406 protein-coding genes, 9 tRNA genes and 1 riboswitch (1 of these 416 only partly in view) are annotated in these 461,373 nt (G+C 36.5%); of the genes, 192 read left to right on the top strand and 223 right to left on the bottom strand.

The window, feature by feature from the left end; all coding sequences use genetic code 11:
• The 11 genes from trpD to G9C87_RS02010 all read left to right on the top strand — a co-directional run.
• Window positions 1–23 carry the end of an anthranilate phosphoribosyltransferase gene (gene trpD, locus G9C87_RS02060; RefSeq protein WP_172277622.1) on the top strand. It extends 964 nt beyond the left edge of the window, so the window shows 23 of its 987 coding nt (coding positions 965–987); the start codon falls outside the window, past its left edge; it ends in the stop codon at window positions 21–23.
• Window positions 24–83: 60 nt separating this feature from the next.
• Complete coding sequence (gene trpC, locus G9C87_RS02055; protein ID WP_172277620.1) at window positions 84–866, top strand: indole-3-glycerol phosphate synthase TrpC; 783 nt, start codon at window positions 84–86, stop codon at window positions 864–866.
• Window positions 866–1,519, top strand: a complete 654-nt coding sequence (locus tag G9C87_RS02050; RefSeq protein WP_172277618.1) for a phosphoribosylanthranilate isomerase — start codon at window positions 866–868, stop codon at window positions 1,517–1,519. The genes trpC and G9C87_RS02050 overlap by 1 nt, the downstream gene beginning before the upstream one ends.
• Window positions 1,516–2,037 (top strand): hypothetical protein, encoded by a 522-nt coding sequence (locus G9C87_RS02045; RefSeq protein ID WP_172277616.1) that lies wholly within the window; start codon window positions 1,516–1,518, stop codon window positions 2,035–2,037. Before G9C87_RS02050 ends, G9C87_RS02045 begins: the two co-directional genes overlap by 4 nt.
• Window positions 2,021–2,560 carry a hypothetical protein gene (locus tag G9C87_RS02040; protein ID WP_172277614.1) on the top strand — a complete coding sequence of 180 codons (540 nt, stop codon included), beginning with the start codon at window positions 2,021–2,023 and terminating at the stop codon, window positions 2,558–2,560. The genes G9C87_RS02045 and G9C87_RS02040 overlap by 17 nt, the downstream gene beginning before the upstream one ends.
• A gap of 11 nt (window positions 2,561–2,571) precedes the next feature.
• Window positions 2,572–3,756, top strand: coding sequence for a tryptophan synthase subunit beta (gene trpB / locus G9C87_RS02035; RefSeq protein ID WP_172277612.1), 1,185 nt, complete (start codon window positions 2,572–2,574; stop codon window positions 3,754–3,756).
• An 87-nt stretch (window positions 3,757–3,843) separates the two neighbouring features.
• Entirely contained in the window at window positions 3,844–4,578 is a 735-nt protein-coding gene (gene trpA / locus G9C87_RS02030) for a tryptophan synthase subunit alpha (protein WP_172277610.1), read from the top strand.
• A gap of 75 nt (window positions 4,579–4,653) precedes the next feature.
• A complete protein-coding gene (gene lipB, locus G9C87_RS02025; protein ID WP_172278320.1) occupies window positions 4,654–5,406 on the top strand; it encodes a lipoyl(octanoyl) transferase LipB in 753 nt (250 codons plus the stop codon).
• 247 nt (window positions 5,407–5,653) lie between these two features.
• Window positions 5,654–6,688 carry a serine hydrolase domain-containing protein gene (locus tag G9C87_RS02020; protein WP_172277608.1) on the top strand — a complete coding sequence of 345 codons (1,035 nt, stop codon included), beginning with the start codon at window positions 5,654–5,656 and terminating at the stop codon, window positions 6,686–6,688.
• Window positions 6,689–6,962: 274 nt separating this feature from the next.
• The gene (locus tag G9C87_RS02015; protein ID WP_172277607.1) at window positions 6,963–7,925 is read left to right on the top strand and encodes a protein-glutamine glutaminase; all 963 of its coding nucleotides are present in this window, start codon (window positions 6,963–6,965) and stop codon (window positions 7,923–7,925) included.
• 105 nt (window positions 7,926–8,030) lie between these two features.
• Entirely contained in the window at window positions 8,031–8,306 is a 276-nt protein-coding gene (locus G9C87_RS02010) for a hypothetical protein (protein ID WP_172277604.1), read from the top strand.
• Window positions 8,307–8,313: 7 nt separating this feature from the next.
• Here G9C87_RS02010 and G9C87_RS02005 read toward each other — a convergent pair whose 3' ends face one another.
• Window positions 8,314–9,069 carry an SDR family oxidoreductase gene (locus tag G9C87_RS02005; RefSeq protein WP_172277601.1) on the bottom strand — a complete coding sequence of 252 codons (756 nt, stop codon included), beginning with the start codon at window positions 9,067–9,069 and terminating at the stop codon, window positions 8,314–8,316.
• Window positions 9,070–9,248: 179 nt separating this feature from the next.
• Here G9C87_RS02005 and G9C87_RS02000 point away from each other — a divergent pair, with 179 nt between their 5' ends.
• Window positions 9,249–9,881, top strand: coding sequence for an NAD(P)H-dependent oxidoreductase (locus G9C87_RS02000; RefSeq protein WP_172277599.1), 633 nt, complete (start codon window positions 9,249–9,251; stop codon window positions 9,879–9,881).
• Between the two features lie 29 nt (window positions 9,882–9,910).
• Window positions 9,911–10,345, top strand: a complete 435-nt coding sequence (locus G9C87_RS01995; protein WP_172277597.1) for a MarR family winged helix-turn-helix transcriptional regulator — start codon at window positions 9,911–9,913, stop codon at window positions 10,343–10,345.
• 35 nt (window positions 10,346–10,380) lie between these two features.
• On the opposite strand, the gene G9C87_RS01990 is transcribed toward G9C87_RS01995, so the two are convergent.
• The 9 genes from G9C87_RS01990 to G9C87_RS01950 form a co-directional block, all read right to left on the bottom strand.
• Complete coding sequence (locus tag G9C87_RS01990) at window positions 10,381–10,998, bottom strand: peptide deformylase (protein WP_172277594.1); 618 nt, start codon at window positions 10,996–10,998, stop codon at window positions 10,381–10,383.
• 249 nt (window positions 10,999–11,247) lie between these two features.
• A complete protein-coding gene (locus tag G9C87_RS01985) occupies window positions 11,248–12,120 on the bottom strand; it encodes a ChaN family lipoprotein (protein WP_172277591.1) in 873 nt (290 codons plus the stop codon).
• 194 nt (window positions 12,121–12,314) lie between these two features.
• Entirely contained in the window at window positions 12,315–13,343 is a 1,029-nt protein-coding gene (locus G9C87_RS01980) for a hemin-degrading factor (protein ID WP_172277588.1), read from the bottom strand.
• Between the two features lie 5 nt (window positions 13,344–13,348).
• Window positions 13,349–13,999, bottom strand: a complete 651-nt coding sequence (locus G9C87_RS01975; protein ID WP_172277585.1) for a class I SAM-dependent methyltransferase — start codon at window positions 13,997–13,999, stop codon at window positions 13,349–13,351.
• 2 nt (window positions 14,000–14,001) lie between these two features.
• On the bottom strand, window positions 14,002–14,775 hold the full coding sequence (locus G9C87_RS01970; protein ID WP_172277582.1) for a heme ABC transporter ATP-binding protein: 774 nt from the start codon (window positions 14,773–14,775) through the stop codon (window positions 14,002–14,004).
• On the bottom strand, window positions 14,775–15,815 hold the full coding sequence (locus G9C87_RS01965) for a FecCD family ABC transporter permease (RefSeq protein ID WP_172277579.1): 1,041 nt from the start codon (window positions 15,813–15,815) through the stop codon (window positions 14,775–14,777). The genes G9C87_RS01970 and G9C87_RS01965 overlap by 1 nt, the downstream gene beginning before the upstream one ends.
• Window positions 15,799–16,680 carry a hemin ABC transporter substrate-binding protein gene (locus G9C87_RS01960; protein ID WP_172277577.1) on the bottom strand — a complete coding sequence of 294 codons (882 nt, stop codon included), beginning with the start codon at window positions 16,678–16,680 and terminating at the stop codon, window positions 15,799–15,801. The genes G9C87_RS01965 and G9C87_RS01960 overlap by 17 nt, the downstream gene beginning before the upstream one ends.
• A 21-nt stretch (window positions 16,681–16,701) precedes the next feature.
• Window positions 16,702–17,814, bottom strand: coding sequence for an HmuY family protein (locus tag G9C87_RS01955; protein WP_172277574.1), 1,113 nt, complete (start codon window positions 17,812–17,814; stop codon window positions 16,702–16,704).
• A gap of 12 nt (window positions 17,815–17,826) precedes the next feature.
• Entirely contained in the window at window positions 17,827–19,929 is a 2,103-nt protein-coding gene (locus G9C87_RS01950) for a TonB-dependent receptor plug domain-containing protein (RefSeq protein WP_172277571.1), read from the bottom strand.
• Window positions 19,930–20,022: 93 nt separating this feature from the next.
• Here G9C87_RS01950 and G9C87_RS01945 point away from each other — a divergent pair, with 93 nt between their 5' ends.
• Both G9C87_RS01945 and G9C87_RS01940 read left to right on the top strand, forming a co-directional pair.
• Complete coding sequence (locus G9C87_RS01945) at window positions 20,023–20,826, top strand: T9SS-dependent choice-of-anchor J family protein (RefSeq protein ID WP_172277569.1); 804 nt, start codon at window positions 20,023–20,025, stop codon at window positions 20,824–20,826.
• A 208-nt stretch (window positions 20,827–21,034) separates the two neighbouring features.
• Window positions 21,035–22,306, top strand: coding sequence for a T9SS type A sorting domain-containing protein (locus G9C87_RS01940; RefSeq protein WP_172277566.1), 1,272 nt, complete (start codon window positions 21,035–21,037; stop codon window positions 22,304–22,306).
• A gap of 81 nt (window positions 22,307–22,387) precedes the next feature.
• On the opposite strand, the gene G9C87_RS01935 is transcribed toward G9C87_RS01940, so the two are convergent.
• The 3 genes from G9C87_RS01935 to G9C87_RS01925 form a co-directional block, all read right to left on the bottom strand.
• Entirely contained in the window at window positions 22,388–22,678 is a 291-nt protein-coding gene (locus tag G9C87_RS01935; protein WP_172277563.1) for a putative quinol monooxygenase, read from the bottom strand.
• Window positions 22,679–22,761: 83 nt separating this feature from the next.
• Window positions 22,762–23,649, bottom strand: a complete 888-nt coding sequence (locus G9C87_RS01930; RefSeq protein WP_172277560.1) for a sulfite exporter TauE/SafE family protein — start codon at window positions 23,647–23,649, stop codon at window positions 22,762–22,764.
• A gap of 206 nt (window positions 23,650–23,855) precedes the next feature.
• Complete coding sequence (locus G9C87_RS01925; RefSeq protein WP_172277557.1) at window positions 23,856–24,263, bottom strand: RrF2 family transcriptional regulator; 408 nt, start codon at window positions 24,261–24,263, stop codon at window positions 23,856–23,858.
• Between the two features lie 310 nt (window positions 24,264–24,573).
• Between G9C87_RS01925 and G9C87_RS01920 the strand changes: the two genes are divergently transcribed.
• Entirely contained in the window at window positions 24,574–25,002 is a 429-nt protein-coding gene (locus G9C87_RS01920) for a DUF4268 domain-containing protein (protein ID WP_172277554.1), read from the top strand.
• Between the two features lie 171 nt (window positions 25,003–25,173).
• Here G9C87_RS01920 and G9C87_RS01915 read toward each other — a convergent pair whose 3' ends face one another.
• Window positions 25,174–25,710, bottom strand: a complete 537-nt coding sequence (locus G9C87_RS01915; protein WP_172277551.1) for a thermonuclease family protein — start codon at window positions 25,708–25,710, stop codon at window positions 25,174–25,176.
• Window positions 25,711–25,922: 212 nt separating this feature from the next.
• Here G9C87_RS01915 and G9C87_RS01910 point away from each other — a divergent pair, with 212 nt between their 5' ends.
• From G9C87_RS01910 to G9C87_RS01890, 5 genes are all read left to right on the top strand, one after another.
• A complete protein-coding gene (locus tag G9C87_RS01910) occupies window positions 25,923–26,492 on the top strand; it encodes a Crp/Fnr family transcriptional regulator (protein ID WP_172277549.1) in 570 nt (189 codons plus the stop codon).
• 75 nt (window positions 26,493–26,567) lie between these two features.
• Entirely contained in the window at window positions 26,568–27,305 is a 738-nt protein-coding gene (locus G9C87_RS01905) for an SDR family oxidoreductase (protein ID WP_172277546.1), read from the top strand.
• Window positions 27,306–27,421: 116 nt separating this feature from the next.
• The gene (locus tag G9C87_RS01900) at window positions 27,422–27,913 is read left to right on the top strand and encodes a hypothetical protein (RefSeq protein ID WP_172277543.1); all 492 of its coding nucleotides are present in this window, start codon (window positions 27,422–27,424) and stop codon (window positions 27,911–27,913) included.
• A 163-nt stretch (window positions 27,914–28,076) separates the two neighbouring features.
• On the top strand, window positions 28,077–28,445 hold the full coding sequence (locus G9C87_RS01895; protein ID WP_172277540.1) for a helix-turn-helix domain-containing protein: 369 nt from the start codon (window positions 28,077–28,079) through the stop codon (window positions 28,443–28,445).
• A 41-nt stretch (window positions 28,446–28,486) separates the two neighbouring features.
• On the top strand, window positions 28,487–28,918 hold the full coding sequence (locus G9C87_RS01890) for a DUF1801 domain-containing protein (protein WP_172277537.1): 432 nt from the start codon (window positions 28,487–28,489) through the stop codon (window positions 28,916–28,918).
• Between the two features lie 62 nt (window positions 28,919–28,980).
• Here G9C87_RS01890 and gldG read toward each other — a convergent pair whose 3' ends face one another.
• The 4 genes from gldG to kbl form a co-directional block, all read right to left on the bottom strand.
• Window positions 28,981–30,648, bottom strand: a complete 1,668-nt coding sequence (gene gldG, locus G9C87_RS01885) for a gliding motility-associated ABC transporter substrate-binding protein GldG (protein WP_172277534.1) — start codon at window positions 30,646–30,648, stop codon at window positions 28,981–28,983.
• 4 nt (window positions 30,649–30,652) lie between these two features.
• Window positions 30,653–31,381 carry an ABC transporter permease gene (locus G9C87_RS01880; protein ID WP_172277531.1) on the bottom strand — a complete coding sequence of 243 codons (729 nt, stop codon included), beginning with the start codon at window positions 31,379–31,381 and terminating at the stop codon, window positions 30,653–30,655.
• Between the two features lie 56 nt (window positions 31,382–31,437).
• The gene (locus G9C87_RS01875; RefSeq protein ID WP_172277528.1) at window positions 31,438–31,992 is read right to left on the bottom strand and encodes a CopD family protein; all 555 of its coding nucleotides are present in this window, start codon (window positions 31,990–31,992) and stop codon (window positions 31,438–31,440) included.
• Between the two features lie 141 nt (window positions 31,993–32,133).
• Window positions 32,134–33,330: a glycine C-acetyltransferase gene (gene kbl / locus G9C87_RS01870; RefSeq protein WP_172277525.1), complete on the bottom strand. Its 1,197-nt coding sequence runs from the start codon at window positions 33,328–33,330 to the stop codon at window positions 32,134–32,136.
• A gap of 160 nt (window positions 33,331–33,490) precedes the next feature.
• On the opposite strand from kbl, the gene G9C87_RS01865 reads away from it, so the two are divergent.
• Window positions 33,491–34,360: a cupin-like domain-containing protein gene (locus G9C87_RS01865; RefSeq protein ID WP_172277522.1), complete on the top strand. Its 870-nt coding sequence runs from the start codon at window positions 33,491–33,493 to the stop codon at window positions 34,358–34,360.
• A gap of 168 nt (window positions 34,361–34,528) precedes the next feature.
• On the opposite strand, the gene G9C87_RS01860 is transcribed toward G9C87_RS01865, so the two are convergent.
• The 4 genes from G9C87_RS01860 to priA all read right to left on the bottom strand — a co-directional run bounded on the left by G9C87_RS01860 (window position 34,529) and on the right by priA (window position 41,420).
• A complete protein-coding gene (locus G9C87_RS01860; protein ID WP_172277519.1) occupies window positions 34,529–35,104 on the bottom strand; it encodes a dihydrofolate reductase family protein in 576 nt (191 codons plus the stop codon).
• Between the two features lie 220 nt (window positions 35,105–35,324).
• Window positions 35,325–37,253: a M1 family metallopeptidase gene (locus G9C87_RS01855; RefSeq protein ID WP_172277515.1), complete on the bottom strand. Its 1,929-nt coding sequence runs from the start codon at window positions 37,251–37,253 to the stop codon at window positions 35,325–35,327.
• Between the two features lie 84 nt (window positions 37,254–37,337).
• Window positions 37,338–38,810 (bottom strand): D-alanyl-D-alanine carboxypeptidase/D-alanyl-D-alanine-endopeptidase, encoded by a 1,473-nt coding sequence (gene dacB / locus G9C87_RS01850; RefSeq protein ID WP_172277513.1) that lies wholly within the window; start codon window positions 38,808–38,810, stop codon window positions 37,338–37,340.
• Window positions 38,811–38,972: 162 nt separating this feature from the next.
• On the bottom strand, window positions 38,973–41,420 hold the full coding sequence (priA, locus tag G9C87_RS01845; RefSeq protein ID WP_172277510.1) for a primosomal protein N': 2,448 nt from the start codon (window positions 41,418–41,420) through the stop codon (window positions 38,973–38,975).
• Between the two features lie 103 nt (window positions 41,421–41,523).
• On the opposite strand from priA, the gene G9C87_RS01840 reads away from it, so the two are divergent.
• On the top strand, window positions 41,524–42,273 hold the full coding sequence (locus tag G9C87_RS01840; RefSeq protein WP_172277507.1) for a sulfite exporter TauE/SafE family protein: 750 nt from the start codon (window positions 41,524–41,526) through the stop codon (window positions 42,271–42,273).
• Here the strand turns inward: G9C87_RS01840 and G9C87_RS01835 are convergent.
• From G9C87_RS01835 to G9C87_RS01820, 4 genes are all read right to left on the bottom strand, one after another.
• Window positions 42,270–43,181: an AEC family transporter gene (locus G9C87_RS01835; RefSeq protein WP_172277504.1), complete on the bottom strand. Its 912-nt coding sequence runs from the start codon at window positions 43,179–43,181 to the stop codon at window positions 42,270–42,272. The two genes, G9C87_RS01840 and G9C87_RS01835, sit on opposite strands and share 4 nt — an antisense overlap.
• 118 nt (window positions 43,182–43,299) lie before the next feature.
• Window positions 43,300–45,780, bottom strand: coding sequence for a beta-mannosidase (locus tag G9C87_RS01830; protein ID WP_172277501.1), 2,481 nt, complete (start codon window positions 45,778–45,780; stop codon window positions 43,300–43,302).
• Window positions 45,781–45,944: 164 nt separating this feature from the next.
• Complete coding sequence (locus G9C87_RS01825; RefSeq protein WP_172277498.1) at window positions 45,945–46,607, bottom strand: copper homeostasis protein CutC; 663 nt, start codon at window positions 46,605–46,607, stop codon at window positions 45,945–45,947.
• A 47-nt stretch (window positions 46,608–46,654) separates the two neighbouring features.
• Complete coding sequence (locus G9C87_RS01820) at window positions 46,655–47,647, bottom strand: isoaspartyl peptidase/L-asparaginase family protein (protein WP_172277495.1); 993 nt, start codon at window positions 47,645–47,647, stop codon at window positions 46,655–46,657.
• Window positions 47,648–47,875: 228 nt separating this feature from the next.
• On the opposite strand from G9C87_RS01820, the gene G9C87_RS01815 reads away from it, so the two are divergent.
• Window positions 47,876–48,898, top strand: coding sequence for a serine hydrolase domain-containing protein (locus tag G9C87_RS01815; RefSeq protein WP_172277492.1), 1,023 nt, complete (start codon window positions 47,876–47,878; stop codon window positions 48,896–48,898).
• A gap of 83 nt (window positions 48,899–48,981) precedes the next feature.
• On the opposite strand, the gene G9C87_RS01810 is transcribed toward G9C87_RS01815, so the two are convergent.
• Window positions 48,982–51,246, bottom strand: coding sequence for a family 20 glycosylhydrolase (locus G9C87_RS01810; protein ID WP_194304219.1), 2,265 nt, complete (start codon window positions 51,244–51,246; stop codon window positions 48,982–48,984).
• 107 nt (window positions 51,247–51,353) lie between these two features.
• Between G9C87_RS01810 and G9C87_RS01805 the strand changes: the two genes are divergently transcribed.
• From G9C87_RS01805 to G9C87_RS01795, 3 genes are all read left to right on the top strand, one after another.
• A complete protein-coding gene (locus G9C87_RS01805) occupies window positions 51,354–52,169 on the top strand; it encodes a DUF4197 domain-containing protein (protein ID WP_172277489.1) in 816 nt (271 codons plus the stop codon).
• Between the two features lie 234 nt (window positions 52,170–52,403).
• Window positions 52,404–52,781, top strand: coding sequence for a hypothetical protein (locus G9C87_RS01800; protein WP_172277486.1), 378 nt, complete (start codon window positions 52,404–52,406; stop codon window positions 52,779–52,781).
• 4 nt (window positions 52,782–52,785) lie between these two features.
• Window positions 52,786–53,673 carry a hypothetical protein gene (locus G9C87_RS01795; RefSeq protein ID WP_172277483.1) on the top strand — a complete coding sequence of 296 codons (888 nt, stop codon included), beginning with the start codon at window positions 52,786–52,788 and terminating at the stop codon, window positions 53,671–53,673.
• 49 nt (window positions 53,674–53,722) lie between these two features.
• On the opposite strand, the gene G9C87_RS01790 is transcribed toward G9C87_RS01795, so the two are convergent.
• Window positions 53,723–54,376, bottom strand: coding sequence for a CoA transferase subunit B (locus tag G9C87_RS01790; RefSeq protein ID WP_099766518.1), 654 nt, complete (start codon window positions 54,374–54,376; stop codon window positions 53,723–53,725).
• A gap of 121 nt (window positions 54,377–54,497) precedes the next feature.
• On the opposite strand from G9C87_RS01790, the gene G9C87_RS01785 reads away from it, so the two are divergent.
• Entirely contained in the window at window positions 54,498–56,303 is a 1,806-nt protein-coding gene (locus G9C87_RS01785) for an ABC transporter ATP-binding protein (RefSeq protein ID WP_172277480.1), read from the top strand.
• Between the two features lie 76 nt (window positions 56,304–56,379).
• Here the strand turns inward: G9C87_RS01785 and G9C87_RS01780 are convergent, their stop codons facing one another.
• Window positions 56,380–57,081: a CoA transferase subunit A gene (locus tag G9C87_RS01780; protein WP_172277477.1), complete on the bottom strand. Its 702-nt coding sequence runs from the start codon at window positions 57,079–57,081 to the stop codon at window positions 56,380–56,382.
• A 108-nt stretch (window positions 57,082–57,189) separates the two neighbouring features.
• On the bottom strand, window positions 57,190–57,798 hold the full coding sequence (locus tag G9C87_RS01775) for a hypothetical protein (protein WP_172277474.1): 609 nt from the start codon (window positions 57,796–57,798) through the stop codon (window positions 57,190–57,192).
• A 236-nt stretch (window positions 57,799–58,034) separates the two neighbouring features.
• Here G9C87_RS01775 and G9C87_RS01770 point away from each other — a divergent pair, with 236 nt between their 5' ends.
• The gene (locus G9C87_RS01770; RefSeq protein ID WP_172277471.1) at window positions 58,035–58,409 is read left to right on the top strand and encodes a hypothetical protein; all 375 of its coding nucleotides are present in this window, start codon (window positions 58,035–58,037) and stop codon (window positions 58,407–58,409) included.
• An 83-nt stretch (window positions 58,410–58,492) separates the two neighbouring features.
• Here the strand turns inward: G9C87_RS01770 and G9C87_RS01765 are convergent, their stop codons facing one another.
• Window positions 58,493–61,231, bottom strand: a complete 2,739-nt coding sequence (locus tag G9C87_RS01765) for a fibronectin type III domain-containing protein (protein WP_172277468.1) — start codon at window positions 61,229–61,231, stop codon at window positions 58,493–58,495.
• 297 nt (window positions 61,232–61,528) lie between these two features.
• Here G9C87_RS01765 and rplS point away from each other — a divergent pair, with 297 nt between their 5' ends.
• Window positions 61,529–61,885, top strand: a complete 357-nt coding sequence (gene rplS / locus G9C87_RS01760; RefSeq protein ID WP_172277465.1) for a 50S ribosomal protein L19 — start codon at window positions 61,529–61,531, stop codon at window positions 61,883–61,885.
• Window positions 61,886–61,975: 90 nt separating this feature from the next.
• On the opposite strand, the gene G9C87_RS01755 is transcribed toward rplS, so the two are convergent.
• From G9C87_RS01755 to rpsA, 5 genes are all read right to left on the bottom strand, one after another.
• Window positions 61,976–62,419 carry an SRPBCC family protein gene (locus tag G9C87_RS01755; protein WP_172277462.1) on the bottom strand — a complete coding sequence of 148 codons (444 nt, stop codon included), beginning with the start codon at window positions 62,417–62,419 and terminating at the stop codon, window positions 61,976–61,978.
• Between the two features lie 146 nt (window positions 62,420–62,565).
• The gene (locus G9C87_RS01750; RefSeq protein ID WP_228456930.1) at window positions 62,566–63,519 is read right to left on the bottom strand and encodes an alpha/beta fold hydrolase; all 954 of its coding nucleotides are present in this window, start codon (window positions 63,517–63,519) and stop codon (window positions 62,566–62,568) included.
• A gap of 124 nt (window positions 63,520–63,643) precedes the next feature.
• Window positions 63,644–64,627: an EamA family transporter gene (locus G9C87_RS01745; protein WP_172277456.1), complete on the bottom strand. Its 984-nt coding sequence runs from the start codon at window positions 64,625–64,627 to the stop codon at window positions 63,644–63,646.
• A 126-nt stretch (window positions 64,628–64,753) separates the two neighbouring features.
• Complete coding sequence (locus G9C87_RS01740) at window positions 64,754–67,363, bottom strand: T9SS-dependent M36 family metallopeptidase (protein ID WP_172277453.1); 2,610 nt, start codon at window positions 67,361–67,363, stop codon at window positions 64,754–64,756.
• 417 nt (window positions 67,364–67,780) lie between these two features.
• Window positions 67,781–69,577 (bottom strand): 30S ribosomal protein S1, encoded by a 1,797-nt coding sequence (gene rpsA / locus G9C87_RS01735; protein WP_172277450.1) that lies wholly within the window; start codon window positions 69,575–69,577, stop codon window positions 67,781–67,783.
• A gap of 306 nt (window positions 69,578–69,883) precedes the next feature.
• Here rpsA and G9C87_RS01730 point away from each other — a divergent pair, with 306 nt between their 5' ends.
• Window positions 69,884–71,191, top strand: coding sequence for a DEAD/DEAH box helicase (locus G9C87_RS01730; protein ID WP_172277447.1), 1,308 nt, complete (start codon window positions 69,884–69,886; stop codon window positions 71,189–71,191).
• A gap of 78 nt (window positions 71,192–71,269) precedes the next feature.
• Here G9C87_RS01730 and G9C87_RS01725 read toward each other — a convergent pair whose 3' ends face one another.
• Complete coding sequence (locus G9C87_RS01725; protein WP_172277444.1) at window positions 71,270–73,954, bottom strand: reprolysin-like metallopeptidase; 2,685 nt, start codon at window positions 73,952–73,954, stop codon at window positions 71,270–71,272.
• 381 nt (window positions 73,955–74,335) lie between these two features.
• A complete protein-coding gene (locus tag G9C87_RS01720; protein ID WP_172277441.1) occupies window positions 74,336–75,229 on the bottom strand; it encodes an SMP-30/gluconolactonase/LRE family protein in 894 nt (297 codons plus the stop codon).
• 243 nt (window positions 75,230–75,472) lie between these two features.
• Here G9C87_RS01720 and ccoG point away from each other — a divergent pair, with 243 nt between their 5' ends.
• On the top strand, window positions 75,473–76,915 hold the full coding sequence (gene ccoG / locus G9C87_RS01715; protein ID WP_172277438.1) for a cytochrome c oxidase accessory protein CcoG: 1,443 nt from the start codon (window positions 75,473–75,475) through the stop codon (window positions 76,913–76,915).
• Window positions 76,916–76,924: 9 nt separating this feature from the next.
• Here ccoG and G9C87_RS01710 read toward each other — a convergent pair whose 3' ends face one another.
• Window positions 76,925–77,806, bottom strand: coding sequence for an AraC family transcriptional regulator (locus tag G9C87_RS01710; protein WP_172277435.1), 882 nt, complete (start codon window positions 77,804–77,806; stop codon window positions 76,925–76,927).
• Between the two features lie 167 nt (window positions 77,807–77,973).
• On the opposite strand from G9C87_RS01710, the gene G9C87_RS01705 reads away from it, so the two are divergent.
• The 3 genes from G9C87_RS01705 (at window position 77,974) to G9C87_RS01695 (ending at window position 80,468) form a co-directional block, all read left to right on the top strand.
• Window positions 77,974–78,318 (top strand): MerR family transcriptional regulator, encoded by a 345-nt coding sequence (locus G9C87_RS01705; protein WP_172277432.1) that lies wholly within the window; start codon window positions 77,974–77,976, stop codon window positions 78,316–78,318.
• A gap of 209 nt (window positions 78,319–78,527) precedes the next feature.
• Window positions 78,528–78,941, top strand: coding sequence for a copper resistance protein NlpE N-terminal domain-containing protein (locus G9C87_RS01700; protein WP_172277429.1), 414 nt, complete (start codon window positions 78,528–78,530; stop codon window positions 78,939–78,941).
• 240 nt (window positions 78,942–79,181) lie between these two features.
• On the top strand, window positions 79,182–80,468 hold the full coding sequence (locus G9C87_RS01695; RefSeq protein ID WP_172277426.1) for a helix-hairpin-helix domain-containing protein: 1,287 nt from the start codon (window positions 79,182–79,184) through the stop codon (window positions 80,466–80,468).
• A 23-nt stretch (window positions 80,469–80,491) separates the two neighbouring features.
• Here the strand turns inward: G9C87_RS01695 and rluF are convergent, their stop codons facing one another.
• The 6 genes from rluF to G9C87_RS01665 all read right to left on the bottom strand — a co-directional run bounded on the left by rluF (window position 80,492) and on the right by G9C87_RS01665 (window position 84,632).
• The gene (gene rluF, locus G9C87_RS01690; RefSeq protein WP_172277423.1) at window positions 80,492–81,214 is read right to left on the bottom strand and encodes a 23S rRNA pseudouridine(2604) synthase RluF; all 723 of its coding nucleotides are present in this window, start codon (window positions 81,212–81,214) and stop codon (window positions 80,492–80,494) included.
• The gene (locus G9C87_RS01685; RefSeq protein WP_172277420.1) at window positions 81,214–81,723 is read right to left on the bottom strand and encodes a hypothetical protein; all 510 of its coding nucleotides are present in this window, start codon (window positions 81,721–81,723) and stop codon (window positions 81,214–81,216) included. Before G9C87_RS01685 ends, rluF begins: the two co-directional genes overlap by 1 nt.
• An 80-nt stretch (window positions 81,724–81,803) precedes the next feature.
• On the bottom strand, window positions 81,804–82,502 hold the full coding sequence (gene truB, locus G9C87_RS01680; RefSeq protein ID WP_172277417.1) for a tRNA pseudouridine(55) synthase TruB: 699 nt from the start codon (window positions 82,500–82,502) through the stop codon (window positions 81,804–81,806).
• A 30-nt stretch (window positions 82,503–82,532) separates the two neighbouring features.
• A complete protein-coding gene (locus G9C87_RS01675; RefSeq protein ID WP_172277414.1) occupies window positions 82,533–83,351 on the bottom strand; it encodes an undecaprenyl-diphosphate phosphatase in 819 nt (272 codons plus the stop codon).
• An 80-nt stretch (window positions 83,352–83,431) separates the two neighbouring features.
• Entirely contained in the window at window positions 83,432–83,728 is a 297-nt protein-coding gene (locus G9C87_RS01670) for a DUF3098 domain-containing protein (RefSeq protein ID WP_034686639.1), read from the bottom strand.
• A 4-nt stretch (window positions 83,729–83,732) separates the two neighbouring features.
• The gene (locus G9C87_RS01665; RefSeq protein WP_172277411.1) at window positions 83,733–84,632 is read right to left on the bottom strand and encodes a cell division protein FtsX; all 900 of its coding nucleotides are present in this window, start codon (window positions 84,630–84,632) and stop codon (window positions 83,733–83,735) included.
• A gap of 91 nt (window positions 84,633–84,723) precedes the next feature.
• Between G9C87_RS01665 and rsmA the strand changes: the two genes are divergently transcribed.
• On the top strand, window positions 84,724–85,494 hold the full coding sequence (gene rsmA / locus G9C87_RS01660) for a 16S rRNA (adenine(1518)-N(6)/adenine(1519)-N(6))-dimethyltransferase RsmA (protein ID WP_172277408.1): 771 nt from the start codon (window positions 84,724–84,726) through the stop codon (window positions 85,492–85,494).
• Window positions 85,495–85,577: 83 nt separating this feature from the next.
• On the opposite strand, the gene G9C87_RS01655 is transcribed toward rsmA, so the two are convergent.
• The 8 genes from G9C87_RS01655 to G9C87_RS01620 all read right to left on the bottom strand — a co-directional run bounded on the left by G9C87_RS01655 (window position 85,578) and on the right by G9C87_RS01620 (window position 98,214).
• Window positions 85,578–87,950, bottom strand: a complete 2,373-nt coding sequence (locus tag G9C87_RS01655; protein ID WP_172277405.1) for a choice-of-anchor L domain-containing protein — start codon at window positions 87,948–87,950, stop codon at window positions 85,578–85,580.
• A 127-nt stretch (window positions 87,951–88,077) separates the two neighbouring features.
• A complete protein-coding gene (locus G9C87_RS01650) occupies window positions 88,078–91,650 on the bottom strand; it encodes a choice-of-anchor L domain-containing protein (RefSeq protein WP_228456929.1) in 3,573 nt (1,190 codons plus the stop codon).
• Between the two features lie 183 nt (window positions 91,651–91,833).
• Window positions 91,834–94,215: a choice-of-anchor L domain-containing protein gene (locus G9C87_RS01645; RefSeq protein WP_172277399.1), complete on the bottom strand. Its 2,382-nt coding sequence runs from the start codon at window positions 94,213–94,215 to the stop codon at window positions 91,834–91,836.
• Between the two features lie 240 nt (window positions 94,216–94,455).
• On the bottom strand, window positions 94,456–95,016 hold the full coding sequence (locus G9C87_RS01640; RefSeq protein WP_172277396.1) for a DUF1003 domain-containing protein: 561 nt from the start codon (window positions 95,014–95,016) through the stop codon (window positions 94,456–94,458).
• A gap of 10 nt (window positions 95,017–95,026) precedes the next feature.
• Window positions 95,027–95,794, bottom strand: coding sequence for a TIGR02757 family protein (locus G9C87_RS01635; protein WP_172277393.1), 768 nt, complete (start codon window positions 95,792–95,794; stop codon window positions 95,027–95,029).
• Window positions 95,795–95,802: 8 nt separating this feature from the next.
• Window positions 95,803–96,717, bottom strand: coding sequence for a ribonuclease Z (locus G9C87_RS01630; RefSeq protein ID WP_172277390.1), 915 nt, complete (start codon window positions 96,715–96,717; stop codon window positions 95,803–95,805).
• 62 nt (window positions 96,718–96,779) lie between these two features.
• Window positions 96,780–97,364, bottom strand: coding sequence for an RdgB/HAM1 family non-canonical purine NTP pyrophosphatase (gene rdgB, locus G9C87_RS01625; RefSeq protein ID WP_172277387.1), 585 nt, complete (start codon window positions 97,362–97,364; stop codon window positions 96,780–96,782).
• A 19-nt stretch (window positions 97,365–97,383) separates the two neighbouring features.
• Entirely contained in the window at window positions 97,384–98,214 is an 831-nt protein-coding gene (locus G9C87_RS01620) for a CPBP family intramembrane glutamic endopeptidase (RefSeq protein WP_172277384.1), read from the bottom strand.
• Between the two features lie 222 nt (window positions 98,215–98,436).
• Between G9C87_RS01620 and G9C87_RS01615 the strand changes: the two genes are divergently transcribed.
• Both G9C87_RS01615 and G9C87_RS01610 read left to right on the top strand, forming a co-directional pair.
• Window positions 98,437–100,032, top strand: a complete 1,596-nt coding sequence (locus G9C87_RS01615) for a peptide chain release factor 3 (RefSeq protein ID WP_172277381.1) — start codon at window positions 98,437–98,439, stop codon at window positions 100,030–100,032.
• A 222-nt stretch (window positions 100,033–100,254) separates the two neighbouring features.
• Window positions 100,255–101,187, top strand: a complete 933-nt coding sequence (locus G9C87_RS01610) for a DUF4349 domain-containing protein (protein WP_172277378.1) — start codon at window positions 100,255–100,257, stop codon at window positions 101,185–101,187.
• A gap of 280 nt (window positions 101,188–101,467) precedes the next feature.
• Here the strand turns inward: G9C87_RS01610 and G9C87_RS01605 are convergent, their stop codons facing one another.
• Both G9C87_RS01605 and G9C87_RS01600 read right to left on the bottom strand, forming a co-directional pair.
• Window positions 101,468–101,833: a hypothetical protein gene (locus tag G9C87_RS01605; RefSeq protein ID WP_172277375.1), complete on the bottom strand. Its 366-nt coding sequence runs from the start codon at window positions 101,831–101,833 to the stop codon at window positions 101,468–101,470.
• Between the two features lie 26 nt (window positions 101,834–101,859).
• The gene (locus G9C87_RS01600) at window positions 101,860–102,999 is read right to left on the bottom strand and encodes an acyl-CoA dehydrogenase (protein WP_172277372.1); all 1,140 of its coding nucleotides are present in this window, start codon (window positions 102,997–102,999) and stop codon (window positions 101,860–101,862) included.
• Window positions 103,000–103,144: 145 nt separating this feature from the next.
• On the opposite strand from G9C87_RS01600, the gene G9C87_RS01595 reads away from it, so the two are divergent.
• Both G9C87_RS01595 and G9C87_RS01590 read left to right on the top strand, forming a co-directional pair.
• Window positions 103,145–104,923 (top strand): AMP-dependent synthetase/ligase, encoded by a 1,779-nt coding sequence (locus G9C87_RS01595; RefSeq protein ID WP_172277369.1) that lies wholly within the window; start codon window positions 103,145–103,147, stop codon window positions 104,921–104,923.
• A gap of 186 nt (window positions 104,924–105,109) precedes the next feature.
• Window positions 105,110–105,328, top strand: a complete 219-nt coding sequence (locus tag G9C87_RS01590) for a cytochrome C551 (RefSeq protein WP_172277366.1) — start codon at window positions 105,110–105,112, stop codon at window positions 105,326–105,328.
• Between the two features lie 211 nt (window positions 105,329–105,539).
• Here G9C87_RS01590 and G9C87_RS01585 read toward each other — a convergent pair whose 3' ends face one another.
• Entirely contained in the window at window positions 105,540–106,352 is an 813-nt protein-coding gene (locus G9C87_RS01585) for a helix-turn-helix domain-containing protein (protein WP_172277363.1), read from the bottom strand.
• 152 nt (window positions 106,353–106,504) lie between these two features.
• Between G9C87_RS01585 and G9C87_RS01580 the strand changes: the two genes are divergently transcribed.
• Window positions 106,505–106,717, top strand: coding sequence for a hypothetical protein (locus tag G9C87_RS01580; RefSeq protein ID WP_172277359.1), 213 nt, complete (start codon window positions 106,505–106,507; stop codon window positions 106,715–106,717).
• A gap of 170 nt (window positions 106,718–106,887) precedes the next feature.
• Window positions 106,888–108,048 carry a thioredoxin family protein gene (locus tag G9C87_RS01575; protein WP_172277356.1) on the top strand — a complete coding sequence of 387 codons (1,161 nt, stop codon included), beginning with the start codon at window positions 106,888–106,890 and terminating at the stop codon, window positions 108,046–108,048.
• A gap of 70 nt (window positions 108,049–108,118) precedes the next feature.
• Here the strand turns inward: G9C87_RS01575 and G9C87_RS01570 are convergent, their stop codons facing one another.
• Window positions 108,119–109,141 carry a 3-oxoacyl-ACP synthase III family protein gene (locus G9C87_RS01570; RefSeq protein WP_172277353.1) on the bottom strand — a complete coding sequence of 341 codons (1,023 nt, stop codon included), beginning with the start codon at window positions 109,139–109,141 and terminating at the stop codon, window positions 108,119–108,121.
• A gap of 72 nt (window positions 109,142–109,213) precedes the next feature.
• Here G9C87_RS01570 and G9C87_RS01565 point away from each other — a divergent pair, with 72 nt between their 5' ends.
• The 3 genes from G9C87_RS01565 (at window position 109,214) to G9C87_RS01555 (ending at window position 112,518) form a co-directional block, all read left to right on the top strand.
• Entirely contained in the window at window positions 109,214–110,113 is a 900-nt protein-coding gene (locus G9C87_RS01565) for a CorA family divalent cation transporter (RefSeq protein ID WP_172277350.1), read from the top strand.
• A gap of 279 nt (window positions 110,114–110,392) precedes the next feature.
• The gene (locus tag G9C87_RS01560) at window positions 110,393–111,979 is read left to right on the top strand and encodes a patatin-like phospholipase family protein (RefSeq protein WP_172277347.1); all 1,587 of its coding nucleotides are present in this window, start codon (window positions 110,393–110,395) and stop codon (window positions 111,977–111,979) included.
• 32 nt (window positions 111,980–112,011) lie between these two features.
• Window positions 112,012–112,518, top strand: a complete 507-nt coding sequence (locus tag G9C87_RS01555) for a DUF2199 domain-containing protein (protein ID WP_172277344.1) — start codon at window positions 112,012–112,014, stop codon at window positions 112,516–112,518.
• A gap of 53 nt (window positions 112,519–112,571) precedes the next feature.
• On the opposite strand, the gene G9C87_RS01550 is transcribed toward G9C87_RS01555, so the two are convergent.
• Window positions 112,572–113,102: an NAD(P)H-dependent oxidoreductase gene (locus tag G9C87_RS01550; protein ID WP_172277341.1), complete on the bottom strand. Its 531-nt coding sequence runs from the start codon at window positions 113,100–113,102 to the stop codon at window positions 112,572–112,574.
• A 92-nt stretch (window positions 113,103–113,194) separates the two neighbouring features.
• Here G9C87_RS01550 and G9C87_RS01545 point away from each other — a divergent pair, with 92 nt between their 5' ends.
• The gene (locus G9C87_RS01545) at window positions 113,195–113,569 is read left to right on the top strand and encodes a winged helix-turn-helix transcriptional regulator (protein ID WP_172277338.1); all 375 of its coding nucleotides are present in this window, start codon (window positions 113,195–113,197) and stop codon (window positions 113,567–113,569) included.
• Between the two features lie 91 nt (window positions 113,570–113,660).
• Here G9C87_RS01545 and G9C87_RS01540 read toward each other — a convergent pair whose 3' ends face one another.
• From G9C87_RS01540 to G9C87_RS01525, 4 genes are all read right to left on the bottom strand, one after another.
• A complete protein-coding gene (locus tag G9C87_RS01540; protein WP_172277335.1) occupies window positions 113,661–114,212 on the bottom strand; it encodes a DNA-3-methyladenine glycosylase I in 552 nt (183 codons plus the stop codon).
• Entirely contained in the window at window positions 114,212–114,529 is a 318-nt protein-coding gene (locus tag G9C87_RS01535) for a MazG-like protein (RefSeq protein WP_172277332.1), read from the bottom strand. The genes G9C87_RS01540 and G9C87_RS01535 overlap by 1 nt, the downstream gene beginning before the upstream one ends.
• Window positions 114,529–115,449 carry a helix-turn-helix domain-containing protein gene (locus G9C87_RS01530; protein ID WP_172277329.1) on the bottom strand — a complete coding sequence of 307 codons (921 nt, stop codon included), beginning with the start codon at window positions 115,447–115,449 and terminating at the stop codon, window positions 114,529–114,531. Before G9C87_RS01530 ends, G9C87_RS01535 begins: the two co-directional genes overlap by 1 nt.
• A gap of 282 nt (window positions 115,450–115,731) precedes the next feature.
• Window positions 115,732–116,568, bottom strand: a complete 837-nt coding sequence (locus tag G9C87_RS01525; RefSeq protein ID WP_172277326.1) for an SDR family oxidoreductase — start codon at window positions 116,566–116,568, stop codon at window positions 115,732–115,734.
• Between the two features lie 188 nt (window positions 116,569–116,756).
• On the opposite strand from G9C87_RS01525, the gene G9C87_RS01520 reads away from it, so the two are divergent.
• The 3 genes from G9C87_RS01520 to G9C87_RS01510 are packed head-to-tail and all read left to right on the top strand — an operon-like array spanning window position 116,757 to window position 119,155.
• Entirely contained in the window at window positions 116,757–117,671 is a 915-nt protein-coding gene (locus G9C87_RS01520) for an alpha/beta hydrolase (protein ID WP_172277323.1), read from the top strand.
• A gap of 39 nt (window positions 117,672–117,710) precedes the next feature.
• The gene (locus G9C87_RS01515; protein WP_172277320.1) at window positions 117,711–118,115 is read left to right on the top strand and encodes a hypothetical protein; all 405 of its coding nucleotides are present in this window, start codon (window positions 117,711–117,713) and stop codon (window positions 118,113–118,115) included.
• A 29-nt stretch (window positions 118,116–118,144) separates the two neighbouring features.
• Window positions 118,145–119,155 carry a TQO small subunit DoxD gene (locus G9C87_RS01510; RefSeq protein ID WP_172277317.1) on the top strand — a complete coding sequence of 337 codons (1,011 nt, stop codon included), beginning with the start codon at window positions 118,145–118,147 and terminating at the stop codon, window positions 119,153–119,155.
• Between the two features lie 54 nt (window positions 119,156–119,209).
• Here G9C87_RS01510 and G9C87_RS01505 read toward each other — a convergent pair whose 3' ends face one another.
• The 5 genes from G9C87_RS01505 to G9C87_RS01485 form a co-directional block, all read right to left on the bottom strand.
• Window positions 119,210–120,787 carry a DHA2 family efflux MFS transporter permease subunit gene (locus G9C87_RS01505; RefSeq protein ID WP_172277314.1) on the bottom strand — a complete coding sequence of 526 codons (1,578 nt, stop codon included), beginning with the start codon at window positions 120,785–120,787 and terminating at the stop codon, window positions 119,210–119,212.
• A gap of 163 nt (window positions 120,788–120,950) precedes the next feature.
• Window positions 120,951–122,063 carry an HlyD family secretion protein gene (locus tag G9C87_RS01500; RefSeq protein WP_172277311.1) on the bottom strand — a complete coding sequence of 371 codons (1,113 nt, stop codon included), beginning with the start codon at window positions 122,061–122,063 and terminating at the stop codon, window positions 120,951–120,953.
• 15 nt (window positions 122,064–122,078) lie between these two features.
• Window positions 122,079–123,395 (bottom strand): TolC family protein, encoded by a 1,317-nt coding sequence (locus tag G9C87_RS01495; protein ID WP_172277308.1) that lies wholly within the window; start codon window positions 123,393–123,395, stop codon window positions 122,079–122,081.
• Window positions 123,379–124,005, bottom strand: a complete 627-nt coding sequence (locus G9C87_RS01490; RefSeq protein ID WP_172277305.1) for a TetR/AcrR family transcriptional regulator — start codon at window positions 124,003–124,005, stop codon at window positions 123,379–123,381. Before G9C87_RS01490 ends, G9C87_RS01495 begins: the two co-directional genes overlap by 17 nt.
• 422 nt (window positions 124,006–124,427) lie before the next feature.
• On the bottom strand, window positions 124,428–125,546 hold the full coding sequence (locus G9C87_RS01485) for an ATP-binding protein (protein ID WP_172277302.1): 1,119 nt from the start codon (window positions 125,544–125,546) through the stop codon (window positions 124,428–124,430).
• Between the two features lie 212 nt (window positions 125,547–125,758).
• Between G9C87_RS01485 and G9C87_RS01480 the strand changes: the two genes are divergently transcribed.
• The 5 genes from G9C87_RS01480 to G9C87_RS01460 all read left to right on the top strand — a co-directional run bounded on the left by G9C87_RS01480 (window position 125,759) and on the right by G9C87_RS01460 (window position 130,856).
• Window positions 125,759–126,187: an organic hydroperoxide resistance protein gene (locus G9C87_RS01480; protein ID WP_172277299.1), complete on the top strand. Its 429-nt coding sequence runs from the start codon at window positions 125,759–125,761 to the stop codon at window positions 126,185–126,187.
• 93 nt (window positions 126,188–126,280) lie between these two features.
• The gene (gene mdlD / locus G9C87_RS01475; RefSeq protein ID WP_172277296.1) at window positions 126,281–127,600 is read left to right on the top strand and encodes an NAD(P)-dependent benzaldehyde dehydrogenase MdlD; all 1,320 of its coding nucleotides are present in this window, start codon (window positions 126,281–126,283) and stop codon (window positions 127,598–127,600) included.
• Between the two features lie 340 nt (window positions 127,601–127,940).
• Window positions 127,941–129,215, top strand: coding sequence for a hypothetical protein (locus G9C87_RS01470; RefSeq protein WP_172277293.1), 1,275 nt, complete (start codon window positions 127,941–127,943; stop codon window positions 129,213–129,215).
• 1 nt (window position 129,216) lies between these two features.
• The gene (lptC, locus tag G9C87_RS01465) at window positions 129,217–129,807 is read left to right on the top strand and encodes an LPS export ABC transporter periplasmic protein LptC (protein ID WP_172277290.1); all 591 of its coding nucleotides are present in this window, start codon (window positions 129,217–129,219) and stop codon (window positions 129,805–129,807) included.
• 5 nt (window positions 129,808–129,812) lie between these two features.
• Window positions 129,813–130,856 (top strand): anhydro-N-acetylmuramic acid kinase, encoded by a 1,044-nt coding sequence (locus tag G9C87_RS01460; RefSeq protein ID WP_172277287.1) that lies wholly within the window; start codon window positions 129,813–129,815, stop codon window positions 130,854–130,856.
• A gap of 29 nt (window positions 130,857–130,885) precedes the next feature.
• Here the strand turns inward: G9C87_RS01460 and G9C87_RS01455 are convergent, their stop codons facing one another.
• Window positions 130,886–131,275 (bottom strand): SRPBCC family protein, encoded by a 390-nt coding sequence (locus G9C87_RS01455; RefSeq protein WP_172277284.1) that lies wholly within the window; start codon window positions 131,273–131,275, stop codon window positions 130,886–130,888.
• A gap of 570 nt (window positions 131,276–131,845) precedes the next feature.
• Here G9C87_RS01455 and G9C87_RS01450 point away from each other — a divergent pair.
• From G9C87_RS01450 to G9C87_RS01435, 4 genes are all read left to right on the top strand, one after another.
• A complete protein-coding gene (locus G9C87_RS01450; RefSeq protein WP_172276481.1) occupies window positions 131,846–133,207 on the top strand; it encodes a hypothetical protein in 1,362 nt (453 codons plus the stop codon).
• Between the two features lie 19 nt (window positions 133,208–133,226).
• Entirely contained in the window at window positions 133,227–133,808 is a 582-nt protein-coding gene (locus G9C87_RS01445) for a DUF6705 family protein (protein ID WP_172277281.1), read from the top strand.
• Window positions 133,809–133,959: 151 nt separating this feature from the next.
• Window positions 133,960–134,547, top strand: coding sequence for a DUF6705 family protein (locus tag G9C87_RS01440; protein WP_172277278.1), 588 nt, complete (start codon window positions 133,960–133,962; stop codon window positions 134,545–134,547).
• 303 nt (window positions 134,548–134,850) lie between these two features.
• Complete coding sequence (locus tag G9C87_RS01435) at window positions 134,851–135,462, top strand: NUDIX hydrolase (protein ID WP_172277275.1); 612 nt, start codon at window positions 134,851–134,853, stop codon at window positions 135,460–135,462.
• On the opposite strand, the gene G9C87_RS01430 is transcribed toward G9C87_RS01435, so the two are convergent.
• Both G9C87_RS01430 and gldJ read right to left on the bottom strand, forming a co-directional pair.
• Window positions 135,455–136,726, bottom strand: coding sequence for a UDP-N-acetylmuramoyl-tripeptide--D-alanyl-D-alanine ligase (locus G9C87_RS01430; protein ID WP_172277270.1), 1,272 nt, complete (start codon window positions 136,724–136,726; stop codon window positions 135,455–135,457). The genes G9C87_RS01435 and G9C87_RS01430 overlap by 8 nt on opposite strands.
• 65 nt (window positions 136,727–136,791) lie before the next feature.
• Entirely contained in the window at window positions 136,792–138,393 is a 1,602-nt protein-coding gene (gene gldJ / locus G9C87_RS01425; protein ID WP_172277267.1) for a gliding motility lipoprotein GldJ, read from the bottom strand.
• Between the two features lie 164 nt (window positions 138,394–138,557).
• On the opposite strand from gldJ, the gene porU reads away from it, so the two are divergent.
• The 3 genes from porU to G9C87_RS01410 all read left to right on the top strand — a co-directional run bounded on the left by porU (window position 138,558) and on the right by G9C87_RS01410 (window position 146,012).
• A complete protein-coding gene (gene porU / locus G9C87_RS01420; RefSeq protein ID WP_172277264.1) occupies window positions 138,558–142,445 on the top strand; it encodes a type IX secretion system sortase PorU in 3,888 nt (1,295 codons plus the stop codon).
• A 59-nt stretch (window positions 142,446–142,504) separates the two neighbouring features.
• Complete coding sequence (gene porV / locus G9C87_RS01415; RefSeq protein WP_172277261.1) at window positions 142,505–143,668, top strand: type IX secretion system outer membrane channel protein PorV; 1,164 nt, start codon at window positions 142,505–142,507, stop codon at window positions 143,666–143,668.
• 76 nt (window positions 143,669–143,744) lie between these two features.
• Entirely contained in the window at window positions 143,745–146,012 is a 2,268-nt protein-coding gene (locus G9C87_RS01410) for an FUSC family protein (RefSeq protein ID WP_172277258.1), read from the top strand.
• On the opposite strand, the gene G9C87_RS01405 is transcribed toward G9C87_RS01410, so the two are convergent.
• Entirely contained in the window at window positions 145,993–146,607 is a 615-nt protein-coding gene (locus G9C87_RS01405) for a 4'-phosphopantetheinyl transferase family protein (RefSeq protein ID WP_172277255.1), read from the bottom strand. The two genes, G9C87_RS01410 and G9C87_RS01405, sit on opposite strands and share 20 nt — an antisense overlap.
• A 140-nt stretch (window positions 146,608–146,747) precedes the next feature.
• A complete protein-coding gene (locus tag G9C87_RS01400; RefSeq protein ID WP_172277252.1) occupies window positions 146,748–147,278 on the bottom strand; it encodes a HugZ family protein in 531 nt (176 codons plus the stop codon).
• A gap of 169 nt (window positions 147,279–147,447) precedes the next feature.
• On the opposite strand from G9C87_RS01400, the gene ahcY reads away from it, so the two are divergent.
• From ahcY to G9C87_RS01370, 6 genes are all read left to right on the top strand, one after another.
• Complete coding sequence (ahcY, locus tag G9C87_RS01395) at window positions 147,448–148,764, top strand: adenosylhomocysteinase (RefSeq protein WP_172277249.1); 1,317 nt, start codon at window positions 147,448–147,450, stop codon at window positions 148,762–148,764.
• A gap of 189 nt (window positions 148,765–148,953) precedes the next feature.
• A complete protein-coding gene (sph, locus tag G9C87_RS01390) occupies window positions 148,954–150,540 on the top strand; it encodes a sphingomyelin phosphodiesterase (protein ID WP_172277246.1) in 1,587 nt (528 codons plus the stop codon).
• 329 nt (window positions 150,541–150,869) lie between these two features.
• Window positions 150,870–152,507: a BspA family leucine-rich repeat surface protein gene (locus tag G9C87_RS01385; RefSeq protein WP_172277243.1), complete on the top strand. Its 1,638-nt coding sequence runs from the start codon at window positions 150,870–150,872 to the stop codon at window positions 152,505–152,507.
• Window positions 152,508–152,515: 8 nt separating this feature from the next.
• Window positions 152,516–153,898, top strand: a complete 1,383-nt coding sequence (locus G9C87_RS01380) for a BspA family leucine-rich repeat surface protein (RefSeq protein WP_172277240.1) — start codon at window positions 152,516–152,518, stop codon at window positions 153,896–153,898.
• 5 nt (window positions 153,899–153,903) lie between these two features.
• Window positions 153,904–155,655 (top strand): BspA family leucine-rich repeat surface protein, encoded by a 1,752-nt coding sequence (locus G9C87_RS01375; protein WP_172277237.1) that lies wholly within the window; start codon window positions 153,904–153,906, stop codon window positions 155,653–155,655.
• A gap of 17 nt (window positions 155,656–155,672) precedes the next feature.
• Complete coding sequence (locus G9C87_RS01370) at window positions 155,673–157,232, top strand: BspA family leucine-rich repeat surface protein (RefSeq protein WP_172277234.1); 1,560 nt, start codon at window positions 155,673–155,675, stop codon at window positions 157,230–157,232.
• Between the two features lie 50 nt (window positions 157,233–157,282).
• On the opposite strand, the gene purE is transcribed toward G9C87_RS01370, so the two are convergent.
• Window positions 157,283–157,786 carry a 5-(carboxyamino)imidazole ribonucleotide mutase gene (gene purE / locus G9C87_RS01365; protein WP_172277231.1) on the bottom strand — a complete coding sequence of 168 codons (504 nt, stop codon included), beginning with the start codon at window positions 157,784–157,786 and terminating at the stop codon, window positions 157,283–157,285.
• 195 nt (window positions 157,787–157,981) lie between these two features.
• Between purE and G9C87_RS01360 the strand changes: the two genes are divergently transcribed.
• From G9C87_RS01360 to G9C87_RS01345, 4 genes are all read left to right on the top strand, one after another.
• The gene (locus tag G9C87_RS01360; protein ID WP_172277228.1) at window positions 157,982–158,887 is read left to right on the top strand and encodes a DMT family transporter; all 906 of its coding nucleotides are present in this window, start codon (window positions 157,982–157,984) and stop codon (window positions 158,885–158,887) included.
• A 170-nt stretch (window positions 158,888–159,057) separates the two neighbouring features.
• The gene (locus G9C87_RS01355) at window positions 159,058–159,624 is read left to right on the top strand and encodes a hypothetical protein (RefSeq protein ID WP_228456928.1); all 567 of its coding nucleotides are present in this window, start codon (window positions 159,058–159,060) and stop codon (window positions 159,622–159,624) included.
• 9 nt (window positions 159,625–159,633) lie between these two features.
• Complete coding sequence (locus tag G9C87_RS01350; protein WP_172277226.1) at window positions 159,634–161,757, top strand: cation:proton antiporter; 2,124 nt, start codon at window positions 159,634–159,636, stop codon at window positions 161,755–161,757.
• A 164-nt stretch (window positions 161,758–161,921) separates the two neighbouring features.
• A complete protein-coding gene (locus G9C87_RS01345; protein ID WP_172277223.1) occupies window positions 161,922–162,554 on the top strand; it encodes an HdeD family acid-resistance protein in 633 nt (210 codons plus the stop codon).
• A gap of 44 nt (window positions 162,555–162,598) precedes the next feature.
• Here G9C87_RS01345 and G9C87_RS01340 read toward each other — a convergent pair whose 3' ends face one another.
• Both G9C87_RS01340 and G9C87_RS01335 read right to left on the bottom strand, forming a co-directional pair.
• Entirely contained in the window at window positions 162,599–163,708 is a 1,110-nt protein-coding gene (locus G9C87_RS01340; protein ID WP_172277220.1) for a 5-(carboxyamino)imidazole ribonucleotide synthase, read from the bottom strand.
• 220 nt (window positions 163,709–163,928) lie between these two features.
• Window positions 163,929–164,477 carry a DUF1543 domain-containing protein gene (locus G9C87_RS01335; protein ID WP_172277217.1) on the bottom strand — a complete coding sequence of 183 codons (549 nt, stop codon included), beginning with the start codon at window positions 164,475–164,477 and terminating at the stop codon, window positions 163,929–163,931.
• Between the two features lie 87 nt (window positions 164,478–164,564).
• Here G9C87_RS01335 and G9C87_RS01330 point away from each other — a divergent pair, with 87 nt between their 5' ends.
• Both G9C87_RS01330 and G9C87_RS01325 read left to right on the top strand, forming a co-directional pair.
• The gene (locus G9C87_RS01330; protein WP_172277214.1) at window positions 164,565–165,395 is read left to right on the top strand and encodes a sulfite exporter TauE/SafE family protein; all 831 of its coding nucleotides are present in this window, start codon (window positions 164,565–164,567) and stop codon (window positions 165,393–165,395) included.
• On the top strand, window positions 165,392–165,775 hold the full coding sequence (locus tag G9C87_RS01325) for a DUF1634 domain-containing protein (protein WP_172277211.1): 384 nt from the start codon (window positions 165,392–165,394) through the stop codon (window positions 165,773–165,775). The genes G9C87_RS01330 and G9C87_RS01325 overlap by 4 nt, the downstream gene beginning before the upstream one ends.
• Before the next feature lie 6 nt (window positions 165,776–165,781).
• On the opposite strand, the gene G9C87_RS01320 is transcribed toward G9C87_RS01325, so the two are convergent.
• Both G9C87_RS01320 and G9C87_RS01315 read right to left on the bottom strand, forming a co-directional pair.
• Complete coding sequence (locus tag G9C87_RS01320; RefSeq protein WP_172277208.1) at window positions 165,782–166,159, bottom strand: VOC family protein; 378 nt, start codon at window positions 166,157–166,159, stop codon at window positions 165,782–165,784.
• 6 nt (window positions 166,160–166,165) lie between these two features.
• Entirely contained in the window at window positions 166,166–166,612 is a 447-nt protein-coding gene (locus G9C87_RS01315) for a nuclear transport factor 2 family protein (protein WP_172277205.1), read from the bottom strand.
• 135 nt (window positions 166,613–166,747) lie between these two features.
• On the opposite strand from G9C87_RS01315, the gene G9C87_RS01310 reads away from it, so the two are divergent.
• On the top strand, window positions 166,748–167,827 hold the full coding sequence (locus tag G9C87_RS01310) for an endonuclease/exonuclease/phosphatase family protein (RefSeq protein ID WP_172277202.1): 1,080 nt from the start codon (window positions 166,748–166,750) through the stop codon (window positions 167,825–167,827).
• A gap of 94 nt (window positions 167,828–167,921) precedes the next feature.
• Here the strand turns inward: G9C87_RS01310 and G9C87_RS01305 are convergent, their stop codons facing one another.
• On the bottom strand, window positions 167,922–168,698 hold the full coding sequence (locus G9C87_RS01305; protein WP_172277199.1) for a zinc ribbon domain-containing protein: 777 nt from the start codon (window positions 168,696–168,698) through the stop codon (window positions 167,922–167,924).
• Window positions 168,699–168,700: 2 nt separating this feature from the next.
• Window positions 168,701–169,798 (bottom strand): Nif3-like dinuclear metal center hexameric protein, encoded by a 1,098-nt coding sequence (locus G9C87_RS01300; RefSeq protein ID WP_172277196.1) that lies wholly within the window; start codon window positions 169,796–169,798, stop codon window positions 168,701–168,703.
• A gap of 61 nt (window positions 169,799–169,859) precedes the next feature.
• Between G9C87_RS01300 and G9C87_RS01295 the strand changes: the two genes are divergently transcribed.
• Together G9C87_RS01295 and G9C87_RS01290 are read left to right on the top strand one after the other, a co-directional pair.
• Window positions 169,860–170,687 (top strand): ion transporter, encoded by an 828-nt coding sequence (locus G9C87_RS01295; protein ID WP_172277193.1) that lies wholly within the window; start codon window positions 169,860–169,862, stop codon window positions 170,685–170,687.
• A 43-nt stretch (window positions 170,688–170,730) separates the two neighbouring features.
• Entirely contained in the window at window positions 170,731–170,889 is a 159-nt protein-coding gene (locus tag G9C87_RS01290; RefSeq protein WP_172277190.1) for a hypothetical protein, read from the top strand.
• Between the two features lie 42 nt (window positions 170,890–170,931).
• On the opposite strand, the gene G9C87_RS01285 is transcribed toward G9C87_RS01290, so the two are convergent.
• From G9C87_RS01285 to dnaE, 4 genes are all read right to left on the bottom strand, one after another.
• Window positions 170,932–172,908: a T9SS type A sorting domain-containing protein gene (locus G9C87_RS01285; protein WP_172277187.1), complete on the bottom strand. Its 1,977-nt coding sequence runs from the start codon at window positions 172,906–172,908 to the stop codon at window positions 170,932–170,934.
• A 111-nt stretch (window positions 172,909–173,019) separates the two neighbouring features.
• On the bottom strand, window positions 173,020–174,978 hold the full coding sequence (locus G9C87_RS01280) for a T9SS type A sorting domain-containing protein (protein ID WP_172277184.1): 1,959 nt from the start codon (window positions 174,976–174,978) through the stop codon (window positions 173,020–173,022).
• A 114-nt stretch (window positions 174,979–175,092) separates the two neighbouring features.
• Window positions 175,093–177,762 carry a T9SS type A sorting domain-containing protein gene (locus G9C87_RS01275; protein ID WP_172277181.1) on the bottom strand — a complete coding sequence of 890 codons (2,670 nt, stop codon included), beginning with the start codon at window positions 177,760–177,762 and terminating at the stop codon, window positions 175,093–175,095.
• A gap of 332 nt (window positions 177,763–178,094) precedes the next feature.
• The gene (dnaE, locus tag G9C87_RS01270; RefSeq protein ID WP_172277178.1) at window positions 178,095–182,759 is read right to left on the bottom strand and encodes a DNA polymerase III subunit alpha; all 4,665 of its coding nucleotides are present in this window, start codon (window positions 182,757–182,759) and stop codon (window positions 178,095–178,097) included.
• A gap of 236 nt (window positions 182,760–182,995) precedes the next feature.
• Between dnaE and G9C87_RS01265 the strand changes: the two genes are divergently transcribed.
• Both G9C87_RS01265 and G9C87_RS01260 read left to right on the top strand, forming a co-directional pair.
• Entirely contained in the window at window positions 182,996–185,068 is a 2,073-nt protein-coding gene (locus G9C87_RS01265; RefSeq protein ID WP_172277175.1) for a thiamine pyrophosphate-dependent enzyme, read from the top strand.
• A gap of 223 nt (window positions 185,069–185,291) precedes the next feature.
• Window positions 185,292–186,314, top strand: a complete 1,023-nt coding sequence (locus G9C87_RS01260; protein WP_172277172.1) for a bestrophin family protein — start codon at window positions 185,292–185,294, stop codon at window positions 186,312–186,314.
• Between the two features lie 9 nt (window positions 186,315–186,323).
• Here G9C87_RS01260 and G9C87_RS01255 read toward each other — a convergent pair whose 3' ends face one another.
• Window positions 186,324–186,782, bottom strand: coding sequence for an Lrp/AsnC family transcriptional regulator (locus G9C87_RS01255; RefSeq protein ID WP_172277169.1), 459 nt, complete (start codon window positions 186,780–186,782; stop codon window positions 186,324–186,326).
• Window positions 186,783–186,927: 145 nt separating this feature from the next.
• Between G9C87_RS01255 and G9C87_RS01250 the strand changes: the two genes are divergently transcribed.
• Window positions 186,928–188,154, top strand: coding sequence for an aminotransferase class I/II-fold pyridoxal phosphate-dependent enzyme (locus G9C87_RS01250; RefSeq protein WP_172277166.1), 1,227 nt, complete (start codon window positions 186,928–186,930; stop codon window positions 188,152–188,154).
• Window positions 188,155–188,193: 39 nt separating this feature from the next.
• Here the strand turns inward: G9C87_RS01250 and G9C87_RS01245 are convergent, their stop codons facing one another.
• Window positions 188,194–189,198, bottom strand: a complete 1,005-nt coding sequence (locus G9C87_RS01245) for a glycosyltransferase (protein WP_172277163.1) — start codon at window positions 189,196–189,198, stop codon at window positions 188,194–188,196.
• A 234-nt stretch (window positions 189,199–189,432) separates the two neighbouring features.
• Here G9C87_RS01245 and G9C87_RS01240 point away from each other — a divergent pair, with 234 nt between their 5' ends.
• A complete protein-coding gene (locus G9C87_RS01240; protein ID WP_172277160.1) occupies window positions 189,433–190,443 on the top strand; it encodes an SDR family NAD(P)-dependent oxidoreductase in 1,011 nt (336 codons plus the stop codon).
• A gap of 45 nt (window positions 190,444–190,488) precedes the next feature.
• Complete coding sequence (locus G9C87_RS01235; protein WP_172277157.1) at window positions 190,489–191,295, top strand: helix-turn-helix domain-containing protein; 807 nt, start codon at window positions 190,489–190,491, stop codon at window positions 191,293–191,295.
• Window positions 191,296–191,352: 57 nt separating this feature from the next.
• Here G9C87_RS01235 and G9C87_RS01230 read toward each other — a convergent pair whose 3' ends face one another.
• Window positions 191,353–192,783, bottom strand: a complete 1,431-nt coding sequence (locus G9C87_RS01230; RefSeq protein WP_172277154.1) for an endo-beta-N-acetylglucosaminidase H — start codon at window positions 192,781–192,783, stop codon at window positions 191,353–191,355.
• A gap of 752 nt (window positions 192,784–193,535) precedes the next feature.
• On the opposite strand from G9C87_RS01230, the gene G9C87_RS01225 reads away from it, so the two are divergent.
• Complete coding sequence (locus G9C87_RS01225) at window positions 193,536–194,267, top strand: nuclear transport factor 2 family protein (protein WP_228456927.1); 732 nt, start codon at window positions 193,536–193,538, stop codon at window positions 194,265–194,267.
• Window positions 194,268–194,304: 37 nt separating this feature from the next.
• Here G9C87_RS01225 and G9C87_RS01220 read toward each other — a convergent pair whose 3' ends face one another.
• A complete protein-coding gene (locus G9C87_RS01220; protein ID WP_172277148.1) occupies window positions 194,305–195,468 on the bottom strand; it encodes a class I SAM-dependent RNA methyltransferase in 1,164 nt (387 codons plus the stop codon).
• A 135-nt stretch (window positions 195,469–195,603) separates the two neighbouring features.
• Here G9C87_RS01220 and G9C87_RS01215 point away from each other — a divergent pair, with 135 nt between their 5' ends.
• From G9C87_RS01215 to G9C87_RS01200, 4 genes are all read left to right on the top strand, one after another.
• Window positions 195,604–196,332 carry a class I SAM-dependent methyltransferase gene (locus tag G9C87_RS01215; protein ID WP_172277145.1) on the top strand — a complete coding sequence of 243 codons (729 nt, stop codon included), beginning with the start codon at window positions 195,604–195,606 and terminating at the stop codon, window positions 196,330–196,332.
• Window positions 196,332–197,054 carry a ZIP family metal transporter gene (locus G9C87_RS01210; RefSeq protein ID WP_172278314.1) on the top strand — a complete coding sequence of 241 codons (723 nt, stop codon included), beginning with the start codon at window positions 196,332–196,334 and terminating at the stop codon, window positions 197,052–197,054. The genes G9C87_RS01215 and G9C87_RS01210 overlap by 1 nt, the downstream gene beginning before the upstream one ends.
• 262 nt (window positions 197,055–197,316) lie before the next feature.
• On the top strand, window positions 197,317–200,058 hold the full coding sequence (locus G9C87_RS01205; RefSeq protein ID WP_172277142.1) for a SusC/RagA family TonB-linked outer membrane protein: 2,742 nt from the start codon (window positions 197,317–197,319) through the stop codon (window positions 200,056–200,058).
• Between the two features lie 12 nt (window positions 200,059–200,070).
• Window positions 200,071–201,723 carry a RagB/SusD family nutrient uptake outer membrane protein gene (locus G9C87_RS01200; RefSeq protein WP_172277139.1) on the top strand — a complete coding sequence of 551 codons (1,653 nt, stop codon included), beginning with the start codon at window positions 200,071–200,073 and terminating at the stop codon, window positions 201,721–201,723.
• Window positions 201,724–201,811: 88 nt separating this feature from the next.
• Here G9C87_RS01200 and G9C87_RS01195 read toward each other — a convergent pair whose 3' ends face one another.
• Together G9C87_RS01195 and G9C87_RS20910 are read right to left on the bottom strand one after the other, a co-directional pair.
• Entirely contained in the window at window positions 201,812–203,236 is a 1,425-nt protein-coding gene (locus G9C87_RS01195; protein WP_172277136.1) for an OmpP1/FadL family transporter, read from the bottom strand.
• 34 nt (window positions 203,237–203,270) lie between these two features.
• Entirely contained in the window at window positions 203,271–204,344 is a 1,074-nt protein-coding gene (locus G9C87_RS20910) for a prolyl-tRNA synthetase (protein ID WP_273647336.1), read from the bottom strand.
• Between the two features lie 177 nt (window positions 204,345–204,521).
• Here G9C87_RS20910 and proS point away from each other — a divergent pair, with 177 nt between their 5' ends.
• The 5 genes from proS (at window position 204,522) to dnaJ (ending at window position 210,685) form a co-directional block, all read left to right on the top strand.
• Window positions 204,522–205,997: a proline--tRNA ligase gene (gene proS, locus G9C87_RS01185; RefSeq protein ID WP_172277130.1), complete on the top strand. Its 1,476-nt coding sequence runs from the start codon at window positions 204,522–204,524 to the stop codon at window positions 205,995–205,997.
• Between the two features lie 116 nt (window positions 205,998–206,113).
• Window positions 206,114–207,415 carry an OmpA family protein gene (locus G9C87_RS01180; RefSeq protein ID WP_172277127.1) on the top strand — a complete coding sequence of 434 codons (1,302 nt, stop codon included), beginning with the start codon at window positions 206,114–206,116 and terminating at the stop codon, window positions 207,413–207,415.
• 113 nt (window positions 207,416–207,528) lie between these two features.
• Window positions 207,529–208,860 (top strand): Nramp family divalent metal transporter, encoded by a 1,332-nt coding sequence (locus G9C87_RS01175; protein ID WP_172277124.1) that lies wholly within the window; start codon window positions 207,529–207,531, stop codon window positions 208,858–208,860.
• Between the two features lie 75 nt (window positions 208,861–208,935).
• The gene (locus G9C87_RS01170) at window positions 208,936–209,472 is read left to right on the top strand and encodes a nucleotide exchange factor GrpE (protein ID WP_172277121.1); all 537 of its coding nucleotides are present in this window, start codon (window positions 208,936–208,938) and stop codon (window positions 209,470–209,472) included.
• A 97-nt stretch (window positions 209,473–209,569) separates the two neighbouring features.
• Window positions 209,570–210,685, top strand: coding sequence for a molecular chaperone DnaJ (gene dnaJ / locus G9C87_RS01165; protein ID WP_172277118.1), 1,116 nt, complete (start codon window positions 209,570–209,572; stop codon window positions 210,683–210,685).
• 111 nt (window positions 210,686–210,796) lie between these two features.
• Here the strand turns inward: dnaJ and G9C87_RS01160 are convergent, their stop codons facing one another.
• Both G9C87_RS01160 and G9C87_RS01155 read right to left on the bottom strand, forming a co-directional pair.
• Window positions 210,797–211,705 carry an acyltransferase family protein gene (locus tag G9C87_RS01160; protein WP_172277115.1) on the bottom strand — a complete coding sequence of 303 codons (909 nt, stop codon included), beginning with the start codon at window positions 211,703–211,705 and terminating at the stop codon, window positions 210,797–210,799.
• 83 nt (window positions 211,706–211,788) lie between these two features.
• Window positions 211,789–212,670, bottom strand: coding sequence for a DUF808 domain-containing protein (locus G9C87_RS01155; RefSeq protein ID WP_172277112.1), 882 nt, complete (start codon window positions 212,668–212,670; stop codon window positions 211,789–211,791).
• Between the two features lie 194 nt (window positions 212,671–212,864).
• On the opposite strand from G9C87_RS01155, the gene G9C87_RS01150 reads away from it, so the two are divergent.
• Complete coding sequence (locus G9C87_RS01150; RefSeq protein WP_172277109.1) at window positions 212,865–213,380, top strand: tetratricopeptide repeat protein; 516 nt, start codon at window positions 212,865–212,867, stop codon at window positions 213,378–213,380.
• Window positions 213,381–213,431: 51 nt separating this feature from the next.
• Window positions 213,432–214,301, top strand: a complete 870-nt coding sequence (locus tag G9C87_RS01145) for an alpha/beta hydrolase (RefSeq protein WP_172277106.1) — start codon at window positions 213,432–213,434, stop codon at window positions 214,299–214,301.
• A gap of 42 nt (window positions 214,302–214,343) precedes the next feature.
• Here the strand turns inward: G9C87_RS01145 and G9C87_RS01140 are convergent, their stop codons facing one another.
• From G9C87_RS01140 to G9C87_RS01120, 5 genes are all read right to left on the bottom strand, one after another.
• The gene (locus G9C87_RS01140) at window positions 214,344–215,039 is read right to left on the bottom strand and encodes a DedA family protein (RefSeq protein WP_172277103.1); all 696 of its coding nucleotides are present in this window, start codon (window positions 215,037–215,039) and stop codon (window positions 214,344–214,346) included.
• Window positions 215,040–215,125: 86 nt separating this feature from the next.
• On the bottom strand, window positions 215,126–216,238 hold the full coding sequence (gene prfB / locus G9C87_RS01135) for a peptide chain release factor 2 (RefSeq protein WP_172277100.1): 1,113 nt from the start codon (window positions 216,236–216,238) through the stop codon (window positions 215,126–215,128).
• Between the two features lie 132 nt (window positions 216,239–216,370).
• A complete protein-coding gene (locus G9C87_RS01130) occupies window positions 216,371–216,679 on the bottom strand; it encodes a hypothetical protein (RefSeq protein ID WP_172277097.1) in 309 nt (102 codons plus the stop codon).
• 7 nt (window positions 216,680–216,686) lie between these two features.
• Complete coding sequence (locus G9C87_RS01125) at window positions 216,687–217,844, bottom strand: NAD(P)/FAD-dependent oxidoreductase (protein WP_228456926.1); 1,158 nt, start codon at window positions 217,842–217,844, stop codon at window positions 216,687–216,689.
• The gene (locus G9C87_RS01120; protein ID WP_172277094.1) at window positions 217,810–219,174 is read right to left on the bottom strand and encodes an AAA family ATPase; all 1,365 of its coding nucleotides are present in this window, start codon (window positions 219,172–219,174) and stop codon (window positions 217,810–217,812) included. Before G9C87_RS01120 ends, G9C87_RS01125 begins: the two co-directional genes overlap by 35 nt.
• Before the next feature lie 117 nt (window positions 219,175–219,291).
• On the opposite strand from G9C87_RS01120, the gene G9C87_RS01115 reads away from it, so the two are divergent.
• From G9C87_RS01115 to G9C87_RS01105, 3 genes are all read left to right on the top strand, one after another.
• Window positions 219,292–220,203, top strand: coding sequence for an ABC transporter ATP-binding protein (locus G9C87_RS01115; RefSeq protein WP_172277091.1), 912 nt, complete (start codon window positions 219,292–219,294; stop codon window positions 220,201–220,203).
• On the top strand, window positions 220,196–221,041 hold the full coding sequence (locus G9C87_RS01110; RefSeq protein ID WP_172277088.1) for an ABC transporter permease: 846 nt from the start codon (window positions 220,196–220,198) through the stop codon (window positions 221,039–221,041). Before G9C87_RS01115 ends, G9C87_RS01110 begins: the two co-directional genes overlap by 8 nt.
• A 117-nt stretch (window positions 221,042–221,158) precedes the next feature.
• On the top strand, window positions 221,159–221,815 hold the full coding sequence (locus tag G9C87_RS01105) for a hypothetical protein (protein ID WP_172277085.1): 657 nt from the start codon (window positions 221,159–221,161) through the stop codon (window positions 221,813–221,815).
• A gap of 191 nt (window positions 221,816–222,006) precedes the next feature.
• On the opposite strand, the gene msrB is transcribed toward G9C87_RS01105, so the two are convergent.
• The 4 genes from msrB to G9C87_RS01085 form a co-directional block, all read right to left on the bottom strand.
• Window positions 222,007–223,092, bottom strand: a complete 1,086-nt coding sequence (gene msrB, locus G9C87_RS01100; RefSeq protein WP_172277082.1) for a peptide-methionine (R)-S-oxide reductase MsrB — start codon at window positions 223,090–223,092, stop codon at window positions 222,007–222,009.
• Between the two features lie 20 nt (window positions 223,093–223,112).
• Complete coding sequence (locus G9C87_RS01095; RefSeq protein WP_172277079.1) at window positions 223,113–223,556, bottom strand: DUF417 family protein; 444 nt, start codon at window positions 223,554–223,556, stop codon at window positions 223,113–223,115.
• An 81-nt stretch (window positions 223,557–223,637) separates the two neighbouring features.
• Entirely contained in the window at window positions 223,638–223,910 is a 273-nt protein-coding gene (locus G9C87_RS01090; RefSeq protein WP_172277076.1) for a hypothetical protein, read from the bottom strand.
• 9 nt (window positions 223,911–223,919) lie between these two features.
• Entirely contained in the window at window positions 223,920–224,474 is a 555-nt protein-coding gene (locus G9C87_RS01085; RefSeq protein ID WP_172277073.1) for a sigma-70 family RNA polymerase sigma factor, read from the bottom strand.
• A gap of 344 nt (window positions 224,475–224,818) precedes the next feature.
• On the opposite strand from G9C87_RS01085, the gene alaS reads away from it, so the two are divergent.
• The 4 genes from alaS to G9C87_RS01065 all read left to right on the top strand — a co-directional run bounded on the left by alaS (window position 224,819) and on the right by G9C87_RS01065 (window position 231,763).
• The gene (gene alaS, locus G9C87_RS01080) at window positions 224,819–227,422 is read left to right on the top strand and encodes an alanine--tRNA ligase (protein ID WP_172277070.1); all 2,604 of its coding nucleotides are present in this window, start codon (window positions 224,819–224,821) and stop codon (window positions 227,420–227,422) included.
• A 197-nt stretch (window positions 227,423–227,619) separates the two neighbouring features.
• On the top strand, window positions 227,620–230,034 hold the full coding sequence (locus G9C87_RS01075; protein ID WP_172277067.1) for a hypothetical protein: 2,415 nt from the start codon (window positions 227,620–227,622) through the stop codon (window positions 230,032–230,034).
• 10 nt (window positions 230,035–230,044) lie between these two features.
• Entirely contained in the window at window positions 230,045–230,281 is a 237-nt protein-coding gene (locus G9C87_RS01070; RefSeq protein WP_172277064.1) for a hypothetical protein, read from the top strand.
• A gap of 12 nt (window positions 230,282–230,293) precedes the next feature.
• Window positions 230,294–231,763, top strand: a complete 1,470-nt coding sequence (locus tag G9C87_RS01065) for a M20/M25/M40 family metallo-hydrolase (RefSeq protein ID WP_172277061.1) — start codon at window positions 230,294–230,296, stop codon at window positions 231,761–231,763.
• A 70-nt stretch (window positions 231,764–231,833) separates the two neighbouring features.
• Here the strand turns inward: G9C87_RS01065 and folP are convergent, their stop codons facing one another.
• Window positions 231,834–232,604, bottom strand: a complete 771-nt coding sequence (gene folP / locus G9C87_RS01060) for a dihydropteroate synthase (protein WP_172278310.1) — start codon at window positions 232,602–232,604, stop codon at window positions 231,834–231,836.
• Between the two features lie 407 nt (window positions 232,605–233,011).
• On the opposite strand from folP, the gene G9C87_RS01055 reads away from it, so the two are divergent.
• From G9C87_RS01055 to tpiA, 6 genes are read left to right on the top strand one after another with little or no spacing between them, the layout of a single operon-like run.
• Window positions 233,012–233,578, top strand: coding sequence for a DUF1599 domain-containing protein (locus G9C87_RS01055; RefSeq protein ID WP_172277058.1), 567 nt, complete (start codon window positions 233,012–233,014; stop codon window positions 233,576–233,578).
• Between the two features lies 1 nt (window position 233,579).
• On the top strand, window positions 233,580–234,689 hold the full coding sequence (locus tag G9C87_RS01050) for a BT_3928 family protein (protein WP_172277055.1): 1,110 nt from the start codon (window positions 233,580–233,582) through the stop codon (window positions 234,687–234,689).
• Between the two features lie 60 nt (window positions 234,690–234,749).
• Window positions 234,750–235,100: a TerB family tellurite resistance protein gene (locus G9C87_RS01045; RefSeq protein ID WP_172277052.1), complete on the top strand. Its 351-nt coding sequence runs from the start codon at window positions 234,750–234,752 to the stop codon at window positions 235,098–235,100.
• Between the two features lie 27 nt (window positions 235,101–235,127).
• Window positions 235,128–237,254 carry a S9 family peptidase gene (locus G9C87_RS01040; RefSeq protein WP_172277049.1) on the top strand — a complete coding sequence of 709 codons (2,127 nt, stop codon included), beginning with the start codon at window positions 235,128–235,130 and terminating at the stop codon, window positions 237,252–237,254.
• A gap of 4 nt (window positions 237,255–237,258) precedes the next feature.
• Window positions 237,259–237,663, top strand: a complete 405-nt coding sequence (locus G9C87_RS01035; protein ID WP_172277046.1) for a hypothetical protein — start codon at window positions 237,259–237,261, stop codon at window positions 237,661–237,663.
• 14 nt (window positions 237,664–237,677) lie between these two features.
• On the top strand, window positions 237,678–238,436 hold the full coding sequence (tpiA, locus tag G9C87_RS01030; RefSeq protein WP_172277043.1) for a triose-phosphate isomerase: 759 nt from the start codon (window positions 237,678–237,680) through the stop codon (window positions 238,434–238,436).
• Window positions 238,437–238,545: 109 nt separating this feature from the next.
• Here tpiA and G9C87_RS01025 read toward each other — a convergent pair whose 3' ends face one another.
• The 3 genes from G9C87_RS01025 to dnaG all read right to left on the bottom strand — a co-directional run bounded on the left by G9C87_RS01025 (window position 238,546) and on the right by dnaG (window position 243,046).
• Window positions 238,546–239,808, bottom strand: a complete 1,263-nt coding sequence (locus tag G9C87_RS01025; RefSeq protein ID WP_172277040.1) for an esterase-like activity of phytase family protein — start codon at window positions 239,806–239,808, stop codon at window positions 238,546–238,548.
• A gap of 450 nt (window positions 239,809–240,258) precedes the next feature.
• Window positions 240,259–240,945, bottom strand: coding sequence for an ATP-dependent Clp endopeptidase proteolytic subunit ClpP (gene clpP / locus G9C87_RS01020; protein WP_007842699.1), 687 nt, complete (start codon window positions 240,943–240,945; stop codon window positions 240,259–240,261).
• Between the two features lie 118 nt (window positions 240,946–241,063).
• A complete protein-coding gene (dnaG, locus tag G9C87_RS01015; RefSeq protein ID WP_172277037.1) occupies window positions 241,064–243,046 on the bottom strand; it encodes a DNA primase in 1,983 nt (660 codons plus the stop codon).
• A 183-nt stretch (window positions 243,047–243,229) separates the two neighbouring features.
• On the opposite strand from dnaG, the gene G9C87_RS01010 reads away from it, so the two are divergent.
• The 8 genes from G9C87_RS01010 to G9C87_RS00975 all read left to right on the top strand — a co-directional run bounded on the left by G9C87_RS01010 (window position 243,230) and on the right by G9C87_RS00975 (window position 250,203).
• The gene (locus G9C87_RS01010; protein ID WP_172277034.1) at window positions 243,230–243,799 is read left to right on the top strand and encodes a hypothetical protein; all 570 of its coding nucleotides are present in this window, start codon (window positions 243,230–243,232) and stop codon (window positions 243,797–243,799) included.
• Window positions 243,800–244,207 carry a tRNA (adenosine(37)-N6)-threonylcarbamoyltransferase complex ATPase subunit type 1 TsaE gene (gene tsaE / locus G9C87_RS01005; RefSeq protein WP_172277031.1) on the top strand — a complete coding sequence of 136 codons (408 nt, stop codon included), beginning with the start codon at window positions 243,800–243,802 and terminating at the stop codon, window positions 244,205–244,207.
• 71 nt (window positions 244,208–244,278) lie between these two features.
• Window positions 244,279–245,472 (top strand): alanine dehydrogenase, encoded by a 1,194-nt coding sequence (locus G9C87_RS01000; RefSeq protein ID WP_172277028.1) that lies wholly within the window; start codon window positions 244,279–244,281, stop codon window positions 245,470–245,472.
• Window positions 245,472–245,843, top strand: a complete 372-nt coding sequence (locus G9C87_RS00995; RefSeq protein WP_172277025.1) for a hypothetical protein — start codon at window positions 245,472–245,474, stop codon at window positions 245,841–245,843. The genes G9C87_RS01000 and G9C87_RS00995 overlap by 1 nt, the downstream gene beginning before the upstream one ends.
• Window positions 245,844–245,869: 26 nt before the next feature.
• On the top strand, window positions 245,870–246,640 hold the full coding sequence (locus G9C87_RS00990; protein ID WP_172277022.1) for a histidine kinase: 771 nt from the start codon (window positions 245,870–245,872) through the stop codon (window positions 246,638–246,640).
• Window positions 246,618–247,328, top strand: a complete 711-nt coding sequence (locus tag G9C87_RS00985; protein WP_172277019.1) for a LytR/AlgR family response regulator transcription factor — start codon at window positions 246,618–246,620, stop codon at window positions 247,326–247,328. Before G9C87_RS00990 ends, G9C87_RS00985 begins: the two co-directional genes overlap by 23 nt.
• Window positions 247,329–247,435: 107 nt before the next feature.
• The gene (locus G9C87_RS00980) at window positions 247,436–247,825 is read left to right on the top strand and encodes a hypothetical protein (RefSeq protein WP_172277016.1); all 390 of its coding nucleotides are present in this window, start codon (window positions 247,436–247,438) and stop codon (window positions 247,823–247,825) included.
• A gap of 98 nt (window positions 247,826–247,923) precedes the next feature.
• Window positions 247,924–250,203 carry a cation:proton antiporter gene (locus G9C87_RS00975; RefSeq protein WP_228456925.1) on the top strand — a complete coding sequence of 760 codons (2,280 nt, stop codon included), beginning with the start codon at window positions 247,924–247,926 and terminating at the stop codon, window positions 250,201–250,203.
• A 162-nt stretch (window positions 250,204–250,365) separates the two neighbouring features.
• Here the strand turns inward: G9C87_RS00975 and G9C87_RS00970 are convergent, their stop codons facing one another.
• The 13 genes from G9C87_RS00970 to G9C87_RS00910 all read right to left on the bottom strand — a co-directional run bounded on the left by G9C87_RS00970 (window position 250,366) and on the right by G9C87_RS00910 (window position 266,783).
• Window positions 250,366–250,812: a hypothetical protein gene (locus G9C87_RS00970; protein WP_172277013.1), complete on the bottom strand. Its 447-nt coding sequence runs from the start codon at window positions 250,810–250,812 to the stop codon at window positions 250,366–250,368.
• A 127-nt stretch (window positions 250,813–250,939) separates the two neighbouring features.
• Window positions 250,940–251,272, bottom strand: coding sequence for a hypothetical protein (locus G9C87_RS00965; protein WP_172277010.1), 333 nt, complete (start codon window positions 251,270–251,272; stop codon window positions 250,940–250,942).
• Between the two features lie 405 nt (window positions 251,273–251,677).
• A complete protein-coding gene (locus G9C87_RS00960) occupies window positions 251,678–252,073 on the bottom strand; it encodes a hypothetical protein (protein WP_172277007.1) in 396 nt (131 codons plus the stop codon).
• Window positions 252,074–252,597: 524 nt separating this feature from the next.
• Complete coding sequence (locus tag G9C87_RS00955) at window positions 252,598–252,999, bottom strand: hypothetical protein (protein WP_172277004.1); 402 nt, start codon at window positions 252,997–252,999, stop codon at window positions 252,598–252,600.
• 662 nt (window positions 253,000–253,661) lie between these two features.
• Window positions 253,662–254,102 carry a hypothetical protein gene (locus tag G9C87_RS00950; protein WP_172277001.1) on the bottom strand — a complete coding sequence of 147 codons (441 nt, stop codon included), beginning with the start codon at window positions 254,100–254,102 and terminating at the stop codon, window positions 253,662–253,664.
• Window positions 254,103–254,559: 457 nt separating this feature from the next.
• Window positions 254,560–254,883 carry a hypothetical protein gene (locus G9C87_RS00945; protein WP_172276998.1) on the bottom strand — a complete coding sequence of 108 codons (324 nt, stop codon included), beginning with the start codon at window positions 254,881–254,883 and terminating at the stop codon, window positions 254,560–254,562.
• 424 nt (window positions 254,884–255,307) lie between these two features.
• Window positions 255,308–255,967 carry a hypothetical protein gene (locus G9C87_RS00940; RefSeq protein ID WP_172276996.1) on the bottom strand — a complete coding sequence of 220 codons (660 nt, stop codon included), beginning with the start codon at window positions 255,965–255,967 and terminating at the stop codon, window positions 255,308–255,310.
• Between the two features lie 308 nt (window positions 255,968–256,275).
• Complete coding sequence (locus tag G9C87_RS00935) at window positions 256,276–256,989, bottom strand: hypothetical protein (RefSeq protein ID WP_172276993.1); 714 nt, start codon at window positions 256,987–256,989, stop codon at window positions 256,276–256,278.
• Between the two features lie 100 nt (window positions 256,990–257,089).
• The gene (locus tag G9C87_RS00930; protein ID WP_172276990.1) at window positions 257,090–257,755 is read right to left on the bottom strand and encodes a hypothetical protein; all 666 of its coding nucleotides are present in this window, start codon (window positions 257,753–257,755) and stop codon (window positions 257,090–257,092) included.
• A 526-nt stretch (window positions 257,756–258,281) separates the two neighbouring features.
• Complete coding sequence (locus tag G9C87_RS00925) at window positions 258,282–258,599, bottom strand: enoyl-CoA hydratase (RefSeq protein ID WP_172276987.1); 318 nt, start codon at window positions 258,597–258,599, stop codon at window positions 258,282–258,284.
• Between the two features lie 3 nt (window positions 258,600–258,602).
• Window positions 258,603–262,262: a DUF6443 domain-containing protein gene (locus G9C87_RS00920; RefSeq protein ID WP_172276984.1), complete on the bottom strand. Its 3,660-nt coding sequence runs from the start codon at window positions 262,260–262,262 to the stop codon at window positions 258,603–258,605.
• Between the two features lie 75 nt (window positions 262,263–262,337).
• On the bottom strand, window positions 262,338–265,154 hold the full coding sequence (locus G9C87_RS00915; protein ID WP_172276981.1) for a hypothetical protein: 2,817 nt from the start codon (window positions 265,152–265,154) through the stop codon (window positions 262,338–262,340).
• 6 nt (window positions 265,155–265,160) lie between these two features.
• The gene (locus G9C87_RS00910) at window positions 265,161–266,783 is read right to left on the bottom strand and encodes a T9SS type A sorting domain-containing protein (RefSeq protein ID WP_172276979.1); all 1,623 of its coding nucleotides are present in this window, start codon (window positions 266,781–266,783) and stop codon (window positions 265,161–265,163) included.
• A gap of 359 nt (window positions 266,784–267,142) precedes the next feature.
• Here G9C87_RS00910 and G9C87_RS00905 point away from each other — a divergent pair, with 359 nt between their 5' ends.
• A complete protein-coding gene (locus G9C87_RS00905; RefSeq protein WP_172276976.1) occupies window positions 267,143–267,988 on the top strand; it encodes a prephenate dehydrogenase in 846 nt (281 codons plus the stop codon).
• A gap of 360 nt (window positions 267,989–268,348) precedes the next feature.
• Here G9C87_RS00905 and G9C87_RS00900 read toward each other — a convergent pair whose 3' ends face one another.
• The 10 genes from G9C87_RS00900 to G9C87_RS00860 form a co-directional block, all read right to left on the bottom strand.
• Window positions 268,349–269,767, bottom strand: coding sequence for an L-serine ammonia-lyase (locus G9C87_RS00900; protein ID WP_172276973.1), 1,419 nt, complete (start codon window positions 269,765–269,767; stop codon window positions 268,349–268,351).
• Window positions 269,768–269,862: 95 nt separating this feature from the next.
• The gene (locus tag G9C87_RS00895) at window positions 269,863–271,209 is read right to left on the bottom strand and encodes an ammonium transporter (RefSeq protein WP_172276970.1); all 1,347 of its coding nucleotides are present in this window, start codon (window positions 271,207–271,209) and stop codon (window positions 269,863–269,865) included.
• 100 nt (window positions 271,210–271,309) lie between these two features.
• Window positions 271,310–271,957, bottom strand: coding sequence for an alpha/beta hydrolase (locus G9C87_RS00890; RefSeq protein ID WP_172276967.1), 648 nt, complete (start codon window positions 271,955–271,957; stop codon window positions 271,310–271,312).
• A gap of 72 nt (window positions 271,958–272,029) precedes the next feature.
• A complete protein-coding gene (locus G9C87_RS00885; RefSeq protein ID WP_172276964.1) occupies window positions 272,030–272,656 on the bottom strand; it encodes a YceI family protein in 627 nt (208 codons plus the stop codon).
• 78 nt (window positions 272,657–272,734) lie between these two features.
• A complete protein-coding gene (locus G9C87_RS00880; protein ID WP_172276961.1) occupies window positions 272,735–273,301 on the bottom strand; it encodes a YceI family protein in 567 nt (188 codons plus the stop codon).
• Window positions 273,302–273,456: 155 nt separating this feature from the next.
• On the bottom strand, window positions 273,457–274,503 hold the full coding sequence (locus G9C87_RS00875) for a glucokinase (protein ID WP_172276958.1): 1,047 nt from the start codon (window positions 274,501–274,503) through the stop codon (window positions 273,457–273,459).
• A gap of 115 nt (window positions 274,504–274,618) precedes the next feature.
• Entirely contained in the window at window positions 274,619–275,182 is a 564-nt protein-coding gene (locus G9C87_RS00870; protein WP_172276955.1) for a hypothetical protein, read from the bottom strand.
• 309 nt (window positions 275,183–275,491) lie between these two features.
• Window positions 275,492–275,617, bottom strand: a complete 126-nt coding sequence (locus G9C87_RS20830) for a hypothetical protein (RefSeq protein ID WP_262888793.1) — start codon at window positions 275,615–275,617, stop codon at window positions 275,492–275,494.
• 53 nt (window positions 275,618–275,670) lie between these two features.
• On the bottom strand, window positions 275,671–276,684 hold the full coding sequence (locus tag G9C87_RS00865; RefSeq protein ID WP_172276952.1) for a helix-turn-helix transcriptional regulator: 1,014 nt from the start codon (window positions 276,682–276,684) through the stop codon (window positions 275,671–275,673).
• 189 nt (window positions 276,685–276,873) lie between these two features.
• The gene (locus tag G9C87_RS00860; RefSeq protein ID WP_172276949.1) at window positions 276,874–277,206 is read right to left on the bottom strand and encodes a HopJ type III effector protein; all 333 of its coding nucleotides are present in this window, start codon (window positions 277,204–277,206) and stop codon (window positions 276,874–276,876) included.
• A gap of 198 nt (window positions 277,207–277,404) precedes the next feature.
• Here G9C87_RS00860 and G9C87_RS00855 point away from each other — a divergent pair, with 198 nt between their 5' ends.
• Window positions 277,405–278,796, top strand: coding sequence for an RtcB family protein (locus G9C87_RS00855; protein WP_172276946.1), 1,392 nt, complete (start codon window positions 277,405–277,407; stop codon window positions 278,794–278,796).
• 111 nt (window positions 278,797–278,907) lie between these two features.
• On the opposite strand, the gene G9C87_RS00850 is transcribed toward G9C87_RS00855, so the two are convergent.
• From G9C87_RS00850 to G9C87_RS00840, 3 genes are all read right to left on the bottom strand, one after another.
• Window positions 278,908–281,322: a TonB-dependent receptor gene (locus G9C87_RS00850; protein ID WP_172276943.1), complete on the bottom strand. Its 2,415-nt coding sequence runs from the start codon at window positions 281,320–281,322 to the stop codon at window positions 278,908–278,910.
• A 51-nt stretch (window positions 281,323–281,373) separates the two neighbouring features.
• On the bottom strand, window positions 281,374–283,023 hold the full coding sequence (locus G9C87_RS00845) for a serine hydrolase domain-containing protein (RefSeq protein WP_172276940.1): 1,650 nt from the start codon (window positions 283,021–283,023) through the stop codon (window positions 281,374–281,376).
• Between the two features lie 119 nt (window positions 283,024–283,142).
• Entirely contained in the window at window positions 283,143–284,180 is a 1,038-nt protein-coding gene (locus G9C87_RS00840; protein WP_172276937.1) for a helix-turn-helix domain-containing protein, read from the bottom strand.
• Window positions 284,181–284,375: 195 nt separating this feature from the next.
• Here G9C87_RS00840 and G9C87_RS00835 point away from each other — a divergent pair, with 195 nt between their 5' ends.
• From G9C87_RS00835 to G9C87_RS00805, 7 genes are all read left to right on the top strand, one after another.
• On the top strand, window positions 284,376–285,122 hold the full coding sequence (locus G9C87_RS00835; protein ID WP_172276934.1) for a DNA polymerase beta superfamily protein: 747 nt from the start codon (window positions 284,376–284,378) through the stop codon (window positions 285,120–285,122).
• A gap of 71 nt (window positions 285,123–285,193) precedes the next feature.
• Window positions 285,194–286,279 (top strand): DNA polymerase beta superfamily protein, encoded by a 1,086-nt coding sequence (locus G9C87_RS00830; protein WP_172276931.1) that lies wholly within the window; start codon window positions 285,194–285,196, stop codon window positions 286,277–286,279.
• A gap of 158 nt (window positions 286,280–286,437) precedes the next feature.
• The gene (locus G9C87_RS00825) at window positions 286,438–287,637 is read left to right on the top strand and encodes a hypothetical protein (RefSeq protein ID WP_172276928.1); all 1,200 of its coding nucleotides are present in this window, start codon (window positions 286,438–286,440) and stop codon (window positions 287,635–287,637) included.
• A gap of 192 nt (window positions 287,638–287,829) precedes the next feature.
• Window positions 287,830–288,345, top strand: coding sequence for a DUF2975 domain-containing protein (locus tag G9C87_RS00820; protein ID WP_172276925.1), 516 nt, complete (start codon window positions 287,830–287,832; stop codon window positions 288,343–288,345).
• A gap of 1 nt (window position 288,346) precedes the next feature.
• Window positions 288,347–288,550 (top strand): helix-turn-helix domain-containing protein, encoded by a 204-nt coding sequence (locus G9C87_RS00815; protein ID WP_172276922.1) that lies wholly within the window; start codon window positions 288,347–288,349, stop codon window positions 288,548–288,550.
• Between the two features lie 203 nt (window positions 288,551–288,753).
• Window positions 288,754–289,626 (top strand): ABC transporter ATP-binding protein, encoded by an 873-nt coding sequence (locus G9C87_RS00810; protein WP_172276919.1) that lies wholly within the window; start codon window positions 288,754–288,756, stop codon window positions 289,624–289,626.
• Between the two features lie 2 nt (window positions 289,627–289,628).
• Window positions 289,629–292,796, top strand: coding sequence for an ABC transporter permease/M1 family aminopeptidase (locus G9C87_RS00805; protein ID WP_172276916.1), 3,168 nt, complete (start codon window positions 289,629–289,631; stop codon window positions 292,794–292,796).
• Between the two features lie 70 nt (window positions 292,797–292,866).
• Here G9C87_RS00805 and G9C87_RS00800 read toward each other — a convergent pair whose 3' ends face one another.
• A complete protein-coding gene (locus tag G9C87_RS00800; protein ID WP_172276913.1) occupies window positions 292,867–295,080 on the bottom strand; it encodes a polyribonucleotide nucleotidyltransferase in 2,214 nt (737 codons plus the stop codon).
• Between the two features lie 116 nt (window positions 295,081–295,196).
• On the opposite strand from G9C87_RS00800, the gene G9C87_RS00795 reads away from it, so the two are divergent.
• Window positions 295,197–295,559, top strand: a complete 363-nt coding sequence (locus G9C87_RS00795) for a hypothetical protein (RefSeq protein ID WP_172276910.1) — start codon at window positions 295,197–295,199, stop codon at window positions 295,557–295,559.
• 10 nt (window positions 295,560–295,569) lie between these two features.
• On the top strand, window positions 295,570–296,991 hold the full coding sequence (locus G9C87_RS00790; protein WP_172276907.1) for a sugar MFS transporter: 1,422 nt from the start codon (window positions 295,570–295,572) through the stop codon (window positions 296,989–296,991).
• Window positions 296,992–297,094: 103 nt separating this feature from the next.
• On the opposite strand, the gene G9C87_RS00785 is transcribed toward G9C87_RS00790, so the two are convergent.
• The gene (locus G9C87_RS00785; protein WP_172276904.1) at window positions 297,095–298,267 is read right to left on the bottom strand and encodes an acyloxyacyl hydrolase; all 1,173 of its coding nucleotides are present in this window, start codon (window positions 298,265–298,267) and stop codon (window positions 297,095–297,097) included.
• Window positions 298,268–298,406: 139 nt separating this feature from the next.
• On the bottom strand, window positions 298,407–298,676 hold the full coding sequence (gene rpsO / locus G9C87_RS00780; protein ID WP_172276901.1) for a 30S ribosomal protein S15: 270 nt from the start codon (window positions 298,674–298,676) through the stop codon (window positions 298,407–298,409).
• A gap of 173 nt (window positions 298,677–298,849) precedes the next feature.
• Between rpsO and G9C87_RS00775 the strand changes: the two genes are divergently transcribed.
• From G9C87_RS00775 to G9C87_RS00760, 6 genes are all read left to right on the top strand, one after another.
• The gene (locus G9C87_RS00775) at window positions 298,850–299,410 is read left to right on the top strand and encodes a pyruvate decarboxylase (protein ID WP_172276898.1); all 561 of its coding nucleotides are present in this window, start codon (window positions 298,850–298,852) and stop codon (window positions 299,408–299,410) included.
• Between the two features lie 424 nt (window positions 299,411–299,834).
• Window positions 299,835–299,978: a bacteriocin-like protein gene (locus G9C87_RS20980; RefSeq protein WP_407933710.1), complete on the top strand. Its 144-nt coding sequence runs from the start codon at window positions 299,835–299,837 to the stop codon at window positions 299,976–299,978.
• Window positions 299,979–300,019: 41 nt separating this feature from the next.
• Window positions 300,020–300,163, top strand: coding sequence for a bacteriocin-like protein (locus tag G9C87_RS00770; RefSeq protein WP_172276895.1), 144 nt, complete (start codon window positions 300,020–300,022; stop codon window positions 300,161–300,163).
• A gap of 28 nt (window positions 300,164–300,191) precedes the next feature.
• On the top strand, window positions 300,192–300,353 hold the full coding sequence (locus G9C87_RS20975) for a bacteriocin-like protein (protein WP_407933709.1): 162 nt from the start codon (window positions 300,192–300,194) through the stop codon (window positions 300,351–300,353).
• A 181-nt stretch (window positions 300,354–300,534) separates the two neighbouring features.
• Entirely contained in the window at window positions 300,535–301,857 is a 1,323-nt protein-coding gene (mgtE, locus tag G9C87_RS00765) for a magnesium transporter (protein ID WP_172276892.1), read from the top strand.
• 19 nt (window positions 301,858–301,876) lie between these two features.
• On the top strand, window positions 301,877–302,605 hold the full coding sequence (locus G9C87_RS00760) for an ABC transporter substrate-binding protein (RefSeq protein WP_172276889.1): 729 nt from the start codon (window positions 301,877–301,879) through the stop codon (window positions 302,603–302,605).
• A 98-nt stretch (window positions 302,606–302,703) separates the two neighbouring features.
• Here G9C87_RS00760 and G9C87_RS00755 read toward each other — a convergent pair whose 3' ends face one another.
• Together G9C87_RS00755 and G9C87_RS00750 are read right to left on the bottom strand one after the other, a co-directional pair.
• Window positions 302,704–303,153 carry a GAF domain-containing protein gene (locus G9C87_RS00755; RefSeq protein WP_172276886.1) on the bottom strand — a complete coding sequence of 150 codons (450 nt, stop codon included), beginning with the start codon at window positions 303,151–303,153 and terminating at the stop codon, window positions 302,704–302,706.
• Window positions 303,154–303,165: 12 nt separating this feature from the next.
• Window positions 303,166–304,593: a TonB-dependent receptor gene (locus G9C87_RS00750; RefSeq protein ID WP_172276883.1), complete on the bottom strand. Its 1,428-nt coding sequence runs from the start codon at window positions 304,591–304,593 to the stop codon at window positions 303,166–303,168.
• Between the two features lie 55 nt (window positions 304,594–304,648).
• Here G9C87_RS00750 and G9C87_RS00745 point away from each other — a divergent pair, with 55 nt between their 5' ends.
• The 3 genes from G9C87_RS00745 to G9C87_RS00735 all read left to right on the top strand — a co-directional run bounded on the left by G9C87_RS00745 (window position 304,649) and on the right by G9C87_RS00735 (window position 306,662).
• Complete coding sequence (locus tag G9C87_RS00745) at window positions 304,649–305,416, top strand: MBL fold metallo-hydrolase (RefSeq protein WP_172276880.1); 768 nt, start codon at window positions 304,649–304,651, stop codon at window positions 305,414–305,416.
• A gap of 68 nt (window positions 305,417–305,484) precedes the next feature.
• Window positions 305,485–305,564 (top strand) — tRNA-Leu (locus G9C87_RS00740).
• A gap of 318 nt (window positions 305,565–305,882) precedes the next feature.
• On the top strand, window positions 305,883–306,662 hold the full coding sequence (locus G9C87_RS00735) for a nucleotidyltransferase domain-containing protein (RefSeq protein ID WP_172276877.1): 780 nt from the start codon (window positions 305,883–305,885) through the stop codon (window positions 306,660–306,662).
• Window positions 306,663–306,707: 45 nt separating this feature from the next.
• Here G9C87_RS00735 and G9C87_RS00730 read toward each other — a convergent pair whose 3' ends face one another.
• From G9C87_RS00730 to G9C87_RS00715, 4 genes are all read right to left on the bottom strand, one after another.
• Entirely contained in the window at window positions 306,708–307,358 is a 651-nt protein-coding gene (locus tag G9C87_RS00730) for a DNA-3-methyladenine glycosylase family protein (RefSeq protein ID WP_172276874.1), read from the bottom strand.
• A gap of 25 nt (window positions 307,359–307,383) precedes the next feature.
• The gene (locus tag G9C87_RS20745; protein ID WP_410498865.1) at window positions 307,384–307,833 is read right to left on the bottom strand and encodes a methylated-DNA--[protein]-cysteine S-methyltransferase; all 450 of its coding nucleotides are present in this window, start codon (window positions 307,831–307,833) and stop codon (window positions 307,384–307,386) included.
• 63 nt (window positions 307,834–307,896) lie between these two features.
• The gene (locus G9C87_RS00720; protein WP_172276871.1) at window positions 307,897–309,309 is read right to left on the bottom strand and encodes an MFS transporter; all 1,413 of its coding nucleotides are present in this window, start codon (window positions 309,307–309,309) and stop codon (window positions 307,897–307,899) included.
• 1 nt (window position 309,310) lies between these two features.
• The gene (locus tag G9C87_RS00715) at window positions 309,311–309,874 is read right to left on the bottom strand and encodes a TetR/AcrR family transcriptional regulator (RefSeq protein ID WP_172276868.1); all 564 of its coding nucleotides are present in this window, start codon (window positions 309,872–309,874) and stop codon (window positions 309,311–309,313) included.
• Between the two features lie 153 nt (window positions 309,875–310,027).
• Between G9C87_RS00715 and G9C87_RS00710 the strand changes: the two genes are divergently transcribed.
• The 5 genes from G9C87_RS00710 (at window position 310,028) to G9C87_RS00690 (ending at window position 312,756) form a co-directional block, all read left to right on the top strand.
• Window positions 310,028–310,441 carry a hypothetical protein gene (locus tag G9C87_RS00710; protein WP_172276865.1) on the top strand — a complete coding sequence of 138 codons (414 nt, stop codon included), beginning with the start codon at window positions 310,028–310,030 and terminating at the stop codon, window positions 310,439–310,441.
• Between the two features lie 235 nt (window positions 310,442–310,676).
• The gene (locus G9C87_RS00705) at window positions 310,677–311,267 is read left to right on the top strand and encodes a hypothetical protein (protein ID WP_172276862.1); all 591 of its coding nucleotides are present in this window, start codon (window positions 310,677–310,679) and stop codon (window positions 311,265–311,267) included.
• Between the two features lie 119 nt (window positions 311,268–311,386).
• Window positions 311,387–311,962 carry a Crp/Fnr family transcriptional regulator gene (locus G9C87_RS00700; RefSeq protein WP_172276859.1) on the top strand — a complete coding sequence of 192 codons (576 nt, stop codon included), beginning with the start codon at window positions 311,387–311,389 and terminating at the stop codon, window positions 311,960–311,962.
• A 69-nt stretch (window positions 311,963–312,031) separates the two neighbouring features.
• Window positions 312,032–312,430 carry a DUF4267 domain-containing protein gene (locus G9C87_RS00695; RefSeq protein ID WP_172276856.1) on the top strand — a complete coding sequence of 133 codons (399 nt, stop codon included), beginning with the start codon at window positions 312,032–312,034 and terminating at the stop codon, window positions 312,428–312,430.
• Window positions 312,427–312,756, top strand: coding sequence for a hypothetical protein (locus G9C87_RS00690; protein ID WP_172276853.1), 330 nt, complete (start codon window positions 312,427–312,429; stop codon window positions 312,754–312,756). Before G9C87_RS00695 ends, G9C87_RS00690 begins: the two co-directional genes overlap by 4 nt.
• Before the next feature lie 171 nt (window positions 312,757–312,927).
• Here G9C87_RS00690 and G9C87_RS00685 read toward each other — a convergent pair whose 3' ends face one another.
• From G9C87_RS00685 to G9C87_RS00670, 4 genes are all read right to left on the bottom strand, one after another.
• A complete protein-coding gene (locus tag G9C87_RS00685) occupies window positions 312,928–314,379 on the bottom strand; it encodes a bifunctional 2-methylcitrate dehydratase/aconitate hydratase (protein WP_172276850.1) in 1,452 nt (483 codons plus the stop codon).
• A 45-nt stretch (window positions 314,380–314,424) separates the two neighbouring features.
• The gene (gene prpC, locus G9C87_RS00680) at window positions 314,425–315,576 is read right to left on the bottom strand and encodes a 2-methylcitrate synthase (RefSeq protein WP_172276847.1); all 1,152 of its coding nucleotides are present in this window, start codon (window positions 315,574–315,576) and stop codon (window positions 314,425–314,427) included.
• Window positions 315,563–316,471 (bottom strand): methylisocitrate lyase, encoded by a 909-nt coding sequence (gene prpB, locus G9C87_RS00675; protein WP_172276844.1) that lies wholly within the window; start codon window positions 316,469–316,471, stop codon window positions 315,563–315,565. Before prpB ends, prpC begins: the two co-directional genes overlap by 14 nt.
• Before the next feature lie 402 nt (window positions 316,472–316,873).
• A riboswitch (cobalamin riboswitch) is annotated at window positions 316,874–317,066 on the bottom strand.
• A 265-nt stretch (window positions 317,067–317,331) separates the two neighbouring features.
• On the bottom strand, window positions 317,332–318,744 hold the full coding sequence (locus tag G9C87_RS00670) for a PLP-dependent aminotransferase family protein (protein WP_172276841.1): 1,413 nt from the start codon (window positions 318,742–318,744) through the stop codon (window positions 317,332–317,334).
• A gap of 140 nt (window positions 318,745–318,884) precedes the next feature.
• Between G9C87_RS00670 and G9C87_RS00665 the strand changes: the two genes are divergently transcribed.
• The 6 genes from G9C87_RS00665 (at window position 318,885) to G9C87_RS00640 (ending at window position 322,921) form a co-directional block, all read left to right on the top strand.
• A complete protein-coding gene (locus tag G9C87_RS00665) occupies window positions 318,885–319,397 on the top strand; it encodes a hypothetical protein (RefSeq protein ID WP_172276838.1) in 513 nt (170 codons plus the stop codon).
• Between the two features lie 419 nt (window positions 319,398–319,816).
• The gene (locus G9C87_RS00660; protein WP_172276835.1) at window positions 319,817–319,972 is read left to right on the top strand and encodes a hypothetical protein; all 156 of its coding nucleotides are present in this window, start codon (window positions 319,817–319,819) and stop codon (window positions 319,970–319,972) included.
• Window positions 319,973–320,152: 180 nt separating this feature from the next.
• Complete coding sequence (locus tag G9C87_RS00655) at window positions 320,153–320,887, top strand: DEAD/DEAH box helicase (protein WP_172276832.1); 735 nt, start codon at window positions 320,153–320,155, stop codon at window positions 320,885–320,887.
• A 12-nt stretch (window positions 320,888–320,899) separates the two neighbouring features.
• Window positions 320,900–321,328, top strand: a complete 429-nt coding sequence (locus tag G9C87_RS00650) for a cold shock domain-containing protein (protein ID WP_172276829.1) — start codon at window positions 320,900–320,902, stop codon at window positions 321,326–321,328.
• 31 nt (window positions 321,329–321,359) lie between these two features.
• The gene (locus G9C87_RS00645) at window positions 321,360–321,554 is read left to right on the top strand and encodes a cold-shock protein (RefSeq protein WP_089029390.1); all 195 of its coding nucleotides are present in this window, start codon (window positions 321,360–321,362) and stop codon (window positions 321,552–321,554) included.
• A gap of 236 nt (window positions 321,555–321,790) precedes the next feature.
• Window positions 321,791–322,921 carry an MBL fold metallo-hydrolase gene (locus G9C87_RS00640; RefSeq protein ID WP_228456924.1) on the top strand — a complete coding sequence of 377 codons (1,131 nt, stop codon included), beginning with the start codon at window positions 321,791–321,793 and terminating at the stop codon, window positions 322,919–322,921.
• A 35-nt stretch (window positions 322,922–322,956) separates the two neighbouring features.
• Here the strand turns inward: G9C87_RS00640 and G9C87_RS00635 are convergent, their stop codons facing one another.
• Window positions 322,957–323,415, bottom strand: coding sequence for a hypothetical protein (locus G9C87_RS00635; protein ID WP_172276826.1), 459 nt, complete (start codon window positions 323,413–323,415; stop codon window positions 322,957–322,959).
• A gap of 33 nt (window positions 323,416–323,448) precedes the next feature.
• Entirely contained in the window at window positions 323,449–324,126 is a 678-nt protein-coding gene (locus G9C87_RS00630) for a TIGR02117 family protein (protein ID WP_172276823.1), read from the bottom strand.
• Between the two features lie 596 nt (window positions 324,127–324,722).
• Here G9C87_RS00630 and G9C87_RS00625 point away from each other — a divergent pair.
• The 4 genes from G9C87_RS00625 (at window position 324,723) to G9C87_RS00610 (ending at window position 330,972) form a co-directional block, all read left to right on the top strand.
• The gene (locus G9C87_RS00625) at window positions 324,723–325,151 is read left to right on the top strand and encodes a hypothetical protein (RefSeq protein WP_172276820.1); all 429 of its coding nucleotides are present in this window, start codon (window positions 324,723–324,725) and stop codon (window positions 325,149–325,151) included.
• Window positions 325,152–325,247: 96 nt separating this feature from the next.
• Complete coding sequence (locus tag G9C87_RS00620; RefSeq protein WP_172276817.1) at window positions 325,248–326,333, top strand: efflux RND transporter periplasmic adaptor subunit; 1,086 nt, start codon at window positions 325,248–325,250, stop codon at window positions 326,331–326,333.
• Between the two features lie 15 nt (window positions 326,334–326,348).
• Window positions 326,349–329,510, top strand: coding sequence for an efflux RND transporter permease subunit (locus tag G9C87_RS00615; RefSeq protein WP_172276814.1), 3,162 nt, complete (start codon window positions 326,349–326,351; stop codon window positions 329,508–329,510).
• The gene (locus G9C87_RS00610) at window positions 329,503–330,972 is read left to right on the top strand and encodes a TolC family protein (protein ID WP_172276811.1); all 1,470 of its coding nucleotides are present in this window, start codon (window positions 329,503–329,505) and stop codon (window positions 330,970–330,972) included. Before G9C87_RS00615 ends, G9C87_RS00610 begins: the two co-directional genes overlap by 8 nt.
• A gap of 55 nt (window positions 330,973–331,027) precedes the next feature.
• Here G9C87_RS00610 and queG read toward each other — a convergent pair whose 3' ends face one another.
• Entirely contained in the window at window positions 331,028–331,975 is a 948-nt protein-coding gene (gene queG, locus G9C87_RS00605; protein WP_172276808.1) for a tRNA epoxyqueuosine(34) reductase QueG, read from the bottom strand.
• Window positions 331,976–332,082: 107 nt separating this feature from the next.
• On the opposite strand from queG, the gene G9C87_RS00600 reads away from it, so the two are divergent.
• Window positions 332,083–332,382 (top strand): rhodanese-like domain-containing protein, encoded by a 300-nt coding sequence (locus G9C87_RS00600; RefSeq protein WP_172276805.1) that lies wholly within the window; start codon window positions 332,083–332,085, stop codon window positions 332,380–332,382.
• A 27-nt stretch (window positions 332,383–332,409) separates the two neighbouring features.
• Window positions 332,410–333,027, top strand: coding sequence for a hypothetical protein (locus G9C87_RS00595; RefSeq protein ID WP_172276802.1), 618 nt, complete (start codon window positions 332,410–332,412; stop codon window positions 333,025–333,027).
• Between the two features lie 10 nt (window positions 333,028–333,037).
• On the opposite strand, the gene G9C87_RS00590 is transcribed toward G9C87_RS00595, so the two are convergent.
• The 9 genes from G9C87_RS00590 to G9C87_RS00550 form a co-directional block, all read right to left on the bottom strand.
• Window positions 333,038–333,808 (bottom strand): alpha/beta fold hydrolase, encoded by a 771-nt coding sequence (locus G9C87_RS00590; protein ID WP_172276799.1) that lies wholly within the window; start codon window positions 333,806–333,808, stop codon window positions 333,038–333,040.
• Between the two features lie 16 nt (window positions 333,809–333,824).
• A complete protein-coding gene (locus tag G9C87_RS00585) occupies window positions 333,825–334,769 on the bottom strand; it encodes an NAD(P)H-dependent flavin oxidoreductase (protein WP_172276796.1) in 945 nt (314 codons plus the stop codon).
• Between the two features lie 180 nt (window positions 334,770–334,949).
• Window positions 334,950–336,317, bottom strand: coding sequence for a peptidylprolyl isomerase (locus G9C87_RS00580; RefSeq protein WP_172276793.1), 1,368 nt, complete (start codon window positions 336,315–336,317; stop codon window positions 334,950–334,952).
• 87 nt (window positions 336,318–336,404) lie between these two features.
• Window positions 336,405–337,328, bottom strand: coding sequence for a PfkB family carbohydrate kinase (locus G9C87_RS00575; RefSeq protein WP_172276790.1), 924 nt, complete (start codon window positions 337,326–337,328; stop codon window positions 336,405–336,407).
• Window positions 337,329–337,355: 27 nt separating this feature from the next.
• A complete protein-coding gene (gene gldD / locus G9C87_RS00570) occupies window positions 337,356–337,913 on the bottom strand; it encodes a gliding motility lipoprotein GldD (RefSeq protein WP_172276787.1) in 558 nt (185 codons plus the stop codon).
• Between the two features lie 44 nt (window positions 337,914–337,957).
• On the bottom strand, window positions 337,958–338,992 hold the full coding sequence (mutY, locus tag G9C87_RS00565) for an A/G-specific adenine glycosylase (protein WP_172276784.1): 1,035 nt from the start codon (window positions 338,990–338,992) through the stop codon (window positions 337,958–337,960).
• 90 nt (window positions 338,993–339,082) lie between these two features.
• Window positions 339,083–339,544: a hypothetical protein gene (locus G9C87_RS00560; protein ID WP_228456923.1), complete on the bottom strand. Its 462-nt coding sequence runs from the start codon at window positions 339,542–339,544 to the stop codon at window positions 339,083–339,085.
• Window positions 339,545–339,620: 76 nt separating this feature from the next.
• Entirely contained in the window at window positions 339,621–340,982 is a 1,362-nt protein-coding gene (locus G9C87_RS00555; protein ID WP_172276781.1) for a DUF5458 family protein, read from the bottom strand.
• A 22-nt stretch (window positions 340,983–341,004) separates the two neighbouring features.
• Complete coding sequence (locus G9C87_RS00550; protein WP_228456922.1) at window positions 341,005–341,451, bottom strand: type VI secretion system contractile sheath small subunit; 447 nt, start codon at window positions 341,449–341,451, stop codon at window positions 341,005–341,007.
• A gap of 354 nt (window positions 341,452–341,805) precedes the next feature.
• Between G9C87_RS00550 and G9C87_RS00545 the strand changes: the two genes are divergently transcribed.
• The gene (locus G9C87_RS00545; protein WP_172276775.1) at window positions 341,806–342,852 is read left to right on the top strand and encodes a hypothetical protein; all 1,047 of its coding nucleotides are present in this window, start codon (window positions 341,806–341,808) and stop codon (window positions 342,850–342,852) included.
• Between the two features lie 64 nt (window positions 342,853–342,916).
• On the opposite strand, the gene G9C87_RS00540 is transcribed toward G9C87_RS00545, so the two are convergent.
• From G9C87_RS00540 to G9C87_RS00510, 7 genes are all read right to left on the bottom strand, one after another.
• The gene (locus tag G9C87_RS00540) at window positions 342,917–345,013 is read right to left on the bottom strand and encodes a M13 family metallopeptidase (RefSeq protein ID WP_172276772.1); all 2,097 of its coding nucleotides are present in this window, start codon (window positions 345,011–345,013) and stop codon (window positions 342,917–342,919) included.
• A 271-nt stretch (window positions 345,014–345,284) separates the two neighbouring features.
• A complete protein-coding gene (locus G9C87_RS00535; RefSeq protein ID WP_172276769.1) occupies window positions 345,285–347,342 on the bottom strand; it encodes a M13 family metallopeptidase in 2,058 nt (685 codons plus the stop codon).
• Window positions 347,343–347,417: 75 nt separating this feature from the next.
• A complete protein-coding gene (locus G9C87_RS00530; protein ID WP_172276766.1) occupies window positions 347,418–350,816 on the bottom strand; it encodes a polysaccharide deacetylase family protein in 3,399 nt (1,132 codons plus the stop codon).
• Between the two features lie 88 nt (window positions 350,817–350,904).
• A complete protein-coding gene (locus G9C87_RS00525) occupies window positions 350,905–352,155 on the bottom strand; it encodes a CinA family nicotinamide mononucleotide deamidase-related protein (RefSeq protein ID WP_172276763.1) in 1,251 nt (416 codons plus the stop codon).
• 101 nt (window positions 352,156–352,256) lie between these two features.
• The gene (locus tag G9C87_RS00520) at window positions 352,257–352,796 is read right to left on the bottom strand and encodes a lipocalin family protein (protein ID WP_172276760.1); all 540 of its coding nucleotides are present in this window, start codon (window positions 352,794–352,796) and stop codon (window positions 352,257–352,259) included.
• Window positions 352,797–352,863: 67 nt separating this feature from the next.
• A complete protein-coding gene (locus tag G9C87_RS00515) occupies window positions 352,864–353,598 on the bottom strand; it encodes a LytR/AlgR family response regulator transcription factor (protein WP_172276757.1) in 735 nt (244 codons plus the stop codon).
• Between the two features lie 93 nt (window positions 353,599–353,691).
• The gene (locus G9C87_RS00510) at window positions 353,692–355,473 is read right to left on the bottom strand and encodes a histidine kinase (protein WP_317168517.1); all 1,782 of its coding nucleotides are present in this window, start codon (window positions 355,471–355,473) and stop codon (window positions 353,692–353,694) included.
• 157 nt (window positions 355,474–355,630) lie between these two features.
• Between G9C87_RS00510 and G9C87_RS00505 the strand changes: the two genes are divergently transcribed.
• The 3 genes from G9C87_RS00505 (at window position 355,631) to G9C87_RS00495 (ending at window position 359,541) form a co-directional block, all read left to right on the top strand.
• The gene (locus G9C87_RS00505; RefSeq protein ID WP_172276754.1) at window positions 355,631–357,385 is read left to right on the top strand and encodes an amidohydrolase family protein; all 1,755 of its coding nucleotides are present in this window, start codon (window positions 355,631–355,633) and stop codon (window positions 357,383–357,385) included.
• 151 nt (window positions 357,386–357,536) lie between these two features.
• Entirely contained in the window at window positions 357,537–358,211 is a 675-nt protein-coding gene (locus tag G9C87_RS00500; RefSeq protein ID WP_172276751.1) for an SIMPL domain-containing protein, read from the top strand.
• Window positions 358,212–358,341: 130 nt separating this feature from the next.
• The gene (locus G9C87_RS00495) at window positions 358,342–359,541 is read left to right on the top strand and encodes a vWA domain-containing protein (protein WP_172276748.1); all 1,200 of its coding nucleotides are present in this window, start codon (window positions 358,342–358,344) and stop codon (window positions 359,539–359,541) included.
• A 73-nt stretch (window positions 359,542–359,614) separates the two neighbouring features.
• Here G9C87_RS00495 and G9C87_RS00490 read toward each other — a convergent pair whose 3' ends face one another.
• Complete coding sequence (locus G9C87_RS00490; RefSeq protein ID WP_172276745.1) at window positions 359,615–360,820, bottom strand: NAD(P)/FAD-dependent oxidoreductase; 1,206 nt, start codon at window positions 360,818–360,820, stop codon at window positions 359,615–359,617.
• Window positions 360,821–360,931: 111 nt separating this feature from the next.
• Here G9C87_RS00490 and G9C87_RS00485 point away from each other — a divergent pair, with 111 nt between their 5' ends.
• Window positions 360,932–361,312: an STAS/SEC14 domain-containing protein gene (locus G9C87_RS00485; RefSeq protein ID WP_172276742.1), complete on the top strand. Its 381-nt coding sequence runs from the start codon at window positions 360,932–360,934 to the stop codon at window positions 361,310–361,312.
• Window positions 361,313–361,345: 33 nt separating this feature from the next.
• On the opposite strand, the gene G9C87_RS00480 is transcribed toward G9C87_RS00485, so the two are convergent.
• On the bottom strand, window positions 361,346–362,545 hold the full coding sequence (locus tag G9C87_RS00480; protein WP_410498713.1) for an MFS transporter: 1,200 nt from the start codon (window positions 362,543–362,545) through the stop codon (window positions 361,346–361,348).
• Between the two features lie 185 nt (window positions 362,546–362,730).
• On the opposite strand from G9C87_RS00480, the gene G9C87_RS00475 reads away from it, so the two are divergent.
• Window positions 362,731–363,585, top strand: a complete 855-nt coding sequence (locus G9C87_RS00475) for an AraC family transcriptional regulator (protein ID WP_172276736.1) — start codon at window positions 362,731–362,733, stop codon at window positions 363,583–363,585.
• Between the two features lie 96 nt (window positions 363,586–363,681).
• Here G9C87_RS00475 and lipA read toward each other — a convergent pair whose 3' ends face one another.
• Window positions 363,682–364,548 carry a lipoyl synthase gene (gene lipA / locus G9C87_RS00470; protein WP_172276733.1) on the bottom strand — a complete coding sequence of 289 codons (867 nt, stop codon included), beginning with the start codon at window positions 364,546–364,548 and terminating at the stop codon, window positions 363,682–363,684.
• Between the two features lie 114 nt (window positions 364,549–364,662).
• Here lipA and G9C87_RS00465 point away from each other — a divergent pair, with 114 nt between their 5' ends.
• The gene (locus tag G9C87_RS00465) at window positions 364,663–365,298 is read left to right on the top strand and encodes a hypothetical protein (protein WP_172276730.1); all 636 of its coding nucleotides are present in this window, start codon (window positions 364,663–364,665) and stop codon (window positions 365,296–365,298) included.
• Between the two features lie 38 nt (window positions 365,299–365,336).
• Here the strand turns inward: G9C87_RS00465 and G9C87_RS00460 are convergent, their stop codons facing one another.
• Window positions 365,337–365,897, bottom strand: coding sequence for an RNA polymerase sigma factor (locus tag G9C87_RS00460; RefSeq protein WP_172276728.1), 561 nt, complete (start codon window positions 365,895–365,897; stop codon window positions 365,337–365,339).
• A gap of 277 nt (window positions 365,898–366,174) precedes the next feature.
• Between G9C87_RS00460 and tyrS the strand changes: the two genes are divergently transcribed.
• The gene (tyrS, locus tag G9C87_RS00455; protein WP_172276725.1) at window positions 366,175–367,470 is read left to right on the top strand and encodes a tyrosine--tRNA ligase; all 1,296 of its coding nucleotides are present in this window, start codon (window positions 366,175–366,177) and stop codon (window positions 367,468–367,470) included.
• A gap of 154 nt (window positions 367,471–367,624) precedes the next feature.
• Here the strand turns inward: tyrS and G9C87_RS00450 are convergent, their stop codons facing one another.
• Window positions 367,625–368,059 carry a hypothetical protein gene (locus G9C87_RS00450; RefSeq protein WP_172276723.1) on the bottom strand — a complete coding sequence of 145 codons (435 nt, stop codon included), beginning with the start codon at window positions 368,057–368,059 and terminating at the stop codon, window positions 367,625–367,627.
• Window positions 368,060–368,283: 224 nt separating this feature from the next.
• Between G9C87_RS00450 and G9C87_RS00445 the strand changes: the two genes are divergently transcribed.
• The 3 genes from G9C87_RS00445 (at window position 368,284) to G9C87_RS00435 (ending at window position 370,880) form a co-directional block, all read left to right on the top strand.
• Window positions 368,284–368,922: an alpha/beta hydrolase gene (locus G9C87_RS00445; protein ID WP_172276721.1), complete on the top strand. Its 639-nt coding sequence runs from the start codon at window positions 368,284–368,286 to the stop codon at window positions 368,920–368,922.
• Window positions 368,923–369,031: 109 nt separating this feature from the next.
• Complete coding sequence (locus G9C87_RS00440) at window positions 369,032–370,354, top strand: PDZ domain-containing protein (RefSeq protein WP_172276718.1); 1,323 nt, start codon at window positions 369,032–369,034, stop codon at window positions 370,352–370,354.
• 1 nt (window position 370,355) lies between these two features.
• The gene (locus tag G9C87_RS00435; RefSeq protein ID WP_172276716.1) at window positions 370,356–370,880 is read left to right on the top strand and encodes a hypothetical protein; all 525 of its coding nucleotides are present in this window, start codon (window positions 370,356–370,358) and stop codon (window positions 370,878–370,880) included.
• On the opposite strand, the gene G9C87_RS00430 is transcribed toward G9C87_RS00435, so the two are convergent.
• Window positions 370,877–371,896, bottom strand: a complete 1,020-nt coding sequence (locus G9C87_RS00430; protein WP_317168516.1) for a L,D-transpeptidase — start codon at window positions 371,894–371,896, stop codon at window positions 370,877–370,879. The two genes, G9C87_RS00435 and G9C87_RS00430, sit on opposite strands and share 4 nt — an antisense overlap.
• Window positions 371,897–372,226: 330 nt before the next feature.
• Between G9C87_RS00430 and G9C87_RS00425 the strand changes: the two genes are divergently transcribed.
• Window positions 372,227–372,979 carry a M12 family metallo-peptidase gene (locus G9C87_RS00425; protein WP_172276711.1) on the top strand — a complete coding sequence of 251 codons (753 nt, stop codon included), beginning with the start codon at window positions 372,227–372,229 and terminating at the stop codon, window positions 372,977–372,979.
• A gap of 113 nt (window positions 372,980–373,092) precedes the next feature.
• Here the strand turns inward: G9C87_RS00425 and G9C87_RS00420 are convergent, their stop codons facing one another.
• From G9C87_RS00420 to G9C87_RS00320, 21 genes are all read right to left on the bottom strand, one after another.
• Complete coding sequence (locus tag G9C87_RS00420) at window positions 373,093–373,584, bottom strand: transcription termination/antitermination protein NusG (protein WP_172276709.1); 492 nt, start codon at window positions 373,582–373,584, stop codon at window positions 373,093–373,095.
• A gap of 852 nt (window positions 373,585–374,436) precedes the next feature.
• Window positions 374,437–374,510, bottom strand: a tRNA-Asp gene (locus tag G9C87_RS00415).
• Window positions 374,511–374,544: 34 nt separating this feature from the next.
• Window positions 374,545–374,618, bottom strand: a tRNA-Asp gene (locus G9C87_RS00410).
• Window positions 374,619–374,650: 32 nt separating this feature from the next.
• A tRNA-Asp gene (locus G9C87_RS00405) sits at window positions 374,651–374,724 on the bottom strand.
• A gap of 128 nt (window positions 374,725–374,852) precedes the next feature.
• Window positions 374,853–375,170 carry a thioredoxin gene (gene trxA / locus G9C87_RS00400; protein ID WP_034682284.1) on the bottom strand — a complete coding sequence of 106 codons (318 nt, stop codon included), beginning with the start codon at window positions 375,168–375,170 and terminating at the stop codon, window positions 374,853–374,855.
• 85 nt (window positions 375,171–375,255) lie between these two features.
• Entirely contained in the window at window positions 375,256–376,431 is a 1,176-nt protein-coding gene (locus tag G9C87_RS00395) for a cysteine desulfurase family protein (protein ID WP_172276707.1), read from the bottom strand.
• Window position 376,432: 1 nt separating this feature from the next.
• Complete coding sequence (locus G9C87_RS00390; protein ID WP_172276704.1) at window positions 376,433–376,897, bottom strand: hypothetical protein; 465 nt, start codon at window positions 376,895–376,897, stop codon at window positions 376,433–376,435.
• Between the two features lie 23 nt (window positions 376,898–376,920).
• Complete coding sequence (locus G9C87_RS00385) at window positions 376,921–377,508, bottom strand: HAD family hydrolase (protein WP_172276701.1); 588 nt, start codon at window positions 377,506–377,508, stop codon at window positions 376,921–376,923.
• Window positions 377,509–377,512: 4 nt separating this feature from the next.
• Window positions 377,513–378,238, bottom strand: coding sequence for an SDR family NAD(P)-dependent oxidoreductase (locus tag G9C87_RS00380; RefSeq protein ID WP_172276698.1), 726 nt, complete (start codon window positions 378,236–378,238; stop codon window positions 377,513–377,515).
• Window positions 378,239–379,558, bottom strand: coding sequence for an FAD-binding oxidoreductase (locus G9C87_RS00375; protein ID WP_172276695.1), 1,320 nt, complete (start codon window positions 379,556–379,558; stop codon window positions 378,239–378,241).
• Window positions 379,555–380,442 carry a decaprenyl-phosphate phosphoribosyltransferase gene (locus G9C87_RS00370; protein WP_172276692.1) on the bottom strand — a complete coding sequence of 296 codons (888 nt, stop codon included), beginning with the start codon at window positions 380,440–380,442 and terminating at the stop codon, window positions 379,555–379,557. Before G9C87_RS00370 ends, G9C87_RS00375 begins: the two co-directional genes overlap by 4 nt.
• 107 nt (window positions 380,443–380,549) lie before the next feature.
• Window positions 380,550–381,239, bottom strand: a complete 690-nt coding sequence (locus tag G9C87_RS00365; protein WP_172276689.1) for an OmpA family protein — start codon at window positions 381,237–381,239, stop codon at window positions 380,550–380,552.
• 25 nt (window positions 381,240–381,264) lie between these two features.
• On the bottom strand, window positions 381,265–381,756 hold the full coding sequence (locus G9C87_RS00360) for a lipocalin family protein (protein ID WP_172276686.1): 492 nt from the start codon (window positions 381,754–381,756) through the stop codon (window positions 381,265–381,267).
• A 123-nt stretch (window positions 381,757–381,879) separates the two neighbouring features.
• Window positions 381,880–383,562 (bottom strand): S8 family serine peptidase, encoded by a 1,683-nt coding sequence (locus G9C87_RS00355; protein WP_172276663.1) that lies wholly within the window; start codon window positions 383,560–383,562, stop codon window positions 381,880–381,882.
• 1 nt (window position 383,563) lies between these two features.
• Complete coding sequence (locus tag G9C87_RS00350) at window positions 383,564–384,187, bottom strand: WbqC family protein (RefSeq protein WP_410498706.1); 624 nt, start codon at window positions 384,185–384,187, stop codon at window positions 383,564–383,566.
• 58 nt (window positions 384,188–384,245) lie between these two features.
• Entirely contained in the window at window positions 384,246–385,901 is a 1,656-nt protein-coding gene (gene lepB / locus G9C87_RS00345) for a signal peptidase I (RefSeq protein WP_172276657.1), read from the bottom strand.
• Between the two features lie 78 nt (window positions 385,902–385,979).
• Window positions 385,980–386,681, bottom strand: coding sequence for a 4-hydroxy-tetrahydrodipicolinate reductase (gene dapB, locus G9C87_RS00340; RefSeq protein ID WP_172276654.1), 702 nt, complete (start codon window positions 386,679–386,681; stop codon window positions 385,980–385,982).
• Window positions 386,682–386,712: 31 nt separating this feature from the next.
• Entirely contained in the window at window positions 386,713–387,351 is a 639-nt protein-coding gene (locus G9C87_RS00335; RefSeq protein WP_172276651.1) for a DUF5683 domain-containing protein, read from the bottom strand.
• The gene (locus tag G9C87_RS00330) at window positions 387,352–388,242 is read right to left on the bottom strand and encodes a ParB/RepB/Spo0J family partition protein (protein WP_172276648.1); all 891 of its coding nucleotides are present in this window, start codon (window positions 388,240–388,242) and stop codon (window positions 387,352–387,354) included.
• Window positions 388,243–388,320: 78 nt separating this feature from the next.
• Entirely contained in the window at window positions 388,321–389,094 is a 774-nt protein-coding gene (locus G9C87_RS00325) for a ParA family protein (RefSeq protein ID WP_172276645.1), read from the bottom strand.
• Window positions 389,095–389,258: 164 nt separating this feature from the next.
• Window positions 389,259–390,098: an energy transducer TonB gene (locus G9C87_RS00320; protein WP_172276642.1), complete on the bottom strand. Its 840-nt coding sequence runs from the start codon at window positions 390,096–390,098 to the stop codon at window positions 389,259–389,261.
• Window positions 390,099–390,483: 385 nt separating this feature from the next.
• Here G9C87_RS00320 and G9C87_RS00315 point away from each other — a divergent pair, with 385 nt between their 5' ends.
• The 3 genes from G9C87_RS00315 (at window position 390,484) to G9C87_RS00305 (ending at window position 394,884) form a co-directional block, all read left to right on the top strand.
• Window positions 390,484–392,094, top strand: coding sequence for a hypothetical protein (locus G9C87_RS00315; protein WP_172276639.1), 1,611 nt, complete (start codon window positions 390,484–390,486; stop codon window positions 392,092–392,094).
• 68 nt (window positions 392,095–392,162) lie between these two features.
• Window positions 392,163–393,992: a hypothetical protein gene (locus G9C87_RS00310; protein ID WP_172276635.1), complete on the top strand. Its 1,830-nt coding sequence runs from the start codon at window positions 392,163–392,165 to the stop codon at window positions 393,990–393,992.
• A gap of 67 nt (window positions 393,993–394,059) precedes the next feature.
• Window positions 394,060–394,884, top strand: a complete 825-nt coding sequence (locus tag G9C87_RS00305; RefSeq protein WP_172276632.1) for an N-acetylmuramidase domain-containing protein — start codon at window positions 394,060–394,062, stop codon at window positions 394,882–394,884.
• A 273-nt stretch (window positions 394,885–395,157) separates the two neighbouring features.
• Here the strand turns inward: G9C87_RS00305 and G9C87_RS00300 are convergent, their stop codons facing one another.
• Window positions 395,158–396,444: an adenylosuccinate synthase gene (locus tag G9C87_RS00300; protein ID WP_172276629.1), complete on the bottom strand. Its 1,287-nt coding sequence runs from the start codon at window positions 396,442–396,444 to the stop codon at window positions 395,158–395,160.
• A gap of 206 nt (window positions 396,445–396,650) precedes the next feature.
• Between G9C87_RS00300 and G9C87_RS00295 the strand changes: the two genes are divergently transcribed.
• Together G9C87_RS00295 and G9C87_RS00290 are read left to right on the top strand one after the other, a co-directional pair.
• Window positions 396,651–397,586, top strand: coding sequence for an alpha/beta fold hydrolase (locus G9C87_RS00295; protein ID WP_172276626.1), 936 nt, complete (start codon window positions 396,651–396,653; stop codon window positions 397,584–397,586).
• A gap of 85 nt (window positions 397,587–397,671) precedes the next feature.
• The gene (locus tag G9C87_RS00290; RefSeq protein ID WP_172276623.1) at window positions 397,672–398,262 is read left to right on the top strand and encodes a hypothetical protein; all 591 of its coding nucleotides are present in this window, start codon (window positions 397,672–397,674) and stop codon (window positions 398,260–398,262) included.
• A gap of 145 nt (window positions 398,263–398,407) precedes the next feature.
• On the opposite strand, the gene G9C87_RS00285 is transcribed toward G9C87_RS00290, so the two are convergent.
• Window positions 398,408–399,997 (bottom strand): ABC-F family ATP-binding cassette domain-containing protein, encoded by a 1,590-nt coding sequence (locus G9C87_RS00285; protein ID WP_172276620.1) that lies wholly within the window; start codon window positions 399,995–399,997, stop codon window positions 398,408–398,410.
• Between the two features lie 198 nt (window positions 399,998–400,195).
• Here G9C87_RS00285 and G9C87_RS00280 point away from each other — a divergent pair, with 198 nt between their 5' ends.
• From G9C87_RS00280 to G9C87_RS00260, 5 genes are all read left to right on the top strand, one after another.
• Window positions 400,196–400,750 (top strand): phosphoribosyltransferase, encoded by a 555-nt coding sequence (locus G9C87_RS00280; RefSeq protein WP_172276617.1) that lies wholly within the window; start codon window positions 400,196–400,198, stop codon window positions 400,748–400,750.
• A gap of 45 nt (window positions 400,751–400,795) precedes the next feature.
• Window positions 400,796–401,377 (top strand): adenylate kinase, encoded by a 582-nt coding sequence (locus G9C87_RS00275; protein WP_172276614.1) that lies wholly within the window; start codon window positions 400,796–400,798, stop codon window positions 401,375–401,377.
• A gap of 78 nt (window positions 401,378–401,455) precedes the next feature.
• Window positions 401,456–402,439: a GTPase ObgE gene (gene obgE / locus G9C87_RS00270; protein WP_172276611.1), complete on the top strand. Its 984-nt coding sequence runs from the start codon at window positions 401,456–401,458 to the stop codon at window positions 402,437–402,439.
• Complete coding sequence (locus G9C87_RS00265) at window positions 402,432–403,466, top strand: DUF6438 domain-containing protein (RefSeq protein WP_172276608.1); 1,035 nt, start codon at window positions 402,432–402,434, stop codon at window positions 403,464–403,466. The genes obgE and G9C87_RS00265 overlap by 8 nt, the downstream gene beginning before the upstream one ends.
• Before the next feature lie 266 nt (window positions 403,467–403,732).
• Window positions 403,733–404,989: a DEAD/DEAH box helicase gene (locus tag G9C87_RS00260; RefSeq protein WP_172276605.1), complete on the top strand. Its 1,257-nt coding sequence runs from the start codon at window positions 403,733–403,735 to the stop codon at window positions 404,987–404,989.
• Window positions 404,990–405,032: 43 nt separating this feature from the next.
• Here the strand turns inward: G9C87_RS00260 and G9C87_RS00255 are convergent, their stop codons facing one another.
• The 8 genes from G9C87_RS00255 to G9C87_RS00220 form a co-directional block, all read right to left on the bottom strand.
• Entirely contained in the window at window positions 405,033–406,565 is a 1,533-nt protein-coding gene (locus G9C87_RS00255; RefSeq protein ID WP_172276603.1) for a hypothetical protein, read from the bottom strand.
• 6 nt (window positions 406,566–406,571) lie between these two features.
• Entirely contained in the window at window positions 406,572–407,336 is a 765-nt protein-coding gene (locus tag G9C87_RS00250; RefSeq protein WP_172276600.1) for a TatD family hydrolase, read from the bottom strand.
• A gap of 4 nt (window positions 407,337–407,340) precedes the next feature.
• Window positions 407,341–407,865 (bottom strand): DUF4269 domain-containing protein, encoded by a 525-nt coding sequence (locus G9C87_RS00245; RefSeq protein ID WP_194304217.1) that lies wholly within the window; start codon window positions 407,863–407,865, stop codon window positions 407,341–407,343.
• The gene (locus tag G9C87_RS00240) at window positions 407,865–408,818 is read right to left on the bottom strand and encodes a GSCFA domain-containing protein (protein ID WP_172276597.1); all 954 of its coding nucleotides are present in this window, start codon (window positions 408,816–408,818) and stop codon (window positions 407,865–407,867) included. Before G9C87_RS00240 ends, G9C87_RS00245 begins: the two co-directional genes overlap by 1 nt.
• A gap of 83 nt (window positions 408,819–408,901) precedes the next feature.
• Complete coding sequence (locus G9C87_RS00235) at window positions 408,902–409,873, bottom strand: polyprenyl synthetase family protein (RefSeq protein ID WP_172276595.1); 972 nt, start codon at window positions 409,871–409,873, stop codon at window positions 408,902–408,904.
• 104 nt (window positions 409,874–409,977) lie between these two features.
• On the bottom strand, window positions 409,978–411,120 hold the full coding sequence (locus G9C87_RS00230; protein WP_172276592.1) for an inorganic phosphate transporter: 1,143 nt from the start codon (window positions 411,118–411,120) through the stop codon (window positions 409,978–409,980).
• Window positions 411,121–411,135: 15 nt separating this feature from the next.
• Complete coding sequence (locus G9C87_RS00225; protein ID WP_172276589.1) at window positions 411,136–411,774, bottom strand: DUF47 domain-containing protein; 639 nt, start codon at window positions 411,772–411,774, stop codon at window positions 411,136–411,138.
• A gap of 151 nt (window positions 411,775–411,925) precedes the next feature.
• Complete coding sequence (locus G9C87_RS00220) at window positions 411,926–413,620, bottom strand: DEAD/DEAH box helicase (protein WP_172276587.1); 1,695 nt, start codon at window positions 413,618–413,620, stop codon at window positions 411,926–411,928.
• 487 nt (window positions 413,621–414,107) lie between these two features.
• Between G9C87_RS00220 and G9C87_RS00215 the strand changes: the two genes are divergently transcribed.
• From G9C87_RS00215 to G9C87_RS00205, 3 genes are all read left to right on the top strand, one after another.
• On the top strand, window positions 414,108–414,773 hold the full coding sequence (locus G9C87_RS00215; protein WP_172276584.1) for a DUF2461 domain-containing protein: 666 nt from the start codon (window positions 414,108–414,110) through the stop codon (window positions 414,771–414,773).
• Between the two features lie 175 nt (window positions 414,774–414,948).
• Complete coding sequence (locus tag G9C87_RS00210; protein ID WP_172276582.1) at window positions 414,949–415,743, top strand: FkbM family methyltransferase; 795 nt, start codon at window positions 414,949–414,951, stop codon at window positions 415,741–415,743.
• Window positions 415,744–415,752: 9 nt separating this feature from the next.
• The gene (locus tag G9C87_RS00205) at window positions 415,753–417,231 is read left to right on the top strand and encodes a lipopolysaccharide biosynthesis protein (RefSeq protein WP_172276579.1); all 1,479 of its coding nucleotides are present in this window, start codon (window positions 415,753–415,755) and stop codon (window positions 417,229–417,231) included.
• Here G9C87_RS00205 and G9C87_RS00200 read toward each other — a convergent pair.
• The 4 genes from G9C87_RS00200 to G9C87_RS00185 all read right to left on the bottom strand — a co-directional run bounded on the left by G9C87_RS00200 (window position 417,224) and on the right by G9C87_RS00185 (window position 421,718).
• Window positions 417,224–418,264, bottom strand: coding sequence for a hypothetical protein (locus tag G9C87_RS00200; protein WP_172276577.1), 1,041 nt, complete (start codon window positions 418,262–418,264; stop codon window positions 417,224–417,226). The two genes, G9C87_RS00205 and G9C87_RS00200, sit on opposite strands and share 8 nt — an antisense overlap.
• A 22-nt stretch (window positions 418,265–418,286) precedes the next feature.
• Window positions 418,287–419,135, bottom strand: a complete 849-nt coding sequence (locus G9C87_RS00195; RefSeq protein ID WP_172276574.1) for a glycosyltransferase — start codon at window positions 419,133–419,135, stop codon at window positions 418,287–418,289.
• Window positions 419,136–419,219: 84 nt separating this feature from the next.
• Complete coding sequence (gene aspA / locus G9C87_RS00190) at window positions 419,220–420,620, bottom strand: aspartate ammonia-lyase (RefSeq protein WP_172276572.1); 1,401 nt, start codon at window positions 420,618–420,620, stop codon at window positions 419,220–419,222.
• A 72-nt stretch (window positions 420,621–420,692) separates the two neighbouring features.
• Entirely contained in the window at window positions 420,693–421,718 is a 1,026-nt protein-coding gene (locus G9C87_RS00185) for an N-acetylmuramoyl-L-alanine amidase (RefSeq protein ID WP_172276569.1), read from the bottom strand.
• 136 nt (window positions 421,719–421,854) lie between these two features.
• Here G9C87_RS00185 and G9C87_RS00180 point away from each other — a divergent pair.
• The 3 genes from G9C87_RS00180 to G9C87_RS00170 all read left to right on the top strand — a co-directional run bounded on the left by G9C87_RS00180 (window position 421,855) and on the right by G9C87_RS00170 (window position 422,158).
• A tRNA-Ser gene (locus tag G9C87_RS00180) sits at window positions 421,855–421,939 on the top strand.
• A gap of 24 nt (window positions 421,940–421,963) precedes the next feature.
• Window positions 421,964–422,038: transfer RNA gene (locus tag G9C87_RS00175), tRNA-Pro, on the top strand.
• Between the two features lie 46 nt (window positions 422,039–422,084).
• Window positions 422,085–422,158 (top strand) — tRNA-Arg (locus tag G9C87_RS00170).
• 243 nt (window positions 422,159–422,401) lie between these two features.
• On the opposite strand, the gene G9C87_RS00165 is transcribed toward G9C87_RS00170, so the two are convergent.
• Entirely contained in the window at window positions 422,402–422,761 is a 360-nt protein-coding gene (locus G9C87_RS00165) for a winged helix-turn-helix transcriptional regulator (RefSeq protein WP_172276567.1), read from the bottom strand.
• A 157-nt stretch (window positions 422,762–422,918) separates the two neighbouring features.
• On the opposite strand from G9C87_RS00165, the gene G9C87_RS00160 reads away from it, so the two are divergent.
• Window positions 422,919–423,653: an SDR family NAD(P)-dependent oxidoreductase gene (locus G9C87_RS00160; RefSeq protein ID WP_172276565.1), complete on the top strand. Its 735-nt coding sequence runs from the start codon at window positions 422,919–422,921 to the stop codon at window positions 423,651–423,653.
• A gap of 61 nt (window positions 423,654–423,714) precedes the next feature.
• Here the strand turns inward: G9C87_RS00160 and G9C87_RS00155 are convergent, their stop codons facing one another.
• Window positions 423,715–424,551, bottom strand: a complete 837-nt coding sequence (locus G9C87_RS00155; protein ID WP_172276562.1) for a helix-turn-helix domain-containing protein — start codon at window positions 424,549–424,551, stop codon at window positions 423,715–423,717.
• A gap of 160 nt (window positions 424,552–424,711) precedes the next feature.
• On the opposite strand from G9C87_RS00155, the gene moaA reads away from it, so the two are divergent.
• The 5 genes from moaA to G9C87_RS00130 are packed head-to-tail and all read left to right on the top strand — an operon-like array spanning window position 424,712 to window position 429,027.
• A complete protein-coding gene (gene moaA / locus G9C87_RS00150) occupies window positions 424,712–425,698 on the top strand; it encodes a GTP 3',8-cyclase MoaA (RefSeq protein ID WP_172276560.1) in 987 nt (328 codons plus the stop codon).
• A 2-nt stretch (window positions 425,699–425,700) separates the two neighbouring features.
• Window positions 425,701–426,900 carry a molybdopterin molybdotransferase MoeA gene (locus G9C87_RS00145; protein ID WP_172276557.1) on the top strand — a complete coding sequence of 400 codons (1,200 nt, stop codon included), beginning with the start codon at window positions 425,701–425,703 and terminating at the stop codon, window positions 426,898–426,900.
• 8 nt (window positions 426,901–426,908) lie between these two features.
• Window positions 426,909–427,385, top strand: coding sequence for a cyclic pyranopterin monophosphate synthase MoaC (gene moaC, locus G9C87_RS00140; protein ID WP_172276555.1), 477 nt, complete (start codon window positions 426,909–426,911; stop codon window positions 427,383–427,385).
• Window positions 427,366–427,968, top strand: coding sequence for an NTP transferase domain-containing protein (locus G9C87_RS00135; RefSeq protein ID WP_172276553.1), 603 nt, complete (start codon window positions 427,366–427,368; stop codon window positions 427,966–427,968). The genes moaC and G9C87_RS00135 overlap by 20 nt, the downstream gene beginning before the upstream one ends.
• 18 nt (window positions 427,969–427,986) lie before the next feature.
• A complete protein-coding gene (locus G9C87_RS00130; RefSeq protein WP_172276550.1) occupies window positions 427,987–429,027 on the top strand; it encodes a HesA/MoeB/ThiF family protein in 1,041 nt (346 codons plus the stop codon).
• An 8-nt stretch (window positions 429,028–429,035) separates the two neighbouring features.
• Here G9C87_RS00130 and G9C87_RS00125 read toward each other — a convergent pair whose 3' ends face one another.
• Genes G9C87_RS00125 through G9C87_RS00080 form a run of 10 tightly spaced genes read right to left on the bottom strand, consistent with a single transcriptional unit; the run spans window position 429,036 to window position 437,451 of the window.
• Window positions 429,036–429,581 (bottom strand): DUF488 family protein, encoded by a 546-nt coding sequence (locus tag G9C87_RS00125; RefSeq protein ID WP_172276547.1) that lies wholly within the window; start codon window positions 429,579–429,581, stop codon window positions 429,036–429,038.
• Window positions 429,582–429,601: 20 nt separating this feature from the next.
• Window positions 429,602–430,519 (bottom strand): bestrophin family protein, encoded by a 918-nt coding sequence (locus G9C87_RS00120; RefSeq protein ID WP_172276544.1) that lies wholly within the window; start codon window positions 430,517–430,519, stop codon window positions 429,602–429,604.
• Window positions 430,519–431,760, bottom strand: a complete 1,242-nt coding sequence (locus tag G9C87_RS00115) for an OFA family MFS transporter (protein ID WP_172276541.1) — start codon at window positions 431,758–431,760, stop codon at window positions 430,519–430,521. The genes G9C87_RS00120 and G9C87_RS00115 overlap by 1 nt, the downstream gene beginning before the upstream one ends.
• A gap of 6 nt (window positions 431,761–431,766) precedes the next feature.
• Window positions 431,767–432,255: a molybdopterin-dependent oxidoreductase gene (locus tag G9C87_RS00110; protein ID WP_172276538.1), complete on the bottom strand. Its 489-nt coding sequence runs from the start codon at window positions 432,253–432,255 to the stop codon at window positions 431,767–431,769.
• Between the two features lie 37 nt (window positions 432,256–432,292).
• Complete coding sequence (locus G9C87_RS00105) at window positions 432,293–434,686, bottom strand: FdhF/YdeP family oxidoreductase (RefSeq protein WP_172276535.1); 2,394 nt, start codon at window positions 434,684–434,686, stop codon at window positions 432,293–432,295.
• A gap of 27 nt (window positions 434,687–434,713) precedes the next feature.
• Window positions 434,714–435,064: a DUF7009 family protein gene (locus G9C87_RS00100; protein WP_172276532.1), complete on the bottom strand. Its 351-nt coding sequence runs from the start codon at window positions 435,062–435,064 to the stop codon at window positions 434,714–434,716.
• The gene (fdhD, locus tag G9C87_RS00095) at window positions 435,061–435,936 is read right to left on the bottom strand and encodes a formate dehydrogenase accessory sulfurtransferase FdhD (RefSeq protein WP_172276529.1); all 876 of its coding nucleotides are present in this window, start codon (window positions 435,934–435,936) and stop codon (window positions 435,061–435,063) included. The genes G9C87_RS00100 and fdhD overlap by 4 nt, the downstream gene beginning before the upstream one ends.
• A gap of 45 nt (window positions 435,937–435,981) precedes the next feature.
• Window positions 435,982–436,398: a molybdenum cofactor biosynthesis protein MoaE gene (locus G9C87_RS00090; protein ID WP_172276526.1), complete on the bottom strand. Its 417-nt coding sequence runs from the start codon at window positions 436,396–436,398 to the stop codon at window positions 435,982–435,984.
• 5 nt (window positions 436,399–436,403) lie between these two features.
• Complete coding sequence (locus G9C87_RS00085) at window positions 436,404–436,646, bottom strand: MoaD/ThiS family protein (protein WP_172276523.1); 243 nt, start codon at window positions 436,644–436,646, stop codon at window positions 436,404–436,406.
• 16 nt (window positions 436,647–436,662) lie between these two features.
• Complete coding sequence (locus G9C87_RS00080; RefSeq protein WP_228456921.1) at window positions 436,663–437,451, bottom strand: sulfite exporter TauE/SafE family protein; 789 nt, start codon at window positions 437,449–437,451, stop codon at window positions 436,663–436,665.
• Window positions 437,452–437,795: 344 nt separating this feature from the next.
• Between G9C87_RS00080 and G9C87_RS00075 the strand changes: the two genes are divergently transcribed.
• The 3 genes from G9C87_RS00075 to G9C87_RS00065 all read left to right on the top strand — a co-directional run bounded on the left by G9C87_RS00075 (window position 437,796) and on the right by G9C87_RS00065 (window position 439,122).
• Window positions 437,796–437,870 (top strand) — tRNA-Pro (locus tag G9C87_RS00075).
• 31 nt (window positions 437,871–437,901) lie between these two features.
• Window positions 437,902–437,975: transfer RNA gene (locus G9C87_RS00070), tRNA-Arg, on the top strand.
• 322 nt (window positions 437,976–438,297) lie between these two features.
• Window positions 438,298–439,122 carry a 5'-nucleotidase, lipoprotein e(P4) family gene (locus tag G9C87_RS00065; RefSeq protein ID WP_172276520.1) on the top strand — a complete coding sequence of 275 codons (825 nt, stop codon included), beginning with the start codon at window positions 438,298–438,300 and terminating at the stop codon, window positions 439,120–439,122.
• Window positions 439,123–439,197: 75 nt separating this feature from the next.
• On the opposite strand, the gene G9C87_RS00060 is transcribed toward G9C87_RS00065, so the two are convergent.
• From G9C87_RS00060 to G9C87_RS00025, 8 genes are all read right to left on the bottom strand, one after another.
• Window positions 439,198–440,034, bottom strand: a complete 837-nt coding sequence (locus G9C87_RS00060; RefSeq protein WP_172276517.1) for an SH3 domain-containing protein — start codon at window positions 440,032–440,034, stop codon at window positions 439,198–439,200.
• Window positions 440,035–440,051: 17 nt separating this feature from the next.
• Window positions 440,052–440,879: a 50S ribosomal protein L11 methyltransferase gene (gene prmA / locus G9C87_RS00055; RefSeq protein WP_172276514.1), complete on the bottom strand. Its 828-nt coding sequence runs from the start codon at window positions 440,877–440,879 to the stop codon at window positions 440,052–440,054.
• A 112-nt stretch (window positions 440,880–440,991) separates the two neighbouring features.
• Window positions 440,992–441,705 (bottom strand): 3-ketoacyl-ACP reductase, encoded by a 714-nt coding sequence (locus tag G9C87_RS00050; RefSeq protein ID WP_172276511.1) that lies wholly within the window; start codon window positions 441,703–441,705, stop codon window positions 440,992–440,994.
• A 143-nt stretch (window positions 441,706–441,848) separates the two neighbouring features.
• Entirely contained in the window at window positions 441,849–443,432 is a 1,584-nt protein-coding gene (locus tag G9C87_RS00045) for a calcineurin-like phosphoesterase C-terminal domain-containing protein (RefSeq protein ID WP_228456920.1), read from the bottom strand.
• A 43-nt stretch (window positions 443,433–443,475) separates the two neighbouring features.
• On the bottom strand, window positions 443,476–444,927 hold the full coding sequence (locus G9C87_RS00040; RefSeq protein WP_172276508.1) for a SusD/RagB family nutrient-binding outer membrane lipoprotein: 1,452 nt from the start codon (window positions 444,925–444,927) through the stop codon (window positions 443,476–443,478).
• A gap of 11 nt (window positions 444,928–444,938) precedes the next feature.
• Window positions 444,939–447,911 (bottom strand): SusC/RagA family TonB-linked outer membrane protein, encoded by a 2,973-nt coding sequence (locus tag G9C87_RS00035; protein ID WP_172276505.1) that lies wholly within the window; start codon window positions 447,909–447,911, stop codon window positions 444,939–444,941.
• Between the two features lie 351 nt (window positions 447,912–448,262).
• Entirely contained in the window at window positions 448,263–449,009 is a 747-nt protein-coding gene (locus G9C87_RS00030; protein ID WP_172276502.1) for a glycerophosphodiester phosphodiesterase, read from the bottom strand.
• Window positions 449,010–449,073: 64 nt separating this feature from the next.
• Window positions 449,074–452,148: a TonB-dependent receptor gene (locus G9C87_RS00025; RefSeq protein ID WP_172276499.1), complete on the bottom strand. Its 3,075-nt coding sequence runs from the start codon at window positions 452,146–452,148 to the stop codon at window positions 449,074–449,076.
• 242 nt (window positions 452,149–452,390) lie between these two features.
• On the opposite strand from G9C87_RS00025, the gene ligA reads away from it, so the two are divergent.
• The 4 genes from ligA to G9C87_RS00005 all read left to right on the top strand — a co-directional run.
• Window positions 452,391–454,397 (top strand): NAD-dependent DNA ligase LigA, encoded by a 2,007-nt coding sequence (ligA, locus tag G9C87_RS00020; protein ID WP_172276496.1) that lies wholly within the window; start codon window positions 452,391–452,393, stop codon window positions 454,395–454,397.
• A gap of 107 nt (window positions 454,398–454,504) precedes the next feature.
• The gene (locus G9C87_RS00015) at window positions 454,505–456,787 is read left to right on the top strand and encodes a T9SS type A sorting domain-containing protein (protein ID WP_172276493.1); all 2,283 of its coding nucleotides are present in this window, start codon (window positions 454,505–454,507) and stop codon (window positions 456,785–456,787) included.
• Between the two features lie 91 nt (window positions 456,788–456,878).
• Window positions 456,879–459,431 (top strand): T9SS type A sorting domain-containing protein, encoded by a 2,553-nt coding sequence (locus G9C87_RS00010; RefSeq protein WP_172276490.1) that lies wholly within the window; start codon window positions 456,879–456,881, stop codon window positions 459,429–459,431.
• A gap of 205 nt (window positions 459,432–459,636) precedes the next feature.
• A partial coding sequence (locus G9C87_RS00005) for a leucine-rich repeat domain-containing protein (protein WP_172276487.1) occupies window positions 459,637–461,373 on the top strand: 1,737 nt, incomplete at its 3' end.

Genomic DNA, 461,373 nt, shown 5'->3' with positions numbered 1-461,373 from the left:
GCCTGGAACTGTTATTAGAATAATGCATTTTGAGGTTTTGAATAGAATTAATTAGTTTCAGGAAATATAAAAACACACAATAAATGACCATATTAGATAAAATTATATCGAGAAAAAAAGAAGAAGTTAATTTTTCAAAAGCAAATGTTTCTGTAGAAGAATTAAAGGATTCTGCTTTTTTTGAAAGAAAAACCGCTTCTTTAAAATCTTCTCTTAAAGAGAAAAGCGGAATAATCGCTGAATTTAAAAGACAATCTCCTTCAAAGGGAGTAATTAATGATAAGGTTTCTCCTTTTGAAGTAGTGTCTGCTTATGAGAATTTTGGAGCAAGCGGAATTTCAATACTTACCGACACCGATTTTTTTGGCGGTAGTTTTAAAGATATTATGGATCTCAGAATTCAGATTAAAACGCCCCTTCTCAGGAAAGATTTTATGATCGACGAATATCAGTTCTATGAGGCTAAAAATATGGGTGCGGATGTTATTTTACTGATTGCCGCCTGTCTTTCACCATCACAGGTTCTGGAGTTCACCCATTTATCACACGAACTGGGATTGGAAGTTTTACTGGAAATCCATACAGAAGAAGAATTGCAACACTTCCATCCAGATATTGATCTGGTAGGAATTAATAACAGAAACCTAAAAGATTTTAAAGTAGATCTTCAACATTCTGTCCGATTAAAAAATCAACTGCCTGAACAAACTTTATCTGTTGCTGAAAGTGGAATTTACAGTATTGAGGATTTCAGTTACCTGAAAGAAAAGGGTTTCGACGGATTCTTAATGGGTGAATATTTTATGAAGAATGAAGATCCTGCCAAAGCCTTTAAAGAATTCATCAACCATATAAACCTATCGTGATGAACCAGCAGCTACAAATAAAAGTATGTGGTCTTACACTGCCTGATCAAATTCTGGAATTAATTTCCATGAATATTGATTTTATAGGATTTATATTCTACAAAAAATCGCCGCGGTATGCACTTAATCGTTTAAGTTTAGATGATATTTCGAAAATCATTCACAAAGGAAAGGTAGGAGTTTTCGTGAACGAGGATATAGAAAATGTAGTGGATATTACTCAAAAAGCTGAGCTTAATTTTATTCAGCTGCACGGTGATGAAAGTGATGAATATATTAAGGTATTAAAGCAAAAAACAGATCCGGAAGTAAAAATAATCAAAGCCTTAAGGATTGGTGAAACAATGGGACATCTTTCTTCTGAAATTGACCGGATACAATCCGTTATTGATTATTTGTTATTTGATACGGATAGTCAATCATTTGGAGGAACTGGAAAACAGTTTGACTGGTCGCTGTTAAATGATATCAAAATAAATGTTCCCTACCTGCTGAGCGGAGGCATTTCAGAACAGAATATAAAAGGTATCAAAGTATTGGATCAGAAACCTTTTGCCTTGGATATCAATTCAAAATTTGAAACCGGACCAGGAATTAAAGATGTAGAGAAAATTAAAGTATTTAAGTCAAACCCATTAATCTCATCCTTATGAATATACAATCATTGAAAAAACAGTTCTATAAAACTTTATTCCCACCGAGGTTTGAGAATGAAAGGGTAAAAAAACTGCATGATTTCATATGTGAAAATGACAGCACCACAGACTTCTGGGAAATGGGTGGTTTATTATCCATATTTATAAATATCATTAAGGATTTTAATGAAGATGATATTGAGTATTTTTTTGAAACCATCCATTTGTGGGATGGATATCATTTGGTAATAATTGCGGATAAACTGATGGAAAATACGGTCAAAGCTAATGTTAATTATGACCTGGGAAAAATCTATTTTAAGATATTCTTATCTTATGAAAAACTGGATTCTTATTATCTGCTGGATAACCTGGAACTGATCTTTAAAATGTATCGTTCAAAGCTAGATATCGAAACCCTGATCAGCATTTCAAGTAAAATAAAATACCTGTACCAGAATAAACAAATAACAAGACAGCAATTCGATCATAATCTTTCCTATCTAAATACCCTGAACCATGACGTACCACATTAAAAATCCGGAACAACTTACCGTACAGGAAATAGGAGTAATAATAAAGCTTTGGGAAAACAAGGAATGGACAGGTATGAAAGCTGATGATTTCAGACAGCTATTTAAAAATTCTGAATTTCATTTATTACTGGACACTGATGGAAATATCAAATCTGTATTGCGTCTGAATTTCGGTTTTACATTAAAGATATCGGGAAATCTACACTCTTATACAGAAATGGTGGGCTTTGTTTCTGCACAAAAAGGACATGGCTATGGCAGCCAATTGCTGAAGCTTTCAGCAGAAAATGTTACTGAGCGGGACCTGCAGGTTATTGGATTCTGTATTTCCGATTTGCGCCCCTTTTATGAAAAGTGCAAAATTGATATATTATACGATAAAGCAAAAAAAATTCTGGAGCAGGAAGATGATCACTGGATCAGTTCTGAAGATGATGACATCCTGATCATCCATTTGTCTGAAGAAAATAGAAATCTTTTCAAGCAGCTTGATTCAGAAAAAACTGCTTATTTAATACAATAACAACAATGAAAATGAATTATAAAAACCCTGATCAAAATGGATATTATGGAGAATTCGGAGGAGCTTTTATCCCTGAAATGCTTTATCCAAATGTAGAAGAGCTTCAAAAAAACTATCTTGAAATTATAGAATCTGAGGAGTTTCAGGCAGAATATCAGGATTTACTGAAAAATTATGTGGGGCGTGCTACTCCTCTTTATTTTGCCAAAAATCTGAGCAACCAGTACAAAACGAACATTTATCTGAAAAGAGAAGATCTTAACCATACCGGTGCACACAAGATCAATAACGCACTAGGCCAGGTTTTACTGGCAAAACGATTGGGAAAAACCAGAATTATTGCAGAAACCGGAGCCGGACAACACGGCGTTGCTACTGCTACCGCCTGCGCATTGCTTGGTTTGAAATGTATCGTTTACATGGGTGAAGTTGACATTCAGAGGCAAGCTCCAAATGTAGCAAGAATGAAGATGCTGGGTGCAGAAGTAGTTCCGGCAACTTCGGGATCAAAAACATTAAAAGATGCTGTAAATGAAGCTTTAAGAGATTGGATCAATAATCCCGTGACAACTCATTATGTTATAGGCAGCGTTGTGGGACCTCATCCCTTTCCCGATTTGGTTGCAAGATTTCAAAGCGTCATATCAAAAGAGATCAGGGAACAGCTTCATGAACAAACAGGAAGAGAGAATCCTGACTATGTGATTGCCTGCGTAGGAGGTGGTAGTAACGCAGCTGGAACTTTTTACCATTTTGTGGAAGAAGAAAATGTAAAAATTATTGCGGCAGAAGCAGGAGGCTTCGGGGTGGAATCCGGAAAATCTGCGGCCACCACTTTTCTTGGAACTTTAGGCGTTTTACACGGAAGCAAAAGCCTTGTCATGCAGACCCGCGACGGTCAGGTAATCGAACCTCATTCAATTTCTGCCGGCTTGGATTATCCCGGGATCGGGCCTTTCCATGCTCATTTATTTAAGGAAAAGCGTGCGGAATTTTTCAGCATCAACGATGATGAAGCCCTGAAATCAGCTTTTGAGCTCACAAAACTGGAAGGAATTATTCCTGCCCTTGAAAGCTCACATGCTCTGGCCGTCCTGGATAAAAAGAAATTCGACGAAAATGACATCGTGGTGATCTGCCTGAGCGGGCGTGGTGATAAGGATATGGAAACTTATTTAAGAGAAATTAGAAGTTAGAGATTAGAAATTAGAATTTTTCTTAATTTCTAAATACAAAATTCAGCTTCTAAACTCTACTATCTAACATCTAACCTCTATACAAAAATGAAAAAACTCAATATATACTTCACAGCAGGGATTCCGCAATTGGAAGATACTGCAGATATTATAAAACTCATACAGGATGCCGGTGCGGACATGATGGAAATCGGAATGCCTTATTCGGATCCGGTTGCTGACGGTCCCGTTATACAGAAAGCACATGAACTTGCATTGGAAAATGGAATGACCATTGAGAAATTACTATCACAACTGAAATCCATTAAAACTGAAATTAAAATTCCTATTATTTTAATGGGATACATCAATCCGGTTTTAAGTTTTGGTTTTGAAAATTTCTGCAAAGAATGCTCGGAAAGTGGCGTTATCGGACTCATTATCCCTGATCTTCCTCCTATTGAATTTGAAAAGAATTATCAGCAAATCCTGAAGAAATATCATCTCAACTTTACATTTCTGATCACACCTGAAACCTCAGATGAAAGGATCTTATATCTTGATTCTTTAAGCTCAGGGTTCCTGTATGCGGTAAGTTCTTCATCCACAACAGGAAATGAAAATGCCGTATTAAAAAATGAAGATTATCTTTCCAGGATATCTCTTCTTCAGTTAAAAAATCCAGTAATGATCGGTTTTGGTATAAAATCGAAAAAAGATTTTGAAAGTGTAACGGAAAAGGCAGACGGCGGAATCATAGGAACAGCATTCGTCAATGTTCTATTACAGGATAAAGATTGGAAGAATAATGCCATAGATTTTATAAATTCAATAAAGAATTAAAAATCACTAAATTTGTATGTCTAAAAAATGGTACAAGTCTTTCCACAGGACCATAAAAAAAGACAGACGCTCATTATGAATACACATCAAAATAAAGTAGTAGAATTCGAAGATCTGGGTACAAGAGATTATCAGTCCTCATGGGACTATCAGGAAAAACTGATGAAAGATATCATTGATACCAAAATAAAAAACCGCGATTTACCGGCTGAAGAACATATTACCACACCTAATCATTTGCTTTTGGTGGAGCATCCCCATGTTTATACTTTAGGAAAAAGCGGACATGAAGAAAATATGCTGGCGGGAATTGATAAACTCAAAGAGATTGATGCTACTTTTGTAAAAGTAAACCGTGGCGGAGATATTACCTATCATGGATACGGGCAGATTGTAGGTTATCCGATCTTAGATCTTGAAAATTTCTTTACAGATATTCATTTATACATGAGAAACCTGGAAGAAGTGATCATCAGAACCATTGGCGAATATGGCCTTAAGGGCGAGCGTTCCCAGGGAGAGACCGGGGTCTGGCTGGATGTGGGAAAACCGTATGCCCGGAAAATTTGTGCAATGGGTGTGAAAGCTTCCCGTTGGGTAACTTTACATGGTTTTGCCCTTAATGTAAACACCGATATGCGCTATTTTGAATATATCATTCCTTGTGGTATCAAAGATAAACAGGTGACCTCTCTGAAAAGAGAACTTGAAAGAGAACTTTCCCCTCAGGAAATGGAAGATATCAAATCTAAAATTACAAAACATTTTGCAGATGTTTTTGGAGCTGAGATTTCTAATAAAAAATCTGCAACTACTACCAATTTCTAAAAATTACTTTTCTTATTATTCCTTAGGAGTCTAATCTTATAAAGTTGAGATTCCTAAGGAAAAACATATTAATCTTTTATCATTCGGCTATTCCACAGAGTCTTTGATCATATATGATTTGTCCTTATTAAAAATAGTATTTAAATATACTTTTGGCTGAATCATATGGATAAAAAATCGAAAAATCTCCTACATATTTAGTATTTTGCATTGTGTTTTTAGCGCAATTAATAAATCTGAAAGTCCAATGAAACTATTAACCCGATTTTTTTGCTACCTGTTATTATCCATTTCTTCGATCTGTTTTGCGCAAAAGGATAAATACAAACAAAAGATCGATAGCCTAATTCAGGTTAAGAGCCCAAGAACTTTCAATGGGGTTGTTCTCGTTACCAGAAACGGAAAGGTTGAATACTCCAGAGCTTACGGTATAGAAAATGCTAAGACACGAATTCCTTTAAAACCAAATGATCAGTTTGAAATCATGTCCAACACCAAACAGATCACCGCCGTTTTATTGTTAAAAGAGGTTGAAAAAGGAAAAGTTGATTTACATTCTCCTATAAAAAAGTACCTTCCATCACTATCTCAGCCCTGGGCTGATTCAGTAACAGTTCATCAGCTGCTTAACCATACCCATGGGATTGTTGATCTCGAGAAACCTTTGGCATTTAGACCGGGCTCTGATTTCAAATACGGTAACCTTTCCTATATCTTGTTAGGAAAAATCATCGAAAATGTCAGCCATCAATCTTACTCTCAATTGGCTAATGAACTGTTCAAGCAGCTTAAAATGAAAGATACTTTCTGCTATGCGAAATCGGATCTGAAGAAGCTGGTTTCGGGGCATATGAGTAATGAAAAAGGATTAACTGTTTCCAATGACTCTTTTATCAATGATGAAAATATGCCAGCCGACGGAGTAATAAGCACAGCAAAGGACTTATCTGTCTGGAATGATTTTCTTCATAAAGGCAAAATCCTAAACGCAGATACCTATCAATTATTAATAAGTCCATCCGTATTTTCCGAACATGATGTATTCGGAACCGGTAAGATGGGTTACGGATATGCTATTCGTATTGTAAAGGATCACGGAGTCAGCTATTTTGGTCATACCGGTCTCGGAGATGGCTTTACTTCATTGAATGTTTATGTGCCCTCTTCTGATGTGAGTATTGTTATCATGGAAAATCAGATGAGCGAGATAAATACGCTGTACTATTATTTTGAAAAATTAATCAGAGATATTGTATTGCAAAGCAGCTTAATTAAGAAATAACCAATCCGCTGGCAACCTGCACGGATAAAATAGGTAAACCTGATTTTTTTTCATCGTAAAATTCACAGAGCCATTATTAGCACTTATTAAAACGGTAGTTTTTAATGAACAAAACACTTTAATTATTACTAAAAATTTTGGTTTTTATAAAAATAACTTGCTTATGTTATTTTTTTTATTAATTTTATTTTCACCAAAAAGTGAAGTAAATAAGAGTTAAAATAACCAACCAACTTAACAAAAACTCACCATTAAACTACAAATTACAATTATTATGAAAAATCTTTTTTTATCAATGATGGCCTTTGTGACCGTCTTAACTTTTAATTCCTGTGCCGATTCCAACGGGAATCAGGAAATCAACGGAAAGGAAAAACTAAGTGTAAATGATTCTAAGCTGAAAGATTTCGGAAAGACTGTACCGGTAGGGATAGACGAAGAAAACGGAATGATAAAGGTGTCATTTATGTTAACTGCGCAATTCTATGAAATTAAGCCGACCAAAGAAAATGAGCAGTATATCGGAATGCTTAGACAGGCTGTTAAGAATGAATCTCCTGTACACATTTTCTTAAAGCCTAATAGCAATGAAATAGGAAAAGTGGAGTCTGCAAGTCCGGAAGACGTAAGATATTTTAAAACGATCCTGACAAAAGAAGTAAAAGGGCAAACCAATAAATTGGCGAGTGTAATTCCTGATGTAGCTACATTAAATTCTTTATTCAATCAAATAAAGAATCAGTCTTGCGGTACCTCTACGGCGTCCTCACCATGCATCACATTCAGATATCCTGTAGACGGATGTTATGCTAGAGCCCATAAGATGAGACAAATCTTAATGAACAACGGCTATGACTGTGAAAAACAATTTGTATACGGAAACCTAAAGGCATCAACAGGAACTTGCTGTGTGGCGTGGAGCTACCACGTTGCAATATTGGTAAGCTATAAAAATGCTTCCGGAGTAACGGAAAAAAGAATTATTGATCCTTCACTATTTTCAAGCGGTCCTGTAACAGATACAGCATGGAGAAACGCTTGCGTTAACACCTCTTGCGGATCTGCATCTGTTTCCTCTTATGTTAATACTGCAGGAAATGTTTATTACAGAAGTCCTAGTAATTCTTACCTGTATGACAACAATCTGATCAATACCAATTGTGTACTGACTAAATTTTCACTGCTTTCCGGATGTTCTCCTTCACCTGCACCGGATGTATCAAGCTGTGGATTTTAATTAATTGATAATTTTACAGCACCTGCTGATTCTGTAAATGGGCAGGTGCTGTTATATAATAACACTATTTTTATGAAAGTATGGACATTACTATTATTTTTTTGTATGATAACATCCTGCTCCGGTAGTTCGGGTTCACAGAATTTAACCTGGTACAAAAATGCAACAATCAGTCAGATTACGGAAGACCCCGATCATCCCGGGGATTTTATGCGTATCTCTATTGGAATCAGCGCGCAGGTTTTTTATGTGTCAAAAAAAGATTCTTCCTATAAAACTCTTCTGGAAAAGTTAAACCAAAGCCTGAAAAGAGGTAAGGCCTATAATATCGGTATTGAGAACAAAACCAATATTATTAAACAGGTTAATGACATCCAATAACTTTTTCCTAGGATCTTATCACAGAAATTCCGGCATCTACTTTTATTTCGGCTCCATGGATATAAGACGCTTCCTTGGAAGCAAGGAAAAGCACCGTATTTGCTATTTCCGATGGATCTCCCTGCCGTTTAAACGGAATTGTAGGAATAATATGCTGAACGGCATCTTCAATCTGCTCTTTATTCAGTCCGGTATTATTGAAGATATTGGTTTTAATATGCCCGGGACTAATAGCGTTTACCCGGATTCCCCTTTCCAACAGCTCAGTGGCAAAAGTCTTCACAAAAGATTGCACAGCTGATTTTGCAGCCGAGTAAACAGAGAAATTAGGCATTGAAATCTCTGTAGCTACTGAAGTATTAAAAATAACCGAACTTCCCTTTTTCATTAATGGTAACATTTGTTGAACGGTAAAGAAAGGTCCTTTTACCAGAATATTAAACAGTTCATCGAAATCCTCAGGGTCCACATTTTCAATCGGCTTAAATTTCCCATACCCTGCATTGGCAAAAACGAGATCAATATTTTCAGTGTATTGTTTTATTTCGTTTTGTAAATGCATCAGGTCTTTCATATTACCTGCATCGGACACTATCCCTACTCCTTTTCTTCCTAACTTTTCAGTTGCTTTAAGCACGGTTTCTTCAGATCTTCCGGTAATTATAGCAGTTCCGCCTTCTCCGATAAACTGCTCAGCAACTGCATACCCCATTCCATTCGTTCCTCCCGTTATCAGCGCATACTGATTGATAAATCTTTGCATTGTATTTTGTTTTAAAATTATACAGCAAAGATTGGAATATGGTCTATTTTACGAAATCCGAAACTTGTGATATTTCTATTATCGATTTTATCTAAAATATATTATTTAAAATTAAATTGCAAGCAATTTAATTTTGTTATAACTTTGTCCCATAAAATTATTTCACAAAAAATAAAACAATGTCATTAATAGAAAATTTAAACTGGAGACATGCTGTGAAAGCATATGATCCAACAAAAAAAGTATCGGAAAAAGATTTAAATACGATTTTAGAAGCTGCAAGGTTGGCTCCTACTTCATCCGGCTTACAGCCTTTCCGTATCATTGTAGTAGATAATCAGGAATTAAAGGAAAAAATGGTTCAGGGTGCTTTAAACCCTGAAGTGATGAGAGATTCTTCTCATGTGCTTGTATTTGCAGCGTGGGATAATTATTCCAATGAGAAAATTGATAAAGTGTATGACTACCATACTGATGTAAGAGATCTTCCGAAAGGCCGTTTCAACAGCTATACAGATAAATTGAAAGAAATTTACGGTGCGCAGACTCCTGAACAGCATTTTTTACATACCGCCCGTCAGACTTACATCTCCTTAGGCTTAGCTTTGGCTCAGGCAGCAGAATTAAAAATCGACAGTACACCGGCAGAAGGATTCAGTAATGAGGTGGTAGATGAAATTCTTGGTTTGAAAGAATTAGGATTAAAAAGTGTAAGTTTGCTGTACTTGGGATACCGCGATGAAGAAAAAGACTGGCTGGCTTCTATGAAAAAAGTACGTATTCCTATGGATGAATTTATCATCAGAAAATAATATCAATTCCCAATTCATATTCTATTGTTATGGAAAATTCGGAAAACCTAAAACTGGAAAATCAGATCTGCTTTCCTTTATATGCAATCGCAAAGGAGATCACAGGTTTGTACCGTCCTTTTCTTGATGAACTGGATATTACCTATCCTCAATATCTCGTGATGATGGTATTGTGGGAACAGGATGGCCTGCCAGTTACTCAGATCGGTGACAAACTCCTGCTGGATAGTGGTACATTAACGCCTTTACTCAAAAGATTAGAAGGCAAAGGCTTTATTTCGAGAAACCGTAAAAAAGAAGATGAAAGAGTGGTACAGGTATTTCTGACTGAACAGGGGAAAAATTTAAAGGAAAATGCGTGTGGTGTCCCTGAAAAGATTATGAAAAAGATCAATGTTCAACCTGAAGACCTGTTGCAACTTAAAAATTCCATCAATATTATTTTAAGTAAAATTGAAAAATAAAAAAACCGGCAGCCAATTTTTGGCTGCCGGTTTTTTTATTTAACTTTCTGAAAAGCATCTATTTTCAGATAAGCATCATTTTTTTCTTTTTCTTTTTTATCAGAAATCAAAATTCCAAAAAGGTGGTCTATCTCATGCTGAAAAATAACGGCTGTAAAACCTTCTACAATCTCAGAGTATTTCTGACCTTTCAAATCAACATATTCCAGTTGTATAACTTTGCTCCTGTAAAACTGATCCCTGAATTCAGGAATGGACAGATCTCCTTCGGGCCCCAGGTTTTGAAGCTCGGATCTCCAGATGATCACAGGATTTATAAAATACTCTAAAGGATTATCCTTTTTATCAAAACGCTGAACCCAGATTATTTTCCTGTTAATACCCACCTGCGGAGCTGCTATTCCTACTCCTCCATCGGTAGAAAGAAGAGATTCCTTCATCCTTTTAACCAGTATCGCCGTATTAGGATCAACAGGATCAGCCTCACTGGAAATACTCAGTAATGTTTTGTGCTGATCAGCATTTGTTGTCTGATAAATCGGAAGCGGAGAACCAATATCTCCCTGATTAATTATTGTAATTTCATTTGAGGTCAGCTTTTGCGCATTAGCCAGGCTAACGAAGCAAAGCAGCAGGAAAGATAATTTTTTCATTTTTTAATTATTAATGTATTCATGTATTGATGTAAAATGTATTCATGATTATCTAAGCTGCCTTTTTTATTGTTGTCATTTCGAATGAAATAAAGTGTAATGAGAAATCTTTTTAAATAATTATATTAATGTAATATTAAATTACATATTCCTCCTGCATTTATTAAAAGAATACAATTTCTCAGCTGACCTCCAAAATCATTATACATGAATACTTTTTACATTGTACAACCTTTTTAACATTCAAAATTAAAAAGTTTTCGTCATATCGGCTGGAATAATCAAATTAAAATCTGTTGGGATATAGTCTTTCCCGGGAACTTTCAATTCAGGATCGTCCGATTCAAAAACTGAGATCACCGCCATTTTAAGATTGGGGTTCTTTTGTTTAACATACCAATAGGTTCCACCGAATTCCTTGCTATGATAATTACCATTATAATGGATAAAAGTTTTACCGGGCTGGATATTTTTGAGGATGGATTCTGCCATCGTAGCATCTTTGGTTGCCTGAGCTGAAATGAAGTTCATTACTTTTGTTCCTTCTGCATGGTCTCCCATCATTTTTTTCATTTCAGGATATCCTGGTGTGTCTAAACTCACTTTGATAGGCAACTGGGCAATGTATGTTTTTTCTTTGGCAGACAATCTATTCAAAGATTCCAGACCTTCTTTTGCCGTCTGGGAAGCGTACCTTCTGGGAATATTTGTTGCAATGAAACCTAGCTTTTTTTCTTTAGCAAAGTCAACCAGCGGCTTATAGTCCGTTGCATAATTATTCCACAAGCGTGCAGAGTCCTTTAGTGTTTTGGCATCGAATTTCCCATTTAAATAATCATTTAACTGAGCTTGATTATCTCTCTCGAACATTTCCGCTCCTAAAATAATCTGTCCGTTTTTCTTCTGGTATAATGCTTCGGTCACTTTCAGCTGAAGCCAATGATTGATGGAGCTGTTGTGATTCTCACCAAAAAAAATAACATCATAACTGGCAAGTTCTTTCACCAAACGCTCTGTTTCTATTTCTTTTCCTTCTTTATCATAAAACCGATAAGCTCTGAAATTTTGGGCATTTAATGCACAAAACATAATCAGTAATATTGATACGAAAATATTTTTCATTGTAATTATTTTTGGTTAAGGGTGAAAGGACTTAAAGGCTAGATCGGTGAACTATTTAATCGCAAATGAGCCTTTTTACTATCATCTTTTTGCCTTTCAATCCTTTTGCAATTTAGTCTTTTTGCGATGTAACACCTAAAAAAAGACCGCTCTGATCTTAAAAACAAAACGGTCCAAATCAAATCATCTAACTATTACTTTTCTAATTCTGCTACAAGGTCTTTCCACTCTTGCAGTTCAGGAATTCCAGGTTTTCTTTTTCCAAAAAACTGAACGATAAAATCACCTTCCTTATTGAAAATTTCAATAGCCGTTACTTCACCGTCTTCAGTTGGCTTTTTTACGATCCACGCTTCTTCAATCTTGGTAACATCCAGATGCAGGTTAAAATCAGGATCCATTACGTTGAACCACTGCTGGTGCCAAAGCGTCTTTTTCACATGACCGGTATGGATCTGAATAATTCCTCTGTTTCCAACGAAAACCATAATCGGAACATTCTTCTCGGAAGCATCCTCCATGACGTTTACCACTTTAGCATTATCTATTTTCTTCGCATAACCTTCCGGAGCCAGTCTTAGAGCCTGAGTTCTGCTCACTCCGAATTTTCTTGTCATCATGAAAAAATCATGAGTATCTTTCAATTCAACCCATGCTTTTTTGAAAGCTTCGGCATCAATTTCAGAATCCGGTTTTTCTGCCGGTTTCGGAGCAATAGCTTCGAAAGAGAACACACCGTTCTGATCTTCGGCCTTATATTTTTCAACGATTGCATCAAAAGCCTTTTCGTTGCTATCTTTTGTCAGGTAGATCTTGTGAAGAGCTAATCCATCTTTTCCGAAAAACTGAAGGCTTTTTTTATCTCCTTCCACAACTGCAAAAGCAAACTTCCAGGAGTTCAGGAAGATCCTGAGATCAATATCTTCTCCCACGAAAAGCTGTGCATGAGGGCTGCTGAAGTCACCGTTCTGGTAAATTCCTTTTCTCTCGTGTACACATTCGTCATTACGGGTAAGAGCCATCACCTTACCCAATTGCTCAACATCAGTTAAAATATTTTGAAATTCCGGTTTCAGAACGGTTACCCCTTCACCGATATTAGTTACTAATAAATCAGCTTCGCTTACACCTAACTGTAAAGCCGCATTTCTTATTCTTAAATGTGGATTTTCTTCTTTTAGAGCGTCCCACTTTTCTCTTAATTCGTTAACTAATGTGCTCATTTTATTTATTTTTTTATGGTTAAAACTGTATAAATTCTATGTATGGTTTCAGCTCCGGATTTACTTGGGATATCCTCCTCTTTCTCCGAAATTTTCATTCTTTTGAAATGGCTCCTTGAGATAAGTTCTTCCATTTCATTATTGCTGTACATGGTAAAGTTGTATTCTGTAAACGGTAGGGTTTCCATGAATCTTCGCTGCCCGAAGGTGAGTACGAAAGTCCCGTCATCCTTCAAAACCCTGTAAATTTCATTCAGGAATGCCACCGGCTCTTCCCAGAAATAAACCGTATTAACAGTGAAAACCTTATCAAAAACCCTATCTTCAAAAGGGAGCTTTTGTCCCTCGTACAATATAAAATCTGCCTGACCTTCAAAGTCTTTATTCATTTTCCGGGCCTCATTATACATTGTTTCGGAAATGTCAATCCCTGTATATTTCAGATTTTGAGCTCTACTCAGGATATTTTTCAGATGCCCCGCATTTCCGTGTCCTATTTCAAGGATAGATTCATTATCTTCTATCAAAAGTGTTTTGATGCTTTCCAAAGTCATGCTGATATTGGTTGCATTCATCATCTCGCCTATCTCAATGCCTTTTTCTCCCTGAGGATTGGCTAAGTTTTGAGCGAGTATTTTAAGTTCATCTTTTTCCATGGTTATCCAAAAATGATCATTGGGTTATTAGTAATAGGATGCTCGCAGATGGTACAGGGAAAGTTGTATGCCTTAGTTATATTTTCGGCAGTAAAAACTTCCTGTGGTGTTCCATAAGCTGAAACCCTTCCCGATTTCATGAGTAATATCTTATCGGCGTATTGAGCCGCCAGATTTAAATCATGTAAAACCACAACAGCACTGTTTGCTTGTTTTGTAAAACTTTTCATGATCTCCAATGCCTTGTATTGATGTTTAACATCAAGGTTATTGAGTGGTTCATCAAGGAACAGTAGTTTGTGGGCAATATCATTCTGTAGTTGTGCCAGCACCCGTGAAAGATGTACTCTCTGCTTTTCCCCACCGGACAGGGTATTGTATTCACGGTCTTTCAGATGAAAAACATCTGTTTCATACATCATATTGTTCATGGCTTCCAGATCCTCTTTTCTCGGCTGCGCATCAAAATAGGGATAACGCCCCATCATGACAACATCTTTTACTTCCAAAGGAATATCATTGCTGTTGTGCTGGGAGAATTTAGCCTTATGCCTGGAAAGCTCAACTACATTCCACTCGTTAACAGGTTTGTTTTTAAACAAAACTTTTTGCTTTCCGGATTTCACCTCGTTGGCCAGAACACTTAATAGACTTGATTTTCCAGCTCCATTGGGTCCTACAATAGCTAAAAACTCACCATATTCCAATGATACGTCCACTCCATCCAGAATATGAAATTCTTTGTGTTTATAGCTGATCTGATGCGCCTTTATCATTAGAGTGATTTTTTAAATTTAATTAAAATGGCTATAAAAATCGGCCCTCCCATTAATGCCGTGAGGATACCGATTGGCAATTCCGAAGGCTCCACAATACTTCTGCTGAATGTATCGCCGGTCAACAGCAAAATACTTCCGCAAACAGCAGACAACGGTAATATAAAAGTATAATCCGATTTGAACAAAAGCCTTAAAATATAAGGTACAATAAGACCTACAAAACCAATCGTTCCCGAAAATGCCACCGAAGTTCCCACCATTAATGCTACGACAATAATGATTTCTTTTTTAAGTTTTTCTACATTGATCCCTAAGTGCTGTGCATCTTTTTCACCCAACATCATGGCATTCAATGCTTTTCCTTTTGGGATTAAAACAATATATGAGATAATCAAAACAATAACTAAAACAATATTTTTTGTCCAGGTGGCTGCAGCCAAGCTCCCAAGATTCCAGAAAGTAAGATCTCTCAATTGTTCATCTTTTGAAATGTAGATCAGAAACCCGGTAATTGAAAAGCCAATTGCCGTAATAGCTACACCGGTTAGCAACATCATTACCACGTTTGTTTTACCTCCGCTGGTAGAAATCCTGTATACCAGCATCATGGATAGAAAAGCCCCGATAAAAGCAGAAATACCCACCAGTGAAAATTGTACTACCTCAGGAAGATACTGTTTGAAATGTCCTCCTAAAACAATAGCAATGGCTGCAAGTAATGTTGCTCCCGAGGTAAGTCCTATTAGATCCCCAGTCGCCAAAGGATTCTTAAAAAGTCCTTGCAATCCTGTTCCGGACACCGCCAGCATGCTTCCAATTAAGATTGCCATAACGATTCTCGCAGCACGGACATCCCATATCACGTATGTATCGCTAGGCGATATATTTCCATTTCCTTTTACAACCTCCCACAAAACTTTATACGGAGAAGCTCCGTTAAAATTATAAACTCCTGTACTAAGCGACCATACCGCTATGATAGCAAGCAGTATGGTACTTATAGATAGATAAAAGTATAGTTTACTTTGTGTTTTCAATTAATAACTTATTTAATCCTACTGCAGCCTCTCCTAATCTTGGTCCGAATCCTGAAACAAGTCCTCCGTCCATAGCAATGATCTTTTTATTCTTGCCGGCATTTGTTTGAGAAACACCTGGCATTTTAAGCGCTCCTTCGTTTCCTCCTGCACCCTGTAAGCCTGATGAGAAAAAGAATAACACATCCGGATTCGCTTTTACTACAGCCTCAGGGGTCAGCGGTTTGAAATCTTCAAATTCCGTAACTGCATTTTGTCCGCCTGCAAGACCGATCAAAGCATCCATTGGTGTCTTTGTACCGGAAACCATCAGCATATTTCCTCTTGCATAAATAAACAGTACTTTAGGTTTTTTAGCAATCGGTTGAACCTGTTTCAGATCCGCATCGATTTTATCATTCAGTTTCTGGTAATCTGTGTTGCCAATAGCTTTTGCTACCTGCTCAATTAATTTTTTAGTTCCTTCCACTGAATATTCCTGTTTGAAGATTTCAGTTTTTATCCCTGAAGACTTTATTTTTCCTAATAGCTCAGGGTTTATATCTTTATCAGACGCTAAAATTAATGTAGGATTTACGGCCATAATCGGCTCAATGGTCATTGATCTTACATGTCCCAGATCTTTAGCTGTTGCTTTTAAAGTTTCAGGATAGGTACTGGTAACATCAGTTCCTACAATTTCTTTTTCATGACCTAAAGCACTCACTATTTCTGTGATGCCTCCATTTAAGGTCACAATTTTATTATTTGTTTTCGGCGTTTGTGAGGCATTTGTTTCTGCTGTATTTTCCTGTTTTGCGCTTTCGGCTTTTTTGCAGGAAGCTACTGCTAGAAGGATTGATGCTACTAAAATTATCTTTTTCATGATATATTATTTATTGATTTATTATAAAGGTTCAAATTCAAAACTGGCATGCCCCCGATTTCCCTGAGGATCTTTCATTTTATTAAATCTAAGCTTGAAGTAAAAGCCCTCAGCATCTTTTAATACAAAGAAACGGTCAGCGTACACGAATGCCCCCGGCACTTCGCTTGTTCCGGTAGTCGTTCTCCATTTATCCCCAATTGCTCTTTGATCAGTAGATACAAGCTTCGCCTGATCTACATTGCTTAACTTAAATGAGTTATAGGCCTGATCCAGGTTTCCGGAAGCCGTTACCTGATACGCACTCACTCCACTGGCCGTATTGGTGATTATGAAATCAGCATAAAAATAGCTTCCTGCACTATTTCCCGGGCCCATAAAAACTTCATTAGTAAATGTGGTAAAGGCTAAATCCCAATTCTTTTTCTTTGGCTGGATTGTAGCCGGAGCACCCGTTTTAAGATTGAAGAAATTAAAATTGTATTCTGTATCTTTTGTTATCATATACTCCTGGTAGGTAGTTGCATTGATGTCGGCATATCTTAGTTTATATCCGTTAGGAGCTCTTAAAATCTGAATTTTTTTCCATCCTCTGGGATCGGATGATAATGAAACAGATCCTGCAGCAATATTAGAGTTTGGATCTGCTAAATTTCGTCCCAGGTTAACCAAATAAACAGGATTGTCAGCATCGTTCTCTTTGATAGGCTCTATCGCTGAAGACTGGTTTAAAAAATTACCATCAGGATTATCCACATACTTCATATTAGCAGCATCAAATGTACCTACCTGAACTTTTTCTTTCAGATCGGCTACATCAGATTCTTTTACTGTATTGATGTTTGTAGTATTAGGAATTTTAGCAACAGCCATTGCGATCGACCCATTTAAAATTACCCTATATTCATCTCCTGTATAAAATCCAAGATCCCAGTCTGTCCTTTTATTGATCGTATGATTTTTTGCATCACTTAAGTCGATCCAAACCTGATTGGCTTCTGTGGGTCCGCCTACATCGGCGCTTACTTCAGAACCTGCCATCTTGGGAACCTGAACAGGATCTTCATCAGCTGAAAGACAAGACTGTACAGCAGCAATAATGAATAGAAATGAAAATATCTTTAAATACTTCATGATATATTTTTTTTAGAATTGATACATTAATCTTGCGAAATAGCTTCTTCCATAGTACAAATTCAAACGATCAGATCCTGCAGTATGTGCATTTCCTCCGTTTGCAGTGGAATTAATGGTAGTAACATCAAAAATGTTTTTAACTCCTGCAGAAAGCTCAAGCTGGTTTTTCCAGAATGGCTGGCTTACAATAAAATCCATCATGTGGAATCCATCATTTTTCCCTAAGCGGAATGCATTGCCTTCTAATACATACAGCCTTGACGGCCCCGTATACTTATAATAAAGATTAAAAGCAGTTCCTGCATTTTTTAGTTTATAGGAAACATTAGCTCCTGTCTGAAAATTATACTGAAAGTCCGTTGGGGAGGCAATATCCATATCTTGTTTTGACACAGAAATACCATTTAAGGAAGTCCTTACTCCTAAAGTAAACTGGTCTTTGACAATATTGGCATTGGCGCCAAACAAAAGGCTTCTGTAGGTATCTATGTTCATGTACTTATAAGTGGACGGTCTTTTAATCATAACCATTTCAATTTTATCTTTCAGATCAACGTACAGAGCTTCCAGATTATAATTGAATTTCCATCCATCTCCTATGGTGAAGCCCTGATCCCAGAATGCACCAACAGAATATCCTTTTTCAGGAGTAAGATCAGGATTTCCCTGAATGTCGTGATTTACGTTAACGAAATAAGTGAACATTTCATCATAGGTAGGATAGCGATTGGCTGTTCCGAAAATACCTCTTAGATTGGAATTTTCAGATGTTTTCAGCCTTGCAGACACCGAATAGTTGAATTGATTATCAAATTTATTGCTAAGGGATAATCTTGCTCCGGGTCTTACTGAGAATTTATCCGAAACATTCCACTCTGCAGAAATAAAGTTGCCATAGGTAAAAATCTTTCTTCTGATATTTTGCCCGTCAAAATCCCCTGCAATTAATGCAGCATACCCGTTGGTATGGTCTAATTCGTAGCCTAACTGGAAGTCAAATTTCTTGTTATCGAGAAAATTACTGAACATTCCTCTTGAATAAAATACATCGGTCTTGTAATAAGATCTTTCATCATAATGGGTATCTTTAGCTCTGTTGGGTATATCATATACATAATCAAAGTACTTCCGATCCTGATTCTGATAAGAGAAATCTCCCGTGTAGCGGATCTGGCCCAGGCTGGTCTGAATATTCAACTGATGAAGCCAACGCTCTGTATTATATTCTCTGTCTGTACTTGTATAGGTTACACCACCCTGCCCGTCATTAAGTGAAATTCTGTCAACTTTAGGATTATAAAAATTAAATTTTTCGCTTAAGTAAGATATTTTATAGAAAACTGAAGTTTTATTCTTAGTGTACTTGATCAATCCTGTTGCTTCATACTGATCTTTTGGATTCCATTCATAACCCCGTTTATTATCCTGTCCGAAATACTTATATCCTTCACTATTTCCCTGATAGCCCATAAACTGATTATGGTTAAAACTTATATTGGTAAACCAGTGATCGTTAAAGTTGTAACCTACATTCACATTCTGAATATGTCTGCCTTTCCCTCTTTTCCTTAAATCATAGCCATCCCTTACCGTTTCCTCCTGTAGTGCCGCTCTTATGCTTAATTTTTTATGACTGCTTTTTTTAGTGATGATATTAATAACGCCTGCCAGTGCACCATTACCATATTCCACGCCCATGCTTCCTTTTACAACTTCAATCCTCTCAATATTACTTAAACTGATCTTCGTAAGGTCTATATTACTTCCTAAACCCGTATCTCCTACAACCGGAATATTATCTATCAAAATTTTGACATAGCTCCCGCCTAATCCCATGATATTAGCAGTTGAATTTCCGGAATTGGTATCTGGAGTGATTTGTATGTTAAGTGTTTGGTTAAGAACGTCAGCAGCGTTGGTCACCGCCATATTTTTTATTTGTTCAGCATCGATAACTTCAACTTTATAAATCGATTTATTGATCGATTGCTGCATATACTGTCCTGTGATAACAACTTCTTCAATTTTTTTCTGATTAAGAGAATCTTTTTCCTGTGCATTCATCCAAAAGACGATGGATAATGAGAGTATAGAAAGCACCTTCTTCTTCATAGACACAAATTTTCGACAAATATAATGCTTTATTTAGAACAGATAAAAATAATTTATTACTTTTGTCGAATAATTCTAAATAAAAATAATGTTATGAAACTAAAATTACTTTCTGGAGTTTTAATGTTTTCTGCGATTGCCATTAATGCTCAGTTACCAACAATAAATGAGAATTTTGATAATTTCACTTCAGGCAGCACAACTTTCCCCCAAAACGGATGGACTGCTAAACTAGCGCCCAATCCGATGCCCTTTCCCCCAGCGCCGTTAATGATCGTTACAACTGATGCAAACAAAGCTGTTCAGGCTTACTCGGGAAACAATACAAGCGAGCCTTCGTATTTAATTACCCCTCAGATTGTTGCTCCTGCAGGAGATAAATCGTTATCATTTACTACCAGCTTAGTATCTCCTTCGCCTGGTCCGGGCAGTATTCAAATTGGGCTGGCTTCCAATCCAACAGATATGTCTACATTTACACCTGTTGGAAATCCTGTAACATTATCAACCGTAGGTACTAATGTGAATGTGAATGTAAATATTCCTGCATCCGCTTCTACCTACATTGTTTTCAAATTTACACCAACAGCAAGCCATGTGGCGATCCAAATTGATAATGTGGTCTATAATACAACATCAAGTCTGGCTGTATCTGACCCTATCAAATCAAAAGATGCTATCCAATTTGCTGTTAACCCAGAAAACACAGCATTGCAATTTGTAACTAAGAAAGATCTTAAAAATATTGAGGTTTATTCTTCAGCGGGTCAAAAAGTAGCTGAAGGAAAGTTAAATAATCAAAGATTCGATATCAGCACATTACAAACAGGTATCTATTATATTGCTATTGAAACAAAAGACGGCTCAGTCACAAAATCAAAATTCATCAAAAAATAAGATCTATTAGATATTAACCTATGTTTTGTTAAGGCTGGCTTTTTTGAAGTCAGCCTTTTCTGTTACAAAATCCATTAAAGGGTCTACTATCAAGCTAAAGTTTTAAAAAATTAATCTTAAAACACGACAAAAGTCATATTTTTATTTAGAATCATTAAAAATAAATATATACTTTTGTAGAATAATTCTAAATAATTAACAATAAGAGATGAGAACAAAACTACTTTTGACTTCAATGCTTGCACTGGCTGTACATCAAACAGTATTAGCCCAAACAGATGTTAATGGGTATACAACGGTCAATTTAACCACTGGTCCCAACTATCAAAACCGGGTATTCTTTGACTTCAGTACAAATAATATTATTTCGCAACCTGCAGATTCATGGGATATTGCATTTTTTAGAAATTCAAGTATGAGTTTTGGAACAAGAATCAATGACGCCCAAAATATAGAGGTTTACCAGGCCTCTGCAGTACCAGCGGATTGGGACAATATTAATATCGCCAATATAGCATCATGGGGATCTCCATTATATAACCCGGACCAGACGACTTCTCTACAGGAAGGAGCATTTGAGCAAGGTTCAGCTACGTACGGATGGGGAGACTATAACGGAGGAACCCATCATATCGATGGAAAAGTAATTTTTGTTTTAAAATACCTTTCTACCAATACTTATGTAAAATTTATGATTACCGATTACTTTGGTGGTTATACTTTTAAGTATTCTAAATGGAACGGATCATCGTGGGAAGCAACGCAAACCAAAACAATTGCGAACGGAACAGATGATGCCTACTTTAATTACTTTTCATTTACTACAGGAGACAAAGTAGCTAATCTTGAACCACCAAAGGCAAACTGGGATTTGATGTTTACAAGATATTGGACATTCTATATGAATATTATGATGTACAGAATGTCTGGAGTTATTCAGAGTCCTACTACTAAGGTTGCAAAAGTTCAACCGGAAACACAGGAAGTTGCAACTTCAAACATTCCAGTATCCACAGCTTTTTCCTCGAATATTACATCAATCGGCCATTCATGGAAACCAACATCCGGGATTTATAATGATGTTGTTTACTATGTAAAACAAGGTTCGGAATATTACAGAATGTATTTTACTTCTAACGGTGGAGCGTCTACAGGAAATATGTATTTTAAATATAAAAATATCAGCTCAACTTTAGGAATCAAAGAGGTTGGCACCAAAGCTTCCTTTGGATTGTATCCTAATCCTACAACAGCTGATAAAAAAGTGACCGTACTTTTTGATGTAAAAGAAAAGGCAAACAATAAAGGAAGTGTAGAAGTATATGATCTTTCAGGAAAACAGGTCTATAAATCAGAGCTTACCAATCAAACTGGTTTCTATAAGCAAGACCTTAATTTATCTATGCTTCCTTCAGGAACCTATCTTATTAAAATAACTTATGGTGGAAATAGTGAAACCAAAAAGTTAATCGTAAAATAAAAATCTTAAATTTTAATACTTTCTATTTTTTCTAATAAAAGGCTGTCTACAATGGTAAACAGCCTTTTAACATTGGGTTTGTTAGTAGATTTTAAATCCTTTGTATACTTCCGTTGAGCTTTCCATCATTCTGGAAGAATCCGTACGGAAATTGAGAAGATGATCCTGCCCCAGATGATTATTATGGTGTTCTGATGTTTCCCATAATTCTATCAGAAAAAAAGTTCCTTTATTATCCTTATCTTCAATAAGGTCGTACTGCAGGCAGCCTTCTTCTTTTCTTGTTTCTCTTACCAGGGTCTGAAACAATTCTACCGCTTCCATCAAGTAATTTTCATTAAACTTAAAAAGCGCAACAATATGTAAATTCATATGCTATTTATTATGCTGTAAAAGTAAAATATTTTCAAAACTGAAAATCGTTTTGACCCTTTTATTTTTCCACAATAATCGTACTATTTGAAAATGGATTTGTATATGGTTATCAGACTCATTACAATAACCAGACTTCCTATGAATAAAAACATCTTTTTCACCGGTAATCTGGCAGTGAGCATTGCTGAAAACGGTGCGGTTATGATTCCTCCGATCAAAAGACCCAGAATAATATTCCAATGCTGAATTCCAAGGGTAAAAAAGAAGGTTATTGCGGCAGTTATGGTTAAAATAAACTTGGCTACAGTAGAACTTCCTACTGCAAATCTGGGAGTAAAAGCATTCTTAATTAAAGTCCCTGTAACCAAAGGGCCCCATCCTCCCCCTGCAAAAGAATCTATGAACCCTCCGATCAGCCCCAGGCTTGTGAGATTCGTTTTTCTTTTCAGGGCTTTATTTTGTTTAGGCTTAAAAGCGTTGGATAAGATTTGAAAACCAAGATATAAAGTATAAAATGCAATAATGGTTTTGGTAATTTTAGAGTAGTATTCTCCAAGATACGTAAGGGATAATGCACCGATGATGGCTCCTATAACCGCCGGAATAGCTAGTTTTCTAACCAATGTCTTGCTTACATTCTTCAATTTGATATGACTGATGCTTCCCGCAGCAGTTGTAAAGCTTTCAGCAGAATGAATACTTGCACTTACGATATGGGGCGGAATATTAAGAAAGAGCAGTGTTGTTGTACAAATCACACCATAACCCATTCCCATTGATCCGGCAACAATTTCTGCAAAAACCCCCACCAACAACATCCAGTAAAATATATAATTGTCTTTTGCGAGGATATGGGTCAGTTCATCAAGATACCCCATGCTGTACATGGAAAAAACAACAATAACCAATATAGCAACCGTTACCAGTAATACATTCAACCTTACCTGCATTTTTCTTGAGATGACCATTCTATACAAGTATTAGTTTAACAACACTTTCAGGTAAGAACATATTTTTGGTAAGCTGGCCTCTGCATTCCTTCTGCAAAAGCCACATTAGTGTATCTGCACCATTTTTTGAAATCATAGTTTGTTCATTTGGCATCCTGCAAATATCAAACAAAATAATTATCCTACCAAAAAAGTAGACTAACAATTCAAAAAAAAGGACCCGATCAGTCGATCAGATCCATTAATGTTTTTTCTTCTAAAATTTTAAGCGAAGCATCCCGAACCTCAATGAGGACATCGTGCAAACCACAATGATCTTCGTTGCAATCGTCACATTTTTCATAAAAATTAAGACTTACACACGGAAGCATTGCAATAGGACCATTAACCAGGCGAATGATCTTCGCCAGTTTTACATCGGCAGGATTTTCTTTAAAGAAGTATCCACCACCCTTACCTTTCTTGCTATCAAGGATATCAGATTTCTTGAGTTCAAGCAGAATATTTTCCAGAAATTTAAGCGGAATCTTCTTATGTTCCGCAATTTCAGAAATAAGGGTTGGCCCTTCATTTCTTTTTTCTACAAGATATGAAAGTGCCTTAAAAGCATATTGAGATTTTTTTGACAGCATTACAGCAAATTTAAGAAAATAGTTTCATATGTGGTAAGTCGTGAAATTGCTAATTTACCGAATAGCGAAATCATCTAATTGTGAAGCTGTTGGAATAGAAAATAGCAAAATCACTGAGTTGCAAGATCGCTTTTTGATAGCTCTTTTTTTCTTTTATCAAACTCTAAGATTTCAATCTTTACTATATCTTTCTCCAGCCTTAAGACGTTTTTATCGATTAAGTGAATTTACAATTTTACCAATAAGTAACTTTTTTCGTCTTTTCCGCTCTCCCCCCTCCCTTTTCCTCATAATTCATTAAATTTGCGGTATGTTCAGTAAACAAGAAGCACAGCAACTAAAGAAAGAATTTTGGACCGCCTTTGGGAAATCTTTTCCAAGAAAATGGATATTGTACGATACCAAGATCAAAGATTTTTCTTTCAAATTCCATGCGGATAATAAAAAAGCCGAAGTATCTCTGGATATTGAAATGAAGGATGAGATTTTCAGAAATGCATATTATGAAAAGATATGGTCTTTGGAGGACATTCTAAAAGATTATGTGGGAGATTTTAATAAAGATGAGTTTTTTACACTGGAAAACGGAAAAGTTATCAGTAAGATCTGGATTGAAAAGCATCATGTTTCAATTTTCAATAAAAATACGTGGAGCGAAATATTTGAATTTTTTGTCGAAAAAATGGATGGCTTTGAAAGGTTCTACTATGAATATGAAGATTTTATCAAAGACGTGTAAATAATGACCATCATTCTTGAGTATTTATCCGGTTATTTCTTGGAATACTCCATATTCTTGTGGAGATATTCTTTGAACAAATAATTTATGGCGTTATAAAATATCTATATCGAAAGATTAAGAATATTCTTAAACTATTCTGATGAGCAACCCTGACAGCTGATAAAGTATTTACCTTGCTATTTCTCTTAGAGAATTTCCTGATAATTTAGCTTTTGCTTTAAGTTGGGAAGCTTCTCTTTTTTTCTTCCTCCATTCCCATGGAGAAATTGTTTCACTTCCGGACCATAATCCTAATTTAAGACTTCTGGCTTTTGATTCGAGTACTCCAAGATTTTCATTATTAGAGTATTGGTAATACCACCATCCCAATCCTTTTTTTATAATCTCTTCGGACAGGTACTGATCTTTATCGAAATATACTTTGGCAATGATGCGTCCATACCGGTCAGAAGTGGTTTTATAGTATAGGATCTCTTTTCCAAATACCAGATTACTTGTCAGTTGTTTGGCATTTTTTCCAAATGGCTGACCTTTCTCAGGGCAATCTACCTCAGCAAGACGTAATGTGGTCTGGTTATTATTTTTATCAAGAACCAGGATCGTATCACCGTCCTTAATACCGATTACTTTTGCTTTGATTTGCGCCAAAACTAACCCTGAAGTCCCTATCAATAGTACAAAAAACAACTTCCCCAGCCTTTTCATGTATTTTTCTTCTTTAGTATAAACAAAATTCGCGAGGCAATTTTAGCTATTTTAAACATAATATCGCTTACTTTTCTCTGAATATTATCCACAAATTGTTTATTGTTCAGGAAACTCTCCTATAATAATTGTACGGCAAACCATAATAGTTTTAAAAGTATTTTTTGCCAAAAGGCAAATACGGTATCATTTTCTTTAGCTAAATTTCGGACATGAAAGAATTATTCAATTTCGTTTTAAGGTTTGGGAATCTCAATGAACAGCAGATCGAATTTATAAAAAGTAAATCCACCGAACTTCATCTTTCCAGAGATGAATATTTTTCCGAAGCCGGAAAAATTGCCAGACAGGTAGGATTTATCGTTGATGGTATTCTACGGGTCTGCTATTATGATAATAAAGGAGAAGAAATTACCAAATACTTTATCGAGGAAAATAATCTGGTCGTGGATCTGGAAAGTTTTGATAACGAAATTCATTCCAGCACATACGTTCAGGCAGTTACGGATTGTACGATGATCGTTTTTTCACGGAAAGACTGGCTCGAACTGTTGCAGACCATTGTCGGATGGGAAGCTATTGTTCATAAAATTATTTCAAGAGCACTCATCCAGAAGGTAGAAAGAAGAAGCCCTCTGGTTTCAGAAGATGCGACCACCCGTTATCTCAAATTTCTTGAAATCTACCCTACTGTGGTCAACCGGATTCCTCTTTCTTATATTGCCTCATATCTTGGTATCACACAGTCTTCCCTGAGCAGGATAAGAAAAAATATACGCTAAGATCACTTTTTGCCAAATGACAAAAGATCTCATTTTTTAATACCTCACCTTTACATCACTAAATAAAACAAGAAAATGAAATCAGTATTAATCACAGGTGCCAACAGAAGTATTGGCCTGGAAACTGCAAAACAACTCTCATCAAAAGGACTATTGGTCTACCTTGGAAGCCGCAGTCTTGAAAAAGGAGAAGCTGTAGTAAAAGAACTTCAGGATAAAGGATATCAGAATATCAAAGCAATTGAAATAGATGTTACCAACCCCGATTCTATTTCGGAAGCGAGGAATACTATTGAAAGGGAACAGGGAAAACTGGATGTTCTCATCAATAACGCAGGAATTCTGGGTATCAATCCGCAAACTGCTTCAGAAACTTCTATTAAGGACATCCAGCAAGTCTTCGATACCAACTTCTTCGGAGTCATCAGCGTTACACAGGCTTTCTTAGATCTTCTTAAAAAGTCAGACAGCCCGAGAATCAGCAATATCACATCCGGGCTCGGTTCTCTGACTTTACATAGCGATCCCAGCTGGAAATATTATCATGTAAAGGGAGCCGCTTACGGGCCATCAAAATCAGCATTGAATGCATACACCATTGTTTTGGCGTATGAATTAAGGGAACTTCCCTTTAAGGTCAATGTAATAGATCCCGGTTATACAGCAACAGACTTCAATGCTCACAGCGGTCCAGGATCCGTAGAAAGCGCTGCTTCTTTTATCATTAAGCACACTCTGACTGATGAAAACGGACCAACAGGTCAGTATTTCAGTAATGATATTGAAGATGAAATTGGAATTAGTCCTTGGTAGGTTTGTACAATTTGATTTTTTGTACAATATAAAAAGTAAAAAATGTATCAATGATTTTAGAGAGACCTTAAGGTTTCTCTTTTTTGTTTTCCTATTTTTGTTACATACATACTAGCATGAATATTTTTAATAAAACAGAAATCAAATACATCGTCATCCAGATTATTGCTTTTAACTTTATTCTTATTCCGCCAAGGTTATTTTCCTATTTAACGGATATACACCTTTCGCAGTTGTTTTTAAATTCGGCTAAAAACTCTGGTAGTTTAGTTGAACTGTTTGAGAAAAACAATATTGATTCCATACAATTCAATGACCTTATCAGTACGATCAGAAATTACCAGACTGTAGGGTTTATTATTGGCTGCCTGATCTGTATATGGATCACCTCAAAACGAAAATTAAGCTGGATCAATTCTTTAATTGTTATTGTGATCAGCTTTTTACTTATATTTTTAAAACAGGCATCATTTCCCTTTAAACCTTTGTATCTGGAACATTGGTTTAATCAATTTGAAATCTATGTCTATTTCAGTGGTTGCTTATTTTTGGTAATAAGTCTATCTTTATTTTATTTAAGTTATAAGATGAGACTTAGCAAAACTTAGAATTATAATATAAATTTCACTCTTCAAGGATTCTCAATTTTCTATATGCTAAGAAAACATTTATCTTATTTTAAATCTTTTCTCTTGTATCTATATTAAAAGAAAACTTAAAAGTTCCATCTCATTTTTTTATATTTGTACAAAACACAGGTACAACATCATTATGGAAAAACTACGAAATTTAAGAAAACAAAGAGGATTCTCACAGGAGAAACTGGCAGGCATTATCGCAACAGATCCTTCCAACTACTCCCGTAAGGAAAGAGGAGAAATAAGAATATATGATGACGAATGGGAAAAGCTTGCAGCCGCTTTGGATGTTCCTGTAGAAGAAATAAAAGAGGAAAGACCTACAGGTATAGTACATAATGATAATTCAACTTTCAGCGATAACTCAAATTCCGGTAATTTTTACAATCAGCAGTTCAATATCCCGGATTCGGTTATAGAAAACTTACAGGATTATATTAAGGTTTTAAAAGAACAGATTGAAGCCTTAAAGGAGGAAAACCAAAAATTAAAATCTAAGTAAGATATTTCTCGTTGATCATTTCTAAAGTTAGTATATTACCTATGACTATAGAAGAACAAATCAACCATTACATTTCCACTCAATCAGACACGAAACGCCGAGATATGGAAACCCTGCATCAGTACATTCTGCAAGTGATGCCAGAATGTAAATTATGGTTTCTGGATGGTAAAAATGAAGAAGGAAAAACGGTTTCCAATCCCAATATCGGATATGGTTTCCGGGTTATGAAATATGCTGATGGAAGTACCCGGGATTTTTACCAGATTGGCCTCAGCGCTAATACAACAGGTATTTCAATTTACATTCTTGGTATTGATGATAAAAACTATTTACCCCAAACCTATGGTGAAAAAATAGGAAAAGCCAGTGTGACCGGTTATTGTATTAAGTTCAAAGCATTGAAGGATATTAATGTTGAAGTGCTTGGAGAAGCGATACGAGACGGTATTAGTAAGAGCCTGACACAGTAAAGTATATTCTGATCAATAAAAAAGAGAAACCGTAAAGTTTCTCTTTTTCAATTCATTATCGTTTAATTGAATTTTCTTTTTCTCAACCAGAAGAACAATCCTCCGAGTAACCCAATAATGACTAGCGGAAGCAGCAAATTAAACCATTGCCAGTTGGTCTTTTCTTCTGTAATTCTCTGTCTGTCCAATAGCCTTTCTTCGATATTCCTGTTTCTTAATTCCATCAGGTTGCTGTCATCTAAAAGGTAATCCAAAGCGTTTCGCAGGAACTGTTCATTTCCAAATTGTTCATTGGTTAATAAATCTACTCCTAACGGCAAAGGTTCTCCCTTGATCACTTTATTTCTTCCTACATCACCATCTGCAATCACAATCATTTTATTTTCCGGGCTCTGACCTTTAAAACCAGGATAGGATTTTCTTTCAATTCTCGAAGCATAAGCAGAAGTAAATTTCCCTTCCAATGCTACAGCAAAGATTTTCGGAGTACTTGGCTTTTCCATTTGCCCAAGACTATCTACGCTTGAAATTTCTTTAAGATCCACATAATTCGGAACCTGTTTCAATAAAGTCCTTTCACTCGATTCAAAAAGAACTTTGGTTTTAATATTCTTTCTGCCTAAAGTATCAATTGATGTGGGAAATTCAAATTTTACCGGATTGATATTCTTGGTGATCGGGTCGTTCTTTTCAGCAATACCCAAAGGAAAATAGGGCCATGGAAGACTTGTATACTGCGGATTGCCACTCACCTCTCCCGTTACCAGCCTTAACAAAGCGAATTTCTTTACATCTTTAACCAAAGCAGGATTGATCCTGATTCCATAGTTGAAGAAGAAATCAGTCATGTTGATATCCACCGGGAATGGCATTACCTTTTTAGATCGGGTTAAGGTATCCATTTCAGCATTTACGGCATCAATCATCCATAATGTTTTTCCTCCGTTCATAATATACTGGTCCAGGATCACTTTTTCACCATCTGTAAATGCTTTTCTCGGCTTTGCAATGACCAGAGCGCTCATTTGTTTCAGCAACGGAACATCCGCAGCCGTTAGCTCAACCTGGTTTTTAGGAATCACAGGACCGGCATCGTAGTTTTCTAATGCCAAATGCATAAAACCCTGGAATTCTCCCGGACTTAATTCATCCTGGTTAACCAAAACTCCTATTTTCTTTCTCTTATCTGTGGCAATATTCTTGATGTTCGATACAAGATTATATTCTAAATTTTCAATGGATTTCGTCAGCTGTTCATCGGCATTGATATTGGCCTGCTGTACCACCAGCGGGATAGAAACGCCGCCCTTATTGTACTTAAGAACCGCATACGGGAATAATACGATCTGGGAAACTTTACCGTCTTTTACATCAGGAAGAACGGAAGGCTGCATTCCCATCGCCATCAAAGTATCCTGGGACATTTTGGTTTTGATGGGATCAATAAATTTAAAATCAATTTTCGGATTGATCTTTCTGAATTCCTCCAGCATAAACTTCGTTTCACTTTGCAACTGTTTGAAGCTGGCCGGGAAATCTCCTTCCAGATATACCTCCACAGTCAGAGGCTTTTTAACCGATTCCAATACTTTGATGGTATTATCGGAAAGGGTATATCTTTTTTCTTTCGTTAAATCCAATCTGATCCCAGAAACAGCAAGAATAATCACTAAAGGCAGGATCACAAACAATAAAATTCCTAATGGAGATTTAAAAGGTATCTTCTTCATAATTCTACTTCTTTTTATTGATAAAATGATTGGACAATACTAATGAAACACCGATGATCAGAACAAAATAGGCTACATCTTTGAAATCGATCAACCCTCTTGTAAATCCAAGGAAATGCTGATAAAAACCTATATTCTGTAAGATAAAATCTGCTCCACCCAACAATTTATAGCTTGCTAACTGCTCGATTCCGAAATACATGATAAAACACATGAAAACACCTAACAGATAAGCCATGATCTGATTCTGAGACAACGATGACGCTAAAATCCCTACACCCGAAAAAGCAGCGATAAGCATGATCAATCCGATATAACTCCCAAAGGTCATTCCCAGGTCAATATTCCCCGCAGGAACTCCCAAAACATAAACGGTATACAGATAGATCAACGAAGGAATGAGGCATAAGATGCCGACCACCCAAACGGAAAGAAACTTTCCTAATACTAGGTCCGATATTTTTAAAGGCTGGGAAAACAACCAGTACAAAGTTCCCGTTTGCTGCTCTTCTGCAAAAGTTTTCATGGAAAGTGCCGGAATAATGAACATCAGTAGCCATGGGACCAAAACAAAATAGCTTTGTAATGAGGCCATTCCGATCTCAAAGATATTAGAGTCGTTGTCGAAAAAAAACAAAAAAAGAGTCGCTATCAGACTGAAAGCTGCGATAATGATCCACGCACTCCAGTTCCCGAAGTAACTCCAAAGTTCTTTTTTTAAAATTGCAATCATAGTTTTTTAGTAAAATGTAAAAGGGATTGTATTGATGTACACACGATACCCTTTTTCTATTGTTTCTTTTTTTTGTTTTTATTGACCAGTTTCACGGTCATCATGATTAAAAATACAAGAACGAAAAATCCGGCAATTAATTGCCACCAGTACTCAATTACTGAAGATTTCAGAATAACGGTAAAAACGACGAGGAATAAAATGAATGTGGCAATCTCATTCGCCTGTCTCAGTTTTATGTTAGCTGTCTGTAATGTATTTCCGTGAAGTGCTTTTAATTGAAGAACTTTTTTCCAGCACCAGTAATGGTAGATCGCCAAACCGACAAGGAATGTTAGTTTTAAATGAAACCAAGGCATTTTCATCAATCCTGTATTGAGAAAGATCATCACCAGTCCGCAAACCGCCATGATCACTCCTGCAGGAACTGTAATGATATTCCAAAGCCTTCTTGCCATGAAGGTATACTGTTCTCTTAGGATACTTTTCTTTTCTTCAGAGAATTCATCGGTATCTTTATAGTAAACAAATATCCTCACAAGGTAAAAAATCCCTGCAAAATAACTGACCATAAAAATAATATGCAGCGCTTTGATTATTGTGTAAAGCATTTTAAAAACTTTCTATTTTTTATAAAACAATACGATACCATACTCCCGTCTCTCACTTCAACCTTTGAAATAACTTTGGGATCATCAGCCACAAAAACAGCCGAACAATCCCAAGTTTTCAATTCTTATTTTTTAATATTTTTAAGAGATCACACTAAGCTCTTTCCCCACTTTTTCAAAAGCAGCAATAGCTTTATCCAGATGTTCTCTGGTGTGGGCAGCAGAAAGCTGAACCCTGATTCTTGCCTTTCCTTTAGGAACTACAGGATAGAAGAAACCAATTACGTAAATTCCCTCGTCCATAAGTTTCTCTGCCATTTTCTGAGCCAATGGCGCATCATAAAGCATTACCGGAACGATCGCAGCATCTCCGTCAGGAATATCGAAACCTTTAGCTTTCATTTCTCTTCTGAAGTATTCTGCATTTTCCATCACCTGATCACGAAGTGACGTGTCAGCAGAGATCATATCCAACACCTTCAATGCTGCACCCACAATACCCGGAGCTAATGAATTGGAAAACAGATAAGGGCGGGAACGTTGTCTCAGCATATCGATAATCTCTTTTTTACCCGAAGTGAATCCTCCTAAAGCTCCACCCAGTGCCTTTCCTAAGGTAGAGGTGATAATATCTACCCGACCCATTACTTCATTCGCTTCATGTGTTCCACGACCTGTTTTTCCAATAAAACCAGTGGCGTGAGAGTCATCTACCATTACCAAGGCACCATATTTATCCGCAAGATCACATACCCCCTTCAGGTTAGCTACAATACCATCCATAGAGAAAACCCCATCGGTAACAATGATCGTAAAGCGGTGATTTTTTTCAGAAGCCGCTTTCAGCTGAGCTTCCAGATCCTCCATATTATTGTTTTTATAACGGTATCTTGCCGCTTTACAAAGACGAACCCCGTCAATAATCGATGCGTGGTTCAGTTCATCTGAAATAATGGCGTCCTCCTCGGTGAAAAGCGGTTCAAAAACACCACCGTTAGCATCAAAACATGCTGCATACAAGATCGTATCTTCCAATCCTAAAAACTGAGCGATCTTCTCTTCCAGCTGCTTATGAATATCCTGGGTTCCACAGATAAAACGAACGGATGACATTCCATATCCGTGAGAAGCGATCATATCCTGGGATGCTTTCATCACTTCAGGATTATTGGAAAGTCCCAGATAATTATTAGCACAGAAGTTCAGCAACTTTTTACCGTTAGCTTCTATTTCCGCACTCTGTTGGGAAGTAATGATTCTTTCTCTCTTATAAAGCCCGTCGTTTTCAATATTTTTAAGCTCGTTCTGTAAATTTTGAAGATATTTTTCAGAGATCATTTTTAGTAATTTTTTAGATGCGCTAATTTAGTAAAAAGGCGGTAAACTATCCTCTTTTATGATTCTTATTCTAAAAAATTGAGCAGAAACATTCATTTTAACAATTAGTCTACTAATTTAGTAGGATAATAATTTTATATTTGTCCTTTAAATTCTAAAAATGAAGTTATCATCTGTACAAAAAGTTAGGAATATACCATCAATAAATTTTCTGAATCTCTACATGAAACCTCGCCTTCCGGTTATAATCGAAGATTTTGCAGATCCAGAAAGCCCGGCTTTTAAAAAGTGGAGCTATGATTATTTTAAAGAAATAGCAGGTAATCATAAGGTCAATATTTATGGCAGTGACCTTGAATCTTTGGATAGGGTTGCGAGTAAACCTATCGCTCAGAGCCATTTTTCTGAATATCTGGACCTGATCAGCACAAAACCAACAGAACACAGGCTTTTTCTTTTTAACCTGCTCACTATAAAACCTGAAATGAAAAGCGACATCCACTATAATGATGTTACCAATGGAAAAATTCTAAAGTGGCTTCCCTTTATGTTTTTTGGTGGTAAAGGCTCCATTACCAGAAGCCACGTTGATATTGATATGTCCCATGTTTTCATCACCCAGTTTCAAGGCATTAAAAAGATATGGCTATTTCCCTGGGAACAATCCAGTCTGATGTACAAATTACCTTATAATTTTCACAGTTTAGCTAATATTAAGGAACCCGATTATCAAGAATTTCCTGCTTTAAAGTATCTAAAAGGTTACGAAGCCGTTATCCATCCCGGAGAAACACTTTACATCCCTTCCGGATGGTGGCACTATATCCAATATGAAACAGAAGGATATTCCGTCTCTGTCAGAGCTCTTCCTTCCAGCTGGCTCGAAAAATGGAGAGGATTTAAAAATCTGGTCATGATCAGGCATTTTGATAATGCTATGCGAAATTTATTTAAAGAAAAATGGTTCGAATTTAAAGTAAGGAAAGCCCACAGGAAAGCAAAAAGAGCAGTTGCAAGGATTCTGAAATAACAAAAAAAGACTGTCTCAAAATATCATTTTGAGCGAATATATGATGAAGGATATAAAATATTTGTTCTTATGATATTTTCCGTCAAGCTTAAGTTGAGAAAAGATAATTATCTGAATTTTGAGACAGTTTCATTATTTCCATACCCAACTTCTCTATTTTTCAATAAATTATTGATTTTCCCTAACCGGAAGATATTTATTAAATATTTTTCCACTTTTAAGGGCAAGAGAACTTTCCAGTTGTAAAACTTTCCGGCCATTAAAAATAGGAAGACCTTTTCCGATCGCCACCGGATTCACAACAATATAATATTCATCAACAAGATCCTGATCGATCAGCGAGCTTACAAAATCAGCACCACCATACACAAGAATATCTTTTCCCTCCTCCTTTTTAAGAGCTTCTACTGACGTTATAAGATCATTATTATCTACTTCCAGATTTCTGCCGGCTATATTGTTTTCTGTCCGGCTAAAAGCAATTTTACGCATATCAACGATCAGTTTTGCTAAATGGTTGGTAGGATGATCGGGCATATTATCTGCCACATTTTCCCAGTGATCAATGAATGGTCGGGTCATCTTCCTTCCCAGTAAAAGTGTGTCACTGCTCTCAGCAAGATCAACGATTTTCTGAAAACCCACCTCATCCGGCGGGCTTAGCCATACCCAATCCTGTTCGCCCTCCGGACCGGCTACAAAACCATCGATAGTCATCTGCATCTGTAATTTTAATTTTCTCATAGTAATTGTTTTTGGTGATTGTGTTAGTGTAAGTTGTTATTCAATGTATTACAAATTTAGTGTTTTTCTGAAGTAAGATAGTCATTTGTACAAAGTTAGCTTTGAATTGCGACAAAACTCGTCGCTTAAAAAAGTTTATAATCTGATTCCACATAAAAAAAAACGGTTTATTCCAAGTATTTTAGAATAAACCGCTTTCTTGATAATGATGTTATAAAAATTATTCTTTCACAAACTTCACGCTTCTATCATCGATTTTAAAGACATATACTCCGGGAATAAGCTCAGCAATATGGATAGACTTTCCGGGTTGATATTTTCCGGATCTTACCAACTTACCGTCTATGGAATAGATGACAAATTCTGCTGATTTTTCCATTCCTTTCAGATAAAGTTCATTTTTAGCCGGATTTGGATATAGTGCAAACTGATCTTTCTCAATATTTTCAACGCTCAGGCTGTTATCTTTTGCTACAGTAGAATTTCTTTCCAAAATCTGGTATTCATAATTGAACTGAACATTGGCAATCGGGAACGGTACCGGTTCTACAAAATATTGATTATTTGAGGTATTGTTTAAAGTAAGATAAGCGACCTGTCCTGCTGTTCCGTTTACCTTTATCGGAAGAGGCATTTCATAAAAGCTTACGGAAGAATTACTTTGAGTCTGGCTAACTTTAATCGTAATGGTTTGATTAGAAGATTCCCTCCATCTGATATCATAGGTAGGATACCCTTCACCATACACCCAATCACTGAAAAATCCCGAAAAATCCTTACCGGTAGATTGTAGTAAAGAAGCCGTAAGATCTGCTGTTTTAGCGTAGCTGTACGCTAAGTTGGGTCTGGAATGATATTCCTGAATTGCCTGATAAAAAGCAGCGTCTCCTAAGATCCATTTAAGCATTCTCAGAATATAGCCTCCTTTCGCGTAAGATAATCTGCCACTGAAAATAGCCCCCTGATTCCCTAGGTTCGCATCAGCAACATAAGTACTTCCTCCTGGAGAACTGGTAATATAATCTTTCTGACCTGATAAGTAATTCATAAATTCAGGTTGGGTCATCAGTAACTTTTCATTGGCAAGGTGCTCCCCGAATGTGGCAAATCCTTCATTCAGCCAGATATCATTCCACGAACCACAGGTTACTTTATCCCCAAACCATTGGTGAGCCAGCTCATGAGCTATTACACTTTTTCCCCAGGAACTCATTGAAGACATCGTCTGATGCTCCATACACACACCTCCGTACTGAAACTCCATATGTCCATACTTCTCATTACGGAAAGGATAAAGTCCGAAATAAGTTTCAAAAGTGTTCATGATCTGTTTGGTCCATTCTATATTGGACATTACTGCCGTATTATTTACAGTTGTAGGATATACATAATTTACAAAAGGGAAAGGTGGATTTCCCATAGTATCATTAAGCTTAACAAAATTAGTGATAGCAAGGGCTACTAAATATGCACTGGTTGGGTACATTGTTCTCCAGAATGTCAGCTTTTTATTATTCGGAAGTGCCGTCTCAGACATCAGCTTTCCATTGGCAGCTACGTTATACTGATTTGGTGTTGTAATTTTAAAATCAAAACGGTCAATTTTATCATTTAAACTTTGTTTTGTCGGAAACCAATCCTGTGCGCCATAAGGTTCACTAAGGGTTGAGAGAATAAGCTCCCCGTTTTGGGAACCGGTGGAAAAAGCATTATTTGCCGTATCCGGTGGGCCAGCATACTGTATTGTTAATGAATCAAGCACATTCGCAGGAAGGGAGGAAGGGAAGTCGATTTTTACTTCTTTCGTGGATAATTGTTGAAAGTTCAAATTATTTCCATGGTATTTCACCTGGGAAACAGTTAAGGTATTGGCCAAATCAAAATAGATACTGCTCATACTCTGATTAGGCTTAAAATGTGATGTTACCGAACCGGAGATATTGTAAACTGCAGGATCCAGCTTAACATCCATCCTTTGATATTGCAGATCATAGTTTAATGTATGGGGATTGATGTTGGGTGCCGTCATCTTTTGGGCAAAAGCTTTCATCTCTTTTGCTATTAATCCCTTCATTTCAACATTTTGATTCTGACTATGCAATGATCCAAATGAAATAATGCATAAAACTACAAGATAAAGTTTTTTCATTTTTATTTTTATAATAATGACCAAAGATAAAAAAAACCTTCTAATCATTGATTAAAAGGTTCTTATGATATTAAATAAATATTTTTAAAGGTCTAATGCCGGTTCCAGCAGCCTTTCCATTCTTTTCTTCACCATATCTACGGATCCTGCATAGTTGTTAACCATCAGTGAGAACACAAGGGTCTTCCCGGAATTGGTTTTCATATACCCTGCCAGAGTTTTTACTTTATTTAAAGTTCCTGTCTTAGCAAATATCTGTCCGTTTCCTGTTCCGATAAACATTCTCTTTAATGTTCCCGATTGTCCTCCTACAGGAAGTGAAGTCAGGTAAGCTTTATAATACTTTTCATCCATTAATGAAGTTAAAAACTTCGCCTGTGAAATAGGAGTGACGGTATTGCTTCTTGAAAGCCCACTTCCGTCCATATAGTTTAAACCATTAACATCAAAGGCATTTTCTTTCAAATGGGTTGTTACAACAATTCTTCCCGATTCTGAAGTCTGATCTCCCAGTTTCTGGAATCCTACTGTTTTTAATAGTGCTTCTGCTAAAGAATTATCACTATGCTGGTTGGTGTAATAAATAATATCACTCAAAGTTGGAGATTTGTATGCTGAAATCAGCTTTCTGCTCTCCGGCATAGGATCTGTCATTTTCGGAGTAACTTTTCCACTAACTGCAATTCCACTTTTCACCATGGTCGCCCTTAAAGTATTGGCAAGATATGCCGGGGCATCAGGTAGCTTAGTGGTAAGAACACCATCTCCTTCATATTTATCCGCATATACCATCTGATTGGCATAAGGAGATACATAAAAATACTTTTTCTCAGTAGAGAAATTACCTGATTTCTTTACAATCAGTTTTTCATTAGCCGGATTAATCTCACGGGTGGTTCCAACCGGTAAATAATAGTTGTTATTTTCCAACCAAACAACATTTTCCGGAAGTCTTGAAATATTACCTTTGAAAAGTGCTGTCTGGATGATAATATCACCATTTACCCTTTTGATTCCTTCGTGAGAGATTCCACTAAGAAAGTCTGAAACAATCTCTCTATAGGATAACGCTCCGCCTTTGTTTGTTCCAAGCGATGGATCCCCGCTTCCTACGACATAAAGATTACCATTTAAAACCCCGTTTTCATCTATACTTCCTGAGTATTCCAGCTGAGTCATCCAACGATAGTTCTCTCCCAACAGATTCAAAGCTGTTTCTGTGGTCAAAAGTTTTGTTGTAGAAGCAGGAACCAAAGGAGTGTTTTCATTGTATGAAGAAATTACTTTCTTCGTTTTCGGGTCGTACACTACAAATCCCCACGATGCATTTTTCAGCACAGGATCGGAAACCAGAGTGTTTACATTAATATCTACGAGTTCTTTAGCCGACAGAATTGTTTTCTCCACAACAGAAGTTATAGGAGAAGGTAAGTTTAAATTCGTTTTCTGATTGTCATAAGCCTGAGAGTAAAGAACGGTAGAAACGGTAGATTGAGCAAGGAAAAACCCAGAAGCCAGTACCGCTACGCTTGAAATATATTTTCTGAAATTTACCATCTATCTTAGTTTTGTTTCTATGTCTGGAAACCATAAAAAACGATTCATAATAATCATCCAATAAAGGCACCAAACAATTAATCAACGACCAAAAGTAGAAAATATTGTTAGAAATCAGACCATTATAGTCTGATAAAAGGCTATAAAATTTGTTAAAAATTGTTAAAAATCCACGAAAACGTCTTTTTTGATGCTCTGATAAGCAGTTATTTCATCAAAATCTTTTAAACTTAGCAAAACCTGCTCTTTGTATTTTTCATAGTTTTTTCCACGGGGAAGTTTGAGTAATATCTGGAACTGATACAGATTATTAATCCTTGCAATCTGAGACCTTTCCGGACCTAAAACACATTCTTCCGGAAGGTATTTTCTTAGAACAGAACCCAGAAACTGGGAAGCCCTGTTTACTTTATCTTCTCTCCTGTGTTTCAGCTCAATCATAATAAGCTTTGTGAAAGGCGGATAATGGAATTTCTGGCGCTCTTTTAAAAAATAGTAGTATATCTTGGAAACCTTATTCATTTTGATCAGCTGAAAGACTGAATGCTCAGGATTAAATGTTTGAATATAGATTTTTCCTTTTCCAGACACCCGTCCTGCCCTTCCCGCAACCTGGGTAATCAGCTGGAAGGCCCTTTCTTCAGCTCTGAAGTCCTGTACATATAATAAAGAATCCGCTTTAGGAATAGCGACCAGTTCAATATGATCGAAATCCAATCCTTTTGAAATCATCTGTGTGCCCACTACAATATCAGTTTCCCTGTCTTCAATCTTTTCATAAAGTTTTTCATAGGCAAATTTTTTCCGCATGGAATCGACATCCATACGATCTACCTCGTTTTCAGGAAATAATTTGGAAACTTCTTCATGGATCTGTTCAACACCAACTCCTCTTTCATTCAGATTCTCTGAATGGCATTTCGGACATACTTTAGGCCTGGAAGCCCGTTGTCCGCAATAATGGCATTTCATTTCATTCGCAGCCTTATGATATGTCATTACCACATCACAATTGGAACAATAATTAACATATCCACAGGATTCACATTCCAGAACATTGGCATAACCACGGCGGTTATGAAGTATAATAGCCTGATTCCGCTCTTCCAGTACTTTTTTTATTTCATCGATCAGTTGTAACGAGAAATTTCCTGAAACTTTTTTAGAATCCTGAGCTTCTTTAAAATTTATAAGTTCAAATTCCGGCAACTGAACATTTCCGAATCTTTCATTAAGGAAAACATATTTCATTTTCTCCTTACGGGCTAGATAATAGCTTTCCACGGAAGGAGTGGCAGAACCTAAGATCACACGGGCATCATAAAAATTACCAAATACCAAGGCAGAATCTTTTGCATTAAAATAAGGGGAAACCTCCCGGGCTTTATAAGCAGAATCATGCTCTTCATCTACAATGACCAACCCAAGATTCTGGTAGGGCAGAAACAGTGCATTTCTTGTTCCTATAAGGATTTGGATATCATTATTTTTGATTCTTCTCCAGACCTCTACTTTTTCAAAATCCGTTAGCTTCTGGTGATAGAAGCCCAATTTCCGACCGTATTTTTTTTCAAGCCTCTGCGTAATTTGTTTGGTAAGAGAAATTTCAGGAAGCAAAAACAAAACATTTTTGCCCTGCTGAACACACTCCTCTATCTTCTCTAAATAAATATGGGTTTTTCCCGATGAAGTCACCCCATGAAGCAGTACATTTCTTCTTTCTTCAAAAGCTTCATCAACTGCCTCTTTTGCTTCTTTCTGAGCCTCGGAAAGCGCTTCTATATCTTCTATTTCCCCATCATAACTTTCCAGCCTGTCTTTTTGCAGATAATATTCTTCGATGAAGTTTTTATCTACCAGAGGCTTTAAATGGGAATGCCCAAACACTCCATCTTCAAAAAGATCTGACTTTTTAATAAAAGTATCCGGATTCTCAGTCTGATGCGATAAAATGAGAAGAAAAAGATCCTTTTGCTTAGGTGCTTTGTTCAGTTTTCCGAGAATTACAGTAAGACTTTCATTGTTTAAAAGTTCTTCGTTGATCCTGACGTAAGCAACTTCTTTCGCTTTGTATTTTTCGCCAATCTTTTCATCGATTTCAATGTATTGCAGATCAATCAACGAATTGATTGTTTTTATAATATCTTTTTTAGGAATAAAAGCTTCAAGATCTGTAAGATTGATAAGTTGCCGGACTTCAAGTGCCTGAATGAGATACATTTCATTAACATCCAGATTTTCAAAATCAACTGTTACGTTCGGCTTTAATTTCAGATATGTTTCACTTTCAAGCTTTAATGAGGAAGGAAATGCAAAACGATAGATTTCACCCAAATTACAAAGGTAATAGGCAGAAAGCCAGTTCCAGAAACCGATCTGCTCCTGAGGCAAAATAGGAGATTCGTCCAGAATGCTAATGATTTCCCTTGGAATAAACCCTTCCGGTTCTGTATCATGAATTTCAAAAACAATTCCTGTGTAGATTTTTTTTCCACGAAACGGAACTAAAACCCTCATTCCGGTTTGTAGTAACGGCATTAGCTCTTCAGGCACTTTGTAAGTAAAAGAACCTTTTAAATTTAATGGTAAAACAATTTGGGCGTATCGCAAGAGAAATGATTAAAGTGTAAAATTAAATCATTCTTCACAGAACTGCAATTTTTTATGAGTTGTTCGCCATTTTGTAACCTATATTTGTTATTCAATTTGATTCATGGAAAATTGTATCCTGCTTTTTTTTATTGGACTCCTGGCCGGAGCGATTAATGCAGCAGCTGGCGGTGGATCATTTATTACATTTCCCGCACTTGTATATGCCGGTGTTCCCCCGATTCAGGCCAATGCTTCAAGTACCGTTGCCCTGTTTCCGGGAAGCTTAGCCAGTGCATGGAAATTCAGAGAATATATTAAACCTTTCCCTGCTATTTCAATAGTAGCGATGATTATACTGACTCTGCTGGGAGGTTGTGCCGGAGGTCTGTTATTGCTATATACACCATCCAGTGGATTCAATCTTGTCGTTCCATGGTTGCTTTTGTTAGGTTCCATGGCTTTTGCATTTGGGAGGCAGGCCGGTAACTGGTTGAGAAAGAAAATGCATATCGGAGCGGGATTAGTACTGGGTGCTCAGTTTCTTTTAGGAATATATGGCGGTTACTTTGGTGGAGCCGTAGGAATAATGATGATGGCCGTTTGGGCGTTATTCGGTTTATCGGATATTAAAGTAATCAATGCCAATAAAACCCTGTTTACAGGAATTGCCAATGCGGTAGCTGTTGTACTTTTTATTTTTGCAGGGAAGGTTTACTGGCCGGAAACCTGCACCATGATGGTTGCCACAATTTCAGGAGGTTATTTTGGAGCTCATTTTACAAAAAAGCTGGATCCTGTAAAACTGCGTACAGGAATAGTTATCTTCAATTTCTTTATTACTGCGGTTTTTTTCGTCAAAACTTATTTTTAATTAAAAAATATTTCAATTATTCTATACCAGATAGCGGTTGTTAAGAATCCGACGATAATACTGAATCCGATGGTTAAATTAGTGAGTTTGGTATTCAGCCTGAACTGTTCGGCAATAATACTTGAAGTTACAAGAGTAGGCATTGCAGCTTCGAAGATGGTAATTTTGGCAATATCTCCCTTAATGCCTGAAAGAAAAGCCAATCCCAAAACAATCGCCGGTGCCAGAATCAGCTTATACAGCATAGATACAGACATTTGGGGAATGAGTTTTTTCCAGCCATTAAATTTTAACTGTAACCCCACGGAAAACAAAGCTAATGGACTTACTGTCGCAGCTAATTTATCAAAGAAGGGCTCAGCAGCTGTAAAATCAATAAACTGGGAGAGGATCAGCGCACTGATACATCCAATTAACGGAGGAAATGTAATCAATCTTTTCAAAATGAATACCGCACTTACTTTCCCCGACCTACTACCTCCTTTTACTGCGGCAATAATTCCCAAGGTAGAAAGACTGAAAAACATAGTCTGATCACAAATAATAGCAATGCTCAAAAGGCTTTCTCCATAAAAAGCACTTATTAATGGAAAACCGATAAAGGAAGTATTGCTGTATCCGCTAATAAGCTCCATTGTACTTTGTGAACGCCTTGAATAACCTTTTTTCTTGCTATAAACCGACATAAACACAAAACTGAATACCGCAATAAGGAATGTCGCCACAATAGGAAAAAGCATTTCCAGTGTCCAGTGAACTTTAGGTAAATATTTAAATGAAACGGCAGGCAGGGCCAGGTAAAGAATCCAGGTATTGATTCCTTTATGGGCATCCGGATGAATTGACTTGGTTGATCTGAATACCATTCCAGCCAAAATACATACCGCTATCAAAACAAAATTCACCATAATTGTGTCTAAATATGTTGCAAATGTAAGATTGATTTTTCAGCCGGACATAGAAATTGAATCGATTTTTAACCGAAAACTATGCATGGACTATCTTTTTCTCTGGATTTTACTATAATCAGGGATTAATGACGTCCCATAAACTCATCACTTCTATTTTATCCAATGGCTTTGAAAGTTTAATACGTCTTGGTTTTTTGGGAAGCAAATCAAAGAAGTTATCACTGAAATGAGTATCTCCCATCAGATAAATATTTTTAGTTAAAACATCCGTAGATATTTCGATCTCTGAAGAAGATATTTTTTTGATATGTACCGCAGGTTTTGAGAGCTTCAGATCTTTAGGCTTTACAAGGAAATAAGTATTTTGTGCTATTTCTTTGTTACTTTTATCATTTAAAGCCACATTTAGAAATACTTCGTTCCTGGAAAACCGGCCAAGTATCTTTTCAATTTCTATTGGATCAAAGGATATAATATCCTTTAAATTCCTGTTCCCGGAATAAATCCTGTTAATAATCTCCCCTTTAAATGTGGTTACTTCTATGGTTGCACTTACACCGTTCAAGTCCTGTATAAGATCGTTAACAGCAAATAAATTCAGTTTATTGTCCTTTTCTTCTGCCAGAATAACCTGCTGCTCAAAACTCCTTTTGACCTGGTAGTGCAAAGCTTTCCAATTTCCGGAATAATCGATAGAAGACCACGAAACCACAGGCCAACAATCGTTAAGCTGCCAATATAACGTTCCCATATTATAAGGTTTTGCTCTTCGATGTGCTTCAATAGCGATTTGCATTCCACGTGCCTGCAGCAGTTGTGAGATGTAATTGTATTTTATAAAATCAGCAGGTACAGGATAATCCCGTTCTATATATGTATTGATGATTTCCCAACCTCTTGCATGCTTTTCATGTGCTTTTATAGTACCATTATTCAGATCGAGTTGAGGAGTTCCGGAAAACATAGTTTTCGTGGTCTCAAGACTTGGCATTCCCTGAAATCCATATTCAGACATGAAACGCCCTACTTTTTCATTATACACTTCAAAGGGCTGTTCACCCCACCACACGCCCCAGTAATGAGAGTCACCTTCTGTAAGGCTTTCCTTATGGCCCCAGCCGATCGATGGCGAGCTTGGCCAATATATATTCTTATCAGAGGCCAGCTTTTCTTTTAATGTGTTGGGAATTAATTCATGAAAGACCTTTCTGTAATCTTTCCAAACCTGCAAAGAATCTTCTTTCGAATATTTAAATTGTTTCTGGTATCCCCAGTTGACAATAGCTTCGTCTACTTCATTGTTTCCACACCATAAAGCTATGGAAGGATGATTCTGCAAACGGGTGACCTGATCTTTTACCTCCTCTTTTACATTGTTCAGAAAATCCGCATCAGAGGGATAAAAACTTCCCGCAAACATAAAATCCTGCCACACGAGAATTCCATTCTCATCACATGCCTTATAAAACTCATCATCTTCATAAATCCCACCACCCCAAACGCGGATCATGTTGATATTTGCTTCTTTGCAATCTTTTATCAGTTTCTGATATTTTTCTTTCGTAATCCTTGGTGAAAAGCTATCTGCCGGAATCCAGTTTGTGCCTTTAATGTATAACGGTTGATTATTGACCTTAAAATAGAAAGACTTCCCTTTTTCATCCTTTTCCTGAACCAGTTCTATAGTTCTGAATCCCGTTCTCAGGCTTTTTGCATGAATCTCTTTTTCTCCTTTTAAAAGATTAATTTTAAAATCATAAAGATTGGCATCTCCCCAACCATTTGGCTGCCAGATTTTCAATCCATCGATTTGATAGGGAAATCTTATTTTATTTTCACCTTTTCCAAGAGAAAAGGTCTTTTGGGAATTATTGATTTTTAAGGCATAATTACCTGGTGTCTGTACTTCGATATCAACTTCAAAGCTAAAATTACCTTTAGGTTCCCCCGATACATTTTGTAAATCCTTTATGCTTTTAATCTTAGCATCATTCCAGAAGTCCAGTTTTACCTCTTTCCATATTCCTGCCGTAACCAATCTCGGACCCCAGTCCCAACCAAACTGATACTGTGCCTTTCTAACAAAGCTTCTAGGGCTTTCAGGCATCGTGAAAGGAACTTTTTGAGCCAGCTTTTTACCTTCTTCTACAGCAGACCTGAATGAAATCTTTAGAATATTGTCGCCCGGTTTCAGATAATTTTTAACAGGAATACTCCATTTTCTAAACATGTTATCCGTCTTCTGAAGAAGTTTTCCATTAAGGTAAATTTCAGAAAAGGTATCCAGGCCTTCAAATACAAGATCTATATTTTGGTTTTTCAGCTCGTGTGATGAAATTTTAAAATGGGTCTGATAATCCCAGTTTTCATTTTCTACCCATTGGACTTTTTTCTCATTTTCATCTTTAAATGGATCGGGGATCAATTTATTATCCATCAAATCCTGATGCACGGTTCCCGGTACTTTTGCAGAAAGCCACTGAGTTTCTTTTGAGTTTTTAAACTGCCATTTTTCGGATGATAAACTGCGCTCGGAAAATTGTGCACTAAGAAAATTGTGAATAAGAAAAAAGGTAATAAGTATGGTTTTATTCATTGATGAGTTTATTTACAATTCTAAGAATTCCATCTTTTATAAGGAGTTCATCAGAATGAATGGGCAGGCCTGGTTAAATGGCAGATTGTTAATTGTTTTTAAATCTTTATATTAAAAATTTAATGATCATTATCAGGAACCGTGGTTGGCAGTATCAGATTCTGTTATTTATTCTTCAAAGCAATTACCTCATCTGCGTCGGCAAACTGCCCACCATCCGTAATAGCTGAAGAATGAAAATAGGCTGCGTTTGTAAATTCACGGATATCCTGGATATTGATTGATCTTAGTCCTCCACCCACAAGAATTTCTATTCTCCCATTTGAAAGCTCTACCAATTTTTTCAGATTTTCTTTACCCTCGGAAACATTAGGTTTCTGTCCGGAAGTAAGAATCGTTTTAAAACCACAGCTGATCACTTTTTCCAATGAGCTTTCTAAACCTTTTGCCCTGTCAAAGGCACGGTGAAAAGTGCAAGGTAACGGATATGCTATTTCAACCAGGGTTTTATTTTGTTCCATATTAACCTCATCATTCTCATCTAAAATTCCGAAAACAAAGCCGTCGACATTAAGAGATTTAAGCTGGGTAAGCTCACTTTTCATCTGTTCAAATTCTTCATTTGTATAAGTGAAATTTCCTCCACGGGGACGGATCATGACAAAAACAGGAATGTTTATCTTTTCTCTTAGTTTTTTAGTCGTTTCAAAATCTGGTGTAGTTCCTCCTTCACTTAAACCATCACATAATTCTATTCTGTCTGCCCCATTTTCAAAAGCAACGATGGCAGAATGAGGATTAAAACATGCTATTTCTATCTTTGACATTTTTAATTTTTTAGGAATTAGTAAAAATAATTTCTGATTTCTGATTATTATTTCAAGGCAAACTCAGGAGTTTCCAGCCTGTTTCCTTTTTGGTCATGTACCGCAAAATTAAACCCGTCCTGTATGCAATAAGATCCATATTCCCCGTTTTTATTTAATGCAATAAAACCTACCTGAATATCTTTCAGATTTTTATTTCTTCTATGTGCAATCTTTACAATTCTTTCAACCGCTTCTTTGCAGGCTTGCTGCGGATTTCTTCCTTGTCTCATCAGTTCCACAACCAGGTGAGTTCCAACAGTTCTTATTACTTCTTCACCATGTCCCGTTGCTGTAGCGGCACCCACTTCGTTATCTACGAATAATCCGGCTCCGATAATGGGAGAATCTCCTACCCTTCCGTGCATTTTAAAGGCCATACCGCTGGTAGTACAAGCTCCGGAAAGATTTCCCTGAGCGTCCAATGCAATCATTCCGATGGTATCATGGTTTTCAATATTTACGATAGGTTGGTACTTGCTGTTTTTAAGCCATTCCTTCCATTCTTTTTCAGATTCTGGCGTTAATAGGTTTTCTTTTTTAAACCCCTGAGACAGGGCAAACTGAAAAGCACCATCTCCTACCAGCATAACGTGTGGAGTCTTTTCCATCACGGCTCTGGCTACAGAAATTGGATTTTTAATATTTTCAATACAGGCAACCGATCCGATGTTGTAGTTTTCATCCATGATACAGGCATCAAGTGTTACTCTTCCATCTCTGTCCGGGCGTCCGCCATATCCCACGCTTCTTTCCGTGGGATCCAACTCTACCAAACGTACTCCTTTTTCAACAGCATCTAACGCTCTTCCGTTTTTGCCAAGAATCGTCCATGCTTCCTCATTGGCCTTTAAACCAAAATTCCAGGTTGACAGGACGATCGGTTTGTTTATGGTTTTATGACTTTCAGGTAATGGACCAGCCATTAGATCTAGCGGATTTACGGCAAGAGCCAAAGAAGCAACTGCTGTCTTTTTGATAAAGTTTCGTCTGCTTTGCATATCAGGTTTATTAGGCTTACAAATTAGCAATTTTCCTGCTGGTACAAAAGTAAAAAAACAACAGATCCTATTTCATCGCGTTTAGCAATCCTCATTACAAAAAGTCTTAAAAACAATCTTCATATCATTGATCGGAATATTTCGGAATTCATATCAGCAAGATGGAAATTCACCCCTGTAACTTTTCATTTACATTACTGACTTATTGTATGTTAAACTTTTTCAACCATGATCAGAATTTCAGTTATTTTAGGTAGTGTTTTATTCATTTTATTTTCCTGCAACAAAAAATCAGAAAAAGATATTCTTATAAATTTTTACAAGAAAGGGAAATTTAATGGTATCGTTCTCATAGTTGAAAAAGGAAAAATAATATGTGATACAGCATTGGGATATAAAAATTTTGAAGACAAAAAACTTATGACCAAGGATACGCCGTTCTGTATTGCGTCTGTAACCAAACCTTTTACTGCAACAGCGATTATGCTTTTACAGCAGGAGCACAAGTTGTCGTTTGATGATAAAGCAAGCCAATATCTAATGGACCTTCCGGAATATGCACAAAATATCAGTATCAGACAATTGCTTAACCACACTTCAGGATTAAAGGATTATGAGAATGTTTTGATCTCAGACAACAGGATCACCAATGAAGATGTCCTGGCCTTTCTAAAAAAGCAACCCGGATTAACATTTCCTTCCGGCAGTCAATTCGAATATTGTAATAGTGGATATATCATACTTGGACAAATTATAGAGGCTGTATCCGGACAGTCATATAAAAATTTTATTCAAAATAGAATTTTTGCTCCTTTGAATATGCAGAATTCATTTGTTTTTGATGCTCAAACGGTACCGCCTTCCGATATTGCCAAAGCGTATGATATAGATAAAAAACCGGATGATTATTTTCTTTTAACATTGGGGGATGGAGGGATCTATTCTACGACATGGGATCTATATAAATTCGACCAGGCTTTAAGAAAGCATCAGTTACTGAATAAGGAAAACACAAAAATTATGTATGAACTGCCCGTTTTAAAAAATGGAAAAACGAGTGATTATGCATTCGGATGGTACATTTCTGACGATACCGCAATGCATACCGGTGGAATCAATGGATTCAGAAGTATTATCTGGAGAGACCTGAGCGACAATACCTGTATTATTGCTTTGACGAATCAGGGAGATGCCTTTCCGGTGTATCAATTTCTGGAAACTGAGAAAAAGTCGATACGGAAACGAAAGTAAGTAATCCATTCACTATTATAATCCAATATGATATAATTTCAATAGATCTTACTCCCTGGTCTCCTAATGCTTTCTGATATTGATTAATTCATCCCAATCTCATCTACAAAAAGCCAGGCTTTAGAATCAGCTCCCGGATTTCCGGCAGGAATAATTCCTGCATTTTCAATTTTAACTTTAATATATGCCGCGTTCTGATTACCAACATTGAGTTTTACTTTTCCTTTTACATTCTGAATTTCATCTTTTCCAATTTCTTTGATCATTTTAAAATTTACATTATCATCAGAAACAAAGACCTGTGCTCCTTTGGCTAAATGAATCCAGCTTCCTTTATTTTCAAGGGTATTAAAATAAACTTCTGAAAACTGAGTTTTTACTCCTAAGTCAATAACTGCTACAACATCTTTTCCCTGAAAGCCTAACCATGTTTTTCCCAGCTGTTTTTGATTACCCAAAATTCCGTCCACCAAAGTAAACGCTCCGCCAAAAGAATAATTTTCGCTGGGCTGTTGTTCCAGAGTGATCTTCTTTCCCGTTGTTTTGGAAGGAATAAATGATTGGGAAGAAACCGCACTTTTTATCTGTCCATCTTCGAAATAGGCAGACTTTATGGTCATAGCTCTTGAAACAGGGATAGGCTCCTTATAAAATGGTGAATTTACTGTTGGATCTGTACCATCGGTTGTATATTTTATTCCCTGGGAATTTTGAGAAGTTGATAATTCATATGCAACACCTTTGGCAGAAGGTGTTACTTTTCCTGAAATATTATAAATGCTTTTCGCATAGTTAATCTTCATTTTATCTAAAACCTTAAACTGCCGGATAACCCTGTTTTCAAATTCTTTATAATTCTTAGGATCAGAAGTTCCCCATGCTACTTCTGAAAGTGCCATTATTCTTGGAAAAATCATATACTGGACATGCTTAAAATCCAATATATATTCGGTCCATAAGTTAGCCTGAACACCTAAAATATATTTAGCTTCCTCAGCAGTAAGCTCTGAAGGAACCGGATCGTAAGAATATACTTTATCTAAAGGAGTAAATCCTCCAAAAGCATTAGGTTCGGACTGGGGATCCCCCTGATAATGGTCAAAATAACAGAAAGCTCCGGGAGTCATTACAGCAAAATGTTTTGATTTTGCAGCTTCAATTCCTCCATTGACACCTGTCCAGCTCATTACCGCAGCGTTTGGTGCCAGACCTCCTTCCAGAATCTCATCCCATCCGATTATTTTCCGCCCTTTGCTATTTACATATTTTTCTATAGTCTGGATAAAATAGCTTTGTAATCCATGCTCATCTTTCAGATTGTTCTTTTTGATCAGCTCCTGACAATGCGGGCACTCTTTCCATCGTGTCTTAGGACATTCATCCCCACCAATATGGATATACTGAGAAGGAAATAACTTTATCACCTCATCCAGGACATTTTCTAAAAATGTAAATGTTTCTTTTTTAGGACAAAAAACATCATCAAAGACGCCCCACTTTGTGGCAGGTTCAAAAGGTCCTTTCGTACACGCCAACTCAGGATAGGCCGAAAGTGCTGCTAAAGCATGTCCGGGCATTTCAATTTCAGGTACAATTGTGATATGACGCTGTTCTGCATACTTAACCACATCCTTAATCTGTTCCTGAGTATAAAAATAAGGGCCATATGGTTTTCCGTCAAAGGTATTATCTACATAGGCTCCAATCATAGATTCTTTTCTCCTGGAGCCAATTTCAGTCAGCTTCGGATATTTCTTGATTTCAATTCTCCATCCCTGATCATCGGTTAAATGCCAATGAAAGGTATTTAGCTTATACATGGCCAGATAATCAATATACTGCTTTACTTCATCTACCGTAAAGAAATGACGGCAAACATCCAGATGCATTCCTCTCCATGCAAATTTTGGATTATCTTTAATTTCCATAGCGGGAATCTCTCCTTTTTCCTGATACTCATCAAACAACTGGATCAAGGTTTGAACAGCAAGAAAATAACCTTGATTAGTGTAAGAACTTATAAAAATCCTTTTGGGAGAAATATCAATAGAATATCTTTCTTTATCACCCTGCGGGTCAATCGGCATTTTGGGTTGTGGAATCAGCATATGCATTATATGAACTTTTTCCGTACTTCCTGAGGATTGAAATGTAACGCGAGCACCAAGATGCTTTTTGAAATATTCCGTTTCCTCTTTTGGAAGTTTATCATTCAGTATCAATGTTTTGGGGATCACAAATTTACCTTCCTGAATCGTTAAACTTTGCGGGTAAGGAATTAAACTTGGTTTAGTTTGCGAAAAAAACAGATTGGAAATCATAAGGGAAAAGACCAATAATAAACGCATTATTTTGTGTAATTTAGATTTAAGCGAATATAATTAATTTCTGAAAAAAGTCAGTGAATTATTTAACCTATTATGATATAAAAGATCTAATTTTGCAAAAATATACAATGAGAAAAACAATTTTTTTAGCGGTAAGTCTGGTGTTTTCATTTTCAGCACAAGCACAACTTTTAGATATCATAAAATCTACAGTTAAGGAAAAAACAGGGGTTGACCTTAACAATACAGGAAAAATAAAGAACACTTCTACAGGAACAACTGTAACCACAACTCCATCACCCAACAGAACCTCTTCAGTTAATCTGAATAATCTTACTTCTACCCAAATTTCGTCCGGATTAAAGGAAGCCTTAAGTATGGGAGTGAATGATGGTGTGAAGAAGCTTGCTTTAACTGATGGTTTTTTCAAAAATGAAGCCGTAAAAATTTTAATGCCCGAAAAACTAAGAAAGGTAGACACGACCTTGCGTTCTTTGGGAATGGGAAAACTCGCTGATGAGGGAGTGAAATTATTAAACAGAGCTGCTGAAGATGCCGTAACAGAAGCTGCTCCTATTTTCACCAATGCCATTACATCAATGACAATTACTGATGCCAAAAATATTTTATTGGGCTCAAATCATGCGGCGACTAATTATCTGCAAACTAAAACCCAGAACCAGCTCTTTACAGCGTTCCAGCCAAAAGTACAGGCTTCATTGGGAAAAGTGGGAGCTGACACCCTTTGGAAAAGCCTTATTTCAAAGTACAATACTTTTACAGGGCAATCTGTAACTACTGATTTGAATGAATATGTGACTACAGAAACAATTAATGGCGTTTTCAAAATGGTTGCAGATAAAGAAAACGGGATCAGAAATACTCCAGCCATGAGAACTACCAGTATTTTACAAAAAGTTTTTGGAGCTCAGGACGGTAAATAATCAATTATGAATAGTTGAAAAAACTCAATTTATAACATCTAGATACAAAATAAAAAGGCTGTTTTAGAATTTGAGCAGCCTTTCGTATTAAAGTGCATTGCAAATCATGTAATTCTTCTTTTTTAAGATATAATAGTCAGGAATTCTGTAAACATAACAATTTTTTCATAACTTCAATTCCGTATATAAAATACAATCAGCGAAGTAAATCAACAAACACAAAAATAAACAACCATGAAAAAATTAATGTATACTTTTCTTGTTTTCAGTCTGTTCGCAGCTTGTTTACCCATGTCCGGAAGTCCTATGACAGCTTTTATTGTGAAAAACACTTCAGACAAGCCCGTTAGCTTTACCTCTAGTGTTATCAAAATGTCGCAAAGTTTTGGAGCACAGGAAGTCTCTAATTCTTTTACGGTAAAACCTCATGACAGTATTATTGTGAGGCAGACTTATTTCAAAAAAGACGGTACCAATCCTCAAAAATGGTTTTCAAAGTTCGACATATCACCAGTAGATGGTGTGGAATTAAATGATCCTCAACTTGCAGAAAATTGGAAAAAGGGATCCAAAGATAATGTTCCCACATATACATTTACCATTAATAAATAAGGACATGAAGATCTTTAAAATCTTAACCATTTTCTTCTGTTCAATGTGCTTTTCTCAGGAAAATAATATCCTCACAAGACTTTCCGCGTTGAATAATAATGGCAAAATCTGGTACAATATAGATGGATATAGTGTTACAAGTGAGGTTTTCAATAATTCTTTTGATGAAAAAGGGCTTTCAAAGGTTTTAAAAAAACATAAAATTTCAGATTCTGAACTAAAAACAAGAGATGAGAAAATCAATAGTAAAAACTTCTTTCTAACCAAACAACAAAAAATTTCAGGAAACAGCTTTCAAACAAATAATTATTATTTCGTTGAAAATCCGAATAAGACAATCACTGTAGTATGGTTTATAAAAAACGGAAAAACAGATCAAGATACTGAAGAAAAGCTCGTTAATGCAATTATTGAGAATAGAATTCCGGAGGAGAATTTTGTTTCTATGAATATCAGTTCAATTAATTTTGCCGGAAGAAAAATAGAACTTGGCAGTAATTGTTACTGGACCTTCCTCAATACAGTTCAATGCCCATATGCAGGTGAGATGAACTGGTCTGTTCACAGAACATTACAGGATGCAAAAGAAGCTGTTGAAAACCAATTGAATGTAACAAAATCTAAAGGAGGAGGAAAAATTACATCCGAAGAAATGATTGATATTAATTTTCTGGATGTACCCACAAAAGCAAAAAAAATAGTGTATGACTTTACGGGCCTAACTTCTGTTCTTACAAAAATGTCCGGCGGAAAGTCTTTAACAATCTACTATATCGCAGAAAATATACGAGATCAAAATATAAGCTGCGTGATAAGTTTCTGGAACAACGATGAAATAAATCCACAAACAAAGCTTCCTGCTCTTCCTGAAAAACTAATGAAACTTAATTAACCGATGATAAAAAAGGCTGTTAATGATAACAGCCTTTCTTTTGTTTTTATTAAAATTGCATTTCGGGAATTTCTCCTTCAATGATCAGATCTGCTTCTGTAGATTGTACAATATGCTCTACGGACACTCCAGGTGCTCTTTCAACAAGCTTAAAACCAGCTGGTGTTACATCTAAAACAGCGAGTTCCGTAACTACTCTTTTCACACAATTTACTCCTGTTAAAGGAAGTGTACATTTTTTCAGGATTTTACTTTCTCCTGCTTTATTTACATGCATCATCGCAACAATGATATTTTCAGCAGAAGCTACCAAATCCATCGCTCCGCCCATTCCTTTTACCATTTTTCCAGGAATCTTCCAGTTGGCAATATCTCCGTTTTCAGAAACTTCCATTGCGCCAAGGATCGTAAGATCTACTTTCTGCCCACGGATCATCCCAAAACTAAAAGCGGAATCAAAAAATGAACCTCCTGGTAGTATTGTAATGGTCTGCTTTCCTGCATTGATGATATCAGCATCTTCTTCTCCTTCAAAAGGGAAAGGTCCCATTCCCAAAACTCCATTTTCACTCTGAAATTCTACTGAAATGCCATCAGGAACGTAGTTGGCAACCAAAGTGGGAATCCCTATTCCCAGATTTACATAATAACGATCTTTTAATTCTTTTGAGATTCTTTTAGCAATTTGTTCTTTTGTGAGCATAGTAAAAACTTAGACTGCAATTTAATTATTTTCAATAGAATACAAAAGGGCTTTGTTATTGAAAATTATTAACATAATAAGTCGAAATAATATCTCTAATTTTGCAACATTATTTAACAGAATGAAAATACTTTTAAAATACCTTAAACCTTACCAGTGGTTGATTATTCTTTCATTGTTATTAGCAACCATTAATCAGGTATTCTCTTTATTTGCTCCGGCAATAACGGGTAATATTCTCGATAAACTGGTTACCCATCCTAATTTTTTTGATAAAGAAAAGCTTTTACCAAGAAACCTGAACCAATATTTATACGGGGACGGCATTTATCATGGTGTATTCTATTTCTTATCCCTCCTTATCGGAACAGCCATGGTGAGCAGGATCGCCAAAGCTTTTCAGGATTATGCAGTAAGTGTTATCACCCAAAAGTTCGGGGCAAAAATTTTCACGGACGGCTTAAAGCATTCTATGGCATTGCCATATCAGGAATTTGAAGACCAGAGAAGTGGTGAAACCCTTTCTATTTTAACGAAAGTAAGAGAAGATACTGTAAAGTTCATCAGTAATTTTATTAATATTTTCTTCGGAATTCTGGTCAGTATCATTTTCGTTGCTGTGTATGCTATTCGCTTACATTGGTCAATCATGCCGGTATACATTTGTGGAATATTTCTGATTGCATTCATCACGAATTTATTAAGCAAGAGAATAAAGAGTATCCAGAAAAATATTGTTTCGGAAACCACAGCTCTGGCAGGAAGTACTACAGAAAGCCTTAGAAATATAGAAATTGTAAAAAGTCTGGGATTAACCAATCAGGAAGTCATCCGCTTAAACAATAATACCTATAAAATTCTGGGGCTTGAACTTAGAAAAGTCAAAAGCATCCGTTCTTTAAGTTTTATCCAGGGAACAATGGTTAATTTTCTTCAACAGCTGATCACCCTGACTTTATTACTTTTAATTTTTAAAAATATTGTAACTCCGGGACAATATTTATCGCTGATGTTTTATGGCTTCTTTATCTTCGGACCTATGCAGGAGATCGGAAATATCATTATTTCTTATCGAGAGGCTGAAGCTTCCCTTCTTAATTTTGACCGTTTAATGAAAAAAACAGTCGAGGAAAAACCCCTTCATCCTAAACAGATCGGTGCTATTGAAGAATTGGAGTTCAAACATGTTTCTTTCAAACATCAATCAGCTCAGTATAAAGCGTTAAACAATATATCTTTTACCGTAAAAAACGGAGAAACAATTGCTTTTGTTGGTCCCAGTGGTTCCGGAAAAAGTACTCTGGTAAAACTTTTGGTTGGGCTCTATCGTCCTCAGGAAGGAAATATTTTTTATAATAATATCAATGGGAAAGAATTTGATTTTGATGAATTGAGGAATCAAATTGGCTTTGTAACTCAGGACACCCAGCTTTTTGCAGGAACCATTAAAGAAAACCTTCTTTTCGTAAATCCAAAGGCTACTGAGGTAGAACTTCAAATAGCTTTACAAAAATCAAGCTGTACTGCTTTACTGGAAAGGGCTGAAAAAGGTATAGAAACCGTAATTGGAGAAGGTGGATTGAAATTAAGTGGCGGGGAAAAGCAAAGAATTGCGATTGCAAGGGCTTTATTACGAAGACCTCACCTGTTAATTTTTGACGAAGCCACTTCAGCTTTGGACAGTATTACGGAAGAAGAAATAACTTCCACCATCAAAAGCATATCGGAGGAAAAAGAACAAATCACAGTATTGATTGCCCATCGTCTAAGCACCATTATGCATGCCGACCGGATTTATGTACTTGAACGAGGCCAAGTCATAGAAATGGGATCCCATGATAATCTGATTGCCGAAAAAGGATTATACTATGCCATGTGGAGACAACAGATCGGAGAAAGGAAAATGGTAATTCCCGAAGAATCATAAGAAGAATGATAAATAAAGCGCCGGAAAATATTTTCCGGCGCTTTATTTATATGAATACTCTCTTTCAAACGAAGACTTAATCTTTTTTCCTTACTGTTCTTTGCTCAATTCGCTTTTCGAATTTATCACCCTGGAATATTCTCTGAATCATAATTCCTGGAATATGGACTTCATTAGGATCCAATTCTCCCGGTTCTACCAATTCTTCTACTTCTGCTATTGTAATTTTTGCAGCCCCGGCCATTGGATGATTAAAATTTCTTGCAGATCCTTTGAAGATCAGATTTCCTGCATGATCTCCTTTCCACGCTTTTACAATAGAGTAATCTGCATTATAGGCATGTTCAAGAATGTGAGGCTTACCGTTAAATTCCTTTACTTCTTTACCTGCCGCTATTTCAGTCCCATATCCTGCAGGTGTATAAAACGCAGGAATTCCGGCTTGCGCAGCTCTGCATTTTTCAGCAAGGGTCCCTTGTGGAGTAAGTTCAACATCAAGTTCCCCGGAAAGCATCTGTCTTTCGAATTCTGCATTCTCCCCTACATAAGAAGAGATCATTTTTTTAATCTGTCTTTTATGCAACAATAATCCCAATCCAAAATCATCAACTCCAGCGTTGTTGGAAATGCACGTCAGATCTTTCACATCACTTTCTACCAAAGCATTAATGGAGTTTTCAGGAATACCGCAAAGGCCGAATCCCCCCAGCATTAGTGTCATCCCATCCTGAATTCCTTCTATAGCTTCCTTTGCATTTTTTACTCTTTTATCTATCATGAAATATTAGATTTTTCTGTTGGCTAAATTTAATAATTTTCTTTTAAATCAAGGCACACAGGATTTTTATTTAAATAGATAAAAGTGAAACACCATTTTAGATAATTGCTAAAAATCCAGCAAACCATCAGAAAGGGCCTTCCATTGAATTTTAGAAATTCCCATCATTCCTCCTATGCCTACCATGATATTTCTGATCTTATCAATAAAAGAAGCATTAAAATTGGGTGATTCATTCCTTCCGTAAATTGCTGCCATTATTTCCCTGCCATTATTTGAGATCATAAAAGTTGACGTAGCTTTACTGCTGTAAAAGTGTGCTATACGGTTGTTTTTGGAGTTTCCCGGAATTTTGGATGGTCTGCAGGTTATACTAATACGTTCAAATGCCCCTGTATGATGAGAGGAAATATTGACTATCTGTACCCAATCGTATCCTTTTGCTTCTTTTTCTCCGGGACCAGGTATATCAATACGGATGTAATCATCAATTTCAGGAGATCGGTCAAGAGGTTTTCCTTTTGAATCATACAATTTAAAATCGGCTGTGAGAGCGCCACTGTACTCCCTCCACTGATTCACTGAAAAAAATCTTTTTTTCAAAACAGAAAACTTTTGCTTGTTCAATTCAGGATCGTCAAATTGTTTTTTACTTTCAGTATCATGAAATCCTCCACTCTTTTGTTGGGGAACTCCCGGAATTTCTTTAGGTTTCATAATTTCATCTTTTAAAATTGAACATATAAGGAACTCACATTTTAGCTTTATTCACTGGTAAACTAAGATTCATAAAGTTAACCGGACCGGTAAAAACTATTTTATGACCAGGCTCATAAAACCAACAATTCCAATTACTACGACAATATACAGACCAAATCCTAATGGTCTGAATTTTGGAGTTCATGTATAAAAGAATTATAAAATTCTGAGTACATACAACCAATCACATTATTATGGAAACGAAAGACATATCAAGAATAGGACTTGGTGCATTTCTGATTACTGCAGGAATCAGTCACCTTACATTTGCAAGGAAAGAATTTCAGGCTCAGGTTCCCGAATGGGTTCCTTTAAAAAAAGATGATACGGTGGTATATTCCGGAATCGTAGAAATACTCCTGGGAACAGCAACGATCGTGACTCCTAAAAAGTATCGAAAAACAATGGGAAAAGTTGTTGCAGGCTTTTTTGCAGCGGTTCTTCCCGGAAATATTGCCCAATATAAAAACAGAAGGGATTCTTTCGGCCTGAACACCGATAATCAGAGATTCGCAAGACTTTTCATGCAGGCTCCTTTAATCGCATGGGCATTAAAATCCACGGATTAAAGTAAACTATTTATCTTCATTAGGTAATCTTAATAAAAAAAGAGGGAACAAATGTTCCCTCTCTGTACCTGATTAAAAAAGTGTTACTGAATAATCAGTTTTAAAGTAAATAACTTTCTTGTATGAACTTTTACAAAGTATACACCCTTAGGCAGATTTTCGTTGACCAAAGAAAACCGCTGATTGTGTACATTTTTAGATTCGTATAATAGATCTCCTGTAGCAGATAATAACTCAATCTTGTCAATTGGATAATCGCTCTTGATAAATGTAGGTTCACCTGGCTTGGTCGGGTTAGGATACAACACTACATTTTTCTCAGTACTTTTTGAGGTTTCAGCAGTTCCTAATGTTGAAGAAGTTACCTGGAATTGCATTCTGTTTGAAACTTCAGTATAAGAATCATTGGTAAACATTACCATATAATAATTTCCGGGAGTTGTAGGTAAGGCAGCTCCATTCAATGTTTTTGTACCCTGAGTTATCCCGTCAAAATAAGTATATGAAACAAAATTATCGTCCGGCGTCTGAATATTTTGTGGATAAATACCCAGCCAGTCTTTGATAATTCCCGGAGAATCCGTCCATGAAGCTGTAATATTTTCGCCCAACGTATAAACAGGTTTGTTAATCCATAATTCGGTAACAATATCTCCTACTTTAAAAAACACTTTCTCACCGATTGCCGTATAACCATCTTCCAGAAAATATTGCGCAAAATAGTACCCTTTAGGGAGTCCGGTAAACTCAAGATTTCCGGCAGCGGTTGTTACATATTTATACATCGCAGAAGTATTGGTTCCCGGAGTTTGCCCCATCTTATAAATCCCGATCCAGTCTTTTACAAGATTGGGTCCGTTACTGAAATTTATTTTCACAGTTCCTCCTACCGGATAAGTATCTGAAGTTGCCTGAAGAACAACTTTAGGGCCCACATAGAAATTTTTTCTCGGTGTGATCTCCGTATATCCGTCATTGGCAAAAAATCCGGCAAAATACTGTCCTTTAGCTGCAAAACCATTGGTAAAAGTGGCCGTTCCCGCTGTTTGTCCGTTGGTATAAATATAGGCCTGCGAAGTTGATGTTCCCGGAACCTGCCCTTTTCTATAAACACCCACCCAATCTGTCTGATTACCTGGACCACCTGTATAGGTTGCAGTTACGGGGGTATTTTGTAAATATTCTGTTTTATCCAGCGTAAATGTAGGATTTGAAACTACGCTTCCCGTTATTTCAAACTGCTTTACATCACTCCAGTCACTCCATTCCAGATTTCTGTCCCTGTATCTTGTTTTTACGTAATACACACCATTGGAAATAGAATTGGCAGGAAAACTTACTTTCGTAATATCTACACCGGCATTCAGATTTTTAGCCTTATCAGGAGCTCCGTCCTTACCGAACCAGTTTTCATAATCACGATAGAATTCTTTTTCTATCACCGAAAAATCTGCTGCTTTACTAATGAGGAATTGTGTTGTGTTTAAAAGCTCATTGTTGGGTGACGTAAAACTGCTTCCATTCAAAGTTAAGGGTAAAGTCACAGGACCTGAAAAAGTATTGGTGATCATAGGCTTAACAGGTTTTGGCTGGTTTTTATACCTATGGAAAGAATCAACGAGCTCATTGTATTTTTTAGTATAGATCCCTCCAATCGAATAACATTCCACATCTACCTTACCATTGGTAACATCTACCTCTACGATTTGGTATGTCCAGTCGGTAAGTGTTTTCTGAACATCATCAAAATCCTGTTCTGTAGACATTCCCCAGTACTGATCCCACGCTGTTCCTCCGGATATAATCTGATAAGTAGGGCTATCTTTTAATTGCCCTCTGTGATACAGATGATGGTGTGCACCTACGTGCATCAGATATTTACTCGATGACGTTAGAAGAGGAACTGCATTATTTCTTACCCACGTTGAGATATCCCCTACATATTGCTCTGCCTGATAAGGCCTGTGGCTTAAGGAAATAATCCAATCTACAGTAGGATCGTTATTCGCAGCCGTAAGAATTTGCTGTAACCAGGTTTGTTGAGCCATTCCCGTATGTTCAGAGCTTAAGCTTATAAACAAAACGTTCCCCGCTTGTTGCGCATAGTAATTTTCATTCCCGGAGCTGATATTTTTATATTTAATTTCATCTATATAAAAATGAGCATAATAAGAATTCATCCCCAATGTTCCATAGGTTTCGTGATTGCCCACAGTCGTCTGGATCGGAAGATATGGTGATAATTTAATATTCTTTTTAAAGTGGACATTTTCGTAATGATCAAGTGTCCCGACATCTACCTGATCTCCCACCATAAAAGTAAGGGCAACATTATCCGAAGGATCTGAGTTTGCTCCAAATTTTTGCTTTAATTTTTTAAATGCATTTAAGGTAAGTGTATCATACCTGGGTTCCCCTTTGATCTGATTATCTCCCATAATCAAAAAACGTATTTTACCGTCTGCCGTAGTAGGCTGTCCCGGCATGGGAAGTGTCCTGAAGTTGTAAACTGCCGATTCGCTGGTTCCTGTTTTTATTTTATAATAATACTTTGTATTCGGCTGCAGATTATTGATTTTGGCCGTGTGATAATAGTAGTTATTATTATATCCCGTATCCGAAAATATATTAGTGGTTCCTGTTACCGTAACATTCAGGTTCGTCGGAGAATTCCCGTAGAGAACAGTAGTCTCATTATTAGAAGCTGTTTTCCAGTTTACGATCATTGAATTTGGAGTCGGATTTTGTAAATAAGGAAATAAAGCCTGCCCAAAGGTCATCTGGACGACAATAAAACATAAAAGGAAGAAATAATTTTTCATAGCTAATAATTTTTAAATTGGTACTCTTCAATAATTTACTGTTTATCAGTAAAATAAGAAGAGTAATGGTTAATTTTTACTTCGTGCAAAAGTAAAATTCCCATGTAAACACAGTTTCATCATAAGGTGAAGGATATGTTAAGTTTTGGGATTTCAATGCATCAAAAATCTCTGTTCAATTACATTTAAATTTATTTGGATTATTCAAAACTAATTTTGTACATTTGCAACCTGTTATTCAACCTCTGACGAAAAACGTGTAAGTTGCTTAGCCTTAACATTATATTATCATTAATAATGGATTTATTAAAGTACGTACAAGAGAAGTACATTGCAAAAAAAGAATTCCCGGAATTCAAAGCAGGTGATACAATTACAGTGTATTACGAAATTAAAGAAGGACAAAAAACAAGAACTCAGTTCTTCAAAGGGACAGTTATCCAATTAAGAGGTACAGGTTCTACAAAAACTTTCACTATCAGAAAAATGAGTGGTGATGTAGGTGTAGAAAGAGTATTCCCTATCAACATGCCAGCTCTTCAGAAGATTGAAGTTGACAGAAGAGGTAAAGTTAGAAGATCTAGAATTTACTACTTCAGAGATCTTAGAGGTAAGAAAGCAAGAATTAAAGACGCTGCTTACAAAAAGAAATAATTCAGACAACAATACATACAAAAGAAGCTGTTTACTCAATGTAAGCAGCTTTTTTTTTTGATATATAAGTTGTTTTATATGACTCTGATGCTATCCTGTAAACGGACTTCCCGTTCCTGTTTCAAGAAATAGTTTCAAACTATTGATAAATTGCACCCAGCCATTGGAACATATATGATAACATTCGACATCAGGATGCAAACCCCGATGCGTAAGTTTCAGCAGAATTCCATTTTCATTTTTTTCAATTTCCCAAACGATAGTCGTTCCAATCCATTCTGTTTGATTTTTCAGCTCTGGAAGACCGATCAGAGAATCCACAACATACCATACAATTCTTGATTCAGGCACAGCTTCCTTTACCCGAAATGTCTTGTGAATATTGTCACCAAATTTTATAGTAAATACATCATCGGGTTCCCGGGAAGATCCGTTAAACATTTCTGACCACCATAAAGGAATTTTCCGGGTCAAAGCTTCATATGCCTTTTCAGGTGTAGTTATTACTTCTGTTGTATTGGTATAATTTTCCATAAATCCGTGTATTGGTAATACAATTTTATACAATTTATTTCATGGAAAACTATACATATGGCAAGAAAAGCTTTTAAAGTCAAAATTCTAAATCCTCCACTGTTTTCATTTTCGTTATGAACAGGCTAATTTCAAGAGTTCATGTTTTACCTTATAAACTCATATAAGGCTTCAAAAAATCGGGGATAAACTTCAATATGGGGAAGATGCCCTACATTATCGATTTCCGTTAATCTGGAACCAGGTATCTGCTGTTGTGTCTTTTTTCCCAGTTCCTGATATTGCCCCATCCTGGATTGAAGCTCTTTAGGTGCCCTATCCTTTCCTATTGCAGTTCTGTCCCTTGTTCCGATTATAAGCAAGGTTGGAGTTTTAATATTCTTAAATTCATAACAAACCGGTTGATTATAAATCATATCGGATGTGAGAGCAGCATCCCATGCCACAAGCGGATATTCTTTATGTAAAGTCCAACCAGCAATAAGATCCAGCCAGGGTTGATATTCTTTCTTCCATTGATTATCATAATAGAATTTTAGCTGATAATTTTTATAGGTTTCAGCTGTATTTTTAAGCTCCGACTGATATGCCTGATCAATAGTCTGGTATGAAGCAAAGGTCTTATAATCTTCCAGGCCAATCGGGTTTTCAAGGACAAGCTTTTGAACCCTCTCAGGGTAAAGTAATGTAAAACGGGTTGCCAGCATTCCTCCCATAGAATGCCCCAGAACAATTGCTTTATCAATCTTTAATTCATCCAGTATTTTTTTTGTATTGTCTGCTAATTGCGAAAAAGAAAATTGATAACACTGAGGCTTGGAAGATTTACCAAATCCTATCTGATCGGGTATAATAACCCTGAAACCTTTAGCTGAAAGATCTTTCGCCGTTTGTTCCCAATACGCTCCGTTAAAGTTTTTCCCGTGAAGAAGCATGATTACTTTTCCATTGGGTTCTTTAGGCTTTACATCCATATAGGCCATTTTCAGATGCTGATTCTGAGTATTCAAATCAATAAAATGAACTTCAAAAGGATATTGATAGTTCGTAAGCATGGCATCTAACGATTTTATCTGGGAAAATAATAAAAATGGTATCATAGATAGCATTAAAATCATAATGCTTTTTTTAAAATATTTCATGAATTCTTATTTATAGATTAAAATTAAAAAAACCGTTCCAAAAGAAACGGTTTTACTTATTATTTTCAACTTAATTATCTTTTCAGGACAGTTGTTCAGCAACTTGCAATTCTTTTTTTGCCGGCAAATTCATAAGTACAATAGCAAAAAGGATTAATGCAATCCCTGCCCATTGAACTAAAATTACTTTTTCACCCAACAAAACAAAAGCCATTGTCACAGAAACCGGAAGTTCCAGTGATGAAATAATGCTTCCCAAGCCCAATCCTGTATTTGGAAATCCCAAATTAAATAAAATGGGTGGAATGATAGTTCCAAAAACAGCAAGAACAAAGCCATAGGTCCAGAATATAGAATAATCAAAAGAATGAATATGTTGGGTATTGTCGGTAAAATTCAAATAAATTGATTTAAGACCATCAAAATAGAGGGGCCCGATCTGAGCAAAGAAAAGGAATGCCAGAATAACAATAGATCCTCCTGAAAGCATTACCATACTCTTACGTAGGACGGGTAAATGTGTAGCCAATGTATTAGAGGTGAACATCGTCAGAGTATAGGAAGCCGCTGCCATTAATCCCCAAAAAACACCATGCCAGTCTAATTCTATATCCACATTAATAAGATTCGTAGCCAATACAGTTCCTACTAGTACAATAATTGTAGCGACCACTTTCCTCACGTTGGGAAATTTTCTGGTCAAGAAACTTTCTACAACCACACTAAACCATACAGACTGCATTAACAAAACAATCGCTATTGAAACATTGATATATTGAACTGCGATATAGTAAAATAAACTTGTACAACCCAGTGAAGTACCTGCCAGCATCAGCATCCTAACTTCTTTTCGGCTTGGTGATGATAATTTTGTTTTTGATGTTAAAGTCTGGATAAAGTTCAGGATCAGAAGTCCTACTAATCCTAATACAAACTGAGCAGTGGTTACTTCGGATGTGGTATACCCATCATGATAAGACATTTTAACAAATGTAGCCAACATTCCATAAACACTTGCACCAATACCCACTAGCAATACGCCTTTCAATAAATTTTTCTTCTTCATAATCTTTTTAACAGCCTGCAAAGGTACAATATAATAATTTAATTCACCAGGAGGTAAAAAGCTTATAGATAAATAAAATCACCCCAGGGAAAACCCGGGGTGATTGAAACTGAATAAAAAAACAGCTTATTTTTTAACGATTACTTTAGATGCAGCTTCAAAGCCAAGGCCTTTTACTTTTACCATATAAGTTCCGTTGATCAAGCGATCTGTAGAAATAGCTTTTTTAGCATCCGGAGAAATTTTATCTTCAGAAGAAACAAGCTTTCCAGACATATCATAAATTTCCACACTTACTTTACCCATTGTATTGCTTGGGAAATTGATGAAAAATTCATTTTTAGCAGGGTTAGGATAGATAGAAATTGAGGTATTTTTTACAGATTTCACCTCATCAGTAGCCAATAACGGACATTCATCAGGAATTGTGAAATCCTGAATCTGATCATTGATATTTGTTTTAACTCCTGCACTTGCATTCACTCCCAAACCTCTTTTTGCAAAAGTTCTCCATATCATACATTTATCTACTCCTCCGGTAGTTGCCTGTTCTGCAGCTAATATCGCATTTCTTCCATCAATAAATGTTGGATTACAAACCTGAAGTTTTAATGCATCGGTAACAAGTTGTAATATTCTTGAACTACCATTGGTTGTATTAGCAGTAACATCGGCAGAATAACCATATTTTGCTACATACTGCCAATGCAGATCCCATAACATCGTAGCCCATACAAATCCGATTGAATGCACATCAGGAACTATATTTCCACTTTGATTCGTATATTCCATTCCATTGGTATCTCCATAGGTATAATCGTTGATCGTGAAGTCAGGAGAATATTTTGCAGGGCGGATTCCATCCCCATCCGGAAGCTGTCCTGCAGCATATGTTGCCATTCCTCTAGGAACAGAAGCATTATCTCCTATTTTATTGGTAAGCATTAAGGCAAAGAAATCCGACCATCCTTCACCCATTTGTTCTTTATCAGATGAAGAATTCAGACATCCATATCCGGTTCCCGTTAATCTGTTAGAAATTCCATGACCGTATTCGTGTGTTACGATTCCATTATCAAAGCTCCCATCTGGTGTAACGCTGGTTGCAGGATCATTCTTCAAAGTAACATTTACCGTTGTAGCAGCTGAAAGTTGGGTTTTAATATATTCTCCCTCTGCATTACTAATTAATACAGATGGAATAGTAACTGTCGCATCAGTTCCTGACATATTTCCTATGGTTGATCCATTCGCAGAATTATTATAGATAATGGCAGCAGTAGCTCCTGCATTCTGTAAATTCTTTGTTTTGATCACGAAAGCACAGGTTCCACGCTCAACCAAACCAATCTTCCCTGTAAGTGAACCTGCTGGTAATGCAGTACATCCATCTAATACGGATGATAATTGTACATTTCCAGTAACTCCAGTAGGGTTTAGTGCATTCCCGAATTCAGCAACACCAGCAGCGGGTTGGCGGGCTACCGCTGTACTAGGTGTATTATAGAAGAAAAGTCTATTTCTAGTCGACCATAAATACATCTGCATTCTCCCATTGTAATTATCCGGAGGACTGGAAAAGTTAGCGTTATTAGTACCTCCGCCATCTTGCGCTTCTGCATAAACTGAATCATCGTCTAATCCGCCAAGTCCAAAATTATTTTGCTGGAAATTTCTTGCAGATTCTGTAAATCCAAATTTATAGAATACATCATGCACTCTATTATTAATATAAAATAGATTGGTAATTGCTGCACTTTGATTCGCTGCAGGAGTCCCATTGATACTAAAAGGAAAATTAAAATTTCTTGAAGCCCCTCCATCAGGCGAAAATCCAGGGTTATTTGTATTGGCTGTATCTTCGTAAGCATACACATTATTTCCTCTTGTATTGGTGTAATGAGTTGTACCATCCGAATGCCATCCTTCTGGAGAGGAAGTCAACATCCATGGATTAGAAACTACAGATCTTGATCCGAATGTAGGCGCTTCCAGTGGCGTTGGAAATATATTATAGCTTGCAGGATCAGCCAACAAAAGCAAACTTTGCTGATAGCCTTTCTCAGGACCAACAAATGTATTATTATTCTCTATGGCTAATCCATCTGAAGCATAAGAATCCGGTTTAAAATTACAAGATAAAGTTAAGTTATTCTTTTCTATAATTTTTCCATCATTGGCATCTACCAGAATATTCCAGTAATTGGAAGACTTTGGCTCCATCATAATAAACTCATAGGCTAAACGCAGATCTCCAGTAGACGTATTTGCATACACTAACCTTTGTTTAGCTGATTTTGTATTATTTAAGCTTTTTTCAAAAAATCCAAGAATTGAAAAATCAGCAATCTCAATGTTTCCAAGTTCATTTGCTATCTTCTGAAGAGCTGCTGTTTTAGTGATTTGTACAGAAACGGGAGTAGATTCTGTATAATTTTTCACAAAATTATCCGTGTAATAAACGATCTTACGATCTTTAATTAACGCAGTTCCTCCGGAACTGTATACAGGAATTCCATTATAAGTCTGTTGAAATTTTATAACATCACCATTTAATGACTTCGATGCATCCGTATTATCAATAACAAAATTAGTGAGATCGGACTTTTTATATTCTCTGATCTTATTCTGAGAAATATAGTCTTTGATAATCTGAGTATTTTCCTGTGAAAATAATTGTAAAGATGGAATAACTGCGAAAGCAGCAACCATAAGAGGTAGTTTTATTCTTTTCATTTATACTGAACAATTTTTAATATTGAAATTTATTAGACTTTATATTTCCTGATCTTACTTTTGTGAAACATAATTTTACTTAACCTTTCCTTATATATTAATATTAAGAAAACGAACAAAGATCAAATACTGCGGATACAGTAAACAAAATGGATCGGGTTATATTTTTCATATACATTAATAAAGCCGCTAATTTACAAATATTTACCAATCAAAAATCATTTTATTTAATTTTATTACATAAAAATAAAAGCATAATTAATTTTCCTTCAGTCAACTCAATTTTAAACATTTACATAATTCATTTCTTATACTTGAATTCTATAAAACAGCATGGTATTTTTATTAAAAAGGCCATAATAAGAAATAAAAAAAGCCACTCTTACGAGTGGCTTCATATTCATAAATGGTTAAGGATTATTTACCTTCTTCCATTTTTCTTTTTAATTCTGCTAATGCATCAATATCTCCCAATGTAGATCTTTCTTCGTTTGAAGAAGATGAAGAAGAAGTATTAGATCTGTTGTTAGATTCTTTTACATTTTTCTTTTCCTCATCTCTGAAGATACCTGTGTGAGATACTACTACTCTCTTGAACTCCTTGTTGAATTCGATTACTTTGAACTCAGCATCTTCACCTTTTTTGATTTTAGATCCATCTTCTTTCTCTAATAATCTTGAAGGGCAGAATGCTTCAACCTCAGCATCTTCGAATTGTACAGAAGCACCTTTATCGTGTACTTCTACAGCTTTACCAGCGTGGATAGTTCCTTCAGCATATTTAGTTTCGAATTTATCCCAAGGGTTTTCAGTCAATTGCTTGTGACCTAAAGATAATCTTCTTGCCTGGATATCTAATTCCAATACGATAACATCTAATTTGTCTCCTACAGCGCAGAATTCAGATGGATGCTTGATTTTCTTAGTCCAAGAAAGATCAGAAATGTAGATTAGACCGTCGATACCTTCTTCCAACTCTACGAATACACCAAAGTTTGTGAAGTTTCTTACAGTTCCTACATGCTGAGATCCAACAGGATATTTAGCTTCGATATTTTCCCAAGGATCTTTAGATAATTGTTTCATACCTAGAGAGATTTTTCTATCTTCTCTATCTAAAGTAAGTACTTCAGCTTCAACTTCGTCACCTACTTTTACAAAATCACCAGCAGATCTCAAGTGAGTAGACCAAGACATTTCAGAAACGTGGATCAATCCTTCTACACCTGGAGCGATTTCTACGAATGCACCATAGTCAGCAAGAACTACTACTTTTCCTTTTACTTTATCTCCAACTTTCAGGTCAGCAGAAAGAGCATCCCAAGGATGAGCTTCTAATTGCTTCATACCTAACTGGATTCTTGTTTTCTCATCATCGAAATCAAGGATAACAACTTTTACAGTTTGTCCATCTTCTAAGATTTCAGATGGGTGGTTCACTCTAGACCAAGAAAGGTCTGTAATGTGGATCAATCCATCTACACCTCCTAAGTCAATGAATACACCGTAAGAAGTAATGTTCTTAACAGTTCCTTCAAGAACTTGTCCTTTTTCAAGCTGAGCGATGATTTCTTTTTTCTGACCTTCGATATCTGCTTCGATCAATGCTTTGTGAGATACTACTACGTTTTTGAATTCAGGGTTGATTTTCACAACTTTGAACTCCATAGTTTTACCTACGAACTGATCGTAATCTTTAATTGGCTTAACATCAATTTGAGAACCTGGTAAGAATGCTTCGATTCCGTGTACGTCAACGATCATACCTCCTTTAGTTCTAGATTTCACAAAACCGTTAACGATTTCTCCAGTTTCGTGAAGTTCGTTTACTCTATCCCAAGCTTTAAGCGTTCTTGCTTTTCTGTGAGATAATTGTAATTGTCCAGTTTTGTCTTCTCTTCTGTCAACCATTACTTCTACCTCATCACCTACTTGTAATCCTTGGTTGTAACGGAATTCGTTAAGAGAAATAACACCTTCTGATTTGAAGTTGATGTCTACGATAGCTTCTTTATCAGTTAATCTTACAACTCTACCAACTAAAACGTCGTTATCATTTAAGCTGTTTAAAGATCCGTTGTAGATTTCTTCTAAATCACTTTTTTCTTTTCTCGCATCTGCATCAAGACCTGATTCGAATGAATCCCAATCAAATTGTTCTGGTGCTACGTTTTGGTTTAATAAAACCTCTGCTGAATTTGTCTCTTTTGACATTTTCTAATAAAATTTGTATTCCTTCTTTTTTAACGGTTTGAATAAATGTGGATTTAAAAAATACGGAAGTAATTAATTTTTAATAATTTACCTCTTCAAACCTTGACCACAAAAAGTGGGTGCAAATATACGAATATTATTTAATATAAACAATATTTTAATCCGCAGAGACGTCACACCTAAATGCCTGATTGTCAAAATTAAAATCATTAAAAGATTAAAATACATCTTCACCAACAATCTTTATAACAACTTACAACTTAAGACTCTAAATTCCTAGCCACCTATTTTCACTATCTTTGCCCAATGGAACTACAATCAATTTATCAAAAACTGCAAATTCAGGATATGAATCAGATGCAGAAATCTACTTATAAAACTTCTGAAAACAATACGGATATTGTATTGCTCTCTCCTACCGGATCAGGGAAGACGCTTGCTTTTTTATTTCCAGTTTTAAGAAATCTGAAAAAAGACGTTCAAGGAGTCCAGGCATTGATATTAGTTCCGGCCAGAGAATTGGCTCTACAAATTGAGCAGGTGTTCAAGTCAATGGGAACGGATTTTAAGGTTTCCGTTTGCTATGGCGGCCATGATAAAAAGATTGAGGTTAATAATTTAATTGAAGCTCCTGCCGTATTGATTGGAACACCGGGAAGAGTTGTTTACCATCTGAGAAACAATAATTTTGATCCTAAGACAATTAAGACATTGGTTCTTGATGAGTTTGATAAAGCATTAGAGCTAGGCTTTCATGATGATATGGAATTTATTTCTAATTCTTTAAAAGGGTTATCCCAAAGAATTTTAACTTCTGCAACTGCCATGGATGAAATCCCTTCATTTACCGGGCTGAAAGATGAAAAAGTAATCAGTTTCCTTAAAGAAAACGATATAAAACCTGATTTACAACTGAGAAAAGTAATGACAATTCCGGAAGAAAAGCTGGATACACTTTTCAATCTTGTTTGTAAAATCGGGAATAAAAGAACGCTGATTTTCTGTAATCACCGTGACGCAGTAGACCGTATTTCCGAGCTTCTTCATCAAATGGGAATTGACAGGGAAACATTCCACGGGGGTATGGAACAGGACGAAAGAGAACGGGCTTTACTGAAATTCAGAAATGACTCTGCAAGAATCCTAATCACAACCGACCTTGCCGCCCGGGGACTTGATATACCTGAAGTAGAGTCTATTGTTCATTATCAACTACCTCCCAAAGAAGATGCTTTCATTCACAGAAACGGACGTACCGCGAGGATGAATGCTAAAGGTTTTGTTTACCTTATCATGACAGAGGAAGAAAATTTTCCTTTTATCAAAAATAATACGCCTGAAGAAAGTGTTTCAGGATACGATAAAGCTCCTGAAAAGACACTTTTTCAAACAATTTATATCAGTGCAGGTAAGAAAGACAAAGTTAATAAAGTAGATATTGTGGGTTATCTCATTAAAAAAGGGGAATTACAAAAGGAGGATATCGGGCTGATTGAAGTGAAAGACACAACATCATATGTTGCCGTTTCCAGGAAGAAAGTGAGTTCATTGTTAAAGAAATTATCCAATGAAAAGCTTAAAGGAAAAAAAGTCAAAATGGAGATAGCGTATTAAATGACATCAATTTTAAGATAAAAAAGAAAGCGGCCATTATTTAATAGCCGCTTTCATTTTATAATAATATTAAAAAACTTATTTGATGATCAGTTTTTGACTATACATTCCTTTGGAAGAATTAATATTAATAATATAAACTCCTTTTGGAATATTCATGTTAAATTCTTTTGTAAAATCACCATTACCTTGATAGGAATCCGAAGAGATCAACCTGCCACTTGAATCAAATAGAGTAACTTTTATTTCTCCTGATAAACTCCTGGATTTAACAAAGAAATTCCCATTACTCGGATTAGGGTAAATTTTGATATCATTTCCTGATACAGCGGAAGCATCCTTTGTCCCTAAATTTTGTGTTTCGCGGGTACAAACTTCAAGCGACCAAGAATTAATTGTTCCCACATCACCTGCATAATTGTCCGATGCGAACAACTTCCATTCTCCCTGAGCCTTATGCCCTTTAAAGATTGCTAATGATTCATCAGATTTCGTTTCTCCCTGAATCGGAGAAGCACAAGCTACTGCATTACCTGTATCTGTGAACGAAGCTGTAATACCTGAATATGCCGCATTTCCACATTTTCTATTCCATATGAGAGCAGAAGATCCTTGCGGACTTTCTATACCAACAGCCAAATCACTTACATAAGGGTGTGCTATAGTTGGAGTTACTTTAATTTTAGTAATAACCCCGGTATTATTTACCATTAAAGGAACAACAACCTTAGGTGAAGAAATCTTGTTCCCTCCAGGTCCATCTATAATGCCAACAGCTGGTCCATTATAAGTATACGTTGCACATGTTTCTCCGGTCACATTATAATCAATAACAAAACTTGGACTTACCGCATAATAAACATTTCCTATGGCTTCAACCAGAATGTATGCGTTTGCCGAAGTTGATCCGGCAGGAATTGTAATCTGTTCGCTACCGTCATTAGGTGTATTTGCTGCCAGCACGGTAAATGTTTGCCCTCCGTCGGTAGATAATTTAATCGTAACATTTGCTGTATTAATCGGAGCCTGAGTGGTATTGGCTACATCCCAGGTTATAGTTGCTGAATTTCCGGAACTTAATGACTGTCCAAATACTGGAGCTGTAATTTTGAAAGGTCCCGATGCTGCATCAACCGTTATTACCGTTTCATCTTTGCTCGTTTGCGGAGCAGTAGGATGATTATTTCTTGCCGTAACTGTAAAATTAAGTGTCCTTGCCACACTGGATAAAGACTCCCAACGGGTCGCATATACTCCTGCCAATACTTTATTAAAATCAGGGAAGTACCTTACAGGTGTACTTACCGGAGGTAAGGACCGGAAAGTAGGACCGGAAGGTTTGGCAGCATAGGTAAGAGAGTTCACCGTTCCTGTTTGTGCCGAACCGGAATCCATCTGCTCCCACGTATAAGTATAACCAGCACTATTGGCATCTGTTGTGGTTGCTTTCAATGCGAAAGGTGTAGATTTAGGAATTGTATAATCAGCTCCGGCATTTACTGCTGGTGCAGGGTTAGCAAACGGCACATTAACACCGCATGCCACGCCATTGATCACATCTTTGATCTCTTTAAGATTAAAAGCATGAAAATAATCGAATGAGTTAAACTGCACATCACTATTACCACCCATAATACCTGTATAAGCCATAATCGTAGATCCACTTCCCGGCTCTACTAAAGAAGCATCCGTATAGCTTGCATTATAAAGCGTAAATGTATGGTTCGCCCCCATCTGATGACCCATTTCATGAGCAACATAGTCTATATCGAATTTATCTCCTTCAGGAAAATTATGAGCTGTCCATCCACCTGCTTTAGCATTATCATCACAGATTACTCCGATATCTCCTGCCTGGCCGTTACCATTCTTTTTATCCAGCAAATGACCCATATCGTAATCCTGAGCTGCAATACGCGCTGAAATCTGGGTTTGAGCTTCACCAGGTCCTCCGTTGGTATAAGGATCTGCAGTAGGTTCTAAAAAAATAAGCACATCATTATTGGCAATTAAATTAAAATGTAATGACAGATCTTTTTCAAATAACTGATTAAGACGGGTTAATGTCGTATTCATAGCTGCCAGTACTACTGCTTTTTTCTGCGCTTCCGTAGCATTTGCCGGTGTTCCGGCTGCTGTTAAATGATACTGGGCATATTCCCCGGTACATGACATAGCCAGCCTGAAAGTATTGAAACCTGCGGCTTTTTTATTTTGTGCACCATTTTTACTAGATAGGGACTTCGTTGCCAGATTTTCAGCAGTACCACAAATGAAAGGTTCTGCCTCCTGATTCTTTCTTGCTTTTGAATCGAATACAGCATATACTGTTCCGTCCTGTGAATAAGGTTCAATAAATTCAGAATTACCGGATCTTGTAATCATGGATGAAAAACCTACCGGTGAAAGACTAAATCTTAAATAAGCAGACGGGTCTTCTATTCCCCTTCCCATATAAGATTTTATGTCCGGATATTTCTCCTGTAATTCAGGAGCCATATTGGAATATTCCCATACCTGGAACCTTTCTGTTTTCCCATTGATATCAGGAATTGAAATAACAACACCTTTTCCCTCAGAAGTTTTAGAAGATGTATTTTTAAGGGTTTGTTTTAAAGCGTTTATATCTAATGTATACAAGCCTGAAAACTCCAGTTTTTCCTGTACTTTTTTTACGCTTTGTGAACGTAGTTCTGTTCTCTTCCATTGTGATGACCCCATAAAAGGAACCATCGCCAATGCGATCAATAAGTAGAATTTCATATCTATAATAATTTAAACTGTTTGTGTTAAGGTTGGTATATGTTCTAACTCACGCAAACATCTTAAATAAAATAAACGATATTTTCCAGAGCCTAAAAACACTTTACAAAAAAAGCAAAAAATTAAACACAAAAACCATAATATTAACAATAAACAACACTCATTATTAACATTTCCACAATTAACTTAAATTATTTTACGATAAAAGTAAATAGATTAAAAATTTTATATAAAATAAGATTTAAAAAGAAATAAATTCAAATACACATGAAATAACATCAATGAAATCAAAGCCCACCTCACTGATTACCTGAATATTACATATAATTTTCAAGTAACTAAATCACTGATAAAAGATTTAACAACAATAAATGGAATCGATTATCTTGTCCCTTTTACCCTTGTTGGTAAAGTATATACTGACTTTGAAGCAGTAATAAAAAGAATATCATTATGCTTTCCCCCGAATGTTACGTTAGAGGTCCATTCCTCTTCTATGGGAATATGATAGATTTTCTTACCATCGCGATTAAACACCGTAACCCCATTACCTGTTAAATAAACATTCCCGTGCTTATCTAACGTCATTCCGTCAGAACCCATTTCACAGAACAGTCTCTTCTCAGAAAGTTCTCCTGCATCCAATATGTCGTATACATAAGTTTTTCCTGCATCAATATCAGAAACATAGAGTTTTCTGTATTTCTCACTTCCGGCAATGCCATTGGGCTGGGTAAAAGTATCGATTTTTTTTACTTTACCTTCTTTATTTCTGTAATAAAGACTTTTATGAGGAATTTCCTGTTTAAAATCAATCCAGTAATCTCTCTTATACAAAGGATCAGTAAAGTACATTCCACCTGAAGAATCTCCCCATACATCATTCGGACCATTAAGCCTTTTTCCTTCGAAACCTTTTAATAAAATCTGAATCTTTTTATCTTTAGAGATCTTCCAGATCTCGCCCTGATCATCAGAACAGGTAATCAGATTATCGTCTTGATCAAAATGGGTTCCATTGGCGCGTCCTGTTTTGCTTAAAAATTCCCGGATTTCATTTGTTTTCCAATCCCAATAATAAATTTTATCATTGGGTTGATCTGTAAAATAAACATTCCCTTCTTTATCTGAGGAGGGCCCCTCAGTAAAACCGAACCGGTCTGAAATCTTCTCTGGCATTACATCATGATAAAACATACGGGTATAATTTACTGATTGACAATTTAGTAATACTAAAACCAAACCAACCCAAGTCATTTTAAAAAGATTCTTCATTTTTTATTTCATTTTAGGCTCACAATGTACAACATGAAAAAATAAAATTCAAGAATTATTTTCTCATTTTGATACAATAATAAAAAATTGATAAATGTCCCATTTGTCCTATTCAATACGTGTATACTATTAGTAATGTATTCCCTTAATTAAGAGCTTTGCGGTAAGAAACTCAATAGATGTTTTTTAATAAAAAAAACAACAAAATGAGGGATTATTCAATTGGTTATTTAAAATAAAAGAATGAATACAGACACCAAACCCGAAAAGGTTATAGCGATAGAGAATGAAGCTTTCAGAAATTCTGTGGGAACAATGGATGATACAGGAAAAAGAAAATGGGTGTTCCCCCGCAAACCCAAGGGGAAATATACCAATTACAGAAATTACACCAGCTATATCCTGCTTGCTTTGTTTTTTATTCTACCTTTCGTAACCATTAATCATAACCCTTTTCTTCTGATTAATGTCATCGACAGAAAATTTTTCATTGTGGGGCAACCTTTTTATCTCCAGGATTTTTTTATTCTGGCTCTGGGCGCTGTTACTTCTGTTATATTTATTATGCTTTTTACAGTAGTTTTCGGACGAATATTCTGTGGCTGGCTTTGTCCGCAAACTCTTTTTATGGAGATGGTTTTCAGAAAAATAGAATATTGGATCGAAGGTGACCGTAATAAGCAAATGAAGCTGGACCGACAGGAATGGAATAGTGAGAAAATAAGAAAGAGGAGTCTGAAATGGTCGGTATTCCTATTGGTTTCGTTAATTATCGGTCATTTCATGTTCATGTATATTGTAGGATACAGAGAGGTTTTTAAAATCATGAGTGAAGGCCCTGCAGAACATTCTTTGAAATTCATTGTTATGCTTTCTTTTACAGCTGTTTTTTATTTTACTTTCGCATGGCTCCGTGAGCAGGTATGTACATTGGTATGCCCCTACGGACGCTTACAGGGAGTTCTTATTGATAAACAAACCATCAATGTATATTATGATTTTAAAAGAGGTGAAAACCGTTCCAAATGGAAAAACGGTGAAGACCGAAAATCAGAAGGAAAAGGAGATTGTATCGATTGCCAGCAATGTGTCGTGGTTTGCCCTACAGGAATAGATATCAGAAACGGCCAACAGCTTGAATGTATTAATTGCACGGCGTGCATTGATGCCTGTGATGAAGTAATGGAAAAAATAGGTCTTCCAAAAGGATTGGTTCGCTACGCAACTGAAGCTGAAATTGAAAACCAATCCAGGTTTATTTTTACCTCCAGAATGAAAGTCACTACGGTTTTTCTGGCATTATTAATCGGTTTTCTTGGTTTTCTAATGTATGACCGTGGATCTATGGAGGCCAAATTTATTAAACCTGCCGGATCCACTTTCTTTACAAAAAATGGAAAAATAACGAATACATTTATTTATACTTTTTTAAACAAAACCAATGAGAAAAAGGTTTTAACAATAAAAGTAATAAGTCCTAAAAATGGCGAGATCACTTTTTTTGGTTCAGATAAAATTGTATTAAAGGGAGATCAGATCTTAAAAGGTAACATTAATATTACATTTCCTGAAAAAGACATCCGATTTTCCAAACAGAACATTGTGATTGCTTTACTTGATGAAAAAGGCAAAATTGTGGATACTTTTGAAACAACTTTTGAAGGACCTTTCAAACTATTGTTGTAGTCAAAAAGTTTATGATTTATACTTTTGAATAAACTGAGTCGGGGTTATTCCGGAAGTTTTCCGGAATACCCTTACAAAATAAGAATATTCTTCATACCCTAATCTGAAGGCAATCTCAACAAGACTTTCGCTTAAATACATCAGCATCCGTTTTGCTTCCAGCACTACCCTTTCAGTAATAACTTCTGTAGCCGTTTTCTGAACCATAGTCTGCGTAATCCTGTTCAAGTGTTTAGGAGAAATATCCAGCAAAGAAGCATAAAATGAAATCGATTTTTCTTTTGTAAAATGTTCTTCGAGTAAAGTCTCAAAATCCTGATAGTGCTTTAAATATGAAATACTAACCGGGGAATTAAAAGTATTGTATTCTTTAGAAAACAACCTTGATGAGGTGATATACATTTTTGTAATCACTGAAAGTATCAGCCCCTCCTTCATAAGGTTATGAGAATAATACTCATTCTGAATCTCTTCAAACAAACCAACCATTGGGTTCAGGTATTTTTTTTCAAGCTGAAGCTTTCTTGAAAAATTCACCGAACTAAAAAAAGGGAAGTTTCTCAGATGCTGATTGATATAATGCATATCATAAAATTCCTGAGATAAGAAAAAAATATACCCGTCCGTGTCTTCCGAAAGTTCCCAGCTGTGGACCTGACCAGGTGATAGAAAAAACATGCTTCCCTCTGAGACATCATACCTGTGAAAATCGACTTCATGAATTCCTGTACCTTTTGTAAAAAGCACCGTTACGTAAAAATCATGCCGATGGGGCTTCTCAATATGTTTATGGCTACTGACCAGATGATCTTTCATTGTATTGAAATAAAAATCCGAAGTATTTTTCCCGGACTGAAAAAGATCAATATGAAGTACAGATATAGAATTCAAATCTATTAATTTACTTCAAAATTAAAAAAAGACTTTCATTTAATCTTAAATAGCACTGGAAGATTATAGTATTTCAAGAAAAGAAAAGAGTTTTAAGAATATATTTTGGATGGTAAATTTGTAAAAAAATTCAAAAAAAATTATCTTTGAAGATTAGGATTCATAAAATGAAGATAAATTTACCCGATAAGCTGTATTATTCAATAGGAGAAGTTGCTAAAGCATTTGATGTAAACACTTCATTAATACGTTATTGGGAGCAGGAATTTCCTATTATCAAACCTAAGAAAAACAAGAAAGGTAACCGGTACTTTACCCCTGAGGATATTAAAAATCTGCAGATCATTTACCATCTGGTGAAAGAAAAAGGTTACACACTGGATGGAGCAAAGATCGCTTTGGCAACAAACAGTAAAATATCCGAGACCATTACTATTATCGACCGTCTGGAATTTGTAAAGGCTGAATTACTGAAATTAAAAGAATCTTTAGTAGAAAAAGACTCTGAATAACAGAAACGGATAAAAATACCCTAACATTTTTTTTCCAAATATCAGATTTAACATAAACATCTGCTAATCCTGTGATGATCAATTTTCTGCCCCTTTTCACACCTTGGCAAAATAAGATCAGCAATGAAAGCTCAATGACTTTTTCACTTATTTATTTTATTTTTTGGCATTATTTTAGTTAGTAAGAAACCAAATTTAAAAAACATATTATGAAAAATTTATTTCTCGCAGCAGCTTGCGCATCATTCATCGGATTTACTTCTTGCAGTACAATGAAAAATCAAAAGGAAAATACTTCGGTAACTAAAACTTCTACTTTTGTACCAGGAGTTTATAAAGGAAATATCCCTTCAGGAAACTCAAAACAGAATGTTGAAATCACTTTCAAAGATGATAATACTTTCGCTTTGTCTGAAACTTTTCCTGGTAGTACAACTCCTATGTCAAGTACAGGGACTTGGAAGTATTACAAAGACACCAATAAGGTAATTTTAAAGTATTCAAATATTGCAGACCGTGTAACAACCTTCTCAATTGTCAATGATAAAACAATTCAAATGCATAGCGGAAGTGCATGGACAAAAGAAACAGCAGGAACAGAATATAATCTTGTTCGTCAGTAATACAATAATCTGTTATTAGTTAAATATATCCCCAAAAACATTTTTGGGGATTTTTTATGCCATCATATATCATATTATCTCGATTATTCCGATGAGTAGGCTTGAAAAAATTCAATTAATCAAAAGATCAGCTTCATTTTAAAAAGGGTTACCATCAAAAAACAACCCTTTATATATCATTATATCAAATTCTGAACATTATTCTTTTAAAAGTTGAGGTTTATCAATAAGTTTAGCTTGATGAAAAGAAGCTACTATCAAAAGATTGCATTTTTAGGTATATTGCTGCTCATATTATTCATCTTCCAGGAGTATACCGGTAAAGAAAAAGAAAATTTCCCCGAAATAAAGTTTGTGTCGGAGGAAAACGCTTCATTGTATTTAACCGAATTTAATCCTAATGACCTTAACGAAAAACAGTGGCAAAGCCTTGGATTTTCTTCAAAACAGGTATTAACGATACTAAACTATAAGAAAATTGTTGGTGGAGAATTTACTTCTAAAGAACAATTACAAAAATGCTACGCTATTTCCAAGGAGAAATTTTCAGAGATCAGTCCATACATTATGCTCCCAAATGACCATAAGGTTATAAAAAATGATAGATCGGGAGTGCCTGATAAAAAAACAATTACCGTCTCCGGAACATTCAATCCGGATCACCTTTCTGAAAAAGAATGGGAGAATATGGGATTCAGCCCGCGACAGGCCCAAGCGATTTTGAAATACAAAGCTTATCTGGGAGGTAGTTTTGTAAGTAAAGAAAAATTAAAAGCCTGCTTTATAATCAATGATGAAAACTATCGATTATTAGCACCACATCTGCTTTTACCGGAAAAAACACCTGAAAATTTAAAAAACATTTCTAAGAGTACTGAGCAAAAGCCTCGTATTTATCTCCGTTTTTTTGATCCTAATACTTTAAACACAGCAGGATGGCAATCTCTTGGTTTTTCCGAAAAGCAGGCATTAACTATAGTTAATTACAGAGATAGAAATTTAAAGGGACGTTTTAATACCTATCAGGATATTCAGAAATGTTTCGTCATTTCTCAGGAAAAGTTTGAAGAATTAAAACCCTATATTAAAATCAAAGATCAGCAAAATGATGAAAAAAAGAATCCAATCATTCAGCAAAAAACAGATTTCGCATCTACTGATTTAAATCAAATTACTTTTAAACAGCTTCTGGAATTCGGACTTGATGAAAAAAGTGCAGGATCAATTATTGGTTTCAGAAAAAAACTGGGCGGATTCGTTACCAAACAGCAAATCCTGGAAACTTACAATATAGATACAGATCTTGTGCAGAAATTAATTTCAATTTGTAAGCTTGATTCCTCCGGCATCACAAAATATACACTTGTGGACGCGCCGGAAGAATGGTTAAAGAACCATCCTTATTTCAGATACTCTGCAGATAAGATTATTTATTACCGTGTGAGCAATCCCGAAGACAAAAAAATATGGAAGTTTCTGAAATTAAAGCCAGAATATGAGACAAGGATGAAATTATATCTGAAATGATTGAATCTTACTTTCTTATCAATTTAATCTACCGTTTTACTGGAGTCTTCAAGCAGCTTGTTCAAAGCGGATAGTTCCTCATCGGTAAGATCTCTCCATTTTCCTACAGGTAAATCCAGCTTGATATTCATGATACGCATCCTTTTAAGTTTTTTCACTTCGTAGCCCAAATATTCACACATTCTGCGAATCTGCCTGTTGAGGCCTTGGGTAAGAACAATTCTGAACGTCATATCATCTACTTTTTCTACCTCACATTTTTTAGTGACGGTATCCAGGATGGGAACTCCATTTCTCATTTTCTCCAAAAATCTTGGATTAATCGGCTTATCGACTCTTACAAGGTATTCTTTTTCGTGATTGTTCCTGGCTCTTAAAATTTTGTTGACAATATCCCCGTCACTGGTTAGAAGTATTAGGCCTTCACTAGGTTTGTCCAACCTACCAATCGGAAAAATTCTTTTAGGATGATTGATATAATCTACAATATTGTTTTTTTCTCTTTTTGTATCTGTAGTACAAACAATACCAATTGGTTTATTAAAAGCAATATAAACAGGTTTTTCTTCTGTTTCCCGGATCGGTTTACCGTCTACTTCCACAACATCTTCGTCGGAAATTTTCGTTCCCAATTCAGGAATCTGCCCGTTGATTTTTATTCTCCCTTCTTCCAGTAATTTATCTGCCGCTCTTCTTGAGCAGAAACCAACTTCTGATAAATATTTATTAATCCGTGTCTTTTCCATTAATCGTCTCCGTAACCCGTGTAGTTTTTATTACTAAAAAATGTTATCCCATAACTCAAACCGATAAAAAAAGCATTTGATTTTCCAAAGTTATGATTTTCAAGAACAAGTCCTCCTTCCTGGCTTAATCTTTTCGAATAAGACACCTGTTTTCCCAACTTCATTCCCCAGAATTCAGCATTTGAAACAACAGAGTGGTTGATCTGCTTTCCATAATTAATATCAATAAAAAAAGGTTCATCTCCAGGACCAATTATGAATTTAGGCTGGATAACCCAATAAAGCAAATGAAAATTCTTATCCGTAAAACTATATTTTATCCCTGATCCTAAGGCAAAGTTAGGAAGAAAATTATACCCACCGATAACTGTCATTCCAAAAGTAATTTTATTAGGGAGATAAGGAGCTATGTATTGTTGATAATAGGCTGAATCCTTATTTCTGTCATCCTGAATACTATTTCCAAGATTATATCCTAAGTTAAGAGTGGGGTTAACATAAAAATCCATTTTCGGCTTTTTGTTCTCAACATTTTGAGCGTATGATAGAGTTATCGAAAATAAACTTATGAACAAAAGGAGAGTTTTTTTCATATACTTTCAAATTTAAAATCATTTTCTAAAAACTTTTCTGTACTGTCTTCTATCTTATATTCCCCGATCTTCGTACGTCTCAGTTGCGTTAAATATGCACCAACGCCAAGCTCCTGCCCAATATCATGTGCAAGACTCCGGATATAGGTCCCCTTTGAACATCCTACCGTAAAACTCACAAAAGGAAAATCAATCTGAATATTATTAAGATAAAAAATAGTAGTTTTTCTTGACTTCATCTCTACTTCTTCACCTGCTCTCGCTAGATTATAAGCTCTTTTCCCATCAATTTTTATAGCAGAAAAAACCGGAGGTTTCTGGTCTATTTCTCCAACAAATTTTTGTAAAACTGCTCTTACCTGCTCCTCGGAAACGTTTGAAATATCCTGATGAAGAATTTCAGGTTTTTCAGTATCATAAGATTCCGTCTGAACCCCTATCTTTATTTCAGTCCAATATTCTTTAGGAGCATCTTGTATTTCAGGAATTTTTTTAGTGAATTTCCCGGTACAGACAATGAGTAAACCTGTTGCTCTAGGATCTAAAGTTCCGGCATGCCCAATCTTAAATTTTTTAGGAAGTTTAAACTCACTTTTGAGTTTATATTTCATTTTATTAACGGCCTGGAAAGAGGTCCAATCCAAAGGTTTATCAAGTAAAAATATATGGCCTTCAAGTATATTTTCGGCAGTCATAAATTGGTAATAAATAGATAAGAGAATAATTTATTTAAAGAAATAGAAATAAATCAATAAAGCTATCCCTACAAAAATACGATACCATCCCCAAGGTTTGAAACCATATTTATTAAGAACTCCGATAAAAGCTTTAATAGCAATCAAAGCCACAATAAATGCCACGATATTTCCAATGATAAAAATAGTAAAATGATCTTGTGATGACAAAATCATTTCATATCCTTTCTGAGGATTAGGAGTTTCTTTTCCCCAAGTTTTTACAAAAACTGAATACACAGTAACTGCCAGCATTGTAGGAACAGCAAGGAAAAATGAAAATTCCGCGGCCGCCTTTCGCGTTAATCCCTGTGTCATTCCTCCGATAATAGAAGCAGCACTTCTGCTTGTTCCCGGCATCATTGCAAGACACTGCCAAAAACCTATGGTCACGGCTTTCTTGATAGTGATCCCCTTTTCATCATCAATTGTCGGGTTTTTAAACCAGGTGTCTGCAAATAATAAAACGATTCCACCTAAAACCAAAACAGACGAAATAGCGATCTGATTTCCAAGAACAGCTTCAATTTTATCATCAAAAAGATATCCCAAAGCCAAAGCCGGTACTACCGCAAAGGCAAGCTTATAATAGAATTTAATATTATTAAAATCAAAGAACTTTTTCCAATAAGCAACCACCACTGATAAAATAGCACCAAACTGAATAGATACCTGAAACATTTTTAAAAATTCATCTTCCGGCAATCCCATTAAGCTAGCCGTGAAACCCATGTGGGCTGTAGAAGAAATTGGAAGATACTCAGTAAGACCTTCTATAATCGCAATAATAATTGCTTTGAATAAATCCATATGTATAAAATTAAAAGATTAAAAAGCCTGAAATCCGGAAAACTCCGAATTTCTCAAACTTCTTAATCTTAAATAAAAAATTATTTTCTTTTTAAAATCGCATATACTTCTATGACGAAACCGATAACTACAAATAATGGAGCTATCCGGATTCTGCGAATAGAGAAGATACCGTCGTTCCATGAGTTCGGATCATATTTTCCATCGACAGTATTAGCATCGGCACCCATCATCAGCAGAAAACCTACTACAATGAATGCTAATCCAATCAGCATCCATTTAAAGTTTTGTTGTCCGAAATAAAAAGTGTTTTCCTGTGGAGCTTTGGTATCCGTACCAAACTCAGCTGCAGAAAATTTATTTGTTTTTTTGCTCATCTTTTTAAGAGTAATATAAATCGTCAACGTTTGTTCTCAAGAATCTCCAGGTAGCAACAATGGTACTTAAAACAGTAATAAAAATCCCTACCCCGAATACCAATATAACAAGCCAGAAATATTGCTGATTATTCTGAACAAATGCAGACCCGATCTGACTCGTGAAATAATACCATACTCCAAATAGCGCCAAAAGTCCGATAACAGAGCCTATACAACCCAAAATCAAAGCCTCAACAATAAATGGTTTCAGGATAAATCTTCTCTTTGCCCCTACAAGCTGCATGGTTTTAATGATAAATCTTTTGGAGAATATTTTCAGACGGATTGAATTGTTAATCAAGACAACCGCTAAAATAAGGAATAGTATAGAAAAGCCTAAGATCCATTTCAAGATTCTGTTCAGGTTATTATAAACATCTACCATCAGGGTACTGTTATTCTTTACATCTACAATACCGGGAACGGATTTCAGCGTTTTAATAGCCGCATCAATTTTTGCCGGATCCACATACTCCGGTTTTAAGGCAACTTCGATAGATGAAGGGAAGATATTTTCTTCAAAAAGTGCATCACTATCAATTCCCATACTGGCTTTTGCTTCCTTAGCAGCCATCTCTCTTGAAATATAGGTTGCCCTTTTTACGGGGGCTAAAGTCTGTACTTTTTTAAAAGTTTCTTCTTCCAGTTTCGCAATTTTAACAGAATCTTTAGCGTCATAGTTTTCATCAAAGTATGCGTTTACAACCAACTGCTCCTTGATATAGTCAGAATATTTCTGGGCATTAATTAAAATCAATCCCATTAATCCTAACAAAAATAACACTAAGGCAATACTAATTACCACTGTAATATTGCTGGACCTAAGTCTCTTCTTATTAAATTCATCTACAGATTTCGCCATTAATATTAAATTTTTTGGCTAAAATAGAAAAAATCTTCCGAAATTTGGGACGAAAAAAAGAAAATCATTGTTAACAAAATCATAAAAAACTTTGAGTGTAAAAGCAAAAAAACATCTTGGTCAACACTTCCTGACAGATGAAAACATAGCGAAAAAAATTGTAGAAGGCTTAAGCTTTGAAAACTACAATAATATCATGGAGGTTGGTCCGGGAATGGGAGTCCTTACAAAATATCTATTGGAAAAAGACCAATATATTTATCTTGCTGAAATTGATAACGAGTCCATCGAATATTTGAAAAATCATTATTCAAAAATTACAGATAAAAATTTCGTAGGAGATTTTTTAAAGCAGGATTTTGCTTTTATCAATAATGAACAGCTTGCTATTATTGGCAATTTCCCCTATAATATATCTTCACAGATCCTTTTTAAGATCATAGATCATTACGAGCTAATTCCTGAAATGGTAGGAATGTTCCAGAAGGAAGTTGCAGAAAGAACAGCTGCCGTTCCGAGAACAAAAGACTATGGCATTTTATCTGTTCTTATTCAGGCGTACTATGATGTATCCTATATGTTTACTGTTCATGAAAATGTTTTCAACCCGCCACCAAAGGTAAAATCAGGAGTTATCAGGTTAACCAGAAATCCCAAAGAAGGTTTAGCCGGCAATGAAGTCCTGTTTAAGCAAATTGTAAAGGCAGGATTCAACCAGAGGAGAAAGAAATTATCCAACTCTCTTAAAATACTGAATATTCCTGAAGCATTAAAAACGCATGAATTTTTAGATAAGAGAGCTGAAGAACTCAGCGTTAACGATTTTATTTCTTTTACAAAACAGTGGAAAGAAAACGCATAATAATAAACTAAGAAATAAAGAAATAGGAAAAGCCTTTCAGATATCTGAAAGGCTTTTCAATTTACAATCTATAAATAAATAATTTATTCTCTGTTTTTAAGTAATATCCAACCGGACCAGTTCATCTGGGCTTTTGATTTAGGATATTCAAAGTTAAATTTATACCAGTACGTAGCGGTAGATAATCTCTTTCCTCCTACGGTTCCATCCCAGATCGGATTTTCTTTAGAGAACCTGAACATTTCCACACCATATCTGTCATAAATAGATCCGGTAAAGTTATTAAAGTTCTTTAGAGACGACAGGTCAAGAACATCATTGATTCCATCTTCGTTAGGAGTAATAATATTGGAAATCTTTAAAGTAAAGAAGTCAAGTGTTCCCACACAATGTGTTCCCTGTATTCTTACCTGAAGATTATATGTTGTATTATCCAATAACCCCGTAAACACGTTAGAGGCCTGCCATGAAATTCCGTTATCAATAGAATACTCAAGTACTCCCGGAATATTATTAAGCGATGGATTTACCGCTGTAATTGTTAATGTATTATTGCCATAATTTAATCCGGTGATAAAAGGCAGCGTAGCTCCCATCACTTTCACCGTAAATACTTTTGTACAGTACCCATTATCTATAGTAACAGAATAAATACCCAATTGGTCTACAGAAATCGTTTGCGTCGTTTCACCCGTACTCCATAAATAAGTATAATTAGGTCCGGCTCCCGCATCTAGTGTAATTCTGTCTCCGATACACATTTCAACATCTTTCAAAGGAGAGGTTATTTCCGGAACTACTTCTACTGTGATTGTAGCAGGCTGCAATGATTTACATCCTTTTGCTCCGATAGCATATACTGTAAACGTTGTAGTATTGAATAAAGTTACGGTTTGTGTATTACCGGTTCCCGGGAAATTACTCCATTGGTAAGTAACTCCACCAGTAGCCGTAAGGTCTACCGAATCTCCCGGACATATTTTCAGTTTTGTGGAAACAACATGTGCGGTAGGGGTAACCTCTTTTGATAAAGTTAATTTAATCAGCCGGCTACAGAACCCTCCATTAGACACCACAACATATAAAATCTGCCCATCATTACCATTATAATTAAGTGGAGTGGTAATATAATTATCATTTTGCGCTAAAGCATCTGCCTGATTTTCATAAAAATGGAATACCGCATTAGGTGTTGTACTTATTGAAGGCATTGCTGTAGTCAAATCAAATGTTGTAACATCCGGCGTAGAGCATAACAATAGCGTAGCATCATTGGCATTAGGAGTTGTCCCCCCATGAATCTGTATAGATGCTTTCCCCGGACATGGATTTCCCGGAAAAGTAACTTCAATAGTATAGGTTCCCGGCTGTACTGCTGTAATGGTATTGGTTGTTGCTCCAGGCACAATAGCACCGTTGTAATACCATTGATATGCCATATTAGGATCACTCACTGAAGCTGTCAGTACCTGAGGAACATTATCACAAACATTGATATCTGATGGCAATGTACCTCCATCCGGATCCAATAATTCCACTCCGATATTAAAAGATCCACCTTCTAAAAATACCGCTGAATCATAACTTGTATCGATCGCGTCAGCAAGAACCATTTTGAAATGATAGGCCTGTCCCGGAATTACCGTTGCGGTAGCCGTAAGAGGAACGGTTCTACCGTTAAAATTAGTCTCAATATTAGTTGTATTATATCCTCCGAAGAATGTTGGATTAATTGCTCCACAACTCAAAGGGCTCCCATCAAACTGAGTATCCGGGTGAATATTGGTTACACTTACAGGTCCTGCACCACTGGGTAATACCGCCATATTGACGTAAGGTGCTGTACCCGCTAAAGGTTTAAGCAACAGCGCAAATGCATCGGAATAACTGCATGGAAAGGATGTTGTATATTCTTCGGAAGCAAATAAATAATTAAATTTCACCTGCGAGGAAGTAGGAACGAAATCAAACTCCAATACAACAGCATCATTTAGGTTCACTGACGGATTGGTAGCAGCTACCAGATCCGGGTCGCTTCCTGTACCGACAAGGTCACTTAAAGGACTCAATACATCTATATAGCTGTTTCCGGTCCTGTTCGCCTTTCCGGTCACAAGTACAATTCCATCTTTAAAGGGAAAGTTTGTGGTACCCTTATGAAAGTAACCCCACGCCCTATTGACATCACTTGCCGGTAAAGAAGGATTTACCTGGACATTTGACACATTGGGAGTAACACATGAGTTTGTTCCTGATGAAATAAGCACGTCTTTTACAAGCTGAGTAATGTTGTAAGCAGACTCATTATATCCCGGTGCATTTACATCGATAAACGCCCCTGCTTTGGCAGCTAAATTAGGTCTTGGCTTAGGAACTTTTCTGGGATTAATACTTTGTGAATGATAAATATTCAGCGAAACTAAAAAAAAAGAAAACAACAGGAGATATCTCTTCATAATATTTTTGTTTCAACAAATTTAAATTATTTTTAAACATACCACATACATATTTAACATTATTATGTTAAAAAAACAAAGCCTTTCAATTATGAAAGGCTTACATTTAAGAGTATATTTTTAAAAATTAATTCCTGTTTTTCAACAATATCCATCCTGTTCGTAATTCTAATTTTTTACTCGCAGGATTCTCCCACTGTACTCTGTACCAATAAGTAGCAGTTGGCAGGGCTAATCCTTTTACTGTTCCATTCCAGGCAGGTTCTAACTTAGTAGCTTTAAAGAGTTCCTGTCCATATCTGTTGAAAATAGAAGCCGCAAAATTATTATATCCGCTTATTCCTGAAAAGTCGATTGTGTCATTCTTTCCATCTGAGTTAGGAGTGATAGCATTACTAATCACAAAGGTGAAGTAGCTTAATGAGGTACTACATTTGGCATCCTTTACCCTTACCATCAGATTATAATTTGTGTTATTTAGTACATTATTAAATATATTGGAATTCTGCCAGGTAAGCCCTCCGTCAATAGAATATTCCAATGTTCCTCCGGTAGGATTGGTTGCACTTAAAGTCAGCACATGGTTTTCATAAACAATATTGGTGAACTGTGGCAGATTAGGATTTAATAGCTGAGCGGTAAACGCTTTCGAACAGGTTCCATTACTTATGGTAACCGTATAGGTTCCTGTAATATTTGTTGAAATTGTTTGAGTCGTTGCTCCGTTACTCCATATATAAGTGTAATTCGGGCCACTTCCGGCATCCAGGATTCCTGTATCACCGGCACAAACATATACATCCTGTAAGGTAGAGGTAATAGCTGGCACCACTTCAATTGTAATCGTGGCAGGAACCAGTGATGTACATCCGTTCCCTCCCAGCGCATATACTGAGTAAGTTGTTGTAACCGTTGGAGAAACCACCTGGGTATTTCCGTTTCCGGTCAATCCGACCCAATTATAAGTAATCCCTCCGGAAGCTGTTAATGTAACAGATTCTCCGGCACATATTTTTGATTTTGAGGCAGTCACTGATGCAACCGGTGGCCCTACGATCACGGTAACCGTTGCAGGATTTGTTGAAATACATCCATTAGCTCCTACAGCATATACAGTATAAGTTGTAGTGACTGTCGGAGAAACCGTTTGTGTACTCCCGTTTCCGGTTAGACCCGTCCAGTTATAGCTTACTCCTCCGCCGGCTGTTAAAGTCACCGACTCTCCTACACAAATTTGAGCGTGGGAAGAAGTTAAGGTTGCCGTTGGTGGTGTTTTATTTTCCACCACCGTAACATTGGCTGTGTAGCTACAGTTTACATTTCCAGGCTGTGTTGTATTCTGTACTGTTAATGTATACGTTCCCCCTGCATTAACAACCGGTGTTAATGTATTGGCCCCTGAAACAATATTCCCCCCTGTTGTAGTCCATAATATGGAAGAACCTGCCGGCACGACTGATGCCGATGCGTCCAATGTAATCTGTGTCGTGGTACATGTAATAGTTGGTGGAGTTGCAATCGTTAATGTTGTTTCGGCAGTTTTTAATAGCTGCAGATTGACTACATAACTACATCCGCCATTCTTCACCAGAACATAAACCGTTACATTCCCTGGCGTCGGATAAGCTGTTGGTACTGCAATCGTATTAGCGTTTCCTGCATTAGCGTCCGCTAAATTGGCATAGTAAGCAAAGGTTGCCGTTCCTACCGTTGTAATTTGTGGCTGAGCAGAAGTAAGATCATATGTTAAATTACCTGGTTGATAACATTTAAGCAAAGTAGCATTTTGCACTGTAATAGGTTGGGAAACCTCAATTGTTATACTTGCAGGATTTTGAGAAACACATCCATTTGCTCCAACAGCAGTTACCGTATAAGTGGTGGTAGTGGCTGGTGTTACGGTTTGCGTATTTCCCGTCCCAGGTAATCCCGTCCAATTGTACGTAGCCCCACCGGAAGCAGTTAATGTTACAGTCTCCCCTGCACAGATTAATACTTTAGTTGCCGATACAGTCGTAGTTGGAGGAGCACTATCCCCTACTACAGTAACGGTTGCAGTTGCTGTACACACTACATTTCCGGGCTGGTAGGTATTGGAAATAGTCAATGTGTAAGTTCCGGCCGCATTCACTACAGGAGTTAAAGTGTTTCCTCCGGAAACAATATTTCCACCTGTGGTAGTCCAGTTAAATGTAGATCCTGCAGGATATACAGAAGTCGATGCATTTAATGTTATTTGTGAATTAGCACATGTAAGCGGTGTAGGAGGAGCTATTGTCCCCGTCATTTGAGGGGCTTTGATCAACTGGAGCTGAGCAACTTTTGAACAAAATCCGTTTTTAACCAGAACATAGACCGTCTGTCCTCCAGGACTTGAATATGTTGCCGGTGTTGCTATCGTATTTCCATTTCCGGCATTGGCATCCGCTAAATTGGCATAATAAGCAAATGTAGCTCCTGGAGTTGTACTGATCGATGTTTGAGCAGCCGGTAAATTAAATATTGCATTTCCTGGAGCATAGCAGGCTGTCAACGTTGCATTTTGTACCGTAGGTGAAGTTCCGCCTACGATCGTTACAGTAGCCGTTCCGGGACATGTATTTCCTGCAAGAAGCACCTGAAGCGTATAAACTCCTGGTTGCGTCGCTGTGTAAGTCGCGTTGGTAGCTCCAGCAATAGGAGTATTATTCAAGAACCACTGATAGGAAGCCGTAGCATTCTGAATCGATGCAGTAAGTACCTGAGGAGTATTGTCACACATATTAATAGACGGAGGAAGCGCTACTCCTCCGGGACCTAAAATCTGAACTCCGATATCGAAGGATCCTGCTTCCAAAAAAACGGCAGAATCAAAATTTACGTCCTGATAATCCGCTAAAACCATTTTAAAATGATAGGTTTCACCTGGAATTACCGTTGCTTTTGCTGTTAAAGGAACCGTGCGTCCGTCAAAGTTGGTTTCAACCTGAGGATTATTCATTCCTGCAAAATATTGTGCATTTTTAGGACCACAAGCCAAGCCTGAAGGAATAATATTGGTTACACTTACAGGACCTGCACCATTGGGTAAAACGGCTAAATTAGTATAAGTAGGATCACCGACTTTTTTCAATAATAAGGCAAAGCCATCTGCGATACTACACGTAAAAGTTCCTGATGGTGAATATTCTTTAGAAGCAAATAAGTATCGAAAAGAAACTTCGGTAGAACTAGGTACAAAGTCAAATTCGATATAAGTAGCATCCCTTAAATTGGCATTATTAACATTCAGGGCTGTTGCTAAGTCAACGTCACCTCCTGAAGGAAGCGGATCGCTTAAGACACTTTGAAAGTTATTTCCTGCTTTTCTGGCAAATCCCGTTACAAGGACAATACCTTTTGAAAATGGAAAGTTGGTCCCTGCCTTATTAAAATAACCCCAGCTTCTGTTCTGATCCGTTATTGATAGATTAGGAGATACATTTACATTACTTACATTGGCTGTGGTACACGTAGACCCTCCTGCGATAAGAACATCTTTTACCAACTGAGTAATGTTATAGTTAGATTCTGGATATCCGGCTGCATTTACATCAATAAATGCTCCGGCTTTCATACTTTCAGCTGTAGGTTGTTTTAGTTTGATGTTTTGACCCCTGTTCTGGGAGAACACTATATTACCTGCAAGAACTAAAAATAAAGCCAGAAATAAACTTCTCATCCTCCTATTTAACATTTTATATTGTTTTAAACAAAAATACTATTTTTTTTAATTGAAACTCAAATCTATTCAAATTGTATTGTTAATAATGTAAACATATTTATCTTAAAATACTCTTTATAATTTAATAAAACACAAAAAGACTAACGAATCGTTAGTCTTTTTGCAAATATGATTAATATTTTATTCAAAATTCTTCAGGAGGATCCAGCCGGTTTTCACTGCTTTTTCCTTACTGGCAGGATCTTCAAAAGTCACCTGATACCAATATGATGCAGTAGGTAAACGCTTGCCCTGGAAATATCCATCCCAATAAGGCCTTACTTTTTCGGCTTTATAGACTTCTCGCCCGTAGCGATCAAAGATACTTGCAGTAAAATCTTTATACTCATTGATTCCTCTAAAATCGATGATATCGTTTACATTATCTCCGTTAGGAGTAATTACATTTTTCATCATAAATGTAAAGTATTCAAGAAACCCTACACAACTGGTATTCTTCACACGAACCCTGATCGATATCAGCTTATTTTTTGGAACATTATTGAATATATTGGAAGGCTGCCATGTTAATCCATTATCAATAGAATATTCTAAGATTCCGTTACTCGGATTACTTGCGGTAATAACCATCGTACCACTGGAGTTATAATCCACTTTAATGACAGTTGGTATCACAGCTTTAATTACCTGTGTTGTAAATACCTTAGAACAAACACCATTGTCAATAGTAACGGTGTACGTACCGTTTGTTGCTACAGTAATCGTTTGTGTTGTTGCTCCTGTATTCCAGGTATAAGTATAGTTAGAACCAGCTCCGGCATCTAACGTAATCTGATCTCCGGTACAGATCATTCCTCCGGTAAGATTAGAGGTAATAGCCGGAACCACTTCTACTGTTACCGTAGCCGGTTGTAATGATTTACAACCCTGCACCCCAATCGCATATACGGTATACGTAGTCGTCTGAGTTGGACTTACTGTTCTTGTAGGTCCGTTTGTTGAAACATCACTCCATTGGTATGTGGCACCACCAGAAGCTGTTAAAAGAACAGATTCACCGGAACAGATTTTCATTTTTGAAGAAATCAGCTGTGCTACAGGAGTCGCTTCTTTTCTCAATGTCAACTTTACCATTTTGCTACAAAATGCACCATTAGAAACTACTACATACAAAATTTGTCCGTCAGTCCCGTCGTAGCTGGCTAGGTTGTTAATGAAATTATTATTTTGGGCAACTGCGTCTGCCTGATTTACATAAAAGTGAAACACAGCTCCCGCAGTAGTACTGATCAATGGCATTGCTGTATTTAAATCAAAGTTTAAAGCATTTGGCGTCGTACAAATCTTAAGCACTGCATCATGTGCTGTAGGAGTTGTTCCTCCAACAATCGTAATAGTTGCTGATCCCGGACACTGATTTCCAGGTACCGAAACTTTCACCTCATAAACGCCAGGCTGTGTCGCCACATACTGAATGTTGGTAGCTCCCGGAATCGGAACGCCATCTTTAAACCACTGAAAGGTCATTCCCGGTACTGTAACTACCTGTGCTTTTAATATCTGTGGAGTATTATCACACATGTTTACCGTGCCCGGTAAAACCGTACCATTTCCATCAACAATTTTAATTCCGATATCAAAGGATCCACCTTCTAAAAAAACAGCTGAATCTAAACTTTGGTCATTGTAGTCTGATAAAACCATTTTAAAATGATAAGCAACACCAGGCGTTACATCGGCAATGGCTGTTAAAGGGATGGTTCTTCCGTTATAGTTTGTTTCTATATTTGAAGTATTATAACCCGCGAAATAAGAGTCGTTAAGAGCTCCGCAAGTTAATGGAGACCCATTATCCTGGTTTGCAGGACGTATATTCGTTACACTTACTGCACCTGCTGTTCCCGGAAGTACAGCGACATTCACGTAAGGTCCACCTGCTACAGGTTTTATCAATAGTGCAAATGCATCCGAATAATTACACGGATAACCTCCTGTATATTCTTCAGAAGCAAATAAATAATTAAATTTTACCTGATTGGAGTTGGGTACGAAATCAAATTCCAATGCAACTGCATCCCGTTGGTTACTCAGGTTAGTTCCTGTAGCTGCTGCGAGGTCAGCATCACCTTGCATAGAAATACTTCCGGATAAGCTTCCGCTTACCAGAGAATTCCCGGCCTGTCTTGCATAACCCGTAGTAAGTACAATTCCGTCTTTGAAAGGAAAATTGGTAGTAGCTCTGTGAAAATACCCCCAAAACCTGTCATTGTTTGCAACATCATGATTCGGGCTTACTGTAACATTCGTCACATTCGGAGTTGAGCAGTTTGTACCTCCGTTAATCAGGATGTCTGTAACAAGCTGTGTGGGAGTAAAAGCAGATGGAGCGTACGAGGCAACATTTACATCAATAAATGCTCCAGCCTTCAGACTTGCTGCCGTACTTTTTTCCTTTTGTGGCTTTCTTTGAGGCAGTTTCCCTACATTTTGGGAAAACGAAAAGAGCGGGGCTAATAGCAATATTAAAAAGAAAAAGTAGTTTTTTAGTCTATAATTTAACATTTTGGTATTGTTTGTTCAAAAATAGCAAAAATAAACATATGATGTTAATATTTTACGAATCAAAAGCAGTAATTAGATAAAATAAATACTAAAAAAATAATTCACTGAAATTAAACAATAACAGTATCCGTATTTGGAAATAAAATATTTAATATTTCGCTCAAAATCAGAAAAATTAAAATTTAAATAAAAATAAGACTTATAAAAAAGAGTTTCACACACTCAAGAAGTATATTGTATCTATATTGAACCATCTTTTTTTAGATCATCAATTTCATTCTGAAGCCTCAATATCTGATCTTTTAAAGCTTTTATCTCGTTCTTGTTGGAATTCACACTGCTTTTCAATATCACTTTTTTTGCCCGTTCATTATGATCTTCATCGTCTTCATCCTCATTGATCTCCTCAATATCTTCCTGAATATCTTCAATATCTTCGTTAATTTCTTCGATATCCTCACTGATCTCTTCGATATCTTCGCTGATTTCCTCTATATCTTCACTGATCTCTTCAATGTCTTCCTGAATATCCTCAATGTCTTCCTGGATATCTTCGATCTTTTCGTGGCTCCTGTTAACAGACATCTGAATGAAGATTGCCAGGTAAATGGCTTCCAATGAAACTACAGTAGTAAGGATAAGAAGCATTTTATCAAATTCTACAATATGAAGTAAAGGCAGCAGAAATGAAATAATAAAAAATAAAGTATGGGCTATAAGGGATGGAATAGAACCAATCCACCAGGTAATTCCATTAGCAATCCTTTCAAGAACTTCTGTTTTTTCAGTGTTTGATTTCATTATTTCCTCTTTATAAAAATTCTTTACTAACTCCTAATCCAAACAATGCAAAATCATATTTTGCAGGATCCTTATCATCAAACTGCCTGATTACCTGATCGAGCTCTTCTACTGTTTTCCAGTCGTTCTGAGTTCTTGTAATCAGACTAAGCTTTCTCGAAATGTTCCCGGTATGAACATCCAGCGGAATCGACAGGTATTTCGGGTCTATATTTTCCCAGATACCAAAGTCTACACTTCGTTTATCTTTTCTAACCATCCACCGTAGGAACATAATGATTCTTTTGGAAGATGAATTTTTGTAAGGTGAGCTCACATGCTTATGGCTTCTGTGTTTAGATGTTTCTAAGAAAGAAGTCCTGAACCTTTCAATAGCATGCAGAAAATTAAATTCGGAATCTTTGATCAGGAAAAGATTTTCCAGGCTTTCATTTTCTCTGTAAACCTTATTAAATTGCTGTATAAAATAAGTAAAGTCTTCTCCGTTAAAAGTTCTGTGGATACTTTTGTCCCGAACCGAATCCAGATCTTTTTCTGAAAAATTCATAACAAAATCGTATGGGGAATTTCCCATGATATCCAGCATTTTTTCTGCAGAACGGATAATGGATTTTCTGTTTCCCCACGATATGGTTGCGGCCAGGAAACCTGCAATCTCAATATCCTGCTTTAAGGAAAAACGATGGGGAATCTGGATCGGATCATCTTCAATAAAATCATAGTTATTATACTGATCCGATTTTTCATTCAAAAAATCTCTTAACTCTTCAAAATTCATAACTTCATCTAAATTTTCACACTTTCCAATGCTTTCGGCAGGAATGTATTAGGAAAAACAGTTCTTGCCTCATCGGTAAATACGGTCAGATCTCCATACCTGTTGGAAAAATGCCCAAGAATAAGTTTACCTACCTCCGCTTTCTGTGCTATCGTAGCTGCTTCCAAAGCCGTAGCATGTCCGGTATAATCCGCCATTTCCTTTAAATCATGTAAAAAGGTTGATTCATGATACAAAACAGTAACATTCTTTATAATAGGAATCACAGATTCCAGATATCTTGTATCACTACAAAAAGCATACGAAACCGATGGCATAGGATCCACTGTTAGGATTTCGTTTTTCAGAATATATCCGTCACTAAGCACAAAGTCCTTCCCTGCTTTTATATTATGATAATCACATACTTCAATTTCATTGTACTTGGCTATCTCCTTCATATTGATATGTCTGTCCTTCGGCTTTTCCCTAAAAAGATAACCGTTACAGTAAATCCTGTGATCCAGAGGAATTGTAAACACCTCTACTCTATTGTCCTCATAGATCTTTTCGGAATAGTCCTTGTCCAGCTCGTGATAAATAACTTCAAATCCACGATGGGTTTCCGTAATGGTAAAAATGGTTTCCAGCATTTTTTTAATCCCCTTGGGACCATACACGTGTAAAGGAGTTTCCCTGCCCAGCAAACGGAAAGAAGCAATAAGTCCCGGTAATCCGAAACAATGATCCCCATGAAGATGTGAAATAAAAATATGATTAATCTTTGAAAACCTTGCTTTGGCTTTTCTCAACTGAACCTGTGTACCTTCTCCACAATCGATCAGGAAATGTCTTTCTTCCATTTCAAGCAACTGCGCCGTGGGAGAGGTATTAATCGTAGGAATTGCTGAATTAAAGCCTAATATCGTTAAATAAGTACTCAAATCAATAGTTTATTATAGCAAATGTACGACAGAAATTTTGGATATGCCTGTTTCTAAAACTATTATTGATATTCACCGGCAACTTTAAGGTGATCCAGAAACAAATCCAAAGCCTGTTTCCGGTGGCTGATCTTATTTTTGTCTTCAGGATTCATTTCAGCAAATGTTCTTTCATGTCCTTCCGGAACAAAAATCGGATCATATCCAAATCCTTTATGTCCTTTATTCTCTGTCAACAGATTTCCGTAAGCCCTCCCTTCAAAATATTGAGCTCCGTTTTCATCATAATAACATAAGACTGTAATAAAATAAGCTTTTCTGTTTTCAACACCTTCCATTTCGCGTAAAACTTTTTCTATATTTTTTGCAAAATCATGATCTCCTGCATAACGTGCCGAAAAAATCCCCGGACGACCATCCAAAGATTCCACAACCAATCCGCTGTCATCTCCAAGACTTGGAATCCCTGTCTTTTCAAAACAATATTTGGCTTTGATAAGGGCATTGGCATTAAAAGAGTCTCCATCCTCTACAATCTCCTCATGGATGTCGTAATCTGTAAGACTTTTGACAGTATAACCTCCTCCTAATATTTGTTGAATTTCTTCCTTTTTATGTTGATTGTGCGTTGCAACTAATAATTCCATATCCTTTTCATTTTTTTAATTAAATTTCAGCGTAATGTACCTTGTATTTTTTCATAAAAAGATAGTAAAACAGAGAAAAAAGTACAATCCCTACTGCTAGCAATATCCATTCAGAAATTTTAAATGCTTCTGAAAAACTTTCATTTTTTGTATACGTAATCAATAATGATGAACATAAGTTATTAAAACCATGCAGCAACATCGGCAATAAAAGCGACTTTGTCCTTTCATAAACAATTCCTAAAACGCAGCCCAGCAGAACTGCTCCCACAAACTGCCATGGATTCCCATGCACCAGTCCAAAAATAATGGAAGCATACAATATCGCTTTCCAGGGTTTTACTCCTTTATTGATAAGTCCTTTCTGAATAATTCCTCTAAAAATAATTTCTTCAAAGATCGGAGCCATAATCACAGCCGTTATGATCATAACGACAGGATCATCTGTCAGCTGATTCATCAACTCACTGAAAAACTCATAATATTTCCCGAAAAAAGGCCCGGTTACAGGAATCTGAGAGGTTATAAACTCAGAAATAAACATCATCCCTATCATCATTGGAAAAATCAGAAGATAGGTATAGAAATTGGTAGGAGAAAAATTGAAATTCAGCTTTTGTTTTGTGGTAGGCCTAACAATGAAAAAATCAAAAAAAGCAATTGCCGTTAAAAATCCTGCTGCATTGGATAACATAAAAAACCAATCTTTGAGCTGTAGGTTTTCTTTAAAAATCAGCATCCAAAAGAAGTTCAGAAAAGTGACGAACAAGGTTCCCACAAATAATCCTCCTAATAAAACAACGCCACCGATCCATGTAAAAGTATAGTTTGGATATCTGCTGTTTTTCATGTTTTTCCTTTGTAATAATTAAGGAACAAAGGTAATTTTTTTGAAGGCCTTAAACAACAAAAAAAGAAAATTCTTAGGGCTGTTTAAATTCCGGAAAGTGATTCGGTTCCGACATTCCGGTTATCCTTTGATTCCGAATATACCGGAGAGTTTTCTTTTTGTTTTGTAATTTATTTGACAGCGTCATAAAAAATCACGATTTTTGCAACTTCAAAATACACTATGTCAGACTTAATCAAAGAAATACAAAAAAGAAAAACATTTGGGATTATTTCTCACCCTGATGCCGGAAAAACAACCTTGACGGAAAAGTTACTTCTTTTCGGGGGAGCTATTCAGGAAGCTGGTGCAGTAAAATCCAACAAGATAAAAAAAGGAGCTACCTCCGACTTTATGGAAATTGAAAGACAGAGAGGAATCTCTGTTGCCACTTCCGTATTGGCTTTTGAATACAAAGGGCACAAAATAAACATTCTGGATACTCCCGGGCATAAGGATTTTGCCGAAGACACGTATAGAACATTAACTGCAGTTGATTCCGTAATCGTCGTGATAGACGTGGCAAAAGGAGTTGAGGAACAAACAGAAAAACTGGTTCAGGTTTGTAGAATGAGAAACATCCCGATGCTGGTTTTCATTAATAAACTGGACCGTGAAGGTAAGGATGCTTTTGACTTGTTAGATGAAGTTGAACAAAAACTGGGTCTTAGTGTAGTCCCTCTTTCCCTGCCAATTGGAATGGGTAGTGACTTCCAGGGTATTTATAATATCTGGGAAAACAATATCCAGTTATTTCTGGAGGAAAAAAAGCAAAAAGTTGGTGAGACGGTTAAATTTGATGATATCAACGATCCTGCCATCGATGAACTGATCGGGGAAAAAGCGGCTAAAACTTTACGTGATGAGCTGGAGCTCGTGCAATCCGTTTACCCGGAATTCAGTCGTGAAGATTATATGAAAGGTGATTTACAGCCGGTTTTCTTTGGATCTGCTTTGAACAACTTTGGGGTACGTGAATTATTGGATGCTTTTATAGAAATTGCACCGATGCCTCAACCTAAAGAAAGCGATACCCGAATTGTAAAACCTGAGGAAAATAATTTTACAGGATTCGTTTTCAAAATCCATGCTAATATGGATCCTAAACACAGAGACCGCCTGGCATTCGTTAAAATTGTATCCGGAACTTTTAAAAGAAATGAAAATTACTTATTAGTAAGAGAAGGTAAAAAAATGAAATTCTCATCTCCGAATGCTTTCTTTGCAGATAAAAAAGAAGTAGTAGATGAAAGTTTCCCTGGTGATATTGTAGGATTACACGATACGGGAAGTTTCAGGATTGGTGATACATTAACCGGTGGAGAAAAATTGAGCTTTAAAGGAATACCTAGTTTCTCTCCTGAACATTTCCGTTATATCAATAATAACGACCCACTTAAAGCTAAGCAATTGGCTAAAGGTATCGATCAGCTAATGGACGAGGGGGTTGCTCAGTTATTTACCCTTGAAATGAACAACCGAAAAATAATCGGAACGGTAGGTGCGCTTCAGTATGAAGTTATTCAATACCGTCTTGAGCATGAATACGGAGCAAAATGTACGTACGAACCTCTTTCTATGCACAAAGCATGTTGGGTGGAAGCAGATGAGAAATCTGAGGAATTTAAAGAATTTGCAAGGCTGAAACAGAGATTCCTGGCAAGAGATAAGTATAACCAGCTTGTATTTTTAGCAGATTCTTCGTTTACCATCCATATGACTCAGGAGAAATTCCCGAATGTCAAACTCCATTTCATCAGTGAGTTCAGTCAACAATAAAAAATTGTTACCCAATAATTTAAAACCGTTCAGCAGATACTGAGCGGTTTTTTTTGTACAAAATCTATAAAACAAAAGCATTCCCCATTTGTAAAATAGTTTTACAAACAATACAAACGCCTCATTACATAGCACTTAAGATTTTACCGAAAGAATACAGTCTTTTTACAAGCGAAGCTTTGATCACCCAGCTAATTTTACCTCATCAAAAAAATTAATCGTATGAAAAAGTATATCTTACTTATTGCTTTATCCACCTCCTTTATAGCATGTAAAAAAAGTGAAGCAACGCAATCTCAGCTGAAAGAAGCTGTACAATCTGTTGACAGTTCTGTTGTTGCCGCATCAGAAGGCATCAATAAGATGGCCAACACGGCAGATGCTGTATTTGATTCTGCAAATGTAAAAATCAAAGAATTTGATCAAGCTCAAAGCAATCTCAAAGAAACTATTGAAGCGACCTCAAAAAGTGTGGACTCCCTTTCGCGGCAGATTACTTCCACCCGGCTTGAATCAAAAAAAGAAAAGAAAGATTCTACCGAAAAAAAAGCTGAAAAAATGGTGATCAATGTTCCTTCTCCAAAGATCATTAGAGAAACACGGGTTGTTTATAAAGATAAAAACAACAAGGCAAATGAAGAAGCAAATATTTCTAAAAACAAAATGATAAAAACGGGTACCCTGGAATTAAAAGTTGAAAACGCCGAAACAGCCAAAGACCTTGTAAGCGAGCAAATAAGAAAATATGATGGTTTTATAAGAAGTGAAAGTATTTCTTCGGGTAATGATGATAAGAAAACGGCTTATCTGCGAGTAAAGGTTCCCATCCAGAAATTTGAATATCTTATGGCTGATCTCAGTAGTATCGGCTCTGTTGAAAAAAAAGAAACAGAAGTTTCCGGGCAGAATTATCTGGAAAATACAATGTGTGATCTGGAAATTACTTTGTACGGAACAACATCATGGTATGCGGAAGATAAAGAACCTGAAACTTTTGGTAATCGCTCGATCACTGCCATCTCTTCAGGATGGGATGTTATCACAGGTATTTTTTTATTTTTCCTGCCTTTCTGGCCTGTATTCCTTATCGGAGGGATCGGATATTATTTTTACAAAAGAAAAAACAAAAATATTCCCAAAAGCCCTTCTCATTAAGTACAAAATCACCTTCAGACCTGGGGGTGTTTTATTTTTAATTTTTTTTTAATGCCCGGAAGGTCATAAAGAAAATATTCTTTACTAACTTTATGATACAGAATTAAAAAACGAACACCTGGCAGTATAGACCAATTTCCAAAGTCCGGTCAGGTGATTATTAAATAAAATCTTACTTTATTCAATACATAGATAAAGAAGATCATATAAAAGAAACAATATTATATCTTAATATTTTGTGGTGCGTGTATATGAAAGGCTCTCGATCGAGAGCCTTTCATTATTTCATATTCACTACTTTATCTACAACATACCTGGTATTTCCTCTCCATGGTAAGGCTCCTTTATATTCTTTATAATGAAGATCAAAGCTTTTACCACTGTTGGTTTCAAGTTGTTTAAAAACTTCAGGATCGTTTACAGAAAACTCAAACTCGTAGCTTGTTATACTTCCTGTTTTTCCCCGGCCGAAGCCTTCCTGAATCAATTTACCTTCATACGTCTTAAAAACATATCCTTTCTTAATCGCGTAATTCAGATAACCTGATTTTACTCCTTCTCCGAAAACGAAGAAGTATTTATACCATACAAATACTCCTAAAAGAAGTACAATGACTCCGAGAGTAATCCACCAAGTTTTTTTCATAAATAGTTGTGTTTGTTTGTTTTTTTTTATTTTGAAATACTTCTTGAAATCACAATTTTCTGGATTTCAGAAGTTCCTTCATAGATCTGGGTGATCTTAGCATCACGCATAAATCTTTCCACGTGATATTCTTTCACGTATCCATAGCCACCATGGATCTGTACTGCTTCAATAGAAGTATCCATTGCTACCTGGGAAGCATATAACTTTGCCATCGCTCCACTTTCAGAGATATCTTTTCCTGCATCTTTTTCAGTTGCAGCCTTAAAGCAAAGCATTCTGGCAGCTGTAATTTGCGTAGCCATGTCTGCTAATTTGAAGGCAATAGCCTGGTGGTTGATAATTTCAGTTTTAAACGCTTTTCTCGTTTTAGCATATTTCAAAGCCAGCTCATAAGCTCCGGAAGCAATTCCTAAAGCCTGAGAAGCAATCCCGATTCTTCCTCCATTTAGTACAGCCATAGCAAAATTGAATCCAAATCCATCTTCTCCGATTCTGTTCTCTTTTGGTACTTTTACGTTATTAAAGATCAAAGAGTGTGTATCACTTCCTCTGATTCCCAATTTATCTTCTTTCGGTCCGATTTCAAAACCTTCCCATCCTCTTTCCACGATAAACGCATTGATTCCCTTATGCTTTTTCTCAGGGTCAGTTTGTGCAATAACGATGTAATAAGTAGCCGTACCTCCGTTGGTAATCCAGTTCTTGATTCCGTTCAAAAGGTAATAATCTCCCTTATCCTCTGCAGTGGTCTTTTGTGATGTTGCATCTGATCCTGCTTCAGGCTCAGATAAAGCAAATGCACCAATTACCTGACCACTTGCCAAAGGGGTAAGATATTTTTGTTTTTGTTCCTCAGAAGCAAATTTTTCCAAACCTGCACAAACTAATGAATTGTTTACAGACATTACAACCGCTGCAGATGCATCTACTTTTGCGATCTCCTCCATTGCCAAAACGTAAGAAACACTATCCATTCCTGCTCCACCGTACTTCGGATCTACCATCATCCCTAAAAGCCCCATTTCACCCATCTTCTTTACCTGCTCAGTCGGGAATTTCTGATCGCGATCTCTTTCAATAACCCCTGGTAATAGTTCGTTTTGTGCAAAATCTCTTGCTGCCTGCTGTATCATCAGCTGTTCTTCGGATAAATTAAAGTCCATAAAAATTAATAATTAGATGGTCGTAAATTTACACTTTTTAAGCAAATCTGAAAAAATAATTACTATTGGAAAATTCCAGTGAGGTTTATGCTATTTTCACAAAAATGCTTATATTTAGATTTCCTTAAAAATTACATAAAAAATTATGACGATCAAAAGATTATTCGATATACCTCACTATGCTTTGGAGAAATTTCCTAAAACAGACATGTTCGTTACAAAGTATCAGGGTGAATGGAAAAAAACATCTACACAGGAATTTATCAATCAGGGAAACAAAATATCCAGGGGACTTTTAAAGCTTGGAATAAAACCCGGAGATAAGATTGCACTCATTACCACCAATACCCGTACGGAATGGGCGGTGATGGATTTGGGACTCTCCCAGATCGGTGTTGTTTCAGTCCCTGTATATCCAAGCATATCCCATGAAGATTACGAATTCATCTTTAATAATGCCGAAATACAATATTGCTTTGTCTCTGATAAAGAATTGCTTGCTAAAGTAATGAAGGTGAAGCATAACATTCCTTCTTTACAAGGGGTTTTCACATTTGATATGATCAGTGGTGCTCCAAACTGGCGTGAAATTTTGGATCTGGGTGAAGATGATTCTACTCAAATTGAAGTGGAAGATCTTTCGAATGCCATTAATTCTGAAGACCTGGCCACCATTATTTATACTTCAGGAACTACGGGAAGGCCTAAAGGAGTAATGCTTACCCACCATAATATCGTTTCCAATGTTCTGGGTTCTGTTCCAAGGATTCCCAAGAAAAGAAGCCTTGACTATAAAGAAACAAGAGTGTTAAGCTTTTTGCCGATCTGTCATATTTTTGAAAGAATGCTTTTCTACCTGTTCCAATACAATGGGTTCTCCGTTTATTTCGCTGAAAGCATTGATAAAATGGGAGAAAATGTAAAGGAGGTAAAACCTCATTATATGAGTGTTGTTCCGCGATTGGTAGAAAAAGTATATGATAAGATTTACAACACCGGATCTTCAGCAGGAGGATTAAAATCAAAAATCTTTTTCTGGGCCCTGAACCTGATCTCAAAAAAGAAAGAAGTTTCAAAGCCTTCCGGTCTTTTGGAACTTATTGCTGATAAACTTGTATTTTCAAAATGGAGAGAAGGTCTGGGAGGTGAAATCATCACTTTGGTTTCAGGTTCTGCAGCACTTTCCACAAGATTAAACCTGATGTTTCAGAATGCCGGGATTCCTATTCTGGAAGGATATGGATTAACGGAAACATCGCCCGTGATCTCCGTAAATAGTTTTGATAAGATGAAAATCGGAACCGTAGGACTTCCATTGGATAATTTACATGTAAAAATCCAGGAAGACGGTGAAATAACAGTAAAAGGTCCTTCTGTTTTTAAAGGTTATTTTAAAAATGAAGAAATGACAAAAGAAGTTTTTACTGAAGACGGATATTTTAAAACCGGAGATATCGGAAATATTGATGCTGACGGCTTTCTACAAATCACCGATCGTAAGAAAGAAATGTTCAAAACATCCGGAGGTAAATATATTGCACCACAGATTATAGAAAATCTGGCAAAAGCTTCTAAATTCATAGAACAGATTATGGTAGTCGGTGACGGTGAGAAAATGCCATGTGCACTTATTCAGCCAGACTTTGAATTTGCCAAAAGCTGGGCTATGAGAAATAATCTGAATGTAGGCTCTACTCCTCAGGAAATTGCAAAAAGCCCTGAATTAAAAGAAAGAATAGAAAAAGAAATTGATGGCATTAATGAACATCTCGGAAACTGGGAAAAAATTAAAAAGATTGAATTGACTCCTGAAGTATGGAGTATTGAAGGAGGTCTTTTAACGCCTACTCTTAAACTCAAGAGAAAAGCGGTCAAAGAAAAGTTTATTAATTTATACAATAAAATGTATGAGCATCATGAATAAAATAGTAACCGCCCTTACATGGGCGGTTTTTTATGTTTTAAATATTGTGTTCATCCTTAGAAAGTCAAATAAACGCAATAAAGTTTTAATTAACATAATTTTCATTTTTTTATTGTTTTTTAATAATACAGGCACCCCGTTAGGAACAATTATTGAACTGTCTGTTATACACCAAAACAGAATATTATGAAAAAGTTGATATTGCTAACCCTGGGTTTAGGGATATTTGCAGTGAGTTGCGGAACCAAGGAGGCCCAAATGTCATCAGGAACTACAGATTCTACAGCAGTAGATAAAACTGTGAAAACAGCCCCTTCTACTACTGATACAGTCAAAACAAAGACATTACCTCCTGATAGTATCAAAATGAAAATGGATACGGTAAAAGCTCCCGCAACCCGATAATAAATTTTTAACCTAAATATGGAAAATCCGCAGCTGAAACGCTACGGATTTTTTTATGGAGTACAGATTTTGATTCTGGTGTACATATTGAACAGCCCCTGAACCTTAAACAGGAAACACTGCAATAATAATTTTAGTTTTCGTGATTAGTGGTATTGCTTTCAAAAGTACACATTCCTCTCTATGAAAAATTGTAAAATTGTAAATCTGGCTAAAGAAACAACCATTTTACTTTTCCTTCGGAATATACCTTGTCAAAAAATTTTCTAGGGGTAAAACCTGTAAGCGCTTTAAAATCTTTTATCAGGTGGGATTGATCATAAAACAAGTGATCATAGCTTAGTTCGGTAAGAGTTTTCTTCCCTACATGCTCCAGGAGAGTTTCTCTGAACCGTTGAATTTTCCTGAAATCGGACGGACTTTTACATAAATAAAGATCGAAAAGCTTATTAATCGTCTGCCTTGTTGTTTTATATTCGCAGGCATGAGCTTCTATAGACTTATCCAGGTCCATCAGTACATCACCCACCAATTCATTAAGGAATGCATGATTGAAACCTATATACCTGGACATCCAAAAATCTTCAATCATTTCTACTCTTTTTTCAGGATCCTGTTCTTCTAAAATCGGAATCATTGAGGCTTCAAAATCATCATAAGGGAAAAACATTTTGGAAAAGTCCTTGGTATATTCTTTCAATGGCCGTTCTAAAAAAGCATTTAATCCCAATGGCTTAAAGTAAAAGGTTATTTCATTTAAGCATCCTTGTATTAATACTTTTATAGGCCTTTTATAATGGCATATCAAGTCTGATGAAAATCCGCCGTTATTTTTTTCAATGACCCGTATCTCATTATTTTCAAACTGCAGCTCTACATTCCGGGATATTGATACAATACTGTAGTTATTAGGAAAAGTGAGATACTCTATATCCTCTGAATACCGGCTTTTATTCAGGAAATAATAACCTTCCAGAAAATTAGCCAGCGTGGGATTCTTAGGTTTCATCAATTGCAGTTCCATGTCTTTTTCTTTATAATGCTTTGATATACAATCGGTCTCAAAAATAACTGAAAAATTACATTATCTTGTATTTTTATAATGAATATTAGCTTATATACTATTAATACTAATATTTTTCTATATTTGATCAACAAACATTAAAAGAAATTACTATGAAAAAATTATGGATCGGAGCAGTTTTAGGGTTATTTATTATGAGCAGCTGCGCCCAGAATAAAGAAAAGCGGGAAGAATTTAAAGATGAGCATGATAAAAATGCCATGAGAAATACAATGGGAGATTCTGCAGTTGCCAACTCTGACACGGCTCAAACCAACCCATCGGACAGTTTAAAAACGAAAACAGATTCTACAAAAGCAAAATAATAAAATAATCCGCAGAATTTCTGCGGATTTATTTTTACATAGAAGAAGAGCCCCAATCAACTGGTGTTAAAAATTTATCATTAAAATAGATAATACCGTAACAATTTTCACTGTAGTACGACTTATGCATTGACATATTTATTACATTTGCAATCAATAAAAAAGTATTTATGAAAAAGTTAACGATACTCTCTTCAATCTTCGTGGGTGTATTTGCTTTTGCACAAGGTATCAAATTTGAGGATACCAGCTTCGCAAGCGTTGTTGCTAAAGCAAAAAAAGAAAACAAGCTGATCTTTATCGATGCCTATGCATCATGGTGTGGACCATGTAAACTGATGGCAAAAAACATTTTCCCATTGAAAAATGTGGGAGATTACTATAATTCTCATTTTATCAATGCCAAAATTGACATGGAAAAAGGGGAAGGAATTGACCTTGCCAAAAAATATAATGTAAAAGCGTTCCCTACTTACTTGTTCATTAATGCAAACGGTGAAGAAGTACACAGAACGTTAGGATACGTAGAAGAAAATGATTTCGTTCAGTTTGCTAAAGATGCGGAAGACCCGAATAAAAGACTGACTGCATTAAAGCAAAAATTCGAAAACGGAGAAAAAGATCCTGAATTCTTAAAGAATCTTGCCGGACTTACCATTTATAATGACTCGGAATTTGCGGGTAAAGTCCTGGATCGTTATTTCCAGGGAAAATCCAGTCTGAATCAGGAAGATGTTCAGATATTACTTGCCGGAATTCAAAGTACAGAAAGTCCTTTGTACAAAATTTTTAAAGATAAAAAAGCTGACATTGTGAAGGTCCTTCCTGGTGAAAAATACGATATGGTTGATAAGAATATTAAGATGAATACCATCGTTAAAAAGTCTTATAATGCCGACACCAAAACATGGAATGACAGTTACTTTTTAGCCGAAACCCAGAAGTTTCTAAGCAAAGAAGAATCTGAAAAAATCTTAAAAAGAGCAAAATCCAGCAGAGCATTGAAAAATAAAGACATTGCCACTTATGAAGCATTAACTTTAGATTTATACAAAGATTATTCGGCTGCCTCTTCTGAAGAACTGAATTCTATTGCATGGAACTTTTTTGAAAATGTAACCACAAAATCATCTCTTGAAAAAGCAATCCTTTGGGCTCAGGAATCGGTAAAGAAAAGTGAAAGCTATGCAAATACAGATACCTTAGCGAACCTTTACAATAAGGTTGGGGATAAAAAGAATGCTAAAATCTGGGCTGAAAAGTCTGTAGCACTGGCTAAGAGTAGCGGTGAAGACGCTTCAGATACTGAAAAATTATTGAAGAGCCTTTAAACAACTTCTATATATAAATAAGAACCGCAGTGTAACTGCGGTTCTTATTTATTTATATCCGATCAAGATATTAATATTCAAACAATACACTTCCCCAGGTAAATCCACTTCCGAAAGCGGAAAGAAGCACCAGGTCTCCTCTTTTTATTTTACCTTCTTCAATCGCCTCGCTTAAAGCAATCGGAATAGAAGCTGCCGTTGTATTCCCATATTTCTGGATATTGTTGTAGATTTTTTCATCCGGTAATCCGAACTTCTGCTGTACAAATTGGGCAATTCTCAGATTCGCCTGATGGGGAATAAACATATCGAGATCTTCAACTGTTTTTCCTGCTTTATTTAATGCTTCCACCATCGTTTCAGGAAATCTTGTTACCGCATGTTTGAATACGAAGTTTCCATTCATAATAGGATATACTTCTTTATTGGTAACATTTTCGGGCTCCTTTCTCATGCGATCACTCCAGCCATATTTTGAACCCGGGAACTGGGTACATAATTCGTCTGCATATTTACCTTCAGAATGCATATTAAAGGATAAAACATCTCCCGCATTCTCGTCCTCAGTTGCAGAAAGGATAACAGCTCCTGCCCCATCCCCGAAAATCACGGAAACTCCTCTTCCCTCATCAGAAAAATCCAAACCAAAGGAATGTACCTCAGCGCCTACGACTAAAATATTTTTATAGGCTCCGGTTTTAATAAAAGCATTAGCTACACTCATCGCGTAAACAAATCCTGAACATTGATTCCTTACATCCAATGCTCCGATGGTATCGCATCCCAGCATATCCTGAAGCAATACCCCACATCCTGGAAAATAATAATCGGGAGAAAGCGTGGCAAAAACAATATAATCGATATCCTTAGCGGTTAATCCTGCTTTTTCAAGAGCTTTTTCAGACGCTTTGAATGCCAGGTAGGCTGTCGTCTCCTGTGAATCGTTTCTGTTTTTCCTGTGTCTTCTTTCTTTGATGCCTGTCCTCTCCGTGATCCATTCATCATTGGTAGTCATTAATTTAGCTAAATCATCATTCGTTACAACATTATCCGGAACATAAAATCCGATTCCTTTTATTGTACTTTTAATCATATAGTTTTTTAATTTTGGCAAAGATAAACTTATTTGACCCATAGTATTTCAAAATATTAGTATTTTTACTTTATGCCAATCGATACGATATACAGAGATTCCCACTGCGAATGGGTTGATGTAGAAGCTCCAACCCCAGAAGATTTACAGTTTCTTCATGAAAGATATGAGATTAATAATCTCCTTCTGGAAGACACCCTTGATCCTAATCACCTTCCGAAATATGAAGAGGATGGGAATGTAAAGTTCTTCCTGCTGCGGGAAAGTACAGAACTGGAAAGGAAAAATCTGAATACGATAAGTGATATCAGCACCAAGATTGGAATTTTTCTTCTGGAAAATACGATCATTACAGTTCACAGGATGAAAACCAGAAGCATCACCGAAACAAAAAAACAACTTTCTTCCAGCACCACAGATTCGTCACCGGAAAATATCGCCCTGATGATCGCCCTATTGATCATGAAAAGCTTTGATGATGAGTCAATCAGCTTACTGGAAACCATGGATAATATAGAAAATGAAATTTTCTTAAAGAATACCAATCATACGACCCAGATCCGAAGGCTTTATAAACTGAAAAGAAAATCAGGTTTAAACTCGAGGGTCCTTATTATTTCTACAGATGCCGTTGATAAGTTTAAACTTCTGAATCTTCAGGATTCGGAATTTGTAGACCTGAAGGATAAACACAAAGACGTTGTTGCCGATTTTGATCACCTGAACATCCAGATCACCAACCTTATTTCTATGTTCCTGGCACTATCGGATCAAAAAGCCAACCAGGTGATGAAGGTATTGGCAATTTATTCTGTTTACTTCTTACCGATTACTTTTATAGCGGGAGTCTACGGAATGAACTTTGATAATATGCCGGAACTGCATCATAAGCATGGTTATTATTTCACTTTGGGATTAATGGCTTTAATTGTCATTGTTACTTTTATTTATGCGAGGAGAAAACAGTGGTGATGGATCGGTCTTCAAGATATGGAGTTTTTTAAGGGAAAGATTAGGTTTGCTTACCAAACATAATTATAAAATTTACAATTTTTTTTAAGAACTAAGTTTTTTTTAATCCCACAGGTCACTCAGTTTAGCACAGATGCTTATTGAATATTTAACTCTGAAAATGAGGTCAACTTTGGATATCTTTTGGTATTTTTATCTTCAATAAAATCACTGAGCTTTAAAAACGACTATACAAAAGCAGCAGTTTTTTTATTTTAAATCTAAAAACACCAAACCACCATGAAACCGGATCTTCTTAATAAAATTCTCGGTGATAATGTTCTTTCAAAAGAGTCTAAAGACAAACTTATGGCTCTGCATGAAAATATTTCCACCAAAGAGTTCTCGGATCTACTGGACGCTGAAGGCCATCAATATGTCGAATTTGTACAGGAAGGCGGTGGTGTTTGGGGAAGTGCACTGGTAGGTTATCTCTATGGTCTTGAAATATTCGGTGTCCGTTTTCTGAAAGTGGCAGGTACAAGTGCCGGGGCTATCAATACAATGTTAATTGCGGCTTATAAAACAAAAGAAGAAGCTAAAAGTGAAGTAATCAAAGAAATTTTATTCAACTGGAATTTTGCAGATTTTATGGATGGTAAACCCTATGTAAGGACTACTATCCATGCAATGCTTAATAACAAAAACTTCCTGAAGATAAATACGATTATTGCCATTATTATTTTACTTATCCTTGTGATTACACCATTTGCGGTATCCTCTGAAACGGTATGGAGGGCAAAGCTTATTTTCCTTATTCCCATTATTCCTTTGATTCTGATATTTTTCTGCCTGAAAAAGTTTTATAATGATTTCCGTAAACAAAACAGCGGGCTTAATCCCGGAAACACATTTTTAAATACCATGAAAGATGCTCTGGATGGTTTCGGTGTGAAAACGGTCGCTGACCTTAATCAGAAATTTTCTGCCAGGGAGGGTGCACTCAATCTTAATTACCGTTACGGCAATAATCAGGAATACTACACCATAGCACTAAGAAGTATAGAAGAAATAAAAAATGCTAATCTGGAACATATAGACGAAACGCAGTATAAAATATTTTATGACAGTGCCGTCAGCAATGATCATTATAAAAATAACCCCTTCTATCAGTTAAGATCAGAATACGTTGTCGTTACAACAGATATTAACGCTAAAATAAAGGTGGAACTGCCTACGATGGCCAATTTATACTGGTCAGAAGAAGAACTCAAACACAGCAGTCCGGCTGAATTTGTGCGTGCTTCCATGTCTGTTCCGTTCTTTTTTGAACCTTTTCAAAAGAGGATTAATAAAGATGATGATTCTATAAAATACGCATGGAGGTTCTGGATGAATACAAAACCGCAAGATATTTATCCTGTGGGTGTTTTCATAGATGGGGGAAGCATTTCCAATTTCCCTATTGATCTTTTTCATGCCAATGATGTATTCTATCCGAGAATGCCTCTGTTTGGTGTACAGCTTACGAGTAAGTCCGAAGGGGATGCCGATAAGGGGAAAACCAGCGAGCAGATCTTAAAAACCCCTTTTTCATATGCAGGAAATATCATTGAAACCCTGAAAGGCTTTAATGATAAATCATTCCTCACCAAACATACTTTTTATCGTTTGTATAGCATACAAACCGTAGATTGTGGAACCAGCAGCTGGCTTAATTTCTTTATGAAAAGGGAAGAAAAGGAACAACTTTTCAATGCGGGTTTTTCAGCCGCACTGGATTTCCTCAATGGATTCGACTGGAAAAAATACAAAAAGGAAAGAATGATGATATCGATGAAGGAGAAAAAAATACTGAAGGAAGAAGATACGAAGACGGTGGGTTAAAGAATTTCTAATATCAATAAAATAAAATACTTATGAAATATATCTGTGAATGCTGTGGTAAAGAAATGGAAGACTGGCCAGCCCTTGCTTATAAATCACCGTCAAGCTATATGCAGTTAACAGATGTAGAATTGCAAAATGCCGAAATAAGTTCAGACTTATGTATTATTGAATATCCCAAACAGACGGACAGATTTATTCGTACCGTATTGGTACAGGAAATTATTGAGAGTTGTCAGACTTTTGAATATGGAGTCTGGGTAAGTTTAAGTGAAAAAAGCTTTAGTGAATATGTTGACAATTACAATAATGAAGATTTTGGAGCCGAATATTTCGGGTGGTTATCCAATGATCTTCCCGATTATGATTTCTCAGAAAGCATTCCAATGACAGTCGTCGTCAATAATAAAATAGGCCGCCCGCTCATTTACCCACATCAAAATTTCGAACATCCGTTTGTCTATGATTTTTACAATGGAATTACGATGAAAGAAGCTCAGCAAAGAGTAGATAGGGTTCTACAAAATAATAAATTTTAAACATAGCTGGAAAAAGCCGGATCATCTATCATTTAAATGATCCAGCTTTTTTATTATAATTTATCAAGAAACTTTAGATATTCCGGGACACTTTTCTCTATCCATTCCTGTGAAGTATTAATTTCCAAGTTGTAATAGGTAAAAAGATCTTTATAATCAGCCTGAATGTATTCAAAAGTGAGTTCAAAAGGTCTGGTCAATTCTTTCATTGTATATTTATATTTACCGGAAGCAGAATAATCTTCTTCTTCCACGCCGGCTGTAATAGCCAAAGCAATTTTCTTCCCTCCTACTTTGAATCCGCTTTTGCTTCCATATGCCCATCCATAGGTTAAAACTTCATCAAACCATTTTTTTAAAAGCGGCGGACTGCTGAACCAATAAAAGGGAAACTGAAAAACTATTTTATCATAACTTTCAATCAATTCCTGTTCTCTCTTAACATCAATTATACCATCAGGATATTCCTTATACAGATCATGAACGGTATATTTTTCAGGATACTGAGAGAGCTCTTCCACCCATCTTTTATTGATCAGCGAATCTTTCATTACAGGATGGGTAACAATTACCAATGTTTTCATTTTAATGCAATTTATAGTTACAAAAATAATCCTATCCACTTACATTTCGTACATTAGCAACCTAATGTATGGTACTATAAAAAAAGTAAGTAATGAGCAAAATAAAGGAAACATCAACAAATTTTGAGAATAAAAAACTGTTATCCGATGAATGTTCTGAGGTTTATGCTTCCAACATTATCGGTGGACAATGGTCACTGGCTATATGCAGCTGGCTGATTAACGGGAAACTGAGATTTGGGGAATTAAGGAAACTTTTACCCAATATTACAGAACGTATGCTTACCTTACAACTCAGGAAGCTGGAAGAAAATAAGATCATTACAAGAACCGTTTTTGCGGAAGTCCCACCTCGTGTTGAGTATGAACTTACAGCAATAGGTTATAAGCTAAAGCCTATCATTAAAGAACTTGAGCAATGGGGAACGGAGCATAAGGAAATTGTAAATTCGGATAGACTAAATTGACACGAAGTTTCTGCCTATACTAAAGAGGGGTATTCGTAGAGTTTTCTGTTATTATCAGAAAATAAAATATTGATTTTACAGGCTTCCTGATTTAACCTTTTTGCCACATGGGATTATGTTTCAGGATGGTTTTGTATACAGAGCAGTTTTCTGTATGGGCACCACCCAGATAACCAATACTCATCAGGAATTCATTGACGATTTCTCCACCTGTGAATTTAAATGTTTTTTTAAAAAGCTTCATCCATTCCTGTAAAGTTTTGGGATGATGATGTTCCAGCCATTTTTCAAATGATCCGAATTCTTTTTGCAGCTCAATGATTGTTTTGGCATTTTCAATGGCAGCGTTCACCTTAAGTTTATTTCTAATGATGCCGCTATCATTTAATAACCTTTCACGATCTTTTTCACTATATGCGGCTACTTTCTGAATATTAAACTGATCATAGGCATTTCTGAAGCTTTCTTCTTTTTTCAGAATGGTTTCCCAGCTTAATCCTGCCTGATTGATTTCCATTACCAATCGCCCAAATAATTCATTATCATCATGAATAGGGAATCCATAATGATAATCATGGTATTTTTGGTGTAATGCCTTTCTGCTTTCAGGCTGCATCTTTTCTATAGCTGAACAATAACTCATTAAAATATATTTTCTGTTTTGGTTAAAAATTTCTCTAAAGCATTTTTGATATCAATACCTGTCCGATCTGCTAAGATAATCAACCACCAGATATTTTCCGCTAATTTATGTTCCAATTCTGCAGAGGCATCTTTTTTAATCCATGTTTTCTCATGTGACATAAAATCCCGCCCGACAATGCCGGCATCGGTAAGGTAGGCAAGTGCATCCTGTTCCAAGGTCCATTCACTGCCGTTCTGCTGCTTTTCAAGACGATGGTATTTCTCTCTGATGTCAAGAGCCCTATCTATAATCTTATCTAAATTATTCTGATCCATTATTCTGATTTTTGAAGGGATTGTCTGTATTGATTAGGTGTCTGTCTTGTCTTATTTTTGAACAGTTTACTGAATGACTGCGGATGCTCGAACCCCAATTGATAAGCTGTTTCAGAAACTGACAATTGAGCTTCGGACAAATATTCTTTAGCCTTTTCAATAAGCTTTTCGTGAATATGTTGCTGTGCGTTCTGCCCTGTATGGTGTCTGAGCATATCACTCAGGTATCTTGGTGTAAGATTCAGCTGTGATGCAATATATTCTACTGTTGGCAGTCCTTTTATGCCTTTTTCCCGATCAAAATAATCATCAAGTAAAGCCTCCATCCTTGAAAGAAGGTCATTATTTACCGCCTTCCGTGTAATGAACTGACGATTATAAAAGCGATTGCTGTAGGTAAGCAGCAACTCAATCTGCGAAATAATAACATCTTGGCTAAACTGATCTATCCTTTCATTTAATTCATTCTTAATGCTTTCAAAAACATCGAGAATTGCTTTCTTTTCATTTTCGGAAAGATACAATGCTTCCGAAGTTGCATAAGAAAAGAAACCGTAATTTTTAATTTTTTTCATTAAAGAATATGGTCTTATAAAATCCGGATGAATATGCAGGGACATGCCACTATAATTCCTTTCCTCCTGTTCCATAATAAGAACCTGCCCCGGAGAAACAAAAGAAAGGCCTCCTTCCTCAAAGTCATAATATCCCTGGCCATAACGGATTTTACCGTTGAAATTGGTTTTAAATGAGATTTTATAAAAATCCGATTTTGTCCCCTGTTCAAAGGTTTTCGGATCGAAGCACGTTTCATCATAATTGATAATTGTGATAAGAGGATGTTTGGGTGCAGAAAGTCCCATCGCTTCATGTAAAGCTGACAGAGATCGGAAATGAACGGGTGACTGATTCGTTTTCATAGTACAAAGATAAGGTGGGTTTGTGACAACTGTTAGTCAGTAGGAATGTGAAATTTGATGAATTGATGATTGATAGTTGATAGTTGATAGTTGATAGTTGATAGTTGAAGGTAGTAAATTATAGGTTGTGAAAATAAAGATTTTGCATATTTAACATTACAGCTATTTATTCTAACTTATTTAATTGCAATTCATTAGAAAAGCCCGCAACATCTAACATCTAACATCTAACATCTAACATCTAACATCTAACATCTAACATCTAACATCTAAGCTCTATCTCTAATTTCTAACCTCTAATTTCTTCTCTTCCCCAAACAAAAAGCCGGATTTTATTTTCTGAACATGATTTTCCACTCCGATGGAATTCCGGTCATTGTAAAGGGCATTAGCATCTTTGCCGGCAACATACCTCAGCTGATCTTTACCATCAGTTGCCGCTTCATAAATAACGTGGGCAATATCTTCCGGTTTTGAGTAATTGGATACCTGATCCGGACTATAGCCTTCCTGTACTTTTTCTGTCAATTGGCGATACGCGCTATGCTGGGCTCCATCTAATGAACGGCCAGCAAAATCCGTTTGTATTCCTCCAGGAGCCACTACTTTAACCTGAACCCCGAATTGAGCCAGCTCGTAACCCATACTTTCCGAGAAACCGTCTACTGCAAATTTTGTCGCACTATAAATAGAGCATGTAGGAAAACCCATTAAACCGAAACTGGATGTGATATTAATCAAAACCCCTTCTTTTCTTTCTCTGAAGTACGGAGTAAAAGTCTTCGTAATCCGGATTACTCCCATGAGATTGGTTTCAATCTGTTTTTTAATCTGTTCATCTGTAAAGGCTTCTAAAGGGCCTACCAAACCATATCCGGCATTATTCACAACCACATGAATCTCCGTTTCGGAAAGAACCTTTGCAATTGTTGATTCCAGCTGTTCTTTATCGGTAACGTCCAGTCCGATAACGGAAACATTTTCTAATACTGTGAGTTCAGTTTCATTTTCGGGGTTTCTCATGGTCGCAATGACATTCCATCCCTGACTTTGAAATAGCTGAGCTGTTGCTTTCCCTAATCCAGATGAAGCCCCTGTGATAAAAATTGTTTTTTGCATTGTTCTGATTTTATGATACAAAGGTCTTTAGAAATTAAAAATTAAAAGTAGCCATATTGAGTATCGTTGTAGCTATTTTGACGAATTACAGAATTTTTTATCATAAATTAAATGACAGGAAAATGTAATACTTCTTTATTATTAATTATTTTATCTTTACCATCTTCTTATATTTATATCCGAGTGCTATGAAACAGATTATTTCACTTCTTCTCCTCTTATTTGTATGCTCATTGAAAGCACAGACAATTTACTCCAGGGATTACGGAAACAAGGAAAATCCGCCTGTTATTTTTATTCATGGCGGACCCAGCGGAAATGCTACATTATTTGAAGGAACTACAGCTGAGGCATTGGCTAATAAAGGGTTTTATGTAATTGTTTACGACAGACGCGGTGAAGGACGATCGAAAGATGACCAGGCAACAATGACTTTTAAAGAAAGTTTTGATGATTTGCTCAATATTTACAAACTGTATGGTCTGAATAAAGCAAATATTCTGGGACATAGTTTTGGAGGGATCATAGCGACTTTATTTACGAATCAATATCCTCAAAAAGTAAGCTCATTAACGCTTGCAGGTGCTTTGTTTTCGCAACAGGAAACCTATGATCATATTCTGAAAGAAGCCAGGGAAAAATTTAAGAGTGATCCATCAAAATTAAAGCAGATTACAGACATTGAAGGTTTACCGAAAAACTCCGCAGAGTACAGAAAAAGCTGCTATAATATTGCGGGTGATATGAATTTCTTTTCCATGCCCAATCCAACACCCAAAAGTCGGCAGCTCAGAAAAGAATACGAAGCAGGTGATTTTTATAAACAGAATTACAGAAACCCTGATTCACCTCTGAAATTCTATAAAAATGAAAGCAGGAATAATCTTAATAATATCAGTGTTTTAAAAAATATAAAAAAGAAAGATGTCCCTATCTTTGCGGTCTATGGAAAGAATGATGCTATATTTTCTGAAAAGCAGATCAATGATCTTCAAACAATAGTAGGAAAAGAGAACTTCGATCTTATTGACAACTGCTCTCACTATTTATTTGTAGACCAGCAGGATGAGTTTTTAAAATTTATGGTTGAGCATCTGCATTAAATTCTTTCATTCCATTATAAAAACTTAGTTTTGCAGATCATGCAGGACTACAAAATACATACGAGAACCTACAAAACAATCATTATCATGCTTGTTTTGATGTTTTCATTATCTCCCTGTTCTGTAAAAAGGGACCTGTTAGGTATTTTCGATATCCAATATATCAGCCCTTTAAATAAGGTAAGAGTTACTTCCAATCCCACTTTCAGCTGTGATAGTTTGATTACGAACTCATCACAGAAAACACTTATTTCATCAATACAATCCAAATCGGTAAAAGGCTTTTTCTTCTATTTGCATATCTGCTTACATCCTTTAAAAGAAGGTAAACAAATTTGCAATACCTATTCCGGAACAACTTCAGGAAATAGCCCACCAAGGTATATTTTATTTCAACAATTAAAATTGGATATAGCACAGGAGATTACCTCCGGTCATTTTTAATTTTAATTATTCAGTAAAATATACATTCAATGAAAAATACAACTTACCAGCTTACGGATCATGCTGGTTTATATACATTATCCGTCCGCATGGTCATCGGATGGACTTACTTTTCAGCTTTTTGGCGGCGTCTGGTCCTGGAAAATAAACTGGATCCCGAAGTAAAAGGATATATCGGCGAAAAATTCAATCATTTCCTGCCCAATGCTTTGGGGATCAAACCAGCTATAGAATACCTTGTTACCCATCCCGATGCATTGCACACCTCTATGGTAGTTTTTACCATCATAGAAGCGATTGTAGGACTAGCGGTCATTTTTGGATTGTTTACCCGTCTCATGAGCATTGGAATTTTTGGACTGGCTTTAGGAATTCTTCTGGGATCAGGCTGGCTGGGAACAACATGTCTGGACGAATGGCAAATCGGTGTTCTGGGAATTGCGGGTGGGTTCACATTATTTCTTACAGGCAGTGGTCCTTTTTCCCTGGATGACTACTTTTTAAAGAAGAAGATCAGTTTCACTTCTAAAAAATGGTTCCCATGGCTCGCCTCAGGTCATCTCCCTATCCAGAATCCCAGATATTTTGTGCTTACAGGTTCTGTTTTTATTATGGGACTTACCCTCTTTACCAATCAATATTTTCATGGAGGAGTCTGGGGAACTTTGCATAATAAATCAGTTCAACCCAAAGTTGAGATTTCAAATCTTTCCCTTAACCGTAATACCATTCATTTTGAGGTATACAGAACCGAGGGTGCTGACGTCTACGGTTCGTTTCTGATCGGTATTCATATTTTAGATAAAGATGGGATAATTTTAAAAGCATTGACCCAGAAAGAACTTTCGGAACTGCAATCGGAAAATATTCAGAATCATTATGTAGCCAGGGTAAAGCCAGGGAAACACAGCCTGATCATTCCGCTTGGAGCCAAGGCAGATCTCAAATTCAATATTGAAGATATCTCAGACAAAAGAAATATGATCCATCGCGTAAAGCTGATTGACATCAGCGGAGCTGAATGGTTTGCTGATCTTTAAACTTTTCAGCATAAAAAAATACCTCCGGATTCCGGAGGTATTTTTAATTTAAATTTAGTGCATGGCTTCACTCAAATCTATTTTTTCTTTACTTTTTCGCTCTTTCACGAAGAGGATAAATGGTATACAAATCAGGAAGGCTACCCCTAAATAAAGGAAAACATCCATATAAGACAGTACCGTTGCCTGTTTTGTTACTGAAAGATCAAGCATTTTATAGGCCGCGTTCAATGCAGCATCAGGAGTCATCCCTTTGGAGATAAAACTTGCTTTCAGTGTTGCTAAACGCTGCTGAACCTCAAAACTATCACTATCGAGATGGGTAATAAGATTCACCCTGTACTTCTGACTTGCATTGGCAATAAAGGTTGTAATGGCAGCAATACCAAAAGAACCACCCAACTGTCTCATCATCCCCGTAAAAGCTGCACCCTGTCCAATTTCCTGACCTTTCAATGTACTTAGCGACAAGGAAGTAATCGGTATGAACAAGAGTCCTAATCCGGCTCCTCTTACAATCAACATCCAGAAAAAGGCTTCTTTACTGGTGTCTGGTGTAAGGATCTTATATCCCCAGAAACTATAAACAAAGAAAATGAACAATCCTAAGGAAACCAGAATCTGCTGCTTTGCTCCTTTAGAAAGCAATCTCCCGATGATAGGCATCATGAAGGCGGTAGTTAATGCTGCAGGGATCATCAATGCACCCGATTGCAGGGCAGTCCAGCCTAAGATACTTTGAGTGTATAAAGGGACAATAAATGTAGACCCATACAGCCCAAATCCTAATACAAAAGACATCGCCGTTCCGATCCTTAAATTACTGTTCTTCAGAACCCTTAATTCAACAATAGGAAATTTAAAGGTAAGCTCCCTCCAGAGAAACAGTATAAATCCTAATACAGCGGTTACGGTAAAGGTAACGATCATTCCACTTGCAAACCAGTCTTCTTCATGACCTCTTTCCAGGATAAACTGTAAAGAACCCACAGTAACGGCTAACAGGGCAATTCCAAGCCAGTCGACATCAGAAGCTTTTCTCTTCTCGGCATATTTGGGACTTTTTACAAATTGTAAAGTCATCAGAGTTGCTGCAATACCAATTGGAATATTGATATAGAAAATATAAGGCCAGCTAAAGTTATCTACAATATATCCTCCTAAAGGTGGTCCCAAAGTTGGACCAATGATTACCCCTAAACCATAAATCGCCTGAGCCATACTTCTTTTTTCAACAGGATATGATTCCGTGATAATGGTCTGTGAGGTTACCAATAATGCGCCTCCACCAATACCCTGGCACAATCTGAAGAATACGAGTTCCCAGATATTGGTTGCATTTCCACATAAAAATGAAAATATGGTAAAGATGATAATAGAGGCTGCAAAATAATTCCGACGTCCGAACTGCTGTGACAGCCAACTCGTCATTGGTACGATAATTACGTTACCTATAGCATAAGCCGTAATTACCCAACCCACTTCAGAAAGTGTAGATCCCAGGTTACCTTTCATTTCATTGAGGGCAACGTTTACAATCGTGGAATCCACAATTTCAAGCAGAGCACAAAGAATAGCTGTGATCGTAATGATCACTCTCCGGGCTCCATATTCTACTAATGAATCTTGCATAGTTAATTTTGTGTGATGTACAATTGTATGAATGTGAAATGATTGATTTAAGGATTGAGAAATTTAAAGATTAAAGATTTCTCAATTGAAGACAAACCCGTTATTATGTTTGCTTAATCTATCTAAATCATAAAAACATTCTACATCAATACATTTTACATATTTATTTTAGCGAAACTTCAGCTTTCACATTCATTCCTGTTCTCAGTTTTTTAGCGATATTCGGATCCAGTTTTACAAAATCAATTTTTACAGGAAGTCTTTGTACCACTTTTACGAAGTTACCACTTGCATTATCCGGAGGCAGGATAGAGAATGTAGCACCGGTTGCAGGTGAGAAAGAGCTTACAACCCCTTCAAATTCCTGATCAGGGAAAGCATCAATTTCTATTTTTACTTTTTGTCCCTCAATCATTTTGTCAACCTGAGTTTCTTTAAAGTTCGCAACCACCCATTTCTGGTCATTTTTCACTACACTGAATAACTGTGCACCTGCCTGAAGGTATTGTCCAACCTGAATCGGAACTTTTCCTACATATCCGTCTTCAGAAGCCAGAATAATCGTGTAAGACAAGTTTAATCTTGCATTTTCCACATCTACCTGTCTTTGTTGTGCCACTGAATTGGCTACACTTATCTGTTGAGAACTAGCTGCAGTCTGAGAAGAAGCAATACCTGTCTGTTGAGCGATCTGATTTCTCTGCTCCACTAAAACCTGCAACTGCTTATCTGCGGATTGTTTTGCAGCAAGCGCCTGCTCATATTGTTGTTCTGTAATAGAATGATCTTTTACAAGATTAGCATATCTTTTCAGGTCAGAAGAAGTTTTCCAGACATTTACTTTTGCAGCTTCGATCTGGGCATTTGCTGTTGCTACCGCAGCTTCAGAGCTTCCGATGTTTTTAGAAGTAGCTGTTGTAGTAGCCTGAGCAGTTGAAATATTACTTTTTGCTGTTGCCAATGCTGCTTCAGCTTGCTCTAATGCCATTTTCTGGTCTCTGCTATCTAAAATAACCAGAGTATCTCCTTTTTTTACAAACTGGTTATCTTTTACTTTTATCTCTTTTACATATCCTGATACTTTAGAAATTACAGGACTCATATTGGATGCAATCTGGGCGTCATCCGTTTCTTCATGCACCTGTCCGTAAGAATAAGTTCTATATCCATAAATTCCACCTCCGATTAACACAACCGCTAAAATGATAGGGAAAACTAAACTTTTCTTCTTTTTTGGTTCTAAGTTCTCTGCTTGTTCTGTTTTATTATTTTCCATTGTGGTATTATTCTTTTATTTAATTGTTAAAGTTCCTGTAGTTTGTAATAGTTTTCTGTAAGCTAATGCGGCATCTGCTTTTGCATTGATCACTCCTACGTTGGCTGAGATCTGAGCAGCATCTGCATCCAGGAGTTCGGTCATGGTGGCTAAACCATTATCGAACTTATTTTTAGTAATTCTATAGTTTTCATTAGCCTGAATTGCAGATTTTTCAAATACAGCAATCCTTTGCTTAGAATAGTTTGTATTCTGATATTCTCTGTTTACATCAAGCTTTATATTGTCATTTAAAAGTTCATTGCTTGCTTCCAGTTGTTTTTCTCTCGCCTTGGATTGTCTCAAAGATGAATTCTTCTTCCAGATATTAGCCAGATTATACTGTATCCCTATGCCTACGTTTACGGCATTGTAAACCGTTAAAAAGTTGGGTGCATCTGCTGCAATATACCCTCCCGTTAATGCAATGGTAGGTAAGTTTTCAGCTTTTGCAGCTCTACTTCCCAACTCTGCAGCCCTTCTTTGCTGGCTTAAGGCTTGTAGATCTTTACGATTTTGCTGAGCCTCATTCAGATAGTAATCCACAGGCTTAGCATCCTCAGCTTCATCTATATAATTGGGATCCACTTCAATAATTGTTGTTTCAGGAATTCCTAGTAACAGGTCCATATTGATGTTTGCAATATTGTAGTTATTTTTGGCTTCCAGTAGCTGCAATTCAATATCTGAGGTTTGAAGATTTGCTTTTAAACGGTCATTTCTTGCGATCAATCCGTTATTTTCCATTTTAAGAAAAGTCTCATCTCTTTGATTGGAAGCTGTAAGGTTTTCTTCTAAAACCTTGATCGATTGGTTGGCCTTAAACAAATTATTATAAGCCTGGGCAACATTGTAAGCGATGGCAGTTTTATCATTTTCCGTGCTTAGTTTGGATGCCTCCACCAGATATTTTGCAGACTCAATTCCATATTTTATTCTTCCTCCAGCATAAATAGGCATAGATAAATTAGCCTGACCTAAAAATACAGACTTCGGTGAGGCTACTCCGCCACCTGATCCGGATTCGTTCAGAAATTTTACATCTACTTTAGCATTCGTTAAACGCATGTACTGCCCCGAAAGCTTAAAATCCGGCAGCTGTTTATTTTTTGCTTCTAAAAGGTCGGCTGTCGCTTCTTCTATTTTAGCGGCATCGATCTTTAGATTCTTGCTGTTTTGGATACCTAACCTCACAGCTTCATCAAGGCTGAGTTGTTTTTTCTCCTGAGCATTTATGTTAGCAATTCCTATAAATAGTGAAAGTGCAATAACGGAATTATTTATTTTCTTCATAACCCAAAAGGTCTTTTAGTAAATATTTTATATGTTTATTAAGTTCTGTGTAGTATTTTTCATCGAAAGCTTCTTCGTCCTCCGTGTTATTCAGGAATTCTTTATACATTTCTTTAGCATTGGAAGCGTAAAATAACGTCCCGCTAACTGTAGTATGTAACAAATAAATAAGGGGGTTTTTGGTAAAAATGCCTTTTTCCAAACCACTCTTTAATATCTGTGAGTACATGGAAAGAAAGCCCATTTTTGTTTGCTTCAGGAATTCTACAATTTGTGGGTTCTCCGCATGGAGCTGCTCACGCTGCATAATCCGGTAAAAGCATTTGTTATTTTTTACCTTTCCTGAAAACTCGTCCACTATCTTTTCTATTTTTTCCCATTCATTAATATCTGTTCTCTCCAGAATATCTTTTGAAAAAAACTGGCCTTCATTCATTCTGTATTCTACCAATTTCTCGTAAAGTTTTTCTTTTGAGCCAAAATAATAAGAGATCATAGAAATATTTACATTCGCTGCCTTTGAGATTTCCCTTGTAGAAGTCCCGTCAAAACCTTTTTCAGCAAAAAGCTTTTCTGCAGCAAATAATATATTTTCTTCTTTTGAAATCATGTCACTGCTAATTTTTCAGGCTGCAAATTTACACAAGTTTTGTAAAAAATCAAACGATTGATTGATTTTTTAATATATTTTTAATTTTACTTAATATAACTTACTGTAAACTAATACATTTTGATTAAATAAAAATACTAATTATTATAAATAAATTCATAATTAATTAACTATTTAAATATTTGATTTAATTTTTTCAGGTAAAAATTGTCATAAATACAGCATTGGCCGAAGAAAGAATCTTCAAAAAATGATGTAAATAATTGGAATTATTTAAAATTGAAATCTGCCTTCCTTCTTTTATCATAATTATTTGTTTGCTTTTATTCTAATAAAAGTATCTAAGAAACACTTTACCATTCCTTTTTTTCAAAACAAAAAAGTCCGGATTATACCGGACTCATATATCTTATTTTAAAATTTTATGTTGTTTTATGAATATATCTGGATAGCTTTATTCCGAGGTCTGTCCAGATAATTTTAGGATTCCCGTTTCTTGTTAAATGCAGGTCGGCAGTACTTACCTCTTCAAGAATATTTTCAATATTGGCACCACTGATAAATTTCGAAAATCCAGCCCAATTGAAACCATTGGCATTGATCTTTTTATACACCAGATCCTCAGATTGATAGTTTTGCAGTAAAGCCAATCTGAATATTTCAGAACAATAATTCAGAAAGTTTTTCTGCTTCTCACGATTCCACCCGGCTATCTCTCTTGCCCAAAGGATGATATTTTTAAGAAATTCCGGCCTCTTTTTTACCTGGAATGCATCCCGAACCCATTGGATGAAAAGTCGTTCGAACTCTTCATTTTTATTCCCCGATTTTAAAAGTTTTACAGCGTCATTCAGATTTCCCTGAGCTTCATGAACAATTTCCCTGGACTGCTCATCAGATACTGAAAAGTTGTTCCGAAGATAGGTTGCAATATCCGTATCGTTAAGTCTGGGAACTTCTACAATCTGTGTTCTGGAAAGTATGGTGGGTAAAATATCGTTTGAATTTTCTGCGGTAAGCAGGATAATGGTTTTAGCAGGTGGCTCTTCCAGGAATTTCAAAAATTTATTGGATGCCGCTACATTCATTTTATCTGCTCTCCATACAATGAGAATTTTTGTTCCGCCTTCAAAGCTCTTAAGAGAAAATTTCTGGTTCTGATCATCTATCTCATCAGCTGAAATAAAAAGCTGTTTGTTTTCAGAATCCAGAAAAGCAGTCCAGTCATCATAGCTTGCGTAGGGAGAAGCCAAGATCATTTCGCGAAAATCCTCAAACTTATTTTTGCTTAAAGAGTTCTTGTTATCCGTATATACCGGAAAACTAAAGTGCAGATCCAAATGATTTAGGTGTTCAACTTTTGAAGCGGCGTGCTCATTTTCGCCCTGCAGGATTTCTTTTGCATAAGCTAAAGCCAGAGGAAATGTACCATATCCTTCCTTTCCAATGAAAAGCTGGGCGTGGCTTACTCTGTTTTCTGCAATGCTATCTTTAAGAAGTTTTTTCAGATTGTCTTGTCCGGCAATGTTCTCCCAATTCATGCCTCAAAGATAAAAAATCTTCTCTCAATTCAAGGAAATTTAAGATGATCTATTTGATTAAAATAATTTTCAAAAACAGAACAATCCGCTTAAGAGTTCGTAATTATAGTCTCTGTCAATAATCTTATTTATGTAATTCAGTAATTAAATTGTATACAATTTAATTTTTAGCAATACATTTGCTGTATCAAAAACAAAAATAAACTCACATTATGAAAGTATTGTATAGTATTGGCGCTACAGCCACAGGAGGAAGAAACGGACATGTAAAAAGCGAAAACGAAGTATTGGATCTTGAAGTAAGAATGCCAAAGGGTCTTGGTGGTACAAATGATGACTACGCCAATCCGGAGATGTTATTTGCTGCAGGATATTCGACATGCTTTGACAGTGCCCTCAACCTGGTCATCAAACAGAATAGGATAAAAACAGGAGAAACTACCGTTACAGCAAAAGTAAGTCTTGGACAGATTGAAAATGGAGGCTTTGGTCTCGCAGTTGATTTACATGCTAATATTCCAGGAGTATCTATGGAAGATGCCCGCTCTTTAATTGAAAAAGCACATCAGGTTTGTCCTTATTCTAATGCAACCAGAGGAAATATTGAAGTTAATTTAAGTGTAACAACGGCTGAGTCTTAAATTAATCATGGAGCCTTTATCTGATATCAGTTTAAAATGAATAATTTAGATAAAACTTTCACCAAGATTAATAGATCATTATAAAATAGTACTATGACACCAGAATCAGAACAAAAAATTAAGGAGGTTTTTGAAAAGCAAAAGGCATTTTTTAAAACCAATAAGACCAAAAATATTGAATTCAGAAAGGAGCAGCTAAGAAAATTTCGTGAAGTATTTCTTAACCACACGGATGCATTATGTGAAGCTTTGGACATTGACCTGGGAAAAAGCAGAAAAGAGGCAGAATATGTAGAAATTCAGATCGTATCCAGTGAACTGGATTATTTACTGGAAAACATTGATGAATGGGCTAAACCTACTCCGGTAGAATCCAAACCTCATCCTTCAGGAGCAAAAATTGTGAGCAAAATAACATATCAGCCTTATGGTGTAAATTATATTATAGGGCCTTTCAATTATCCTGTACAGCTCACTTTCAGCCCGTTGATCGGTGCATTGATTGCCGGAAATACAGCAATTATCAAACCTTCTGAAAACACTCCTCATGTGGCAAAGGTAATCGAGAAAATTATAGATGAAGCTTTTGATGAGTCCTATGTTAAAGTATTTCAGGGAGCTATAGAGGAAAATACATTGCTATTAAGTCTTCCTTTCGATTATATATTCTTTACCGGAAGCCCCAATGTAGGTAAGATTGTCATGAAAGCTGCCGCAGAACAGCTGATTCCGCTTACTCTGGAGTTGGGAGGCAAATCACCAACGATAGTACACAAAGATGCTGACCTCGATAAAGCTGTGTCCAGAATTTCCTATGGAAAATGGATCAATTGTGGGCAGACCTGTGTAGCCCCTGATTATATTTACATCCATGAATCTGTAAAAGACAGCTTTATAAATAAATTTATAGCTTATCTTAAAACGACTTATCCTGAAGGATCTTTAGGAAAAATAGGAAAAATCGTTAATACCAACCAGATCAAACATCTTGCAGGTTATCTGGACGCTGCACCAGAAAAAGTAATTTACGGAGGAGCATATGATTCTGAAACCCGTCATTTCGAAGCAACCTTAATGGATCAGGTGACCTGGGATGATCAGGTGATGCAGCAGGAAATTTTCGGTCCTATATTGCCCATCATGACCTATACTGACATTGATGTCGCTCTGGAAGAAATCAACAATCGCCCCAAGCCTCTGGCTTTATATGTTTTTTCTGAAAGTGAAGAATTTGCCAATGATGTTTTAAACCGTACCACAAGTGGTGATGCTGAAATCAACAGCGCCATCATCCATGTAGGCTCTCATTTTCTGCCTTTCGGAGGCGTAGGAACTTCCGGCATAGGAAAATATCACGGAAAGTTCAGTTTCCAGGCATTCAGCCATAGCAGATCGGTTCTGGAAGTATTATAAGCTCAATTATTAATTGACAATACATAAAAAGTTGGAAGGCAGTTTTCTTTGTGGAAAACTGCCTTTTACAATTACAAAAATCAGATTAAGCAACGTCTATTTACAGCACAGCTCTTCTTTTCATTAATGTAATCAACTATTATTGTGAAAGATGTATAGTTGCAGGAATCCTGACAATTCCATCCGTAGAAAAAAGAAGCTCACTTCGGCTAAATTTATTTTTATAACAAAAAATCAGCTTTTGATTTAAAGATAATTCCCCTTAACAAACTTTAACCTCATGAAATTTTTACAATTCATTAATATTTAAGATATTTGCGCATTATTTTAAAAATAAAGAATGAAAAAAATCTTTGTACTATCATTCATTTCTGTTGGCTATTTCCTTAATGCGCAGAGTTTAAGTAATTCACCATATGCAACTTACGGAATCGGGGATGTAAAATATGATAATACGATTGAAACAGCTTCTATGGGTGGCATTTCAACGGCTTTTATAAGTGATTTCACGAGTAATTTCAATTTTGCCAATCCAGCAAACAATACGAATTTCGAACTGACCAGTATTAAGCTTGAAGCGACGAACGAAAACAACTATTTCAAAACGAATTATAACAATACGAAGTCTACCAAACATTCTACGTATTTATCCAATATTTCATTAGCATTTCCTATCTCCTCAAAGGTGAAAATGGGATTATCTTATCAACCTTACAGCTCAAAGAGCTATGATATTGTTAATACCAGCACTACCACTGATGGAACTGTTTTTGCCAACCGGTTTAAAGGAACAGGAACATTAAATACAGCACAGATAGCTGCGTCTTATAAAGTAAGCAATGAATTTGCTTTGGGTTTAAGAGCGAATTATTATTTCGGTAATCTGTATGATCTTAACGAGATCACTACTGCTGATAGTCAACTGATCAATGGATACGAGACCAAAAATAATGTTCGAAACTTTAATTTTACTTTAGGGACAAGCTACCAGCATTTGAATACCCGTACTGATAAAAAACTAACCATTGGTGCCACTACTACTTTTGGAAACACAAGTAATATGACTACTGATTATACAAACAGTACTTATTTCTATGCTGCCGACGTGAAAAAAGAGGAGCAGATTATAGAACAGAAAAGCACAAGCTCCAAAAATCTTTTACCCGTACAAGCCTCTTTAGGGGTTGGATATGGAAGTGAAAACCAATGGTTCGTTTCGGGCCAGATTGATTATAAAAAAGGAGAAACCATTTCTTATTTTGGAAAAACATTTGATTTCCAGGATACCTACAGAATATCTGCCGGTGGTTGGTATTTACCTAACTACAATAACTTCAGAAACTATTTCTCAAGAGTAGTATACCGTTATGGTGCATTCTATGAAAGAGGAGGTTTGAAGATCGGTAATAACAGCATTAACAAATTTGGTATTTCAGCAGGGGTAATGCTTCCGTTCAAAACCAGTAGTATAACGAGAATGAGTGGATTGGAACTGGGTATAGAGCTTGGTAAGCGCGGAACTTTAAAAGACAACCTGATCAACCAGAATTTCATCAACCTGAGGGTAGGATTTAATTTTGCTGACAAGTGGTTCAGAAAGAGTTTATATAACTAAAATGAAGTTTAAAAACTTATCATATAAAAAAAATATAGCATGCCTTTTTAGTTGTGCTATATTTTTTATATTGACATCCTGTGAAGAGGATCTTACCAAACGAAACGGCAATCAAAGCAAAAATTTCCCTTCACAGATCATTAATAATGCCCGTATCATCCAGAGAGATTCCGGATTCGTCACATTAAAGGCGTTAGCTCCTATTATTGAAAAGTATGAGCTCATAGATAGCCCGTATGTAGTTGCCCGAAAAGGAATCAATATTGAATTTTTTGATAAGAAAAAGCCCAAGTTACCGGGAAAAATTACTGCCAAATACGCGCGGATCTTCGAATATAAAAAATTCTATGAGGCAAAAGGTAATGTGAGAATTACCACCAACGAAGGACAAAGATTTGCCATGCAGAGCATCTACTGGGATCAGAGGAAAAACCGTATTTACACCAAAGATACCGTATATGTAACGATGGAAGATGGCTCTACGCTTGTAGGCGCCAACGGAATGACCGCCAAGGATGACTTCTCTGAATATACTTTCTTTAACAGTTCCGGAGATTTCAGCTCTAAACAATTGTCCGAATCCAAAAAATAATTTCTATGATTTTCCGAGCGATAGGTTTAATGTCGGGTACCAGTTTAGATGGACTGGATATTTGCTTTGTCCGGTTTGAAAAGCAGGAGCAGTGGAGTTTTCAGATTGTAATTGCCGAAACCATTCCCTACCCTGAGACCTGGGAAGAGCAACTGAGGAATTCTATCCATTTATCCGCTGAAGAACTCCTGGAGCTCAATGCTGAATACGGCTTCTATCTGGGAAAACAGGTTCATCAGTTTATAGAAACTCATCAATTAAAAAACATTGACCTTATCGCCTCTCACGGGCACACCGTTTTTCATCAGCCTCAGAAAAAGTTCACCCTACAAATCGGAGATGGAAGAGCCATAAAGCTTGAAACAGGATTACCTGTTATCTATGATTTCAGGACACAGGACGTTTTGATGGGTGGAAATGGGGCTCCCCTGGTCCCGATTGGTGACGAACTATTGTTCTCAACATATGACGCATGTCTTAACCTGGGAGGATTTTCAAATATCTCATTTCAGTCTCATCATAGAAGAGTAGCATTTGATATCGTTCCGGTAAATATTGTTCTGAACAAATTAGCTGAACAGTCAGGTAAACGTTTTGATAAAAATGGTGAACTTGCCCAAAAAGGAACTGTTAACAAAGCTTTACTGGACAAACTAAGCTCAATCCATTTCTATAGACAACCATACCCTAAGTCCTTAGGTATTGAATGGTGTAATGAAAATATCTTTAACAGTTTTAAAAATATTGAAACCCTTGATCTCCTGGCAACCTTCACTGAGCATATTGCCGAACAAATTTCTCAAGTTATCAATGAGAATGCCTTGAAAAACATTCTTTTTACCGGTGGCGGAACCCATAATTCTTATCTGATTGAAAAGATAAAGGCAAAAACAAAAGCAGAAATTGTTATTCCTGAAAAACAGCTTATAGATTATAAAGAAGCATTGATATTTGCGTTTATGGGGATCTTACGACTCAACCAGCAAGTGAATGTATTATCCTCTGCTACGGGTAGCTTTAAAGATCACAGCTCCGGTATCATTGCATAAAAAAACCTCCATTTCTGAAGGTTTATATATTACTTGTAAGCTTCTATCTTATCCGTTAAGGTATTGATAAAATTCTGAAGAGGCTTCTCTACCATCATTTTTATAAATGGATTAAACTTGCCCTCAAAAAGCATTTGTACTTCCGTTTGGCTGTCATTGACAGGGTTTAAAGTTGCTGTTAATGAAAAATCCAGACTTGAACTTGCCGATTTCAAAACAGCTTTTTGGTCTGTAACTTCATCTATTTTTAAAGCAATTTCCGGCATCCCCTGCAGTCCAAATTTAAATCCATCTTCTCTGCTTTCAAACTTTTGAAGTCCGTCCGGCATAAATTCTTTATAGTTGTCTGGTGTTTTTAATAGTTCCGCCAACTCTTTAGATGATTTATTGACAATAATTTTTCGTCCTTCTAAATTCATTTTTTATTTTTGTATTTAAATTCTTTGATATAAAGTTTTACATTATATTCATAATTGACTACTTATCAATATATTACACAACTCAGTAAAACAGTGCAGTAAAAAATTATCCAAACAAAATAGATAATTTTGAAGCTCGCATATTTTCACCTTAAAATTTAAATGAAAAATCGTACATCTATATTTACCACTGCAACAAAAGTATAAAAAAAAACTTTAAAGGCATCAATTCTGAGAGTTCTTTTGATGAAACAATTCTAAAAGATAAATCTTTCAAAAACATTGTAGAAAAAGAAATAGGAAGGTTGGAAGCCTAGCAAAATATAGTAAAACTTTAATACACTATGATATTCTTTCTGAACCTATTACATTGTTTGTTCAATAATATATTACATTGGTAAAAGAATTAGCAAGTTATTAAGAATAAATATTAAGACTTAAGCCCTAATAAAAGAATAAGTATAATTAATAGATTTACATATGTAAAAAGCAGTTTAAAACGATACGGAAAACCCCATATTGTGAATTAAAAAAAAATTTTAAATTAGCAACTAAAATTATTAACTGTTTATGAAGAGAAAACTCATTGTATCATTACTTTTATTGGTAATGGGCCTGTTCTTTTTCAATTCCTGTAGAACAGATGAAACAGCGCAGGAAGAAAAAAGAACGGAAAGAGAAAAAATTGGAGCTTTTGCGAGGTTTGAAGAAAACCTTGCCTCTAAAAAGCTCTTGCAAAAGGACGGTTCTGAATATGTGAGTTACCATGAACCTTTCATGAATATCATAAAAACTTTTATGGATAAGAATCCGGATTATTCAAAAAAGTTTAATGAACAAGTAGGAGATGTATATTTTGATTTAAGAAGTCTCACTTACGGAGATTCAAACAAGGGTATTGTCTATCCCATTATGAAAGACGGCAAGGTAAATGCTGCATTATTTGGAATCATAAATCTTGAAAGAGATTGGGTAAACTTTAGTGTATTAAAAAATGACTCTCCTGAGGTACAAAGTATTCTTGCAAAACTTCAGAAAGCTTATGATGCAATGCAACTCTCAAAAGGGAGAGAACAAATGCATGAAGAAGCAATCGAGGAGGTTATTATTACCGTATATCAATCAATACCTGGTCCATCTTACATTTTTTATTATCCATTTTTAGATTATGGAAGTAATGGAGGGAGCGGTGGTCTTGGCGGAGGAATGAGTGGCGGAGGGGCTATTCATGGAGGCGGTGGTGGAACTCCTGTAACTCCTCCAAATCCTTGTGAGAAAGCTAAAAATATTTTAAGCAAACCCGATGTACAAGCAAAAATCAAAGAACTAAAGGTTCAAGCTTCTAAGGGTGGCGAAATTGGAGTAAAAATAAAATCAGATGGAACAACCAGTGCTACCATTCCTGGAGGCCCACATGAAGTGGATTTAGGTGATACAGCCGAATACCAGGGTGGTTATCATAATCATACCCCAAATGGCATTAAAATGCTTTCTCCTCCAGATATTATTAAACTTCTAAATTTTTCAATCGCACAACCTAACGGAAATATTGGAGATGGTTTTATGGGTATGATTGCCTCGGAGCCCTGTAGCACATGTCCTAATGGGATTAGATATTACAACTATATGATTAACTTTAGTGGTACTGCACAGGAGTTATCACAGTTTTTGTACAATAATAGTTGGGATATAAAAACCTTAATGAAAGACTATATGAAAAGAGAATCAAAACTTGCTGGAAATTCAGTGTATGTGGATACTTTAGGAGGTGATTTAAATAGTGCTGGACTTCAAAAATTGTTTTTTGACACTTTAAAAAATATGGGTATGGATGGCAAGGTATCTTTACAGAGGATAGAAGATAATGGCACAGTAACAAATATAACACTAAACAGTGATGGTAATAATACAACCGCTACACCGTGTTCTTAAAACATTAAAAAATAAAATTATGAAAATTCACTTTAAAATATTTCTAATTGCGGGATTAATTATAAACTTTATTTCCTGTAAAGCACAACAACAATATCCCTTAAATACAGATTATGAAGACATCCCAAACAATTCATATTTGAAAGACCTAAATCATGAGTTAGATCCATACGTAGGAAAATACAAGGCTAATTATCAAGGAAACGAAATAATAATTTTCATCACAAAAGTAGATAATAAATTAGAAAAAAGTACTCATAAAAGCTATTTTACAGATGCATTAGTAGTAAAATATATAATAAAAAATTCTTCTGGAACAATACTTCAAGATACGCAAAGCATGGTTTTAAATAATGATTCTTATTTTAATATTGTAAGTATTGGAACCAGACCTACACTGGGAGATATAATCTTTATCTATGATGGTACAAATTGTGGTATTGGATGGGGTAAAATAATACTAAAAAAGATTAATTCGAATCAAATATCTTGGGAATATAAGCCAAACAGTTTAGTAATTGATGCTGCAACTTGTCCTCCAAGCACTGATAAAACAGTATACTTACCAGAAACAAAGGGCTTAGTATTTACTAAACAATAGAGTTAATTAATCTTAATTAAACATTAAATAGATCTTTACCTAAATTGGTAAAGGTTTATTATTGATGCTCATTGAATAAATCATATCTGAAAACACTCATTTTACCCGTAATTTAAAGGTCAATACAACAGATACACCGTGTTCTTAAATCATGAAAACAATATTTTTGAGAGTTATAATTGTATTAGAATTAATTATAAACATAACTGCTTGTAAAGCACAACAAATACAGCCCTTAAATACTAGTTTGAAAGATATTACTTCTAATTCTTATCTGAAGGATTTGAATAATGAATTGGATAGTTACGTGGGAAATTTTTCTGCAAATTTTGATGGAAAAATAATTAATCTGTTTATAACAAAAGAAGTAAAGAAAAAAATTGATCTACAAACTAAAAGTTACTATCAAGATGTTCTTTGCATCAAATTTATAGTAAAAAAAACAAGTGGTCAAGTTTTACAGGATACCAAAAACCTGTCAATTCCTATAAACCAAGATACTCATACAATCTACAGCTTCGGAACAAGTCCAAGTCAAAATTTAGTACTATTATATTATGGAGGCACTAATTGTGGAATTGGTTGGGGAAAGATACTTCTAAAAAAAATAAATTCAACACAGCTTTCATGGATATATAAACCAAATGATTCTCTAATTGATAGTGCCACTTGTCCTCCCAGTACAGATAAAACAGTATACTTACCTGAAATAAAGGACTTGGTATTTACTAAGCTATAGACTTAATTAATCTTAATTAAACATTAAATAAGCCTTTACATCAATTGGTAAAGGTTTATTATTAGTGCTTATTGAATAAATCATATCTAAAGACACTAATTTTGCTCGTAATTTATAGGTCAACACAACAGTTACACCGCAGCCCTTATTTTTATAAATTTCATCTAAACTATATTTTTTATATTTGTAGTCAAATAAAATAGCAATTTTATTTTGCAGTAAAAACACCCTCAAAAAGTCATAAAAGCACAAATGGTAAAAAATTAAATAATTGATTATTAATGCGCTAGTAAATATATTGGAATGTATAAAGTTTTTGTGAACGAAAAAAAATTATTGCTGTCTAAACAGTCTGAAAACCTGGAAAAAAATGTAAGGTATGAGAACTTCACAACTTTTGAAATCGCATTAGATCTTCTTGAAAATACATCTGTAAAAGAATTGAATGTATTCGGAGACGATATTGATACTATTTGGAAAGAATTTCAGAGTCTCTTCAGAATTATTGAGGCAGCAGGCGGGCTTGTGAATAACAGCAAAGGTGAAATGCTTTTCATCAAAAGACTGGGCAAATGGGATCTTCCCAAAGGAAAAATGGAAAAAGGAGAATCCCGTGAGGAATCTGCTGTTAGGGAAATCGAGGAAGAAACAGGACTTAAGGATGTTGAATTAGTAAAATTCATCAACACCACTTACCATATCTACGTAGAAAGAAACGGTGAAAAAATTCTGAAATGTACCCATTGGTTCGAAATGAACTTTAATGGTGAAGACACTTCTAAACCTCAGATTGAAGAAGGTATTACGGAGGTAGCATGGAAAAACAACACTCAAATAGAAAATGAAGTTTTCCCAAATACTTTTAAAAACATTCGCCTGATCGTCACTGAATTCAGGGACGGCCAGCCTAAATAAAATCCAGCGCTTTTTCCAGTGAAATACCCCGTGAAGCTTTTAATAGAATATTCTCTGATTGAATTTTATTCAGTTTAAGGTATTCTATTAATTCCTGGGTATTTTCAAAAGATAGTGTTGATTGATTTATTTGCTTAAAATTTCTGCCAACAGTGATGATTTGATCAAAACCCAGGTCCAATGCCTGTTTTAAAATGATCTGATGCTCCAGTTCACTTTCATTTCCAAGCTCAAGCATATCACCAATAATAATGGACTTGGTTCCTTCAAAAGTTACAAAGTTATTTAAAGAGGCCGTCATTGAGCTTGGATTAGCATTGTAAGTATCCAGAACAAGTGTCCTCCCTTCTTTTTCTACGATCTGGGAACGCATATTGGTCGGCGTATAGCTTTCAATAGCATGTTGTATTTTGCTCATTTCTATTCCAAAATGAAGCCCCAGACTAACTGCTGCACAAAGGTTTGTAAAATTATAATTCCCTGTAAGCTTAGATAATGCTCTGGTCCCCTGATAAGATAAACCTACACAATGATTTTCTGAAAAGGCCTCAAAATAATAATCCGAATCTGGTTTTCCGAATGTGATTTTAGGATTATAATTTTCTGTTTTATCACGCTGTATCTCATCATTCTCGTTAACAATAATAGTCTTATGGAATGTTTTCAGATAGTCATACAATTCGGATTTTCCTTTGATCACCCCTTCAAATCCACCAAATCCCTCCAGGTGTGCTTTCCCGAAGTTGGTAATGTATCCGAAATCAGGTTTCGATAGCGAACATAACAGCTCTATTTCTTTCTGATGATTTGCTCCCATTTCGATTACCGCCATTTCATGTTCAGGTCTGATGGATAAAATGGTAAGAGGAACTCCAATGTGGTTATTCAGATTACCGTAGGTATACTGCACGTTATATTTTTCAGAAAGAACAGCATGGATCAGTTCTTTTGTAGTTGTTTTTCCATTACTCCCAGTAAGCCCTATGAATGGAATATTCAGCTTATTTCTGTGATGTATGGCAAGAGCCTGTAAAAAATCCAGTGTAGAAGGAACATAGAAGATATTTTCATTTGTATTTTCATACTTTTTATCCTCCACAATTACTGCCAAAGCACCTTCGGAAACAGCCTTTTCTGCCAAAGTAGCGGCATTAAAATTATCTCCTGAAAAGGCAAAGAAAATATCATTATTTTCTATTTTTCTGCTGTCAATAGTAACTTTATTAGCTTGCAGAAACAAAGGATAAAACTGTTCTATATTCATAGTCCAAAAATAAAAAAACCTTCCTGTATTTAGGAAGGTTTTTTTCAATTATTTTTTGATAAATATTATCTTCTAGTTCTATTCTTGTCAGCAACTCTGGCATCTTGAGCGACACGGAATCCAATCCAGCCATAAGCTCTGTTTTGATCTTTATATCTTCTTTGTCCCGGATCCAGCCAGTATGCAGTATCCTGCCAAGAACCACCTTTTACTACTCTGATGTCGTTAGACATAGCAGATGTTCTGTCTCTGGTATCTTTTTGCAGTATTACTTTACCGCTTCCGTCTACAATGAATCTTTGTTTAGGAGAGTTGTACATATCATATGCTGTTGCAGAATCTCCGGCTTTATAGTATTCTAAAGAAGATTGTCTGTCACCGTCTCTGTAATTTCTGTAATCAGCAATTGTTTGTCTTTCAAACTGTCCAGGTAAGTTTCTGTAAACTAATCTTCCGTCAGCTAAAGTATCATATTTAATGCTTCCTTCATCTACCATTTTGTAAGTTCCGTCTCCGTTCTTTACAACAGCCTGAGGCATATTTCCTCTATAGTAATTGAAGTCACTGAAATCTTCATCAATAATAGGTCTGTAAACATCCGCTGTCCATTCAGACACGTTTCCATACATTCCATAGATTCCAAGATCGTTAGACGGATATTGTCTAACATCTGAAGTTCTTGCAGAACCGTCATTCTTCCAACCTGCGATACCTGAGTAATCTCCTCTACCCATTTTGAAGTTTTCCAGGAACATTCCTCTGTCTCTTCCTTTGGTACCTCTTAATCTTTCAATTTCAGGCTTCTTTCCAAGATATTGGTTATATTCTCTGTTTTTAGCCATACCAAGCGCTGCATATTCCCATTCAACTTCTGTAGGAAGTCTGAATTTCTGAACCATTGCAGAGTTTGGAGCTCTGTTAGCAGCAAGCAATCTTTGGTTGGTTGTTTTCAAACCCGTTTTTTGCTGCATTCTTTGTTCGTTAATATATCCTTGCATTTCAGGATCATTCGCTTTGAATTTATCCATGTTAAATGCAGTTCCTCCTTGATTATTGGATTCGTTGATATACAAATCTTTAGCGATGATCCCTGCAGACATTAAAGCTTTTTCATTAGCTCTGTCTGTTAACCATTCGCAATATCTGTTTGCCTGAGTCCAGGAAACACCTACTACCGGATAGTAATCAAACTCCGGAGAACGGAAATACGTCTCGTTGTAATCATTTCTAGATAGTTTGTTATCCCATAATAAGGTATCTGGTAAGGCACCATTATAGATTTCCTTAAAACTTGGATCACTAGGTGGGAACACATACTTCAACCATGTAAGGTATTCGCGGTATTCGTAGTTAGTAATCTCTGTTTCACCGATAAAGAAAGAACTTACCTGCATTCTGCGAGGCGAATTATTCCAATCGTGCATGACATCATCTTTCACTAATCCCATTGTAAAAGTTCCACCTTCTACATATACCATCCCCGGCCAACCTTTCTGTTTTTGTTGCTTTCCTGCAAAAAACCAACCTTGTTTTTCGTTTGGTTTCCAACCCGTCTTACTGATAAATTTTTTAGTACCTCCACCTTTGTTGGTACCCGATCCACCACAACTGGTTAATGCAAGTGTAGAACTTAATGCTATTAATGAAAACAACTTTAGTTTTTTCATAGTCGATATAAATATTTTCAAAGTACAAAGAAAAAATAAATTATTCAATAAATCAAGTAATCATTTGATTTTTTTGAAAAACGTTAACAAATTAATTTTATTGTATCGCAATTTAATTATAAAATTTTCATTTATTTTGTAATTTAGTAATTTCAAAAACAAACATGAAACAAATAATTACGTTTTTACTTCTATTAACTTCTGTATCAACGATTTATGCTCAAAGAATCACCATCGAGTGGGATGGATCAAAAATTCAAGATTTTGGAGACACAAAAATCAATCTTCCCAATTTTAAAAATAAGGGATTTTCATATGGCCAAAATAACATTTTTATAATAACCACACAAAAAATAGGTGAAAAGCAATTAAAAATTTCCAATTTAGTTTGGGAAGCAGTTTCAAACCGGGAGCTATTTGAGTTAAGCAAAAACGCATTACCTGATTATGATGTTTCTAATGTTTCTTATTATTACTCAGAAGGGGAACAATACGCCAGCGTACATGTTGGCCTGTTTAAAAATGTAAAAGGAAGAATACAAAGACTTTCATCATTTGAAATTTCAGAAGGAAACGGCTCTAATCAGATGATGAATGCAGCTAAGGTGGGAACGACCAACAACCCTTTGGCTAGCGGTGCTTTTTATAAAATTAAAGTAGACAAGTCCGGTATTTTTAAAATTACCACTCAGTTTTTAAAGGATAATGGGATCAATCCTTCATCTGTAAATCCAAGAAATTTCAGGATATATGGGAACGGAGGAATCATGTTACCGGAATATAACCAGGATGTAAAATACAGTGCTCTTCAGGAAAATGCCATACAGGTAGTGGGTGAAGATGATGGAATATGGAACGATAATGATTATGCCCTGTTCTATGCTCAGGGACCTAATGGATACAACCTGTATAACAGCTCCAATGGGAAAGGATTCAAAAGAGCAGAAGAAAGAATTGACCGCAGTGAAAACGTAAAGAATATTTATGAAGATTTTTCCTATTACTACATCAATTTTGATAAAGGTGCGGGAAAAAGGGTTCAGCCTATAGATGCCAACCTGCCGGCTTCCCCACTAATTACACGATTTGATAATTACCAGGTGATCAATAATGATCAGAAAAACATCATGAAAGTCGGAAGGGTTTGGACAGAGGAAGCTCCGTTTACCACCGACAAATCGGTTACTTTTAACCTCACCACTCCGATCCTGGGCGGCGATCCCGTAAAATACAGAACACGGGTAATTGGGTATAAGTCTCAGGGAAACAGTATAACTTTTGACATTAATAATCAAAATGCTCAGCCTTTTTCATCCGGTTCAACGGACCCTGATTATGTCCCATATGTTTATTTTGGAGATGTTACCAATTTAAGTGGCAACCAGCTTACGATCAACTACAAACCGAACATAGCAACAAATCCTAATGGTTTGTTTTATTTTGATTATGCTGAAGTTCAATACAAAGAGGACCTTAGATATAACGGGTCACAGATGAATTTCAGGGATTTTTCCCTTGTAAGCGGATCCAACACCAGTTATGGATTCAGCGTAAGCAATACGGCGGGATTGGAACAGATCTGGGATGTCACGGATATCACCAATGCCAACAGAAGAGTCAACAAAGCAACGGGAAGTGGTAATTTTAATTTCGGGTATATTACTTCTGATTTAAATTTCAATAACGAATTTGTTGCATTTAAGGCTGATGCCGCTTATTCACCTCAATTCGTAGAGAGAATTGCCAACCAGAACCTTTCAGGATTACAAAATGTAGATTATCTGATTATTACAGTCCCTGAAATGATGTCCCAGGCTCAAAGGCTTGCCAACTACCATCAGACTAAAAATAATTATAATGTACAGATTGTAGATGTTAATAAGATCTATAATGAATTTGGAAGCGGAAGTAAAGATCTTACTGCTATCCGTGATTTTATAACCAAATTAAATACACCACTGGGAAGTTTAAAATATGTATTTATTCTGGGTGATACCTCTTACGATTATAAAAACAGGGTTCCTAACAATTCCAATGTGGTATCCAGCTATGAAAGTGAACAGTCTTCAGATTTCATTACTTCATTTGTTACTGATGATTATATCGTAATGACAAAACCACAAACTTCTGCTTCGATCCCGAATAACTTACCTGATGTACCGGTAGGAAGACTTCCTGCGGCAAATGCTACTGAAGCAGCGGTAATGATGGATAAAACCCTTGCATATTACAATTCTTTACCGGGGCAGTCGACTCCTTTTGGGGAATGGCGTATGAAGCTTGATTTCGTGGTAGATGATGATGATGATGGCGGAGGTCCTTTCCATGATGTAATGAACACTACATTAGCAACTGTTTTCGAACAGCCGGGATCTACAAATCTTAAAGAATATAATGTAAGAAAACTCTATCTGGATGCTTTTCAGGCTCAGAGTACAGCAGGCGGACAAAGATACCCACAGGTAAACCAGGCAATCTCCAATGATATCGGAAACAGTATGTACCTGTTTTATTTCGGACATGGAGGAATCAGCGGATGGGCTCAGGAAAGAGTGCTTACCCTTGATGAGATCAATAATGCCAATAACTTTTCCAATGTGTACAGCAGATTTCCATTTGTGTCTACGATTACTTGTGAATTTACGCTCTGGGATGAACCGGAAACCTTTTCTGCCGGAGAACGTTTTCTAAAAATGAAACAGGGAGGGCCGGCAACAATGATCACCTCAAGCCGTGCTATTGGTGTGGATTATGGTCGTGATTTTACAGACCTTTATACCAAAGATATTTTCAAACTTGTGAATGATGATTTTGAAACCCTTGGTGTTGCCCATTTAAATGCTAAAAGACAAAAAGGTCCGCAAGCAGACCACTTGAAAGTAAACCTTCTGGGTGATCCTGCTATGAAATTAAGCAGACCAAAAAGGTTATTGGTAATCGATGCTATAGAAACTCCGGTACCGGGACTGATCAGAGGTCTGGACTTTGTAAAAGTAAAAGGACATATCAACAATACAAACGGAAGTATTAATACCTCTTTTAACGGAAGAGTGGTTATCAATATCTTTGATAAGAGACTTAATAAAAAAACATTGAATAACGACGGAAACCTCACCCCTATCCTTGAATATACTGAAGAAGGAAGTGCTATTGTGAAGGCGTCAGGTACTGCTGTGAATGGGGTATTCACTGTAGAATTTTATGTCCCGAAAGATATTAATTATGCCGTAGGTGAAGGAAGAATCCTCGGATATGCTGACAATAAAGCTACGGACGTATTCAATAATCAGGCGGTACAGGTTGGAGATATTAACCCAAACGGAATTAATGATAGTCAGCCCCCTAAGGTAAAGCTGTACATGAACAATACAAACTTTGCGGATGGAGGTATTACAGACCAGAATCCGATGTTGCTTGCCTGTATCACAGATGATACAGGAATAAATTCAACAGGATCCGGTATTGGCCATGATATTACTGTATATTTGGACGGCCAGATCATCAATACTATTGTTTTAAACGATTTTTATTCTTCGGGAGAAGGAAATGGATGTCTGAGTCCGAGTCTTGCAGATTATCAGAAAGGAAATGTAACCTACCCTTTCAGGAATTTATCGGTAGGTCAGCATCAATTATCATTTAAAGTTTGGGATATAAACAATAATTCTACATCTGCAACGTTAAACTTTGAAGTTAAGGATGAAGCGGATCAGCATCTGGTAATCAACAGACCTCTTAACTGGCCGAATCCGTTTACCAATAAAACGTATGTTCAGTTTGAGCATAATTGTGATGATATTCTGAATGTAAATGTTCAAATCTATACAATAACAGGGAAATTGGTAAGAACTTTATCACAGGCTGTAGTTGCAGAACCGTTCCTACAGGGCTTTAGAACGCCACGTCAGGCAATTGAATGGGATGGAAGAGACGATTTTGGGGCAACTGTTGGGAAGGGAACATATATTTTTAAGATATTTGCAAAAAGTCAAAACCAAGAAAAATGCAAAGGAAGTGCCACAGCTGTAGAAAAAATGGTACTTTTGAAGTAAAATAAAATAAGGATAATAATAATATTAATAAAAAACTGATAATATATAAAAGACAACATATGAATTTAACTACTAAACTGCTTTTAGGAATTGGTTTAAGTGCTGGTTTTTTAGGCTATTCGCAAGATCTGGGGCAGGTAAGACCTGTATTGACCGGAGCTCCATTTCTAAGAATTGCACCAGATGCAAGATCTGGAGGTATGGGTGATCAGGGTGTCGTTACCTCTCCGGATGCATTTTCACAATTCTGGAATGCAGCGAAATATCCTTTTAGCAGAACGAGTTCTTCCGTAGGCCTTAACTACACCCCTTATATGGGAAAATTAACCAATGACGTATTTCTATTATATGGTGCATTCCATAAATTCTTAGGTCAGGATGAAAGATCTACGATCTCAGCAAGTATTTATTACTTCAATATGGGACAGGTAGACTTGACTCAGTTAGTAGGTAGCGAAGTAGCTTCAATGGGAACATCAAAACCAAATGAATTCTCTATTGATGTTGCTTATGGGTTAAAGCTTTCAGATTCATACTCAATGGCTGTAACGGGTAGATTCATCCGTTCAGATTTAGCCGGAGGGTTCAACACAGATACTACATTAAAACCTGCCAATTCATTTGCGGTAGACGTTTCAGGATACTATACCTCTCCAAGATTTTCAAGTATCGGAGGATATGATGGTAAAGTGAATGCCGGTTTTGCTATTCAAAACCTGGGTCCGAAACTGGATTACACAGGAAATGAAGAATCAAGATCTTATCTACCTACCATGGCAAGATTAGGGGTTGGTTATGATATGTATCTGGACGACCTTAATAAAATCGGGATCAGCGTAGAAGGTTCTAAAATCTTAGTTCCGGGATCAGAATTCGTAGGAATGGATCCTAATACCAGACAGCCTATGTATGCGGTACCAAATGTGGGACCTATTGCGGGAATCGGAAAGTCTTTCAAAAACAAGAACAGTATCATGTATAGTGGTGCATTGGAATATTCATACGATAATGCTTTTGCAGTAAGAACTGGTTATTTCCGCGAAAGTCCTGAACAGGGAGCCAGAGAGTTCGCAACAGCAGGTATTGGTTTGAAGTACCGTTCTTTCGGACTTGATATTTCTTATCTGATCAATATGTCTAAAATTAATACAGCTTTAGATAACACGCTTCGTTTCGGTTTGACCTGGAATATCGGAGATGAAACTTCTAATGTTGATAATTAAAAAAATATAACATTTAAGTTTAGAAAAGTCTCATATTTATGAGGCTTTTTTGTTTGTCAATAATTATTTTTGTAATATGAACTATTCGGCGGAACTAAAAAAATTTGTAACCAGTCAGTATGTATATTCTGCAATCAGGATTACATTAGCTACTGTATTACCTTGTTTGGTTCTCGCCCACTTTGGAATTTTAAAAGAATATTTTCTTTTCCCTCTGGGAACCAGCTTCGTAGCCCTTACTGATCAGCCAGGACCGTTTATCAGAAGAAGGAATGCCCTTACTTTTGCCATTGTCTGTTTTGTGTTTGTAGCACTTATTGCCAGCCTGGTGATGCATATCAAAGTACTGGTGATCCTCGAGATCATCGTATTTGCCATGTTTTTTTCACTTATCGGGGTATACGGGCAAAGGCTGGCCGCCGTTGGTTCTTTATCCCTGGTGGTATTAGCGATCTTTATCGACGGACATCTGACCGGAGACAATATTTTTAAAAGTCTGCTGATCTTTGCGTCAGGCTGTATATGGTTTTTATTGATCTTCCTTATTGTTACGACTATTCAGCCTTATAAACTGGCAAGCCAGATGATCGGCGAAAATTATCTCCAGCTGGCAGAATTTTTAAAAATAAAAGCAAATTATTACCAAAAGAATCCTGATTTCGATAAACTGACCACCCAGGTTATTGCCAAGCAGATAGGAATCAAGAACCTTCAGGAGGAAACCCGGGAAACCGTTTTTAAGACAAGAACCATTGTTAATGAATCTACGACGACCAGCAGATTATTGATGCTGATGTTCCTGAACTCAATGGACCTTCATGAGAAACTGATGACTTCTGAAAGTGATTATCAGAAGTTGCAGGAAAGTTTCAAGGACAGCATGATATTGGTTAATATCCATGATTACCTCAACCTGCTTTCCGAAGAAATAACAAACATTGGAATTTCCCTACAGTTGGGTACCCGTGCAAAACCTATTTTTGATCTGGAAATGGAACTTAAGAAACTGAATACCCTGTATTTTGAACTAAGGAACAGGCAGATCACACCCGAAACGTTAGAAAACTTTATGATCCTGCGTCAGATTCTGATGCGTATCAGCGAGATTACAAAGGAAATCAACGAAATCTATAAAGTTTTTTCACAAGATGTAAAACTTGCAAAAAGTCTTTCAACAGGATTAGACCTAAGAAAGTTTATGCCTAATGAAGAAAAGCTGAATTTCAAAGTCCTTAGAAACAACATATCCCTATCTTCCTCTCAGTTTCGTCATGCCATTCGCATTACGACCGCTTTACTGATCGGGTATCTGTTTTCTCTTTTTCAGTTTTTAGGAATCGGCCATACCTACTGGATATTAATTACGATTACCGCTATATTAAAACCGGCTTATTCCATAACAAAACAAAGAAACGGACTTCGTTTGTACGGCACTATTGTAGGAGCTACAATAGCCTATATCATACTCCACTTTGTTCACATCAATGCTATATTATTTGCCACACTTCTGATCAGCATGATCCTTTGCTTCAGTTTACTAAAAGGTAAATATTTCTGGGCTGTATTATTCATGACGATCTATGTCTTTATGAGCTTTAATTTTTTAAGCCCCGGAAAGGTTGACGTTATTTTCAAAGACAGAATTGTGGATACGATGATTGCAGGTATTATTGCGTTCCTTGTTTCCTATATTGTCCTTCCTGTCTGGGAGCATACCCAGAATCTGGATCTGATGAAAAAATCTGCAGAAAGTAACCTCATCTATTTTCAGAGTGTTATTTCCAAATTCCTTGAAGATAATTTTGACCTTGAGGACTATAAGGTAAAACGTAAAAATGCGATTATTTCCCTGGCCAATCTTTCCGACAATTTCCAGAGGATGATCTCAGAACCCAAAAATCAGCAGAAGAAGCTGGAAGTTGTTCACCAGTTTGTAGCAACTTCCCATCTTGTTACGGCTTATACAGCTTCGCTTTCGCAATATGCTAAAAATGACGAGAAATATCCCGAAATAGATGCTGACAGCTGGAGTCGGAAAATAGAATCGGAGTTACAGCAGACCTATGCCCTTCTTAATGGTGAAAAAATCAATGAATCCCTTAAAATGGAAAGCCGTCTGGAACCGGAGGATTCTTCTATTGACGACCTCATGCTGAAAAGGAAAACAGAGCTCGAGGAAAATGAAGCTTCAGAAGTTAACGATCCCAATAAGATATCTCATCTTACGGAACTGAAAAACATTCATGATGTGCTTGAGCTTATTTATGATGTTGCTAAAGAGCAAAGAAAAGTGATCGAGAAATACAAGAACGAATCCGAGGCGGCTACTCCTCCACAATCGTAAAGCAGTAGTCATCAAAAAATTCTACCCTTGCTTTGAACTCATCTGAAAACTGATCGTCATACACCCGGCAGCTTATTTTATGAAGATTTTTTAGCTGAAAAGGCTTCACTTCATAGTTTTTCTTCAAGGACCAGTATTTGGAATGATGGATCTTATACATGCTTTCTTTTACGCTCCAGATAATGGTATAATAAGTATGGGCGAGATCTTCAGGAATAAATCCTCTTTCATTTTCATAGGTAAACTTATCAATAACCCTCATGATCTTAGGATTGAATTTTTCAATATCTATTCCGATTTTTCTTTTTGAAATGGCAATAGCTGCAAAAGGAAATGAATGGGTGATTGAAATTTCCGCATCTTTTGGGGAAAGAAAAGGTTCTCTTTCTTTATAGAGTATTTTAGAATCCGGCTTTAATCCTTTTAAAAGTTTACGAACCATTAAGACTTCCAGTAATTTCTTGGGATGGTAGTCTTTTACTTTTTCCGCATTTTCAGGTTCTAAAAGATCATTAATATGTAATTCTTCGCTCTCATCATATTTCCAAATAAGAATTGTAGCGGTTTCATCTGAAAAATCTCGGTAAAGGGGCATTGTTTTTTATTGGATAAAAGTAATAAAAAGAAATGTAATGATCATATAATTGTAGAAGATGAAGTCGGGTTTTACTAAAAAGAAATCCTTTAATGAAAAAGGCAATCGTAAAAAACACTCTTCCTCTCCTACCTTCCAATTTATTTTGATTGATGGTTAACATCATTTCTATGCTCAAGGATTTCCAGGTTATCATCAACAAAGTAAGCACTTCCAAAACCATTCACATAGGAACCTTTAAGCGGATGTAAAGCAATAAGAATAAAATCTTTCATTTCGGAAATAAGATCGACTACTTTTCCATGAGATTCTTTTAATTGACTTACCGCATTATTCCAGCTTTCAGAATCTCTTTCTATTGGTGATGTTTTGGCTTCAAAGGTTAACCGTTCACGGGCATACATCTGCTTGGTAGCCATCTCATCTTCTATAAGCATTACAGAAGTACTCCTTCCCTCTGCAAGATTTTTTGTATGTTTTGCCATAAAAGATACCAAAATGTAAAATGTATTTTCTATCTGTACAAAAGGAGCATAGCTGGAATGGGAATTTCCTTCGGCATCTACGGTGGCTAAAATCACACTTTTAGATCTATTTATTAACTCTTTTACTTTGGGAGTGAGTGGCTTTGTCTTTTTTTGAGCATTATCCTGAGCATGGTTATCATTCATCTTACAACGATTTTATTGATGTAAAAATAGCTTATTTAGAGTAAATAAAAATAATATTAATTCATGTATAATCTCATCAATTGAACTTGATCCATCGTTTTTATATCTTAATTATTAATTGTAATTTTGCATTTCATTATCAATTGAATTTAAACTTATTCATTAACATATGAGTACTACAACACAATACGTTCCTTATAAAGTTAAGGACATTTCTCTTGCAGAATGGGGAAGAAAAGAAATTACTCTTGCTGAGGCAGAAATGCCTGGCCTGATGTCTATCCGTGAAGAATACGGACCATCTCAACCCCTAAAAGGAGCAAGAATTGCAGGATGTCTACATATGACGATCCAGACAGCTGTGCTTATCGAAACCTTAGTAGCTTTAGGTGCTGAAGTTACATGGTCTTCTTGTAATATTTTCTCTACACAAGATCACGCTGCTGCCGCTATTGCTGCTGCAGGAATTCCTGTTTATGCTTGGAAAGGATTAAATGAAGAGGAATTCGACTGGTGTATTGAGCAGACTTTATTCTTCGGTGAAGAAAGAAAGCCATTAAACATGATCCTTGATGACGGTGGAGATTTAACGAACATGGTTTTTGATAAATACCCTGAATTAACAAAAGATATCAAAGGACTTTCTGAAGAAACCACTACCGGAGTACACAGATTATACGAAAGAATGAAGAACGGTACGTTAGTAATGCCGGCTATCAATGTGAATGATTCTGTTACCAAGTCTAAATTTGACAATAAATACGGTTGTAAAGAATCTGCAGTAGATGCTGTAAGAAGAGCTACAGACGTAATGTTGGCAGGTAAAAGAGTGGTAGTTTGTGGTTACGGAGATGTAGGTAAAGGTACGGCAGCTTCTTTCAGAGGGGCAGGTTCTATCGTAACGGTTACTGAAATTGATCCTATCTGTGCTTTACAGGCTGCAATGGATGGTTATGAAGTAAAAAGATTAGATACAGTTGTAGATAATGCAGATATCATCATTACGACTACCGGTAACTTCAATATCGTGAGAGCAGAGCACTTCCTTAAAATGAAAGATAAGGCGATCGTTTGTAACATCGGTCACTTCGATAATGAAATTGATATGGCATGGTTAAACAAAAACTATGGTCATACAAAATCAGAAGTTAAGCCACAAGTAGATATTTATACCTTAGAAGGAGGAAAAGAAATTATCATCCTTGCGGAAGGAAGACTGGTAAACCTTGGATGTGCTACAGGACACCCTAGTTTTGTAATGTCCAATTCTTTCTCTAATCAGACTTTAGCTCAGATCGAATTATGGAATAATGCTGCAGCATACAAAAACGAGGTGTATACACTACCAAAACACTTAGATGAAAAAGTAGCTGCCCTTCACCTTAAAAAATTAAGCGTTGAGCTGGAAACTCTTTCTCCTGAACAAGCTGAATATATCGGTGTAGATGTAAAAGGTCCGTTCAAACCGGAATACTACAGATATTAAGATATAATCATACGCAATATACGGTCCCATTATTTGAATAATGGGACTTTTTATTTTATATCTCGCGAAGTAATTGCAGAGATATCTTGTCACATTTTATTTTATGACAAACTTAATATACATATAATACTTAGATAACATTTACTTTTTCTTCATAGCGTATTTTAGCCCATCAAATAAAAAATACATATGAAAAATTTCGACCGGAGATTCTATCTTCTTGCATTATTATGTTTTCTTTCATTTATTTCATGCAGCGAACAAACCTCTTTTGAAGAAAATGGTTCTCTTGCCGATCAGGCAAATAAGAAGGATAGATTTTCACGTTTAGGAGATAATGATCTCAAAGTACTCACTTACAACACATTCTTATTGCGGGATATCGCTGTAGCCTCTACCACACAATGGTCGCAAAATCAAAGGGCAGAAAAAATCGGAACGGCAGACTTTATCAAAAATTATGATGTATTACTCCTGCAGGAATGTTTTGACAATACAGCTTCAACAATACTTCGAGAAAAACTTTCTTCAAAATTTCCTTACCAGACACCTATTCTTGGACAAACCAAACAAGGCTGGAATAGCACTTCCGGAGACTGGAGAGAAGTAGTCTCGGGCGGACTGGAAAACGGTGGAGTGATGATTGCCAGTAAGTACCCGATTGAAATAATGAATCAATATATATTTCCCAAAGGATGTGATTTCGATGCCCTTTCTTTAAAGGGTTTTGTGTACGCCCGTATTCTTAAAAACGGAAAACGGATTCATTGTATTTCTACCCATCTTCAATCTACCCAACCCGGCTGCCAGGGAAATGAAGTCAGCATCAGAAAAAGCCAGCTGGAAATGATCAAATCTTATGTGGACGCACTTCAAATTCCTGCTGATGAAATGCTTGTGTATGGCGGAGATTTTAATATTATTAAGAACAGCCAGGAATACCCTGTCATGCTGCAAACGTTAAATGTATCTGCACCTGTCTACAAAGGTCTTTCACAGACATGGGATACCCAAACGAACACCATGGCATCTTACCACTATCCTTATCCTAAGAATCAGCCGGAATATCTTGATTATATCTTCGTTTCCAACGAACACCTTACTCCTCTATCCTGGCACAATATCGCTTTTGATCCCGTAAGCAATACCCTTATGACGTATACCAATCTCACCCAGGACACTTATTACTGGACAGATTATTCGGATCATTATCCTGTAGAAGGAGCCATCAGTACGGATGAAACATCTCCCAAAAAGAGTATGAAATTCAGAATATATGATAAGGTATCTTTAAGATCCGTAGCTACCGGAAAGTATATTACCAGCAACCTTTCAAAACCAGATGATTGGCTTACCGTATCCGCTTCTGCTCCTAATCAGAATACATGGTTCAATCTTGTTAACCTTGGGGCTGGGGATAATTATTTCGATCTCAAAGAAGGTCCGGTAAGGGTAGAGACCAGCGAGCGTATTAATAATTTCTGGTATTGGGAGTATCTGAACGGAGGAGCTTATTACTATTTCCCGAAATTTGGCAAATCCCTTAAAAACCTCGAACTGGTCCTTGTGAAAAAGAAAAACGGAAACACTTCTACAAGCATAGAAAATGGAGATACCGTTGCCTTCAAGGATAAAACCTCCACAGGAAAAACATATTTCCTTCAGGTATATCAAAAGAACGGTACCGATTGGATCTATTTAAATGGAAATACAATCGGTGCTGCTGAACAATTTGAAGTACGGATGAACAATACTTCCCAACAGAATTGGTATTAAATTTCATCCCTGAAAAAACATAAAGCTCTCCACATTAGGAGAGTTTTTTTTATAGAGCTATTTCCCGCTATCCGCTCATACTCCTCGCCCCCAACCTTACCATTCCCTGCTCCGGGGTAACCGCTTCTATCGGGGCTAGGAACAGTCCAAAAAACACCTGGAAAACAGGCTTCCGGAATAAAAGCCTTTAATCTTCAAAAATTCAAATTATTTATTATTTTAGCTTTTATAGGTAATAAAAAATTAAAATAAATCAAATACTGCAATAAACTATTCAAAAATTTTGTGATTTTATTATTTTCATTATCTTTATTTCACAAAATTTTGATATGTATAAAAAATTTTTACCCCTTATTTTATTTATTAATTTTTTTCACATCCTGAACGCCCAAAATGAATTTATCACCATCTGGAAACCTAATACTCCAGCAATCATTCCACAGATGGATGTTATTGTTCCTTATCCGGCAGGCAATAACCAGATATGGTTCCCGGGAATCGGAGAAAATTATACGATAACCTGGGAAGAGATAGGTTTTCCCCAGCACAATGGAGTCATGAACAATGTGACTTCTACACAACAGGTCTTTATCGATTTTGGAACATCATTAAATCCTAATACCACTGATGCTGCTTATCGGGTAAAAGTAAGCAATGGAAACGGAGTTTTTAAGCAGATCCGGTTTGGTGATCCTGAAATCCTAAATGTCCCTACTGCTTACATGGCTATTCTCTGGCACAACGTAGGCAGCATTGATAAAATTACCGAAGTTTCCCAATGGGGAAATATCAACTGGATTTCTATGGAGAATGCCTTTAGTAATTGCAGGGCGCTTCAAGTTACCGCTACAGACACACCTAACCTTTCAGGTGTAACAGATGCTTCATTCATGTTTTATGGAAATTCAGCTTTTACAGGACACCCGTCTATGACGGCATGGAATACATCCCAAATAAAAAAATTTACATACATGTTTGGCCACACTTCCCCTACTCCGGCTACCGCAGCAGTTGATCTGTTCAATCTCAACATCGGTTCATGGGATATGTCTTCGGCACAAGACATCAGCTATATGTTTTTCCACAGAAGATCATTTAATCAAAATATAAACAACTGGAACACTTCGAACGTAACTACAATGGCCCATACATTTGAAAATTGTTACACATTCAATCAGCCATTGAATAACTGGAATACTTCAAAGGTCACCAATATGGCGTATTTATTTCATTTTATCCCCGATTTTAACCAGCCTATCGGTAATTGGGACACATCCAATGTTACTAATTTCAGCCACATGTTCCACAACTGTACTTCTTTTAATCAACCACTAGACAACTGGAACACGGCTAAAGGAACTACCATGGAGATGCTATTTACAGGTGCCTCTGCCTTCAATCAACCTGTAGGAAGCTGGAATACAGGGTTGGTGGGAACAATGCTTTTCACTTTTCGTGATGCAACAAGCTTTGATCAATCTTTAGAAAACTGGAACCTGGCTTCCCTGACTATTGGAGACCAGATGCTGACAAATTCCGGATTAAAATGCGAAAATTACAGCAGAACCATCGCCGGATGGGCCAATAACCCAAATACGGCGAATAACATCAACCTGATTTCTACTGCACCATTAATGTATTCTTCGGATGTAGTACCAGAAAGAAATGTACTTATCAATAAAGGTTGGATATTTAATGGTGATACTCAGGGAGAGTGCAGATTAGGAATTTCTGAAATCCCTCTCAATAATCTTTCCATTTATCCCAATCCTGCCAGCGACTTTATTTACATCAAAAATATAAAAGGTTCCGGAAGTTACAGGATAACTGACATGGCAGGTAGAATCATCCTTCAGGGACTTTTAAATAATGAAAAAATCGATGTAAGTTCTTTAATAAAGGGAAATTATCTATTACAAATTACTTCCGCGGATAAGGTCCAATCTTTAAAATTCATCAAAAAATAACGATCCATATGATAAAAAAACTAATCCTATTCCTTCTCTTCAGCTTTTTCTTTCAATCCGGAAAGGCACAAAATGAATTCATTACCATATGGAAACCTGGTAATACCAGTACCAATATAGCAGGAGTTTCACTTTCAACGTCCAATCAAATATGGTTTCCCGGCAAAGGCAACCAATTCAACGTTTATTGGGAAGAAATAGGGTATCCTCAGCACAATGGAATTTTACAAAACGTTACGGCTTTAAAACAATTTTTAATAGACTTTGGCGATCCTCAAAACCCCACTCCTGCTAACGCAACTTATAAAGTGAAAATTAGTAATGGTAATGGTACCTTTCAGGCAATCCGGTTTCCTGAGGGTGTTTATGTATCTATCACACTATGGCCCATATTTTTAGAATATAATGGTGACAAAGAAAAAATTCTGGAAGTTTCACAATGGGGAAATATTATCTGGGAAAATATGGAATGGGCATTCAGCGAATGCATCCATATGAACGTTACTGCAACAGATGCACCTGACCTGTCTCAAATAACAAGTACTTATGGCTTATTTTACAATTGTACCTCACTCACAGGAACACCGGCATTTGACACCTGGAATACCTCGGGTATTACCAATATGAGCCACATGTTTGCCGGAGCCACAAATTTTAACCAACCTGTCGGAAGCTGGAATACCGCCAACGTAACCAATATGAACTGGCTGTTTCATTATCTTGATTTTTTCAATCAGCCTATCGGAAACTGGAATACTTCAAAGGTAACTACTATGATCCATATGCTACACGAATGCTATGCCTTTAACCAGGATCTTTCTTCCTGGGACACCTCAAAAGTAACAGATATGAGGGCAATACTTGGCAAAACAACGAACTTTAACCATAGTCTTGGAAACTGGAATCTGAATTCTTTAGTGCTCGCTTCAGGGATGCTTACCGGTTCCGGACTAAGCTGTGAAAAATATAATAACACTCTCATGGGTTGGGCAAATAATCCGGCAACTCCCAACAATCTGATAATCGGAGATGTTTCTCCAATGGCTTACTCATCTCAGCCCGCACTCAATGCAAGAAATAATCTTATCAATACAAAAGGATGGACCATAACTGGTGATTACTACAATACTGAATGTGTAAGTTTATCAACATCCGAAGTTCTTTCTCAAAATGAAATCCGTATTTATCCAAATCCGGCAGCGGATTACATTTATATTAAGAATGTAAAAGGTTTTAATACTTATAAAATTTTTGATATGAGTGGAAGAATAATTCTTCAGGACCTCTTAAACGATGAAAAAATCAATATCAGTTCTTTAATTAAAGGAAATTACATTTTACAAATCATTACAAAAGATAAGGTCCAATCTTTAAAATTCATCAAAAACTAATTCTCATGCTAAAAAAAACAATCCTATTCTTTCTCTTTATTCTTTTCTTTCAGTCAGGAAAAGCTCAAAATGAATTTATCACCGTCTGGAAACCAAGCCTTCCCCGTTATGCAACACAGTATACCGGGATATCCGTAGCTTCTACAGATACACAGATCTGGCTTCCTGCTGTAGGAACCGATTTTCAGGTATACTGGGAAGAAATTGGTTTCCCGGCACACCATGCCACATTAACCAATCTCAACTCTACTTACCAGTTACTGATCGACTTTGGAACCCCTTTAAACCCTAATCCAGCAGACGCAACTTATCGTTTAAAAATAACTAACGGCACTGGTAATTTTCATAGGATTCGGTTTTCCAACTGGGATATGTTTAATGGTGATGGCCTGATAGGTGATGTGCATAAAATAGTAAGATTGGAACAATGGGGAAATATCCACTGGTCTTCTATGGGACAGGCATTTCAGGGTTGCAGAGACTTCGATGTAACTGCCACAGACACTCCAGATCTGTCAGCCGTTACAGATATGTCCAATATGTTCTTAGGTAATTATAGTTTGATAGGAAATCCCTCTTTCAATAATTGGAACACCTCCCATGTAACCACTTTGCTAAGTACATTTGCAGGTTGTTTTCTTTTCAATCAGCCTGTTGGAAACTGGGACACTTCAAACGTTACCATGATGGGAATAACATTCAGCTCTGCTTTGGTATTCAACCAACCTCTGGCGAACTGGAACACCTCTAAGGTAAACCACATGACCGCCATGTTCAGTGGTGCTAAGGAGTTCAATCAACCGATCGGAAACTGGGATCTTTCCAATACTATCGATTGCGAATTTATGTTTTCCGGTGCTAAAAAATTCAACCAGCCTATTGGTAACTGGAATACCTCCAAAGTAGTTGAAATGGACCGTATGTTCAACCAGGCACAAGATTTCAATCAGGATATCAGCAATTGGGACACATCAAGTGCCACCATTATGGAGGGCATGTTTGCAGGCGCTTCCAGTTTTAATCAAAACATCGGAAACTGGAACATAAGCAATGTAGTCTATATCAACGATATGTTCAATGGGGCTACCAGCTTCAATCAGGATATTGGGAACTGGGATGTAAGCAAAGCAGTCTGGATGCACAATATGTTTAAAGATGCAAAGAATTTTAATCAGAATATCGGAAACTGGAATGTAGGACTTGTCACCAACATGAACAATATGTTCAATGGAGCCACTCATTTCAATCAAAATCTTGGACAATGGAACATCAGCTCTCTTACCTCAGCCATAAACATGCTACAAAACTCAGGACTGAATTGTCAAAGCTACGATAATACCCTTTACGGCTGGAACCTGAAGCCCACAACCCCTAATAATATCAACCTTGCAAATACTTCACCTTTGGTTTACTCCAACCCGCTTGCTGTCAATGCCAGAAATAATCTTATCAATAATAAAGGATGGACGATCAGCGGAGATACTTACAACGGAGAATGCCAGTCTGTTTTATCCACATCAGATGCGTTACCTCTCAACGAGATCAGTATCTATCCAAATCCCGCAACGGACTTTATCTACATCAGAAATATGAAAGATTCCGGTAATTATAGAGTAATGGATATGGCAGGAAGAATAATACTTCAGGGTATGATAAATAATCAAAAAATTGACGTCAGCTCTTTAATCAAAGGAAACTATATCCTTCAGATCATTTCGAAAGACATGGCACGATCACTTAAATTTATTAAGAAATAATATCATAATCCATCCGTATGTATAAAAAAATTATCCTCCTAGGTTTATTCTTATTCTTAGGGCAAATGATAAAAGCACAAAATGAATTTGTTACGATCTGGCAACCCAACAGGCCCGACACAATGCCTCTTATTGATGTAAATGCTCCTTATGCCGCCTCCACTAATCAGATATGGTTTCCGGGAATCGGTGAGAATTACACAATAAGCTGGGAAGAAGTAAACTATCCTCAGCATAACGGGGTTATGAATAATGTTACCTCTACGAAGCAGGTATTGATTGACTTTGGAACTTCATTAAATCCTGATACGGCAAGCGCTTCTTATCGTGTAAAAGTAAGCAACGGAAATGGCATATTTAAACAGATACGATTTGGAGAATGCCAGATCATTTATGTAGCAGACTCATATATTCTCATGTGGGATATATTCGGAAATTCTGATAAAATAACTGAAATAGAAAATTGGGGAAATATTCAATGGACCTCTATGAATACTGCATTTGCGCACTGCAGATTGCTTCAGCTCACGGCTACCGACAGTCCAAACCTCACTAATGTAACGGATGCTTCATTCATGTTTTATAATGCCCATGATTTTTTAGGGGCAAGTTCAATGCAAAACTGGAATACCTCAACTATAAAGGATTTTAAATTTATGTTTGCAAGGATGGGAGATTATGTGCAGGCAATAGATCAGTTTAATTCCCCTTATTTGAGTACCTGGAATATGTCATCAGCTAAAAATCTGAATAATATGTTTTCCGGAAGAAAGGTATTTAATCAACCCTTAAATAATTGGAACACTTCGAATGTGGAAGATATGGGCTGGATGTTTGCTCTTTGCCTGAATTTTAATCAGCGTTTAGACAGCTGGGATACTTCTAAAGTAAAAGATATGTCTTTTATGTTCCATTTTATTCCTGTTTTCAATCAAGACATTGGCGGATGGAATACTTCCTCTGTAACCAATATGGCTCATATGTTTCACGGCTGTACTGTTTTCAATCAACCTCTTAACTGGGCAACTTCCCAGGTTACTCATATGGGATTTATGCTAACAAGCGCCACAAACTTTAACCGGTCTTTAGGCAACTGGAACCTCAGCTCATTAACCGATGCTACCAATATGCTTACAGGTTCAGGATTAAATTGCGATAATTACAGCAAAACCCTTTCCGGATGGGCAGATAATCCTGTTACTCCTGATAATATTCCTCTTGTTTCAGTAACGCCTTTACAATATGCTTCCAATGCTGCTTCTAAAAGAAATATTCTTATTGGTAAGGGCTGGAATATAACAGGAGATACAGTAGGAAACTGTTTGTTGTCAACTTCAGAAATCCACACCAACAGCCAAAGCTTATCTATATATCCTAACCCCGCAGAAGATAACCTGCATATAAGGCATGCCCACGAGCTCAAAAGTTATAAAATTCTGGATGCCAGCGGAAGATTGGTACAACAAGATGCTCTGAATACAGACATGATTAATATAAGCTCACTGACAAAGGGAAATTATATATTGCAGATTACAACGAAAAATAAAACGGAATCGTTTAAGCTGATCAAAAAGTAAAATAAAAGCCTTACTTGTAATAAAGTGAGGCTTTTTTATAACGCGTATTTTTATTTATCATACTCGTTGGGGTGCTGATCTTTAATATCGTCAACAGTTCCTAGTACTTTATCTTTTAAAGAATCCTGATATTTCTGTAGTTTTTCCGCCACCTGTTCATTTCCGCTTCCTAAAATTTTAGCAGCAAGGATTCCCGCATTTAAAGCTCCGTTCAATGCTACAGTTGCTACAGGGATTCCGCCCGGCATCTGAAGGATGGATAGTACAGAATCCCACCCGTCAATAGAATTACTGGATAAAATAGGAACTCCGATTACAGGTAAGGTAGTACAGCTAGCCACCATTCCTGGTAGATGGGCAGCTCCCCCGGCCCCTGCAATGATAACTTTCAAACCTCTTTCTTTTGCTGTTTTGGCATAATCAAACATTCTTTCGGGCGTTCTGTGAGCAGATACCACAGTTAGCTCGTAAGGGATTTCGAGAGTTTTCAAAAAGCCTGCAGCTTGTTCCATAATTGGTAAGTCACTTTGACTTCCCATGATAATTCCTACCATCTTCAATTTTATTAGATTTTCAAAGATAAAAATTAAAATCTGTTTTCTAAAATTGAACTATCTATAAATCCCTGGATAATCTGATCTGAAAAAATTTTAACCCTGAATATATCAACTGATTACAAACAACACGTAAAATCACGTTTTATAATTATACTTAAATAAGATATATTTGTATACCATTTCACTAATATTTTGAAAGATTATAAACTTACACTTGCTGTTCTTACTGTAGCTATTGTCTGGGGAACGACTTTTTTATCGATTCGGGTGGCAGTACAAACGATTCCAGCCTGGTTTGTCGCGGGAATAAGACAATCTCTTGCAGCATTGATTATGCTCCTTGTCCTTTTATACAGAAAAGAATTACGATGGATCGGATGGAAAAACCTGAAATACCAGATTGTTTTTTCGTCACTTATGCTGATTATTGCCAATGGAATGACCACTGTTGCTGAAGAAACGGTAACAAGCAGTGTGACCTCTCTGATAAGCGCCTGCTCTCCTATTTTGGTTTTTCTGGGCAGTGTGGCTGTGGGAATACAAAAATTCAGCCTCAGGGCTGTCGTAGGAATTCTGATGTCTTTCGGTGGTATTGTTTTTATCTTTTGGGACGGTATAAAAGATCTGGCCAATCCGGATTATGCCATGGGAATTGTTTTTCTTCTTATCGCGATTGCAGGCTGGGCATCAGGTACCATTTTCACAAAAAAACTAAACATTCAAAGCGGAAATATATCGCTGAATCTTTTATATCAGTTTGCCTTTGCAGGAATTATCCAGATTATTTTTGCCTTCTTATTTTCTGAAGATTATAACTTCGAAAACTGGAGTTTCAAAAGTATTTCAGCCATGTTTTACCTTTCCGTCTTCGGCTCTGTTGCAGCCTTCTTTGCCTATCATTATGCTTTGACAAAGGTTTCACCGGTTCAGGTTTCTATTCTGGCCTATATCAATACCATTATTTCTATCTTTTTAAGCTGGCTGATCCTTGATGAAAGTATTTCTGTTAAATTTATTGTGGCAGCAATATTAATTATTCTGGGAGTATTCATAATTAACTACAACCCAGCCATGTTTAAAAAACAAAGAATTCAATAAACGCGGGACACCTATCTCAACCCGCTGCTTATCGGTACATTAAGGAACTTTCATATTATGATTGCTTCCTATTTTCATTATTCATCCAACAGAATATATCTCTATTTATCCACTTTCACATCTCTTTTTTTATTTTTTTTCCCTATCTTGTTTAGATCAATTTCTATGATATGCTAAAAAACACTCTGCTGATTTTATTTATTGTCCCATTACTTCTTCTAAGTTGTGATAATCGCCAAAAGGAAAAAGACCTGCTGGAAAGAGAGCAGCAGCTTTTGGAAAAAGAAAAGCTATTTGCCCACAAAGAATCTGAATATCAAGCCTTAATTAAAATGCGCGACAGCATCTTTACCCGAAAGGACTCTGCCAAAATAATGAGATGGCCGGAAGAAATTTCGGGAGACTGGAACGGCAAAGTGATCTGTACGGAATCCAATTGTAATGATTATGTTGTTGGAGATCAGCGAACAGATACCTGGGAATTCGACAGTGATTCCACTCAATTGGTGGCTAAAATCATCAACAATAACAATCTTATCAGGTTGTATTCCGGAAAGTTTGAAAACAATGAGATCAAACTGAATTTCAAAACAGATTCTGCTGCCAAAAAGAAAGTAGAAATGAATATTCTTCTCAATGATATTTCCGACACCAAGATAAGAGGAACAAGAACTGTAATAACAGATAATAATTGTACTGCAAAATTTTCTGTAGAATTAACGCGTTCGTCCAAATAAAACACATTTATGATTTTACTGAGCATACACAACCTGAGCTTCCCTATTGAAGATCCTGTATTAAAATTTTTATTGGTCCTGGTCATTATTCTGGCAGCTCCATTACTTCTGAATAAAATTAAAGTTCCCCATCTGTTAGGCCTTATTATCGCAGGTGCAGTAATCGGACCCAATGGATTCAATCTGTTGGCGAGGGATAGCAGTATTGTAGTTACGGGAACTACAGGACTTCTTTATATTATGTTTCTCGCAGGACTGGAAATTGATATGGGTGATTTTAAGAAAAACAAATGGAAGAGCCTCGGATATGGAGCTTATGCATTTATTTTTCCTTTTATACTCGGATTTGTCGGAGCGTATTATTTATTGGGATTTTCGGTACTGACTTCCGTCTTATTCGCCAGTTTGTTCTCGTCTCAAACCCTTATCACCTATCCTTTAATCAGTAAACTTGGAATTGCAAAAAACCGGGCTGTAAATATTACCGTAGGCGGAACAATGATCACCGATATTGCCACATTATTGGTACTTGCTGTGGTTGTAGGTATGGTCCAGGGAGACGTGGGAACTTCTTTCTGGGTAAAGTTATCCGTATCTGTTATACTTTTTAGCCTGATCGTTCTATTGTTATTCCCTATTATTGGACGGTGGTTTTTCAAAAAAGTAAATGATAAAATATCCCAATACATTTTTGTATTGGTGATGATCTATCTGGCGGCACTATTGGCGGAATTAGCCGGCATTGAAGCTATCATCGGGGCATTCTTTGCCGGGCTTGCATTAAACAGACTGATTCCTCACACATCTTCTCTCATGAACAGGGTGGAATTTGTAGGGAATGCGATATTTATCCCTTTCTTCTTGATCAGTGTGGGAATGCTGATCGATTTCACCGTATTCTTCAAAAGTTTTGAAACCCTTAAAGTTGCAGCGATTATGTTGGTCGCATCAATCGGTGGTAAATATATTTCAGCCGTGATCACTCAAAAGACATTCAGGTTTACAAAAGAAGAAGGTAAACTGATCTTTGGTTTAAGTTCAGCTTCTGCAGCTGCTACATTAGCTACAGTAATGGTAGGATACAACATCATTGTTTCCGAAACGGAAACAGGAGAACCTGTAAGATTACTGAATGAACATGTATTGAACGGAAGTATATTACTTATCCTTATTTCATGTACCATTTCTTCATTTGTATCTATGGCCAGTGCACAGAAAATCGCAGAAACGGATAATGAAGATACGGTATCCGGAAACAGCCATGAGGAGGAAAGCCTGCTATTAGCCATCAATCATCAGGAAACTGTAGAGCGAATGGTCAATCTGGGTATTCTGATTAAGGCACATTCCAATACTGAAGACTTTTTTGCATTGAACGTCATCAATGAAGATAAAAATGAGTCTTCTGTAAAAAATGCCGAAAAATTACTCCACCAGGCTACAGATGCTGCAGCATCGGCCGATGTCAAATTGCAACCTCTGAAAAGATATGATAATGATGTTGTAAACGGCGTCAATAATGTGATCAAAGAGCAGGAAATAACGGATCTTATTATCGGTCTTGAAGATGAAAAAGGTTTTTCTCCTTCCTTCGTTTACAATCTTTACAATGGCTACCTTCAGAATGATCACGTGAACGTACTGGTATACCATGCTGCCCAGCCTGTTTCTACAATAAAAAAATATGCAGTGATGATTCCTGAAAATTCAGATAAAGAAGCCGGCTTTTTTCATGCTCTTTTAAGGGTATGGAATATTGCCCGGAATTCAGGAGCAACCATGATATTTTATGCTCCTGAAAGTATTATTGATCTTTTACAAAGGATCATCAAAAAAGCCAATATAGAAGCTGAATTTATCATTATGAATACCTGGCATGACGGTGAAAAAACAGCTGCGGGACTAAAAGAGGATGAAGCCCTTATTGTGTTTATGGCTAAAAGAGGAATGGTATCCTATATTCCTCAAATGAGGCTCATGCCGGAACTTCTCAACAAAAATCTAAAAGAAAACAATTATCTTCTGATCTATCCTTTTTCAGAATATGACAAAAACAGTCCTGAAAAAAGATCATTCGGAAATCACAGGGATTTCATCGAAATCGGAAATGTTATCCAGAAAATTTTCAAGTAACAACCACTATCAATAGAATAAATTCAATCAATTCAACTATTTCTTAGTTGTTTGTTTTCAGTAAATTAGATCTTAAAAATCGGATTCAATTATTTAAAATGGAAATATAAAAACGGACTCGCCGAACACCGTATTTCAAAGTAGGCAACAAAATACTTTTAATTATGCCAAATCTATTAAAATCATTCAGAAACTCTGTAAAGCACTGGTATATCCCGCTTATACTAGGAATCCTTTTTACTGGATGTGGAGTATATGTATTTTCATCTCCCCTTGAAACCTATCTGACATTATCTCTTCTTTTTAGTGTCTCTTTTATTGTCTCGGGGATCTTCGATATCTTTTTCTCGATCAATAACGCGAAAGTATTAAATGGATGGGGCTTATATCTGGTAACGGGACTACTTTCCTTTATTATGGGAGTCTATCTGGTCTCTTATCCTCAGATTTCAATGACCATTCTGCCCTTTATTGTAGGATTTACAGTGATGTTCCGTTCTTTCCAATTACTGGGTATCTCATTTGATTTGAAAGATGCGCATGTACTAAGATGGGGTAATCTTGCCATATTCAGTATCCTCGGAATTATCCTGTCGTTTATGCTTTTGGCTAATCCTATATTTTCAGGAATGTCCCTTGTAGTCCTTACCGGTTTATCATTTATTTTCGTAGGAGTAGCTTCTGTCATCTTAGCCTTTGATCTGAAGAAAATAAAGGACTATCCTTCAAAATTGGGTAGTGAGCTCAAGGATAAAATAGAAAATCTTCATAATGAACTCAATGATAAAATGAGATAAAAAAATAAGAAAGACTGCTTTTCAGCAGTCTTTCTTTCAATATTTTAAGCTATTACTCTTACCATAGCCTTTACTTTGATGAGCTTTTCCATCAGTTCTTCTTTGGAGTCAGCCAGCACATTAATGTGCCCCATTTTCCTTCCCGGTTTGGTTTCCGTTTTTCCGTATAAGTGAACATAAGTTTTAGGCAATTTCAGGACTTCTTCCATTCCTTCATAAATTACTTTTCCTGAATATCCTTCTGCTCCTACAAGGTTAAGCATTCCACTATAACCTAGACTTTCCGTATCCGCTAATGGAAGGTTCTTAACGACACGGTACATTTGCTCAAATTGTGAATTCGCGTTTCCTTCCTGGCTTTGGTGCCCTGAGTTATGAAGCCTTGGTGCTGTTTCATTTACCCATACTTTTCCAGCTTTATCCAAAAACAGTTCTATGGCAAAAAGCCCGGGAGAGTTTATTGCGTTCAGAAACTTTTCCGTAATTACATCAATTTGCTTTTGAGTGTCTTCCTGTAAAAAAACCGGACAAATATTAAAATCTAATAAATTTAACTTAGGATCAGCCACCATTTCTGTAACGGGAAAAGTCTTGGTCTCCCCTTTTTCATTTCTTGCAACGATCACAGACAATTCTTTATCGATATCAACAAGCTTTTCAATCACAGAAGGCTCCTTCCATAAATTTTGAAGATCTTCTTCATTTTTAATTACCTGAACACCTTTTCCATCATATCCGCCTGTATTCATCTTTTGTACAAAAGGAAGTGTCATTGTAATTTTTTCATCACTATTCCAGACAGCCTGAAATTCAGGGCTCGGAATATCATAAGTCTTGTAGAATTCCTTCTGAAGAATCTTCTGCTGAATGGTTTTAATGATTGCAGAATTCGGCACAACTTTGATCCCCTGGTTTTCAAGTTCTGCCAGGGCATCAGCATTTACATGCTCGATCTCTATTGTTACAACATCTTTATTTTTTCCAAAGTTCAGGACTGTTTCATAGTCATTGAAATTTCCCTGTGTAAAATTTGAAATAGTACTGCAGGGAGCATCAGAGGCAGGATCCAGCGTATAAAATTCATCATCATATTTCAATGCGCTCTGTATCAGCATTCTTCCCAGCTGTCCACCTCCTAAAATTCCTATTTTCATTCTATATTTTTATTAGATATATTTTCAATTGAGACCATCCGGATCAATAGGCAATTATCAAATGTTTTTTAACATTACAATACAACACCAGATCATCGATCCAAGACTTTGCAAAGATAAAAATTTTATAGCCGATTACCTAAATTTTCGCATCTCCGATCCTTACCGTACTTAACGTGTTACGCCGGCTTTTAAGCCGGCGTAAGTGATTATGGGAAGTTTATACTTTATCTATTTTAAGATATCCGAGACCTATTGGGTTTTCCTGATTTTCCGCATCAGATTTTTCTAAAACAATAGTGTATTTCTCTTTCATTTTTTGAGGAAGGATATCATTAACGTTAAAAATATCATCGATATCCACACCGTGCTTATCGTCAACATGGCTTACAGCTCCTTCGAATCCCATTGTTTTGTAAAATTCCGTTTCCTTCACTCTCTTTATGATTTCTCCCATGGATGTTCCAACCATCAGATGTTGCTCATGGAATTCTTCAAAATATCCCCTCTTATAGCCTCCTAAATTAATAAAGAATAGCTGGTTTTCAGAAACCTGATCTGTTTTCTCAACAATTTTCACTTCATATCCATCTGCAAATCTTACCTCCTGATGGCAGTCCAGGTGGATTTTACCATCAGCCTCTTTCCAGAAGTCTTTCATATCCGGAACCAGATCCTTTAAACTTTCTGCAATTCCAAAAAACACATCGTGCTGTTCGATATTCCTGCCTGGAGGAGTGGCACCCAGGATCACGTAGAATAATTTCATTTTCATTTTTTTAGTCATACAAAAATACGTCAAATTTATCTTTTTGAAAGTTTGGCAGAAAACTGCAATAGTTTTATATTTGTATTCATGTCAGAAATCATTATTCTCTTCCTTGGAGCAATCTCAGCAGGCCTATTGGGCTCACTTACAGGTTTAGGAGGAGGAGTTATCATTATCCCTTTATTGACGCTGGGTTTTGGCGTCCCTATGCATTACGCAATCGGAGCTTCCTTAATATCTGTGGTGGGTACATCTTCCGGTGCCGCCGTAGCTTTTGTTAAAGAAGGATTTACCAATATGAGAATCGGAATGTTTCTGGAAATAGCAACTACAGCTGGTGCTATTGCCGGAGCTCTTGTTTCCGGAATTCTGAACCCCAATACCATCGGGATTATTTTTGCCAGTATTCTTCTCCTTACCGTAATTTTAAATCTTAAAGGAAAACCCGACCACCAGGAACCCCTGATCAAGGGAAGTTTAGAAGATAAACTTAAATTGTACGGAACCTTTCCGGATAAAGGAGTCATTAAAAAATATTCTGCGCGAAACACCATTCCCGGATTCTTTATGATGATGTTTGCCGGAGCAATGTCTGGTCTTTTAGGAATCGGTTCAGGTGCATTGAAAGTATTGGCAATGGATAATATGATGAAGTTGCCTTTTAAAGTTTCTACAACCACGAGTAATTTTATGATCGGTGTTACGGCTGTCGCAAGTTCTCTGATCTATTTTCAAAGAGGAGAAATTATCCCGGTAATTGTAGCTCCTGTTTTGGTAGGGGTTGTGGTAGGAAGCTTCATTGGGTCTAAAACATTGATGGTTTCAAAAACTAAAAAACTGAAGGTATTTTTTGCTATTGTAATTACCATCCTTTCAATCTATATGATGTATAACGGTATAAATCAAAGTTTCCGATGAGAAAAAATTTCACAGACGTTGATTTGAACCGCTCCGTAGGAAATCTCCTGAGACTTGGAGTGATTTTGTCCGTAGCTATATCCATTATTGGCTTTGTAAAGCTGTTTCTGGAAGGTTTTAAAATGCCCAAAAACTATTCCTTACTGGAGACCGGTTCTTCGTCGGAAAAAGTATGGGGCCAGTTTTGGGAGTCTCTCTGCAAAGGTGAAGGAATGGCCATCATTCAACTGGGAATCTTGGTTCTTATTTTCACTCCTTTAATGCGAATTGTTTTTGCATTAATAGGATACCTGAAAGAAAAAGATTACATCTATGTGATCATATCCTCAATTGTTTTAGCCATTATGGCAATCAGCTTTTTTACGGGATACGCACATTAAGCCCATTTACATTTCATAAAACTCCAAAGGAAGCTGATCCGGATCTTGTGTAAAGAAAAACTCTTTACCGGTAAATTCGTCGATCCTTATCTCCTCACATTCCAGTCCCTTTTCCATAAGTTCCTGTCGCTTTGCGCCAACATTTTCAACGGAAAATGCAAGATGCCTTAATCCGCACGCTTCCGGACGGGAAGGTCTTGCGGGAGGATCAGGGAATGAAAAAAGTTCTATCACATAATGATCTCCGATAGCAAGGTCCAGCTTATAAGATTGTCTTTCTTCACGGTATACTTCACGGATCACATTCAAACCTAAAATCTCTGTGTAAAACTTTTTAGAAACTTGATAATTGGAGCCTATAATGGCGATATGGTGAATTTTCATTGTATATTATTTCTTATTCTCGCAATTTTCCTTTCTTCTTGTATCAATGATGTACTGAATTTTCCAGCTGTTATTCTGCTTAACCAGCTGAAAGCTGTTCGCTCCGCAATGTGAAAACTTTCCCTGGTAATAAAACTGATAAGGAGTGAAAACGCTCGCCATATTGCCGTCTACAAGTACAGATCCTATAGTAATCCTTTCATCCAGATCGCCTTTAGCGGCTTTGGAAACAGCAGATATAAAACCAGGTATATCATCTGTTTTCACAACTCCTTCTTTTGTAATAGTCTGTAGAATGGCCGTTTCAGTAAATGCCGACTTTACCAGTTCCGAATCTGCATTCTTCATACCTGTAAACAAATCCCTGACCGGTTTCTCAATGTCCGTGTTCTGGAGTTGCTGTCCAAAGCAGAATGTACTTAAAAAGCATACAACTGCGAAAATTTTATTCATAGTATTGATTCAAAATATAACAGAATAAAAGTAAGAAAAATCTGATTCAAACTTCATTTATTTCACATTAAAAAAGATGATTTCATTTGAATTCTTATAAAAAAGGATTATTTTTAGCCACCTATTTTTATAAACATGTGGAGTGCTTATTTGATCTTAACCGGCCTGCTGGTTCTATTGACATTATTACCTAAAATTCAAAACCAGCATTGGATATTTCGGGTTCCTGAGTTTGGAAAAATTCAAATCACATACTTTATCGTGCTTACCTTCCTCTTAGGATTTTTCTTTAGATCAGCCGAATATTTCTGGTATTTCCAGGGTACTCTTTTTATCTTATTTGTACATCATGGGGTAATTCTCGTAAAGTATACTCCTCTCTACAGAGTAAGGAAACATCAGAGGGGCAAGCGATCCTCTCAAAAATTACATTTCATTTCTGCCAATGTCTATCAGTTCAATACGGAATATGACAAGTTTATCGGTCTTATCAACCGAAACAAGCCGGAAATGTTCCTTACCATGGAAAGCAATGGAGCTTGGGAAAATGCATTAAGAGCTTTAGAAAAAGACTACCCCTATCATCATAAGGTTACCTTGGAAAATACTTATGGGATGCATTTTTATTCTAAAATTCAGATCAAAAATTCCACTACACATTATTTTGTAGCTGAAGATATTCCAAGCATTGAAATCCATTTAGAAACAGAAGACGGCTTCTCTTTTGTTTTTTTCGGGGTTCATCCACCGCCCCCCAGCCCAACGGAAGAAGCGACATCAAAGGAGCGGGACGGCGATCTCCTGAGCATTGCAAAACGCGTGAAAGATATCACTGAACCTGTACTTGTCGTTGGTGATTTTAATAATGTTGCCTGGTCAAGGTCTTCTATACTGTTCAGAAAAACAAGCCACCTTATTGATCCGAGAATCGGACGTGCCTTTGTTCCAACCTTCCACGCCAAATACCAATTACTGAGATTCCCTATCGATTTAATGTTTCATAGTGAAGACATCTTTATTAAAGAACTTAAGACCCTAGACAATTTTGGCTCGGACCACCTACCGGTATATTGTGAATTCTTTATCGATCATCATAATACGGGTCAGGAAGAAAGAATAGAAGTTGCTGACGCCGAAGAAAAAGCTGAGGCTGAAGAAATGATCATCGAGGGAAAAAAAGAAGATGGTGACCGGGATGCTGTTGTTACAGAATAATATGTTTATCTATAGCAAGCGCATTCTTCGATTAAATAGAATAAAAAAAACTGTTTCATTTCTGAAACAGCTTTTATATCAAAGTAAACGATGATTAAAATTTAATCACAGATTTCATTTTTTCGTTTTCTTCCATTACCAATTCATCATCAACAAGGATTTTTCCTGAATGTTCATCGATAATGATTTTCTTTCTCTGAGCGATTTCCATCTGTTTTTGTGGAGGAATTGTAAAGAAAGATCCTTTCGGAGCACCTCTTTCTAAACCTACCACAGCTAATCCGTTGATAGAGTTCGTTCTGATTCTGTTGTACGAAGCAAGTAATCTTTCATCAATCTTACCTGCAAATTCTTTAGACTGCTCAATTAAATAATCTTCCTCTTTCTGAGTTTCAGAAACTAAACCTTCTAATTCTTCTTTTTTGAATTTAAGGTGGTTTTTAAGATCGTTAATTTTTGAATTCAGTTCTTCCAGAGTCTCATTTTTATGAGTGATTTTGATCCCAAATTCTTTAATTCTTTTTTCCGCAAGTTGGATTTCAAGATCTTGGAATTCAATCTCCTTACCTAAAGCTTCAAACTCTTTATTGTTTCTTACGTTATCTTGTTGAGATTTGTATTTCTCAATTAGAGTTTTCGCATGGTTAATTACTTCATGCTTTGTTTTGATCTGATCTTCCTGATCCTTAATTTCTGCATGAAATTTTTCAGCTCTTTTTTCAAGCCCTTCTATCTCGATTTCAAGATCTTCAACCTCAATTGGCAATTCTCCTCTTGTATTTCGGATTTCATCCAATCTTGAATCTATGATTTGTAAATCGTATAAAGCTCTTAATTTCTCTTCAACTGAAATATCGTTGGTTTTTGCCATATCTAAAGGAAATAATTTACTGGGTTTGTTTTTTCGTTGGATTTTGAGATTGCAAATGTACTAAATTTTTGTGACAAAATTTCAAATAATTGTTTTACAACCCATTGTTCTGATTCATAATGTCCTATATCACAAATCAGCATTTTAGATTCTGCTAAAAAAAAATCGTGATATTTAACGTCTCCGGTCAGGTAGGCATCACATTTTTTAGATAGTGCGGATTTTATTCCACTCGCTCCTGAGCCTCCTAAAACACCCACTCTTTTAATCTTTTTATTAGTAAGCCCTGAATGTCTGATCATTTCAAGATTAAATTTCTCCTTAACAAAACGTAAAAAGTCCTCTTCATTCATTACTTCTTCAAACTCTCCATACATTCCCAATCCTGAATACTGGTTTTCATTGTCCAGACTATAGATCTGGTAGGCTACTTCCTCATATGGATGTGAAGATTTCATAGCAGAAATAATCTGATTTTGTTTATAGTCTTCAAATATTACAGAAATCATATTTTCATCTGCATTTTCCCTGATATTCTGCTGTCCTGAAAATGGATTCGAGCCCTCAATTGGTCTGAAAGTTCCATTGCCATTAATACTGAAACTGCACTCATCATAGAAACCAATATTTCCTGCCCCGGCAGAGAAAAGAGATTCTTTTACTTTTTCAGAATGGTCTTTGGGAACAAATACGGTAAGCTGTTTCAGATTATCTTTCTTCGGCTGAAGGATTTTCACTTCTTTTAATCCCAACTGGTTGCATATTCCTGCATTAACCCCAAAAAAATCATTATCAAACGCAGTATGAATTGCATAGATTGCAACCTTATTCTCGATGGCTTTTAAAACAGCCCTTTCAACATAGTTTTTCCCGGTAAGAGATTTTAACCCTGAAAAAATAATCGGATGAAAACATACGATCAGATTTAATTTCTTTTGAATAGCTTCTTCTACAACATTCTCTAAAGCATCGTGACATACTAAAATACCACTCACCTCCCGTTCCGGAACCCCGCACAACAACCCTACATTATCAAAGTCTTCTGCCTGTTGTAAGGGAATACGTTTTTCTATTTCCGAAATTACTTCTCTTATTGTCATTTATTATGTATGTTTGCTACGAAAATAGGGATAATTTCTTAAATTAGAAAAAACTCAAAGTATGGAAAAAGAACACAATCTTGTCCCGGAGGATACATTATGGAAAAGATTTCTTTATCGTGTTATTTACCGTTCCGATACCAGATTGGGAAAGCTTTTCGATATTATATTGTTGGCATTAATCCTTGTCAGCACACTTATCATTATGATGGAAAGTGTTCCGAAGCTGGATCAAAGATTCCATCTTACATTTATTGTTTTTGAATGGATTATTTCTTTATTTTTTTCCGCAGAATACCTACTGCGTATTATGGTCGTAAAAAATAAGAAAAATTATATCTTCAGCTTCTTTGGAATTATAGATTTTCTTGCCCTGGTTCCTTTCTACCTCAGTTTTTTCTTTCCGGTAACCAAATATTTCCTGATATTCAGAATGTTGAGAATGCTAAGGGTGTTTAGAATTTTCAATTTACTGGATTTTATGAATGACGGATATCTCATTGTACGGGCATTGAAAAACAGTTCAAGAAAGATCTATATTTTCCTGTTGTTCCTTATCATTTTTTCGGTGATTGTAGGTTCTCTGATGTTTATGGTGGAAGGAGGAAGAACCGGTTTTGAAACCATTCCCCAATCTATTTACTGGGCTGTGGTTACAGTAACTACAGTAGGTTACGGAGATGTTTCACCCATTACACCTATGGGAAAATTTTTTGCAGTTATACTGATGCTTGCCGGCTACTCTATTATTGCTGTACCCACCGGTATTGTAACGGCAGAGATGAGGAATAAAAGACAAAACCTGGAAAAGATCTGCGAACGTTGCGGAAATGAAGATATTGATGATGATGCGAGGTACTGCAAACAGTGTGGCAAGAAATTAGCTTGATATCATTTATCAAATTAATCTATTAACCCAATACCACAAAATCATGGAACCAAAAAAGAAAAACAAGCCCAATAGTTTAGTTATTATTCTTTTTGCTTTAGTTGCATTAATGATCATTATTTATTTTATACTAGCTATGTTCTTCCCTACTGTTTTTGAACATATGAGCACAGGTGATATACAACCTGTTCCTAATAAATAAAAAAGGTGGCTGATGCCACCTTTTTTGTTGAATATAAATTACTTATTTCTTAATTACTTTGGTCGTCTTTTTAGAGCCGTCCTTCATTTCAAGAGTAACCAGATACAATCCTGATTTCAGATCCTCCAAATGAATTACCGTATCTGGGCTTACGATCATTTTAACCAATCTTCCTGAAACATCTGATACAGAAATAGATTTAACGTTATCAATATCTGCAATGTTCAGAACATCAGTAAACGGATTCGGATAAATTCCACTGGCTTTTTTAATTAAAGCAGGAGTTGAAATACTTGAAGCATGTTTATCTGAACTCTCTTTATTAATATTGATCGTAAACGCTCCTTCGAGCTCATCTGTATACTCGCTATAATATCCTACATTCACATAATAAACAGTTCCGGATATAGTTGGAACAGACAATGTTTCAGTCTCTCCATCTGCCATATTATCTACAGTATCCACACATACTAAACTGCCGCATGTTCCACTGAAAACACCAATCTGAGGATCGAAATCACTTCCCGAAGGCATACTCACGGTAATATTAACTGTTTCTCCGTCACCAACAAATGTAAACCATGTTCCATCATTCATTCCACTTTCACAAGCGTTGATAAATCCTCCGTTATTTGTTGCACCACCTCCGTCAGTCTGCACATAAGTATAAGGGAAAGAAGATGCTAGCAGAGCTCCTGAACATTCGTCATTAGCCGGTGCCGGTGGAATACTTCCGACACAGATGTCAAAGCTTTGATTGCTTCCTGTTCCATAGTAACTGTAAACTCTGATGTAATAAGTTTGTCCTATAGTTAGCCCGGAAACAACACCTGACGTAGGATCCGAACAAAGAATGCTGGATAAAGTACCACAAGATCCGCTAAATACCTGGAAGTAGATATCATCATCATCTTCTGTACCGATAGAAGTTACATTCAGGAGAGAGATTTTCTGGCTTGTTCCTGTCGCTACAAATTTAAACCACACATCATCATCAGGATTACCATAGCAAGGAGCAGCAGCAATTCCTGAAGCCGTAGCTCCTAGTGTATAACCTGATGTTACTGTTCCACAATTGAGATCAGGATTCACCGTTAAAGTTACCGCTCCTATACAGTTATCATTCAGAGGAACCGGAGGGGCTGTTTTAAATTTCACTTCAGCGCATCCTGAAGATTCACCGGCCGCTGACACAGAAACCACCCGTAAATAATAAGTAGTATTTACGCTTAATAATGTAGGAACAGCAAAACTAGCAGCACTTACAGATTGTTGATTGATGATTTGTGTTCCACCAGGAGTTGTACCTATGGAAACTTTATATCCTGTAGCTCCTGCAACCGGGCTCCAGAGAATGGTAGGTAACAATGGAATAAACACGGCGTTATTTGTCGGATAAGTTACTGACGGACAAACGGGAACAGGTTTTGGTGTTAATCCGTTGATTGTAATGGCCGATTTAAAGGAAGCCTGATGTCCTACAGGAGGATAAACAGGATTCGGATTGGTCCCATCATTTCTGAAATAAAGAGTAGAATTAGGTGCTGAAGGATACACATGCATGATCTCGTCCCCATTATCATCATAATCAGCTGAATTTTCATCAACAGCAACCACAAGGTTATCTGTATTATTATAATGAAAAGGTGTCGCAAAAGTGATGTTGATAACTCCATTCACATTAGTAACTGTTCCGGCATACACCTGAGTCAGTCCGGAAAAAGGGATCCAATCGGATTCGGTGTCGAAACTGGATTTTGTGGTAAGCCCTAAATAGACCACCCAATCTGAAGAATTAACCATTGACATCGACGGATTACTATAAAATGTAAGCCCTGTTATATTCCCTGCCGCGTCAGCATTAATTTCCTGTTTTGAGAAAATCTGCTGCACATAGGAATATCCATAGTATGTACTGATCGGAGCTGGTCCTACATCAGTACTTCCCGAGCCCAAATTGATTTGAGCATTCAACACCATGCCTAAAAACAATAAGCATGAAAGTAAAATTTTTTTCATAAATATAATGTTTGGTATTAGACTACTAATTTACCAATAATACAGCAAGCATCGAAGAAAAATGACAGCTAAAATTTAGCTGTCATCAATATTTATGGATAAAATCGGATTCTATTTTTTAATTGCTTTGATCGTTTGTTTAGATCCATCTTTCATTGTTAATGTGACCAGATATAGACCTGATTGAATATCAGCCAGATGAATAACCGGACCAGGATTATCAATTGTTTTTATCCATCTTCCGGAAATATCAGTAACCGTAACGGATTTTACATTAGCAATGTCAGAAATATTCAAAATATCTGAGAAAGGATTCGGATAAACACTGATTCCTTTCTTATTTCCTGCTACTTCAGAGGTTCCAAGATTATTTTTTGCTATATTAATCGTGAAAGTTCCTTCCATGTTATCCGTGAATCCACTATAATTACCCACATTTACATAATATGTAGTACCAGGCTGAGTAGGTATTGATAGAGTTTCTGTTCCTCCGGAGCCATTATTATCTACCGTATCCACACATGCAAGACTTCCACATGTTCCACTGTAAACACCGATCTGAGGATCAAAATCACTACCTGCCGGCATTGTAACAGTAATATCAAATGTTGCACCATCACCGGTAAATGTAAACCAGGTACCATCATTCATACTATCGGAACATACAGTAACAAATCCGCCATTATTTGTTGCACCACCTCCGTCAGATTGTACATAAGTATAAGGGAAGGCTGACGCTGTCAACGCTCCGGAACAATCATCATTGGCTGGTGGCGGTGGCATTGTACCTACGCAGATATCAAAACTTTGATTGGATCCTGTATCGAAATAACTGTAAACCCTCACATAATAGGTATCTCCAACAGTAAGTCCGGTTAAAACAGATGATGTATCATCGGAACATAGAATGCTCGACAATGTACCACAGCCACCGCTAAACACCTGGAAATAGGTATCATCATCATTGGTAGTTCCTACAGAAACCACATTTAGGAGTGATATTTTATGCGTTGTAGCAGTAGCAACAAATTTAAACCATACATCATCATCAGGATCGCCATAACATGGATCAGGAATTAAGCCTGAATCTGTTGCTCCCAAAGTATATCCTGCGGTTACAGCACCACAATTAAGATCCGGATTTACTGTTAAAGTAATCGCTCCCGCACAATCGTCATTCGATGGAGCTGGCGGAGAAGTCTTAAATGTAATTTCTGTACATCCTGAAGATTCACCGGCCGCTGATACTGAAACTACCCGTAGATAATAATTGGTATTAGCACTTAAAGGTGCAGCTGGAGTAAAGCTATTGGTCGCTACAGATTGTTGATTCACCACATCAGTTCCTCCCGGAGTTGTTCCTATAGAAACCTTGTAACTTGTCGCTCCCGATGTATTATTCCAGTTGATGGTAGGTGATAATGGGATGAAGGTTGAATTATTTGAAGGATATGTTATGACAGGACAGGCAGCAATTGGATTTGCCGTTAATCCCAGAAATGTAATTACCGATTTATAATCAGCCAAATCTCCAGCCGGAGGTGAAGCCGGATCAGGATTGTTGCTGTCATTTTTATAAAACAAAGTAGAATTTGCGGCACCGGAATAAACATACATTGCCTCATCATTATTATCATATCCCGGCGAATTTTCTTCTGCAGCTACGACTAGATTATCCGTATTGTTATAAGGAAATGGTGTTGTAAAAGTAATTTCCACCACTCCGTTAGCATTGGTAATTGTTCCTGCATATACCTGAGTCAACTGAGAAACCGGTATCCAGTCTGTATCTGAAGTAAACCCTGATTTTGAGGTATGCCCGAGATATACCACCCAGTCGGATGAATTTGCCAAAGACATCGAAGGATCCAGGTAGAACTTAAGTCCCGTAATGTTTCCTGCTGCATTTGCATTGATTTCCTGCTTAGGGTAAATCTGCTGAACATAGGAATATCCGTAATAGCTACTGATCGGAGCTGTACCAACGTCAGTGCTTCCAGCGCCCAAATCAATCTGGGCGTTTAGTGCCATGCTTACAATCAAGAAACATGAGAGTAAAAATTTTGCCATAAAATAACAGTTTTAGTGTTTAATATACTAATTTACTAATAATATAATGAATAAAATAAAAAAATGGCAGCTAAAATCTTAGCTGCCATCATTATTTATAAATCAAATCGAATTCTATTTTTTGATCGTTTTAATCGTTTGTTTAGAACCATCTTTCAATTCAAGTGTAATCAGATACATTCCTGAATTCAATTCTCCTAACTGAAGAACCGAAGTAGGGTTCGCAATTGTTTTTACTAATCTTCCTGCCACATCAGAAACAGAAACAGATTTCACTTTAGAAACATCAGAAATGTTCAGCACATCTGCAAATGGATTAGGATAAACTTTAATCGTATTCTTAGCATTAGCTACTTCTGAAGTTCCCAGACTCGGATCCAGCATATAGCTGATATCATCTATAAGAACACTATTGGCAGGAGTTCCTGTATGTTTAAATACAAGCTTGTTAACACCAGCCGGCACTCCCGTAATACTAAGTTGGTAATCATCAGCAACCGTTACACTTGTAGAAGTATACGTTCCCAATACTACAAAAGTTGAAGTATTAGCAGGATCTGTTAAATAACCGATCTGAACAACTCCTCCGGCAGTATAATTTGCTCTTGCCTTAAATTTAAGGATGTAGTTATTAGACTGTAGATTTGCAATTTCAGGAGTCGCTAACATTCCTGTACTTGAGCCACTTGTATAAAGGTACAATGCATTAGCCCCACTGATTATAGCACCAGTATTTGCACTCGTATAAGCCATTACTTTCGCATAACTAACGGTAGAACCTATACTTGTCCAGCATGGAGGAAGACTTCCTTCCGCTGTTGAATCAAAGTTTTCAGTCAATGTTTGTGATGTAATACAAGCAGTTGTAAATGTTGCCAATTGAGACCATGCACTTTTATCTGAAGAACTACATACTGAACGCACCCAAACATAATATACGGTAGCTGCAGTAAGATTATTTAAATCAGCCGTAACCGTAGTACTCGTTCCCGATGCAGGAGTAGTAGCAGTTGGAGCCGTGTTAGAAGTAGAATAATAATACTCATAACCACCGGCAGGTACAGTAGCAGGAGCAGTCCATGAAATCGTTGCCGTAGTAGCCGCTACATTCGATACTACTAATGCAGAAGGCTCAGCACAAGTCGGTGTAGCATCAATAACGATATTATCTACGTACAATCTGTTCATATCAGCATCTGAGTATGCATTAAATCCAAAATAATACACTCCGGAAGCTGCAGGAACAAAATCTACAGTTGCAGAAATTGGTGTAGTACCATTGGTTACATTAGGGTAATCTGCTAATACGTTAGTCATTGAAGCACTGGATTCAGCAGTACCATAAGCTACTTTCAGTTTTTCAGGATATGTAGTACCACTTGCATTTCCATAGATGTATTTTATTCTGTAAGATACTCCCCCTGTAAGGTTAATACCTTGTGTATAAAACCATGCGTTAGCCGCATTTGAACTATTGTAAGTGTAGTTAAGAACCTTAGTATTGAACCCTCCTCCCGCAGAAGAATAGGTTGTCCAGTTATTACCATTCCCTGCATTTTCAATAGAAGTACAAGCTGGCAATGCAGGAGTCGATACACTTTCGAAATTCTGAGAGTAAGGAATGTTGGTTGGTCCACAAATCGTAGAGAAACTTCTTTCTGTACAAGATGACGACGTACTTGTTGGGCTGTAGGAATTTACAGTATAATAATAAGTACTGCTTAATGCTAATGGAGTAGTAAATGTATATGTAGTCACATTTCCTAAATCCAGATTATTCAGGATATCTGTTCCACCTGGTGTAGTTCCTACAGTAAGTTTATATCCTGTAGCAGAATTTACCGCACCCCATGTAATGGTAGGAGTTAATGGCTGTCCGATAGCCCCTGCAGATGGTGCAGATACAGTCGGGCAAACTACTGCGCGTGTTGTGAAAGAAGTACTTGTACATCCGGTTGCCGATCCAATGTTATTTTTCGGAATTACTGTTACATAATACAACGTTGAATAATTCAGCGCTGAAGTATTTGGAATGGTATAGCTGGTTACTGCACCCACATCAAGACCATTCACAACATCAGTTCCCCCAGCTGTTGTTCCGATATTTAATGTATACCCTGTTGCAAAGGCGGCAGAAGCCCAGGTAATAGTTGGTGTTACCGAGATTCCTGTTGCTGCATCGGCAGGAGCTGAAATCTGAGTACATGAAGGCGCATTCGTTAAGGTCTGAGCTAGCTGAACATCATCAAACCCCATATAGAAGTCTCCGGTAGATGTACTTGTGCTTTTCAGTCTGAACTTAAAGCTTGCCCCTGTTGGAATTGTTCCCGCAGGAATTGTTCCTGAAACGGTCGTACATGGAATCGGGGTTCCATTAGGACTATCAAGAACCACAGGCGCTAGGATATCAACCCATGTCGTCCCTCCATCTACAGAGTAATCCGCAGCTACACTTCCGCTAACGGCACCTGAAGTACTATACCCTTTCGCAAGGTATTTGAAAGAATACGTAAGCGCAGTTGCATTAGAAGTTGTGGAAGAATAGGTCAAATTCCAACCTGTGTAGGTAGATCCATAAATATTCTTATAGACCGCTTTGCTCCCGACACAGGCCGTACCCGCACTTGTCCCATACCCTCCTGGTGTGGAACTCGTCCCTGATCCGGTCGTTGTACTGGCCCATCCTGAAGGCAAACTTGAGCCTTCGAACCCCTCATTAACTAAAATCTGTGCAGATGCCCCTATACCAAGAGCCATCATACACGTGAGTAGAAGTTTTTTCATATATGGTAGAAAATTTAAATTGGACGGTAAATGTAAATAATATTTCAATTAAATTCAATAAAAACTTAAAATCGTTATTAAATAAGATACCTTTTAACCAATTTTATTAAACAAAACCAAACAATCATTTAATTTTATTTAAAAACTCAACAAATATTGAATTAAATTAAACTACTAACAATCAATTAATTACAAATTTAATTTTGAAGCCACTCATTGTTAAAATACACTTGAGATACCACAGAAAAAAATATTAACTTTTTTTAAACTATTTTTAAATATTAAATTAAATACCACAAAAAAAGCGGTCAAAAACCGCTTTTTTTAATCTTTTAATTTAAATAAAATTCATATTTATTGAGCAACTGGATCTCTTTAATGAGGTCCCCATTCAGATCAACGGAATGTTTCATGGACTGTACTTCAATCTGCGAATCATCTTCAATATCTTTAATATAAAATTTAAACTTCTGATCTCCGCGGTTCCTATCCAGCACATTTCTGAAAAATTCCAGATCCTCAGGTCTGAAATCCATAACATCCATAACCAGAGAGATGCTTTTCGCAAATCTTTCAAATGCTTCCTGAAGTTCGATCACGTCATTTACATTAACAAAAACACGTCCGTCCTTCACCTGGGCGAATTTTATTTTAAAAATAACAAAACGCTGGACTTCCAGCTTTTCCTTTAGCTTCATATAATCTCTATCCCCTAATCTGAATGAATATGATCCTGAATAATCCTCAAGGGTAACGAAAGCTACTTTTTCACCACTCCTGAAACCATCCTGAACCCTGTATTCAGTAATCAGACCGGCCACAGTATATTCTTTTCCGCCACCTCCATTTTCTCTTTCCTTCTGTAAGGTTTTCCAGTCTTTTTTCTTTTCCTCAAATAGCTCTTCCTGCTTATTAGCGAAGGCTTGTTCTTTATATGCATCCACCTCATCAAGGTTCAGGAATAAAAAGTTACCTTTTGGCTCTGCCTTTTTAACCACCTCTTCAATAATTTCTTCTCCTCCCAAAATCTCATCAGAAACAATCTCCGTTAAATCAACGGTTTCTTCCTGAGAATCTGCTTCAAGAATAGGGGCTTCATCTACAACCGCTTTATTATGTTCATCTTTTTCCAGAACAGATTTCTTTGAAAGGCTTCCCTGTATAAACTGGAACTGATATTTAAATTCATCCAAGGGATGCGCGGAAAGATAGAAGCCAATGATTTCTTTTTCTTTGTTCAGCTTGTGCATATTCGGCCATTCCGGACAAGGTGCTAATTTAGGCTGTTCAATCTGAACCTCTTCCGCAAAATCCGCGAAAAGGGAATTTTCCATTTCATTCTTTCCTTCCTGAAAGCTCTGTCCATATCTTATCAAACGCTCCAGGTTTGTTTTGCCCGCGGCATCAATGTCAAAATACTGTCCCCTGTGAAACGTGTCCAATTCGTCAAATGCACCGGCCAAAACCAAACTTTCAGCCACTCTCTTGTTCATCTGTGAAGGTAAAATCCTTTCAAAGAAATCATAAATGTTCTTGAATCTTCCGTTTTCTCTTTCACGCGTTATGGCCTCACTAGGTCCCTCCCCGATTCCTTTGATCGCTCCCAACCCGAAGCGGATCTGTCCTTTTTCGTTTACTGAGAATTTATATTGAGATTCATTAACGTCAGGACCTAATACATCAACTCCCATACTTTTACAATCCTCCATGAACATAGTAATGGAGTCTGTATTGTTAATGTTATTACTCATAACACTCGCCATATACTCTGCCGGATAATTGGCTTTCAGATAAGCAGTCTGATAAGCAATAAATGCATAGCATGTTGAGTGAGATTTGTTGAAGGCATATTCCGCAAAGGCTTTCCAGTCATTCCAGATTTTCTCCAGCCTTTCTTCGTTCAGGTTATTTTTTCTACCCCCTTCAATGAACTTAGGATACATTTTATTAAGAACGTCGATCTGTTTCTTACCCATCGCTTTTCTCAAAGTATCCGCTTCACCTTTTGTAAAATTAGCCAGCTTCTGGGACAAAAGCATTACCTGCTCCTGATACACGGTGATCCCGTATGTTTCCTTTAAATATTCTTCTGTTTCCGGTAAGTCATACACAATCTCTTCTATTCCGTGCTTTCTGTTAATGAAGTTTGGAATGTATTTGATTGGCCCCGGACGATATAAGGCATTCATGGCAATAAGGTCGGCAAAAACCGTCGGCTTAAGCTCCCTCATATATTTTTGCATTCCGGGACTTTCATATTGGAAAATCCCTACCGTTCTTCCTTCCTTAAATAATTGATAGGTCTTAGCATCATCAAGCGGAATAAGATCCGGATCAATATCTACATTATAACGAGCCTTTACAAGCTTCAATGCATCCTTAATAATGGTTAGAGTTCTCAGCCCAAGGAAGTCCATCTTCAAAAGACCGGCACTTTCCGCTACCGAGTTATCGAACTGAGACACCAAAATATCAGCATCTTTGGCCGCAATTGTTATAGGAACCAGATTACTTACATCTTCCGGAGTGATAATCACCCCGCAGGCATGAATACCTGTATTCCTGATACAACCCTCCATCTTTTTCGCACTCGCAAGTACATTGTGACGGGCATCATCAGGACTTTGAAGAACATATCTCATTTCATCAACAAGCATCTGCTCTTCCGGTTTCAATTTATCATATTTCGCCAGAGCTTTGGCAATATTCATTCCTGGTGTGGAAGGAATAAGCTTGGCTATATTATTCGTATCAGGGATCGGAACATCCAATACCCTCCCGGCATCCTTAATCGCAGATTTTCCACCCAGCACAGAATAGGTGATAATCTGAGCCACCTGGCTTTGTCCGTATTTTTCGATTACCCATTTGATCACCCTATCCCTTCCTTCGTCATCAAAGTCAATATCAATATCAGGCATGGATACCCTTTCAGGATTCAGGAATCTCTCAAATAGGAGATCATATTTAATAGGGTCTACGTTAGTAATCCCAATACAATAAGCAACTGCCGATCCGGCAGCCGAACCCCTTCCGGGTCCTACCCAAACTCCCATTTTACGGGCTTCATTACAAAAATCCTGTACAATAAGGAAGTATCCCGGATAACCGGTATTGGCAATTACTTCAAGTTCGAAATCGAGACGTTCCTTAATTTCATCCGTAATACCCGTATCCACATACCTTCTTTTTGCCCCTTCATAAGTAAGGTGGGTAAGATAAGCCATCTCACCTCTTTTTCCTCCATCTACTTCATCTTCTGCATGGATAAATTCTTCCGGAATATCAAATTTAGGAAGCAATACATCCCTTTTTAATGTATACGGACTGAATTTGGCAAAAAATTCTTCATAAGCCTCAAAAGCATCAGGATAAGCCAGAAACGCTTCTTTTACCTCATCGGAATTTTTGATATAATATTCACCCGTCGCAAGACCTCTTCTCTTACCAAATCCTTTTCCTACAGGTGTTGAAAGCTTTTCACCATCTTTGATACAGCTTACGATATCCTGAATATTGGCATCATCTTTATTGGTATAAAAAGTCTCGTTCTGAGCTAATATTTTAACATTATATTTATCTGCCAGATACAACAGCACTTCATTCAAATGCTCTTCCTCTGGAAGTTTGTGATTCTGAAGCTGAACGTAGAAATCATCTTCAAAGGTATCTTTCCACCACTTAAACAATTCTTCCCCTTTCTGCTCACCCGTGTTCAGGATCGCGCTTGGAATGTCTCCCAAAATCCCTGAAGTCAGAGCAATCAGTCCTTCCTTATACTCTGCAATCAGTTCCCTGCTTATCCTTGGAACCCCAAAGTAAAATCCTTTAAGGAAACCAATACTTGAAAGTTTTGCCAGGTTCTTATATCCGTTAAAATCCTTAGCCAGCAGAACCACCTGCGTCCGTCTGTCCGGATCATCTTTTGTAAATTGTTTCTGTTCATAACGATCGGAGATATAAAATTCACATCCCACAACTGGTATCAACGGGTCAGAGACAGGCTCTTCTTCATTAAAATCCAATCCCTGCTCTTCAGCCTCCTGCTTCTTTGCAAGATATTCCTTATGTTTTTTCGATCTGTCTGAATTGGTAGCTTCTACGGCGGAAACAAATTTAAATGCCCCCATCATATTTCCCAGGTCAACCATTCCTACAGCAGGAAAATTATCCTCCGTGGCTTTATTGATCAGGTCAGAAATACTTGATGTAGCCGATAATGTTGAAAATACACTGTGATTATCGAAATGGAAATACTTACCAAGATCAATTTCTTCAATACTTCCAAAATCAGATTGTTTTTTCTTGTTATGGAAATCCGCAACCTGCCTTCTGATTACGATATCAAACGGCTTGATAGGATCCGGATGTAAGGTTTTAAAATAAGCAAGCTGATCTTCTGAAATCTTCAACACATCAGAAGGAATTACTCCTATTCTCATCATTTCAAAGAAAACCTGAGCAGTAGCATTTACGTCGGCAGCTGCATTGTGGGCTTCATCAAACTTATTCCCGTATAATTTTTCATAGAGTTCTTCAAGTTTCGGAGGCTTAAATCTACCACCTCTTCCACCCCCAAGCTCACAAAAATTCGTTCCCAGAATCATCGTGTCTGCTTTAGGTTTTTCCTGAAGAATGTCCTTTATATTTTTTCTGAAAAGCTCAGCTCCTACAATATTGTAATCAAACTCTACATTGTGTCCGGAAACAACCCTTACTTTTTCTAAGACTGTAGAAAACTCTTTAAGAATCTCTTCAAGGTCTCTACCTTCTTCATTGGCAATCTTCGTCGTAATTCCGTGAATACGGGCTGCATTAAAGGGAATATCGTATCCCTCAGGCTTTATAATATAATCCTGATTTTCAATCAGCGATCCGTCATCATCATGTAACTGCCATGCAATCTGCACCATTCTTGGCCAGTTATCGGAATCTGAAAGTGGAGCATTGAAATTCTTTGGTAACCCTGTTGTTTCTGTGTCAAAAACTAAATACATGTATTTTCTAGCTTTTTAATTAAAAAAGAGAATGTAAAGTTACTCCAATTTTTTTTGATCTGAATGAGTTTTTATCCATAAACGTCAATTCTGCCGATATAAATAATCCATAAAATAAGATAGCGCCTTACTTAATATAGATAATACCCAGGGCAGAAAAATTAAAAAGAAAAATAGATGATCACAAAATACTAACAGTTGTTCGTGTTTTGTTTTTTTATGTATATTTGCTTCCTATGGAAAATACACTTCACGAGAAAGTTTCTCAGGATATTTTACTTAAAGCTTATACCCATATGATGCTTGCCAAAGCCATGGCAGACATCTACGAAGAAAACAGAAATGTTTGTAAATATGTTCATAGTACTTCAAGAGGTCATGAAGCAATCCAGCTGGCTACCGCATATCAGTTAAAAAAAGAAGACTGGGTTTCTCCCTATTACAGAGATGAAAGTATTCTTTTGGGGATAGGATTTGAGCCGTATCAATTGATGTTGCAGCTATTGGCAAAAGCAGAAGACCCTTTTTCAGGAGGAAGATCTTACTACTCCCATCCGTCCAGCAGGGATGAAAAAATGCCAAAGATCATTCACCAGAGCTCAGCAACAGGAATGCAAACCATCCCGACTACTGGTGTAGCACAGGGAATAAAATATATTCAGGATTTTAATTTACAGAATTTTGAAAACAACCCGGTTGTTGTGTGCAGCCTGGGTGATAATTCGGTCACTGAAGGTGAAGTAAGCGAAGCATTACAGTTTGCTGCCTTACATCAGCTTCCGATCATCTTCCTTGTTCAGGATAATGAATGGGGAATTTCTGTAACCAAGGAAGAAGCACGGACTTGCGATGCTTATGATTTCGTTGCAGGATTTACAGGTCTCAGCAGAATGAGAGTAGACGGAACCGACTTTGCGGAAAGTTTCGAAGTGATGAAAAAAGCTGTAGACTTTGTAAGGACCGAAAGAAAACCATTAGTGGTTTGTGCAAAAACGGTACTTATCGGACACCATACATCAGGCGTGCGAAGAGAGTTCTACAGGGATGATGAAGATCTTGAAAAGCACAGAGCTAAAGATCCGGGAGAGATCCTGAGAAAACAATTACTGGAAACAGGAGTCGATGAAGAATTACTGAAACAGATCACGAAGAAGGCAAGGCTTGAAGTTGAAGAAGCTTTTGACAGAGCTCAAAAAGCAGAAGACCCGAAACCGGAAACCGTAATGCAGCATATCTTTGCTCCTACTCCAATTACCGAAGAAGTAGGAACCCGTGAACCGGCAGGTGGAGAAAAAATCGTAATGGTAGACGCTGCCATTCATGCAATTCAGGAACTGATGTGGAAACATCCTGAAGCATTGCTTTACGGTCAGGACGTAGGAGAGAGAATCGGTGGTGTTTTCCGTGAGACGGTTACATTAGGTAAAAAGTTCGGAAGCAAAAGAGTATTCAATACGGCAATCCAGGAAGCTTATATTATTGGATCTACTGCAGGAATGAGTGCTGTAGGCCTTAAGCCGATTGTAGAAGTTCAGTTTGCAGATTACATTTATCCGGGTATCAACCAGCTGATCACTGAGATTTCAAAATCAAATTATTTAAGCAACGGAAAATTTCCGGTTAGTAATATCATCCGTGTTCCGATTGGGGCTTACGGCGGTGGCGGACCTTACCACAGCGGTAGTGTTGAAAGTATTTTAGCCAATATTAAAGGGATTAAAATTGCGTACCCGAGTAATGCAGCGGATTTCAAAGGTTTATTAAAAGCGGCTTATTATGATCCGAATCCGGTCATCATGCTCGAGCACAAAGGTTTATACTGGAGTAAAGTGCCGGGAACCGAAGATGCTAAAACAATTGAACCAGCAGAAGACTATGTACTTCCTTTTGGTAAAGGGAAAGTTATTATTGAAGCCGATAAGGATGAAACATCCAAAGGAAGAACGCTATTGGTGGTAACCTATGGTATGGGAGTTTACTGGGCGAAAGAAGCGGCGAAAAATTTCAACGGTAGAATTGAAGTGATCGACCTGAGGACATTAATCCCTCTTGATGAAGAACTTGTTTTTGATAGGGTAAAAGCCCATGGAAAATGTATTGTTCTTACAGAAGAACAAATCAATAATTCATTTGCTGAAGCTTTTGCGCACAGAATTTCCAAAAATTGTTTTAAATACCTTGATGCACCTGTAGAAACAATGGGCTCTCTGAATACCCCGGCAGTGCCTATCAATCTGATCCTGGAAAAAGAAATGCTTCCTAATGCCGAAAAGCTCACGAAGAAAATAGAAGAAATGTTACAATATTAAATTTTATCTATAAAACACAACCTCTAATTATTTAGAGGTTTTTTTATGCTCTTTTTTTACTAATTTTAAAAAAGTATTTGTTTCCATTATATACTTGAATACAGATGATTAAAATTAAAAAACCACAAAAGAAGCTTATGATCGGTGCAGAATAAAGTCCATAACCTTTTTTTATGGTATTTATTTTGCTAAACAAAATCTTTATAAAAACACATCTCCTTCTATGATCACAACAAAATATTTCAACTATAAACAAATATTTAATCTTGCAGGTTCTCATTTAATATGGCTTACCGCATGGTGTACCCTTGTAGCAGCAATTTATTATTTCTTCAACTGGCAATGGATGATCATTCCTTGGGTACCGCTGGCATTAATCGGAACGGCAGAAGCTTTTTACGTAGGATTTAAGAATAACCAGGCTTACGACAGATTATGGGAAGCCAGAAAAATCTGGGGTGCTATTGTCAACTCAAGCCGTTCTTTTGCGGCAATGCTTTATGCTTTTGAAACCGAAGATGCTGATCATACCAATCTCGAGGAAAGGAGAAAAACAATTGCCTACCGCCACATAGCATGGTTATATACTTTCCGCGAACAGCTCCTTGCTCCAACCGAATGGGAACACATCAGTCTTAAAAAACATTTCGGCGCCATCAATATCAGACGTCACAGATTGATGAAAGCAGGATTTCCTGATTATGGGAGAACACCTATTTTTTTACATAAATATCTTTCTGCTGAGGAATTTGCCCTCCAAGCGGATTACAAAAACTTTGCAACCTTTCTAATTTCAAAACAGGCAAAAGAAATCAACGAACTGAAAAACGACCATACCATTTCAGATTTCAATCAAATGCAGTTACAAAGCTGTCTCAATCAGTTTTATGATTTTCAGGGACAGGCTGAAAGAATTAAAAAATTCCCTTCACCACGACAATTTGCAAGTACAGCATTCGTTTTCAATGTTATCTTTATTATGCTGCTCCCTCTTGGTCTTGTGAATGAGTTCGCAAAGTTGGGTGACTGGGGAATATGGACAAGCATCCCATTCTGCGTAATAGTGGGATGGATCTACATCGTAATGGAACTTGTAGGAGATTATTCTGAAAACCCTTTTGGAGGACTCATGTTCGATATTCCTATGTTATCCATCTGCAGAACAATAGAAATTGATGTCCTTCAGATCATGGGAGAAGAAGATCTTCCGGAGCCAATCGCATCAAAGAACGGCGTCCTTGTTTAGCAAATCTTTTTAAAGAATAATAGCCGTAGTATTCTTCACCTCAGAGATCATAAAAGAACTGTGAGTGCTTGCGATATGTTGTAAAGTTGTCAGTTTTGTTAACATGAAATTTCTGTAATCAGCTATGTCCTGTACACAGATTTTAAGAATATAGTCATAATCGCCGCTTACATGAAAACATTCTGTAACCTCATGCAGATTCATCACTTCCTTCTCAAACTGAAGAACATATTCCTTTTTATGCTGGGTAAGTTTAACGTGGCATAAAACCATAAAATCCTTCTGGATCTTATGCTTATCCAATATCGCTACATATTTTGAAATGACCCCTGTATTTTCAAGCTTGCGTACTCGTTCATATATCGCTGTAACCGATAAACCAAGCTTATAAGACAGCTCTTTAGTGGTTTGTTTCGAATCTTCCTGCAAAAACAACAGCAGTTTCTTATCTGTTTCATCAAAGACCATAGATTTTTTTTTGGAAAAAAGTTATTTCACACAAATATAATAAACATATTTTCTACAATAATCCAATTTTATAGATTTATCCTCTAATATTTATCAAAACCATTGTAATAAAACTTAAAATAACTCAAATTTAAAAACAAAAACAATGGAAGATTTCAACGCAGCAAACGAAATACAGGACTTACAATACTTTGGAGAATTTGGCGGAGTAAATCCTTCAATTTCTGACAGTTCAACCTACACTTTTCTTTCAGCTAAGACAATGTTCGATACATTCGAAGGAAATGCAGAAGGTTGCTATCTATACTCCAGACATTCATCTCCAATGAACCTTTATCTGGCTCAGGCTTTAGCCAAATTGGAAAACACGGAAGCCGCCAATGTTACCGCATCAGGAATGGGAGCAATTACATCCGTACTTTTACAGGTTTGTAAAAGTGGTGACCATATTATTTCCAGCAGAACAATTTATGGAGGAACCTATGCATTTCTGAAAAACTTCCTTCCTCCTTTTAATATCGAAACCACTTTTCTGGATATCAATAATATTGAATGGATCGAAAAGTCGATACAGCCCAACACCAAAGTTATTTATTGTGAAAGTGTAAGCAACCCACTTCTGGAAGTTGCAGATCTTAGAAAACTTTCTCAAATATGTAAAAAACACAATCTTAAGCTGATCGTTGATAATACATTCTCCCCTCTTTCAATTTCTCCGACTTTATTGGGGGCTGATATTGTAATTCATAGTTTAACAAAATTCATCAACGGAAGCAGTGATACCGTGGGAGGCGTTTATTGCGGATCACAGGAGTTTATCAACGATACCAAAAACGTAAATAACGGAGCTTGTATGCTATTGGGACCAACAATGGACAGTTTCCGTTCGGCCAGTATTCTAAAAAATCTGAGAACACTTCACATCCGGATGAAGCAGCATAGCTATAACGCACAATATCTTGCTGAAAAATTCGAGCAGGATGGATTAAAAGTTTCCTATCCTGGATTGCCTTCTCATAAAAATCATGAACTCATGAAAAGCATGATGCATGAAGAGTACGGATTCGGAGGCTTGATGACTTTAGATGCAGGTACAACAGAAAAAGCCAATGAGCTGATGGAACTGATGCAACAGGAAAATTTAGGATATCTTGCTGTAAGTCTCGGCTTTTATAAAACATTATTCTCTTGCTCAGGCAGCTCAACATCATCTGAAATCCCTGAAGAGGAAAGAATTGCAATGGGAATATCTGACGGATTGATCAGATTCTCAATAGGTCTTGATCACGACATTGAAAGAACCTATCAAAAAATGAAAGAATGCATGGTAAAAACAGGCGTTCTCCACCATGAAAACACATCCATATACTAATCAATCATTGTAATAAATGCTGTTGAATTTCAACAGCATTTATTTTTTATGATAATGTTTTGGAAACGCATCTTCGGGTTTCATCCTGAACACATTGAGTAAAATCCATGATTTCAGAAATCCGTATCCATAAGAAAACATCTGAACATACGTAGAAATCACAGCCATACCGGCAATGCTAATATTCTTGGTAACCCATAAAGCGTGAAAGAAAACCAGAAAAGTATATAATCCATAAAAAGCAAGAATAATCCCTCTTCCCATTACAAAGTACTCTATAAAACCAAGAATATATCCTAATAAGAAAAGGCTGGGAAAAGCGAAGGAAATCTTCACATAATTCGGATGCCGCTGATTCAGAATAGGCCTTGCACAGCCAAACTGAAATACCTGTTTGGAAAATTTCCCAAAATCTACCCTGCGCTTATGATACACTGCAATATTATCGAAGAAAGCCGTAGTAAAGCCGTTTTCCCACAATGTCATAGACAGATCCGGATCCTCCCCGATTCTCATTTCAGAAAATCCTCCAACTTTATCGAAAACCTCTTTTTTCACTCCCATATTAAAGCTACGAGGCTGAAATTTAGAAACGGATTTCTTACTGCCACGAATCCCTCCGGTAGTAAACACGGAAGTCATAGAATAGGAAATCGCCTTTTGCATCAGATTAAATCCTTTATGAGCCTTATCTGCACCTCCAAATGCATCACAGGGAATTTCCAGAATATCTTTCTTAATATTTTCTATATAATCATTTTCCACAATCACATCACTATCCACAAAAACAAGCCAATCATTTTCAGCTCGCTGAGCTCCGTAATTTCTTGACAAACCAGGTCCTGAATTATCTTTCCTGAAATACCTGATCGAAAGGATGTCATCAAAATTTTTAATCGTGGGTTTAAGATCAATCATAGAACCATCATCCACAATAATAATTTCAAACTCCCTGTCTGTTTGTTGAGTCAGAGAGTTCAGCAGCTCGAAAAGCTCATCTTTCCGGTTGAAAATAGCGATAACGATGGAAATAGTAGGTTTCAAATTGAAAATTTGTCAAAATTAACCATTCATAAAAGAATTCGCAAACAGTTTAACAGGTATTCACCTAAATTAACACCAATATGGTAGAACAGATTTTTATTACAAAAGAAGAGGTCATTACAGCAATTTTTCGATGAGTGTGCATGAAATTTTAAACAAAGTAAATTGACATTTTAAACAAATTACCAGATTCCTGTACGCTATACCTTTGTCATATCAATTAAAAATAAAAACATGATACAAGACAAAAATGTACAAAGTCCGATCCATTCCGGTTTCAATGCACAATCAACAAGCTGGGATGTTATTAAAGGAATTGATCTTACTGGAAAAACGGTTATTATTACCGGTGGATATGCAGGAATCGGCCTTGAGACTACGAAAACTCTGGTTTCGGCAGGTGCGCAAGTCATCGTTCCTGCCAGGGATATTGAAAAAGCAAGGAAAAACCTGTCAGGAGTTCAAAACATTGAATTTGAATTACTGGACCTTATGGATCCTCAATCCATTGATGCCTTTGCAGAAAAATTTATTGCTTCAGGAAAAAAATTGGATCTCCTGATCAATAATGCCGGAATTATGTGGGTTCCGCTCCGCAGAGATAGCCGCGGAATCGAATCACAGCTCGCCACCAATTACCTGGGACAATTCCACCTTACCGCCAGATTATGGCCTGCCCTAAAAAAAGCTAACGGAGCCAGAGTAATCAGTGTTTCATCTTATGGACACCAGATGGCGCCATTTAATTTTGAAGATCCTAATTTTGAGCATCGGGAATATCAAACCCTACTCGGATATGGCCAGTCAAAAACAGCATGCAATCTTTTCGCTGTAGAGCTTGACGCAAGAGGAAAGGCATTTAATGTAAGGGCTTATTCCGTCCATCCGGGTTCTGTATACGGAACTGATTTAGGAAGAGAAGAACCCATAGACCTGTTCAAGCAAATAGGTACCCATGACGAGGATGGAAACATAAAACCTGAAGTGGAAGCCAGATTAAAAACCATTCCCCAGGGAGCAGCAACAACAGTATGGTGCGCCACAAGCCCTCTTCTCCATGACATCGGAGGAGTGTATTGTGAAAACTGCGATATTGCAGAGATAGACCACGGACAAATTGAGCACCGGTTTGATGACCCTGCCACTATACGAGGAGTACAATCTTATTCTCTGGATAAACAAAATGCTGAACATCTCTGGAAACTTAGCGAAGAAATGGTTGGAATTCCATTCAATATAGGATAAATATACTTTGAAAATGAATAATTTTGTTATTGAAAACTAGAAGCAATGGATTTTCACATCAAATACATCACACCGGATATTAAGCTTTCTTCCTATGAAGATAAATTATTTAAAACTGAAACTGTTTTTGAATATCATATGCTGGTGTGGTTTATTTCCGGGGAAACGAAGATCATCCAGGCCGATCGCTCTTATCATTTTACATCGGGAGACATTTTTCTTATTCCGAGGAACCAATTGGCAACAATTATTAATTATCCTAAAGACGGCCGCCCCCATAAAGCAGTAGTAATGCATCTTACGACAGACCGTTTAAAGCAGTTTTATTCAAATATGGATATCCAGGATTCTGTAATCCGGAAAGAACCTGAAATCTTCAGTTTCAGCAATCATCCTTTATTACAAAGTTGCCTTGCCTCATTAATACCCTATTTTGAGATGACCCAAACTTTCCCGGAACATATCGCATCACTGAAAATCATGGAATCAATCAGTATTCTACGGGAAATTAATCCGGAAATTGACACTGTTTTAGCTGATTTTGAGGAACCCGGAAAAATCAATCTCGTTGATTTTATGGAGAAAAATTATATGTTCAATATGCCTTTGGAACGATTTGGTTACCTTACAGGAAGAAGTTTGTCCACTTTCAACCGGGATTTCCGAAAAACATTTCAAACCACACCTCAGCGGTGGCTTACCCGTAAAAGACTTGAATTAGCTCATTACCACCTTGCTGAAAAACATAAGAAACCATCAGATATATTTATGGAAGTAGGCTTTGAGGATTTATCCCACTTCTCCTATGCATTCAAAAAGCAATATGGCTACGCTCCATCCATGATCAGATAAAAATAAAAAGGACAGACTCCATGTTGAAATCTGTCCTTTTACATGTAAATTACCGGATTATAATTTTACCAACTTCCATTTTTGTGCATTTCCTGTATTTGCCGTCCAGATCTGAATTTTTGTTCCGTTAGCTGAAGAACCATTATTCACATCCAGATTAAAGCCTGATGCGTGAGCAGGTGACAAAGTATAATAATCATTTCCTACGGATGTTATTTTCCATTTCTGTGCGTTGGTTCCATTATCAGTATAGATTTGCACCTGGGTTCCGTTTGTTGTCCCGGAATTGGATACATCTAAAGATTTTGTGGGTGCATTCAAAGGTTGGAGCTTATAATACCCTCCTCCCACGTCAGTAATTTTCCATTTTTGTGCCGTATTGCCATTGGATGCCCATAGCTGAACTTTTGTTCCATCTGTAGTACCTGCATTCAAAACATCCAGCATGCTTGTTCCATTGGTCGCAGAAACCAATTGATAAGTGGCCCCCGAAGTAATTCCTGTCGTAGGTGTTGTTGTCCCGTCTCCATACACTGTATTTTGCCCATACAATATACTTGTAGCATTGGTAAAATAAGAGGCGATATTGGTAGCTCCAAGATCATAATATAAAAATACGCCATATCCGTCATCTTTGGTTCTCTGTGCAAAATTTGAAACCGTAGAAGTACTTGTATAGCTGGAAGTTGAAGAGTTTACATTGACAGCCGCAGCCCCTTTATGAGCGCTATCAAGGCCTGGGATATTAGGTGCTGAGTATGTACTGTAATAAGGGTTCCATGCATAATCTACCTTTGACCCAACAGTGACCCCATTATAGGAAAGGTTGCTTGCAGAAGGTCCGATATTGTAAAAAGAAATAATTTTATCAGGAAGTAAGTCTCTAAGCGCCGTTACAAGGTATACAAATGAAGACTGATTAGCCTGCCCTGTTCCATTGGCACCATAATTTGCATATTCATCATCAAAATCAATTCCGTCTAATCCGTACGTATTTACAGCATCAGCCAGTTCCTGGGCAAAAGCCTGTGCAGCAGCCTGGCTGGGAAAGTTAGCAAATCCTGCTCCCTGATGATTTCCCAGAATGGATAACATTACTTTAATACCCTTTTCCTGCAAAGGTTTTATATAGGTATTTTTATTGCTGAGCACGTTGGTTACCTGAGGATTAAAATACAAATAAGCCTTTTGGGTTGTCGTATTATAATTGATGTTGGCGGCAAAAATAATTGCCACATCAAAAAGTTGTCTTCCGTCTGCCAATTTATATTTACCAACTTCCCTGATATCATTGTTGTTGACCTCAACATACATTACAGAAAGTGGATTCTTACCAAAAGCAGCCACTTTAGAGGTTAAACTACTCTTTGCTGATAAGGAATTATCCTGTGACGTTACTGAATCATCCAAAGGATCGGAATTACATGATATAACGCTGAAAACACCTATCAACAGAATAAGTAGGGATAGTAAGCTAATTTTTTTCATAATAAAAGTATTTAACTGTTTATTACGAATCTAAAATAAACCTTAACAATTAATTAATAATAAATTATCAAAATCACCTATTATTTTATCAATGAAAATACAAAACAGCTATTAATATAAAATCAAACTACATTAAAACGTTTTAAAGTTGATAATAGAAGAGGGAAATTGAGCTTGTTATAAAAATAATCCGGATTTAAAATAGAGGAATAATACCGATGCACTAGAAAAAAGAATCAGAGAAACGCAGAAAAAAATCATGGAAAACAAACTTCTGAAATAAAATACAGTCAGAATATGCATAACAAAACAACATAAAGAAGCGATGAAAATACCAATTAGAATACCGACGAATAATGTTTGAAAAGGATATTGAACGGGTAATGGTTCTTTAAAAATAAAAAATAATAATACAGAGCCTGTAAAGATTAGGCCAGCACTTGTCCACTCAAGTTTATACTTTGAGCTTTTAATTTTCTTAGATTTCTGTTCCTTTCTCCAGGATGGACTATCTAATAAATTCAGGAGATCAAAAACGGCTTCGATTGCATCAAAAATATTCCAAGACACGCAATAAATTTAAATCACTTTATAAAATCAAATATAGATCTTTAATTCCATAGAACTATGCTAATAAAATATTTTTGCAGATCAACATTCCTTATGATAAAATTTGTCATATTTGTCTTACAACATACAAGCCTACTATAATGAGAAAATATATCCTAACATTATTTATTTTAATATTTACCTTGACGACAATTCCCGGTCAAAATACTGAAACTTTAATGAAGGAAGGAGTAAAAAGTGATAGTATGTTCTGGGTAGCCTACAACAAATGCAATGTGAGTGAAATGATGCGTTTTATTCCTGCTGATGTTGAATTCTATCATGATAAGGGAGGAATAACAAAAGGGGACGAAGCATTAAAAATTACATTCCAGAAAAACCTTTGCGGAAATAAGGATTTCCATTTAAGGAGAGAAGCAATTGATAAGACTGTCAGGGTTTTCCCAATGAAAAAAGACGATAAGCTGTACGGTTTAATTATTTCCGGTGATCATTATTTCTACATCAATGAAACGGGTAAAAAAGAATTCAGGGATGGTTTGGCCAAGTTCACTGATCTTTGGATTTTAGAGAACGGAAAATGGAAAATGTCCAGGGTTTTAAGTTATGACCACGGCCCGGCACCATACCAAAATGAAAGAAAGGAAATACCGTTAAAGGATCAAATTCTGAAAACCTATCAAGGTAATTACAATAGCAGGAAAAACGGAATTATTAGCGTTGAACCCAAAAATTCCATCCTGAATCTGACTGTTGGAGGTAAAACGCTTTTACTTTATCCGGAAACAGAAAACAGATTCTTTACAAAAGAAAAGGATCTTGTGTTTGAATTTGTAAAAGAAAAAAATAAGATCATAAAAATGAATGTTTATGAAAACGGGAATCTTATCGAAGAAGATTATTTTACGAAATAAATAAAAAGCCTTCCAATAAGGAAGGCTTTATCTCATTTTATTGATTTTCCAGTTTATGTACCTTTTTAGTTCCCTCGTACATTTCGTATTGTAAAAATCTTGTCTCCAGTTTTCCGTTGAAGAGCTTAATCTTTCTGGAAGGACGAAGTCCTATTTTCTTTACCGCTTCAAGATCTGAAGAAATCAGCCAGGCTAAAGTATTCGGGTAATGGGTTTTAAAAGTATCTCCGATTTTCTTGTAAAACTCATCATCATTAATAGAGATTCTTTCATCATATGGTGGATTGAAAACCATTAATAAAGGGAAAAGTTCTTTTTTAGACTCAAAAAAGTTTTGCCTCTTAACTTCAATTACATCTTCCATTTCAGCCGACTCGATATTGGTACGGGCAGCGTTAAGCATTCTTCCGTCTATATCGTACCCTACAATTTTACCCTGAAATTCTTTCACTCTATTGATTCTGAATTCCTTGATCTTAGTAAAAAGATCATTATCATAATTGTTCCAGTTTTGGAATGCAAATCTTTTCCTGAAAATCTGTGCAGGAAGATCCATAGCAATCATTGCTGCTTCGATCAGAAGAGTTCCTGAGCCACACATCGGATCCAGAAAATTTCCTTTTCCGTCCCATCCGGCAAGCTGAAGCATTCCACTTGCCAATACCTCATTAATAGGTGCCTCACCCTGTTCTTTTCTGTATCCTCTTTTGAATAAAGGATCACCTGAAGAATCCAGAGAAATTGTTACTAACTCCCTGTCGATATGCAAATGGAACTTGATATCAGGACTTTTAGGCTCCACATTAGGGCGCTTTTTGAATTTTTCCTGAAAGTAATCCACAATAGCATCCTTCATTTTTAATGTAACAAATTGTGAATGCTTAAAGGTCTCTGAATTTACGGTAGCATCAATTGCAAATGATTGATCCACATCCATAAACTGCTCCCATTCCAGCTTAAAAAGCTTGTCATAAAACTGATGCTGATTAAAAGCCTTGAATTCAAAAACCGGTACCAGGATCTTCAATGCCGTTCTTGCCGAGTAATTGATTTTATAAAGAAAACCTAAATCTCCTTCACAGTTTACCGCGCGGTTTTTAACTTCAACATTTCGTCCTCCTAATTTTTTAATCTCTTCAGCTAAGATCTGTTCCAATCCGAAGAAAGTTTTTATCTGAATTTTTATATTTTCTATGTCCATAAATAGTTATTAAAAGATTTAATAATTTAAAAATTAAAAGATTAGCCTTCCAATATTTTGATTAATTGAATTTTTCAATCTTTCAATCTTAAAATACTTTTCCTTTTACCGCACAAATTTAGTTATTTTTGCATTATGGAATGGTTTGAATCTTGGTTTGATACCCCTTATTATCATTTACTTTATAGCAACAGGGACTATACGGAAGCTGAAAACTTTATTACAAAGCTTACTCAAAGTCTTCAGCTGCCGCCTTCTTCTAAAATTATTGACCTTGCCTGCGGAAAAGGAAGACATTCCGTATTCCTTAATAAATTGGGATATGATGTCTTGGGGCTTGATTTATCAAGACAAAGTATTGAGTTTGATAAGCAGTTTGAAAACCAAACCCTTATTTTCGATGTTCATGACATGCGAAACCCTATCGATGCAGATCCTGTGGATGCCGTTTTTAATCTTTTTACGAGTTTCGGATATTTTGACCAGGAAAGTGATGATAAAAAAGTTTTCCAATCCGTTTATTCTGTTTTAAAGCCTGGAGGCTATTTTGTTCTTGATTATCTGAACGAAGAGTACGTAAGAAGTAAAATTGTTCCGGAATCAGTCATCAACCGCGGTGATATCGATTTTAAAATCTGCAAAAAAATTGAAGGAAGACATATTATCAAAGACATCCGGTTTGAATCTAAAGGAAAGCCTTATCATTTTTTTGAGAAGGTAAAGCTACATACACTGGAAGAAATCAATTCCTACGCTTCAGAATGTGGCTTTGAACGGTTGAAAATCTGGGGTGATTATCAATTGAATAGCTTTAATAAAGAAACGTCACCACGCTGTATCAATTTATTTAAGAAAAAATCATGATCATAGTCCTTTTACTGATTTTAAGTGTAATCGCAGGAGTATTTCTTGGAAAGCATTTTGGTAAAAAAGAAAAACTGGCTAAAAATCTTTTGATTTTGAGTGCAGGGTTTCTTATTACCATCTGTTTGAACGAGGTTTTTCCACAGGTTTACACTTCAGAAAAAAGTAATATTATAGGTATTTTTGTAATTCTGGGTGTCTTATTACAAATGATTCTGGAAGCTTTAACCAAAGGGTTTGAGCATGGTCACTTTCATCATCATAACGATCATAATATACTTCCCGTTGCTTTAATGGCCGGATTGTTTGTCCATGCATTTATAGAAGGTATTCCTTTAGGAAATGAAAAAGAAGTATTATCACCCTATCTACTTGGTATCGTTTTTCATAACATTCCTATTTCATTTATTTTGGGAGCCTTTTTATTCAACAGAAAGGAGGGAGAGAAAAGATCACCGTATCCTACCTATATGATCATTGCATTATTTGCGCTCGCCTCTCCTATGGGAATGTTATTGGGAAATTATTTCAATCCGGAGTTACAGCCTTATTTTCTGGCAATTGTCGGAGGAATTTTCTTGCATATCTCATCAGTAATTATTTTTGAAAGTAATAAAAACCATAATATTGACTGGACGAAAATAGGTTTAGTAATCCTTGGTATATCACTTGCCCTGATCATGCACCTCTTCCATTCACATTCAGTGGTTTCCGGTCATTAGGAACAGCCCTATGTAAATCCGGCCTTAGTTGTATTTAAAAATCACTACAATTTAATTCATAAAACCCTGACTAGAGGAAACTTATAATTGGCAAGATAATTCCTTTTATAGAGAAAATTACGGAAAACAAACAATTAAAGTGTATAATACATCGCACAATCAAACAATTAGCTAATTCTTTTAATTATTCATAATTTTTATATCAAATTAATATTGATGTAATTTTTTTTGTACTTTAGCCCCGCCACTAAATCACTTACGTATGAATAAACGAACTAAACGTTTGACAACAGCTGTGTCCTGTTTTTTATTATGCGGTATTTTATCCGCCCAAACGAATAAAAAAAAAGACACCCTGAGGGAAAAAAGCATTGAAGATGTTGTAATTGTAGGATACAAAACTCAAAAAAGATCGAGTCTTACAGCAGCTGTCTCAATTATTTCTGACAAAAAACTAAAAGATGCCAATACCTCTGATGTATCAAGTCTCTTACAAGGAAAAGCCGCAGGAGCACAAATTATGCAGGGAGGAGGCGGTCCGGGATCTTCAGCAACCGTAAAAATCAGGGGTACCGCTACCATCAACGGTCCAAGCCAGGCATTATGGGTCGTAGACGGTGTAATGATGAACGGAACTCCCAATCTGGATCCCAATCAAATCGAAAGCATCAACATTTTGAAAGATGCGACATCAACAGCCTTGTATGGTTCCAGGGGAGCAAACGGAATTGTACAGGTCTTCACAAAATCCGGAACAGCAGGAAAAAGCACGATGAATGTTTCTGTAAACAATTCGTTTAATACATTCAATAACGGGCGCTTCAAACTGATGGATGGTACCCAATTATATGATTATTTCACTTCATTAAAAAATGCCCCTTCAATCCCTTCCGAACTCAGAAATCCTGGATATAACTGGCTGAAAAACGGCACACAGACGGGAGTAGTTCAAAACTACACCATTGATTTCAGAGGAGGCTCTCAAAATTCAAGGACGTACATTTCCGGAAACTATTATGACGAAACCGGAACTGTAAGAGGATACGACTATAACAGATTGTCATTCAGGATCAATCATGAACATACCGTAAAGCCCTGGCTGATATTAAAACCCAAAGTGAGTCTATCATATACCAGCGGAAAAGACCGTCAGGGTTCTCTGTATCAGATGTACCTCAATATGCCTTGGGATAATCCAAAAGCCCCGGATGGAAGTCTCATAAACCCTAATTCATATAGTGGAACATGGTATGGAAGAGATTACTCCAATTACCTTTACGATTTGCAATGGAACTATGGTAAAAGCAATCAGCTGGATCTGATCGGGAATTTTGATGCTGAAATTAAATTTACAGATTATTTAAAGTTTGTTACTACCAATAATGTCACCTACAGAAATTATGACGATATGTATTATACCGATCCGAGATCCATTGCGGGGGATAGTAACAAAGGTGAATTAACAGAATCCTATTCCAAAGATGTAAGCAAATTCTTTAACCAGATGTTGAGATTCGACAAAGATTTTGGAGTTCATAACGTAAATGCTTTAGCAGCCTATGAGTATAACGACAGAATATATAAGGTTTCCAGAGCCGGTGTATACGGAATTGTTCCGGGAACAGACGTCTTCGACAACGGAGCAACGACAGGAAGAAAGCCCTCAGGCACAAAATATGACAGGGCATACAATGCATTTCTTTTCAACGCAGAATATGTATATGATAAAAAATATTTCATTCAGGGTTCTTTAAGAAGTGAATCTTCTTCTGCATTTGGTGCCAGCCAGAGAAATGGATTATTTTATTCATACAGTTTAGGATGGAATATTCACAAAGAAAAATTTTTCGGAGTAAAACCAATCAACGAATGGAAATTAAGAGCCAGCAGGGGACTTGTAGGAAATACCCCAAGTCCTAATTACGGATGGCAGGACCTCTATGCGCTGACTCAGATGTACAATGCTCAGATAGGAGCAACATGGTTCCAGCTAGGCAATCCTAATCTAACCTGGGAGTCGATTTATCAGAATAATATTGGTACGGATATCCGTGCATTCAATAACCGCCTGACCCTGAACGTGGATTATTTTAATAATAAAACCAAAGATCTTCTGATGCTCGTTACCCTTCCGTCATTAACAGGAGTCGACAGACAATACCTGAATGTAGGAGACGTAAGAAATAAAGGATGGGAATTCAATGTTAATTATGCTGTCATTAAATCTGAAAATGTGAACTGGGATATTGGTTTCAATATCAGTACCTACAACAACAGGGTTCTTTCAACAAGAAACAACAGCATCCAGCTTCTATCCAATAATCAGGTCGCTATTGCCGGAAACGATGTTACTTCATTCTATATGCGAAAATGGATGGGGGTAAATCCTGATAATGGCGCAGGGCAATGGGAAGTGATTAACGCTGATGGAACCAAAAGTGTTACATCAAATTACAATCAGGCCACACTGCAGATTGTAGGCGCTGCTACACCCGATTATTATGGATCTTTCAGTACCAATCTTACCGTAAAAAGGTTTTACCTTAATGCCAATATTTATTTTTCGCAGGGAGGACAGATTTACAACTCCTACCGGGAACTGTTTGATTCTGATGGCGCTTATCCTTACTACAACCAAATGGTCCTGAAGGATAGCTGGAAGAGATGGGAAAAACCTGGAGATATAGCCACACATCCTGTAGCAATTTTCAACAATAATACACTTACCAACAAGCCTTCTTCAAGGTACCTTGAAGATGCAAGCTATATGAAATTAAGATCCCTGAGGTTAGGATACAATTTTCCAGATTCTTTAGCGGAAAAACTTAAAGTCTCTTCGGCAAGTATTTATATCATGGGGGAAAATCTCTTTACCATTACTAAATTTTCCGGAGTAGATCCGGAAGCCGGACCTGCAGATAACCAAACTACCTATTCCGGAACAGCAGGCGCAATTTATCCTATCCCAAGAAGATTTTCTCTTGGTTTCACCTTCACCTTTTAAAACTTACAAAACATGAAAAAGATATTTTTAGCACTTATCGCACTAACATCGGTAGCTTGTAATATAGACAGGTCTCCATATGATTCAAAAGAGTCTGATACCATATTAACAGATCCAACAGGGCTACAGACCATTACTCTCGGAAACTATGCTCTTTTGAAAGGAGATGCAACAGGAGGAGGATTTTTCAACAATCTTTACAGAGTGGGTGAATATGGCGGAGATAATATTGATATCAGCGGTACGACCACCGATCAGTTCTTTTATTATTATAACTACAGAAGTATTAAAAATAATGGCCGCTCCAATACGATATGGAATGCAGGATATAAGGCTATCATTGGATGCAATAAAGTTATTTCCAAATTTGCCGAAGGAAAAGATACCAATACCGATCAGCTGATCGGGGAAAATTATTTCCTAAGGGCCTACGTTTATTTTTCTTTGGTAAATGTATTTGGAAAACCTTACAATCAGGGAACCGGCAATCTGGGAGTACCATTAAAAACATCGGATGATGTAAACGAATTACCCGGCAGGGCCACGGTAGGTCAAATTTACGATCAGGTAGTCAATGATCTGAGAAAAGCGGAACAATTGATGACTCTCGATAAAAACAACACATACGCATCTAAAGAAGCTGCTCAAGCACTGCTATCCAGAGTGTATCTGTATATGGAAAATAATGATAAAGCTATTGAATATGCTGATAAGGTGATTAATTCCGGAAAGTATATGCTATTGTCTAATTCCGAACTTCCTTCTTATGCCACGAAAACTCCTGAAACCAACAAAGAAACCATTTTTGCATTCAAATATAATAAAGATGGTGATTACAGTGATGGCTGGTACACTATAGGATCCATGTATGCCAATATTCAAAATGTAGGCTGGGGTGAGATGTACGCGTCTTCTTCTTATCTGGATCTGATCAATCAAAATCCGCAGGATGCACGATTGAAGTTCATTTCTCCGAAATATGCAACCCCATCTGTTCCTGTTGCTTATTGGGTACAACAAGGTACAAATGCTTCCGGAGGAATAACTTATAATTACACTTTTCAGAAAACATTCCAGCAGGGAGGGAATACCTATTTCACAATGAATAATGTTAACTATCAGGTGCAATCAGAAATTTTGCCTACCAAAACGAATTATTACTTTATTAATTCTAATAACGTAAAAGTTTATGTAAATCTGGACAATGATATGGACAAAAGAAACGGTTATCCGAAATTCTATGTTTTAAAATGTTCATTACAGGAAGGAGTTCCTCAATTATGGTCACCTGTTATTCTGAGATTGGCTGAAATGTATCTGAACCGGGCCGAAGGCTATGCTAAAAAGGGAAATTCAGCTTCAGCACTGGCTGACGTAAACACGATCAGAACAAGAGCGGGAATTCCAGCATATCCTTCAGTTCCATCAGGACAAACTATTTTAGACTTGGTTCTTCAGGAAAGAAGACTTGAAATGGCTTTTGAAGCACATAGAAAATATGATGTCTTCAGAAATAAATTAAGTCTCGACCGTAATTATCCGGGAACCCATTTAAACGGAAATAATCCCTTTTATACGGTTCCTTATACCAGCAACAGAATTATTGAATATATTCCTGAACAACAGATTCAGATCCAGCCCAATCTGATCCAGAATCCTGATTAATCAGATCTTACTCCAATGCATATAAATTAAAAGCTCCGAATTAAAAATTCGGAGCCTCAATTTAATCACTTGCTACACAATCCGGAAATTAGAATTTCCAGCCGACTGTAAGAAAGAAGTTATCTCTGTTGCTTTTCACACTAGAAACAACGGATGTTGGTGTATTTACATCAAAATCACCTGAATAATATCCTGTTCCCAGGTCAGCACTCCCTCTAAGGAATGGGTTATTATATTTTGAGCTGACATTCTGATACGCTGCATCCACATAGAAGTTTCCAAAATCATATCCGATACCTGCTCCTATCGTATTTCTTTCTCCCAAAATCAAATTACTATAGCTGTTATCCCCTGCAACTCCTGCATTGGAATAAGAACTGATCGTAAAAGCATCAAAAGGACTTGATGTATAGGAATACCCACCTCTTATTCTGAATGCCTTAATTCTGTATTCCGCACCTACCCTTACTTCCGATAGGTTTTTATAATTGTCACTGAAGAAAGAATTCAATTCTCTTTCCGCAGCACCTTGTACTTCATATTTAGGTTTTGTAAGTCCTAAAGTATAGTCTACGTTAATGGCAAAATTCTTATTGGGAACAAACGCACCACTTACAGTAGCCTTCATCGGAGACCTGAAATTCCTGTCTTCCACATAGTTGTCATAATTGATCCCGTTACTTCCGTCATAATACTCGCGGAAAACCCTGTCGATATTCCACCAGGTCGGTGTTTCAATAGATGCTCCCAATCTGAACTGATTGCTTAATTTTCCGATAACCCCTACTGTTGCTGAAAAACCATTTGATTTTTCCGAAAACGGGGTATACTGCTTATCAAAAGTATTCACCGATCCATCCAGATTAAGCCCGAATAAAGCACTGTCATACTGATCGATTTCAGCGTAATGCATATTAATGCTTGCTCCCAGATAAAGTGAATTGTTATAGTTCGCACCCACCCCCAGGTTAAATTTGGTCTGATTACCATATCTGTTATAAGCATGCCCAAGGTAAGACAGGTTACCTACCACAGGATTTCCATTAGAATCTAACAGGTTTTTGGAGATCACTACATTGGAATTCCCCGGGCTCTCAACATAATTCTCAAGAGACTGCGTTGATAGATTGGCACCGATATTAATGAACTTCCATGGTGATTCTGTCATCAGCTGGATCGTTGCAACACCACCAACATTTCCAAGCGTAAATTTATTTAATTTATAATCTGTTGAAGATCCAGCCAGAGAGCTGGTATTTTTAGTATTGCTTAAAAACAACGTTGCCGATACATCTCCCGCAATAGCAACACCTAATCCGGCAGGGTTTGTCATCAATGAAGTAGCATCACCTCCAAGAGCTCCGTTAGAGCCGGCCATCGCATTAAATTTTGAAGAACCTATCATCGGAGTGTTAGAATAAACATCAATCGAATTCCTGATTGTAGAAATATCCTGTGCCTGCACAAAGTAAGCAGCAGAAATACCTAGTACTACTAAAGATTTTTTTAACATTATTATTTGAATAGTTAGTTATTATGTTTAAAAATTATCTGCCTCCTGATCTGAAGCCGCCGCCGCCGCCGGATCTAAATCCACCGCCGCCTCCACCGGAACCGCCACGGAAACCACCTCCGCCACCAGAGTTGAATCCTCCGGATCTGAAGCCACCGTTGTCATTTGATCTGAAACCACTATCGTTTCTGTATCTTGGCTGGCTGTCGTAATTAGGTCTTGGCTGAGTATTCATATTAGGATTACGATATCCTGAATTATTATTTCTGAAACCACTGTTATTGTTACCTCTGAATCCGGAATTGTTACCATTAGTCATTGTTCCGTTTCTGAAACCACCATTGTTATTTCTGAACCCTGAACCATTCGTATTGTTTCTGAATCCTGAACCTGCAGAATTGTTTCTGAATGCAGAGTTATTGATATTGTTTCTGTATACTGATCCGTTACTTCCGTTATATCCGCTTAAACCATATCCAAGTCTTCCGTCAGCACCACTTCTCCTGTAAGCCGGTCTGTTGTAATATCCATTACCCCAGTAACCGCCACCCCAGCCCCAATATGGGTTTCCGTAGTAGCCGCCGCCCCAGCCCCAGAAAGGATCATAAAATCCTCCATAGTTCCATCCCCAGTAAGGGTAACCACCCCAGCCCCATGAGCCGCCCCAGCCCCAGCCGAAGGACATTCCGAAGCCCCAGCCTCTGTTCCAGCCCCAATATGGGCTATAGCCTCCATACCAACCACCCCAGCCCCATGGTGAACCCCATGAGTTGTCGTAATAGTTGGTCTGAGATCCGGCAAAAGCGCCCCAATCAGAATCTGTTGCGGTATTATTCCATGAATCGCCTCCCCATGTGCTATATTTGTTATCCTGATCTTTGGAGTTGGTTTCCGCATTCTGAATAAGATTGGTATTGTTTGCATCCTGATAGTAATCATAGTATTCTCCAACCCTGTTTCCGCCATTAATGATCACTCCTTCTGGCAGCGTATCTTTATTGGGATCATAATAGACCCCGTCGGTCTCGCTGTACCCTCCCATCTGTGCACCACAAGACATTAATAACAATCCACTTGATATGGCTAAAATACCTTTGGATTTTAGCATACCAAATAAATTTTTATGTATATTTTTTTTCATGATAACGTAAAGATTTTTAATTTAAATTATATTTGCAATGTGTACCAAAAATGTACCAAACATCGGTAAAAAAATCTATCAAAAATAGATTTTTATTTTTAGATAACAATAATGTTAAAAAGTTAAAAAAAATTAAAAAAAACAATGGCAAAATTAACCTCAAGGAGCGAAGATTACAGCAAGTGGTATAACGAGTTAGTTGTAAAAGCAGATCTGGCAGAAAACTCCGGAGTACGTGGAAGTATGGTTATAAAACCATACGGATATGCGATCTGGGAAAAAATGCGTGATGAAATGGATAGAAAATTCAAAGAAACAGGTCACGTTAATGCTTATTTCCCGCTTTTTGTACCCAAAAGTCTGTTCGAAGCTGAGGAGAAAAATGCAGAAGGTTTTGCAAAAGAATGCGCCGTTGTTACCCATTACAGATTAAAAACAGATCCGGATAATCCTCACAAGCTGATAGTAGACCCTGATGCCAAGCTGGAGGAGGAACTTATCGTTCGTCCTACCTCGGAAGCTATTATCTGGAATACTTATAAAAGCTGGATCCAATCATACAGAGATCTACCGATATTGATCAATCAGTGGGCGAATGTTGTTCGTTGGGAAATGAGAACCCGTCTATTCCTGAGAACCTCTGAATTCTTATGGCAGGAAGGTCACACGGCTCACGCAACCAAAGATGAGGCCATAGAAGAAGCAGAAAAGATGAATAAAGTGTATGCAGATTTTGCAGAGAACTTTATGGCAATGCCTGTAGTCCAGGGATTAAAGACCCCTTCCGAAAGGTTTGCGGGAGCGGATGAAACCTATTGTATTGAGGCATTGATGCAGGATGGAAAAGCTCTTCAGGCTGGTACTTCTCACTTTTTGGGCCAGAATTTCGCAAAAGCTTTTGATGTGAAATTCACCAACAAAGAAGGAAAAATAGAACACGCATGGGCTACATCATGGGGAACTTCTACCCGATTAATGGGAGCGTTGATCATGACACACTCTGACGATTTCGGATTGGTATTGCCTCCAACTTTAGCTCCAATACAAGTGGTTATTGTTCCGATCTTCAAAGGAGAAGAACAACTGAGCCAAATCAGTGAGGTTGCTTTAGACATTCAGACAAAGCTTAGAGCTAAAGGTATTTCGGTGAAATTTGATAATGACACCCAAAACAAGCCGGGCTGGAAATTTGCTGAATATGAATTAAAAGGTGTTCCTGTAAGAATTGCAATCGGACCAAAAGATCTGGAAAATAAATCGGTTGAAATTGCAAGAAGGGATAACCTGACCAAAGAAACGGTTTCTATTGAAGGATTGGATTCCCATATCAATCAATTATTAAAAACCATCCAGAAAGATCTTTACACCAAGGCTCTTAATTTCAGAGAAGAAAATATGACTAAAGTGGATTCTTACGAAGAGTTTAAAAAAGTTCTGGAAGAAAAAGGAGGATTCATCTATGCACATTGGGATGGTACCGCTGAAGAAGAAGAACAAATCAAGGAAGAAACGAAAGCGACCATCAGATGTATCCCTTTGGATGATGATATTGAAGAAGGTGTTTCATTAATCTCCGGAAAGCCTTCTAAGAGACGCGTACTGTTCGCTAAAGCGTATTAATAATTTTAATCATTTGCAAAAAAAACGTTGAAAATCAAATAAATATTTAAAAAATATGACATTTGGACAGATTTTTGTTTAATTTTATGTCAACATTAATCTAAAAAATATTTATTATGTCTTTAAACGTTATTGATTTAATTAAAGGACAATTGGGTCCCGCTTTAGTTTCTCAGGCGGCTTCACAGCTTGGAGAAAGTGAGTCTGGTATTTCAAAAGCAATTGGAGGTTTATTGCCTGCCGTTGTTGGTGGATTAGCTAATAATGCTAATAATCCGGGAGTTTTAGATGCAATCACCAGTGCTTCATCTAATGGAATTTTAAGTAATTTATTAGGAGGCTCTTCTAATAATTCTATGATTTCAGGTTTATTGACGTCCATTTTTGGAGATAAACTGAGTGGCTTGGTAAATTCCATCGCGAGCTTTGCCGGAATTAGTAATAATTCTTCCAGCTCTTTGCTGAATATGGTAACAGGAGCTACAGTAGGTACTATCGGAAAGTATGCTGCAGACAATAATCTGGATGCATCAGGAATTTCAGGGCTACTGAATGATCAAAAAGGAATTGTTTCTACTTTACTGCCTGCCGGACTTTCTTTAGCATCATTAAATATTGGTGACTGGGCTAAAGGATATAAATTTGATAATGATAACGACGCCATAAAAACGCCGGTACAGGAGGAACCAAAAATTGAAGTAACAAGAAGTACAACTCCAACAGGTACCAACCCGGACAGAAATGACGGAGGTGGTTCTATCTGGAAATGGTTATTACCTCTTCTGCTATTGATTGCTGCAGGATACTTCTTATGGAAGCAGTGTGAGAAAAAAGAAACCACTACCACTACAATGGGCGCGGATTCTACAGGAGCACACTCTGATACGGCTACGGCAGTATCTCCTTCTGATACAGCAACAGCACCTGCCGCTACAACCACGAAAGTTGACGAAAATATCGACTTGAACGGTACAGCGCTTAAAGGGTACAAAGGCGGAATGGAAGACAGAATGATTGCATTCTTAAAATCTGACGGCTACAAAAATGCAGCAGATGATAATGCATTAAAAGACACTTGGTACGATTTCGATCATGTGAATTTTAAATTAGGAAGCGCTACAGAACTGGAAGCAGGTTCTCAGGGACAATTGGAAAACCTTGCAGCTATTTTAAAAGCTTATCCTGATGCTAAAATTAAAATAGGAGGATATACTGACAAAACAGGTAATGAAGCTTCTAATGTAAAACTTTCTACTGCAAGAGCTAACTTTATCAAAGAATGGTTAGGCAAACAAAATCTAGGTGGTCAGGTATTAGGTGCAGAAGGTTATGGAAGTAAATTTGCAACGGTAGACGCAAAAGCTTCTGACGCTGAAAGAGCCAAAGACAGAAAAATGGCAATAAGATTTGCGAAATAATCTTTTAAAATAAATACTACGTATAAGATCCCGAAAGTTTTTTCGGGATTTTTTTATTATATATTTTCTATTTACATTTATTTAATTAAATTTGTTAGTCATTTCTAACATTTATGAATTTTACAAAAGGCGCTTGGCGAAAAGATAAAACACTCCACTCATTACCAGAAGTATACTCATCCATTAAAGTACCTAAAAACGGTTCTTTCTGGAGGAAATACCTTGCGTTTGCAGGTCCCGGTTTAATGATTGCAGTGGGATACATGGACCCCGGAAATTGGGCTACCGATATCGCGGGAGGAGCTCAATTTGGCTACACCCTGCTTTCCGTTATACTTATTTCCAACATTTTCGCAATGGTTTTACAGCATTTATCAGTAAAGCTGGGAGTAGCTACAGAGAGAGACCTTGCACAAGCCTGCAGGGACCACTTTAGCCCGACTACCAATTTTATCTTGTGGATCCTTTGTGAGATTGCCATTGCCGCCTGTGATCTCGCAGAAGTTATAGGATCTGCGATCGCACTCAACCTGCTTTTTCATATCCCCCTTACCTGGGGAATCGTAATAACCACAATAGATGTTTTACTTATCCTTTTGCTCCAGGCCAAAGGATTCAGATGGATCGAAAGTATTGTAGGAGGACTTATTTTTATTATTCTCGCATGTTTCATTTATGAAATCGTTATTTCAAAACCGGCCGTTAATGAAATATTGGGAGGTCTTGTTCCGCAAAAAGAAATTATTCAGAATCCTGCTATGCTCTATATTGCAATAGGAATCCTGGGAGCTACGGTAATGCCCCACAATCTCTATTTACACAGCAGTATTGTACAGACGAGGGATTATACACGGGATAACGCAGGTAAAAAAGAAGCTATAAAATTTGCCACTTTAGATAGTACGATCTCCTTAATGCTTGCTTTTTTCATCAACGGAGCAATTTTAATACTGGCAGCAGCTACCTTCCATATCACAGGAAATAAACATGTTGCAGATATCCATGATGCTTATAAAATGCTGACCCCAATCCTGGGTGCTTCTATGGCAAGTATAGCATTTGCGATCGCTTTGCTCGCCTCAGGTCAGAATTCTACATTAACAGGGACACTGGCCGGACAAATTGTAATGGAAGGTTTTCTGAACATCAGATTAAAACCCTGGTTAAGAAGATTGATAACCAGACTTATCGCGGTTATTCCCGCTTTAATTGTTGCGATTCTGTACGGAGAAAAAGGGACAACAGACCTTCTGGTTTTAAGCCAGGTTATCTTATCCATGCAACTCAGCTTTGCTGTAGTTCCACTCGTAATGTTTACTAATGACAAAGCCAAAATGGGCGATTTCGTCAATAAGCCATTCATGAAAATCTGTGTCTGGGTTATCTCAGCCATTATCATTGTCCTGAATCTTTATTTGTTGTATCAAACATTTTCCGGAGAATAATTTTTCTGCCTTAATGTCCATATTTGCTATTTGGCAGAATCTTTGACAAACAACTCTTTAAAATAGTTATTGAATATGGAAAATCAGGATATCAACGAAGAAAACATCAATAAGCAACAAGAAGACAACATTCAGAACGAAAATGCTTCTGAACAAAATGTGACAAATACTCCGACTGCGGAAGAACTTTTGGCAGAAGAGAAAGACCGCTATATTCGTCTTTATGCTGAGTTCGAAAATTATAAAAAGAGAACTTCCAAAGAAAAGATGGAGTTCTTCCAATATGCTAATCAGGACATGATGGTTTCTATGCTTGGAGTACTGGATGATTTTGAAAGAGCGTTAAAAGAAATCGCTAAAAACGGAAATCCGGCGGATCTGCAGGGTGTAGAACTTATCTATCAGAAATTCAAAAATAAACTTACAGAGAAGGGGTTGAAATCAATGGAAGTAAAAGCCGGAGATTCTTTTAATGTGGACCTTCACGAGGCAATTACTCAGATTCCTGCTCCATCTGATGATTTAAAAGGTAAAATCGTAGATGTAATCGAAACGGGATATACTTTAGGAGATAAAGTAATCCGTTTTGCTAAAGTAGTAACAGGAAACTAATATTAATAAGTGATAAATGGTGAGCAATATCCGGTGAAAACATCCCTTATATGCTCTACACATCTTTTGTCATTTATCTGAAAATTATACAATTGTCATGTCAAAAAGAGATTATTACGAGGTTCTTGAGATAAGCAAATCTGCTTCAACCGAAGAAATAAAAAAATCATACCGTAAAATGGCCATCAAATATCACCCTGATAAAAATCCGGGAGATAAAGAGGCTGAAGAAAAATTTAAAGAAGCTGCCGAAGCTTATGAAGTATTGAGCGACGATCAGAAACGTGCAAGATACGATCAGTTCGGTCATGCAGGTGTAGGTGGAAACGGCGGATTCGGCGGTGGATTTGGCGGCGGAATGAATATGGAGGATATTTTCAGCCAGTTTGGAGATATTTTCGGTGGTCATTTTGGCGGAGGCGGATTCGGTGGCGGTGGACGTCAGCAGGTAAAAGGTTCTAATTTAAGAATCCGCATCAAGCTGAATCTTGAGGAAATGGTAAACGGTACCCAAAAGACTCTTAAAGTAAAAAAAATGAAGATGGCAGAAGGTGCCACTTCTAAAACTTGTCCTACCTGTAATGGTTCCGGAGTTCAGGTGAAAGTAATGAACACCATGTTCGGACAAATGCAGACACAGGCTACGTGCGGAACTTGTCAGGGTATCGGAAAAGTTGCCGATAAAATCCCGGCAGGTGCAAATGCACAAGGCCTTATAAAAGATGAAGAGGAAATTACCATCAATATTCCTGCAGGAGCAAGAGACGGAATCCAGCTTAATGTAAGAGGAAAAGGTAACGACGCTCCGTTCGGAGGAGTTCCGGGAGATCTGCTTGTTATCGTAGAGGAAGAAGTAGATAAAACAATCAAAAGAGAAGGAGACAATCTTCACCAGGAGTTATATATTTCATTTGCAGAAGCTGCATTGGGAACCAAAAAAGAAGTTCCTACGGTAGGTGGAAAGGTAAAAATCACTGTAGATCCCGGTACGCAATCAGGAAAAATCCTGAGACTGGCCGGAAAAGGCCTTCCTAGCATTGACAGTTATGGAAAAGGAGATATGTTTATACACATTAATGTATGGACTCCACAAAAATTAACGAAAGATCAGAAAGATTTCTTTGAAAAACAGATGTCCAGCGGAGAAATGGTTGCAGAACCATCCGGGAAGGAGAAGACATTCTTTGATAAAGTAAAAGATCTTTTCAACTAAAATATAAAAAGAGGCCTTCAAGGTCTCTTTTTTTTATTGGCGTTCTATTTTAATGTTCCGGCATTTATATTTTCTCACCTAAGACCATAGATGATCAAACTTTTTAAGCCATTACAAAAGATATTTCAGTTTGCGGTTAGCCAATACAAGAATAAAACTGGCAGTTAATAATGTTATCACGAAAATCAACATTTCGAACGGATAATATAAACCAAGTGTCCATTTCATAATCAGAGGATGTATCACGTAGATTGCAGTGGACAAGCTGGCAAGAATTTTAGTATCTATCATTACAGAAACATTTTTGCAGTAGATAAATACCAGCGGGCAGGCTAATAATAAAGAAAACAACAGGTCAATATTTTCTGTAGGACTGATCATGATACAATTGAAAAAAGACTCTGAAATCACAAGCCCGGTCAAAGCAATAACTGTAACCAGTGAAGGCCTGTATCTCATATCAAGGTTAAGCTTATTGATCAGATATCCTATTGTTAAAAAAGGAAAGCATACCAGGAGAAAGTTCCTGTAAGACGGATAAAGATTGATTAATTTGTCTTTTTGGCCCCCAAAATAATGGAGATTTCCTATCGTCTGTAACGCGTAACCTGTACTGAATAATAAAACGATAAGCGCTACTAGAAACCCTACCGGTTTCTTCCTGATTAAAAATAAAATAATCGCTGAAAAAAAAGTTCCTATCAAATACCATAAGTGATGATATCCAAATAGAATGTTTATGAATACATCTTCTTTTTTCCAGAAGGGAATATAAACCAGCGACCAGATCAGGTAAAGCAAAAATGTCCTTACCAGCCACTTTTTAAGCTTTTGTGTATTGTCTACGTAATAAAAATAATATCCCGTAATGATTAAAAATGTGGGAACCGCCATTCTGAAAACCCCGTTAACAAGTACGAAACCAAGTACAGGACGGGTATCCTGAAATAAATGCATGTGCAGGAAGACAACAAAAAATGCAAGGACAATTTTCAATATATCAATGGACAGATTCCTCATGAGCCGTAAACATAATACAGCGTAAACAAGAATGATAAGTCAATCGTCTTGCTGTCTATTTTTAAAAGAGAACCTGCATACATCTATTTACGGGTTGCCAGAGTATATATTTTTTTGCCTAATGTAAAAAGTGCCACGGCAAGTAAGCCCCCTATCATTCCAAACGTAAACTCTTTAAGTACTGATGGCCAGTCAGGGAGAAAATGATGAAGATACGCTATATTATGAACAAAAATTCCTCCGGAAACCAAAATGAGGGCTATTGTTCCCACGATTGCCAGCATTTTAATAATAATAGGTAATGCTTTCACCAGTAAATGCCCCAGTTTGGAGAAAAAGCCTTTATCATTACTCTTTCTGATCAGCTTAAAGCCGGCATCATCCATCCTTACAATTAAAGCCACAATACCATACACTCCTATCGTTGCCAGGAAAGAAACCAAACTTACCGTAATGATTTGTGTCAGTAGAGGATGTTGTTCTTCAAGAACAGTTCCAAGAGCGATAATTACAATTTCGATTGAAAGAATAAAATCTGTGGTAATTGCTGATTTAATTTTCGATTTTTCTGAATTTTCATCATCTTCATTTTTTGTGCTTTCTTCTATGACTTCATGTCCTTTTTTATCCCGATGAAATAAAAACTCAATGATTTTTTCAACTCCCTCGAATGCAAGGTAAAAACCTCCTAAAATAAGAATGATTTCTATTGCAGGCTTATACAGCCAGTGTAGCAAAAAGGCGATCGGCAGAATAATTAGCTTATTAATAAAAGAACCTTTGGTAATTGCCCATAACACAGGTATCTCCCGTGATGAAATGAAACCTGTAGCCTTTTCGGCATTTACCGCCAGGTCATCTCCCAAAATCCCTGCAGTTTTCTGAGTTGCTATCTTACTGGTTACAGCCACATCATCCATAAGAGCAGCGAGATCATCTAAAATTGCAAAAAAACCGGAAGCCATATGTAATTTATTATTTAACAACAAAAATAACTATTTAATTCTATATCTCATTTTCTTTTAAAATCAATTTAACAAAGAAAAAATTCATAAATCATAAGAAGCCTTGTGATCATATCATCCATTTTTTTTATTGAACTTAATAATAAACCTCACAATTCTTCTCATATTTGCCAGGGTATAAAATCCTTAACAATATGGACGAAACTGAAATCTGGGAAAAACAACTGCAATCCATCTGGCAGCAATTAGGGAAGATAAGCAATGAAGATTTTATCCGGCGGATCAAAGATCATGTTCAGCATCTAACCGATAAAAAAGCAATTGCTGATTTTGAAATGGCTTGTGCATTTGATTCAACAGGAAATGAAAAAGAAGCTGAACCATTGTATCGTTCAGCCTTAGACCATGGCTTATCGGGACTGCGTAGAAGAAGGGCCAGAATTCAGCTTGCAAGTACACTGAGAAACAATGGAAAGATTGATGAGAGTATTCGGATCCTCAGAGAAGAAAAAATAAATGAGTCTGATGAGCTTGATGATGCAGTGGATTCTTTTCTTGCACTTTCATTGTACTCAGCCGGAGAGAGTAAAGAGGCATTGTCCTTAGCGTTAAAAACTTTATCCCGGCATTTACCCCGATACAACAATTCATTATACATGTACGCTGAAAATTTAGAAACATCCAATAAACATGATAGCCCCGGATCTTGAAAACAGCCTTGCCCTAACCCAGAATCATCATATTTTTCTTACATTTGATTTATGAAAAAGCTCATACTCAGATATCATTTTTTTATTTTAGGATGTATCGGCTTTTTATTAAATTCATGTAATTCAAGATTCAGAGTTTGGGTGGGGAATAACAATCAGCAGAAAATTTACAATTTAAAATATGGTGAGCATAAAAGACAGAAGATGGATATTTTCCTTCCGTCGGAATATGCTAAAGAATCCCCTGTTGTTCTTATTGTACATGGAGGGGCCTGGAAGTATGGCAGAAAAGAACATATGATCCAGATCCAAAAAATGCTTTTTAAAAATAATATTCCCAGCATCAATATCAATTACAGGCTCGTTTCAAAATCTAAAAAAATTACTTACAGGGAGCAGTTGGAGGATATCAGCTCGGTAATTGAAAAGTTTAATTCTTTAGCGGAAAAAGCGGAACTCCAACCTGATAACTATATCATCCTGGGAGAAAGTGCGGGTGGACATTTGGCTTTACTTTATGGTTACCAGCATCCGGATCAGATCAAAAAGATCATTTCTTTAAGCGGTCCTACTGATTTTTATTCTCCGGAATTTTTACACTCATTTTATTCGAAATATACGTCACCTACCTTACAAAAGGTGGTAGGAACCAGATTTAACCGTCACAACCTATCTGAGGAATTTAAAATAGCAAGCCCGATTGCCAATATTACAAATGTCCCTACGTTGATCTTTCAGGGAAACCAGGATTTTCTGGTTAATAAAAACCAGGGGCTCGCGCTGGATTCGGCTTTAGCAAGCCGGAACATTACCCGTAAACTGGTTTTCATGAAAAATACAGGACATGCCCCAAGATTTTTCAGCAAACGAAAAAGAGACAGTATCATCTACCCTAATATCCTGGAATGGATAAAAAAATAACCTGCATAAAGCAGGTTATTATATTTTACAATTCACATCTCTTTATTCAGGTGAATTATCTTCGTATTTACTGTGATCCACTTTCTTACCAAAAAGAAATTTAATAATGATCGGAAGCGTAGTGATCAGAACGATCACAATAATGATCAGTTCGAGCTTTTCTTTAAGATTGATACCAAATTGTTCCTGGAATAATTTATCCAGATAGTGACCCGCAAAGATCAGGATGAACGACCATAGCACTGCTCCGATGATATTGTCTCTGAGGAATTCTTTTTTGTCCATTTTCACAATTCCCGCAACGATAGGAGTAAACGTTCTTACTACAGGTAAAAATCTTGCCATGATAACGGCTAAAGCTCCATGCTTTTCAAAAAAATCATGAGCCTGGTACAGGTATTTTTTCTTAAACAAAAAGGTATCTTGTTTTTTATAAAGTGCAGGACCTGCCTTCACCCCAAAGTAATATCCCACTTCATTACCTACAACAGCAGCAAATGCTACAGCAGTGGCAAGGATGGTAGTATCAAGAAGATCGCTCCCTGTAGAGCCAAATGTCTCTTTGATAATTTCAACAGCATAAATTCCCGAAACAAACAATAAAGAGTCTCCTGGTAAAAAAAATCCTACAAAAAGACCAGTTTCAGCAAAAATAATAAACAGAATCAGCCAAAACCCTCCCATTTTAATATAAAACTCCGGGTTTAATAAATCTTTCCAGCTATTGAAATCTTCCATACATATTGATAAGTAACAAAAATAAGTCTAAAAAGTCTGATTAAGAAATTAATTATAAGATTTTAACTAAAAAACCAGAATAATTTTTACAGGTCTAAATCATCGTCAGAAACCGCGGTTCCATCGGCCATGAGAAAAGCTTTCAGGAATGGCGTAAGATTTCCGTTCATTACCGAATCCACATCTGAAGTCTCATAACCAGAGCGTACATCTTTTACCAGTTTGTAAGGATGCATCACATAGTTCCTTATCTGACTTCCCCACTCGATTTTCATCTTATTGGATTCAATCTCGTTTCGGGCTTTCATTCTTTCTTCAAGCTCCATTTCATATAATCTGGAACGAAGCAATTGCATTGCCTTTTCCTTATTCTGCAGCTGCGATCTTGATTCCGAGTTTTCGATAATGATCCCGGTTGGCGCGTGACGGAGACGCACCGCTGTTTCCACCTTGTTAACGTTCTGCCCTCCGGCTCCTGAACTTCGCATGGTTTCAAATGAAATGTCCGCAGGGTTTATATTAATTTCAATAGTATCATCTACCAATGGATAAACATACACGGAAACAAAGCTTGTATGTCTTTTGGCATTACTGTCAAAAGGCGAAATTCTTACGAGCCTGTGAACACCATTCTCTCCTTTAAGGTAGCCGAAAGCGTATTCTCCATCCATTTCCAATGTCACTGTTTTTACGCCGGCAACGTCTCCTTCCTGATAATTCAGCTCCCGAATTTTATATCCCTGCTTTTCCGCCCACATCGTGTACATTCTCATCAGCATTGCCGCCCAGTCACAACTTTCAGTACCTCCTGCCCCTGCCGTGATCTGTATGACGGCTGAAAGCTCATCCCCTTCGTTGGAAAGCATATTTTTAAATTCAAGGTCTTCTATTTTTTCTACCAGTTTTGGAAATGTCTCATCCAGCTCTTTTTCAGAATCAGGATCTTCTTTGGCAAATTCCATTAGAACCTGCAGATCCTCAAACTGAGTAGCAATTTCCTGGTAATCTTCCACCCATCTTTTTTTAGAACGAAGCTGCTTTAAGAACGCCTCCGCCTCTTTCGGATGATCCCAAAATTCAGGAGCAGCCGTTTTTTCGTCGTCATTAGAAATTTCTATTTTCTTCTTTTCAATCTGAAGATATTTATGGAGATCTTCAATTCTGGACTGAACATCTTTTATATGGTCGTTGTTAATCACGAAATTTTATTTTTTGCAAAAATAAGGATAAAATTTTGAGCAATGAGCATAGCTATTAGCAATCATTTTTTCCTGGAGTTAATGTTGAAAAAGATCAATAATATTTTTTGACCCAATGGAAATAGATATTAATCAGAATAAGCTATTATTTGTAGCTATAAAGCCAATAATTATAAATAAAAAATGTGCTGCTAATATAAATGGCAAACTCTTCTTACCTCCAAACCTATCAATAATATTTCCATAGATGGCAAATTGAAGTATGCCAAATACCAGAAAATACATGGATATATTATCCGGTAATACAATTCCTAAAAAGCAAAGTGGAAAAATAACTGTGATCAGCGCATAATTTCCATGACCCGCTCCTGCAAAGAAAACTGACAAAAAAATAAGAGGAACTGTTAATACAGCAAAAAGATTCGTATATCTATATCTCATAACATCTTTAATTGATCTTATCCGCAATGATCTCTCCAATTTTTGGGGCCAGTGCAACGCCCATCCCGGAGAGTCTTACAGCACAAAACTGTCTTTCCGATACCTGTTTTACAATGGGAGTTTTTTCTGAACCCATTGCCATGATCCCCGACCATCGAAGGCCAATTTTAAAATCATGATCAGGCAGAATTACCTCTTTCAAAAAATTTTCCAGATGATTCTGTAAAAATTCAGTAGTCTGAAAATCACGGGTTTCTTCAGTCTTAAAATCCTGGTTTCTCCCGCCTCCCAACAGCACCCTGTTTCCTACATTTCTGAAATAATAAAATCCCTCATCGTAATGGAAAGTTCCTTTTAGTTTTAAATTTTGAACGGGTTCCGTAACTAAAATCTGACCTCTGGCAGGAATGATTTCTTCATTTTCTAAAAATTGGGAGCTAAAAGCATTGGTACAGTAAATAACCTGCTCTGCATGAACAGACAAATCTTCAGACAACCTGACTTCCATTCCGGTGTTTTCCTCAATTACATCCGTAACCGGTGTTCCAAAAAGGAATTCAACTTTCAGGTCCTGACATTTCTCAAGAAGCTTTTGTAAGAGCTTTCCTGAATGGAGACTTCCTTCACATGGATTTTCAATCAGAAAGTCCGATTTTCCCAACCCAAATGCTTTGATTTTATCTTGTTGTAAAGAATAAGTGGCTGAAATTCCTGTTATGGGCTTCATTTTTTCATTCACTTCTTGCATCTTTTCTAAAGGCGATTCATTATTCAGGATTTCAAAGCCCCCACTCAAATCAAAATCAATTTCTGAATTCTTAAAATACTTCTGAATTTTCAGAAGCCCTTCAAACCTCATCTTAATCAATTCCAAGGTCTTGTCCCATCCCATTTTTCCCTGATCGGCAATAATTTCCGTCAGGCTCCCAAAGCAGGCGAAGCCGGCATTTCTTGTTGAAGCGCCCAGCGGAATCGGATTTCTTTCAATAATTAAAACAGATAGGTCAGGATGTTTTTCTTTAATGGAAATAGCTGTCCAAAGCCCGGTAAACCCTGCTCCAATAATAATAACATCCCTTCTCCGGTAAAAGGTTTCAAGTTCCCAGATGCTGTTCATCGGTGATGAGTAATTAGCCTTTGTCTTTTCCTCCCTCCTCTTCACCATTGTGATGAAAACCTATTGCCCTCGCAGGTTCTTCTACCACTTTATAGGTTTCAAGTTCGGTTCGTAAGGATTTAATCCTGTATTGAAAATCATCAAAATTATTGATAATCGCATCATTTAAAAATTGTTCAACCTGTTGCAGATATTCTTCTGTAAGTTTACCTGCCGCATCTCTCAGGGCTCCATTTAAGAGGACATCGTCAATTACAAGTTTTTCATTTTTTGTTCGCTGGTAAAGATTTTTTATCCTCTTCTTCAGACTTTGTGTAAAATCCATCAGCATGGTATTGCTGAAAGCCTTCATTTTGGATGCACTTCCATTCCAGAAAGGTACTTTATCTGCTTTGTTATTTTTAAGGATCTTATAGAGCAAAGAATCGCTTTCCAGCCCTTTCGTCATTCCGTACAGGATAATTTCCGAACGCTCTGCAGCATTAGGAGGAAAAACAGGAATCATTACATCGAATCTTCCCGGCGCCAGAATCTCCTCATCAATCTCCGATACGGACTTGGCAGACCCCACCATCACTACGTCTTCTTTTGCAAATTTTCCGATGTAATGAAGAATGATCTCCTGCGTTTCAAGATTGCAGGATGCCACATTGTTCTCTGCACTTCTTTCCATCATGATTTCATCAAAATCATCCATAAAAAGAAGCACCTTATCCTCCGTCATCATCTTTATGAGAAAATCATTAAAATTTGTTTTATTCCCATCGATTAATGATGTTCCCAGATAATGTTTTTTAACTTCCTTAAACTGATAATTGATGATCTCTGCAATTTTGTTGGCCCAGAAAATCTTACCACTTCCCGGAGGTCCGTAAAGAATGATCCCCGCAGGCTTATTGATTCCCCAGTCTTTTATCTGTTGCTTATTTAAAAATGGCTCCAAGACACTGGAAATATAAAAGAACAGATCCCGGTAACCTATGAAATCCCGGTGTTGAAGACTGGTCTTATGTCCAAAATAGTTGTAAACAAACTGATAATTTCCACCCAGCTTATTATCTATTCCGTAACTGGAAATTGAAGAACGGAATATTCCGTTATCAAAAATATTAGGAGTGCTGTCCTGAATTGCTTTTTCTATCTTTTCTTTAGGCTGATTGATCGTCTCCGCAATTTGTTCAAGGGTTTTATTCTGATCAAGATCTTTTTCGTAGGTCCTTAAAAAATCTACATTCTCGCGGGCAAACTTTTCAAAATCATCTTTGATCTCAAAATTGGTACTCATACATACCCCAAGTTCCAGGTCAAAATCCTGGATAAATTGTTTGATTGCCTCTACGGAAATATTTAATTCTTTTGCAAGCTCAATTAACTTCATATTCACGAATTATACTACCAAATTTAATATTTTAATCTCATACAAGATCAGACAATTTAAGTAAATATTGTAACATTCTGTTAAAAACAAAGACTACTACTATGTAAAACAAATTACATGGAAAAAGTTTTGTCAGTAAAGAATTTAACAAAAAAATTCAAACGAACCGTTGTAAACAATATCTCTTTTGATGTAGAAAAAGGAAACGTTTACGGACTTCTTGGCCCGAATGGGAGTGGGAAATCCACTACATTCGGAATGTTGCTTTCCACCATAAATCCCACCAGTGGCGACTGGTACTGGTTCGGAAAAAAGGGTACAGATCCCGATACTTTAAAAAAGATCGGAGCTATTATTGAGCAACCGAACTTCTATCCATATCTGAGCGCCGAAACCAACTTAAAGATTGTTGCCGAAATTAAAGGAGCTTCCTACCAGCGTATTGATGAAGTTCTGAAGACGGTAAATCTTCTGGACAGGAAGAAAGATCCATTTAAAACGTTTTCACTTGGAATGAAACAGCGACTGGCGATCGCCTCCGCTATGCTGAACAATCCTGAGGTCATGATATTGGACGAACCTACAAACGGACTGGATCCCGAAGGCATTATCCAGATCAGGGAAATCATTTCCAATATTGCCAAGCAAGGAATTACGATCATTATTGCCAGCCATCTTCTGGACGAAATTGAAAAAATATGCAGCCATGTTATTGTTTTAAAGGAGGGGAATTCCATTTACAGCGGGCGGGTTGATGAAATTACAAGCAACAAAGGTTTTTTTGAATTAAAGGCAGATAACAATACGGCACTTTTAAATGCCCTTGAAGAACTGCAATGGTTCAGCTCTATAAATACCGAAAATGATATCATTAAGGCTCAGATTCGTGAAGACGCTTCCATTTCTGCTTCGGCACTCAATCAGAAGCTGGCAGAAAAAGGTATTTTCTTATCCCACTTGTCTAAGAAAAAATTATCGCTTGAAACTCAATTCCTTGAACTTGTAAAAAACACGAATACCAATGCTTAAATTATTAAAACTCGAATACCACAAAAATCTGAATTACAGACCATTCAGGATTTTCACCATATTGTATTTTGCTATTTTAGTGGCGCTTCTTTTCATCGGATTGGTCGATCTGGATGTCTTTGGTGCAACAATTAATCTAAAGGAACAGGGGATTTATAATTTTCCGGAAATCTGGAACTTCACTACCTGGATTGTAGCCTTGCTAAAGATATTCCTTGGATTGATTATTGTTTTTTCGATCTCACAGGAGTTCAGTAACAGAATGTTTAAGCAGAATACCATTGATGGGTTGAGCAGAAAAGAATTCATCGGATCTAAGCTACTGACGATAACTATTTTTTCTGTTATATCTACCCTTATTGTATTTGTCATTACCCTTTTCTTGGGATATAATTACTCCAAGGTAACAGACTCTGCATCGGTCTTCAAAGAAATGTTCTTTATCGGAAATTATTTTGTAAAACTTTTTACTTTCTTTTGTTTTTTAATGTTTCTTTCGGTACTCCTCAGAAAATCCATGTTTGTATTTCTAGGATTCTTTGTGTATTGGATCGGTGAAGGAATCTTAACCGCCATCGAAGTATTCCAAAAAGTCCGTGGAACACAGGAACTGGAGAGAATCAAGATTATGAAAGAAGATTTCTTCATCACCCATCTTCTCCCTTTGGAAAGTATGTCCAACCTGATTCCCAATCCTATGCTGAGATTAAATATGGCTAAAATGATGGGATTGAAATATGAATTCACCTACCCTACAGAAAGTTTAATCGCCTGTATTGTTTGGAGTGGACTTTTTATTTTCGGATCATACTGGATCCTGAGAAAAAGGGATTGGTAGTCTTTTTAATTGAATGATTAAAAGATTTGAAAATTAAAATATTAAAAAGTGATTCATTGAGGATCACTTTTTTTATTTGTACAGAATATTTTTTTTAATTTTATAAAAATGCGAGGCTTGAAAAAAATATATTATTTCCCTGGGCTTATAAGCGCTGTTATTATTCCATTATTGTTTTGGTATTATGGGAGCCGAAAGTTTGAGGAGATCAATCTCAATGTTATTGATATTGGATTACCTGCTAAGATCAGGCCTGGAGAAAAAGTAAATGAATCTGCAACTTTCGAATCCGTACGAAACTGGAATTATAAAAAAATTATAGTAGAACCTAATTCAGCAAGAGAAAATTCCAAACGTTATATATCTGACATTAAACAGCTTCAAAAAGAAAACCGCAAGGAATCTGGAATAGAATTTATTTTAAATGACGAAAATACATATGATGACATTATATCTTTATTAAATGATATAGAATCCAGCGGACAATTATCATACTGCTTAGACCTTAACAAAACAGGACATTTTTTTGTTCCTCATCAGTACATTGATCCTACTATAACAAAAATTGATGATGACCATATTTTTAGATGTGGGACGGGATTAATAATGCAAAGCGCTTTGAAGAACAATCCGTCACAACAATTTTCCGAATTTGAAACTTCAATTTCACAATTACCCAAGCCTTCATTTTACCTCATTTTTGGATTTTTACTATTTTTAAATATCTCCATGTTTAGCATTAAAGATACCGTTCAATTTAATAAAAGACAATAATGAAAAAGATATACTACTTTCCGTGACTTATTAGTGCTGTACTTATTCCATTATTGTTTTGGTATTATGGAAGCCAGAAGTTTGAGGAGATTAACCTCAATGTTCTTGATGTTGGATTACCTGCTAAGATCAAGCCTGGAGAAAAAGTAAATATTCATAAAAAAAGGTTGCTTTTCAGCAACCTTTACACATTATTTTTTCTCGAGTAATGGAAGATACTCAGCATATCCTTTCTTCTCCATTTCAGCCTTCGGTATAAACTTTAGAGAGGCACTATTGATACAGTAACGTAAACCTCCTTTATCTTTAGGACCATCTGTAAAGACGTGTCCCAAATGAGCGTCACCTGTCTTACTACGAACTTCCACTCTGGTCATTCCCGCAGACCTGTCTAATTTTTCATCGATAACATTTTTAGTAATCGGCTTGGAAAAACTTGGCCATCCACAACCGGATTCGAATTTATCTGTTGACACAAATAATGGCTCCCCTGTTGTAATATCTACATAGATTCCTTCACGAAACTCTTTATCATACTCATTCTGGTAAGGCATTTCTGTAGCATTTTCCTGCGTTACACGGTATTGTTCAGCCGTAAGTTTTTCTTTTAAAACCTTTTTATCCTGTTTCTGGTACTTAGCTTTTGGAAGCGGATTGGCATTTTTAGCCATTTCAAAAAGTCCCGGTTCGATGTGGCAGTATCCTCCAGGATTTTTATCCAGATAATCCTGATGATAATCTTCCGCCCTGTAGAAATTTTTCAGTGGAATAGTTTCTACCACTACAGGCTTACTGTAATTTTTAGCCAGTTTTTGTACTTCTTCTTTCACAATGGCTTCTGTAGCCTTATCTGTAGAGTAAATTCCGGTTCTGTACTGGTCTCCCCTATCATTTCCCTGCTGATTCAGACTTGTAGGATCAATGGTTTTGAAATACAGATCGATCAATAATTTCAAATCAACTTGCTCAGGATCATATTTCACTTTTACGGTTTCTGCAAAGCCGGTTGTATGGCTTACAACTTCTTCATAGGTAGGATTTGTCTTGTTTCCGTTAGCGTATCCTACTTCAGTTCCCACAACCCCGCGAATCTGTTGGAAAAAGTGCTCTGTTCCCCAAAAACATCCGCCTGCAAAATAAACTTCTTTTACATTTTTACTGTCCATAATGGTCTCATTTTCTTTTTTTATTTCTGACGATTTCTTTGAATCGCCACAGCTTCTTGCAAATACGGCAATACCTAAAACAACTGCCAGTAATATTAATATACTTTTCATTTTTATCTTTTTATTCATTATTATTTTTTTTGATATATCATCAATCCAAATCCTAAAAGCATGAGATCTTTAAGAATAAAGAAATCTGTTACCGGAACTCCATCCACTATTTTCCAGATTCCCGGAGTTGTAAATAAATAGCTTAAAGTAACAAGGAAAGTCACTGTCATTCCGATTCCCGCATACTTCTTCAGAGCTACAAATTTCGGACTAAATATCAGCAGTAGTGCAATGATAATTTCTATCGTTCCGATAGCATTTGACACCGTTTGGACGCTTGCTATATTATATACGAAAAAGGTGAGAAAATGGTTTTCAACCAGGCTTTTTATTCCTTGTGCTTCGGTTGGAGTAAATTTGAAAATTCCAATCCAGAGTAAGATAAGTGCCGCTCCGTATAATGAGATGTAATATCCCAGCTTATACGTTATAGATTCTTTAGTAAGTTGTGCTGTTCCGTTCATTTTTTTAAGATTTTGAATGACTACTTTTATTATTTTCAGAAGTATAGTCGGAACGGCTTCAAAATCCTGACAGAATTTTTATCAAAAATCTATCTTTTTAATCATATCATCTTTAAAACCTTGAATATCAGAATCATTTATTTCATCACTTTCCTTTTTTATAAAAGTTTTCTTCATGATTTCATCAAGGATAGCGAGCTTTTTCTGATAAGCCCTGCACCATTTGCAAATTTTCAGATGCATAGTAAGCTTACGGTCTTCTTCCGGAGAAATAGACCCTGCATTTTTCTTTTCCATAAGGAGTGTGGCTACACTGCATGGAAGAAATATCAAATGAATCAATTTTTTCAACATGTTCAACATTTATGATTTTGCAAACCAATTAAAATCCAGGCACTCCCGCAACTGCATTCTGCTTCTTTGTAAAATCTTCCATAGATTAGTCGTGGAAATATCCAATTCCTGACTCACATCCGGAGCTTTTTTTTCCTGGAGGTAGTACATTTTCACAGGAATCTTCCATCGGACGGGCAATTCTTCAATACAATCTTCTAAAGTTTTATTGAATTGCTGGTCATCCAGAAGCTCAGGTTCTTTATTAGAAATATCCCAGTCATTCAGAACCTGGCTACTTTTCCAGGATCCTGTTTCATCAAAAAAATGATCCAGCCTGATCTGAGGTTCAGACTTGTACTTTCCACGGTAGAAATCGGCAACTTTCCGGTTGAGAATCGTCATCAGCCAGGTAAGAGGCTGGCTTTTTCCCTCAAAAGAATCATAAGATGACAATGCTGAAAGAAAAACTTCCTGAACGACATCTCTAGCATCATCCTTGTCTGAAAGAAGATACATTGCTCTCTTTAAAAGGGCTCCGGAATACATTTCTACCCAGCTTTTCAGCACTTCATTTTTCGTCATATTACGCTTTTATCATTTCAGATCATAACGAAGATAGTAAGTTAAGCGGAAAAGCACAAAAAAATATACTGCCTAAAATTCCCGTTCCGCAGAGAGCATACAATTCCTTAGTTTTTGATATAATTATTTTAAGGCACTTTTTTCTAGCCCCGATTGTAGTATTTGTCTGAGCTCATTTTTCTTATCAAAGAAAAATAGCGAGTACGGAAAGCGGGAAACAGCTTCTAAAAACTGTTTCAGATTATCGACACAAATGTTTCCAAAAGTATCAATAAATTGAAACTAAATCACCTAAAAACATTAAATTTGCATCTTATCATAAAAAGCAAAGCAATACATTACTTATGACATCACAAGAGATACGTCAAAAATTTTTAGATTATTTTAAAAGTAAAGACCACCTTATCGTTCCTTCTGCACCGATTGTGCTGAAAGACGATCCTACCCTGATGTTTTCCAACTCAGGAATGACGCAGTTTAAAGATTTTTTCTTAGGTTATAAAACACCTACTGCTCCAAGGATTGCCGACACACAAAAGTGTTTAAGGGTTTCCGGAAAACATAATGACCTGGATGATGTAGGTAGAGATACTTACCACCATACGATGTTCGAGATGTTGGGGAACTGGTCTTTTGGTGATTATTTTAAAAAAGATGCTATTGCTTTTGCCTGGGAATTGTTAACCGGAGTATACGGAATTCCGAAAGAAAATTTATACGTAACCATTTTTGAGGGAGATGCTTCTGAAAATCTGGAAAGGGACCAGGATGCGTACGACTTCTGGAAGACCCATATTTCTGAAGACAGGATCATTAACGGAAATAAAAAAGATAATTTCTGGGAAATGGGGGAAAGCGGACCTTGCGGACCTTGTTCTGAAATTCATATCGACCTTAGAACTCCTGAAGAAAAAGCAAAAATTTCCGGACTTGAACTGGTGAATAATGATCACCCGCAGGTTGTTGAGGTCTGGAATCTGGTTTTCATGGAATTCAACAGAAAGGCTGATAAAAGCTTGGAAAAACTTCCGCAGCAGCATGTAGACACCGGAATGGGATTTGAGCGTCTTTGTATGGCGTTACAAGGTAAATCTTCGAACTACGACACCGATGTTTTCACTCCGCTTATTGCTAAAGTTGAGGAACTTTCAGGCAAGAAATACACAGGAATTTTAGAAGATGAAAAAGATATTGCCATCCGCGTGGTGGTAGACCATATCAGAGCAGTTTCTTTTGCTATTGCAGATGGACAGCTTCCTTCTAACGGAGGAGCCGGGTATGTGATCAGAAGAATTTTAAGAAGAGCAATTTCTTACTCTTACCGTTTTTTAGGAATGAAAGAACCTTTCCTTTTCGAATTGGTTGCTGTTCTTAAAGATCAGATGGGGCCATTCTTCCCGGAGCTGGAAAAACAGGGAAATCTTGTTACAGAGGTTATCAAAAGCGAAGAAGAATCATTTTTAAAAACCATTGAAAGCGGTCTTGTACGCGTTGAAAGACTGATTCAGCAAACCATTTCGGATGGTTCTAAGGTGCTGCCTTCTGTAGAAGTTTTTGAACTGTATGATACTTATGGTTTCCCGGATGATCTGACAAGAATTATTGCGGAAGAAAAGGGATTGACCATCGATGAGGTGGGTTTCCAGGCAGAAATGGAGAAACAAAAACAGCGTTCTAAGAAAGACTCTGCTTCTAAAGTATATGACTGGGTGGTTCTGGAAGAAAAGCCGGAAACTTTTGTAGGCTATGACCAGCTTGAAGCTGAAACCTATATTACCCGATACAGAAAGGTAGAAAATAAAGACGGGGAATTCTATCAGGTGGTCCTTAGCAACTCTCCTTTCTACCCTGAAGGAGGTGGACAGGTTGGCGATAAAGGAGTCCTGGAAAATGCTGCGGAAAGCTTTGAAGTATTGGAAACGAAAAAGGAAAACGGATTGATCGTTTCATTGATCAATGGTCTTCCAAAAGATGCAGGAGCTGTTTTCTATGCTAAAGTAAATGCTACGGAAAGGAAGAATTCTCAGGCCAATCACTCGGTTACCCACCTTCTGCATGAAGCACTAAGAGAAGTTCTGGGAATTCATGTGGAGCAAAAAGGTTCTTATGTAGGACCTGATTATTTGCGTTTCGACTTCTCTCATTTCAATAAGATGACGGAAGAAGAACTTGCTTTGATCGAAGAAAAGGTAAACCAAAAGATCAAAGACAGCATTGCTCTGCAGGAATTCAGAAACATTCCGATCCAGGAGGCTATAGACAAAGGAGCTATGGCTTTGTTTGGTGAAAAATACGGAGATAATGTAAGAATGATCCAGTTTGGAAGTTCAAAGGAATTATGTGGTGGAACCCATGTTAAGAACACCAGCGAAATCGGTCATTTTAAAATCACTTCGGAAAACTCTGCTGCTGCAGGGATCAGAAGAATTGAAGCAATTTCAGGAGATAAATCTGCCGAATACTTCAAAAATATAGAACAGCAGATCACCGAGCTTTCTCAGCTGCTGAAATCAAAAGATGTGGTACGATCTATTGAAAAGCTGATTGAAGAAAATGCCTCATTGAAATCTGAGGTGGAAGCATTGAAGAAGGAGAAAGCAAAAGGAGAAATCGGCGACTGGAAGAATGCTTATGAGCAAAAAGGAGATAAGCAACTATTGGTTAAGAAGACCTCATTGGATGCAGGCTCTGTAAAAGACATTGTCTTCCAGCTAAAAAAAGAAATCCCAACATCGATAACCATTGTACTTTCCAATGCTGATGACAAACCGATGATCACCGTAGGAGTTTCTGACGATCTGGCTTCTAGCTATCAGGCTGGAGCTATTGTAAAGGAACTGGCAAAAGAGATCCAAGGTGGTGGTGGTGGAAACCCGGGCTTTGCTACTGCGGGTGGAAAAAACCTCGCCGGTTTAGAAAATGCTTATCAGAAAGCCTTAAATATTTAAATAACAATATTTTAACAATAACAATAAAAACTTCCAAAATTTTTGGAAGTTTTTATTTTGCCTTGATCCATATAAGCTAATTTACTTGCATTTCTATTAAAACAACCAAGCAACAACAGATTGAAAATTATATCAATAACGCTTATAAAAGTTTTTCATGATAAGAAATATCACTAATTTTGATTCACATTTATTTCATGAAAAGGGTTTTATTTATTATATTTTTCTGGACTTGTATTTTTGGTTATTCGCAATCAAAAATCAAAGTCATCGATGAGATAGACAAAACCCCTGTCCTCAATGCTAAAATCTTCTGTAATGATAAACTCCTTGGACAAACAGACTCCCGGGGAATTTTTGAATTCAAAACCAAATGCAACAGCATAGAAATCCGGGCAGATTATTATCAGAATGAAATTGCGTTGGTAGAAGAAAATATGGAGGTATCGCTCCTTAAAACTTCCTCAAAAACCACTGCTATTGAAACCGTCATCCTGCAGGATAAAAGTGATCCGAGAGCCCTGGAGATTCTGAATAAGGTTAATAAATATTTTAAAGAAAACTCTCCCAAAAGTCTGAGCTCATACACGTATAAATCGTATGAAAAAGTATCTTTAGACATTGACGAAGATAGTATAACTCAGTTTAATCAGTTTTTTAACGATACTAATTTCTTCAAAAAGAAAAGGGAGAAGGATTCTTTAAACAATATTTCCGCTAAAAAGATCTTTTCAAAAAGCAAACTTTTTCTTTGGGAAAGAGCTCAGGAGTTTTTGTATTCAAAAAAATATGGAGAAAAGATCAATATTTTAGATAACAGGATTTCGGGTCTTAAGCAACCTATCTATGAAATGATTGCTCTCCAGCAAAGTAACAGGGACCGAATTCCGAATCAGGTTAAACAGGAAAACAGAGGTTTATACCGTTATTTTCTTACCGATACCCTAGAACTGGACGGACGGAAAAACTTTGTGATCCGTTTCCGTGAAGTGAATTATAAAAAGTCCGACAAAAAAAGAAAGTTCAACGGAACGATCTATATAGATACCGAGACCTATGGTATTAAAAAGATCGAAAACATCAGTAAAAATAAAAACGACGGAATTATTACCAGCACCTGGGTGTTTTATAATAACAAATGGTTCCTTGCTCATGAAAAGGTAAAACTACGAATGAGTAAAATGGCCGTAAAGGACGACAGTAAAGACCATTCTGAAGATACCGCTGAAAAAAAAGGGAGAAACAGTTTTGGCACCTACGCTTTCCTTACCTCAAGGTATTTTGATTTCAAGTCCCCTATTGAAGAAAACTCCAAAGATTTTAAGGGATATACCTTTTCTGTAAAAAATGCGGATGGAACATCTCTTGACCAGTACAGAACGGATCCGCTAACGGAAAGGGAAAGAAATACCTATACAACTATAGACAGCCTTGGAAAGATCTACAATATCGATAATAAAGCTAAAATACTGACAGGGCTTATCAATGGGCAGATAAGGGTTGGTATCGTTGACTTTGCGGTAGATGAAATTGTGAACTACAACCTCTATGAGGGATTCAGGCTTGGCTTAAAAGCTAAACTGAATGAAACTTTTAATCCTTATTTTTCTCCGGATTATTATTTTGCCTATGGGTTCAAAGATGATAAATGGAAGTACGGAATCGGCCTGGACATGAAAACAACCCTGGAAAAGAATTCGTTTTTCAGAATAGAATATTATAATGATGTAACTGCATCTGGGGAATTTTACAGAAGACTCTGGAACTTTAAGATGAGAATGATGAACTATGGAAATAACCTTAATAATGACAGGTATTACCATTTCCGCGGGGCTTCTTTGTCTTATCTTAATGATATCACTAACGGACTTACCCTGGTTTTTGCGGCAAGGAGAAATTTTGAGCAGGCTATGTTTGATTACCAGTTCCGAAACAGTGGTCCTTCGTTTGAAAACTTCAATACATTGTTTACTTTGAAGTTCTCACCTAATTCCACCAATATTATGACCCCACAGGGCAAGTCTCTTATTGATCAGAAGTACCCTGAACTTTATTTCAATTATGAACAGAGCTACAAAGTATTGGGCGGTGATTTTAATTATACCCGTTTTGATGCACTTTTTGTTCATAATTTTAAAACGGTTTTAGGAACTACCGGTGTAAGGCTCTATGGAGGAATCGTTCTGGGTGAAGCTCCGATCTGGAAAAATTTCACGATGAACGGACTGGCTTCTCCGGGAAGAGATATTAATTTTAACCTTACCTCCTACCTTGGATTTGCAACATTAGAGGGAGGAAAGTATTATAATGATAAATTTATTGCCTATTATTTCACCCATAAGCTTCCGCTATACCTGAAGAGTATCGGACAAAATGTATCAAGTTTTGATTTTGTTCTTAGAGGAACCATTGGAGATATGAAACATCCGGAATATCATGATTTCAAATTCAGAAAGCTGGATCACCTGTATCAGGAAGTAGGTGTGGAATGGAATAACTTCCTTTCAAGTTATTTTAATCTTGGCGTATTTTATAGAGTAGGATATTATACCACCTCTAATTTTAAGCAAAATTTTGCCATACAGTTTAAATTAAAATTATTGGAATTTTAACAATCAGAACATGAAAAAAATAGAAATAAAAGCGGACGATTTTTTTGACCTTTTACGGTTAAAGGACGTTTCCATGTGGGAAATATTCCTGCAGATGATTGATGGTGAAGAGAAGGAAATTATTTTCATCGATCGCGAAGAAAAGATTCTCTTCAATTATATTTTACCTGCTGACAAAGAAAAACTGGAAGAAGACCGGAAAGAGTTTTCCAAACAGTTCTCGGAAAAGCTGTCCTATCTTAATTAATTTGTTCACCCTATGAATAAAAATTATTTTCTATCAATTATCGGCGTATTTGCTATCTTTTTAGCCCATGCCCAAAGCTATAAAAAGCCTTTAGTATCTGCAATCAAAGAATCAGATCTTAAAAAAGATATGTATGAAATGGCTGCTGATCAGTTCTGGGGGCGTGAAGCAGGAACGTTAAATGAGTTAAAAGTCTCGATGTGGCTGGCAGATAAGGCGAAAGAGTCCGGGATGTCTCCGGCAGGAGAAAACGGCACTTTTTTTCAGTATTTTGATATGTACAGGCATCAGGTAATTCCGCAAAGCAGCGTAAAACTGGGTGAAAATACATTAAGATTATGGAAGGATTTTCTTGTTGCAGAACCTGTAAATGCTCATCTGGAAACTGATGTTGTGTACGCCGGAAATACCGAACCTGAAGATCTATCTAAATTGAATCTTAAAGGAAAAGTACTGGCCGTAAACGCTTCCGATAAAAATATTGAAAAGGAAATGACCCTTTTTGTAAGAAGATATCCCGGATTTGTAAGAACAAAATACTATAATACGGCACTAAATCTTGGCGCTAAAGCCATTATTTTCATCACAGATGACACTTCTGAAAAAAGTTGGGTAGAAGTTCTTCCGCAAATGACAAGAGGATCGTATGGCGTAGAGGGATTAAGAGAAAGCATTACAAACAATATCCCTGTTTTGTGGATCAAAAGAGAAAATGCAGGTTGGGTAAAAAACAACCCTAAAGTGTCTATCAACCTGATCACAGAAACCCATAAGTATCCATCTGTAAACGTTATCGGAAAAATTGAAGGAACAGATCCCAGGTTAAAAAATGAATATGTTCTGATCAGCGGACATCAGGATCATGACGGGATAAGACATCCGGTTAAAAATGATACCATTTACAACGGTGCAGATGATAACGCGAGTACCTGTGTAGCTATGCTTGCTATGGCAAGAGCTTACAAAAAACAACCCGGAAAAAGAAGTATTCTTTTTGTTTTTCATGGTGCCGAAGAAAGAGGACTTTTGGGGTCAAGATGGCATGCAGCCCATCCTGTAGTTCCTAAAGAACAGATCGTTGCAGTATTGAATGGCGATATGATCGGCAGAAACAGCAATGAAGAAGCAGCTCTGTTAGGAGGAAATGTTCCGCATAAAAATTCTGAAGAACTGGTAAAAATGGCTGAAGAAGCCAATAACGAAAGTACGAAATTCAGATACCTTAAAGACTGGGATTCTCCTAATCATGCTGAATATTTTTACTTCAGAAGTGATCATTTACCGTACGCAAAACTAGGAATCCCTGCTATTTTTTTTACCAGTGTTTTACATGAGCAGTACCATACTCCACAGGATGAGTCTGAAAACATCAATTACAAAAAGTTATACAAAATGACGGAATGGATGTACAGAACTTCATGGAAAGTAGCTAATGAAAGTGATCGTCCGAAAGTGATCCCAAACTTTACATTAGAGAGATAAAATATGATTGGTTTACCATTTAAAACTATGCGTTGATTCTTTTTAGCGCATAGTTTTTTTAGCCCATTTATCATTTTTCTTGCAAAAACACCTCCATTGTTTTTCTAGCTTCGGCAACATCGTGAACCCTAAGAATTTTTGCCCCTTGTTTTAAAACTTTCATGTGAAGTTTTTGGGTTTCTTCATTAATATCCAATGGGGTTTTACCTAGAGGTTTGTAAATAAAAGATTTTCTGGAAATACCAATCAACAGAGGAAATCGTCCAAATTCCAGATACTCCACTTCTCCTATTAATTTCATCTGATCTTCCACCGTTTTTCCAAAACCAAAACCGGGATCCAGAATAATATCCCTCACTCCTTTCTGTAAAAGCTCATGGGTCTTTTCACTAAAATACCGGTTCACCTCTAATGTAATATCCTCAAATTTTGTTTTGTCATGCATCCTCTCATAGGAAGGATTTATATGCATCAGAATATAAGGAAGTCCTGTTGCTGAAACAATATCGAACATATTATCATCAAATTGTCCTCCTGAAATATCGTTAATGAGGTCAATTCCTTCATCAAAACCAAACTTCACCGTTTCCGAATAGAAGGTATCCAATGAGATCAATGCCTCAGGGAATTCTTTTTTGATCTGAGAAATCAGCTTTCCGATCCTTAGAATCTCTTCTTTGCTCGTGAGAAATTCAGCGTGAGGACGCGTAGACTGGGGTCCGATATCAATGATTTCCGCTCCTTCTTTCAGTAATTTCTCCGTGTGCTCCAGTGCGGTCTTTTCATCGTTAAACTTCCCTCCATCAGAGAAAGAATCCGGTGTAAGATTTAAAATTCCCATAATTTTTGGAATCGTTAAATCTACTATTCTGCCATTGCAGTTGATAGAGTGAAAAGGTTTCTGAGTTGGAGGTTTGGAGAGCATGAGAGTTTGAGGGTTTGTGAGTGTGAGTGATAAAGGTTATGATGTACTGGTGAATTTTAATAATGCAAAGCTAAGGAGTAAATGTAATATGAGCAAGGTTATTTGATAAGCAATGGGCACCAGATCATAAGCAATTTGACAATGTATTCTCCACTTAGTATTTACAATCTTTTCATCCCCAACTCTCATACTCTTCAACCCCACCACCCTCTTACGCTCAAACCCTCAAACCCTCAAACCTAAAAGCATTTCTGCTCAAAATCACACTCCAATTCCCACAACCTAATACGTATTTTTGTATATTTGGGCTATTAAGAGAATTTATGTTAAAAACTTCAGTACAGTTCGGGAAAGTTATCAATCAATGTCGTGATCTTTTCAGTAAAAAATTACAGGATTACGGCGCAGCATGGAGGGTTCTAAGACCAAGTTCAATTACAGATCAGATCTATATTAAAGTGAACAGAATCCGGACCCTGCAAATGACGGATAAAAAAATGGTTGAAGAAAGTGAAGAAGACGAATTTATTGCGATCGTCAACTATTCGATCATCGGACTTATTCAGCTTGAAAAAGGTCTTTCCAACGATTTCAATGAAAATAATGATGAGATTTTAAGCCTTTATGACAAATATGCATCTGAAGCTCAGGCTCTGATGGAAAGAAAAAATCATGATTATGGCGAAGCATGGAGAGATATGAGAATTTCTTCCATAACAGATCTTATTTACCAGAAGGTCCTGAGAACAAAACAGATCGAGGATAACCAGGGAAAAACGATCGTTTCCGAAGGCCTGGATGCCAACTATTTTGATATGCTGAATTATGCTGTTTTCTGTCTGATCAAATTCTCTGAAAAAGAAAACAATTTCGAACCTAAAACTATTTAAAATGATCAAAGGTGTACTTCGTTTTATTATTGCAGTTATTTTTATCCTTTCCGGGTTTGTAAAAGCTGTGGATCTGGTGGGTTTTTCCTTTAAAATGGAAGAATACTTTTCCCCCGCAGTTTTCAACATGCCATTTTTCGAAAAATTTGCTTTGCTGTTTTCAGTTATTGTGGTGGTACTGGAGCTTTTCCTTGGATTTATGCTTTTAATAAAATTAAGACTGAAATTCACCTTATCCATGCTCATTGCCCTTTGTGTTTTCTTTGGGTTCCTTACTTTTTATTCAGCTTATTTCAATGTTGTAACCGATTGTGGATGCTTTGGAGATGCAATAAAATTTACGCCATGGCAGAGTTTCTTTAAAGACGTTGTTCTGCTGATCGGACTGATTATTTTATTTGTTCTGTACAGAAAAGAATTCGCCCGAAAAGACGAATACAGCAGCACAACGAAAACACCTACGGCCAAGTATAAATATTTCCTTGTGGGAGCTTTTGGTCTTGTCATGGTGTACATAATGGCACAGGGAATTATGCACGAGCCTCTTATCGATTTCCGCGATTATAAAATCGGTACGGATATTAAAGCAGAAAAAGATAAAATCAGTAAAAACCCGTCGGAATATAAAACCTTCTACTCTCTTAAAAATCAAAAAACCGGGGAGGTTTTAAAGGTAAATCAGGATGATTACATCAAAGAAACAAAATATTGGGCTGACGGTTCTCCATGGAAGATTGAAGAAGGAAAAAACGAATCTGTCATCGTAAAAGAAGGCTACAAGTCTGAGATTGTAAAATTTAAAATTGAAGATCCTACCGGGCTTGAGGTTACTGATGAGATTATTAAAGCTCCAAAGGCTGTTTTGGTATTTTCTTATCACCCTAAAGAGCTTTCTCAGGAATTGCTCCAGAAAGTTGAAGCTAAGGTAAATGCCCAGAAAGGTGCAGTTATCTATGGTGTCTCTACGGATCCGAACACATTTAAAACCATTAAAAATGCAATGATGGATGGAACTGCCATTAAAACCATTGCCAGAAGCAACCCGTTTGTCCTGATATTACAGAACGGAAAAATTGTAGACAAACAGCCTGCAAAAGATTATATTAAATAATAACGTATACATAATAGGAGTCAATTGACCCACTTTAAACACTAAACTTTTAATCAACTCATGCAAAAGTCAAATAAGCCAATCGCCGGTTACCATTTATTAATGATTCTTTCTTCCGTAGACGGAGAATTTGCCCCTGAAGAAGGAATGCTTGTACAGCAATATTTAGCTGATGAATTTCCGTTCAAAATGAATTTGGATAATGAACTGGAAACCATCGCCCTGCTTCAGCCTGAAGAATGGAAAGATCATTTTGAATTTCATGCCCGTTGTTTTTATGATGACTCTACGGAAGAAGAGCGCGTAAAATTTGCAGAATTTGCCAAAACACTTATAAAAGCTGATAACAAAGTAACGGATGAAGAACATACCTTCTATAAGCTTTTAAAGAATATGTGGCATCTGAACTAGACACCTGCCCAAAAAACCAATATGAGTATGAAAAAATTATATCTAGGACTATTAATCATGAGTGCTTCTACCCTTCAATCTCAAAAATTCCCTGATCTTAAGGCTCCTGTTGCAGAGAAACAGGACCACATCAGAACGATACACGGTGATAAGGTAAATGATCCGTATTACTGGATGATCGATTACTTCAAAAAAGGAAAAGACTCCACAAAAGTTGTTGATTACCTGAAGGCGGAAAATTCCTATTGGGAAGGAATGATGAAGGATACGGAACCTTTCAGGGAAAAACTTTTCCAGGAAATGAAATCCAGGATCAAAGAAAAAGATGAATCGGTTCCCTCGTTCAAAAACGGATATTACTATTATACACGGACTGAAACGGGAAAACAGTATTTTAAATATTGCAGAAAGAAAGGTAGTCTTGAGGCACCTGAAGAAATACTCCTGGATGTGGACCAGCTTGCTGAAGGACACCCTTATTATTCAGCGGCAGGATTCAACATAAGCCCGGATAATACAAAACTGGTGTATGGTGTGGATGATGTTTCGAGACGGCAGTATAAATTGTTTTTAAAGGACCTTTCTACAGGAAAAACAACCGATCTGGGCATTAAAAATACCGAAGGTGAAGCAATATGGGCTAATGATAATAAAACCATTTATTATACTGAGAATAATCCCGTAACACTTTTGTCTGAAAAAATCAAAAGGCATACACTCGGAACAGATCCTGGTAAAGATGTGGTGGTTTATGAAGAAAAGGATAAGTCCAATTACATCGGGGTAGGAAAATCTAAAAATGATAAATTCATTATGATTTATTCTGCTGCCACTACTTCTTCTGAGACAAGATACCTGAATGCAGATGATCCTAATGGTACATTTAAAGTATTTCAGCCACGTATGAAGGATGTTTTATACGATGTAACACCATTAGAGGATAAATTCCTGATCACCACGAACAAAGATGCCCTTAATTTTAAAGTCGTAGAAACTCCCTTAACCAAAACAGGAGTTGAAAACTGGAAAGATTTCATTCCCCACAGAAAAGATGTTTTAATGCAGGGCATTACGGAATTTAAAAATTACCTGGTTTTTAGCGAAAGGCAAAATGGGCTTTCCCAGTTGGTCATTTATGACAGGAAAACCGGGAAAAAAGAGTTTGTAAAATTCGATGAACCTACTTATACCGTTTCTCCGGCAGGAAACCCGGAATACAATACGGACAATTTCCGTTTCGGATACACGTCTATGATTACGCCGCTTTCCCAGTTTGAACAAGATCTGAAAACAGGGAAAAGAACTCTTTTAAAGCAGCAGGAGGTCTTAGGAGGCTACAATAAGGATAATTATGTAACAGAAAGACTTTTCGCTACCGCTAAAGACGGCACAAAAATACCTCTTTCAGTTGTGTACAAAAAAGGATTAACAAAGGACGGAAAAAATCCGCTGTTGCTTTATGCCTATGGTTCTTACGGAAATTCATCCAATGCCTCTTTCAGCATTACCAGATTAAGCCTTTTAGACAGAGGATTTGTCTTTGTGATGGCTCACATCCGTGGAGGTCAGGAGATGGGACGGCAGTGGTATGAAGATGGTAAAATGATGAAAAAGAAGAACACATTTACGGATTTCATCGATGCTGGAGAATATCTTGTAAAGGAAAAATTCACTTCTCCAAAGCATATGTATGCTCAGGGCGGAAGCGCCGGAGGCTTATTAATGGGAGCGATTGCCAATATGAGCCCGAATCTTTGGAATGGAGTTATTGCTCACGTTCCGTTTGTAGATGTGGTGAATACCATGCTTGATGAAAGCATCCCATTAACCACCAACGAATATGATGAATGGGGAAATCCTAATAATAAAGAGGCATATTTCTATATGAAATCCTATTCGCCTTATGAAAATGTAGAAAAGAAAAATTATCCCAATCTTTTGGTAACAACAGGATTGCATGACTCACAGGTACAGTATTTCGAGCCTGCAAAATGGGTGGCAAAATTACGGGATATGAAAACAGATAAAAATGTATTGTTTTTAAAAACTGATATGGCTTATGGTCACGGAGGTGCTTCTGGAAGATTCGACTACCTGAAGGATACTGCTTTGGTGTACGCCTTTATGTTTAAATTAGAAGGAATTAATCAATAATTTTATGAAAAAACTATTTGCCATATCCTTATTTTGTATTGGAATAGGATTAACAGCACAACAAAAAACCTACGATCCAAAGATGGTAGGGTGTTATAAGGGTTCTGAACAAAACCAACAGATCGAAGGTTTCTCAAAGTACTGGGTTTCATGCAGGATGGAAAACGGAAAAAGCATGCTTTTATTTGTTGCTATTGATCAGGACGGTAACGTACAACAGGAAACTGAAAATGGTAGCTGGTGGACAGAATCCGGAAAATATTATGAACTTCATAACTATGATAAGGTGATTGATGTGTACAATTATGAAGTACTGGATAACGGTAATGTAAAGTTCCAATCAATTGAATTAATGGGTAAAAAAGATAACACCTACACATTTATAGACACTAAAATAAAAGAAGATTAAATAGTAAAATAATTATGAGAAGAAAGATCGTTGCAGGAAACTGGAAAATGAACAAAAATGTAATTGATGCTCAGCAATTAATGATTCAATTACTTAGCTATAAAAACAATAACCCGACGAATTGTGAGGTTTGGATCGCTCCTCCTTCATTGTATCTGATGATGGCAAAAGACATCTTTGAAAAGGATGAGATCGGAGTTTTTTCCCAAGATATGAGTGAGCATGAAAGCGGAGCCTATACAGGAGAGCTTTCTGCAGATATGCTGGAATCTATTGATGTGACCGGATCACTTATCGGGCACTCTGAAAGAAGACAATACCACGGTGAAACAGATTCACATTGCAACAGAAAGGTTAAGTTAGCACTTGATAAAGGTTTAATTCCGGTATATTGCAATGGGGAAACACTTGAACAGAGAAAAGCAGGCCAGCACTTTGAAGTGGTAAAAAACCAGACTGAAGTGGCTTTATTTACTCTTTCCGCAGAGGAAATCAAAAAAGTAGTAATTGCTTACGAACCCGTTTGGGCAATCGGAACCGGTGAAACGGCTACACCTGAGCAGGCTCAGGAAATCCATGCACATATCAGAAGCATCATTGCTGCAAAATATGGACAGGAAGTTGCAGATGAAGTTTCCATCCTTTACGGAGGTTCAGTGAAGCCGGATAATGCTAAAGAAATTTTTTCCCAACCGGATATCGATGGTGGACTGATTGGCGGAGCTGCTTTAAAACTGGAGGATTTCTCTAAAATTATTGAGGCCTTTAATTAGTTTAGATATTAGAACTTAGATATTAGAGGTTAGATGCTCTACTGAATCAATATCATAAAAATAAAAAGCGGCGGAATTGTATTCCGCCGCTTTTCTTTTAAAAATATGATTACTGAATATCGACTACATACATTGTTCCTTTATCTACTTTTCCTGTCTTAGGAAGAATCTTCGCTTTCGGGTTTCCGTTTCCATCATCGGTAACTCCAAAATCATCGTCATTGAAAACAGCCAGTTTATTTCCTCCCAGATAAACAATTCCTTCGAATTTGTCGTGTTCATATCCCAATTTAGCAACCAGATCCACAGCTAAAGTCTTGGAAACCGGCTTTAGCCCGGCAGCATCAATCTCAGCCCATGTGGATTGTTCCAAAGCTTTATCATTGATCTTTAGCCCATCAACAGCAGCCAGGTCGGGACCGGTAACATCTGATGCGCCGGAAAGATTAATTCTGTACACTTTCTTCAGTCCGCCCTGAGAACCGAATTTCCCGTCTCTTTCAATAACTAAAAACTCAGTATTACTGATTGCTGTAATATCACAAACGGAATCGGATGCTCCCCCATCCTGTTTATATAAATATTGTTTTGTCTGCCCGGTTGCAAGGTCAAATGTTACAATCCTTGTTAAAGTAGTATTGGTAGCGAGAGCTTTGGTAGGAACATACATGGTCGACTGCATCGTTCCCACCAGCATCTTTCCGTCAGGAGTCATACACATTCCTTCCATTCCCCGGTTAGGTCTTCTTTTTGCGAAAACGGCAGGCAATTTCCTGTTTCCTGTATTCACTCCAATAGGACTGATCCTTTCCATCTCCACCCCATCCGCATTATAGTGAACGATGTGAGGTCCATATTCATCAGACACCCAAAACGTCCCGTCAGCAGCAGCTACAATACTCTCACTGTCCAATCCGTAATTATCAGTACCCAATACATTTCCATTGACACCATAAGCAATTTCACCCGTACTTCCCATTCCCTGAGGGTTTGGAAGTCCTGTAATAGGTTGTCCCGAAGGATTTTTAAGCTTGATATACTTCAGTACTTCGATATTTCCATCAGCATTGATCTTAAAATGCATGATCGTGGGTGTATAGTTGGGAATGAGGAATTTAATTCCATTCTGATAAGCGGTATTGGGACCACGGTCCGTGATCACATAAAATTCTCCTTTACGGGTAGGATGGGCTGTTGCTCCGGAACCGAAACCACCATTAATTACAGCGACTCCATTGATTGTAGCAACCGTTGTAAAAGGAAATTCCTGTGGCAGTTTATTATAATTGATGTCCTGGTTATTTACCGTATCATCGTTATTGCATGACCATAAAGTTCCTAGGATAAGAGATGAAAGAAGAAGTTTTTTCATGATTACTTTTTATGGTTGCGAATGTAAACAGCGATTGTGAACTAATGTTGAATTGAATAATAATTGTATTTTAAATATGACTTAATTTCTTTGTCTTGAAACAAAGGTTCAAGATTTAATATTTACTCCACACTCAGACAGTAGAATTTTTTTAACGTTTATAGGATTCATTTTTTTAACGTTTCCGGTTCCCAGGTCGCTGTCAAAATCAAAGATTTTTTTTAAAACTTAAGTGTATTTTCTATACAGCATTCTGGTCCTTAAAAACAGCTAACGTGTTTAAAAACTTTTGTGACTTTTGTGGTTAAAAAAAAGACATATAGTGTTAGATTCCTTCACTTCATATGCGCTCCGTTCTGAAATCGAAGATCAGACGTAGTTAATGACATAGGATTATTATAAAAAAGAAAAGCGCACCTATCGGTGCGCTTCATTAGTATTTAAAGAAACTTATTTTTTCTCTTTGGATCTCTGTAAAACCTCATCTACCATTCCGTAGTTTTTAGCTTCTTCAGAAGTCATCCAGTAATCCCTGTCAGAAGATTTTTCAACCCACTCATAAGTTTGTCCTGAATGCTCTGCAATGATATCGTAAAGCTCCTGTTTTAATTTCAACATCTCTCTCAGGTTGATCTCCATATCAGAAGCAACACCTTGTGCACCTCCTGAAGGCTGGTGGATCATTACCCTTGAATGCTTAAGTGCGGAACGTTTTCCTTTTTCTCCGGCAACTAACAATACAGCTCCCATTGAAGCAGCAATACCTGTACAGATTGTCGCTACATCCGGTTTGATGATCTGCATCGTATCATAGATACCTAAACCTGCATATACACTACCACCAGGAGAGTTGATATAGATCTGAATATCTTTTGAAGGGTCAGCACTTTCAAGGAATAAAAGCTGTGCTGTTACGATATTAGCTACCTGGTCATCGATTCCGGTTCCAAGGAAAATAATCCTGTCCATCATCAAACGGGAGAAAACGTCCATCTGAGCAACGTTCAATCTTCTTTCCTCCATAATGTAAGGCGTAAGATTCGTTGGACCATACATTCCCATATACTGATCGGTAACCAAACCGCTGTTTCCTAAATGCTTTACAGAGAAATCTCTGAATTCTTTTTTAATGTCCATATTTCTATTGGTATTATTTTAAATTTTTCTGAAGTTTAAATTACAACTTTTATTCCTAAAATTTTATAGGACTTTTTGTCAGAAATGATTGATGCCCCGCCAACAGTTTGTCTTAAAATTATCTTTTACTGTCTCTATAAATCCCTTTAATGGGTGAGTATTCGATAATATCATTAAGTTTCATTGACGCCTGTTTCAATAAGGTGATCTTTTTGATCAGTTCAAAATATTTTCCTTCATCTTTTCCGCTGTATTGATCCAGCTCTTTAGCCGTTTCTTTGATCAGGTAGTCGATATACCGGTATTTATGCAGCAAGACGTCACCTTTGATCTGCTCTGCCACTTTATCCCCGTAATTGGGAGGATAAATATTCCGGGATGCCCAGTTTTCAAGCTCATCCAATGGAATTAACGCATCTACTACCTTCGAGGTGATCTGCTCGTCCATAAAAGATACGAAAAAATTCCCGCTTCTCAGTTCATCCTGCTGGATGCCTTCTTTTACCTGATTAATGATGATCTCATTTCCTTTTACCAAAAATTGATATTGCTCTTCCTCAAAATGGTGCAGAATTTCTTCAATGACCGTGATCTGATACTCCTCATTATTGGCGTCCGTTCTTTTTAAAACAACATCTCCAAACATCAGCATATGATCCACAAGCTTACTCTCCATAAACAAGACATCATACAGAAAAGGATCCCCTTTATCCTCATCCGGAGGAACAATATCCATTTTAACGGGAACATTTTCTTTCTGCTGCTGAACATGCTGGTTCTGATTTTGGGTAATCTGCCTCTGGACATCCAGTTCATTAAACAAGCTCTGTTCGGAAAGTCCGAATTTATTGGAAACTTCTTTTAAGTAAACCTCTCTTTTCAAGGCATTCTGAACAAACCCTACGGATTTAACGATGTTCCTGATCGCCTCGGCTTTTTTAATAGGATCACCTCCTGCTTCTTTTAAAAGAATTTCAGCTTTAAAATCAATAAAATCCATCGCCTCATTTTCGATGAATTTTTCCACATAGTCCTGCGGATGTTTTCTGGCAAAGGAATCCGGGTCATCTCCTTCAGGAAATAAAAGAACTCGGATATTCATTCCTTCTGTCAGCAACATATCAATACTTCGGAAACTGGCTTTAATTCCGGCATTATCTCCATCAAAGAGGATGGTTACATTTTCCGTTAGTCTTTTGATCAGTTTGATCTGTTCTGTCGTCAGGGAAGTTCCCGAGCTTGCCACCACATTTTCAATTCCGCAAAGATGAAGAGAAATCACGTCCATATATCCTTCCACCAAGAGACAGACGTTTTTCCTGGAAATAGCCTGCTTACTTTGGTTTAATCCATAAAGGACATTCGATTTATGGTAGATCTCCGTTTCCGGGGAATTGAGGTATTTTGCTGTTTTTACATTATTTTTAAGGATCCTGGCACCAAAACCCAATACCCTTCCCGAGAAGCTATGGATCGGAAAGATGACCCTTTCACGAAAACGGTCAATTCCATTCGGTGCATTTTCAGGAAAAATAGAGAGTCCTGATTTCTCAAGAATTTCTTTAGAATATCCTTTCTCTAAAGCATACGCCGTAAAGGCATTTTTCTTTTCAGGAGAATACCCCAGCTGGAATTTTTTTATGATATCATCTTTCAGCTCACGTTCTCTGAAATAAGCCAATCCAATGGATTTTCCTTCTTCAGCCGCCCAAAGGAAATTCTGAAAATAATCATTGGCCACTTCATGAATTTTATATAATAAATCCCTTTCAGACTGGGCATTTTTAGCTTCTTCAGAAAACTCGCGCTGATCTTCTTCAATTTCAATTCCGTATTTTTTGGCAGCATGGCGAAGCGCCTCGGGATAGGTGAAGTTTTCAATTTCCATGAGGAAGGAAATCGCAGTTCCTCCTTTTCCTGTAGAGAAATCCTTCCAGATCTGCTTACTCGGAGAAACGACAAAACTGGGAGATTTTTCTTCGTGGAAGGGACTGAGTCCTTTATAATTAGACCCTGCCCGTTTCAGCTGCACATATTCACCCACAATCTCTTCTACCCGGATCGTGGAGAATATCTTATCAATGGTCTGTTTGGAAATCATGGTGTAAAAGTATAATATTTCTATTGTAAAACAAAAAAATCCCCCTTCGTGAAATTCCTAAAATTGATAAAATTCGTGTTCGATCTAAATAAAATAATTAGGCTAAATTTGACAAATGAAAAATGACACCCGGATGAATGACAGAATGCCTGGTTGAACGCATTCTCAATAAAAGTTTCATGTATGGCTGAAGATTATAAAGCTTTTAATATCTACAAACCTGCCAACGGTTTTGTATGGACAAGGGAAAGATTAATTTATATTTTAATAGGTATCCCTTTCCTCACTGTTGCTTTTGTGCTTTATATACTCAAAGTTCCGGAAAAGGAAATTCCGGGCTGGTTCGCATGGATCATAGGAATACCTATGTTTATTGCCTTCATCGGAGGTTTTATTAATGTCTGGTTTCCGGAACAGCTAAAAGGTCGAATGGAAGGAAAACTTATTTTTGAAAAAGAAAAAATTACCGTCGACAATGAGGTTTTTTTGACGCAAAATCTAAAGTATGTGGAAATAGTACAAAATGATCATAAGGGAAGGTTCATTATCAGGAACGGTGCTGACGGTGCTTTTTCCCAAGGCTGCAATAATTATTTAAAAATCAGACTTTTGGATAATGAGGAAAGGAAAGTTCTGTTTCAGATAAAACAACCAGGAGAACTTTTACAAATATCCAATCAGCTTAACTTTTACATAGAACAGGGTTTAATGACCAAGGAAGCCCGAAACAATATATTAAACTATACATCATAAATGGAATTGAAAATCAATAAAATCGAAGACTGGCAGGCTGTAGTGGAAAAAATTATTCCTCAATTGCAGCACCCTATTCTTTTGCTAAAAGGAAACCTGGGAGCCGGAAAAACAACATTTACACAGTTTTTGCTTAAAAACCTGGGAAGTGAGGATGAGGTAAGCTCCCCAACCTATTCTATTGTGAATGAGTACAGCAGTCCCAAAGGAAAAATTTTTCACTTTGATCTTTACCGTCTGAAAAATATTGACGAGGTGTATGATATCGGTATTGAGGAATATCTGGACAATGCTTATCTATGCATTATCGAATGGCCGGAAGTATATGAAGAAGAGCTGTACGGCCTGGAATATCACTCAATGAGCATTTTAAATACCGGTGAAAGCAGAGAAATCACTTTCGAGTAAATATTATGTATCTTTGCTTACTAAATTTGATTATAAAAACATTTATCTGTAAGACATAATTAATGTAAAGAATGAGTACTACAAATATTTTCACTCCTTTTACTGAAGAAGAATTGATGCCGAAAGAGGAAAAACTGGAAGTTATAAAGAAGGGTAAACAATTTAGTATTGGTGTTCCCAAAGAAACGTGTCTTCACGAAAGAAGAACCTGTATCACTCCTGATGCAGTGCAGGTATTGGTAGATCACGGCCACGAAATCATTATCGAATCGGGGGCCGGAGTAGGATCTTTTTTTACAGATTTACAGTACTCCGAATCAGGAGCAAAGATCACTACAGATCCCAAAGAAGCTTTCGGACAGGATTTGATTTTAAAGATCAACCCTCCTACTGAGGAAGAAATTGATTATATGAAGCCTAATACGTATCTGGTTTCTGCCCTTCAGATCAATTTAAGAGAGAAAGAATATTTCCTGAAGCTTGCTGAGAAAAAAATCAATGCAATCGCTTTCGAATTTATTATCGACGAATACAAGCAGCTTGCCTTGGTAAGGCTGGTAGGTGAAATTGCCGGAACCGTTTCCATCCTATATGCATCGGAATTGCTGGCTTTATCCAATGGCCTTATGCTGGGTGGAATTACAGGTGTGAGACCTTCGGAAGTCCTGATCCTTGGAGCAGGAATCGTGGGCGAATTTGCCACCAAAGCAGCTATCGGTTTAGGGGCCAGTGTAAGGGTTTTTGATAATTCCCTATCGAAACTACGCCGACTCCATACCATCGTAGACAGCCGTGTTCCTACTTCTATTATCGATCCTAAAGAGCTGGGTAAAGCTTTAAGACGTGCAGATGTTGTGATCGGAGCCCTTCCGAGATTGAATATGCAGCCGATCGTTACGGAAGATATGGTAATGAAAATGAAAAAAGGAAGTGTGATCATTGATATTACTATAGATAATGGTAAAGTAATCGAAACATCAGAACTTACGACCATGGAAGAACCTTATATCATAAAACATGGAGTGATCCATTGCGGTCTTCCGAATCTTACGTCAAAAATGCCGAGAACGACAACAAAGGCTATTTCTAATTTCTTTTTATCCTACATTTTAAATTATGATGAGGAAGGTGGCTTTGAAAATATGCTGATCCGCAAAAATGAAATGAAGCAAAGTCTTTATATGTATAAAGGAAGACATACGAAAAAGATCATCTGCGACCGTTTCGGGCTTACTTATCATGATATCAATCTTTTAATTTTCTAATGAAAAAACTGAAGTTTTATTTAATCGGCCTTATTCCGGGGCTTATTATCGTATTTTTTATATTAAACAAAAAAGGGGCAAGCTGCTCGGGATATTTGCCCAACAGCCGTGTTATTGCTGAAACGCTTTCAAAGGATTTTAAGTATTCAGAGACATTCAGTAATGAAATGAAAACCTTAAAGATTGATGAAAAATTTCTGAAAGACAGTATTATCACCAAAGGAAAAGTAGATTTCGACCGCAGCCATGCTCAGAAAAAACCATGTCCGGAATATATACTGATCTATCCGGAAACCCATCCGACCTACGAGATCGGATATGAAAAATGTGAGGAAACGGTAACGCTGAACAGCCTTAAAAAACTGAAATAAGCAGGTATTATTTAAAGAAACCAACCATGGATGGCAATTATTACATGATTCATGATTATCTGATATTCATTGGAGTCTTTGCTATTTTCTTTTTTCTTACGGTAAGCATCTACCTGTTTGGCCAGAATAAAAAATTCAAACAACGAAATACCAAGCTGTCGGAAACGAATAAGCTGATTGAGCAGCGACTGAATGAAGTTCAGCTGGAACACATTGGTACCAAGCTGAATCCGCATCTGTTTAAAAATATCCTCAATTCCGTTCAGTCTCACGCTTACCAGACCTATATGTCCCTGGATAAGCTGGCGAACGTGCTGGATTATATCTTATACGAAAGCAATAATAAATTCGTAAGCCCGAAGGAAGAACTCACTTTTGCCTTAAGCCTTATTGAAATCAATAAGATCAAGATCAACCCTCTTTTTGATTTCAGGATCAAATCCAAAATCGATAAATCCGACCGTATCTTTGAAGAGAAAGTATTTGCTCCGCTGATTTCTGTGGACCTGATAGAAAACGCTTTTAAACATACGGATTTTTTAGCCCAGGATTCTTTTATATCCATATATCTGGAGCTGGAAAACGGGATCTACACCATGAAGGTGATCAACAAAGCTTCCCTGAAAAACGTTTTGGAAAAAGAAAAAAGCGGATTCGGAAGCCAGTCCCTGGATCAAAGGCTGAAAATGATCTATAACACGCATTATCAGCTTCAAAAAAGTTCCAAAAACGGGATCTTCACAGCAGAATTACAAATTAATTTAGGAGAGTTCTATGATAAAGTGCGTTATTCTTGATGATGAATTGCTGGCGATAAGCTATTTAAAGCTTCTATGTGAACAGATTGATCATGTAGAGGTGGTAAAGGCTTTTAACGATCCTAAAATTTTCCTCAGCGAAATCCATTCCATCGACTGCAACGTATGCATTCTGGACATTGAAATGCCGGGAATGACGGGCCTTCAGGTAGCAGAATTGATTTCAGATTCTAAAAAGATCATTTTCACGACAGCCTATAAAGAATATGCCGCCGAAGCGTTCGATCTTAATGTGGTGGATTATGTGCGTAAACCTATTAAAAAAGAAAGACTCATTCAGGCTTTTGAAAAGGCGAAGGAACTGGTCAACAGCCCGCAGAAGAAAGACTTTATCGAATGGAATACGAATATCGGGAAAACCATTATTTTCACAGAGCAGATTGCTTATATTAAAACCTCGGAGATCGACAGCCGCGATAAAGATATTATTCTCAACGACGGAACCAATATCGTCCTTAAAAACCTCAATTTTAAAAATCTTCTGGACATGCTTCCTGCTAAAGATTTCGCCCAGATCAATAAAAAAGAGATCATCGCATTGTCTTCCATAAAAGTATTTTCAACCAACGAGATCATTACCACAATTCCTGCGGAAGATGATAATTTCCTGAAACTTCAGATCGGAGATACCTATAAAAGCGCTCTGATGGAAATGTTCGGAAAATAGATCCTTCAAATGATCCGGTTTTCGCTGCAGAATTCAGGTCTTTGATTACAAGCTCCTTTTTACAATGATCAGTCCGCATACTTTTGCCTCTGATTAAATGATTGATCATGAAAAGATTTTTTTATGCATGTGGAATTCTCATATCCGGATGTTGTTTTTCCCAGGAATCTACTTCTCAAGTGAAAGCCGCATTTTTTGACGGAGTGGCAGCAGCCGGATATGTGGATCATGGCGCTTTCATCAATTTTACGGGACCGAATATCAACATCACCTGGCGCCATACAAAATTTATTGTAGGAATGCTTCCGTCTCTCCGGATTAAAGAAGACCGGTCAGAAGGGACGAAAAACAATGCAGTTACTCCTAACCTGGGGGCAGGCCTTACTTTTGTTTACAAAAAGATAGCCCTTCAGGTTCCGGTGTACTATAATACCAAGACTTCTACACAAAATGGCAGCTGGAAAGTAGGAATTGGGCTTGGATATTCTTTAAAATAGATTTTTCATTACATTATTTATGGCATTTATTACATTTTACAAAAAATAATATCTGTCATCCATATATTCTTTAGAAATTTACACTAAAATAACGGATTATGAATTTGGGGAAATACAGAAATATTATTTTTTATGCAGTTACGATCGCTGTTTTCTCTTGCCTGATGTACTTCTTTATTATTGAAGGACAAACATTGGAGGTAAAAGAAAATCTTGTTGTAAAAACAAGTTCAGGATCTACCTGGGATAACTTTATAGAATCATTTAAAGCCAACCTTCATCATCCATTGGCTTTACTGCTGGCACAAATCGTTACCATCATCCTGGTCGCCCGGTTATTCGGATGGATTTGCATGAAAATAAAACAGCCGACGGTGATCGGAGAAATGATTGCCGGTATTGTTCTGGGACCTTCATTACTGGGAATGTACTTTCCGGAGTTTTCATCCTTTCTTTTTCCAAAAGAGTCCCTTGGGAATTTACAGTTTTTAAGCCAGATCGGGCTGATCCTGTTCATGTATATCGTTGGTATGGAACTTGACCTTAGCGTCTTAAGAAAAAAGGCGCATGATGCCGTAGTGATCAGCCACGCCAGTATCATTATCCCTTTTGCACTGGGTATTGGACTCTCCTATTTCATCTATCAGGAATTTGCACCGGATGGTATCCAGTTTACTTCTTTTGCCTTATTTATTGCTATTTCAATGAGCATTACTGCCTTTCCGGTACTGGCAAGGATCGTCCAGGAGAGAAATCTGCAGAAAACCAAACTGGGAACCATCGTTATTACCTGTGCCGCAGCAGATGATATTACCGCATGGTGTATCCTTGCAGCCGTAATCGCTATTGTAAAAGCGGGATCTTTTGCCAGTTCGATCTATGTGATCTTAATGGCCATAGGTTATGTCTTTTTTATGATCAAGATCGTAAGGCCGTTCCTCAAGAGGATCGGTGATCTGCAGGCAGGTAAAAACACCATCAACAAACCGATGGTCGCCATCTTTTTTTTAACGCTTATTCTTTCTGCATATGTAACGGAAGTGATCGGAATCCATGCCTTGTTCGGAGCTTTTATGGCTGGAGCTATTATGCCTGAGAACGCTAAATTCCGTACGATGTTCATCGATAAAATCGAAGATGTGGCCCTGGTTCTTTTACTTCCTTTATTCTTTGTATTTACAGGACTCCGGACACAGATCGGACTGCTCAATGACGGACACCTTTGGATGACAGCCGGATTTATAATTCTGATTGCTGTAGCCGGAAAATTTGCAGGAAGTGCTTTAGCTGCACGATTCCTCGGGATCAACTGGAAAGACAGCTTAACGATCGGTGCTTTGATGAATACCCGTGGATTAATGGAACTTATCGTTCTGAATATCGGATATGACCTCGGTGTTCTGGGTCCCGAAATTTTCGCCATGCTGGTGATCATGGCTTTGTTCACGACCTTTATGACCGGACCGGCACTGGATTTTTTCAATTATCTTTTTAAATCTAAAAAGGATGAAAATATCCCAAATGGGCATCATGATTCGAAATACCGAGTTTTGCTTTCATTTGACAATCCTGAATCGGGAAGTACATTATTAAAACTCGCTCATGATTTTACCAATAAAATGAATGGCAATAAAAGCATTACTGCCATGAATATTGCTCCCGTCGAGGAAATGCATGCCTATGACATCAATGAATACGAGAATGAGCAGTTTAAAAATGTAATCGAAACCTCCCACGACCTGAAACTTGAAGTCACTACCCTTTTCAAAGCATCTACGGATATTGAAAACGATCTTACCAGCATTTCAAACAAAGGAAACTACGACCTCCTTTTGATCATGCTTGGAAAATCGATGTATGAAGGAAGTCTACTAGGCAGGCTGCTGGGTTTCACCACGAAGATCATCAACCCGGAAAAACTCCTGAATACCGTAAAAGGAAAAGGATATATTTTCAACAACTCCCCTTTTGACGATTTCACTTTACAAATCCTTGATAAAACCAATATCCCGGTAGGAGTTCTGGTAGAAAAAGATTTCAAAAGTGCGGATAAAGTATTTGTCCCGATCTTCAACCTCAGCGATTTTTACCTGCTGGAATACGCCAAGAGGCTGATCAACAATAATAATTCGCAGATCATCATTCTGGATGTCGCAGGACAGATCCGGAATAATATCGAGGTGAAAGAACTCATCAGAAGCATTGAACAGGTTGCCCCTAATCATATCACCCTATATAACGAGAAAAAGATCGAAAAGGAGTTTTTAAATTCCCAGGATCTGATGCTCATCAGCAGTAAAAGCTGGAAAGGATTAATCGATACCAAAAGTATCTGGCTATCCGATATACCTTCTGCTCTTATTATATCCAATCCATAACAGGTTCGGTTAGCAACTGTATGGTTCGTACCTATAAAAAAGACCGGCTCTAGAGCCGGTCTTTTTTGTTTATTCGAAGTTAAAAATTTAGATAGTTTGAGGTTATTATTTTAGCGCAAAGTCATACCAAGGAAAATGTAACTGAACACATAAAAAATGACTTTATGCAGGATCTGCAAATCCTACTGAAAGCATACCGAATAGTATTAAAAAATAATAATTGTATTCATCTTTTCTATTAAAAGATACATCATACTTGTTATTTAAAAAAGTAGATGCATCTTTTATTACCCCAATCTCTTCATTATTTAATAAACATACAGCTTCATATTTTAGTATACTAAATTTTTCCTTTATGGAAAGTGTATTATTATCCATAATGAGCGTATTATTTTTTACTAGAAGTGTTTTGTTTAAATTTTGATGTAATATCCTTATTTTTCTTTTAAAGAAAATATTAAATATTTTGAAAACTAATAATTCTTCATTATTGATTCCTAAAATTCTTTTTTTATTTAAATAAAAGTGTCCAAATATTACTTTTAAAATCAATTTATCATTTTCAAAAAATTCTGAAGCATCAGAATGAATCTTAACAGAATAATTCATAACATTATTACTCAGAGCTTATTACAATTCTCAATAGCACGAACATCTTGTTGTTGCATATTTATACATTACAAATCTAGTCCAAAAGATAAAAAAAATCCGATACCCTTATTTTATCTGATTTTTATCACCATTTATGAGCTAGATATTCTTCAAACGGAGTATCCCAAAATGTTGGAGGTGAACAGAATTCCGTTAATTCGGAAAGTATGTCCTGCATCCTTTCCTCATAAATTGGATTACTTCCATAATCATTATGATCATATTCAATATGTTTATTATTGACAAATTTCCTAAAATCTTCATTTAAGGTCAGGCCTTCATCTCTAAGCTTGTTTATCCCTATGAAGAAATTATGCGTTAATGTTCTAAAATCCTTGTTATCTAAAGTTGAAACTGTTTTAAAGTCTAACCTTTCAAATAAAATGTTGAGTTGATCACCGATCATACTAAATTCCATAATGATATTCTTTGTTGTATGTGATGTTTTTATTGAAAAATAACGAAATTTCAATGGAAATATAATGAAAGATCCGGAATATATACGTCCCGAACTGTTTAATATATTATTAATTTCCCTACAACATGAAAGAACCCATCAGCAACAAGAAAATGTTAAACACACGGCTATTAACATCTTATTATTTACTTTTTAATTTAACTTTTGTTCAAAGATCTTTAAAGACCATATTTCTATAGAATTAAATTCGTGTAATTGTAACAAACAACCTTAATAAAAATCCGAGAAATTAATACTTTATAGGATTTATTACGAGTTGTTAATCTAATTTATTCGGGCACGAGCGTGACGCTCGCGCCAGCAGGGGCATTAGTATTCAATGCCCTAATTTTAACTTAGTAATTATTAAAATGTATTTTTTAAAGATCCTAAATAAAGACTAAAAAAAATAAACCCTAACAACGAGATAGTAGCATAAATAATTAATAGAATATCAGCTATTATTTTTGTCGTTTTACTTAAATTTTGTACTCTTTCTTTAATCTCTTCATAAGAGGTAAATTTCCAATATCTTAATCCTATCAATAAAATAAAGGGTAAAGCATATACTAATACAAAATATTTATTTGATGGTAAAGTCTTTGTACCATAAAAATGATCTAAAATCATTAATATAAATACTAAATTCAAGAATGGCAAACCAAGAGTCATTACAATTCCATATCCTTTTTCAGCTCCATCTTTATTGAAATGTTTATAAAAATTAACTATTTGGTAATATAAGTAATCAATAAGTATCATATATAATTTTTAATAGCCCATGGCTGCGTTAAATTTTCTTTGTTCTTCCGCTTTAACGCCGTCGTTATAATATTTATTCACGGCTCCTTCAATATGCTGCCCTATGTCTTTTCCTGTTACCAATGTGGTAATTCAATTGGCAAGAAAATAAGTCCCTGCTATAGCCTGTCACCACGCTGGCGCGAGCGTCACGCTCGTTGTCCATTCACTAATTACAAATTTAAATCTATTTCAAAAATTTCCTGATCATCGTTATAGTAATTTTTTGCATTACTATATTTCCTTAAGGTCCTGTTATAAAACCACTTTCAATAGGTTCTAATAATTGTAATCTAACTTTTGTTCAAAAACCTTTAAAGACCATAAATAGTGTAATTCTAAAAACAACCTTAATAAAAATCCGAGAAAGTGTGCCTTCTCGGATTTATAATGAGTTGTTAATCTAATTTATTCAGACACAAGCGTGACGCTCACGCCGGCAGGGGCCAGCAGGGTAAACTAACACGTCAGAAACATTACATTATTTATTGACAATCTTTAATTATAATACTTAAATTTTCACGATTAATATATGAGTCGTTTAACATTTTTAAAAGATTATAAACTAAAAATACTAAACGACCTATTTCAGACATTCTATAATTTACTTTATAAATCTTTGTATTAAATTTTATTTTTTCGAAACGAGTTGAATATTTTTGAAGTTCTTTCTCATCAGGTTCTTTATACCATTTTCTTAATATTTCATTTAAATAATTTTCTAAAATATTGTTTAAATCTTGTATTTTATTCTCTGAGATTATATATTTTTTTGATATACTGTCATCTTCTAAAAAATACATGAAAAATTTAGAAAATAAATAATATGAGAGATTGGAATCAATTAATACTTCTGAATCATTATTTTTAAAAATTATTTCTTTCATTGTGGTAGTATATGATTAATTATTTGACCTTGCGAATTATAAACTTTTAGATGAGCCTTTGAAACTTTATATTTACAGCTTTAAAAATATCCAAATAAGTATTGGCTACATCTGGGCCTGGAACATAATGACCTGATAAATTATTAATATTAACAATATTTCCACTTCTTATTTTTAATTCCCCCACGGTGGCGCGAGCGTCACGCTCGTTGCCCACTCACTAATTACAAATTTAAATCTATTTCCAAAATTTCATGATCATCGTTATAGTAATTTCTTGCACTGCTATGTTTCCATTCATAAGGTTCTGTTACAAAAAACACTTTCAATAGGATTCTGATGGATGTAATTTAATTTTGCTCAAAGACCTTTAAAGACCATATTTCAATAGGTTTGTTATGTTGTTGCCAAAATTGAAATCTTTTCAATATTTAAATTTCTTTTACCTGCTAAAGTATTCCATTCTCATAAAACTATCTATTCAAAATACTGTAGCAAAACTTATAAAATATGCCCCGTCTTTCTCCTAATAAAAATCCGAGAAAGTGTACCTTCTCGGATTTATATGTAGATTGTTAATCTTTATTTGGACACGAGCGTGACGCTCGCGCCAGCAGGAGGGGCTCGCGCCAGCAGGAGGGGCTCGCGCCAGGGGGATGATATTATTTATTCACTTTTGTAAACTCATATTTCTGCATATCATCTGGATCACCATCCCATATGAAAATATTCCAAGGCGGATTATTTCCATTAATTCCTTGTCCTGAAATATAAAATACAATTTCTCCTTCTCCTCCATCGTGCAATTCATATTTTATATAAACTCCACTGTTTATATTATCAATAATACCACTTTCAGCATCTTCTGTAAACTGCCAAGTTCCTTCTGCATTTAATTTTTTATTTTCATTTTTTGGAAAGCTACTGATTTTATGATAATCAATCCCTTTTAAAGTACAAGTCCCATTTTTATGCAATATGATATATGCTTCATCAGAAGACTTCCAAATACCTGTAAAGTCCGCTTTTTCTGGTTTAGAATCTGTACAACTTAAGATAATTGATAAAAATGCGATTAATATATATTTTAAGTTTGTTTTCATTTTAGATATAATACTTCTGTCCAGTTAAATGATTGAGTTGTTTTAGACCCCCAAACTGTTTCCCCCACGATGACACGAGTGCCACGCTCGTTGCCCATTCACTAATTACAAATTTAAATCTATTTCCAAATTTCATGATCATCATTATAGTAATTTCTTGTACTGCTATATTTACATTCATAAGGTTCTCATAGACCTTTAAAGACCATATTTCAATAGGTTTGTTATGTTGTTGCCAAAATTGTAATCTTTCAATATTTGAATTTCTTTTGCCTGCTAAAGTATTCCATTCTCGTAAAACTATCTATCCAAAATACTGTAGCAAAACTTATAAAATATGCCCCGTCTTTTTCCTAATAAAAATCCGAGAAAGTGTACCTTCTCGGATTTATATGTAGATTGTTAATCTTTATTTGGACATGAGCGTGACGCTCGCGCCAGCAGGGTCAAAATATTATTATTTACTATTTTCTTCGTTCTTAAATACGTAATCTAATAAAATAGTTGAATAATCTTCAGTAAAAAAAAATACTAGAGTCATTTCTTCCTTTTGTACACTTACCATCTTAACCTTCTCAATCAGGTTTCTTTTTATCTGACATAGATCATTAAAAATACTTGAAGTTAATTCTTTTGTGGCTTTTTCTTTGGCTAATTTGTTTCTTCCTTCATATAATGTAATTAATTCGTCAACAATTAACGAATGATTAGAATATGAAATTTCAAAATCCTTTAAACTAGGATTATATGCTTGGATTTTATTATAAATTAATTCTTTCATCTTATTAATAAAACTGCCACACATAGGGATTCATGCGGCTACATTTTTTATAGATTATTAATCTAATTTACTTTGAGCTTGCATCAAAGGAAAATTTTCATCAATTAGGTATTCAATTAAATTTGCTTGATAGATATTCCAGTTAATATCACCTGTAATTAACCAATTTACAATTCCTTTATCTATTAGATTAGATAAATCATCTTTTACATGATCACCATTATAGTAATTTCTTGCACTGCTATATTCCCATTCATAAGGTTCTGTTACAAAATCACTTTAAAGGGTTCTGATAAATCCTTGTAATCCTAAAAACAGCCTTAATAAAAATCCGAGAAAATAATACTTTCTCGAATTTATTATAAGTTGTTGATCTAATTTATCAGACACGAACCTGACGCTCACTAGCCGGGGAGGAACTGATTTAAGGTTCAATTACATCCTCAGTAAATATCTCATTAGTTCCTAAACTTTTATCTTCTACTTTTAGCATTTCGGAAAACAAACCCTTAATTATAATTTTTTTCATCATAGGAATCTCTAATTTGAAGAGATAATTATTTTTATTCTTTTCACTTTCAATTTTTGATTCTTTTAAAATGTTATTGTTCTCATCCATTATAACATAATAGAATTTTGCCGATAGAACAGTTTCTTTTGATTTTGGAGTACAAAAAAAATAGCTAACATTTTTCTTACTTTTATTTGCTACATAAAATTTACTTCTTGTTGAGTCAATATCGTTGTTTTTATAAAAAATGAACTGGTTTACTTTTTCTGTATTTTCAAAATTGAGATATTGTATTTTAATTTTATTACTTTCCTTATTTACATCTTGTATATTCCACCAACCCGTTTTTTTATTTAATTTTTTACTTATATAGCCATCAATCATAAATTTATTATTACTACCAGCAATCTTAATTAAGGTATCAGCCTCCACTTTCCGAAGATTATCATATTGGTCCAAATTTGTAATATCATTAAATATAATTTTTGAACTTGAAAAGTTTTTATCATACTCTTTTTTACAAGATAATATAGATAAAAACAAAAAAAATAATACTATCTTATTTCTTTTCATTTGCTATTTATTTTTTATTGCCCAATTGTGTAGGGAATCTTATGTATTGTATCAATTAATTCACTTGCATCTTGATTCCCCCTGCTACGGCAAGAATCCTTTCGTGTGGTTTAAATTTTATAAATCAAATATCCTAAAAACTACAATGTTATTTAAAAAACCTTTTCACTAAAATAAGCTACCGTATTACTATCAACTCATCATTATATACTTTTAGATAAAGATATAAATGAGATAGTTTATTTAGAATAATTATAATAAAATACCGCACGAAAAGATTCGTGTGGTAATGATTTACCAGCCGCCATTTATTTCACAAATATTTTATCTGCTGCAAGCATTATACTATTACTTTTGTCATCACTGAACTCAGAAAATTTTGTCACTATACCTATCACACTTTCATTCTCATTAATAGGAATAGAGCAAGAATAATAACTATTATTTTCTTTACATATTAATGTTTCCTCTTTAATAACCTTTCTTCTGACTGAATCAGAAATAGTATAATTAAACTCTACTAATTTTGTTTTAAATTTTGAAACAGGAAAGTAAAAACTGAAATTGAACCTATCTTTATCAAATGATTTAGTATAAAATTTACTTGCATCTTCATACAATTTTCCATCTCTATATATCTTAATTTGATTCTCAATCTGTTTATTTAGAAAAATATATTCTATTTCATACTTTTCTCCAGTTCTTTTATTTCTAAATTTCCACCAATCTTGCTTAGAGTTGTAATGAGTATTTATATTACCTTCCAGAGTATACTCTTTATTCTTTCCATTAATTTTCGCAATAGAATCGTTAATTCTTGTTTTTGATATTATTTTGTAATTACTGAGCTCAGCTAATTTCAAAATATTTTCTTCTTGTTGTTTTTTACAACTGGAAAATGAAAAGACAAGAAAAATCCCAATATATTTTATTTTACCAACCATAAGTTTTAACGCCAGTTTATGAGAGGGAACTAATATTATCGCTTTTAATAAAATGTAAAACCTGATATAAACCTTCATAAGGCAATCCTTGCTCTAAATGAGTTATTAATCTAATTTATTCAGGCACGAGCGTGACGTTCGCGCCAGCGGGGATAACTATTTTATTATTTAAAAAATTCTATTTAATTATTTTTTCCGGAAAAAAATCTCTTAAATCAATAGCTGGAATAATAGTGTTACAATTTGTATTTGTTGTACTCTTATCGCTGTTCATTTTTGAAACGTTACTTAAAATATCATCTATATTTTCATAAATAACATTACCTATTAAATCAACGTCTATTGTATTACAGTAATTTTTAGTATCCTGAAAAGTAATCCATGAAGTATAGTTACCTTTTTTCGGAGGAGGAGGTGGCATGTAATAATATTTCATAAAATATTCATAATTAAAATCTTTACCCAATATTATCATCGAAGGAATAAGTCTATTTTCATCAATACGTAAAGCAATATTATAAATAGATTTCTTTACATTATAATTATACACACCTTGTGCGTGATTAGTTAAAATACCTTTATTATATTTTTTAGAAAAAAATATAATATTAGCTCTCCCACTAACGTTCATTTTAGGAATTGAATTAAAATCCTTTCTATTCAGCACATAAAATATTGTATATTTATTATTTTCGAAGATTTTTATAATATTTCTTTTTTCTGTTTTTAAATTAACAGTAAACTCTTTGTCATTTATATCAATCATTTTCATTTGAGAAAAGACATTCATACCAATAACTAAAGCTAATAATATTATTATTTTATTTAATTGTTTTAACACCATATTTTGTAATTATTATATTAAAATTTTGTTGAATAGCTGTACCATTCCTGTATTCCCCACGCTGGCGCGAGCATCACGCTCGTTGCCCATTCACTAATTACAAATTTAAATATATTTCCAAAATTTCATGATCATCATTATAGTAGTTTCTTACACTACCATATTTCCATTCATAAGGTTCTGTTACAAAAAACACTTTCAATAGGATTCTGACGGATGTAATTTAATTTTGCTCAAAGACCTTTAAAGACCATATTTCAATAGGTTTGTTATGTTGTTGCCAAAATTGAAATCTTTTCACTATTTGAATTTCTTTTGCCTGCTAAAGTATTCCATTCTCGTAAAACTATCTATCCAAAATACTGTAGCAAAACTTATAAAATATGCCCCGTCTTTCTCCTAATAAAAATCCGAGAAAGTGTACCTTCTCGGATTTATATATAGATTGTTAATCTTATTCGGGCACGAGCGTAACGCTCGCGCCAGCAGGGGAAAGAAATTCTGCAAATTTCATTCTTCCTTTGAATTAATCTTCTAAATATCCTATAATTTTACTCCAATCTTCACTAAAAAAAAAGAGACCAGAATAGTTTTTACCACAAATATCCACTCCTTTTAATAAAATTCCAGAATAACTTTCAAAACCAATAATTAATTGATGCAGTTGATCAGCAAGTTTATAATTTTTATTATCAATAGCAATTCTTTCTCTGATTTTATATACTACAATCATATTTTCTCTCTCAAATTTTCCATTACTTACTCTTATATGATAATTATCAAATTCGTCAGATAAATTAACGCTGTGTTTTATCAAATTAAAAATATCTTTTTTTGTTTTCATTTGTTAAGGTTTTACATATTGTACATTTGCTCTTATCACAGGTCCGAAGATTAACCATTCATTTTCTTGCATTTTCCTTCCTTCACGTAAAACATTTGGTATTGCATTAACTCCTATTTTAAATCTTTTTGATAATATAACTCCAGATGCATTTCCTAATGGACCTTTAGCAAAATGACGAGCAGTTCCTATATCTGTTGTCCAAGATGTAAAAACTGAATAATTATCACCTATGGCGTGATCATCCATATCCCAATGAGCAGTTTCTCCATTTCTTAAGCCATTAGGTATAGCAATTCCAAATAGTGCTTCATTATATGCTTGGCGTTGAATTTCAGTAGAGCCTGCAGAAGATACTCCTCTATATAATAATATACCATTACGATTTGTATCCCCTCTTGATATTTCCCCACTTATCGAGACATCTATAGTTGCGTCAAATTGCTTTGTCCAGTTAAATTCCGGTTCTCCAATCATTGTAGGCACGAATATAGCTCCTACTGTAAGACCAGCCGTAGAAAACAAACCAGTCCCAACAGCTGCTCTAGATGATTCGGTAACAACTCCTTCCGGAATTAAAGCCATACTTATTATCGTTGCTTTTACTGCATGTCCGGAAGAAGTACTTTTCTTTCCACCAAAAAGATTACTAAAGAAATTACCAATTCTTTGTATTAAATTGGGACCGTCATTTTTTTTCGGAGTAGGATCGCCACCGCCACCGCCACCATCAGTTCTAATATAAAAATTACCCATTTCATCTTCTAACCCCAGAAATTTTAAAATACCGGAACGGCTTCCAGGTCCCACATATTCCACCATACCCGGAGTGGCTCCATGGTAAAGCGACATTCCTTCGCCACTGCTGTCCGGAGCTTTTATTTTCCTCCCATCAGGATCGATAAACATAATAGGATTATTAGCGGCATAATTATAAGGGGTAAGCCTTCTGTATTGCTCTGCTAATGGATCAATTACACCCCATCTTCCAATATCGGACATGTACATTCTGGCACCATAATCACTCCATCCTGTTTCTTTTTGTAATTCTTTGCCGTTGTATCCATAACTGTAGGCTGGATTACCTCCTAAGCTGTTATAGCCTTGATGATTTAGTCCAAAAGGGTAATAGTTATTTTCTTCAACAATCTGGGTTCCTGCTCCATTTTTTGTATAACTTATACGCACATTTCCTAAATGGTCACTATAGCTGTAAATATACTTATTATTTTCAAAATTATAGTATCCTTCGGAGGTTGGAACAAATTTTAAAGTAAGAGGTGCCGTTGGCTTAATAATGCTCGCTGTGTTTTCATATTGGAATCCATCTACATATTCTGTTATAGTAAAGGTTTCTAAATTCTCTTCTCCCGAACCATACAGGTAAGTCTTCTTAAGCTTAACACCGTCTGCCCTGTATAAATATCTGGTATTAACATTGTATTCAGCATCCTGGGTTCCGGAAAGCCTTGGATTATAGGTTTTATCAAACATCACATAATCCGGTAGGTTCAGAAAATTATAATCAATCTGTAAAACTCCTTTGTCCACATGGTTCTTCATATTTCCATTATCATCATACGTGATCATTGTTCCTGAGCTATCCGGATATCCGGCATAATTTCCGGATGAATCCTTAACAGTGTTGAGCTTATTTCCGCTGTATGTATAAGTTAAATTATCTATTAATCCAGCCGCTCCCACTGAGTTTTTTCCATTCCTCTGCAATGAAGTAATATTGCTATTCATATCATATACAACCGACTCATTGTATAAATTGTTCTCTGGAACAGAAGCATTAGGTTCCGAATAGGTTCCCTTCTTTAATCTATTCAAAGGATCATATTGATAATTATACCTTCTTAAAACCTGATCAGCCGCAGTTTTCCAGGTTACTTCAGCAATATTGCCGTTATATTTACCTGTGGACAATGAAGTATTGGCAGGATTCTGATATTTTAGCTCATATCCAAATAGTTTGGTTCCCAGATTACCGGGATCGTTCATTTTAATTACAGAACCTCTTACATTATAAGTGTAATCGATACTTTGCAAATTGTTCCCTACTTTTTTCTGAGACAGTTGTAATAATTCATTGTAAAAGTTTTCAGCAAGAAGTTCCTGAGGCTGGCCATTGACCTGATGCCATTGTTTTTTCAGCCTGTTCTGGTTGTCATATTCATAAGTTTGGGTAATAATTTTTTCAGTGTCTGCTACCAACCTTTTATGATATACCTTCGACTGCTTTGTTATGCCTGCAAAGTCAAATTCTGTTTCTGTTTTGGTATAGCCTCCCAAGTGATTAATAGAATATCCTCCGATAGCCCGTCCTTTATTGTCGTAATACACATAATTCTTTGTCCATTTATCGTCTTCAATATTTTTCACCATTGACATAACAGGAAGGCCTTTGGTATTTACAGAAGTATTTTGTACATCCGTTATCACCGTCTGGTTCAATATAGTAGATGGAAAAGCAGGGTTGAAACTATATGAAGGATAGGTATCATAATAGTTAACACTTATTATTTTGAGATTTATTTTCGGAAAAGCATTTTGGGTATAATAAATATCTATTCCATTTGCTGTAAAGGAAGATGAGCTTCTCTCTTCATTATTGGCAGGATTTACTGTAATCCCATTAACCGAGTTTTGCAACGCTGATCTTAATTCTGTACTCGGATAAAATCCTGTATATGTAACTCTTCCATACTTATCATACTTCGTAAACATCCATCCTTTTGCTCCAAAAGTATTGGTAGTTGTCCTTAGGTTAGCATCCTGTGTTAGAATTATCCGGTCCTGCTGATCATAAATGATATATTCCCAGCCCTTTCCCGGTAATTTTTTTTCAACGAGCTTCCCTACGCCGTCGTAACGATATTGATAACAAAGGGCATCCAATTTAGTCTGATCGGGTGCTGTTGTAGCAACAGCCAATGGAGGTAATACATATACCAACTGGCCAAATTCATTATATAAATAGTAAGTATCTATGTCTTTTGTTCCATCGTTTTTCCTTACCAAGACCGTTTTTCCTTCACCATTTTTAAACTCCGTGGTCGTGTTTAGATCCTCATCAGTAATGGTTGTTTTCATTAACTGATTTGCAGCATAGTTTCCAGACAGGGCAATTCCGGAATCAGTTCTGTTTTCAAGCCAATTTGTGGTAATGGTATATTTTTTCACTTCACCATTAATATTGGTATCGTAGCCCATATCAATAGGTTTCTGTGCCCAGGCCGTACCAACCGAAATTACTTGTTTCACACGATTGGTATATACATTATCGTAGATCTTTTCGGAATAAATCTTTTCATTTCCATATCCCGCAGCCGAAGCATTATCAAGGGGATTTCCATAAATGGCCCCATCTTGTGTTCCCGGCTGAGGTATAGGAAGATAATCTTTAACCTGTTTTCCAAGTGGATTATATTCAATAGGAGTCACTACATCCCTTCCAAGGGGAGTGGCTTTTATCGCAATGGTCTGAACAGGTCTCCCAAGTCCATCAAAATATTCTACGGTTTCTGTTTTCCTGACACAGTCCGCATCAAGACAATTTTTAGTATAAATAAAATTCTCAGCAGTGCTGGGGTATGTTTGTGCAAAAGATGATCCCGCTACAAACAATATGGTAAAAATATTTAAAATTCTTTTCATAAGTTTTGATTTTGTATTATGTATTATGTACTCATGCATTTACTTAATACATTTTTAATTAAGTACATTATACATCTACTGTTTGTAGTTATATTGATATTCCTGCAGTGTTTTACCTTCAGCATTGGTTACTTTAATCAATCGATTCGCATTATCGTATACGTTAGTTATTCTGATTCCGTTCGCCGAAATACTATTGGTAACACCAATTAATGGGTCGTAAGTAGTTGCTGTTATGCTAAAATCTTTTAAGGCGATGTCATTTCTCAGGTTTTCTAAGGCCGTTAAAAAAGCAGGTTCGGTTGCAGGATTGTCACGGTCATTATTAGATGCTGTAATAGCTGCCTTTACAGTGGCCAGATTAGCTACCTGTGGATACGTTGCACCCGAGATCACAGCAATAGGTTGGCTTTGGTAATATCCCCAAATGGTTGTGGTAGGAATTCCGTTTTTTGCTGTAGTTTGTACAAGGTTTCCTTTATTATCATAAATATCTAAAGTCCCACCTCCCATCGCTGTTTGATTTTCCATATTATAGCTAATCATGGAAGTGGGATAAAGATGAGCAGCATTGTCAAATTTTGTTTCCGCTTTTCCTATAAGCTTGCCGTTTTTTTTAACAGAAGTTTCCAATGGAACATCTACCATATTTGCCGTCAGAAGTTTCTGAATCCCTTTATCAGCAGGATAAAGAATCGTTTTTTCCACAATAGTTCCATCTGATAAGGTTTCTTTTGAAGAAGTCATATTGTTGTAAATATCTTCAAACTGGCTTTCAGAAGAGCTTACCAATTTTTTGGTAGTTCCAGCAATATAATTTTCAGTAGTGGAAGACTGTTTAGAGATATTGATCTTTTTTACAGGGTTTCCATTAAAGTTGATATTAGCAAGTGGCACATCTTTATAGGTGTATTGCATTTCAGATTTCTGCAAAAGTTGATTGGTAGGACTATAGTCTTCCTTTTTTTGTAAGAGTCCCATTGTAAAAAGGTAGTCACTCATACTTTTATCATCGTCACTACTAAAAGAAGATGGAAGACCTAAAAAAGTGGTATAAGGATAAAAATAATATTTTGAATAACTCTTATCAATCATATTTGTGGCCTTAATATTCGTATATCCTACTGGCGTCGTTGCCTTCGGACTGCCTTCTAAATACTGCATATTTACGGAATAATTTACTCCAAAGCCACTGGATAATAATGGATCGGTAAAAGTAGCATAATCATAGAGTGTATAACTTATAGGTATTGTAGAACCTGGATTGAAATTTTTAATGCTTTTAATTCTTAATCCATTTCCATAAATATTTTTATCTTTTCTCTGCTGCTTAGGGGCATATATTTCCACGGTTCCATATCCTTTTTTTAAACCTGAAAATTTAACATTAAGAGGGTCTGAATTGAAAAAATTAAATCGATCTACGTCAAAACATTCTTGTTGAGTTACCGGATTTACAAATTTATTTGGAGTTTGATTATTGATCGTATATTTTATGTCGTATATAATACCAGGGTGTCCGGGAGCAGAAGGATGAAGAGTATAATTGTATTTTATAAATAGATCACTTTGATATCCCACTGGTAAAGTAATTGTATAAAGGCTTGATACTTGAGTATCAAAATTTAAAGTGTATATTTTATCAAAATCATAATTATCATAGTAGCAATTGGCTCCTGAGCAATTGTTTGACCCGGCAGAAGAATGTGATTCGAATTCATATTCTGTAATTCCTCCGGTAGGTAAAATAATACGTTTTAAAGAACCATAGTTAACTGTATTACGGTTGGTGAAATAAGGAGTGCGCAATTCTCCATCATCCATATTACAAGGATCGTAATAAGATGGATATCCAAAATTATCTATCAACATATTTGGTCCGGAATAGTTCTCATTATTGTATTCAAAACTAAATTTCTGTACAGGATTATTATTTTTATCTATGTTGATCAGCTCTTTTAAATACCCTGTATTGGTAAAGCCGTATTGATTAATAATTTGGTTTTGAGTGTTCTTTAGTATTACTTTTTTCAACACATACCAATCTTTGTCACCAGGTGAATTAAGGTTAGTGGGTGTACCATTGTTAACATAATCATATTCAATACTACCAACTCCATTAATCAATATTTTCTTTATTTTTTGAGTTTGGAGAGTTCCGGATGGTTGGGTAATATTCTCTGTAGCAGTCAAGTATTCAATCGTAGCGACCTCTTCATTTTTGACATTGAAAATTTTTGACAGAAAAAATCCGCTATTGATAAATTTGGTTTTCTGTGCTATAGCTATAGGAGTTGTATCGAAACCATCACCTATATACATTTTATTAATATTCGTTTTGTCAAATAGGTAACGGTTTCCTTTAGTATCTACGATGGTAAATGATTTTACTTTATTAGGTTTTGCATTATCTTTGGTAACAATGATCTTATCATTGGAAGGCATAGTATGAACACCTATTAATTCACCACTCGTCTTATCCATTCCAATATAAAACTTTCCACTTCCACCTGGATAATCATAATAATATACATCAGACCAGGCCTCTTTGGCAGTTCCTGTTGGAATATAAAAATCAGTATCAACTGTCGTTTTATTTCTCACAATATTTCCTATTGGAGATAGATTCCATCCTTTTCCGACATCACTGATAAGGTTAAAGGATGAACCGCTAACTGCAGTATAACTTAGGGACAAATTGATATTAACTCCCGTTGTTGGTACTGTAACATTAAATAACGGAAAAGAAATATTGGGTATGCCCTGAAACAAATTAGCATCACCGTTGGTTACATAATCATACTTTTGAAGTCCTATTTTATCTTGTGCTGAGATACTAATAATGCCCAAAAGAGCTATTAATATAAAAATATTGCGTTCTATTTTTTTCATCTTATATTATTTCTTAATCAATTTAGAATTCGCTGTTTTATTCGTATCTGTCTTGATGACCACCAGGTAAGCACCTTGTATCAACGGCTGCGTATTAATCTTTGTTACCTTATTCTTGGTTTTTAGATTCTGAAGCTGTCTTCCTCCCATATCATACAAAGTAATATCCGCTTCCCTGAAATCAAAGCCTATTTCCACATAAGCATAATCTGATACCGGATTCGGGTAGATCTTGATGTCTTGTTTTTCAATTAACTGATCCAATTGCTTGTCTCCCAGCTTCACAATCTTCCAGTTCTCCTTCCCTAATTCCTCTGCACTGGTTCCTGCTAAAATGATGGAACCATCCCTGTTCAGCTTAATATCTGATAACCTTTCCTCTCTCTTTCTGGATTCTCCCTTTACATGCTTTCTCCACTGTTCATTTCCATTACTGTCCAAATACAGCATCCAGAATGTTTCATCATCTGCTTCTATTCTTCCTTCTGCCTGTGTATATCCGCCTAATAAAATTCCTTTAGTTGAGGGTTGAGAGTTGTCAGTTGATAGCTGATTTAGGGCAGTCATACCCATCAAAACATCCCTGTTTTTGAAATTGTAGGACTTCTGCCACTGTTCATCTCCTCTTTCATTTAAAGAAACCAACCACAAATCTGTTCCTTCTTCTATTCCTACTGTTTTGTTTCCGGATCTCTCACTTCTGGATTCTCCTCCGATGATATAACCGTTTGAGGTTAAAGCCAGTGTTCTTAGATGGTCATCTCCTTTTCCTCCCAGGTTCTTTTCCCATTCTACCTTTCCCTCTTTGTTTAGTTTTACGATCCAGTAATCTCCTTCACCAAAGTTTTCAGTTGTTTTTGCATAACGGGATACGGAACCTGAGGTTCCTGTAGCTGAGTTTTGATTCCCGGAATCGGAAACACGAAACTCTGAACTTCTTGAATAGATTCCCAGAAGTGCTCCTCCGTCTCTTGTGGGGATCATCTTTTCCACTTCATCTAATCCCCTTCCTCCTAAAATAAGTTGTGAGAGTTCTTTTCCATTTTTATCAAGTCTGATAATCAGGATATCTTTTGAACCATAGCCTTTGGGTGCATTCTGAACATTTCCGGCTACAACAAATCCTAAATCTGTGGTTTGGATAACCGCTCTGGCTTCTTCATCAGCACTTGTTCCTAAAGTCTTCTGCCACAATTCATCTCCAAATTCATTAATTCTAATGAGCCAGATATCTGATCCTCCTTTCGAGTCATCTTTTTTATCCGATCCCTTTCCGGAATATGAGGTTCCCGAAACCAAAAAGCCTCCCTCCTGGGTAGCTACGGTAGAAGACAAATAATCATGATTGTTTCCTGAGAAATATTTTTCCCAAACCTGGTCTCCCTGTTGGTTCAGTTTCACCAAATGAAAGTCGTAACCATTATTTTGCTGGGTACTTCCAGCATCTTTCTTTTGATTTGCTGCCTGTATGACACTTCCTGTTATCAAATACTGCTGATCGATTGTTGTGGTTACCTGGCTTAAGAAATCCTGGGTAGAAGATTTGATATCTTTTTGCCAAACCACTTCCTGGGCCGATAGCCCGGAAATAATGCACATAGAAAGTACACTGAAGTAGAGTTTTTTCATGCCTTGTGTTTAATTGTTAAATTCATTTTTTATAATTGCCGCAAAAGTAATCTTTTTTATCTCACAAGGAAAAGACTTATCGAAAATTTTTGACTTCATCTTTTTCATTTGTACAAAGTTAGCTTTGAATTGCGACAAAACTCGTCGCATTATAAAACCAAAAGTCTTTCCTCACAAGCAAAACTTTCTATCAAAATCATATTTATCATTTCAAAAATATTTTATACCTTCGCTTCATGATTACAAATAACGGAACATATTACTATAGAATATTTAACTCAGATCTGGGATAGAGATTCTTATATATGATATACAACCTCGTCCTAGGACGGGGTTTTTTATTTTAAAATGAAAAGAAAATGAAAATAAGTATTGTCGGTGTAGGTCTCATTGGAGGCTCTATCGCTTTAAAATTGAGAGAAAAAGGAATTGCCGATTTTATCTACGGAATAGACAACAGCAGCAGGCACCTTGATGAGGCATTAAGCTTACATATCATTGATGCCAAGGTAGACCTGGAATACGGAATCAGGAATTCCGATCTTGTGATTATTGCTATTCCGGTTGATTCCGCGAGAAAGCTTTTACCTACAGTTTTAGATCTGGTATCAGGCACCCAAACGGTAATGGATGCAGGATCCACCAAAGCAGGAATTGTAAGCGGCGTAAAAGATCACCCGAACAGGTCTAGGTTTGTAGCTTTCCACCCGATGTGGGGTACGGAAAACAGCGGACCGAAATCAGCCGTTGCAGAGAGCTTCTCAGGAAAAGCCGGGGTGATATGCAACAAAGAAGAATCCGCAGAAGACGCTCTTGCCCTCGTTCAGAAAATTGTAGAAGGCCTGGATATGCACCTTATTTATATGAATGCTGAAGACCACGATGTCCATACCGCGTACATCTCTCATATCTCTCACATCACATCCTACGCCTTAGCCAACACTGTATTGGAAAAAGAAAAAGAGGAAGACACTATCTTCCAGCTGGCAAGTTCGGGTTTCTCGAGTACGGTAAGGCTAGCCAAATCCCATCCGGAAATGTGGGTTCCGATCTTTAAACAAAATAAAGAAAATGTTCTGGATGTCCTTAATGAACATATTTCGCAGCTACGCAAGTTTAAGGCTGCTCTGGAAAAAGAGAATTACGAATACTTAACGGAGCTGATCTCCAATGCTAATAAAATAAGAGGAATACTGGATAAGTAATCCTCTTATTGAATATTTTTCTTTGTTATTTCGATGAAGGAGAATCATCCATCGTAACTTTAGTAATTGATTTTATCTTTTCTTTTGTCTTGAAACAAAAGAAACAAAAATTCAAGACTGGAAACTGCGGCTAAAAATGAATCCTGTTCTCTAAAAATTCTATAACTCGTGCGGATTTGAAGTATGTTTATTATTAACTTTTCTCTCCGCACTCAGACAGTAGAATTTTTTTAACGTTCACAGCATTCATTTTCTTAACGCCTACGTTTCCTAGGTCACTAATAAAAAGTACATCTTTTTAACTTATAGAGCTTTAAAACTGTCTGTTTAAAAGAAAAATTACTTTTGTGACAAATATTTCTAGCACTCCGGAACATTGACTGCAATAGCCAACCCTCCTTCCGAAGTTTCTTTAAAACGGTCACTCATCGATTGAGCTGTTTCCCACATCGTCTGAATAACTTCATCCAAAGTTACCCTCGCTTTTGCAGGATCACTTTCAAGAGCGATATTGGCTGCGGTGATCGCTTTCATCGCTCCCATTGTATTTCTTTCAATACACGGAATCTGCACCAATCCTTTGATCGGATCACAGGTAAGACCCAAATGATGTTCCATAGCGATTTCAGCCGCCATCAGCACCTGTCCTACACTTCCGCCTAAAATTTCAGTAAGTCCCGCTGCCGCCATAGCAGAAGATACTCCAACCTCAGCCTGGCATCCTCCCATAGCCGCGGAGATCGTGGCATTCTTTTTAAACAGGGTCCCGATTTCTCCGGCAACCAGTAAGAATCTTACAATATCATCCTCACTCGTGAATGGCGTGAAAGCTTGAGCATACATTAAAACGGCAGGAATAACACCACTCGCTCCGTTTGTAGGTGCTGTAATGATCCTTCCGAAGCTTGCATTCTCTTCATTGACAGCCAAAGCGAAGCAGGCAATCCATTTATTGATATTGGTGAAATTTTCTTCGGCATCTACTACCAGCTGAAACCATTCGTCAATATTCTTATATATTTTATCCCCTAAAAGTTTTCTGTTGATTCCGGCTGCCCTTCTGGTTACATTTAAACCACCAGGCAAAATTCCTTCTTTGTTGACTCCTTTGTAGATGCATTCTTTGATCTGTGTCCAGATATTCAATGCTTCCTGTCTGGTTTCTTCCTGGGTCCTCCAGCTTTCTTCATTGATCATGATCAGGTCTGAAAACTTTTCAAGCCCTAACTTATCACAATATTTTATAACATCTGAACCGTGATGACAAGGGTATAATGTGCGGACACAATGTTTTTGGATCGAATTTTTTTCCTGGCTCGCAATGAATCCTCCTCCTACGGAATAGAAGTCCTGGACCAGTTCGGTTCCATCTTCGAAAACGGCTCTGAAAATCATTCCGTTCGGATGGAAATCGAGGGATTTTTGCATATTGAGAACCAGATGATAGCCATAGATAAAAGGAATTTCTTTTTCTCCACCCAGATTGATGATCTCATCTCTTTTTATTTTCTCAATTTTCTCATCAATTTTTGAAGTGTTGATCGTCTTGTAATCCTCACCATTCAATCCCAGCATTCCCGCGATATCTGTACCATGTCCTATCCCGGTTTTTGCTAAAGAACCGAAAAATTCAAGAAAGACCTCTTTCACCTCTGCGATCGATCTTTCTCTCTTTATAATTCTGATAAATGCAGAAGCTGCATTCCATGGTCCCATCGTATGCGAACTGGACGGGCCTATACCTACTTTAATAATCTCAAATACTGATATTGATTCCATAAAAGATTCATCATTTTCCTCATCACAAAGATACATGATAAATCGTTATTATGCTTCCCTTCACATAAGGATTAAAATAATTATTTAAGTGCCCGCTACCATTTGAGGCTTTCTTCATGCTGAGACATGTCCAGTCCCATATTTTCCGACTCTTCGGATACCCGAAGGGTAATCATTCTGTTCGTCAGCCGGTACAAAATCAGAGAGCCAAAAAATGCAAACACAGAAACCAGAACCAGCGCCATCATATGATGGGCAAATACTTCAATCCCTCCATGCAGAAGGCTTGCGTTTTCACCATGCGCAAAAATAGCGGTCAGGATCATTCCCATGATTCCCCCTACTCCATGGCATGCAAAAACATCCAGGGTATCGTCTATTTTTTTGAGTTTCTTCCAGTTCATCATCAGATTGGAAACAATAGCTGAAATAAATCCGATAAATAAGCTTTCCGGAACAGATACAAAGCCACATCCCGGGGTAATGGCAACCAGACCTACTACAGCACCGATGCATGCTCCTAATGCAGAAACACTCCTTCCGTTAATTCGGTCAAAAAGGATCCATGTCATCATCGCTGATGCCGAAGCTATAGTTGTGGTTCCGAAAGCTGTGGCAGCAGTTGCATTAGCTCCCAGTGCAGATCCGGCATTGAAACCAAACCAGCCGAACCAAAGCATTCCTGTTCCCAGAAGTACAAAAGGGATATTCGAAGGTTCATGGTGAGGGTTTTTCCTGTTTCCTACAACCATTGCTCCTGCCAAAGCAGCAAATCCTGCGCTCATATGCACTACGGTCCCGCCTGCAAAATCTTTGACACCAAAATATTTATTCAACAAACCGTCCGGATGCCATACCATATGGCAAAGGGGCGTATAAATGAATATACTGAAAAGAACCATGAACAGCAGATAGGAAATAAAGCGCACCCGTTCGGCAAAAGAACCGGTAATCAGTGCGGGAGTTATCACCGCAAACTTCATCTGAAAAAGAGCGAATAAAATAAACGGAATGGTAGAAGCCATCGCTTTGTGCGGCAAGACACCTACATGATTAAAAAAGGGGTAACTCAAGGGATTACCGATCAGTCCATAGTGCTCTCCGTTCATTTCAAAACCTATAGAATCACCGAATGACAAAGAAAATCCAACTACAACCCACAGAATAGAAATGACTCCTAAAGCAATAAAACTTTGCAACATGGTGGAGATTACATTCTTTTTACCCACCATTCCACCATAAAAGAAGGACAACCCCGGTGTCATCAGCAATACCAGTCCTGCTGCTGCTAAAATCCACGCCACATCAGCCCCTACGATCTTATCTTCGCTTAAAAACTCACCTGAATCCGGCAGGTCCGTTACCGGTGACCAAAACAAACCACCGATAGCAACCATTGATATCACCGCAAAGGACACGATCCATTTCAAACCAATTTTCATAAAAATCTATTTTAACCCTATCAAAAATAGGGATAAATTTCATAAAAACACATTTAAAAACAAAACAACCCTTAAATTTTAACATGTAATAATTTAAAATCTATTTCACAGGAAATATTTCATTTAAAATTTTAGATACTTCTTTTGATTTAGTAGCGGGAAAAAGATGGGTTCCACCCCGTATAATATAGTTCGGTTTTGAATTTTTCACAGGAAATACAATATCCCTGTCTCCTAATATCTGGATCACTTCAGGATTTTCATCAAACCTCCAATCTGAAATCTTTTCTATGGACCATTTCAGATAATAAGGATCTTTCACCCTGAAATACTGTAAAACCTTAGGATTTTTGGGATCAAAGAACTTCCTGAGCACAGAATATGCTGCTGTATTTTTTTCATTAAAAAAACGGGTAGGTAATATTTTCGGGATCCTGGTAATCTGTCCGGCTCTTATTAACCTCGATTTTTCTTTATCAGATTTAATACTTCCTAAAATCACTACTTTTTCAGCCGGTTTTATTTTATTGATCTCCTGCACCATAATTCCTCCAAAAGAATACCCCAACAGATAAAATGGTTCCGAATCATCAATCTTTGACGCCATTCTCTCAACGTATTGAGGAAAACTTTCGTTCAGCCCCGGAATGAGCCAGTCTATAAACACCACTTCCAGATGCACAGGAAACTGCAATTTTTCCAGCACTTTAAAATCTGCACCAAGTCCGCTTATTACATAGATTTTCATACTGCTAAAATAAAAAATATGGGTAACTATTGAAAGCTACCCATATTTAATTTATTGTTAAAGTAAAACCTTTTATTTTTTCTTTACAGGAACTCTGTTATCATTATCCAGCTTTTCTGTAGAAACTTTGAATTGGATATCCATTTCATCCTTAATGAAATAATCTTTTAAAGAAGACTGATAGAATACCTTGAAATCCCTTCTGTTCAATGAGAATTTAGCAGACTCAATCACTACCGTAAATTGTGTAACATATACGTTAGCAGGGAAAGTAATGGTCTTTCTCACTCCTTTTATCGTAACATCCCCATATACCGTGGAATTGTACTCACTATTTGCCAGAGGAATAATTTTAGTTAAGTGGAATTTCGCAATCGGAAACTTTTTAACTTCAAAGAAATTGGTACTTTTAAGGTCGTTGGTCAGCTTGATCTGATCTTCATCAGAAACGTCCCCCGCCATCAGACTTCTCATATCAATTATAAATTCACCGTCTACCAAAACCGTTTTATCAAAATTGAATTTTCCGCTTTTCAGTTTTACTGTTCCGGAATGCGATGTAGGCACGGTTTTTACAACCTTATATCCCCACCATCTGATCTCAGAAGAGGTCACCTTCGAAACCTTATCAAATTTTCTCTGAGCAGAAACAAATGATATACCTACGCACATCATAGCAAACAATAGTAGTCTTTTCATTCTTTTTTATTTACAATTCAACAAAAATAAAAAAAAGTGTAGAACTTCTACACTTTTAACAATCTTTTTTTGATTAAATTATTTAGCAGTTACTTTTACAAGCATATCGATATCATCTTTCACAAAAACATCCTGCATTGTTGATTTGTAAGCAACATCGAATTTTTGTCTGTCGAAAGAAAATTTATCAGATACAAGACTTGCTACTCCTTTGCTGTACGCGATCTTTGCAGGGAAAGAAATACTGTTGGTTTTTCCTTTTACTGTAAGATCTCCTGTTACTAGAGAGTTGTATATTTTATCATTGTTTTTCTTTACGGAAGTAATCTTAAAAGCAGCTGTAGGATATTTTTCAACTTCAAAGAAATCTCCGTTCTTTAAATGTCCGTTCAGCTTAGTCTGGTATTCTCCGGAAAGGTCTGTAGACGTAATAGAAGTCATATCTAAAACGAAAGATCCACCCACAACATCATTTCCTTTCATAACAAGGTTTCCTGACTTCACTTTTACTGTACCGTCATGAGAACTTGCCTCAGATTTTGCTACTTTATAACCCCACCAGTGAACATCAGATGCTACCACTTTTTTTGATTGCCCGAAAACCAATCCACTAGCTAAAACCGCTAATAATAATATTTTTTTCATTGAATAAATTTATTTAATTGTTATTTAACGATACAAATGTAGCTATCTTATTTGATAGATTTTATTGATGTACATCAATAAAACCAATTATTTTCATGAATAATATCAGGCATAAAAAAACTCCGGAGTTTCCGGAGTTCTTATTTTCTTATTTGTTATTCGTAATAGGCTGTATACAATGCGACACCATGTAAGCCCGTGAGATTATTCCTGATCAGATAGATCGGAATATTCCTCAGCATGTCTTCCATTTTATCGCTTATTTTAAATTTCTCATAGAATTTTGCCTTATCCATATACTCATTCAGCATCTGCGGAATATCGCCGGAAATCAGCAATCCTCCGGTAGCCTTAAGCTTTAAGGTAAGGTTATTAGCCTCTCTCGCAAGGAATTCCAGGAAGGTATCTAATGCAATTTTACAAATCAACACATCATCTTCAACGGCTGCCTTGTATATCTCCTGTGAAAAATTACCGTTGGCAAGTCGATCTGCCAGCCATTCAGGCTCAGGATGTCTTTTCACGTCTCTTAAAAACCGGTAGATATTAAAAAGCCCTGTTTTGGAAAGAACATTCTCCCAGCTAACAATCCCATAGATGTTGTTCAGGAACTGATAAAATTCCACTTCAACATTGGTTCTTGGTGAAAACTCGGAATGTCCGCCTTCTGTAGCAAAAGGTCTTAAGTATTTTCCATCAAAGAAATACCCCGCTTCCCCAAGACCATTTCCAGGTGCCAGGATCGCAACATTTCCTTTTTCAAGGTGTCCGCTTGTGTAGATAGCTTCCAGGTCGCTGTCCTCAAGAAGTCCCATTCCATAAGCAGATGCCTCAAGATCATTAAGCATATCCACTTTTTCGAATCCGAATTCATTTTTAAATTCGTCTACGTCAAAACTCCAGCCTAATCTGGCAGGGTTACTCTTCCCGTTAAGAACCGGTCCCGGAACCGCTATTCCTAAACGCTTCACATTGCTCAGCTGATTTTCCTGAATAAATTTTTTCAGGATTTCCGAAAAAGAAGCATGTTCTTTTGTCGGATAGCTTGTCTGTAATTTTATATCAAGCCCTCCATTACCAGACACATAGTATCCTAAAGTGGTAACATCCTCACGTAAGTTGGCTCCAATGATGGAAACATCATTATTATTGCTGTCTTTTACACCCGGTAAATAAAGGGGAAATTTTGGATTTAAGTTCATAATCACAAATTTTATCAAATATAATAATAGTTTTCGGAAATCGTGTACGGTAATAAAAAACCTTTTCAAAAAGATGAAAAGGTTTTGGCTAATAATTGTTTATATATAAATCTAACTACTTTCCTAATGGAATATTGTAAGAAAATCCGACACCAATGTTACCCACATTGTAGTCCTGATTTACTAAATCACCTTTACTTCCTGTAAATACCTTCTGATATTGTACGAAGAAATTCCAGTCCTGATTATGGTACCCGATTTCAGGTTTGATATAAAAACCTCCGCTTGGTCTGTCAACCGAAGTATTGGAAGCTACTTTATCATCCCCTACAAGGAATCCATAACCCAAGTCAGTCCCAAAATAGAAACCTGTTTGCTTTGGATAAATTCTCAATAATGCTGCTACAGGAATTACCCCTACATCATTATTTTTATATCCGTTGTTTTCTTTTCCGAAATAATGGGAATAACCAGTTGCGATACCTAATCCAACTCCCGGAGTAATCAGATTCTGGTAAGCCACATCCACACCCACAGCAGCAGAAAGATTATCAGAAGGAACAGCTAATCCTACATTCGCTCCTACTTTAAGCATGTTGTTCATCTGTACGCTCTGTGCACTTACTACACCTGCTGTTAAAATTCCAGCTAGTAAAACTGCTTGTTTAAACATTTTCATAATTTCTGATCTTTAAATTTTACTATTCAGAATGCTGTAAAAATCATGCCAAGCAGGTCGTTTTTCACTCCTTTAACACCCGCAAACGACTCAAATCATTGAAAATTAAACAGTTAATTTTTGTTAAAATTTAAATAAATGTTTAATTAAGTCTGGAAAAAGCAATAGCCAAAAAGTGAAAAATGTTTAAAATATTAAGTTCAGTGCTTTCAGGAGCGATTGTCAATGGATTTTATCCAACCGCTATTACCTAAAAAAAGACTGCCTTTTCAGGGCAGTCTTTTTTTATCATTCCAGATTACGTTGTACTTATGCTGGAATCTGCTTTTTTCCTTCTTCCTTTTTATCTAATTTTTCACTCACTTTTTTTACGATATATTCTATAACAAGTGGTGCAACTATGGCAATAACCGCCTTAAGAATTCTTGATTTCATATGTAGTAATTTTGGTTTATCATTACAATTTTTAAGCCATTTATTAATCCGCTTTATTCATTGGTATTCAAAAGCTGGTAATTCCGGCATGCTTCTTCCAAACTGGCCTGAATTCTTTTTTTGAGCCTCTCAGGCCTTAAAACCGTGATAAATTCACCGAGTCCCAATATCATTCTCTCCAATTCAAAGTTCAGCTGAACACATATTTTAAATGTTGTTCCGGTTTTATCTTCTTTTATAATCTCCTGGGAATGGTGAAAAGGTTTGGTTCTGACATAAGGGGCATGTTTTGGGTTGATTTTAAAGATAACATTCTGCGGACGTTGCCCATCCGAAACCGTAACCCCGATCACTTCTCCGAAGTAACGGTCCGAATCAAATTCTTTATCAATATAGCTTACCTTTTCATCAACAGAAATCTCCTCCATCCGGTCCAAGGCCAGATTATACATTTTATTCTTAAACCAGCATATAAGGAACCAACGGTTATTGTATTCCTTCAGGAGCTGCGGATGTACGGTGTAATAATCCGATTCTCTTGCTTTAAAGCTTTTATAAAGGATCTTCAGTACTTTCCTGTTTAAAATGCTTTCATATAGTATATCGATGTGCTCGAGCCCTTTCAGCTGTTCATTCTTATCGAGGTGGATAATCGACTTCTGGTTTGTAGAATGGATGGAGTCTTCCAGCTTCTGGATCACTCCGTTCATATCCTTAAACATGGAAAAGTCCTTGAACTGCTTCAGGATCTGAACGGCATTATTCATTGCCTTCAGGTCACTTTCATTTACTGAAATATTATGAATACTGTAATCCGGATCACTATATCGGTAGTATTTTCTGTCGTAGACTTCAATGGGTGCCTCATAGCCAAACTTTTCACTTCGCATATTCTGCAGGTCAAGCTGGACCGTACGTTTGCTGACAAATGATTCTTTGCCTTCAAACTCAAAAAGGGCTTCCGAACACTCATCGATCAGATCCTCCAGCGTATATTTTCTATACTTGTTTTTCAGGCATTTGTCCAATGTTTTATATCGGATCAGGGCATTTTTGTTCGATGACATAATTGTATTTTATTGAAATGTCTTTTATTCCACAACATGATTTTTCAGCCGGAATTTTTTCTTTTCCTTATTTCCTTTCTAATTGAATGTAAATAAATCAAAAACCACAGATAGTCTTTCCGTTCAACTCTAATCAACGACTTAATAACTTATTTGAAAAATTAATACATTAATACATCATAATCAAAATCATTTCTTCGCCAAAGCCTCTCCATCAAAAGAAACCCCATCCCATCCAAACTCCATAAAGTTTCTGATATTCTGATGATCTGTTCCATCCGGGTTTTTCAGTACATCTTCTCTGTAAAAATCTCCGAAAAGGCTTAATACCTCATCCTTTGACAAATTATTCTGCTTTCCAAAACTGAATACCTTACATGATCCGTTATTCTGATCCGCTTCGTTCACTGTATTTCCATTCGTGAATCTGGTAGGTGTAAAATGATAATTTTCATCAATGTAGGCAATGACATCTTTAAATTGAATGGTTTCCGGAGAATTTTTTACTTGTTCTAATAGCATATTTATTTTTTTTAGGCGAAATAGAGAATTGACAAAATGGTTAAATCATTAAAATATAACTTCAATTGACTTTGTGGCAATTCCGTTATTTTGCTTTTCAGCTTTTTCGCTTTTGTAAAAATAATCAAAAAAAATTCATCTACGCAAAAAGATTGCATACTTGTATATTTACTTTGCATCATCAAATTGAAAGAACACATGGAATTTAATGGAAATCACCTAATTGAATTAGGGCTCAGACCCGCAAAATGGTTTAAAGAAGCCATAGAATATATCAACGAAAATAATCTGGATGAAACTCAGATCAAAACGTATCTGGAGCAATATAAACAACCGGACCAGATTCCTTTGCATGAAACCCCAAAAGATTTCATCATCAACATCAGAGCTGAGCACGAAAGTGAAAATGATAACGTGGAAAAGGTAATCAAAACCATGCAGGTTTTAATGAAAACCCCAACATTGGTTGGAGGAGCTTTAATGCCTGATGCCTGTCCGACAGGACCAGAAGGTCATATACCGGTGGGTGGTGTGGTTATTGCTAAAAATGCAATCCATCCCGGGTTTCATAGCGCAGATATCTGCTGTTCCGTGATGTTGACTGATTTTGGAAAAGCTGATCCTAAAACTGTTTTGGATACTGCTCATTCGGTAACTCATTTCGGATATGGAGGAAGAGCACGAGGAGAACAAATGCCAATGTCGCAGGAACTGATGGATGCGTTCAGGGAAAATTATTTCCTTAATGATGAAAAGCTGATCAGCATTGCCCGCTCTCATATGGGAACACAGGGCGATGGAAACCATTTCTTATTCGTTGGTATTTCTAAAAATACAGGAAATACCATGTTGGTTACTCATCATGGTTCAAGAGCTCCGGGAGCTGCTCTTTACGATAAAGGGATGAAAGTTGCCAATCGTTTCAGACAGGATATTTCACCGGAAACGCTGAAAGAGAATGCCTGGATCCCATACGATACAGAAGAAGGAAAATCTTACTGGGAAGCCCTGCAGCTGATCAGAACATGGACGAAAGAAAACCATACTTCCATCCATGATGCCGTTTTACACAAAATGGAAATTGAAAAAGAGAACAGGTACTGGAATGAGCACAACTTTGTCTTCAAAGACGGAGATCTTTTTTACCATGCAAAAGGAGCAACCCCACTGGATGATAAATTCATGCCTGATATTACAGGACCAAGACTGATTCCATTAAATATGGCAGAACCGGTTTTAATAGTTCAGGGAAACACCAATGAAAGAAACCTGGGTTTTGCCCCTCACGGAGCAGGAAGAAATTTCAGCAGAAGTCAGCATAAGAGATCATTGGCCCACAAAACCATTGAAGAAGTTTTTGCTGAAGAAACCGAAGGATTGGATATCCGTTTCTTTTCCAATGAAATTGATATTTCCGAACTACCGACCGCATATAAAAGTGCTAAAAACGTAAGAGCACAGATTGAAGAATACGGATTATGTGAAGTATTGGATGAAGTGATGCCTTACGGGTGTATCATGGCTGGTGATGTCGGGAAAAATGCACCATGGAAAAAGAAAAGAAAATTTAGAAAAGCACAGAACGGATAATAGTAAGAAATTACTTTCCCTGATATACTCTCGCCTATAATTATGACAGACAGATTTTGATTTTAGTCATTTGTTTATCGTAATTGTTGGCGAGAGATTTAATTTATATCATCAGCTTCCAATTCTCTCTTTCAGGTCATCTGCACCTCCGGTCTTTCTCAATTGAAGGTTTTTAGAGGATCCGAAGTTATAAGTATAGGACAGCATCACGACCCTGGAATCTCTTTTTACCGTAAAATTCTCCAGGTAATCATTATAAGCAAACTGCCCCCTTGGATTACTGGTAAAAAACACATCAGCAAAAGAAAATTTAAGGACACTTTTATTGTTAAATTTTTTCTGGGCACCAATACTCAGAAAGCCATAGGGCCGTGCATATACATAAGCCTGTATTTCTCTGGCGTGGTAATTTCCCGTAACTTCAGCAGTAAAGCCGTTTCCTAATTTGAAGTTATGGATGCTGTTGATGCTGAACGTAAAATTTCCCTGGTTGGTAATCTGACTTCCCGAAACATTCCCTGTGAAAGAAGCATAGTAAAAACTGGCAGTATTGCTTATATCCCACCAACGCATCACTTTTACAGGAACGATCAGACTGAGCCCGTAATGGGAAGCCGAACTGATATTTTCAAATGTTTGGATCGCAATATTCTGTCCGTTTTCCACCACAGGCTTCACTACATTAATTATGTGATCAGAAGTTCTGCTATAATTCAGTGTGGCAAAATATTTATTGTTAAGGCTGTAAGTAAGCTCATAATTCATCATCGTCTCGGGAATCAGATCTGGATTTCCGGCCTTTGAAGTAGTAGGGTCAAAGTAAAATCTGAAAGGATTGAGCTGATTATAACTGGGGCGGGTGATCCTTCTGCTTAAGCTGATCTCCATGGAACTTTTATCCGTTATATTATATGCCAGTACTGCACTCGGGAATACTTGCGTATAGTTTCTTTTATTAATCTGGTTATTAGCAAGCTGCATGCCCTTTATATTTGTATTTTCCATTCGCAGTCCGGCTATCATTTTAAGCCTTTCCCATTTTTTGGAAGCATTCCCATAAACAGCATTAATGTTTTCCTCATAAATAAAATGATTGGTTTTGGTAGGATCGGACACAAAGACCCCTGAACTTCCGTCAAAAAATTTCAAATCATTATCAGATTTTACAAAGCTGATTTTAATCCCGCTTTCCAGTTTCCATCCATACTTAAAGTTTTTAGTAAGGTCGCTTTTCAATGAAAAAATATTCAGTTTTCCTTTCATATCCCCTTTCAGAATATCAAGCCTGTCCAAACTACCCGATAAATTGTAGTTCCTGGTTTCAAAATTCTGTAGAGAACCGTTTGAATAGTTGATATAGTCAAAATCCGTTGTTAGTTCTGATCCCAGAGAATCAAGGCTGTATTTATGGTTGAGATTAAGGGAAGGATTAGCGAAATGATTCCGGGTTTTGCTTATGGTTCCGAAGGTACTTTCCGGAAGCTGATTACTTCCCAGTGTGAGGCTTGAGGTATTTCCGTCAATTTTAACATTATTAGCTACTAGTCCCACAGAAAACCCAAGAATATTCTTGTTATTCAGATCGTAATCCATCCCTATCCTGGCCATATGGCCCGTTATTCCAAATTTCAGGAAATTATCCTGAATAAAAGCTTTTTTAAATTGGCTGTTTTTATAAAAATTCCTGTTTAAAAGCAGATGATTGTAAAAAATTCTGTCAACAAAGCCATAGTTTGCAAAAGCATTCACCTTCCCGCTCCTGTGATTGATGCTGACCGTATTGTTAGTTTTTATGTATTTACCGGTTCCTGCAGAGATAGAAACAGTCCCGTTAGTCCCCTTCTTTTGCTCTTTTTTTAATCTGATATTGATAATCGAAGATCCTTCCGCATCATACTTCGAAGAAGGATTGGTAACAAATTCTATTTTATCAATGGAGGCTGAGGGAATTCCCCTAAGATAACCCGCCAGGTCACTTCCCGTCATCGGTGTATTTTTACCGTCAATCTGAACCAGCAGATTTCCTTTTCCGTGAAGACTTATATTGTCATTATTATCCACGCTCACTCCTGGTGCTTTCTCCAAGATTTCAAAAGCCGAGCTTCCGGTAGCGGAAATACTGTTTTCGACATTAAGGATCATCTTTCCCTCCTGTCTTTCTATAAAAGTACGGGTTTTGGTAATGGTAACTTCTTCAATGGATTTTACTGTAAGATCAATAACAGGAAGCATCTTATTTTCTGTTACAGGAATATTTTCTGAATGATAAACCTCAGAACCATTCCTGTAAACTTTCAGTTGGTAACGACCGACTTTCAGGGCAGAAAACCTGAACTGTCCTTGCCGGTCAGCAGTTTCGGTTTTTATCAATGTATTTTCAGCATCAAAAAGGCTGATGACTAAAGACTGTGTACCATCCGATTTTATAGTACCCGACAGCGAGAAACGCTGTATATCCTGTGCTGGTAAAAGTGTACTGAAAAATATCAGTATTCCGATAAAAATGCAAGAAAATAGCCTGATCATAAGTTTATCTTTTAAAGTGATGTAATTTTCGTATGGTCAAATAATGCAGAGTTATTTTATTTTTTTAAACTCAATATTGGCCATATTAAAGCCGGACACGGTAAATCCACTTACAGTACCTGATGGAGTCCATTGGAAATCAAGCTGTCCGAAGTAGGATTTTGATGAATAAAAGCTTGTTGAACTGAGTGGAACTAACAGAATATCTGGATTTACCGAATGTTTTGCTACCAGGTGATGATCTTCAGTGACCAGCTGGTACATCGTATTGAATTCTTCATTTCGGTAAAATCCTTCCAGCTTTTTCAAATCTTTTAAATCCACTTTAGGTGGATTCATTCTGATTTTTTTCATCGGAAATGTAAAATCCGCAATTTTGAAAAAAGCTGAATCTTTATTAAAAACAAGGCTTGCTGTAGCAACGGAAGGAATGCTGAACCGGTTATCTCCAACTGGTTCTAAAAGTTCTCCTTCTTCCTGTTTATAAGTTTTTAGGTAAAGGTTGTTTTCTTTTACAGAAACATCAAAGTAGCTCCCTGGGATACGCTCATAAATCCCTTCAAATCCTTTTAATTCGGATGCTGTATAAGCAGTTTTTTTAGGTTTTACAACCGTTTCTTTATCTCCAAGAAATAAATCCACCAATTTATAGACCATCTGATAACCTTCAGTTCCTCTCTTATTCGCCAGCAGTACAACGGAAAACTGCTGATTGGGAATATGTAAAATATAAGAACCGTAACCCGCTGTCCCTCCACCGTGAAAGACAAGATGCAAACCTTTATAAGTTCCCGTCTGCAGCCCCAATCCATATTCAATGCTTTTACCATTATTCAGAACTGTATTTTCCTGCATCACAGTATAAAAGTCATGATTATCCGTAGCTGATTTCTGAAAATCAGCTGCCCATATACAGAAATCATTAAATGTCATATATATATTGGAGGATCCGTACTCCATTTGCCCGATCGGATATTTTAAAACAGTATCCCCCTGCTGCAGGTAAGAGTCTGCCTTATTCGGGATGATATTTTCCGGATCATCTACCGCCATAGTATGGTGCATTCCTAACGGAGTGAAGATATATTTCCTTAGAAGTTCACCAAAATCTTTTTTATAGACCCTGTGAAGGATTTCGGCTAACAACATAAAACCGGTATTATTATACTGATACTGCTCGCCCGGCTGAAAGTTAAAGCTTTTAATACCCAGAATTGTTTGTACTGCCTGACTATTGGTTACCCTGAATTCATCCCCGAATCCCTGTAATCTTTTAATTCCGGTAAAATCAGGCAGCCCATGCGTATGATTTGCCAACTGACGGATTGTTACCGGATAAGATAAATGTTTGAGCTCCGGAAGATAGATCCTGATATCATCATCTAATGACAGCTTTCCTTCCTTCACAGCCTGCAAAGCCATGAATGCTGTAAACTGTTTGGAAACCGATGCAATATTAAAAGCTGTGGAATCTGTAATGGGTGCCTGATTTTCCAGGTTGGCCTGGCCATAGATCTTCTTATAAATTACCTTTCCTTCTTTAATTATGCCTATAGCCATCCCCGGAGCATTTTTCTTGACATAACTATTCAGCAATGAGTCTGCTTTTCTGATTGTGTTTTTTTGATTGAACTGTCCGGAGTATTTCCCACAATTCATTATAAAAAAAAGAAATAATGCCATTTTGATCTGTTGCTTCATCTGACGTAAATTTTATGATGAAACAAATCTGAAACTTTGCATCGAAATAAAGATCCGAATACCGGAAACCGAACCATTTTTATGGCGTAAAATCAGTCCGACTTTAAATCGAACACTTCTTAAACAACTGATTTCCTGTAATCTGTAGGAGTAATACCCGTTTCTTTTTTAAATGCGGTATAAAAAGAGGATTTGGAATTGAAACCTACCTGATACAGAACTTCCAATACGGTAAGCTGGGGCTGATCTTTTAAAAGTAATTGGGCATCCTTAATCCTGAATTCATTAATAAAATCAAAAAAATGCTTTCCCGCATACTGATTGATCAATAAAGAAAGCTGCTTCTCCGGCATATTAAATTTTTCAGCCAGCTTTTGCAGGGTAAGGCTGTCATCCAGATAAGGTTTCTCAGTTTCCATTAATTCCATGAGATCTTTTAGCTGCTGTGGTTTTTCATGATGATCCCCGGATTCAATTTTTAAAGGAACCAAATCTTTATCAATTCCGGCAAACAAATTGGGTCTGTACAGGGAGTTGAGCACAAACCAGCTGATCATAAATAATACAAATAAGCAGCTAAAAGTATACAGATAGGTAAAAAGGCTCCCGTTGTTCTTTACAAAATCTCTGAGTAGCACAAAAAAATTTCCGATTAAAAACAAAACTGTAATCTGTATTAACCACCTATAAATATGACTATGATTTCCAGAATAATTATCCCGGTATAGTTTTTTAAAAATCCTCAGCTCAAGAAAAACAGCAATAATATAATAGTAATACTGGATAATGGTAAAAATATCAAAAACCTGGTCAGCTTGTGCAGACATCTGTGTAACAAGAAACAGAACAAGGAAGAAGAGAAAAGGTAGGCCATGTACTAGATGCTTTTTGGACAGGCTAAAGTTATAGTAGCATGCAGACTTTACATACAGATAATAAAGTGGCATCTGAAGAAGAATACTGGAAGACTTAAAACTTTGCATAAAATTCCCGGAAGGATATACAAAGAATCCGGATAAATCTATAACAGAAGTAAGAAGAAATGCAGCAAACAGATAATTGGGTAATCTTCTTTTGCTTTTTGCCGTGATCAAAAAGATGCTTAACAATAAAAACAAAAAAACAATAATTTTCCCTAGGTCACCTATTAATGCCATATTTTCTTGTCTAAATTACAATATTACAAAAAATGTAATAGCCCGGGAGACTTATATTGAAAAATTTAACCATTCACTATTTTCCATTTCCCATAAGGTATTTCATTAAATTTATAATGATTTCGTTATCCTAAATCATTACGCAAAAAGACTGCGCAGTCGCTTTTTTATTTTGTACCATCAAAAGAAATAAAAATGAAAAACAGGATATTAGAAAAACTAAAAGAGGTAGAGGACAAACACAGCATAGAAATACTTCTTGCAGTTGAATCCGGCAGCAGAGCCTGGGGATTTGCTTCGCCGGACAGCGATTATGATATAAGGTTTATATACCGTCATGAAAAGGAATGGTATCTTTCTCCATGGGACAAGGATGAAACCATAGAATTCATGACAGAGGATGACCTGGATGGTAGCGGTTGGGATCTTAAAAAGACCTTTCACCTTTTGCTAAAGTCCAATGCTGCATTGCTAAGCTGGTTCTACTCTCCTGTCGTTTATAAGAAAAATGAAGAATTTACAGACTTGTTCAAGCCTTTGGCTGATACTTGCTTCTCTCCGATAGCGGTGTCTTATCATTATTTAAGTATGAGTAAAAAGTATCTGGAAGCCTGCAGACATGATGAGGTGAAATTAAAAAGTTATTTCTACTGTTTAAGAACAGCACTTACAGGAAAGTGGATATTAGACAAAGGAACCGTTCCTCCTGTTCTGTTCAGTGATCTTCTGGTTTTAGTTGATGATTTTACAAGAACTAAAATAGAGAATCTGGTTGCTTTAAAGGCTACTAAAGGAGAATCCTATAATCACTCCAATGACTGGGAGCTTTTCGGATTTCTGGAAAGTGTAGTTGCTGAAACTGAAGAAAAAACGAAAACACTAGCAGGAGGAAAAGGAAATAAAAAAGAAATGGAATTGGTGTTTAGAAAAATACTAGCTTAACGGATCGAAAGCACTTAATATTACACCATTTTTTCAATGTTAAAAAAATCGGACAATTATAATACACCATCATGACGATTCAGGATCTTAAAAATAAAAACCTTCTTCTTTTTGAAGCTATTTCCGGAAGCCGGGCTTTCGGGCTGGCAACGGAGAGTTCCGACACGGATATAAAGGGAGTTTATTACCTTCCCAAGGAGGATTTCTTTGGATTGAACTACATCCCCCAGATTTCCAATGAGACCAATGATATTACCTATTATGAAATCGGGAGATTTGTAGAATTGCTGCAAAAGAACAATCCCAATATCCTGGAAATTCTGGCAAGTCCGGAAGACTGCATCCTGTACAAACATCCGTTGATGGATCTGCTGAAAACGGAGGATTTCCTGTCAAAACTCTGTAAAGATACCTTTGCAGGTTATGCGGTTTCACAGATTAAAAAGGCAAAAGGTCTTAATAAAAAGATTGTAAACCCGATTGATAAAGAAAGAAAATCCATCCTGGATTTCTGTTTTATCCTTGCAGGACAGGGTTCCGTTGCATTGAAAAAATGGTTGCATGAATTTTCTGTATCGGAAGGACAGAATAGTCTCTCACAGGAACAATGCGGATTGGTAAGCATTGATCATACTAAGGGTATGTTTGCTTTATTTTACGATGAATCGGGAACATTGGGATATAAGGGGATTATTCAGAATGAAGAGGCAAATCAGGTTTCTGTATCATCTGTTCCTAAGGATGAAAAACCAACTGCTTATCTGTTCTGCAATCTGGATGCCTACTCTGTTTACTGTAAAGACTATAGGGAATATTGGAAATGGGTAGCTGAGCGCAATGAGGACCGTTACAATGTCAACCAGATTCATGGGCAGAACTATGACAGCAAAAACATGATGCATACCATCCGATTACTGCAATCCTGCGAGCATATTCTAAAAACAGGTTCGATGCAGATCCGAGTAGAGAACCGTGATGAGTTACTTGATATAAAAGCAGGAAAAAGATCTTATGATCACGTAATGGAAAAAGCTGAAAACCTGGTTCTTTCTATACAGCATTATTATTCGAGTTCTAACCTACAAGACACACCGGATCTGGAAAGGACAACTCAGAACCTCATCGAAATCAGGAAAAAGCTATATCATTCAAAATAAAGATCCGGGAGTTGTATAGACTCATAAACCACCAAAAAGAAAATAAGGTTGCCTTTTTCTAAGGCAACTTTATTTAAAGATATTATCTATTCATTTCGGGTCCTTTACATTTTTACAATTTTTGAGTAAAACAGAAATTTAAATTTGTGAAAAAAATAATGAAAGTAATCTATTTTTTAACGGTTTTCTTGTTAGGCTGTACCATTCAGGCTCAAGATTCATTAGTTAATAAAATTGCTTCACAACATTATCAAATCATAAATTTCGAGAATAATCATTTTTCCGGTGAAGGAATTCGTAACCTGACTGAAACGATTGCTAAACACAAATATGTTCTGATCGGTGAAGACCATCTTAATAATGAGGTCCTGGATTTTACTTCGTATCTTACTCACAATATCAACTTCGACAACTATATTACGGAAGCAGATCAGCTTACCATTGATATCCTTAAAAAAGACTTCGAGAAAAATAAAGAATACCAATCAATTGTTTCCAGCTCTAACGGTAGATTTTCGTTTTTCTCATTTAACAAAGACCATGACCTTCTGGATTATTTTTTCCAAAATAAGAAAAACGTCATAGGCCTTGATCAGATTTATTACAATTCTGATGCAGTGATCTTCAGAGAGCTTATTGCAAGGACATCCAATAAAATAGCAAAAGCAAAATATGAATCTTTACTGAAAGAATCGAATGAGAGATGGAACACGTTTAGGTCAGGACTGGGTTATCGGACTATTGATGACAGCAAAAACCAGCCCTATTTGTTCTGCAACGATTTCAGGACCCGTATTGCAGATATTCAAAAATTAGATTTGTCTGAATATGAGCATAAGGCTTTAAACAAGCTGCTACAAAGCAATACCATATATGCTCTAGAAAATAATCAAAAGGGAGACGAATCTCAGTTCCTGAAAATAGCTTCAATGAAGGAAAATCTTCTTGAAAACCAGAACAAAATAATAGGAAAAAGAAATCTTTTCAAGTTTGGAGCCAGTCATGCCGGTAAAGATCAGAGTCTACTGCAAAATAGCCCTGATATAGGAAATGTTGCATTTAATCTTGCCGAAAAAGACCACGAAAAGTCCTTACATATTGCCATTATTCAAAAAAATGGAAAAACAGGATCTTTCTTTGCTGAAAATAATGATGCGGAATACATTCTTTTTCTGAGACCCTTCTATCGCCTGGTTCATAAGGAAAATGAATGGCTCCTCTTTGACCTTACCAAGATCAATGCTGAAATAAAAAAACAAAAGACTTCCGTAAAATCCGGCACCCTAAAAAAACTATTGGCGGGCTACGATTATTTAATTATTATACCCAAAGTAACTGCTCAGAAAATAGTTGTTTAGCACATATGCTGTTTTTATTTACTTTGGGTTCAATACATGTTAATCGAGATCATTCGTAAAAATGGCTCATTAACACTACATTACTCCAAGTCCTGATATATCAGGACTTTTTTATTCTTAAATATTTTTTTAATTAATTATTGTTTTACGATAATTAATTATACATTTGCATTATCAATTAATGATCATGCTATGAATCAAACTAAAATTATTGCAAAAATTTTATATTATATCTGCCTGGTATTATCAGGAGGATATCTTATTACAGCACTTTATTCCTTTTTCTGTATGAATACAGGTTTTGCTGTAACTCCTTATAAAGAGGATCAATATTTACATATCAATTATCCTTTTACTGAACAGCCATTTCTGAACATTGAAAACAATTATCCTTACATTATATTCTCTTTCATGGCCGTTTTAGTGACATATGGTATTTTTTTCTGGTTTTCAGCAAAAGTTTTTAAAGTGTTCTTTCAACCTCAATTATTTACCGAGGTAAACATTTTACAATTGAAAAGATTTTACTTATACAATATTTTCCTTCCACTACCGCTTGTGATCATCGCAAGTTTCTTTACAGAGGTCGAAAGTATTATATGGGGATTGGTTTTTATCCATTTCATGCTAGGAATTTTCTGCCTGTTTCTTGCTAATATCTTCAGGCAAGGGCTACATTTGCAAAACGAACAAGATCTATTTATATAAAATGCCAATTATAGTCAACTTAGATGTCATGCTTGCCAAGCGAAAAATGCAGAGTAAGGAATTGGCAGAAAAATTAGGAATCACGCCTGTCAATTTATCCATTCTGAAAACGGGAAAGGCAAAAGGGGTTCGTTTTGATACCCTCGAAGCTATCTGCAAAATTCTGGAATGCCAGCCGAGAGATATTTTAGAGTATAGGGAATAATGGTGGAAACGAGATAAAAGATGCATGATATAGGTAAGAAAGCGAAAGTGTCCATGACCTTAGCCTTTAGTTTTCATCTATCAACTCACACCCTTTAACTGTCAGCTCATTAATTAGTAAGTAGATACAACAACTTATTTTTCAACATCATAAAAAAAGCAACGGAAACGTTGCCAGCTATTGTATTATCCAAATTCAAAATCATGAATACATTATCCATTAACCACCTGAGCCTTACCTATAAAAATGGCTTCCAGGCAATTAAAGACATTTCACTGGAAATAGGAAATGGCATGTTCGGTTTACTGGGTCCGAACGGAGCCGGAAAGTCCTCTTTAATGAAAACCATCGTTGGCCTCCAGAAATCCAGTTCGGGAAATATTATTTTCAATGGTATTGATATTTCCAGGGAGCCTGATTTTATAAGACAAAACCTCGGGTTCTTACCACAGGATTTTGGAGTTTATCCTAAAGTTTCAGCTTACGACTTATTGCATCACATTGCTATCTTAAAGGGAATAAAAGACAATGCCTTTCGAAAAAGACAGATTTCCGGATTGCTGGAAAAAGTAAACCTGTCAGATTTCCGGAACAAAGAAGTCCATACTTTTTCAGGCGGAATGAAACAGCGTTTTGGAGTTGCCCAGGCTTTATTAGGAAACCCTAAAATCATTATTGTGGACGAACCTACGGCAGGACTGGATCCCGAAGAACGCAACCGTTTTAATTCTTTACTCAATGATATCAGCAAGGATGTTATTGTGATCCTTTCTACTCATCTTGTAGAAGATGTCCGGAATTTATGTTCTGAGATGGCTATTATCAATAAAGGAAAGCTTATCCGAAAAGGGAAACCCGGTGACCTGATTTCAGAATTAGAACATAAAATCTGGTCAAAACGGATCAACAGAAATGAATGGGAAGATTATCAGGCAACTCATGAGATCATCAGCCAACAGCTGATCGAAAGGGAACTGTATATCACGACTTTTGCAACCCATCAACCAAAAGATTTCATTGCTGTTCCTCCTCTTTTGGAACATGTATACTTTTATAGCCTCACTCAAAAACCATAATCATGAACTCATTACTTTTATTTGAAGCCAGACGCAACATAAAGCACTGGCTCAGTTATCTTATTGCCTTCACTTTAGTCGTTCTGGGTATATTTTGCGGAAGCCAGTTCAACCTGACTGTCGGGGAAGGTATTTATCTGAATTCACCTTATTCCATCGGGTTTATGGTGGGTATGTTGAGCCTTTCTATTATATTTTTTGCGATTATCTACGCAAGTCAGCAGCTATTTAAGGATTGGGATTCGAAATTTGATATGATCCTGTTTTCTTTACCTCTTTCAAAAAGAACATATCTGCAAGGAAAGTTTCTGAACTATTTCCTGCAAACCTTCCTGAGCTTCCTGTTTTTGATTATTGGCTTTATTCTCGGGCAAAATACAAGGACAGGAAGTGAGATGCAGCCCTATTTCAATCTCTGGTATTATCTATATCCGGTAGTGATTTTAGGATTCATCAACTGTCTCTTAGTCTGTAGTTTTTTATTTTTCATTACCTACAGTACCAAAAGAAAGCTCCTGGTAGTAACCGGCGGCCTGCTGTTATACGTTCTGTATATGGTTGTATTATTATTTTCCAATTCACCTTTCATGGCAGGAAGCTTACCTCAATCAATAGAGACTCAGCAGCTCTCTGCACTATCTGATCCCTTTGGATTATCTGCCTATTTCCTGGAGGCAAGAGTATTTTCGGTGACCCAAAAGAACCATTCTATCACTCCTCTTTCAGGATATCTATTGACAAACAGGCTGATTTTTATTGTATTTTCAGGACTATTCTTATTTTTATCTTATCGTTTATTTTCTTTTACGACCTCTTCAGATAAAGGATCAGGAAAGAAAAATGATCTTTTTTCCGCTCCTCAAATTGTGTTGTCGGATTATATTACTGCCGAATCAGATTTTGGATTCAGGGCCTCTTTCAGATCTATTCTTTCCTTTGCCGAAATCGATCTGATTTACCTTTTTAAAAGTGTTAGCATTATTGCGGTTTCTATATTGCTATTGTTTGCAGTTGGTATGGAAATGTATGCTGAAATTGAAAAAGGAATCCGTTTACCACAAAAGTATGCAAGCTCAGGTCTCATGGCAACAACCATTTCAGAAAATTTCCATCTACTCGGATTGTTCATCATGACCTACTTCATTAACGACCTGTATTGGAGAAGTCAGTCATCAGGATTTATCCTGATCGAAAAAAGCACCCACTTTTCAAAAAATAAATTATCCGGACATCTTCTCTCCGCTGGTATTCTCATTTTCTTTTTTACAGGTATCCTTATCATAGAAGGCCTGACCTTCCAGCTTGGCTACCATTATTTCCATATTGACTGGAGTGCCTATTCAGGCACGATCCTTTTCAATACGTTACCATTGCTGTTATTTTCCGGTTTTATATTGCTGATTAATGACTTTAGTAAAAACAGGTTCATTGCATTGGGAATTTCCGTTCTTGCCGTTTTTATTTTTGCAGGCCCGGCCTCGAAAAAGATTATTCCATACCCTTTGCTGAGGATATTTTCAGATTTTAAAGGGGTTTACAGCGACTTTAACGGTTATGGAATCTATACAACAGCATTTGCTGAAAGACTCTTCTTTGGAATATGTGTGGTTGCGTTTCTATGGATCCTTAACATATCTGTTGCTACAAAAAAATGGAATAAAAATCAATGGTTGGGTATCGCTATTCTTTTAGCAGCCGGTATTTTTAGGGGATATCATTTTATGAAAGGATACATTCCTCAGAATAAAGAAGAATCAATTGCTAAGGCTGTTCTGTACGAAAAAAAATTCAAGATCTTTGAACAACTCCCTCAGCCTGTAATAACAGATGTCAGCACAGAAATCAAGCTTTTCCCGTCCGAATCTTCTTATATAATTGAAGGGAAATATACTATTACCAATATCACAACCAAAGCTATTGATAAAATTTTATTTAACTTCCATCCGAGTCTGAAAATCCAATCTGCTGTTCTTACTACTTCTTCCGAGTCTGTAAAGATCCGTACAGAAACTGGAGCAATATATTTAAACCGGCCATTACAGCCCAATGAGACTGCAACCTTAAATTTCACACTCTCCTATCAATGGTATGCAGTAAACGGACACGATTCATTCAATGCTGTTATTAAAAACGGTTCGTTTATGCGGATAAGCAGATATTATCCAAGTATTGGCTATCAAAAAAGTTATGAACTTCAGGATGAGAAACAAAGAATGGATTATAAATTGGGCAAAACATCTGGCCTTAAGAAACCGGAAGCTCCAGAAATATTCCTGAATGATTTTATTAATCTTACGATGACCGTCTCAACTGAAAAGGATCAGACAGCAGTCGGAACCGGAGATTTAATTAAAGAATGGACACAGGATAAAAGAAAATATTTTCAATACGCAGCCAGAGGCATTCCATTTCGTTTTGCCGTTTCCTCTGCTGACTATAATCGTAAAAGTGTCAGGTATAGAGGTATTTTGATCAATGTCTTTTATCATGCAAATCATAGTGAAAATGTCTTTCATTTAATTAATAATGCGAAACTGACTTTAGATTATTGTATGCGCAATTTTGGAAAATATCCGTTCCAATCAGTCAACTTCGCTGAAATTTCTTCTTATACAAAAGGTTTTGCAGCCACAGCCTATCCGTCAGCGATCTTTATGCCTGAAGACATGATCTTTCATGCGAATATTCATTCAGATAAAAAACAGGATGTGATTAATGAACTGGCAGGACATGAACTTTCCCATTTATGGTGGGGCAACAACCAGATTGATCCCGATGACAGGGAAGGTTCTGTAATGCTTACGGAAACCTTAGCCATGTATACTGAAATGATGCTGTATAAGAAGATGCATGGAAAACAAAAAATGCTCGACAGAATAGAAATGCATCAGCAGATCTATGATAACGAAAAAGGATTATCGGAAAACAAGCCCATTTACAAAGCAACCGGAGAGGAACCTCATATCGCCTATTCCAAAGGTGCAGTAGCGATGGTGAAACTAAGTGAGCTGCTTGGTGAAGAAAGGGTAAATCAGGCACTCAAGAATTTTCTTTTACATAATCAATACCCTAAAAAGCCTGCAAGTACGGATCTTCTTAAAGAGTTTTACAAAGTATGCCCCGATGCATTTTCTCAAAAAGAAGTTGACCGGTTATTTAAAACTATATAATGAATCAGGATTATCCCAAAAGAAAAATCCCTCTTGTGGAGGGATTTTTTATGCTATTAAAAGCTATATCTTATGCTTCAGTTGAAGGCTTTTCATTTTCCTTTGGCGCTTGCGCTGCAGGTTTACCACCTTCAGGTCTTTCCTGTCTCGGTTTTTGCTCCGGCTTTGGAGGTCTTGGTAATAAAACTTTACGGGATAATTTCATTTTCTTACGGTCATCGTAACCCATAAACTTCACTTCTACTTCATCTCCTTCAGCGTAAGGAACTTTATCAAGACGTGACCATTCGATCTCAGAAATGTGAAGAAGACCTTCCGTACCTTTTGCAATCGCTACAAAAGCTCCGAAATCCATTACTTTCACTACTTTCCCTTTGTATACTTCCCCTACTACCGGTACGAAAGTAATTTCATTGATCTTCGCAACAGCTGCATTGATTTTCTCTCTGTCTGTTCCTGCAATTTCAATACGTCCGATCTCGCCTATTTCTTCAATAGCAATAACAGTATCCGTATCTTTTTGTAATTGTTGAATGATTTTTCCACCAGGTCCGATCACTGCACCAATAAAGTCTTTTGCAATCTCCATAACCACCATTTTCGGTGCATGAGGCTTAACATCAGCTCTAGGCTCAGCAATTGTTTCCGTAATTTTATTAAGGATATGTAATCTTCCTTCTTTAGCCTGCATTAAAGCCTGCTCCATGATATCCATAGAAAGCCCCTGGATTTTAATGTCCATCTGACAAGCCGTGATTCCTTCTGCCGTACCCGTTACTTTAAAGTCCATATCTCCCAGGTGATCTTCATCCCCAAGGATATCGGAAAGTACCGTAAATTTCCCGGATTTAGTATCGGTAATAAGTCCCATCGCAATTCCGGAAACCGGTTTTGTAATCTGTACTCCGGCATCCATTAATGCTAATGTTCCAGCGCAAACAGTTGCCATAGAAGAAGAACCGTTAGATTCCAGGATATCAGAAACAATTCTGATCGTGTATGGATTTTCTTCAGGAATTACAGCCTGTAAAGCTCTCTGAGCAAGATTTCCGTGTCCTACTTCTCTTCTAGAAGTTCCTCTTAAAGGTCTGGCTTCACCTGTTGAGAACGGAGGGAAGTTATAATGAAGGAAGAATTTCTCGTCATAATTCGCCATCACGCTGTCTACCATATTCGCATCTTTTACAGATCCTAAAGTTACAGCTGTTAATGATTGTGTTTCTCCTCTTGTGAAAATTGCGGAACCGTGCGCTCCAGGAAGATAATCAATTTCCGACCAGATCGGACGGATCGTTTTAGGATCACGACCGTCAAGACGGATGTTGTCTTCAAGGATCATCTGACGCATAGCCTCTTTTTCTACATCATGATAATATACTTTTGCGAAAGGTGATACTCTTTCCAGTTCTTCAGGATTATCAACATATTGTGCTAAAAACTCCTCAAGAACAGCTTTGAATTTCTCTCCTCTTTCTTCTTTACCTGAAGGTTGCTTGGCAACTTCGTATACTTTATCATATGTTTCTTTCCACACTTTCTCACGAATATCTTCGTCATGAATTTCGTGGTTGTATTCTCTTTTCGGGAAAGCTTTACCTACTTTTTCAGCAAGTCTTTCCTGAGCTTCAATTTGCTTTTTAATTTCGGCATGTGCAAAGATGATCGCTTCCAGCATTTCCTGCTCAGAAATTTCTTTCATCTCTCCTTCTACCATTACGATCGAGTCTTTGGTAGCTCCAACCATAATATCCAGCTCAGAATCTTTAAGATCTTCATATCGTGGATTGATCGCTAATTTTCCGTCAAATCTTACCACTCTCACTTCAGACATCGGTCCGTTGAAAGGGATATCGGTAATAGCAATTGCAGCAGAAGCCGCCAAACCTGCCAAATCATCAGGAATAGATTGTCCATCGTAAGAAATCAGGGAAATCATTACCTGAACTTCCGCATGGAAATCTTCAGGGAAAAGCGGACGAAGGACTCTGTCCACCAAACGCATGGTTAAAATTTCCTGATCTGAAGGTCTTGCTTCTCTACGGAAAAAATTTCCAGGAATTTTTCCTCCTGCATAGAATTTTTCTCTGTAATCTACTGTTAATGGTAAGAAATCTACACCAGGATTAGCTTCTTTATTGGCTACAACAGTTGCTAAAAGCATTGTTCCACCCATTTTTACTACTACAGAACCATCAGCCTGTTTTGCTAATTTACCTGTTTCAATAGTGATTTCTCTGCCGTCTGCAAGAGTAATCGTTTCTGTAAACGCTTGAGGTATACTCATAAATAATTTTGTTTAAACACTCCGTATTGAGTGTGATTGATATAAATTCGTCTAAATTTTGTTTGCAAAGATAAACTATTTTCCCGGTAACTGGCACTATAAAAAAGAAAAGAGGCATGGGAAGTAATCAACTATCCTTCAATCACTTATTTGAGCGTCTAAAAAATTGCCTGATCAGAAAAAACGACAAAGAATTTAAGGATGTTCCTCAACGAATCTATTACTCCTATAACTCTACTTTTCAGCCTTTTATTTTTCAACATCAGTTTATTTCAGCTTTGTTTTTGTCTCAATTAGAGATAATAATTGTATTTAAAGATAAAATTAACATAAAAAGCCTCTTAAAAGTTGCAGAAAAAAAAGTTGTTCCCCTATATTTGCCCTGTTTTTTAAATCTATTTTCTTCCGGGAAAAACACATTAAAAAATTCATCTTTTTATAACCCATTGAAGGAGCGTATTATCATCTCTTTCTTTTAAATAAATGTTTATGATTAATAAAGAAGTAAAGTCGCAAAACAGGAATTATACGGTTCCTTTGATCACCATTACCTTGTTATTTTTTATGTGGGGGTTTATTACCTGTATGAATGATATCCTGATTCCTTATCTGAAACAGCTTTTCAGCCTCACTTTCTTTGAATCTATGCTCGTTCAGTTTTGCTTCTTCGGCGCCTATTTCATCGGCTCATTAATCTATTTCTTTATTTCTATCTCCAAAGGAGACCCAATTAATAAAGTAGGCTATAAAAAAGGAATCATCTTCGGTATTTTCCTGGCAGCTTTCGGATGTATTTTATTTTATCCTGCGGCTACTTTTTCTTATTATCCTTTATTTCTTGGAGCTTTGTTTATTTTAGGATTAGGGTTTACCGTATTACAGATCACGGCCAATGCATATGTTTCTTTATTGGGAAGCGAAGAATCTGCCTCAAGCCGTTTGAACATGACCCAGGCATTCAACGCATTCGGAACCACCATAGCCCCGGTGCTGGGCGGACATCTTATTTTCGAATTCTTCTCGGCTCCGGACGGATCATTCAGTGCCGTAGCCACCAGGATTCCTTATCTTATTTTTGCAGCTATCCTGTTACTGGTTGCCTTACTGATTTCAAGAGTAAAACTACCTTCTTTCCAGACGGCAGAGGAAGAAATCGTAAAAGGTTGGGGAGCATTGGAATTCAGCCATCTTAAATTTGGCGTTTTTGCAATGTTCTGCTATGTAGGAGGAGAAGTTGCTGTGGGCAGCTTTATTATCAGTTTCCTGGAACAGCCCCAGGTAATGGGCTTTAATGAAATCATCAGTAAGAATTACCTTTCCCTGTATTGGGGAGGAGCTATGATCGGCCGTTTTCTTGGTGCTATTTCATTGAACCAGTCTATCAGTCAGGGAAGAAAAGCCATTTATATGGCAGGTGCCGCTAGCTTGGTTTTCCTGGTGATCTTCAGTATCGTTAATCTTACATTTTCGCAGATCAGCTTTTTCCTTGTATTTATCGTACTTAATTTCGTTGCATTCTTTGTAGGTAAAGCTGCTCCTGCAAGGACGCTATCTATTTTTGCCGCTGTAAATGTCGCATTGCTCATCTCAGCAATGGTCAATCATGGTGAACTGGCGATGTACAGTATTTTAGGAATAGGAATTTTCAATTCAATCATGTTCTCCAATATTTACACGCTTGCTATTTCCGGGCTGGGAAAATACACAAGCCAGGGATCATCTTTAGTAGTTATGGCAATTCTGGGAGGTGCCATTGTTCCTATTTTCCAGGGATACCTTGCTGATCAGTTCGGAGTACAACATTCCTTTATTATTCCTGTATTCTGTTATCTGGTTATCCTTATTTTCGGAGCTTACTGCACCCGGTATCTGGGACATGTGAAAAGCACGGAAGCAAAGTCAGGGCATTAATTAAAATACAGAATAAAATAATACGGCTTCATTTAAAATGATCCATTTCACAGTAAAGGAATATTTTAAATGAAGCTTTTTTTGTGAGCATATATACAGATCCCTATCTTCTTTCCCTTCTGGAAAAAGTATATCCGATCCTCCATTCAAGATAGTCTGCAATGTGCAGGTCATACGCATTGATCCCAAAAGAAGCAAAGAGGCGATCTGTGATCTGGTACTGTAATCCTATTTTTTGAAAAAAAGCAGGGCTGTCGTATTTACGTTCTTTCTTAAACAGATAATAACCAGCTCCTACATTCACATTCAATTTACCGATGATCAACCTGTAAGAAGGAATTACACTAAACAATAACTTATCATGTGAAAAACGTTTTTGCTGGTAAAGTGTACTATCAGCCACATACATGGTGTGGTTGTACTGTTCGTCATGAGTAATGCCCACTCCAAGTCCATACGCCGACTTAGAAGAATATTGATGCATATAAAAAGCTTCTACCCCATAAACGGAATAATTAAAACCTTCATAAAGTTTTTTCAATTCCTCACGTTGTCCGCCCCTGTAAAAAATATTTTTCCGCCCTCCGAAAGCCGAAACTTCAAGGGTGTTATATTTCTTTGTGTTAAATGAAATTGAATCATTGGTTCGCGGAACTGCTCTTTCGGGATAATAAACAAGGCTGATCTGTGGAGCAAAAGTATTCAATCCTTTGTTCGGAAACTTTAATGACCCGTTCGAAAGATGATTGAATTTCAGATTCAGTCCGATGTCAAAATGACGACCGAGTTCATAATACATTCCCGTACCCAAACTGATGAACATATTTGTTCCGGATCCTAAAGACGTGTTGTAATATCCATGATCCTCATCGAATGGATTTGAATTAAAAGCAATTCCAAAATCTACATGGTGATACCACTTCAGTTTTCCCCATTGTCCGAGTTTCGCATTGTAGACACCATATATTCCAAATGGTGATCCCATCTCTTTATTATCAAGAAAATCGAAAGCAAAGAATCCAATACCATATTGAGGATAATTATATTGTTTTTCCCAATGTTTATTACCTGCAGTTTGTTTAAGGATCTGAACAGAATAGCCGGTATAATTAGTATTCTTGTATCCTTTTAACGGTTCGTTAGTCCGTAGAATATTACCATATTCGAATCCGCCAGACAGAACGAATGAAGATGGTCTTGGTATTTCATTTTCCTGCGAATAGCAGCAAGCAGAAATAAGGCCGGATACAATCAAGTAGAAATGCCTTAAAAACATCAGTTTAGTTTAAGATTGGCAAATCTAAGTATTCATTTGGTATAAATTAATAATATTATTAACTAAATTTAAATTTATTGTTAAAATAAAAAAGCAACCTCGTGAGAAGTTGCTTTTTATTTTTTGAAAATCTTGTAGACTATTTTCTTAAACCTAGTTCAGCAATAATTGCTCTGTATCTTTCGATATCTTTATTTTTAAGGTAATCTAGTAAACTTTTTCTTTTACCTACTAATTTCACCAAAGATCTTTCCGTTGCAAAATCGTGACGGTTCGCCTTTAAGTGTTGAGATAAGTGATTGATTCTGTAAGTGAAAAGAGCTACTTGCCCTTCAGCACTTCCTGTGTCCTGTGCAGATTTCCCGTGTTTTGAGAAAATTTCCTGCTTTTTTTCTGTTGTTAAGTACATTCCAATATTGTTTAATGATTATTATGTAACGGGTGCAAAAGTACGACTAATTTTTAATCCTGCAAAACATTATTGATTTCATATATCAAAATTGATAGAAAAAAATGTTAAAAATTTCTTAATAAAATGTATGCCATCCCATTAAAAGAGAGTAATTTTGCAAACGAAGACAAATGAGAAAAACTTTACTTTTTACCACGGTTTCCATTTTTTTATTGATCAGTATTGTTTCAGTGAAAGCACAAAAGGGTGCTTCTTCTGAAGACAGGATAAAAAAGGTTTTATACTTCAATCCCGAGGTAGAGCCTGATATTGATGAAATAAAAGAACCTACCAATCATGCATTTTTCAGTGCTGTTTCGGATAACTTAAGCGGCTATAAAAAGAATAAAATGCTGCGTACCGAAATCCAGATTCCATTTGACAGCGTAGATTCACAGACGATTGCTGATTACTGCTTCAACAATGATGCTGATTTTGCCGTCGTTCCGAAAGTTAAATACTTTAAAGTGGGAATTGGAAAGTATGTGTTCTCCAACCAGGTTGTTGTGAGTATGAAACTTTTTGACGCAACCGGCAACCTTATTACAGAATCCGACTATGATACCTACAGGAAAAATATGCGTCTTCTGGGTTCTGCAGAGAATTCTATAAAAATCGGAACAAACGGAGCTATAAAAGCGATTCTTAGGAAACTAAGAAAAATAAAACCTTCCTCAGAAGCAGGATTCTAACAATTCTATTTTTTTTCATAATTCATTATATATCACAATTTTAATAAATTTTGATAAAAATTTTTAAAATTATTTGTGAATAATTCAACTATTTTTGTTAATTTAGTCATAAACTAAAAATTAACACACCATGAAATACTTCAATAAATCTGCATAAAGAGGGCAAATATGTTTTAATACATTGCCTTATTCATCTATCGAACATTTCATCTTGTTAATCTGATAAAATTTTAATTATAGAAAATAAATCTCTTCATTTTTTAAATTCATTATTACACCTGCGATATTCGCAGGTGTTTTTTTTATCGTTAACAAACTCTGCCTCAATAGATAAAAAAAATATTCAACAGACAAATAACTCTACAATAATGTGAATAATAAATGATTTTTTATTAAATTAGTCATTCATTAAAACCTACATACTATGAAAAATTTAAAAAAATTAGACCGACAGGAACAAAAGGCAATTAAAGGTGGAGGCCTTATAAGATGCAACGATCATTCGCAATGCTTTGGAGGATGGTGTTGCAATGGCACATGTGTTATCGATGCATGCTTAGAATTTTAATATCATTAACCACAGAATGTATAATTTAAACACTATTTACCATGAAAAATCTTAAAAAACTCAACAGACAGGAACAAAAAGCAATTAACGGAGGAGCTCTTAAAAGATGTACAGACCATTCCCAATGTTTTGGAGCATGGTGTTGCAATAACATATGCGTACCAACTGCATGCATTGAGGCTTAACTGAAACAAAACTAAAATTAAAACTGCTATGAAAAATCTTAAAAAACTAAACCGGAATCAACAAAAGGAAATAAAAGGCGCTGGTCCGATAACGAAATGTAAGAACTCATCACAGTGTGGCTTCGGGGAGTGCTGCTCCGGCGGAATGTGTATTGCTTCCGATATACCGAACTGTGAACCTATAGAATAAAATACAGAGTATGAAATTTAAAATTTCACCGGACATCCGCAATAAGCGGATGTTTTTTTATTGATAAAATGTCATAGCCATTCAATACAGGTGTAAAACTTTAATAAATCCTTAATTTTGTCACATCATTGGTCAATTTTAAAAAATTGAATTATTTTTGCATATCCTAAAATCTCACGCTTTGAATTATACTGACGAACTTATCTTAAATCCTGCCGATATTGCCGAAACTCTTAGCAACCTTCCTGCTGATGAGAGGCTCCTGGCGTTTTTAAAGGTTCCTAAAGAATACAAAGCAGAGGTTTTCTCCCATCTTGATCCTGATTTCCAGGAGGAAACGATCAGAAGTATCGGTAGTGATGAAGTTTCAGAGATCCTGAATGCGATGACTCCGGATGACAGGACTGCCCTGTTTGAAGATTTTCCTGATGAGCTTATTAAGTATTCAATCAATCATCTTAACCCACAGGAAAGGAGGATTGCATTAAAGCTTTTAGGATACCATTCCGACTCCATTGCCCGTCTGATGACTCCGTATTACATCCAGATCCGTAAGGAATGGACAGTGAAAAAATGTTTACAGCAGATCAAGAAAGTAGGAAAAAGGGTGGAAACAATGAACCATCTGTATGTAGTAGATGAAAGGAACCGTCTCATTGACGATTTAGCGCTTGGTAGTCTATTACTGGCAGAAGAAGATACTCTTGTTTCGGAATTAACGGATAACCACTTTGTTGCCATTACCACAATGACCTCAAAAGAGGATGCAGTTACCTATTTCGAAAAATATGACCGCACCGCACTTCCCATTATCACGGAATCAGGAGTCCTTGTAGGGATTGTAACCATCGATGATATCCTTGACCAGATCGAACAGCAGAACACCGAAGATATCCAGAAATTTGGGGGTCTTGAAGCTCTTGATTTACCATACACCCAGACTTCCCTCATTGAAATGGTCAAAAAAAGAGGAATGTGGCTGATCATATTATTCTTTTCCGAAATGCTTACTGCCTCGGCAATGGGATATTTCGAGGATGAAATTCAAAAAGCCGTTGTACTGGCATTATTTGTCCCATTAATTATCTCCAGTGGTGGAAACTCCGGCTCACAGGCTGCAACGCTTATCATCCGGGCGATGGCACTTCAGGAAATCGGATTAAAAGACTGGTGGTATGTAATGAGGAAAGAAATCTTTACCGGGTTGTTCCTCGGAGGAATACTTGGCCTTATCGGATTTTTAAGGATCATGATCTGGCATGAAGCCGGGTTCTTCAGCTATGGTGCTCACTGGGTATATGTAGGTTTAAGCGTGGCCGTTTCCCTGGTATTGATTGTGCTTTGGGGAACACTTTCCGGTTCGATGGTTCCTTTTATTCTAAAGAAATTAAAACTCGACCCTGCAACATCATCTGCTCCTTTTGTAGCTACCTTAGTGGATGTTACAGGATTAATTATTTACTTTTCCGTAGCCGGACTTTTCTTAACCGGTAAACTTTTGTAATTTTAGGCAAAGTCTAAAAATGAAAGTTATTTCTCTGGTACCCTCTATTACTGAGGCTTTATTTGATTTGGGTTTAACTGAAAATGAGATTATCGGAAGAACAAAATTCTGTATTCATCCCAAAGACAAAATCAAAAACGTTCCCGTTATCGGTGGAACAAAAAATCTGAATATCGAAAAGATTAAAGGTCTGCAACCGGACCTTATCCTTGCCAATAAAGAAGAAAATATCAAAGAACAGGTAGAGGCTTTGATGGAAGATTTCAAAGTGGTTGTAACCAACGTTGAAACTATTGAAGACAATTATTATCTACTGAAAACTCTGGGCAATATCTTTCAAAAAGAAGAAAGGGCTAAAGCCTATAATCTAAAGATCTACGAGGTTTTAAATCAGACTAAAATCAGCTCTAAGATCAAGGCTGCCTATCTCATCTGGAAAAACCCTTATATGACAGTGGGTGCGGATACTTTTATTCACAGGATCTTGACGGAAATAGGTATTGAAAACAGTTTTAAAGATAAAACCCGTTATCCGGAGGTAACCATTCAGGACCTGGCGGATACAGACCTGATCATGCTTTCATCAGAACCTTTCCCTTTTAAAGAAAAACATATTGCAGAATTAAAGGAATATTACCCTGATAAAAAAATAATCATCGTAGATGGAGAAGCTTTCTCCTGGTATGGGACCCATATTGCAAAATGTGGGAACTACTTTAAGGAACTGGTAGCTGAAATTGATTTATAAAATGCCATAGAGTACAGTTATCCTACACCATGATTTCAGACATAAAATAAAAAACTCCGGCTTGAATTCCGGAGTTATATTTTTATAGATGTGATCGATTAAAGGATCTTTGAAACTTCATTACAAAGCCATTCCAATAATTCGCGGTCTTCACTGGTAAACGGATCTATTGTGTGGGAATCGATATCGATCTGCCCTACATTTTCACCATTTTTAAAGATAGGAACCACAATTTCTGCCTTTGTATCTATCGAACAGCTTAAATAATTAGATTCCTGATGAACGTCAGGAACCACAAACGTTTCATTGGAAACAGCAACCTGTCCGCAAATTCCTTTCCCATAAGGGATGATGGTGTGATCTGTCTCTGCTCCTACATAAGGACCCAATATCAATTCTTCTTTATCTCCATTTTTAAAATAGAAACCTGTCCAGTTGAAATAGGAGATCTCCTGATCCAACAGATGGCAAACTTTCTGGAGTTTTTCTTCTGTATTATGTTTTGGACTTTCAAGAATAGAAGAAAGTCTTTTCTTTAATTCTGACATTATATTATTGTTTTAAGAAAATTGTTTGAAGGAAAGCTCTTCTTTATAACCGAACATTCCACGCTCTTTGATCATTTCTGCAACTCCTTCCGGAACCTGAGTTTCCCAGCCTTTGATATTGCAGGCAATTTTTCTCAATATTTCTCTGGAGTATATTTCCAGGAATTCCGGATTATAGTTTTCAATATCTACGATACGGTTATTGAGTTTGAAATATTTATAGAGCTCTTTTAAGTTTTCCTCTACTTTTAGCGTTGATGAATCTAACAACTCATGAGTTTCAGGATCCTTATATGGATATAGGTAAACCCTCATTCCGTTACGGAAAAATTTACCAAAAGCTTCCAGGATTCCTCCTGAGAGATTCTTATAGTATTTCTCGTCAAACACCATCAACAGGTTATTTACCCCCATCGCAACTCCTATATTTCCGCTTGTATATGAGGCAAAATAATCGATCAATCGGTAATATTCGGAGAAGTTCGATACAATTACAGTATATCCTAATTTACCGAGGATATCCACCCTGTCCATAAAGTCTCTTTCATCGATATCACCATCAGCACGAAGGTTGGAAATGGTAATTTCAATCAGGATTTCCGTTTGTTCTTCCGTACAGGCTGCATCCTTCATAAATAGATCAATACCGTTTTGCAGCATATCGATATTCACTTTGGTCACCGGCCTGAAACTTCCTCTTACCGCAAAGATATTCTTCTTGTATAAAATATCTGCAGGAAGCATATTATTACCCTGGCTATTAAAAATAACGGCATCCGTCATATTGTTTTTCACCAGTTGTAAAGACATCAGCCTGTTATCCACATAATCGAACGCCGGCCCGCTGAAATCTATCATATCAATTTCCAGATTGTCGGTCGCTATGTCGTCATATAATGACTCAATTAAGGTTCGTGGATTATCATAATATGTAAAAGCTCCAAAGATCAGATTTACCCCTAAATTTCCAAGAGTCTCCTGCTGTAATGTAGCATCATTCTCTTTAAACTTAACGTGGATAACGATTTCGTTATAGCCTTCGTTTTCTTTTACCTGAAAACGGATTCCTACCCAACCGTGGCCTTTAAGCGTTTTATCAAAATTGATGGTTGTTACCGTATTGGCATAGGAAAAGAATTTTCTGTTCGGGCTGTTTTCTCTTGAAATTCTTTCTTCGATCAAGGCAACTTCATAGCGAAGCATTTTACGAAGTCTGTTCTGAGTTACATACCTGTTTTTAGCTTCTTTTCCATAGATCGCATCACTAAAATCTTTGTCATAAGCGGACATCGCCTTAGCGATTGTACCCGAAGCGCCTCCTGCTCTAAAAAAATGCCGAACAGTCTCCTGCCCTGCTCCAATTTCCGCGAAAGTACCATAAATAGTAGGATCTAGATTAATTGTTAATGCTTTTTGTTTAGGAGTTAGTTTCTGATACATTAGGACATTAAATTTTTTGTAAATTTACCAAAATTAATACCAACCTCAAAACAAAATGAAGTTGAAATTTTTAGGAACAGGTACTTCCCAGGGTGTACCCGTTATTGGCTGCACATGTGAGGTCTGCACTTCGGATAATCCCAAAGACAGCCGCTTACGATCTTCCGTAATGATCACTACAGAAGAAAACCGAAAAATACTCATCGACTGCGGCCCGGATTTCAGGCAGCAGATGCTGGTGAACCACGAAACGACGGTAGATATCGCTTTAATTACGCACGAACATAATGACCATATCATCGGTCTTGATGATATGCGCCCCCTTATCTTCAAAAGCGGCCAGAATATGCCCATATACTGCAATGAAAGAGTGGGAAACGAAATTAAAAACCGTTTTCCTTATGCCTTTGCGGATGTAAGATATCCGGGAGCTCCGGCCTTTGATCTGCACGAAATAAAAAACCAGCCTTTTACCATTCTTGATACGTTGATTACTCCCATTGAAGTCATGCATCATCAGATTGCTATTTTTGGATATAAATTCAAGAAGCTGGCCTATATCACGGATGCAAGCTTTATTTCCGATGTAGAAAAGGAAAAGCTGAAGGATCTTGATGTTTTAATCTTAAATGCGATCAGAAAATTTGATCCCCACCCTGCTCATTTTATAGTTCCGGACACGATAAAACTGTTTGAAGAGCTTCAACCCAAACAATTATTCCTTACCCATATCAGTCATCATTTAGGATTGCATGATGTTGAAGATAAATTACTTCCATCCGGAATGCACCTTGCCTACGATGGTCTTGAAATAAATTTTTAAAGAAAAATTGATAAAAAGTTTTCAGATTATAAGAAAAGTTTCTATATTTGCACACCAATTTAAAGCAAGCCCAGGTGGCGGAATTGGTAGACGCGCTGGTCTCAAACACCAGTTCTTAGGAGTACCGGTTCGATCCCGGTCCTGGGTACAAAAAACCTCTGAAAGTATTTTCGGAGGTTTTTATTTTTGGTATAATTTACTAACAAAATCAAAAATTTTTAATATTCAAATTCTTTAACCCGTTTTATGCACACCAATTGCAAGCCCACGTGGCGGAATTGGTAGACATGCTGGTCTCAAACACCAGTACCGGTTAACAGTCAAAGAAACCTTTAGCTCCTACTTACCATATCTTGAATGGTTCGAAGACGTAATGGCTTCAAAATATATTAGCTCACCTATTTGTTATTTTTTATAATTTAGGCTTCTTGACATATAAAAACAATACCGTTATTAAAACGTCGAAATGATACAGGTTGAATTTGCAAACAAGGCTAAAGAGATTCTGCAAACTGATGAGACCATCATCGGTTTGGCTGTCGGAGGCTCATGGATATCAGATCAGATGGATGAATTTTCTGATCTGGATTTGATTATTGTAACCGAACAAAAAGTTACCGGAGACAAAAATGTGATGATTGATTATGCAAAACGTTTGGGTAATTTCCTTTCAGCATTTACAGGTGAGCATGTTGGGGAACCAAGACTTTTAATTTGTTTATATGACAACCCTCTTTTGCATGTAGATCTAAAATTTGTCACTTTGGAGGAATTTCATGAAAGAGTTGAAACACCCACCATTCTTCTTGACAAAAATGGCAGACTTCAGAAAGTTATCGACCATTCCGTCTCCAGTTTTCCGTATCCGGACTATCAGTGGATTGAAGACCGGTTTTGGATATGGATACATTACGCTTTACTGAAGGTAGGTCGAGGTGAGTATTTTGAAGCCTTTGACTTCTTAGGTTTTTTGAGGATGAGTGTCTTTGGACCACTCCTCCATATCAAAAACAATAATTTACCGAGAGGTGTAAGAAAAGTAGAAACAGATCTGGAGGTTAAGGATCTTGAAGATTTAAAACTTACCCTGCCACAATACAATCGGCACTCATTATTGGAATGTCTCCGCCATTCAGTTTTGTTATACCGGAAATTAAGGAACGTCCTCTTCGGTAACAACATAATCTTACAAGATGAAACTGAAAAAAAAGTAATGCTTTATTTTAAAGAGCTGAAAGAAGAATAATTTTTGAGATTTTCTTTACGTAAAACTACGATTCAATAACGGTTTTCATCCGGTCCTCTTTTTCGCATTAGAAAAATAATAGTGCCAGAGCATCATAGAAGCGACAGACCTGAAGGGTTTCCACTGTTCACTGATTTCAACTATTTCTTCTCTGGCGACTTTGGACGGAAGTTGTTTCAAACGTTTTAAAGCATTGACCGCAGCCAGGTCCCCAATCGGGAATATATCTGCCCGCTGAAGGGTAAACATCAGATAAACATCAACTGTCCAGTTACCTATTCCTTTTAGGCTTACTAATGTTTTACGTGCTTCGTCATCCGACATTTCCGATAGCTTTTCAAGATCTATTTCACCTTTTATAATGGCTTCTGCAAGACCTCTGATATATACAATCTTCTGGCGGCTTACATAGCATTTCCTCAACTCTTCATCCGTAAGTTTGAGAATATGCTCAGGAGTAATCTCCTGCATTTTTTCTTTTAGTTTATTGAGGGCAGCTAAAGCAGAAGCCAATGAAACCTGTTGTTCCAGAATAATATGGACTACTGTTTCAAAAGTGTTTTCACGGGTCCACATCGGCGGGTAACCGTGGTTTTCTAAAACTTCTCTTAAATCCTGATCATGAGCTGCTAAATGCTCACATAGCTGATTGAAATTTTCAAGGTTAAAAACTCTGGTCTCCGATGTTGATTCCATACAATCTGTTTTTTTTATATTAAATTTAAAATAAAGACGGCATTCTGAAGCTTTTCTCGAGATCAAGTAAAATTGATTTGTTTTCCAACCCTCCGGCAAAGCCCATCAATTTCCCTGACGCTCCTACTACCCTATGACAAGGGACAATAATGGAGACGGGGTTCTTATTTAGAGCACCGCCTACTGCACATACTGCTTTTGTATCTCCCAGAATCTTAGCCATTTCCCCGTAGGTTTTTGTCATACCATAAGGGATTTTCAGTAAGGCTTTCCAGACTTTAATCTGAAATTCCGTTCCTTCCAGATCCAATGGAACATCAAAGACTTTTCTGCTGTTTTCAAAATATTCTTTTAACTCTTTTTCCGTCTGTAAAAGTATAGGGTGCTGATTCTTCCTTTCCGGAATAGAAAGTTGGGTTCTTTTATAACCTTCGCCTTCCCAGATTATAGCCACAAGCCCCACATCTGAAGCGATTACCCTGATTAATCAGACAGGAGAAGAAACATCTTTGTATACTAGCCTTTTATCATCCATGGTTCATGTTTTAAGTACTTTTCCATTAGTTTCGTTTACCGATTTTGCTCCGGGAAGTAACTGTAACATCAGCCCTACGATTACAACGCAAATCAACAGACAGATAACCCCGAAATGGTAAGCCTCCTGCCAGCCGTCTTTTGAAAAATAAAAGAACACACCTCCAATGATACTTACTCCCAGTGCCGACGCTGTTTGCTGAAAAGTTGAATAGATTCCAGCAGCCGCACCTGCATACTGTGAAGGTACATTTTTCAGAGCAACATTTAATAATGAAGGAAGGACCAATCCGTTTCCGAGTCCCCACATTCCCATTAGACCAATAATCAGCGAGGTACTGATCCCGGATTTCCAAAGTGTCATCTGGAGATAAAATGCGATAAACAGAATAACCACTCCCACTTGTAATACTCTTTTTCCAAATATAACAATCAGCCTCGACGCCATAAGAGACGATATGATAAATAAAATCCCGGGAACAACAAAGTACAATCCGCTATCCATTGCTGAGATACCCAATCCATTTTGTAAATAAACTGCACTGAGTAAAAGATATGCCGTATGCAGCATAAAATGAAATAATACCGCAACCAGACCGATATTGAAATCTTTTATTCTAAACAATCTTACATCAATCAAAGGGTTTCCATTTCTTGAAAGTTTAATTTTCTGATTATAAATAAAAAATGTAAACAAAATGGCTGATAAAATAAGCAATGCAAAACTCCACAGCGGCCACCCTGCTTCACGACCCTGGATCAGGGGGTAAATAAGGGAAAATAATGCCAGCGTTAAAATCAATATTCCTGTATAGTCGAATTTTGTAGACTCATGTTTCGGGGTTTCCGTGAGGTATTTATGAGTTGCCCAAAGTGTAACGATCCCGATAGGAAGATTGATAAAAAACACGAGTCTCCAGCCTTCTATGAACCAATGGGTATCCGATAGGTATCCTCCCAGCATTTGACCGATGGCTGCAGCAGTTCCAAGTGTTATACCATACAGGCCAAATGCTTTTGCCCGCTCTTTAGTATCAGTAAAAAGAACTTGTATAAACGCTATGGTTTGCGGAACCATAAATGATGCACTGAGCCCCTGGAGTATCCTGGTTGCATTCAGCTGAAAAGCGGATTGGGAAAGACCACATAAGCATGAAGCAACTGTAAAGGCAAACATTCCCCAAAAGAAAACTTTCTTTCTTCCAAAATGGTCTCCCGCTCTACCTCCGGTAATAAGAAAAGCAGCATAACCAAGCAGGTACCCCGCAATAACGAACTGCATTTCGCCATCAGTCGCATGAACTCCTTTTTTAATGGTAGGTATCGCCACGTTGATGATGAATACATCAATTACAGAAAGTAAAGGTGCGGCCAATACAATGATCAGCTCCAGCCACTTATTTTTTATATCTTTCATTCTAGATCAGTTTTTCAATGATTTTTTTGGCAGACTGGATTTCGTCAGGTTTTTTAAAGACGGAAGCGGTAACAATAGCGCCTTCCAGCATAACGTAGATTGTTTCTGCCAGCTCTTCATCAGACAATATTTTCTTATGTCCGGAATTTTCAACAAGGTTTTTTATAAATTCTTTACTGTGCACTTTAGCTGATTGTATTTCGGCTAAAACTTCCGGATCACTTGTCCCTGCTTCATCATTTGCTTTAATGAACGGACAGCCTCCGAACTGCCTGAATTTCTGACGTTCGGTGTGATGATCAAAAAGTGCCAGTAGTTTCTGTTTAGGATCTTTAACTTTGTTGACACTGCTTTCCAGCCTGCTGAACCATAGCTCATGGGTACGGCGGATATAAGCGATCAACAGGTCTGTCTTTGTTTCAAAATGTTTATATAAAGATGCCTTGGCAATATCAGCCTCTTCAATGATCTGATTGATACCGGTATTACTATAACCCTGTCTATAAAATAAACGTTCGGCGGTATCCAATATCCTGTCGGTTACAACTTGTCCTCTTTGTTTCATGGTACAAAGATATAAATTAAATAGACAGACTTGTATATTTAAATTTTCACTTTTTTCTATAATGTATATATCAAAAGCTATGTTAAGATATCCATTAATGAAAGTAATAGCATTATATAATATCAAAGTATATCTTTGCAAAAACATCAAATTATGAAAGTGTTCCTGCTGGTCTTATCAATTCTTTTTCTTACTTCCTGCATAAGTGATTCGGATTATACTTCTCCTGCCCCATCTAAAAAATCTACCAGATACTATTTGTACCAGTCGTTTAAGAAAAAAAATGGGGTGGTAACCTTTACCGTATCGCATGATGGTACCTGTGCTGCAAAATCATACTACCAGATCGATCAGCTTATCGATACTACTCCTGCAACTTTTGTATCGTACATAAACTGCGAAAAATATGAAATACAAAAGGGATATTATAACAGTTCCTCTTCAAATATGACCCTTAATTTTGTCAATTACAAAGCTTCAATAAATGGCAATGAACTAACGGTAACGAAAATCACTACTGATATGTGGGACACTTATGAAGAAATCAATATTGCAAGGGCTTATTAAATTAAACAGTCAACCTTATTAGAATTGAAGAAAGTATTTTTTCCATCACATTTTTGACGCAATTTAATGAATACTGTCAAAAATTAAATTACTAAAAACTAGCTCATTGCAAATTTAACAATTATTAAAAAGCCCATATATAAAGTATTTGAGGAGATTTAATACAATAATAAGTATCTTTACCGTGAATTAAACATACGTAAAAACTATCCTGACGATACAATTTTAAATTGCAATGAAACCTATTCTCAATATTCTTTTAGTTTCGACATTACTCATTTCATGTGCGGGAAATGATGATATTTCTGAAAAACCAAAACCAACGGAAAAAACATTATATAACCTGGAATATAAAAATTATCTTGTAAAAAATGTTACTCTTTATAAAGGACCGATTGCCCAGGAATCTGATCCCGGCGAATCTTATCTGACTGCTTATTGGGGAACTTATCAGGAACCAATATGGAGGAAAATAAGTCTTGACATAAAAAACAGCTCTTTACAGCTGATTTCCGAAACATCAGCCGGCATAAAATATACCATTACAATGGACAAGGATTCTGTATTTATCAATGATCATAACGAATTGACCTATATCGGTAATTTTAACAGAGAAAAATCTTCATTTACATTAAAGAGATCACTACGGTATGTAAAAAAAGTTCCAAGAACTGATTTCGGACCCATGCTGATTTCACAAACGAACACTTTTGGTGTTACACAATATGAAACTATTTTCGGTAAAAGTGCTTTTAATAAACCAGCAGAAATGACCGAATCCGGTGATGTTGTTTTGTGGAGTAATATCGAATACCAATATCAGTAATCTGCTCAATAAAATACTGAGCGCAAAGTTTATTATTCTTTAATTGAAAGCCGTAACTTTCCATATTATCAAAATTATACTGTTGATATAAGTTTTACCGCTAACTAAATTGTTTTAGAATGGATAATGCTTTACTTGTGGCTATAAAAAAGATAGTAGAAATAAGTTATGATGAAGAAAAAATAATTCAGAACTTATTCAGATTGAAAGAATATAAAAAAGGAGATTTTTTCCTTAAGGAAGGTGAAATCTGCAAATATGTCGGCTTTATTGAAAATGGTCTTGTCCGTTATTACATCAATGATGATGGGGAAGAAAGAACTTATGGCTTCTCAAAAGAAAATGAATTTACCTGTAATTTTGAAAGCTTTGGCCCGCAGACACCATCTAAGCAACTCATTCAGGCTTTAGAAAATACCCGGATCTGGACCATCAGCTATGAAAATCTTCAGAAGCTGTATGAACAGGTAAAAAATGGAGAGCGATTTGGACGGCTATCTATTGAGTATGTTCTTATCAAAACATTAAAAGACAGGAATTCATTTTATACGGATTCTCCAAAATCCCGCTACGAAAAATTTATTAAGGAGCATTTTGATCTGCAACAAAGGATATCTCAATATTATATTGCTTCCTATGTGGGAGTAAAGCCACAATCATTGAGCAGAATCAGAAAAAGAATATCACTTTTATGATTTATTAACCTGGGTGCATCAATTTCTATTAAACGTTGAAGAATTTTGTATCAACAAAATAAAGTTCTTATGAAACGTTTACAACAAAAAACATCATTCTGGTTTAGCCTCATTTCAGGTATTGGTTTACTTTACATTGGAATCCGCTTTTTTATTAATCCTGTTGGTGCTGAAATAGATTATGGTATCCGTACTGTTACCAATGGGGATTTTTCTTTTCAGTATATCAAAGGAATCCGTGATTTTTTCTTTGGATTGATCATTACCCTTCTTTTATGGAAAAAACAGTTCTTCGCATTAGGTGTTATCCTGGTTTTAGGAACTATCATTCCAGCTACAGACTTCTTCGTCGTACTATCACATCCTGGCTCCACAGCCGGTCATTTAGTTTCCCACCTGATCGCCGTTATCATTTGTCTGTCGTGTGGATTTTATTATTTACAAAACCATAAACTAATACTATCATGATTTTATTTAATATCGTTCTGGTTTTACATTTCATCGCATTCTTAGTATTTATTATTCAGCTTGCCATATTATTTCCTCAACAGAATAAGGTTCTTCATAAAAAAAACATTCTTATTGGAGTTACCATTTTATTAACAGGAATTCTCCTTGTCGTCCTGAAATACCCTCACATCAATTTATATAAGATCATCCCAAAATCATTTTTGTTTTTAGGAGTTTCAACTTTTTGCGGAATATACAGTGGGAAAAATGTTCCAACGAAAGTGTTCTATCTTTTATTCGGAATGGCTATCCTTGCAGGCTTGATAGGAGTCATCAAAACGTAGGTATTCTTCGATACAATTTCAATTTTATCTTCAATAAAAAGTTATTACATATCAAAGCCTGAACTTCACGATTGTTCAGGCTTTGAAAAAAAATCAAATATCTGTTTTAAGGTGTTTGGTAAGTCAGTATTTATTTTATTTTCCTGAAATTATTTATTGAATTTCAGATAATTAAATAACCAAAAGATCCACAAACTCATTAACATTGAGGTTAACCAGCTTATCATACTCCAGAGAATTTTCCAATACAAGTCTTTGCTGCTTTTCCGGGAATATACGGGCGAGATTCACTTTATACTTTTTAATCAGTTCAGGAATTCCTTCATCCCTTCTTCGTTTATGTCCTATAGGATACTCTACTTTTACTTCTTCCAAAACAGTTCCGTCATTTAACTCTACTGTTAATGCATTGGCAATGGAACGTTTTTCAGGATCATGGTAATCAGTGGTAAACTGAACCTCCTCGATACATTCAATTTTATCACGAAGAATATCAATCCTTGGATCTGAAGCAATATTATCTTCATAGTCGGCAGCAGTCAGCCTTCCGAAGATAAGAGGTACCGCTACCATATATTGAATCGCATGATCTCTGTCTGCAGGATTATTCAGGGGACCTTTTTTATCGATAATCCTGATAGCCGCTTCATGCGTACGAATAGTAATTTTTTTAATATCTTCAGTTGTTTTACCCATCCCTTTTAATTGATGGTGCAATGTCATAGCTGCTTCCACGGCTGTTTGTGAATGGAATTCAGCAGGGAAAGAGATCTTAAACAATACATTCTCCATTACATAAGAACCGTATTCACGCTGAAATTTGAATTCATTTCCTTTAAATGAAACATCATAGAATCCCCATGTTTTAGCCGTAAGTACCGAAGGATAACCCATTTCGCCGGTTTTGGCAATTAATGCTAAACGCACAGCTCTGGAAGTGGCATCTCCGGCTGCCCATGACTTACGACTTCCTGTATTAGGAGCGTGACGGTATGTTCTTAAAGATTGTCCGTCCACAAAGGCCAATGAGATCGCATTGATCAGCTCATCACGGGTTAATCCAATTAATTTCCCTACAACGGCCGTAGAAGCCAACTTCACTAATAAAACGTGATCTAAACCTACTCTGTTGAATGAATTTTCAAGAGCAATTACTCCCTGAATTTCATGCGCCAAGATCATGGCTTCCAGCACCTGCTTCATTTTCAAAGGAGCTTTTCCTTCTGCAATATGGGTTCTGGACAACCAGTCAGCGGTTGCTAAAATTCCTCCTAAGTTATCAGAAGGATGTCCCCATTCTGCAGCTAGCCACGTATCATTAAAATCCAGCCAACGAATAATAGCTCCGATATTGAAAGCCGCCTGAACCGGATCCAGTTGAAACTGAGTTCCCGGCACTTTTGCACCATTCGGAACAACAGTTCCTTTTACGATAGGCCCCAATAATTTTGTACATGCAGGATAAGTTAAAGCTTCCAATCCACATCCAATAGTATCTAAAAGGCAGTAGTGAGCCGTTTTCCAGGCCAGGTCGTTTTTAATTTCGAAGTTCAATACATAATCTGCAATATCTGTTAATACCTGATCCGGTTGTGGTCTTTCATTTGAAATGTGTGATGACATCTTTTTGTTTTAAGTTTAATTAATTTATATTTTAAATCGATTGTATTATCTGCTTGTGATAGGAACAAATTCTTTATTTTCAGGCCCGGTGTAATTGGCACTTGGACGGATAATTTTGCCATCCTGCCTTTGTTCAATGATGTGGGCACTCCATCCCGTGACTCTTGAAATAACAAATAACGGAGTGAACATAAGGGTTGGTACTCCCATCAGATGATACGAAACCGCTGAAAACCAATCAAGGTTAGGGAACATTTTCTTTTCTTCCCACATTATGGTTTCCAGCCTTTCAGCAATATGATAAAGCAACATATCTCCGGCCTCTTCGGAAAGTTCTTTCGCTACTTTTTTTATCACTACGTTTCGCGGATCCGATATGGTGTACACCGGATGTCCAAATCCAATAATTACTTCTTTGTTACCAATACGCCTTCTGATATCCTCTTCCGCTTCATCCGGGGAATTATAACGACTCTGAATTTCGAAAGCCACTTCATTCGCCCCACCATGTTTAGGACCTCTTAAAGCACCGATAGCTCCCGTTATACAGGAATAAAAATCTGAAGAGGTTCCCGCAATAACACGCGCAGTAAAAGTAGAAGCGTTAAATTCATGCTCTGCATACAGATTAAGAGAGATTTCCATTGCCTTCACCCAGGAATCAGGTGCTTTTTTACCATGCAACAGGTGAAGAAAATGGCCCCCAATAGTATCATCATCAGTTTCTACATCAATCTCTTTTCCGTTATGCGTATAATGATACCAATACAAAAGTCCGGAACTGAATGATGCCAGTAATTTGTCTGCAATATCCCTTGCTCCCGCCACATTATGATCGTCTTTTTCAGGCTGAATACTTCCAATTGCTGAAACCATGGAGCGCATTACATCCATCGGATGGGCAGCTGCAGGAATACTTTTCAGGATATTTCTTACAGAATGTGGTAATCCTCTCAGTGATTTCAATTTGGCTTTATAGTTTTTTAACTGGGCTCCTGTTGGTAGCTGTCCGTAAATAAGAAGATAGGCTACCTCCTCAAATTCTGCTTTTTCTGCGAGGTCCAAAATGTCATAACCTCTGTAATGGAGATCATTTCCACTTTTTCCTACACTGCAAAGGGCAGTATTACCTGCGGCAACCCCGGAAAGCGCTACACTTTTCTTAGGCTTAAATGTTGGTTCGTTATTCGTTGACATTCTTGTTCTGTTTAAATAGGTTATCTAATTTTTGTTCGTAATCATGGTATCCAATGCTGTTGTAAAGCTCTTCCCGGGTCTGCATGGTATCAATTACATGAGCCTGGGTTCCATCTTTCCGGATATGCTCGTAAACATTCAGTGCTGCCTTATTTGCCGCCCGGAAAGCAGAAAGGGGATATAAAATCAAACCGACTCCCGCATCTTTCAGTTCATCAGCAGTATACATTTTAATCATTCCGAATTCTGTAATATTGGCCAGTACAGGAATACATGTAGCGTCTACAAACTTTTGATAATAGCTTAAATCAGGAACAGCCTCCGCAAAGATGAAATCTGCTCCGGCTTCTTTATAGGCAACAGCCCTTTCCAATGTTTTTTCAAGCCCTTCATTGGCAAAAGCATCAGTACGTGCCCCGATCACAAAATTTTCATCCGTCCGAGCATCAACAGCAGCCTTCAAACGGTCTACCATTTCCTCTTTGCTTACCACTTCTTTACCTGGACGGTGCCCACAACGTTTAGCTCCTACCTGGTCTTCAATATGCAAAGCACCTGCTCCGGCTTTAATTAATGATTTTACAGTTCTTGCTACATTGAATGCCGAAGGACCAAACCCCGTATCTACATCCACCAATAGAGGTAAATCACATACATTGGTTATTCGCTGAATATCGATCAGAACATCCTCAAGGGTCGTAATTCCCAGATCCGGAATTCCCAACGATCCTGCAGCAACTCCTCCTCCGGAAAGATAAATAGCATTGAATCCTGCCTGTTGCGCCAACAATGCATGATTGGCATTGATAGCCCCGACAATCTGAAGAGGGTCTTCTTTTTGCATTGCCTCCCGGAACCGTAATCCGGCAGACTCTAGACTTACATTTTTACTCATCTTTAATATTATTGTTCGTTTTGATGTATTTTAACTCACATTCTTCCAACAATTTAAAGAAAGATTATTCTTTAAATGATTAAAATAATTAAACGACCTATAAACCTTAATGAATGGTTGAACAGCCCATTACATTTTCATGTAATAACAATCCGTTTAAAGATTACTGCCATCAGCCTGTAATGCTTATAAATCAATATAAAAGGTGCTGATAAAACTTCACAATACTTTGTAAAAGAGAAAATTATGGAAAGGACTAATACGAGCAAGCTGTAGAAATGATACAGCCCTGAAAAGCAAAACCTGTAAACCATTTCTTAAAAATGATAATGTACACAAAAAGATATCGGGCACTGTTACCACATCGTATCATACCTGACTATAAGCTTCAGATCGCGAAAGCATCGTCAATTCGAAATAGGCAGGTCTCCTGACTTGTAACAATTTTTATCGTCCTTCCCATTCAAAAAAGAACAGTGGACCCTGATTGATAAAAACCTTTTGAGTGTTACTTACAGTTGCGCGACAGTTCGTGATTCACACACGATTCCCTTTTAATTCACAGCTAAGTGTAACCAATTCCGGTTGATAAAGAAGTATAAATGAACTCCTTGGTGGTAAATATAGGTATTTTATTGAAACACGAAAATAATTATTTACGAACAACAGTTAGGAATTCGTAATTCTTTGAAAATAGGCATTATAAATTTATTTTCAATTTTCAAAATCATAATTAAAATGATCTTGATTATGTAAAAACCACTTGCATAAAAATCCGACAAACACGATTATTGAGAAAAGCTTATGCTCTCAATATGAAAATATGATTCTGAATTAACAGATAAAAGCCGGAAAAACACTCACAATATCTGTTTCAAACTCTCACCTATATTTTGCAAAGCCAACAGGCTATGGGATGTGATACGTTCTGCAAAAATAATCCTGAAATGGTATCTGAACTGATCGGTAAGGCTAAAAATTTCTCCGGGAGTAAATAATATTCTTTGCTGTTCGCAATAAGCGTAAAATTTCTCCATATCCACTCCTTCAGGTAAACTTCCCCAAATGCTGTATCCACCCTGAGGATCTTCAAAATAAGCCCCATCCGGAAAATGGCTTTTTAATATCTCTAACACATCTGTGGCCTGCTTATATAGCTGTTTACGAAATGAACGCAAATGTTTATCATAGCTATGGTCCTCAAGCAGTTTAATGACCAGTTCCTGATATACCGGAGCAACAGATCTTCCTAAGGCAAACCTGGTTCTCTCTGCTTCCGCATGGAATTTTCCCGAATGCATCCATCCCAGGCGAATACCGGGAGCCAATGTTTTGGAAAAAGAAGAAAAAGTTATTACCCAGCCACCGGTATCAAAACTCCCGATCCCCGAAGGTCTCTCATTGCCAAAATAAAGGTCTCCGTAAATATCATTTTCGATAATCGGAAACTCATATTCTTCCGCAATGGAAAGCAGTTCTTTTTTTACAGTATCCGACATCAGAATCCCGGTAGGATTGTGAAAATTAGGTGTAACTACAAGAGATCTGATATTATGATCCGTGCATATCTTTTTTAAATATCCCGTATCAAAACCATCTCTATCCCGGACAGGAATTTCTATGACTTTAAGCTTCAGATTGACAATTACTTCCAAAACAGAAAAAATGCATGGACTTTCAACAGCAATGAGGTCACCGGCATTCGTCACAGATGCCAGGGCAATGTAAAGTGCCTGCAATGCTCCATCTGTAATGATTAATTTTTCAGGATGCAATGTGTATCCATATTGAGAAGTACGTTTAGCGATAAGATCTCTTAGTTCTAATGACCCGTTAGCAGGATAGTAGCGAAGAAGTGAAGTCCCTTTTTCGCGGATCACTTCCTGCATTTTTTTTAAAATGAGCTTTTGCGGAATCAAAAGATCCGTAGGTGCCGCCGAATTAAATGAGGCATATTCGGAGGGCTTATTTCTTGATGAAATCAGAGCAACATTTTTATTGAAAACTTCATTTTTTGAGACCGGGTAAAGTGGTAAGTTTTCACTGCTTATTTGTGGAACATCAGCTGCTACAAAATAACCGGAGCGGGGAATATTTTTCACCCATCCTTTCATCACCAGATGATCATAACCACTTTGAACCGAACTTGTACTCAGATGATAATTTTCTTTAATCTCTCTCACAGATGGTAGACGGGTGCCGGGCTTTAACATTCCAGTCTTTATTTTATCTTCAATAGCAGTGGTAAAAATCTCATATCTGTACGTCTTCATGGCGTTTCATCTTTTTCATAACAAATGTACAAATGTGTTCGCACAAATGATTAAAAACCAACTGTACTGATTCAATTGTACTCAACTGTACTCATACAACAGTTTAATAATCCATTAGCTTTGGGTAAAAAAGAATCATAATGGAAATTATATCCAAATTTACCGTAGGATCAGACCAGGGAATCGATCACCTTTTTGCTGTCATGAGACCTTATATCAGAAATACCTATTCTGGAAAAGTTTCATCGGAAAAAATTGAAGAATACCTTGCCGAAAATGTAGAATACAGGAAAATGATCAATATCCTGAATGACTTATCCACCCAGCTCATTATGGTATTTGCAGATCATGAACCCGTCGGTTATTGCCTTTTTAAAAGCGGATCATTATATCCGGAAGCAAATGAAGGGGAGAGAATGACGGAAATAATTGATTTTTCTATCCTTCCTGAATATGATCAGCCTGAAATAAGACAATCATTATGGAACAAAAGCAGATCAGCTATTACTTTTACAGATCGTATCTGGATCAGCATAACTGAAGATGATCCCATGCTCTCATTCTTCAATTCGGTTGGATTTGAATTTATAAAAACGACCACCCTGAAAGCATTTTCACTCCCTGCAAAAATATACGAACTGAAGCTGAAGTAAATAAGACTATTCCTTTCACATATTTACATTGTTATTTTTTGGAACAGATGTGGACAATATTTTAATTTTCTTAGCTTAGAGGAGGAAAAGCAACCTCAACAAACAGATCCTGTTAGCAGATATAATGTTGCTGACAGGATCATGTAATACATTAATTAAAAAAACAACCCATTACAAAAGATTTTGACCTTATATTTACAAACAGAAGCCCGATTCTTTATGGCTAAAAGCTGTTTTTAAACAATTTTTTGAAAATCAATTAATTAAAACATCGATTATCCCTTATTTTTTCGTATCTTTGCACTTAATAAATAACCAGGCCTCTGCCTTTGCTATCTGTTACAGTTTAGAATACTTATTTTTTTCTTTCAGTTTTTGCTTTTTCAGCTGCCAAAAATTAACCCTTATTTATTTCCTGAATGAATATATATACAGGCAACTTAAAAAAACAAAGAATAGAAAAACAATTTGAAGATCCTTTTACTCCTTTAGGAGATTTACTCTCAGTAGAAATTACAAAAGAAGACCATTACGCAGGCTCCAGGGTTTACGGGCGTATAGAGGTGCTCATTTAATGTGAGGCATGCCACGCTATTGCAAACTCAGCAACGATCTTTATTTATTCAGATTATTGGTGAACAAAGCAAATGAAACAACGGGAAAAATTATTTTTTTCCGATACACCAACAATAAAATAAATATTCAATTCCTGATAAAGAATTGGTCAAAGGTCGAAGATTCGGCAAACCTTATCAATGAATTTCAAAAATTTAAATTTAATTAATCCCATTATCCGCGCCGCTACAGAGACAGGATATTCTAAACCGACAGAAATACAGGTGGATGTTATTCCGCAGATTTTGATGGGTAGGGATATTTTGGGGTTTGGACCTAAGGAACCTGGAAAAACAGCAGCATTTACCATGCCTGTTATTCAGCTGTTGAAGAAAAGCGCACCGGAACATAAAGAAATACGGACACTGGTATTAACACCGACACAAGAAATAGCGGTGGAGATTGAAGAAGATTTCAGAATTTACAGTAAATATCTTCCTTTATCCCAGTTGACCATTCATGATGGAACATCACAAGGAAATCAGCTTGCCGCTTTAAGAGTAAGAGTGGACGTTCTTATAACAACCCCTGCTGCTTTACTTGAATTAATCAATCAGAGACCTATCAGTCTTTCCAGGATTGAAATCCTGGTTTTAGATGAAGCAGATAAAATGCTCGATACGAATTTTGTGAATGATGTGAAGAAAGTTATTAAACTTCTTCCTCATAAAAGACAAACCTTACTTTTTTCTTCGGTCATATCAGACAAGGTTAAAAGATTTGCTGATCCATTGCTAAGCAACCCGGTGGAGATTAAACCTACACCTATAGAAAAAAATGCAGATCATACAGTGATACCCGTAGGAAAAAAAGAAAAAACGGACAGGCTTTATAACGCCGATCCGCTCCAGTACTTTAATATAATAACTAAATAATAAAATTAATTTATGGCAGATTCTTTCTCTAAAAAAGAAAATTTCAAGAAAAAAATTCAAAAACAAAAAGAAAAGGCTTTACGCCGTGAAGAACGAAAAACTAATAACAATAAAGGAAAGGGACTTGATGAAATGCTAACGTATGTGGATTCATACGGAAGACTTACTTCTACTCCACCTGAAGAGACACAAGAAATCAACCTTGATGATATTCAGCTGGGAGCTGCTCCTATTCCTGAAGAGGAAATCCGTAAATCAGGAATTATTACTTTTTTCAGTGAAAAAGGTTATGGTTTTATTACAGAAGATAAAACAAAGGAAAATGTATTTTTCCATTCCAACAACTGTGCGGAACCCGTAAAGAAAGGAAATAAAGTATCATTTGAAAAAGAGAGATCTCCGAAAGGATTTTCTGCTATTGATATTCAACTGATCAAATAATAAATAACAACAATTTTTAATAACAATTACAATGCAAGAAGGCACAGTAAAATTTTTTAACGAAACAAAAGGTTTCGGATTTATTTCTCCAGCAGACGGAGGACAGGATATCTTTGTACACGCTTCAGGGTTAAGCACAAGAATTATTCGTGAAAACGATAAAGTAACTTTTGAAGTACAAAAAAGTGAAAAAGGATTAAACGCAGTAAACGTAAAACTTGCATAGTTTTCCAGATATTTTCCGATAAGATAATATCAAATCACACAGAAGGCCCCATTTGGGGTCTTTTTTTTATTTCAAATAAATCCAGATAAAGTATAATCCAAAGTCGATCGTCCTATAAATAATAAACCCATCATTACTTTATTGGGAAGTATTATCTTTATGTAATAAAAACACATCACTGATGTTCCGGGTGATCTGGACATCTAAAAACATTTTGAAGTAAAAAATCAATCACATTGAAAAGAATTGTAAAAGTATTCCGGAAAATATTGATCCTGCTGGTCCTCATTATCACTGTTCTTGGTATCGTTACCTTTTTCTATATGAGGCGGGAGGAATTCGGAGCCCTGCCGGAGGGTAAACGTCTTGAACTGATAAAAGCTTCTTCCCATTATAAAGATGGCAGATTCAGGAATATTGTGGAGAGGCCGACACTTACTAAAGGCTATTCGATGCCGGGTGTATTGTACGAAACCCTGTTTACAAAATTTCCACACCGTAGCCCAGTAGATTCGCTACCATCCATAAAGACCAATTTAAAAGCACTGAATATTCATGATAACGCGTATGTATGGTTTGGGCATTCTTCATTTTTTCTTCAGCTCGATGGCGTAAAGATCCTTGTTGATCCTGTATTCAGTGGAAAAGCCTCCCCTATCCCTGGAAGTGTTACGGCTTATAAAGGAAGTGATATTTATACGGTAGCAGACCTGCCTGAAATCGACTACCTACTTTTATCGCATGATCATTATGATCATCTGGATTACGAAACCATAAAAGAACTGCAAAAAAAGACAAAACATGTAGTCTGTGGTTTAGGGAACGGAGCTCATTTTGAACGCTGGGGATATACACCCGATCAGATTATAGAAAAAGACTGGTACGAATCCGTAAACGTAAAGCCAGAATTTACCATATTTACGGAATCTACACATCATGATTCCGGAAGAGGATTCAGAAGCGGACAGGCATTATGGCTTTCTTTCCTGATTCAGACACCTTCTATGAAAGTGTACTACAGCGGAGACGGAGGTCGTGATGATAGATTTAAATCTATAGGTTCAAAATACGGAAAAATTGATTGGGCCATTATGGAATGCGGGCAATATAATAAAGCATGGCAATCGGTACATGAGCTTCCGGAAGAAGTTGCTTTGGGAACAAAAGAGCTGGGTGCCCAAAATTTATTACCCGTGCATAATTCTAAATTCACCCTGGCCAACCATCCCTGGAAAGAACCTTTGGAAAAAATCACTGCTCTTTCAAAGAACCAAACTTATCGATTAGCAACCCCTATGATTGGTGAATTAGTTCATTTAGACAAAACAGATCAGAAGTTTAACGAATGGTGGAAAAATGTTCAATGAGGCATCTGAAAAGTTAATTTTGGAAAATTCCAATTTTATAAACTTGAGATGTCCATTTTCAGCATTTGGTTTATTTTATCCTGAAATTGGGTCTCTATAAGGATCTCCGATATATCCACAGGTAAATCTTCTAATGTTAGAGGATTTACAGGGCTCGCTACCAGGTGGTAGTTACCATCAAGAAAATGATTAAAGTTATTTTTATCAAATGAATACAAACCTTTTTTTGCCATTGAAATGTAATCTTCAAGATATCTTTCATCTGCTTTACTACGATATATTTCAATTAAGACCGAGTTTAATTCGGGATTAATTGTAAAATCTGATACTACAGGCAAATTCCTGAAATAATGTACTAATTTCTTATGATTTTCTGCTGATTTAGCTACAGAATCAGGTAACTTTCCTCCTGCAGAAGCCATAAATCCAATGTATTTACCATCCGTGAGAAACCAATCAATGTCCAGGGTCTGTTGTTCAATTTCAGTTATCATCAGTTAAGGGATTATATTTTTTCTGACTAAAAATTATTTATAATGCCTGAATATTCCAAAATCTGTAGCCGTCCACAGGGCTGCTTTTTGTCCCGCAGCTTTTAGGGCATCATTTGTCCAGGTGTTACAGGTATACGTGAAATTGTAGCTTCCCTTAGCATCATAAAAGGCATCATTATCAGCATACACAGCATTTGTCGGGATGAGAATAAAATTACCATTCTTATCTCTATCGAATTTGGCTTCTACGAATTCAACTAATTTTTTATACTGGGACCTGCTGATCATAATCATTTTACAGTCTTCTCCTTCTTTCATCGTACTATAATAAGTACAGTGCATTGCAGATTCACTTAACCAGAAAGCAGCTTTGAAAGCTGTTGAAAATTTTAAATCAGCCCATGTCGGAGTGTCCAGGTAGAAACCTTTATCTCCCCATCCGATTCCTATATATTGATAATCAGTTCTCTTTGAAGTGGTATTGGAGAAAGGAACTTTTGTACTCCAGTCCTGCAGATCGTTTTTTACCTGCATTACAATATCCGTGTGTACTCCATTGGTATAAATATAAATTGGAATCTCTTTCTTTTCACCGTCATCCTTCGCTGAAACCCCGATAAACGGGACTAACAGGGCAAGAACAACATAAAGAGCAACGATCCCGAGGATGATTCCTAAAGCTTTTAAAACGATAATAAGTAATTTTTTCACAGATATGTCTTATAAGGTTACGTAAAATTAATTTTTAATTTATAACAAAAATATTTGTTTTAATCGGAAAAATCAGTACATTTAAGTATGAAATAGTCACAAATATGCGTAAAAACACTAAATCCCAAAAAAGATTTAAAATAAGAGTAAAAACAGCTCCGAAAAGAATACAAAAAAAACGTTGATTTTCTAAAAGATTTTATCTTTTTGAAAGTCAATTTTTCTTTTTAGGAAAGGCTTTTCAGAGAATTTTTATTCACAAAATCTTTGCCTCCTTAAACCGCTAAATTTAAGGAATGGTCGACTACCCTCTTTAATTTGGAACAGCAGAAATTCCAAACGAGGGTTTATCACCAAAAATTTAACGCTTAACTCCTCATGCGAAACTCAATTTTTCAGTTTCTCACCACCTTATCCCCTTCAATCTTCCCTTTTTTTTGGATACATTCTCATCAAGAACTTGCAATCAGGCATTTATTGTAATTATATTTTACATTTTTATCATTTTTTTAACACATTTTTAATCCCCACGTTTTGTTTCAATTTTCAAGTTTAGTTACCTTTGTCATTGGATGCGGGGAAGATTTCATCAATATTTGTTTACCTTTTTATTTGCACTACTCACTGTTTTAGGTTTGTACTCTGGTCAGATACCGGAGTATCCCGATTTTGATGTCAACTTCAATTCAAAATCCGTAAGTGATGATTCTTCGGAAAACAATATAAAACATTCTTATGCTTTTCTAAGAGACCATGAACTTCATGATCAATATGTTGTTTCACACCTGCCCTATCATAAGCTTAGAGCAAACCTTTCCGAAAGCGATAATGAAAACGATGATAATGTAGAGACATCCGGTTTTACGGGACCTCCAATCTGTTTAGGGACTGACATCGGACATCTGAAACCTGATTTCGTTACGATATTCCATAACAGACAGAGTGCTGTTTCACTTGCTAATTCAGAACATCTAAAATATTTCAATGATGACCTGTACATCCAGTACAGGGTCATCCGGCTGTGATCTTAGTATATTTTTACGGAAAATTTATAGGTTCTCATGCTGAGAGCCTGCAAACTTATTTTTTCAATTAAAAAAATTTACTATAAAATGATTATCATGGTCAAGAAAAGTCTCATGTATATAAACCTGTGCATTATTTTGCTATGCATAAGCTGTCAATCAGAGAAAAAAGAAAAAGCAGAAGCTGCGGTTTTCAATGTAACAAGCCCGCTAGTGAAAGATACTTTAATCGATAAAGATTATGTAGCGCAAATCCGATCCATTAACCATATAGAACTCCGTGCTCAGGAAAAAGGTTATATCCAGACCTTATATGTAGATGAAGGTCAATATGTAAAAAAGGGACAACTGCTATTTAAAATTATGCCCAACCTTTATGAATCTGATGTTAACAGGGCAAAGGCAGAAGCAAAATATGCTCAGATAGAATACCAGAACACTAAAAATCTTTCAGATAAAGATATTGTAGCTCCGCAGGAAATGGCAATGGCTAAGGCGAAATATGAAAAAGCCCAGGCTGAGCTTTCGTCAATGAATACGCACCTTAAATTTACCGAGATCAGGGCTCCTTTTAACGGAATTGTAGGCCGTCTGCATGTTCGGAAAGGAAGTCTGGTAGACGAAGGTGAGCTGATCACAGAACTTTCGGATAACAGCAAGATGTGGGTATACTTCAATGTTCCGGAGGCTGAATACCTGAATCAGATGAGTGACAGAAAGGACAATGATCCTATGCATGTCCGTTTAAAAATGGCCAATGGAAAAACATTCAGCCAGGATGGTATTGTGGAAACCATCGAGTCTGATTTTGATAATGAAACAGGAAATATTGCATATAGAGCAACTTTTTCTAACCCTAAGGGTCTTCTCAGATATGGGGAAACCGGAAATATACAGATTACAGCTCCCTATGCCAACGCTATGCTGATTCCTCAGAAAGCAACTTTTGAAGAGCTGGAAAAGAAATATGTATATGTAATCAACAAAGACAACAAAGTAAAAGCACGGGAAATAAAAATTGCTGCTGAATTACCACATATTTATGTAGTGGCGTCAGGACTTGGAAAAGATGAAAGAATTCTTTTGGACGGGCTTCGAATGGTACAGGAAAATCAAAAAATTTCCACCCGCTATCAGAAGCCTGAAAAAGTGATGTCGAACCTGGATCTCTATGCTGAGTAATTAAAAAGCAGAATTATGTTTAAAAAAGTAATACACCGGCCGGTATTCGCAATCGTAATATCGGTCATCATCCTCTTTGTCGGTGGATTGGCCATTAAACAGCTTCCTACCGAACAATTTCCAAAAATCGCACCTACTACGGTTGCCGTATCCATTGCTTATCCGGGTGCGAGTGCCGATGTACTGGTGAAATCCTCATTGATTACCATTGAAAATGCCATCAATGGAGTACAGGGAATGCGTTACATCACCACCGATGCGACCAGTGCCGGAGAAGCTACGGTAAACGTTGTTTTTGATCCCGGAACAGATCCCAATGCTGCCGTTGTTCTTGTAAAAACGAGAGTAGACCAGGTGATGCCCCTTTTACCTGAACTTGTACAGAAAGAGGGGGTTGTAGTAAATCCCATTCAGCCCAGTATGCTGATGTATGTCAATTTATACAGTACCAACAAGAGCATGGACGAAAAATTCCTTTACAACTATGCAACCGTAAACATCATTCCTGAAATCAACCGTATTCACGGTATCGCAAAATCACAGATCCTGGGAAGCCGAAGATATGCAATGCGAATCTGGCTGAATCCCGATCGTATGCGTGCTTATTCTATTTCTGTGGATGAGGTAATGAAGGCTATTGGTGAGCAAAGCATTATCGGGCGTCCCGGAAGAATCGGTCAGAGCTCAGGAATTGCAGCGCAGTCCCTTGAATATGTTCTTACCTATAAAGGACAATATAACAAACCTGAAGAGTACGAGAACATTATTGTCCGTTCCAATGCTGAGGGGGAAAATATTAAGCTTAAAGACGTAGCTAAGGTAGAACTGGGAAGCGAATTCTTTGATATTTATTCCAATCTCGACGGACATCCTTCTGCTTCTATAGTCCTGAAGCAGAATTATGGAAGTAACGCGAATGACGTAATAAAAGATGTGAAAGCAAAGCTTGAGGAAATGAAAGGTAGCTTCCCACCAGGGGTAGATTACAAGATCAGCTATGACGTATCCCAGTTTCTGGATGCTTCCATCGAACAGGTGGTCCACACATTGAGGGATGCCTTTATTCTTGTAGCCATTGTAGTTTTCATCTTCCTTGGAGACTGGAGGTCAACATTGATCCCAATCATTGCCGTTCCCGTCTCTTTAGTAGGAACGTTCTTTGTTATCCAGCTTTTTGGCCTATCCATAAATCTGGTAACCTTATTTGCCCTTGTTCTTGCTATCGGTATCGTTGTGGATAATGCGATTGTGGTTATTGAGGCTGTACACGCCAAGATGGAAGAAAGCAACATTTCACCTTATAAAGCTGTGAAAGAAGTAATGGCTGAAATTGCAGGCGCTATTATCGCAATTACTGCTGTAATGGTGGCAGTATTTGTCCCTATTTCATTTATGACAGGGCCGGTAGGAACCTTTTATCGTCAGTTTTCAATTACAATGGCGAGTTCCATCGTGATTTCTGCTGTAGTTGCCCTTACATTAACGCCTGTTTTAGCGGCAATGCTGCTGAAAAACAATCATGGAAAACCTAAAAAAGCCAATCTCTTTACAAAATCACTGGATGCATTTAATAAAGGTTTTGATAAAGTAACCGGTAAGTATGCATTGCTTCTGAGAAAAATCGTTAACAGAAAAGTGGTAACCTGGGGAATCCTGATTTTATTTTCAGCCGGAATTTTTATCATCAATAAAACACTTCCGGGAGGTTTCATCCCCAATGAAGACCAGGGAACGATTTATGCCATTATTCAGACACCTCCGGGTTCTACATTGGAACAGACCAATAAGGTTTCCAGAGCATTACAGAAGATCTGTCAGGGTGTGGACGGTGTAGAATCCGTATCCTCACTGGCGGGTTACGAAATTATGACGGAAGGGCGTGGTTCTAATGCCGGAACTTGTCTGATTAACCTTAAAACCTGGAGTGCCCGTGACCATTCTGTAAAAGAAATCATGAAAGAACTTGAAGAAAAATCAAAAGATCTCGGAGCAACCATTGAGTTTTTTGAACCACCGGCTGTTCCCGGATTTGGATCTTCAGGAGGATTTTCCATGAGACTGCTGGATCTGAACAGAACCACAGATTATCAGGATTTCGATAAGGTAAACAAGGAATTTATTGCCAACCTTAAAAAGCGCAAGGAATTAACAGGGGTATTCACCTTTTTTGCAGCCAATTATCCGCAATATGAGCTTGTTTTTGATAATAATGCCGCCATGCAGAAAGGAGTTTCTATCGGTAAGGCGATGGACAACCTGAATATCCTGATCGGAAGTACCTATGAGCAAGGATTTATCAGATTCGGGCAGTTCTTTAAAGTATATGTACAATCTTCTCCTGAATTCAGAAGACTTCCTTCGGATATCATGAAGCTCTATGTAAAAAATGACCGTGATGAAATGGTTCCTTATTCAGCATTCATGACGCTAAAAAAAACACAGGGGCCTAATGAAATTACCCGCTACAACATGTATAATTCTGCTGCGATCCGGGGGTTACCGGCTGCCGGGTACACAACTGCAGATGCAATTAATGCGATTAATGAAACAGCAATTAAAACTTTACCTCACGGATACAAAGTTGCCTGGGAAGGATTGTCTTATGACGAAGCACAGCGCGGAAATGAAGCCATCTATGTATTCCTGGTTGTTCTTGTATTCGTATACCTCGTACTTGCGGCGCAGTATGAAAGCTTTGTCATTCCATTCGCTGTCTTATTTTCGCTTCCTGTGGGGGTATTCGGATCTTTCCTTCTCCTTAAGGCAATGGGTCTGGAAAATGACATCTATGCTCAGGTAGGACTGATCATGGTAATCGGTCTTCTGGGTAAAAATGCGGTATTAATCGTTGAGTTTGCCGTACAGCGGAGACAGTCAGGGGATTCCATATTTGAAGCAGCCGTGGAAGGTGCAAGGATCAGGTTCCGTCCGATCCTGATGACTTCTTTTGCATTTATTGCAGGTCTTGTTCCTTTAATTTTTGCAGGAGGTGCCGGAGCGATCGGAAACCACACCATTGGAGCTTCTGCATTAGGAGGAATGCTCGTGGGAACTATTTTAGGAGTCATCATTATTCCTGGCCTCTATTACATTTTTGCCAAATGGTCTGATGGCAAAAAAATGATCAAAGACGAAGATGAATCACCGCTAAGCGAAGATATGATACACTATGAATAAGAATAAAATATATCAATATGCAGGGATCGCACTGGTCCTATTAAGCCTTGCTGCCTGCAAACCTATAGAAATAGAACAGCGTGCCGAAAATAAAACAGTTCCTGAACAATACGGGACTGATGATAATAGTTCTTCCAATACAGGAAAGATCAAATGGAATGAATATTTTAGTGATCCAAATCTCCAGGCACTGATCAATGAAGCTCTTAAGAATAACCAGGAGCTGAATATTGTTCTCCAGGAAATAGAAATTTCCAAAAATGAGATCAAGGCCCGTAAGGGAGAGTATTTGCCGTCAGTAGGTTTGAAAGCCGGAGCCGGTATGGATAAAGTAAGCAGATACACTAATATCGGCGCAATGGAAGCGAATACTGAAATTGAACCGGGCAGAGAAATGCCGGATCCTTTATTTGATTTTGCTGTAGGAGCCCAGGCCAAATGGGAAACCGATATCTGGGGGAAACTGCACAATGCCACAAGAGCTCAGGTACAGAGGTACCTTGCCGGTGTAGAGGGAAAGAATTTTATGACCACGAATCTTATTGCTGAAATTGCTGATTCTTACTATGAACTGCTGGCTCTGGATAATGAACTGGATATCCTACAGCAGAATATAAAGATTCAGAATGATGCTTTAGAGGTTGTAAGAGATCTCAAAAAATTTGCCCGTTCCAATGAACTTGCCGTACAACGTTTTCAGGCTCAGGTTTTAAAAACCCAGGGAATGCAGTACGATATCAGGCAGAAAATTGTGGAAACAGAGAATAGGATCAACTACCTTGTCGGAAGATTTCCACAGCCTGTGGAAAGAACCCGCAATACTTTTGATACCCTCGTTCCACAACCGGTATATACGGGGATTCCTTCAGAGCTACTGGAAAACAGACCTGACATTAAACAGGCTGAATATGAGCTTGCTGCATCAAAGCTGGATATAAAATCAGCAAAAGCAAGGTTTTATCCTTCTCTTGATATTGCTGCGGGAGTAGGATTTCAGGCTTTTAACCCTCTGTACATTGTCAAGCCTCAGTCCTTTCTGTATTCTCTTGCAGGAGAGCTTACTGCCCCACTGATCAATAGAAATGCAATAAAGGCAGCTTATTATAATGCCAATGCAAAACAGGTGCAGGCTGTTTACCATTATGAGCAAACTATACTGGGTGCTTATATTGAGGTAGCCAACCAATTATCAAAGATTCATAATCTGGAAAATAGTTTTGATATTAAAAATCAGGAAGTAAATGCCTTAACAAAGTCCATTGATATTTCCAATGATCTTTTTAAATATGCCCGTGCAGATTATATGGAAGTTCTCCTAACCCAACGGGATGCTCTTGAATCCAAGTTTGAACTCGTTGAAAAGAAAGTGAATCAGTTAAAAGCAAGTGTTGCCATTTACAGGGCACTTGGTGGCGGATGGGATCAGAATCCTGTTGCACCCCCCGATATTATTAAAAAATAATATATACCAATTTAATTTTTTCTTAGGGAAGCTTACCGAAAGGTAGGCTTCTTTTTTAAGATTCAGGATCACTACCGTTTTCCAAAAACTCAATATTTCTTTTCAGGCCTGCATATTTTGTTCTTTTTACAGGCGATTTCCTGAAGATTTCAGAGAATAATTCCTGCGTAAGCTCTTTCCATTCGCCTTTTTTAAAATTTTTAAGGCTATCGTTAGGCTTGAATTTGCTCTGCATATTCGGAGCTGAAAACCGGTTCCAAGGGCAAACATCCTGACAGATATCACAGCCAAACATCCAATCCTGCATTTTATCCCTGAAATAATCGGGAATTTCACTTTTCAATTCAATGGTAGCATATGAAATACATTTGCTTCCATCAACGATTTTATCCGAGATGATAGCATCTGTAGGACAAGCATCGATACATTTTCTGCAGGTACCGCAATGGTTGGTGGTTTCGTGATCTGCAATCAGCTCAAGATCGCAAATAATCTCCGCTAAAAAATAAAATGACCCGTTTTGTTTCGTGATCAGATTGGCGTTTTTCCCTACCCATCCAATTCCGGATTTCCTGGCCCAGCTTCTTTCAAGTACGGGAGCAGAATCTACAAAAACCCTGAATCCGAATTCCCCGATCTCCTCCTGTAGCTCAGTCACCATTTCACGAAGAATTTCCTTAATTACCTCGTGATAATCTTCAGCGTATGCATACTTTGAGATCTTGTAGTTTTCCAGCGTGGAAAGCTTCTCTTCAGGGAAATAGTTATAGGATAATGAAATCACTGACTTCGAGCCTTCTACCAGTAATCGGGGATCTAATCTTTTATCAAAATGGTTTTCCATGTATTTCATTTCCCCATGGAAGTTATTCTTTAACCATTTCTCCAGATGACGGGCATCTTCTTCGAGGAAATCAGCTTTGGAGATACCACAATTCTGAAATCCAAAACTTTGTGCCTTGGACTTTATCAGTTCAGAATATTTTTCAGCAGTTGAATTCATGATTTCCCATTGCAAAACTAAGATTATTTTATAAATTTGTTGGAGTTTGGGTGTGTGAAATATTTCAGACAGCCATTTTATACTTTTAACACTAAATATTTACAATTATGTCATTAGCAGATGTATTAAAATCCGGAAATTATCAATTAATAGATGTTCGCGAACCAATGGAACTGGAAATGGATGGTAATATAGAAGGAGCTCAAAATATTCCATTAGGTGAAGTTGAAGATAGAAAAGAAGAAATTCTATCGATAGAAAAACCAGTTGTAATTTTCTGCAGAAGTGGAAACAGAAGCGGAAAAGCTTTGGAATATTTAAATTCCCAGGGGTTAAAGGACGGTTATAACGGCGGTGGCTGGGCAGACCTGAAAGCAACAATCGAAGCAAATCAAGGAACTTTTTAAGTTCCTTTTTTTATCCCTTCTAATAATATGAATCTGAAAGAAAGATTAGCTCAGAATCTCCTTCCTTACACACAGGACCAGTATCTCATTAATAAATTGTGGCAGGAAATACAGACCCAATACTCCCAAAAAGGAAGATTTTATCACAATCTGGAACATCTGACTGCTTTATTTTCGGAGCTGGAAAAGATAAAAAGTGATATTTCAGATTTTCAGGTGATAAGTTTTGCAGTATTTTATCACGATATTATTTATGATGCTTCCTCAAAAGCTAATGAGAAAAAAAGTGCTGAATTAGCGAAAATAAGGCTTAGTGAAATTAGGGTAGAAAAAAAGTCCCTAGATAATATCATTCAACAGATTCTGGCGACTCAACTGCATCAAAAATCCCCAGATAATGACACCAACTATCTTTTAGACGCTGACTTATCGATTTTAGGACAAGACACTCAAACCTATCTGGAATATACTAAAATGATCAGAAGAGAATACTCTATCTATCCTGACTTTCTATATAAACCTGGCAGAAGAAAAGTACTTCTGCATTTTCTGGAGTCGGATTATATTTTTAAAACTGACTATTTTAAGAATAAATATGAACATCAGGCCAGAAAAAATATAGAGTATGAATTAACAAATTTATAGACCAACCTTATTAAATGTGTTTCTCTATGAACTCTTTCGCCTTCTCCAATATAATATCAGGTACTTCTTTGTGTGGTATATGTCCTACTCCTGGTATAATATATTTCTCTGAGAATCCGCTCACCTGTCCTACTGTTTTTTCTACCTGATCTAAAGTTCCATATTCATCAGCATCTCCCTGAATAAATAGTAATGGACATATAATATCTTTCAATATATACTCGATGTTCCAATTTCTGTATCCCTCCCGAGTCCAGGTTTCTGTCCAGGCCTTGAAAAGCATTTCTACTTTATCTCCATGGTATTTTTGCAGGCGCTCAGGAAGATTCGTAGTTTTATAAGCTTCCCATGCATCATACACTCCTTTCAGCGTAACATCTTCAACGAAAATATGTCCTGCTTCACAAATAACGGCTTTTATTCTTTGGGGATATTTACCGGCAGTGATCAGAGCTATGGTTCCTCCGTCACTGTGCCCGAATAAAATAGCATCTTTGATGTTAAGCTCCTGCAACAACTCATTCAGAAGATCTGCTTCCAGCTCCATATAATTATCGGGTCTTTCGTGTGTAAGCATCGGACCTGATTTACCATATCCTAAACGATCATAAACTAAAACATTACATTGGGAAGCTTCGGAAAGTTTTTGGGGAAAATCCCTCCATAATTGGGTGCATCCAAGGGAGTCGTGAAGAAAAACCAATGTAGGCGTGTTTCCCCGTGAATTATCGCATTCTATATAAAGGTTTTTTATTTGGGGTTTTGCTAAATTAACCGACATTCAAGTTATTGCTTCATTAAAATTTAGGCATTTTTACCTCTTCAAATTCGTTCAGAAGATTAGCAAAAACAGTTTCAACAGGTAGGATGTCATTGATCAATGCAGACACTTGTCCTATTTCCAGTTCTCCATCTTCCAAATCTCCTTCGAACATCCCCTTTTTTGCTCTTGCCCTACCCAAAGACGCCGCTAAAGCTTCCGCATCTCTCCCGGACTGATAAATATTTTCTAGCTCATTGAAGAATTTATTTTTAACCATCCTTACCGGAGCCAGTTCTTTTAAGGTAAGATGAGTATCTCCTTCATTCAGCTCTGTAATTTTCTTTTTCCAGTTTTCGTGGGCGCTGGCTTCATGGGTTGCCGCAAACCGGGACCCTATTTGTACACCATCTGCTCCCAAAATCATAGCCGCTTTTATCTGAGAACCTAAAGCAATTCCTCCAGCTGCAATTAAGGGCTTAGAAATGTGTTGCTTTACATTAGGGATAAGGCAGAAGGTCGTAGTTTCATCCCTCCCGTTATGTCCTCCTGCTTCAAAGCCTTCCGCTACCACAGCATCTACTCCCGCATCTTCACATTTAATGGCAAATTTTGTAGATGAAACAACATGAGCCACCTTAATACCTTCTTTCTGTAAAGTTTCTGTATAGGTTTTAGGATTTCCTGCTGAGGTAAAAACAATCTTCACTCCCTCTTCCAAAATGATTTGAATAATTTCCTCGATATTAGGATAAAGCATAGGTACATTTACGCCAAAAGGCTTGTCTGTAGCTGCTTTGCATTTCTGAATATTCTCTCTTAAAATATCAGGGTACATACTTCCTGCACCGATTAATCCCAGCCCTCCGCAATTGGAAACTGCTGAAGCAAGTCTCCATCCGGAATGCCATATCATTCCTGCCTGAATGATCGGATATTTTATATCAAAAAGTCTGGTAATCCTGTTTTGTTCTGATTCCATCCCATAAATTTTTTTAGCCGCACTAAAATCTATAAAATTACTCATGCTGTAAAAATACTAAAAAACAAAAATTTCATCCCTTCCTATTTGAAAAATATTCAGATAAATTTTCTTTTTAATTTTAATTATCCCGGATGCCATCTATAAAAAAAACCTTCAGATCATCTGAAGGTTTTTCTATTATTTCTTTAAAGCCTCTTTTTTCCAGTTTCCTTTAAACTTGCAGGAATCGTAACGGCTGTCTATCGATATAAATGTTGTTGGTAATTTGGAATTCACAAATTTTTCAACCATTTCATTTCGCTTCTTATTAAGTGCCATTTGCTTTATTCTGTCATAATCGGTTTCCAGAGTGATCTGGTGAGAAGGAATCACATCTTCGATCTTCACAATTTTCACTACTTTTCTTTTTCTCTCGTCTTCATCATCAAAAGCACTGGTAATATCATCCTTATTAAGACCTGCCAATTCATAGCTGATAGTTCCCGGAATAGTTTCTCTTTCGATCTTATTAGAACCATCAGATCCGGAAATTACCCCACCATTGAATTTTGTTCTTTTATCATCTGAATATTTAAAGGCAGCATCTTTAAATGTAATTTTCCCTTCTGTAATAAGGGTTTTAATACTGTCTAATTTCTTTTTAGCTGTTTTAATTTCGTCTTCAGTAGGAGTAGCCATCAAAAGGATATGTCTTGCATCGTATATCTTTCCTGATTTTTTCACCAATTGAATGATATGGTATCCAAATTCTGATTCTACAGGGTCTGAAATTTCCCCTTCCTGAAGGTTTAGTGCAGCCGCTTCGAATGGCTTTACCATCTGTCCTTTAGAGATATTTTTCATTAAACCTCCAGTAGATGCAGAACCCGGATCCTCAGAATAGATTCTCGCCTGGCTTTCAAATGATTCTCCACCTGCAATATCCTGTTTAATCTTTTTTAACTTATTGATCAGCTCATCTTTATGGGCTTCCGTAAGTTTAGGATACATCATGATCTGCGCTAAAGTTACTTCATCTTTGATTTCAGGTAACTGAGCTTTATACATATTATAAAAATCGGTTACTTCATTTGGCGTAACATCGGCCTTATCAGTAACTCTCTGATATTTTGCCTGCCCGTAATAGGTATCCGTGTCTATCTTTTCGATAGCATTCTTCATTTCGTAAGCAGTTCTGAACTTGTAGGCAGCTAACATTGCTTTTTCGTCAGGAAATTGGGAAAGTAACTGGCTGTACTTTGCATTAGCCTGAGTTTTAATAGCAGCCGATCTGTTTTCAATCAAGGTATCCTTTTTTGCTTCGAATACAAGAAGTTTATTGTTGATCAGATTCTCCAAAAACTCACACTTATCTGTGTTGGAAGCGCCCTGCTGTTTTGCATAGTTCATCTGTTCATTAACGTCAGACTCTAACACAATTTCATCTCCGATTACAGCAGCAATACCATCCACCAGGTCCCCTTGTTTTAACTGGGCCTTCATGTTAGTAGCAAACAGCATCACAAAAACTCCAAAAAGAAAAGTGATCTTTAGTTTATTTATCATTTTAGTATTTTAAACAAGTTGCAAATTTAGAATTCTTAACGAATTACACTAAATTTTTTATTATAAATATTTCTTAAAAACATCTATTTATTGTAGTTCAACGTCAAATGTTGTTAATTCTTTGAATTGTCTCAGCCTGCTGAACATATCCGATTCACTTACTTCCTCAATTCTTTCGGTCCCGAACTTCTCTACAGTAAATGAGGCCATTGCTGAACCAACGATCAATGCTGATTTCATTGTTTCAAAATCGATCTTCTGTTTCTTGGCTAAATATGCAGCAAAACCACCTGCAAAAGTATCTCCCGCTCCGGTCGGATCAAAAACATCTTCTAACGGAAGTGCCGGAATTGCGAACACCTGAGTTTCATTGAACAGTAATGCCCCGTGTTCCCCTTTTTTAATGATCACATATTTAGGTCCCATTTTAAGGATCTTTTTTGCCGCTTTTACTAAAGAATATTCTCCTGAAAGCTGTCTGGCTTCTTCGTCATTGATGGTAATCACATCTGTTTTGGCGATCATATCCATTAAAATATCCATCGCTGTATCCATCCAGAAATTCATGGTATCCAGGACAACAAGTTTTGGACGTTCATTCATTTTTCCCAGAACGGACAGCTGTACCCCCGGATGAAGGTTTCCTAACAACAAAATCTCTGCATCCTGCATAGAATCCGGAATTTTCGGATCAAAATTTTCCAGAACATTTACTTCCGTAGCTAAGGTATCTCTCGTATTTAAATCATTATGATACTTTCCTGACCAGAAAAATGTTTTTCCTTCTTTCACGATCTCAATTCCTTCGATATTTACATCCCTGTCGGTAAACATATCAAGATGCTCTTGTGGAAAATCCCCTCCAACAACAGAAACAATCCCTGATTTTACGCCTAAGATAGATGAAGTGATACCGATATAAGTAGCGGCACCTCCCAAAATTTTATCTGTCTTACCAAACGGTGTTTCAATTGCATCAAATGCAACACTTCCAACAACTAAAAGTTTCATATATTTTTCAATGTATTTTAAACTGATTTATTTTTTCCATTCGAAAGTATCCAGCAGATGCTTCATATCATTCTTGATATAATTTACTGCAGGAGCCAATGAATCCGGTTTCGGTCTTGTATTAAAGTATAGATAAGCAGTTACAAAGTGTTTTGTACTGTCTGTAATGTAAAATTGAAGATTGGAAGCACTCTGCCCCTTTAATTCGTAAAAATTCCCGTAGACTTTCTTTTCGGGATATTCAAAAGACTTAGTGTCAATGGCACTGGCCTTAATGGTGTGCTCATACACCATCTTTTCAGCTTCTTTGATATGATCGGCAAAATCATTCTGAATCGGATAATAGGTAACAAAAACCTTAGCCTTCATTTTAGGATAATTCAGATAGTACCAGCAAGGCCTTTTAGCATTTGTGATCATTGCAAAATCCGAGTATTCAAAACTATAAGCACAGTTAGGATCAAATTTTTGATATTTTGGTGTGGGATATTCCAAACGCAGTTCTCCGTATGGTTTTGGGATTGGATCTTTTCCACATGAAATTAAAAGCAATGACGCAAATATAAAAATGACTTTTTTAATCATTTTGCAAAAGTACAAATTAGATTTCAGATTTAGGAAGACAAATTTCAGTCTTTCAACGAGTTTTGGATATAGCTTTCCAGAGGCTTGGGAAAAGATTTATCCTGTGATCCCCGGTAGTCCGTTACAATATATAGATTATTTACTGTAAAATCCTCCCAGATAGCTTTTGAAGGGATTTCAACATTATAAATATCTATGGTAAGATTCTTATGGGTGAGCTTATGTTGAACTGTTTTAAGGTTTTTTATAAATATCTTGAAATCCTCAGGAAGAGAGGACGGAAATTCAAAAAGTTTCTTCCAGATAAAATCATCTTTTCTTTGTTGGATCACAAATTGGCCTTTGTAATGAATAAAATAATACTGCAGATGAAGGTCTTCTGTTTTTACTTTTTTTGTTTTAACCGGAAACTCTGAAACCTTGTTCAAAGCAAAAGCCAGGCAATCATCTTCTAACGGACATTTTTCACACAGAGGATTTTTGGGCTTACAGATTTCAGATCCGAGATCCATCATGGCCTGATTAAAATCTCCGACATTCTCCGGCATAACTAATGTTGCCAACTGAGAAAAATAAGCAAAGGCCTTTGAACCGGAAATATCAAAATCATCTGCGAAAACACGACTTAATACCCTGTAGAAATTCCCATCAACGGCAGGCATGCGTCCGTTAAAACAAATGCTCGAAACTGCGGCTGCAGTATACTTCCCCACTCCTTTTAGCTGTAATATATCCTCATACCGGGCAGGAAAAACACCATCAAAATCTGTCATGATCTGTTGAGCTGCCTTATGGATATTGATTGCTCTGGAATAATACCCCAAGCCTTTCCAGTGAAGCAAGACCTCGTCTTCTTCTGCTGACGCCAGGGATTTCACATCCGGAAATCGTCTTATAAAATTATTATAATGGTTAAGCCCCTGAGCAATTCTGGTTTGCTGAAAAACAATTTCGCAGATCCATATTTTATATGGATCTTTTGTTTTTCTGAATGGTAAATCTCTGGCATTTTCCTTGTACCATCCCAGCAACTTGTTTCCGACGTGAAGAAAGTCCGAACCCTTAAAATTCTTTTCCAAAAAGTGACTCTGTTTAAATAATTCAACCTGCCTTTTACATCATTTCACAAATAGGATAGGAAATCAATCAAAGCAATTGCAAAGATAGAACTATTTACTTTCTGTACCTAGGGTATATACCGGAGCGGATTTCAGCCATTGATACTTAAGCTTTTTCTCTTCTGCGATAAAACGGTATCCGTTAAGTTTTTTCAGAAAAACATACATGGAATCTTTTTTAAGCTTTAGTCTCTGGTTGGATAGAAACTGGAACGGATAGGTGACCACAGAGTCTCTTGTCGTTTTTTCTATCTCACCGGAAGTAAGTCTGTAAATAAAAATAGGTCTCCCGCGACCGGATGAGCTGTCTACGAGCTTTATATCTGAACTGACAAGAACCATATCACTGCCGTCGATACATTCTTCTTTATTCATAATGTAAGCTTTCCCTTCCTGTCTCTCATCTTCGAAAAGATCTTTTTTATAGTAATTCGGGCTTTGATATTTCTTCTCGCAGCCTATAAAAAGCATCAGGAAAACGGGTATGCAATAGGCAAACCTGGATGTAAACATATTAATTTTTATATAAATTTGGTAGAAAAAAACCGATGTAAAATTGCATCGGTTTTTATTATTTGGTAAGGATATATTAGTCCTGAGTATATTGAGACTCCCATTCGTTACCATCATCCCCTTTATGTCCGTCCAATTTAATAACGAAACTCTTTGTTGGGAAATAAGGCGTTAAACGGATATCAAGCCATACCCTGTCTTTATTTACTTTATCCTGTTCGAAACGAACGATCTTGAATTTTTCAATCAGTTTATCCGGACCTTTGATACCATCAAGGAAGGTTACAATCTGTCTTCTCAGATCATCTTCATTTTTAGCGGTCCAGTTTTCAAATGCTCTTCTGTTAAGGAAATCCAGCAAAACTTTGGTTACATAATCGAATACACGAACTACAGAATAAGTCTGAAGACCGATATTATCTCCTGTAAACAACGTTTTTGCAGAGAAGGCCATAATCTTGCCATATTCATTAACCATCGGGACCAATCCCATTTTTTCCAACTGAGAAATTTCACTTTTCTTCAATTCGAATTTTACGGCATCTACTTCGTTGATGTTACCATGTTTCTTACCGGCCGCTACCTGAGACATTAATGTTTTATGGATTTTACCGGCCAATGAAGTAGAAGGTGGAAGTTCCACATTTTCTTCTTCACCTACTTCTTCAGCTCTTCCACGTCCTACAAGCCAGTTGCAGGTCATGATTACATTACTTCTGTGAAGTTCTCCACCGGTAAGGTTCGCAGAATGAAATAAATCCACTACGTCATCCGGTTTGTCAAGATTAGCAAAATCGGTAACCAACATTACTTTGTTCTCATTACAGATCTTTGCCCATTTTTCGACTACTTTATTTGATCCTAAATAGCCTGGAATGGCTAAAAGGGAATAATTGTCTCTAAGATCCAGACGATCATAATAACTCTTGAATTCTTCAGCAATAGCATCGATGAAAAGTGGATTATCAAGATCCGATAGCTGATCTAAGCTTGCATTCACAATACTTACATTATCAACCTTATCAAGCTCGGTATTTTTATAGAACTGAGCTACTGTACGATAAGAGGTTTCTAACTGACGAACCGTATCCAGAGTGTTCTTTAAATTTGTTTTTAAACTATTTTCTGCCTGTTGTGCTTTATTTTTACACACTTCTGCCATTTTATCTGCAGATTCGTTCCCTTCCAGAAGGCTTACCCAAAGATTAATCTTCTGTAGCAATTCTTTTCTTTCATCTCCTTTATTATTATCGGTGAGAAATATTTCTTTTCTTGCTTTTCTGGTAGGATTCATGTTGGCGATGCCGTCAACAACAGATTCTACAAAACCGAAACCGCCAATTTTATTGAGTTCGGCAAGGGGATTACCTTTCGGTTGTCCCGAATGTTGCTGCTGGCCTTGTTGTTGGCTTTCAGCTGCCTGTAATTTACTATCCATGATTTAATGTAAAGTCTTTAGGTTATTTTTCAAGTTCTTGTGCCACTTCTTTCAACACTTCCACAAATGCAGCTCTTGTCTGCTCATTTTCCAGCATACTGCGTAGAACCTTATTGGTTTTTAGCTGGCGGACAATTTTATTATATTGTTCCTGTTCCATACTAAGTTGCTGTAAATAATCTGATTTTTGCGTAAGGCTTTTAGGAGTGAAGTCTCCCAGATTTTGAAAACGGAATTCTTCATTGATTACACTACCATCTTCCGTTTCATGTTGTACACTTATCGAAGGTTGAAAATGTTTGAAGACGTCATCCACAGTCTTTAATCCTGTTACAATTTCAGGGGTATAAGATTCATCGGTGGTAAGCTGGCTTACAATTAATGACTTATTCTCTTGGATTTCCTGAATAGCTTCATTAGCGTCTACTTTTATCTCGTTTCCGCCAACACCATAATTAAACATTGCCATATTATTATTATTTTGAGATTTTTGATTTTGGTTAGAACCGGCTTTACCCGACGAATCGAATAAGTCGCCAATCCAATGTTTAAATTTAAAAAAAAACTCCAACATACAAAATTTTGTTAAGATTTTTCTTACATTATTTAATCCTATTTGGTCTGTGACACTTAAATATGTCATTTTCACCTCACTAAACTATGAAAAATAAATAAAAATAAGCTATAAAGAGATAAAATAAAATCCTGGTGTACTTTACCCTTATGCAAAGATGTTAAATCCCGGACAAAATAAAAATTCTTCTTATATCTGAAAAAAATACTGAAAAAAATATTCTTTATATTTAAACAAAGAAACAGAATTATGAAAGATGTAAAGATAGCGTTTAGAAAACCAATATTTCCTGTTTCAGAAGCATTACAGCAATATCTGAAAAAACACAACAGAATAACCAAGATTCATTTTCTGTATGAAGACCTCCTGAGATTTAGTGACAGCGTAAGTATCCTGGATAATGATGGTAAAGATACTTTGTGGCTTGGGGTATTGTATTCTGAACATGAGTTTAAAGAAATAGAAGCTAATCTAAACAAGATCTATACTCTTCTTCATTCTGACGGAGATGAGGCTACTTTACCCTACCTGAAAGTGGATACAATCGACTTTTGCACCTTCGGAAATTCTAAACCTTTTCGAATCCGGGTGAGAAATATTCTGAATGACAATTACACTAACTTTTATATTAAGCAGGCAGATGCTTCCCGTATTTATGGACTGGAGCTTGAGGATCTGCTTTCTCCTAATCGAATTAACTTTCTGATTTACAAAAACACTTTAATAGAAGAGCATATTTTAGGAATTCCCGGTGATGTTTTTATTAAGAAACACTTACCCAATTGTACGGAGCCCGAAAAAGCCCAGATCTCCAAGGAGTTTGTAAAATTCAATGAACGCTGTCTTATTGGGCTCCTTGGTGACATGCGCTCTTATAACTATGTCATTATTCCAATACATGATTTTGACCAGGTTATTTACAGAATCCGCCCCATTGACTTTGACCAACAAACTTATGAAGGAAATCTGAAGGTATACCTCCCCCAATATTTTAAAGAAAACAGCCAAATGGTCAATATGGTACTTGAAAAACTGAAACCCAGTTCCATAGAACAGTACCGTAAAGAAGTACGTTCACAAATTGTAAAAAGGGTAACCAGCAGTAAAAACAGATTTGATGAACTCATTTCTATTATGAAAAAAGAAGATCTCGCACCGGAAGCCAATGTTACAGAACTAAAGACGGCTTTGCAAAAACTCACTTACGATGTAAATTTCAAATATTGTAAAACCATGGGAGACATTATAGAAACCGGAATAAAGTTTGTGATCCGGAATTATAAAAATGCATATTAAAAGAAAATCCGTCCCCACTAATGTGAGAGACGGATTTTTTCTTTTCTAACAATTTTCGGTTGAATTACCAAATTTTTATACGATCCTGAGGTGCTTTGTACAGCTTATCTCCAGGTTTTATGTCGAATGCTTTGATAAATGCATCCTGATTCACCAATGGGCCAAAGGCTCTGAAATATCCAGGAGAATGCGGATCGGTCTTCACCTGATTTACCATATACTGATCCGTAGACTTAGTCCTCCAAACTGTTGCCCAGCTCATGAAGAATCTCTGATCTTGGGTAAATCCACTGATTAATCCCGGATTTCCATGATCTTTAAGGTACATCTGCAATGCATCATATGCTACCGCCACTCCACCAAGATCGCCAATGTTTTCACCGCTTGTAAACTTACCGTTCACAAAACTTCCCTTTACAGGTTCATATCCGTTATACTGAGCTGCAAGTTGTCCCACTTTTGCATCAAAGTTTTTACGGTCAGCATCTGTCCACCAGTTATTCAGATTTCCATCTCCATCGAATCGGGAACCACTATCATCAAAACCATGAGAAATTTCGTGGCCGATAACAGCTCCTATTCCACCAAAGTTAACGGCAGCATCCGCTTTAGGGTTATAGAAGGGAGGCTGAAGAATAGCAGCAGGGAATACAATCTCATTATTTGAACCGCTATAATACGCATTTACCGTTTGTGGAGTCATTCCCCACTCAGTTTTATCAACAGGCTTGCCTACTTTTTCCAGACTTCTCTGGTATTGCCAAGCGGCAACATTCTGTAAGTTAGAATATAACGTTGCTCCCTTAGATGGTGCTTCTACTTTCAATGCAGAATAATCTTTCCACTTATCCGGATAAGCAATTTTTACGGTGAACTTAGAAAGTTTTTCCTGCGCTTTAACTTTTGTTTCCGGAGACATCCAATCCATTTCATTGATATGCGTCTTGAACGATTTCAGAATGTAATCAATATAAGTTTCCATCTGCTCTTTTGCTTCAGGAGTAAAGTATTTCTCAACATATAATTTTCCAAAAGCTTCACCAAGAACGCCATTCACCAGGCTTAGCCCTCTTTTGTTCATCGGACGTTGTTCTTTTTGTCCCTGAAGATATTTGGAGTAGAAATCAAAACGGATTTGCTCCAGACCATCATCGAGGTTGCTTGCATTACCGTTAATGACATGATATTTTAAATAGTCTTTCAATAATGGAAGATTCTTCTGTGTGATGAACTGATCCATATTCTGATAATATTTCAATTCACCTACAATAACTTTATCTGTTTTTACTCCGGCATCTGCAAGATATTTAGCCAGGTTTACATTTTTAACCAATCCTGATAGCTCAGAAACATTTTTAGGATTATATCTTAAATTGGCATCCCTGTTCTGCTCCAGGGTTAAAAGGTAGTTTGCCAATTGTTTTTCAAAGGCAACCACATTTTCTGCAGCCTGGGTAGAGTTTTTATATCCTAATACTCCGAATAGCTTTCCTACATAAGTAGTATACTCACCCAAAGTTTTGGTATTGGCTTCATTTACTTTTTGATAATAATCTCTTCCTAATCCGAGATCCGGTCCACCAAGATAAACAGCATTCATTTTAGAATTCTTCATATCTGCACCTACTCTCCATCCATAGAACGAATTGTCACCTAATCTTGTCGCATCCAAAAGATATTTCTGAAGATCATTAAGGTTTTTAATGGCATCAATTTTAGCCAGATCACCTTTAATAGGAGCTAATCCATCAGCATTTCTTTTGTTTACATCCATAAAAGATGCATACAAATTCTGTATTTTTTGCCCTTCCGAACCATCAGAATATTTTTCAGATAAGATTTTATTCAAAATATCAAGGGAAGCATCATCCACATTTTCCCTCAATGCATTGAAGGAACCCCAGCTTGCTTTATCAGACGGAATCTGTGTATTTTTCACCCAATTTCCGTTCACGTAATTAAAGAAATCATCCTGAGGACGAACACTTTTATCCATGTAAGAAAGGGTAATCCCTTCTTCTTTCACCTCTTCTTTTACGGGTTGTGTAGTTGCCACCGGAGTTTCTGTTTTAGTAGTTTTTTCTGCAGTTTTTGTTGTTCCGCAAGAATTTAAAAATACCATACCCGAAAAGGCAAGTATCCCAATATTTAGCTTTTTCATTAAAGATCGTTTTTTGATTTTACACAAACTTACCAAATATACGAATTTTCATTATGTAAGATGGTAGAATTGAGAAATTGTTAAAAGTTGAGGAATATGGCAATCAGGTTAAGAGAGTATAAGCTCCAGGATTTGAAATTAGAGAAAAAATACCGATTATAGAAATAAAAGTATAGACCCATTTCTTCCGATTGAGATTTACCAACTACTGTACATGATTTGCTCAGCAAGTAAATAAAAGCCGCTCATTTCTGAGCGGCTTTATTTATTATTACCAGATTTTGATTCTGTCCTGAGGAGCTTTATACAGTTTGTCTCCCTGTTTTACATCAAATGCTTTATAGAATGCGTCAACGTTCGTTAACGGACCGAAGCTTCTGAAATATCCAGGAGAATGCGGGTCTGTTTTCACCTGATTGATCATGTACTTTTCACTTGATAATGTTCTCCATACTGTTGCCCAGCTTAAGAAGAATCTTTGATCCTGTGTGTATCCGCTGATCACTCCAGGATTTCCTTTATCTTTCAAATACATTTGTAATGCATCATAAGCGATATTTACACCTCCTAAATCTGCGATATTTTCACCATTTGTAAAGGTTCCGTTTACGAAAGTTCCTTTTACCGGCTCATATTTATCATATTGGGCAGCAAGGGCTTTTGTTGCTTTTTCAAAGTTCGTTTTATCTTCAGGCGTCCACCAGTCTACCAGGTTTCCGTCTGCATCAAACTGAGCTCCCGAATCATCAAATCCGTGGCTCATTTCATGACCGATAACAGCTCCGATTCCACCGAAGTTCACAGCAGCATCAGCCTGAGGATTAAAGAACGGCGGCTGAAGAATAGCTGCAGGGAATACAATCTCGTTATTTACCGGATTATAATATGCATTTACCGTTTGTGGAGTCATTCCCCATTCAGTTTTATCAACCGGTTTTCCAATTTTAGCTAAATCTTTATTATACTGCCATTCTGAAACATTCTGAAGGTTTTGGTATAAAGTACCTCCTTTTGATTCTGGAGTGATAACCAATTTGGAATAATCTTTCCATTTATCCGGATAAGCAACTTTTACAGTGAATTTATTAAGCTTGTTTAATGCTTTTTCTTTTGTTGTAGAAGACATCCATGTTAAATTGTTGATGTGAACCACAAAGCTTTTCTTTAAATAATCGATCAATTCAACCATCTGAGCTTTAGCTTCAGCCGGGAAATATTTCTCAACATATAATTTACCGAAAGCTTCGCCCAGAGAACTGTTGATCAGCTCATATCCTCTTTTGTTCAAAGCTCGCTGTTCCTGCTGACCTCTAAGGTATTTTCCATAGAAAGCAAATCTCATGTTCCCAAGGTTTTCACTCAGATAAGATGCGCTTCCGTTGATCAGGTGGAATTTCAGATAATCCTTGATAACCGGAAGATTATTAGCATTTACCAATTGGTCGAAGTTTTTATAATAACCCAGTTCTCCGATGATTACTTTATCTGAATTTACTCCAACTTTTTTAAGGTAAGCCGGTAGATCAACATTTTTTACTAAAGCAGAAAGTTCAGACATCGTCTTCGGATTATACTGAAGATTGGAATCGCGGATCTGCTCGTTTGTCAGATAAGTTTTAGCAATGCTTTTTTCGTAATCAACAATTCCTTTTGCGGCTTCATCAGCATTTTTGTACCCTAATTCTTTTAACATAGAAGCCACATACTTTTGGTATTCAGCAATCGCTTCCGTATTTTTTTCATTTACTTTCTGATAATAATCTCTTCCTAAACCAAGAGATGCATCGCCAAGATAGATCGCATTCATTTTAGAATCCTTAAGGTCAGCATCTACGCCCCATCCGTATAACACATTCTCTCCTTCTTTAGTTACAGAGATCAGGTAATTCTGCAGATCGGCAAGGTTTTTAATAGCATCAATTTTACTAAGGTTAGCCTGGATAGGTTTGATACCATCAGCATTTCTCTTCTGCATGTTCATATAAGTAGCATACAGATCCTGGATTTTTTTTCCTTCACTTCCCTCTGCAAATTTATCCTTCAAAAGAGAATTCAAAATCGTCATTGAATTATTGTCAGTATCATCTGCCAGTTTATTGAAGCTTCCCCATGTTGGTTTATCAGCTGGAATTTTGGCCGTTTTCATCCACGTTCCACTCACGTAGTTGTAAAAATCATCCTGTGGACGTACAGATTTGTCCATTAAACTAAGGTCTAAACCTTTATCCGTTGTACTCATTACTGTTTTAGTTGTTTTAGCCTGAGCATTCACTGTATTCTGTGAGCAAATTCCCGCTAGTAAAAACAAAGAAAGCGTTAGTTTTTTCATTATAATAACAATTTATATAATATGTCTTTATATTGTAACATATGTTACGTTTACAAAAACAAATTTAAACAAATATTAAGAAGTTGTTATCTCCTTTACATTTCCTGTCCTTTTCAGGAATCCCCAGGACTGCATTTCTCCTTTCAGGGCCCTTCTCAGGCTTCTGAACAATACAATATACATCAGCCATCTGTATCCGAATCTTTGCGGAATCACATACACGAGATTGATCAGCTTTTCTTTTTGCATCAAAAACGCTATGATTGCAAGGGAAGCATCAACCAAAAGAAAAAGTAAATAGTATACAAATATTTTTTCTCCGTTTCCAAATAAGATCCCAAAAAACATAATGACATCTGCAAAAGGTGAAAAGAACGGAATAATATATTGAAACAATAAAATATTTGGCATTGCCCAAAGTCCCAGTCCTTTATATTTAGGGTTTAAGAAGGTTTGTTTTTGCTTCCAGAACATCTGCATAATTCCATAGGTCCATCGGAAACGTTGTTTTAAAAACTGTTTTACCGTCTCCGGAGCTTCTGTTACGGCAACAGCATTGTTTTCATTAGCCACAGTATATCCTTCTCTAAGAATTTTTACCGTAATATCACAATCTTCAGCCAGTGTATCCGAAGAATATCCACCTACCTCATCAATTACGGATCTCCTAAATGCTCCGATTGCTCCCGGGATTACTGTAATTGCATTAATATTCGCATAAGCTAACCTGTCAAAATTCTGGCTGGTTGTATATTCTATAGCCTGCCACTTTGTAAGCCAGTTGACCTGATTTCCAACTTTTACATTTCCCGCAACTGCTGCAATCTTCTCTTCAGCAGAGGCATTCAAAAACCTTGCAATCAAAAACTTCACAGCATCTTGTTGCAGTTTGGTATCGGCATCGATACAAACAACATATTCAGCATCAGTTTGTGAAATCCCAAAATTTAAAGCGGTTGCTTTTCCTCCGTTAGCTTTCGTGAAAATCTTGAGTTTAGGATGTTCAGAAAATGCTTCCCTGGCCTTTGTATAAGTGAGATCTTTACTTCCGTCATCTACAAGAATAACATCAAAATTAGGATAGGACTGTTTTAATAAATTATGCAAAGAGGATACAATATTAACTTCCTCATTATAGGCAGGAACAATAATAGATACTTTAGGATAGGTATCCAATACGGGAAAATTTGAAAGCTTTTTCTCTTTTCCTTTTTCTTTAATTGCCCAGTACACCATAAATAACAAACGGATAATTCCTAAAATAATGAAGATGGTAAATAAAGCCACCAGAAAATGACTAATCCCATAAATTACAGTCGCTAATACAAGATTCAGCTGCATAATGTAATACGACTTGGTTTTTGGAACCGCAGGCATCAGCTCATTTTTACTTTTATGTAAAATGCTTGCCAGATTCGTGAAATGATAACCTTGCTTCTGCAAAGTAGGAATTAAAATTTTCAGAGCTTTGATCGTCTCTTCTCTTGTGTCTCCTCCAGCATCATGCAGTAGAATAATATTTCCTCTCTCCTGCTTGATACCCTGCATTACACGTTTTACGATCTCATCTGCTTTAATACCAGGTTGCCAGTCTTCGGGATCTATACTTTCACCGATATCGAGATAATTCTGCTGTCTGGCCAAGGCAACGGGAATAATCTCTTCAGAGGTTGTAGGCTCGGAATCTGCATTATAAGGTGCTCTGAACAGGATCGTGCTATGACCGGTTATGCATTCAAATAAGAGCCTCGTCAGTTTCATCTCTAATAAAGCCCTCTCCGGACTTACTTTGGCCACATTTTCATGAGTGAAAGTATGGTTTCCTATTTCATGTCCCTCTCTGTAGATTCTTTTTACCAGAGGAAGATTTTTCTCAGCATTCAGGCCGATTAAAAAGAATGCAGCCGGAACGTGATATTTTGATAAGATATCAAGGACCTGAGGAGTATACGTTTCATCCGGACCATCATCAAATGTCAGTACCAGTTCTTTCTGTGGTGCCCAACCATATTTTTTCACTTCATAAGAACTTGGATACGTGATATAGTTCTCATCCGTAATAATTTTTTCTTTAGGATCTATTTCCAGAGCTATTTTCCCGTCATGGGGTGTATTCAGGACATCCAGTACTTCACCATCTCCGATATAATCTACCATGGTCTGGCCTTTTACATTCTCCAGTTTTTTAAGATCAAGCTTAGGCAGGCCGGCAAAAGTGAGATCTTTATCATAAAAATTCCAGATTCTGCTGTCCTCGCTTCCCAATCTCCAAAGTGCTGTTCCCGCCAAAGGATATTCCGAAGAAAAGCGCATAGTATTAAAAATCGATGCCGCATCATTAAAAAATACCGTATGGGTATTATTCTTAAAATCTGTGTATGAATAGTTGAGATTAAAAGTATTGTCATCAAAATTGATAACCGATTTACTTGCACTGGCCTTAGTAATAGCCTGCATATAGGAAACCGAAATATTATCATCCGGATTTGAGCTCCAGTCATATCCATAAGCCCCAAGACCTAGAATAATCTTGTTTGCCGTTGTTTTCTTTAAAATTTTCCCGGTTTGCGCTTCAATCCATTTTTGAGAAGAGATAGGTCCTGCATCCCCCGAAGCTGAATATTCATCGTATGCCATCAACACAAAATAGTCTACGTAAGGATTTAATTTTTGAATATTATAATCGTCATTATCCGTCATAATATCCATGGTCACCAGTAGCTTATTCTGTTTAAAATTATCTGAAAGCTCTTTCATAAAAGCAATAAGATTTTCATCAGAATTCAAATTCATGTCCTCGAAGTCAATATTGATTCCTTTGAAATGAAACTTTACGCATTCCTCCGCAAGCTTCCGGATCAGTTTGGTTCTTCTTAACGGATCGTTAAGTACTTTTGCCAAACCCTCAGCACGGAATTCTCTGTCTGAGTTATTACTGAGAATCGGCATCGCAGCAACTCCCGTTCTTTTTATAACCTTATATCCTTCAGGATCGATATTGGTTTTCAGATTTCCTGTTTTAGGATCAAGGAAAAACCATTCCGGAAAGACCAAATTGATGTGCTTAACATTCCTTTTCAGGGACATGAGGGATTGAGGGTCCCAGGCTACATAGAAAGCAGAACGGATCCCTCCTGGAAATTGAGCCCAGTTCCTGTTTTGGTTTTTTAATCTTTCTGCTTTTGCTTCCTCAATTTTGGAAACATTGGTACGAATCGTCTTTTCAGAAATAAAGCTTCTGAATCCCTTATATTCTTTTGAGATTCTATTCTCCTGAAGGTAAGGCTTTCCTGCTGTGATAACGGTTTTGTAATCTTCATGAAAAGGGATTTTGGGACTTTTGTCCAGTTTCATCATGAGTGCCAACGCCAGGAAAAGCAATATCCCGACAAAGATAAAAATGCGGGATCCCCACTGCACATTTCTCCAGCGTTTTTTATTAGTTGTTTGAAAAACCTGTTTTGAATTTTCCACGTTTTGATATTTTCGGCTGAAGATTCAAAAAGTGTGAAAAACTGTTGTATTTAAAATTAAAAAAAAATTAAAAAAAAGAAAAGTTTAACTAATTATTTACAAGCAAGCTCACCAAATCCTGAATAATTTTCTGTGAAACGAAATTCATAAAGTCAAGTCTTTCCAGATGGGGCATATAAAGTTTGAAGTTTTGAGCCTGATCATGAATCCTGATTGTATAGAAAACGGTTCCTACATCCTTTCCATCCTCTCCTTTTCCCGGTCCGGCAACTCCAGTTGTAGAAATGGAAATATCCGTATCAAATAAGCGCTGACATCCCTTTGCCATTTCTTCAGCTACCTGTTCACTTACAACCGTAAATTCGTCCACCGTGCTTTGAGAAACTTTTAAAATTTCAACTTTTTTTTCTGTTGCATAGGGAACAATTCCACCTATAAAATATTTGGAACTTCCTGAATTCGAAGTGATCATTTTTGCCAATTCTCCCCCCGTACAGCTTTCGGCCGTGGAAAGCGTAAGTTTTTTTTCACCCAAAAGTTCCCCTAATATTTTCTCAATTTTGTCCTCAGTAGTAGCGATAATATTTTCACCTACCAATGGAAAGAGTTTTTGAATCTCTTCCTCAAGTTGTCTGTTCAGAATATTTTCATCATGTCCAGATGCTGTAAGACGAAGCTTCACGCGGGTTCCCACCGGAAGATAGGATAAAGCCAGATTCTCAGGTAACGAAAGCTCCCAATCCTCAATGATATCCGCTAAAATACTTTCAGGAATTCCTACTACGGAAACAATTCTTGTGGTGATATACTGTAAGCTAAAAGTATTTTTTAGGTAAGGAATAATCTGGTCTTTGATCAGGGGCTTTACTTCATAAGGCACTCCGGGAAGACTAAAGCTCAGTTTATCACCATACTTCATCATCATACATGGAGCAGTCCCATACTGATTCTGGAAAACTGTAGATTTAGCAGGAACAAAAGCCTGTTCTCTGTTTCTTTCCAGAATTTCCAGACGGCCTCTTTTTTCCATATATTTTTTTAAATGTTCGAAAGTCGGTTCATCCAGAGCTATTTCATCATTAAAAAAATCGGCAAGCGCTTTTTTAGTTTTGTCATCCCTTGTAGGACCCAGCCCACCTGTTGTAATAACAAGGTCTCCTATCTCAAAAGCAGCATGTAAAGTATCCTTTATAGTTTCAATTTCATCAGAAATCGTGAAAATCTGTGAAACTTTTATCCCTATATTCTTAAGTTCAGTAGCAATAAAATTAGAATTGGTATCTATTGTATTTCCTGAAAGGATCTCGTCTCCGATAGTAATGAGAACAGCATTTTCCATATTGTACATTCTTGAAAAAAAATCTAATACAAATGACGGAAAAATCTGTGGCCTCGGCAATGTTTATTATAGAAATCTTTCTAGGCAAATCAGCCTTTTTGCTAATTATGCTTCACCCAGATCAATTCATCCGTATTATATCCTATTCTCTTTGCTTTTTCTAAAAACCGTAATCTTATGCTTTCCGGAATTTCAGTCGTTCTGGATAATATCCACAGGTATTTTAAGCTGTTTCCTGCTACTAAGGCATACTGATAGTTTTTATCGATATCAATCACATTATAGCCTGCCCAAATAGGTTTAAAAAAAGAAACTTTTAAGCGGGCTTCCGTTTTATCTTTTACAAACCTTGCCTCTCCTATGGACTCTTTCCATTCTTTTTTCACATAATTATACCCTTTATTATCTACCCGGATGCTTCCATCGGGATTTTGGGAATAGGTTGCCGTAACATTGTCCATGTCTTTCTCAAACTTATAATCGAAGCGGGCAATTTCATACCATTTTCCCAGGTATCTTCCGGAATCAAAACGGGTGACAGGCACAGCACCTTTTGGTACCCTTACAGAACATTGATTAAAAATGAGAAATCCTAAAACTCCTATCGAGACAGGAATAACTATTTTCTGAAAATTTTTCATAATAATATAAGTTTGTGGTTATGAAAAAGTCCAAAAATGATGCCTTTAGGTTCCCCTTAACATAAAGCTAAGAAAAGGTTTTAAGAAAAGCTTCTTTGAATGTCCCTGAAACCTCAATCTCAGCATCATCCAATAAAGTAACAGTCCCGCTTTTGTGATATGATTTAACAAAACCTGTATTGATGATATGTGAACGATGAACTCTGACAAAGGGAGCTTCAAGAAGATCATCAAAATGTTTTAAAAATCTGCATACCATCTTTTTGGTTCCGTCTGTAAGATAAACGAGGGTAAAATTTCCATCTGCCTGCAGTCTTACTATTTCTTCAGTTTTCACAACATCAAATCCCTGTAATGTCGGCAGGATAAGTTGCTGCTTATCAGGTTTTACTTTGAGATTTTCCAACAGTATTTTATTCCGGTTCAGCTCTTCCTTTTTTTCAAGGCTTTCTGCTACTTTATTGACGGCAAGAATCAGCTCCTGGATATCTATAGGTTTTAAAATATAATAGCTGGCCGACTTATTAAGAGCCTGTAAGGAATATTGAGAAAAAGCAGTTATAAAGATCGTTTCATAGGTGTAATCCTTAGTAGCTTCCAAGACATCAAAAGCATTCCCGAATGGCATTTCCACATCCAGAAAAACAAGCTGCGGAAGCTTCTCAGCGATCAGAGGAACGGCATCTTTTATATTTTCGGCTTCACCGAGGATTTCTACCTGAGGACAATATTTTGTAAGATAATTCCTTAGAACCTCTCTTGCAATAACCTCATCATCTATGATAACAGCTTTTATTTTCATTGATACAGATCCGGATAATGTCCGGTTTACATGTAAAAATATAATATTTAGTTGAAATGCAAACGTCTATTAGATAAGATAATCCTGAAAAAGTTATAATTTATAGCGGATCTGTACAGTTACACCTTGTTCATTCTTTTTATCCGTTATGGCACAGTGGATGTCCTGTTTATAAAGGTCATTTAACAAAGTAATTCTTTCCATCGTATTTTTCATCCCTCTTCCTTGCCTTGATTTTTGATGTTCTGTTTTCAATTTTTTACTTTCTTCAATACCTATTCCGTTATCATCAACGGTTATTATCATATATTGACCCTGCTTCTCAAAATTCAGTTGTAAAAATCCTTTGTTCTGACGATACCGTAGCCCATGCCATATCGCATTTTCCAAAAAAGGCTGGATCAGCATGCCGGGTATCAATAGACTCTGTAAATTCAGGCTTTCATCCACCTTGATTTCATAGTCAAATTTATCTGCAAACCGTGTTTTTTCCAGAGCCAGATAGTTCTGTAACAGATCGAGTTCCTGTTGGAAAGGAATAAAATCCTCTGCTGAGTTTTCCATAACACCGCGCATCAGTTTCGAAAATTTTGTCAGGTATTGATTCGCCTCCAACTCATTATTCGTGGCGATGAATTGATTCACACTATTTAAACTGTTGAAAATGAAATGTGGATTCATTTCCCGGCGAAGGGATTGTAAAGCTATCTTTTTATTTTTGATCTGAACTTTCTTTAATGTCCATAAAATGAAGCCTGCCAATGCTGCCAATACAACCAAGGCTCCTATAAGACTATAATTAAATGCATTCTTTTTGCGGATCAGCTCATCTTTTAATTCCCTTTCTTTTTCTAATTGTGCTATTCTTTGTTCGGTGTCTTCAAGAATTTTATTATCAACAAGACTTCTGTCCTTTGAAACAAGATCAGGTAATCGTCCGAGAAAATCCCTGTATAGCTTTACCGATTCACCCGTATTTTCGGAAACACTGTACAAACTGTCCAATCTTTTTACACTTTTCTGGGCCTCCAGCGTATGTCCTTTTTCCAGTGCAATATTGTAGGCATTTTTCAATGTTTCAATAGCACTTTTTGTATCATTTTTTTTAATATAAATATCAGCGAGCTCTTGGATCTGTTCTACTTTTTTCTGAGAATTATCTTTTACAAAGTCCTCTTTCAAAACTTTCTTCTTGGCTTCAATGGCTTTATCAAAATCTTTATTCTCAACATAAAAATTGGTCAGCTTCTGATTAATTTCCAGAGCCTGCTGAGGTTCCATCTGCTTTTTGGAAATTGTGTAAGCACTTTTAAGATTCGCTTCAGCTTTAGGTATATCGTTTTGCTGGATGTTTACATCAGCTAACTGACTGTAACTGGCTGCCAGATCTGCTTTTTCATTGTCTTTCCTGCTGATATCAATATTGCTTTGGATCGCTTCCGCCCTCTCTTCCTTAGAAGGTGACGAGAGCCTGGTAACATCGTTGGTATTGATGCTTTTGTTTTCCTTTGAGTAGCTGATATCAGCTGCTCTGCTGTAGTTAAGGATCGCCGGACTTATTTTATTTTGTTTTTCCTGGGATTGCGCGAGCTTTCGGGTTACAAATTCGAGGTTCTTTTTATCGTTTAGGTTTTGGTACAGATTCCTTGCTTTTATCAAATATTCTTCACTTTTTGCATAATTTCCCTGACCGTAATAATCATTTGCCATACTGACATAGGTATCCGCGACCGTTTTATTATCATTATTATCAACCGCTTTTCTAATTTTGGAGGCAGACTTAAGTACTTTAGAAACCTTCATGGAATCCTGGGCAAAAGAAGAACTTCCAATTGCCAAGGTAATGAGTAATATAATTTTAAAAAGTAGTTTCACTTGTATCCAGATCTATTATGCAAAGTAAGTAAAACTTTAGGTATCGTCTCTTACCATTCACCAAGTGAAACGTATATTTCACCAAGTTTAAAAGAAATAATAATCAATACACCTGTTTTCATATATTTGTGAATTACAAATCTCTTAAAAGAAACTCATGAAAACCTATTTGTATTTACTGTCCCTTCTGTGTTTTCTTACCCAGACAATTCATGCACAAACCTACATTCAGAATGTAACGGTTGTGGATGTGATGAATAAAAAAATGATTCCCAATCAAACCGTAGTGGTTACAAAAAACATGATCTCTGAAATCAAACCGGGGCATAAAGTAACAATCCCTAAAAATGCGACGGTTATAGATGGAAAAGGTAAATTTCTGATGCCGGGAATGACGGATGCCCACGTTCATTTCTTCCAGAGCGGAGGCTTATATACGAGACCGGATGCATTTGATCTCAGAAAGCAGATCCCTTATGAAAAAGAAATAGATTGGGTACATCAGAATATGGAAGATTTTTTACTGCGTTATCTTAAAAATGGAATTACTTCCGTCATCGATGCAGGTGCTACTTTCAACTTTCTGAAATTAAGAGATTCATTTGCAAAAAATCCTAGTCTGCCTTCTGTTTATATGACAGGGCCACTCATTACAACCTACGAGCCCGAAGCTTTTAAAAACCTGGATAAAAATGAGCCTTTCAAACTGGTGAAAACCAGTGAAGAAGGACGCAAGATGGTTCAGGAGCAGCTTCCCTATAAACCCGACTTTATCAAAATATGGTATATCGTTATGGCCGACCCGAAAGAAATAGAAGCCATGGCAAAAAAATATGAGCCTATTATTAAAACTATTATTGAAGAAGCTCACAAAAACAACCTTAAAGTTGCAGTACATGCTACGGAAAGAATTACCGCACAGATTGCCGTACAAAATGGAGCCGACTTTTTAGTGCATGATGTGGAAGATGAAGTTGTACCAGATGACTTTATCAAACTTCTTAAATCAAAAAAAGTAGTACTCAGCCCGACACTCACGGTGATGGATAATTACTTTAAAACCTATGCCCAGAAAAAGAAATACAATACCTATGAACTGGAGAATTCGAATCCACAAACAGTAGGATCTATCTATGATCTTCAACATTTAGCAGATTCTGCAGACTCCACAACGATCAATAAGATGAAAAAGCGTTTCAACCTACCTCAGCTGAACGCTTACGCCAGAAAGAAAGATTCTGTAAGAATCATTAATCTAAAAAGACTTTCGGACAGAGGGGTAACCATTGCAGCAGGTACAGATGCGGGAAACATTGCCACCCAACATGCTACTTCCTTTCTTGCCGAGCTAAAAGCAATGAAAGAAAGTGGAATGAACAACTGGCAGATCATTCAGTCTGCAACAATTAATCCAGCCAAGATCTTTAATAAAGAAAATATTTCGGGAAGTATAAACACCGGTAAAGTAGCAGATATGGTTCTTTTACGCGCAGATCCCACTGAAAATCTGGATCATCTTACCCAGATAGAAATGATTTTCAAAAACGGACAGCCAATACAGCCTGATAAAATTTTAAAAATCACCCCAGAAATCCTTGTCCAGCAACAGGTAAACGGATATAATGCCAGAAATATAGATGCATTTCTAGAACCTTATGCCGACGATGTCGAACTCTATACTTTCCCTGATAAATTAATAAGCAAGGGAAAAGATGCCATGAGAAAAACCTACAGCGCTATGTTTGACAAATTACCGGATCTTCATTGTGAAATTACCAATAGGCTGATCAAAGGGAATTTTGTAGTGGATAAAGAAAGTGTTTCAGGAATCAGGAAAAACGGAAAAGTAGAAGCAACAGCCATCTATGAAATAAAAGACAATAAGATTTCAAAGGTCTTTTTCTTGCCTTAAAAAGAATTTAAATACCTATAATAAAAAGACAGTTCGAGTGAACTGTCTTTTTTTTTGTCATTTCACCAAGTGAAAACTTCATTTCACCAAGTCTATTCATTTCAGGTTTACAATCGGACTAATTTTACTTCAGAATTTAAAACAAGAAATTATGAAATTGAGACATTTTTTATTAATCGGATTCCTTACAGCAGGAAGTTTAATAAACGCACAGGAAGTAAAGAAAAATGCAATTGAGGTAACGGGAGTTGCTGAAATGGAAGTAGAGCCGGACGAAATCATCTTCAACATCGGAATAAAGGCCGATAACAAAAATGAACTGGCAGACAATGAAAAAAAATTATTTGAAACTTTAAAAAGCAATGGGGTAAAGAATGAGGATATCACCTTCAAATCAATGTATCAGAATCTTTACTCAAAAACAACCAAGTTCACCAAAAGTTTTCAGTTTAAGGTAAATGCTAAGACCAACCTCAGTAAGGTATTCGAAGGGTTAAATCAAAAGTGGGTAAGCAACCTGAATATTGCAGAGGTAAAAAATACCAAAATTGCAGATTTCAGAAAAACCGTAAAAATAAATGCATTAAAGGCAGCTAAAGAAAAAGCGGATTATTTACTGGAAAGCATGGGTAAAAAAACCGGAGCTCCTTTAGAAATTACAGAGATCGAGGATTACACAAGTGACACTATTATGCCAATGTCTGCCTACATGAGAAAATCCAGTAATGTACAAATGGAAGCTGATGCAGGAGTTGATTATTCATTTGACAATATTGAAAATATCAAATTGAAATACAGCATTAAAACCAGATACGAGATACTTTAAAAATGCTAAAGGCAGCTATCCGCAGTTGCCTTTGTTCAAACTAAAGAGTCATCAATTTTTCCTTTAAGGTAAAGTCCCAAAACATTGCAGATTCATTAGTATAGAAAATAAACAATTAAAAATATAAATAATGACAACTTTAAAAATTTTAACACTGAGTATAGGTGCTGCTTTTTTAAGTTCTAATAACCTTACAGAGACACGTTGTATGGGAAAAAGCAATCCTTCGGTAATTGAGCACATTACAACACAAAGACCTTCTTTGTATACTGCACAACCATCATCAGGGGATAACAAAATTCAGGTTGCCCTTTTACTGGATACTTCGAACAGCATGGACGGATTAATCGATCAGGCTAAATCCAGACTCTGGAATATTGTAAATACACTGACTACACTAAAGTATGAAGGAAAAGCACCACAAATAGAAATTGCATTGTATGAATATGGCAATGACGGAATTCGCGATGAAAATTTCATCCGCCAGGTAACTCCCCTAACACAGGATCTGGATCTGGTTTCAGAAAAATTATTCGGATTAAGAACCAATGGTGGAAGTGAATACTGCGGTGCCGTGATCCGGGATGCTGCTATGAATCTGAACTGGGATAAAAATGATAAGAGTATGAAACTTATCTACATTGCCGGTAATGAGCCGTTTGATCAGGGAAGAATTAACTACAAGGAAGTTATTTCATCTGCTAAGGCAAAAAAAATCTATACCAATACTATATTTTGTGGTGACAGAAATGAAGGCATCCAGTCATTCTGGCAAAATGGAGCTGTTACAGGTGATGGAAAGTACTTTAATATCGATAGTGACAGAAAGGTAATCTATGTGGAAACACCATATGATGCTAAAATTTCAGAGTATAACACGAAACTCAATGACACTTATGTATATTACGGAAGCCATGGTTCCGAATACAAGAGCAAACAGATCATGCAGGATAAAAATGCAGCAGTTCAGTCTGTTTCCAATGCGGTGGAAAGAACGGTAGCCAAAAGTAAAAAGAATGCATATAAGAATGATCATTGGGACCTTGTAGACAAAGCGGAAAAGGATGTCAACTTTATAACAACTGTTAAAGAAAGTGAACTTCCCGCTGAATTAAAAGGCAAAACTAAAGAAGAAGTAAAAAGGCTGGTAACCGAGAAATCTGCCGAACGGGAAAAGATTCAAAAAGAAATTGAGGGGCTTTCCAAAAAAAGACAGGAATATATCAATAACGAAATGAAAAAAAGAGGAAATGCAGACTCTGATGATCTGGGCAAAGCTATCGAAACTTCAATCTTGGAATTGGCCAGAAAAAGCGGATATACTATATAATATTGGCAGCTTGGAAGCCACCAATATAGTAATGATAAAACCAGGTGGATGATGTTTTGATAACCATCTGGTTTTATCTTTCAAACTTAAAATATCTCGATAAGGGATGTTTTTTATTTTTCATAAAAAGAGATGTCATTTCCATTCCTGTAACTGAAAAAGTAATCCCGTTTCCACCAAAACCAAGCACAAAATAGGAATTATTGAATTTCTCATGTTCACCTATATAAGGTAACCCGTCTTTAGTTTCCCCGAAGGTTCCAGCCCATACAAAATCTGTATAAAAATGGTAATCGGGCCTGATCTTTTTTAATGTTTTCAGAATCTGTTTTTCTTTTTTATCCAGCAATTCATCCCGCTTTTTCGCGTCATAAAAATCCTCATCCCCTCCTCCGATCAGCAACCTTCCGTCATCGGTAGTCCTCATATACATATAAGGTTCATCTGTATTCCAGACCAGTGTACTGGAGATATTTTTAAATTTATCATCATCAATCTCGGAAACTAGAGCATATGTGCTTTTGAGATCCACAAAATTTTCTTTGATCAGACTTTTACTCTCATAGCCTATACAATAAATGATCTTTTTAGCTTTGATCTGAGGTCCGTTTGCTGTGCTTACAAGATTATATCCTCTGTAACTCTTTGCCGCTTTCATCTCTGTCTTATCAAATACAAGAAGTCCTTTCTTATGATTAAATTCCAATAATTCATGGGCCAATTTGAATGCATCTACGCTTGCTCCCTGCTTAGAAACAATTCCTCCAAATATATTTTGAAATCCGAATTCTTTTTGAATTTCTTCAGAATCCAGCCATTCCACTTCGAATCCGTATTTTTTTCTGGCTTCAAATTCCTGCTGCAACCACGGTACATCTTTTTTTCTTGACGCATAATACAGAGATCTTTTTCTTTTAAAACCGGCCTTTGATTTTAATTCTTTTGTAAGCTGTTCTATTATATCAATAGCATCTGAACAGGCTTTGTAGCTTTCAACAGCTCCTTTTTCCCCGATCTGATCAATCAGTTTAAAAAGTGGAATATCAATTTCATATTGCAGCATAGAAGTAGTGGCTGAGGTGCTTCCGTTACAAATCTCCCGTTTATCAATAAGGATCGTCCTGTATCCATCTTTTACCATCTGGTGGGCAATCAGACTTCCCGTTATCCCACCCCCGATAATCAATACATCACATTCTTCATCTGATTTTAAAGAAGGATAAGAGGCTGTCAATCCATTCTTTAATAACCAAAATGGTTCATTCGATTTTAAATCCATATTAATATTTTAAACTAAAATACTAATATTTGTGAGTATTTTAACGATTTTCAGACGATTATTGGTGTAATTATTGTTGGTGAAATATCACCAAACCATAAAAAATATACTATGATTACTATTATTCCAGATGCCCCGGAGAATGTTGCGGCGTTCAGCGCAACGGGAGAAGTGACCCGAGAGGACTTTGAAAACCTTGTTATTCCCCATGTAAAACAAAAGGTCGATCAGTTTGATGAACTTAATTATTTATTGTATTTAGATACGGATCTGGAGAATTTTACCATGGGAGCCTGGTTACAAGACGCACTTTTGGGACTAAAAAACCTTGCTAAATGGAATCGTACAGCTATTGTGACGGATAGCAAAGGTGTTCAGAATTTCACCGATATATTCAGTGTCCTGATGCCCGGTGAATTCAAGTCTTTTCCTAAAGAAAATGTATACAATGCCCTTTACTGGTGTAAGAACGGTAATGAAGTTGAAGCATAAAGGGTTAAAAAAAGAGGCAAATGCCTCTTTTTTTTATTGATCTCCCGGAATACATTCCACTGTTATTTCGTCTGTTATAAGTTTTGAAGATCTGTATAAATACATATACCGTATACTGATCATCAGTCCTATAAACGTCATTCCGACACCCACCAAAGAAGGATATTTAAACGAAAATCCATGTTCTAAAGGAATTCCACCTAAAAATGCTCCCATTGCATTGGCAATATTAAAAGCGGCCTGCATAAAGGCCGCAGCCATCATTTCGCTTCTTGGAGCGGCTTTCATCATCATAATATTAATCGGGGCAGCCACAGACATTGATAACGCACCACATACAAAAGTAAGTACCAGAGCAATAATACTGTTTTCTGAAAAGAAAAATACACCTGCCAATGACGACATCATCAGAAGTAATAAAAGAGAACATGTTTTTTCTGGCCCTAATTTATCTGATAAAAAACCTCCAGCCAGATTTCCCACTACCATTCCTGCTCCCGCCAAAATCATAACATATGCCATCTGGCTTGCCTTAATGCCTGCAATGATGGTCATTAGTGGTGTAATATAACTAAACCAGGTAAATAGTCCGCCAAATCCTATTGCGGTAATTAATAATACCAGCCAGGATTGTTTATGTTTTAGAAATTTTAATTCCTCCAGAAAGTGTGTATCCTGCTTTGTTTCCATGGTAGGAAGCCAGAACTTTAAAAACAATAAGGCAAATAATCCAATTACCGCGACAATCACGAAATACCATCTCCAGTGGAAGGTATGCCCTATATAAGTGACCAGGGGCACCATTGCCAGGTTCGCTATAGTAAGCCCGGTGAACATTAAAGAAATATAGAATGCCTCCTTGCCTTTTCCTGCCAGCCGAGATGCCACTACGGTCCCTACTCCGAAAAATGCTCCATGTGGCAGGCCAGACAAAAACCGGATAATGAGCATTGATGTGTAATCTGGTGCTATCGCTGATAAACCGTTAAACAAAGTAAAAATCATCATTAAAACAATCAATACTTTTTTAGGTGGAAACTTCACAGAGTAACCGATTAATATCGGAGCCCCAATAACGACTCCTAGTGCATATGCAGAAATAAGATGCCCGGCTTCGGGAATACTTACCTGTAAAGTTTTAGCAATATCGGGCAGTAAGCCCATAATGGTGAATTCTGTTGTTCCAATCCCCAAACCACCAATGGCCAGTGGTATAATCCTCTTATCTATCATTCCCATATCATTTTGTTTCTTTTAATTGCTTCTTTGTTTTAGAGATAGTAAAAGCAATCCTATTATTTGAAAGTGCAAAAATCGATAGAAATTTTCAATTTTGCTTCCACTCAAATGATAAAAATTTGCTCCATATTGACCTTTTTGTTTAATTTTAAATCTTAAAATAATCAAGATAGAACCAAATGAAAATCCAGAAAGAAATTATTGACTTCGAAAAAGGAAAATCATTCAAGCTTTTTTCTCCTTCCTTGAAAGACTGCTTTTTCTGGCATTATCATCCTGAAATAGAATTGGTTTATGTTGAAGCCATAAATGGAATCCGCCATATAGGAAAAGATATTTCCGGTTTTACCAATAGTGATCTTTTACTGATTGGCTCTAATGTTCCACATCTCAACTTCGATTACAAAATCCAAACAGAGTGCAGACAGATGGTTCTCCAGATGAGAGAAAATTTTTTACAGGATATTATTGATCCGGTTCCCGAATTTGACGATATCAGACAACTTCTGGAACGTTCCTATCTTGGACTATCTTTCTCAGGAGACACAAAGCGGATCGTCGTTGAAAAAATGCATAGCCTCATGACTACAGGAAATTTTGATTCCCTCATCGGATTAATTGAAATCCTACAGATCCTTGCCAACTCAAATGAAGTAAAAGAACTGAATAATGAAGATACCCGGATCAAATGGTTTCTTAACGATAAAATAAGAATGGGAACAATTTACGATTACATTCATGAAAACTATGATAAAAAAACGAATGTCAATCACATTGCAGCAACAGTAAACCTGAGTACTGCGGCTTTCTGCCGCTATTTTAAAAAGCAAACCAATATGACATTTACTGATTTTGTAAACAACTACAGGATCAATCAGGCAAAGATATTTTTGTTAAAAGATTCGTCCGTAACGGAAGTTTGTTTTCAGGTAGGTTTTGAAAGTCTGTCGTATTTTAATAAGCTATTCAAACAGCATGTAGGTGAAACACCATCAGAGTTCAGGAAAAAGCATTTGGCTAAAATTGAGGGGTGATGAAGGCTAAATAGCTAAATTGAGTTTTGCTGGTTTACATATCAACTGGTCATTTTTAATAAAAAAAATCGCTCCGTGTTGGAGCGATTTGTATTTTTAGTGAATATGTTTTTCTGCGTGATAAGAACTTCTTACAAGTGGTGAACTTTCAACATGTCTGAAACCTAAACTTCTTGCAAAATCACCGAATTCATCAAATTCTTCCGGTGTAATGAATTTTTTTACAGGAAGATGTTTTTTAGTAGGCTGAAGATACTGCCCCAAGGTAATCACATCCACGTTGGCATTTCTGATGTCCTCAATCGTCTGGAAAACTTCATCTCTTGTTTCTCCCAAACCAAGCATAACACCCGTTTTGGTTCTTCTCTGTCCTGCTTCTTTCAGGTATCTTAATACTTCAAGGCTTCTTTCATATTTAGCCTGAATTCTCACTTCCCTTGTTAAACGTTTTACTGTTTCCATGTTATGAGAAATCACTTCCGGAGCAACATCCACCAATCGATCAAGGTGCTTTGTTATTCCCTGGAAATCAGGAATCAATGTTTCCATTGTAGTTCCCGGAGAAATTCTTCGTACCGCATTTACAGTTTCCCCCCACAGAATGGATCCCATATCCTTCAGATCATCGCGGTCCACTGAAGTAAGTACTGCATGCTTAATTTTCATTAATTTGATCGAACGTGCTACCTTCTCGGGTTCATCCCAGTTTACATCCATAGGTTTTCCGGTTTTTACACCACAAAATCCACAGCTCCGCGTACAGATATTCCCCAGGATCATGAAAGTTGCAGTTCCCTCACCCCAACATTCCCCCATATTCGGGCAGCTCCCACTCTGGCAAATTGTATTTAATTTATATTTATCAACCAAGGTTCTCAGTTCTCTGTAATTCTTTCCGGTAGGCAGTTTTACACGAATCCACTTTGGTTTTTGAACGGTAGTGTCTTGAACTAAATTTTCCATTTCTAAAATTGAACTTCAAAGTTAAGGAATTTTTAATGGAAACCATCTAATGCAGAAATTGATGGAACACATAATTAAAAATATAATTGTAATTTAGATCACCAAATTTTTTCCATGAAAACAACCTTCTTCCTTTTATCTCTATTCTTCAGTATCATTTGCTCTGCCCAAAAAGAATTTCAACCTGTGGGATCTGAGATTATAGAAACCGTAGATGGCGATCTTGACGGCGATAAAATCCCAGAAAAAGTAATTATCTACAATACGAAAGATACTACGGATATGGGAAATATCCGTGAAATCCAGATTCTAAAAAAAACAAATGGTAAGTGGAGCATCTTAGAAAAATCAAGAAAAGCCATCCTAGAAAGTAATCATGGAGGAATGATGGGAGATCCTTATCAGAGTATGGCCATTAACAAAGGAATTTTAGAAATTACTCAGGCTGGTGGAAGCAGCTGGAAATGGGGATACACGGATAAATACCGTTTTCAGGATGGACATTTCGAACTGATTGGTCATTCCCTTAGCTACGGAAGACCGGGAGACTATTGGGCGGATATTGATTACAACCTTTCCACCGGACAGTTGGTATATTCTAAAGAAGTAGAAGGTAAAGATAACCCAGACAACGGAAAATCTGAAAAAGAAACCGTCATAAAAAAAGACTGGAAGATTAATTTACAAAACAGAAATTCAGAAGAAAGAACTTTTAAGTTTCCAAAAACAAAAGCTGAGTTTCATTTGTAGTCATATCTTTTGAAACTTCAGAGATATTTTAATACTTATCAATCCTCATCAAACTCATTGTTTTTGAGAAGCTCAGCCAGGACTTTTTTAGCACGCATTACCCTTACTTTGGTATTTGCAACAGAAATTCCCAACTCTTCAGCTATTTCTTTTATGCTTTTCTCTTCAAAAAATCTGAGTTTTATGATATCCTGATAATTGGCATCTAAGGATTCAATTGTTTTAATGATTTTCTTTTGCTCTTCATCAGAAATCATCAGTTCTTCCGGAGATTTGGCAAACTGGTTCTTCACTTCATCCAGGTTTTCTGTCGGATCCTGATTTTCACGGCTTCTCTTTCGCCAAAAATCAATAACCGTATTCTGAGCAATTGTCAGTATCCATGTTTTAAACTGAAAATGAGGATCGTACATATCCAGTTTAGATAACACCTTTGAAAAAACATTGACCGTAATTTCATCTGTATCATTTTCGTCACGGACTTTTTTCATCACAAAAGAAAAGACATCCACCCAAAAAATATTAATAAGTTTTGTCTGGGCCTTCTGGTCTTTTTCTTTAGCTTTCTGAATAAGTGAAAATAACTGTTCGTCGTTCATTAGTAACAAATATAATTTATTTTCAGGGAAATGACAATAAGGCTGAATGGCAAAATCGCAAAATCCAGGATTCGTAAAACAGTTACTCGGACAGTTTTTACATGATAAAATGATTATGCCGTGATCGAGAAATCATGAAAGGGTAAATTGACCCATATAGTATGGGATTCTTGCCTTTCTGTTTTTTGGCTTTTCGCTTTTTAGCCCTCACACTTTACCATCCGTACTTCTGAATTTACTATCTTTGCACAGTTAAATTTTAAAGAAAAATTATAATATGAATTCCTTTATTGAAGAATTAAAATGGCGTGGTCTTTTTGCTGATATGATGCCAGGAACCGATGAACAACTGAATAAAGAGGTAACTACTGCGTATATCGGTTTTGATCCAACTGCTGATTCTTTGCATATTGGAAGTCTTATTCAAATTAAAATTTTAGCTCATTTTCAACAGCATGGCCACAAGCCTATTGCATTAGTAGGAGGTGCTACCGGGATGATCGGGGATCCTTCAGGAAAGTCTGCAGAGAGAAATCTTCTGGATGAGGAAACACTTTTACATTATGTCGACTGTTTGAAAAATCAGCTTTCTCAGTTTCTGAATTTTGATGGAGATGGAGCCAATAAGGCTGAGTTGGTAAACAATTACGACTGGATGAAAAACATCTCGTTTTTAGACTTTGCCAAAAATGTGGGAAAAAACATTACTGTAAACTATATGATGGCTAAAGATTCCGTAAAGAAGAGATTCTCAGGGGAAGCCGGAGCTGAAGGGATGAGTTTTACTGAATTTACTTATCAGCTGATTCAGGGATATGATTTCCTGCACTTGTACCAGAATAATAATGTAAAGTTACAAATGGGAGGTTCTGATCAGTGGGGAAATATCACTACAGGGACAGAACTGATCCGCAGAAAGGCACAAGGAGAAGCTTTTGCATTAACGGTTCCTTTGATCACGAAAGCAGATGGCTCCAAATTCGGAAAATCCGAGAGTGGTGAAAATTACTGGTTAGATAAGAAGAAAACATCACCGTATAAATTCTACCAATTCTGGCTGAATGCAACCGATGCTGATGCCGAAAGATTTATTAAATTTTATACATTTCTGGGTAAAGAAGAAATTGAAGCATTAATAGAAGAGCACAAAACAGCTCCACATGAAAGAAAACTTCAAAAGAAATTAGCAGAAGAAGTAACCGTATGGGTTCATGGAAGAGAAGAATATGAAAAGGCTTTAAAGGCTTCAGAAATTCTTTTCGGCCGCTCCACTGCTGAAGATTTGGTAAGTCTGGATGAGGAAACTTTCCTTGAAGTTTTTGACGGAGTTCCACAAAAAGAAGTAGCAAAAGCAGATGTATTGGGAATCAACATTATTGATCTTCTTTCAGAAAAATCAGGATTTCTAAAATCAAAAAGTGAAGCCCAAAGAGAGATCAAAGGAAATTCGATTTCCGTAAACAAGCAAAAAATAAATGATACTTTTACGGCAAACGAAAGTGACCTGATCGATGGTAAATTTTTATTACTGCAAAAAGGAAAGAAAAGTTACTTCATAATTAAAGTTCAATAATAACATTTCAAATAAAAGAAAAACATTTTTAAACTTTGACTAGACGTTCCTACGAAAAATTCAACAGAACCTATTGCACTTGCCATCAACAGAATATATCAAAAAAAGACCGCCTGGTATAAGCGGTCTTTTCTTTATTTGTAATTTAAACTTTTTATAATTCCAAGAAGCTGTGAAAAACAGCAGCACTTAAAACACCTTTACCAACAACGGTATCACTCTTTGCCACTTCTCCATCAATCCAAATGCTTACAATAAGTTTAGAATCATCGTCAGGCATCGTTGCATTAGCTGAAAGATTTAACTGGGCCTGGCTGGAGTTAACAAAAAATTCACCGCTTGACCAAGGAAGGGTAATGGGAGTCAATGTAGTATTATACATATTATTTACCGTAGTTCCAACCTGAGTAACGATGGTTTTTGAAATAACACCTGTACTCCCCTTTACTTCAAATTGTACGATATGATCTTTAAAGTCTTCATCGTCATCATCTTTTTTACAAGAATTTAATATAGAAATTACCGAAAATAATACGATGAATAAAAAAGAAAGTCTTAATAAACTTTTTGATTTGTAAAATTGCTTCATTTCTCCAAATAGATTTTTTAATGTTTCAAATATAGGTTTTTTATCAATATAAAAATAACTTTTATGAAAAATTTCCAATAAAGATTTCCAAACAATATCAAATCAATAAAAATAATATTTATGTCTGATTTTAAGCATTATTCATATTTTATAGTTAAAATTAAAGCCGTGATTATTCAAAACATAAAAATTTAGCAATTTGATTTATTACTTATCTTTGTAGTATGAATTTAGATTATATTGTAAGAGAACCAGAAAATATTACTTCTTCTACTCCAATACTTTTTATGCTTCATGGTTATGGAAGCAATGAACAGGATCTTTTTAGTTTCAGGGAAACCCTCCCCGCCGACTGGATCATCGTTAGTTTCAGGGCTCCAAAGAATACTCAATTCGAAGGATATTCATGGTATGACATTGATTTTAATAATCCAGAAAACTTTATAGATGTCCATCAGGCAAAAGAATCTCTGAACAGTGTTCTGGAGAATATTCTAAAAATAATTAATCAATACGGAATTACTGAAAGCAGGGCCCATTTATGCGGCTTCAGTCAGGGTGGAATTTTATGCTATGCCCTGGCATTACAATATCCTGATTTATTTAATTATGTGGCGTGTTTGAGCAGCTATCCTGAAGAGAAAATCTTAGGTGATATCGTTAGAGATAAAAAGAAATTAGAAAAGCTTAGATTTTTTGTATCCCATGGAACCGATGATGCTGTAATTCCATTAGAATGGGGAAGAAAGGCTGCAGATCTGCTGTATGAATTGAGTTGTTATTTTACTTTCAGAGAATACATGAGTGGACATGGAGTAAATCAAAAAAATTATATTGACCTTATGGATTTCTTTTCGAAATAATTTACGGATAATAAAACATATCAGACAAAACATTAAAAATTACATAAACATTCTCAAAATAGAGAATGTTTTTTATTTTACATAGCGATAAATTGCTTATATTCAGTAAATGAAATATCGATGTTTTATCTGGCTTTTATTGATTAGCATTTTTATCAATGCTCAGAACTCTTTTGAGATTAAAGATGCTAAAAAGACGGTAGTTCCATTTAAGCTGATTAATAATCTGATTTTCATTCCGGTCAATATTAATGGAGCAGATCTAACCTTTTTGTTAGATACAGGAGTTGCTGAAACATCAATTTTCAGCCTCGAAAACAAAGAAGTAAAACTAACAACACTTGAAAAGATCAAATTTTCAGGTTTGGGTGGGAACGCAAGTATAGATGGATTTCGTTCCGATAATAATACAGGTACAATAGGAAAAAATTTTATCAACAAGTCTCTGAGCCTTTTTATTATCGTTAATCAGGAATTTAATATTTCTTCTCATGTAGGAATCCCTGTTAACGGTATCATAGGATATCATTTTTTTAAAGATCATGCTGTTTCTATAGATTACGTTTCCAAAAAGATTACCATCTACAACGATATTGAACTGCTTAGGAAAAAAACCAAAAGATTTGAGGAGTTTCCCATTTCTATTGAAAAAAATAAACCGTATATTGAAGCAGAGGTTGAAATGACCAATGAAAAGAAGACATCCAAACTTCTTATAGACTTAGGGAACAGCGATCCTATATGGCTCTTTCCTACTCTGATAAAGAATTTTGTGTACAACCGTCCTAATATTGATGATTTTTTAGGCAGAGGATTTAATGGAGATGTATACGGAAAAAGAAGCCGTATTCATAACTTTTACCTGGGGGATTTTAAGTTTGAAAAGCCTCTTACTGCGATGCCGGATGAGTTTTCTATTCAGCATGTAAATCTTGTTGAAAACAGAAGGGGTTCAGTGGGAGGAGAAATTCTCCGCCGATTTACTATCATTTTTGATTATCCTAACCAGAAAATCTACTTAAAGAAAAATAAAAATTATGACGACCCCTTCCATTTTAATATGAGTGGTCTTGATTTTCAACAGGATGGATTATCCTGGGAAAAAGATTTTGTAGCCCTTGAAACCGGTGCAAAAAAGGCAAGTAATGAAATCGAGGTGATTAATAATAACTTACAGTACAAATTTGTACTAAAGCCTTTATTTTCTATTGCAGGTGTACGTAAAGATTCTCCCGCAGATAGAGCAGGACTAAAAAAAGACGACCGGATTATTACAATCAATGGTAGAAAAACCCTTGATATGACTTTGGAATACATTATGGAACTGATGAAATCTGAAGAAGGAAAAACCATTACCATGCTTATAAAAAGGAAAGACCAGGAACTTACACTGAGCTTTACTCTGGAAGACCCAATCCCCTATCAGGAATAATATGAAAACAGAAGAAACCACATTAGATAAGATACGCACACGACCGAGGTTTAAAATGTTTACCCATCTCAGTAAAGAAGAATATGCTGAAAACCTTAACAAATACCTCAAGGAACACAAAGGAGAGTTTTCCGGCAATGTCAATAAGGAGGTAGCTACCATCTGTGTGGAAACACCTTATGATAATTACTGGAAACCCAGACTTTCTCTTCGCGTGGAGGCAGAAGATGATGATATTGTGATCCGTGGAGTATTCGGGCCAAGCTCGGCTGTGTGGACCTTCTTTATGTTTCTCTATTTCTCTTTTTCGATTTTATGGATGACCTTTTTCACCATGTACTATGTAGAAAAACAAATCAAAAGCAATGAATTTCCTTGGGCACTCAATGCCTCGTTTATCATGTTGCTTTGTATTGCCGCAACATATGCTGCGGCCAGATTCGGACAAAGTAAAGCTAAAGATGAAATGCAGAAGCTCAGAAAATTTGCAGAAGAATCTACTTTACAATTTGAAAAGAAGTCTTAAGGTGCAAGCACTTGTGGCTTAACTGCAGGTTCCTGAATCTCAACAGCCTTCGCTGCCTTGATAGAATCTGCCACTTTTTCCCTGTTCTCCTGCTCTTTTATTATTTTTTCAATATGGGGCTCTATGAGCTTATTCATTTCTTCTACAGAAATATTATTTGCATTAGGATCATCCAACAGATTTCTCCACGGTTTCCTGTGCCCCCATTTGTAATCACCAAAAACCATTACTGCAGTTCCTTTTGCTTTAGTGGTGGCTCCTCCCGGATTCAGGATCCAGGTATCTGCATAAGAATATAACCATTGGGCATCATTTTTCAATAGCCGTAGACACGAATGCGATGCCGGATAGCCGGGTAGGTCATATTGATGCCATCCGATTCCTCCTGTGTTAAAAATATTGAAATTATAAGGTAATTTCCATTCACTACTAACCGTCGAAATGGAAAGCTTCTTTTTCCAGTTGGCAAAAGTTAATCCTCTTGTGGTCTGTGCGGTTTTTTTTCCCATACTGGTTGGTCCCCACTTTACAAGACTCCCGTTGGAATACACTCCATACGCCTGAATCGGATAAGAAAAAATAACAAATTTCTTTACATTACTCAATACATCCAATTGCATTGGAAAAGGTGAATAAGCCATCAGTGTGGTATCTATTTTGGCCGGAACTACCAATGTATCAGAATTCCATTTATTTTTAGAATCCAATCTGTTCAGTGCTAAAATAGCATACCGTTCTCTTTCATTATATTTTTTGCTGAATGCAGCATATACAGAATCTCTAAGCTTTTTATCTTTTGGAAGTACAAAAGCATTATAAAAGCCGGTTTCCTGCATTGCCGGAGGTACAGATTCCTTTTTAACCACTGAATCTTTTTTTATTGAATCAGTTTTTTCCGTTGGACTTTCTGTGGTAGTTGTATCGGTTCCTAAAGTATCATTTATTTTTTCAATTTCCTTTTTACATGATACTAAAAATAAAACCAGTATAAGACTGTATAAAAAAGATTTTTTCACAATTACGTTCATAAATTTAAAAGGTCGATTAGTTTTGCTACTCAGTACAAATATCAGACCTAAAACGGAATAATCATAATGATGGTTAAAAATATCGTAAAAATACGGTTAAGAACGATTAAAATATCAGTATAAAAGCTGACTGACACTATCATTATCTATGAAAAATCAATTTGTTTTCATTAATAAAAACAAACCCGCCGGGTTTAAGAAATGAGTTCAACATAAAAAAACAGATATAGAACAAATACATTACTGTGATATTACTACCACAAAACTTATTTTTACTAATATTGCATTATTAAATATTTAACAAAAGACACAAAACCTATGATTAAAAAACTAATTATTCCGTTTCTAGCCTTGCTATGTACAATATCCTGTAGCAGAGATAATGAATTCAGCAATGGATCATCAGATTACAACCATACGCGTCCTGTTGGCGCGTCAGCCAACGACCTATTAAGCAATAACCGGTATAATTCATTATTGATCGAAATTCAGTATATGCCGGGATATGCCCCGAATTCGCAAGCTGTTGATCATTTGAAAAACTTCCTATCCACTTTTCTCCGCAAAGATGGTGGTATAAACGTTATTCAAAGAGAAATTCCGGGAACATCCTCCTCCACTTTATCTGCGGATGATATAAGACAAATTGAGAATACAAACCGAACTGTATTTACCAACGGATCAACTCTTGCAGTAAACATTCTATATACCAACGGGAAATATAGCGGCAATTCTAATACGTTAGGAATTGCATACCGCAATACATCAATTGCTTTATTCGGAAAAACAATTCAGGAAAATTCCGGAGGATTTGGGCAGACCAGCAGAACAAAACTTGAAGCCACAGTGCTTGAGCATGAACTGGGACATTTGATGGGATTAGTAAATCTAGGATCCCCGATGCAGACAGATCACAAAGATTCTTCCAATGGAAACCATTGTAATAATCAAAATTGTCTGATGTACTACGCTTCTGAAACCACAGATATTTTAGGCTTTATTATAAATGGAAATGTTCCTCAATTGGATAATAATTGTAAAGCTGACCTTAAGGCAAATGGTGGAAAGTAACTGACAAAAGGATAACATTATATAAATACATTGTATAGTATAAGAATATACCATACAATGTATTTTATTTCTCTAATAATTAAGCTAATATTCTTATAACTCCATTATAGATCTTAAATTAAATGATAAGAATGCATTTCAGCTAAAATACTATACTTTAATGATTCAATTCTTACACAGATTTTTTTCTTGTTATCTATTTTTATTATTTCACAGTCATAATTTTCAAAAGGCCCTGAACTGATTCTCCTCTTCTCACCAACTTTAATATCTAATGAATTTCTAAGTTCAACATCTGAGAATTCATTAAGAAATACTCTTATTCTATCTATTTCTTCATCAAGAACACGGACCAGTCGATTTCCAAACTTGATAAATATGACCACACCTTCAATCGCAAGAGCTCGTAAGTAATCTTTTATTGTTTCTAAATAAATAAAAACGTAAGAACTAAAAAGCGGTTTTTCAACCTTCTTTTTACGATCACTCCATTGAGAGATTGTTTTATTGAGAGGTAAATACACTTTGAAATTTTGCTCAGTTAGGATTTGAGCAGTTTTTTTTTCGTAACGTGATTTGGTATAAATAACATACCATCCTTTCATGAAATTCATTTCTATATAATTATAATCATTTTACATCTTCTCCTTTCAAGTCACACCTGTTAACTTAAATTTTTCTTGAAAACTATAAGGGACATGAAATAACAGAAAAAGACATTTGCAGTACTTCTACTTTTCCTTACCATGAAAAATAAAACGTTAGTAGATATGGTCACAATTCTTCTATCTGTAGAGCAAAGATGCATTAGCTTTACACAGGTAACAACTAAAGCATATCTAGATTTATAAATCTGGGGTAAGTTATTATAAGAAATTTATACGTACGGATAATGCGATAAAGATTTAGCCATATGATTATCAATAATTTATAAACACAAACTAATCATATAATTAGGAAGGAGTTTAAAATATGTATTTTGCTTTTTAAAGCATAAAGTTCAAAAGAAACTGTTACTTATCTCCTGATTTATTTCAATATTTTTTGTTTTTCGCACCGTATAAAATAGGTTTCATTTACATGATTCTTTATAAACGGAATTGAATGATAAAAAAACTTTACATAAATAAAGTAAGGCTGAAATTTATGCTAATACTATCCTTTAAAAAGAAAAGTAAAAAATGCTCATGTATATTTGATATTACTTCGAGTAAGGATAAATTAAAAAGTAATTATACTTAGATAGCATGATCAATCTATCACAAAAGATGAAATTTCTGATTATTGACAGGGAAGTAGTTTTTGTGTTGTAGAACTCCATTATAAGCTCACATTCTTTCTTTATGCCAACCACAAATATCTATATAGTAAATCAAAAGTAAAAAGGAAATCTTTCCGATTATATTTACTTTAAAAACAAAAAATGCTGTAAATAATATTTACAGCATTTTATATTGCGATCCGGACGGGACTCGAACCCGCGACCTCCGCCGTGACAGGGCGGCATTCTAACCAGCTGAACTACCGGATCAGTAGTCCTGAGTTTTTCAATCAAATTTGATATGCGATCCGGACGGGACTCGAACCCGCGACCTCCGCCGTGACAGGGCGGCATTCTAACCAGCTGAACTACCGGATCAGTAGTTCTATAATTTCAAATAAATTTGATTGCGATCCGGACGGGACTCGAACCCGCGACCTCCGCCGTGACAGGGCGGCATTCTAACCAACTGAACTACCGGATCAAATTTTGTTAAAGAACTTGTTTCTTTTTTGTGATTGCAAAATTACACCTTTTTTAATTACCTGCAAATTATTTGTTAAAAAAATGCCTCCCAAAAGCGGAAGGCATTCATTATCAAAGTTATTTTTTTTATAAGTGTGCGCTTAATTTTTCTGCGATCACTTCTTTTGGTGTTACTCCAACTAATTTATCAACAACTTCACCATTCTTAAAAATAAGAACTGTAGGGATATTTCTAATGCCATACTGCATAGAAATTTCCTGGTTGTTGTCTACATCTACTTTTCCTACTACAGCTTTTCCTTCAAAATCTGTTGCTACTTCTTCAATGATTGGTCCCAGTGTTCTACAAGGTCCACACCATACCGCCCAAAAGTCTACCAATACTGGTTTATCAGATTTCAAAACCGTTTCCTGAAATGAGCTATCCGTAATTTCTAAAGCCATTTTTTTTATTTTATTTAAATTAATATTCTATTGTTTTTTTAATCCTTAATTGGATCATCAAAATTACTACTTTTCAGCAATAAGGTTATCTATGCTGAACATTTGTTTTTTCTATAACCAAATCATCTGAAATTTCTTTCAGGGCATTTACGAAAACATCAATATCCGCTTTTGTGGTCATATGGCTAAATGAAATACGTAAAGGTGTACAATTATCCATTTCATCTTCTGATAGAACCATCATCATAACCATTGAAGGTTTTGATGCTCCTGACGAGCATGCACTCCCCTGAGAAATGGCGATCCCTTTCATATCCAACTGCAAACCTATTAACGGATTTTTATATGGTAAAAGAGCACTTAAAACAGTGTATAAACTATTTTCAGTTTCAGCACTTCTTCCATTGAACTTAATCCCTGCTATTTCAGCAGATAATCTTTCAATGGTATAATTTTTTATTTCCTGAATATGATGGGTATATGCTTCCATATGATTAAGAGAAAGCTCTAAAGCTTTTCCAAGCCCCACAATACCTGCAACATTCTCAGTACCGGCTCTCAGACTTCTTTCCTGAGGTCCTCCTGTGATAATCCCCTTAAGACCTGTCGCTTTTCTGATAAAGGCAAAACCTACTCCTTTTGGTCCATGGAATTTATGTGCACTGCATGAAGCAAAATCTACCGGAATGTCAGAGAAATCAAGATCGATATGCGCCATGGTCTGAACAGTATCAGAATGCAGAAGTGCATTATTTGCTTTGCATATCTCAGCCATCTTTTTAAGGTTGGTAATATTTCCGATCTCATTATTGGCATGCATTAAGCTTACAAGGGTCTTTTTATCTGATGCCTTTAAAAGTTCTTCCAATTTATTAAGATCGATATCTCCTTTTTCATTCGGACGGATATAAACGACCTCTACCCCTTTTCTTGCCTTCATATCGATTATACTCTCTGAAACACATTTGTGTTCCAGTGGAGAGCTGATGATTCTTTGTACTCCAAGGTGTTCCACACTGGATTTAATGATCATATTGTTGGACTCTGTCCCGCATGATGTAAAAATAATCTCAGCGGGCGTTACATGTAGATAATCAGCCACCTGCCTTCTCACATTTTCGATCAGGATTTTAGCTTCCTGCCCAAAGCTATGTGTAGAAGAAGGATTTCCAAAGTTTACCTTCATGGTACCTACCATTGCATCAATAACTTCTTCTGAAAGGGGTGTTGTTGCTGCGTTATCTAAATATACTTTATTCATTTTATTTTGAATATTTTAATACGACGGAATTGAATTGATAATTGGAAGGAACTGTAAAAACCACCCAAGGATTGGATATCACCTGGATCTCCATTCCTCCGGACTCACGCTGTGGAACTTCTACATACAAAATATTATCCTTCACAGAAAGACTTTTTATCTCACTGATCTTATGGTCTCCTGACCTAAAAGTTCCAAGGTTGTATAAAACAGCTTTTTGATTTTTTGGAAAGGCAGGGTATTTAATTGCTGCATCCTGTCCTAGTTCAGCAAGGCTGGAATTACCTTTTATAATTTTCTGAAGCTCTTCTTCACTTTTAAGAATTTTGAAGCCAGCGGTTTCAGTGCCACCCTGAGATTCAGAAACAAGGATTTCACCTCCTTTTTGTGTATCATTAGATACTGAAGACGGTGCACTTGTACAGCTCATGAAAAAAGCAAGGAACCAAATAAACAGTTTATTCATTGTTACATTTTTACCTCCCAAAATTAGTGAAAAAATTGGTAATGTCCTTCATTTGCCCATTTCAGCATTTGCTTATCTCCTGAAGTATCGCCAAAAGCGATTATTTTATCGTATTTTGAATTGTTGATCTGCTCCTGGATTCTTATGAGTTTTTCTTTTCCGTTACAGTTTTTCCCTATAAAATTCCCTGTAAAAATACCGTTTTTAAACTCTGCACGCGTGGAAACCAGCTGCATTTTCAATTCCTCTGCAAATGGTTTTACCCAGATATCCAGAGAAGCCGTAACTAATAGACTCTGAGTATTATTACGATCTATATTTTTAATAAAGTCGAGTGCATTTTCACGCACAATCTTAGGATAGTGCTGCTCAAAAAACTGTCTCGATTTTCGTTCTATTTTTTCTTGTGATTGTCCTTTCAGTATTGAACCGATGAAGCTTTTTTTGACCTTTTCCGTTTCCGCAAGTTTTAATTTCAATAAAATAAACAGAGGAACATGTCTCAAAAATTGTATATGGTATTTCGTAGAATCATAAAATTTCAGATACATAAACATTGTATCCTTATAGGTAATCGTTCCATCAAAATCAAAACAATACAATTTTTTCATTTTATCAGAGCTTTAATTTTTTAAATACAAATTCAGGAATATTCCTGATAATCATCATAATAATTCCCCAGACAGGCAATACATAAGCTACATTTTTTTGTTTTTTATACGCATTGTAAATGGAAGCTGCAGCCTGTTTTGGCTTGGCCGTTAACCTTGGATTTAACGGAAGCCCTTCTGTCATTTTAGTTTCCATAAACCCTGGTTTAATCGTCAGCACATGCACTTTCTTATCAAACAGATAATTCCGTAGCCCGCTTAAATAGGTTGTAAAAGCTGCTTTTGCACTTCCATAAATGAAGTTACTCTGCCTCCCTCGATCTCCTGCCACAGATGACAATCCTATGATTGTACCTGATCTTCTGCTTTCAAATTTCTGGGCAAAATAATTCATCACAGGAACCAGTTTTGAATAATTGATATTAATTATTCTTTCCGTATTTTTATTATCATACAAACCTTCTTCTGTTCCATCTCCTAAATATCCCGTTGCACAAAATAATACATTTGAATTGACATGATCAAATCGGGTGTAATCTATTTCTTTCATTAAATCCAACTCAATCACCTCAGCCTGTTGCAGAAATTTAACATCAATATGTCTTGCGAACCTTTCCGTGGTTTCCTTATTTGAGGTCAGAAGATAGATTTTCTCATATTTTTCACCTTCCTGCAGAGCCTTTTCAACAAAGGCTTGTGCTACTTCAGAGGTACTTCCCAGAACTATCATTTATGAATTATTATTTATGATTCTTTTGTGCTGTAACGACACAAATTTAGGATTTTGAATATTTTTAAGGTAATTCGTCAAAGAAGATTTACTCATGCTGTCTTTGGTCAAATAAATTCTACCTCCGAATTCCTGAACAATATCATCAAGCTGTTTTACCAACTTTTTAAGTTTCGAATTTACTTTAAAATCAAGTGCCAAAGTGTACCCTTCTATAGGAAATGAGTTGTAAGCTTCCTCGTTATTCTTTCCAAAGAGTTTTAAAACAGCCAGAAAGGATCCGTTTCCGCTATTGGCAATGGTTTCCAGGATCTTCTTCATGCCCTCCTTTCCGGAGTCTTTAGGAATTACCATCTGATATTGGATAAAACCTGATTTACCATAAATTTTATTCCAATCAGTAACAAAATCCAGAGGGTAAAAGTATGTTTCATAATCTATAAAGCTTTTAACTTCTTTTTTAGACTGCTTTTTATAATACAGCAGATTAAATATTTTTACCGTTAAAGCATTCAGGACAAAGCCCGGAAAATAAAAAGGGACAGTTGGTTGAAACTTTTTCTTTAGCCGTAGAGGACTTTTTGCCATATTCTGAGGAAGTTCATGCTGAAAAGCATGTTCTCCCCTCATCAAAATGCTCCTTCCAATATTTTTACCCTTTTGTAAGCAATCGATCCAGGCAACAGTATATGTCCAGTTTTCACTTTCTTCAAAAAGCCTGAATATTTCATCAAGGTTTTCAGCTTTAATACTTTCCTGGCGAATATAAGCTGATTCTATATTTTTAAGCTTAAACTTTGCCGTCAGAATGATGCCCGTAAGTCCCATTCCGCCGATAGTTGCCCAGAATTTATCTGAATTGGTCTCTCTCGAACATGTTATGATTTCCCCATTTTCATTCATAAGTTTAAATTCAATGACATATTCTGAAAAACAACCTTCTGAATGATGGTTTTTACCATGTACATCTGATGCGATGGCGCCTCCCACAGTAACAAACTTGGTTCCCGGAGTTACATAAAGAAAGTATCCTTGCGGAACAGCTATTTCCAAAACATCTGAAAGCAGCACTCCGGATTCACATTCTATAATACCGTTCAACCGGTCAAAGCTGATGAATTTATTGAGTTTTTTTGTCGAAAATATATGTTCCCCTAATGAAGCATCTCCATAACATCTTCCATTCCCTCTCGCGATCACTTCATTATGATTCAATACAAATTCCCTTATGTTTCTGAAGCTGTCTTCAGACTTCATTTCTTTTTCCACTACAGGAAAATTGCCCCAATTGGTAACTTTTTGTATGAAATTCGGCTTCATTTTTTAAAATAGATTTGAATTAAAAATGTTGCAACCCATAATAGTAAGGTAACCTGTATATACCTGTCCCTGTACACTATTTTTGTGGGGGATTCCGTTCTGTTATACACTAGAGTCTGCTGCAGGTATCTGAGAAAGGCAAATACAACAAAAATAACGGTATAAAAAACCCTTTCGTGGAATTTTGCCTGCACCTCCGGTGACAGGGTAAACATTAAATAACACATAATGGCCAATGTAACAGAAATAGACAGTGCTATATCGGCAAACTGTACATTATAACCATCCAGAGCACGTCTTGTCTTACCCGAAACCTGCGCATTGATTAATTCACCTCTTCTTTTTCCTATTGCCAATACCAATGCCAGAACAAATGTAAGCAGTATAGCCCATTGTGAAATACTTATTCCGGTAATGTAACCTCCTGCAAGAACCCTTAATACAAACCCTGTGGCTATGATAAAAATATCAATAATAGGAACATGCTTCAACCTGAATGTATAAGCAAGATTCATTACAAAGTAAAATGCAATAATGGTTGCAAATTTCCAGAGAAGCTGCTCGAAATAGAACTGAGCAAAAAGAACAAGGAAAATATCTGTAATTGCGAGTCCTATTAAAATTCCTATAGCTTTTGATTTAGAGATAGCACCACTCGCAAGCGGTCTTCTTCTTTTTTCAGGATGCCTGCGATCTGCCTCTATATCATTGTAATCATTCAGAATATAAACCATGCTGGCAGCAAGGGAAAAGATAACAAAAGCAAAAATACTCTTGGTAAGCAGATCAAGGTTTTTGATATTGCCGGAAAAAAATAATGGCACAAAAACAAATAAATTTTTTACCCATTGTTCTACACGCAGCAGTTTAAGATATTTCTTCATTTATGTTATTTCAATTGCAAAAATAGTAATTTCAAGATGAGTAGCATAAAAGTACAAAAAAAACCGCCGTGGCGGTCTTTTAAGAAAATATTTATATATTAAATTAATTACTTGCCTTGTTTGGCTTCATTAATCATTTTTTCATTGGCTGTAATGGCAAACTCTACCCTTCTGTTTTTTGCTCTTCCTTCTTCCGTATCATTACTGGCTACAGGCATATTTTTACCTTCTCCTTTCGTAAACATTCTTCCTGAAGCGATTCCTTTACCTGCTAAATATGCTTTAACCGCATCTGCTCTTCTTTGAGAAAGGGCCATATTATAAGCATCTTTACCAACGCTATCTGTGTGTCCATAGATATTGATGTTCGTGTCAGGGTTATTGGCCAATACCTGAGCTAATTTATCAAGGTTGGTCTGAGCTACAGAGGTAAGGTTAGATGAATCGAATGCAAAGTTTACTATACTTTCATTCATCGTCACTTTAATACCATCTCCTACTCTTTCTACTTCAGCACCAGGTAAAGTTTCTTTAATTTCTTTAGCCTGCTTATCCATTTTGTTACCGATAACGTTACCTGCAACACCACCAATAATACCTCCCAATACTGCTCCTAATGCTCCGTTTCCTCCTTTACCTACGTTATTACCTAAGATACCTCCAAGTACAGCTCCCGATGCAACACCTACTGCTGTACCTCTTTGCTGGTGGTTAGAATTCTGAACTGCCTCACAACTTGTCAATAATAAAGTTGATGATAGGAAAATACCTGCGATATATGTTTTATTAAATTTCATCTTTTTAATTTTTTCTTGTTATAAATTATTTCATTCCAGTTCTTTGGAAATTGTATACCACTCTCACTGTGCTTCCATCAAATGGAACGTTTTGTTCAAGTGAAAACTGATCTGTAGATTGGTTGATCAAGTTTAAAGAATAACCAACCGTATTTTGTTTAGCTTTTGTTCCTTCAGCAATTTTCTTAAACATAAAAGTATTTCCACCTTTAACTTCAAATTTAATTGGCTGTGTAATGCTAGGGCAGCTTCCACCTCCATTTAAGGTATAAGATCCTGTGTAGTTATTGGGAATCAATCTCCAATGACTTCCTACGAAACATTGTGCATCTGCTCCTTCATCAAACGGTTTAATTTTAAATCCTTTATCATAATCGATACTAACAATCTCCCAATCTCCTTTAATCTTTAAAAAATCAGATTTTTGGTTTTGTGATGTTTGTGCATTTTTCACTGAGGAACAAGACACTGCAAAAAGTGATGTTCCCAACATTCCTGCAAGTAGTAACTTTTTCATTTTGTCGTTTATTTTTTGTTACATTAAAGTTACAAAAAACCGTGCCAAAATTGAAAAATAAAAACAAAAAAGTCCGAAAAATTCGGACTTTTTATCACATACACTGTAATACAGTGAAATATATTATTTTTTAACGGCCTTTTTTACGGATTTCGTAGCCTTTTTTACAGCTGATGCCTTACCGTTATAGAAGTTAGTATAAGCATATTCAGCTGCCTTCTTTAGATCGATAACACCTCCGGCTTGAGAAAGGTCGGCAAATCCATTTTCCGTACTTGGATTACTTGACTTTACAAGAGCTTCAATAATCTGGTCAGGTCTTAAATTAGGCATATACGCTAATAAAACCGCAGCAGCACCGGCAACAACAGGTGATGCCATTGAAGTTCCCTGAAGATATTCATATTCACTTGTTGGAACCGTAGAATAAATCTCTTCACCCGGAGCAAAAACATTTACCATTTTCTTATTAAAGTTAGAGAAGCTCGCTCTCAACTCATTGTTTCTATTAGTACTTGCTCCAACAACAATCACGTTATTTACGAAAGGTTTTTCGTCTGTAATATTTTTAAAGTTGGTAGGATATGCAAGATGCTCAGCAACATCTTCATTTTCATTTCCGGCTGCCTTTACAAGGAGAACTCCTTTATCTTCGGCATATTTGAATGCATCCCAAACAACATTTTTACCGGGAGACACTGGTTTTCCAAAGCTCATATTTAATACTTTAGCTCCATTATCTACAGCATATCTGATGGCGTTAGCAACATCCTTATCTCTCTCATCTCCATTAGGAACAGTTCTCACGGACATAATTTTTGCTACTCTTGAAGCTACCCCGTACTGAACTTCTTTCCCCTGAGGTAATCCAGCAATAATACCGGCAACGTGAGTCCCGTGTTCTGCATCAGGCCCCTGATAATGATTATTACCGTAATTTTTTTGAGAATAATCATCATAGTTATCTCCAACAATTTCGGCTCTTGTATCATAGCTTAGATCATATTGTTTTGCTGCAGGAGCAAAATGATCGATAGCGCCTTTCATTTCTTTCTTCATTGAAGTTTCGAAATCTGCAGAAGATTTTCCTGCAAATTCAGGACTATGGGCAACCTGAGTCAGAATATTAAGTGCAATTGCATCTTTTTGTTCTGTTGGAGCCTTTATAGCAGCAATATTTTCAGAAGTCACTGATTTCCCTCCTAACAATTTAATCATGTTCGGAATCAGATCATTGATCATTGTGTATTGCTGGAGACTTTGCTTAGCTTCAACACTTTTCTTTGTGAAAAGTTCTTTAGCCTTCATATACATGGCAAACTCTTCAGGCATTTTAGCTTGATTGGCTTTATTCTTAGTAGAATCATCTCCTTCGAATACAGGCTTATATTTAGCTACGACCCTTGTCACCTCCATATTATCAACGTCTACATCACCATTCTTTCCTCCGATAAAATTCCATCCGTGAACATCATCGATATAGCCATTACCGTCATCATCTTTTCCGTTACCCGGAACTTCATTCGGGTTTGACCAGATATTTTTGATCAGTCCCGGATGATCTACCTGCACTCCACTGTCCAGAACACCTACAACAACAGTCTTAGGCTTCAGACCTTTAGATTCTAAATATTTATATGCATTTTCTGTATTGACACCATATACTTTGGTTGTTCCAAAATCTTTATGGTACCAGGTCATTAAATCTTTATTTTCTTTCGGGTCAACGCTCTTCGCCTGTGCTTCCTGTGCAAAAGCAGAATTAAAGCCTGCTAAAAAGACAGCAGCTAATAATACCTTTTTCATGCTAGTATGATTGTTTAATATTTTTTATATAAGTCAAAGATTCAGGTCCTTTGTTACAAATAAGGTCCAAAATTGACAGATCACTTAAAAATCCCATTTTATCAGAAAATGTCTGATAGTAATCATCCATTTTATATTCGGAAGCAATTTTTGCAGAAAATTTTTCTCTGAAATTTACTTCTTCAGGATTTTTGATATACTCTTCATTCAAAGAGTATGCCTTTTCCGTTTTTAGGATTTGTTGTATGATCTCTAAACCTTTAAGATTGAAATCCAAAAGATAGTTTTCTTTTAATTCAAATAATCTGATCAGTTTATCTTCATAAAATTCGAAATAAGGAGAACTTTGATAAGCTGTCTTGATAGATTTCCAGTGGAGCTTTCTCCAATCTTCCCTGTTGGAGATCTCTATTTCTTTGAATTGTCTTTTACCCGTATGACTGATCGGGATGATCAAAGAAAGTTTTCCGTTTGCCCCATAAATATTCGCCCGGTTTCGGTACGTCTGTTTGGGAAAATTTTCGAATTGTTCAAAAGTAACCTCATTTTCAGGATCTAAAAACACTGAAAACCAGGAAATCGGTGGTAAATAAAACACCGGTAATAATACATTCTTCATATTCATAATACAAAAATGAAGTATTTTTTCAAATACTTCATTCTATTTTAAAATTTATTTTACTTTATAAATCCTCCTCAGTTTTTTTCTTTCTGAATAGTTTAACAAAATAGTCCCATCCGAAGAATAGAATAAGAATCATCGCTGCAATCCACCAGTATGAAGTTTTATTGGCTTCTCCTGTATTTGTAGCTTTAAACATTCTCTCCCAACGGATCTTGAAAGGCGCCTGATATGTAGAGCTGGCATCTTTGAAAACACCTTGCAGACTCATCCATGTAAACATTGGCTTTCCTACAATATTTTCTTCAGGAACAAAACCAAAGAATCTTGCATCAAGTGAAGCATCTCTGTTATCTCCAACCATCATATAATAATCCTGTTGTATTGTATACTGATTGGCTTCCTTACCATTGATTAAAATTTTTCCGTCTTTATTTTCCAGGCTATTGTGTTCATACTCCGAAATAATCCACTGATACATCGGAAGCGTTTCTTTATTAATTGCGACCACATCACCTTTCTTAGGTATTCTAAGAGGTCCGTACCAATCCTGATTCCAAGGCTTATTGATAGGAAATATAGATTGAGTGGTATCGATACTTTTTGTGTAAGCCGTTCTGTCGGCGTTAAGCTTGTGCTGAACCGTAGCTGAGTCTTTAGGAAAAATACTTTCTTCCATATCAATTACGTTCGGCAATGCTTTGATCTCTTTAGCCGTTTTATCGGTTAATCCCTGGAACATGTATACAAATCCTTTATCCGTCTGCATTTCTCTTACGGGCAAGAATCCATATGTATTGTATAATCCTGGAATATCCAATTGAGTACCTGTGTTAACTGTATATGCGTGCTGAACTTCCTGATCCCCTAAAACCGTTTCTGGTTTTCCGTTTACAAAAAGTCTTCCAGCTCTCATTTCAAAAGTATCGCCGGCAGTTGCCACACATCTTTTTACATAAGGGTCTTTCCTGTCAATAGCTGTATGCACTGAATCCTGAGGATAGTTGAAAACAAGGACATCATTTTTCTGAGGTTTGCTGAATTGCATTATTCTGGCGTAAGGTAGCTTCACTCCATCAACATAAGATTTGGGATCATCCTTCGGGTTTCCTTTTTCTCCGGAATCAAAGATTGTTCCCTGTAAGAAAGGAATTGCAAGCGGACGCATCGGCAATCTGTATCCATAGCTCCATTTATTTACAAAAAGGAAATCTCCTACTAAAAGGGTTCTTTCCATGGATCCTGTAGGGATACCGAAAGGTTGTGTTACAAAAACATGAATAATCGTTGCAAATACAACAGCAAAAGTCACTGAACCTATGAAGGAATCTTTCTTTTTAGCATTTTTCTCTTCATCCGTCAGGAATAGCTCATTTTCGTCTTCTACCTCTGTATCTTTAGAATAATTGACCGTAGCCATGTATATGAACGGCAAAATAACAGTTAGAAGCTGGTGCTGGAAAAGATTTTTTCCAAACTTTTTCATAAGATAAATATGAAAAACCGACATCATAATCGGACCTACGATCGGCAAATAGGATAAAATAGCCCACCATTTAGGGTGTTTGGTCTCTTTTAAAACAATAAAATAATTGTAAAAAGGTATAAAAGCAAATAAAGGGCTATACCCTAATTTTTTGAACAGCTTCCATGTTGAAATCCCCATTAATACGGATAAAATGAGAACGTATACTGTATAAGTTAAAAAATAATTCATAAATTTCGTGCCTTATTCTATTGATTTGTGTTGAGCAACTGTTTTTATTAGTTTACTATTTGTAGCATTTGTTACAAGTTAAAGCCCTAAAACATCTTTCATTGTAAAGTTTCCTTTCTTGTCTTTAATCCATTCCGCAGCTACTACGGCCCCTAATGCAAAACCGTTTCTGTTAAATGCGGTATGCTTTATTTCAATTTCATCCACTTCACTTCTGTAAAAGACACTGTGTGTTCCCGGAACTTCATCTTCACGAATAGCGAAAATACCCAGCTGATTCCCCTGAGTTTCTTCAAGCTTCCAGGCATCAAATTTGGGATTATTTCTAAATATTCCTTCGGCCAGAGAAATTGCCGTTCCGCTTGGAGCATCCAGTTTATGAATGTGGTGAATTTCTTCCAACTGACAAGAATATTCGTTAACATTTTTCATCAGATCAGCCAGCTTTTCATTTAAAGCAAAGAATAAATTAACGCCTAAACTAAAATTGGAACCATATAAAAATGCCGTCTGATTTTCCACCGCAATTCTTTCTACTTCAGCCTTTTTCTCTAACCATCCTGTTGTACCGCAAATCACCGGAATTTTATTTTCCAGACAGGCTTTTATATTATTAAAAGCTACTTCAGGTAACGAAAACTCGATAACAACATCGGGATTATTAAGGTTTTCAGCAGTTGGAGTTTCTTTAAGGCGGGCAACTACTTCATGTCCTCTATTTGTTGCAATCTCATCAATGATCTTGCCCATTTTTCCATATCCAACTAATGCTATTTTCATGTAATTTATTTTAGATATACCTACTTACGATCTAGAACCTGTAGCTCAGACTTAATCCGGTCTTGGGAGGTTCGATACTAAACTGGTCCTGAATAACTGTAGGTTTAAAAGTTAAATCAGGGTCATGGCGGCTTTCATAAAGGTGTGCATCTACAACAGCATCTACTATACTCAGGATATAGATCAGCCCGGTAATTGCAATTGCATAGTCCCTTTGTCTTTTCGCTCTGTCCTGAACGTTCGCCAGTGCAACTTTATCAAGCCATGGACGACTATCGATAAATTCATTGGGAGTTCCGTTCAATTTAGCAATATAGTACTCTCTGTACTTCTTGTATTGTTTATCATTCCACATGGCTATTCCTACTCCGGTACCTACAGCACCCCAAACGATAGGAATTTTCCAGTATTTTTTGTTGTAAAATTGCCCTAGTCCAGGGAAAACAGCCGAGTATAAACCCGCTTTTGTTGGATTTAATTTTAATGTTTTTGCTGTGGGACCGTTGGCCTTTTCCAGATCAGCCACCACTTTAGCTTCAGACTTTTGAGGCTTTGCGGCAGGGATACTATCCTTCGGGTAGTGCTCTACCCGAATGGTATCATTAGGATTTACTTGTGAGTAAGCAGCAGCATACAGGCACAAGAAAAAAGTGAACAATAATTTCTTCATTTATTTAATGTGGGATAGAATATATTCCAATTCATCCTCATTCTTAAAGTCAAGAACAATTTTACCTTTTTTACCATTTCCGGTGGTTTTGATCTCCACTTTTACATCTAAAATGTCAGCAATTGTTTTCTGAGCTCTTTTATAGTTATTGGAAAGTTCAGCTTTTACCTTTTTGGCAGCAGGTGATTTTGGATTTTTTAAAGCTGTAGCAGCCTGTTCAGCCTGACGTACATTCAACTGTTCTTTAATGATAAGGTCAAACAAAATTTGTTGTAGCTCCTCATTTTCCATACTGATAATAGCACGGCCATGTCCTGCAGAAATCTCACCACTTCTGATAGCATTCTGAATATCCGGGCTTAGTCTCAATAACCTGATAGAATTGGTAATCGTACTTCTGTCTTTTCCTACTCTCTGGCTAAGGTTTTCCTGAGTCATTCCGATTTCGTCCAAAAGTCTTTGATACGTCAATGCAATCTCAATAGAATCAAGATCTTCCCTCTGGATATTTTCAACAAGAGCCATTTCTAAAAGCTCCTGATCGTTTACCAAACGGATATAAGCAGGAACAGAAGTTAGTCCGGCAATTTTACTCGCTCTGAAACGTCTTTCCCCTGATATAATTTCAAATCTCTCGCCTTCTTTTCTAAGAGTGATCGGTTGGATCACCCCTAAATTTTCTATAGACTGAGCGAGTTCATTGAGTGCTTTTTCGTCAAAATAAGTTCTTGGCTGGGTTGGGTTGGGATAAATATCTTCAATCGCTACTTCTACGATATTTCCAACAAACTTATCCGCTCCCTCATCAGTAGCAGAGTTCACTGTAGCTTTGGATTCAGCACTTAAAATAGCACCCAAACCACGTCCCATAGCTCTTTTTTTGTCCTTCATAGATATTTTTGATAAATGATGACAATTACAACCAAGATCAGCTGATCCACATTGCAATTATCGATTATTTACTCTTAATTAATTCTTTACTAAATTTTCATTTTTCAACAGAACTTCTTCTGCTAACTGAATATACTGAATTGCTCCTTTACTTTCGGCATCATAATTCAGGATGCTTTCCCCGAAACTTGGTGCTTCACTTAATCTCACATTTCTGCTGATGATGGTTTCAAAAACCATTTCCGGGAAGTGTGCATTTACTTCTTCCACCACCTGATTGGATAATCTTAACCTGCTATCATACATCGTTAGAAGTAAACCTTCAATGTCCAGATCTTTGTTATGAATCTTTTGAACATTTTTGATGGTATTCAAAAGTTTTCCTAAACCTTCCAATGCAAAATATTCACATTGGATCGGAATGATTACAGAATCAGCAGCTGTAAGCGCATTTACAGTAATCAATCCCAAACTCGGAGCACAGTCAATAATGATAAAATCATACTCATTTTTTACGCTTTCCAATGCTTTTTTCAGCATATACTCACGATCTTCCTTGTCTACCAATTCAATTTCAGCTGCTACAAGGTCTATATGAGATGGTACGATATCTAGATTTGGTGTTGCTGTCTTTTTAATACAAGTGGCAGTATCCACACTGTGTTCTAAAAGATTGTACGTAGAATACTGGACATCTTCCACACCCAATCCTGAAGTAGCATTAGCCTGAGGATCGGCATCGATGATTAATATTTTCTTTTCTAATACCCCTAATGCCGCAGCAAGATTTACAGCTGTTGTCGTTTTTCCAACTCCCCCTTTCTGATTAGCGATACCTATGATTTTTCCCATTATTAGAACTTTAAGCCTCAAAAATACACATTTTTCTTTGCTCTGAATGAATGATGAAAAGTAAAATGAGTTAAAATATTGTTAATAAGGAAATTAACCCTAAAAAAAATTATCCACAAAAAATAGTATTTTGTGGATAACTGTCAAGATTTGTTTGATATAGATTATTCAAACTTCATAGAAATCGGAAATTTGAAATAACTTCTTACGGCTTCACCTTTTTTATTTTTTCCAGGAATCCATTTTCCTCTGATCGATTTTACTGTTCTGATTGCTTCACTATTGAAATCTGCATTTCCTCCATTGGCTTTGATACCGGAAATAGTTCCATCAATTTCAACAATAAAAGTGACCGTTGTTTTAACGACTCCGTCGCTCTCAAATCCGGAACCATCAAAGTTATTCATTACTTTATTTCTGAAGGAATCGATTCCACCTACGAAATTAGCTTCAACGCTAAGCGCTTCTGCACCCACTATGGAATTCCCGGGATTTGCAGGTTGTACAGGCTGTGGGTTTGCCGGCGGAGCAGCAGGACCTGTTCCGATATGGGGTGCCGGCGGTATATAAGTATTTTTGATCGACTCCCCATCAAGATTATTAACCAAACCCGGAGCTGCATCGGCAGGCTTTTCAACTTTTACAGGCTCTATTGCATGCGCTGCTGGTGTTGGTATCTGGCTATCATACTGTTTAGTGTTTGGAGGGGTTACAGGTTTAACGATCTGCACTGGTGGAGTTTGTTCAGGAGTAGCGGGGTCTTTGAGTTTAATAACTACTGGTGGCCCATCAACAGGCACATGTACCGGAGTGCTGTTACTAAATGCTGAAATGATCAGTGGAGTAATGGAAACCGCAGCCAACAAACTTACACCTACAAACAGTGCCTTTGTTAGTATTTTATCGGACTCATTTCTCAAAACATAAGCGCCATATTCCTTGTTACGATGCTCGAAAAGAACTTCATTGAAGCGAAATTCCTGATTAGTGTGTAGGTGTTTCATCACTTAAAAGATTTAAACGGTTAATAAAAAATCTGATTATTAGTTTTTATAGCACTTATCGATAAGTAATGTTACACCATCAAAACATTTGCCATTTTATTAACAAAACACTAATATTTTAAAAAAATTTATGACAATCGATAAAATTAACTATGCAAGCAATAATAAAGTATTAAAAACACCATTATAGATATTAAAATTATTCAACAATATTATATTTTTAACTAATTAAATTCATTAATATTTTAAAAATAGTAAAAACCACATCTTAAAACAGGAAAAATACTGAGATATTGAACCCAGAGTCAAAATACATTTGTACCATACCAAACCGGGGATGCTGAAAACCGAAAAGAGTAAGCAAAAAAACAAAAACTTAATAATTATGCCAACTTTAACTCAAGAAGCAAAATCAAACTCATTAATGAGCATGCTTTTAAAACAAGTGTATGACACCGTAACCAATGGTGGAGACCCCGACTCTCTGGGACCTAATGATTTCATTTCATTTGACCCGGTAGGGATTACTCTATCGGAAGACACCTTTGATTACGCACTCAACGGACTATTTGGGGACGCCCCGTCACCAAAACCAATGCTGGACGCTAAAGGAGAACCTATCCTGGATGCTAACGGAAATCCGAAAATTGACATGGAGGCTTACCAGAACGCCCTGTCAAACAGTAAATTCAGAAAATATCTTCAAATGGAGCAATTTGCTGCAATGGTGGATGTCATTCCTTCTCAGCTTCCTCCGCTTACCAGTTCAGGCAACGGAAGGGTAATGTCGATCATGAGCATTATGAACGATTCCCAGAAAAGAGTATCTAAAGTATATGAAGATCTTTTGCAATGGTCCGTAGTCGTTGATACTCAATTTGATGAAAAAGTAGAAAAAAAGCTGAATACGTTAAGGGATAAGCTTTTCAAAATTAAGAAGGTAAAAAACACAGACTTTGATCCTAATTCACCTATAGACGACACAAACAAACCTGAGATCTTCCACACTTTCGTTTCTCCGATGTATTCTAAATATGTAGAATATCAGATGAAATATTACGATATCGTAGACGCCAATAATGAAATCAGAACTGCTGCCGATAACGGAGATGCGGAAGCAATGGCCAAATTATCGATCGATGGCAAGAACATGAAAAAAAGAGAAGATGCATCCCTTAAAGCGTGGCAATCTCTTGGATACAAAGAAGCCGTCGAGAAAATACAAAATTATTTAAGTGAGGTAGAGCAGAAAAACATGCTCGTCATCAAAAAAAGGATGGAGTCTGAGTTCAGAAACAGTCAGAGAACAAGGGTTCTGGACTATACAAATTATTCACCATCCGTTCCGGTTGCCGCTAATGCATTAAAAGAGTCTAAAGGATGGCCCACAGTTACCATCGTAGAAGGTGAATCTAATTATGATTATTCAAAATCAGTTCACAACTGGGGTGCAGCCGCAGGATTTAGCATGGGCATTTTCTCTATTGGTGCAAAAGGTGGCGGAAAGCACGAAAAAACAAAGATCAATACAGATTATACGAATATGAAGGTCTCTTTCAAGCTTGGAAAAGTAAGAGTGGAAAGAGGATGGCTTAATCAAAACTTTATTGAATCCAAATACTGGAAACTACATGAACAATCTCCTCAAACTTTAAGTGGCGATGTCATCAGCGATGGAAAAGGAAAAGGGTTAATGCCTTCTATCATTACCGAGCTTATCATTGCTAAAGACGTTTGCCTTGATTTTACAAACAACAGTACTGCTTTTACGGATGTTAAAAACTCTGTCAGTGCGGGGGCTGCTGTTGGAATAGGACCGTTCGTTTTCGGCGGAAGCTACAGTTACGATAACCAGGATGTACAATCCAATGCCAAATGGAATGGAAAGAAACTGAATTCTGACGGAATCTACATTATCGGTTATAAATGCCATGTCATTCCGAAATCACCGGATCCTAATCCGGAGATCAAAAAATGGACTGACGGAAAATCATAATATCCTTCTCATCAAGAATAGCCGGCAGATTTTTTCTGTCGGTTATTTAAAAAACAAAAACTAATGCCATGAAATATTTTATTGCCGTCTACCAGAAACTTAAAAACACTTATCTATCCCAAAGCTCGATGGAAAATGACCTTCCCATGATATGTCCTTCCCTCAGGGTATATGAAAATGAAGAACTTGAGCTTTTAAAGCCACAAAACCAGCTCAACGATGATCAGAAAAAAGCCCTTTCTATCATTAAAAAGCAGAATATGGCCTACGAACTTAATTCAGTTCCTATATCTTCTCAGTTCTGGGACCTGAATCCTAACAATTCCCTGTTTGACATTTATCGTGATATTCTAGATAAAAACAATTTAAAAAATCTTGAAGAAAGCCTTGATAAGACACTGGCAATTGAAAGTTCCATCCTTTTCGATGCTAAAAAGAATGACACTAAAGAATTTAAGGCTTACAAAAAATACAGGCTGGCTCATGAGCAGGTAATTGATAAGATCACAGCTCATCTCGAGCTTTTTGACGATCTGGACAGCGATGAGGAAAGAAACAATTGGAATGATCAGCTTACTCATTTAAACGGAACAAAAGAGATCGCCTTTTCAGATTGGAAAATAAAAGGAAATAAAGATAACATCGATAAGGAATTGACAAGAATCAACAAAGCTTCTGATGCAGATGTTTATCTCGCAATGGCCCAAAATGCTAAAAACACCTTTGAAGCAGCTGAAAAAACCGACGTAATCACTAATGCTTCTATTCATGATATTAATTTTATTCCTTATGATTTCATGGAAAATGAATCAGGATGGAACAATATAAGAATTGAAAAACAGGAACTCGAAACCTTATATACGGAAGCAAAAAACTCCCACGAAAACCTCCCCTCAGAAATTCTTTCGATTGACTATGACGAGGGCGTTATTCAGGCGGTTGAACTGGATTATTCTTTTGTGCATTTAAAAAGAAATTGGTTCAGCAAAAACTTTATGCTTTCGCAACTATTTGAATGGAATGAGCCAAAAAAAATATCGGACGGACAAACAATTTCGAGTGATTTTAAACTACCTGCTTTTCCCAAGACCATGATTTTAATAAAGAATCTGAAAATAATTTTAGATCCTTCAATTACAAATGATGCAATCAACAACCCCGATCAACTTATTTATTTTGGTCCGCTGATCATGAAGCAGCAGCTCTTTGTCAATAAAAACAATAATCAAAAGTTCTTAAAGGCCATTACAAATGTAAAAACCATTAAATCCGACCAGCTCAGCAACTTAACCAGAAAAACAGCCCTTTATGAAAACTCAAAGATTACTGCCACAGAATTCATAACAAAACCTGAATCTGAACCTGTTGCGGAAACAGCCAAAGTACATCCGATCCCTGCATTCAACAGGATTAATATGAATGTTCTCAATAGTGTAAGGAATGTAAGACCGGTCACTCCCGTTTCAACACCACAACCCATAACTCCGGCTCCACCAGTAAAACCTGTAATCCCCATTAGAAATACAGGAATCTTTGTCCCCATAAAATACCCTATTCAGGTTCCATCATCAGGAGCGAATATACAATTCAGGGTCCTGGATAAAATCAATAACGATCCTGTTTATAAATGTTCAATCTCCGTTAAAGGAACCAACAACAGCAGGATTTATGAAATAGAAACAAACGAAGCAGGAATTGTCAATCAGGTTATCGCATTAGGCGAATACAGTATTGAGCTGAGAATAGATGATTACTCAGTTTTGAACCAAAACTTCAGTGTAACAAGTACAACTCCTATTAATTTAGAATACAAACTTCAGAGAGAGGAAGTTAAATTCAAGTCATTTTTTCTTATCGGAATGATTTGTGAGAAGATGCCAAAGATTCCCGTTAGCTAACTTTCGTGAATATATGGACGAACCCTACTCAAAAATAGTTTAATCTTTTAATAAACAAAAAAACACCATGAAACTCTTAAAATACAATACGAAAGCGCCTGAAGTTCTCACATTATGTGAACTTCTTTATAAGCTGGGATATCCTATTAAAATTTCAGATTCTTTCAGCCTGGAAGTAGATGCGGCAGTTAAAGATTTCCAAAGCAAAAATGCTTTAGTAATAGACGGAATTGTCGGAATAAAAACATGGGCAGTATTACTGCAGAAAAATTCTAATCCGATTATCTCAACGGATAAATTCCTTAAAGAAAGTGACCTTATCTCGTTTGCTGACCAGTACGATCTTGAATTAGCAGCTGTAAAAGCCGTTAATGAAATTGAAAGCAGTGGAAAAGGTTTTTTAATCAACAATAAACCTAAAATTCTTTTTGAAGGGCATATTTTCTGGAATGAACTCGAAAAGCGAGGAATTAATCCAAACTCTTATTACAACGACTCAAGTAAAGACATTCTTTATCCTAAATGGACCAGAACCTATTATCTAGGTGGGGTGAGAGAATATGACCGATTAAATGAGGCTATAAGTTTAGGGACTGATGTTAAATTTAAAGACGCCGCATTATCTTCAGCATCCTGGGGAAGCTTTCAGATCATGGGATTCCATGCTAAAAATTTAGGTTATACCGATGTTAATGATTTTGTGACCAAAATGGAGATCAATGAAGGAGAACACCTGAAAGCTTTTGGAAAGTTTTTAGAAAAAAATGGACTTTTGGTTCATTTGAGAAATAAAAACTGGGGCAATTTTGCAAAAGGCTATAATGGTACGGGTTATAAGCAGAATAAATACGATGAAAAGCTTGCTAAGGCTTATGCAAAATATTTGAATTAGATGGTTAAAAGCAGTGCACTGATTTCAAAAGTTCCCTTTGTTCTGCAATTGAAACTCTCACAGAAAAAAATTCGGATTAATCGATGAAATCTGTGGGAGTTTTTTTCAATATATAATTTAAGTTAACATTCAAAATATAACAACAATACATGGAGTGACAAATTATTTTACCACAAATAATCATCACAGCGACAAGAATAAACCTTATGGATCACAAAAAAAGAGACCATCACATCTGACAGTCTCTTTTTTTATAAATGATATTCTATAGTATTAGAATAATTCTTTTCTGATAATGTTCTGACTTCTTTCCGGTCCAACAGAAACCAAGTACACGTTGATTCCTAAATACTGCTCGATAAATTCGATATATTTCTGAGCGTTATCAGGAAGTTCATCATAGCTTCTTACCTTCGTAAGATCTTCACTCCATCCTGGTAAATCCTGGTAGATCGGCTCATAATTGTATAATTTTTCTGTAGAAGAAGTGAAGTAATCGATTACTTTACCATCTTCTGTTTTATACTGAGTTACAATTTTTAGGTTTTCAATTCCTGTAAGAACGTCAAGTTTAGTAATTACAAGGTTATTGATACCATTGATCATACAAGCATGTTTCAACGAAACAAGATCCAACCATCCGGTTCTTCTTGGTCTTCCGGTAGTCGCTCCGAATTCACCACCGATCTGTCTGATTTTTTCTCCTAATTCGTTATCCAATTCAGATGGGAAAGGTCCGTTTCCAACCCTTGTGCAGTATGCTTTGGCAACTCCAATAAGGTTCTGAAGTGAAGTTGGCGGAACACCGGCTCCCGTACAAACTCCTCCTGTAGATGGAGAAGATGAAGTAACGTATGGATACGTTCCGAAATCAATATCCAACATCAATGCCTGAGCCCCTTCAAAAAGAACGTTTTTACCATCTCTGATCGCCTCATTCAATTCAACTTCTGTATCTACAATTCTGTCCTGAAGCTGTTTTCCTATCTCTAAAAATTCGTTGTAAATTTCTTCTACGTCTAAAGTCGGTTTTCCGTAGTATTTTTCAAAAAGAGAATTTTTAATTTTAAGGTTTTTCTCTATTTTCTCTCTTAAAATCTCAGGATTCAGAAGATCAATCATTCTGATTCCAACTCTTGCAATTTTATCTTCGTAACAAGGGCCGATTCCTTTTTTAGTGGTCCCGATCTGAGTTCCTCCATGCTCTTCTTCACGGTAAGTATCCAAAAGAATGTGGTAAGGCATGATCACATGCGCTCTTCTGCTGATAAAGATGTGGTCGGTTCTTAAACCTTTGCTCTCAATCTGGCTAACTTCTTTGATGAAAGATTTAGGATTCACCACTACTCCATTGGCAATGATGCATTTTCCTTTGCACTGCAAAACTCCTGAAGGAAGAAGGTGTAAAACAAATTTTTCATCACCCACATAAACCGTATGACCTGCATTGTCTCCACCCTGGAAACGTACTACATAATCCGATTTAGCGGATAAAACATCCGTGATTTTCCCTTTACCTTCATCTCCGTACTGAAGACCTACAACTACGTAAGTTGACATATTTTACTATTGTTTTTAGATTCATGCAAAATTACTCTGAAAAAATAGGGTGGGCAAATTATGTGGAAAATTTATTTTCATTCTAGTTTAAAATCATAGAATTACAGGCATTTTTTACGACATCATTGATCTATCATCAAACCAAAAATCTTTTATTTATGTGTATATTTGAGTAGCGTTTGAGAATAATAAAGATAGTTTATGATATGAGAACATTACATCAAACAGGATACTTGTCTAAAAATACCAGCGATCAGCCTAAACTTTTTTACAATGTATTTACCCCTGAGACGAATGAGATAAAGGCAAGTCTTTTAATTATCCATGGAATGCAGGAACATAGCGGAAGGTATAAAGAAATAGCAGAATATTTTGCCGGTCACGGATTAGCCGTAATCACTTACGATCATCTGGGACATGGAAAATCAGTGAAAGAAAAAAAAGATATCGGATTTTTTCAATTGAACCGACCGGATAAAAAATTGATCGATGATGCGGAAATGATGAGTGATCACTTGAGCGATCAATATCCTGATGTCCCCCATTTTGTCCTCGGTCATTCGATGGGTTCTTTTGTTACACGGTGTCTTCTTCAAAGAATTAGCAACCGGCTTACAGGAGCTGTCATCGTTGGCACCGGAGGTACTTTAGCGGGTATCTGTCTTTTGAATACCTATTTTTCAATCGCCAATAAAATAGCACCTAAACAAAAAACATTTTTCAATTCACTTTTTAATTTTGTAAACAACAACCATTTCAGAAAAGATAAAAATTTTGGCGACACAAGCTGGCTAAGCCTCAATGAAGCCAATAGAGATGCTTTTACTCAGGATGAACTTTCTGGAATTCCTTTTACCAACAATGCATTTTATGCATTATTCAAACTGTATAAAAAAGCAACCAAAAGAAACTGGGCAAATCCCATTTCCAAATCCTTCCCTTTTTTATTTGTTAGTGGAAAAAACGATCCTATCGGGAATTTTGGAAAAGGAGTTATGCAAACAGTAAATAATTTAAAACAGAATGGATTCATTAAGGTGGATTACAGTATCTATCCTGAAATGAGGCATGAAATTATGAATGAGGAAATCCGGAAAGAGGTTCTGGATGATATTTACAAGTGGATTGAGAAACTTTTGTAACAAATATTCTTATAACTCTTTCATTTTAGGTATTTTGATTATTGTATATTTGATCATCAATACCAACACAAAATTAAAAGCAAACATGCCTAAAAAATCACTCCTTCTTATTATCCTGTTTCTATACTCTTCTCTTTCTTTAGACGCACAAAATAAAATTAATGAGTATCTGAGTATTCCCGGACCTATTAAAATTGATAATACATTCTATAATCTAATCTGGAGCTCTCATCCTAATGAGAATTATTACAAACAAGAATACCTAAGCCCAACCGAGAAAATCGAAAAATACGGCACATTAGTTATGATCGATTATATTCAGGGAACTCTTAAAATTGAAGATGTAATTAATCGAAAAGTAACAGAACTTGAGAACCTGAAAAAATCCAATCCGGTCGTCAATTACAAAATCTATGAAAACGGCGAAGAATATATCTTAGATTTTCTCATTACTGAGAATTCGAAAGATGGGAAAGAAATACTCATCGCAGAAAGAAATGTTTACCGTTATAAACTTATTTCAAACAATAAAAGTAAAGGAGTCCTACTTTTCGGCGTTAGTGAAAGGGGATATAAAGAAAACATAGAAAGTTTCTTCAATAATTTGAAAAATAACTCTTCCAAATTAATAGAAGTAGTTGGAAATTATCAATTACCGAAAATTGAAATAAAATAGGTGCTAAATTATCATTCCGAAGGATTCCAAAGCCATTATTCACATTTAACAGTTAGACTCCTTCGGAATGATTATTCCAAAATATTATCGACCCTAAAATCCCCGCAACTTAAAAAGTATCATTTTTAAAATACTTATCGCTGTATTAATCCAGCACAATTTCACTTTCTATACCAATCTCATCCAGGAAGATTTCATCATGAGAAATCACTAATAACGTCCCCTTATAATCTTTAATGGAGTTGGTAAGAATCTCTACATTTTGCAAATCCAGATTATTTGTGGGCTCATCGAGAACAATGATATCGGGAGCCCTATTACTGATTGAAAGCCCACACAATAAAAGTCTAAGGCGCTCTCCTCCACTTAACATTTCTCCTTTTTTATCCCATGTTTCTTTTCCAAATAAAAATCTGGACAATATGGTTTTTACTTCGGACTCCTGTAACGCATTATCATTAAACCTTTGGGCAAATTCATAAATGGTTGCTTCCTGAGCAATTAACGAATATTCCTGATCAATATAAATACTATTAAAATCAGTTCTTGAAATAGTTCCAATGGAAGCATCCAAATCACCAATTAAAAGTTTAATTAAAGTCGTTTTTCCGGAGCCGTTCGGTCCTTTCACACAAATACGATCTCCGCTTCTGATTTCGAGATCCAGATTTTTAGCCCATAAGAGTTTTTCATGATATCTGAAATTAATATCATCCGCTGTCATAAGAATTTTCCCTGTGTGAAGATCAGAATCGTTGAAATTTACTTTCATTTGTTCTGTATTTTTCACAGATGAACGCAATCCCCTAAGTCCTGCGGAAAGATCACTAATCTTTTCAGCGTGAATATTCTTGAGTTTGGAGGTATTCTTTTCGGCATTATTCCGGAGGGTATTCATCATAATTCTTGCAACTCCTGATTTTTCCTGCTTTTTCTTTCCCCGGGCATCTAATTTTTGTTTTCTTTCCAACGTCTCCCTTTCTTTTTCCTTTGCCTTTTTCAAAGCCCGCTCCTTGGCATGAATGTCATGATGCAATGCCTCCTCCTCTATTTCCTTTTGTTCAACATAAAAATCAAAATTCCCACCATACGTTGAAATGCCTTGATTGCTCAATTCGTAAATCGTATCAACCAGATTTAATAAAGTTCTGTCGTGACTCACAATAACTATTGTAGCACTTGTTTTCGCAATATAGTCATATAAAAGACTCCGTCCTTCAAGATCGAGGTGGTTAGTGGGTTCATCCAGCAATATGATATCCGGCTGATGAATCTGTAAACCTGCAAGAAAGACTTTTGTCTTCTGTCCTCCGCTCAGGCCCTCTAGTTTTTGATTTAAATCCAGGTTCTCAAGCTGCCAGTATTGTAAAGCCATTTGGCAACGATCTTCAATATCCCAATCATCGTTGAGAATATCAAAATAAATGTCGTCTACTTCGCCACTGCTAATCTTCTGTAAAGCATTTAGTTTTTGGTCAATTTTCAGGCTTTCTGCAATGGTAAGATGATTAAAGTTTCCAAACATTTGCGGAACGTAATATAAATTTCCTTCAATATGTAAGTTCCCTTCCAAAGGTTGGATTTCATTTGCTATAATTTTAAGCAGGGTAGATTTTCCCATGCCATTACTTCCGACCAAAGCCGTTTTTGAAGATGTTGGGATCGTTACATTGATATGATTAAAAAGCAGGTCTCTGTTGGGAAACCTATAGGATATATTTTGTAGAAAAATCATGATTTCTTTCTAATTAAAGTTAAACATCAATAATCCAAGGGGGATTATCATCTGATCAAATCTGAAAGAAATTATATCCTACATGAGCGTATTTTTAGGTTTTGTGTATGCAAATATAATGCAAATAATAGATTAAACATAAAAACATTTTAATCAAAAATCAAAAATCCGTAACTTTGCCAACTACTAAATTTTTTTATGGAAAGCATTAAAGTTCACGACAAAACTTTTGTTCCTTATCTAAAGGACGCGGAAATTCAGGAAATAGTAAAAGCGACAGCGCTGAAAATTTATGAGGATTACAAAGATGAAGTTCCTGTCTTCATAGGAGTTTTGAACGGAGTTATCATGTTCTTCTCAGATCTTTTAAAGCATTATCCGGGAAACTGTGAGATTGCTTTTATCCAGATGAGTTCTTATGTAGGAACGGAATCTACGGGAATTGTTTACCAGAAGATGGAGCTGACGAAAGATGTTAAGGACCGTCATATTATTCTGGTTGAAGATATCGTAGATACAGGAAATACTGTTGAAAGCCTTTTCAAATATTTCAAAGAAACACAACGACCAAAATCTGTAAAACTGGCTTCTTTCTTACTAAAACCTGAGGTTTACAAGAAGGATTTTAAACTGGATTATATTGGAAAGGAAATTCCAAATAAATTTGTTCTGGGTTACGGATTAGATTACGATGAATTGGGAAGAAATCTTTCGGATTTATATCAGTTAGAAGAAGGTAAAATCAACCATTAATTTCAAAACCTGAAATTTAAACTTAAAATATCTAATTAAATAAAAATGATAAACATTGTTCTGTTCGGGCCTCCAGGAAGTGGAAAAGGAACACAAGCTCAGAATCTCATCGAAAAATTTAACTTAAAGCAAATCTCTACAGGTGATCTATTCAGATTCAATATGAAGAATGACACGGAACTTGGGAAATTAGCTAAATCTTACATCGATAAGGGAGAATTGGTTCCGGACCAGGTGACAATCGACATGTTGGTGGACGAATTGAGAAAACCAACCGATGCGGCAGGGTTTATTTTCGATGGATATCCAAGAACAGCAGTACAGACAGCGGCTTTGGAAAAAATCGTTAAAGAGGAACTGAATGACGAGATTGATGTTTGTCTTTCATTAATCGTTGAAGATAAAATTTTGGTTGAAAGATTGCTGAAAAGAGGAGAAACCAGTGGAAGATCTGATGACAGCAACGAAGAAATCATCCAGAACAGGATTAAAGAATATTATGCGAAAACAGCTGAAGTAGCTGAATTATATAAGCAACAAGGAAAATATGTAGAGGTAAACGGAGTTGGTGAGATCAATGAGATTTCTGAGAAATTGTTTGCTGAAGTAGAAAAAATTCAAAAATAAATTTTTGATTCAAGGTTCAAAGTTAAATATTCAAGGTTTAAACTTTGGACCTTACACATTAAACCTTGAATTAAAATTATGTCAAATTTTGTAGATTACGTAAAGATTCATTGTAAAAGCGGTCATGGAGGTGCAGGTTCTGCGCATCTTCGCCGTGAAAAATACATTCCCAAAGGTGGCCCTGATGGTGGAGACGGAGGTCGTGGAGGCCACGTTATTATGAAGGGGAATGCTCAGGAATGGACTTTACTTCCACTTCGTTATACCCGTCACGTGAAAGCGGAGCGTGGAGAAAACGGAGGAAAAAATCAGTTAACAGGAGCTTATGGTGCCGATGTTTATATAGAGGTACCTATCGGAACCATTGCCAAAAATGAAGAGGGTGAAATCATCGGTGAAATTTTAGAAGATGGTCAGGAAATCATCCTGATGGAAGGGGGAAAAGGAGGACTTGGTAACGAGCACTTTAAATCTTCAACAAACCAGACCCCACGTTACGCACAGCCGGGAATGGAGGGACAGGAAGGTTACGTGGTTTTTGAGCTTAAAATTTTAGCTGACGTAGGGCTTGTAGGTTTCCCGAATGCCGGAAAATCAACATTGTTGGCTTCCGTATCCGCGGCAAAACCTAAAATTGCTAATTACGCATTTACAACATTGACGCCTAACCTGGGAATCGTAGACTACAGAAATTACAAATCATTTGTAATGGCTGATATCCCGGGGATTATAGAAGGAGCCGCTGAAGGAAAAGGCCTTGGCCATAGATTCCTAAGACATATTGAGAGAAATTCAATTTTGTTATTCCTTATTCCGGCAGATTCTGAAGATCATTTCCAGGAGTTTAAAATTCTTGAAAATGAGCTTAAAGAATACAATCCGGAATTATTGGATAAAGACTTTATTATTTCCATTTCAAAAGCCGACCTTCTGGACGATGAACTGAAAAAAGAAATTTCAGCAGAATTTCCTGAAAACAGGCAGCCGCTGTTCTTCTCGGGTGTAACCGGTGAAGGACTTACGGAACTTAAGGATGTTATCTGGAAAAAACTACATGGATAGAACACTGTTCTTCATATTAGTTTTATTTTACCAATCCTGTTTTTCACAAAGCAGTAAGACTTTATCAAAAATTGACAGCCTCAAAACAGACATTGAGGCTGTCAATTTTATACGGTCATGTTCACAATCAAAAGATGATTTTTTATCTGAGTTTACGTTAAAAACGATCAGGAGCTTTGAAGATGATAATTTGTCACCCCTTATAAAAAGGACTGCTGATAGTCTGGGTGTTGACAAAAGTTTTTATAAAGGAGACTTTGATCATAATGGAAAAACGGATTTATTATTTATCGGGGATGACAACAGCTGTCAATCATCCAGAGGCAGTTGTAGTGCAGTTGTAAAGGTTATTTTTGATATAGACAATAAGTATATGAACAGAAGTTTACTTCTGAATCATTTTGATTTTGTAATCCCGAAATTGTCTACCATAAATGGCAAAGATTATATCTCTGTTTTCTACGATGAAGTTACCGAAGATTTTAATTCTGAGAAATACAATTTTTATCACAAAATCGTCAATAAGATTCTGACTTATAAATTTGATAATTTCGTAGAGTATAATCCGGAACCTCAAAAGTATACTATTGAAAAAATATTTTTTGAAACAGAGCCCTGTTTTGGAACCTGTCCGGTGTTTACGCTTGAATTGAGTAAAAACGGCACCTCTCAATTTATTGCCAAGACTTACAATTTTATCAACCGTAATGATTCCTTTGAAAAAATAGAAAGGAAATCCCGTAAAACTTTTGAAAAAGGTGAAGGAAAATTTACAACCCAAATAAAAGCATCGGATTTTCAAAAAATTGAAACAATTCTTGGCTATATTAATTTTCCGGAGCTTCAAGATGATTATTCCGTAAGTTGGACCGATGATCAGTTGTCAACTTTAACAATTACCTATGACAACGGGAAGATCAAAAAGATTAAAGATTATGGTTTAGTTGGAAGTTATGGATTAACAACTCTTTATAAAACCCTGTTCGACCTAAGATTCAATCAGGAATGGAAGAAGATAAAACATTAAGTCCCCCGATCATCTGATACTCGTTGATCCTATTTCTGTACATTTCAAAGATTAAAAATATCGATAACAGACCTTAATTGCGCAGGTATGGAAGTAAAATAATAAACTTCAAATATTTTAACTACCTTTGTAGCATATTTCGCGGCATTCTCAGCCCTTTCGGTAATTAATTTTACTTAAAAATTCTGTTAATCAATTTTAGCAGATTCGCTAAAAATGATGAAGTATACTACTTCGACCGCATTATTTTTAATACGCAATATATTTTGTTATTTACAGATTTAAAAATCATCAAGCCCATTTTAGATGCGCTTCAACAGGAAGGTTATGAAAAACCAACTCCTATACAGCAAAAGGCTATTCCCTCTATTTTAGAGAAAAAAGATCTACTGGGAACGGCGCAAACCGGAACCGGTAAAACTGCAGCTTTTGCTATTCCCATTCTCCAGAACCTTTCAGAACGTCCAAAGACTAATCAGATCAAAGCTTTGGTTTTAACGCCTACAAGGGAACTGGCTATTCAGATTGAAGAAAGCTTTAATGCTTACGGAAGAAATCTTCCATTAAGAAAATTAGTTATTTTCGGAGGTGTAAAACAGGGCTCACAAGAAGCAGCTTTAAGAAAAGGAGTAGACATTCTTGTAGCAACACCGGGGAGACTCCTTGACTTCATTGCACAAGGAATTATCAGTCTTAAAAACCTGGAGATATTTGTTCTGGATGAAGCTGACAGAATGCTGGATATGGGATTTGTACATGACGTTAAAAGAATTATTAAGCTTTTACCACAGAGAAGGCAAACTTTATTTTTCTCTGCAACTATGCCTCCTGAAATACAAAAGCTTGCCAATTCCATCCTCAGCAATCCGGTACAGGTAGAAGTAACGCCTGTTTCTTCGACAGCTGAAACCATTAAACAATCTGTCTATTTTGTTCAGAAAGAAGATAAATTGGGATTACTTACACATATTCTTAAAAATCATATCTCTGAATCTGTTTTGGTTTTTTCAAGAACCAAGCACGGAGCTGATAAGATTGCAAGAACATTACAAAAAAATGGCATTTCAACGGAAGCGATTCATGGGAATAAATCTCAAAATGCACGTCAAAATGCGCTAAACAACTTCAAATCCGGAAAAACCAGAGTATTGGTTGCTACAGATATTGCAGCAAGAGGAATTGATATTGATGAGCTGAAATATGTAATTAATTACGAGCTTTCTGATGTTTCCGAAACCTATGTTCACAGAATCGGAAGAACAGGAAGAGCGGGTTCGGAAGGGACTTCTTTATCTTTTGTAGATGGTCTGGATTTGCTGAACCTTAGAAATACGGAAAAACTTATCGGACTTAAAATTCCAGTGGTTAAAGACCACCCGTTCCACACCGAAAACCTGGTTGCACAAAAAAGGGATTCAAATAATAAACCTATGAATCCGGGACAGGGAAAACCTAAACCTACTCAGAAGAAAGACATTGGTTTCAAAAAGCCAAAAAATAAAAGTTTCTTTAGGAAAAAATAAAAAAAAGCTTTCAGGGTTATTCCTGAAAGCTTTTTTATTCTCGTTATTTTTCTTTTAGCTTGTAAATTGTCACCGAGTCATACTGCGCCTGCCAGGTCTTTGCAGGATTTAAATAGGTTTTCACTTTAATTAACTCATTTTCATCAAGACTGTCTATGATCTTTTTACTTAAAGTATTCCTAAAGTAAAACATATTACGATTATTTTTCTTTTTAACATCCATGCCCATAAAAGTGATTGAGTTCCTTCCTTTTTCCAGTTGACTGGGAAAGAGCATATAGTTAATTTTATTTTTTTTGAGATAATCTTTAAAACGGAGCGTATTTATTTCATTAAAAAAAGTAGAGTTGGCTACCAAAGCATCTGCCGGTATAAAATTAAAATCGGAGTAAAAAGCAAATTTACCCGGAAAATCATAAACATATATTCGAGACTTTCGGGGAACTACGTTAACCAGATCTTCTGCCAAATTCTTTACCATATCCTTTGTTTTCTTTTCAAATTTTGACTTGTTATCAAAAACGTTATGAAATATGCTTAGGTTGGTCTTGAGCTTCAAAATCCCGATTGTACATAAGAAAAATGTTGAACCCAAAGAATAAATTATAAACTTGGATCTCGCAGGTACTATTCTCAATTGAAATTTTTCAACAATATCATTGATAAAAAAGCCACAAAAAATAAATTGTGATACAAAATACCACTGTCCTGTATATGACTGGAAAAATACATTATACAATAAATGAATAAAGCTTCCGCTAATAAATAAAATTTTGACAGAGCGGTAGTGTATATTTTTAGTAAAAATCAAAAATATCAAATATGCGGAACCCACAAATAAGAATAAATCAGGGAGTAAACCAAAAGGATCATCCAGATTAGCTTTAGGAAAGGAACTTTTTATTCTGCCACTGACAGGAACCATATCTCCGAACAAATACTGATTGGAAAATAAATAAGGTCCCGCCAAAATTAAAAATCCTAAAATTACTTTAGAAATGCTTTGAAAATTCCAGTCCCGGTGTTTCCAATAAAGAAAGCCTAAAGGAATAATGATAAAAATATGATCCAGCCTTGCCAGAAAAACGAGGCTACAAATGAATCCGAACAGAAAATCGTTGGTGTATCTTTTACAAAGAAAATAAAGCAGCCAGGCAATGGTGAAAAAGGTGAGATGCGCTTCCGTTAAATATAATGATCCAAGGCTGAAAAAAATTAAGCAATACAATGCTAAGCTCAATACTTTTCCACTTACTGAATCTTTGAATAAGGTTTTTTCAAAAAATCTGTATCCCGCAATGATAAAGATAACCTGAAAAAACCATAGAATGTATACTGAGAAACTTTTACCCAAAAAATTGATCGCTTCCGCAATAACACAGAATACCATCCATAAAGGATGGAAGCCATTGGTAAGGTATAAATCATTAAACCCCATAAAGCCATTTCTGACCATATTATAGGCAATCTGTGGATAAAAATAACCATCATCAACCGGAAACTTCGCCGGATTCCATAGAAAAAACACAGCAGAAAGGAAAAGAAGATAATGGATATTTTCTTTTAAAAGCTTCATATAGGCCTAGTAATTGTAAATGTGTTTTGCATTCTGGCTTGTGATTCTGTCAATTTCAGAAAAATCTTTATTGTAGATATTCACCAGCTTTCCTACCACCAGATCAAGATAAGAACTTTCATTTCTTTTACCCCTATGAGGAACCGGAGCCAGGTAAGGAGAGTCTGTTTCCAGAACAATTTTTTCTAAAGGAATTTCTTGCAGGAACTGATCTATTTTCCCGTTTTTAAAGGTCACTACTCCACCAATTCCTAATAAAAAATTAAGATCGATAGCATGTTTTGCTTGTTCAAGGTTACCGGAAAAACAATGAAATATTCCTCTCAATTTCGGATGCTTTTTTCTTTCCAAGACTTCAAAAGTTTCATCAAAACTTTCCCTTGTATGGATTACAATAGGCAGATCCATCTCAATAGCCCAGTCGATTTGTTGTTCAAAAGCCTTTACCTGGATATCTAGAGTTGATTGATCCCAATAGAGATCAATTCCTATTTCCCCGATGGCAGGAAATGCTCTTTTATCAAGATATTCTTTAACAATTGCCAGTTCTTTTTCCCAGGATTCGGGTTTTACGTAGCAAGGGTGCAATCCCATCATTGAAAAAACCTGTCCAGGATATTCAGCTTCCAATTGAAGCATTTTTTCATGAGACTCAGAGTCAATAGCAGGAAGATAAAATTCCGTAATTCCTTTGTCTAAAGCCCTTTGAATAACCTCCTTTCTATCTTCATCAAATTCTTCAGCGTATAAATGTGTATGGGTGTCAATCATAATTTTAAAATTTTAATAGATCTTCATAAGGGTTTTCTAAATTCATTAATACACCGAAAGCCGGTTCCGTCTTTATCCCTTTCTTCTTAAGCTCTATAATCTGTTGTTTAAATTCCTCTCCTTTCTCCTGTAATATTGTGTACTCTGCTATCATATGGCGATAAGCATTTTGTTGCGTAGTCGGTTTATCTTGACCAAAAATCTCTATAGGAAACTCTTCGAGATTAAAATTGATCACAATAGATTTTTCCCCTTTTATCTTAATCTTTTCTACTTTGGAATGAATTCCTGGTGGAATAAGTTGAGAAAGGCGGATCGTTTCCAAAAAGAAATCTTCATCTTTAACTTCACAAATGATATCCAGATCGCTTCCGTCAATATCAATTTCGATAGGAATAGTTCCTGCAAGCAAGGGTGAGAAATCTTTTAGTTTTTCCAGGATCTGATATTTTGTAAGCACCAAGTGAGCCCTTTGCTGCCTCTGGTTACCGCTTTCCAAATAATCAATCTTTGTAAAGTCTGTTATCATTACTGGAATATCTTATGTTTTACCTTTTTCTGTTGAGCTTCAATTCTTTGCTTTAATTTTTCTCTAAAATCAACATATTTAGGATCTTTTTCATCTGCTGTCCTGTGTTGCAGGGCTTTATGGATTTTAAAATTTTCTTTGATAAACTCCTTTGTGTCTTCCGCAAAATAAGCAGCTCCAAATTTATCAAAGATATACTGAACAGCCTGAGAATTGGGATGAATCATATCTTCTTTATAAAAACGATAATCCCTTAAATCATCCATCAATATTTCATAAACGGGTAAATAATGACAGTTCTCAATCCCTGAAATAGCTTCATGTACTGCAGATATCAATTTTGATTTGCTTAACTGATTTTCCATCATACCGTCTTTGGTATGTCTTACGGGAGAAACCGTAAACAAAATCTGAACATCTTCTTTACAGATATCTTTCAGGCTAAAAATGGTCTGATAAATAGAATCTGTGATTTCCTGATGGGTTAGCAACCTTTTGTTAAAGAATTTTTGTGGAATTTTGTGACAATTGGCTACCAGCTTGTTTTTAGGCTGAAATTCATAAATAAAGGAGGTTCCATAGGTTATAATAACCCAATTAGTATCCTGCAAAAAGAGATTCCCTTCTTCTAAATGGCCATTGATCTTATCCAGTGTCTGATGAATATACCTTGTATCGAATTTCGTATGATGGTCAAGGGAAATAAATTCGTCATTAAACGTGATTAAATCTTCTTCTTCATAAAAGTGTGAATCATGAAGCCTTTGTATTGCGTTATTGATCGAAAACGGATTAAACAGGGTTCCAAACGGATTATTGACCGTCTGAAGCTGTCCCTGGTGAAGCAGATCCGACATCTCTGAGGCAAAACAGGAACCTATTGAAAATATTTTATCTTCAATTTCAATCTTTTTTGCAGATTCTTTGATGTCAACTTCGGTTCTGAATTTCATTGTAAATATAAGAGGCTAAAGCTAAAGGTGGAAGAAGAAGCCTAAACAACTCCTTACCAAAACCTTTAATAATCAGCGACTCATTAGCTTTCCCTTCTTAAAAGATAATTAGCGAGTTCTATGAATGGCTTTTTCTTTTCTTCAGGAATATTAATTTTTTTAAGATAACTCTGCCCTATTTCATTGTGCTTTTCAATTAAACGCAATGCTTTTTCATCTACTTTTGTTCTTCTGAAGATCTTTTCTACTCCGTACACCTTATCGATATTATCGGTTTTTTTAGAGTACCAGTGATCCAATTCTTTTCTTTCTTCCTCCGTGGCGTGTTCTCTTGCCAGAAGATAAAGTACAGTCTTCTTATTTTCATAAATGTCACCTGCATGTTTTTTTCCAAACTGAGCCTGATCTCCAAAAACGTCTAGGTAATCATCCATGATCTGGAAAGCAATTCCTATATGTTTTCCAAAATTAAAAATGGATTTGGCATCTTTAAAATTAGCTTTAGCAATTAAAGCTCCGATCTCAAAAGATGAAGCACTTAATACTCCGGTCTTATAAGTAATCATTCTGATATAATCATCGAAAGTCACATCTTCCTGTGTTTCGAAATTAATGTCGTACTGCTGTCCTTCACATAATAGGAGCCCGGTATGGGTAAATATTCGGATACAGGCTTTAAATATTTCCGGTTCAAGGTCTTCAAAAAATTTATACGCCTTCAGCATCAGCCCGTCTCCGGATAAGATCCCTACATTAATTCCATGTAAAGTATGAATAGTAGGCTTATTTCTTCTCAGAGGAGCTTCATCCATAATATCATCATGAATCAATGTGAAGTTATGGAAAAATTCAATCGCCAAAGCCGGCTTAATAGCCTGTTTAAGATCACCACCAAATAAGTCACAAGCCATCAGAACCATAATAGGTCGCAGACGTTTTCCACCATGGGAAATGATGTAATTCATCGGTTCATATAATTCCGCAGGTTTGTCTTTAAAAGTGTACTTGGTAATAGCGTCAGCAACCAGCTGTTGGTACTTGTCTAAAAATTCCATAAAATCCAATAATTTCCAACAAAAATACGATTTTTCAAATCTTTATAAAACAAAAAACTTTGCCCATTTGGACAAAGTTCAGTATTGTAATTTTAAATTAATATCTAGGAAAGAAAGGCTACCAAAAGATAAGTAACTGCCGCTACAATAGCAGAGATAGGAATCGTCAATACCCAAGCCCAAAGCAAGCTTACTGTAATCCCCCATCTTACCGCGGAAATCCTCTTCGTTAATCCAACTCCAATAATAGACCCGGTAATCGTATGTGTGGTAGATACCGGAATACCAAAATGATCGGTAATAAATAAGGTAATAGCTCCTGCAGTTTCAGCACTTACACCTTCCAGCGGAGTTACCTTTGTAATCTTGGTTCCCATTGTTTTGATGATCTTCCATCCACCACTCATTGTTCCCAGACCTATCGCCAAGAAAGAAACCAAAGGTACCCAAAGATAATGTTCTGCGAAATAATCAAATCGTCCGGCAGAAGGTATATTTAAGTATACAGGATCCTGTAAAATCTGTACATGGTAATAAATTAAAGCCGCACCGATAATTCCCATTACTTTTTGTGCATCATTCAGACCATGTCCTAGACTAAAGAGGGCTGAAGAAACAAGCTGTAATCTTTTAAAGGACTTATCTGCTTTATGAGGATTTGATCTCTTATAAAGATGAACGATAATCAATGTGATAATGATTGAAATGACCATCCCGATAACGGGTGCCATAAAAATAAACAGGAAGATCGGAATTACTTTATCAAATTTAACCACACTTTGTGTTGTAACCTGATAAAATGCCTGTTTGAAAGTATCTATAAAACCTAGATTGGGCTGAGCAGCTGCTACATCATGATAATCCAGGATGAAAGCATGCATTAAAGCCGCACCTAAGAAACCACCAATTAGGGTATGTGATGAAGAAGATGGTATACCAAACCACCATGTTAAAAGGTTCCAGGCAATAGCTGCCACAAGACCTGAAAATATTACCTCCAGGGTAATAAAGTTTTCATTAACGGTTTTGGCAATCGTATTACCAATTTTAAATTCTCCAATGATGTATGCTGCGATAAAAAAGGCTGCAAAATTCCATAGTGCCGCCCAAAGCACAGCCTGAAAAGGAGTTAAAACTTTTGTAGAAACAATAGTAGCAATTGAATTGGCCGCATCATGAAAACCATTAATATAATCGAAAATTAAAGCTAAAGCAATAATAACCGTAAGTAAAATCGGAAATTCCATTTTTTGTTATATTGTTTATGCGTATTTGATCATAATGTTTTCAATAGTATTAGCTACATCTTCAGCTTTGTCGGTTACTATTTCAAGATAATTAAGTACAGATGAAACTTTGATGATATTGATAGCGTCGTTTGTTTCAAACAATTCTACCATTGAGTTGGAAAGTAAGTCGTCAGCAATATTCTCAATAGAGTTTACTTTGATACAAGCTTCTTTCACCTGATCCATATTTTTGAATCCTTTCAGGTTTTTCATTGCATTCTGAATTTCAAGACATGCCTTATGAATCAACAATGAGAAGTCTGCATATGCCTTCATTAAAGGCGATTTATATAAGAAAATATATTTTGTTGAAGCGTAGATATAATCTGCGATATCATCTAAACCTGTGGCCAAAGTGTGAATATCTTCACGGTCAAAAGGAGTTATAAAGTTTTTTCCAAGCTCAATAAAGATTTCGTGCGTAAGCTCATCATTTTTGTGTTCGTAGTCGCTCATTTTCTTCAACATAGAGTCGTCATTAAGGTCAAAATCTTTCACCCCGTTGTTGAACTCTTCAGACATTGCTACTAGATTTTCAGTTACTTTTTCGAAAAGCACGAAGAAGATTTTATCTTTAGGCTGAAAAGCGTGGAAAATATTACCAATTCCCATTTTTAAGTATTTATAATTCGTCTGCAAATTTCCTAAAAAAGCACCTTACCAAAAAGTATATAACATTAAGTTTTGTTAACATTGGTTTAAGTGCTGATTATCAAACAAAAAAACCGGCTATAAGCCGGTTTATATTATATAAAAATGAGTTTTAATTAGCTTCTTCAGCTCTCATATCTTTTCCTCTGAATTTCATTGAAGAAATATTATTCAAAAGCTCTCCCTTAAATGATTTCTCAATTTCAAAGAATGAGAATTTCTCTAAAATTTCAATATCACCAATTTCAGCTCTCTTTTTACCATTTCCGGCAGTTGCTTTATTGATAATATCCAAAACATCCAGTTTCTTCAATTGATCTTTCTTTCCAAGGTTGAAGAAGAATCTTACCATATCTTCATTCTTTCTTCTAGGTTTTCCTCCACGATCTCTTCTGTCTCCACCTCTGCTATCACGGTCTCTTCCTCTGTCTCGGTCACGATCTCTTCCTCTGTCTCTTCTTGAGTAATCATCATCTCTGGTACTGAATTTCTGTTCAGCAAGATCATGCTTATCTTTATAGTACAATGCAAGATCTTTCAACTGGAACTGCAGTAACTGATGTACCAACTCTTCTTTCGTGAATTTGCTAAGATCCGGAATCAAGCTGTCGTCAAACTCAAATAAGTCTTCATGCTCCGTAAATAGCTTTTCGAAAACGCCTCCTACCTGTGCTTTGATGATATCATCACCTGTAGGGATTGTTTTTTCAACAATATCAATCTTTGTTGTTGATTTAATCTGTTTTAGCTTTCTGCTTTCTTCAGGTTTAATCAAAGCCATAGAAATACCGTCTTTTCCAGCTCTACCCGTTCTACCACTTCTGTGAACGAATACTTCAGGATCATCAGGTAGAGAGTAATGGATAACGTGAGTTAGTGAGTTCACATCCAAACCTCTTGCTGCTACATCGGTAGCCACCAAAATGTCGATATTTTTCAATCTGAATTTCTTCATTACCGTATCTCTCTGCGCCTGAGAAAGATCACCATGAAGTGCATCAGCTGCATAACCGTTCTGCATTAAGAAATCTGCCACTTCCTGAGTTTCCATTCTTGTTCTACAGAAAATAATGGAATACTGATTAGGGTTTGCGTCAATTAATCTCTTTAGAGCTTCTTTTTTATTACGATATCCTACCACATAGTATTCGTGCTTAATGTTCTTTTTAACTTCGTTAATAGAACCCACTGAAATACGGTGAGGTTTTGTAAGATAATTTTTAGAAATTCTTTCCACTTCTTTATTCATCGTTGCAGAGAATAAGAAAGTTTGTTTTGTTTCAGGAGTTTCACTTAAAATTGTTTCCAATTCATCTTTGAAACCCATTGAAAGCATTTCGTCAGCTTCATCTAAAACCAACCAATGGATCGCAGAAAAATCAAGTGCTTTTCTGTTAATCAAATCAATTACTCTTCCAGGAGTACCTACAATAATTTGTGGTTTTTCCTTCAAAGAACGTATTTGGTCCATAATACTGCTACCTCCGTACACTGCTGTAGATTTGATATTCTGCATGTACTTAGAGTAATTCTTTATGTCTTTAGAAATCTGAAGACATAATTCCCGTGTCGGACAAAGCACCAATAGTTGGATTTTGCGACTCGTATCGTCAATCATATCCAAAATCGGAAGCGAAAAAGCTGCTGTTTTGCCTGTCCCAGTTTGCGCAAGTGCGATCAAGTCGCGTATATCTGAAAGAATAAAAGGGATAGTCTGTTTTTGGATTTCTGTCGGGCTTTCATAACCCATTTCGCCAATAGCCTTAAGGATGTCAGGACTTAAATTGGACTCCGTAAATAAATTCATTAAATATTTTAAAATTTTTGCAAAGATACAATTAATATTTGACTTTATTTTGAATAAAGTGTTAAATAACGAATCTTAATTTCAGAATACTTTAATATATTTTTAATTTTTAAAAAATTAAACGCAAAAAATAAACCGTTATGTTAAAAAAATATTAAACAATATTTTTTTTTGTTAAATTGGATTGATTTTTTCGTAGAGATTAATGAATTTTCAAAAATAAAATCAGGAATTATAATTTTTTTATTTTAATATTCCCGAAAATTGCATGAAATATGTAAAAGAAAGATCTTCAATTATTGTTGTGAGACTTTCTGTTATGCAAACACCATTTGCCATTTCACAACGGGATTTTTTATCGTATTTGCTGTCTTGCCATAAAAAGATAGTTTCTGCACATCATCCTGTTTTAATGCTTCAAATCCTGATCGGATTGAGGCATTGACATATGAATAGATTTACTTAAATTTGATTAAAATAAAAAAACATGTCCGCCACCATTTCTACAAAAACCTTTGATTTTCTCAAAAAATTATCCAAAAATAACAACCGCGAGTGGTTTAATGAAAATAAACATCTTTACACCGAATCACAGGAAAATGTGGTTGCATTTCTGGAAGACCTTATTAAAGAAATGTCGGCGTTCGATGGAGAGCTTGCTAAAATAGATGCTAAAAAAGCTCTATTCCGGATTTACAGAGATACCCGTTTTTCAAAAGATAAAATACCTTATAAAACAAACTTTGGAGCGTCATTAGGAATGGGAAAAGGAAGCCAGAAAGGAGGTTACTATCTTCACCTGGAACCGGGAAAGTCTTTTTTGGCAGGAGGTATTTATATGCCTGAATCATCAGTTTTAAAAGAAGTACGAAAAGAGATCTCCTTATATGCTGATGACTTTATTAAAATTGTTAATAACAAAGATTTTAAAAAGCATTTCCCTGAACTGGATCAAAGTGACCAGTTAAAAAAGATACCCCAGGGATTCGAGAAAGAAGATCCGATGGCAGAATATTTAAAACTGAAAAATTTTATTGTTGTGTACAACATCAAGGATGAAACAGTTTTGGATAAAAATGCCGTTAAGGAGCTAACCAAAGTTTTCAAACTTATGAAGCCATTCAATGATTTTCTCAATACCCCTTTTCTGTAACTACAAGAATCTATTTTAAACATGCCTGAAATAAAAGAATTACAACCAGTTACACATTCTTTTAAAATAAAACAGACATGTATATATTAATTGAAAATCAATGCGTTAGATTTAAACAAAATTAACATGAGTTTAACATTTTTGATTATCTTTGCTTTCTGTCAAATAATCAAGGATGTCTTTATACCAAAGAATTGCAGAAAACTTACAGTACATCAGTCCAAGTTTTTATAAAAGCAGATATTTTAAAAGTTTACATCACCTTTCAAAGGATAACTTTTCAGCACGAAATGTAGAACCGGAGCTGGTGTGGATCAAAGAATATCTGTCGGAAGACGATGTGATTCTTGATATTGGTGCCAATGTAGGTACATTTTTATACCAGCTGGAACATAAACTCAAACCTCAGCATATTTATGCTTTTGAGCCTAACTATAAATTGTATACCCGCTTAAAAAGATTGTTTCCTTCTATGAATCTTCTTTCTTTAGCACTTTCGGATGAAAATACAGTTGCTGAGTTTAAAGTTCCCATCATCAATGGAAAAATGGTAGCTTCAAGGGGAACACTGAATACTTCGTATAAGGAAAAAGGTGAGGAAAAGAGTTACACAGAAAAAGTAACGGTCACAAAATTGGACGACTGGGCAGAAAAAGAACATCTTAAAAAACTGGATTTCGTCAAGATAGATGTTGAAGGAAATGAGATGAAAACCCTGTTCGGTGGAAAGAAAACCATCCTAAAGTTCCTACCAACCCTTATGGTGGAAATGGAACAAAGACATCATGACAAGCCTATTTGGGGAGAGATTTCCGAAGTAGAAAGCTGGGGTTATGAAGCGCATTATTTAGACCGATCCCTTTTCAGGCTTGAAAAGCTTACGGAGGAAATTTTGGTCCGAAATACAAGTGACGAAAAAAACAAAACGGAATATATCAACAACATTATTTTTATACCCAAAACCTTTTAAAATATCTTTATGAGTGTAGTAGCAAGACAAGGATTCAAATATTCCATTATCGGTTATATAGGCTTCTTGTTAGGTACCGTATCAGCCATATTCATCTTTCCGAGCAATTTTGAATTTTACGGAAAGCTTCGCTACATTTTGCCTACTGCAGAAATGCTTGTTCCCTTTGTTGTATTGGGAATTTCTTATTCTAACGTTAAATTTTTCCACAGGGTAGAAAAGGATGGCAAAAAGCAAAATATGCTTTCCATCTCATTGCTCACCATTCTGATTAATTTTGCAGTATTTGCTATTGTTTTCTTCATCATTCCGTTGATTTATCCCAAGTTTACAAAGCTTGAAGCCTGGAAAAGTAAGGAAATTATTTTACCTATGGTTTTGATTTTATCACTCTGCGCCCTATTCAATAAATACACTTCAAATTATAAGAGAATTGTTGTCTCCAATATCTTCGACAATATTTTCCCTAAAATAGCAAACCTAGGAGCCTTCTGCCTTTTTTCATATTTACTTGTGTCTCAACGGATCGCTTTTGCCTTTTTCTTTGGTATGTTCGCATTGATGCTCTTAGGGTATATTTATTATACGAACAGGTTAGAAAAGATTAAACTCGACTTCAGTACCGACTATTTCAAAAAAAATAATTTCTGGAAAGAATTTACGAACTACAGTTTCTTCGGTTTTTTAGGAACCTTTGGAAATTACCTGGCGATTAACAGTTTCATGATCGGTGAATTCATGGGAATGGAAGAGAATGGGATCTACGCTGTCCTGTACGCGCTGATTTCGCTCATCTCTATTCCACAACTGGGATTATTTAATATTTCTGCTCCGATCATCAGCAAAACATTAGCGGAAGGGAATATGGAAGAACTGGACAGATTTCATAAAAAAACCTCACTATCATTATATTTTCTAGGGGCCATATTATTTTCCTGCATTATGGTAGGGTTCCCATTTCTTACTCAGTTCATGCCCAAGAACGGAACAATGCTCAGGGAATATGAACCTGTAGTCTGGATTTGGGGTTCAGCGGTTTTAATAGATCTCGCAACAGGATTCAACGGAAATATTATTTCTCTTTCAAAATACTATCGTTTCAACATCGTAGTTATGCTTCTTCTCGCAGGCTTAACAATAGGACTTAACTATTATTTCATTAAGCATACCGATCTGAAATTAATTGGAATTGCCTTGTCGACGGCCATTTCATTAACTACTTATAATGTCATTAAAATAGCCTTTAATTATTTCGTGTTTAAGGTTTCACCCTTATCTATTGAGATGATCTTTGTGTCTATTATCTGTACGTTAGCAATTACCGTGGCTATTGTATTGCCTACTTTCAATAATAATTTCATTAACCTGATCTACAAACCAAGCGTGGTTTTGGTGCTTATTTATATCGGAAATTATTTCACAAAAATATTCCCTGTTGAGGATTATCTGAACGCAGCTTTCATCAAAGGGATATTTAAGTTTAAATAAGACCATTTAAAACATCCCCGAGCTTTTTCCGGATACTTTCTTTACTATAGTTCTTATGAAAGTCAAAACTCTGTCTTTTAAGCTGTTGAAACTGCTCGGCAATGTTCTCATTTTCCGGAATGATAAAATCCAATTGCGAGGAATAGTTTTTAGGAAAAACAGCCAATTTTCCATATTTGATCGCATCTCCGACATTTCCGGTCATTTTGGTTTTTCCGTAAATCTCTTTCTGACTGAAAAATTCAGTTTGCTGCTGAACAGGACACCATAATACATCTGCTTTTGCCATCCATAGGTCATAATCTTCTGCCGAAACCCTTTCTTTAAAATAATGTATGGTAATATTGGCAGGTAAATTCCCGGATAATTTTTCAAGCGCTTTCAATTCTTCACCCTGAGCTTTCCCAAGAAATATAAAAGTGAATCTTTGATCTGTTTTTAAAGTCCGGATTGTTTTAAAAATATGATCATAATTCCTTCTTTTCTGAGAGACTCCTCCTGGAATTACAATATTGACATCATCCTGTTGAACCCTATTAAAATTGGAAGTATAAAACAGGGGAAGAAACTGATATTTACCCGTACAGAGCGCATTATCCAACACAAGAAGATGACCTGCATGCTGGTAAACTTTTGAAGAATAGAAAAGACCTTCTTTCCACCATAATTTAAGCCTGTAAATAAAGTCTTCTTTGAAAATACTTTTGATTAAGCTTAATTTTGAGGATTGAGGAAAATTCAGGTTATGGGTAATAACAGCAGCTTTATATTTCTGAACAATCGCGAGGAAAGTACTGAAATAACGATGTGCCGTCCCGATGATAATGATATCATAATTTTTTGCTTTCAGCTGATCACTGATCATGGAACTGTCAGACAAAAAAATCGTTTCGCCATCTTCCTTAATTTGATCTTTGATTTTTTTTGAAAAATAATAGTCTACCGTAAACTCTTCCGAACCTTTCATAATATCCATGAAAGCACGGGCAATTTCAGCATGTGTATCTATTTCTATGTAAGCTATGTTTTTCAAAATGTTTTTATTTATTTTATCCTCAAAGCCATTTCTTTTTTAAAGTCTCCCATCGTTTATTGTTAATAACCTTTTGTTCTTCTTTGCTGATTTTCAGTTCCAGTTTTTTAGACCTGCAGCTTTCATAGGCTTTAATGATAGAGAAAAAAAATGACACAGATCTGATTTTCATCGCTTCCTTTAAGGATGCAACATATGCCAGAAATCTGTTTAGCCCAAGAAAGTAAAAATAACGTCCGTAATAATCCGATTCCCTGACTGTATAATCAGCTCCTTTTACTTTAATCAACTTTACTTTTAATTCCGGTAGAACGACTTCTTTCCATCCTAAATGCTCCAATAGTATAGAGTCTATATTATCCCAGCCCAATGTTTCCCTTAATCCACCGATCTCAAGAAAGCATTCTTTGCGGTACGCCTTCAACGGGCCCCTGACATGATTTTTATTTGAATTTCCCTCATAAACCCAATCTCCTTCTTTTTCTACATACAGCAGACCACCTACCAAACCGTATTTGGGGTTATTGCTGAAAGATTTTTCTATTGTTTCAAGATAATTTTCGTCCAAAATAATATCCGCATCAAACTTGCAGATTATATCAAAATGATCCAAATCCTGAGTTTCTAACCCTTTTTTAAAAGCATTAACTACTTTGGAACCCGGCTGATGAGCCGACTTCTGCAGGTTGACAGTTTCAAAACGGGAATCTGTATCTGTATATCGTTTAATAATTTCAGGGGTATGGTCTGTGGAGCCATCATTGGTAACCACAACTTTGAAATCCTTATAACGTTGTTGCTGTAAAGAATCCAGGGTAAATGGAAGATGATCCTCTTCGTTGTGTGCAGGAATTATAATTAAAAACCTCAATGTCCGGTTGTATTAAAAAGATCCCCACCTGAATATTTTCAGATGAAGATCTTATATTATTTTATTCTTAGGTAATAACCAATTTTATTTGTTATGCGGCATCAGCATGTTCTTAGGATCAAGAATTTCATCAAGCTTCTCCTGAGTAAGCACTCCTTTTTCAAGTACAAGGTTGTATACACTTTTTCCTGTCTCCAATGCTTCTTTAGCGATTTGTGTCGATTGTTTGTATCCAATGTAAGGATTAAGTGCAGTCACAATACCAATGCTGTGTTTTACCATATTCAAACAAACTTCCTTATTAGCGGTAATGCCAACTATACATTTTGTACGAAGTGTATCCAAAGCGTTGGAAAGGAAATTAATGTTCTCCATAATCGCATGAGAAAGTACCGGCTCCATTACATTCAGTTGCAACTGTCCTGCTTCGGCAGCAAAAGTTACCGTAAGGTCATTTCCTATTACCTTAAAGCATACTTGGTTTACCACTTCAGGAATCACAGGGTTTACTTTCCCCGGCATGATCGATGATCCCGGCTGCATTGGAGGTAGATTAATTTCAAAAAGACCCGCTCTCGGACCTGAAGTTAACAACCTTAAATCATTACATATCTTGGATAGTTTTACCGCAAGACGTTTCATAGCAGAAGAATAAATCACATAAGATCCCGTATCCGGAGTTGCTTCTACAAGGTTTGGTGCGGAAACAATCGGAAAACCGGTCAGCTGAGCCAGATTTTTAGCACAAAGAGAGGCATAGCCGATCGGAGCATTAATCCCTGTTCCAATAGCAGTCGCTCCCATATTGACCTCAACAAAGAGATCGGCATTATTATTCAGTTTAGAAATATCTTCTTCCAGATTAGCAGCAAATGCTTCAAATTCCTGTCCTAAAGTCATAGGAACCGCATCCTGAAGCTGAGTTCTGCCCATTTTAATAACATCGTGAAACTCCTCTCCTTTAGCACGAAAAGCGGCTACTATTTTTTCCAGTTTTTCAACCAATCGTACATTCATACGTAAAAGTCCAACTTTAATAGCTGTAGGATAAGCATCGTTGGTAGATTGGGAAAGATTGATATGATCGTTTGGCGAACAATACTGATATTCTCCTTTGTTCTTTCCTAATTTTTCTAAAACCCTGTTGGCGATTACCTCATTCGCATTCATGTTGATCGAAGTACCGGCTCCTCCCTGAATCATGTCCACAGGGAACTGTTCATGAAGTTGTCCATCAATGATCTCATCACATGTTTCTGCAATCTTGAAATAAAGATCTTCTTCCAAAAGGCCTAATTCATAATTAGTCTTAGCCGCAGCTTTTTTTACAAAAGCCAATCCTTTAATAAAATCAGGATATGAAGACAGAAGCTGTCCCGAAATTTTGAAGTTATCGATCGCTCTCTGGGTTTGCACTCCATAATAAGCGTCCACCGGCACGTTAAGTTCTCCCAGCAAATCGCTTTCTTTTCTGAAATTTTCCATTACAGATTTTCTATTTTTTTATCGTTTAAATATAGCAAAAACGCATCGTTAACAGATGCGCTTTTTTTCATTTTATTTTACCGGATACTTCTGATTGAGAGCCTGCAATATGGCCCAGGTCTCAGCATCCATTATTCCATCATAATTCTGAGGGCGGAAATGATATTGAAAAGCCTCAATGGTTTTCTTTGTTGCATCATCCCATTTTCCGCTCGGCTCAATCCCGTACCCGAACTTCTGAAGTGCTGTCTGAATTAAAAAGATAAATGACGGCTCATTATATCGGGTTGTAAAATCGGTTTGTGCCAGTTCAAAGATACTTTGTTTTGCTGCTTCATCGTACCACATTCCTATCTGATATTCGTCATATAATTTTTTCCATGGAAACATTGGTCCCGGATCCTGTTTTCTGGTTGGTGCAATATCGGAGTGGGCCAAAACATTGGTCGCCGGAATCTGGTATCTGGTAGCAATATCTTTTGCTAATGCAGCTACCTTTCTTACTTGTTCATCACTAAACGGGGCAAAAATCCTTTTTCCGGTCCCATCAGTAGTATATCCGGTATTTACAATTTCAATTCCAATCGAATTATCATTAAGGTTTTTATCATTCCTCCAAGAGCTTATCCCTGCATGATACGCCCGTTTATTTTCATCTACCAGTTGATAAATCTGATTATCCCCTATATTATTAACAAGATAATGTGCACTCACCGCTTGCTGGGTAAGCACAGTTATGGATTTATCATCCGGTAAAGCAGTATAGTGTAATATTAAATATCTCTGTCTGAAATTTTGCGCTATCGCAGGAAAATAGGTTTTTACTACTTTATATCCGGCCGGTTTTGCGGAGACAATGGAGCCGTAACTTGCTGTATTATCATTTTTGGTAGGATCTGCAATATTGGTTGTAAAAAACTCTACTCCATGATCACTTGTAATTTGTGGTTTCGGCTTTTCTGCAACAGGAGTTTTAACTACGGTTTTTGGCTGTGTCACTGGATTTTTCGGCTTATATGTTGTTTTCACAACTTTCTTCTGAGGGGCACAAGAAAAAACAAAAGCGGTTAATCCGATGATATATAATGTTTTACGCATTAGTCTAATTTTTTAATCATTTATTAGCTCAAAAATACGCAAAATTTTCTTGAAATTTATTTGGTAAATAAAGAAATCTATTCTATATTTGCACTCGCAATAACGGAATAACGATCATTAAAAAATAAAGATAAAAGGAGGGTTGCCGGAGTGGTTAACGGAGCAGTTTGCTAAACTGTCGACGCGAAAGTGTCGCAAGGGTTCGAATCCCTTACCCTCCGCTTTTCTTTTTCTTACAATATACTCGGGGCGTAGCGTAGTCCGGTCATCGCGCCTGGTTTGGGACCAGGAGGTCGCAGGTTCGAATCCTGCCGCCCCGACTTTTTTTAATGCGCTTGTAAAACTAAGCGGGAATCAACTTTTTATGGGTGCGTAGCTCAGCTGGATAGAGCATCTGCCTTCTAAGCAGACGGTCAAAGGTTCGAATCCTTTCGCGCTCACTTTAAAACTCACAATTTGTATTGTGAGTTTTTTTGTGTTCTATAACTTCAATTAATACATCAGACAGGATAGAGCATCCCGGTTTTTAATCGGGACGATCAAAGGTTCGAATCCTTTCGCGTTTACTTAATTCGTTGTTTGTTCCGTTGGGGAAGTTCAACCTGAAGGAATTATCATAACGCTTCCGCCGCCGAAATTCCGCAGGAAATAAAAGAAAAGCTCTTACTACCGGTTCTTTATTATCATTTCTTCCCAACAATTACTTTTCGATGTTCGATTCCCCAATCAGCCAAAGTATCAATAATTTTTTTCAGCGTTAAACCATATTCTGTCAGCTGATATTGCACCGTCACGGGTTGAGTATCCTTAACTATTCTTTTTACAAGCTGGTTCATTTCCAGTTCTTTCAGCTCTTTACTGAGCATTTTATTGGAAATACCCTTCACGTCATTCAAAATATCAGAAAAACGCCGTTTGTTGTAATAACAAACTGATGATATTATTGAAATTTTCCACTTACCATTCAATACGTCCATTGCATCGTGAACAGCCATGATTTGTTTTCTGTTTGTCTCGTTATCAGAGCATTCAATTTCCGCCATAAGTTACTTTGTTACTCAAAAGTTACTGTTACTTTTAGTTACAAAGTTACTAAAATAAATTTATTCATTATAACTTTGCATCGTTAAAGAAATCGATTTCAAACACAAAAAAGTCCTAGACTTAAAATTAATTTTTCAATCATTCAAAATTTAAAAAATGGATTTTAAAAATAAAAATATAATAATCACCGGTGGAAGCGCAGGAATTGGATTGGCAACTGCCCAAACATTTATCACAAAAGGAGCAAACGTTTTAATAACAGGAAGAAATAGTGATAGCCTGAATGCAGCATCACTAAAAATTAATAGCCAAAATTTAAAAACCCTCGCGTCGGATATTTCGAAAATACCAGACATTGAAACGTTGGCAAAAGAAGTTGCGGAAAGCGGAAATAAAATTGATGTACTTGTGCTGAACGCAGGTATAGCGAAACAACACTCAATTGAAGAAACGACTGAAGAAGTTTTTGATGATTTGTTCAACATCAATGTAAAAGGCCTATTCTTTACTTTACAAAAACTAATTCCGCATTTAGCAGAAGGAGCTTCCATAATCCTGATCTCTTCCGGAGTTTCAGTCAGTGGATATGCACAAATGGGAGCTTATGCTGCAACAAAAAGTGCCGTTGATGCTATTGCCCGTACAGCAGCAACAGAGTTGGCAGACAGAAAAATCAGAGTCAATACCGTAGCTCCGGGATTAACTGATACCCCGATGAATCATCAAACACCTGAGGATATTAAAAATGCTATCGCAGCAGCGGTTCCGCTGAAACGAATCGGGGAAGCTGAAGAAATAGCCAATGCTATTGTTTTCCTGGCCTCAAAAGAAGCGTCTTATATTTCAGGTTCATACCTGTCCGTAGACGGAGGAGTAACCATTCGCAGATAATAAAATAGCAAACGGCATCCTTTAAAGATGCCGTTTTATTTAATTAAATAGATTATTAAACTTAACTCTTATCCATTGTTATTCTATAATTCTTCGGAGTCCAGCCTGTCTGTGTTCTGAAAAAATATGAAAAATGAGAGAAATTATTAAACCCAAGCTCAAAAACTATTTCTTTGATTGATTTATTTGAACTATGTAATAATTTCTTTGCTTCCAATACTATTCTTTGCTTTATAAATTCCAATGGAGATATTTTATACTGTTTCCTGCATAGAACACCTAGATAATTGGGCGTAATACATAGCTTTTCAGCATAAAAAGCTACACTTTTTTGTGTTTTGTAATAGGTTTCGACCAGTTCATGGAACCGGAAAGCAGGATTATTATGGTCACTCAATGCAGATTTTCCATACATCTGTTCTATCCAAAGATTGATCATCAGAGCCAAAAGCCTCACCCTTGCATTAATAAGTTCAGGAAACACCATTTCCGAATGTATCTCTTTACGGATGGCATCAAATTCCATACTGAACTTTTCATAAGCTTCCTCGTTTGACTGGATCATTTCATAGGTACTGTGAGGGGAAAAAGTATGTTTTAATGTCGGAGAAAATGTTTCAAGAATAGAGTCATTAATGATCAATCTTCTGCCACTTGCATTTGAAGGCAGATCCCATATGTATTTTCTATTGGGAAGGTGAACAAATAATTGCCGGGAATTTAAAATATAGGTATCTATGTCGGTAACACAATTCCCTTTTTCACAGTCATCTAAAAGTATAATTGTAAAAGAATGATCGGGAAAACGATTAAGTTCGGAAGAACTTATTGTATCCTGATACACAACATACACATCTTTAATCTGATCTTTTAATGTTTTAAAATTATCGTGTGGCATTTTCTATTTTAATGACGGATAAAGTTACTTAAAATAGATATGAATAAGAATCTATATCCGGAATTGTGAAATAAATATGGTCTATTATCTGCAATTATAGAATTTCCCTTCCCGAAGGGAAACATTCAGTATATTTGTAATAAGACTTATTTTATTTAAAATGTTGACAGATAAATTTGGAAGGAATATCAACTATCTAAGGCTTGCTATTGTAGACCGGTGTAATCTCCGGTGTACGTATTGCATGCCGGAAAAAGGTCTTACCTGGATTAAGCAGAATGAATTAATGACCGATGAAGAAATGCTGAAGATCTGTTCGGTATTTACAGCCATGGGAGTAGATAAAATCAGAATAACGGGAGGAGAACCATTTGTCAGAAAAAACTCTATTGACCTCATCAAAAATATATCACAATTAAACGGACTTACTGATCTCAGTATAACCACTAATGGCCTTCTCACCGAGCCATATATTCCGCAGCTTAAACAATACGGAGTAAAATCTGTCAATCTAAGCCTTGATACAATGGATAGGGACCGTTTTTTCAAAATTACCCGGAGAAATAGTTTTGATAAGGTCATGAAAACTTTAGATAGTTTACTACAGCATGATATAAAAGTAAAAATCAATACCGTGGTAATGGAAGGACAAAATACCGAAGATATTATTCCGTTGGTTCTGCTTACAAAAGGTCTTCCGGTAGAGGTGCGCTTTATTGAAGAGATGCCTTTTAATGGCAGCGAAACAGATGTTTCCCTGAATTGGAACTTTACAAAAATTTATAGCTATATAAAAGATCATTTTCCTGACATCCAAAAGACAGTTGATCCTAAAAGTTCAACATCATATAATTATAAGATTCCTGGTTTTGAAGGAGGTATAGGAATTATTGCAGCTTATACCCGTTCATTTTGCGGAGACTGCAACAGGATAAGAATCACCCCTTCCGGTATTCTGAGAACCTGTTTGTATGAAGGGGGCGGTATCAATCTGAAGGATGAAATCCGTATGGGAAAAACAGATGAAGAGCTGAAAAATATAATTATCAGCAGTATACACCAAAAACCAAAGGACGGTTGGGAAGCTCAAAAACTGAGTCTGACCGCATCACAAATACATCAGTCAATGGCAACTATAGGAGGATAATTATGGAAATGATCAGTGTACAGCAGGCAGAAAAAATTATCTTTTCGCAGATAAGAGATTTCGGAACAGAAGATATTTCCTATGAAAATGCCTCGGGAAGAATTTTAGCAGAGGATATCGTGGCAGATCGTGATTTACCACCTTTTGACAGACCTACGGTAGATGGAGTTGCGATCAGTTTCAAATCCTATGAAAAAGGAGTGCGCAACTTTACCATCAAAGCTGTCCAGGCAGCGGGTGAAGCTCCGGTTTTTATTGATGAAGAAAATAACTGCGTCGAAATTATGACCGGTGCTGCATTGCATTCTTCTATGGACACCGTGATTCGTTATGAAGATATCCTGATCAACAACAATGTGGCAAACATCAATATTGATGTAAAAAAAGGGCAGAATATTCACCTGAAAGGAAGGGATAAAAAAGTGGGAGAAATACTGGTAAAAGCCAATCAGGTTATAACACCGTCTATTCTCGGGATTGCCGCGTCCGTCGGAAAGACATTTCTGAAGGTGAAAAAGCTTCCGAAGGTGGCTATTATTTCCACAGGAGACGAAATGGTGTCACCTGACAAAACCCCTACCCCATTTCAGCTGAGACGTTCCAATGGAATTACCATACAATCTGTTTTGGAAAAATATAGGATCAGTGCTGACTGGCTGCATTGGAATGATGATTTTGAACTCATAAAAAAGGAACTTTCCCAATGTATTGACCGTTACGATATTTTACTAATGAGTGGCGGAGTTTCTATGGGAAAATTCGATTATCTGCCCAAGGCTTGTGAAGAACTGGGAATCGAAAAACTTTTTCACAAAATAAAGCAACGGCCTGGAAAACCATTCTGGTTTGGAAAAAGCCGGAACGAAAAATTAGTTTTTGCATTCCCGGGAAATCCGGTTTCCGTATTTATGTGCCTGCACCGTTATTTTATTCCCTGGCTGGAAAAATCTTTAGAGATCCCGGAAATAGTACTGCATGCCGTTTTACAAAATGATATAGACTTTCCTTTTCCATTGCAATATTTTGCCCAGGTAAAACTCAGTGTGAATACATCGGGACAAGTAATTGCAGAATCAGTGAATACCAATGGTTCCGGAGATTTTTCCCATCTTGCAGAAACCCATGCATTTATAGAACTTCCTCTGGAAAAAAATGAATTTAAGAAAGGCGAAGTCTATACCATCTGGAAATATAATTTTTAATTGTACTCATGACAAATTTTTCACATCTTAACGAAAAGGAACAACCAGGTATGGTGAATGTGGGTGATAAAAAAGTTACCCACAGGAAAGCAACCGCCAAAGCTATTGTGGTAATTCCTGAAAATATTCTGGAAGCGCTTCAAAAGGATGACTTTAAAACTAAAAAAGGTTCTGTGTTTCAAACTGCCATCATTGCAGGGATAATGGCCGCAAAAAAAACAGGTGACCTTATCCCACTGTGCCATCCTATTGGTATGGATAATTGTGAAATAGATATTGAAATCAATTCTCAGAATGAAATTGAAATCTACTGTACTTCTGAGATTGAAGCTAAGACCGGCATCGAAATGGAAGCACTGACAGGGGCATCTGTGGCAGCACTTACCATCTATGACATGTGCAAGGCAATGAGCCATGATATTGTGATCAAAGAAATACAACTCATCGAAAAAACAGGAGGAAAAAATGATTTCAAAAGAGACTGATTTCCCCAGACTCAACGGGCTGGTACTGGCAGGAGGAAAAAGCCGGCGAATGGGAAATCCTAAAGATAAAATCAACTGGCATGGCAAAGAGCAGAGGTATTATGCGGCTGATCTTTTAGCTCCATTTTGTGAGGAAGTCTTTATTTCCTGCAGACAGGACCAGCTGGAAAATTTTAATAGTGATTACAACGCCCTTACCGATACTTTTCTGGACATGGGCCCTTTTGGAGGAATACTTTCGGCATTGCGCTCCCAGAGAGAAAAAGCATGGCTGGTAGTAGCCTGCGATCTTCCTTTGCTGGATAAAAATGCATTAGAATTTCTGATACAATCCAGAAACCCTGAAAAAGCGGCAACAACCTACGAAAGCCCTTTTGACGGACTACCCGAACCATTAATTACGATCTGGGAACCTAAAAGCTATCCTCTGCTTCTGAATTTTTTAGGATCAGGAAATACCTGTCCAAGAAAAGTTCTTATTAACAGTGATACGTTAATCCTGAAACCAGATAACCCGGATTCTTTAATGAATGTAAATACTCCTGAAGACAAGGCAAAAGCACAGGAGATTTTAAGAAAATAAATTTAACTAAAGGCTGATATGAATACCTCTCTTGAACGTTATCATTGCCAGATGGCTTTACCCGGATTTGGGACAGCTTCTCAGGAACTCCTTAAAAATGCTAAAGTTCTCATCGTGGGCATGGGAGGACTTGGATGTCCTTCAGCACAGTATCTTGCTGCTTCTGGTATAGGAACGATTGGTCTTGCAGATGACGATATTGTTTCTGAAAGCAACCTGCACCGCCAGATTTTGTATACTCCGGATGATATCGGGAAATCAAAAGTTGACATTGCCACCAAAAAATTACAGCAACAAAATCCATCAGTGAAAATCACTCCTTTTAATTTTCGGGTAACTTCCGAAAATGTCATGGATTTAATTTCTGATTTTGATCTGATTATTGAAGGAACAGATAATTTTGAAACAAAATGCTTGCTGAACGACGCTTGTGTATTAACCGGAAAACCTTTGGTTTATGGTGCTATTTACCAATATGAAGGCCAGGTAAGCATATGGAATGTTATGCAGAAAGACGGTACATACTCACCCAATTACCGCGATGTTTTTCCTAATGCAGAAGAATCACAGGTTCCCAACTGCAGAGAAGGAGGTGTACTTCCTACACTGGCAGGAATTGTGGGATGCATGCAGGCAAATGAAGCTATAAAATATTTTACAAATCCTGAAGATTTATTGGCAGGAAAACTCTGGATGATGAATGTGCTGAACGGCAAAACCCAAATTATTAAATTAAGAAAACTTGCCGTACCCATTACAAGCTTATCTCAGACAGTTGAGATCATCACATTTGAACAGTTGATGCAGGATAAAGATCACTTTGAAATCATAGATGTCCGTACCCTAGAAGAGCATAAAGAGTTTAATATTGGAGGAGTCAATATAGCTGTACATGAGCTACAACATCATTCAGAATATATTTCCGGGCTTACCCGGCCTATTTTAGCTTATTGCCTATCCGGAAAACGCAGCGCAGAAGCAGTGAGGAAAATTAAAAATCTTTTTCCTGAGAAGGAAGTGTTTTCTTTAAAAGACGGTATTCACAAAATACACCGATAAAACAAAAACTAATCAAATAAACTTTCGTCGGAATAAAAAACTTTGCCATCACTTATTCTTGCCGGTGAAGTGTAAGGATGTTCTTCTGTTTTGCCGACATTCACTATATGCTCGACTTTCCAGCCCTTTGCTTTAAGATAATCTGACACCATAGCCCTGTGGCAGCTCCACCATACCGCTTCCGAACACATAAAAGCCGTAATTTTTTCCCTAGCAATATCTTCAAGTTTTTCTATAGCCGCTACAAATTTTCCGGTTTGCATATAATCGGCGTACCCACGGAAAGATTCATTCCGCCACCGACTGTTTATTGAATCCGGCTGTACCTTTCTCCTTCCTCCCAATTCTTCAAGATGAGCATATCCTATACTATTTTCGCGTAGGTGTATTTCCAAATTTTCTCTATTAAACCATGGATATCTTTTTGATCCCGGAAACCGCCGGATATCAACCAGCATCTCAATCTTAAACGAATTAAGTATTTCAATAAAGTATTCTAATGAATGAACAGAATGTCCAACTGTATAAATCAATTTCTTTTCTGAAGCTTCCATACCTGTCTTTTGAAAAGGGATCAATCAATAATATTCTGGGTATTCTTTCTGGAAACAGCAATATGTTCTCCCACCATCTCATGAATGGTCTCGTCAATCATGATACACATGCTGTTAAGAGCTAAATCATTCGCATCTGTTCCGAACGGCTCCTCGATTTCATCCGCTATCGCTTCAAATGCAACAAATGTATACGCAACAAATACAACAATAAGAGGGGTAAACCATCCGAGAGAATCTACAAGTCCGAAAGGCAACAGAAAACAGTATATATATACAGTCCGGTGCAGTAAAACCCTGTAGCTGTATGGAATAGGGGTAGAAATTATTCTTTCACAACCTCCTAAGATATCAGAAAGCTTATCAAAGTTTTCATCAAAACGCGCCTGCTGGATAGAATCCATTCCCCCTTCGTCTTTTAGCTTCTGAACCCATTCTGCAAGAAGGCGCATAATAACAGCCGGTTTATATTTTGATGCGGCAACAAGTTTCAGCTGATCTTCGTTAAGCCTGGATTTTAAATCTTCATAAGCGTCCGTTCCTCTCAGCTGATGTTTCAGTGCAAAAACAAATGCACCCAGCAACTGCACAAAATTGTGAACTGAATCCTGATCTTCCTTTATATTTTTCAGCGTGATGGCCTGGCGGGTCAGTGCCCTGGAAGTATTCAGCAGAGCGCCCCACAGCTTTCTTCCTTCCCAGAACCTATCATAGCTGGCATTGTTCCTGAATCCCAGGAATAAAGCCAGTACGAAACCGAACAAGGTAAGTGGTGCAGGATTTAACGGAACTTTAAAAGAGAAAATGATTCCATGAAAATAAGTGACCAATAAAGAAAGAATTAAAAGCAATCCCAACCGGGGAAGCAATGCAGGCAAAACAGAGCCGTGCCACACAAAAAGCATTCTGAACCAATGTTCTTTTTTTCTTATGATCATTATTTTTGTCTTTCTTTTTTCAATTGATTAATATTCATTTTCATCAGAACCGAAACAATAAGTGCGATCACAAACATTCCTGAAAAAACCTCTAAGGTAGTCGTTAGGGATCCGGTCTGTTTTTTAACATAATCATATATCGAGGGACCGGCTACCCCTGCTAATGCCCAGGCTGTAAGCACAAATCCATGTATTGCACCTAATTGTTTTGTACCAAATAAGTCTCCCAGAAATGCAGGAAGTGTAGCGAAACCTCCACCGTACATTGTAATAACGGTAAAGAGAATAGCAAGAAATAAAATTTCTATGGAAATTTGAGGTAAGAAATAATAAGCTAAAATCTGAAATACAAAAAATAAAATATAGGTATTAGCCCTTCCCAGGTAATCTGATAAACCAGACCAAAGCAATCTTCCAATCCCGTTGAATACGCCAATTAAACCCACAACTGCAGCTGCCTGCAAAGCGGTATAATGAAGTTTCTCCTGAGTCATCGGACTCGCTGCCGCAATAATTGCAATACCACAGGTAATGTTAATAAACATCATGATCCAGATATAATAGAATCGTTTTGTCTTCAATGCAGTTTTTGCATCTATATAGGCTATATCATTTGTTGCGGTCTTACTTTCGGAAGGATTAAACCCTTTTGGCAAATAACCTTCCGGTGGTTTTTCTATGTAACTTGAAGACAAAAGAATCACAATCAGATAAATACTTCCCAAAATATAAAAAGCATTAGAAACACCTACTTTTTCAAATAAAATTTGCATCAGGGGACCGAATATCAAAGCTGAAAAACCAAATCCCATTATCGCCATTCCTGTTGCCAGGCCACGTCTGTCCGGAAACCATTTTACCAGGGTGCTTACCGGTGTTATGTATCCAATTCCTAATCCTATACCCCCTATGAATCCATAGCTGATCAAAAATAAGGGCAGGGATACAAGTTGTACGGCAAGCCCGGAACCTAAGATTCCCACTCCGTAAAAAATTCCCGCGACAGTTCCACTTTTTTTAGGCCCTACTTTTTCTACCCAGGTTCCCATAAACGCTGCGGATAAACCAAGTAATAGAATGGCAATTTTAAATGCCCACTTTATGGTTCCTTCATCTATTTTAAAAATCTCTCCCACAGGATTTGTCATTACAGAATAGGCATACACAGAGCCTATAGAAATATGAATACCGACTGCAGAAGCAGCAATCAGCCAACGATTTTTAAGTTTCGATGAGTCCATTTACAATTAATTTTTTATTGAACTAATAAAAATTTCTCTAACCTGATAAGAACTTCTTGCCGGCTTCTTTTCCCCTTCCGCAATAATCCTGAGGGGACCTTTTTCCTTTGGCAAGGGTTTCCCATCTACAGTATCTGCAATAATGACATTTTTATCCTGAATGGAAGCGTCCAGCTCTGCCAGTGAAAATAAAACCTGATAACCATCCGAACATTTTATCAGTACATATTTGGAAAGGTTTTCTGCTCCATGAAGTGCTTTTCCGGACGGAATCCCTGCCCTTTCCAAAACTTCCATGACAGGGACTCCTGTAAAGGTATGGGAGCTTCCATCTTTATCCCTCAGTACGGCATCTTTTCGGGGCATTTTTGAAAGATCGGATAAGCTTAAATCCAAAGGATGGGCAACTTCACCTGAAACTTTTAATTGAAATGCCGTCTGAGCCGATAGCAATCCACAAAAAGAAAATATGAAAACAAAAAACAGTCTTCTCATGACTATAATCTGTTTAAACAATAAAATATTTTAAACATTACTCCACACTCGTTCCGGCTGCTGCAATCACATGGTCATCAATCTTTTTAAAAATATCAGGATCATGTTTCCGGATTTTAATACGGACATATTTGGAAGCCGGCATATTGGCTCCGTTGACTACATTATTGATGGACACCAAAACATTAGTTTCCGGGAAATAGGTCATGGTGCTTTTTTGTGGAATAGGATATTTTACGACAATAAAAAGCGGTGCAATCCTTTCGATGCCATCATCATAATTGAAAAGATCTACATGATCACCTTCTTTAAGACCTGCCTTTTCAATATCTTTTTCATTCATCATCACAACCCTCCTTTCATTGAAGATCCCTCGGTACCGGTCATTTAAACCATAAACAACCGTATTGAACTGATCATGTGTTCTGGTTGTTCCCATCAGATATTCGTCATCTGCAAGCGAATTATCCGGTACAGCGGTAATATTGAAAGCCGCTTTTCCCGGGTAAAATTCACTGTTGAAAATACCATCTCTTGGTCCGTTCGGAAGATAGAAGCCTCCTTTTTGTACTACCCTTTTGTTATAATTTTCAAATCCGGGAATACATTGCTCAATATCGTGACGAACGGCATCATAGCTGTTAATAAACTTATCCCAATCCACAACTGAGCGTTCCCCTAACACCGCTTTCGCCATTCTGCAGGCGACATGGGTTTCATTGATCAGGTGTTTTGAAATAGGATCGAGAACACCTCTTGACCATTCCACAACGCCCATTGAATTTTCTGTGCTTACATGCTGAAGTTCCCCATTGATCATATCTTTTTCACTTCTGGAGATGACCGGTAAGATCAAGGCTTCCTTCCCGTGGATAAGGTGGTTTCTATTTAATTTTACTGAAACAATCACAGACATTTCAAGACTGCGCATCGCTTCTGCTGTAAAAGTGGTATCTGGTGCAGCAGAAAGAAAATTACCTCCCATACAGAACATGAATTTCACTTTACCCTCATGCATTGCTTTAAGCGCGTTTACAACGTCATATCCTCCTTTTCTTGGTACTTCAAAGCCGTAATATTCCTGCAGCCTATCCAATTGTTCCTTTGTTGGATGATGGTTAATAAGTAACGTCCTGTTACCCTGAACATTGCTATGCCCTCTAACCGGACACGCACCTCCCCCCTGAATTCCTATACTTCCTTTCATCAACAGGAGATTCACAATATTGTAAATCATTTCCACACCATTATGCTGCTGTGTAATTCCCATTCCCCAACAAATGATAATCCTCTTTTTTGAGGCAATCATTTGTGCAGCTTCTCTCAAGCTCTCAACCGGAATACCACATTCTTCCGATAAAAAGTTGAGATCATATTTTTTTAATTCCTCAACCAATTCATTAAATCCGGCGGTTTTGTTCGCTATAAAATCCTGGTCAAGAACTTTTCCCGGATTTTTAGCTTCTTCTTCCAGCACAAGAATTTGCAGTGCTTTTAAAAGCGCCATATCTCCATTAATCCTAACAGGAAGATACAGATCTGACAATTCATATGGTTTATTGAGCAGAGCCCGAACATCCTGAGGATTTTTGAATCCTTTTAATCCGGCTTCGGGAAGCGGATTGACAGCCATAATTTTTGCTCCGTTTTTCTTTCCTTTAGTTAGGGCGGAGAGCATTCTTGGTGAATTGGTCCCGGGATTCTGCCCTATGATTATGATAAGATCCGTGTCGTAGAAGTCTTCCAACTTTACGGTTCCTTTTCCAATACCTATACTTCTTGATAGAGCATAACCGGAAGTTTCATGGCACATATTAGAACAGTCCGGAAAATTATTGGTTCCGAATTCTCTGGCAAACAGCTGATAAACCCATGTTGCTTCATTACTTGTTCTTCCGGATGTGTAAAATATGGCTTCGTCGGGCGAGTCAAGAGCGTTTAGTTTTTCAGAGATTTTCTTAAAAGCATTATCCCAGCTGATTGGCTGATAATGCGTTCCTCCTTTAGGCAGATACATAGGCTCCGCTATTCTTCCCAACTGGCTGATTTCAAAATCTGTCATCTTTGCCAAATCATATACGGAGTTTTCTTTGAAAAAGTCAGCCCCGATCTTTTTTGAAGTCGCTTCTTCTGCTAAGGCTTTTGCCCCGTTTTCACAATATTCGCCCAATCTGGAACGTTCGTCATCCGGGTCTGGCCACGCGCAGCTCGGACAATCGAAACCATCAAACTGATTCATACTGAAAAGAGCTCTCCCTCCACGAAGAACAGAGGCATTCAGCACCAACTGATCCAATGAATGAATAACTGCAGGAACTCCTGCTGCCCATGCTTTTGGTGGTTTCAGCTTCAGATCCAGCAGTTTATAAGGTGGTTCTGCAGAAGGTAATCTGCTGTCCTCTTTTTTATTGAATATATCTTTGTTTTCCATGATTTCTACATTTAAAAAGATGAAAAATTAGCATTTTATGTTCGGGTTGGGATAATTGTCACTTTGGTCTTCCACTGTATTATCAATACATACAAAATCTTTTTCTATCAAGAGTTTGATTTTTCCGGCCTGCCCTTCAAAACCTACTCTATCCGTGGAAATCCATTCCGTGATCATTGTTGCCGGCATTTTCAGAACAATCCTGTTTTCAATGAAAGCCGCCGAGAGATCCACATCTTCTGTTCTTTCGATAGAGTAAATAAACGGACGGTCCACAAATTCCGTAAAGCTGGAGATCATTCCGTCTTCTCCTAATTTTGCCACTTCGGATTGGGTAAGACGAAATCTCAACGAGTTATCTTTAATTCTTATTTTCATAATACATTTTCAATTTTAAAATGGCTGCCGGAATGGTAAATATTAAACCGGTTGTCCCGGAGAAAGCCTAATAAAGTGATATCAAATTCTTTTGCCAGATCTACCGCAAGGCTGGAAGGAGCTCCTATTGCTGCAACAATGAAAATACCAGCCATTGCCGCTTTCTGAATAAGCTCAAAACTGGCTCTTCCACTCAACACCAAAATTTTGTCATGAAGCGGCAGGAGCCCTGCTGATAATGCATGACCGATGAGTTTATCCAAAGCATTATGTCTTCCCACATCTTCACGCAACGCCAGAAGGTTACCTTCCCGGTCAAAGATACCGGAGGCATGTATACCGCCTGTAGCACTAAAATTATTCTGGAAAGACTGTAGCTTTTCAGATAATTGATACAGGGTTTCCAGAGAAACCTCTATATTTTCTTTTGTACGGTTATGAAAAGAACTCACTGTTCTTATAGATTCAATGGATCCTTTTCCACAAACCCCACAGCTGGAAGTAGTATAAAAGTTCCTGTCAGCATTCATAAGGTCAGGAACAAAACCTTCTGCAAGTTCAACAATGATAATATTTTCGCTGTTCCTGGCACATTCTGCCTGAGGAGAGTATATGCTTTCAATTTGTTTATAGTCAAAAATAATCCCTTCCGTAAATAAAAAGCCGGCAGCCAGCTCTGCATCATTACCAGGTGTTCTCATTGTTACAGATATATTCCTCGATTCTTTTTTATCTGCTAAATGATAGACCACCCTTATTTCTAAAGGTTCCTCAACAGAAACATCATCCGTATATTGGAAACTGCTGTTTTCCTTAACTTTGACGATTTCTATCTGCTTTACCGATTTATTTGATAACAGATGGGCTTTCATAATTTAATAATTGATACTTAAAGATACAAAATTTTATTCCTCAAATTACGGGTGCGCTGAAACCCACTCTTCTCCATTATCAAAAATTTCTTTTTTCCAGATGGGAACCGTTTTTTTTATATTTTCAATAATATAGCTGCACGCATCAAAAACAGTATTCCGGTGACCATCGCTCACCACGATTATCACTGCTGCATCACCAGGAAATAAAATTCCTGTACGGTGATGAATTACAATATTTTTTACCGAAAATAAGGAAATAGCTTCATCTGCTATTTTCCTCATCTCCTTAACCGCCATAGACTCGTAACATTCATATTCCAAACGGATGACAGCCTGGCCTTTCGTATGATTTCTTACCGTTCCTACAAATGACGCAATCCCTCCGCATGCAGGATCGGAAGCAAGGGTAAAGCAATTTGTAAGATCCAGTATATTTTCTGTTATTTTAATATCAACCATAGGTGTTACCCTCCGCTTACCGGAGGGATTATTGCTATTTCGTTAGAGACTTCAATGATCTGATTGTCCTCCGCATATTCATCGTCAATGGCAATAAAATAGGATTTTAGTTTTTTAAGCTCCGGAAAATCTTTCTCCAGAAACTCCTTGAGTACTTTGACGCTTGCTCCTTCATTTATTTCTATTTTTTTTTCTGAACCTCCGAAAATATCTTTCGTTATTCCGAATGCTAATATTTTAATTATCATTTTTACATTTAGCTTTTTACCAATATTTTATTAAAACATTTATCCCAGCCACCAGTACCAAAATAGCGGTCATTCTTTTGATGACCAAAGGATTCCATTTCAGGGACATTCTGGAACCTACCTGTCCACCGATAAATACGGCAAAACACAAACTCAGGATCCTGAAATAATCCATATCGGCAGAGAGTTTGGATAACTGTCCGAAAATCCCTGACACTGAATTAACCAGGATGAAAACACTTGATGTTGCTGCAATTTTTCGTGGAGTATCCCATTTCATAAGGTTTAAGAGAGGGGAAAGAAAAATTCCCCCACCAATGCCTACCAATCCAGATAAAAATCCTATTCCACCTCCCAGAAGTCCGTTTTTGAATAGAGAAGTGCCCGTACGTTCCGGATGATCTTCTCCATTTTTTAAATCTGTTCTTATCCAAAGCAACAATGCCGCAATGATTAATGTAATCCCTAATATCAGAAAAAAGGTTTCCTGGCTTATTTTTAAAACCGCTCCCAGGAATGCCATAGGAACACTTACAATGGTAAGCGGTATTATTTTCCTCCAGTCCGTCTGCTTATTTCTGATGTAAATAAACACCCCTCCGACGACCACAATAACATTACAAATAAGTGCCGTTAAGCGTATTTCCTGGTAAGGAAGGTTATACATGGCAAGAACTGCAAGATAACTGGATCCTCCTCCAAAACCTACGGAAGAATAAATGAAAGCGATAATTAAAAAAAACAAAAAGATCTCCCAATACCCCATATATTTTGCAGAAATTAATTTTCTTACAATAATACTCATTTTTAAGGCGCAATGCACGCTTGTTGCGTAAAGTTTCTGCTACAATTTGTGAGAAGAATGTTGTAAATTGTTTATTTAGTGTATTGATTGTTTTGTGAGCAGATGATTTTGTCAATTTTTTACATTTAATAAAACCATACTTACCATATAAAAGTAATTTGATTGACCTGCATTGCAAAACAAAAAATCCCTTATACATTTAACATAATGATTAAAAGCCTTATAGCAAGTCTTTCGTTTAATTAAAAAATATTTTATTGATTTTTATTTTTATAATTCAAAAAAACTCTATATATTTGCACCCACAAAAAACGAGGTAAAATTCGTTTCAGATGACCTTTAATCGGGGCGTAGCGTAGTCCGGTCATCGCGCCTGGTTTGGGACCAGGAGGTCGCAGGTTCGAATCCTGCCGCCCCGACTGTTTTAGTAATTTTCTCAAAATTACCAATGGGTGCGTAGCTCAGCTGGATAGAGCATCTGCCTTCTAAGCAGACGGTCAAAGGTTCGAATCCTTTCGCGCTCACTTTAAGACTCACAATGAAAATTGTGAGTTTTTTTGTGTCCTATAATTTCAATTAATACACAACAAAGGATAGAGCATTCCGATTTTAATCGGAACGGGTCAAGGGTTCGAATCCTTTCGCGCTCACTTTTAAACTCACAATGAAAATTGTGAGTTTTTTTGTGTTCCATATTCACCATACTTTTATGTCATAAAAACACTGATTACATACTACTTAACTTTCTAAAATTTTCAAAGAGACAAATATTTTATCGGGCAACCCATCCATTTAATTGCAGCAAAAATCAATAAACCCTAAATTTGTTTTCTCTATATTAATTCAATGAAAAATTTTAAATTCATTATCGCAAACTGTTTATTTGTTTTGGTATTATCCTGCAAAACAGCAGCTCCAGTTTCAAAAGTTTCTGCCCAGGACGGTCCTTATCAAAATCTCGGGCGTGACGGAAAAATATACGCTGCGTTTTATCAGCAACGGGCAGCAGAATACGAAGCACTTTGTCTCCAGGCATATAATATTGCCAGGCTCCGTTTGGATGAAGCTTTACTACAAAAATCGGAAAAACCTTTAGCTATTGTTTCAGATATTGATGAGACTTTTTTAGATAATTCTTATTATGCCGTTGAACGTTCTAAGATGGGAAAGGGTTATGACCAGACCACCTGGGAGGAATGGACCTCTAAGGGAATTGCAAAACCGCTTACGGGCTCTCAGGAATTTTACCAATATGCCGCTGACAAGGGTGTTCAGGTATTTTATGTAACCAATCGTCTGGAGCAGGAACGTGCAGGAACAGTAAAAAACCTGAAAAAATACAATTTCCCGCTTCAAAATGATACCAACCTTATCCTCCGCTCAAAGGAAAGCAGTAAAGAAAACCGAAGAGCTGATATTGCTAAAAATTATAATATTGTTTTATTGTTGGGAGATAATCTTTCTGATTTCTCCGGCATATTCGACAAAAAATCAGAAACAGAAAGGTCTGCTGCAGTAAAGAATTCAGCAAAGGATTTCGGAAAAAAATTCATTATCATTCCTAATGTTGGGTATGGTGATTGGGAATCTTCATTTTATAACTACAAATATGATTATACTGACCAGCAGAAAGACTCAATGATGTATAATGCAGTAAAAACTACTCCTTAAAATAAGAAAGTCTTTTTTAAAGTTTTATCTATACCGATAAACAACAAAAAATCCCGCTGTAAACCAGCGGGATTTTTATTTTAGTTGGTAAGAAGTTCCATTCCAGAGATAAGTTTTTGAGGAATATTTTTTCTTTTCCCTGTCTTTTTCATCCTTTTCCATTTCCTCCATTTTGAAGATAATGGTATTAGGAGCTCCTCCTTTATCATTGGGAAATATAAAATTTTCACTGTGATAATAAACATCGGCATCTCCAACATTCATCAGCTGCGGCAATGCAATTAACTTTTTATCTTTAAACAATACATATTGGTCGTAGCTGGCAATACCACACGCTTCCCCGGAAACCGCAGCTTTTAGGGTAAGCTCTACATTTTGCAGTTTATGGTTGCTTTCTAAGGTAAAAGTTCCATAGCTCAATTCTTCCCCACGTCCTGTATTAAAGAAAACCTCATCTACAAGGGTATTACCTTCAAGCACTTTAATACTGGCTATATTTTGTTTAAAATTTTCCCCTGATCTTTTATCCTTTCTATTTTCAGTTTTTGAAAGACCAAAAAGAAAATCATATCCGTTTTTATTTCTGTATCCTACACAAAGATTTCCGCCCCAGATGTACCCTTCAGCAACCTGTTCTCCCTTCTGATAGGATATTTTATACCAGTTGGAAGACCTTTCTCCTAATTTTAAAACAATTTCTTCTTTCTTAACAATAAGAATCTGCTGATTGGTTTGCAAAGAGTCGAGAATTTGTGCATCTACTTTAGGCTCCTGCCTTACCCTCGTCCAATCGGTAAATATTTTTTGTGTTTTATTTTCCTGAAAATTAAAAACCCCGTAAGGGTATTCCTCCTCCTGTGCTGAAAAGAACTGCAGAAGACCCAAAAATAAAACAGTGAAAAGAGATTTCATACAATAATTTTATATTCTTATTTTTCAAGCAATAAGCTTACCCACTCTTCTCTCTGCAGCTGTTTTTTTAACTCAAGGTTATTTGCCTTACATACTTCAAGAATATCATCTACATCGAAGAAGCACAATCCTGACAGCAATAATTTACCCCCGTTATTTAAAACAGAAACATAAGTAGGAATATCTGAAATCAAAATGTTACGGTTGATATTCGCCAAGATAACATCATAATGCTCTTTTCCCAGATTCTCTGCGGTTCCCTGCTCAATATCAAGGACAACATTATTTCTTTCAGCATTTTCTTTAGAATTTTCAACAGACCATTCATCAATATCAATAGCTTTCACATCATCAGCTCCCTGTTGCTTTGCATAAATGGCCAATACTGAAGTTCCGCAGCCCATATCCAAAACCTTTTTACCATGAAAGTCAATATCCATCATTTGCTGGATCATGAGATGGGTCGTAGGATGATGTCCGGTTCCGAAAGACATTTTAGGCTGGATAATGATTTCATGCATTCCGGGTACGGAATCATGAAACTCAGCTCTGATCAAGACTTTATCATCAATATTAATGGGTGAGAAATTTTTCTCCCATTCCTCATTCCAGTTGATGTTTGGCATTTCCTGGAAAGTATATTCAATTGTTACATTTTCATTTTCAAAAAGAGGCAGTGCCTTCAATTCATTTTCATTAAATAAATCTTTCTGGATATAACCCAGAATTCCTTCCAATTCTTCCGTAAAACTGTCGAAGCCTATTTCGATAAGCTCTGCCATTAATATTTCATTCCATGGTTGAAGCGGAGAAATTCTGAAGTTGAATTCTAAATAATTTTGCATGTGATCAATTTGGTACAAAAATAAAGAAAAGCGGGTTAAAACCCGCCTGTATTCATATAAAATAAATCATTCAGCAAATAGCTCATCTATCTGTATTGCTAAAGATCTTTTGTTATGGATTTGTAGAGAAAATAGAACCGTTTGCAATTAATGCTCTTCTGTTCATTTTCAGGATATCTCTTACCCATTCTGCGAAATCTTCCGGCTGAAGAACTGTTTCAGGGTTTCCATCTGTTAATCCTCCCTGAATGCTCATATCGGAAGCAATAGTACTTGGCGTTAAGGTTACGACACGGATATTCTGCTTTCTCCATTCTGCCATCATGGATTGTGAAAGAGAAATAACGGCAGCTTTTGAAGCTGCGTAAGCTGACATATTTCCTCCTCCTTTTAAACCGGCCGTGGAAGCAACGTTTACGATATCTCCTTCTCCCTTTTCTTTCAGAAACGGATATACTGCTTTTGCCGCATAATACACCCCAAAAAGATTGGTTTTAATAACCTGTTCCCAGGTTTCAGAAGGCATTTCTTCGATCGTTCCAAAATCTCCGATTCCGGCATTATTGATTAAAATATCTACACCTCCAAGTTCTTTTACTAAAGATTCGATACCTGCTTTTACTGCTGATTCGTCATCAACACTGAAAATAGCATACGCCGCATTGACCCCAATATTTTTAATTTCTTCAACAGTCGCTTTTAAGTTGGCTTCATTTCTGCCTGTAATGGCAACATTCACTCCTTCATTCGCCAAAGCCAAAGCAACTGCTTTTCCTAAGCCTCTTCCACCACCTGTTACAATGGCATTTTTTCCTTTTATGTTCATAATAATACTTTTTCGTCATACAAATTTACGAAAGCATATTTTGTTTAAAGATGAATCATGTGAATGTTTTTCCACGATATTCTTTAAAATAAAACCGGCTTATAGAAGCCGGTTCTCAGAAAGTATAGTAAAAAAAGAATAAATTAAGGAATAAGCACGGGTTCTTTCACCTCGAATTCTTCAGAAGCTGAAAATTGGTTTCCATACATATCCATAGCTCTCACTTCCACCTTGTGCTTCCCTAGTGCTAATTTATTAGTAAATCCACCGATCCATATGTGTTTTGCCATTTCAGGATTTGAGGGTCTTCTTCCCGGAAAAAGATTCTGTGTGGCATCCCATTTGAATACGGACAAAGCAAAATTAGGATCGATCGTTTCGTCATACTCCATATCTTTCCATTCCGCATTATCTATCCTGTACTCCACTTTATCTTTTTTACTCCCCATAAAGAAGTTGGCAAGAATTTTAGCTGATGTTTTTGATGGATAAGGAATGACCTTCGGAACATACAACTTTATCTGATAGTCATCAGGTTTACCGGCTGTTTTGTATTTAACTTTATACTGGTTATCCGCAAAACTTATGAATGAATATCCTTTGGCTGTTCCGTCTCTCATCGTAGAAGTTGGCAATCCCATTTCATCAGGAGTTCCGGAATACCAGTCACCACAAGTTGTTCCTACATTATATTCATGAAGGTCTTTAGCTCCATTCCAACCTGCTTTTTTGCCATAAAAGATCTGCTGTTGGATATGAGTATGTGCTGATAAAAGAAGCGCGTTAGGAAAAGGGCTTAAAAAATCAAACAATTTCTGACGGTCCGCATTTCTGAAATTATCTTCATTAGTATGTTCCAACGGAATGTGGAAAGAGATCACAATCAGTTTGTTTTTATCCACCAGCTTCAGGTCATTTTCAATGAATTGCAGCTGATCATTTCGGAATCCTCCCCAATATCCTTTTCCGTCTCTCGGATCCGGATAAAGAATATCGTCTAAAATAATAAAATGTACATTCCCGTAATTAAAAGAATAATTGGCAGGTCCAAAATTAGCTTCAAAAGTTTCGTCTGAAAACTGATCTTCCTTTGCATCATAATTCATGTCATGATTTCCCATTACATTGTACCATGGTAAACCAATCTCTTTCATGACATCAGCATACGGTTTCTGAAGGCTCAGATTATCTCCTACAAGATCTCCAAGACTGATTCCCAGAACCGCATTCTTTTTTGTGTTCTTTACTTCATTTACAATTCCTCTTTTGAAATAATCCAGTTCTTTCTCTGTGTAAGGCTGAGGATCTCCGAAAACCAGGATATCAAAGTTTTTATCCTCCTTTTGTCTGTACAATGCAAAGTTGAGCTCTTTTGGTAACTCCCCTGTCGGCAGCGTTCCTTTGTATTTAAAATCCGAAGGAGATCCTTTTGGTTTGTAATGATAGTAATATTGAGGTAAATTATTACTGTTAACAGGCGTCATGTAACCCGATGGTTTGATCACAAAAATGGTTTGATTTTCACTAATCGGTAAACTATATCTTCCATTTTTATCTGTTAAAACAACCTGGGCACCGTTAGATACCGCTACTCCTTCGATTCCTTTCTCACGGCTTTCTTTTTTTTGATTTTTATTCATGTCTTCGTACACGTAGCCGGATACGGAAGTTTGTGACCATGCCATTGCTGAAATCAGAAGGCATGGCATTAATAATTTAATATTCATAGGATGATTTATTTTTATTAAGATGTATTACTTCAGGTTTTTATTAGTTATTCCACCAGGTTTTAATATTGATATTATCTCCTCCCATCTGCTGAACAGCAGCCTGATAATTTGTTGTATTTAAAACTTTTGGATTAGGTGGATACATCAACCTTTGGGGCAGATTTCCATTGTTAAGTAGACCTCCATTATTGGGAAGTACAGGAAAACCGGTTCTTCTCTTTTCAAACCATTGTTGCTGATCTACAAAGAACAATGCAATATATTTCTGAAGCATAATCCTGTCGATATTTCCATTATAAGCGACATTCGGATTCGCAAAATAATTTGCAGGTACAACAGCTCCCCATTGTTCTATTGCAGCCTTTACCCCATTCTCATAAAAGGTCTGGGCATTTCCCTGAATGATTCCTTTGTTTGCCAATTCCGAAAGGATGAACTGCAGTTCTGCATAAGGATAAATCAGAATATTCAGCGGAGCTTTTGCTAGATTCTGATTCATATTGGACGGTTGATAACTGAATATCGTTCCATAAGCATAACCTGATGGAGCACCTTTATACCCGATATTCTGCTGGCTGGCAATATCTTTAGCCTGGCCGAAAAACATAGCCAGACGTGGATCATTATTCGCTTTCAGAGTTTCTACAAAAAATTCCGAAGCCGCTCTTCCTGTAGTAAAATCCTGAGGTCTTGCAATGGGAGGAAGAAGTGGTGATACTCCTGTAATATTGAGCTTTGCTGTCTCATTATTATTTTGAAAAAGAGGATATGTGGCAGGATCATTTACAATCTCCTGAATTCGCTGATGAACATTTACTTCTCCGTTTTTCTTCAGGATTCTTGTCAGCAACCTCAACGACAAAGAATTACAAAACTTCTTCCAGTTTATAATCCCATTGGCATCCGATTCTGCCTTATAGAAAAGATCATTCCCTGTAAGTGGCTTATTGGTAATAAAAAGTGCATTGGCTGCTTTCAGATCATCCAGCAATCGAATATAAATGTCTTTTTGTTTATCAAATTTAGGCTGTGATATCCCATCGTCTAATCTTGAAGCTTCAGTAAAGGGAATATCACCATAGGTATCTGTAAGATTGGAATAAATCCAGGCATTTAATACCATAGCAATAGCCTGATAATTCTGATCTTTTTCTACTATTGCTGCCTCTTTCAGGTCTTTTACCTGTTTCAGCCATTTATATGAGTTATTCCAGAATCCGGCTCCTGTATTTTCGGTAAGATAATACCGGCTCAACGAATTTCCTTCATTCGGAAAATCAAGTGACACCTGCATAATGTCAAACGTAAAATCATTGGCCCGCATGTAATTAACGGAAGCCATGTTATATTGAATAGGAACAAGTAATTTAGCCGCTACCGGATCACTTATCCTGCTTTCGTCAATATTTACTTCATCAAGACTTCTGCTGCAGGAAAGAGGGATAAGACCTATTCCCGAAATTAATAATATGTTGAGTAATAATTTTTTCATGATTTTCAATTTTAAAATTTAACGTTAAGCTGAATTCCCACTGTTCTGGCCGTAGGCAGCTGTCCCATTTCCACTCCCGGTGTAATCTGGCTGTCATTAAGAGTTGCAGCTTCAGGATCGAATAACGGGAACTTTGTCCACATCCAAAGATTTCTTCCAAATAATGCTATTGTAAGATCAGTCAGCTTAAGCTGCTCCGTTACACTTTTAGGCAAAGTATAAGATATTCTTGCATCCCTTAATTTGACAAAAGAGGTATCAAATGAGTTGGTTTCTACATTGGCTCTTCTGTAATAATCAGCGTAATAAGCCGAAACGGCGACACCTTTGGTGTTTGGTGAGTAAGATCCGTCAGGATTTTGTACCACTCCTTCTCCTACGATCAGACCATTCGGATTATCTCTTCCGATCAGGGTATGCGTTAATTTACCCTGTTCAGTCATTTTGTGATGCGACTGGGAATAGGCCATTCCTTTGTATTGTCCGTCAAAAGAAAAGCTGATGGTAAAATTCTTGTATCTGAACTCGTTTTGAAGACCGGCCCTCCATTTCGGATATGCATTTCCTATCTTTTTCATCTCAGTTGGCTTTGCTGTTAAGCCGTCACTTCCATATACAACCTGTCCGTCAGGTGAATACATCAGTCCATAGCCATACATATCTCCCAACGATCCACCAACTACTGCATTATAATACACCACTCCACCTACACTGCCTAAAGTATAAGGCTGTCCCTGAAATTCATCCGGAAGTGAAAGGATCTTATTTCTGTTCATTGACCAGTTCGCATTTACATTCCACGAGAAATTTTTATTTTTAACGGGAAAGGTATTTAAAGTCATTTCCAATCCCCTGTTTCGTACCTCCCCTGCGTTGATGGTTCTTTTACTATATCCTGTTTCATACAGAGCCGGGATATCAACGATCTGGTCCTTAGAATTGTTCTGGTATGCGGTAATGGAATAGCTGATCCTGTTTTTAATTATACTGAAATCCATTCCGGCTTCAATATTGGTAAGCATCTCAGGTCTCAGGTTAGGATTAGGAAATAAAGAGGGAGCCTCTACTGATCCGGAGAACACACTGTTGTTATAATATTTTATAAGTTTATAAGGGCTTGTGTCATTTCCAACCTTTGACCAGGAAGCCCTTAATTTCCAGTAATTGAACTGGTTTGAGCTAAGTTTGAATATGTCTGAAAGAATAAAAGAAAGCCCTGCTGAAGGATAAAAATAGGATCTGTTGTTTTTAGGAAGTGTGCTGCTCCAATCATTTCTTGCCGTAAGGTCAAGGAAGATCTTATTCTGATACCCCAAAGTCACCAAACCATAGGCACTATTGACCTGCTTATCGTTTGGAGTTGCAAATTTTGTAATGTTGGCAATCCCATTGGGCAGTGTATAAACTCCCGGCTTCAAAAGACCGTCGGCGAGATAATCATACATCGTGTATTCGGAATAACGGATATTTCCTCCTACTGATGCACTGAAATCAAAATCTTTAAATGTATTTTTATAAGTAAATAATAAATCGTTATTAAGATCCATCTGTTTAATATGCTGCTCCCTGTACATTCCCTGAAGATAGTTGGCAGAACTCCATGGCCTTTGCTGAGTACGTTCTTCATTGGTGAGCTCCATACCGGATCTGAACATGACCTCAAAGTTTTTGGCCAATTTATAGTTAAGGTTTATATTTCCTGTGATAAAATTCTTATCCACCCCGTTTAACATTTCGTAGGCGATCATGTATGGATTATCAATATAGGAACTGAAGGGATGGATCTGATCCACCTGGTATTTATCTTTTTTCCATATCGGCCGATACCAGGCAAGATCTACATTCGGGTTCTGGAAAATCATGAAATAGGAAATCGATTGATTGCTATAACCTGTCGCAGGAAGGTTATCACTTGTCATTTTATTATAGTTGAATTTAACTCCTATTTTTAATTTTTCATTGATCTTATGGTCAAAAGAAATCGCTGCATTAAATCTGTCGAAACCCGTATTAGGCATCATCCACTCATTTTTAAGATACGTTAATGAGGACCTGAAAGAGGTATTTTCATTGGATGCCTCTACAGCAATATTGTTTGAAAATGTGCTACCTGTTTGCCAGAAGCCTTTGATATTGTCTTTGTATGGTCTCCATAGTTGTCGTTCCGCACTCTGACCTTCCAATGTGGGATCATATTGAAAATAATATTGGCCTGCAAATTTCGGCCCGAATGCACTACTAGTACCACCGGTATTTACTCCATCCGGTGAAGCCCCATACGAATAGAAATAATTCCCTTTCGAATCCTTTTGCATAGTCCCCTGACCATACTCATATTGATAGTCCGGCCATTTTAGCACTGTATCATAGCTTGAATAGGAATTTAAGGTAACCTGTATTTTTCCCTTTTTGGTTTTTCCGGATTTAGTTGTGATCATTACTGCACCTCCCGCACCTCGTGATCCGTATAAAGCTGCTGCGGTAGATCCTTTTAAAACTGTTATTGTTTCAATGTCATCAGGGTTGATGCTGTTGATTCCATTCCCGTAATCAATAGGTAAATCAGCTTTTGCTCCTGCTCCATAGGCTGAAAATCCGGTACCTGTGGTTGAATTGCTCAATGGAACACCATCCACTACGATAAGTGCATTATTCTGATCCATATTCATCGAGATATCACCTCTAAGTTTGATGAGTGAGCTTCCTAAAGGCCCCGCTCCCGCTGTTTGGATCTTCAAACCGGCAACTTTACCTTCAAGAGCCTGAGCCCAGTTATTATTCTGGGTTCTTAACAGCTCTTCAGATTTGATGGTTTCAGCAACATATCCTAAAGATTTATCGTGTCTTTTAATACCTAAAGCAGTAACGACCACTTCATCAATATTTTTAATGGTATCTTTCCTGGCTTTCTGTTGGGCTGTCAGGCTGGAACTAACTAATCCCAAAAATGATAAAAACAATAGTTTCTGTTTCTGTTTACGCATATCTTTTTGTTTGCGCAAAAGTAAAAGCTACTGGTGAAGATGGTTTTAATACTATTTTAACATTTATTAAAAAAATATTAAACACAATATGAACTCATTATCAACAAGGGTTTGTACTTTTCTGGTTAACAGTACATTAAAATGATGAATATTATTTAATGCGACATGCATAACTTATTTCATTATCTTTATTGTCTTTTTATGATACACTACTTTTACATCACAATAAAAATCTAGTAATCAAATACTTGATCAACAGAATCGTTCTCATCTGAATGTATATTATAAAAAAAGCAGCTTGCCATGGGCAAGCTGCTAAAAAATATCTACGTTTAAATAAACTTTTAAGGCCTATTTACCTTTTAACTGATCAGGAATATTTGTTGTAATAAAACCGATTCCCTGGCTTTTTAATTTCTCGTAAACCGCAATATCATTCACAGTCCATGAATTGGTAATTAAACCCAATGCTTTAGCTTCGGAAATCCATGTCGGATTTTTGTCGAAAACACTGTAATGATAGTCCATCCCGTCCAAACCTTCATTTTTAATCTGTTCCGGAGACAATTCTCCATTAAGGTATTGAACTTTAAATTTCGGTTCTGCCTTTTTAATTTCTTTACAAATATTCAGGCTGAAAGAAATAAATTCACTCTGAGATTCCAGTTTCAGGTCCTTTATTGTTTTGATTGTTTTTTGAACCAGCTCATCTTCCTTTTCTTTTGTCTTATCGGGCTTAATTTCAACGATCAGCTTAAGAGACTTATCTTTCTTTCCCTGTTTCAGATAATCTTTAAGGGTCGGGAAGTTTTCACCGTTTGAGAGCTTCACTTTTTCCAACTCTTTGAAGTCTGTTTCGGAGATTTCCATTTTCCCGTGGTGTTCATCATGGTTAACGACCAGGACTCCATCCTTTGTCATTCTCACATCGAATTCAGCTCCATAAATCTTAAGTTTTTGGGCATTCTCCAACGATTTTAATGAATTTTCGGTGGTTGGAGGTTGTGTTTGCCAATAACCTCTGTGTGCGATAATCTGGGTTTGTGCCTTCATTGCAACTGTACTTAAAACTGCTAACCCTAAGATAAAATTTTTCATAATATAATCAGATAATTAAAAATGTCAAAGTCCGGGACTTTGACATAAAGGTAGTATTAAAATTTTAGAAAGTATATTTCGCTCCTAACTGAATCTGGTAAGGATTACCTGATAAAGGTTCTAATCCACTGGTATTCAGTTTATATTGATATTGTTGTGTTGCTGCATCAAATCCTGTAATTCTATACAATGCTGTATTTCCATAGGATTTATTGACTCCCCACTCTTTATTAAGAAGATTGGCAACATTAAAAATATCAACTGAAAGTTCAAATCCACCAATTTTTTCAAACTTGATCTTCTTAGCAATACGGATATCCCATACTCCATAGAAACCGTTCTTACCTCCATTACGTTCAGCAATTTTGTTATTGTAATCGCTGATATAGTTTTTCAATGCTTTACCTACTTCAGGGTTATCAATTAAAGTCTGTGTAAGATTCGGGAATATGTATGCCAGATCGTTCGTATCAACAAAATCTCCGTTCGTATTTCCTCCGGAAGTCACTGAGAATCTAGTTCCTCCTATCCCTGAATATCGTATACCTACGGTAAATCCAAAAAAGGTAGGTGAATTCCCATACAATACCACTTTATTACGGAACTGATTATCGGAATATGTCATTCTCAGATTTCTCGGGTCACTTTCAACCATTGTGGATAAAGTTGCAGAATTGGCAACATTCCCATTATATGAGGTATTATCCTTGATATCAGACCATGTGTAGCTTGCTGTAATTTCTCCATCTTTGTAATAACGGTAACTTGTATCAAATACAAACGAAAACTGATTTACTTTCCCGTCGCTTACAAGTTCAAGTACCCTTCCGAAATTATTATTAATTCTGCCTGCTTTCCAATCAACAGTTCCATTGGCATTTACTGTATTCAAAGGAACAAAAACACCTCTTCCCCCTTCATTATTTAATGTAAAATAAGGATTGGCTACCATGTTTCTGTCATAATAGAAATAATTGTTTCTTCCTAAGGCAGCATAAGCAGCAACACCCGCTCTGAATCTTTCATTAAAGAAGTGAGTATAGGAGATATTCGCCTTATAAACGATTGGAATTTTAGCATCTTTACCTGTGTAATTAATGGTAGGAATCTGATATTGTGATAAAGTAGGAACAGTTCCGTAATCATTCCTATAGCTGGTGAAGTTCGGGACAGGAACATCTTTACCAGTCACATCTACCGTTGCCAAGTGTCTTCCGTCAAATACAAGGTTGTTGATCACCATATAATTGTTGATATCCGAAGAGAAGATTCCTGCACCAAATTTCAAGAAGTCTTTACTTTCTTCATTGATATTCCAGTCAAATTGAAATCTGGGTTGAATAACGAATGATTTAATACGGTTATCGGTTCTGATTCCCATTTGATCATATAGCTTTTGATTAAGCTCGGCTTTCGGATATCCACCATAATCCAGCCTTAAACCAGCCATTAAGTCAAGTCCTTTAGCAATTTTTGTTTGAATCTGACCATATACGCCAACATTCCAAATGTTCGATTTTACAGAAGAATCATCCATTAAAGGAACCTCTCTGTAAAACCTGTAAGGCGTAAGGTTATTAAAATTATCAATTCCTAAGAATTGAAACCTTCCGTTCACCTCGCTACCATAAATAGATTTTGATTTTGTGTACATCAGGTCGATACCTGCTGTATATTTAATCTTATCTGTATTATAGTATAAATTGTCTACGATCTGGAATACATTATTTCTAAAGCTTTCCTGTCCGAAACGGTGTCCTCCGATCTGGATATTGGTTGTAAGGTCCTTTCCATCAATGGTAGAAGGTACACGTTCTACAATTGCCCTTGGAACAGCATGCCCCAGCTGATTGTTCTGATAGCTGTTCTGGTAAGTATATAAATATTGTGCTTTTAATTCGTTGGTGAGATTTGATTTCAGATTTGATCTTAATGTTAATAATAAGCTATTATCAAGGTTTTTGTCATTTCCATAAGATTCAAAAAAATTGATGGCCGTGTTATCTGCTAGTCCGTTTTTATTAAAATCATAAGTAAAATTATTTCTTAAGGTTAATAAGTTTTTAGGGTTGATCTGCCAGTCTAAACGTAGGAATCCGGCATCAGAATTCCTAACTTTATCAAAGCTTCCGAATTGCGGAGTATTTCCGACACCATATTTAGCTCTCCCAATATTTAAAACCTGATTAAGTGTTTCATTGGTTACATTAAACCTTAAAGCATCATCTTTCGTTCTTACATCTGCAATGATCAAAGGCCTGGAATCCAATTGATGATCCCATGCGGCAAAGAAATGCAACTTATTTTTAATAATCGGACCTCCTAAAGATACCCCGAACTGTGAGGTTGAAAAGTCGTTTACCCTTTCATTTCCCCTGATATCATATTTGCTGGATAACCATCCTGTTCTCAGATATTCCCAGGCACTTCCCGTAAAGGTATTGGTTCCTGATTTCGTTACAGCACTTACCGTACCTCCTCCACTTCTTCCCAATGTAACATCATACTGGTTGGTCGTAATTTTAAATTCACGTACTGCTTCAATTGAAATGGAATAAGGTGCGCCACTTCGGCTGGTTGTAGATCCTGCAGAAGTTGGATTCTTGGCAGTCATTCCATCGATGGTAAAGTTGGTGGAAGATCCTAATTGTCCTGATAAATTCCCTCCCTTTCCACTTAACGGAGACAATTCTGTAAGATTGGTGAAATTTCTTCCATTAACAGGCAATATCCCCATGTTTTTAGCAGAAATAGCTGTTGCCGCACCAAGATTTCCGATCTTGTTTTTAAGATTTCCCGTTACAACTACAGTTTCAATTACCTTTTCATGATCCCCAAGATTAACATCTACGGTAACCTGATCTCCAAAATTGACATTGTAGCCCTCTCTTTTTTCATCGTTTACAATAACCGTATAAGGACCACCAAGAGGAATTTCTTTAAAAATATACTCTCCTTTTGAATTGGTTTCAGTTTCTGTTCTAAAACCTGTAGACTCATTAACGATGGTTACCTTTACTTTTTCCTGGGCTTTAGTTCCGGTGATTTTTCCGGTAATGGATGCCTGTGTGGTCTGTGCATAAGCCATTGTACCAAAGCTCAAAAACAATAATCCCAATACAATCTTTACTTTTCTCATCTTTTCAAATTAGCTGGGGCAAAGGTATTGGGTCTGTACAAGCTTGCTATTTAAGGAAATTTTAACATTTCTTTAATTAAATTAGAACGATATGTTAAGCTATTACTAACAAATAAAATAAAGAAATGGCAATCAACAACTTATCATGTATTACAAATTTTTAATGTATCCATATTATTTAATTATGTTATTTTCTTAATGATATTAGTTTTAGCTATTTTTGCTTAAAAGAAAAAATAGCAATGTCCGAAAACATTCAACAAAAGATAGAACAGCTTCGTAAAGAACTTCATCAGCATAATGAAAATTATTATTTACTGGATGAACCTACCATTTCAGATTTTGAATTTGACCAATTATTAAAGGAACTTCAGGATCTCGAAGCAAAGCACCCGGAATTTTATGATGCCAACTCTCCCAGTGTACGTGTTGGAGGTGGGATCACTAAAGTCTTTCCTACTATTCAGCATCAGTTCAGAATGTATTCCCTGGATAATTCCTATGATTTTGATGATCTTGAAGACTGGGAAAAGCGAATTATTAAAACAATTACCGGCCCCGTGGAATTTGTTGCAGAATTAAAATATGATGGTGCTTCTATTTCTATTTTGTATGAAAATGGTAAACTGATACAGGGAGTTACTCGTGGAGACGGTTTCCAGGGAGATGAGATCACTGCTAACGTACGTACTATTTCAGACATTCCTTTGACACTGAAAGGAGATTTCCCGTATCGTTTTTTCATGCGTGGGGAAATATATCTCACGAGAAAAAATTTCGATAAAATCAATAAACTAAGAGAGGAAGAAGGATTAGATCCTTTTATGAATCCACGAAATACGGCAAGCGGAAGTTTGAAGATGCAGGATAGTGGTGAGGTAAGAAAACGCGGGCTTTCTTCTGTATTATATCAGTTTATTTCCGAGGAAATTCCGGCAGAAACGCATTGGGAATTGCTTCAAAAAGCTCAGACCTGGGGTTTCAAAACTTCCCAGCAGGCAAAACTTTGTAAAACTTTAGATGAAGTAAAAGATTTCATTACTTTCTGGGATACAGAACGACATAATCTTCCTTTTGAAATTGATGGTATTGTATTAAAAGTAAATTCTTTACAACAGCAGAGACAGCTTGGATATACTGCAAAATCACCTCGCTGGGCAATGGCCTATAAATTTAAAGCTGAAAAAGTAGAAACGGAATTACAAAGTGTATCCTATCAGGTCGGAAGAACAGGAGCCATTACTCCGGTAGCTAATCTGAAACCTGTTCTATTGGCAGGAACCACTGTTAAGAGGGCATCTCTTCATAATGAAGATATCATTAAAAAACTGGATCTGCATGAACACGATTTTGTTTATGTAGAAAAAGGAGGTGAAATTATACCTAAAATTGTGGGCGTCAACAAAGACAAAAGAACAGAAAAAAGCAGGGAGATCGAATACATTAAACATTGCCCTGAATGCGGAACCGAACTTATAAAAGTGGAAGATCAGGCGATTCATTTCTGTCCGAATGAACTTCACTGCCCTCCGCAGGTAGTAGGAAGAATGATTCATTATGTTTCAAGAAAGGCTTTAAACATAGAAAATTTAGGGAGCGAAACCATTGAACAACTGTACCGGGAAAAATTAATTGAAAATCCGGCAGACTTTTACACTTTAACCAAAGAGCAATTACTTCCGCTGGAAAGAATGGCTGAAAAGTCGGCACAAAATATTATCTCAGGAATTGAAAAATCTAAGGAAATTCCTTTTGAGAAAGTATTATATGGAATCGGTATCAAACATGTAGGAGAAACAGTTGCCAAGAAACTGGTTAAAAACTTCCCTACTATTGATGACCTGAAAAATGCAACTGCCGAAGAATTGTGTCAGGTGGAAGATATAGGAGGTAAAATTGCATATAGTATTGAAGCGTTCTTCAATAATCCGGAAAATATTTTAATGATTGAACGCTTAAAAACCTATGGTGTTCAGCTTGAAAAAGGAGAAAATACCAATGAAGTTTTATCCCATGTTCTTGATGGAAAAACATTCCTGTTCACCGGAAAACTGTCTCTGTTCACAAGAGAATCTGCAGAGGATATGGTGGAAAAACATGGTGGAAAAAATATTTCCGCGGTTTCTAAAAACCTTAATTATCTTGTTGTGGGCGAAAAAGCCGGCAGTAAATTGAAAAAAGCTCAGGATATCGGGACTATTGAGATCCTTGATGAACAGCAATTTTTAGATTTGATAGAAAATCAATAAAAAAAACAGACATTTTAACAATAATTAAATAATAAGCCATTGATATATACTATTGATGGCTTATTTTTGCTTTTTAAAATAAAAAAATAACTACTAACTAGTAATACATGAAAAAAATCTACTTAATCATTTCTCTGATTATATTTGCTATGTTTCAGGCACAGATTGTGAATATTCCAGATGCTAATTTTAAAGCCAAACTTCTGTCAGCAAACACAACAAACGGGATCGCATACAACAATAACCACCAAAAAATTGTAATTGATACAAACGGAGATAGTGAAATTCAGGTTTCAGAAGCATTGAATGTATCAGAACTTTTTATTCCCGGTCAAACAGGTAATATGATTGCTGATCTTACAGGTATCAATCAGTTTACCAATCTTACGGCTTTAAGTGCTTTTAATAATGCTTTGACTAATCTTCAAATAACAGGATTATCCAACCTTACACTTATACATGTAGCCAACAACAATCTTACTAACGTTTCTTTTGATAATTTGAACAGTCTGCAGACTTTATCTATCGCTAACAATCAACTTTCTGGTTTCTCAATTACTAACTCCCCCAATCTACAAAGTCTCTCATGTAGTGGAAATCAATTAGTATCGGTAGATATTTCCAATTTCCCAAATCTGGTCACTTTAGAATGTAATAATAATTTAATTACAACATTAATTTTAAATAACAATAATAATTTGACAAACATTGTTGCTTCACATAATAAGCTTGTAACCATTCCGTTTGGGGAGGCTCCTAATGTGGCAAATTTATATATTGATTATAATCTTTTTACTACTATTGATGTGGGACAACTTACACAGCTTGGTAATTTTAATTTTTCTAATAATCCCAATCTCGTAAGCTTTAATATTAAGAACGGAAAAAATAACTATACTCAAGGAGCAACTCCATATTTTTCAAACACACCAAGTTTAAGTTATATATGCGTTGATGATATCGAGTTGGGAGCGATAAATGCACTGGTCAATTATTACAATCAGCCTAATGTTGTATTAAACTCATATTGTTCTTTTGCTCCCGGAGGAAATTCTTATACCATACAGGGAAGCACGAAATATGATTCCAATAATAATGGTTGTGACATCAATGATCCTATAAAAGCGTTTCAAAAATTCTCAATAACAAATCCTTATAATGCCGGTAATATGATAGCAAATGCTTCAGGAAATTATTCAATTCCAGTTCAAGCCGGCAATTATACCATTACACCTGTATTAGAAAACCCTACTTATTTTAATATTTCACCAACAAATGTAACTGCAAATTTCCCTACACAAACAAGTCCCCTTACTCAAAATTTTTGCATGTCCGCCAATGGAACACATAACGATCTAGAAATTATCATTATTCCTGTGACTGCTGCTGTACCAGGTTTTGATACAAAATATAAAGTTTTTTTCAAAAATAAAGGAAACACATCACAATCGGGAACTTTGGTTTATAATTTTGATGACAATCTAATGAATTATCTAAACTCCACGATTGCTCCAAACACTCAGTCAACTGGAATATTATCCTGGAATTTTACCAATATTTTACCCTTCGAGACTAAAGAAGTTACATTAACCTTTACATTAAACACACCAACACAAACACCACCCTTAAATGGCGGAGATCTATTGCACTACACAGCACAGATTAATGGAGGTACAGATGATACACCAACAGATAATATATTTACTTTAAATCAACCTGTAGTTAATTCTTTTGATCCCAATGACAAAACATGCCTTGAAGGAACCTCAATTGCACAAGCAAAAGTTGGAGATTACGTTCATTACCTAATCAGATTTGAAAATACAGGGACAGCCAATGCGAAAAATATTGTGGTAAAAGACGAAATTGATCTTACGAAATTCGATTTATCCAGTTTGATTCCTCTTAATGGAAGCCATAATTTTGTAACGAGAATCAATGGAAATGTAGTCGAATTTATTTTTGAAAACATTCAGCTTCCTTTTGATAATGCGAATAATGACGGATATGTTTCATTTAAAATCAAAACAAAATCTAATTTGGTTATCGGAGATAGTTTCAGTAATACAGCCAAGATCTATTTTGATTATAATGCGCCTATCATTACGAATACTGCTACAACTTCTGTTCAGAATACCTTAGGAACATACGAAATTACTAATGATAAAGACCAGTTCAGTATCTATCCGAATCCGGTAAAAGATATTGTATTCATAAAGTCAAAAGAGAAGATTGTAAAGGCAGAAATCTATGATACAGCAGGAAGGATTTTAAATTCAATAAGCGTAAGCAATAATTCTGTCAACACCTCTGAACTTGCTAAAGGAAGCTATATGATCAGATTGTTTACAAAAGATCAGGTTATGGTACAGAAATTCATAAAAAATTAATTTCAATTAAGTATATTTTTTAGATACCATTAAATAGCAATTAAGTAATGCTAAAATAACTCACATAAAAAATGATAAACCAATAAAATTTATGAAAAAACTTTACCTCATTCTTTTCGTAAGTATTCTGCCTATATTTAAAGCACAAATCTTAAATATTCCAGATCCGAACTTTAAATCTTATTTATTATCTGCAAATAATACAAATTATATCGCTCTCGACGTTAACCACAATCCTGTTGCTATAGATCTTAACGGCGACAACGAAATTCAGGCTAGCGAAGCAAGTTTAATAAAAACTCTTGATATTAATGGAACAACGAGTACAGTGGGATCGCAAATCGGCGATATTACAGGTATTAAAAGTTTCACAAATCTTACGAAACTCTCTGTACAATTTATACCGAACAATAACTTCACCTCTTTTGATGTTAGCGGGATGACTTCCCTTACAGAATTATTTGCTGCTGGTTATTATCTTTCAGCGCTTAATGTAGATAATTGTACCGGTCTTAAGAAATTGAATATTCAAGGTGGAAATTTCCAAACACTTACTTTAAATATTCCCTCTTTAACACATTTGTCTATTTCAGAGTATTTAAATTATTTAAATTTTCAAGGTTGCCCAAATATCAAAGTCCTAAATTTAGAACGAGTATTGCTAAGTAATATTAATCTAAGCGGTATAAATAATTTAGAAGAAGTTACGATTTCAAGTTACGGTTATTCATGGTTAAATAATACTATAAATATTAGTGGCTGTAATGATTTAAAAAAAATCTCCCTTTTTGGCCCGGACATACAATCTTTATCTGTTTCCAATAACCCATTGCTCACAGAAATTACCTCCAATTATAGCACTACAGTTCCTAATGTAACGATATCTAACAACCCACTACTAAAAAGTATTTCACTGGTTGATAATGAAATTACAAACCTGACAGTAACCGGATCCCCATTGCTCGAAATTTTTGATGTTGATGAAAATGCTCTTAACAGTATTGATTTAACAGGTTTTCCTATTCTTACAACTGTAAAGTGTTCAGAGAACCAACTCACATTATTAGATTTGAGTTCTAATCCTTTACTTTCTTACTTAGATTGTTCGGATAACAATATAAAGATTTTAAATTTTAAAAATGGAGGACAAGGTGTTCCATATAATTTCAATATTGATGATAATTCAGAATTACAATATGTATGTTGTGATTTACAGCATACCAATGCTGTTTTATCCTACTTGAATATGTATGGTTATACTAATGTTAATGTTAATTCTTATTGTTCTTTTACTCCTGGTGGAACTTTTTACACCATAAATGGAGACACAAAATACGATTCCAACAATAATGGCTGTGATATTTCGGATCCAGGAAAAGCATTTCAAAATTTCTTGGTTACAAGTGGGTCTTCCACTGCTAATTTTATTGCAAATTCGGCAGGTGTCCATTTCATACCGTTACAAGCTGGAACTCACACTATTAGTCCTATACTCGAAAATCCTACTTACTTTAATGTCTCGCCAGCAAATTTAATAACCACCTTTCCTACTCAAGCAAGCCCATTTACACAAAACTTTTGTTTAACGGCTAATGGAATACATAATGATTTGGAAATTATGATTATTCCAATTGAATCAGCAAGACCTGGATTTGATACAAAATATAAAATTGTTTACAGAAATAAAGGAACTTCGGCACAATCAGGAACCTTAGCTTATAATTTCAATGACAATCTAATGAATTATCTAAGCTCCACGATTGCTCCTAATTCACAGTCAACTGGAATCTTATCCTGGAATTTCAACAATATCTTACCTTTTGAGACTAAAGAAATTACAGTAACCTTTAAATTGAGTACTCCTACACAGACTCCTCCTTTAAACGGTGGTGATGTACTGCATTACACAGCACAAATCAACGGAGCTACAGATGATACTCCTTCAGATAATACATTTACATTAAACCAAATCGTTGTCAACTCTTTTGATCCTAATGATAAAACCTGTCTGGAAGGCTCTTCTATCACTCAGGCACAAGTCGGAGATTATGTTCATTATTTGATGAGATTTGAGAATACAGGAACGGCCAATGCTCAAAATATCGTAGTAAAGGATGAGATCGATACTTCAAAATATGATATATCCAGCTTAGTTGCACTGAATGGAAGCCATAATTTTGTAACGAGAATCAATGGAAATGTAGTCGAATTTATTTTTGAAAACATTCAGCTTCCTTTTGATAATGCGAATAATGACGGATATGTTTCATTTAAAATTAAAACAAAATCTAATTTGGTTATCGGAGATAGTTTCAGTAATACAGCCAAGATCTATTTTGATTATAATGCGCCTATCATTACGAATACTGCTACAACTTCTGTTCAGAATACCTTAGGAACATCCGAAATTACTAATGATAAAGACCAGTTCAGTATCTATCCGAATCCGGTAAAAGATGTTTTATTCATTAAGTCAAAAGAGAAAGTTGTAAAGGCAGAAGTCTATGATATAGCTGGAAGGATTTTAAATTCAATAAGCGTAAGCAATAATTCTGTCAATATCTCTGAACTTACTAAAGGAAGCTATATGATCAGATTGTTTACAAAAGATCAGGTTATGGTACAGAAATTCATAAAGAATTAAATCACTTTACATCAATAAACGAAAGACTGCCTTAAGAAGCAGTCTTTGCTTTTCAGTAAAATCTATAGATTTTACTGAAAAGCAATAAATTAATTTAAAACAAAAGAAGAAAAATAAACCCTTGAATTTACATTTTAATAGTTTATTTTTGTGCGTTTTTTAGCTAATGAAAGAAATTAAAAAACATTAATATAAGTAAGACTATATGAAAAAAATCTACATATTTATTTCTTTGATTTTATTTTCTGTGCTTAACGCACAGATTGTGAATATTCCGGATATTCACTTCAAAAATGTACTTTTAACTACAAATTATCCTGTAGCAAAAAATAGCATTGGTGTTGCTATTGATATAGATGCAAACAATGATGGCCAAATACAAAGTAGTGAGGCTGCAATTGTTAGTGAGTTATTTCTATATAAGCCAGATTACTGGCACACCATTGTTAATGAGATGCAAGCTGTTACATCTTTGGAGGGAATTAAAGGTTTTGTTAATCTTAAAAAAATATATCTTAAAGGTTTCAATTCGTTGACATCAATAGATATGAGTAACATGACCTCTCTTGAAGAGGTAAGGGTGGATAGTAATATAACATTGAACTCGATGAATATTCAAGGATGTACTAGCTTGAATTTGGTAAGAACTAATTTTAATAAATTAACAAGCTTGCTTTTACAAGGTTGTTCGGCACTGACTGAAATTGATTGTAGTGACAATCAACTTCAAGCATTAGATTTTTCTGGAAACCCTTCATTGTATAATCTGAATGCTTCATCTAATAAACTCGTTTCCATCAATCTAGGCAATTTACCAGCTCTTCAATCTGCTAATTTGATTTTAAATAATCTTAATAATGTCACTTTTAATAATAACACTGCTCTACGTACTTTGAATTTGGCATATAATAACGTTTCATCATTACTTTTCTCTCAAATCCCTAATTTAAAGGGTTTAAATATTGCGGGTAATAAGTTTTCAACTATAGATGTATCGGGTCTATCTCAGCTTGAATCTATCCAATGTAGTGTCAATTTATTAACGACTTTAGATTTATCACAAAATCACAACCTTATGACATTTAATTGTGATTCTAATTATAGCCTGCAATCTTTATTCATTAAAAATGGGAAAAATGACTTTTTATCAATTTATCCCTCTTCTTTTTTAAATACTCCAAATTTATCTTATATCTGTGTTGATGACTTTGAAGCATCAAACGTAACCAATTTACTACCCACTCAAAGCAATTGTGTAGTAAATTCTTATTGTTCTTATGTTCCAGGAGGAACATTCTATACTATTCAAGGAAATATAAAATATGACAGTAATGATAATGGATGTGATATCAATGATCCAAGTAAATCATTTCAAAAGTTTAACATTACTAATGGAAATACTGCAGGAAGTATAATTTCTAATAACACAGGAAATTATTCTATTCCTGTGCAAGGAGGTTCTCATATAATAACACCTGTGCTCGAAAACCCCACCTACTTTAACATTTCTCCAGCAAACGCCACAGCAAACTTTCCAACCCAAACAAGCCCATTGACACAAAATTTTTGCTTAACCGCTAACGGGACACATAATGATTTTGAAATAGTTGTAATTCCTGTTAATGCTGCGAGACCTGGATTTGAAGCAATATATAAAATTATCTACAAAAATAAAGGTACCACAACGCAGTCAGGAACCTTGGCTTATAACTTTAACGATAATTTAATGAATTATGTGAGTTCCACGATTGCTCCAAATACTCAGTCAACTGGAATATTATCCTGGAATTTTACCAATATTTTACCCTTCGAGACTAAAGAAATTACATTAACCTTTACATTAAACACACCAACACAAACACCACCCTTAAATGGCGGAGATCTATTGCACTACACAGCACAGATTAATGGAGGTACAGATGATACACCAACAGATAATATA

This window comes from Chryseobacterium sp. LAM-KRS1 (assembly GCF_013184525.1).
GTDB lineage: Bacteria > Bacteroidota > Bacteroidia > Flavobacteriales > Weeksellaceae > Chryseobacterium > Chryseobacterium proteolyticum.
The sequence above is the reverse complement of the archived record's forward strand: the minus strand, read 5'-3'. Positions and strand labels throughout refer to the sequence as shown.

Excerpts from the sequence above, each read along its gene's own strand:
- G9C87_RS00840 (WP_172276937.1), bottom strand. The coding sequence starts at position 284,180 with ATGGCATTAATAGGTGACCTAGGGAAAATTATTGTTTTTTTGTTTTTA.
- G9C87_RS01440 (WP_172277278.1), top strand. The coding sequence starts at position 133,960 with ATGAAAACAATATTTTTGAGAGTTATAATTGTATTAGAATTAATTATA.
- prmA (WP_172276514.1), bottom strand. The coding sequence starts at position 440,879 with ATGCAAAATTATTTAGAATTCAACTTCAGAATTTCTCCGCTTCAACCA.
- G9C87_RS00370 (WP_172276692.1), bottom strand. The coding sequence starts at position 380,442 with ATGAAGAAATATCTTAAACTGCTGCGTGTAGAACAATGGGTAAAAAAT.
- G9C87_RS00880 (WP_172276961.1), bottom strand. The coding sequence starts at position 273,301 with ATGAAAAAAATATTATTATTAGCGGTTTTAGCTAGTGGATTGGTTTTC.
- G9C87_RS01800 (WP_172277486.1), top strand. The coding sequence starts at position 52,404 with ATGAAAAAATTAATGTATACTTTTCTTGTTTTCAGTCTGTTCGCAGCT.
- G9C87_RS01320 (WP_172277208.1), bottom strand. The coding sequence starts at position 166,159 with ATGAAAATTCACCATATCGCCATTATAGGCTCCAATTATCAAGTTTCT.
- G9C87_RS00835 (WP_172276934.1), top strand. The coding sequence starts at position 284,376 with ATGAAAAACAGGATATTAGAAAAACTAAAAGAGGTAGAGGACAAACAC.
- G9C87_RS00615 (WP_172276814.1), top strand. The coding sequence starts at position 326,349 with ATGTTTAAAAAAGTAATACACCGGCCGGTATTCGCAATCGTAATATCG.
- G9C87_RS00365 (WP_172276689.1), bottom strand. The coding sequence starts at position 381,239 with ATGAAATTTAATAAAACATATATCGCAGGTATTTTCCTATCATCAACT.
- prpB (WP_172276844.1), bottom strand. The coding sequence starts at position 316,471 with ATGAGTAAAAATGTAAGTCTAGAGTCTGCCGGATTACGGTTCCGGGAG.
- G9C87_RS01580 (WP_172277359.1), top strand. The coding sequence starts at position 106,505 with ATGAAAAAATTATGGATCGGAGCAGTTTTAGGGTTATTTATTATGAGC.
- trpC (WP_172277620.1), top strand. The coding sequence starts at position 84 with ATGACCATATTAGATAAAATTATATCGAGAAAAAAAGAAGAAGTTAAT.
- G9C87_RS01355 (WP_228456928.1), top strand. The coding sequence starts at position 159,058 with ATGCTAAAAAACACTCTGCTGATTTTATTTATTGTCCCATTACTTCTT.
- tyrS (WP_172276725.1), top strand. The coding sequence starts at position 366,175 with ATGAATTCCTTTATTGAAGAATTAAAATGGCGTGGTCTTTTTGCTGAT.
- G9C87_RS01970 (WP_172277582.1), bottom strand. The coding sequence starts at position 14,775 with ATGATAAAGGCGCATCAGATCAGCTATAAACACAAAGAATTTCATATT.
- ligA (WP_172276496.1), top strand. The coding sequence starts at position 452,391 with ATGTCCGAAAACATTCAACAAAAGATAGAACAGCTTCGTAAAGAACTT.
- G9C87_RS01815 (WP_172277492.1), top strand. The coding sequence starts at position 47,876 with ATGATCAGAATTTCAGTTATTTTAGGTAGTGTTTTATTCATTTTATTT.
- G9C87_RS00320 (WP_172276642.1), bottom strand. The coding sequence starts at position 390,098 with ATGAAACACCTACACACTAATCAGGAATTTCGCTTCAATGAAGTTCTT.
- G9C87_RS01380 (WP_172277240.1), top strand. The coding sequence starts at position 152,516 with ATGATAAAAAAACTAATCCTATTCCTTCTCTTCAGCTTTTTCTTTCAA.
- G9C87_RS00885 (WP_172276964.1), bottom strand. The coding sequence starts at position 272,656 with ATGAAAAGACTACTATTGTTTGCTATGATGTGCGTAGGTATATCATTT.
- G9C87_RS01670 (WP_034686639.1), bottom strand. The coding sequence starts at position 83,728 with ATGAGCAAAAAAACAAATAAATTTTCTGCAGCTGAGTTTGGTACGGAT.
- mdlD (WP_172277296.1), top strand. The coding sequence starts at position 126,281 with ATGACACCAGAATCAGAACAAAAAATTAAGGAGGTTTTTGAAAAGCAA.
- G9C87_RS01915 (WP_172277551.1), bottom strand. The coding sequence starts at position 25,710 with ATGAAAAGGCTGGGGAAGTTGTTTTTTGTACTATTGATAGGGACTTCA.
- trpB (WP_172277612.1), top strand. The coding sequence starts at position 2,572 with ATGAATTATAAAAACCCTGATCAAAATGGATATTATGGAGAATTCGGA.
- fdhD (WP_172276529.1), bottom strand. The coding sequence starts at position 435,936 with ATGAAAGCCCATCTGTTATCAAATAAATCGGTAAAGCAGATAGAAATC.
- G9C87_RS00115 (WP_172276541.1), bottom strand. The coding sequence starts at position 431,760 with ATGGACTCATCGAAACTTAAAAATCGTTGGCTGATTGCTGCTTCTGCA.
- rdgB (WP_172277387.1), bottom strand. The coding sequence starts at position 97,364 with ATGGAATTATTAGTTGCAACGCACAATCAACATAAAAAGGAAGAAATT.
- msrB (WP_172277082.1), bottom strand. The coding sequence starts at position 223,092 with ATGAAAAGTATATTAATATTACTGGCAGTTGTTTTAGGTATTGCCGTA.
- prpC (WP_172276847.1), bottom strand. The coding sequence starts at position 315,576 with ATGTCAACGAATAACGAACCAACATTTAAGCCTAAGAAAAGTGTAGCG.
- G9C87_RS01515 (WP_172277320.1), top strand. The coding sequence starts at position 117,711 with ATGCAGGACTACAAAATACATACGAGAACCTACAAAACAATCATTATC.
- G9C87_RS00050 (WP_172276511.1), bottom strand. The coding sequence starts at position 441,705 with ATGAACATAAAAGGAAAAAATGCCATTGTAACAGGTGGTGGAAGAGGC.
- G9C87_RS01110 (WP_172277088.1), top strand. The coding sequence starts at position 220,196 with ATGCTTAAATTATTAAAACTCGAATACCACAAAAATCTGAATTACAGA.
- G9C87_RS01700 (WP_172277429.1), top strand. The coding sequence starts at position 78,528 with ATGAAAAATTTATTTCTCGCAGCAGCTTGCGCATCATTCATCGGATTT.
- folP (WP_172278310.1), bottom strand. The coding sequence starts at position 232,604 with ATGGGAATTTTAAATCTTACACCGGATTCTTTCTCTGATGGAGGGAAG.
- G9C87_RS01785 (WP_172277480.1), top strand. The coding sequence starts at position 54,498 with ATGAAAATACTTTTAAAATACCTTAAACCTTACCAGTGGTTGATTATT.
- G9C87_RS00985 (WP_172277019.1), top strand. The coding sequence starts at position 246,618 with ATGATAAAGTGCGTTATTCTTGATGATGAATTGCTGGCGATAAGCTAT.
- G9C87_RS00910 (WP_172276979.1), bottom strand. The coding sequence starts at position 266,783 with ATGAAAAAACTCTACTTCAGTGTACTTTCTATGTGCATTATTTCCGGG.
- G9C87_RS00710 (WP_172276865.1), top strand. The coding sequence starts at position 310,028 with ATGAAAGTGTTCCTGCTGGTCTTATCAATTCTTTTTCTTACTTCCTGC.
- lptC (WP_172277290.1), top strand. The coding sequence starts at position 129,217 with ATGAAGTTTAAAAACTTATCATATAAAAAAAATATAGCATGCCTTTTT.
- G9C87_RS01345 (WP_172277223.1), top strand. The coding sequence starts at position 161,922 with ATGCCAAATCTATTAAAATCATTCAGAAACTCTGTAAAGCACTGGTAT.
- G9C87_RS01330 (WP_172277214.1), top strand. The coding sequence starts at position 164,565 with ATGTCAGAAATCATTATTCTCTTCCTTGGAGCAATCTCAGCAGGCCTA.
- G9C87_RS00220 (WP_172276587.1), bottom strand. The coding sequence starts at position 413,620 with ATGAATTTATTTACGGAGTCCAATTTAAGTCCTGACATCCTTAAGGCT.
- G9C87_RS01995 (WP_172277597.1), top strand. The coding sequence starts at position 9,911 with ATGGAAAATTCGGAAAACCTAAAACTGGAAAATCAGATCTGCTTTCCT.
- G9C87_RS00010 (WP_172276490.1), top strand. The coding sequence starts at position 456,879 with ATGAAAAAACTTTACCTCATTCTTTTCGTAAGTATTCTGCCTATATTT.
- G9C87_RS01795 (WP_172277483.1), top strand. The coding sequence starts at position 52,786 with ATGAAGATCTTTAAAATCTTAACCATTTTCTTCTGTTCAATGTGCTTT.
- G9C87_RS01745 (WP_172277456.1), bottom strand. The coding sequence starts at position 64,627 with ATGAAGAAGAAAAATTTATTGAAAGGCGTATTGCTAGTGGGTATTGGT.
- G9C87_RS01740 (WP_172277453.1), bottom strand. The coding sequence starts at position 67,363 with ATGAAAAGAATAAAACTACCTCTTATGGTTGCTGCTTTCGCAGTTATT.
- G9C87_RS01055 (WP_172277058.1), top strand. The coding sequence starts at position 233,012 with ATGTTAAAAACTTCAGTACAGTTCGGGAAAGTTATCAATCAATGTCGT.
- G9C87_RS01130 (WP_172277097.1), bottom strand. The coding sequence starts at position 216,679 with ATGAGATATAGATATACGAATCTTTTTGCTGTATTAACAGTTCCTCTT.
- G9C87_RS00975 (WP_228456925.1), top strand. The coding sequence starts at position 247,924 with ATGAATTTGGGGAAATACAGAAATATTATTTTTTATGCAGTTACGATC.
- G9C87_RS02020 (WP_172277608.1), top strand. The coding sequence starts at position 5,654 with ATGAAACTATTAACCCGATTTTTTTGCTACCTGTTATTATCCATTTCT.
- G9C87_RS01725 (WP_172277444.1), bottom strand. The coding sequence starts at position 73,954 with ATGAAATTCTACTTATTGATCGCATTGGCGATGGTTCCTTTTATGGGG.
- G9C87_RS00785 (WP_172276904.1), bottom strand. The coding sequence starts at position 298,267 with ATGTTTTTAAGGCATTTCTACTTGATTGTATCCGGCCTTATTTCTGCT.
- G9C87_RS01295 (WP_172277193.1), top strand. The coding sequence starts at position 169,860 with ATGGAAAAAGAACACAATCTTGTCCCGGAGGATACATTATGGAAAAGA.
- tsaE (WP_172277031.1), top strand. The coding sequence starts at position 243,800 with ATGGAATTGAAAATCAATAAAATCGAAGACTGGCAGGCTGTAGTGGAA.
- G9C87_RS01405 (WP_172277255.1), bottom strand. The coding sequence starts at position 146,607 with ATGCCCCTTTACCGAGATTTTTCAGATGAAACCGCTACAATTCTTATT.
- G9C87_RS00090 (WP_172276526.1), bottom strand. The coding sequence starts at position 436,398 with ATGGTTGATATTAAAATAACAGAAAATATACTGGATCTTACAAATTGC.
- G9C87_RS01585 (WP_172277363.1), bottom strand. The coding sequence starts at position 106,352 with ATGGAACTGCAATTGATGAAACCTAAGAATCCCACGCTGGCTAATTTT.
- G9C87_RS01140 (WP_172277103.1), bottom strand. The coding sequence starts at position 215,039 with ATGGAAGATTTCAATAGCTGGAAAGATTTATTAAACCCGGAGTTTTAT.
- G9C87_RS00285 (WP_172276620.1), bottom strand. The coding sequence starts at position 399,997 with ATGATTTTTCTACAAAATATATCCTATAGGTTTCCCAACAGAGACCTG.
- G9C87_RS01115 (WP_172277091.1), top strand. The coding sequence starts at position 219,292 with ATGGAAAAAGTTTTGTCAGTAAAGAATTTAACAAAAAAATTCAAACGA.
- G9C87_RS02005 (WP_172277601.1), bottom strand. The coding sequence starts at position 9,069 with ATGCAAAGATTTATCAATCAGTATGCGCTGATAACGGGAGGAACGAAT.
- alaS (WP_172277070.1), top strand. The coding sequence starts at position 224,819 with ATGACATCACAAGAGATACGTCAAAAATTTTTAGATTATTTTAAAAGT.
- G9C87_RS00800 (WP_172276913.1), bottom strand. The coding sequence starts at position 295,080 with ATGAGTATACCTCAAGCGTTTACAGAAACGATTACTCTTGCAGACGGC.
- G9C87_RS00995 (WP_172277025.1), top strand. The coding sequence starts at position 245,472 with ATGAAAAAACTGAAGTTTTATTTAATCGGCCTTATTCCGGGGCTTATT.
- G9C87_RS00130 (WP_172276550.1), top strand. The coding sequence starts at position 427,987 with ATGAATACCTCTCTTGAACGTTATCATTGCCAGATGGCTTTACCCGGA.
- G9C87_RS01305 (WP_172277199.1), bottom strand. The coding sequence starts at position 168,698 with ATGGCAAAAACCAACGATATTTCAGTTGAAGAGAAATTAAGAGCTTTA.
- G9C87_RS01555 (WP_172277344.1), top strand. The coding sequence starts at position 112,012 with ATGAAATATATCTGTGAATGCTGTGGTAAAGAAATGGAAGACTGGCCA.
- G9C87_RS20910 (WP_273647336.1), bottom strand. The coding sequence starts at position 204,344 with ATGCTAAAATCCAAAGGTATTTTAGCCATATCAAGTGGATTGTTATTA.
- G9C87_RS01540 (WP_172277335.1), bottom strand. The coding sequence starts at position 114,212 with ATGAGTTATTGTTCAGCTATAGAAAAGATGCAGCCTGAAAGCAGAAAG.
- G9C87_RS01535 (WP_172277332.1), bottom strand. The coding sequence starts at position 114,529 with ATGGATCAGAATAATTTAGATAAGATTATAGATAGGGCTCTTGACATC.
- G9C87_RS00295 (WP_172276626.1), top strand. The coding sequence starts at position 396,651 with ATGAGAACATTACATCAAACAGGATACTTGTCTAAAAATACCAGCGAT.
- G9C87_RS01170 (WP_172277121.1), top strand. The coding sequence starts at position 208,936 with ATGGAAAATCAGGATATCAACGAAGAAAACATCAATAAGCAACAAGAA.
- G9C87_RS00925 (WP_172276987.1), bottom strand. The coding sequence starts at position 258,599 with ATGAAAACAAAAAAAGATATTTTTAATTTGATAAAACACAGCGTTAAT.
- G9C87_RS01400 (WP_172277252.1), bottom strand. The coding sequence starts at position 147,278 with ATGAATGATAACCATGCTCAGGATAATGCTCAAAAAAAGACAAAGCCA.
- G9C87_RS00205 (WP_172276579.1), top strand. The coding sequence starts at position 415,753 with ATGAGTGTAGTAGCAAGACAAGGATTCAAATATTCCATTATCGGTTAT.
- G9C87_RS00085 (WP_172276523.1), bottom strand. The coding sequence starts at position 436,646 with ATGATAATTAAAATATTAGCATTCGGAATAACGAAAGATATTTTCGGA.
- G9C87_RS00395 (WP_172276707.1), bottom strand. The coding sequence starts at position 376,431 with ATGAATAAAGTATATTTAGATAACGCAGCAACAACACCCCTTTCAGAA.
- G9C87_RS01220 (WP_172277148.1), bottom strand. The coding sequence starts at position 195,468 with ATGGACATAGAAAATATAAAAATTCAGATAAAAACTTTCTTCGGATTG.
- G9C87_RS00265 (WP_172276608.1), top strand. The coding sequence starts at position 402,432 with ATGGATAGAACACTGTTCTTCATATTAGTTTTATTTTACCAATCCTGT.
- G9C87_RS20830 (WP_262888793.1), bottom strand. The coding sequence starts at position 275,617 with ATGAAATCAAGAATTCTTAAGGCGGTTATTGCCATAGTTGCACCACTT.
- G9C87_RS02040 (WP_172277614.1), top strand. The coding sequence starts at position 2,021 with ATGACGTACCACATTAAAAATCCGGAACAACTTACCGTACAGGAAATA.
- G9C87_RS01935 (WP_172277563.1), bottom strand. The coding sequence starts at position 22,678 with ATGAATTTACATATTGTTGCGCTTTTTAAGTTTAATGAAAATTACTTG.
- kbl (WP_172277525.1), bottom strand. The coding sequence starts at position 33,330 with ATGATCTCTGAAAAATATCTTCAAAATTTACAGAACGAGCTTAAAAAT.
- G9C87_RS00375 (WP_172276695.1), bottom strand. The coding sequence starts at position 379,558 with ATGAAGCCGAATTTCATACAAAAAGTTACCAATTGGGGCAATTTTCCT.
- G9C87_RS01470 (WP_172277293.1), top strand. The coding sequence starts at position 127,941 with ATGAAAAAAATCTTTGTACTATCATTCATTTCTGTTGGCTATTTCCTT.
- G9C87_RS00290 (WP_172276623.1), top strand. The coding sequence starts at position 397,672 with ATGCCTAAAAAATCACTCCTTCTTATTATCCTGTTTCTATACTCTTCT.
- G9C87_RS00550 (WP_228456922.1), bottom strand. The coding sequence starts at position 341,451 with ATGGCAATGTTTAATTATGGTGTTGGCGGAAACGAGATAAAAGTAGAC.
- G9C87_RS01280 (WP_172277184.1), bottom strand. The coding sequence starts at position 174,978 with ATGGCAAAATTTTTACTCTCATGTTTCTTGATTGTAAGCATGGCACTA.
- G9C87_RS00485 (WP_172276742.1), top strand. The coding sequence starts at position 360,932 with ATGATTACTATTATTCCAGATGCCCCGGAGAATGTTGCGGCGTTCAGC.
- G9C87_RS01120 (WP_172277094.1), bottom strand. The coding sequence starts at position 219,174 with ATGAAGTTAATTGAGCTTGCAAAAGAATTAAATATTTCCGTAGAGGCA.
- G9C87_RS00015 (WP_172276493.1), top strand. The coding sequence starts at position 454,505 with ATGAAAAAAATCTACTTAATCATTTCTCTGATTATATTTGCTATGTTT.
- G9C87_RS00435 (WP_172276716.1), top strand. The coding sequence starts at position 370,356 with ATGAAAACAGAAGAAACCACATTAGATAAGATACGCACACGACCGAGG.
- G9C87_RS01485 (WP_172277302.1), bottom strand. The coding sequence starts at position 125,546 with ATGAATTGGGAGAACATTGCCGGACAAGACAATCTGAAAAAACTTCTT.
- dacB (WP_172277513.1), bottom strand. The coding sequence starts at position 38,810 with ATGGTAAATTTCAGAAAATATATTTCAAGCGTAGCGGTACTGGCTTCT.
- G9C87_RS01525 (WP_172277326.1), bottom strand. The coding sequence starts at position 116,568 with ATGCAAAAAACAATTTTTATCACAGGGGCTTCATCTGGATTAGGGAAA.
- G9C87_RS00950 (WP_172277001.1), bottom strand. The coding sequence starts at position 254,102 with ATGAAAACAAACTTAAAATATATATTAATCGCATTTTTATCAATTATC.
- G9C87_RS00745 (WP_172276880.1), top strand. The coding sequence starts at position 304,649 with ATGAAGTTGAAATTTTTAGGAACAGGTACTTCCCAGGGTGTACCCGTT.
- G9C87_RS00890 (WP_172276967.1), bottom strand. The coding sequence starts at position 271,957 with ATGAAAATCTATGTAATAAGCGGACTTGGTGCAGATTTTAAAGTGCTG.
- G9C87_RS01635 (WP_172277393.1), bottom strand. The coding sequence starts at position 95,794 with ATGAATTTTGAAGAGTTAAGAGATTTTTTGAATGAAAAATCGGATCAG.
- G9C87_RS00185 (WP_172276569.1), bottom strand. The coding sequence starts at position 421,718 with ATGCGTAAAACATTATATATCATCGGATTAACCGCTTTTGTTTTTTCT.
- G9C87_RS01125 (WP_228456926.1), bottom strand. The coding sequence starts at position 217,844 with ATGGTGAAGAGGAGGGAGGAAAAGACAAAGGCTAATTACTCATCACCG.
- G9C87_RS00025 (WP_172276499.1), bottom strand. The coding sequence starts at position 452,148 with ATGAGAAAAGTAAAGATTGTATTGGGATTATTGTTTTTGAGCTTTGGT.
- G9C87_RS01600 (WP_172277372.1), bottom strand. The coding sequence starts at position 102,999 with ATGGACTTTAATTTATCCGAAGAACAGCTGATGATACAGCAGGCAGCA.
- G9C87_RS00895 (WP_172276970.1), bottom strand. The coding sequence starts at position 271,209 with ATGAAAATTGGTTTGAAATGGATCGTGTCCTTTGCGGTGATATCAATG.
- G9C87_RS01145 (WP_172277106.1), top strand. The coding sequence starts at position 213,432 with ATGAAAAAGCTCATACTCAGATATCATTTTTTTATTTTAGGATGTATC.
- G9C87_RS01455 (WP_172277284.1), bottom strand. The coding sequence starts at position 131,275 with ATGAATTTAGAAGGACGAAAAATTATTGTCAATAAATCATCTAAAGAG.
- G9C87_RS00655 (WP_172276832.1), top strand. The coding sequence starts at position 320,153 with ATGAATTTCAAAAATTTAAATTTAATTAATCCCATTATCCGCGCCGCT.
- G9C87_RS00820 (WP_172276925.1), top strand. The coding sequence starts at position 287,830 with ATGAATCAAACTAAAATTATTGCAAAAATTTTATATTATATCTGCCTG.
- G9C87_RS00955 (WP_172277004.1), bottom strand. The coding sequence starts at position 252,999 with ATGAAAGAAATAATTTTTAAAAATAATGATTCAGAAGTATTAATTGAT.
- G9C87_RS00965 (WP_172277010.1), bottom strand. The coding sequence starts at position 251,272 with ATGGAATTTAGTATGATCGGTGATCAACTCAACATTTTATTTGAAAGG.
- G9C87_RS01045 (WP_172277052.1), top strand. The coding sequence starts at position 234,750 with ATGCAAAAGTCAAATAAGCCAATCGCCGGTTACCATTTATTAATGATT.
- G9C87_RS01065 (WP_172277061.1), top strand. The coding sequence starts at position 230,294 with ATGAATAAAAATTATTTTCTATCAATTATCGGCGTATTTGCTATCTTT.
- G9C87_RS01040 (WP_172277049.1), top strand. The coding sequence starts at position 235,128 with ATGAAAAAATTATATCTAGGACTATTAATCATGAGTGCTTCTACCCTT.
- G9C87_RS01430 (WP_172277270.1), bottom strand. The coding sequence starts at position 136,726 with ATGAATATAGAACAGTTTTATCCTTTGTTTCTGCAAGCTAATAAAGTT.
- G9C87_RS01905 (WP_172277546.1), top strand. The coding sequence starts at position 26,568 with ATGAAATCAGTATTAATCACAGGTGCCAACAGAAGTATTGGCCTGGAA.
- G9C87_RS01835 (WP_172277504.1), bottom strand. The coding sequence starts at position 43,181 with ATGGTGAATTTTGTTTTGATAGCGGTATGTATTTTGGCTGGAATGGTA.
- G9C87_RS01975 (WP_172277585.1), bottom strand. The coding sequence starts at position 13,999 with ATGGAAAAAGATGAACTTAAAATACTCGCTCAAAACTTAGCCAATCCT.
- G9C87_RS01410 (WP_172277258.1), top strand. The coding sequence starts at position 143,745 with ATGAACTATTCGGCGGAACTAAAAAAATTTGTAACCAGTCAGTATGTA.
- G9C87_RS00730 (WP_172276874.1), bottom strand. The coding sequence starts at position 307,358 with ATGGAATCAACATCGGAGACCAGAGTTTTTAACCTTGAAAATTTCAAT.
- G9C87_RS00855 (WP_172276946.1), top strand. The coding sequence starts at position 277,405 with ATGGAATTTAATGGAAATCACCTAATTGAATTAGGGCTCAGACCCGCA.
- G9C87_RS00870 (WP_172276955.1), bottom strand. The coding sequence starts at position 275,182 with ATGAAAATGTTTAAACAAGCAGTTTTACTAGCTGGAATTTTAACAGCA.
- G9C87_RS00900 (WP_172276973.1), bottom strand. The coding sequence starts at position 269,767 with ATGGAATCAATATCAGTATTTGAGATTATTAAAGTAGGTATAGGCCCG.
- G9C87_RS01315 (WP_172277205.1), bottom strand. The coding sequence starts at position 166,612 with ATGAATAAAATTTTCGCAGTTGTATGCTTTTTAAGTACATTCTGCTTT.
- G9C87_RS00760 (WP_172276889.1), top strand. The coding sequence starts at position 301,877 with ATGAAAGTTATTTCTCTGGTACCCTCTATTACTGAGGCTTTATTTGAT.
- G9C87_RS00305 (WP_172276632.1), top strand. The coding sequence starts at position 394,060 with ATGAAACTCTTAAAATACAATACGAAAGCGCCTGAAGTTCTCACATTA.
- rplS (WP_172277465.1), top strand. The coding sequence starts at position 61,529 with ATGGATTTATTAAAGTACGTACAAGAGAAGTACATTGCAAAAAAAGAA.
- G9C87_RS01890 (WP_172277537.1), top strand. The coding sequence starts at position 28,487 with ATGACTATAGAAGAACAAATCAACCATTACATTTCCACTCAATCAGAC.
- G9C87_RS02015 (WP_172277607.1), top strand. The coding sequence starts at position 6,963 with ATGAAAAATCTTTTTTTATCAATGATGGCCTTTGTGACCGTCTTAACT.
- G9C87_RS00380 (WP_172276698.1), bottom strand. The coding sequence starts at position 378,238 with ATGATAGTTCTGGGAAGTACCTCTGAAGTAGCACAAGCCTTTGTTGAA.
- G9C87_RS01195 (WP_172277136.1), bottom strand. The coding sequence starts at position 203,236 with ATGTTAAAAAAATCTTTAGTAGTACTAGGTATTTCTGCTGCTTACTTT.
- G9C87_RS00945 (WP_172276998.1), bottom strand. The coding sequence starts at position 254,883 with ATGAAAGAATTAATTTATAATAAAATCCAAGCATATAATCCTAGTTTA.
- G9C87_RS00770 (WP_172276895.1), top strand. The coding sequence starts at position 300,020 with ATGAAAAATCTTAAAAAACTCAACAGACAGGAACAAAAAGCAATTAAC.
- clpP (WP_007842699.1), bottom strand. The coding sequence starts at position 240,945 with ATGGACATTAAAAAAGAATTCAGAGATTTCTCTGTAAAGCATTTAGGA.
- G9C87_RS01920 (WP_172277554.1), top strand. The coding sequence starts at position 24,574 with ATGTTCAGTAAACAAGAAGCACAGCAACTAAAGAAAGAATTTTGGACC.
- G9C87_RS00875 (WP_172276958.1), bottom strand. The coding sequence starts at position 274,503 with ATGAACTTAAATCCAAAATTTCCCCTTTATTTACCGGGTGTAAAAGAC.
- ahcY (WP_172277249.1), top strand. The coding sequence starts at position 147,448 with ATGAGTACTACAACACAATACGTTCCTTATAAAGTTAAGGACATTTCT.
- G9C87_RS00235 (WP_172276595.1), bottom strand. The coding sequence starts at position 409,873 with ATGGAATTTTTAGACAAGTACCAACAGCTGGTTGCTGACGCTATTACC.
- G9C87_RS01855 (WP_172277515.1), bottom strand. The coding sequence starts at position 37,253 with ATGAAAAAACTTTATCTTGTAGTTTTATGCATTATTTCATTTGGATCA.
- G9C87_RS00535 (WP_172276769.1), bottom strand. The coding sequence starts at position 347,342 with ATGAAAAAACTAACGCTTTCTTTGTTTTTACTAGCGGGAATTTGCTCA.
- G9C87_RS00830 (WP_172276931.1), top strand. The coding sequence starts at position 285,194 with ATGACGATTCAGGATCTTAAAAATAAAAACCTTCTTCTTTTTGAAGCT.
- G9C87_RS00490 (WP_172276745.1), bottom strand. The coding sequence starts at position 360,820 with ATGGATTTAAAATCGAATGAACCATTTTGGTTATTAAAGAATGGATTG.
- dnaE (WP_172277178.1), bottom strand. The coding sequence starts at position 182,759 with ATGTATTTAGTTTTTGACACAGAAACAACAGGGTTACCAAAGAATTTC.
- G9C87_RS00160 (WP_172276565.1), top strand. The coding sequence starts at position 422,919 with ATGGATTTTAAAAATAAAAATATAATAATCACCGGTGGAAGCGCAGGA.
- G9C87_RS00310 (WP_172276635.1), top strand. The coding sequence starts at position 392,163 with ATGAAATATTTTATTGCCGTCTACCAGAAACTTAAAAACACTTATCTA.
- G9C87_RS00505 (WP_172276754.1), top strand. The coding sequence starts at position 355,631 with ATGAAAACCTATTTGTATTTACTGTCCCTTCTGTGTTTTCTTACCCAG.
- G9C87_RS01010 (WP_172277034.1), top strand. The coding sequence starts at position 243,230 with ATGGCTGAAGATTATAAAGCTTTTAATATCTACAAACCTGCCAACGGT.
- G9C87_RS01730 (WP_172277447.1), top strand. The coding sequence starts at position 69,884 with ATGGAACTACAATCAATTTATCAAAAACTGCAAATTCAGGATATGAAT.
- G9C87_RS02010 (WP_172277604.1), top strand. The coding sequence starts at position 8,031 with ATGATAACATCCTGCTCCGGTAGTTCGGGTTCACAGAATTTAACCTGG.
- G9C87_RS01875 (WP_172277528.1), bottom strand. The coding sequence starts at position 31,992 with ATGCTTTACACAATAATCAAAGCGCTGCATATTATTTTTATGGTCAGT.
- G9C87_RS01435 (WP_172277275.1), top strand. The coding sequence starts at position 134,851 with ATGTATAAAGTTTTTGTGAACGAAAAAAAATTATTGCTGTCTAAACAG.
- G9C87_RS01545 (WP_172277338.1), top strand. The coding sequence starts at position 113,195 with ATGAGCAAAATAAAGGAAACATCAACAAATTTTGAGAATAAAAAACTG.
- G9C87_RS00225 (WP_172276589.1), bottom strand. The coding sequence starts at position 411,774 with ATGGGAATTGGTAATATTTTCCACGCTTTTCAGCCTAAAGATAAAATC.
- G9C87_RS01350 (WP_172277226.1), top strand. The coding sequence starts at position 159,634 with ATGATTTTACTGAGCATACACAACCTGAGCTTCCCTATTGAAGATCCT.
- G9C87_RS01860 (WP_172277519.1), bottom strand. The coding sequence starts at position 35,104 with ATGAGAAAATTAAAATTACAGATGCAGATGACTATCGATGGTTTTGTA.
- G9C87_RS01655 (WP_172277405.1), bottom strand. The coding sequence starts at position 87,950 with ATGAAGAGATATCTCCTGTTGTTTTCTTTTTTTTTAGTTTCGCTGAAT.
- G9C87_RS00315 (WP_172276639.1), top strand. The coding sequence starts at position 390,484 with ATGCCAACTTTAACTCAAGAAGCAAAATCAAACTCATTAATGAGCATG.
- G9C87_RS00600 (WP_172276805.1), top strand. The coding sequence starts at position 332,083 with ATGTCATTAGCAGATGTATTAAAATCCGGAAATTATCAATTAATAGAT.
- G9C87_RS00495 (WP_172276748.1), top strand. The coding sequence starts at position 358,342 with ATGACAACTTTAAAAATTTTAACACTGAGTATAGGTGCTGCTTTTTTA.
- G9C87_RS00795 (WP_172276910.1), top strand. The coding sequence starts at position 295,197 with ATGGGAAGTAATCAACTATCCTTCAATCACTTATTTGAGCGTCTAAAA.
- G9C87_RS01990 (WP_172277594.1), bottom strand. The coding sequence starts at position 10,998 with ATGAAAAAATTATCTTTCCTGCTGCTTTGCTTCGTTAGCCTGGCTAAT.
- G9C87_RS00520 (WP_172276760.1), bottom strand. The coding sequence starts at position 352,796 with ATGAAAAATTTTCAGAAAATAGTTATTCCTGTCTCGATAGGAGTTTTA.
- G9C87_RS01160 (WP_172277115.1), bottom strand. The coding sequence starts at position 211,705 with ATGAGGAATCTGTCCATTGATATATTGAAAATTGTCCTTGCATTTTTT.
- G9C87_RS00805 (WP_172276916.1), top strand. The coding sequence starts at position 289,629 with ATGAACTCATTACTTTTATTTGAAGCCAGACGCAACATAAAGCACTGG.
- G9C87_RS01825 (WP_172277498.1), bottom strand. The coding sequence starts at position 46,607 with ATGTCAAAGATAGAAATAGCATGTTTTAATCCTCATTCTGCCATCGTT.
- G9C87_RS00360 (WP_172276686.1), bottom strand. The coding sequence starts at position 381,756 with ATGAAAAAGTTACTACTTGCAGGAATGTTGGGAACATCACTTTTTGCA.
- G9C87_RS01325 (WP_172277211.1), top strand. The coding sequence starts at position 165,392 with ATGAGAAAAAATTTCACAGACGTTGATTTGAACCGCTCCGTAGGAAAT.
- dapB (WP_172276654.1), bottom strand. The coding sequence starts at position 386,681 with ATGAAAATAGCATTAGTTGGATATGGAAAAATGGGCAAGATCATTGAT.
- G9C87_RS01550 (WP_172277341.1), bottom strand. The coding sequence starts at position 113,102 with ATGAAAACATTGGTAATTGTTACCCATCCTGTAATGAAAGATTCGCTG.
- G9C87_RS00450 (WP_172276723.1), bottom strand. The coding sequence starts at position 368,059 with ATGAAGCAATTTTACAAATCAAAAAGTTTATTAAGACTTTCTTTTTTA.
- G9C87_RS00660 (WP_172276835.1), top strand. The coding sequence starts at position 319,817 with ATGAATATATATACAGGCAACTTAAAAAAACAAAGAATAGAAAAACAA.
- G9C87_RS00555 (WP_172276781.1), bottom strand. The coding sequence starts at position 340,982 with ATGGATAGTAAATTACAGGCAGCTGAAAGCCAACAACAAGGCCAGCAG.
- G9C87_RS01445 (WP_172277281.1), top strand. The coding sequence starts at position 133,227 with ATGAAAATTCACTTTAAAATATTTCTAATTGCGGGATTAATTATAAAC.
- G9C87_RS00685 (WP_172276850.1), bottom strand. The coding sequence starts at position 314,379 with ATGTCATCACACATTTCAAATGAAAGACCACAACCGGATCAGGTATTA.
- porV (WP_172277261.1), top strand. The coding sequence starts at position 142,505 with ATGAATTTAACTACTAAACTGCTTTTAGGAATTGGTTTAAGTGCTGGT.
- lipA (WP_172276733.1), bottom strand. The coding sequence starts at position 364,548 with ATGGAAAATTTAGTTCAAGACACTACCGTTCAAAAACCAAAGTGGATT.
- G9C87_RS01260 (WP_172277172.1), top strand. The coding sequence starts at position 185,292 with ATGATCACAACAAAATATTTCAACTATAAACAAATATTTAATCTTGCA.
- G9C87_RS01950 (WP_172277571.1), bottom strand. The coding sequence starts at position 19,929 with ATGAAGAAGAAGGTGCTTTCTATACTCTCATTATCCATCGTCTTTTGG.
- G9C87_RS01290 (WP_172277190.1), top strand. The coding sequence starts at position 170,731 with ATGGAACCAAAAAAGAAAAACAAGCCCAATAGTTTAGTTATTATTCTT.
- G9C87_RS01750 (WP_228456930.1), bottom strand. The coding sequence starts at position 63,519 with ATGATACCATTTTTATTATTTTCCCAGATAAAATCGTTAGATGCCATG.
- G9C87_RS01790 (WP_099766518.1), bottom strand. The coding sequence starts at position 54,376 with ATGCTCACAAAAGAACAAATTGCTAAAAGAATCTCAAAAGAATTAAAA.
- G9C87_RS01980 (WP_172277588.1), bottom strand. The coding sequence starts at position 13,343 with ATGAGCACATTAGTTAACGAATTAAGAGAAAAGTGGGACGCTCTAAAA.
- G9C87_RS01720 (WP_172277441.1), bottom strand. The coding sequence starts at position 75,229 with ATGAAGAATCTTTTTAAAATGACTTGGGTTGGTTTGGTTTTAGTATTA.
- G9C87_RS01070 (WP_172277064.1), top strand. The coding sequence starts at position 230,045 with ATGAAAAAAATAGAAATAAAAGCGGACGATTTTTTTGACCTTTTACGG.
- trxA (WP_034682284.1), bottom strand. The coding sequence starts at position 375,170 with ATGGCTTTAGAAATTACGGATAGCTCATTTCAGGAAACGGTTTTGAAA.
- G9C87_RS01945 (WP_172277569.1), top strand. The coding sequence starts at position 20,023 with ATGAAACTAAAATTACTTTCTGGAGTTTTAATGTTTTCTGCGATTGCC.
- G9C87_RS01895 (WP_172277540.1), top strand. The coding sequence starts at position 28,077 with ATGGAAAAACTACGAAATTTAAGAAAACAAAGAGGATTCTCACAGGAG.
- G9C87_RS20980 (WP_407933710.1), top strand. The coding sequence starts at position 299,835 with ATGAAAAATTTAAAAAAATTAGACCGACAGGAACAAAAGGCAATTAAA.
- G9C87_RS00670 (WP_172276841.1), bottom strand. The coding sequence starts at position 318,744 with ATGAAGACGTACAGATATGAGATTTTTACCACTGCTATTGAAGATAAA.
- G9C87_RS01200 (WP_172277139.1), top strand. The coding sequence starts at position 200,071 with ATGAAAAAGATATTTTTAGCACTTATCGCACTAACATCGGTAGCTTGT.
- G9C87_RS01050 (WP_172277055.1), top strand. The coding sequence starts at position 233,580 with ATGATCAAAGGTGTACTTCGTTTTATTATTGCAGTTATTTTTATCCTT.
- G9C87_RS01910 (WP_172277549.1), top strand. The coding sequence starts at position 25,923 with ATGAAAGAATTATTCAATTTCGTTTTAAGGTTTGGGAATCTCAATGAA.
- G9C87_RS00705 (WP_172276862.1), top strand. The coding sequence starts at position 310,677 with ATGAAACCTATTCTCAATATTCTTTTAGTTTCGACATTACTCATTTCA.
- G9C87_RS01645 (WP_172277399.1), bottom strand. The coding sequence starts at position 94,215 with ATGTTAAATTATAGACTAAAAAACTACTTTTTCTTTTTAATATTGCTA.
- G9C87_RS00735 (WP_172276877.1), top strand. The coding sequence starts at position 305,883 with ATGATACAGGTTGAATTTGCAAACAAGGCTAAAGAGATTCTGCAAACT.
- G9C87_RS01930 (WP_172277560.1), bottom strand. The coding sequence starts at position 23,649 with ATGGTCATCTCAAGAAAAATGCAGGTAAGGTTGAATGTATTACTGGTA.
- G9C87_RS00775 (WP_172276898.1), top strand. The coding sequence starts at position 298,850 with ATGAGAAAAACTTTACTTTTTACCACGGTTTCCATTTTTTTATTGATC.
- G9C87_RS01685 (WP_172277420.1), bottom strand. The coding sequence starts at position 81,723 with ATGGATTTTTATGTTAACCCCACTCTTAACTTAGGATATAATCTTGGA.
- G9C87_RS01505 (WP_172277314.1), bottom strand. The coding sequence starts at position 120,787 with ATGCAAGATTCATTAGTAGAATATGGAGCCCGGAGAGTGATCATTACG.
- G9C87_RS00970 (WP_172277013.1), bottom strand. The coding sequence starts at position 250,812 with ATGAATTATTCTGTTAAGATTCATTCTGATGCTTCAGAATTTTTTGAA.
- G9C87_RS00540 (WP_172276772.1), bottom strand. The coding sequence starts at position 345,013 with ATGAAAAAGCTAAATATTGGGATACTTGCCTTTTCGGGTATGGTATTT.
- G9C87_RS01085 (WP_172277073.1), bottom strand. The coding sequence starts at position 224,474 with ATGACGAAAAATGAAGTGCTGAAAAGCTGGGTAGAAATGTATTCCGGA.
- G9C87_RS00930 (WP_172276990.1), bottom strand. The coding sequence starts at position 257,755 with ATGGTGTTAAAACAATTAAATAAAATAATAATATTATTAGCTTTAGTT.
- G9C87_RS01310 (WP_172277202.1), top strand. The coding sequence starts at position 166,748 with ATGTGGAGTGCTTATTTGATCTTAACCGGCCTGCTGGTTCTATTGACA.
- dnaJ (WP_172277118.1), top strand. The coding sequence starts at position 209,570 with ATGTCAAAAAGAGATTATTACGAGGTTCTTGAGATAAGCAAATCTGCT.
- G9C87_RS00165 (WP_172276567.1), bottom strand. The coding sequence starts at position 422,761 with ATGGCGGAAATTGAATGCTCTGATAACGAGACAAACAGAAAACAAATC.
- G9C87_RS00920 (WP_172276984.1), bottom strand. The coding sequence starts at position 262,262 with ATGAAAAGAATTTTAAATATTTTTACCATATTGTTTGTAGCGGGATCA.
- G9C87_RS00645 (WP_089029390.1), top strand. The coding sequence starts at position 321,360 with ATGCAAGAAGGCACAGTAAAATTTTTTAACGAAACAAAAGGTTTCGGA.
- G9C87_RS01205 (WP_172277142.1), top strand. The coding sequence starts at position 197,317 with ATGAATAAACGAACTAAACGTTTGACAACAGCTGTGTCCTGTTTTTTA.
- porU (WP_172277264.1), top strand. The coding sequence starts at position 138,558 with ATGAAACAAATAATTACGTTTTTACTTCTATTAACTTCTGTATCAACG.
- moaA (WP_172276560.1), top strand. The coding sequence starts at position 424,712 with ATGTTGACAGATAAATTTGGAAGGAATATCAACTATCTAAGGCTTGCT.
- G9C87_RS02050 (WP_172277618.1), top strand. The coding sequence starts at position 866 with ATGAACCAGCAGCTACAAATAAAAGTATGTGGTCTTACACTGCCTGAT.
- G9C87_RS01675 (WP_172277414.1), bottom strand. The coding sequence starts at position 83,351 with ATGGATTTATTCAAAGCAATTATTATTGCGATTATAGAAGGTCTTACT.
- G9C87_RS01230 (WP_172277154.1), bottom strand. The coding sequence starts at position 192,783 with ATGAAAAAAATTAGCTTACTATCCCTACTTATTCTGTTGATAGGTGTT.
- G9C87_RS00350 (WP_410498706.1), bottom strand. The coding sequence starts at position 384,187 with ATGAATATGAAGAATGTATTATTACCGGTGTTTTATTTACCACCGATT.
- G9C87_RS00545 (WP_172276775.1), top strand. The coding sequence starts at position 341,806 with ATGAAAGATGTAAAGATAGCGTTTAGAAAACCAATATTTCCTGTTTCA.
- G9C87_RS00700 (WP_172276859.1), top strand. The coding sequence starts at position 311,387 with ATGGATAATGCTTTACTTGTGGCTATAAAAAAGATAGTAGAAATAAGT.
- rluF (WP_172277423.1), bottom strand. The coding sequence starts at position 81,214 with ATGGAAAAGACACGGATTAATAAATATTTATCAGAAGTTGGTTTCTGC.
- G9C87_RS01335 (WP_172277217.1), bottom strand. The coding sequence starts at position 164,477 with ATGAAATTATTCTACGTGATCCTGGGTGCCACTCCTCCAGGCAGGAAT.
- proS (WP_172277130.1), top strand. The coding sequence starts at position 204,522 with ATGGCAAAATTAACCTCAAGGAGCGAAGATTACAGCAAGTGGTATAAC.
- G9C87_RS00250 (WP_172276600.1), bottom strand. The coding sequence starts at position 407,336 with ATGATTGACACCCATACACATTTATACGCTGAAGAATTTGATGAAGAT.
- G9C87_RS01480 (WP_172277299.1), top strand. The coding sequence starts at position 125,759 with ATGAAAGTATTGTATAGTATTGGCGCTACAGCCACAGGAGGAAGAAAC.
- G9C87_RS00060 (WP_172276517.1), bottom strand. The coding sequence starts at position 440,034 with ATGAAATCTCTTTTCACTGTTTTATTTTTGGGTCTTCTGCAGTTCTTT.
- G9C87_RS01450 (WP_172276481.1), top strand. The coding sequence starts at position 131,846 with ATGAAGAGAAAACTCATTGTATCATTACTTTTATTGGTAATGGGCCTG.
- G9C87_RS01595 (WP_172277369.1), top strand. The coding sequence starts at position 103,145 with ATGACGATCAAAAGATTATTCGATATACCTCACTATGCTTTGGAGAAA.
- G9C87_RS00960 (WP_172277007.1), bottom strand. The coding sequence starts at position 252,073 with ATGATACTTATTGATTACTTATATTACCAAATAGTTAATTTTTATAAA.
- G9C87_RS01510 (WP_172277317.1), top strand. The coding sequence starts at position 118,145 with ATGAAAAATACAACTTACCAGCTTACGGATCATGCTGGTTTATATACA.
- aspA (WP_172276572.1), bottom strand. The coding sequence starts at position 420,620 with ATGGAAAATTTCAGAAAAGAAAGCGATTTGCTGGGAGAACTTAACGTG.
- G9C87_RS00045 (WP_228456920.1), bottom strand. The coding sequence starts at position 443,432 with ATGAATATTAAATTATTAATGCCATGCCTTCTGATTTCAGCAATGGCA.
- G9C87_RS01770 (WP_172277471.1), top strand. The coding sequence starts at position 58,035 with ATGGAAACGAAAGACATATCAAGAATAGGACTTGGTGCATTTCTGATT.
- G9C87_RS01520 (WP_172277323.1), top strand. The coding sequence starts at position 116,757 with ATGAAACAGATTATTTCACTTCTTCTCCTCTTATTTGTATGCTCATTG.
- G9C87_RS01840 (WP_172277507.1), top strand. The coding sequence starts at position 41,524 with ATGGAAAATTGTATCCTGCTTTTTTTTATTGGACTCCTGGCCGGAGCG.
- G9C87_RS01180 (WP_172277127.1), top strand. The coding sequence starts at position 206,114 with ATGTCTTTAAACGTTATTGATTTAATTAAAGGACAATTGGGTCCCGCT.
- G9C87_RS00245 (WP_194304217.1), bottom strand. The coding sequence starts at position 407,865 with ATGATAACAGACTTTACAAAGATTGATTATTTGGAAAGCGGTAACCAG.
- dnaG (WP_172277037.1), bottom strand. The coding sequence starts at position 243,046 with ATGATTTCCAAACAGACCATTGATAAGATATTCTCCACGATCCGGGTA.
- G9C87_RS01340 (WP_172277220.1), bottom strand. The coding sequence starts at position 163,708 with ATGAAAATAGGAATTTTAGGAGGTGGACAGCTGGGAAGAATGCTGATA.
- G9C87_RS00515 (WP_172276757.1), bottom strand. The coding sequence starts at position 353,598 with ATGAAAATAAAAGCTGTTATCATAGATGATGAGGTTATTGCAAGAGAG.
- G9C87_RS01025 (WP_172277040.1), bottom strand. The coding sequence starts at position 239,808 with ATGAAAAAACTTCTTCTTTCATCTCTTATCCTAGGAACTTTATGGTCA.
- G9C87_RS01240 (WP_172277160.1), top strand. The coding sequence starts at position 189,433 with ATGATACAAGACAAAAATGTACAAAGTCCGATCCATTCCGGTTTCAAT.
- G9C87_RS00720 (WP_172276871.1), bottom strand. The coding sequence starts at position 309,309 with ATGAAAGATATAAAAAATAAGTGGCTGGAGCTGATCATTGTATTGGCC.
- G9C87_RS01955 (WP_172277574.1), bottom strand. The coding sequence starts at position 17,814 with ATGAAGTATTTAAAGATATTTTCATTTCTATTCATTATTGCTGCTGTA.
- G9C87_RS01615 (WP_172277381.1), top strand. The coding sequence starts at position 98,437 with ATGTCAGACTTAATCAAAGAAATACAAAAAAGAAAAACATTTGGGATT.
- tpiA (WP_172277043.1), top strand. The coding sequence starts at position 237,678 with ATGAGAAGAAAGATCGTTGCAGGAAACTGGAAAATGAACAAAAATGTA.
- G9C87_RS01805 (WP_172277489.1), top strand. The coding sequence starts at position 51,354 with ATGAGAAAAACAATTTTTTTAGCGGTAAGTCTGGTGTTTTCATTTTCA.
- G9C87_RS01570 (WP_172277353.1), bottom strand. The coding sequence starts at position 109,141 with ATGATTAAAAGTACAATAAAAGGAATCGGATTTTATGTTCCGGATAAT.
- G9C87_RS00460 (WP_172276728.1), bottom strand. The coding sequence starts at position 365,897 with ATGAACGACGAACAGTTATTTTCACTTATTCAGAAAGCTAAAGAAAAA.
- G9C87_RS00325 (WP_172276645.1), bottom strand. The coding sequence starts at position 389,094 with ATGGGAAAAATCATAGGTATCGCTAATCAGAAAGGGGGAGTTGGAAAA.
- G9C87_RS01500 (WP_172277311.1), bottom strand. The coding sequence starts at position 122,063 with ATGGAAAATAATAAAACAGAACAAGCAGAGAACTTAGAACCAAAAAAG.
- G9C87_RS01565 (WP_172277350.1), top strand. The coding sequence starts at position 109,214 with ATGCCAATCGATACGATATACAGAGATTCCCACTGCGAATGGGTTGAT.
- G9C87_RS00135 (WP_172276553.1), top strand. The coding sequence starts at position 427,366 with ATGATTTCAAAAGAGACTGATTTCCCCAGACTCAACGGGCTGGTACTG.
- G9C87_RS00040 (WP_172276508.1), bottom strand. The coding sequence starts at position 444,927 with ATGAAAAAATTATTACTCAACATATTATTAATTTCGGGAATAGGTCTT.
- G9C87_RS00940 (WP_172276996.1), bottom strand. The coding sequence starts at position 255,967 with ATGAAAAGAAATAAGATAGTATTATTTTTTTTGTTTTTATCTATATTA.
- lepB (WP_172276657.1), bottom strand. The coding sequence starts at position 385,901 with ATGAATTATTTTTTAACTTATACAGTATACGTTCTCATTTTATCCGTA.
- G9C87_RS00110 (WP_172276538.1), bottom strand. The coding sequence starts at position 432,255 with ATGAGAAGACTGTTTTTTGTTTTCATATTTTCTTTTTGTGGATTGCTA.
- G9C87_RS00240 (WP_172276597.1), bottom strand. The coding sequence starts at position 408,818 with ATGAAATTCAGAACCGAAGTTGACATCAAAGAATCTGCAAAAAAGATT.
- G9C87_RS00690 (WP_172276853.1), top strand. The coding sequence starts at position 312,427 with ATGATTTTATTTAATATCGTTCTGGTTTTACATTTCATCGCATTCTTA.
- G9C87_RS00275 (WP_172276614.1), top strand. The coding sequence starts at position 400,796 with ATGATAAACATTGTTCTGTTCGGGCCTCCAGGAAGTGGAAAAGGAACA.
- G9C87_RS01150 (WP_172277109.1), top strand. The coding sequence starts at position 212,865 with ATGGACGAAACTGAAATCTGGGAAAAACAACTGCAATCCATCTGGCAG.
- G9C87_RS00385 (WP_172276701.1), bottom strand. The coding sequence starts at position 377,508 with ATGAAAAAATTGTATTGTTTTGATTTTGATGGAACGATTACCTATAAG.
- G9C87_RS00575 (WP_172276790.1), bottom strand. The coding sequence starts at position 337,328 with ATGAAACTTTTAGTTGTTGGAAGTGTTGCATTTGATGCAATTGAAACA.
- G9C87_RS01780 (WP_172277477.1), bottom strand. The coding sequence starts at position 57,081 with ATGATAGATAAAAGAGTAAAAAATGCAAAGGAAGCTATAGAAGGAATT.
- G9C87_RS01000 (WP_172277028.1), top strand. The coding sequence starts at position 244,279 with ATGAGTACTACAAATATTTTCACTCCTTTTACTGAAGAAGAATTGATG.
- G9C87_RS01090 (WP_172277076.1), bottom strand. The coding sequence starts at position 223,910 with ATGTTGAAAAAATTGATTCATTTGATATTTCTTCCATGCAGTGTAGCC.
- G9C87_RS00980 (WP_172277016.1), top strand. The coding sequence starts at position 247,436 with ATGAAAAGATTTTTTTATGCATGTGGAATTCTCATATCCGGATGTTGT.
- G9C87_RS00750 (WP_172276883.1), bottom strand. The coding sequence starts at position 304,593 with ATGTATCAGAAACTAACTCCTAAACAAAAAGCATTAACAATTAATCTA.
- G9C87_RS01265 (WP_172277175.1), top strand. The coding sequence starts at position 182,996 with ATGGAAAATACACTTCACGAGAAAGTTTCTCAGGATATTTTACTTAAA.
- G9C87_RS01370 (WP_172277234.1), top strand. The coding sequence starts at position 155,673 with ATGTATAAAAAAATTATCCTCCTAGGTTTATTCTTATTCTTAGGGCAA.
- G9C87_RS00420 (WP_172276709.1), bottom strand. The coding sequence starts at position 373,584 with ATGAAAGGATGGTATGTTATTTATACCAAATCACGTTACGAAAAAAAA.
- G9C87_RS20975 (WP_407933709.1), top strand. The coding sequence starts at position 300,192 with ATGAAAAATCTTAAAAAACTAAACCGGAATCAACAAAAGGAAATAAAA.
- G9C87_RS01925 (WP_172277557.1), bottom strand. The coding sequence starts at position 24,263 with ATGCTGTCAAAAAAATCTCAATATGCTTTTAAGGCACTTTCATATCTT.
- G9C87_RS00610 (WP_172276811.1), top strand. The coding sequence starts at position 329,503 with ATGAATAAGAATAAAATATATCAATATGCAGGGATCGCACTGGTCCTA.
- G9C87_RS01940 (WP_172277566.1), top strand. The coding sequence starts at position 21,035 with ATGAGAACAAAACTACTTTTGACTTCAATGCTTGCACTGGCTGTACAT.
- G9C87_RS00215 (WP_172276584.1), top strand. The coding sequence starts at position 414,108 with ATGTCCGCCACCATTTCTACAAAAACCTTTGATTTTCTCAAAAAATTA.
- G9C87_RS00525 (WP_172276763.1), bottom strand. The coding sequence starts at position 352,155 with ATGGAAAATGCTGTTCTCATTACTATCGGAGACGAGATCCTTTCAGGA.
- G9C87_RS00035 (WP_172276505.1), bottom strand. The coding sequence starts at position 447,911 with ATGCGTAAACAGAAACAGAAACTATTGTTTTTATCATTTTTGGGATTA.
- G9C87_RS00665 (WP_172276838.1), top strand. The coding sequence starts at position 318,885 with ATGGAAATTATATCCAAATTTACCGTAGGATCAGACCAGGGAATCGAT.
- G9C87_RS00080 (WP_228456921.1), bottom strand. The coding sequence starts at position 437,451 with ATGAGTATTATTGTAAGAAAATTAATTTCTGCAAAATATATGGGGTAT.
- G9C87_RS01765 (WP_172277468.1), bottom strand. The coding sequence starts at position 61,231 with ATGAAAAATTATTTCTTCCTTTTATGTTTTATTGTCGTCCAGATGACC.
- G9C87_RS00590 (WP_172276799.1), bottom strand. The coding sequence starts at position 333,808 with ATGTCGGTTAATTTAGCAAAACCCCAAATAAAAAACCTTTATATAGAA.
- G9C87_RS01035 (WP_172277046.1), top strand. The coding sequence starts at position 237,259 with ATGAAAAAACTATTTGCCATATCCTTATTTTGTATTGGAATAGGATTA.
- G9C87_RS01275 (WP_172277181.1), bottom strand. The coding sequence starts at position 177,762 with ATGAAAAAACTTCTACTCACGTGTATGATGGCTCTTGGTATAGGGGCA.
- trpA (WP_172277610.1), top strand. The coding sequence starts at position 3,844 with ATGAAAAAACTCAATATATACTTCACAGCAGGGATTCCGCAATTGGAA.
- G9C87_RS01695 (WP_172277426.1), top strand. The coding sequence starts at position 79,182 with ATGAAAAGAAGCTACTATCAAAAGATTGCATTTTTAGGTATATTGCTG.
- G9C87_RS01960 (WP_172277577.1), bottom strand. The coding sequence starts at position 16,680 with ATGAAAAAGATAATTTTAGTAGCATCAATCCTTCTAGCAGTAGCTTCC.
- G9C87_RS01985 (WP_172277591.1), bottom strand. The coding sequence starts at position 12,120 with ATGAAAAATATTTTCGTATCAATATTACTGATTATGTTTTGTGCATTA.
- rpsA (WP_172277450.1), bottom strand. The coding sequence starts at position 69,577 with ATGTCAAAAGAGACAAATTCAGCAGAGGTTTTATTAAACCAAAACGTA.
- G9C87_RS00475 (WP_172276736.1), top strand. The coding sequence starts at position 362,731 with ATGAAAATCCAGAAAGAAATTATTGACTTCGAAAAAGGAAAATCATTC.
- G9C87_RS00120 (WP_172276544.1), bottom strand. The coding sequence starts at position 430,519 with ATGATCATAAGAAAAAAAGAACATTGGTTCAGAATGCTTTTTGTGTGG.
- gldG (WP_172277534.1), bottom strand. The coding sequence starts at position 30,648 with ATGAAGAAGATACCTTTTAAATCTCCATTAGGAATTTTATTGTTTGTG.
- G9C87_RS01375 (WP_172277237.1), top strand. The coding sequence starts at position 153,904 with ATGCTAAAAAAAACAATCCTATTCTTTCTCTTTATTCTTTTCTTTCAG.
- moaC (WP_172276555.1), top strand. The coding sequence starts at position 426,909 with ATGACAAATTTTTCACATCTTAACGAAAAGGAACAACCAGGTATGGTG.
- G9C87_RS00580 (WP_172276793.1), bottom strand. The coding sequence starts at position 336,317 with ATGATAAATAAACTAAAGATCACTTTTCTTTTTGGAGTTTTTGTGATG.
- G9C87_RS00100 (WP_172276532.1), bottom strand. The coding sequence starts at position 435,064 with ATGAAAATAAGAATTAAAGATAACTCGTTGAGATTTCGTCTTACCCAA.
- G9C87_RS00330 (WP_172276648.1), bottom strand. The coding sequence starts at position 388,242 with ATGAAGGACAAAAAAAGAGCTATGGGACGTGGTTTGGGTGCTATTTTA.
- G9C87_RS00255 (WP_172276603.1), bottom strand. The coding sequence starts at position 406,565 with ATGAAGCTTTTAAAAGAAAATATCCATTATCTTCTTTTCCTTTCTGCT.
- purE (WP_172277231.1), bottom strand. The coding sequence starts at position 157,786 with ATGGTAGGAATTATCATGGGAAGTCAAAGTGACTTACCAATTATGGAA.
- G9C87_RS01590 (WP_172277366.1), top strand. The coding sequence starts at position 105,110 with ATGAAAAAGTTGATATTGCTAACCCTGGGTTTAGGGATATTTGCAGTG.
- G9C87_RS00500 (WP_172276751.1), top strand. The coding sequence starts at position 357,537 with ATGAAATTGAGACATTTTTTATTAATCGGATTCCTTACAGCAGGAAGT.
- G9C87_RS01075 (WP_172277067.1), top strand. The coding sequence starts at position 227,620 with ATGAAAAGGGTTTTATTTATTATATTTTTCTGGACTTGTATTTTTGGT.
- G9C87_RS01495 (WP_172277308.1), bottom strand. The coding sequence starts at position 123,395 with ATGAAGAAAATAAATAATTCCGTTATTGCACTTTCACTATTTATAGGA.
- G9C87_RS01705 (WP_172277432.1), top strand. The coding sequence starts at position 77,974 with ATGAAGATAAATTTACCCGATAAGCTGTATTATTCAATAGGAGAAGTT.
- G9C87_RS00065 (WP_172276520.1), top strand. The coding sequence starts at position 438,298 with ATGAAAAATTTTAAATTCATTATCGCAAACTGTTTATTTGTTTTGGTA.
- G9C87_RS00905 (WP_172276976.1), top strand. The coding sequence starts at position 267,143 with ATGAAAATAAGTATTGTCGGTGTAGGTCTCATTGGAGGCTCTATCGCT.
- G9C87_RS01865 (WP_172277522.1), top strand. The coding sequence starts at position 33,491 with ATGAAGTTATCATCTGTACAAAAAGTTAGGAATATACCATCAATAAAT.
- G9C87_RS00595 (WP_172276802.1), top strand. The coding sequence starts at position 332,410 with ATGAATCTGAAAGAAAGATTAGCTCAGAATCTCCTTCCTTACACACAG.
- G9C87_RS00990 (WP_172277022.1), top strand. The coding sequence starts at position 245,870 with ATGGATGGCAATTATTACATGATTCATGATTATCTGATATTCATTGGA.
- G9C87_RS00850 (WP_172276943.1), bottom strand. The coding sequence starts at position 281,322 with ATGATCAGGCTATTTTCTTGCATTTTTATCGGAATACTGATATTTTTC.
- G9C87_RS00620 (WP_172276817.1), top strand. The coding sequence starts at position 325,248 with ATGGTCAAGAAAAGTCTCATGTATATAAACCTGTGCATTATTTTGCTA.
- G9C87_RS01235 (WP_172277157.1), top strand. The coding sequence starts at position 190,489 with ATGGATTTTCACATCAAATACATCACACCGGATATTAAGCTTTCTTCC.
- queG (WP_172276808.1), bottom strand. The coding sequence starts at position 331,975 with ATGAATTCAACTGCTGAAAAATATTCTGAACTGATAAAGTCCAAGGCA.
- G9C87_RS00915 (WP_172276981.1), bottom strand. The coding sequence starts at position 265,154 with ATGAAAAAAATAGAACGCAATATTTTTATATTAATAGCTCTTTTGGGC.
- G9C87_RS00755 (WP_172276886.1), bottom strand. The coding sequence starts at position 303,153 with ATGTCAGAATTAAAGAAAAGACTTTCTTCTATTCTTGAAAGTCCAAAA.
- G9C87_RS01755 (WP_172277462.1), bottom strand. The coding sequence starts at position 62,419 with ATGGAAAATTATACCAATACAACAGAAGTAATAACTACACCTGAAAAG.
- G9C87_RS01620 (WP_172277384.1), bottom strand. The coding sequence starts at position 98,214 with ATGAAAAACAGCAGATATCCAAACTATACTTTTACATGGATCGGTGGC.
- G9C87_RS00145 (WP_172276557.1), top strand. The coding sequence starts at position 425,701 with ATGGAAATGATCAGTGTACAGCAGGCAGAAAAAATTATCTTTTCGCAG.
- G9C87_RS00425 (WP_172276711.1), top strand. The coding sequence starts at position 372,227 with ATGATTAAAAAACTAATTATTCCGTTTCTAGCCTTGCTATGTACAATA.
- G9C87_RS00715 (WP_172276868.1), bottom strand. The coding sequence starts at position 309,874 with ATGAAACAAAGAGGACAAGTTGTAACCGACAGGATATTGGATACCGCC.
- G9C87_RS01300 (WP_172277196.1), bottom strand. The coding sequence starts at position 169,798 with ATGACAATAAGAGAAGTAATTTCGGAAATAGAAAAACGTATTCCCTTA.
- G9C87_RS01665 (WP_172277411.1), bottom strand. The coding sequence starts at position 84,632 with ATGGCGAAATCTGTAGATGAATTTAATAAGAAGAGACTTAGGTCCAGC.
- G9C87_RS00030 (WP_172276502.1), bottom strand. The coding sequence starts at position 449,009 with ATGAAAAATTTTATCTTAGGGTTAGCAGTTTTAAGTACAGTTGCAATG.
- G9C87_RS00280 (WP_172276617.1), top strand. The coding sequence starts at position 400,196 with ATGGAAAGCATTAAAGTTCACGACAAAACTTTTGTTCCTTATCTAAAG.
- G9C87_RS00845 (WP_172276940.1), bottom strand. The coding sequence starts at position 283,023 with ATGAAGCAACAGATCAAAATGGCATTATTTCTTTTTTTTATAATGAAT.
- G9C87_RS00635 (WP_172276826.1), bottom strand. The coding sequence starts at position 323,415 with ATGATAACTGAAATTGAACAACAGACCCTGGACATTGATTGGTTTCTC.
- obgE (WP_172276611.1), top strand. The coding sequence starts at position 401,456 with ATGTCAAATTTTGTAGATTACGTAAAGATTCATTGTAAAAGCGGTCAT.
- G9C87_RS01880 (WP_172277531.1), bottom strand. The coding sequence starts at position 31,381 with ATGATTGCAATTTTAAAAAAAGAACTTTGGAGTTACTTCGGGAACTGG.
- G9C87_RS00210 (WP_172276582.1), top strand. The coding sequence starts at position 414,949 with ATGTCTTTATACCAAAGAATTGCAGAAAACTTACAGTACATCAGTCCA.
- G9C87_RS02045 (WP_172277616.1), top strand. The coding sequence starts at position 1,516 with ATGAATATACAATCATTGAAAAAACAGTTCTATAAAACTTTATTCCCA.
- rpsO (WP_172276901.1), bottom strand. The coding sequence starts at position 298,676 with ATGTACTTAACAACAGAAAAAAAGCAGGAAATTTTCTCAAAACACGGG.
- lipB (WP_172278320.1), top strand. The coding sequence starts at position 4,654 with ATGAATACACATCAAAATAAAGTAGTAGAATTCGAAGATCTGGGTACA.
- G9C87_RS00790 (WP_172276907.1), top strand. The coding sequence starts at position 295,570 with ATGATTAATAAAGAAGTAAAGTCGCAAAACAGGAATTATACGGTTCCT.
- G9C87_RS01830 (WP_172277501.1), bottom strand. The coding sequence starts at position 45,780 with ATGAATAAAACCATACTTATTACCTTTTTTCTTATTCACAATTTTCTT.
- G9C87_RS01175 (WP_172277124.1), top strand. The coding sequence starts at position 207,529 with ATGAATTTTACAAAAGGCGCTTGGCGAAAAGATAAAACACTCCACTCA.
- ccoG (WP_172277438.1), top strand. The coding sequence starts at position 75,473 with ATGAATACAGACACCAAACCCGAAAAGGTTATAGCGATAGAGAATGAA.
- G9C87_RS00650 (WP_172276829.1), top strand. The coding sequence starts at position 320,900 with ATGGCAGATTCTTTCTCTAAAAAAGAAAATTTCAAGAAAAAAATTCAA.
- G9C87_RS00390 (WP_172276704.1), bottom strand. The coding sequence starts at position 376,897 with ATGAATAAACTGTTTATTTGGTTCCTTGCTTTTTTCATGAGCTGTACA.
- G9C87_RS00445 (WP_172276721.1), top strand. The coding sequence starts at position 368,284 with ATGAATTTAGATTATATTGTAAGAGAACCAGAAAATATTACTTCTTCT.
- G9C87_RS00865 (WP_172276952.1), bottom strand. The coding sequence starts at position 276,684 with ATGTCATCGAACAAAAATGCCCTGATCCGATATAAAACATTGGACAAA.
- G9C87_RS00585 (WP_172276796.1), bottom strand. The coding sequence starts at position 334,769 with ATGGAATCAGAACAAAACAGGATTACCAGACTTTTTGATATAAAATAT.
- gldJ (WP_172277267.1), bottom strand. The coding sequence starts at position 138,393 with ATGAAAAAACTAAAGTTGTTTTCATTAATAGCATTAAGTTCTACACTT.
- sph (WP_172277246.1), top strand. The coding sequence starts at position 148,954 with ATGAAAAATTTCGACCGGAGATTCTATCTTCTTGCATTATTATGTTTT.
- G9C87_RS00335 (WP_172276651.1), bottom strand. The coding sequence starts at position 387,351 with ATGAAGAAATTATTGTTCACTTTTTTCTTGTGCCTGTATGCTGCTGCT.
- G9C87_RS00230 (WP_172276592.1), bottom strand. The coding sequence starts at position 411,120 with ATGGAATTTCCGATTTTACTTACGGTTATTATTGCTTTAGCTTTAATT.
- truB (WP_172277417.1), bottom strand. The coding sequence starts at position 82,502 with ATGACTGCCGAAAATATACTTGAAGGCCATATATTTTTACTTGATAAA.
- G9C87_RS01530 (WP_172277329.1), bottom strand. The coding sequence starts at position 115,449 with ATGAAAACGAATCAGTCACCCGTTCATTTCCGATCTCTGTCAGCTTTA.
- G9C87_RS00125 (WP_172276547.1), bottom strand. The coding sequence starts at position 429,581 with ATGGAAGCTTCAGAAAAGAAATTGATTTATACAGTTGGACATTCTGTT.
- G9C87_RS00440 (WP_172276718.1), top strand. The coding sequence starts at position 369,032 with ATGAAATATCGATGTTTTATCTGGCTTTTATTGATTAGCATTTTTATC.
- G9C87_RS01255 (WP_172277169.1), bottom strand. The coding sequence starts at position 186,782 with ATGGTCTTTGATGAAACAGATAAGAAACTGCTGTTGTTTTTGCAGGAA.
- G9C87_RS00355 (WP_172276663.1), bottom strand. The coding sequence starts at position 383,562 with ATGAAAAAGGTATTATTAGCTGCTGTCTTTTTAGCAGGCTTTAATTCT.
- G9C87_RS01605 (WP_172277375.1), bottom strand. The coding sequence starts at position 101,833 with ATGAAAAAAACTTGGTGGATTACTCTCGGAGTCATTGTACTTCTTTTA.
- G9C87_RS00860 (WP_172276949.1), bottom strand. The coding sequence starts at position 277,206 with ATGCTATTAGAACAAGTAAAAAATTCTCCGGAAACCATTCAATTTAAA.
- G9C87_RS00465 (WP_172276730.1), top strand. The coding sequence starts at position 364,663 with ATGAAAACAACCTTCTTCCTTTTATCTCTATTCTTCAGTATCATTTGC.
- G9C87_RS01285 (WP_172277187.1), bottom strand. The coding sequence starts at position 172,908 with ATGAAAAAAATTTTACTTTCATGCTTATTGTTTTTAGGCATGGTGTTG.
- G9C87_RS01560 (WP_172277347.1), top strand. The coding sequence starts at position 110,393 with ATGAAACCGGATCTTCTTAATAAAATTCTCGGTGATAATGTTCTTTCA.
- G9C87_RS01775 (WP_172277474.1), bottom strand. The coding sequence starts at position 57,798 with ATGAAACCTAAAGAAATTCCGGGAGTTCCCCAACAAAAGAGTGGAGGA.
- G9C87_RS01250 (WP_172277166.1), top strand. The coding sequence starts at position 186,928 with ATGGAAGATTTCAACGCAGCAAACGAAATACAGGACTTACAATACTTT.
- gldD (WP_172276787.1), bottom strand. The coding sequence starts at position 337,913 with ATGATTAAAAAAGTCATTTTTATATTTGCGTCATTGCTTTTAATTTCA.
- G9C87_RS01640 (WP_172277396.1), bottom strand. The coding sequence starts at position 95,016 with ATGAAATCAAACACTGAAAAAACAGAAGTTCTTGAAAGGATTGCTAAT.
- G9C87_RS01155 (WP_172277112.1), bottom strand. The coding sequence starts at position 212,670 with ATGGCTTCCGGTTTTTTTGCAATTTTAGATGATCTCGCTGCTCTTATG.
- G9C87_RS01610 (WP_172277378.1), top strand. The coding sequence starts at position 100,255 with ATGAAAAAGTATATCTTACTTATTGCTTTATCCACCTCCTTTATAGCA.
- G9C87_RS01385 (WP_172277243.1), top strand. The coding sequence starts at position 150,870 with ATGTATAAAAAATTTTTACCCCTTATTTTATTTATTAATTTTTTTCAC.
- G9C87_RS01820 (WP_172277495.1), bottom strand. The coding sequence starts at position 47,647 with ATGCAAAGCAGACGAAACTTTATCAAAAAGACAGCAGTTGCTTCTTTG.
- G9C87_RS00560 (WP_228456923.1), bottom strand. The coding sequence starts at position 339,544 with ATGTTTACATCCAGGTTTGCCTATTGCATACCCGTTTTCCTGATGCTT.
- G9C87_RS01650 (WP_228456929.1), bottom strand. The coding sequence starts at position 91,650 with ATGAGAAGTTTATTTCTGGCTTTATTTTTAGTTCTTGCAGGTAATATA.
- G9C87_RS01460 (WP_172277287.1), top strand. The coding sequence starts at position 129,813 with ATGATTTTCCGAGCGATAGGTTTAATGTCGGGTACCAGTTTAGATGGA.
- G9C87_RS00300 (WP_172276629.1), bottom strand. The coding sequence starts at position 396,444 with ATGTCAACTTACGTAGTTGTAGGTCTTCAGTACGGAGATGAAGGTAAA.
- G9C87_RS00935 (WP_172276993.1), bottom strand. The coding sequence starts at position 256,989 with ATGAAGGTTTATATCAGGTTTTACATTTTATTAAAAGCGATAATATTA.
- G9C87_RS00155 (WP_172276562.1), bottom strand. The coding sequence starts at position 424,551 with ATGCCACACGATAATTTTAAAACATTAAAAGATCAGATTAAAGATGTG.
- G9C87_RS02000 (WP_172277599.1), top strand. The coding sequence starts at position 9,249 with ATGTCATTAATAGAAAATTTAAACTGGAGACATGCTGTGAAAGCATAT.
- G9C87_RS01575 (WP_172277356.1), top strand. The coding sequence starts at position 106,888 with ATGAAAAAGTTAACGATACTCTCTTCAATCTTCGTGGGTGTATTTGCT.
- G9C87_RS01215 (WP_172277145.1), top strand. The coding sequence starts at position 195,604 with ATGGAATGGTTTGAATCTTGGTTTGATACCCCTTATTATCATTTACTT.
- G9C87_RS01900 (WP_172277543.1), top strand. The coding sequence starts at position 27,422 with ATGAATATTTTTAATAAAACAGAAATCAAATACATCGTCATCCAGATT.
- G9C87_RS01095 (WP_172277079.1), bottom strand. The coding sequence starts at position 223,556 with ATGAACGGAACAGCACAACTTACTAAAGAATCTATAACGTATAAGCTG.
- G9C87_RS00825 (WP_172276928.1), top strand. The coding sequence starts at position 286,438 with ATGAAAGTAATCTATTTTTTAACGGTTTTCTTGTTAGGCTGTACCATT.
- G9C87_RS00810 (WP_172276919.1), top strand. The coding sequence starts at position 288,754 with ATGAATACATTATCCATTAACCACCTGAGCCTTACCTATAAAAATGGC.
- G9C87_RS00695 (WP_172276856.1), top strand. The coding sequence starts at position 312,032 with ATGAAACGTTTACAACAAAAAACATCATTCTGGTTTAGCCTCATTTCA.
- G9C87_RS00480 (WP_410498713.1), bottom strand. The coding sequence starts at position 362,545 with ATGATAGATAAGAGGATTATACCACTGGCCATTGGTGGTTTGGGGATT.
- G9C87_RS01810 (WP_194304219.1), bottom strand. The coding sequence starts at position 51,246 with ATGCGTTTATTATTGGTCTTTTCCCTTATGATTTCCAATCTGTTTTTT.
- G9C87_RS00105 (WP_172276535.1), bottom strand. The coding sequence starts at position 434,686 with ATGGAAAACAAAGATATATTCAATAAAAAAGAGGACAGCAGATTACCT.
- G9C87_RS00815 (WP_172276922.1), top strand. The coding sequence starts at position 288,347 with ATGCCAATTATAGTCAACTTAGATGTCATGCTTGCCAAGCGAAAAATG.
- G9C87_RS01490 (WP_172277305.1), bottom strand. The coding sequence starts at position 124,005 with ATGATTTCAAAAGAAGAAAATATATTATTTGCTGCAGAAAAGCTTTTT.